The 445,755-nt window shown below is 65.1% G+C and carries 435 protein-coding genes, 6 tRNA genes and 1 riboswitch (2 of these 442 cut by a window edge); of the genes, 239 read left to right on the top strand and 202 right to left on the bottom strand.

Annotated features, from left to right (window positions below; translation table 11 throughout):
- The 5 genes in view from ACO06P_RS04585 to flgI are tightly spaced (at most 48 nt apart) and all read right to left on the bottom strand, a layout consistent with a single transcriptional unit that may run on beyond the window.
- On the bottom strand, window positions 1-402 hold the beginning of the coding sequence (locus tag ACO06P_RS04585; RefSeq protein ID WP_420348827.1) for a flagellin. Its footprint begins 519 nt before the window's first position; the window shows 402 of its 921 coding nt (coding positions 1-402); its start codon is at window positions 400-402; the stop codon falls past the left edge of the window.
- Between the two features lie 16 nt (window positions 403-418).
- Window positions 419-2,302 (bottom strand): flagellar hook-associated protein FlgK, encoded by a 1,884-nt coding sequence (gene flgK, locus ACO06P_RS04580; protein ID WP_420348826.1) that lies wholly within the window; start codon window positions 2,300-2,302, stop codon window positions 419-421.
- 48 nt (window positions 2,303-2,350) lie between these two features.
- Window positions 2,351-2,812: a hypothetical protein gene (locus tag ACO06P_RS04575; protein ID WP_420348825.1), complete on the bottom strand. Its 462-nt coding sequence runs from the start codon at window positions 2,810-2,812 to the stop codon at window positions 2,351-2,353.
- Complete coding sequence (locus tag ACO06P_RS04570) at window positions 2,809-3,150, bottom strand: rod-binding protein (protein ID WP_420348824.1); 342 nt, start codon at window positions 3,148-3,150, stop codon at window positions 2,809-2,811. Before ACO06P_RS04570 ends, ACO06P_RS04575 begins: the two co-directional genes overlap by 4 nt.
- Before the next feature lie 2 nt (window positions 3,151-3,152).
- Entirely contained in the window at window positions 3,153-4,292 is a 1,140-nt protein-coding gene (gene flgI / locus ACO06P_RS04565) for a flagellar basal body P-ring protein FlgI (protein WP_420349698.1), read from the bottom strand.
- A 301-nt stretch (window positions 4,293-4,593) separates the two neighbouring features.
- Here flgI and ACO06P_RS04560 point away from each other — a divergent pair, with 301 nt between their 5' ends.
- Both ACO06P_RS04560 and dksA read left to right on the top strand, forming a co-directional pair.
- The gene (locus ACO06P_RS04560) at window positions 4,594-5,007 is read left to right on the top strand and encodes a flagellar assembly protein FliX (RefSeq protein WP_420348823.1); all 414 of its coding nucleotides are present in this window, start codon (window positions 4,594-4,596) and stop codon (window positions 5,005-5,007) included.
- A 152-nt stretch (window positions 5,008-5,159) separates the two neighbouring features.
- Window positions 5,160-5,576: an RNA polymerase-binding protein DksA gene (gene dksA, locus ACO06P_RS04555; RefSeq protein WP_420348822.1), complete on the top strand. Its 417-nt coding sequence runs from the start codon at window positions 5,160-5,162 to the stop codon at window positions 5,574-5,576.
- Window positions 5,577-5,669: 93 nt separating this feature from the next.
- Here dksA and flgH read toward each other — a convergent pair whose 3' ends face one another.
- From flgH to ACO06P_RS04535, 4 genes are read right to left on the bottom strand one after another with little or no spacing between them, the layout of a single operon-like run.
- On the bottom strand, window positions 5,670-6,452 hold the full coding sequence (gene flgH, locus ACO06P_RS04550) for a flagellar basal body L-ring protein FlgH (protein ID WP_420348821.1): 783 nt from the start codon (window positions 6,450-6,452) through the stop codon (window positions 5,670-5,672).
- Window positions 6,453-6,466: 14 nt separating this feature from the next.
- Window positions 6,467-7,474: a flagellar basal body P-ring formation chaperone FlgA gene (gene flgA / locus ACO06P_RS04545; RefSeq protein WP_420348820.1), complete on the bottom strand. Its 1,008-nt coding sequence runs from the start codon at window positions 7,472-7,474 to the stop codon at window positions 6,467-6,469.
- An 11-nt stretch (window positions 7,475-7,485) separates the two neighbouring features.
- Window positions 7,486-8,271 carry a flagellar basal-body rod protein FlgG gene (gene flgG / locus ACO06P_RS04540; RefSeq protein WP_420348819.1) on the bottom strand — a complete coding sequence of 262 codons (786 nt, stop codon included), beginning with the start codon at window positions 8,269-8,271 and terminating at the stop codon, window positions 7,486-7,488.
- Between the two features lie 14 nt (window positions 8,272-8,285).
- Window positions 8,286-8,960 (bottom strand): flagellar hook-basal body complex protein, encoded by a 675-nt coding sequence (locus ACO06P_RS04535; protein WP_421938175.1) that lies wholly within the window; start codon window positions 8,958-8,960, stop codon window positions 8,286-8,288.
- 362 nt (window positions 8,961-9,322) lie between these two features.
- Between ACO06P_RS04535 and ACO06P_RS04530 the strand changes: the two genes are divergently transcribed.
- The 9 genes from ACO06P_RS04530 to ACO06P_RS04490 all read left to right on the top strand — a co-directional run bounded on the left by ACO06P_RS04530 (window position 9,323) and on the right by ACO06P_RS04490 (window position 18,565).
- The gene (locus tag ACO06P_RS04530) at window positions 9,323-9,847 is read left to right on the top strand and encodes a flagellar basal body-associated FliL family protein (RefSeq protein ID WP_420348817.1); all 525 of its coding nucleotides are present in this window, start codon (window positions 9,323-9,325) and stop codon (window positions 9,845-9,847) included.
- Between the two features lie 57 nt (window positions 9,848-9,904).
- Window positions 9,905-10,972 (top strand): flagellar motor switch protein FliM, encoded by a 1,068-nt coding sequence (gene fliM, locus ACO06P_RS04525; RefSeq protein ID WP_420348816.1) that lies wholly within the window; start codon window positions 9,905-9,907, stop codon window positions 10,970-10,972.
- Complete coding sequence (locus tag ACO06P_RS04520) at window positions 10,973-11,530, top strand: DUF6468 domain-containing protein (protein WP_420348815.1); 558 nt, start codon at window positions 10,973-10,975, stop codon at window positions 11,528-11,530. It begins immediately after the preceding gene.
- Between the two features lie 27 nt (window positions 11,531-11,557).
- Window positions 11,558-12,265, top strand: a complete 708-nt coding sequence (locus tag ACO06P_RS04515) for a MotE family protein (protein ID WP_420348814.1) — start codon at window positions 11,558-11,560, stop codon at window positions 12,263-12,265.
- A 113-nt stretch (window positions 12,266-12,378) separates the two neighbouring features.
- Window positions 12,379-12,768 (top strand): response regulator, encoded by a 390-nt coding sequence (locus tag ACO06P_RS04510; RefSeq protein WP_420348813.1) that lies wholly within the window; start codon window positions 12,379-12,381, stop codon window positions 12,766-12,768.
- A gap of 31 nt (window positions 12,769-12,799) precedes the next feature.
- Window positions 12,800-13,459 carry a protein phosphatase CheZ gene (locus ACO06P_RS04505; protein ID WP_420348812.1) on the top strand — a complete coding sequence of 220 codons (660 nt, stop codon included), beginning with the start codon at window positions 12,800-12,802 and terminating at the stop codon, window positions 13,457-13,459.
- 6 nt (window positions 13,460-13,465) lie between these two features.
- A complete protein-coding gene (locus ACO06P_RS04500) occupies window positions 13,466-14,143 on the top strand; it encodes a hypothetical protein (protein ID WP_421938174.1) in 678 nt (225 codons plus the stop codon).
- 4 nt (window positions 14,144-14,147) lie between these two features.
- A complete protein-coding gene (locus tag ACO06P_RS04495; protein WP_420348810.1) occupies window positions 14,148-14,915 on the top strand; it encodes an OmpA/MotB family protein in 768 nt (255 codons plus the stop codon).
- A 2-nt stretch (window positions 14,916-14,917) separates the two neighbouring features.
- A complete protein-coding gene (locus ACO06P_RS04490) occupies window positions 14,918-18,565 on the top strand; it encodes a hypothetical protein (protein WP_420348809.1) in 3,648 nt (1,215 codons plus the stop codon).
- A gap of 13 nt (window positions 18,566-18,578) precedes the next feature.
- Here ACO06P_RS04490 and ACO06P_RS04485 read toward each other — a convergent pair whose 3' ends face one another.
- From ACO06P_RS04485 to csrA, 7 genes are all read right to left on the bottom strand, one after another.
- On the bottom strand, window positions 18,579-19,010 hold the full coding sequence (locus ACO06P_RS04485) for a hypothetical protein (protein ID WP_420348808.1): 432 nt from the start codon (window positions 19,008-19,010) through the stop codon (window positions 18,579-18,581).
- Between the two features lie 172 nt (window positions 19,011-19,182).
- Window positions 19,183-19,896, bottom strand: a complete 714-nt coding sequence (locus ACO06P_RS04480) for a hypothetical protein (protein WP_420348807.1) — start codon at window positions 19,894-19,896, stop codon at window positions 19,183-19,185.
- 165 nt (window positions 19,897-20,061) lie between these two features.
- A complete protein-coding gene (gene fliP, locus ACO06P_RS04475; protein WP_420349697.1) occupies window positions 20,062-20,769 on the bottom strand; it encodes a flagellar type III secretion system pore protein FliP in 708 nt (235 codons plus the stop codon).
- Window positions 20,770-20,816: 47 nt separating this feature from the next.
- Window positions 20,817-21,209, bottom strand: a complete 393-nt coding sequence (locus tag ACO06P_RS04470; RefSeq protein ID WP_420348806.1) for a hypothetical protein — start codon at window positions 21,207-21,209, stop codon at window positions 20,817-20,819.
- A gap of 43 nt (window positions 21,210-21,252) precedes the next feature.
- Window positions 21,253-21,609, bottom strand: coding sequence for a hypothetical protein (locus ACO06P_RS04465; RefSeq protein ID WP_420348805.1), 357 nt, complete (start codon window positions 21,607-21,609; stop codon window positions 21,253-21,255).
- Window positions 21,606-22,022 carry an EscU/YscU/HrcU family type III secretion system export apparatus switch protein gene (locus ACO06P_RS04460; protein WP_420348804.1) on the bottom strand — a complete coding sequence of 139 codons (417 nt, stop codon included), beginning with the start codon at window positions 22,020-22,022 and terminating at the stop codon, window positions 21,606-21,608. The genes ACO06P_RS04465 and ACO06P_RS04460 overlap by 4 nt, the downstream gene beginning before the upstream one ends.
- A 175-nt stretch (window positions 22,023-22,197) precedes the next feature.
- Window positions 22,198-22,470 carry a carbon storage regulator CsrA gene (gene csrA / locus ACO06P_RS04455; protein WP_420348803.1) on the bottom strand — a complete coding sequence of 91 codons (273 nt, stop codon included), beginning with the start codon at window positions 22,468-22,470 and terminating at the stop codon, window positions 22,198-22,200.
- A 161-nt stretch (window positions 22,471-22,631) separates the two neighbouring features.
- Between csrA and flgB the strand changes: the two genes are divergently transcribed.
- The 8 genes from flgB (at window position 22,632) to recA (ending at window position 30,143) form a co-directional block, all read left to right on the top strand.
- Window positions 22,632-23,039, top strand: coding sequence for a flagellar basal body rod protein FlgB (gene flgB / locus ACO06P_RS04450; RefSeq protein ID WP_420348802.1), 408 nt, complete (start codon window positions 22,632-22,634; stop codon window positions 23,037-23,039).
- A gap of 37 nt (window positions 23,040-23,076) precedes the next feature.
- Window positions 23,077-23,484: a flagellar basal body rod protein FlgC gene (flgC, locus tag ACO06P_RS04445; RefSeq protein WP_420348801.1), complete on the top strand. Its 408-nt coding sequence runs from the start codon at window positions 23,077-23,079 to the stop codon at window positions 23,482-23,484.
- Between the two features lie 91 nt (window positions 23,485-23,575).
- Window positions 23,576-23,884: a flagellar hook-basal body complex protein FliE gene (gene fliE, locus ACO06P_RS04440; protein WP_420348800.1), complete on the top strand. Its 309-nt coding sequence runs from the start codon at window positions 23,576-23,578 to the stop codon at window positions 23,882-23,884.
- A 55-nt stretch (window positions 23,885-23,939) separates the two neighbouring features.
- Window positions 23,940-24,206, top strand: a complete 267-nt coding sequence (fliQ, locus tag ACO06P_RS04435) for a flagellar biosynthesis protein FliQ (RefSeq protein ID WP_420348799.1) — start codon at window positions 23,940-23,942, stop codon at window positions 24,204-24,206.
- A 6-nt stretch (window positions 24,207-24,212) separates the two neighbouring features.
- Window positions 24,213-24,977 carry a flagellar biosynthetic protein FliR gene (gene fliR / locus ACO06P_RS04430; RefSeq protein WP_420348798.1) on the top strand — a complete coding sequence of 255 codons (765 nt, stop codon included), beginning with the start codon at window positions 24,213-24,215 and terminating at the stop codon, window positions 24,975-24,977.
- A 12-nt stretch (window positions 24,978-24,989) separates the two neighbouring features.
- A complete protein-coding gene (gene flhB / locus ACO06P_RS04425; protein WP_420348797.1) occupies window positions 24,990-26,072 on the top strand; it encodes a flagellar biosynthesis protein FlhB in 1,083 nt (360 codons plus the stop codon).
- 200 nt (window positions 26,073-26,272) lie between these two features.
- Window positions 26,273-28,744: an ATP-binding protein gene (locus tag ACO06P_RS04420; protein ID WP_420348796.1), complete on the top strand. Its 2,472-nt coding sequence runs from the start codon at window positions 26,273-26,275 to the stop codon at window positions 28,742-28,744.
- Between the two features lie 295 nt (window positions 28,745-29,039).
- Entirely contained in the window at window positions 29,040-30,143 is a 1,104-nt protein-coding gene (gene recA, locus ACO06P_RS04415; RefSeq protein WP_420348795.1) for a recombinase RecA, read from the top strand.
- 233 nt (window positions 30,144-30,376) lie between these two features.
- On the opposite strand, the gene ACO06P_RS04410 is transcribed toward recA, so the two are convergent.
- Complete coding sequence (locus ACO06P_RS04410) at window positions 30,377-30,937, bottom strand: invasion associated locus B family protein (protein ID WP_420348794.1); 561 nt, start codon at window positions 30,935-30,937, stop codon at window positions 30,377-30,379.
- A gap of 393 nt (window positions 30,938-31,330) precedes the next feature.
- On the opposite strand from ACO06P_RS04410, the gene alaS reads away from it, so the two are divergent.
- Window positions 31,331-33,985: an alanine--tRNA ligase gene (gene alaS, locus ACO06P_RS04405; RefSeq protein WP_420348793.1), complete on the top strand. Its 2,655-nt coding sequence runs from the start codon at window positions 31,331-31,333 to the stop codon at window positions 33,983-33,985.
- Window positions 33,986-33,997: 12 nt separating this feature from the next.
- On the opposite strand, the gene ACO06P_RS04400 is transcribed toward alaS, so the two are convergent.
- The 4 genes from ACO06P_RS04400 to ACO06P_RS04385 all read right to left on the bottom strand — a co-directional run bounded on the left by ACO06P_RS04400 (window position 33,998) and on the right by ACO06P_RS04385 (window position 37,506).
- Window positions 33,998-34,894, bottom strand: coding sequence for a mechanosensitive ion channel family protein (locus tag ACO06P_RS04400; RefSeq protein WP_420348792.1), 897 nt, complete (start codon window positions 34,892-34,894; stop codon window positions 33,998-34,000).
- Window positions 34,895-34,950: 56 nt separating this feature from the next.
- Window positions 34,951-35,466: a peptidylprolyl isomerase gene (locus ACO06P_RS04395; RefSeq protein ID WP_420348791.1), complete on the bottom strand. Its 516-nt coding sequence runs from the start codon at window positions 35,464-35,466 to the stop codon at window positions 34,951-34,953.
- Window positions 35,467-35,541: 75 nt separating this feature from the next.
- On the bottom strand, window positions 35,542-36,756 hold the full coding sequence (locus ACO06P_RS04390; RefSeq protein WP_420348790.1) for an NADP-dependent isocitrate dehydrogenase: 1,215 nt from the start codon (window positions 36,754-36,756) through the stop codon (window positions 35,542-35,544).
- Window positions 36,757-36,921: 165 nt separating this feature from the next.
- Complete coding sequence (locus ACO06P_RS04385) at window positions 36,922-37,506, bottom strand: TIGR00730 family Rossman fold protein (RefSeq protein ID WP_420348789.1); 585 nt, start codon at window positions 37,504-37,506, stop codon at window positions 36,922-36,924.
- A gap of 245 nt (window positions 37,507-37,751) precedes the next feature.
- Here ACO06P_RS04385 and ACO06P_RS04380 point away from each other — a divergent pair, with 245 nt between their 5' ends.
- From ACO06P_RS04380 to ACO06P_RS04370, 3 genes are all read left to right on the top strand, one after another.
- Window positions 37,752-38,270: a c-type cytochrome gene (locus ACO06P_RS04380; RefSeq protein WP_420348788.1), complete on the top strand. Its 519-nt coding sequence runs from the start codon at window positions 37,752-37,754 to the stop codon at window positions 38,268-38,270.
- A gap of 108 nt (window positions 38,271-38,378) precedes the next feature.
- Window positions 38,379-39,332 (top strand): c-type cytochrome, encoded by a 954-nt coding sequence (locus ACO06P_RS04375; protein WP_420348787.1) that lies wholly within the window; start codon window positions 38,379-38,381, stop codon window positions 39,330-39,332.
- Between the two features lie 73 nt (window positions 39,333-39,405).
- Window positions 39,406-40,695, top strand: a complete 1,290-nt coding sequence (locus ACO06P_RS04370) for a LysM peptidoglycan-binding domain-containing protein (RefSeq protein WP_421938173.1) — start codon at window positions 39,406-39,408, stop codon at window positions 40,693-40,695.
- 80 nt (window positions 40,696-40,775) lie between these two features.
- Here ACO06P_RS04370 and ACO06P_RS04365 read toward each other — a convergent pair whose 3' ends face one another.
- Window positions 40,776-41,279 carry a hypothetical protein gene (locus tag ACO06P_RS04365; RefSeq protein WP_420348785.1) on the bottom strand — a complete coding sequence of 168 codons (504 nt, stop codon included), beginning with the start codon at window positions 41,277-41,279 and terminating at the stop codon, window positions 40,776-40,778.
- A 4-nt stretch (window positions 41,280-41,283) separates the two neighbouring features.
- On the opposite strand from ACO06P_RS04365, the gene ACO06P_RS04360 reads away from it, so the two are divergent.
- Together ACO06P_RS04360 and pssA are read left to right on the top strand one after the other, a co-directional pair.
- Window positions 41,284-42,189 (top strand): phosphatidylserine decarboxylase, encoded by a 906-nt coding sequence (locus tag ACO06P_RS04360; protein ID WP_420348784.1) that lies wholly within the window; start codon window positions 41,284-41,286, stop codon window positions 42,187-42,189.
- A 1-nt stretch (window position 42,190) separates the two neighbouring features.
- A complete protein-coding gene (gene pssA / locus ACO06P_RS04355; protein WP_420348783.1) occupies window positions 42,191-43,006 on the top strand; it encodes a CDP-diacylglycerol--serine O-phosphatidyltransferase in 816 nt (271 codons plus the stop codon).
- 39 nt (window positions 43,007-43,045) lie between these two features.
- On the opposite strand, the gene ACO06P_RS04350 is transcribed toward pssA, so the two are convergent.
- From ACO06P_RS04350 to ACO06P_RS04340, 3 genes are all read right to left on the bottom strand, one after another.
- Window positions 43,046-46,297, bottom strand: coding sequence for an efflux RND transporter permease subunit (locus tag ACO06P_RS04350; RefSeq protein ID WP_420348782.1), 3,252 nt, complete (start codon window positions 46,295-46,297; stop codon window positions 43,046-43,048).
- Complete coding sequence (locus ACO06P_RS04345) at window positions 46,294-47,397, bottom strand: efflux RND transporter periplasmic adaptor subunit (protein WP_420348781.1); 1,104 nt, start codon at window positions 47,395-47,397, stop codon at window positions 46,294-46,296. The genes ACO06P_RS04350 and ACO06P_RS04345 overlap by 4 nt, the downstream gene beginning before the upstream one ends.
- A gap of 111 nt (window positions 47,398-47,508) precedes the next feature.
- Window positions 47,509-48,054 (bottom strand): PadR family transcriptional regulator, encoded by a 546-nt coding sequence (locus ACO06P_RS04340; protein WP_420348780.1) that lies wholly within the window; start codon window positions 48,052-48,054, stop codon window positions 47,509-47,511.
- Window positions 48,055-48,299: 245 nt separating this feature from the next.
- Between ACO06P_RS04340 and ACO06P_RS04335 the strand changes: the two genes are divergently transcribed.
- From ACO06P_RS04335 to ACO06P_RS04325, 3 genes are all read left to right on the top strand, one after another.
- Window positions 48,300-48,698, top strand: coding sequence for a flagellar basal body rod protein FlgC (locus ACO06P_RS04335; RefSeq protein WP_420348779.1), 399 nt, complete (start codon window positions 48,300-48,302; stop codon window positions 48,696-48,698).
- A gap of 371 nt (window positions 48,699-49,069) precedes the next feature.
- The gene (locus ACO06P_RS04330) at window positions 49,070-51,136 is read left to right on the top strand and encodes a methyl-accepting chemotaxis protein (protein WP_421938172.1); all 2,067 of its coding nucleotides are present in this window, start codon (window positions 49,070-49,072) and stop codon (window positions 51,134-51,136) included.
- Window positions 51,137-52,038: 902 nt separating this feature from the next.
- Entirely contained in the window at window positions 52,039-52,173 is a 135-nt protein-coding gene (locus ACO06P_RS04325; RefSeq protein WP_420348777.1) for a hypothetical protein, read from the top strand.
- 43 nt (window positions 52,174-52,216) lie between these two features.
- Here ACO06P_RS04325 and ACO06P_RS04320 read toward each other — a convergent pair whose 3' ends face one another.
- From ACO06P_RS04320 to ACO06P_RS04300, 5 genes are all read right to left on the bottom strand, one after another.
- On the bottom strand, window positions 52,217-52,405 hold the full coding sequence (locus ACO06P_RS04320) for a hypothetical protein (RefSeq protein ID WP_420348776.1): 189 nt from the start codon (window positions 52,403-52,405) through the stop codon (window positions 52,217-52,219).
- Between the two features lie 144 nt (window positions 52,406-52,549).
- A complete protein-coding gene (locus ACO06P_RS04315) occupies window positions 52,550-53,356 on the bottom strand; it encodes an ABC transporter permease (protein WP_420348775.1) in 807 nt (268 codons plus the stop codon).
- Complete coding sequence (locus ACO06P_RS04310; protein WP_420348774.1) at window positions 53,349-54,122, bottom strand: ABC transporter ATP-binding protein; 774 nt, start codon at window positions 54,120-54,122, stop codon at window positions 53,349-53,351. Before ACO06P_RS04310 ends, ACO06P_RS04315 begins: the two co-directional genes overlap by 8 nt.
- A gap of 25 nt (window positions 54,123-54,147) precedes the next feature.
- Window positions 54,148-55,176, bottom strand: a complete 1,029-nt coding sequence (locus tag ACO06P_RS04305; protein ID WP_420348773.1) for an ABC transporter substrate-binding protein — start codon at window positions 55,174-55,176, stop codon at window positions 54,148-54,150.
- Window positions 55,177-55,229: 53 nt separating this feature from the next.
- Window positions 55,230-55,733: an Lrp/AsnC family transcriptional regulator gene (locus ACO06P_RS04300; RefSeq protein WP_420348772.1), complete on the bottom strand. Its 504-nt coding sequence runs from the start codon at window positions 55,731-55,733 to the stop codon at window positions 55,230-55,232.
- A gap of 147 nt (window positions 55,734-55,880) precedes the next feature.
- Between ACO06P_RS04300 and ACO06P_RS04295 the strand changes: the two genes are divergently transcribed.
- Together ACO06P_RS04295 and ACO06P_RS04290 are read left to right on the top strand one after the other, a co-directional pair.
- Window positions 55,881-58,280, top strand: coding sequence for a transketolase (locus ACO06P_RS04295; RefSeq protein WP_420348771.1), 2,400 nt, complete (start codon window positions 55,881-55,883; stop codon window positions 58,278-58,280).
- A gap of 106 nt (window positions 58,281-58,386) precedes the next feature.
- On the top strand, window positions 58,387-59,169 hold the full coding sequence (locus ACO06P_RS04290; RefSeq protein WP_420348770.1) for a tellurite resistance TerB family protein: 783 nt from the start codon (window positions 58,387-58,389) through the stop codon (window positions 59,167-59,169).
- 109 nt (window positions 59,170-59,278) lie between these two features.
- Here ACO06P_RS04290 and ACO06P_RS04285 read toward each other — a convergent pair whose 3' ends face one another.
- Complete coding sequence (locus ACO06P_RS04285) at window positions 59,279-60,157, bottom strand: glycine betaine ABC transporter substrate-binding protein (protein WP_420348769.1); 879 nt, start codon at window positions 60,155-60,157, stop codon at window positions 59,279-59,281.
- Between the two features lie 102 nt (window positions 60,158-60,259).
- On the opposite strand from ACO06P_RS04285, the gene ACO06P_RS04280 reads away from it, so the two are divergent.
- Entirely contained in the window at window positions 60,260-61,171 is a 912-nt protein-coding gene (locus tag ACO06P_RS04280) for a LysR substrate-binding domain-containing protein (RefSeq protein WP_420348768.1), read from the top strand.
- Between the two features lie 122 nt (window positions 61,172-61,293).
- Here ACO06P_RS04280 and ACO06P_RS04275 read toward each other — a convergent pair whose 3' ends face one another.
- Window positions 61,294-62,223, bottom strand: coding sequence for a zinc-binding dehydrogenase (locus ACO06P_RS04275; protein ID WP_420348767.1), 930 nt, complete (start codon window positions 62,221-62,223; stop codon window positions 61,294-61,296).
- A gap of 188 nt (window positions 62,224-62,411) precedes the next feature.
- The gene (locus ACO06P_RS04270) at window positions 62,412-63,095 is read right to left on the bottom strand and encodes a TetR/AcrR family transcriptional regulator (protein WP_421938171.1); all 684 of its coding nucleotides are present in this window, start codon (window positions 63,093-63,095) and stop codon (window positions 62,412-62,414) included.
- A gap of 120 nt (window positions 63,096-63,215) precedes the next feature.
- On the opposite strand from ACO06P_RS04270, the gene ACO06P_RS04265 reads away from it, so the two are divergent.
- The 9 genes from ACO06P_RS04265 to ACO06P_RS04225 all read left to right on the top strand — a co-directional run bounded on the left by ACO06P_RS04265 (window position 63,216) and on the right by ACO06P_RS04225 (window position 72,213).
- A complete protein-coding gene (locus tag ACO06P_RS04265; protein ID WP_420348765.1) occupies window positions 63,216-64,433 on the top strand; it encodes an MFS transporter in 1,218 nt (405 codons plus the stop codon).
- Window positions 64,434-64,480: 47 nt separating this feature from the next.
- Window positions 64,481-65,653 carry an aromatic ring-hydroxylating oxygenase subunit alpha gene (locus ACO06P_RS04260; RefSeq protein WP_420348764.1) on the top strand — a complete coding sequence of 391 codons (1,173 nt, stop codon included), beginning with the start codon at window positions 64,481-64,483 and terminating at the stop codon, window positions 65,651-65,653.
- Between the two features lie 93 nt (window positions 65,654-65,746).
- Window positions 65,747-66,436 (top strand): hypothetical protein, encoded by a 690-nt coding sequence (locus tag ACO06P_RS04255; protein WP_420348763.1) that lies wholly within the window; start codon window positions 65,747-65,749, stop codon window positions 66,434-66,436.
- 181 nt (window positions 66,437-66,617) lie between these two features.
- A complete protein-coding gene (gene phnC / locus ACO06P_RS04250) occupies window positions 66,618-67,484 on the top strand; it encodes a phosphonate ABC transporter ATP-binding protein (RefSeq protein ID WP_420348762.1) in 867 nt (288 codons plus the stop codon).
- 48 nt (window positions 67,485-67,532) lie between these two features.
- Window positions 67,533-68,537: a phosphonate ABC transporter substrate-binding protein gene (phnD, locus tag ACO06P_RS04245; RefSeq protein WP_420348761.1), complete on the top strand. Its 1,005-nt coding sequence runs from the start codon at window positions 67,533-67,535 to the stop codon at window positions 68,535-68,537.
- A gap of 105 nt (window positions 68,538-68,642) precedes the next feature.
- Window positions 68,643-69,479, top strand: a complete 837-nt coding sequence (gene phnE / locus ACO06P_RS04240; protein WP_420348760.1) for a phosphonate ABC transporter, permease protein PhnE — start codon at window positions 68,643-68,645, stop codon at window positions 69,477-69,479.
- A gap of 114 nt (window positions 69,480-69,593) precedes the next feature.
- Entirely contained in the window at window positions 69,594-70,481 is an 888-nt protein-coding gene (locus ACO06P_RS04235; protein ID WP_421938170.1) for an NAD(P)-dependent oxidoreductase, read from the top strand.
- 204 nt (window positions 70,482-70,685) lie between these two features.
- Window positions 70,686-71,561: a sugar phosphate isomerase/epimerase family protein gene (locus ACO06P_RS04230; RefSeq protein WP_420348759.1), complete on the top strand. Its 876-nt coding sequence runs from the start codon at window positions 70,686-70,688 to the stop codon at window positions 71,559-71,561.
- A 79-nt stretch (window positions 71,562-71,640) separates the two neighbouring features.
- Entirely contained in the window at window positions 71,641-72,213 is a 573-nt protein-coding gene (locus ACO06P_RS04225) for a hypothetical protein (RefSeq protein WP_420348758.1), read from the top strand.
- Window positions 72,214-72,234: 21 nt separating this feature from the next.
- Here ACO06P_RS04225 and ACO06P_RS04220 read toward each other — a convergent pair whose 3' ends face one another.
- The 4 genes from ACO06P_RS04220 to ACO06P_RS04205 all read right to left on the bottom strand — a co-directional run bounded on the left by ACO06P_RS04220 (window position 72,235) and on the right by ACO06P_RS04205 (window position 75,965).
- Window positions 72,235-72,597 (bottom strand): DUF427 domain-containing protein, encoded by a 363-nt coding sequence (locus ACO06P_RS04220; protein ID WP_420348757.1) that lies wholly within the window; start codon window positions 72,595-72,597, stop codon window positions 72,235-72,237.
- A 32-nt stretch (window positions 72,598-72,629) separates the two neighbouring features.
- Complete coding sequence (locus ACO06P_RS04215) at window positions 72,630-73,160, bottom strand: PAS domain-containing protein (RefSeq protein WP_420348756.1); 531 nt, start codon at window positions 73,158-73,160, stop codon at window positions 72,630-72,632.
- Window positions 73,161-73,268: 108 nt separating this feature from the next.
- On the bottom strand, window positions 73,269-74,702 hold the full coding sequence (locus ACO06P_RS04210) for an aldehyde dehydrogenase family protein (RefSeq protein WP_420348755.1): 1,434 nt from the start codon (window positions 74,700-74,702) through the stop codon (window positions 73,269-73,271).
- A 75-nt stretch (window positions 74,703-74,777) separates the two neighbouring features.
- On the bottom strand, window positions 74,778-75,965 hold the full coding sequence (locus ACO06P_RS04205; RefSeq protein WP_420348754.1) for a fumarylacetoacetate hydrolase family protein: 1,188 nt from the start codon (window positions 75,963-75,965) through the stop codon (window positions 74,778-74,780).
- Between the two features lie 222 nt (window positions 75,966-76,187).
- On the opposite strand from ACO06P_RS04205, the gene ACO06P_RS04200 reads away from it, so the two are divergent.
- From ACO06P_RS04200 to ACO06P_RS04190, 3 genes are read left to right on the top strand one after another with little or no spacing between them, the layout of a single operon-like run.
- Complete coding sequence (locus tag ACO06P_RS04200) at window positions 76,188-76,805, top strand: helix-turn-helix domain-containing protein (protein ID WP_420348753.1); 618 nt, start codon at window positions 76,188-76,190, stop codon at window positions 76,803-76,805.
- 53 nt (window positions 76,806-76,858) lie between these two features.
- Entirely contained in the window at window positions 76,859-79,288 is a 2,430-nt protein-coding gene (locus tag ACO06P_RS04195) for a GcvT family protein (RefSeq protein ID WP_420348752.1), read from the top strand.
- A gap of 22 nt (window positions 79,289-79,310) precedes the next feature.
- Window positions 79,311-81,782, top strand: a complete 2,472-nt coding sequence (locus ACO06P_RS04190; RefSeq protein WP_420348751.1) for a GcvT family protein — start codon at window positions 79,311-79,313, stop codon at window positions 81,780-81,782.
- A gap of 63 nt (window positions 81,783-81,845) precedes the next feature.
- On the opposite strand, the gene ACO06P_RS04185 is transcribed toward ACO06P_RS04190, so the two are convergent.
- Together ACO06P_RS04185 and ACO06P_RS04180 are read right to left on the bottom strand one after the other, a co-directional pair.
- Window positions 81,846-82,508: a hypothetical protein gene (locus ACO06P_RS04185; protein ID WP_420348750.1), complete on the bottom strand. Its 663-nt coding sequence runs from the start codon at window positions 82,506-82,508 to the stop codon at window positions 81,846-81,848.
- Between the two features lie 138 nt (window positions 82,509-82,646).
- A complete protein-coding gene (locus ACO06P_RS04180) occupies window positions 82,647-83,447 on the bottom strand; it encodes a phosphatase PAP2 family protein (protein WP_420348749.1) in 801 nt (266 codons plus the stop codon).
- A gap of 292 nt (window positions 83,448-83,739) precedes the next feature.
- On the opposite strand from ACO06P_RS04180, the gene ACO06P_RS04175 reads away from it, so the two are divergent.
- Window positions 83,740-84,234, top strand: coding sequence for a GNAT family N-acetyltransferase (locus ACO06P_RS04175; RefSeq protein WP_420348748.1), 495 nt, complete (start codon window positions 83,740-83,742; stop codon window positions 84,232-84,234).
- Window positions 84,235-84,286: 52 nt separating this feature from the next.
- Here ACO06P_RS04175 and ACO06P_RS04170 read toward each other — a convergent pair whose 3' ends face one another.
- On the bottom strand, window positions 84,287-84,838 hold the full coding sequence (locus tag ACO06P_RS04170; RefSeq protein ID WP_420348747.1) for a hypothetical protein: 552 nt from the start codon (window positions 84,836-84,838) through the stop codon (window positions 84,287-84,289).
- 670 nt (window positions 84,839-85,508) lie between these two features.
- Between ACO06P_RS04170 and ACO06P_RS04165 the strand changes: the two genes are divergently transcribed.
- The 4 genes from ACO06P_RS04165 (at window position 85,509) to ACO06P_RS04150 (ending at window position 91,861) form a co-directional block, all read left to right on the top strand.
- On the top strand, window positions 85,509-86,654 hold the full coding sequence (locus tag ACO06P_RS04165) for an alanine--glyoxylate aminotransferase family protein (RefSeq protein ID WP_420348746.1): 1,146 nt from the start codon (window positions 85,509-85,511) through the stop codon (window positions 86,652-86,654).
- A 409-nt stretch (window positions 86,655-87,063) separates the two neighbouring features.
- Complete coding sequence (locus tag ACO06P_RS04160) at window positions 87,064-89,544, top strand: YncE family protein (protein WP_420348745.1); 2,481 nt, start codon at window positions 87,064-87,066, stop codon at window positions 89,542-89,544.
- Entirely contained in the window at window positions 89,541-90,770 is a 1,230-nt protein-coding gene (locus ACO06P_RS04155; RefSeq protein WP_420348744.1) for a hypothetical protein, read from the top strand. Before ACO06P_RS04160 ends, ACO06P_RS04155 begins: the two co-directional genes overlap by 4 nt.
- A gap of 131 nt (window positions 90,771-90,901) precedes the next feature.
- On the top strand, window positions 90,902-91,861 hold the full coding sequence (locus ACO06P_RS04150; RefSeq protein ID WP_420348743.1) for a dienelactone hydrolase family protein: 960 nt from the start codon (window positions 90,902-90,904) through the stop codon (window positions 91,859-91,861).
- Window positions 91,862-91,881: 20 nt separating this feature from the next.
- On the opposite strand, the gene ACO06P_RS04145 is transcribed toward ACO06P_RS04150, so the two are convergent.
- On the bottom strand, window positions 91,882-92,613 hold the full coding sequence (locus ACO06P_RS04145) for a GntR family transcriptional regulator (RefSeq protein WP_420348742.1): 732 nt from the start codon (window positions 92,611-92,613) through the stop codon (window positions 91,882-91,884).
- A 236-nt stretch (window positions 92,614-92,849) separates the two neighbouring features.
- Here ACO06P_RS04145 and ACO06P_RS04140 point away from each other — a divergent pair, with 236 nt between their 5' ends.
- From ACO06P_RS04140 to ACO06P_RS04130, 3 genes are read left to right on the top strand one after another with little or no spacing between them, the layout of a single operon-like run.
- Complete coding sequence (locus tag ACO06P_RS04140) at window positions 92,850-93,137, top strand: UxaA family hydrolase (protein WP_299392928.1); 288 nt, start codon at window positions 92,850-92,852, stop codon at window positions 93,135-93,137.
- Between the two features lies 1 nt (window position 93,138).
- Entirely contained in the window at window positions 93,139-94,308 is a 1,170-nt protein-coding gene (locus ACO06P_RS04135; protein ID WP_420348741.1) for a UxaA family hydrolase, read from the top strand.
- Window positions 94,301-95,317: an Ldh family oxidoreductase gene (locus ACO06P_RS04130; RefSeq protein WP_420348740.1), complete on the top strand. Its 1,017-nt coding sequence runs from the start codon at window positions 94,301-94,303 to the stop codon at window positions 95,315-95,317. The genes ACO06P_RS04135 and ACO06P_RS04130 overlap by 8 nt, the downstream gene beginning before the upstream one ends.
- 90 nt (window positions 95,318-95,407) lie before the next feature.
- Here the strand turns inward: ACO06P_RS04130 and ACO06P_RS04125 are convergent, their stop codons facing one another.
- The 3 genes from ACO06P_RS04125 to ACO06P_RS04115 are packed head-to-tail and all read right to left on the bottom strand — an operon-like array spanning window position 95,408 to window position 97,883.
- Window positions 95,408-95,980 (bottom strand): hypothetical protein, encoded by a 573-nt coding sequence (locus tag ACO06P_RS04125; protein WP_420348739.1) that lies wholly within the window; start codon window positions 95,978-95,980, stop codon window positions 95,408-95,410.
- A complete protein-coding gene (locus tag ACO06P_RS04120) occupies window positions 95,977-97,143 on the bottom strand; it encodes a M48 family metalloprotease (RefSeq protein WP_420348738.1) in 1,167 nt (388 codons plus the stop codon). The genes ACO06P_RS04125 and ACO06P_RS04120 overlap by 4 nt, the downstream gene beginning before the upstream one ends.
- Entirely contained in the window at window positions 97,140-97,883 is a 744-nt protein-coding gene (locus tag ACO06P_RS04115; protein ID WP_420348737.1) for a hypothetical protein, read from the bottom strand. The genes ACO06P_RS04120 and ACO06P_RS04115 overlap by 4 nt, the downstream gene beginning before the upstream one ends.
- Window positions 97,884-98,372: 489 nt before the next feature.
- Between ACO06P_RS04115 and ACO06P_RS04110 the strand changes: the two genes are divergently transcribed.
- From ACO06P_RS04110 to ACO06P_RS04095, 4 genes are all read left to right on the top strand, one after another.
- Window positions 98,373-100,589 carry a CHASE2 domain-containing protein gene (locus tag ACO06P_RS04110; RefSeq protein WP_420348736.1) on the top strand — a complete coding sequence of 739 codons (2,217 nt, stop codon included), beginning with the start codon at window positions 98,373-98,375 and terminating at the stop codon, window positions 100,587-100,589.
- On the top strand, window positions 100,573-101,043 hold the full coding sequence (locus ACO06P_RS04105; protein WP_420348735.1) for a FecR family protein: 471 nt from the start codon (window positions 100,573-100,575) through the stop codon (window positions 101,041-101,043). Before ACO06P_RS04110 ends, ACO06P_RS04105 begins: the two co-directional genes overlap by 17 nt.
- 4 nt (window positions 101,044-101,047) lie before the next feature.
- A complete protein-coding gene (locus ACO06P_RS04100; RefSeq protein ID WP_420348734.1) occupies window positions 101,048-101,641 on the top strand; it encodes an OmpA family protein in 594 nt (197 codons plus the stop codon).
- A 201-nt stretch (window positions 101,642-101,842) separates the two neighbouring features.
- Window positions 101,843-102,655 (top strand): hypothetical protein, encoded by an 813-nt coding sequence (locus tag ACO06P_RS04095; protein WP_420348733.1) that lies wholly within the window; start codon window positions 101,843-101,845, stop codon window positions 102,653-102,655.
- A 48-nt stretch (window positions 102,656-102,703) separates the two neighbouring features.
- Here ACO06P_RS04095 and ACO06P_RS04090 read toward each other — a convergent pair.
- Window positions 102,704-102,777: transfer RNA gene (locus ACO06P_RS04090), tRNA-Gln, on the bottom strand.
- 241 nt (window positions 102,778-103,018) lie between these two features.
- On the opposite strand from ACO06P_RS04090, the gene ACO06P_RS04085 reads away from it, so the two are divergent.
- The gene (locus tag ACO06P_RS04085) at window positions 103,019-104,125 is read left to right on the top strand and encodes a Ppx/GppA phosphatase family protein (RefSeq protein ID WP_420348732.1); all 1,107 of its coding nucleotides are present in this window, start codon (window positions 103,019-103,021) and stop codon (window positions 104,123-104,125) included.
- 4 nt (window positions 104,126-104,129) lie between these two features.
- Window positions 104,130-104,900, top strand: a complete 771-nt coding sequence (locus ACO06P_RS04080; protein WP_420348731.1) for an RlmE family RNA methyltransferase — start codon at window positions 104,130-104,132, stop codon at window positions 104,898-104,900.
- Here the strand turns inward: ACO06P_RS04080 and ACO06P_RS04075 are convergent.
- Window positions 104,897-105,346 carry a host attachment protein gene (locus ACO06P_RS04075; RefSeq protein WP_420348730.1) on the bottom strand — a complete coding sequence of 150 codons (450 nt, stop codon included), beginning with the start codon at window positions 105,344-105,346 and terminating at the stop codon, window positions 104,897-104,899. The genes ACO06P_RS04080 and ACO06P_RS04075 overlap by 4 nt on opposite strands.
- Window positions 105,347-105,560: 214 nt before the next feature.
- On the opposite strand from ACO06P_RS04075, the gene guaB reads away from it, so the two are divergent.
- From guaB to guaA, 4 genes are all read left to right on the top strand, one after another.
- A complete protein-coding gene (gene guaB / locus ACO06P_RS04070; protein WP_420348729.1) occupies window positions 105,561-107,024 on the top strand; it encodes an IMP dehydrogenase in 1,464 nt (487 codons plus the stop codon).
- Window positions 107,025-107,130: 106 nt separating this feature from the next.
- Window positions 107,131-108,438 carry an RsmB/NOP family class I SAM-dependent RNA methyltransferase gene (locus ACO06P_RS04065; protein WP_420348728.1) on the top strand — a complete coding sequence of 436 codons (1,308 nt, stop codon included), beginning with the start codon at window positions 107,131-107,133 and terminating at the stop codon, window positions 108,436-108,438.
- A gap of 13 nt (window positions 108,439-108,451) precedes the next feature.
- Window positions 108,452-108,994, top strand: a complete 543-nt coding sequence (locus tag ACO06P_RS04060; protein WP_420348727.1) for a GNAT family N-acetyltransferase — start codon at window positions 108,452-108,454, stop codon at window positions 108,992-108,994.
- Between the two features lie 95 nt (window positions 108,995-109,089).
- Entirely contained in the window at window positions 109,090-110,637 is a 1,548-nt protein-coding gene (gene guaA / locus ACO06P_RS04055; protein WP_420348726.1) for a glutamine-hydrolyzing GMP synthase, read from the top strand.
- Window positions 110,638-110,667: 30 nt separating this feature from the next.
- On the opposite strand, the gene ACO06P_RS04050 is transcribed toward guaA, so the two are convergent.
- The 3 genes from ACO06P_RS04050 to ACO06P_RS04040 form a co-directional block, all read right to left on the bottom strand.
- Window positions 110,668-111,033: a PilZ domain-containing protein gene (locus ACO06P_RS04050; protein WP_420348725.1), complete on the bottom strand. Its 366-nt coding sequence runs from the start codon at window positions 111,031-111,033 to the stop codon at window positions 110,668-110,670.
- A 367-nt stretch (window positions 111,034-111,400) separates the two neighbouring features.
- Window positions 111,401-111,730 carry a DUF2794 domain-containing protein gene (locus tag ACO06P_RS04045; protein ID WP_420348724.1) on the bottom strand — a complete coding sequence of 110 codons (330 nt, stop codon included), beginning with the start codon at window positions 111,728-111,730 and terminating at the stop codon, window positions 111,401-111,403.
- 114 nt (window positions 111,731-111,844) lie between these two features.
- Window positions 111,845-112,210, bottom strand: coding sequence for a hypothetical protein (locus tag ACO06P_RS04040; protein WP_420348723.1), 366 nt, complete (start codon window positions 112,208-112,210; stop codon window positions 111,845-111,847).
- 240 nt (window positions 112,211-112,450) lie between these two features.
- Between ACO06P_RS04040 and ACO06P_RS04035 the strand changes: the two genes are divergently transcribed.
- The 5 genes from ACO06P_RS04035 (at window position 112,451) to ACO06P_RS04015 (ending at window position 117,529) form a co-directional block, all read left to right on the top strand.
- A complete protein-coding gene (locus ACO06P_RS04035) occupies window positions 112,451-113,002 on the top strand; it encodes a thioredoxin family protein (protein ID WP_420348722.1) in 552 nt (183 codons plus the stop codon).
- Window positions 113,003-113,280: 278 nt separating this feature from the next.
- Window positions 113,281-113,925, top strand: a complete 645-nt coding sequence (locus ACO06P_RS04030) for a tetratricopeptide repeat protein (protein WP_420348721.1) — start codon at window positions 113,281-113,283, stop codon at window positions 113,923-113,925.
- A gap of 8 nt (window positions 113,926-113,933) precedes the next feature.
- On the top strand, window positions 113,934-115,280 hold the full coding sequence (locus tag ACO06P_RS04025) for a PQQ-binding-like beta-propeller repeat protein (protein ID WP_420348720.1): 1,347 nt from the start codon (window positions 113,934-113,936) through the stop codon (window positions 115,278-115,280).
- Window positions 115,281-115,341: 61 nt separating this feature from the next.
- On the top strand, window positions 115,342-116,736 hold the full coding sequence (gene der, locus ACO06P_RS04020) for a ribosome biogenesis GTPase Der (RefSeq protein WP_420348719.1): 1,395 nt from the start codon (window positions 115,342-115,344) through the stop codon (window positions 116,734-116,736).
- Between the two features lie 31 nt (window positions 116,737-116,767).
- A complete protein-coding gene (locus tag ACO06P_RS04015; RefSeq protein WP_420348718.1) occupies window positions 116,768-117,529 on the top strand; it encodes an alpha/beta fold hydrolase in 762 nt (253 codons plus the stop codon).
- 29 nt (window positions 117,530-117,558) lie between these two features.
- On the opposite strand, the gene ACO06P_RS04010 is transcribed toward ACO06P_RS04015, so the two are convergent.
- The 12 genes from ACO06P_RS04010 to rpsF all read right to left on the bottom strand — a co-directional run bounded on the left by ACO06P_RS04010 (window position 117,559) and on the right by rpsF (window position 128,471).
- Entirely contained in the window at window positions 117,559-118,290 is a 732-nt protein-coding gene (locus ACO06P_RS04010) for an SDR family NAD(P)-dependent oxidoreductase (protein WP_420348717.1), read from the bottom strand.
- The gene (locus tag ACO06P_RS04005) at window positions 118,290-118,784 is read right to left on the bottom strand and encodes a DUF2937 family protein (RefSeq protein ID WP_420348716.1); all 495 of its coding nucleotides are present in this window, start codon (window positions 118,782-118,784) and stop codon (window positions 118,290-118,292) included. Before ACO06P_RS04005 ends, ACO06P_RS04010 begins: the two co-directional genes overlap by 1 nt.
- 28 nt (window positions 118,785-118,812) lie before the next feature.
- The gene (gene purF / locus ACO06P_RS04000; protein WP_420348715.1) at window positions 118,813-120,309 is read right to left on the bottom strand and encodes an amidophosphoribosyltransferase; all 1,497 of its coding nucleotides are present in this window, start codon (window positions 120,307-120,309) and stop codon (window positions 118,813-118,815) included.
- On the bottom strand, window positions 120,306-121,022 hold the full coding sequence (locus ACO06P_RS03995) for a CvpA family protein (RefSeq protein ID WP_420348714.1): 717 nt from the start codon (window positions 121,020-121,022) through the stop codon (window positions 120,306-120,308). The genes purF and ACO06P_RS03995 overlap by 4 nt, the downstream gene beginning before the upstream one ends.
- 88 nt (window positions 121,023-121,110) lie before the next feature.
- Window positions 121,111-122,538, bottom strand: a complete 1,428-nt coding sequence (radA, locus tag ACO06P_RS03990) for a DNA repair protein RadA (RefSeq protein ID WP_420348713.1) — start codon at window positions 122,536-122,538, stop codon at window positions 121,111-121,113.
- 55 nt (window positions 122,539-122,593) lie between these two features.
- Window positions 122,594-123,385 carry an ABC transporter ATP-binding protein gene (locus tag ACO06P_RS03985; protein WP_420348712.1) on the bottom strand — a complete coding sequence of 264 codons (792 nt, stop codon included), beginning with the start codon at window positions 123,383-123,385 and terminating at the stop codon, window positions 122,594-122,596.
- Entirely contained in the window at window positions 123,382-124,155 is a 774-nt protein-coding gene (locus ACO06P_RS03980) for an MlaE family ABC transporter permease (RefSeq protein ID WP_420348711.1), read from the bottom strand. The genes ACO06P_RS03985 and ACO06P_RS03980 overlap by 4 nt, the downstream gene beginning before the upstream one ends.
- 6 nt (window positions 124,156-124,161) lie before the next feature.
- Window positions 124,162-125,322: an alanine racemase gene (gene alr, locus ACO06P_RS03975; RefSeq protein WP_420348710.1), complete on the bottom strand. Its 1,161-nt coding sequence runs from the start codon at window positions 125,320-125,322 to the stop codon at window positions 124,162-124,164.
- Window positions 125,297-126,817: a replicative DNA helicase gene (locus ACO06P_RS03970; protein WP_420348709.1), complete on the bottom strand. Its 1,521-nt coding sequence runs from the start codon at window positions 126,815-126,817 to the stop codon at window positions 125,297-125,299. Before ACO06P_RS03970 ends, alr begins: the two co-directional genes overlap by 26 nt.
- A gap of 199 nt (window positions 126,818-127,016) precedes the next feature.
- Complete coding sequence (rplI, locus tag ACO06P_RS03965; protein ID WP_420348708.1) at window positions 127,017-127,676, bottom strand: 50S ribosomal protein L9; 660 nt, start codon at window positions 127,674-127,676, stop codon at window positions 127,017-127,019.
- Between the two features lie 22 nt (window positions 127,677-127,698).
- The gene (rpsR, locus tag ACO06P_RS03960) at window positions 127,699-127,956 is read right to left on the bottom strand and encodes a 30S ribosomal protein S18 (protein WP_420348707.1); all 258 of its coding nucleotides are present in this window, start codon (window positions 127,954-127,956) and stop codon (window positions 127,699-127,701) included.
- Window positions 127,953-128,471, bottom strand: coding sequence for a 30S ribosomal protein S6 (rpsF, locus tag ACO06P_RS03955; protein ID WP_420348706.1), 519 nt, complete (start codon window positions 128,469-128,471; stop codon window positions 127,953-127,955). Before rpsF ends, rpsR begins: the two co-directional genes overlap by 4 nt.
- Before the next feature lie 310 nt (window positions 128,472-128,781).
- Here rpsF and fabD point away from each other — a divergent pair, with 310 nt between their 5' ends.
- The 5 genes from fabD (at window position 128,782) to mltG (ending at window position 133,344) form a co-directional block, all read left to right on the top strand.
- The gene (gene fabD, locus ACO06P_RS03950; RefSeq protein ID WP_420348705.1) at window positions 128,782-129,723 is read left to right on the top strand and encodes an ACP S-malonyltransferase; all 942 of its coding nucleotides are present in this window, start codon (window positions 128,782-128,784) and stop codon (window positions 129,721-129,723) included.
- 120 nt (window positions 129,724-129,843) lie between these two features.
- On the top strand, window positions 129,844-130,581 hold the full coding sequence (fabG, locus tag ACO06P_RS03945) for a 3-oxoacyl-[acyl-carrier-protein] reductase (protein WP_420348704.1): 738 nt from the start codon (window positions 129,844-129,846) through the stop codon (window positions 130,579-130,581).
- A 179-nt stretch (window positions 130,582-130,760) separates the two neighbouring features.
- Window positions 130,761-130,997 (top strand): acyl carrier protein, encoded by a 237-nt coding sequence (locus ACO06P_RS03940; protein WP_299393023.1) that lies wholly within the window; start codon window positions 130,761-130,763, stop codon window positions 130,995-130,997.
- Window positions 130,998-131,075: 78 nt separating this feature from the next.
- Window positions 131,076-132,341 carry a beta-ketoacyl-ACP synthase II gene (gene fabF, locus ACO06P_RS03935; RefSeq protein WP_420348703.1) on the top strand — a complete coding sequence of 422 codons (1,266 nt, stop codon included), beginning with the start codon at window positions 131,076-131,078 and terminating at the stop codon, window positions 132,339-132,341.
- Window positions 132,342-132,351: 10 nt separating this feature from the next.
- On the top strand, window positions 132,352-133,344 hold the full coding sequence (gene mltG / locus ACO06P_RS03930; RefSeq protein WP_420348702.1) for an endolytic transglycosylase MltG: 993 nt from the start codon (window positions 132,352-132,354) through the stop codon (window positions 133,342-133,344).
- Window positions 133,345-133,352: 8 nt separating this feature from the next.
- Here mltG and ACO06P_RS03925 read toward each other — a convergent pair whose 3' ends face one another.
- Window positions 133,353-134,126: an SDR family NAD(P)-dependent oxidoreductase gene (locus tag ACO06P_RS03925; RefSeq protein WP_420349695.1), complete on the bottom strand. Its 774-nt coding sequence runs from the start codon at window positions 134,124-134,126 to the stop codon at window positions 133,353-133,355.
- 178 nt (window positions 134,127-134,304) lie between these two features.
- Between ACO06P_RS03925 and ACO06P_RS03920 the strand changes: the two genes are divergently transcribed.
- A complete protein-coding gene (locus tag ACO06P_RS03920; RefSeq protein WP_420348701.1) occupies window positions 134,305-135,207 on the top strand; it encodes a YicC/YloC family endoribonuclease in 903 nt (300 codons plus the stop codon).
- 5 nt (window positions 135,208-135,212) lie between these two features.
- Window positions 135,213-135,851, top strand: coding sequence for a guanylate kinase (gmk, locus tag ACO06P_RS03915; RefSeq protein ID WP_420348700.1), 639 nt, complete (start codon window positions 135,213-135,215; stop codon window positions 135,849-135,851).
- Here the strand turns inward: gmk and rsmA are convergent.
- The 6 genes from rsmA to lptF all read right to left on the bottom strand — a co-directional run bounded on the left by rsmA (window position 135,848) and on the right by lptF (window position 143,494).
- On the bottom strand, window positions 135,848-136,744 hold the full coding sequence (gene rsmA, locus ACO06P_RS03910; RefSeq protein WP_420348699.1) for a 16S rRNA (adenine(1518)-N(6)/adenine(1519)-N(6))-dimethyltransferase RsmA: 897 nt from the start codon (window positions 136,742-136,744) through the stop codon (window positions 135,848-135,850). The two genes, gmk and rsmA, sit on opposite strands and share 4 nt — an antisense overlap.
- Entirely contained in the window at window positions 136,737-137,810 is a 1,074-nt protein-coding gene (gene pdxA, locus ACO06P_RS03905; RefSeq protein WP_420348698.1) for a 4-hydroxythreonine-4-phosphate dehydrogenase PdxA, read from the bottom strand. Before pdxA ends, rsmA begins: the two co-directional genes overlap by 8 nt.
- Window positions 137,811-137,837: 27 nt before the next feature.
- Window positions 137,838-138,815, bottom strand: a complete 978-nt coding sequence (locus tag ACO06P_RS03900; protein WP_420348697.1) for a peptidylprolyl isomerase — start codon at window positions 138,813-138,815, stop codon at window positions 137,838-137,840.
- Window positions 138,816-138,925: 110 nt separating this feature from the next.
- Window positions 138,926-141,088, bottom strand: a complete 2,163-nt coding sequence (locus tag ACO06P_RS03895; RefSeq protein WP_420348696.1) for an LPS-assembly protein LptD — start codon at window positions 141,086-141,088, stop codon at window positions 138,926-138,928.
- Window positions 141,089-141,137: 49 nt separating this feature from the next.
- The gene (gene lptG / locus ACO06P_RS03890) at window positions 141,138-142,265 is read right to left on the bottom strand and encodes an LPS export ABC transporter permease LptG (protein WP_420348695.1); all 1,128 of its coding nucleotides are present in this window, start codon (window positions 142,263-142,265) and stop codon (window positions 141,138-141,140) included.
- Complete coding sequence (lptF, locus tag ACO06P_RS03885) at window positions 142,262-143,494, bottom strand: LPS export ABC transporter permease LptF (protein WP_420348694.1); 1,233 nt, start codon at window positions 143,492-143,494, stop codon at window positions 142,262-142,264. The genes lptG and lptF overlap by 4 nt, the downstream gene beginning before the upstream one ends.
- Before the next feature lie 128 nt (window positions 143,495-143,622).
- Between lptF and ACO06P_RS03880 the strand changes: the two genes are divergently transcribed.
- Both ACO06P_RS03880 and ACO06P_RS03875 read left to right on the top strand, forming a co-directional pair.
- A complete protein-coding gene (locus tag ACO06P_RS03880; protein WP_420348693.1) occupies window positions 143,623-145,122 on the top strand; it encodes a leucyl aminopeptidase in 1,500 nt (499 codons plus the stop codon).
- Window positions 145,123-145,190: 68 nt separating this feature from the next.
- Complete coding sequence (locus ACO06P_RS03875) at window positions 145,191-145,640, top strand: DNA polymerase III subunit chi (RefSeq protein ID WP_420348692.1); 450 nt, start codon at window positions 145,191-145,193, stop codon at window positions 145,638-145,640.
- Here the strand turns inward: ACO06P_RS03875 and gcvA (ACO06P_RS03870) are convergent.
- Window positions 145,637-146,551: a transcriptional regulator GcvA gene (gene gcvA / locus ACO06P_RS03870; RefSeq protein ID WP_420348691.1), complete on the bottom strand. Its 915-nt coding sequence runs from the start codon at window positions 146,549-146,551 to the stop codon at window positions 145,637-145,639. The genes ACO06P_RS03875 and gcvA (ACO06P_RS03870) overlap by 4 nt on opposite strands.
- 110 nt (window positions 146,552-146,661) lie before the next feature.
- Here gcvA (ACO06P_RS03870) and ACO06P_RS03865 point away from each other — a divergent pair, with 110 nt between their 5' ends.
- Complete coding sequence (locus ACO06P_RS03865; protein WP_420348690.1) at window positions 146,662-146,952, top strand: DUF1127 domain-containing protein; 291 nt, start codon at window positions 146,662-146,664, stop codon at window positions 146,950-146,952.
- Here ACO06P_RS03865 and ACO06P_RS03860 read toward each other — a convergent pair.
- A complete protein-coding gene (locus ACO06P_RS03860; protein WP_420348689.1) occupies window positions 146,949-148,832 on the bottom strand; it encodes an ABC-F family ATP-binding cassette domain-containing protein in 1,884 nt (627 codons plus the stop codon). The two genes, ACO06P_RS03865 and ACO06P_RS03860, sit on opposite strands and share 4 nt — an antisense overlap.
- A gap of 296 nt (window positions 148,833-149,128) precedes the next feature.
- Between ACO06P_RS03860 and ndk the strand changes: the two genes are divergently transcribed.
- Window positions 149,129-149,551 carry a nucleoside-diphosphate kinase gene (ndk, locus tag ACO06P_RS03855; RefSeq protein WP_420348688.1) on the top strand — a complete coding sequence of 141 codons (423 nt, stop codon included), beginning with the start codon at window positions 149,129-149,131 and terminating at the stop codon, window positions 149,549-149,551.
- A gap of 103 nt (window positions 149,552-149,654) precedes the next feature.
- On the opposite strand, the gene ACO06P_RS03850 is transcribed toward ndk, so the two are convergent.
- The 3 genes from ACO06P_RS03850 to purM all read right to left on the bottom strand — a co-directional run bounded on the left by ACO06P_RS03850 (window position 149,655) and on the right by purM (window position 151,598).
- Complete coding sequence (locus tag ACO06P_RS03850; protein WP_420348687.1) at window positions 149,655-149,777, bottom strand: aa3-type cytochrome c oxidase subunit IV; 123 nt, start codon at window positions 149,775-149,777, stop codon at window positions 149,655-149,657.
- A gap of 142 nt (window positions 149,778-149,919) precedes the next feature.
- Complete coding sequence (gene purN, locus ACO06P_RS03845; RefSeq protein WP_420348686.1) at window positions 149,920-150,567, bottom strand: phosphoribosylglycinamide formyltransferase; 648 nt, start codon at window positions 150,565-150,567, stop codon at window positions 149,920-149,922.
- Window positions 150,564-151,598 (bottom strand): phosphoribosylformylglycinamidine cyclo-ligase, encoded by a 1,035-nt coding sequence (gene purM / locus ACO06P_RS03840; protein ID WP_420348685.1) that lies wholly within the window; start codon window positions 151,596-151,598, stop codon window positions 150,564-150,566. Before purM ends, purN begins: the two co-directional genes overlap by 4 nt.
- Before the next feature lie 139 nt (window positions 151,599-151,737).
- Here purM and ACO06P_RS03835 point away from each other — a divergent pair, with 139 nt between their 5' ends.
- The 7 genes from ACO06P_RS03835 (at window position 151,738) to ACO06P_RS03805 (ending at window position 160,542) form a co-directional block, all read left to right on the top strand.
- A complete protein-coding gene (locus tag ACO06P_RS03835; RefSeq protein WP_420348684.1) occupies window positions 151,738-152,985 on the top strand; it encodes a DUF2066 domain-containing protein in 1,248 nt (415 codons plus the stop codon).
- Window positions 152,982-154,187 carry an AI-2E family transporter gene (locus ACO06P_RS03830; protein ID WP_420348683.1) on the top strand — a complete coding sequence of 402 codons (1,206 nt, stop codon included), beginning with the start codon at window positions 152,982-152,984 and terminating at the stop codon, window positions 154,185-154,187. Before ACO06P_RS03835 ends, ACO06P_RS03830 begins: the two co-directional genes overlap by 4 nt.
- Window positions 154,184-154,909, top strand: coding sequence for an HdaA/DnaA family protein (locus tag ACO06P_RS03825; protein WP_420348682.1), 726 nt, complete (start codon window positions 154,184-154,186; stop codon window positions 154,907-154,909). Before ACO06P_RS03830 ends, ACO06P_RS03825 begins: the two co-directional genes overlap by 4 nt.
- Window positions 154,910-154,929: 20 nt before the next feature.
- Complete coding sequence (locus ACO06P_RS03820; protein ID WP_420348681.1) at window positions 154,930-155,709, top strand: SDR family oxidoreductase; 780 nt, start codon at window positions 154,930-154,932, stop codon at window positions 155,707-155,709.
- A 148-nt stretch (window positions 155,710-155,857) separates the two neighbouring features.
- Window positions 155,858-156,559, top strand: coding sequence for a hypothetical protein (locus ACO06P_RS03815; protein WP_420348680.1), 702 nt, complete (start codon window positions 155,858-155,860; stop codon window positions 156,557-156,559).
- A gap of 286 nt (window positions 156,560-156,845) precedes the next feature.
- Window positions 156,846-159,017, top strand: a complete 2,172-nt coding sequence (locus ACO06P_RS03810) for an RNA degradosome polyphosphate kinase (protein WP_420349694.1) — start codon at window positions 156,846-156,848, stop codon at window positions 159,015-159,017.
- Window positions 159,018-159,024: 7 nt separating this feature from the next.
- Window positions 159,025-160,542: a Ppx/GppA family phosphatase gene (locus ACO06P_RS03805; RefSeq protein WP_420348679.1), complete on the top strand. Its 1,518-nt coding sequence runs from the start codon at window positions 159,025-159,027 to the stop codon at window positions 160,540-160,542.
- Here ACO06P_RS03805 and ACO06P_RS03800 read toward each other — a convergent pair.
- Together ACO06P_RS03800 and rnd are read right to left on the bottom strand one after the other, a co-directional pair.
- Complete coding sequence (locus ACO06P_RS03800) at window positions 160,539-161,585, bottom strand: M23 family metallopeptidase (RefSeq protein ID WP_420348678.1); 1,047 nt, start codon at window positions 161,583-161,585, stop codon at window positions 160,539-160,541. The genes ACO06P_RS03805 and ACO06P_RS03800 overlap by 4 nt on opposite strands.
- On the bottom strand, window positions 161,582-162,751 hold the full coding sequence (gene rnd, locus ACO06P_RS03795; RefSeq protein ID WP_420348677.1) for a ribonuclease D: 1,170 nt from the start codon (window positions 162,749-162,751) through the stop codon (window positions 161,582-161,584). The genes ACO06P_RS03800 and rnd overlap by 4 nt, the downstream gene beginning before the upstream one ends.
- A 190-nt stretch (window positions 162,752-162,941) precedes the next feature.
- Between rnd and aspS the strand changes: the two genes are divergently transcribed.
- The 4 genes from aspS (at window position 162,942) to ACO06P_RS03775 (ending at window position 169,598) form a co-directional block, all read left to right on the top strand.
- Window positions 162,942-164,720, top strand: a complete 1,779-nt coding sequence (aspS, locus tag ACO06P_RS03790; RefSeq protein ID WP_420348676.1) for an aspartate--tRNA ligase — start codon at window positions 162,942-162,944, stop codon at window positions 164,718-164,720.
- A gap of 29 nt (window positions 164,721-164,749) precedes the next feature.
- Window positions 164,750-165,772, top strand: coding sequence for an agmatine deiminase (gene aguA / locus ACO06P_RS03785; RefSeq protein ID WP_420348675.1), 1,023 nt, complete (start codon window positions 164,750-164,752; stop codon window positions 165,770-165,772).
- 329 nt (window positions 165,773-166,101) lie between these two features.
- A complete protein-coding gene (locus ACO06P_RS03780) occupies window positions 166,102-167,283 on the top strand; it encodes an ABC transporter substrate-binding protein (protein WP_420348674.1) in 1,182 nt (393 codons plus the stop codon).
- A gap of 209 nt (window positions 167,284-167,492) precedes the next feature.
- Window positions 167,493-169,598 carry a methyl-accepting chemotaxis protein gene (locus ACO06P_RS03775; RefSeq protein WP_420348673.1) on the top strand — a complete coding sequence of 702 codons (2,106 nt, stop codon included), beginning with the start codon at window positions 167,493-167,495 and terminating at the stop codon, window positions 169,596-169,598.
- A 56-nt stretch (window positions 169,599-169,654) separates the two neighbouring features.
- On the opposite strand, the gene ACO06P_RS03770 is transcribed toward ACO06P_RS03775, so the two are convergent.
- Together ACO06P_RS03770 and ACO06P_RS03765 are read right to left on the bottom strand one after the other, a co-directional pair.
- Window positions 169,655-170,143, bottom strand: a complete 489-nt coding sequence (locus tag ACO06P_RS03770; RefSeq protein ID WP_420348672.1) for a DUF6505 family protein — start codon at window positions 170,141-170,143, stop codon at window positions 169,655-169,657.
- 79 nt (window positions 170,144-170,222) lie between these two features.
- Window positions 170,223-170,909: a GGDEF domain-containing protein gene (locus ACO06P_RS03765; RefSeq protein ID WP_420348671.1), complete on the bottom strand. Its 687-nt coding sequence runs from the start codon at window positions 170,907-170,909 to the stop codon at window positions 170,223-170,225.
- A gap of 308 nt (window positions 170,910-171,217) precedes the next feature.
- On the opposite strand from ACO06P_RS03765, the gene ACO06P_RS03760 reads away from it, so the two are divergent.
- A complete protein-coding gene (locus tag ACO06P_RS03760) occupies window positions 171,218-172,033 on the top strand; it encodes a cell envelope integrity EipB family protein (protein WP_420348670.1) in 816 nt (271 codons plus the stop codon).
- Between the two features lie 48 nt (window positions 172,034-172,081).
- Here ACO06P_RS03760 and ACO06P_RS03755 read toward each other — a convergent pair whose 3' ends face one another.
- Entirely contained in the window at window positions 172,082-173,446 is a 1,365-nt protein-coding gene (locus tag ACO06P_RS03755; protein ID WP_420348669.1) for a DNA polymerase IV, read from the bottom strand.
- A gap of 3 nt (window positions 173,447-173,449) precedes the next feature.
- Window positions 173,450-174,379: an ROK family protein gene (locus ACO06P_RS03750; RefSeq protein ID WP_420348668.1), complete on the bottom strand. Its 930-nt coding sequence runs from the start codon at window positions 174,377-174,379 to the stop codon at window positions 173,450-173,452.
- Between the two features lie 262 nt (window positions 174,380-174,641).
- Here ACO06P_RS03750 and ACO06P_RS03745 point away from each other — a divergent pair, with 262 nt between their 5' ends.
- Window positions 174,642-175,007 (top strand): response regulator, encoded by a 366-nt coding sequence (locus ACO06P_RS03745; protein WP_299393115.1) that lies wholly within the window; start codon window positions 174,642-174,644, stop codon window positions 175,005-175,007.
- Window positions 175,008-175,029: 22 nt separating this feature from the next.
- Window positions 175,030-176,454 carry a PleD family two-component system response regulator gene (locus tag ACO06P_RS03740; RefSeq protein ID WP_420348667.1) on the top strand — a complete coding sequence of 475 codons (1,425 nt, stop codon included), beginning with the start codon at window positions 175,030-175,032 and terminating at the stop codon, window positions 176,452-176,454.
- A gap of 110 nt (window positions 176,455-176,564) precedes the next feature.
- Here the strand turns inward: ACO06P_RS03740 and rpmG are convergent, their stop codons facing one another.
- From rpmG to ruvX, 11 genes are all read right to left on the bottom strand, one after another.
- A complete protein-coding gene (gene rpmG / locus ACO06P_RS03735) occupies window positions 176,565-176,732 on the bottom strand; it encodes a 50S ribosomal protein L33 (protein WP_299626760.1) in 168 nt (55 codons plus the stop codon).
- A 121-nt stretch (window positions 176,733-176,853) separates the two neighbouring features.
- On the bottom strand, window positions 176,854-178,470 hold the full coding sequence (locus ACO06P_RS03730; RefSeq protein ID WP_420348666.1) for a S41 family peptidase: 1,617 nt from the start codon (window positions 178,468-178,470) through the stop codon (window positions 176,854-176,856).
- Between the two features lie 166 nt (window positions 178,471-178,636).
- Window positions 178,637-181,027 (bottom strand): ribonuclease R, encoded by a 2,391-nt coding sequence (gene rnr / locus ACO06P_RS03725; protein ID WP_420348665.1) that lies wholly within the window; start codon window positions 181,025-181,027, stop codon window positions 178,637-178,639.
- Between the two features lie 2 nt (window positions 181,028-181,029).
- Window positions 181,030-183,723: a type I DNA topoisomerase gene (gene topA, locus ACO06P_RS03720; protein ID WP_420348664.1), complete on the bottom strand. Its 2,694-nt coding sequence runs from the start codon at window positions 183,721-183,723 to the stop codon at window positions 181,030-181,032.
- 138 nt (window positions 183,724-183,861) lie between these two features.
- Window positions 183,862-185,025 (bottom strand): DNA-processing protein DprA, encoded by a 1,164-nt coding sequence (gene dprA, locus ACO06P_RS03715; protein ID WP_420348663.1) that lies wholly within the window; start codon window positions 185,023-185,025, stop codon window positions 183,862-183,864.
- A gap of 151 nt (window positions 185,026-185,176) precedes the next feature.
- Entirely contained in the window at window positions 185,177-185,584 is a 408-nt protein-coding gene (locus ACO06P_RS03710; protein WP_420348662.1) for a hypothetical protein, read from the bottom strand.
- A gap of 116 nt (window positions 185,585-185,700) precedes the next feature.
- Window positions 185,701-186,321, bottom strand: coding sequence for a glycerol-3-phosphate 1-O-acyltransferase PlsY (plsY, locus tag ACO06P_RS03705; protein WP_420348661.1), 621 nt, complete (start codon window positions 186,319-186,321; stop codon window positions 185,701-185,703).
- Between the two features lie 14 nt (window positions 186,322-186,335).
- The gene (gene pyrC / locus ACO06P_RS03700; protein ID WP_420348660.1) at window positions 186,336-187,652 is read right to left on the bottom strand and encodes a dihydroorotase; all 1,317 of its coding nucleotides are present in this window, start codon (window positions 187,650-187,652) and stop codon (window positions 186,336-186,338) included.
- Window positions 187,649-188,638: an aspartate carbamoyltransferase catalytic subunit gene (locus tag ACO06P_RS03695; RefSeq protein ID WP_420348659.1), complete on the bottom strand. Its 990-nt coding sequence runs from the start codon at window positions 188,636-188,638 to the stop codon at window positions 187,649-187,651. Before ACO06P_RS03695 ends, pyrC begins: the two co-directional genes overlap by 4 nt.
- A 69-nt stretch (window positions 188,639-188,707) precedes the next feature.
- Window positions 188,708-189,925: a CaiB/BaiF CoA transferase family protein gene (locus ACO06P_RS03690; protein ID WP_420348658.1), complete on the bottom strand. Its 1,218-nt coding sequence runs from the start codon at window positions 189,923-189,925 to the stop codon at window positions 188,708-188,710.
- 104 nt (window positions 189,926-190,029) lie between these two features.
- On the bottom strand, window positions 190,030-190,512 hold the full coding sequence (gene ruvX, locus ACO06P_RS03685) for a Holliday junction resolvase RuvX (protein WP_420348657.1): 483 nt from the start codon (window positions 190,510-190,512) through the stop codon (window positions 190,030-190,032).
- 183 nt (window positions 190,513-190,695) lie between these two features.
- On the opposite strand from ruvX, the gene gatC reads away from it, so the two are divergent.
- The 4 genes from gatC (at window position 190,696) to gatB (ending at window position 194,761) form a co-directional block, all read left to right on the top strand.
- Window positions 190,696-190,983: an Asp-tRNA(Asn)/Glu-tRNA(Gln) amidotransferase subunit GatC gene (gatC, locus tag ACO06P_RS03680; protein ID WP_420348656.1), complete on the top strand. Its 288-nt coding sequence runs from the start codon at window positions 190,696-190,698 to the stop codon at window positions 190,981-190,983.
- On the top strand, window positions 190,983-192,458 hold the full coding sequence (gatA, locus tag ACO06P_RS03675; protein ID WP_420348655.1) for an Asp-tRNA(Asn)/Glu-tRNA(Gln) amidotransferase subunit GatA: 1,476 nt from the start codon (window positions 190,983-190,985) through the stop codon (window positions 192,456-192,458). Before gatC ends, gatA begins: the two co-directional genes overlap by 1 nt.
- 5 nt (window positions 192,459-192,463) lie before the next feature.
- Entirely contained in the window at window positions 192,464-192,928 is a 465-nt protein-coding gene (locus tag ACO06P_RS03670; protein WP_420348654.1) for a GNAT family N-acetyltransferase, read from the top strand.
- 384 nt (window positions 192,929-193,312) lie between these two features.
- On the top strand, window positions 193,313-194,761 hold the full coding sequence (gene gatB / locus ACO06P_RS03665) for an Asp-tRNA(Asn)/Glu-tRNA(Gln) amidotransferase subunit GatB (protein ID WP_420348653.1): 1,449 nt from the start codon (window positions 193,313-193,315) through the stop codon (window positions 194,759-194,761).
- A gap of 36 nt (window positions 194,762-194,797) precedes the next feature.
- On the opposite strand, the gene ACO06P_RS03660 is transcribed toward gatB, so the two are convergent.
- Both ACO06P_RS03660 and ACO06P_RS03655 read right to left on the bottom strand, forming a co-directional pair.
- The gene (locus ACO06P_RS03660; RefSeq protein ID WP_420348652.1) at window positions 194,798-195,916 is read right to left on the bottom strand and encodes a DUF2336 domain-containing protein; all 1,119 of its coding nucleotides are present in this window, start codon (window positions 195,914-195,916) and stop codon (window positions 194,798-194,800) included.
- Window positions 195,917-196,164: 248 nt separating this feature from the next.
- On the bottom strand, window positions 196,165-196,848 hold the full coding sequence (locus ACO06P_RS03655) for a cupin domain-containing protein (RefSeq protein WP_420348651.1): 684 nt from the start codon (window positions 196,846-196,848) through the stop codon (window positions 196,165-196,167).
- A gap of 179 nt (window positions 196,849-197,027) precedes the next feature.
- Between ACO06P_RS03655 and ACO06P_RS03650 the strand changes: the two genes are divergently transcribed.
- Entirely contained in the window at window positions 197,028-197,723 is a 696-nt protein-coding gene (locus ACO06P_RS03650; protein ID WP_420348650.1) for a glutathione S-transferase N-terminal domain-containing protein, read from the top strand.
- 114 nt (window positions 197,724-197,837) lie between these two features.
- Window positions 197,838-198,458 (top strand): glutathione S-transferase N-terminal domain-containing protein, encoded by a 621-nt coding sequence (locus tag ACO06P_RS03645; RefSeq protein ID WP_420348649.1) that lies wholly within the window; start codon window positions 197,838-197,840, stop codon window positions 198,456-198,458.
- Between the two features lie 47 nt (window positions 198,459-198,505).
- Here the strand turns inward: ACO06P_RS03645 and ACO06P_RS03640 are convergent, their stop codons facing one another.
- From ACO06P_RS03640 to ACO06P_RS03610, 7 genes are all read right to left on the bottom strand, one after another.
- Window positions 198,506-198,727: a hypothetical protein gene (locus ACO06P_RS03640; RefSeq protein ID WP_420348648.1), complete on the bottom strand. Its 222-nt coding sequence runs from the start codon at window positions 198,725-198,727 to the stop codon at window positions 198,506-198,508.
- A gap of 117 nt (window positions 198,728-198,844) precedes the next feature.
- On the bottom strand, window positions 198,845-199,792 hold the full coding sequence (locus ACO06P_RS03635; RefSeq protein WP_420348647.1) for a DMT family transporter: 948 nt from the start codon (window positions 199,790-199,792) through the stop codon (window positions 198,845-198,847).
- A gap of 79 nt (window positions 199,793-199,871) precedes the next feature.
- The gene (glk, locus tag ACO06P_RS03630) at window positions 199,872-200,873 is read right to left on the bottom strand and encodes a glucokinase (protein WP_420348646.1); all 1,002 of its coding nucleotides are present in this window, start codon (window positions 200,871-200,873) and stop codon (window positions 199,872-199,874) included.
- Window positions 200,870-202,255, bottom strand: coding sequence for an alpha,alpha-trehalose-phosphate synthase (UDP-forming) (otsA, locus tag ACO06P_RS03625; RefSeq protein WP_420348645.1), 1,386 nt, complete (start codon window positions 202,253-202,255; stop codon window positions 200,870-200,872). The genes glk and otsA overlap by 4 nt, the downstream gene beginning before the upstream one ends.
- Window positions 202,252-204,048: a glycoside hydrolase family 15 protein gene (locus tag ACO06P_RS03620; protein WP_420348644.1), complete on the bottom strand. Its 1,797-nt coding sequence runs from the start codon at window positions 204,046-204,048 to the stop codon at window positions 202,252-202,254. Before ACO06P_RS03620 ends, otsA begins: the two co-directional genes overlap by 4 nt.
- A 6-nt stretch (window positions 204,049-204,054) precedes the next feature.
- Window positions 204,055-204,846, bottom strand: a complete 792-nt coding sequence (gene otsB / locus ACO06P_RS03615; RefSeq protein WP_420348643.1) for a trehalose-phosphatase — start codon at window positions 204,844-204,846, stop codon at window positions 204,055-204,057.
- A 265-nt stretch (window positions 204,847-205,111) separates the two neighbouring features.
- A complete protein-coding gene (locus ACO06P_RS03610) occupies window positions 205,112-205,729 on the bottom strand; it encodes a helix-turn-helix domain-containing protein (protein ID WP_420348642.1) in 618 nt (205 codons plus the stop codon).
- A gap of 655 nt (window positions 205,730-206,384) precedes the next feature.
- Between ACO06P_RS03610 and ACO06P_RS03605 the strand changes: the two genes are divergently transcribed.
- Window positions 206,385-206,918, top strand: coding sequence for a DUF6362 family protein (locus ACO06P_RS03605; RefSeq protein WP_420348641.1), 534 nt, complete (start codon window positions 206,385-206,387; stop codon window positions 206,916-206,918).
- A gap of 59 nt (window positions 206,919-206,977) precedes the next feature.
- Here ACO06P_RS03605 and hspQ read toward each other — a convergent pair whose 3' ends face one another.
- On the bottom strand, window positions 206,978-207,304 hold the full coding sequence (hspQ, locus tag ACO06P_RS03600) for a heat shock protein HspQ (RefSeq protein ID WP_420348640.1): 327 nt from the start codon (window positions 207,302-207,304) through the stop codon (window positions 206,978-206,980).
- 475 nt (window positions 207,305-207,779) lie between these two features.
- Here hspQ and ACO06P_RS03595 point away from each other — a divergent pair, with 475 nt between their 5' ends.
- The 8 genes from ACO06P_RS03595 (at window position 207,780) to ACO06P_RS03560 (ending at window position 213,746) form a co-directional block, all read left to right on the top strand.
- Window positions 207,780-208,301 carry a TadE/TadG family type IV pilus assembly protein gene (locus ACO06P_RS03595; RefSeq protein ID WP_420348639.1) on the top strand — a complete coding sequence of 174 codons (522 nt, stop codon included), beginning with the start codon at window positions 207,780-207,782 and terminating at the stop codon, window positions 208,299-208,301.
- The gene (locus ACO06P_RS03590) at window positions 208,301-208,834 is read left to right on the top strand and encodes a TadE/TadG family type IV pilus assembly protein (protein ID WP_420348638.1); all 534 of its coding nucleotides are present in this window, start codon (window positions 208,301-208,303) and stop codon (window positions 208,832-208,834) included. Before ACO06P_RS03595 ends, ACO06P_RS03590 begins: the two co-directional genes overlap by 1 nt.
- 345 nt (window positions 208,835-209,179) lie before the next feature.
- Entirely contained in the window at window positions 209,180-209,470 is a 291-nt protein-coding gene (locus ACO06P_RS03585; RefSeq protein WP_420348637.1) for a hypothetical protein, read from the top strand.
- The gene (locus tag ACO06P_RS03580; RefSeq protein ID WP_420348636.1) at window positions 209,467-210,228 is read left to right on the top strand and encodes a hypothetical protein; all 762 of its coding nucleotides are present in this window, start codon (window positions 209,467-209,469) and stop codon (window positions 210,226-210,228) included. Before ACO06P_RS03585 ends, ACO06P_RS03580 begins: the two co-directional genes overlap by 4 nt.
- On the top strand, window positions 210,216-211,019 hold the full coding sequence (locus tag ACO06P_RS03575; protein ID WP_420348635.1) for a hypothetical protein: 804 nt from the start codon (window positions 210,216-210,218) through the stop codon (window positions 211,017-211,019). The genes ACO06P_RS03580 and ACO06P_RS03575 overlap by 13 nt, the downstream gene beginning before the upstream one ends.
- A gap of 303 nt (window positions 211,020-211,322) precedes the next feature.
- Window positions 211,323-212,129: a hypothetical protein gene (locus tag ACO06P_RS03570; RefSeq protein ID WP_420348634.1), complete on the top strand. Its 807-nt coding sequence runs from the start codon at window positions 211,323-211,325 to the stop codon at window positions 212,127-212,129.
- A 201-nt stretch (window positions 212,130-212,330) separates the two neighbouring features.
- On the top strand, window positions 212,331-213,134 hold the full coding sequence (locus ACO06P_RS03565; RefSeq protein WP_420348633.1) for a hypothetical protein: 804 nt from the start codon (window positions 212,331-212,333) through the stop codon (window positions 213,132-213,134).
- An 87-nt stretch (window positions 213,135-213,221) separates the two neighbouring features.
- Complete coding sequence (locus ACO06P_RS03560) at window positions 213,222-213,746, top strand: glycosyl hydrolase 108 family protein (RefSeq protein ID WP_421938169.1); 525 nt, start codon at window positions 213,222-213,224, stop codon at window positions 213,744-213,746.
- A 21-nt stretch (window positions 213,747-213,767) separates the two neighbouring features.
- Here the strand turns inward: ACO06P_RS03560 and ACO06P_RS03555 are convergent, their stop codons facing one another.
- A complete protein-coding gene (locus tag ACO06P_RS03555; protein WP_420348632.1) occupies window positions 213,768-214,214 on the bottom strand; it encodes a hypothetical protein in 447 nt (148 codons plus the stop codon).
- Between the two features lie 131 nt (window positions 214,215-214,345).
- The gene (locus ACO06P_RS03550; RefSeq protein WP_420348631.1) at window positions 214,346-214,921 is read right to left on the bottom strand and encodes a hypothetical protein; all 576 of its coding nucleotides are present in this window, start codon (window positions 214,919-214,921) and stop codon (window positions 214,346-214,348) included.
- On the opposite strand from ACO06P_RS03550, the gene ACO06P_RS03545 reads away from it, so the two are divergent.
- The 12 genes from ACO06P_RS03545 to ACO06P_RS03490 all read left to right on the top strand — a co-directional run bounded on the left by ACO06P_RS03545 (window position 214,920) and on the right by ACO06P_RS03490 (window position 228,178).
- Window positions 214,920-216,857, top strand: a complete 1,938-nt coding sequence (locus ACO06P_RS03545; protein WP_420348630.1) for a hypothetical protein — start codon at window positions 214,920-214,922, stop codon at window positions 216,855-216,857. The genes ACO06P_RS03550 and ACO06P_RS03545 overlap by 2 nt on opposite strands.
- Window positions 216,858-216,881: 24 nt before the next feature.
- Window positions 216,882-217,331, top strand: coding sequence for a hypothetical protein (locus tag ACO06P_RS03540; protein WP_420348629.1), 450 nt, complete (start codon window positions 216,882-216,884; stop codon window positions 217,329-217,331).
- A gap of 6 nt (window positions 217,332-217,337) precedes the next feature.
- The gene (locus ACO06P_RS03535) at window positions 217,338-217,763 is read left to right on the top strand and encodes a hypothetical protein (protein ID WP_420348628.1); all 426 of its coding nucleotides are present in this window, start codon (window positions 217,338-217,340) and stop codon (window positions 217,761-217,763) included.
- A gap of 34 nt (window positions 217,764-217,797) precedes the next feature.
- The gene (locus ACO06P_RS03530; protein WP_420348627.1) at window positions 217,798-218,238 is read left to right on the top strand and encodes a hypothetical protein; all 441 of its coding nucleotides are present in this window, start codon (window positions 217,798-217,800) and stop codon (window positions 218,236-218,238) included.
- A gap of 510 nt (window positions 218,239-218,748) precedes the next feature.
- Window positions 218,749-219,189, top strand: coding sequence for a hypothetical protein (locus ACO06P_RS03525; RefSeq protein ID WP_420348626.1), 441 nt, complete (start codon window positions 218,749-218,751; stop codon window positions 219,187-219,189).
- A gap of 169 nt (window positions 219,190-219,358) precedes the next feature.
- Window positions 219,359-221,026 carry a portal protein gene (locus ACO06P_RS03520; RefSeq protein ID WP_420348625.1) on the top strand — a complete coding sequence of 556 codons (1,668 nt, stop codon included), beginning with the start codon at window positions 219,359-219,361 and terminating at the stop codon, window positions 221,024-221,026.
- Complete coding sequence (locus ACO06P_RS03515; protein ID WP_420348624.1) at window positions 221,026-221,385, top strand: hypothetical protein; 360 nt, start codon at window positions 221,026-221,028, stop codon at window positions 221,383-221,385. The genes ACO06P_RS03520 and ACO06P_RS03515 overlap by 1 nt, the downstream gene beginning before the upstream one ends.
- Before the next feature lies 1 nt (window position 221,386).
- Window positions 221,387-222,898 (top strand): hypothetical protein, encoded by a 1,512-nt coding sequence (locus tag ACO06P_RS03510; RefSeq protein WP_420348623.1) that lies wholly within the window; start codon window positions 221,387-221,389, stop codon window positions 222,896-222,898.
- A 946-nt stretch (window positions 222,899-223,844) separates the two neighbouring features.
- On the top strand, window positions 223,845-224,300 hold the full coding sequence (locus ACO06P_RS03505; protein ID WP_420348622.1) for a hypothetical protein: 456 nt from the start codon (window positions 223,845-223,847) through the stop codon (window positions 224,298-224,300).
- A gap of 316 nt (window positions 224,301-224,616) precedes the next feature.
- The gene (locus ACO06P_RS03500; protein WP_420348621.1) at window positions 224,617-225,048 is read left to right on the top strand and encodes a hypothetical protein; all 432 of its coding nucleotides are present in this window, start codon (window positions 224,617-224,619) and stop codon (window positions 225,046-225,048) included.
- Between the two features lie 68 nt (window positions 225,049-225,116).
- Window positions 225,117-225,668: a hypothetical protein gene (locus tag ACO06P_RS03495; RefSeq protein ID WP_420348620.1), complete on the top strand. Its 552-nt coding sequence runs from the start codon at window positions 225,117-225,119 to the stop codon at window positions 225,666-225,668.
- Between the two features lie 518 nt (window positions 225,669-226,186).
- On the top strand, window positions 226,187-228,178 hold the full coding sequence (locus ACO06P_RS03490; protein WP_420348619.1) for a hypothetical protein: 1,992 nt from the start codon (window positions 226,187-226,189) through the stop codon (window positions 228,176-228,178).
- A 672-nt stretch (window positions 228,179-228,850) separates the two neighbouring features.
- Here ACO06P_RS03490 and ACO06P_RS03485 read toward each other — a convergent pair.
- Complete coding sequence (locus tag ACO06P_RS03485) at window positions 228,851-229,267, bottom strand: GNAT family N-acetyltransferase (RefSeq protein ID WP_420348618.1); 417 nt, start codon at window positions 229,265-229,267, stop codon at window positions 228,851-228,853.
- Between the two features lie 261 nt (window positions 229,268-229,528).
- Between ACO06P_RS03485 and ACO06P_RS03480 the strand changes: the two genes are divergently transcribed.
- The 10 genes from ACO06P_RS03480 to ACO06P_RS03435 all read left to right on the top strand — a co-directional run bounded on the left by ACO06P_RS03480 (window position 229,529) and on the right by ACO06P_RS03435 (window position 240,816).
- On the top strand, window positions 229,529-230,395 hold the full coding sequence (locus tag ACO06P_RS03480) for a hypothetical protein (protein WP_420348617.1): 867 nt from the start codon (window positions 229,529-229,531) through the stop codon (window positions 230,393-230,395).
- A gap of 84 nt (window positions 230,396-230,479) precedes the next feature.
- Window positions 230,480-231,130, top strand: coding sequence for an SOUL family heme-binding protein (locus ACO06P_RS03475; protein ID WP_420348616.1), 651 nt, complete (start codon window positions 230,480-230,482; stop codon window positions 231,128-231,130).
- A 216-nt stretch (window positions 231,131-231,346) separates the two neighbouring features.
- The gene (locus tag ACO06P_RS03470; RefSeq protein WP_420348615.1) at window positions 231,347-232,183 is read left to right on the top strand and encodes a phage capsid protein; all 837 of its coding nucleotides are present in this window, start codon (window positions 231,347-231,349) and stop codon (window positions 232,181-232,183) included.
- A gap of 13 nt (window positions 232,184-232,196) precedes the next feature.
- Entirely contained in the window at window positions 232,197-232,484 is a 288-nt protein-coding gene (locus ACO06P_RS03465; protein ID WP_420348614.1) for a hypothetical protein, read from the top strand.
- 112 nt (window positions 232,485-232,596) lie between these two features.
- Entirely contained in the window at window positions 232,597-232,971 is a 375-nt protein-coding gene (locus tag ACO06P_RS03460) for a hypothetical protein (protein ID WP_420348613.1), read from the top strand.
- Between the two features lie 11 nt (window positions 232,972-232,982).
- A complete protein-coding gene (locus ACO06P_RS03455; RefSeq protein WP_420348612.1) occupies window positions 232,983-233,552 on the top strand; it encodes a hypothetical protein in 570 nt (189 codons plus the stop codon).
- Window positions 233,553-233,555: 3 nt separating this feature from the next.
- Entirely contained in the window at window positions 233,556-237,167 is a 3,612-nt protein-coding gene (locus ACO06P_RS03450) for a ubiquitin-activating E1 FCCH domain-containing protein (protein WP_420348611.1), read from the top strand.
- Window positions 237,167-237,616, top strand: coding sequence for a hypothetical protein (locus tag ACO06P_RS03445; protein ID WP_420348610.1), 450 nt, complete (start codon window positions 237,167-237,169; stop codon window positions 237,614-237,616). The genes ACO06P_RS03450 and ACO06P_RS03445 overlap by 1 nt, the downstream gene beginning before the upstream one ends.
- Window positions 237,586-238,053, top strand: a complete 468-nt coding sequence (locus tag ACO06P_RS03440) for a hypothetical protein (RefSeq protein ID WP_420348609.1) — start codon at window positions 237,586-237,588, stop codon at window positions 238,051-238,053. Before ACO06P_RS03445 ends, ACO06P_RS03440 begins: the two co-directional genes overlap by 31 nt.
- 63 nt (window positions 238,054-238,116) lie before the next feature.
- On the top strand, window positions 238,117-240,816 hold the full coding sequence (locus ACO06P_RS03435) for a hypothetical protein (RefSeq protein ID WP_420348608.1): 2,700 nt from the start codon (window positions 238,117-238,119) through the stop codon (window positions 240,814-240,816).
- A gap of 104 nt (window positions 240,817-240,920) precedes the next feature.
- Here ACO06P_RS03435 and ACO06P_RS03430 read toward each other — a convergent pair whose 3' ends face one another.
- Window positions 240,921-241,661 (bottom strand): tetratricopeptide repeat protein, encoded by a 741-nt coding sequence (locus tag ACO06P_RS03430; protein ID WP_420348607.1) that lies wholly within the window; start codon window positions 241,659-241,661, stop codon window positions 240,921-240,923.
- A 15-nt stretch (window positions 241,662-241,676) separates the two neighbouring features.
- Here ACO06P_RS03430 and ACO06P_RS03425 point away from each other — a divergent pair, with 15 nt between their 5' ends.
- The 9 genes from ACO06P_RS03425 to ACO06P_RS03385 all read left to right on the top strand — a co-directional run bounded on the left by ACO06P_RS03425 (window position 241,677) and on the right by ACO06P_RS03385 (window position 249,634).
- The gene (locus tag ACO06P_RS03425; RefSeq protein ID WP_420348606.1) at window positions 241,677-241,883 is read left to right on the top strand and encodes a hypothetical protein; all 207 of its coding nucleotides are present in this window, start codon (window positions 241,677-241,679) and stop codon (window positions 241,881-241,883) included.
- 338 nt (window positions 241,884-242,221) lie between these two features.
- On the top strand, window positions 242,222-244,396 hold the full coding sequence (locus ACO06P_RS03420) for a hypothetical protein (protein WP_420348605.1): 2,175 nt from the start codon (window positions 242,222-242,224) through the stop codon (window positions 244,394-244,396).
- Window positions 244,393-245,052 carry a hypothetical protein gene (locus ACO06P_RS03415; protein WP_420348604.1) on the top strand — a complete coding sequence of 220 codons (660 nt, stop codon included), beginning with the start codon at window positions 244,393-244,395 and terminating at the stop codon, window positions 245,050-245,052. The genes ACO06P_RS03420 and ACO06P_RS03415 overlap by 4 nt, the downstream gene beginning before the upstream one ends.
- Window positions 245,053-245,513: 461 nt before the next feature.
- Window positions 245,514-245,777: a hypothetical protein gene (locus ACO06P_RS03410; protein WP_420348603.1), complete on the top strand. Its 264-nt coding sequence runs from the start codon at window positions 245,514-245,516 to the stop codon at window positions 245,775-245,777.
- 42 nt (window positions 245,778-245,819) lie between these two features.
- Window positions 245,820-245,981 (top strand): hypothetical protein, encoded by a 162-nt coding sequence (locus tag ACO06P_RS03405; protein WP_420348602.1) that lies wholly within the window; start codon window positions 245,820-245,822, stop codon window positions 245,979-245,981.
- A gap of 5 nt (window positions 245,982-245,986) precedes the next feature.
- Window positions 245,987-246,457, top strand: a complete 471-nt coding sequence (locus ACO06P_RS03400; RefSeq protein ID WP_420348601.1) for a hypothetical protein — start codon at window positions 245,987-245,989, stop codon at window positions 246,455-246,457.
- 479 nt (window positions 246,458-246,936) lie between these two features.
- Window positions 246,937-247,029, top strand: a tRNA-Ser gene (locus tag ACO06P_RS03395).
- A gap of 522 nt (window positions 247,030-247,551) precedes the next feature.
- Window positions 247,552-249,156: a peptidoglycan DD-metalloendopeptidase family protein gene (locus ACO06P_RS03390; RefSeq protein WP_420348600.1), complete on the top strand. Its 1,605-nt coding sequence runs from the start codon at window positions 247,552-247,554 to the stop codon at window positions 249,154-249,156.
- Entirely contained in the window at window positions 249,140-249,634 is a 495-nt protein-coding gene (locus ACO06P_RS03385; protein WP_420348599.1) for a bactofilin family protein, read from the top strand. The genes ACO06P_RS03390 and ACO06P_RS03385 overlap by 17 nt, the downstream gene beginning before the upstream one ends.
- 22 nt (window positions 249,635-249,656) lie before the next feature.
- On the opposite strand, the gene ACO06P_RS03380 is transcribed toward ACO06P_RS03385, so the two are convergent.
- The 3 genes from ACO06P_RS03380 to ACO06P_RS03370 form a co-directional block, all read right to left on the bottom strand.
- On the bottom strand, window positions 249,657-250,667 hold the full coding sequence (locus ACO06P_RS03380; protein WP_420348598.1) for a threonine ammonia-lyase: 1,011 nt from the start codon (window positions 250,665-250,667) through the stop codon (window positions 249,657-249,659).
- A 52-nt stretch (window positions 250,668-250,719) separates the two neighbouring features.
- Window positions 250,720-251,418: a haloacid dehalogenase type II gene (locus tag ACO06P_RS03375; RefSeq protein WP_420348597.1), complete on the bottom strand. Its 699-nt coding sequence runs from the start codon at window positions 251,416-251,418 to the stop codon at window positions 250,720-250,722.
- Between the two features lie 66 nt (window positions 251,419-251,484).
- The gene (locus tag ACO06P_RS03370; protein ID WP_420348596.1) at window positions 251,485-253,473 is read right to left on the bottom strand and encodes a lytic transglycosylase domain-containing protein; all 1,989 of its coding nucleotides are present in this window, start codon (window positions 253,471-253,473) and stop codon (window positions 251,485-251,487) included.
- A 193-nt stretch (window positions 253,474-253,666) separates the two neighbouring features.
- Here ACO06P_RS03370 and dapA point away from each other — a divergent pair, with 193 nt between their 5' ends.
- Both dapA and smpB read left to right on the top strand, forming a co-directional pair.
- Window positions 253,667-254,542 carry a 4-hydroxy-tetrahydrodipicolinate synthase gene (dapA, locus tag ACO06P_RS03365; protein WP_420349692.1) on the top strand — a complete coding sequence of 292 codons (876 nt, stop codon included), beginning with the start codon at window positions 253,667-253,669 and terminating at the stop codon, window positions 254,540-254,542.
- A gap of 20 nt (window positions 254,543-254,562) precedes the next feature.
- Entirely contained in the window at window positions 254,563-255,027 is a 465-nt protein-coding gene (gene smpB / locus ACO06P_RS03360) for an SsrA-binding protein SmpB (RefSeq protein WP_420348595.1), read from the top strand.
- On the opposite strand, the gene ACO06P_RS03355 is transcribed toward smpB, so the two are convergent.
- Both ACO06P_RS03355 and ACO06P_RS03350 read right to left on the bottom strand, forming a co-directional pair.
- The gene (locus ACO06P_RS03355) at window positions 255,001-255,648 is read right to left on the bottom strand and encodes a uracil-DNA glycosylase (RefSeq protein ID WP_420348594.1); all 648 of its coding nucleotides are present in this window, start codon (window positions 255,646-255,648) and stop codon (window positions 255,001-255,003) included. The genes smpB and ACO06P_RS03355 overlap by 27 nt on opposite strands.
- 20 nt (window positions 255,649-255,668) lie before the next feature.
- Entirely contained in the window at window positions 255,669-256,304 is a 636-nt protein-coding gene (locus ACO06P_RS03350; protein WP_420348593.1) for an NYN domain-containing protein, read from the bottom strand.
- Between the two features lie 185 nt (window positions 256,305-256,489).
- Here ACO06P_RS03350 and folK point away from each other — a divergent pair, with 185 nt between their 5' ends.
- The 14 genes from folK (at window position 256,490) to ACO06P_RS03280 (ending at window position 270,846) form a co-directional block, all read left to right on the top strand.
- Window positions 256,490-256,984 carry a 2-amino-4-hydroxy-6-hydroxymethyldihydropteridine diphosphokinase gene (folK, locus tag ACO06P_RS03345; protein WP_420348592.1) on the top strand — a complete coding sequence of 165 codons (495 nt, stop codon included), beginning with the start codon at window positions 256,490-256,492 and terminating at the stop codon, window positions 256,982-256,984.
- Between the two features lie 130 nt (window positions 256,985-257,114).
- Window positions 257,115-257,492: a DNA-directed RNA polymerase subunit omega gene (gene rpoZ / locus ACO06P_RS03340; RefSeq protein ID WP_420348591.1), complete on the top strand. Its 378-nt coding sequence runs from the start codon at window positions 257,115-257,117 to the stop codon at window positions 257,490-257,492.
- A 136-nt stretch (window positions 257,493-257,628) separates the two neighbouring features.
- Window positions 257,629-259,773 carry a RelA/SpoT family protein gene (locus ACO06P_RS03335; protein WP_420348590.1) on the top strand — a complete coding sequence of 715 codons (2,145 nt, stop codon included), beginning with the start codon at window positions 257,629-257,631 and terminating at the stop codon, window positions 259,771-259,773.
- A gap of 34 nt (window positions 259,774-259,807) precedes the next feature.
- Window positions 259,808-260,425: a DUF2062 domain-containing protein gene (locus tag ACO06P_RS03330; protein WP_420348589.1), complete on the top strand. Its 618-nt coding sequence runs from the start codon at window positions 259,808-259,810 to the stop codon at window positions 260,423-260,425.
- Window positions 260,422-261,192, top strand: a complete 771-nt coding sequence (locus ACO06P_RS03325) for a pyridoxine 5'-phosphate synthase (RefSeq protein WP_420348588.1) — start codon at window positions 260,422-260,424, stop codon at window positions 261,190-261,192. Before ACO06P_RS03330 ends, ACO06P_RS03325 begins: the two co-directional genes overlap by 4 nt.
- Window positions 261,193-261,231: 39 nt before the next feature.
- A complete protein-coding gene (gene acpS, locus ACO06P_RS03320; RefSeq protein WP_420348587.1) occupies window positions 261,232-261,636 on the top strand; it encodes a holo-ACP synthase in 405 nt (134 codons plus the stop codon).
- A gap of 47 nt (window positions 261,637-261,683) precedes the next feature.
- On the top strand, window positions 261,684-262,478 hold the full coding sequence (gene lepB, locus ACO06P_RS03315; RefSeq protein ID WP_420348586.1) for a signal peptidase I: 795 nt from the start codon (window positions 261,684-261,686) through the stop codon (window positions 262,476-262,478).
- A 40-nt stretch (window positions 262,479-262,518) separates the two neighbouring features.
- Window positions 262,519-263,202 (top strand): ribonuclease III, encoded by a 684-nt coding sequence (gene rnc, locus ACO06P_RS03310; RefSeq protein ID WP_420348585.1) that lies wholly within the window; start codon window positions 262,519-262,521, stop codon window positions 263,200-263,202.
- A gap of 32 nt (window positions 263,203-263,234) precedes the next feature.
- Window positions 263,235-264,110 (top strand): GTPase Era, encoded by an 876-nt coding sequence (gene era, locus ACO06P_RS03305; RefSeq protein WP_420348584.1) that lies wholly within the window; start codon window positions 263,235-263,237, stop codon window positions 264,108-264,110.
- A gap of 39 nt (window positions 264,111-264,149) precedes the next feature.
- Window positions 264,150-264,920 carry a DNA repair protein RecO gene (gene recO / locus ACO06P_RS03300; RefSeq protein WP_420348583.1) on the top strand — a complete coding sequence of 257 codons (771 nt, stop codon included), beginning with the start codon at window positions 264,150-264,152 and terminating at the stop codon, window positions 264,918-264,920.
- The gene (locus tag ACO06P_RS03295) at window positions 264,917-266,173 is read left to right on the top strand and encodes an NAD(P)/FAD-dependent oxidoreductase (protein ID WP_420348582.1); all 1,257 of its coding nucleotides are present in this window, start codon (window positions 264,917-264,919) and stop codon (window positions 266,171-266,173) included. The genes recO and ACO06P_RS03295 overlap by 4 nt, the downstream gene beginning before the upstream one ends.
- Window positions 266,174-266,258: 85 nt before the next feature.
- Window positions 266,259-268,481: a DNA topoisomerase IV subunit A gene (parC, locus tag ACO06P_RS03290; RefSeq protein WP_420348581.1), complete on the top strand. Its 2,223-nt coding sequence runs from the start codon at window positions 266,259-266,261 to the stop codon at window positions 268,479-268,481.
- Between the two features lie 238 nt (window positions 268,482-268,719).
- Window positions 268,720-269,265: a TRAP transporter small permease subunit gene (locus ACO06P_RS03285; protein ID WP_420348580.1), complete on the top strand. Its 546-nt coding sequence runs from the start codon at window positions 268,720-268,722 to the stop codon at window positions 269,263-269,265.
- 3 nt (window positions 269,266-269,268) lie between these two features.
- Window positions 269,269-270,846, top strand: a complete 1,578-nt coding sequence (locus ACO06P_RS03280; RefSeq protein WP_420348579.1) for a TRAP transporter large permease — start codon at window positions 269,269-269,271, stop codon at window positions 270,844-270,846.
- Window positions 270,847-270,970: 124 nt separating this feature from the next.
- Here the strand turns inward: ACO06P_RS03280 and ACO06P_RS03275 are convergent, their stop codons facing one another.
- The 6 genes from ACO06P_RS03275 to motA all read right to left on the bottom strand — a co-directional run bounded on the left by ACO06P_RS03275 (window position 270,971) and on the right by motA (window position 277,675).
- Window positions 270,971-271,963 (bottom strand): TRAP transporter substrate-binding protein, encoded by a 993-nt coding sequence (locus ACO06P_RS03275; RefSeq protein ID WP_420348578.1) that lies wholly within the window; start codon window positions 271,961-271,963, stop codon window positions 270,971-270,973.
- 265 nt (window positions 271,964-272,228) lie between these two features.
- Entirely contained in the window at window positions 272,229-273,023 is a 795-nt protein-coding gene (locus ACO06P_RS03270; protein WP_420348577.1) for an arginyltransferase, read from the bottom strand.
- A 130-nt stretch (window positions 273,024-273,153) separates the two neighbouring features.
- Window positions 273,154-274,131, bottom strand: a complete 978-nt coding sequence (locus tag ACO06P_RS03265) for an alpha-E domain-containing protein (protein ID WP_420348576.1) — start codon at window positions 274,129-274,131, stop codon at window positions 273,154-273,156.
- Window positions 274,124-275,512 carry a circularly permuted type 2 ATP-grasp protein gene (locus tag ACO06P_RS03260; RefSeq protein ID WP_420349691.1) on the bottom strand — a complete coding sequence of 463 codons (1,389 nt, stop codon included), beginning with the start codon at window positions 275,510-275,512 and terminating at the stop codon, window positions 274,124-274,126. The genes ACO06P_RS03265 and ACO06P_RS03260 overlap by 8 nt, the downstream gene beginning before the upstream one ends.
- A gap of 278 nt (window positions 275,513-275,790) precedes the next feature.
- Window positions 275,791-276,792 (bottom strand): flagellar motor protein MotB, encoded by a 1,002-nt coding sequence (locus ACO06P_RS03255; RefSeq protein ID WP_420348575.1) that lies wholly within the window; start codon window positions 276,790-276,792, stop codon window positions 275,791-275,793.
- Window positions 276,793-276,811: 19 nt separating this feature from the next.
- Window positions 276,812-277,675 (bottom strand): flagellar motor stator protein MotA, encoded by an 864-nt coding sequence (gene motA / locus ACO06P_RS03250; protein ID WP_420348574.1) that lies wholly within the window; start codon window positions 277,673-277,675, stop codon window positions 276,812-276,814.
- Window positions 277,676-277,859: 184 nt separating this feature from the next.
- Between motA and ACO06P_RS03245 the strand changes: the two genes are divergently transcribed.
- Window positions 277,860-278,345, top strand: a complete 486-nt coding sequence (locus ACO06P_RS03245) for a flavin reductase family protein (RefSeq protein ID WP_420348573.1) — start codon at window positions 277,860-277,862, stop codon at window positions 278,343-278,345.
- 26 nt (window positions 278,346-278,371) lie between these two features.
- Here the strand turns inward: ACO06P_RS03245 and ACO06P_RS03240 are convergent, their stop codons facing one another.
- The 4 genes from ACO06P_RS03240 to ACO06P_RS03225 form a co-directional block, all read right to left on the bottom strand.
- Entirely contained in the window at window positions 278,372-279,544 is a 1,173-nt protein-coding gene (locus tag ACO06P_RS03240) for a trans-sulfuration enzyme family protein (RefSeq protein WP_420348572.1), read from the bottom strand.
- 6 nt (window positions 279,545-279,550) lie between these two features.
- Window positions 279,551-280,933 (bottom strand): pyridoxal-phosphate dependent enzyme, encoded by a 1,383-nt coding sequence (locus tag ACO06P_RS03235; protein ID WP_420348571.1) that lies wholly within the window; start codon window positions 280,931-280,933, stop codon window positions 279,551-279,553.
- 179 nt (window positions 280,934-281,112) lie between these two features.
- On the bottom strand, window positions 281,113-282,339 hold the full coding sequence (locus tag ACO06P_RS03230; protein ID WP_420348570.1) for a threonine ammonia-lyase: 1,227 nt from the start codon (window positions 282,337-282,339) through the stop codon (window positions 281,113-281,115).
- A gap of 99 nt (window positions 282,340-282,438) precedes the next feature.
- The gene (locus tag ACO06P_RS03225) at window positions 282,439-284,817 is read right to left on the bottom strand and encodes a penicillin acylase family protein (RefSeq protein ID WP_420348569.1); all 2,379 of its coding nucleotides are present in this window, start codon (window positions 284,815-284,817) and stop codon (window positions 282,439-282,441) included.
- A 591-nt stretch (window positions 284,818-285,408) separates the two neighbouring features.
- On the opposite strand from ACO06P_RS03225, the gene ftsH reads away from it, so the two are divergent.
- The 3 genes from ftsH (at window position 285,409) to ACO06P_RS03210 (ending at window position 289,249) form a co-directional block, all read left to right on the top strand.
- Window positions 285,409-287,262 carry an ATP-dependent zinc metalloprotease FtsH gene (gene ftsH / locus ACO06P_RS03220; RefSeq protein WP_420349690.1) on the top strand — a complete coding sequence of 618 codons (1,854 nt, stop codon included), beginning with the start codon at window positions 285,409-285,411 and terminating at the stop codon, window positions 287,260-287,262.
- Between the two features lie 89 nt (window positions 287,263-287,351).
- A complete protein-coding gene (locus ACO06P_RS03215) occupies window positions 287,352-288,206 on the top strand; it encodes an alpha/beta fold hydrolase (RefSeq protein ID WP_420348568.1) in 855 nt (284 codons plus the stop codon).
- Window positions 288,185-289,249, top strand: coding sequence for a YheT family hydrolase (locus ACO06P_RS03210; RefSeq protein WP_420348567.1), 1,065 nt, complete (start codon window positions 288,185-288,187; stop codon window positions 289,247-289,249). The genes ACO06P_RS03215 and ACO06P_RS03210 overlap by 22 nt, the downstream gene beginning before the upstream one ends.
- 84 nt (window positions 289,250-289,333) lie before the next feature.
- Here the strand turns inward: ACO06P_RS03210 and ACO06P_RS03205 are convergent, their stop codons facing one another.
- From ACO06P_RS03205 to ACO06P_RS03190, 4 genes are all read right to left on the bottom strand, one after another.
- The gene (locus ACO06P_RS03205; RefSeq protein WP_420348566.1) at window positions 289,334-289,999 is read right to left on the bottom strand and encodes a peroxiredoxin; all 666 of its coding nucleotides are present in this window, start codon (window positions 289,997-289,999) and stop codon (window positions 289,334-289,336) included.
- Between the two features lie 125 nt (window positions 290,000-290,124).
- Window positions 290,125-291,198, bottom strand: a complete 1,074-nt coding sequence (gene hemB, locus ACO06P_RS03200) for a porphobilinogen synthase (protein WP_420348565.1) — start codon at window positions 291,196-291,198, stop codon at window positions 290,125-290,127.
- A gap of 59 nt (window positions 291,199-291,257) precedes the next feature.
- A complete protein-coding gene (locus ACO06P_RS03195; protein ID WP_420348564.1) occupies window positions 291,258-291,851 on the bottom strand; it encodes a cysteine hydrolase family protein in 594 nt (197 codons plus the stop codon).
- A gap of 99 nt (window positions 291,852-291,950) precedes the next feature.
- Window positions 291,951-293,276, bottom strand: a complete 1,326-nt coding sequence (locus tag ACO06P_RS03190; protein WP_420348563.1) for an O-acetylhomoserine aminocarboxypropyltransferase/cysteine synthase family protein — start codon at window positions 293,274-293,276, stop codon at window positions 291,951-291,953.
- Between the two features lie 516 nt (window positions 293,277-293,792).
- Here ACO06P_RS03190 and ACO06P_RS03185 point away from each other — a divergent pair.
- From ACO06P_RS03185 to ACO06P_RS03170, 4 genes are all read left to right on the top strand, one after another.
- Window positions 293,793-294,932 carry an isobutyryl-CoA dehydrogenase gene (locus tag ACO06P_RS03185; protein ID WP_420348562.1) on the top strand — a complete coding sequence of 380 codons (1,140 nt, stop codon included), beginning with the start codon at window positions 293,793-293,795 and terminating at the stop codon, window positions 294,930-294,932.
- Between the two features lie 27 nt (window positions 294,933-294,959).
- A complete protein-coding gene (locus ACO06P_RS03180; RefSeq protein ID WP_420348561.1) occupies window positions 294,960-296,024 on the top strand; it encodes an enoyl-CoA hydratase/isomerase family protein in 1,065 nt (354 codons plus the stop codon).
- Window positions 296,025-296,110: 86 nt separating this feature from the next.
- Complete coding sequence (mmsB, locus tag ACO06P_RS03175; RefSeq protein ID WP_420348560.1) at window positions 296,111-297,007, top strand: 3-hydroxyisobutyrate dehydrogenase; 897 nt, start codon at window positions 296,111-296,113, stop codon at window positions 297,005-297,007.
- A gap of 199 nt (window positions 297,008-297,206) precedes the next feature.
- Window positions 297,207-297,674: a MarR family winged helix-turn-helix transcriptional regulator gene (locus ACO06P_RS03170; protein WP_420348559.1), complete on the top strand. Its 468-nt coding sequence runs from the start codon at window positions 297,207-297,209 to the stop codon at window positions 297,672-297,674.
- A gap of 115 nt (window positions 297,675-297,789) precedes the next feature.
- Here the strand turns inward: ACO06P_RS03170 and ACO06P_RS03165 are convergent, their stop codons facing one another.
- On the bottom strand, window positions 297,790-299,010 hold the full coding sequence (locus ACO06P_RS03165) for an acyl-CoA dehydrogenase (protein ID WP_420348558.1): 1,221 nt from the start codon (window positions 299,008-299,010) through the stop codon (window positions 297,790-297,792).
- A 205-nt stretch (window positions 299,011-299,215) separates the two neighbouring features.
- On the opposite strand from ACO06P_RS03165, the gene ACO06P_RS03160 reads away from it, so the two are divergent.
- The 13 genes from ACO06P_RS03160 (at window position 299,216) to ACO06P_RS03100 (ending at window position 311,031) form a co-directional block, all read left to right on the top strand.
- Entirely contained in the window at window positions 299,216-299,425 is a 210-nt protein-coding gene (locus ACO06P_RS03160; protein WP_299392398.1) for a DUF6898 family protein, read from the top strand.
- A gap of 182 nt (window positions 299,426-299,607) precedes the next feature.
- On the top strand, window positions 299,608-300,045 hold the full coding sequence (rpiB, locus tag ACO06P_RS03155) for a ribose 5-phosphate isomerase B (protein WP_420348557.1): 438 nt from the start codon (window positions 299,608-299,610) through the stop codon (window positions 300,043-300,045).
- Between the two features lie 31 nt (window positions 300,046-300,076).
- A complete protein-coding gene (gene glyA, locus ACO06P_RS03150; protein ID WP_420348556.1) occupies window positions 300,077-301,393 on the top strand; it encodes a serine hydroxymethyltransferase in 1,317 nt (438 codons plus the stop codon).
- A gap of 91 nt (window positions 301,394-301,484) precedes the next feature.
- Complete coding sequence (nrdR, locus tag ACO06P_RS03145; RefSeq protein ID WP_299392391.1) at window positions 301,485-301,943, top strand: transcriptional regulator NrdR; 459 nt, start codon at window positions 301,485-301,487, stop codon at window positions 301,941-301,943.
- 19 nt (window positions 301,944-301,962) lie between these two features.
- Window positions 301,963-303,063, top strand: a complete 1,101-nt coding sequence (gene ribD / locus ACO06P_RS03140; RefSeq protein WP_420348555.1) for a bifunctional diaminohydroxyphosphoribosylaminopyrimidine deaminase/5-amino-6-(5-phosphoribosylamino)uracil reductase RibD — start codon at window positions 301,963-301,965, stop codon at window positions 303,061-303,063.
- Between the two features lie 31 nt (window positions 303,064-303,094).
- Window positions 303,095-303,685, top strand: a complete 591-nt coding sequence (locus ACO06P_RS03135; RefSeq protein ID WP_420348554.1) for a riboflavin synthase — start codon at window positions 303,095-303,097, stop codon at window positions 303,683-303,685.
- Window positions 303,686-304,840 (top strand): 3,4-dihydroxy-2-butanone-4-phosphate synthase, encoded by a 1,155-nt coding sequence (gene ribB / locus ACO06P_RS03130; protein ID WP_420348553.1) that lies wholly within the window; start codon window positions 303,686-303,688, stop codon window positions 304,838-304,840.
- 8 nt (window positions 304,841-304,848) lie between these two features.
- Window positions 304,849-305,313 (top strand): 6,7-dimethyl-8-ribityllumazine synthase, encoded by a 465-nt coding sequence (locus ACO06P_RS03125; RefSeq protein WP_420349689.1) that lies wholly within the window; start codon window positions 304,849-304,851, stop codon window positions 305,311-305,313.
- A 44-nt stretch (window positions 305,314-305,357) separates the two neighbouring features.
- A complete protein-coding gene (gene nusB / locus ACO06P_RS03120; protein ID WP_420348552.1) occupies window positions 305,358-305,882 on the top strand; it encodes a transcription antitermination factor NusB in 525 nt (174 codons plus the stop codon).
- A 20-nt stretch (window positions 305,883-305,902) separates the two neighbouring features.
- The gene (gene thiL, locus ACO06P_RS03115; protein WP_420348551.1) at window positions 305,903-306,892 is read left to right on the top strand and encodes a thiamine-phosphate kinase; all 990 of its coding nucleotides are present in this window, start codon (window positions 305,903-305,905) and stop codon (window positions 306,890-306,892) included.
- Between the two features lie 94 nt (window positions 306,893-306,986).
- Window positions 306,987-307,442, top strand: a complete 456-nt coding sequence (locus tag ACO06P_RS03110; protein WP_420348550.1) for a flagellar basal body-associated FliL family protein — start codon at window positions 306,987-306,989, stop codon at window positions 307,440-307,442.
- Window positions 307,443-307,531: 89 nt separating this feature from the next.
- Entirely contained in the window at window positions 307,532-308,728 is a 1,197-nt protein-coding gene (locus ACO06P_RS03105; RefSeq protein WP_420348549.1) for an MFS transporter, read from the top strand.
- Window positions 308,729-308,931: 203 nt separating this feature from the next.
- Window positions 308,932-311,031, top strand: coding sequence for a sodium-translocating pyrophosphatase (locus tag ACO06P_RS03100; protein ID WP_420348548.1), 2,100 nt, complete (start codon window positions 308,932-308,934; stop codon window positions 311,029-311,031).
- 90 nt (window positions 311,032-311,121) lie between these two features.
- Here ACO06P_RS03100 and ACO06P_RS03095 read toward each other — a convergent pair whose 3' ends face one another.
- Window positions 311,122-311,598 (bottom strand): outer membrane protein assembly factor BamE, encoded by a 477-nt coding sequence (locus ACO06P_RS03095; protein WP_420348547.1) that lies wholly within the window; start codon window positions 311,596-311,598, stop codon window positions 311,122-311,124.
- 125 nt (window positions 311,599-311,723) lie between these two features.
- On the opposite strand from ACO06P_RS03095, the gene ACO06P_RS03090 reads away from it, so the two are divergent.
- The 9 genes from ACO06P_RS03090 to ACO06P_RS03050 all read left to right on the top strand — a co-directional run bounded on the left by ACO06P_RS03090 (window position 311,724) and on the right by ACO06P_RS03050 (window position 317,293).
- Window positions 311,724-312,272: a ubiquinol-cytochrome C chaperone family protein gene (locus ACO06P_RS03090; RefSeq protein WP_420348546.1), complete on the top strand. Its 549-nt coding sequence runs from the start codon at window positions 311,724-311,726 to the stop codon at window positions 312,270-312,272.
- 360 nt (window positions 312,273-312,632) lie between these two features.
- The gene (locus ACO06P_RS03085) at window positions 312,633-312,953 is read left to right on the top strand and encodes a hypothetical protein (RefSeq protein WP_420348545.1); all 321 of its coding nucleotides are present in this window, start codon (window positions 312,633-312,635) and stop codon (window positions 312,951-312,953) included.
- A gap of 109 nt (window positions 312,954-313,062) precedes the next feature.
- Window positions 313,063-313,245 (top strand): 50S ribosomal protein L32, encoded by a 183-nt coding sequence (gene rpmF / locus ACO06P_RS03080; RefSeq protein WP_420348544.1) that lies wholly within the window; start codon window positions 313,063-313,065, stop codon window positions 313,243-313,245.
- Between the two features lie 55 nt (window positions 313,246-313,300).
- Window positions 313,301-314,347, top strand: a complete 1,047-nt coding sequence (gene plsX, locus ACO06P_RS03075) for a phosphate acyltransferase PlsX (RefSeq protein WP_420348543.1) — start codon at window positions 313,301-313,303, stop codon at window positions 314,345-314,347.
- Between the two features lie 2 nt (window positions 314,348-314,349).
- Window positions 314,350-315,327 (top strand): beta-ketoacyl-ACP synthase III, encoded by a 978-nt coding sequence (locus ACO06P_RS03070; protein WP_420348542.1) that lies wholly within the window; start codon window positions 314,350-314,352, stop codon window positions 315,325-315,327.
- A gap of 144 nt (window positions 315,328-315,471) precedes the next feature.
- Window positions 315,472-315,795 (top strand): integration host factor subunit alpha, encoded by a 324-nt coding sequence (locus tag ACO06P_RS03065; RefSeq protein ID WP_420348541.1) that lies wholly within the window; start codon window positions 315,472-315,474, stop codon window positions 315,793-315,795.
- 32 nt (window positions 315,796-315,827) lie between these two features.
- Window positions 315,828-316,235: a MerR family transcriptional regulator gene (locus ACO06P_RS03060; protein WP_420348540.1), complete on the top strand. Its 408-nt coding sequence runs from the start codon at window positions 315,828-315,830 to the stop codon at window positions 316,233-316,235.
- Window positions 316,236-316,313: 78 nt separating this feature from the next.
- Window positions 316,314-316,390: transfer RNA gene (locus ACO06P_RS03055), tRNA-Pro, on the top strand.
- A 105-nt stretch (window positions 316,391-316,495) separates the two neighbouring features.
- Window positions 316,496-317,293, top strand: coding sequence for a YdcF family protein (locus ACO06P_RS03050; RefSeq protein ID WP_420348539.1), 798 nt, complete (start codon window positions 316,496-316,498; stop codon window positions 317,291-317,293).
- Here ACO06P_RS03050 and ACO06P_RS03045 read toward each other — a convergent pair.
- Window positions 317,242-318,096: an SPOR domain-containing protein gene (locus tag ACO06P_RS03045; RefSeq protein WP_420348538.1), complete on the bottom strand. Its 855-nt coding sequence runs from the start codon at window positions 318,094-318,096 to the stop codon at window positions 317,242-317,244. The genes ACO06P_RS03050 and ACO06P_RS03045 overlap by 52 nt on opposite strands.
- Before the next feature lie 227 nt (window positions 318,097-318,323).
- On the opposite strand from ACO06P_RS03045, the gene ACO06P_RS03040 reads away from it, so the two are divergent.
- The gene (locus tag ACO06P_RS03040) at window positions 318,324-319,991 is read left to right on the top strand and encodes an ATP-binding protein (protein ID WP_421935151.1); all 1,668 of its coding nucleotides are present in this window, start codon (window positions 318,324-318,326) and stop codon (window positions 319,989-319,991) included.
- 43 nt (window positions 319,992-320,034) lie between these two features.
- Here the strand turns inward: ACO06P_RS03040 and ACO06P_RS03035 are convergent, their stop codons facing one another.
- A complete protein-coding gene (locus ACO06P_RS03035; RefSeq protein WP_421935150.1) occupies window positions 320,035-320,361 on the bottom strand; it encodes a hypothetical protein in 327 nt (108 codons plus the stop codon).
- A 68-nt stretch (window positions 320,362-320,429) separates the two neighbouring features.
- On the opposite strand from ACO06P_RS03035, the gene cutA reads away from it, so the two are divergent.
- Window positions 320,430-320,753: a divalent-cation tolerance protein CutA gene (gene cutA / locus ACO06P_RS03030; RefSeq protein WP_420348536.1), complete on the top strand. Its 324-nt coding sequence runs from the start codon at window positions 320,430-320,432 to the stop codon at window positions 320,751-320,753.
- Window positions 320,754-320,837: 84 nt separating this feature from the next.
- Here cutA and ACO06P_RS03025 read toward each other — a convergent pair whose 3' ends face one another.
- Complete coding sequence (locus ACO06P_RS03025) at window positions 320,838-320,993, bottom strand: hypothetical protein (RefSeq protein WP_420348535.1); 156 nt, start codon at window positions 320,991-320,993, stop codon at window positions 320,838-320,840.
- Window positions 320,994-321,289: 296 nt separating this feature from the next.
- On the opposite strand from ACO06P_RS03025, the gene ACO06P_RS03020 reads away from it, so the two are divergent.
- Both ACO06P_RS03020 and ACO06P_RS03015 read left to right on the top strand, forming a co-directional pair.
- The gene (locus ACO06P_RS03020) at window positions 321,290-322,492 is read left to right on the top strand and encodes an MFS transporter (protein ID WP_420348534.1); all 1,203 of its coding nucleotides are present in this window, start codon (window positions 321,290-321,292) and stop codon (window positions 322,490-322,492) included.
- A 45-nt stretch (window positions 322,493-322,537) separates the two neighbouring features.
- Entirely contained in the window at window positions 322,538-322,939 is a 402-nt protein-coding gene (locus tag ACO06P_RS03015) for a VOC family protein (protein WP_420348533.1), read from the top strand.
- 98 nt (window positions 322,940-323,037) lie between these two features.
- On the opposite strand, the gene ACO06P_RS03010 is transcribed toward ACO06P_RS03015, so the two are convergent.
- The 4 genes from ACO06P_RS03010 to ACO06P_RS02995 are packed head-to-tail and all read right to left on the bottom strand — an operon-like array spanning window position 323,038 to window position 326,864.
- Window positions 323,038-324,327 carry an O-acetylhomoserine aminocarboxypropyltransferase gene (locus ACO06P_RS03010; RefSeq protein ID WP_420348532.1) on the bottom strand — a complete coding sequence of 430 codons (1,290 nt, stop codon included), beginning with the start codon at window positions 324,325-324,327 and terminating at the stop codon, window positions 323,038-323,040.
- A 13-nt stretch (window positions 324,328-324,340) separates the two neighbouring features.
- Entirely contained in the window at window positions 324,341-324,844 is a 504-nt protein-coding gene (locus ACO06P_RS03005) for a CoA-binding protein (protein ID WP_420348531.1), read from the bottom strand.
- Window positions 324,841-326,022: a mechanosensitive ion channel family protein gene (locus ACO06P_RS03000; protein ID WP_420348530.1), complete on the bottom strand. Its 1,182-nt coding sequence runs from the start codon at window positions 326,020-326,022 to the stop codon at window positions 324,841-324,843. Before ACO06P_RS03000 ends, ACO06P_RS03005 begins: the two co-directional genes overlap by 4 nt.
- A 35-nt stretch (window positions 326,023-326,057) precedes the next feature.
- A complete protein-coding gene (locus tag ACO06P_RS02995) occupies window positions 326,058-326,864 on the bottom strand; it encodes an enoyl-CoA hydratase (protein ID WP_420348529.1) in 807 nt (268 codons plus the stop codon).
- Window positions 326,865-327,002: 138 nt separating this feature from the next.
- Here ACO06P_RS02995 and ACO06P_RS02990 point away from each other — a divergent pair, with 138 nt between their 5' ends.
- The 3 genes from ACO06P_RS02990 to rpsI all read left to right on the top strand — a co-directional run bounded on the left by ACO06P_RS02990 (window position 327,003) and on the right by rpsI (window position 328,616).
- Window positions 327,003-327,449 (top strand): PaaI family thioesterase, encoded by a 447-nt coding sequence (locus ACO06P_RS02990; RefSeq protein WP_421938168.1) that lies wholly within the window; start codon window positions 327,003-327,005, stop codon window positions 327,447-327,449.
- 208 nt (window positions 327,450-327,657) lie between these two features.
- Entirely contained in the window at window positions 327,658-328,122 is a 465-nt protein-coding gene (gene rplM / locus ACO06P_RS02985; RefSeq protein ID WP_420348527.1) for a 50S ribosomal protein L13, read from the top strand.
- Between the two features lie 2 nt (window positions 328,123-328,124).
- Window positions 328,125-328,616, top strand: a complete 492-nt coding sequence (rpsI, locus tag ACO06P_RS02980) for a 30S ribosomal protein S9 (protein WP_420348526.1) — start codon at window positions 328,125-328,127, stop codon at window positions 328,614-328,616.
- A gap of 186 nt (window positions 328,617-328,802) precedes the next feature.
- Here the strand turns inward: rpsI and ACO06P_RS02975 are convergent, their stop codons facing one another.
- The 3 genes from ACO06P_RS02975 to ACO06P_RS02965 all read right to left on the bottom strand — a co-directional run bounded on the left by ACO06P_RS02975 (window position 328,803) and on the right by ACO06P_RS02965 (window position 331,569).
- On the bottom strand, window positions 328,803-329,522 hold the full coding sequence (locus tag ACO06P_RS02975) for a DUF1826 domain-containing protein (protein WP_420348525.1): 720 nt from the start codon (window positions 329,520-329,522) through the stop codon (window positions 328,803-328,805).
- On the bottom strand, window positions 329,519-330,736 hold the full coding sequence (gene zigA / locus ACO06P_RS02970; RefSeq protein WP_420348524.1) for a zinc metallochaperone GTPase ZigA: 1,218 nt from the start codon (window positions 330,734-330,736) through the stop codon (window positions 329,519-329,521). The genes ACO06P_RS02975 and zigA overlap by 4 nt, the downstream gene beginning before the upstream one ends.
- A 455-nt stretch (window positions 330,737-331,191) precedes the next feature.
- On the bottom strand, window positions 331,192-331,569 hold the full coding sequence (locus ACO06P_RS02965; protein ID WP_420348523.1) for a hypothetical protein: 378 nt from the start codon (window positions 331,567-331,569) through the stop codon (window positions 331,192-331,194).
- Between the two features lie 325 nt (window positions 331,570-331,894).
- On the opposite strand from ACO06P_RS02965, the gene ACO06P_RS02960 reads away from it, so the two are divergent.
- Window positions 331,895-332,452 (top strand): gamma carbonic anhydrase family protein, encoded by a 558-nt coding sequence (locus ACO06P_RS02960; RefSeq protein WP_420348522.1) that lies wholly within the window; start codon window positions 331,895-331,897, stop codon window positions 332,450-332,452.
- A gap of 128 nt (window positions 332,453-332,580) precedes the next feature.
- Here ACO06P_RS02960 and ACO06P_RS02955 read toward each other — a convergent pair whose 3' ends face one another.
- A complete protein-coding gene (locus ACO06P_RS02955) occupies window positions 332,581-334,386 on the bottom strand; it encodes a PHA/PHB synthase family protein (protein WP_420348521.1) in 1,806 nt (601 codons plus the stop codon).
- A gap of 201 nt (window positions 334,387-334,587) precedes the next feature.
- On the opposite strand from ACO06P_RS02955, the gene ACO06P_RS02950 reads away from it, so the two are divergent.
- The 7 genes from ACO06P_RS02950 to ACO06P_RS02920 all read left to right on the top strand — a co-directional run bounded on the left by ACO06P_RS02950 (window position 334,588) and on the right by ACO06P_RS02920 (window position 342,230).
- On the top strand, window positions 334,588-335,397 hold the full coding sequence (locus tag ACO06P_RS02950; RefSeq protein WP_420348520.1) for an OmpA family protein: 810 nt from the start codon (window positions 334,588-334,590) through the stop codon (window positions 335,395-335,397).
- A gap of 233 nt (window positions 335,398-335,630) precedes the next feature.
- Window positions 335,631-336,851 (top strand): LL-diaminopimelate aminotransferase, encoded by a 1,221-nt coding sequence (locus ACO06P_RS02945; RefSeq protein ID WP_420348519.1) that lies wholly within the window; start codon window positions 335,631-335,633, stop codon window positions 336,849-336,851.
- On the top strand, window positions 336,848-338,173 hold the full coding sequence (locus ACO06P_RS02940; protein WP_420348518.1) for a homoserine dehydrogenase: 1,326 nt from the start codon (window positions 336,848-336,850) through the stop codon (window positions 338,171-338,173). Before ACO06P_RS02945 ends, ACO06P_RS02940 begins: the two co-directional genes overlap by 4 nt.
- A 70-nt stretch (window positions 338,174-338,243) precedes the next feature.
- Entirely contained in the window at window positions 338,244-339,212 is a 969-nt protein-coding gene (gene glpX / locus ACO06P_RS02935; RefSeq protein WP_420349688.1) for a class II fructose-bisphosphatase, read from the top strand.
- A 5-nt stretch (window positions 339,213-339,217) separates the two neighbouring features.
- The gene (gene recJ / locus ACO06P_RS02930) at window positions 339,218-341,041 is read left to right on the top strand and encodes a single-stranded-DNA-specific exonuclease RecJ (RefSeq protein WP_420348517.1); all 1,824 of its coding nucleotides are present in this window, start codon (window positions 339,218-339,220) and stop codon (window positions 341,039-341,041) included.
- A gap of 88 nt (window positions 341,042-341,129) precedes the next feature.
- A complete protein-coding gene (locus tag ACO06P_RS02925; protein WP_420348516.1) occupies window positions 341,130-342,065 on the top strand; it encodes a DUF1194 domain-containing protein in 936 nt (311 codons plus the stop codon).
- Between the two features lie 89 nt (window positions 342,066-342,154).
- Window positions 342,155-342,230, top strand: a tRNA-Glu gene (locus ACO06P_RS02920).
- Between the two features lie 70 nt (window positions 342,231-342,300).
- Here ACO06P_RS02920 and ACO06P_RS02915 read toward each other — a convergent pair.
- Window positions 342,301-342,864 carry a GNAT family N-acetyltransferase gene (locus ACO06P_RS02915; RefSeq protein WP_420348515.1) on the bottom strand — a complete coding sequence of 188 codons (564 nt, stop codon included), beginning with the start codon at window positions 342,862-342,864 and terminating at the stop codon, window positions 342,301-342,303.
- A gap of 95 nt (window positions 342,865-342,959) precedes the next feature.
- Window positions 342,960-343,346, bottom strand: coding sequence for a hypothetical protein (locus ACO06P_RS02910; RefSeq protein WP_420348514.1), 387 nt, complete (start codon window positions 343,344-343,346; stop codon window positions 342,960-342,962).
- A 280-nt stretch (window positions 343,347-343,626) separates the two neighbouring features.
- On the opposite strand from ACO06P_RS02910, the gene ACO06P_RS02905 reads away from it, so the two are divergent.
- The 8 genes from ACO06P_RS02905 to ACO06P_RS02870 all read left to right on the top strand — a co-directional run bounded on the left by ACO06P_RS02905 (window position 343,627) and on the right by ACO06P_RS02870 (window position 350,325).
- Complete coding sequence (locus tag ACO06P_RS02905) at window positions 343,627-344,541, top strand: ABC transporter permease subunit (RefSeq protein WP_299392266.1); 915 nt, start codon at window positions 343,627-343,629, stop codon at window positions 344,539-344,541.
- Window positions 344,542-344,544: 3 nt separating this feature from the next.
- The gene (livM, locus tag ACO06P_RS02900; protein ID WP_420348513.1) at window positions 344,545-345,879 is read left to right on the top strand and encodes a high-affinity branched-chain amino acid ABC transporter permease LivM; all 1,335 of its coding nucleotides are present in this window, start codon (window positions 344,545-344,547) and stop codon (window positions 345,877-345,879) included.
- A complete protein-coding gene (locus tag ACO06P_RS02895) occupies window positions 345,876-346,808 on the top strand; it encodes an ABC transporter ATP-binding protein (protein WP_420348512.1) in 933 nt (310 codons plus the stop codon). Before livM ends, ACO06P_RS02895 begins: the two co-directional genes overlap by 4 nt.
- Before the next feature lie 7 nt (window positions 346,809-346,815).
- Window positions 346,816-347,526, top strand: a complete 711-nt coding sequence (locus ACO06P_RS02890; protein ID WP_420349687.1) for an ABC transporter ATP-binding protein — start codon at window positions 346,816-346,818, stop codon at window positions 347,524-347,526.
- Window positions 347,527-347,565: 39 nt separating this feature from the next.
- Complete coding sequence (locus ACO06P_RS02885) at window positions 347,566-347,913, top strand: DUF6867 family protein (RefSeq protein ID WP_420348511.1); 348 nt, start codon at window positions 347,566-347,568, stop codon at window positions 347,911-347,913.
- A 178-nt stretch (window positions 347,914-348,091) separates the two neighbouring features.
- Entirely contained in the window at window positions 348,092-349,195 is a 1,104-nt protein-coding gene (locus ACO06P_RS02880; RefSeq protein WP_420348510.1) for a branched-chain amino acid ABC transporter substrate-binding protein, read from the top strand.
- A gap of 159 nt (window positions 349,196-349,354) precedes the next feature.
- On the top strand, window positions 349,355-349,774 hold the full coding sequence (locus ACO06P_RS02875; RefSeq protein ID WP_420348509.1) for a hypothetical protein: 420 nt from the start codon (window positions 349,355-349,357) through the stop codon (window positions 349,772-349,774).
- A 137-nt stretch (window positions 349,775-349,911) separates the two neighbouring features.
- Entirely contained in the window at window positions 349,912-350,325 is a 414-nt protein-coding gene (locus ACO06P_RS02870; protein ID WP_420348508.1) for a hypothetical protein, read from the top strand.
- A gap of 201 nt (window positions 350,326-350,526) precedes the next feature.
- Here ACO06P_RS02870 and ACO06P_RS02865 read toward each other — a convergent pair whose 3' ends face one another.
- Entirely contained in the window at window positions 350,527-350,697 is a 171-nt protein-coding gene (locus ACO06P_RS02865; protein ID WP_420348507.1) for a hypothetical protein, read from the bottom strand.
- 778 nt (window positions 350,698-351,475) lie between these two features.
- Between ACO06P_RS02865 and ACO06P_RS02860 the strand changes: the two genes are divergently transcribed.
- Complete coding sequence (locus ACO06P_RS02860; protein WP_420348506.1) at window positions 351,476-352,780, top strand: tetratricopeptide repeat protein; 1,305 nt, start codon at window positions 351,476-351,478, stop codon at window positions 352,778-352,780.
- Between the two features lie 115 nt (window positions 352,781-352,895).
- Here ACO06P_RS02860 and ACO06P_RS02855 read toward each other — a convergent pair whose 3' ends face one another.
- Complete coding sequence (locus ACO06P_RS02855) at window positions 352,896-354,479, bottom strand: hypothetical protein (RefSeq protein WP_420348505.1); 1,584 nt, start codon at window positions 354,477-354,479, stop codon at window positions 352,896-352,898.
- A 264-nt stretch (window positions 354,480-354,743) separates the two neighbouring features.
- Between ACO06P_RS02855 and cobU the strand changes: the two genes are divergently transcribed.
- Window positions 354,744-355,277, top strand: a complete 534-nt coding sequence (gene cobU, locus ACO06P_RS02850) for a bifunctional adenosylcobinamide kinase/adenosylcobinamide-phosphate guanylyltransferase (RefSeq protein WP_420348504.1) — start codon at window positions 354,744-354,746, stop codon at window positions 355,275-355,277.
- 2 nt (window positions 355,278-355,279) lie between these two features.
- Here the strand turns inward: cobU and cbiB are convergent, their stop codons facing one another.
- The 5 genes from cbiB to ppa form a co-directional block, all read right to left on the bottom strand.
- On the bottom strand, window positions 355,280-356,278 hold the full coding sequence (cbiB, locus tag ACO06P_RS02845) for an adenosylcobinamide-phosphate synthase CbiB (RefSeq protein WP_420348503.1): 999 nt from the start codon (window positions 356,276-356,278) through the stop codon (window positions 355,280-355,282).
- 54 nt (window positions 356,279-356,332) lie between these two features.
- On the bottom strand, window positions 356,333-356,794 hold the full coding sequence (locus tag ACO06P_RS02840; RefSeq protein WP_420348502.1) for a hypothetical protein: 462 nt from the start codon (window positions 356,792-356,794) through the stop codon (window positions 356,333-356,335).
- The gene (locus tag ACO06P_RS02835) at window positions 356,791-357,228 is read right to left on the bottom strand and encodes a hypothetical protein (protein ID WP_420348501.1); all 438 of its coding nucleotides are present in this window, start codon (window positions 357,226-357,228) and stop codon (window positions 356,791-356,793) included. The genes ACO06P_RS02840 and ACO06P_RS02835 overlap by 4 nt, the downstream gene beginning before the upstream one ends.
- An 88-nt stretch (window positions 357,229-357,316) precedes the next feature.
- A complete protein-coding gene (locus tag ACO06P_RS02830; RefSeq protein ID WP_420348500.1) occupies window positions 357,317-358,351 on the bottom strand; it encodes a D-cysteine desulfhydrase in 1,035 nt (344 codons plus the stop codon).
- The gene (gene ppa / locus ACO06P_RS02825; protein ID WP_299392230.1) at window positions 358,348-358,890 is read right to left on the bottom strand and encodes an inorganic diphosphatase; all 543 of its coding nucleotides are present in this window, start codon (window positions 358,888-358,890) and stop codon (window positions 358,348-358,350) included. The genes ACO06P_RS02830 and ppa overlap by 4 nt, the downstream gene beginning before the upstream one ends.
- Before the next feature lie 421 nt (window positions 358,891-359,311).
- Between ppa and ACO06P_RS02820 the strand changes: the two genes are divergently transcribed.
- From ACO06P_RS02820 to ACO06P_RS02810, 3 genes are all read left to right on the top strand, one after another.
- On the top strand, window positions 359,312-361,525 hold the full coding sequence (locus tag ACO06P_RS02820) for a PAS-domain containing protein (protein WP_420348499.1): 2,214 nt from the start codon (window positions 359,312-359,314) through the stop codon (window positions 361,523-361,525).
- Between the two features lie 146 nt (window positions 361,526-361,671).
- A complete protein-coding gene (locus tag ACO06P_RS02815; protein ID WP_420348498.1) occupies window positions 361,672-362,199 on the top strand; it encodes a PAS domain-containing protein in 528 nt (175 codons plus the stop codon).
- A gap of 201 nt (window positions 362,200-362,400) precedes the next feature.
- Window positions 362,401-362,874, top strand: coding sequence for a bactofilin family protein (locus tag ACO06P_RS02810; RefSeq protein ID WP_420348497.1), 474 nt, complete (start codon window positions 362,401-362,403; stop codon window positions 362,872-362,874).
- Window positions 362,875-362,891: 17 nt separating this feature from the next.
- Here the strand turns inward: ACO06P_RS02810 and ACO06P_RS02805 are convergent, their stop codons facing one another.
- The 3 genes from ACO06P_RS02805 to ACO06P_RS02795 all read right to left on the bottom strand — a co-directional run bounded on the left by ACO06P_RS02805 (window position 362,892) and on the right by ACO06P_RS02795 (window position 366,009).
- A complete protein-coding gene (locus ACO06P_RS02805; RefSeq protein ID WP_420348496.1) occupies window positions 362,892-363,830 on the bottom strand; it encodes a fatty acid desaturase in 939 nt (312 codons plus the stop codon).
- A gap of 16 nt (window positions 363,831-363,846) precedes the next feature.
- Complete coding sequence (gene fghA, locus ACO06P_RS02800) at window positions 363,847-364,689, bottom strand: S-formylglutathione hydrolase (RefSeq protein ID WP_420348495.1); 843 nt, start codon at window positions 364,687-364,689, stop codon at window positions 363,847-363,849.
- A gap of 210 nt (window positions 364,690-364,899) precedes the next feature.
- Complete coding sequence (locus tag ACO06P_RS02795) at window positions 364,900-366,009, bottom strand: S-(hydroxymethyl)glutathione dehydrogenase/class III alcohol dehydrogenase (protein WP_420348494.1); 1,110 nt, start codon at window positions 366,007-366,009, stop codon at window positions 364,900-364,902.
- Window positions 366,010-366,209: 200 nt separating this feature from the next.
- Between ACO06P_RS02795 and ACO06P_RS02790 the strand changes: the two genes are divergently transcribed.
- From ACO06P_RS02790 to ACO06P_RS02780, 3 genes are all read left to right on the top strand, one after another.
- A complete protein-coding gene (locus ACO06P_RS02790; RefSeq protein ID WP_421938167.1) occupies window positions 366,210-366,938 on the top strand; it encodes an aldolase in 729 nt (242 codons plus the stop codon).
- A gap of 16 nt (window positions 366,939-366,954) precedes the next feature.
- On the top strand, window positions 366,955-367,335 hold the full coding sequence (locus ACO06P_RS02785; RefSeq protein WP_420348492.1) for a VOC family protein: 381 nt from the start codon (window positions 366,955-366,957) through the stop codon (window positions 367,333-367,335).
- A gap of 101 nt (window positions 367,336-367,436) precedes the next feature.
- A complete protein-coding gene (locus ACO06P_RS02780) occupies window positions 367,437-368,267 on the top strand; it encodes an alpha/beta hydrolase (RefSeq protein WP_420348491.1) in 831 nt (276 codons plus the stop codon).
- Between the two features lie 14 nt (window positions 368,268-368,281).
- Here ACO06P_RS02780 and ACO06P_RS02775 read toward each other — a convergent pair whose 3' ends face one another.
- From ACO06P_RS02775 to ACO06P_RS02760, 4 genes are read right to left on the bottom strand one after another with little or no spacing between them, the layout of a single operon-like run.
- Complete coding sequence (locus ACO06P_RS02775; RefSeq protein ID WP_420348490.1) at window positions 368,282-369,904, bottom strand: NTP transferase domain-containing protein; 1,623 nt, start codon at window positions 369,902-369,904, stop codon at window positions 368,282-368,284.
- The gene (locus ACO06P_RS02770) at window positions 369,901-370,641 is read right to left on the bottom strand and encodes an XdhC family protein (RefSeq protein WP_420348489.1); all 741 of its coding nucleotides are present in this window, start codon (window positions 370,639-370,641) and stop codon (window positions 369,901-369,903) included. Before ACO06P_RS02770 ends, ACO06P_RS02775 begins: the two co-directional genes overlap by 4 nt.
- The gene (locus ACO06P_RS02765) at window positions 370,638-370,979 is read right to left on the bottom strand and encodes an XdhC family protein (protein ID WP_420348488.1); all 342 of its coding nucleotides are present in this window, start codon (window positions 370,977-370,979) and stop codon (window positions 370,638-370,640) included. Before ACO06P_RS02765 ends, ACO06P_RS02770 begins: the two co-directional genes overlap by 4 nt.
- On the bottom strand, window positions 370,958-372,202 hold the full coding sequence (locus tag ACO06P_RS02760) for a vWA domain-containing protein (RefSeq protein ID WP_420348487.1): 1,245 nt from the start codon (window positions 372,200-372,202) through the stop codon (window positions 370,958-370,960). Before ACO06P_RS02760 ends, ACO06P_RS02765 begins: the two co-directional genes overlap by 22 nt.
- A gap of 210 nt (window positions 372,203-372,412) precedes the next feature.
- Here ACO06P_RS02760 and ACO06P_RS02755 point away from each other — a divergent pair, with 210 nt between their 5' ends.
- Entirely contained in the window at window positions 372,413-372,676 is a 264-nt protein-coding gene (locus ACO06P_RS02755) for a hypothetical protein (protein ID WP_420348486.1), read from the top strand.
- Window positions 372,677-372,749: 73 nt separating this feature from the next.
- Here ACO06P_RS02755 and ACO06P_RS02750 read toward each other — a convergent pair whose 3' ends face one another.
- From ACO06P_RS02750 to ACO06P_RS02650, 21 genes are all read right to left on the bottom strand, one after another.
- Window positions 372,750-374,294 carry an alanine/glycine:cation symporter family protein gene (locus tag ACO06P_RS02750; protein WP_420348485.1) on the bottom strand — a complete coding sequence of 515 codons (1,545 nt, stop codon included), beginning with the start codon at window positions 374,292-374,294 and terminating at the stop codon, window positions 372,750-372,752.
- A 122-nt stretch (window positions 374,295-374,416) separates the two neighbouring features.
- Window positions 374,417-374,851: a universal stress protein gene (locus ACO06P_RS02745; protein ID WP_420348484.1), complete on the bottom strand. Its 435-nt coding sequence runs from the start codon at window positions 374,849-374,851 to the stop codon at window positions 374,417-374,419.
- Window positions 374,852-375,058: 207 nt separating this feature from the next.
- Window positions 375,059-376,000 (bottom strand): AAA family ATPase, encoded by a 942-nt coding sequence (locus ACO06P_RS02740; RefSeq protein ID WP_420348483.1) that lies wholly within the window; start codon window positions 375,998-376,000, stop codon window positions 375,059-375,061.
- Window positions 376,001-376,063: 63 nt separating this feature from the next.
- On the bottom strand, window positions 376,064-376,402 hold the full coding sequence (locus ACO06P_RS02735) for a DUF1318 domain-containing protein (RefSeq protein WP_420348482.1): 339 nt from the start codon (window positions 376,400-376,402) through the stop codon (window positions 376,064-376,066).
- Window positions 376,403-376,468: 66 nt separating this feature from the next.
- Window positions 376,469-376,672 carry a YnbE family lipoprotein gene (locus tag ACO06P_RS02730; protein ID WP_420348481.1) on the bottom strand — a complete coding sequence of 68 codons (204 nt, stop codon included), beginning with the start codon at window positions 376,670-376,672 and terminating at the stop codon, window positions 376,469-376,471.
- A 153-nt stretch (window positions 376,673-376,825) separates the two neighbouring features.
- A complete protein-coding gene (locus ACO06P_RS02725) occupies window positions 376,826-379,978 on the bottom strand; it encodes an intermembrane phospholipid transport protein YdbH family protein (protein ID WP_420348480.1) in 3,153 nt (1,050 codons plus the stop codon).
- 95 nt (window positions 379,979-380,073) lie between these two features.
- Window positions 380,074-380,868 (bottom strand): FAD binding domain-containing protein, encoded by a 795-nt coding sequence (locus ACO06P_RS02720; protein WP_420348479.1) that lies wholly within the window; start codon window positions 380,866-380,868, stop codon window positions 380,074-380,076.
- Window positions 380,869-380,883: 15 nt separating this feature from the next.
- Window positions 380,884-383,250 (bottom strand): xanthine dehydrogenase family protein molybdopterin-binding subunit, encoded by a 2,367-nt coding sequence (locus tag ACO06P_RS02715; RefSeq protein WP_420348478.1) that lies wholly within the window; start codon window positions 383,248-383,250, stop codon window positions 380,884-380,886.
- 4 nt (window positions 383,251-383,254) lie between these two features.
- The gene (locus ACO06P_RS02710) at window positions 383,255-383,722 is read right to left on the bottom strand and encodes a (2Fe-2S)-binding protein (RefSeq protein WP_420348477.1); all 468 of its coding nucleotides are present in this window, start codon (window positions 383,720-383,722) and stop codon (window positions 383,255-383,257) included.
- 226 nt (window positions 383,723-383,948) lie between these two features.
- On the bottom strand, window positions 383,949-384,563 hold the full coding sequence (locus tag ACO06P_RS02705) for an SRPBCC family protein (protein ID WP_420348476.1): 615 nt from the start codon (window positions 384,561-384,563) through the stop codon (window positions 383,949-383,951).
- Window positions 384,564-384,822: 259 nt separating this feature from the next.
- Window positions 384,823-385,713: an ABC transporter ATP-binding protein gene (locus tag ACO06P_RS02700; RefSeq protein ID WP_420348475.1), complete on the bottom strand. Its 891-nt coding sequence runs from the start codon at window positions 385,711-385,713 to the stop codon at window positions 384,823-384,825.
- Window positions 385,713-386,456 carry an ABC transporter ATP-binding protein gene (locus tag ACO06P_RS02695; RefSeq protein WP_420348474.1) on the bottom strand — a complete coding sequence of 248 codons (744 nt, stop codon included), beginning with the start codon at window positions 386,454-386,456 and terminating at the stop codon, window positions 385,713-385,715. The genes ACO06P_RS02700 and ACO06P_RS02695 overlap by 1 nt, the downstream gene beginning before the upstream one ends.
- Window positions 386,453-387,517 carry a branched-chain amino acid ABC transporter permease gene (locus tag ACO06P_RS02690; protein WP_420348473.1) on the bottom strand — a complete coding sequence of 355 codons (1,065 nt, stop codon included), beginning with the start codon at window positions 387,515-387,517 and terminating at the stop codon, window positions 386,453-386,455. Before ACO06P_RS02690 ends, ACO06P_RS02695 begins: the two co-directional genes overlap by 4 nt.
- On the bottom strand, window positions 387,514-388,416 hold the full coding sequence (locus ACO06P_RS02685) for a branched-chain amino acid ABC transporter permease (protein WP_420348472.1): 903 nt from the start codon (window positions 388,414-388,416) through the stop codon (window positions 387,514-387,516). Before ACO06P_RS02685 ends, ACO06P_RS02690 begins: the two co-directional genes overlap by 4 nt.
- A gap of 128 nt (window positions 388,417-388,544) precedes the next feature.
- Complete coding sequence (locus ACO06P_RS02680) at window positions 388,545-389,822, bottom strand: amino acid ABC transporter substrate-binding protein (protein ID WP_420348471.1); 1,278 nt, start codon at window positions 389,820-389,822, stop codon at window positions 388,545-388,547.
- A gap of 180 nt (window positions 389,823-390,002) precedes the next feature.
- Complete coding sequence (locus ACO06P_RS02675) at window positions 390,003-390,416, bottom strand: Na+/H+ antiporter subunit G (protein ID WP_420348470.1); 414 nt, start codon at window positions 390,414-390,416, stop codon at window positions 390,003-390,005.
- Window positions 390,417-390,428: 12 nt separating this feature from the next.
- Entirely contained in the window at window positions 390,429-390,698 is a 270-nt protein-coding gene (locus tag ACO06P_RS02670; protein WP_420348469.1) for a K+/H+ antiporter subunit F, read from the bottom strand.
- On the bottom strand, window positions 390,695-391,186 hold the full coding sequence (locus ACO06P_RS02665) for a Na+/H+ antiporter subunit E (RefSeq protein WP_420348468.1): 492 nt from the start codon (window positions 391,184-391,186) through the stop codon (window positions 390,695-390,697). Before ACO06P_RS02665 ends, ACO06P_RS02670 begins: the two co-directional genes overlap by 4 nt.
- A gap of 16 nt (window positions 391,187-391,202) precedes the next feature.
- Complete coding sequence (locus ACO06P_RS02660; RefSeq protein ID WP_420348467.1) at window positions 391,203-392,735, bottom strand: monovalent cation/H+ antiporter subunit D; 1,533 nt, start codon at window positions 392,733-392,735, stop codon at window positions 391,203-391,205.
- Window positions 392,732-393,115, bottom strand: a complete 384-nt coding sequence (locus ACO06P_RS02655) for a Na+/H+ antiporter subunit C (protein ID WP_420348466.1) — start codon at window positions 393,113-393,115, stop codon at window positions 392,732-392,734. The genes ACO06P_RS02660 and ACO06P_RS02655 overlap by 4 nt, the downstream gene beginning before the upstream one ends.
- Window positions 393,116-396,013, bottom strand: coding sequence for a monovalent cation/H+ antiporter subunit A (locus tag ACO06P_RS02650; protein WP_420348465.1), 2,898 nt, complete (start codon window positions 396,011-396,013; stop codon window positions 393,116-393,118).
- A 603-nt stretch (window positions 396,014-396,616) separates the two neighbouring features.
- Here ACO06P_RS02650 and ACO06P_RS02645 point away from each other — a divergent pair.
- The 4 genes from ACO06P_RS02645 to ACO06P_RS02630 all read left to right on the top strand — a co-directional run bounded on the left by ACO06P_RS02645 (window position 396,617) and on the right by ACO06P_RS02630 (window position 400,583).
- Window positions 396,617-397,558: a nucleoside hydrolase gene (locus ACO06P_RS02645; RefSeq protein WP_420348464.1), complete on the top strand. Its 942-nt coding sequence runs from the start codon at window positions 396,617-396,619 to the stop codon at window positions 397,556-397,558.
- Window positions 397,559-397,625: 67 nt separating this feature from the next.
- Window positions 397,626-398,852: a cation:proton antiporter gene (locus ACO06P_RS02640; RefSeq protein ID WP_420348463.1), complete on the top strand. Its 1,227-nt coding sequence runs from the start codon at window positions 397,626-397,628 to the stop codon at window positions 398,850-398,852.
- Window positions 398,845-400,014, top strand: a complete 1,170-nt coding sequence (locus tag ACO06P_RS02635; RefSeq protein WP_420348462.1) for an acetoin utilization protein AcuC — start codon at window positions 398,845-398,847, stop codon at window positions 400,012-400,014. The genes ACO06P_RS02640 and ACO06P_RS02635 overlap by 8 nt, the downstream gene beginning before the upstream one ends.
- Window positions 400,015-400,091: 77 nt before the next feature.
- Window positions 400,092-400,583, top strand: a complete 492-nt coding sequence (locus tag ACO06P_RS02630; protein ID WP_420348461.1) for a DUF192 domain-containing protein — start codon at window positions 400,092-400,094, stop codon at window positions 400,581-400,583.
- Window positions 400,584-400,629: 46 nt separating this feature from the next.
- On the opposite strand, the gene ACO06P_RS02625 is transcribed toward ACO06P_RS02630, so the two are convergent.
- From ACO06P_RS02625 to ACO06P_RS02610, 4 genes are all read right to left on the bottom strand, one after another.
- Entirely contained in the window at window positions 400,630-400,929 is a 300-nt protein-coding gene (locus ACO06P_RS02625) for a hypothetical protein (RefSeq protein ID WP_299392135.1), read from the bottom strand.
- 137 nt (window positions 400,930-401,066) lie between these two features.
- Window positions 401,067-401,735, bottom strand: coding sequence for a class I SAM-dependent methyltransferase (locus ACO06P_RS02620; RefSeq protein ID WP_420348460.1), 669 nt, complete (start codon window positions 401,733-401,735; stop codon window positions 401,067-401,069).
- A 17-nt stretch (window positions 401,736-401,752) separates the two neighbouring features.
- Window positions 401,753-402,109 (bottom strand): DUF1491 family protein, encoded by a 357-nt coding sequence (locus tag ACO06P_RS02615; protein WP_420348459.1) that lies wholly within the window; start codon window positions 402,107-402,109, stop codon window positions 401,753-401,755.
- A 254-nt stretch (window positions 402,110-402,363) separates the two neighbouring features.
- The gene (locus ACO06P_RS02610; protein ID WP_420348458.1) at window positions 402,364-403,950 is read right to left on the bottom strand and encodes a peptide chain release factor 3; all 1,587 of its coding nucleotides are present in this window, start codon (window positions 403,948-403,950) and stop codon (window positions 402,364-402,366) included.
- 254 nt (window positions 403,951-404,204) lie between these two features.
- Here ACO06P_RS02610 and ACO06P_RS02605 point away from each other — a divergent pair, with 254 nt between their 5' ends.
- The 4 genes from ACO06P_RS02605 (at window position 404,205) to ACO06P_RS02590 (ending at window position 406,328) form a co-directional block, all read left to right on the top strand.
- Window positions 404,205-404,807, top strand: coding sequence for a hypothetical protein (locus ACO06P_RS02605; RefSeq protein ID WP_420348457.1), 603 nt, complete (start codon window positions 404,205-404,207; stop codon window positions 404,805-404,807).
- Between the two features lie 151 nt (window positions 404,808-404,958).
- On the top strand, window positions 404,959-405,285 hold the full coding sequence (locus ACO06P_RS02600; RefSeq protein WP_420348456.1) for a hypothetical protein: 327 nt from the start codon (window positions 404,959-404,961) through the stop codon (window positions 405,283-405,285).
- Window positions 405,286-405,348: 63 nt separating this feature from the next.
- Window positions 405,349-405,612 carry a hypothetical protein gene (locus tag ACO06P_RS02595; protein WP_420348455.1) on the top strand — a complete coding sequence of 88 codons (264 nt, stop codon included), beginning with the start codon at window positions 405,349-405,351 and terminating at the stop codon, window positions 405,610-405,612.
- A gap of 308 nt (window positions 405,613-405,920) precedes the next feature.
- Window positions 405,921-406,328: a DoxX family protein gene (locus ACO06P_RS02590; protein ID WP_420348454.1), complete on the top strand. Its 408-nt coding sequence runs from the start codon at window positions 405,921-405,923 to the stop codon at window positions 406,326-406,328.
- Here ACO06P_RS02590 and ACO06P_RS02585 read toward each other — a convergent pair.
- Window positions 406,317-407,048, bottom strand: coding sequence for a GNAT family N-acetyltransferase (locus tag ACO06P_RS02585; protein ID WP_420348453.1), 732 nt, complete (start codon window positions 407,046-407,048; stop codon window positions 406,317-406,319). The two genes, ACO06P_RS02590 and ACO06P_RS02585, sit on opposite strands and share 12 nt — an antisense overlap.
- 92 nt (window positions 407,049-407,140) lie before the next feature.
- Window positions 407,141-408,037: a transcriptional regulator GcvA gene (gcvA, locus tag ACO06P_RS02580; protein ID WP_420348452.1), complete on the bottom strand. Its 897-nt coding sequence runs from the start codon at window positions 408,035-408,037 to the stop codon at window positions 407,141-407,143.
- A 213-nt stretch (window positions 408,038-408,250) separates the two neighbouring features.
- Here gcvA (ACO06P_RS02580) and ACO06P_RS02575 point away from each other — a divergent pair, with 213 nt between their 5' ends.
- Complete coding sequence (locus ACO06P_RS02575; RefSeq protein WP_420348451.1) at window positions 408,251-408,649, top strand: RidA family protein; 399 nt, start codon at window positions 408,251-408,253, stop codon at window positions 408,647-408,649.
- Here the strand turns inward: ACO06P_RS02575 and ACO06P_RS02570 are convergent.
- Entirely contained in the window at window positions 408,646-408,969 is a 324-nt protein-coding gene (locus tag ACO06P_RS02570) for an NIPSNAP family protein (RefSeq protein ID WP_420348450.1), read from the bottom strand. The two genes, ACO06P_RS02575 and ACO06P_RS02570, sit on opposite strands and share 4 nt — an antisense overlap.
- Before the next feature lie 176 nt (window positions 408,970-409,145).
- A riboswitch (TPP riboswitch) is annotated at window positions 409,146-409,264 on the top strand.
- A gap of 70 nt (window positions 409,265-409,334) precedes the next feature.
- On the opposite strand from ACO06P_RS02570, the gene thiB reads away from it, so the two are divergent.
- From thiB to mtgA, 5 genes are all read left to right on the top strand, one after another.
- On the top strand, window positions 409,335-410,345 hold the full coding sequence (thiB, locus tag ACO06P_RS02565; protein WP_420348449.1) for a thiamine ABC transporter substrate binding subunit: 1,011 nt from the start codon (window positions 409,335-409,337) through the stop codon (window positions 410,343-410,345).
- A 22-nt stretch (window positions 410,346-410,367) separates the two neighbouring features.
- Complete coding sequence (gene thiP / locus ACO06P_RS02560) at window positions 410,368-411,981, top strand: thiamine/thiamine pyrophosphate ABC transporter permease (RefSeq protein WP_420348448.1); 1,614 nt, start codon at window positions 410,368-410,370, stop codon at window positions 411,979-411,981.
- Window positions 411,974-412,774 carry a thiamine ABC transporter ATP-binding protein ThiQ gene (thiQ, locus tag ACO06P_RS02555; protein ID WP_420348447.1) on the top strand — a complete coding sequence of 267 codons (801 nt, stop codon included), beginning with the start codon at window positions 411,974-411,976 and terminating at the stop codon, window positions 412,772-412,774. The genes thiP and thiQ overlap by 8 nt, the downstream gene beginning before the upstream one ends.
- 244 nt (window positions 412,775-413,018) lie before the next feature.
- Entirely contained in the window at window positions 413,019-415,352 is a 2,334-nt protein-coding gene (locus tag ACO06P_RS02550) for a DUF2336 domain-containing protein (protein ID WP_420348446.1), read from the top strand.
- A 24-nt stretch (window positions 415,353-415,376) separates the two neighbouring features.
- Window positions 415,377-416,063, top strand: a complete 687-nt coding sequence (mtgA, locus tag ACO06P_RS02545; protein WP_420348445.1) for a monofunctional biosynthetic peptidoglycan transglycosylase — start codon at window positions 415,377-415,379, stop codon at window positions 416,061-416,063.
- A 6-nt stretch (window positions 416,064-416,069) separates the two neighbouring features.
- Here mtgA and ACO06P_RS02540 read toward each other — a convergent pair whose 3' ends face one another.
- The 6 genes from ACO06P_RS02540 to ACO06P_RS02515 form a co-directional block, all read right to left on the bottom strand.
- Window positions 416,070-417,749 carry a S8 family serine peptidase gene (locus tag ACO06P_RS02540; RefSeq protein WP_420348444.1) on the bottom strand — a complete coding sequence of 560 codons (1,680 nt, stop codon included), beginning with the start codon at window positions 417,747-417,749 and terminating at the stop codon, window positions 416,070-416,072.
- A 3-nt stretch (window positions 417,750-417,752) separates the two neighbouring features.
- Window positions 417,753-418,370 carry a hypothetical protein gene (locus ACO06P_RS02535; RefSeq protein WP_420348443.1) on the bottom strand — a complete coding sequence of 206 codons (618 nt, stop codon included), beginning with the start codon at window positions 418,368-418,370 and terminating at the stop codon, window positions 417,753-417,755.
- Window positions 418,370-418,891, bottom strand: coding sequence for an RNA polymerase sigma factor (locus tag ACO06P_RS02530; RefSeq protein WP_420348442.1), 522 nt, complete (start codon window positions 418,889-418,891; stop codon window positions 418,370-418,372). Before ACO06P_RS02530 ends, ACO06P_RS02535 begins: the two co-directional genes overlap by 1 nt.
- A gap of 75 nt (window positions 418,892-418,966) precedes the next feature.
- The gene (locus ACO06P_RS02525; RefSeq protein WP_420348441.1) at window positions 418,967-420,184 is read right to left on the bottom strand and encodes a hypothetical protein; all 1,218 of its coding nucleotides are present in this window, start codon (window positions 420,182-420,184) and stop codon (window positions 418,967-418,969) included.
- 129 nt (window positions 420,185-420,313) lie between these two features.
- Complete coding sequence (locus ACO06P_RS02520; RefSeq protein ID WP_420348440.1) at window positions 420,314-421,522, bottom strand: hypothetical protein; 1,209 nt, start codon at window positions 421,520-421,522, stop codon at window positions 420,314-420,316.
- Between the two features lie 11 nt (window positions 421,523-421,533).
- Window positions 421,534-423,495 (bottom strand): hypothetical protein, encoded by a 1,962-nt coding sequence (locus tag ACO06P_RS02515; protein ID WP_420348439.1) that lies wholly within the window; start codon window positions 423,493-423,495, stop codon window positions 421,534-421,536.
- 550 nt (window positions 423,496-424,045) lie between these two features.
- On the opposite strand from ACO06P_RS02515, the gene ACO06P_RS02510 reads away from it, so the two are divergent.
- A tRNA-Pro gene (locus ACO06P_RS02510) sits at window positions 424,046-424,122 on the top strand.
- A gap of 44 nt (window positions 424,123-424,166) precedes the next feature.
- Here the strand turns inward: ACO06P_RS02510 and ACO06P_RS02505 are convergent.
- A complete protein-coding gene (locus ACO06P_RS02505; RefSeq protein WP_420348438.1) occupies window positions 424,167-424,928 on the bottom strand; it encodes a methyltransferase domain-containing protein in 762 nt (253 codons plus the stop codon).
- Window positions 424,929-425,058: 130 nt separating this feature from the next.
- Here ACO06P_RS02505 and ACO06P_RS02500 point away from each other — a divergent pair, with 130 nt between their 5' ends.
- The gene (locus ACO06P_RS02500; protein ID WP_420348437.1) at window positions 425,059-425,529 is read left to right on the top strand and encodes an ASCH domain-containing protein; all 471 of its coding nucleotides are present in this window, start codon (window positions 425,059-425,061) and stop codon (window positions 425,527-425,529) included.
- A gap of 68 nt (window positions 425,530-425,597) precedes the next feature.
- Here the strand turns inward: ACO06P_RS02500 and ACO06P_RS02495 are convergent, their stop codons facing one another.
- Window positions 425,598-426,719 carry a branched-chain amino acid ABC transporter substrate-binding protein gene (locus tag ACO06P_RS02495; RefSeq protein ID WP_420348436.1) on the bottom strand — a complete coding sequence of 374 codons (1,122 nt, stop codon included), beginning with the start codon at window positions 426,717-426,719 and terminating at the stop codon, window positions 425,598-425,600.
- A 259-nt stretch (window positions 426,720-426,978) separates the two neighbouring features.
- On the opposite strand from ACO06P_RS02495, the gene ACO06P_RS02490 reads away from it, so the two are divergent.
- From ACO06P_RS02490 to ACO06P_RS02480, 3 genes are all read left to right on the top strand, one after another.
- On the top strand, window positions 426,979-427,392 hold the full coding sequence (locus tag ACO06P_RS02490) for a VOC family protein (RefSeq protein WP_420348435.1): 414 nt from the start codon (window positions 426,979-426,981) through the stop codon (window positions 427,390-427,392).
- Between the two features lie 121 nt (window positions 427,393-427,513).
- Window positions 427,514-427,819 (top strand): ETC complex I subunit, encoded by a 306-nt coding sequence (locus ACO06P_RS02485; protein WP_420348434.1) that lies wholly within the window; start codon window positions 427,514-427,516, stop codon window positions 427,817-427,819.
- A 40-nt stretch (window positions 427,820-427,859) separates the two neighbouring features.
- Window positions 427,860-427,936, top strand: a tRNA-Arg gene (locus ACO06P_RS02480).
- 91 nt (window positions 427,937-428,027) lie between these two features.
- Here the strand turns inward: ACO06P_RS02480 and ACO06P_RS02475 are convergent.
- From ACO06P_RS02475 to metC, 11 genes are all read right to left on the bottom strand, one after another.
- Window positions 428,028-428,162, bottom strand: a complete 135-nt coding sequence (locus tag ACO06P_RS02475; protein WP_420348433.1) for a hypothetical protein — start codon at window positions 428,160-428,162, stop codon at window positions 428,028-428,030.
- A gap of 200 nt (window positions 428,163-428,362) precedes the next feature.
- A complete protein-coding gene (locus ACO06P_RS02470; RefSeq protein WP_420348432.1) occupies window positions 428,363-430,051 on the bottom strand; it encodes a patatin-like phospholipase family protein in 1,689 nt (562 codons plus the stop codon).
- A 90-nt stretch (window positions 430,052-430,141) separates the two neighbouring features.
- Window positions 430,142-430,489 (bottom strand): hypothetical protein, encoded by a 348-nt coding sequence (locus tag ACO06P_RS02465; RefSeq protein WP_420348431.1) that lies wholly within the window; start codon window positions 430,487-430,489, stop codon window positions 430,142-430,144.
- Window positions 430,490-430,582: 93 nt separating this feature from the next.
- The gene (locus ACO06P_RS02460) at window positions 430,583-431,506 is read right to left on the bottom strand and encodes a hypothetical protein (protein ID WP_420348430.1); all 924 of its coding nucleotides are present in this window, start codon (window positions 431,504-431,506) and stop codon (window positions 430,583-430,585) included.
- 446 nt (window positions 431,507-431,952) lie between these two features.
- A complete protein-coding gene (locus ACO06P_RS02455; protein ID WP_420348429.1) occupies window positions 431,953-432,228 on the bottom strand; it encodes a hypothetical protein in 276 nt (91 codons plus the stop codon).
- A 420-nt stretch (window positions 432,229-432,648) separates the two neighbouring features.
- Window positions 432,649-432,897: a hypothetical protein gene (locus tag ACO06P_RS02450; RefSeq protein ID WP_420348428.1), complete on the bottom strand. Its 249-nt coding sequence runs from the start codon at window positions 432,895-432,897 to the stop codon at window positions 432,649-432,651.
- Window positions 432,898-432,997: 100 nt separating this feature from the next.
- On the bottom strand, window positions 432,998-434,131 hold the full coding sequence (gene modC / locus ACO06P_RS02445) for a molybdenum ABC transporter ATP-binding protein (RefSeq protein WP_420348427.1): 1,134 nt from the start codon (window positions 434,129-434,131) through the stop codon (window positions 432,998-433,000).
- Window positions 434,132-434,148: 17 nt separating this feature from the next.
- Window positions 434,149-434,841: a molybdate ABC transporter permease subunit gene (gene modB, locus ACO06P_RS02440; RefSeq protein ID WP_420348426.1), complete on the bottom strand. Its 693-nt coding sequence runs from the start codon at window positions 434,839-434,841 to the stop codon at window positions 434,149-434,151.
- A gap of 37 nt (window positions 434,842-434,878) precedes the next feature.
- Window positions 434,879-435,631 carry a molybdate ABC transporter substrate-binding protein gene (gene modA / locus ACO06P_RS02435; protein ID WP_420348425.1) on the bottom strand — a complete coding sequence of 251 codons (753 nt, stop codon included), beginning with the start codon at window positions 435,629-435,631 and terminating at the stop codon, window positions 434,879-434,881.
- A gap of 63 nt (window positions 435,632-435,694) precedes the next feature.
- Window positions 435,695-436,108 carry a phosphoribosyl-AMP cyclohydrolase gene (gene hisI / locus ACO06P_RS02430; protein ID WP_420348424.1) on the bottom strand — a complete coding sequence of 138 codons (414 nt, stop codon included), beginning with the start codon at window positions 436,106-436,108 and terminating at the stop codon, window positions 435,695-435,697.
- Window positions 436,109-436,156: 48 nt separating this feature from the next.
- A complete protein-coding gene (gene metC, locus ACO06P_RS02425; RefSeq protein WP_420348423.1) occupies window positions 436,157-437,371 on the bottom strand; it encodes a cystathionine beta-lyase in 1,215 nt (404 codons plus the stop codon).
- Window positions 437,372-437,828: 457 nt separating this feature from the next.
- On the opposite strand from metC, the gene ACO06P_RS02420 reads away from it, so the two are divergent.
- The 5 genes from ACO06P_RS02420 to ACO06P_RS02400 all read left to right on the top strand — a co-directional run bounded on the left by ACO06P_RS02420 (window position 437,829) and on the right by ACO06P_RS02400 (window position 443,362).
- The gene (locus ACO06P_RS02420; protein ID WP_420348422.1) at window positions 437,829-438,851 is read left to right on the top strand and encodes an amino acid ABC transporter substrate-binding protein; all 1,023 of its coding nucleotides are present in this window, start codon (window positions 437,829-437,831) and stop codon (window positions 438,849-438,851) included.
- A 158-nt stretch (window positions 438,852-439,009) separates the two neighbouring features.
- Window positions 439,010-440,170, top strand: coding sequence for an amino acid ABC transporter permease (locus ACO06P_RS02415; protein WP_420348421.1), 1,161 nt, complete (start codon window positions 439,010-439,012; stop codon window positions 440,168-440,170).
- 13 nt (window positions 440,171-440,183) lie between these two features.
- The gene (locus ACO06P_RS02410; RefSeq protein ID WP_420348420.1) at window positions 440,184-441,299 is read left to right on the top strand and encodes an amino acid ABC transporter permease; all 1,116 of its coding nucleotides are present in this window, start codon (window positions 440,184-440,186) and stop codon (window positions 441,297-441,299) included.
- 72 nt (window positions 441,300-441,371) lie between these two features.
- Window positions 441,372-442,145 carry an amino acid ABC transporter ATP-binding protein gene (locus ACO06P_RS02405; RefSeq protein WP_420348419.1) on the top strand — a complete coding sequence of 258 codons (774 nt, stop codon included), beginning with the start codon at window positions 441,372-441,374 and terminating at the stop codon, window positions 442,143-442,145.
- A gap of 149 nt (window positions 442,146-442,294) precedes the next feature.
- Window positions 442,295-443,362 carry a radical SAM protein gene (locus tag ACO06P_RS02400; RefSeq protein WP_420348418.1) on the top strand — a complete coding sequence of 356 codons (1,068 nt, stop codon included), beginning with the start codon at window positions 442,295-442,297 and terminating at the stop codon, window positions 443,360-443,362.
- A 19-nt stretch (window positions 443,363-443,381) separates the two neighbouring features.
- Here the strand turns inward: ACO06P_RS02400 and ACO06P_RS02395 are convergent, their stop codons facing one another.
- The 3 genes in view from ACO06P_RS02395 to ACO06P_RS02385 are tightly spaced (at most 50 nt apart) and all read right to left on the bottom strand, a layout consistent with a single transcriptional unit that may run on beyond the window.
- Entirely contained in the window at window positions 443,382-444,395 is a 1,014-nt protein-coding gene (locus ACO06P_RS02395) for a GNAT family acetyltransferase (RefSeq protein ID WP_420348417.1), read from the bottom strand.
- Between the two features lie 10 nt (window positions 444,396-444,405).
- Window positions 444,406-445,290 (bottom strand): 3-mercaptopyruvate sulfurtransferase, encoded by an 885-nt coding sequence (gene sseA / locus ACO06P_RS02390; protein WP_420348416.1) that lies wholly within the window; start codon window positions 445,288-445,290, stop codon window positions 444,406-444,408.
- Between the two features lie 50 nt (window positions 445,291-445,340).
- Window positions 445,341-445,755 carry the 3' portion of an alanyl-tRNA editing protein gene (locus ACO06P_RS02385; protein ID WP_420348415.1) on the bottom strand. Its footprint extends 293 nt past the window's final position, so only the last 415 of its 708 coding nucleotides appear in the window; the start codon falls outside the window, past its right edge; its stop codon occupies window positions 445,341-445,343.

Genomic DNA, 445,755 nt, shown 5'->3' with positions numbered 1-445,755 from the left:
AAAGAGATAGCGGTCCTCGTGCGAGGTGTTCAGCAGGGACTCCGCCTCGGCCAGGAAGGTTGCGGAGAACTCCTGCAGCGGGACATCGTTGATGTTCTCGCCCGAGATTGCCGAACTCATGATCGCCAGAACCTCGGTGGCGCGCTCGACCATGATGGCGACCGAGGATTCCATGACCCCCAGCCGCGTCAGCGCCTGGTCGATATTGCGGTTGAACTGTCCAGTCCGCGCCACGGAGCGCTCGATGTTGACCAGTTCGCTGGCGTCGGTGGAGATGCTTGAGTACTGCTGCGCGCGCTTGCCGCTGGCAATCTCGATCTGGCGTTCGGCGACGCTGCTCTGGGTGCGCATCGTGTAGGACATCGTGAGCTGGTACTGGGCGAAGTCTGCAACGCGGAACATCAGCGGGCTCCCATCCTTAGGTCAGGTTCAGAAGCGTTTCGAGCATCTCGTCCACCACCTGGACGATACGGGCCGAAGCGTTGTAGGCGTTCTGGAAGATGGTCATGTTGGCCAACTCTTCATCCATATTGACCCCGGCCTCCGAGAGGAACTTGGCCTGGAGGTCCTCGAAGAAGAAGGTCTGGAAGTCCAGGGTGTCTTCCGCTGCCGCGGTGGCCGAGGCGTTGAAGGAAAGAACCACCCCGGCATAGCCGGAAAAAGTCGTGCTGGTCGACGACGGACCGTTGGCAACGCTGTTGTAGGTCAGGTTTTCCCCGAAGGCGTTGGCCAGCTGCTGGGCGATCTCGTTGTCGCCGACGCCGAGGGAGAGGGCCGGCGGGGTCCCGCGCAGCATGCCCCTGGAGAGGTAGGAGGGGTCGTCCACCAGCGACTGACGGACCGCAATGGTGCTGGAGATACCGGTTTGGCTGCCCTGGTTGGTGGCGGCGGGAATGCCGGTGCTCAGCTCCGGCGTCTCGAACATGTCGTTGAGGCCGAAGAAGTTCGAGAAACCCATATAGGTTTCCTGCGCGGTGTCGCCGTCGGCGTCGAACTGGATGGTCGCGTCGCCGAAGTCGGCGGCCGGACCGTTGTCGAGAATAGCCAGGCGGAAACCCGGCTCCATTTTGATTTCCATGCGGTCGGCATTCCAGGCCGCAGTGCCGTAGCCCGGCGCCGCCGTCAGATGGCCGTTGATCGCGGCGATGATTGCGTTCGGCGTCGTTGCGCCGGCGGCGATGGTCAGCGGTGCGCTGACAGCGTTGCCGTTTGCGTCGAGGATGGCAAAGCTGACGTCGGAGCCCAGGGTCAGCGGATCGGTCGGTGTGTTGATCACTCTTGTGCCGTACATGGCGGCCGGGTCGGCAGCGCCGGTACCCTGGCCCATCGGCGTGTTGGCGCCGCGATTGTGGACACGGTTCAGGGAATCGCGCATCTGGCCGGCGAGCTGATCGAGCTGCTCGGTCATTGCCGGCAGAGTGTTGTCGCGCATGTCGATCAGCGCCTGCAGCTTGCCGCCGCGGATCTCTGTGGTGATGTCGCTGGTCGGCGGAGGCGTCGCGCCGCCGTTCAGGTAGATGCCGCTGATGGTCGTCGGATAGGTCTCGTTGGCCGTCATGAAGGGGGTGACGGTGTAGGAAAGCGTGCCGTAGGAGGTGCCGGAGACCAGGGAGCGGCCGGAAGCCGTAAACAGCCGGATCTGCCCGAAGGAGTCTGTGAACTCCTGCAGCTCCATGTACTCGGAAATGGTCTTGACCGCCACATCCCGCCGGTCCTCCAGGTCGCCGACCGGCAGGCCCTTGGTGATGTTGTTCGCAATCTGCGAGTTGAGGTCGGCGATGATCTCCAGCTCGGCGTTGATGATGTCGACCGCAGCATTGATTTCCGCATCGGCCTGGGTGCGCAGGTTCTGGATGTCGGTGCCCATATTGTTGAAGTACTGCGCCATTTCGACGGCCTCGTTGACGGCGTCGAAACGGTGGGCGGCGACCTCCGGGCTGTTGGCCACGTTCTCGATCGCCAATGCGAGGTCGGTGATGGAGTTGCCCAGGGCGTTGTTGTTGCCCAGGGAGCCGAACATCGCCTGCATGCGGTTGTAGTAGTCAGCGGTGACTTCCGCATTGCCGAGCACGGTGGTTTCGCTCATCAGGTCGCGGCGGAGGAACTGGTCGATGCGCCGGACGATCTGGGCGGTCTCAACGCCGTTGCCCTGGCCGCCAAGGACCCGGTTCTGCTGCTGATGAACCTTGCGGGCGTAGTCCGGCGTGTTCACGTTGGCGACGTTGCCGGAGGTGACCTGCAAGGCGGTCTGATTCACCTGGAGTCCGGCCAGGGCGCTGGAAAGAGCGATACTCAGCGACATCTTTGGCGTCTCTCTCTCATCTGTTCCGCGGTTTGCCTTGGCTGAGGACTAAAGCTGCTGGTCAATCTGCACCGAAACCGGCGGCTGGCCAGCCGAGCGGCTGGCGCCGCCGTTGTTCGAGTAGCCGCTCGACTCGCTCTGGTAGCTTTGCACGGCGTTGACGATGGCCGTGGCGATCCGCTGGTTGGCGGCCCGGGCTGCGTTGATGGCGGTTTCGTTCTCGGACATCACGGCGTGCATGCGCTCCATGACGTCGGTCAGCTCTTCGCGCAGGCGCGGGTCGATCAGCTCCGCGAAGGCCGGATTGCTGCGCAGCGCCTCCGTCTGCTTTTCGTAGCTCTGCACCAGCGCCAGTTTGTGGTCCTGAAGCTCGCCGAAGTCGCGAACCCGCATAGCCCGCAAGAGCTCGACCTCACGGCTCATGACGGCCGTAAGATCCTCGACAAGTTGGATGACCTGACGCAGTTCCGCCGGCGACGGCGGCTGTGCCTCGGACTGCTGTTCGATCATGACTGCATCTCCTGCATCTTGAGGATTTCGCGCTGCACCGATTCGGCGATGCCGACGCCGCCGGCCTTGGCCACGGCCTTGCCGTACTCCTGAACCAACATCGACCGGTAGATCTCCTCGCCGGAGCCGCCGCCGAAAAGCCCGTCTGTCTTGAGGTTCTTGAACACCGGCGCGAGCATTTCCGATATGAAGAGGGCCTCGAACTCCTCGCCGGCCTTCTTCGCGGCGCGCTCCGCCGCTTCCAGGGTCCCGGCGGGCGTGGTCTTGGCAGACGCGCCGGCCTGGGGCCTTGCGGCCTCCAAACCGGCGACAAAGGGGCTTACGGGGGCCTGCAGCATGGTCAGAGCACCTCGATCTCGGCCTGCAGGGCGCCGGCGGCCTTGATCGCCTGAAGAATGGAGATCATGTCCCGCGGTCCGATGCCGAGTGCGTTGAGCCCGTTGACCAGCTCCTGCAGGCTGACTCCGGCGGGGACGACGGCCAGGCGGTTGTCCGCGTCTTCGTCGATCTCGATTTCCGTGCGGTCCACGACCTCGGTGTTGCCGGTGTTGGAAAAGGCGTTGGGCTGGCTGACCTGCGGCGTTTCGGTGATGCGGATGGTCAGGTTGCCCTGGGCGATGGCCACGGTGCTGATGCGCACGTTTTCGCCCATGACAATGATGCCGGAGGCCTCGTCGATGATCACCCGGGCCGGCTGGTCGACCCGTATCGGCAGTTGCTCGATGTCGGTCATCATGGCGACGGTGTCGCCGTTGTAGCGCGAGGGCACCGACACCCGCACCGTCATCGGGTCCAGGGAGCGGGCCGCCGTCTCGCCGGCAAAGCTGTTGATCGCATCGGCGATGCGGCGTGCGGTGGTGAGGTCGGGGTTGCGCAGGGCGAGCTTTATGGAGCGCATCTGCTCCATCTCGAAGCCCAGTTCCCGCTCGACAATCGCCCCGTTGGCGATGCGTCCGGCGGTCGGCACGCCGCGCACGATGGTCTCGCCATTGCCGGCCGCGCTGAAGCCGGCGACGGCGATGCCGCCCTGGGCGACAGCATAGACTTCGCCGTCCGCCGCCAGCAGCGGGGTGACGAGCAGCGTGCCGCCCAAAAGGCTCTCGGAGTCGCCGATGGCCGAGACGTGGATGTCGATGCGCGTGCCCTGACGGGCGAAGGGGGGAAGGTTGGCGGTGACCATCACTGCGGCGACGTTGTCCGTATCGAGATCGTCATCCCGCGCGTTTACACCCATGCGTTGCAGCATGCCGATCAGGCTCTCGCGGGTGAAGACAGCGCTGTCCAGATCGTCGCCGGTGCCGTTGAGGCCGACCACGAGGCCGTAGCCCACCAGCTGGTTGTCGCGGATGCCCTCGAAATCCACCAGGTCCTTGATTCGCGACTGTGCCTGGACGCTGTCGAGACCCGAGGCCAGCAGCAGGCAGACCGCAAGGCACAGCCACTGCAGCAGCTGTGCTGCGGCGCCGACCGGGCGAATCATCTTCGGCCGGGCCATGGACAGAAGCGGGGGCAGGACAGGGTTCATCAGGTCGTTCCGCGTCGTGGGTTCCTTGTTCGGTCTAGGGAATGCGAAAGGCGTGCCAAACGCCCGATCTTTGAAGCGCCTCTGAAAACGGCGGAATTCCGCCGGTTCTGGTGGCCCGTGTCAGCCGCAGGCCCGCTGCCCGGCAAAAAGGGATCACCCTGGCCCGGGAAAATATTGCCGGTTTTTCAGTAGGTTAACCCGTTATTAACCGCGCCGGCGCAGTGTCGCTGAAGAACCAGCCAGTGTCGGACAGGCCATGAAGATTGACCGCCTCTCGGGGCCTCGCAGCGCGGCAAAGCGCAAAAAAGCCGGTGCCTCCTCCACTGCGGACGGCGGCTTTGCCAGAGCCCTTGCCGGTTCCGCGCAGGAGGCCGGTGGCACCAGCGGCGGTGGGCCGGTTCAGGCGGTCAGCGCGCTCCTGGCGATTCAGGAGGTTTCAGACGCCTCGGCGGGCCCCAGCCGCGGCCGGCGCCGGGCGGAAGATATTCTCGACGAGCTGGAAGACCTGCGCCTTGCGCTGATGTTCGGCGAGGTTCCGATAGCCCAGTTGGAGCAGCTCGGCGCCCTTCTGGCCCAGCGGGAAGGGTCGATCGAGGACCCGAAACTGGCTGAAATCGTGAACGAAATCGAGATTCGCGCGGCGGTCGAACTGGCCAAGCGCGGGCGCTGACCGGCCGGCGGGGAACCGCACAGAAGCGCCGGTCGACGGCCCCCCGCAGGGCCGTCTCGCCACAAGAAGATTTGATGCGTTCAAAGGCTTGCCGGGCAAGGCAAATTCCATATACTCCCGGCGCGATTTGGTACTCATTAACGGGACCAGGGATGACTGTAAAGCTGCCGAAGAACTATCGTCCCAGCGAGGACGAGACCTTCATGAACCCGAAGATGCGTGAGTATTTCCGTCAGAAACTGCTGGCCTGGAAGGATGAACTGCAGCGCGAATCCGGCGAGACGTTGCAGCACCTGCAGGAAGTCTCTTTACACGAACCCGATATTGCCGACCGCGCCTCTCTGGAAACCGACCGCTCGCTGGAACTGCGGACGCGTGACCGGGAGCGCAAGCTGATCTCAAAGATCGATGCCGCGCTGCGCCGCATCGAAGAGGACTCCTATGGCTACTGCGAGGAGACGGGGGAGCCGATTTCGTTGCGGCGCCTGGAAGCCCGCCCGATCGCGACCCTGTCCATCGAGTCTCAGGAGCGCCACGAACGCATGGAGCGGACCCACCGCGACGATTGATGTCGCTTGCCGCTCAGCCAAAAGCAAAAGGGCCGCGTTGTCGACGCGGCCCTTTTTCGTTGCCTGCGAGGATGGCGTGAAAAGGAGCGGTTGTCAGAACGGCCAGATGATGTCGAAGACCTGCTGGCCGTAGCGCGGCTGCTGGACGTCCGAGATCTGACCGCGGCCGCCGTAGGCGATGCGCGCTTCGGCGATCTGATCGTAACCGATGGTGTTCTGCGAGGTGATGTCCTCCGGCCGGATGATGCCCGCCACCTGCAACTCGCGCTTCTCGTAGTTGACCCGGACCTCCTGGCGGCCGGCGAGAACGAGGTTGCCGTTGGGCAAAACCTGGGTGATCAGCGCGGCGACACGCAGGTTGATCGACTCGGTACGGTTGACCCCGCCGCTGCCTTCGGAGGAGGAGGTGCTGTCGAGGTCGACCAGGTCCGTCGGATCGACCGCCTCCGGCAGGATGTCGGCGAGGCTGGCCTCGTAGCCCAGGAAGGCGCTGGCCGAGGCGTCCTCGGCGTTGGTGCGGCTCCGGGTCGTGGTGTTGTTGATCGCCGCGTTGTCCTGGATCTCGATGATCACGGTCAGGATATCGCCCACGGTTCCGGCCCGCTGGTCCTTCAGGAAAGCGCGCGATCCCGGCCGCCAGAGCGAGTTGGGCTGGCGCTCCACCTCGATGGGGGCCGGCATCGGCAGGGACACCGCTTCCGGACCGGCCAGTGGGGCCGGGCTTTCGATGGCAGAGAGTTGCGGCTCTTCGCCGACTTCGGACAGCCGGGTCAGCATGTTGCAGGCGCTGAGCGAGAGTCCGGCAATGCCCAGAAGCAGCGCGCGGCACAGCAGGGCGCCAAGGCCCCGGCGGTTGCTGGTGTGGCTGGAGGTCATGCTTCGTGCTCCCCTCAATTGCTTTGGGCGCTGGCGGTGGGTGTGACGACGACGTTGCCGGTATCGATCACCACGGCGTTCACCACGCTGTTGGACTTGGTGTTCATGACTCTGATGACATCGCCCTGGGCGCCGTTTTCCAGGGCGCGGCCCTGGACCGTCAGCTGCATGCGCTGGGTCTGCAGACGGATCGTCACCAGGCTGTTCTTGGCAACGACCACAGGCGTCTGCAGGTCGGTCGCGCGGATCAGTTGCTGCGAGCGGATCGGCCTGCGCGGGCTCATGCCGAGCAGCAAATCCTGGGAGCTGACGGTGCCGCGGGTCAGCCGGTTCGCCGGCATTGCGATCCACTCGATATCGCTGGCGCGGATGACGTCGCCGGGCCTCAGGTCGCGGCGCAGCACCGGCACATCCGTCAGCATCACCGCCCGGCCGGTCACCGAAGCGCGGGCCACCGGCTCTCCGTTGGCCGGTGCGATCACGTGGGCAACAAAGCGCCCGCTTGCGGAATCCAGCGACAGGCCGGTGACGGCGAGGCTGGGCTCGTTTGAGCTGGGCAGTTGCAGTTCCAGGCTCGGGTTGTCCAGAGCCAGCTCCAGTTGGCCGCTGACGCCGCGGTCCGCCAGCGCCACGCGCAGGGCTGCTTCGATCTGCTCGGTGCCGATGCGGTGACTGGCCCGCCGCAGCGTGATGCGGTCGTAGCGCGAGCGCGGCTGCCAGGTGAGGTCATGGGCCCGGGCCACCGCCAGCAGCCAGCGGGCGCCGATATCCACCGTCGCACCCGGACTCGGCGCGCGGGCAACGGCTGTCTCCGCCAGGGCCGGATCGGCGATGCCTTCGAAGAGGTCGCCCAGACGCACCACGCGATCATCGACCAGCGCTTCGTCCTTGAGGGTGATCAGCGCTGCAATCTCAGCGTCTGCCCCCACAGTCTGGGCCGCTGCCCGGCTGGCGGGCGCGGCCAGCATGGCCAGAGCGATCAATGCCGCCGAGAGTGCCGTGGAGATATGCTTATGCATCATACCCTCCCGACTTAGCGGAGCTGCGTCACGCTGCGCATCATCTCGTCGGACGACTCGATGACCTTCGAGTTCATCTCGTAAGCGCGCTGCGCGGTTATCAGGTTGGTGATCTCGGCGACCACGTTGACGTTGGAGGTTTCCAGCGCCCCCTGGATGATCCTGCCGAACCCTGCCGAACCCGGGGTCGCCACCGTCGCGGCGCCGGAGGCGGCCGTCTCCAGCAGCAGGTTGTTGCCGATGGCATCCAAGCCGGCCTCGTTGGCGAAGTTCGCCAGCTCAAGCTGGCCGACCCGCTGCGGTGCTGTCTGGCCGTCCAGGTCCACGTAGACCTCGCCGCTCTCGTTGATGGTGATCGCCTGGGCATCCTCCGGCACGGTAATGCCGGGTTGGACCACATAGCCATCGGCGGTGACGATGTCGCCGTCGGGGCTGAGCTGCAGCGAACCGGCGCGGGTATAGGCCGTCTCGCCGTTCGGCAGCTCCACCATCATCAGGCCGCGTCCGTTAACCGCCAGGTCCAGCGGATTCTCGGTCTGCAGGATGTTGCCCTGGCCGGAAAGGCGGTAGATGGCCGCCGATTTGACACCCAGGCCCAGCTGCACGCCGGTCGGAACGATGGTACCGGCGTCCGAGGAGGCGGCGCCGACACGGCGCAGGTTCTGATAGAGCAGATCCTGGAATTCCGCACGCTGGCGCTTGAAGCCGGTGGTGTTCATGTTGGCGATGTTGTTGGAGATGACTTCGACGTTCAGCTGCTGGGCCAGCATGCCGGTCGCGCCAATGTTCAGGGATCTCATGGCTTGCTCCTCTCCTATCCTCGTGCCGGGCTGCCGAGCGCCTGAATGGCGCGGCGCATGCGTTCATGTTCGTCGTTGACCATTCGCCCGGTCGAGCTGTAGCTGCGCACGGTCTGCATCATCTTCGTCAGCTCGACGATGCCGGCCACGTTGGACCCCTCGATCATGCCCTGGACCACTTCGGCATCCTCGGCGGCCAAGGCTTCCTGGCCGTTGGCGTCGTAGAAGCCGTTGGCCAGCTTGACCAGGCTCTGCTGGTCTTCAAAGCGTACGAGGCGGATCTTGCCGACGGGGCCCTCGTCGGTCGAAACCGTGCCGTCCCGGGTGATGCTCACGTTGCTGCTGTTGGGCGGCAGGACAAGCGGGTTGCCCCCCTCGCCAAGGACCTTGTCGCCCGTGGCGGTGACCATCTCTCCCTCTGCGTTCAGGCGAAAGCTGCCGTTACGCGTGTAGCGGGGGCCGAGAGGCGTCTCCACCTCGTAGTAGGCGTCTCCTGAGATCGCCGTGTCCAAGGGGTTTTCGGTGGCGGTCAGATTGCCTTCCGTCAGGTTGCGGACCAGGGCGATGTCCTGGACGAAGCTCATTTTTTCACCTGAATCCGTGGATTCCAGGTGCTCGACGAAAAGCATGCTTTCGCCCTTGTAGGCGTTGGTGTTGAGGTTCGCCATGTTGTTGGCGATCACACTCATTTCCCGCCTCAGGACCATCTGGCGCGATAGCGCGATGTAACCGGCGTTTTCCATAATCTTACCTGACACTCGTTGGGCAGTTGCAATGGGGCAGTCGGTCGGCCGCAGGGGCCGTCGCCAACAGAGAAGCAAGCCGCGTGCCAGGCTATGAATTCAATGATTTCAATGCTTTAGAGGCGCAGCCTGTGGCCGGCTTGGGGGGACCGCCGGGCGCTCTTGGCAGAGCTTGCCCGGCAGATCTTGCCCCGCGCCCAAATCGTCGGGAAATGCCCGGGAAGCTGCGCCTTTCAACCAAGTCTTAACCAACCATCCGTAGGCTCGTGGCAGTCGAAAACTCAAGATAACTGAATAGGTTGACCGCAATGGCCGAACAGGCTGCAACTCCGGGCGCCGGTGATGTCGAGATCGAAGCCACCCCGAAAGGGGGCATGAACGGCAAGAAGCTCGTTCTCTTCATCATCCTGCCGATCCTGCTGCTCATTGGCGCGGTCGCCGGCGCCTATTTCTCCGGGCTTCTGGACTCGCTGCTCGGGAAGGCGCCGGAACCCGTGGTCGAGGAAGAGCTGGCCCCGGTCGAAAGCAAGGCGGTCTTCTACGATCTGCCGGAAATGCTGGTGAACCTGAATTCCAGTGGGCGCAAGACCAACTACCTGAAGATTTCCATCAGCCTGGAGCTGGCGCGCGAGGCCGACCGTGCCGAAATCGGCACTGTCCTGCCGCGCATCGTGGACAACTTCCAGGTCTATCTGAGGGAACTGCGTATCGAGGATCTGCGCGGCTCCGCCGGCCTGCAGCGGTTGCGCGAAGAGCTGCTGATCCGCGTGAACACGGCGGCACAGCCGATCCAGGTCCGCGACGTACTGTTCAAGGAGATGCTGGTTCAGTAGCCGCGCAGCGGCGGCTTGGCGCAAGCTGAGACCCAACGGCGAGAGAGTCTGAGGTAGATGGCCGACGAAGAAGCGATGATGGCGGAGTGGGAGGCCATGGCCGAGGAGGGCGAGGCCGACGCCGACGACGCCGCCCCCGATGAAGCCGCCCCGGCCGGTTCCACACGAGTCCTCGATCAGAGCGAAATCGACAGCCTGCTGGGCGTCGCCGGCGCCGGCGACGACGAGGGCGAGGAATCCGGCATCCAGGCCATTCTCAACTCGGCCCTGGTCTCCTACGAGCGTCTGCCGATGCTGGAGGTGGTCTTCGACCGCCTGGTCCGCATGATGTCGACCTCGCTGCGCAACTTCACCTCCGACAACGTCGAGGTCAGCCTCGACAACATCACCTCGGCGCGCTTCGGCGATCACATGAACTCCATCCCGCTGCCGGCCATGCTCTCGGTCTTCAAGGCCGAGGAGTGGGACAACTACGGCCTGATGACCGTTGACAGCGCGCTGATCTACTCGATTGTCGACGTGCTGCTGGGCGGCCGCCGCGGGACCGCGGCGATGCGTATCGAGGGCCGCCCCTACACGACGATCGAGCGCAACCTGGTCGAGCGGATGGTTCACGTCGTGCTGGCGGACCTCTCGGCTGCCTTCGACCCACTTTCGCCGGTCACCTTCCGCTTCGACCGGCTGGAAACCAATCCGCGCTTTGCCACCATCGCCCGGCCGGCCAACGCCGTGATCGTGGTGACGCTGCGTGTGGACATGGAAGACCGCGGCGGCCTGATCGAACTGCTGATTCCCTACGCCACGCTGGAGCCGGTGCGCGAACTGCTGCTGCAGATGTTCATGGGCGAGAAGTTCGGCCGGGATTCGATCTGGGAAGGCCATCTGACGGCGGAGCTCTGGCAGACCGATATCAGCATCGATGCGGTGCTGGACCAGGTGGAGATGCCGCTGGGCGAGGTCCTGGAGTGGATTGAGGGCAGCCAGCTGGAGCTGAACTGCACGCCCAACTCGAAGATCGAACTGCGTTGCGGTGATGTTTCCATGTTCAAGGGCCGCATGGGCCGGCGCAGCGGCCATATCGCGGTTCAGGTCGCCGACAAGATCGTGCGTGAGGGAGACTCGTAAATGACTTGGCTGCAGGACTACGGTCTTGTTTTTGACGTCGCCATCTGTGTCTTGCTTGTCACCACCATCGGCTATGCCATGGTGCTGAACCGCAAGCTGACCGAACTGCGCCGTGCGCGCGGCGACATGGAGAAGCTGTTCGGCGAGTTCTCCGCCGCGACCGGCAGGGCCGAGGGCGGACTGCAGGCGCTCAAGCAGCGCAGCGTCGAGGCCGGCGACGGCCTGGCCCGCAAGGTCGACGATGCCTGCCGTCTGGCTGACGAGATGGCCTTTCTGGTGAAGAAGGGCAACGAGATCGCCGACCGGCTGGAAGTCTCCATCGCCGCCTCGCGCAAGCTGGAGCGTGAGGCCGGCGGTGCCGTCGCAGGGCTGTCGAAGCAGCGGCTGCACCGCGCGCCGATGGATATCACAAAGATGGAGAAGAAGCCGCTGGAGGAGCCGGAGGTGGCCGCGCCGGTCACCCCCGCGAAGCCGGTGAACGGCATTGCGAAGCTGGCGAAAAAGCGGCTCTCGCGCTCCGACAGCGAGCTGATGCGCACGCTTCAGGCGATGCGCTAGAAGCCCTCTCGAATTCAGGAACTGGCGATGCGTTTCAGGCTTCTGCCTCTGGTCATCCTGGTCGCCGGCCTGGCCATGACGGCCAAGCTGGCGGGTATCTGGCAGGATCTCGGCGGTTCCCAGCCGGCTCTGGCTGCCGAAACGGCGGCCGGCGAAACGCCTGGGCCCGCGCCTGCGGAAAGCGGCGCGCCCGCGTCCTCCGCCCGCGCGTCCTCCGCCCCCGCTTCCTCCGGCGAAGCCGAAGTCGAGACGGCGGAGGTGCCGACAGATCCGGTCCCTCCGGGCCAGATCACCGATCTTTCCGCCGACGTCTTCGATCTGACGGATGAGGAACTGGGTCTGCTGCAGTCGCTCTCGCAGCGCCGCGAAGAACTGGAACAGCGGGCCCGCGAGGTTGACGAGCGCGAAGTCCTTCTGAAAGCCGCCGAACAGCGGATCGAACAGAAGATTCGCGAGCTGGAGGGCCTGCAGGAATCGATCGAGGCGCTTCTGGTCGAGCACGACGAGCAGACCGAATCGCAGATGAAGAGCCTCGTTAAGATTTACGAGAGCATGAAACCGAAACAGGCGGCACGGATCTTCGAGGAGCTCGACATGGAAGTCCTGCTCGAGGTGATCGAGCGGATGAAAGAGCGCAAGTCGGCGCCGATCCTCGCGCAGATGAACCCGCAGCGCGCCAAGGCCGTGACCCTTGAACTGGCCCAGCGCCGCGAACTGCCGATCCCGCGCGAATAAGGTGGAAATTCGAGGCTTTTCAGCGCTTTTTACTGACTGTTAACGCCGATTCATTAGCTTTCCCCGCAGACCGTTTCGCACCTTCTGCGGGCCAGAATTCACGGGAGTTTGAGATGTCGACAGTCGACATGAGCATGCCGATCCTGATCGTGGACGATTACAAGACCATGCTTCGGATCATCAGAAACCTGCTGAAGCAGTTGGGCTTCAACAACGTCGATGAGGCCACTGACGGCAGTGCCGCACTGCAGAAGCTGCGGGACAAGGAGTACCATCTGGTGATCTCCGACTGGAACATGGAGCCCATGAGCGGCATGCAGCTTCTGACCGAGGTGCGCGCCGATACCAAGCTGAAAGAACTGCCTTTCATCATGATCACCGCGGAGAGCAAGACCGAGAACGTCATCGCCGCGAAAGAGGCCGGCGTCAGCAACTACATCGTGAAGCCGTTCAACGCGGCGACGTTGAAGACCAAGCTCACGGCTGTCCTCGGTAACTTCTAAGCGCCCTGTACTCTATTTAAGGAGCCGCATTATGGCTGTTGCGGCGGTCAAAGAGAAAATCGCATCTCAGCTCGTGGAGCTGCAGAAGTCCGAGGGTGCGGTCTCACCTGAGGAGATCGTTTCCATTGTCGAGTCGATCGTCGAGACGATCGAAGGCGATATGTCCGCCGTGAGCCTGAAGGTCTACGCGGATATAGAAGCCCTGGCGCGCTACATCGATACTGCACGCAGCGAGATCGCGGATCTGCGTCCTGACGACATCAACGCAGAGCATCTGCCCGCCGCCACTGACGAACTGACAGCCATCGTCGGCGCGACCGAGCAGGCCACCCACACGATCTTCGAAGCGGTTGAAGCGATCGAGGAACTGGCCGAGAAGATGCCCGAGGACGTGGGCGAGAAGGTCTCGGCGGCGGTGACCTCGATCTACGAGGCCTGCGGGTTTCAGGACATCACCGGCCAGCGGATCACCAAGGTGGTCACTGCGCTGCAGAAGGTGGAGTCGAAGGTGGACGCGCTGCTCCATGCCTTCGGCGACGAGACCTTCGCGGGCGAGCGGCCGAAGCAGCCGGAGAAGAAGGCCACTGCGCCCAGCGGTGCACCGGCCCGCCCGGACGAAGACCTCATGAACGGTCCGCAGCTTCCTGAAGACGCGATCAGCCAGGACGATATCGACGCCCTCTTCGGGTGATCCCCGATGGCGGGTCTGCAGCACGAACCAGGCCGGCGGCAAAGCAACAGCCACGTCATGGCCCTTCTCAGTCTGAAGGTGCTGCTGCTGGCTTTCTTCATCCTCCTGAATGCACTGGCCGAGTTCGAGACGGAACGCAGTACCGCCGTGCTCGACAGCGTGCGCCAGGCGTTCCGCGGCGTCGTGCCGGCGCATGAGAGCGTCAGCGAAGAGATCGCGGCGCTGGAGATCCTGGACGGCGCCGAAGACATCACCGATGCGCTGGGCCGCCTTTTCGATGACAGCCTGCCGGTGGTGGAACGCGAGACGCCCGGCGGCAGCCGCAGTCTGCAGGTCGACATTCCCAGCAACGAGCTCTTTGCGCCCAACAGTATCGTCCTCAGCGGCGAGGGCCTGGACCTGCTGACGGCCATCGCCTCGGTGCTGGCCGACCCCCGGTTCTCGGCCGGGACCTATCAGCTCGACGTCCTCTACGGCGTCAGCGGCAGGGGAGAGGACCTCGGCAGCCGGCTGCTGCCGGTGCGCCGTGCCGGGGCGCTGGTTCGATCGCTGGAGCGCGAGGACGTGCCCTCGGCGCGGTTGTCCGCCGGTCTGCTGCCGTCGTTTGCCGGACAGGTCCGGCTTCATTTCATCCTCTCACCGCCCACCGCCGACGGCGCCGCTCCGGCGGCCGAAGGGGGCTAGCGTCATGGCGCGGGAAAGCACCCAATCGAAGAACAAAAGTCAGGCCTGGCGCGGTCCGGTCTTCGGGGTGCCGGCATACCGCGGGCGGCCTGATGACGGCGGTCAGGCCTGGCTGATGACCTTTACCGATCTAACGGCCTTGCTGCTCACGTTTTTCGTCCTGCTCTATTCGATGTCGACCATCAACAGCGACGACTGGCAGAACCTGGTCGATGCCCTGTCGCCGAAGCTGCCCAGTGTGCAGGAGGTCACGGTCGCCCTGCCGAGCCAGGACAAGGATGCCGAGGCGATCGACCGCACGCCTGGCACGGACCTCGGTTATCTCGCCAGCCTGCTGCAGGAGCAGGTGGGGGAGGACCCGGTCCTGGCTGAGGCGGTGGTCCGGCGGGAAGGCGAGCGCATTGTCCTCGCGCTGCCGGGCGACCTGCTCTTCGCATCCGGCTCCATCGAGCTGAGCGAAGAGGGCAAGGCGTCGATCTTTGCCCTGGGCGGGGTTCTGCGCAACCTGCGCAACGTGATCGAGATTGCCGGTTTTGCGGACCCGCTGCGCCCGCGCCGCAGCTTTGAAAGCAACTGGGAACTGTCGCTGGCGCGGGCGACGACCCTCGCCGACATGATCACCGCAGCCGGGTACAAGGGTGAGATCCTGGTGCGCGGCTATGGCCACGCCCGCTACCAGGCGCCCGCGCAGGCGAGCGAGAAGGCGGCGAGCATGGCGGAGGCGCGGCGCGTCGAGATCGTCATTCACGCCCATGCGGCGGAGCGCCGCTGACCATGCGCTGGCTGCCGTCCCTTTTGCTTGTGCTGGCGCTGCTGCCGCTGTCTCTGCCGCTGTCTCTGCCGCTGTCTCTGCCGCTGCCGGCCCAGGCGGCGGAGCAGATCACCCTGCGTGGCGGTCTGCATCCGGGTTACGGGCGGCTGGTCTTCGATTGGCCGCGGACTGTCGACTATGAGGCCCGCATTGCCGATGGCAAGCTGGTCGTCACCTTTTCCGAGGCGGCGTCCTACGTCGGAACGGTGCGGACGCGCGGCCTGCGCGGCTACGCCGGGGTGCCCGAGATCGCCGAGGGCGGCCGACGGCTCAGTTTCGATCTCGACGGCGACGTGGAGCTCAAGCACTTCCGACTGGGATCGAAGGTGGTGATCGACCTGCGCCCGGCTGCGCTTGCCGCCAAGCCTGACGGTGGCGGCGGTGACGGCCGCGCCGCGCCTTCGCAGGGCGATGCAGCAGAGGATCTGCCGCGGGTGCGGGTGCGCGGCGGCCGCCACGCAGACTACAGCCGCCTTGTCTTCGATTGGCCGGAATCGGCTGGCAGCCGTCTGGAAGAAAGCGCGGAACGGGTTCGTATCCGCTTTGACCGCCCGGCGCGCTTCGATGTTTCGGCGGTGCGGCCGGCAGGCCTGCCGCAGGTGGCGGGGGTGGCTGCGGATGAGACCGGCGTGACCGTGACCCTGCCGCAGCCGTCCCGTGTGCAGGTCTCGCGCAGCGGCAGCAAGACGGTTCTGGATATCTACGCTGCGGCCGGTCCGCAACCCGCAACGGATGCAGCCGAAGAAAGGCCGGCTGCGAAGGCACAGGCCGAGACGGCAGGGGGTGTCGTCGATCTGAGCCCGCGCCCCGCCGAGGCTCCAGCCGGCGAGCCGGCCAGCGCCAAGACTGCCGCACCGGCATCTGAAGCGCCGACATCCCTTGTGCCACAGTCCATGGGTGGGGAGGCCAAGGCCGCCCCCCGAACCGCGGTCAAGGACGACACCGCAGCAGCGAAACCTCAGGAACCGGCGCCGGCTGAGCCGGCGGCCGCGCAGAAAGCCGCGACGGATCAGAAGGCGGCCCTGAACCGGGATGCCCCGGCAGGCCAGAGCGCCCCGGCAGGCCAAAACGCGACGACGGGCCAGAGCGCCACGGCGGAGCAGCCGGCTGTCATCGAGCCGACGGTGCCGGAGCCTGAAGCCCCCGGGGCGGTGCCCTTTCAGGATGCGGCGGCCGTGCCGGCGAGGCCCATCGATGATGCGGCGCGCGGGCGCCTGCGGATCGACCTGGAGCCGGTCCTCACCTTCGAGGACTCCTCTGCCCAGGGCCCCACGGCCGATCGCTTCGTGCCGGTGGTGCTGACCTTTTCCTGGAGCCGCCCCACGGCCGCGGCGGCTTTTCGCCGGGGGCAGAACCTGTGGCTGGTGTTCGACCGTCCGCCACCGAAGACCCTGGTGAAGAGTCTGGCGGCCGAAGCGCCCCATCTGGGGCCGGTGCGGCTGATCGAAGCGGGCGAAGCGACCGTTCTGGTCATCGGCGCACTGCCTACGGTCGCCCCGCGCCTGACGCGGGAGGAAAACAGCTGGCAGGTCGACCTGCGCCCGCGCAGCGCGCTGCCGCAGAAGGCTCTGGCGGCGCCGGTGGTGGAGAAGGGCGACTATGACCGGGTTCGCTTTCCGCTCTCCGGCGCACGGCGGGCCCTCTGGGTGACCGATCCCGACGCAGGCGACCGCCTGGTCATCGTGCCGACCCGTGGGGCCGGCATGGGCCTGGCACTGGGCTACGCTTATCCTCAGTTCCGCAGTCTGCCGAGCCAGCAGGGTGTGGTTCTGCAGCCGCTCACCTCCAGCCTGGAGGTCGCCGTCGTGCGGACCGGCGTTCTCGTACGCGATGCCAACGGGCTTCTGGTGTCCGGCCGGGAGCAGCGCCGGCGCCTCGGCACGCCGGGCGACGCCGGTGCAGAGGGCAGGCGCCTCTTCGACCTCGAGGCCTGGCGGCGTGGCGGCATGGATGACTTTCAGCAGGTCCGCGGCGATCTGGTGCGGGCCATGGTCGGTGCCGACACGGAACGCCTGGGTATCCTGCGAACCGATCTTGCCCGATTCTACTTCGCTCATGGCTTCGACAGCGAGGCGCTCGGGTCGCTTCGCGTCATCGACCAGGAGCATCCGCGCCTGGCGCAGGACCCGGCCCACCGCCTGATGCAGGCTGCGAGCCAGTGGCTGATCCGGGACTACCGCTCTGCGGCGGGCGGGCTGGCGCATTCCTCCCTCGAGGGCGAGCGCGAGGCGCTCCTGTGGCAGGCGGCCCTGGCAAGCGCGGCGGAAGACTGGGAGGCAGCGGCCAGCGCCTTCGCCCTGACCGACGATCTGATCGACAGCTATGCGCCGCGGGTGCGCCTGCGCCTGCGTCTGGCGGCGGCAGAGGCCTTCCTGGAGGCCGGCGACGATGCGGCCGCGACACTGCAGATCGGCGCCCTGCGGCGGGATGACCTCGGCCCGCAGGAAGTGGCGCAGATCAACGTCATTCAAGGGGCAATCCAGCTTCAGCGCGAGAACCCCGAGGAGGCGCGCGACCTCTGGAGCGCCGCGCGCGACAGCCGCCACCGTCCTTCGCAGGCGCGTGCGCGTTTGGCGCTGATCGACCTGGGGCTGGAGGATGGGTCGCTCTCGGCGGAGGCGGCCATCGAGGAATTGGAGCGTCTGCGCTTTGCGTGGCGCGGGGACCAGTTCGAATTCGTGCTGCTGCGCCGCCTGGCCGAGCTCTATGTCGGCCAAAGCCGGCACCGCGAGGCCTTGCACGCGCTGCGGCAGGCCGTCACCAGCTTTCCCGACAGCCCCGGCGCGCGCGCTTCGGCGCAGCGCATGCGTGAGATCTTTGCCGATATCTACCGTGGTCCCGGCGATCCTGCGGTGCCGCCCTTGCGGGCGCTGGCTCTTTACCAGGAGTTCAGGGAACTGACCCCGCCGGGGGTCGCCGGGGATCGACTGATCGCCGCACTGGCCGACCGGCTGGTCGAGGTCGATCTCCTGGATCGGGCCGCCGAGCTTTTGGACGGTCAGGTCAGGTATCGCCTGGAAGGCGAGGAAAAGGCGCGCATCGGGGCGCGCCTGGCGCTGGTCCACCTGCTGGACCGCAAGGCCGAGGCAAGCCTGGAGGCGCTGGATGCCAGCGAGATCGAAGCCCCCTCGGACGCATTGAGGCTGCAGCGCCAGCACCTGCGGGCCCGGGCCTTTTCCGAACTGGACCGGGCCGAAGAGGCGCTCAAGATGCTGGAGGGCGACGACAGCCTCGATGCGGAGACCCTGCGGGCGGATGTCCACTGGCGCCTGCGCCAATGGCCGGAGGCGGTCTCCTCCTTGTCCAAGCTTATCCCGCTGCTGCCGCCCCAGCGCGTCATGACGGTCGATGAGAGCCAGCTGGTGGTCAACCTGGCCGTTGCCCTGATGCTCTCCAACCAGGCCGTCGAATTGGAGGACCTCAACCGGCGCTACGGCGCGGCCATGGCCGATGGCCCCCACAGTGACACCTTTACGCTGCTGGTTGGCGACGGGGAGAAGGCGGCCATTACCTCCATTGCGGACGAACTCAGCAAGGTCGCCCGGGCCCAGGACTTCATGGCCAACTACCGAGAGCGCATTCGCGACGGCGAGCTCAGCCAGGTGAACTAGAGGTCGGTCTCTTCTAGGGTTCGGGCCGCAGGCTTCTGAACCCGTCCTCACTCCAGACCACCGCTTCGTAGCAGCGCCGCAGATTGGTGCCGCCGCAGTCGCTGCCGTGAACCGCCAGCAGCAGGATTGGCTGACCGTTCCAGTCGACGATCCGCCAGGCTTTGGCGAGAAACGCGCTCGCGGCACCGTCGACGACCACCGTAACCGTACAGCCGCCGGTGCCGCAGAACAGCGACGCCGCAGACGAGCAGGTGAACGCGCGGCTGTCGACGATCTCTTCCGGCTCGCCGTCACCCGTCAGGTCCGCCGGGACAATCGCGTTTTCGCCCAGCGTCAGCGTGCCGCCTTCGAAAGACCGGCAGTCGGCCCGGGCCTGCGCGATGACGTCTTCGGCGGTATCGGCGGCCAGGGCCGGCAGAGGCAGCCAGAGAGCCGCGCCGATCATAAGAGCTCCCAACCTTTGCATCTCTGTTCCCCTAATCCGTCGGCAACCGCCCTTGAAGATAGAGCAGCCAGACAGCCGGGCCAGAGCGAACGATCGGACAGCCGCTCTCATTCTTGACCAAGCTGCGATGGCGCATGGGCGGCTTTGGGTCAGCAGATCGCGGAGATCGGCCTTAGCATATCACCCGTGTAAACGGGTTTCCTTGGGTATGGGCGGGGATGCAGTGCTCACGGGCGGTGATCGAGTAGACCACTATGTCGGGTGGGACGCCGAAAGTCGTACTCGTAATGCCGTGATTCGCCCAGCGAACGAAAACACTATCGTGGTCGTCGGAAGGTGTCTTGCGGACAAGTGGGCTGTTTTCCCAGGCGGCCTGAAGGCTCTTGCCCGGCCATTCCTCTGCCTCGTTCCAGTCTGGATAGATGGCCTCGAAGAGGTTCGACAGAGCCGTGAAAGCCCTTTTGCTCTCTTCCTTGGAATGATTGACGACCGGCACGGTTATGACAAGGGAATGGAGCTGCTCACCCCGACCTGCCAACACGGCCCAAAATGGGAGCATCTTGTCGTACAACAGCCAAACCGTACCTTCCGCTTTCAGGCGTCGTTCTGTTTCGCCCCAGCGCTTCTCAAAGCGTTTCAGCTCTTCCGGGTTCGATGCGAGAGCCGTTCGCTTGTCGCTCACATACTCGTCAAGCGTTTGAAGCGTCGGGCGGTCAATACCGGATCCTTCGGAGAGTGAGCGAACAAGTTGCGATCTCTCCAGCGGCAGCCATTTTTCGAGCGAATCACCGGATTCGGCCAGCGCCATAGTGGCCGGAGCGGCAAGAAGAAGCGGAGTGACCAGCGCCACAGCGATAGCCCTTATCATCCGCGGCAGTTCTGGCATTTTCGAGGACCTTCGTGTGTGGGCCGTCAAATCAATCCGACACCCTGCCCGACGATACGCTTCAGATCTAGGCGAAGCCATGATGCAAAGCAGCCGGGATGTTCGGTCTGACCTGATACGTGCTGGGGCACTTTAGGGAATTCAAGGGGCCGGCGCCGTCCGCTCCTAGCCGCCGTAGCTTTGGACCAGGCTGCCGGCGACCATGTACCAGCCGTCGACTAGCACGAAGAAGATCAGCTTGAAGGGCAGGGAGATCATCACCGGTGGCAGCATCATCATGCCCATGGACATGAGGATGGAGGCCACCACCATGTCGATGATGAGGAAGGGCAGGAAGAGCAGGAAGCCGATCTCGAAGGCGCGGCGCAGCTCGCTGATCATGAAGGCCGGGATGAGGGCGCGCATGGGCGTCGCCTCCGGGTCCTCCACCGCCTCGGTATCCGTCAGATCGAGGAACAGCCGCAGGTCCGATTCGCGGACGTGGCGCAGCATGAAGTCGCGCACCGGCGCCTGCGCGCGGTCGAGCGCCTCGAATTCCGTGATCTCCTCGGCGATCAGGGGCTCCAGTGCTTCATCGTAGACCGCCTCCAGGGTCGGCATCATCACAAAGGCGGTGAGGAACAGCGCCAGGCTGACGATGACCGAGTTGGGCGGTGTCTGCTGCAGGCCGATGGCGGTCCGCAGGAACGACAGGACGACCACGATCCGGGTGAAGGAGGTCATCATCACCAGGATCGAGGGGGCCAGGGAGAGGATGGTGATGAGAGCGATCAACTGGATGATGCGCCCCGTCATCGTCCCGGTGGTCTCGCTGCCGAGGTCGAGGGTAAGGGCCTGGGCGAGCGTCGGCTCCGGCAACAGGAGAACCAGCATCGCTGTCGCAATCGACGCAAGGCCGGCGGTCCGGCGGACGGCGGCGCTCACGATGCGGCTCCGCGCAGCTTTGCCGCGAACCGGGCAAGCGGGCTGCCTGGGGCTGCGTCCGTATCGGCATTCGCATCTGGTGCGGATGGCCGACCCGCCACGCGGTCCCGGCTGGCGGGCGGGGCGGGAATCGCGCTTTCGATCAGCAGGTCGCTGCCGTGACCCAGCAGGACCAGATGCTCGCGGTCGTCGCGGCGCAGCAGGACGAGCTTGCGCTTGGCGTCGATCGGGCGCACCTCGATCAGGTCGAGGCGTCGCGGACCGGTCGATTTGCTGACGGCCAGGCGGTCGCCGAGGCCGGAACGGCGCACCAGCGCCGCCAGACCGGCGATCAGGACGAGCACGAAGCCCAGGGCCAGGAAGAAGCGGAAATACTCCGCAAGATCCATCCGAAGTCTCCGGCAACTGCTCTAAGCGTTCAAGTCTGGGCGCTCAGGGCTTTTTGGTTTTCTGGGTGGCGTAGGCGGAAAGCGCACGGCGGCGTTCGCTCGCGGCGCCCAGCAGCTGAGCCAGCTCGCCCAGACCGGCGCGCAGGTTTTCGCCCAGATAGTTGATTTCCTCGAGCAGGCCGATAAGCCGCGGCCGCAGATCCCGGGTCTGCTCCCGCGGGAGCGCCTCGATCGAGCTGCAGAGCCAGCGGACATCCTCCTCGATGGGTGTCAGATCGACGATGGAGCCCTTGGCCAGGGTCTGCCGGGCCGATCTCAGCCGCGCCGCCAGGGCGCCGACTTCCGATTCGATGATGCCGGGTTCGATGACGCCCGGCTGGGCAAGCTGGTTTCCGGTCATTGGCGGTTCTCCTCGTCTGTGGACCTCGCCCCAGGGTCTTTGTCGGTCTGATGGTCGCCGTCGGTCTGGTAGAGGTAGCGCAGGATCTCGGCGACCCCTGCGAGGGCGGCGAGCGGGATCTCGCTCTCGACTTCGACGACCGAGAGGATTTCCGCAAGATCGCTGTCCTTGCGCACCTTGATGCCCCGCTCAAAGGCAATCTGGAGGATCTGTTCGGCGACGGCGCCGCGGCCGGAGGCGGTTACCTTCGGTGCACCGCGCGGTGTGCAGCCGGGCGCGGCCATGCGCTCAAGCGCATCTGCGCTGACGTTTTCCAGGGCGATCGCAAGGCCCGCCGGCTCGGCGACGGCAGAGCCTGCGGCGCGCGCGCCTGCGCGGGCCTTTGCCTGCTCCGATAGCCGGTTTGTTGTCACGCCGCGGTCCGCCTCGCTGATCCTTGGTCCGCCCGCTCCCGCCCTGTTGGTTTTGGCGTGGCCGGAGGGGGCCGCGGGGTTTCCCCCGCAGGTTCAGCAATGGTGACCGATCATGCTTAATGATTGGTTAGAAGATATGCCAAATTCGCGAAAAAACCCGAACAACTTGAGCGGGTTAGGAACCGGTTTCCGTCTTCGTCGTGGAGGAGGGCGGCACCGGCGGGCTGCCGGCGTCGCGGATTGCATCGGCCAGGGCCTCGCTGCCGACCGCCGCGGCGGCCCGGTTTTCTTCCTGGATACGCTCGAAGATTTCGCGCCGCAGCACCGTGGCTGAGCTTGGGAAGGTAAACCCCAGCTTGATCGACTTGCCGCGGATATCGACCACGGTCACCTCGATGTCATCGTTTATGATGACGGACTCGCCGATTTTGCGTGTCAGATAAAGCATCGCCCTTTCGGCTCCCCGGCCCCCCGACCATGGTTAATGGATACAATTTAGCGCGTTTTACGGATTCTTAACAAGGCAGGCTTGATCATAGAGGCTAGACGCCTGTGGAACCGGGGGTTTCCTAGGGTACCGCCACTTGTCGATGCTGGCACGGGGACGTCATGGACGGGAAACCTGGACTCTTCAGTTTGCTCGCCAAACGGATGGATTGGCTGGGTCAGCGCCAGAAGGTGCTGGCGCAGAACATCGCCAATGCCGATACCCCCGACTTCAAGCCGCATGACCTGAAACCGCAGGAATTTCGTCGGCTGATTGAACGCCAGGCGATGCCGATGCTGCGGCCAGAGGCGACACGGGCCGGACATATCCAGAGCTCCAGCCTCGGCGACAGCCATCGCAGCGCCGAGCAGAAGGAGCGCTACGAGACGGCACCCTCCGGCAATGCCGTGGTGATCGAAGAGCAACTCGTGAAAGTCGCGCAGACGCAGAACGACTTCAACGCCATCACCAATCTCTACCGCAAGCAGGTGGCGATGATGAAGATGGCGCTGCGCGGGCGCGCCCAGTAGCGGCGATCCTTGAGCGAGAGCAGGAGGCCTGAGCGACGTGGATCTGGACAAGTCCCTCAACATCTCGGCAGCGGGCATGCGTGCGCAGGGCTCGCGCCTGCGGGTTATTGCCGAGAACATCGCGAACTCCAACTCGACGGCCCAGGTGCCGGGCGGCGAGCCTTATCGCCGCAAGCTGGTCACCTTCGAGAACGTGCTCGACCGGGCGCTCGGCGTCGAGACCGTCCGCGTCGACTCCATTGTCAACGACCGTGGCTCCTTCGGGCGCCGCTTCGAGCCCGGCCATCCGGCCGCCGACGAGGCCGGCTATGTCCTGACGCCCAACGTGAACACCCTGATGGAGATGGCCGATATGCGCGAGGCGCAGCGCAGCTACGAGGCCAACCTGAAGGTGATCGAATCCTCGCGCGCCATGCTGCAGAAGACCATCGACATCCTACGCTAAGCATCATCCATTCATCGCGCCGCCAGGAAGGCGGCGTCGACAGCCAGGACGGCCACCGGGGGGCAGTGCAGACGCCCTTAAGGAGTGAGCCATGATTACCAATCCCAGTGGTGCCATCCAAGCCTACGACAAGATGCTGCGGCAGGGCGGCACGGCCGGCCTGGAGGCACGCGACCAGGGCGGTGCAGACTTCTCTTCGATGCTGCAGCGCGCCGCGGAGCGCGCCGCCGACACCCTGCTGGAGGGCGAAAGCCAGTCGCTGCAGGCCGCCGCCGGCACCGCCGACCTGACCGAAGTGGTGATGGCCGTCTCGAAGGCGGAGATGACCCTGGAGACGGTGGTGACGCTGCGCGACAAGGTCGTCCAGGCCTACCAGGAAATCCTTCGGATGCCGATCTAGGGCGGCGCGACGGTCTTCGGACGGCGCGTCCGATCCGTCCAAGGGGGTTCACCGGATGAACGGCACCGAAGCCATTGAGATCGGCCGCGAGACGATATACGTCATGCTCAAGGTCGGCGCGCCGGTCATGCTGATGGCCTTGGCCGTCGGTCTGATCATCGCGCTCTTTCAGGCCCTGACGTCGATCCAGGAGATGACGCTGACCTTCGTGCCGAAGATCATCGTGATCTTCGTTGGCGTCATGCTGCTTCTGCCGTTCATGCTCACCAGCCTGACCACTTTCTCGCAGACGCTTTTCGACCGCATGGTCGCGCTCGGATAGGCTGCCGTGCTGGCCGAGCTCTTACCCAACCAGATCTTTGCGCTGCTGCTGATCTTCACCCGGATCGGCACCGCCCTCATGCTGTTGCCCGGCTACGGCGAAAGCTATATCTCGACCCGGATCCGCCTCCTGCTGGCGCTGGTTACCGCGGTGGTGATCCACCCCGCGATCGCCCCCGGCCTTCCGCCGCTGCCGGACAGCGCGGCGGCGCTTCTGCTGCTGGTCTTCGGCGAGGCCTTCATCGGCCTGTTCCTGGGGTCGCTGTCGCGCCTTCTGATGGCCGCGCTGTCCATCGGCGGCATGATCATCGCGACGATAACCGGCCTGGCCAATGCCCTGACCAACGACCCGACGGCGGCGCAGCAGGGCTCCATCGCCGGATCGTTCCTTTCCACCCTGGCACTGCTGATCATCCTGGTGCTGGACCTGCACCACCTGTTGCTGCGCGGTGTGATCGACAGCTATCAGCTCTTTCAGCCCGGGGCGCCGATCTTTGTCGGCGACATTTCGGAAATGATCTCCCGGGTCGTTGCCAAGGCCTTCCTGCTCGGTTTTCAGATTTCGTCGCCGTTCATCGCCGTCGGCCTGATCTTCAATCTGGGCCTTGGCCTGCTGGCGCGGCTGATGCCGCAGATGCAGGTTTTCTTCATCGCCATTCCGCTGCAGATCCTCGTCGGAATGGCGATCCTGATGATCGCCCTGCCGGCGATCATGGGCTGGTTCCTGACCGGATTCCAGGAAATGACCCTGCCGTTCGTCGGGCTGCCCTAGGAGACCCGGGCGATGGCCGGCGAAGACGACGATTCACAAAAAACAGAGGAACCGACAGGCAAACGCCTGAGCGATGCGCGCGAGAAGGGCCAGGTCGCCCGCTCGCAGGAGGTCTCGCACTGGTTCATGATCCTGGCGCTGGCCATCGTCGTCGGTCTGTTCTCGGAATCCATGATGTCGGATATCGGCGGCTTGATGCGTCCCTACCTGGAGCAGCCGCACCGCCTCTCGCTCGACAACGGATTGCTGCAGGAGGTTCTCAGCGGCACCGCTCTCGACATCCTTCGGGTGGCCGCCATCCCGCTGGCCATTATCGTGCTGGCCGGTCTTCTGGCCGGAACCATCCAGAACGGAGTCATCGTAACCGCCGAGCAGATCAAACCGAAGCTCTCGAACATCGGCTTCAAGCGCGGCTTCAAGAAGATGTTCTCCAGCCGGGCCCTGACCGATTTCGCGAAAGGTCTGCTGAAGCTGGCGATCGTCAGCACGGTGGTGGGGCTGATGGTCTGGCCCGACCGCAACATGGTCCTGGACATGCCGACCATGGAGGTGCAGGACCTGCTGGTTTTGGTGCGCCTGGAGGCCGTGAAGGTCGTGATCGGCGTGCTGTCGGTCATGACCATCGTCGCGCTGATCGACGTGCTCTACCAGCGCTACCAGCACCACAAAGAGCTGCGCATGACCAAGCAGCAGGTGAAGGACGAGCACAAGCAGACCGAAGGCGATCCGATGATCAAGGGGCGCCTGCGGCAGATCCGCGCCGAGCGGGCGCGCAAGCGCATGATGGCAGCGGTGCCCGAGGCCGACGTGGTGGTCACCAACCCGACCCACTTTGCCGTGGCCCTGAAATACGACCAGGCGACGATGGAGGCGCCAAAGGTCCTGGCCAAAGGCGCCGACAACATCGCCCTCAAGATCCGCGAGGTGGCCGAGGAGAACGACATCCCCATTGTCGAAAACCCGCCGGTGGCCCGCGCCCTGCATGCCTCCGTCGAAGTCGACCAGGAAATCCCGCCCGAGCATTACAAGGCCGTGGCCGAGATCATCGGCTACGTCATGAAGCTGCGCCGCGGACTGAACCGCCGGCCGCGTTGAGCGCTTTGCGCGGCTTGCCGCGCCCGGCCATTCCCCTACGCCGGCGCCATGGTCCTTGCCGAAGACTCGGCCGCTGTGGTTAATCTTGGTTAACCATTGGCGGCTAGGATCGCGCGTATGGCTGAGGACTGTCCGAAAAGCCCTGCACCGGAATCGTTTGAACGGCCCGGGTGCAGCAGGGACCGGGGAGGGGATCGCTAGTGCTGGACCTGCTTTTCTTCGTCCTGGGCGGGCTCCTGGGCGCGCTGGCCGGCGCCGTCGGCGCCTGGTACCGGCTGCGCCGCCGCAGTCTCTGCAGTGCGGTTTTCGCCGCCGTGCCGAAACCCTGGCAGGTGGTCTCGGCGGAGGGGAAGAGCCTGCTCGCCAATCCGGCCCTGGAGGACTTCTTCGGCGGTGCCCCAAGGCCCATCCCAGCGCTGCTCGCCGAGCAGGTGCGCGACGATCCGGAGGCGAGCCAGCAGCTGCGCAGCCTGGAGGAGCAGGCCCGCAGCGGGTTCGCCGGGCAATGCGAAATTCGCGTGCCGGCCGCCGGTCGGGACCCTCGGGACGACGCCGGGCCGGCAGGGGAATCTCCAGAGGGACCCTCACAGGGCCCCTCACAGGGCCCCTCACAGGGCCCCTCACAGAGCCCCTCACAGAGCCCCTCACAGAGCTCTGGCGGTGCCTACGACTGGCGTTTCGTCGCGGCCTATCCACTGCCGGAGCATCCCGGATGCGTCTATTGGATGGTGGACGACATCACGCCGCGCCGTCAGATGGAACAGATCATGCGCCAGGAGCAGGAGCGCTTCGTCGACCTCCTGGAGAACGCACCGGTCGGCTTCTACTCCTGCGACGCGCAGGGCCGCTTCCTCTTCGCCAACCATACCCTCTGCGAGTGGCTGGGACTCGCTCAGAACGATCTGGAGCAGGGCCGCATCCGGCTGCACGACGTGGTGCAGGGCGGGCCTCTGACAGGCGCTTCGCCCTTCGATCCCTTCGGCGACGACGGCCGGTCGCAGGGCGAAGTGATCCTGAAGGGTGCCGGGGGGCAGGGATTTCGCGCCGCCATACGTCAGGACGTGGTGCGCGATCAGGATGGGAAGGTTCTGCGCACGCGCTCGGTGGTCCGCGACCTCTCGCGTGAAGAGGCGATGGCCGCGGCGCTTGAGCAGTCGGAGCGCCGCTTCGAGCAGCTCTTCGCCAAGGCGCCGGCCGGCATTGCCCTGATCGATCCGGAAGGGATGATTCAGGAGTGCAACGACGCCTTCGGCCGACTGATCGGCAAGCCGGCGACCGGTCAGCACGGGGTTTCGATTTTCGAGCTGCTGGCGGAAAGCGACGTCGCGGGCCTCAGGGCCGTGCTGAGCGCCTCGGCCGGGGGCAAGGACAAGCAGTTGGCGGCTCCGCTGGAGGCCCATCTCAAAGGAGAGGAGGGGCCCGTCTGCGCGCTCTACGTGAACCGCACCGAAGCAAGCGACGGATCGCTCGACGGCTTTGTCGTCCATTTCATCGACAGCACGGAGCAGAAGAACCTGGAGCGGCAGTTCGCCCAGTCACAGAAAATGCAGGCGGTCGGCCAGCTGGCCGGCGGCATTGCCCACGACTTCAACAATCTGCTCACGGCGATGATCGGCTTCTCCGATCTGCTGCTGCTGCGCCACCGGCCGGGCGACCAGTCCTTTGCCGATATCATGCAGATCAAGCAGAACGCCAATCGCGCCGCCAATCTGGTGCGTCAGCTTCTCGCCTTTTCACGCCAGCAGACCCTGCAGCCGCGGCTGCTCAATATCACCGACATCCTGGCCGAACTCTCGCACCTGCTGCGCCGGCTGATCGGCGAGAACATCGAACTGAAAATGAGCCACGGCCGCGACCTCGGCGTGATCAAGGCCGACCAGGGCCAGCTCGAACAGGTGATCATCAACCTGGCGGTCAACGCGCGCGACGCCATGCAGGAAGGCGGCGTGCTGACGATCCGCACCGCCAACATGCAGGTCGAGGAGGAACGCAAGATCAAGGACGAGGTCATGCCGCCGGGCAGCTATGCCTTGATCGAGGTGGACGACAGCGGCTGCGGCATTCCGCCGGAGAACCTGGACCGCATCTTCGATCCCTTCTTCTCCACCAAGGAGGTCGGCGCCGGCACCGGCCTCGGTCTTTCGACCGTCTACGGGATCGTCAAGCAGACCGGCGGCTACGTCTTCGTCGAAAGCAAGCTCGATGAAGGCACCGTGTTTTCCATCTACCTTCCGCAGGCAGCCGAGGAAGAGGTGGCCGAGAGCATCGCCGATGCCGAGGCCCAGGACCGCCGTGACCTGACCGGCGCCGGCACGCTGATGCTGGTGGAGGACGAGGATGCGGTGCGCGCCTTCAGTGCCCGGGCACTGCGGAACAAGGGCTACAACGTGCTGGAGGCGAACTCCGGCGAGACCGCCCTGGAGATGCTGAACGGCGAGGGGGACCCCATCGACCTGCTGGTGACCGATGTCGTCATGCCGCGCCTGGACGGGCCCAGCCTGGTGAAGGAGGTGCGCGCCCAGCGCCCCGACCTGAAGGTCATCTTCATCTCCGGCTATGCCGAGGACAACTTCCGCAAGCGCCTCGACGAGGATGCCGGGATCCACTTCCTGCCCAAGCCCTTCAGCCTCAAGCAGCTGGCCGGGAAGGTGAAGGAAGTCCTCGGCGAATAGAGGCGGCGAATAGGGCCTGGGAATAGGGCCGGCGAGTAGAGACGGCGAGGAGAGATCGCCGCTCGGCCGTGACCAGCGGCGGCCGCGGTCGCCGCCCTGCGACAGTGGGCCTCGCACGCTGGTATGCGGTCAAGGCCATGGCGTTCACAATCTCCCGCATTTTAGGCAAATAAGTCCTAAATTTTTTTCTTTGTTCTCATTTTGGTCTTTTTCTCCTTTGGAGAATGAGAACAAATATGGTACATCAGACCCGCGTTGCAGTCGCTCGGACCCTATGAGATAAGGAAACGACTTCATGGTTCAGAACGCTTTGCGGGTGGTGGAGACAGACTCTGTGGACAAGAAAAAAGCCTTGGATTCCGCGCTCAGTCAGATCGAGCGGGCTTTTGGCAAAGGCTCGATCATGCGCCTTGGCGAGAACGAGGTGGTGGAAACCGAGGTGGTCTCGACGGGATCGCTGGGCCTCGACATCGGGCTGGGGATTGGCGGGCTGCCGCGCGGCCGCATCGTAGAGATTTACGGGCCCGAGAGTTCGGGCAAGACCACCCTGGCGTTGCATGTGGTGGCCGAGGCGCAGAAGGCCGGCGGCACCTGCGCCTTTGTCGACGCCGAGCATGCCCTCGACCCGATCTATGCCAACAAGCTGGGGGTCAACGTCGAAGAGCTGCTGATTTCCCAGCCGGATGCCGGCGAGCAGGCGCTGGAGATCGCCGACACGCTGGTGCGTTCCGGGGCGATCGACGTTCTGGTGGTGGATTCGGTGGCCGCCCTGGTGCCGCGCGCCGAACTGGAAGGCGACATGGGCGATTCCCTGCCGGGTTTGCAGGCCCGCCTCATGAGCCAGGCGTTGCGCAAGCTCACCAGCTCGATCTCCAAGTCGCAGACCCTGGTGATCTTCATCAACCAGATCCGCATGAAGATCGGCGTGATGTTCGGCAATCCGGAGACCACCACCGGCGGCCATGCCCTGAAGTTCTATTCCTCCGTGCGGCTCGACATCCGCCGCATCGGCGCCATCAAGGACAAGGACGTGGTGGTCGGCAATCAGACCCGTGTGAAGGTGGTGAAGAACAAGATGGCCCCGCCGTTCCGCGTGGTGGAATTCGACATCACCTACGGCGAGGGCATCTCCAAGACCGGCGAACTGCTCGATCTTGGGGTGCAGGCGGGCATTGTCGACAAGGCCGGCGCCTGGTTCTCCTATGACGGCCAGCGCATCGGCCAGGGGCGTGAGAACGCCAAGACCTTCCTGAAGGAGAACCCCGAGGTCGCCGCCCATATTGAACACCGGGTGCGGGAGAATGCAGGTCTGGTGTCCGCGGCCATGCTCGAAGGCGGGCCCGAGGGCGAAGGCGCCGCCGAGGGCGGAGCGGTGAGCGAAGGGGCCGCCTCTTCCTGATCCTCATCTTCAGCCGCTTCGCGGCGGGGGAGGCGGTCGGTCAAGGCCGCCAGCCAAAGAACCCGCCAAAGAATTGGCATCCGTAAAAGAAACCGCATCCGTACGGAAAACGGGCCCCTTCTCGGGGCCCGTTTGCTTCTGATCTGCGATGCCGCTTCTATTCTGCGGCTTCTGTTTCGCGATGTTGGCGCGGATCCACAACGCCTGCCCGGCCGGTCGCTGCGGGCGGTTTCCTATCGCACCTTGGCGTAGCCTGCGGTGAAGCCCTGAAGAGAGAACGGCACGTTGATGGCCCCGCCGGTGCTGGACTGCACCGTGACCGTCGCCTCGTTGCCGGCCCTGAAGGCATTCACAAGGGTGTCGCTCAGGGGCATGTAGGCCCGACAGCCGTCGCGCCGGCAGACCTCGAAGGACTGCGTCGAGATCTCGCGGCCATCCACGCTCACCCGGATGCCGTTGGCCAGCGGTATGCCAAGGGGCATTGCCACCAGCATCGAATGCTGCGGGTTGGCGCGGAACTGCCCGATGGTCACGATCAGGATCGGCTGCTGTGAATTGGGCTCGAGAAAGCGCTGCGAGATGAAGCAGGCACCCGGCTCTGCCGCCGCCTGATCATCGGCGACGGCGCAGATCAACTGCCAGCGGCCAAAGGTCTCGCCCGTCGGCTCCAGCCGCTGTTGCGGCGGCGGTGTCCCGGGGGCCAGGCCCGGCCCCTGCTGCTGGGCCCCGGCGGCGGTCGGCAGCGCGGACAGCGTTGCGAGCATGACCAGGGCGAGCGCCAGGGTGCGGGGCAACCTGGCCTTCTTCGGGTGGGAAGCTGCGTCGGGGACAGGCGAGGACACGGCTGCCGCAGCATCCGGATGCGGCCGGCGGAAACCGCCAAGAACGAAGTGCAAAGCCATGAGGGCGGGCGTTCTCCTGTGGCATGGTACTGAACCCGGCGCAGGGTGATGCCGGGTAAACTTCCCTTCACATAATCGGACAGCGGCGAAAATGCCAGCGCTAAGCCTGGGGCGTCGCGGTATCTTGAGCCTGGCGGCGGGTCTTGGACGGGCGGGCTTTCGGTGGACAGGTCCGGAGGGCCGCGCTACAACGCCCTGCCCTGCGGCCGCGGCGGCGGGCTCTCCCGCTAAATCCTGGAGAAGTTCTAACTTGAGGTGCAAGCCTCTGAAGAATAAATATAGACTATGAGCACTGGCAACGAAATCCGGACGGCGTTTCTGGACTATTTCGGGCGCAACGGCCACGAGATCGTCGACTCCTCGCCGCTGGTCCCCCGCAACGACCCGACGCTGCTGTTCACTGCCGCCGGCATGGTGCAGTTCAAGAACGTCTTCACCGGTAACGAGACGCGTCCCTACAGCCGTGCGGTCACCTCGCAGAAGTGCCTCAGGGCGGGGGGCAAGCACAACGATCTGGAGAACGTCGGCTACACGGCCCGCCACCATACCTTCTTCGAGATGCTGGGGAACTTTTCCTTCGGCGATTACTTCAAGGATCTGGCCATCGAACTGGCCTGGAACCTGTTGACCAAGGAGTTCGGCCTGCCGCACGAGCGTCTGCTGGTGACGGTCTACGCCGAGGACGACCAGGCCGCGGAACTCTGGAAGAAGATCGCCGGCCTGCCGGAAGACCGCATCCTGCGTATTGCGACCTCGGACAACTTCTGGGCGATGGGCGATACCGGGCCCTGCGGTCCCTGTTCGGAGATTTTCTACGACCACGGCGAACACCTTCCCGGCGGCCCGCCGGGCAGCCCCGACGAGGACGGCGACCGCTTCGTCGAGATCTGGAACCTGGTCTTCATGCAGTACGAGCAGCTCGATGCCGAGACCCGCAACGACCTGCCCAAGCCGTCGATCGACACCGGCATGGGGCTGGAGCGGATCTCCGCCGTGCTGCAGGGCAAGCACGACAATTACGACACCGATCTGCTGCGCGCGATCATCGAGGCTTCGGCGGAGTACTCCGGTCGGGCGGCTGACGGCGAGCATGCGGTTTCGCATCGGGTCATCGCCGACCACTTGCGCGCCAGCGCCTTTCTGGTCGCCGACGGTGTGCTGCCCTCCAACGAGGGGCGCGGCTACGTGCTGCGCCGGATCATGCGCCGCGGCATGCGCCATGCGCATCTGCTAGGCTGCAAGGACCCGCTGATGTGGCGGCTGGTGCCGTCTCTGGTATCCATGATGGGCGTCGCCTTTCCCGAGCTGGCGCGCGCCGATGCCCTGATCACCGAGACGCTGAAGCTGGAGGAGACCCGCTTCAAGGACACGCTGGGGCGCGGCCTGAAGCTGCTGGAAGAGGAAACCGACAAGCTGGCCGCCGAGGGCGCGTTGGACGGCGAGGTCGCCTTCAAACTCTATGACACTTATGGTTTTCCGCTGGATCTGACCCAGGACATCCTGCGCGGCCAGGGCCGCAGCGTCGACACCGCCGGCTTCGATGCCGCCATGGAGCGCCAGCGGGCTGCGGCGCGCAAGGCCTGGGCCGGGTCGGGCGAGGCGGCGACCGAGACCCTCTGGTTCGAACTGCGCGAGCGCCTGGGCGCGACCGAGTTCCTCGGCTACGGGACGGAGGCCGCCGAAGGGCAGGTGGTCGCCTTGATCGTGGACGGCCAGGAGGTTACCGAGGTTTCTGCCGGCCAGAACGTTCAGTTGCTGGTCAACCAGACGCCCTTTTATGGCGAGTCCGGCGGGCAGGAAGGGGATCGGGGCGCCATCTTCAGCGCGGCCGGCGGCGAATTGCATGTCAGCGATACCCAGAAGAAGCTGGGCGACCTTCACGTGCACATCGGCACCATGGCCCATGGCAGCCTGAAGGTGGGCGATGCAGTCGAACTGCGGGTCGATGGAGAGCGGCGCAAGGGCCTGCGGATTCATCACTCCGCCACCCACCTCCTGCACGAAGCGCTGCGGCGTCGCCTGGGCGACCATGTCACCCAGAAAGGCTCTCTTGTCGCCGAGGACCGGTTGCGCTTCGACATCAGCCATCCCAAGCCGATGACGGCAGAGGACGTGCAGGCTGTCGAGGCCGAAGTCAACGCCCGCATTCGCGAAAACGCAGCCGTCGAAACCCGCTTCATGACCCCCGACGAGGCGATCGAGGCCGGCGCCCTGGCGCTCTTCGGCGAGAAGTACGGCGACGAGGTGCGGGTTCTCTCCATGGGCGGCGAAGATGCGGCCAAAGGCGGGCGGCAGTTCTCCACAGAACTCTGCGGCGGCACCCATGTCGTCCGCACCGGCGATATCGGCTACTTCAAGGTTACCGGGGAGTCGGCCCTGGCTTCAGGAGTGCGGCGGATCGAGGCCCTGGCCGGCGAAGCGGCGGCGTCCCACGCGGCCGGGCAGGCTTCCGCCCTGGCTGAGGCGGCCGCCCTGATGAAGGTGACGCCGGAGAATCTCAACGACCGCATCGAGGCGCTGCTGGAAGAGCGCAAGCGCTTGGACCGCGAGGTCGGCGACCTGCGGCGCAAGCTCGCCACGGGCGGCGGCGCTGCGAACGGCGACACCCGCGAGATTGCCGGCTTGAAGTTCGCGGCCCGGGTGCTGGAGGGCATTCCGCCGAAGGACCTGAAGCCCATGGCTGACGATCTGAAGAAGCAGATCGGCTCCGGCGTCGTGGTTCTGGTTGCCGTCAACGACGGCAAGGCTTCGCTGGTGGTCGGCGTGACCGACGATGCCACCGCCAAGGCGAGCGCGGTGGATCTCGTGAAGGTCGGCTCGGCGGCTCTGGGTGGCAAGGGCGGCGGCGGCCGGCCGGACATGGCCCAGGCCGGTGGCCCCGACGGCGCCGCCGCGGCCGAGGCCGTCACGGCGATCGAAGCGGCGCTCGCTGCCGGTTAGAGCAGATCCGATTCAGTCCGGCGCGCCGGGCTTTGGCGGGTACGCCGCTTGGGACGGCGCTGTGGCGCTGTCGTTTTGCCCGGCTTCGGAAACCACATGCACTTCCCGCTGCGGGAAGGGGATGGTGAAGCCCGCCGCTTCCAGGGTCAGCTTCGAGGCCTTCGTCAGATCGAAGAGCAGGGGCCAGTAGTCGTCCTTGCCGCACCAGCAGCGCAGGTTCAGGGTCACGGCGCTGTCGGCGAGGCTGTGCACCAGCACCTGCGGGGCCGGATCGGCCAGGACCCTTGCGTCGCCGGCCATGAGGCCCATGAGGACATCCTGGCCGCGGGCGATATCGTCGCCGTAGCTGATGCCCACCTGCAGATCCAGGCGCCGGGTCGGCAGGCGGCTGTAGTTCATGATGGAGGCGTTCCACAGACGGGCGTTCGGCACAGAGCGGTAAACACCGTCGAAAGTGGTGAGCTGGGTCACGAAGAGGCCGATCTCCTCCACCGTGCCGGCCTGGCCCTCGGCATCGATGTAGTCGCCGACCTGAAAGGGGCGCAGGAACAGCAGCATCATCCCGGCGGCGATGTTCTGCAGCGTGCCCTGCAAGGCCAGGCCGATGGCGATGCCGGCGGCGCCCAGCATTGCGATGATGCTGGTGGTCTGCACGCCGAACTGCGCCAACACGGCGACGAAAACGATGATGAGGACCGCATAGCGCACGGTGCTGGCGATCACCGGGCGCAGTGTGCGGTCCATGCGGGGGGTGCGGTCCAGGACCCGCAGAACCGTGTTGCGCGCCCAGCCCGCCAGTATCCAGCCGACCGCCAGCAGGACGATCCCGGCCAGCAGGTCCCAGGCGTAATTGAGCAGCTGGTCGCCCAGCCTGCTCAAGCTTTCGATCTGTGCTGCGTCCAACTCCATGGAAGGAATCCGCTCAGGCCGCGGTGACGCATGCCGTCAGGTTGACGGCGCGCCCGTCAGTCGACGTCGGCGGCGACCCGCAGGGTGATGATCTTGTCGGGATCGCGCACTGTGCCACTCTGGTCACCGCGCGGCGCCTTCTTGATCAGGTCGACGTATTCCATGCCTTCGGTCACACGGCCCCAGACCGTGTACTGCTTGTCGAGGAAACGCGCCGGGGCAAAGGTGATGAAGAACTGGCTGTTGCCGCTGTCGGGACTCTGGGACCGCGCCATGCCGACCACGCCACGCTCAAAAGGCTCTGCCGAGAACTCGGCAGGCAGGTCGGGTAGGTCGGAGCCGCCGCGACCGGTTCCGGTCGGATCGCCGGTCTGCGCCATGAAACCGTCGATCACCCGGTGGAAGACGATGCCGTCATAAAACTCGCGGCGGACGAGGGTCTTGATCTGCTCGACGTGCTGGGGCGCCAAATCGGGCAGCATCTCGATGCGCACCACCCCGTCTTTCAGTTCCATGACCAGGGTATTCTCAGGGTCCGACTGGGCGCCGGCATCGTTGCTTGCAAGGGTCATGGCGAGAATTCCAATCGCGAGAAGTGAAAGAAACGATTTCATTGCAAAAGCTCCAGCGCGCAGGGTTTCGGCAGGCTAGCTCATGGCCTTTTGCAGGTTTTCATCCAGCTTGTCCATGAATTCGTCGGTTGTCATCCACTTCTGATCGGGGTCGATCAGCAAAGCCAGATCCTTGGTCATGGATCCGGATTCCACGGTTTCGATGCAGACGCGCTCCAGGTCGCCTGCGAACTTCACCACCTCCGGCGTCTCGTCGAAGGTACCGCGGAAGTGCAGGCCGCGTGTCCAGGCGAAGATCGAGGCGATGGGGTTGGTCGAGGTGGGTTTGCCCTGCTGGTGCAGCCTGTAGTGCCGGGTCACCGTGCCGTGCGCCGCCTCGGCCTCGATGGTCTTGCCGTCGGGGGTCATGAGCACCGAGGTCATGAGACCGAGCGAACCGAAACCCTGGGCCACGGTATCGGACTGCACGTCGCCGTCGTAGTTCTTGCAGGCCCAGACATAGCCGCCGGACCACTTCATGGCGGCGGCCACCATGTCGTCGATCAGACGATGCTCATAGTGGATGCCCTTGGCCTCGAAGGCCTCCTTGAATTCCTTGTCGAAGGTCTCCTGGAAGATGTCCTTGAAGCGCCCGTCGTAGACTTTGAGGATGGTGTTCTTGGTCGAGAGGTAGACCGGCCAGCCCAGGTTCAGGCCGTAGTTGAGGCAGGCTCGGGCAAAGCCGCGGATCGACTCGTCGAGGTTGTACATGCCGATTGCAACCCCGGCCTCCGGGAAGTCGAAGATGTCGTAGGTGGTCGGTTCCCCACCGTCGGCGGGCTGGAAGGTCATGGTCAACTTGCCGGCGCCGGGCACCTTGAAGTCGGTGGCCCGGTACTGGTCGCCGAAGGCGTGGCGGCCGATGACGATCGGCTGGGTCCAGCCCGGCACCAGGCGCGGGACATTGCTGATGATGATGGGCTGGCGGAAGATGGTGCCGCCGACAATGTTGCGGATCGTGCCGTTGGGCGAACGCCACATCTTCTTCAGCCCGAACTCCTCCACCCGCGCCTCGTCCGGCGTGATGGTCGCGCACTTCACGCCGACGCGGTGTTCTTTGATGGCATTGGCGGAATCGATGGTGATCTGATCGTTGGTCTCGTCGCGCTTCTGGACGGAGAGGTCGTAGTACTTCAGATCGACGTCGAGGTAAGGCAGGATCAACTTGGTCTTGATCTTCTCCCAGATGATGCGTGTCATCTCGTCGCCGTCGAGTTCGACGATCGGGTTTTTCACCTTGATTTTGCCCATCTGGAATCTCCGGAGGTACTGATGGTGGGAAGAAGGCCCGCCGGCTGCCTGGGAAGGCTGGCGCGTTGCGCCGCAACATAGCAGGCTGTCCGCAGGGTGCAAGGGAGCCGCGGTTGCCTTGCAGTCCGGCGCCCGGAGGGCCCGCCGGGCGGCGCCCCTGACCGGCTACATCTGCTCGATCTTGTCGGGTATTGCGGGGCTGGGCGCCTTTGCCGCGGTGTCCAGGACCGCTTCCACACTGTCGACGACCTGGAACAAGCCGTCGGTGGGGCCGCGGAGATAGCCTTCTTCGATCTGGTGATCGATGAGGCGCAGCAAGGGGTCCCAGTAACCGTCGAGGTTGACCAGCAGGATCGGCTTGTCGTGCAGCTTCAACTGCCGCCAGGTGATGATCTCGAAGGTTTCGTCCAGGGTGCCGAGGCCGCCGGGCAGGGCGCAGAAGGCATCGGCCCGTTCGGCCATCAACTGCTTGCGGCTGTGCATGGAATCGACCACCAGGTATTCGCTGGCATTGCGCAGGCCCACCTCAAGAGCCTCCAGGTGGTGGGGGATGATCGCCACGACCCGTCCGCCGGCCGCCAGGGCTCCTTCTGCCACCGCGCCCATCAGCCCGACGCGCCCGCCGCCGAAGACGATGTCGACGCCGCTCTCGCCGGCCAGCCGCCCCAGCTTTCGGGCGGCTTCGAGGTGGCTTTCGCGGACCCGTCCGGAAGAGCCGCAGTAGACGCAGAGCGCGGTGAGTTTCGTCATCACAAACCCGTTATCGACTGGGGACACAGAATGGCACAATTGAATTTGCCCCCTGATGCGGTAGTGTGACGCTGCGTCACAACCGCGTGATCGCCTTCTAGCACAGCCCGGCGGCCGGCCGCCAGTAATGGCCGCTTGCCGCGTTTGGTGAAGGGAGGCCAAGTCACCTGCGCCGCTCGCAGGACGCAACACAGAGGCCCAGGGATAAAGCGGGCCGGGGAAAAACAAGCAAGGAGCAGATCAAGATGCTACGAAAGTCGATTCTCGCAGCAGGCGTTTGCGCAGTTGCCGCAGGCGCCCTGCTGATGTCGAACAGCGTGGTGCAGACCTCCCATGCGAGCGACCTGCTGGTTGCCGACGCCCATGAAATGGCGGCGGTCAAGCAGCGCCAACAAACGATGAAGGACGTTGGCGGCAATATGAAAATCATCGCGGAGTTCGTGAAGGCCTCCAAGGGCACGGCGGCCGAAGCCTCGGCGGCGGCGGCCAAGATTGGCGAACTGGCCACGTCGATCCCCGAGATCTTCGAGGTCAAGGCGACGCTTGAGGAAATGGATACTGTCGGTAAGAACCGGTCAAAACCGGAAATCTGGTCCGACTGGGACGGCTTCCTCGAGCGCGGCAAGGTGTTGGAGGATGAGGCCGCGAAGATGGCTGCTGTGCTCAACAGCGGAGATGCCGGCACCATCCAGGCCCAGTTCGCGACCTTTGGGAAAGAGGGGTGTGGCGGCTGCCATACGACCTATCGCGGACCCGAGACCTAAACTTCAAGATCGGGCTTCAAGAAGCCGAGCTAAGGGACGGCGGGTGCGGAGCGACCGTGCCCGCCGTCACCGCGCGAACGCGAGTCTCAACCGCGACGGTTTGTGAGCATGATCCATAGCGCAGGTAGAGTGCGGGCGCTGCTGCGCCGCTTGGCGTATGGGGCAGTCTGGGGCGTAGCGGCTGTCTGGTCGGCGCCGGTGGCCGGGCAGTCCGCCGAGGCACCGGCGGTTTCGGCGGAAGACGCCTCAGACGCAGGTGCAGTGCCGGACGATGCCGTTCAAAGAGGCGCTTATGTGTTCCGCGCGGCCGGTTGCTACAGCTGCCACACCGACACCAAGGGGGGCGGGGCGCCCCTGGCCGGTGGCCGCGCCCTGGAAACACCCTTCGGGACGTTCTACAGCCCGAACATCACGCCGCATCCGGTCTACGGCATCGGCGCCTGGAGCGACGAGGACTTTCAGGCCGCCCTGCGTCACGGCGTATCGCCGGACGGCGATCCCTATTACCCCTCGTTTCCCTATACGTCCTATACCGGGATGAGCGACGGAGATATCGCCGACCTGCAAGCCTACCTCTTCGCGCAGGAACCCGCGGAAACCCAGAACAAGCCGCACGACCTTAACTTCCCCTACAATCTGCGTTTCACGCTGGGGCTCTGGAAGACCATGTTCTTCGAGGCCGGTGCCTACCAGGAAGACGCTCAGCAGGACGCGGCCTGGAACCGGGGGGCCTATCTCACCCGCCACCTCGGGCATTGCGGCGAGTGCCACAGCCCGCGCGGGTTCCTCGGCGCCGTCGACGACAGCCTCGAACTGGCCGGCAACCCGAAAGGGCCGGACGGTGGCAGGGTTCCGAACCTGACTCCCGCGGAGGGCGGCCTCGCGGGCTGGAGCGAATCCGACATCGCGAGCGCCCTCAAAATCGGCATCACACCGGAGGGCGACTTCCTCAGCGACTCCATGGGGGAGGTGATCGAGCACGGCACAAGTCACCTCAGCGACGAGGACCTGACGGCAATAGCCATTTATCTCAAGAGCTTGCAGCCCATAAGCGGACCTTGATCCTAAGCCGGCCGGCATTGCGCCCCTGATCCCCGCGTACTAGGCTGTTTTGCGGGGATAGGAGGCTAGGAGTTTGAAAAAGCTCGTAATCGGTCTGGGGGCGGTCGCCATCGCGGCGGCGGCCCTGGTGGGATACTTGCAGTTCGGTGGCGAGGACGATGCCCGGATCGTTTCCGACTCTGCAACTCCCTCTGCAACTCCCTCTGCGGCTCCCTCTGCGGCTCCCTCTGCGGCTCCCTCTGCGGCTCCCTCTGCGGCTCCCTCTGCGGCTCCCTCTGCGGCTTCGCGCGACACTGCCGGATCGGAGACCGCCGCGCGCCCGGACGCAGCGCCTTCGGAAAGCCCGGTTCCGTCAACGCCCGCCAGCGACGATGCCGCCACAGCCGGCGACGGGGCCGGCGTGGTACCGGCAGGGCCGTCGGTCAAGCGCCGTCAGGAGGCCGCCCTGCCGGCTGCGGACGGGGATGCGGCGACGGACAGCACGGCCCCGACCTTCGATGTCGTGCGTGTGGAGCCCAGCGGCGAGGCGGTGATCGCCGGGCGCGCCGAACCCAACAGCGAGGTGAAGGTCACGCTCGGCGCCGACGGCACGGTGGGCACCACGAAAGCCGACGGCAGTGGTGCCTGGGCGATCGTGGCGGAGCAACCGCTGGCGCCGGGCAGCCATGAGATCGGGATCGAGGCCAAGGCGCCTGACGGCCGCAAGCGGCTCTCCGAAGACCTTGTCGTCGTCATGGTGCCGAAGACGCAGCCGGCCCCGCCTTCGGCCGAGGCCGGCGGAGCCGCCGGACCGGAGTCTCGAGAGACGGCCGGTACAGCCGCGAGCGCGGAGCCGCCGGTATTGGCGGTTCTCACGCCGAGAGGCGGCGGTGCCAGCAAGGTGCTGCCGCAGCAGCCTGAGGAAGGTATCGCCGTCGGCGGCCTGGTTCTGGATTCCGTCGACTACGACGAGAGCGGCCGGGCCATCCTCGGGGGGCGGGCCGCGCCGGGTGCGCGGATGCTTGTCTATCTCAACAACAGGCCCATCGGCGAGGCGGTCGCCGACGGCGAAGGGCGCTGGGCCTTGTCTCCGGCATCGCCGATTCTGGAAGGTCTGCATGATCTGCGCGTCGATCAGCTGGCGGACGACGGATCTGTGATCGCGCGGGTTGAAACACCGTTTTCGCGCGAGCCGGCACGGCAGATCGCCCAGGGCGACGACTATGTCATCGTGCAGCCCGGAAACTCTCTCTGGCGCATTGCCCGGCGCACCTACGGCCAGGGCCTGCGCTATTCGGTCATCTACCAAGCCAATGCAGACCAGATCCGCGATCCGGACCTGATCTATCCGGGCCAGGTCTTTGCCCTTCCCAGAGCGAACTGAGAGCGTGTGAACCGGATGCGCGTGGACCGATGACGCCCGATCCGGCGGCAGGTGAGAAGGGGGAGCGGTCCGCTTGACCGTCAGGGCGCGGCTTGGTCTTGCGCCGCTTCGTCCTCGACGACCGGCTGGCCCTCGATGGACCGCTGATCCTCGCTGGGCGGCGGTCGGCGAATGGCGACAGCCTCGCCCAGAAGATCGAGGTAGGGTTTGAGCGCTGCAACCAGGTAGGCCGCCGTCGCGATCACGTTGACCGCTGTGCGCGGCGCAGGCGGCGCCATTTCGGCTTTCAGAACCATGTCCTGTTGATCCGAAAGCAGGATCTGGCCGCAGCCAAGGCGATCCGTGGCGGCCATCACCGAACGGGCCAGCTGCCGTCCTTCCGGCGATTCGGCCGTGTAGGGCAGCTTACCGAGGTTGGCTTCCAGGCGCAGGGGGGCGGAGCGGTCGGCCAGGTCCGCATCGAAGCGAACGCCGCAGGCCGTAAATGCAAAATGCAGAGGCTGGTCAGGGTCGCGGCGGCTGATATGGCCGTCGTCACCCAGCGCAATAGACCCGACCTCGAGTGGCAGCGCGGCATCGGCCACCGATTTGACAGCCGACTTCGCATCGTCCTTCGAGGTCGTGGATTCGCTTGGCTCGTTCCCCGGGGCGTCCAAGGCACTCTCTCCCGCATCAACAGCCCGCAAGGCTAACAGTTCGGCTTTAACGATCGGTAAAGCACCAGTTTCGCTGTTTTTTCCGCTGTCTGAGGGGCGGCCGCTGGTCTATTACTGCTGTAGGGATATGGACTGGGGGCAGGACGACCGCGTGTTCAGAAGCGTATTGGTACCAATCCACCGGGCCGGATGGCCTTTCATCGCCGCAGCACTGGCCGTCGCGATTCTGCTGGGCCTGTTGTGGGAGCCGCTGTTCTGGCTCGGTCTTCTGGCCGTCGCCTTCTGCACCTACTTCTTCCGCAATCCGCCGCGGGTGACGCCGACGCGAACGGGTCTGGTGATTGCCCCGGCGGACGGCCTCGTGCAGATGATCGAGAAAGCGGTGCCGCCGCCGGAACTGGAGATGGGGGCAGAACCGCTCACGCGGATCTCGATCTTCCTCAACGTCTTCAACGTTCACATCAACAGGGTGCCGGTGGACGGCAGGATTTCGGCGTTGGCCTATCGACCGGGCAAGTTCCTCAATGCAGCGCTGGACAAGGCTTCCGTCGACAATGAACGGATGTCGTTGAAAGTCACGACCTTCGACGGGATTGATATCGCCTTCGTGCAGATTGCAGGTCTGGTTGCGCGGCGCATCGTCTGCGATGTCTCGGAGGACCAGCCGGTGCGCGCCGGGCAGATATTCGGCCTGATCCGCTTCGGCAGCCGTATGGACGTTTACCTGCCGGAAGGCACGGCGCCCTTGGTGTCGCTCTATCAGACGACAATTGCCGGCGAGACCGTTCTGGCCGACCTGCAGTCCGACGAGCCCGCGCGCCAAGGCGAGGAGCGCTAGCATGGCGCGCCTGCGCAGGAGACGGGTTTCGACCCTTTCCATCAACCGCATGATTCCCAATGCGCTGACTCTGCTCGCGCTCTGCGCCGGGCTGACCGCAATCCGGCTGGCGCTGCAGGATCGCTGGGAGGCGGCGGTGGGCGCGGTGGTCGTTGCAATGCTGCTCGACGGGCTCGACGGCCGCATCGCCCGCCTGATGGGGGCCACCAGCGAGTTCGGGGCGCAGCTCGACTCGCTGTCGGACGTCATCGCGTTCGGCGTCACGCCGGCGGTGATGATTTATCTCTGGACGCTGTCCGACGCCGGCGGACTGGGTTGGGCGCTCTGCCTGGTTTTCGCGGCCTGCTGCGCTCTGCGCCTGGCGCGGTTCAACGCCGCCCTGGGCGAGGACAGTCCCCAACCCCTGGCCGCACGCTTTTTTGTCGGCGTTCCGGCCCCGGCCGCCGCCGGCCTTGCATTGCTGCCGCTGACCATGAGCTTCGTCTTCGGCGACAGCATTCTGCGCAGCGACCTGTTGAACCTGCTGACCCTCCTGGCCGTGGCGATCCTGATGGTGAGCCAGGTCCCGACGTTCTCCGCCAAGCGCCTGAAGCTCCGGCCGCCGCAGCGCCGTGTCGCCATGGTGGGCCTGGTGCTCTTTGCCGCCTTCCTGATTTCCGAGCCTTGGATCACCGTCACGCTGGTGGGCCTGCTTTATCTCGCCAGTATTCCCCTGGCCGCAATCCAGTACCGCAAGGAAGCCCGCGCTCTGGCCTTGGAGGAGGGAAGCGGCGCCCGCAGCGAGGCCGCGGGCGATGACGAAGAGGACACCGACTGACGGTTTCTTCGCTCGGTTTTTGGCTACGACGACCGGCGGTTATTCGGCGGCCTGCGGAACGCCCGGGCCGCTCTTCCCGGCGCCGCCGCGGCCTTCCTGACCCGCTTCCGGCGTGTCGGGCTCGCCGATGATGCGACGCCGCGGGCCCCGCCAGCCGCGCAGGCGCCCTACCGCGCCCTTCAGGTTGTCGCGCAGCATCAGCGCGCTCGGGGTCACGAAGAGGGTCAGGAGCGTCGCGAAGGTGAGGCCGAAGACGATGGCGGTCGCGAGCTGCCGCCACCACTGGGTCGAAGGGGCGCCGACCTGAACGGTGCGCGAGAAGAAATCGATGTTGGTGGCCAGCACCATCGGCATCAGCCCCAGGATCGTGGTGATCGTGGTCAGCAGCACCGGGCGCAGGCGCTGGGCGCCGGTCCGCAGGATGGCCTCGCGGGTGGTCGCGGTCGTGGCGCGCAGCCGATCGAAGGTGTCGATCAGGACGATGTTGTTGTTCACCACGATACCGGCCAGGGCAATGACACCGATGCCCGACATGACGATGCCGAAGGGCTGGTTGGTGACGAGCAGGCCGATCATCACGCCGACCGTCGACATGATCACCGCCGTCAGGATCAGGAAGGCGCTGTAGAAGCTGTTGAACTGGGTCACCAGGATGATCGCCATCATGAACAGCGCCACGCCGAAGGCCTTGCCGAGGAACGCCGAAGCGGCCTTCTGCTCCTCGTCCTCGCCCTTGAAGGTGATGGCCAGCAGGGGATCGAAGTCCTGCTCGGCAAGCCAGCCGCGGATCTCCTGCACCTTGTCGTCGGCCAGCAGACCCTGCGCCACGTCGGCCCTGATCGTCATTGCCCGGCGGCTGTCGGTGCGCTTCAGCAGGCCGACCCGGGGTTTCGCCTCGCGCGTGACGAAGTTGGAAATCGGGATCAAGCCGGAAGAAGTCTGAATTCGGATCAGATCGAGCTGCTCGATGTTGCGATACTGTTCAGGCAGACGCACGACGATGTCGATTTCCTCGGTGCTGTCGTCGGGCCTGTAGTCGCCCAGGTCCATGCCGTTGGTCAGCATGCGCACATAGCTGCCGATCAGGCTGACATCGGCGTCGAACTTTGCGGCCTGGGCGCGGTCGACCGCCAGTTCCCACTCGATGCCGGGAATTTGGGTGCCGTCCTCGATGTCGACGAAACCGCCGATGTCGGCCATCGCGCCGAGGATGCGCTGAACCGCCGGTTCGATCAATGAAGGCTGTGCCGAGGCAACCTCGATCTGCACGGGCTTGCCCACCGGCGGACCGGACTCTTCCTTGCGCGCCTCGACGAAGACGCCGGCGAAGATCGCGCTGCGCTCGCGGATCTCGCCAAGGATTTCGTCCGCCGGCCGGCGGGAGAACCAGTCGGTGAACTCAACGATGATCTTGCCGATCACGTCTTCCGCTTCCTCGCCGCCCTGGGTGCCGGAGGCAGCCATCGACTGCGCGCTGATGGCGTGGAATTCGCCGTATTCGCGCTGCATGGCCAGGACCACGCTCTCGACCTGGCGGACCAGCTCGTCCCGCTCCTCGACCGAGAGGTTGCCGCGGGCGTGGAGCTGCAAGACCGCATTGTGCGGTTCCACGTCCGGAAAGAACTCGACGCCCCGGCCGAAGCTGGCATAGGCCATCTGCACGCCGACCAGCAGCATCACGGCAAAGAGGAGAACCTTTGCCGGGTGCCGCAGAATGAACCCGAGCGTTCGCAGGTAGGTGCCGGTCAGCCCCCCGACATCGTTCAGGTCGCCGCTCTCACCCGCCGCAAGCGCCTTCATCGTCTTCGGGTCGGCGGTGCCCCCAGGCTTTCCGAAGACCGAGCCCAGTGTCGGCACGAAAATCAGGGCCATCATCAGCGATGCGCTCAAGGTGGCGATCAGCGTGATGGGCAGATACTTCATGAATTCGCCGACGACGCCCGGCCAGAACATCAGCGGCAGGAAGGCGGCCAGCGTGGTCGCCGTTGCCGCGATGATCGGCCAGGCCATGCGTTTGGCGGCCAAGGCATAGGCTTCCTTCTTCGGCCTGCCTTCGCTCATCTTGCGGTCGGCGTACTCGGTCACCACGATAGCGCCGTCCACCAGCATGCCGACGGCCAGGATCAGCGCGAAAAGCACGACGATGTTGACGGTCAGGCCGGCGATGGCGAGCACCAGGATGCCGGTGAGGAAGGAGCCGGGAATGGCGATGCCGACGAGCAGGGCGGAGCGCAGGCCGAGCGCGGCGACCACCACCACCATGACCAGTAACACGGCGCTCAGCACATTGTTCTGAAGGTCGAGCAGGTTGTTGCGAATGTCCGTCGACTTGTCCTGGCTATAGGTCACGGTGACCGTCTCGGGCCAGGCCAGCCGGGCCTCTTCAACGACGGCGCGAACCTGCTCGATGGTCTCGATGATGTTCTCGCCGGTGCGCTTGGAGACCTCCAAGGCCAGTGCCGGTTCGCCGTTCAGCCGCGCAAAGCCGTCCGAATCCTTGAACGTGCGCCTCAGGCTCGCAATGTCGCGGAAGCGCACGACCGCATCATCGTTCACCTTCACCGGCAGGTTGATGATGTCTTCGACGGTTTCGAAGAGGCCGGGGACCTTGACCGCGAAGCGCCCCTGGCCGGTGTCCAGCGAACCCGCCGCGACCACGCGGTTCGACTTCGAGACCATCTCCAGAATGTCAGTGGCGTTGAGGTTGTAGCTTTCCAGCGCCAGCGGATCGATCACCACTTCCACCAGTTCATCCCGGTCGCCGGCGATGCTGGCTTCCAGCACGCTGGAGAGGCTCTCGATCTTGTCCTGCAGGTCCCGGGCGATGCGCAGCAGCGTGCGCTCTGGTGCGTTGCCGGAGAGAGAAACGGTCAGCACCGGGAAGAGCGAGAGGTTGATTTCGTGAACCGTCGGCTCTTCCGCATCTTCCGGAAGCTCCGGTTTGGCCAGGTCCACCTTCTCCCGCACGTCCATCAGCGCCTGGTCCGCGTCGAACCCGGCATCGAACTCCATCACCACGTTGGCGCCGCCCAGATACGCGGTGGACGTCATCTCCTTGACGCCCTCGATTGCCCGAAGTTCCTTCTCCAGCGGTTTGATCAGAAGCCGTTCCGCATCTTCCGGCGAGATGCCGTCATGGGCCGCAACGACATAGAGCGTCGGGATGTTGATGTCCGGCGAGTCCTCCTTGGGAATGGACACATAGGCGACGCTTCCCGCAACGAGGATCAGAATCAGGGTCGAGACGACAGTGCGGCTGCGTGATATGGCCGCGTCGATGACGGCTTTCACGACGCCAGATCCTTCAGCCGGTCTTCAATCTCGGATTCATGCACGGGCTGCACTTTTTCGCCCGGGCTGACGTACTCCTGACCCACGGTGATCAGGGTGACCTCTTTCGGCAGGCCGGTAATCCAGATGCCCTCGTTGTCGGTATCGACGATCTTGACCGGATGAAAGACGACCTTTGTGTCCCCATCCACGGCCTTGACGCCGATCAGGCCGCCGTCTGAGAGGGTCAGGATCGCGGGGGAGACAACGTGTGCCTCGGTCTCCGCGAGGGGCAGGGCAATCTCGGCGGTCATGCCGTCGGCGATGCGGCCGTCCGGGTTTTCGACTTCAAGTTCGACCCGGAAGGTGCGGGTCGCCTCGTCGGCAACCGTTGAAATGTGCCGGATGTGGCCGGTCACCTGGTCGCCGGTCATCAGTCGCGCGGCGCCCACGTTACCCAACCCCAGACGCTGAACATCGCGCTCGTTGACCTGGGTGACGATCAACATGGGGTCCAACTCGACAAGGCGGGCAATGGCATCGCCGCGGTCGACATAGTCGCCGATCTCCATCATGCGCTCGTCGACGATGCCGTCGAAGGGCGCGCGGATCGCGGTATAGCCCAGTTCGACTTCGGCAATCTTCACCGCCGCTTCCGCCGCTTGCAGAGAGGCCTCCGTCGCGGCGACCTGGGTTTCCGCGCGGAAGCCTTTCTGGGAGAGCTTCTGGTCGGCTTCGTATTCGATCTTGCGCTGGGCCAGCAGCGCCTTCGCCTCGGCCAGACGCGCCGGGCGGTCGCCGGGCGACAGGCGCGCGATGATATCGCCCGCCTTGACGGCCGTACCGTCGTCGACCGCCAACTCGATCAGGCGGCCGTCGGTTTCGACCTTGATTTCCACCATGCGGTTCGCCTCGGTGCGGCCGCGCAGCAGATCGACGATGGGGTGCGTCTGAGCCGTGGAACTGCGCACGCGCACGCTCGGCACCTTGTCGAGTGCGGCGAGGTCGGCGGGCGGCTTCTGGGCTTCCGGCTCGGCGCCGCTCTCGCCAAGCTGGCCCGAAGCGACCCAGGCCGTAGCCGCAACGGCGAACACCAAGGCCAGGATTAGGGAGCGTTTCATTTTGTTGTCGTCTTCAAACTCTGTCGTTGCGGTCGGGGGTTATACGCAGGACGGCGGCTTTGCGTTTCCCTCCCCATCGGTCATGGCCGGCTTTTTTTTCGCGGTGCCTCGTCACTCGGCAACCATGGCAGCCGGACGAGCGATCTCTTTCAACAGGGCCTCGCGATTGGTCTCCAGGTACTCTGTGGCGGCGCGGTAGACGGCGATTCCCATGCCGCGCACGAAACAGGCGCCCGAGGGGCCGACGTTGTTGGCGGCGCAGTCTTCCATGCGCTCCAGGGATTCCCGGTACCAGGCGATACGCTGATCGATCAGTTCGGCCACCCGCGCCGGCGGCAGGCACTGGGCGAAAAACAGGATAAAGAGGAAGTCGGAGCGCACGCGATCCGCATCCGGCTCCACCAGCAGGGCGTCGAAAAAGGCGCGCTCGCCCGCGGGCGTGATCGAGTAGATCTTCTTGTCCGGGCGCTTTTCCTGGGCTTCGGCGCGGCAGGCCACCAAGCCCTCCGCGCTCAACGCATTGAGCGCCGGATAGATCGATCCGAAGCTGGCCTGGTGGAAGTGGCTGAAGGGGCCTTCCGCGAAAGCCTTCTTGATTTCGTAGCCGCTGGCCTCCCCGCGCGAGAGGACCCCCAGGCAAAGAGTCTTAACGTCCATGGCAGACTTCCGGTTGGCTGAGTTGTGACGGCCCGTTTGTTATATCGGCCCGAGATATATCAATTCAATATATACAACGGATTCCACAACGCCTTGTACAACGCTGTCTGCAACGCGGCCATGCGGCTGACGCAAGGCTGTATTTGTCACAAATTTTTGGAAAAATATCAACAATATCAAATATTTGCTCGTAATCCCGAAGCCTTGTAGAATTGATAGAAGATCAATATCGGCATGGCAGGACCATGATTCAGGGGTTTTCGATTTCGGTTTCGGGCCTGATGGCACAGAGCAAACGCCTCGCCGTCTCGGCTGACAACGTGGCGAACATGCGCAGCCGCGGCGTCGATCCGGAAGGGCCTGCGGCGCAGCCCGGCGCCTATCAGCCCAAGCGGGTCGTCGACGTCACGGCTGGCGGCGGAGGCGTGCGTGGCGAGGTGCGTCCGGTCACGCCGGCCTCGGTCAAAAGCTACGAGCCGAGCAGCCCCGATGCCGACGCAGAGGGCCTGGTCAACCGCCCCAACGTCAATCTGGCCGAGGAACTGGTGACCCAGATCCAGGCGCAACGCGCCTACGAGGCCAATGCCGCCGCCATCCGGACCCAGGACGAAGTGACCGAAAGTCTTCTAGACATAAAGTCCTAGGTTAGCACAGGTCTTCCTTTCACTCCCCGCTGATTTCCCGCCAGCGCAGTCCCGTCGAGCCTGCTTTCATTTGGTAGTGCGCGCTTGCGGACCTTTACCCGGTCCGCCCCGGCCGAGCGGGCCCGGGCAGCCCGAGCTGCATAGGGCCGCCTTTCCGGTACACCGCACGCGGGTCGCGGAAGTCGCGAGTCCGATCCGCGTCGCTTTTCACGCCAATGGTGGCCGCAGTCCATCTATCGGAGATTGATCGAAAAGATATAGGCAAACTTCGCCGGATGTTTTGATGTTTTGGACCTAATCCAGTTTAGTCTTGAGTAATCATTTTGTGCAGTACTGGCCCGCGTTTATGACTTTGCCATGAGGGCCGGACCATGATCGGTGATCTTCTCAGCAGGTTCAAAATCCGCACCAGAATCGGCTTTGCCTTGGCTGTGCCGCTGTTTGGCTTGCTGGTGCTTGCTGCCATAGCCGTTGGCGCCCAATGGCGCATAGCGAGTGAGATGGATCGTCTCGACGCCCTGGCCAGCCTGGCGCCTGAGATCTCGGCCATGGTTCATGAGCTTCAGAAGGAACGCGGCGCCTCTGCCGGCTTTATCGGAAAGAGGGGGCAGGGGGCTTTCGCCGAGAAACTGACCACACAGCGTCAGGCCACGGACGCTCAGTACGAACAGTTTGCCAAGGCAATCAATGCCTTCGACAGCGCTGCCTACGGCCCGGTCTTTCAGGGGAAGCTCAAGGAAGCCCTGGACATGGTGTCCCAGCTGCAGCAGCAGCGGGCTGCGGTCAGCGCGCTCTCGCTGACCGTCGGCGAGATGGCGAAGTATTACACGACGACCATCGCAAGGATGCTTGAGACCGTCGGCGAGATGGCCGTGCTCAGCGCCGATGCAAGTGTCACCAACTCGATTGTGGCCTACATCAGCTTCTTGCAGGCCAAGGAGCGGACGGGGATCGAGCGCGCCATGGGCGCCAACGGCTTTGGCAAGGGTGGTTTCGCGCCGGCAATCCATCAGCGCTTTGTATCCCTGGTCGCCCAGCAGCAGGCCTTTCTCGCGACCTTTCACGCCTACGCGACTGAAAGCCAGCGTGCGCTCCTGGCCGAGACCCTGAAGGCGGACGCGGTCGGCGAGGTCGAGCGCATGCGCGGGCTGGCGATCGGCAATGCCTACGGCGGTGACCTCGGCGGTGTGACCGGGCCGGTCTGGTTTGACACCATCACGCAGAAGATCAACCTGCTGAAGGGCGTGGAGGACCGAATCGCCGCCGATTTGCGGGCACAAGTCAGCACCCTCGGCGGGCAGGCGCAACGCACTCTCTTCTTTGACGTGTTTGTGGCGCTGGCTCTGATGATCGGTACCCTGGTGATTGTGACGATTGCGGTGCGCAGCGTGACCGGCCCTATCGCCCGAACGACGGAGCAGGTGAAGGTTCTCGCGTCCGGCGATCTCTCGATCGAGATCGACGGTGCTGCGCGGCGCGATGAACTCGGCGACATGGCGCGCGCGGTTCAGATCTTCAAGGATCAGGGAATCGAGGCGGATCGCCAAAGCCAGGAACGCAAACGCGAACGCGAACGCGGCGAGCAGGAAAAGCGCGACGCGATCCGCTCTCTTGCCGCCGATGTTGAGGCCAGCCTCGATCCCGTTGTCAGCGAGGTTTCCACAGCTTCAAACCAGCTCCGCATCACCGCCGAGGGAATGTCTACAGTCGCGTCCCAGACCAGCGATCGCGCCAACGACGTCTCATCGGCTGCCGACCAGGCATCGTCCAACGTTCAGACCGTCGCCTCGGCTGCAGAGGAGCTTTCCAGCTCGATTGGCGAGATCACGCGCCAGGTGAACCAGTCCCGGGAGGTCTCGGGCAAAGCCGTGACGGAGGCCGACCGCGCCAGTGAGACCGTGAACGGCCTTGCCGAGGCGGCCCAGAAGATCGGCGATGTCGTGAACCTGATCCAGGACATTGCCGAGCAGACCAATCTTCTGGCCCTCAACGCGACCATCGAGGCGGCGCGCGCAGGCGAGGCCGGCAAGGGCTTTGCGGTGGTCGCCAGCGAGGTGAAGTCACTGGCCAATCAGACCGCCAAGGCCACGGAGGACATCGGGGCGCAGATCGGCGCTATGCAGGCCGCTACCGGCGACACCGTGGCGGCCATCAAAGGCGTGCGCGGTATCATCGACCAGATCGGCAGCACGGCGACCGCTATCGCCTCGGCGGTTGAAGAGCAGCAGGCGGCGACCCAGGAGATTTCACGCAATGCCCAGGAGGTGGCGCGCGGAACCACCGAGGTGACCTCCAACATCGGTGCCGTCACCGAAGCGGCGTCGAACTCCGGACAGTCGGCCGGCGAAGTGCTGCGCGCCTCAGAGCAGCTGTCGAAGGGTTCGGAGGTCCTGCGCAGCAAGCTCGACGAGTTCCTGACCCGGCTCCGCGCCGCCTAAGACGCGATTTCCCCCTTCAACCCCGTGCGGACACACGGCTGTCAACGGACGGGCAACCCCGGGTCGGCAGCCGAGAGCCGGACCTGCAGGATCGGTAGAGCCTTGGAAAGGGATGTGGCTTCGGAATTCGCGGCCACGGGGCGGCGCTTCAAGCGGTCAGCACACAAGCAAGAAGCCCGCAATCCCTTTCAGGAGAGCAGGCTTTGTTTCCCCAGTACGCGCTGGTGACCAGCAGGCTAAGCGGCAATCCCCTCGCGCCACGCAGAGGTGGACTTGCAGGACTGGCAAATGCGCTCACCCGGCCAGGTGCTCAAGAAGTCGGTGCGGCACATCAGGCAGGCGCGCTTTTTCTTCTCGTATGAGCGGTCGGACTTCGGCTTGGAGTTTTTCGTTGAGTTGCTCATGCGCGGGTAGATACCGCTCGGACGTTTCTATTGCAACAAAAATGTTGCACTGCGGTGACGATTCGCTGCAAGCCAGATTTGCAACCTTCGCATGGCCCCGGCAGTTGACGGCAGAGACTTTCGACCAAGACACCATCGACCGCGAGGGCCCATGGCGGGACCGGGCGCAAGGTGTGGCTCCGCCCCGATAAGACAAAGATCCCAGAGCCGGTCGGCGGATGTCGACCGGAGAAGTCGAGCGTCGTCCCGTATCCCGCAAGTGCCGGGCGGCGGCAGCGCGCGAATCGCCGGTGCGGCTAGTCAGACGAATCGGGAAAACAATCCCGGGTTGTGGTGTCGGAACTGATTCTCAGCGGTTCGTTTGTCGGGGCCTTAAGGATCTGGTAAGCTTTTCGCCATCGTAAACCCTGAAGACGGGGCCCGTAAGACAGGCCCAAAGAACGGGGCAGGGACGGCCAGAATAAGAAGCGCCAAACAAGAAGCACAGGGAGAGGTGCAGTGTACCGTTCTGTCGTTGAAAGCAAACAAGAGGGCAGCGAGCGCCGGCGCATCCTGCGCTGGGTCGAGGGGATTGCTGTGGCGGCGGTGGTCGTTGTCGGCGTTACCTATCTTTTTGGACTGCTTCAGTTCTAGCTCCTCGAAGCGCCAGCGCCCGGGCAGCGGCCTGAAACGGGCCTCAGAGCAGGTGCTGCGTCAGCGGTGCGCGCAGGCCCGGCGGATCGGCGGAGGCGGAGGCCTCGCCGTGTGTCTCGCGCCATGACACCGCAATCATCAAGACCACAGCCAGGGCAATCGCCATGCTCAGGATATCGCGGCGCGTCACTGCTGCACGGTGGTGTGAAGATCGGCGCCCCGGTTTGATCATGGCGACTTCGGCCTCCTCTGCGCTTGCGTCAGATCTCTGTCGGCGCACTGGTGGCGCCGGTTCAAATGCATGCGGCCGAACGCGGCCGCTAGAGGAGTCTACGGCTGAGCGGCGGAAATCGTTTCCGGAGAGGTAGAGAAAGCTTCAGCGCCAGCGCAGCAGGCTGCGTTCCAAAGCCGTGATGGCCGCACCGAAAATCAGCCCGAGCACCGAAAGGCAGACGACGCCGGCCAACAGCTGGTCCGTGGCCATCAGGTGGCCCGCCTGCAGCACGAAGGCGCCGAGGCCGTATTCGGCGCCGATCATCTCGGCCGCCACCACCAGGATGAGAGCGACGGAAGACGAGATCCGGAAGCCGGCGATGATGGTGGGCATGGCGCCGGGCAGGACCACCTTGCGGACGATGTCGCGCGGCGGCAGGTCGAAGGACTGGGCCATGCGGATCAGATTGCGCGCGACGCCGTCGATGCCGCTGTAGCAGTTGATCACCGTCGGGAAGAAGACGCCCAGCGCAATGGTGGCCAGCTTGGAGGGCTCGCCGATGCCGAACCAGAGGATGAAGAGCGGCAGCAGGGCGATCTTGGGGACCGGGAAGATCGCCGAGACCAGAGGCATACCGACGGAACGGGCGAGGGTGAAAAGGCCCATGGCCGTCCCGAGGGCGAGACCGGCCGCCGTGCCGATGGCCCAGCCGCCGAGAATGCGGCCGAGGGAGGCGGTGAAGTGGCGCCAGAGCTCACCGCTGGCGGCGACATCGTAGAGCGCCTGGGCGATATGCGCCGGGCTGGGCAGGAAGAGGGGGTTGATCCAGCCCAGGCTGCTGCCGCCTTGCCAGAAGGCGATGAGCGCGGCGAAGACCAGGAGCGCCGGCCCGCGGCGCTGGCCCGGCGCGAAGCCGCCGCCGCGGAAACGCACGCGGTCTTGCGCGGTTTCACGGCCAAGCTCAGCCATCGGCCATCTCCCGCTCGGCCGAACGCGCTTCCTCCTTGATCAGGGTCCAAAGGTGGTTCTGAAGCCGGGCGAGCTCCGCCTGGGCCGCGGGCTTGGTCCGCTCGCTCTGCGGAAGGGTGAGGGGCACGATCTCGCGCAGCCGTCCGGGACGGCGGGAGAGGACGGCCACCCGGTCCGCCAGACGCAGCGCCTCCGTCAGATTGTGGGTGACATAGACCGCCGTCGTCTTCTCGCGCAGCCAGAGATCCAGGAAGTCCTCCATCAGCAGGTCGCGGGTCTGGGCATCGAGCGCCGAGAGCGGTTCGTCCATCAGCAGCACGGCCGGGCGCACGGCGAGGGCCCGGGCGATGCCCACCCGCTGGCGCATGCCGCCGGAGAGCTGGCGCGGATAGGCTGTCGCGAAGTCGCTGAGTTTCGTGCGCTCCAGCACCTCGGCAATGCGCGCCCGGCGCTCACCAGCCGAAAGGGCGTGGTGCTCCAGCGCCAGGGAGACGTTGTCGGCCACCGTGCGCCAAGGCAGCAGCGCAAAATCCTGAAAGACGTAGGTCAGGGGGTTGAGGCAGTCCGCCGGTGTGTCGCCCGCGGCCACCACCCGGCCGCTGCCGGGCTGCAGCAAGCCGCCCAGGATGCCCAGCAGGGTGGACTTGCCGCAGCCGGAAGGCCCGATGAGCGCCAAGGTCTCGCCCGCCTGCACGGTGAAGGAAATGTCCTCCAGAACCGTCAGGTCGTCGTAGCGGTGGCCGACAGCCTCGAGGCGCAGTTCCATGATGGTCGGCTGCCGGAAGAGTCGCTCAGTTGGTCGGGACGTCCAGGTGGCCCTCGATGAAGCTGAGATCGACGAAGTCCGCGGGATCGATATCCTTGCCGACCAGCCCCTGGGCCTGCATCCAGGCGACCTGGTCGTAGATCGACTGCACCTTCAGCCGGCCCTCGGGGTCGATGAAGGGGGCGCCGGCCTTGATCGAGGCGGGCTTGGCCTTGGTGTACTTCTCGATGATTGGAATGAGCGCCTCGGCCTCGGTACCGAAGACGCGCTGGCCGGCGGCGTCGCGCTGCATGAAGGCCTCGGCATAGTCGGCTGCTGCACGCTGATAGGCACGCACAAAGCGCTCCACCACGTCACGCCGCTGCTCGACGTTGCGGGTCGAGGTGAAGAGGCCGCCCAACTGATAGGGCGTGTACTGGTGAACCCAGCCGATGATCTTGGCCGAACCGTCGTTCTCCAGCCGGGTGGCGATGTGGGCGGGCAGGATGATGGAGTCGACCTGGCCCGACTTCACCGCGCCGATCATGTTCGGCACCTTCTCCAGCGGCTTCAGTTGAACATCGTCCAGGTCCATACCCAGTCGGTCGGCCAGCATGCCGATCATAAGGTGGAAGGAGGAGCCCCTCTGAGTCATGCCGAGCGATTTGCCGGCGAACTTCTCCGGGCTGTCGAAGCCGGCGGCATAAGCCTTGTTGGAGGCGATGTAGGCGGAGAAGTCGAAGCCCGGCTCCTCGCGGCTCTGGGCGCCGATCACCTTCAGCGCGCCCTTGCCGGCCAGATTATAGAAGCCGGCGGTGAAGGCGGTGACGCCGAAGTCGGCATCGCCCGAGGCGATCGAAACCGCCACCGGCTGCGCCGCGCGGAAGAACTTGAATTCCACCTCCAGGCCTTCCTCGGCGTAATAGCCCTTGTCCTGGGCGATGAACAGCGGCGAGGAGGACACGAAGGTAAGGGCGGAGATGGTGATCTTCTCCGCCTGCGCCGCCGTGGCGCCGAGCGCGAGGCTGCAGGCGAGGGAAACGGCGGCAAGGCCGCGGCGCAGCGAGTGCAACATCTGGTCTGTCCTCCCCGGGAGCATTCTTGGTGTGTTCTTTGGAAGCCAGCACGCTATCCGCGCGCTTGTGCCGGGTCAATGGGCGCCCCATCGAGCGGCAGCACGTTGGTATACTTCACCTGCTTGAGCGCGAAGCTGGACTCGATGGAGGCGACGTTGCCGACGCGCGTCAGCTTGGTCTTGAGGAAGCGCTCGTAAGCCGCGAGGTCGGCCACCACCACCCGCAGCAGATAGTCCTGCGTGCCGGTCATGAGGTAGCACTCCAGGACCTCGGGATAGGCGCTGACCTCCGCTTCGAAGCGGTCCAGATCCTCCTCCTGCTGGCGTTCCAGCTTGATGGAGATGAAGACGGAGACCGGCAGGCCGACCGCGCCCTGGGCGACCAGGGCGACGTATCGGTCGATGATGCCCGCTTCCTCCAGCAGGCGCACCCGCCGCAGGCAGGGCGAGGGGGAAAGGCCGACCTGTTCGGCGAGGTCGACGTTGCTGAGGCGGCCGTCGGCCTGCAGCGCGGTCAGGATCTTGCGGTCGATGCTGTCGAGCTCCATGTTCGGCATAATATGCCAAGAATTTCCTCCTGGCGATGCAAAGATACCAAGTCTGATAAAATCCGTAGCGCCTTTGGCATGTCCTGCCAGGGCGCTTTGGCGTAAGCTGCCGCTCCGCGCCGCTTCCTTGCGAAGGCCGAGAGTTAAACGAAAACCATGACGGATTCCCATAGCCTGAAGATGCTGGAGGCGCTGGAGCAGAAGGTGCTCTGGCTGTCCTCCTGGATGATCCACAACGCCAACCACCTGCGCCCCAAGACGGACGGGCTGAAGGTGGGCGGCCATCAGGCGTCGAGCGCCTCGCTGGTCACCCTCATGACGGCGCTCTATTTCCACGTGCTGCGGCCCGAGGACCGTGTGGCGGTGAAGCCCCATGCCAGCCCGGTCTTCCATGCCATCCAGTATCTGCTGGGCAATCAGACCCGGGAAAACCTGGAAGCGTTCCGTGGTTTCGGTGGCGCGCAGTCCTACCCCTCGCGCACCAAGGACAGCGACGACGTGGACTTCTCCACCGGTTCGGTCGGCCTCGGCGTTGCCATCACCTCCTTCGCCAGCATGGTGCAGGACTACGTGCGCCTGAAGGGATGGTCCGCAGGTGCCAAGACCGCGCCTGAGGGGCGCATGGTGGCGCTGGTGGGCGATGCGGAGCTTGACGAGGGCAACATCTACGAGGCCCTGATGGAGGGCTGGAAGCACGGCCTGCGCAACACCTGGTGGGTCATCGACTACAACCGGCAAAGCCTGGACGCAGTGGCGCGCGAAGGCCTCTACGGCCAGTTCGACAAGCTGTTCCGCTCCATGGGCTGGGAGGTGGTGACGATCAAGTACGGCCACCTGTTGCAGGCGGCCTTCCAGGAGCCGGGCGGGGAGGCGCTGCGCGACTGGATCGACCGCTGTCCCAACCAGCTCTACTCGGCGCTGACCTTTCAGGGCGGGGCGGCCTGGCGCAAACGCCTGCTGGATGATCTCGGCGATCAGGGCCCGCTGACGGCGCTCATCGAGGCGCGCAGCGACGACGAACTGGCACGGCTGATGACCAACCTGGGCGGCCACGACCTGCCGGCGGTGCTGGAGGCCTTCGCTGCCGTCGACCACGACCGCCCGGTCTGTTTCATCGCCTACACGGTGAAGGGCTACGGCCTGCCGCTGGCCGGCCACAAGGACAACCATGCCGGCCTGATGACCCCCGACCAGATGGCGGCCTACCGCGGCAGCCTCGGCGTTCGGGAGGGACAGGAATGGGAGCCTTTCGAAGCGCTGGCCACCCCCCGCGAAGAGGCAGAGGCCTTTCTCAAGGCGGTGCCCTTCAACGCCAAGGGCCGGCGGCGCTACCAGGCCGCCGTGGTGCCGGTCGCGCCGTTGCCGGCACCGGCTGGGGCGGTGATGTCGACGCAGGAGGGCTTCGGCAAGATCCTCAACGAGTTGGCGCGGGAGGACTCGCCCCTGGCGCAGCGCATCGTGACCACCTCGCCGGATGTGACGGTGTCGACCAACCTCGGCGGCTGGGTGAACCGCCGCGGCCTCTTCAATCGCACGCCGCTCGGCGACACCTTCCGCGATGAGAAGGTGCCTTCGGCGCAGAAGTGGATCATGAGCCCGGAAGGCCAGCACATCGAACTCGGCATTGCCGAGATGAACCTATTCCTGCTGCTGGGCGCGCTGGGGCTCTCGCATTCGCTCTTCGGCGAACGCCTGCTGCCCATCGGCACGCTCTACGATCCTTTCATTCAACGCGGTCTCGATGCGCTGAACTATGCCTGCTATCAGGACGCCCGCTTCCTGCTGGTGGCGACTCCCTCCGGCATCACCCTGGCGCCGGAGGGCGGGGCCCACCAGTCGGTCGGCACGCCGCTCATCGGGCTCGCGCAGGACGGCCTCGCGGCCTTCGAGCCGGCTTTCGTCGACGAACTGGCGGCGATCATGACCTGGTCCTTCGACTACATGCAGCGCGACGGGAAGGGGGAGCCCTCCGGTCCCTGGCTGCGCGACGAGAACGGCGGCTCGGTCTACCTGCGCCTTTCGACCCGACCGCTGGAGCAGCCGAAGCGCGCGCTCGACGCGGCTCTGGCGCAGGACATCATCAACGGCGCCTACTGGCTGCGCCGCCCCGGCCCCAACTGCGCGGTGGTGATTGCCTACCAGGGTGCGGTGGCCGCCGAAGCCATCGCGGCGGCCGGCTTGATCGGCGAGGACCGGCGCGATGTCGGCGTGCTGGCGGTGACCTCGTCCGACCGCCTCAGCGCCGGCTGGCATGCCGCGGAGCGGGCCCGCCAGGAGGGGCGGCGGGACGCCCGCTGTCACATCGAGACCCTGTTGGCGCCACTCGACCGCGATACCGGTCTGGTGACCGTCCTGGACGGCCATCCGACGACCCTCTCCTGGCTCGGCGCCGTACAGGGCCACAGGGTCCAGGCGCTGGGTGTCGAGCACTTCGGCCAGACCGGAACGGTCGATGACCTCTATGCACATCACCGAATCGACACCGCGGCCATCGTCGCTGCCGCCAACGCCGCCTCCGCCGGCCGGCCGATCCGCTATCTCCGTGCGGTGCCTTAGGGAACCGTTAACCACTTCGTTGAGCAAAGCGGCCCAACAGACGGTTCTGTTTGCCTTTGGGGGGCGCCCTTCCTATCTAACGGACGGGTAAAACGAGAGGTAGAGCATGAATCCCCAAAGTCTTCTGGAGCAGTTTCTCGGGCCCAACGCGGCCGGTGCTGCGGGCGGGGCGGTCCAGAACGCCAAGGGCAAGCTGGCCAACAGCGGTATCGGCGGCGTCGCCGGCGGCCTGGCGGCCGGCGGTCTGCTGGGCGTTCTGATCGGCAACAAGAAAGCACGCAAAAAAGTTGGAAAACTGGCCGGCGGCGTTGTCGGCTATGGCGGCGCGGCCGCGCTCGGCGCCCTGGCCTACCGTGCCTATCAGAACTGGCAGGACGGCAAGCAGGCGCCCCAGCAGGTCCCGCAACAGTCGCCCGGGGCCGGTGCCGCTGGGCAGGTGGCCTACCAGCCGGCACCGGACGCTGCAGGATTTCCGAGCGCGCCGCCGCCGGCAGGATCGAAGTTCCACCCCGAGGCCGCGCCGGCCAGCGACGGCAAGCCCTTCGAACTGGCGCTGGTGATGGCGATGATCGCCGCCGCCAATGCCGACGGACATATCGACCCCGACGAGCAGAAATCGATCTTCGAACGGGTGGGCGAACTGCCGCTGGATGCCGAAGAGAAGGCCTTCGTCTTCGATGCGCTGGCCGAACCGCCGAGCCTGCAGGACATCGCCGGTCTGGCCCAGGGTCCGGAGCAGGCGGCGGAACTCTACCTCGCCTCGCGCCTGGCCATCGATCCGGATCATCCGATGGAGCAGGCCTACCTGGAAGCGCTGGCCAGCCGGCTGTCGCTGCCGGCGGACCTGGTCGCCCATCTGGAAGGACAGGTGGCCGGCATCCCGGCCTGACCACAGTCCGGCCTGCGGCCGGAGGTCCATCCTGCCTTTGCGCATCTCCACACATGAGCAGCCGGCGCGCCTCGGGCGCGCCGGCTGTAAAGCCTGATTGCAACGGAGATCAGCTGCCCCAGGCCTCGAGCAGCGAGGGGTTGGCGTCGAGCCAGGCCCGGGCGGCCTCCCGGGGCGCCTTGCCGTCCTGGCTGACCATCCGATCCATTTCCGTCACGGCCTCGACCGGGATGCGCAGGTCTGCCAGCTTCTGCAGGGTTTCCGGGGCCAGCTTGTCCCGCAGATCTGTGTGGCCCAGCAGGTAGGCGGTGTCGGGATCGCCATAGGCGTTCAGCGGTTCCTCAAGCGCCCGCACCTCGAAGGCAGCGTTCACCCACTGCGGCTGCCAGAGCGGGAAGACGATCCAGTCTTCGTTCTCGACCGCCTCCGTAAAGGCGCCGAGCCACTCCGCCGGGGGTGCTGCCCGCAGTTCATAGCCTGCATCGCCAAGGCCATAGGCCTCCATGACCCGACGCCCGCCGGTGGTCAGGCCGGTCGCCTCGGGCAGCGAGACGATGGTCTGCGGCAGGCGCTCGCGCACTTCGGGCTTGGTCAGGTCGGCGATGGAGGAGATGGCGTCTTCAGGCACGTAGGCCGGAACGACCCAGAAAAAGCGTGCGTCCTCGTAAATCGGTGCAATTCGAAAGGTCGTGTCCGCCACCGGTGCGTAGAGTGAGGCATGGCCCCCGGGCAACCAGGTGGCGGCAAGAATGTCGACCTCGCCTGCGCCCAGTTGCGGGAAGATCTCGGCATGGCTGCCGACGGTCAATTCGACCGTGTATCCGTCGCGTTCCAGCAGTTCCTGAACGACGCCGCCGGTGACGGCATAGAATGAGAGGCCGACCTGCCCGAGGCGCACGGTCGGTTTGTCGGTTTCGGCCAGGGCGGCCGCTGTGCTGCCGGCGAGGACGGTGCCTGCCAGAACAAGAGATTTCAGTGCATCAAACATGGCTGTCTCCTGGGGTGAGGTGTTCGATGCAGCAGAGATGGCGAGGGGCTGACAGAGGGACAAACGCGTTGTTCTCAGCCTGGGCTGAGATATTCTCATCTCATGCCGCAGCGTATTGCTCACCTCTCCGCTCTTCGCGCTTTCGCCGTCGTGGCGGACTGTCTGAGCTTCAAGCGCGCGGCTGAGCAGTTGGGCACCTCGCCCTCAGCTGTCTCCCATCAGATCAGAACGCTGGAGGAGTATCTGGGAGAAAAGCTCTTCGTGCGCCGTGCCCGCTCCATCGAGTTGACGGCTGCAGGACGGACCTTGCATCCGCCGCTGCGCGAGGGTTTCGATCTGATCGGCACCGCGTTGCGCGAGACCCGGGCTCTGACCGAGGAGACGCGGCTGCGTATCTCTGCCGGTCCGTCGATCGCTGCAAAGTGGCTGCTGCCGCGGCTGCATCGCTTCCACGATCTCTATCCGGCAATCGACGTGGAGGTCGGCACCACCAACGAGGTCGTGGATCTGCTGGCCGGGCACAGCGACCTGGCGCTGCGGCACGGCAGGGGCGACTATCCCGATCACAAGATCACGTACTTGCTTGGGGAGGCCTATGTACCCCTCTGCGCGCCGGGCTATGTGCCCGCAGGGGCGCCGGTTCAGCACCTGACGGAGTTACGGCTTCTCCATGACGACGCTGCGACCTACCCCGGCCAGAGTTCCGGCTGGGCGAACTGGTTCTCCAAGGTAGGCCTCGATCCCGGGTTGGCTGAGAAGGGCCAGCACTTCGCCCAGACCGACCACGCCCTCCAAGCGGCGATGTCCGGCGCCGGAATCCTGCTGGGCCGACGCACCATTGCATCGGACGACATTGCCTCCGGGCGCCTCGTCGTTCCCTGGGACATGGTCTTGCCGTCGCCCTTCTCCTACTTCCTGGTCTGTGCCGAGCGGCGGTGTCGCGAACGACCGATCAAGGCGTTTACCGAATGGATTGTCGGTGAAGCAAAGTCGGCGGACTTGGGGGCAGACTGATGCAGCCGCCAACGTCGACGGTCATATCGACCCGGAGGGGCAGAAGGCGATCTTCGAGCGGGTGGGCGAACTGCCGCAAGGGCAGGTGGCTGCCGCGGTGTCCGCGTAGCCTTTGAACGGAGCTAGCCGTTGGGTCGCAGGGCGGCCTTGACGGTGGAGAAATCACCCTCCAGGTAGCGCTGCAGCAGCGGTTCCACCTCCGCGAACGAAAGGTTCGCCACCCAGTCGGCTTTGCAGCGCGCCGCCAGGCTGACCGCCGTCTGGAACTGCGTCATCGAATAGACAAAGGCGCCGAGGAGCCGCCGCTGGCTTCTTATGAAGGCCCCGGCATTGGCTTCCAGGTCGGGCGCGGCGAAGCCCATGAGGACGCAGGTCCCGGCTTTGCGGGTGAGATCGATTGCGCGCCGCCGAGAGTCCACCGAGCCGACGGTATCGAACACAACATCATAGCTATCATAGCTGCCCTCTGGGTGTGTCTCGGTATCGTTTCCACAGGTCGCCGCACCGAGTTCGGCAGCCGCGTCCAGGCGGGTCTGGGAGAGATCGCTGACAGCGATCTGCGCACAGCCGGCGCCGGCCGCGCAGGCGACCAGCCCCAGGCCCAGCCCTCCGGCGCCGAGGATCGCCACCGAGCACCCGCCATCTGCGCCGGACAGCTCCCAGGCGTTTACGGCGTTGGCGAAGGGCTCCACAAAGGCTGCCTGTTCCCAGCCCAGATCGTCCGGAAGTGTGACCAAGGTCTCCTCAGGCACGGCGACCTGCTGGGCAAAGCCGCCGTCCGACTGGACCCCGATCAGATGCCAGTCGTTGCAAAGCTGACGGAGTTCGCGCCGGCAGTATTCGCAGGTGCCGCAGCTTCGCAGGGGATTGACCGCAACCCGGCGACCCTCTGCCGTTGTGCCGGCGAATCCATGTCCCATGATGTTCGGCAGAGTTCGTATGCCCGGGTTGTTGTAGCCCAGGTATTCGCTTCCGCCGATCCCAGCGACAGCCACGTCAATGACGACCTCATCCGGCCCCGCCACGGGCGGCTCGACCTCGAGCACAGACACCTGCCGCCTGCCTTCCAGCACCAACGCTTTCAGCTTTCCGTTCCCCCCGATCCAACGTGATGATCAGCCGCGCAAGATAGGGGCGGCGTGCGCGGTCCGATAGGGAAAACGTGGACGGGGCAGCAGATCTGCGATCCCAGGTTGTGACTTTCAGCAGATGCGTTTCGTCAGGTGCTCCGCCCCGGCGTTCATTTGTTCCGTCGCGGCTTCTGGCCACCGGATTTCCGGTCCGGCACCTGCTGTTCGATGCCGTCGAGCAATGTCTGGAGCATGGTCTCGTAGATCCCGCCGGGCCGCTGCTTGCGATAGAGGGGGAGCAGGCGGCTGGTCACCGGAAAGTCCTCCGCCGGCAGGGCCTTGACCTCGGCCAGGTTCTCCGCCGTCGCCGGCTGCAGCAGGCCACCCAGTTCCGCAGCGGCGAGCCCCAGGAGGCTGGCGTAGAGGCCGCAGCAGATCTGCGCCAGCTGCGCATCTTCCAGGCCGGCATCCTCCAGCGCCTGGTAGATCGCCTCGGCATGGCGGTAGTCGGCCGGGCCGGTGACCCAGAAGCGGTTCAGCAGCGGAAAGGTCTCCGGATAGCGCAGCGCCAGATCCCGGTACTGCCGGGCGAGGTCGGCCAGACGGTCGCGCCAGGGCATTGCCGGGTCGACGGGCCGCAATTCCGCGTTCAGCAGATCCGCCATCGCCCGTTCGAGCCCGGTCTTGGAGCCGAAGTGATAGAGCACCGCCATCGGATCACAGCCGAGCTTCGCCCCCAGCTTGCGCAGGGTGAAGCCGCGTTCCCCCTCCGCTTCCTGCAAGGCCACGGCTGCGCGGACAATCTCCTCCACGGAGAGGCCGCGTGGACCCGGGCGCGGATTTTTCTTTGGCAAGGCAACTCCGTTGTTGAAGTTTCTACGGTGTAGAATATATCTCTACAGCGTAGAGATCAACGCGCTTGCCAGGAACTGCCCTGCGGCTGTCCCATGACGCTGAACCGAAGGAAGATCGAAATGTCGTCCGTTGCACCGGAAAACCTGTCGCCCCGCCAGCGTGCCCTCAGCCTTGCGGCCGTCATAGCCTCGACGGTCGGGGTCGGCATTTCCTACGGTATCGGCTATCCCATCACCGCGCTCACCTTTGAAAGCTGGGGCACACCGAACTGGTACATCGGCCTGGTCGGCAGTGCGCCCGCGCTTGCTATCCTGCTGTGCCTGCCGTTCTTTCCCAAGCTGGTGGGGCGTCTCGGAACGATCCGGGCCATGGCGCTGGGTTGCGTGCTGGTCGGCGGCGGCTTCCTGCTGATGCCGGTCTTTCCTTCGCCTGAGGCCTGGCTTGTGCTCCGCGCCATCATGGGCGCCGGGATCGCGCTGCCCTGGCTGGTCGGCGAGACCTGGATCAACACCGTTGCCAGCGACAAGACGCGTGGGCGCATGATCGCGCTCTATGCGATCGTCCTCTTTGCCGGCTTTGCTGCTGGTCCCTTCTTCCTGGAGACCGTGGGGATTGACGGATGGCTCCCGTTCCTGATTGCGGCGGGTGGGATCCTGCTGGCCGTCGTCCCCATCGTGGCCGCCGCGCAACTGGCGCCGCAGATGCCGGAGCATCCGGAGACCGGAGTCGCGGGGGCTTTCCTGCTGGCGCCCATCGCCATGGTGGCGGGCGTCGTCGGCGGCCTGCTGGAGATGGGGCACTTCGCCCTGCTGCCGGTCTATGCACTGCAGTCCGGCATGTCCGAGGCCGAGGCGCTCCACCTGCTCACGCTCTTCATGGTCGGCGGTATCGCCCTGCAGTTCGTCGTCGGCTGGTTGGCCGACCGCGTTTCGGCGCAGCGCGTCCTGATTGCCGCCGCCCTGGCCTTTGCGGCCCTGGCTGCTGCTCTGCCCGTGATCGCCGAGCCCTGGCTGCGCGCGGCGGCGGTCTTCACCCTCGGCGGCCTGGGCATCGGCTTCTATACGCTGGGGCTGGCTTTCATCGGCCAGCGCGTGCGAGTTCAGGATCTGGCGGTGGCCAATGCGGCCTTCCTGATCACCTATCAGGCAGGGGCCATGGTCGGGCCGTCGGTCGGCGGCATCGCCATGGATCTCTGGGAGCCGCATGGTTTCGTCGCGGCCATGGCCGTTGCTGCTGTTCTGGGTGCCGGGGCTATGATCCTTGCGGCGCGCCGTCGCGGCAGCGACAGGAATGTCGCTTCCAAGGACGCCGGCTGCGGCCTTCCCGCGCGAGACTGATCCCCTCAGACAGAGCCCCCGGAGGGACTCTCGGAAGGGAGGTCACCATGAGCAGCTGGCTGCCAAGGGAGATCGAGGCGCAGCGCGAGGCGCTGCAGCAGGTCCTGTTGCCGATCGCGGAGGCGCGGGGCCTGCCCAATGCGGCTTACACCTCCGAGAGCTTTGCCGCGGTGGAGTGCGACCAGGTGCTGGCTCGAGGCTGGACCTGCATCGGTGTCGGCCGCTGGGTCCCGCAGCCCGGCGATCTGCGCCCGGTCCGGCTTCTCGGCCTGCCGCTGCTGATGCTGCGCGATGCCGCGGGCGGCCTGAAGGTCTTCCACAACGTCTGCAGTCACCGCGGACTGGAGCTGGTCGCCACGCCGGGGCGCTCCAAAGGGCTGATCCGCTGCCCCTATCATTCCTGGAGCTACGACCTGGACGGCAACCTCAAGGCCACGCCCTTCGTCGGCGGCCCAGGCACCCGCGACTGCCCGGGCTTCGACCGGACGCGCCACGGGCTTAAGCCGGTGCGCAGCGCCGTCTGGTGCGACGCGGTCTTCGTCGACCTTTCCGGCGAGGCGGAGGATTTCGAGACCTTCATCGCGCCCCTGGCCGAGCGTTGGGGGGCTTTCGACGGCAGCCGGCTGCGCCACGGCGGCGCGGACTCAGCCTTCACGATCGAGGTCGCCTGCAACTGGAAGCTCGCGGTCGAGAACTACTGCGAGGCCTATCACCTGCCGTGGATTCACCCCAGCCTGAACCAATACTCGCGCCTGGAGGATCACTACAACATCGCTGTCGAAGGTCACATGGCGGGGCAGGGCAGCACTGCCTACCGCCCCACCTTGAGCGACGACGGCCGCGCTTTTCCCGAGCATCCGGACCTGCCGGAGACCTGGCGCGGGGCGGCGGAGTACCTGGCGCTCTTTCCCAATGTGCTCTTCGGCATTCATGCCGACCATTTCTATACCGTGGTGCTGGAACCTCTGGGGCCCGACCGCACCCGCGAGCACTTCGAGATCTACTACTTCGGCGAGGCGGCGCTGGGCGACGACCTGGCCGACCTGCGTGCCGCCAACACCCACCAGTGGCGCGGCATCTTCGAGGAGGACCGCGGCGTCGTGGAGGGGATGCAGGCCGGGCGCGCCTCGCCGGCCTTTCGCGGCGGGGTCTTCTCACCGGCTATGGATGGCCCGACCCACTGCTTCCACCAGTGGATGGCCGGCCGTTTGTTGACCTGAACGCAGATCGGGGACCGCCGGAACCTGTGGACAGCGTCCGATGTGGGGTCGTAAGCTCTCTATGAGGTTGCAACGACCACAGGAGCTTAACCCATGGCCGCTGCGAAACCGGGCCCTGGAAAGAAGCGCGCTGCTGCGGCGAAGCGTTCGCGAAAGACCGACGCGCCAAGCGGAAACCCACCCGAGGAGGAACGCGAGGTCCTGAGGGCGCTGATCATCGAGACCGCGCTCGACATCGCCGAGGATTGGGGCTGGTACGACATCCGCCTGCATCATGTGGCCGAGCGGCTGAACCTTCCGCTTGCCGCCATCCGCGCCGAGTTCCGCGACGGTGACGCAATCGCCGATGCCTGGATCGCCCGGGCCGACACGGCGATGCTCGCCGGGCAGCAGGAGGGCTTCGCGGCCTTGCCGGCTGAAGAGCGCCTGCAGATCACGCTGGAAGCCTGGCTCGATGCGCTCGCCCCGCGCCGCAAAGTGACCGCGGAGATGTTCCTGGGCAAGCTCTGGCCGGTGCATGTGCACCACAATTTGAAGCTCATCACCTGGACCTCGCGCACGGTACAATGGTGGCGCGAGGCGGCACTCCTGGACGGCAAAGGTCAGCGCCGCTCGGTCGAGGAGATGGGGATGACTTTGATTTTTCTCTCCACGCTGGCCTGTTGGTGCCGCGACCGTTCCGAGGGGCAGGAACGCAGCAAAGCCTATCTGCGGCGTAGCCTGAAGCGCGCCGATTGGCTCATGGCCCAAGCGTTTCGAACCCGGCGCAGGTTTGCCGCCTAGAGCGGCCCGGAGCGAAAGTGCTGCGAACGCACCCGCCTTTCCCCTCTGGCGTTTTTACGCGATCTGCAAAGAATTCGAAGTAATAGCGTCATCATACCGTCATCGGCTGGCTGTAGAGCTTGAGGCGTTCCGTGCAGCGCCGCAGGGCTCAGGGGGGCCTGCCTATGTCTGTGATTACCATATGTCAGTGATCAAACTGGCGCGCGTCCGTAAGTCCTTCGGCGCAAAGACGGTTCTCCAGGGTGTCGACCTGGACGTTGGTGAAGGTGAGATGGTCGGCCTGATCGGGGCCTCCGGCTCCGGAAAGTCGACTCTGATCCGCCTGATCTGCGGCCTGGAACGGATGGACCGCGACACCGACGGCCGCATCGCACTGTTCGGCAAAGACACGCAGATCAACGGTCGCTTCAGCGAGCACAGTGAAACCTTGCGCCGCGACGTCGGCGTCATCTTCCAGCAGTTCAACCTCATCAGCCGGCTGGCGCTGCTGACCAACGTGCTGGCCGGGCGGCTGGGTCGGATTCCGCGCTGGCGCGGTTCGCTCGGGCTGTTTCCGCGCCAGGACAAGGTCAAAGCGCTGCAGGCGTTGGAGCGCGTCGGCATGATCGAGCAGGCGCATCAGCGCGCTTCCACGCTCTCCGGCGGCCAGCAGCAGCGCGGCGCCATCGCCCGGGTGCTGACCCAGGAGGCACGGCTGATCCTCGCCGACGAGCCCATCGCCTCGCTGGATCCCGCCTCGGCAAAGCTTGTGATGTCGACCCTCAGGGAGATCAACCGGCAGGACAAGACGACCGTGATCGTCTCCCTGCATCAGATCGACCATGCCTTCGAGCATTGCGACCGCATCATCGCGCTGAAAGGCGGCGAGGTTATCCACAACGGGCCGACCGGCGACATCACGCCGGCCGACATTGCCGATCTCTATGGCGTTGAGACCGGCAGCCTGGACCTCATCAAGGCGCGGCCGGCCAAGCCCGCGGCGCCCGCGCCGGGCCGCCCCGGCAATGGATTGGATCATCAGGACGACCGCGCCGCCGCGAGCCTCTGAGATTCGCCTACCCAGCCTTTCGTTGCATCTGACTGACAGGAGTAAATGATGCTCAAGACCCTTACCGCATCCGCCGCCGGCATCGCGACGGCGCTTGCTCTCGGCGCCACCGCCGCCAAGGCCGAAATGCCGGAGCAGATCAACTTCGGGATCATCTCGACGGAATCGGCAACCGTGCTGGAAGCCTCCTTCACGCCTTTCCTCGAGGACATGGAAAAGTCGCTTGGCGTGACGGTGAAGCCGTTCTTCGCCTCCGACTATGCCGGTGTCATCGAGGGCATGCGCTTCGGCAAGGTGGACGTTGCCTGGTTCGGCAACAAGTCGGCCATCGAGGCCGTCGACCGCGCCGGCGGCGAGGTCTTCGCCCAGACCATCAAGGACGACGGTTCGCGCGGCTATCATTCCCTGCTGATCACCCACAAGGATTCCAAGCTGAACTCGCTGGAAGACGTGCTGGCCTGCGACCAGACCCTCAGCTTCGGCAACGGCGACCCGAACTCCACCTCCGGCTTCGCGATCCCCGGCTACTACGTCTGGGCGCTGAACAACAAGGAGCCGGAAGACTGTTTCGCGCGAGTGACCAACTCCAACCATGAAGGCAATGCCATGGCGGTGGCCAGCGGCAAGGTCGACGTGGCGACCAACAACACTGAGTCCATCTATGCGCGCCTTGCCAAGACCAACCCGGAGGCTGCCTCCAACATCAAGGAGATCTGGCGTTCGCCGATCATCCCCTCCGACCCGATGGTCTGGCGCAAGGAGCTTTCCGCCGAGGTGAAGCAGCAGATGTACTTCTTCTTCATGCAGTACGGCCGCTTCGGCGACCTGGAGAAAGTGAAACGCGAGCGCGCCGTGCTGGCCAACCTCTCCGACGGCTGGGGGCCCTTCCTGGCGTCCTCCAACGCCCAGCTTCTGGACGTGCGCCAGATCGAGGCCTTCAAGGACAAGATCAAGGCCCAGAACGCCGGTGACGAAGAGGGCGTGAAGGCCGCCGAGGCCAAGCTTGCCGAGCTGCAGGCCTATTCCGGGATCGTCGGCCAGGCCGGCTACTGATCCTTTCGTCGCGGACGGCGCGGGCGGAGTCTTCGCTCCGCCCCGCCGCTCGCGGACGCCGCCGACTTCTTTCCAAGCCAAACCAGCCGTTAGGGGCGTCCGCCCATGTCACTCGCCAGCGCCGGTCCCGCCGCCAAGCCCCTTGAGATCTCTCCCGATGTGCGCGACGCCCTGCGGCCGCGCTGGAGCGGCTTCCTCAACAAGGGCGTGATTGCGCTGGTCATCGCGGTGCTGCTGGGGGTTTCCTACTATCCGGCGGAGGTCGACCGCTGGACCTACCTGATCACCGACGCCGACAACATGGCGGTCTTCATCGGCGACTTTCTGAGGCCCGATTTCACGGACCTCGAACTCTTCGTGCTGAAGATGGTCGAGACCGTGCAGATCGCCATCTGGGGCACCTTCCTCTCGATCGTGGTCGGCGTGCCCTGCGGGCTGCTGTCATCCAACAACATCGCGCCGGTGTGGATCGTTCAGCCAATGCGCCGCCTTATGGATGCCGCCCGCGCCATCAACGAGCTGGTCTTCGCCATCCTTTTCGTCGCCGCCGTCGGCCTCGGGCCCTTTGCCGGCGTGATGGCGCTATTCATCCATAACCTGGGCGTGATCTCGAAGCTCTTCTCCGAGGCGGTGGAGGCCATCGACCCGCGCCCGGTGGAGGGCATCCGCGCCACCGGCGCCAGCCGCCTGCAGCAGGTGATCTACGGCGTCATCCCCCAGGTGCTGCCGTTGTGGAGCAGCTTCTCCCTCTACCGCTTCGAGACCCTGGTGCGCTCCGCCACGGTGCTGGGCATCGTCGGCGCCGGCGGCATCGGTTTCACCTTCTACGAGTCCTTCCGCGCCTTCCAGTACGACCGCGCCGCCGCCGTCATCATCGTGGTCGTCGTGGTGGTGTCCATCATCGATATCCTCTCCTCGCAGCTGCGCAAGCGCCTGATCTGACGCCATCGTTACAGCTTGCGCCTTGCCAAGGCGCCGTGATCGTCTGAGACTTGCGCCCAAGAACGCCGCGCCGGGACAGGTCGCGGCGCCGACAACCGGGGGCGAGGAAACGCGATGATCAGATGCGGCGTGGTCGGGCTGGGCGACATGGGCAGCGGCCTGGCGAAGAATCTCATTGCCAAGGGGCTTCGGACGGCGGGCTTCGACCTTTCGGAGCAGCGCATGGCTGCCTTTACCGAGATGGGCGGGCAGGCGGCGGAAAGTCCCGCCGATGTCGGCCGCCAGGCCGATGTGGTCTTCGTGATGGTGATGACCGGCGACCAGGCCAAGGCCGTGATCCTGGGCGACGGGCTTGCGTCCACCCTGCAGCCCGGCGCCGTGGCGATCCTCAGCGCCACCATCCGCGCGGCTGAGGCGCGGGAGATTGCCGAGGGCCTGGCCGGCAGCGGTATTGATCTGATCGACTCCCCGGTCAGCGGCGGCTTTCCCGGCGCCCAGGGCGGCACCCTCACGATGATGGCCGCCGGCTCCGACGCGGCGATGGAAAAGGCCCGACCGGCCATGGAGGCGGTGAGCAAGACCATCCACCGGGTCGGCGATACGCCCGGCATGGGCCAGACCGTCAAAGCCTGCCTGCAGTCGCTCATCGGCGGGGTCTTCTCGGCCACCTTCGAGGCGGCGGCCCTGGCGGCCAAGGCAGGCGTTCCGGGCCAGGTGCTCTACGACGTGGTCTCCACCTCCAGCGGCGGCAGCATCGCCGCCAACACGGCGCTGGAGAAGATCATCGATCGGCAGTTCGTCGGCACCGGCAGCCAGATCAGCACCATGCACAAGGACCTGACCATCAGCCTCGACCTGGCGCGGGAACTGGGCGTGCCGCTGTTCACCGCCACCGCGGCCATGCAGCTCTTCCAGGCCGGCAAGACCAAGTACCCGGAGGGCGACAACTGGATCGTCACCCGCGTGCTGGAGGAGATCGTCGGCGCCGAACTGAAGCGCTAGGGCCTGTAGCACAAGTGATAAGGTCGAAGCACAAACCCTTCGAGACGGCTCCCGGATGCGATTGAAAGGGGGCCTCCTCAGGGTGAGGCAAGGTAGTGCGGGGATTCACCTCATGCTGAGGAGCGCAGCGTCTCGAAGCACGAGGTCAGTCATCGATCCGGCAGCTTACGCGGCCTACCTGAAGAAATGGGAGGGCGAGATTTCATGAAACTGGGTGTCATCACCGACGGCATCAGCCGTGACTTCGAACACGCGCTCACCGTCATGGACGAGTTCGGTCTGGACTACGCTGAACTGCAGTTCGTCTGGGACAAGGAGGTGGGGGATCTCGACACGGCGGAGCGGGCGCGCGTCTGCGACCTTCTTGAGCGCCACGGCAAGAAGGTCTCCAACATCTGCCACCACGTCTTCGCCGGTATGCCGATGACCACCCGGCCAGGCGAGCCGCTGCACGTGAAGCACATGGACAGGCTGAAGCGCTGTATCGAGATCGCGCGGCAGGTTGGCTCACCCAAAGTGCGTATCCTGTCCGGCAAGAAGGAGACGATCCTCTGGGGCCTGCACGGCGCCGAGCAGTGGAACGTCGCCAAGGGCGCCTGGGACGCGCTGCTGCCGCTGATCGCCCCGGCCATCGAACTGGCCCGGGCGGAAGACGCGCAGCTTGTCGTCGAGACCGGCAACGGCACCATGGTAAACTCCTGCTGGACCGGCAAGCGTCTGATCGACGACCTGGGCGCCCAGGACGTGCTGACCGTGCTCTGGGACCCGGCCAACAACTGCTGGGCCCACGAGGATGCCTGGCCGGAGGGCTACGAGACCCTGGGCAGCGCCGCGCCGGGGGGCTACCTCGGCCATATGCACGTGAAAGACGTCCGGGCGGATACGCCCAAGGCAACACTGGAGGTGCGTCCCTTCGGCGAAGGCCAGCTCGCCGCCCAGTGGGAGCCCCTGGCCGCCGCGCTGAAACGCGACGGCTACGACTGCGTGATCTCCTACGAAAGCGTCTACCACCCCGGCGACGGTGACTTCGAGGCGGGTTTCCGCGGCTCCGTCGATCGCTTCAAGCAGATCTTCCAGTAAAGGTCAGGGCGCGCAGTGAACCGCCTGCGCTTCGCGGGCGACTTCCCTTCAGACGAAGCACGGGAGTCCTGCGCAGCCGATGATCGGACTTTTGAAACGGCAGCTTGAGGTCTGGCGCTGGGTGGGCGGGATCGACCTCGATCTCTCCAGCCTGCCGGTGACCATCCGTCAGGCGCCGGCACCTTTGAACGCAGCACTCCTGGTCGTTGCGGGTTTCGGCGGCTTCGCCGCCGGCGCTCTGGCGACCGCCGTGCTGCTGTCGTCCGGCGAGCTTTCTGTTGCCTCGGCGCTGCTGCTCGCGTTGCCGTCCTTGTGCATCGGCGCCGGTCTGCTGTATCTCGCCGCGCTGTCGTACCGTTCCGGGCGGGACCTCGCCTTCGCGTCCGACGGCGTGACGGTCCGCGGCCGGTGGTTCCGCCGAATGGAGAACTGGTTCGCGCCCTACAGCGCGTTCGACGGCGTAGAGGCCAGGGCACAGCGTATTCTACGCGGCAGCTACTATCGGACCTTCTACGTCATCGAACTGCGCCACCCGGAGCCGGAGAAGTCGATCCCGCTGTTCGTCTGCGCCGCCGCTGCTGGCCCCAGCGAAGAAGTTTTTCAACAAAAGGCTAAAAACTACGCACAAACACTTGATGTTGCTTCGCTTTAGGTCGATCCGCCATAGGGGGTATCAGGCCTTCTCGACCGCTACCTTGTCTCTGTAGAAAGCGACGTGGCCTTTCACCCCGGCCACCATGGGCAGCGGATCGGGGTAGTACCAGGCGGCCCGTTCCAGCAGTCGGCCGTCCACCGCAATATCGTGGTAGCTGGCCTCGCCCTTGATCGGGCAGAAGCTGTTGTGGTCGCTCGGGCGCAGCACGCCGCGGTCCACATCCTCCACCGGAAAGTAGACGACCGGTGCGTAAGTCTTGCGCGGTGAGACCTCTTCCAGGACGAGCGCACGGCTGCTCCGCGCAATGACGGTGTTGCCGACCTTCGCGACGTAGGGCGCGGGCGCCGGAGACAGCGTGGCCCGGTGGGTAGGCTCGGACATGAGGGATCTCCTGTTTTGAGCCGGGACATGTTCTAGCTGCGCGGAGTCTCCGAGAGATGTTCGCGCTCCAACTCGACGATCTCGAAGCCCTTGCCGGCCTGCACGATGGGCTGGGTCGGGCCCCGCTTGCCATGGTCGAAGACCTGGCTGACCAGAATGAAAGCGATGTCCTCAGACTCCGCATCGCGGCGAAAGGGCAGCATCAGCCGGCGGGTGTCGAGGGCGCGCCCCTTGTCCCACTGGAAACGGCTGTGGGAGAAGATCGGGCCGCGGCGCGCAATGCATTCGTCGAACAGCCCGCGGATGAAGCCGTGGTACTCGCCCTCCATGATTTCGTCCAGGCGTCGGCCGGTGAAGTCGCCGCCCCAGGCCTCCACCATGTCGGTGCCCACCAGGCGGAAACAGAGGGCGTCGTCTTCAACCCGCTCCACCAGCACCAGCGTGGACAGCGCGCGGGGAAAGGCGATCGGGTCGAAAGCCGTGCGCGGTGGCACGGCGCCGAGGGCCGCCTGTTCGCGGCACCAGGCGTCGTAGATCTCTTGCTGCCGGGGGTCCAGGGTCACGGCGGTCAGGTCTCAAGCGCGGCTGGCGACCAGCATAGAGCCAATCCACCGCCTGCGCCAAGCCGCGCGGCAAGCGGCCCGGCGCGGCGGGTTGCATCGCGCCGGCCGTTAGACGGGCAAAGTGTATCCTGTCTTCACCGTGGTGTAGAACTCAGCGGCGTAGCGGCCCTGTTCGCGCGACCCATAGCTCGATCCTTTGCGCCCGCCGAAGGGGACGTGATAGTCCACGCCTGCCGTCGGCAGGTTCACCATCACCATGCCGGCCTGCGAGTGGCGCTTGAAGTGGCTGGCATGCTTCAGGCTCGACGTGCAGATGCCGGCGGACAGGCCGAAGGCGGTGTCGTTGGCGACATCCAGGGCCTGCTCGTAGCCGTCCACGGCGATGACCGAGGCGATGGGGCCGAAGATTTCCTCCTGGTTGATGCGCATGGCGTTGTCGGTCTCGGTGAAGAGCGCCGGCTGCAGGTAGAAGCCCTGGGTCGCGCGGTTCAGGCGCTCACCGCCCCAGGCGAGCTTCGCGCCCTCGTCGCGGCCGATGTCGAGATACTTGAGATCCTGGTCGAGCTGGGACTGGTCGACCACCGGGCCCATCTGGGTTCCCTCCAGCAAGGCGTTGTCCACCTTCAGCGCCTGCATCTTCTCGACCAGGGCGTCGACGAAGGCATTGTGGATGCCTTTCTGCACCACCAGCCGCGAAGACGCCGTGCAGCGCTGGCCGGTGGAGAAGAAGGCGCCGTTGAGGGCGCAGTCCACCGCCGTGCCGAGGTCGGCGTCGTCCAACACCACCAGGGGGTTCTTGCCGCCCATCTCCAACTGCACCTTGGCGAGGCGCGCGGCGCAGTTGGCGGCGATGCGCTTGCCGGTTTCCACCGAACCGGTGAAGGAGATGGCGGCGACGTCCGGATGGTTCACCAGCGCCTCGCCGACCACCGAGCCCTTGCCCATGGCGAGGTTGAAGACACCTTCCGGCACGCCGGCGCGCTGGATGATCTCGGCCAGCGCATGGGCGGAAGCGGGGGCGATCTCCGCCGGTTTGATGACCACGCAGTTGCCGTAGGCCAACGCCGGGGCGATCTTCCAGGCCGGGATGGCGATGGGGAAATTCCAGGGCGTGATGAGGCCAACGACGCCCAGCGGCTCCCGGGTGATCTCCACGTCGATACCGGGGCGCACCGAGGCGATCTTCTCGCCGCTCTGGCGCACCACCTCGCCGGCGAAGAAGTCGAAGATCTGTCCGGCCCGCATCACCTCGCCGATGCCCTCGGGTTTGGTCTTGCCTTCCTCGCGGGCCAGCAGTTCGCCCAGTTCTTCCTTGCGGGCCATGATCTCGGCGGCCACGGCGGCCAGCATGCCGGCCCGCGCCTGGATGGAGCCGGTCGACCAGGCCGGGAAGGCGGCCTTGGCGGCGGCGACAGCGTCGTTCACCTGGCCGGCATCGGCGCGGGCGTAGCTGTCGATCACGTCGTCCAGGTCGGAGGGGTTGATATTGTCGACAGCGTCCGGGCCTTCGACCCAGGACCCGGCGATCAGGTTGTTCTGCACGATGCGATCTCCTGAAAGGATAGGGTTGCCAGAAAACAAAGTCTTTTCAGAGTCGTGGAGCCTGCGACTCTCACGTCAGGTTAGCAGTCCGCGCTGGGCCAGGTTGCGCATCAGCGCCAGGCTGCCGAAGGTCCAGGGGGCGATCTTGTCGCAGTGGTTCACCCGGTTGACGAGCGCCCCCAGCTCCTTGGAGCGAATGGTGACGATATCGCCCAGCTTGTGGGTGAAGCCTTCGCCGGGTACCTCCCGGTCCTGGACCGGTGCGAACATGGTGCCGAGAAAAAGCACAAGTCCGTCAGGGTATTGGTGGTCGGCGTTGAAGGCCTGTCGCACCAGCTCCTCGGGGCTGCGGCTGATGGCGGAGAGCGGGTAGGTGTCGGCGATGGTGAAGCCGTCCTCGCCGCTCACCTCCACTTCGATGGCGGTCCGGGTGAGGGCTGCCATATCGAAGGTCTCGTCCAGCAGGCGGATGAAGGGACCCAGCGCGCAGGAGGCGTTGTTGTCCTTGGCGCGGCCCAGCAGCAGGGCCGAGCGGCCCTCCACGTCGCGCAGGTTGACGTCGTTGCCGAGTGTGGCGCCGACGATTTCTCCGCGCCCGTTCGCCACCACGGCCACCTCGGGCTCCGGGTTGTTCCAGACCGATGTGGCGAGAATGCCGATCTCCGCCCCGCAGCCGACTGCGGACATGGGCTGGGACTTGGTGAAGATCTCCGCGTCCGGGCCGATGCCGACTTCCAGGTACTGAGACCACTGGCCGCGCTCGATGAGGCTTTCCTTCAGTCTCGCCGCTTCCGGCGAGCCCGGCTTCAGGCTGGCGAGCTGGGTGCCGATCTCGGCGGCCAGGCTCTCGCGGATGGCCTCGGCCTGGGCCGGATCGCCTTTGGCCTGTTCCTCGATCACCCGTTCCAGCATCGAGTCGACAAAGGTGACGCCGCTGGCGCGCAGGGCCTGCAGATCGCAGGGCGCGAGGAAATAGGCGATCCCCTCCCGCCGCGCATCCCAGGCGGAGTTCGACAGGATGGCTTCAAGTTCGCCGATGGCCGTCAGCTTGCCGCCATGAAGCGCCGCGCGGATGCGTTCGGTCATCTCCTCCAGGTCGAGCAACGCCGAGACGGTGGGCGCGAGCGCAGAGAGGTCGTGCACCACGTCGTCCGCCAGCACCACCGGGCTCGGCCCGGCGGGCGTGCCGGGCAGCCAGGCCCGCCCGACCAGCAGGCCTGAAGTCTTGTCGTCGGGCAGGATGAAGTCGGCGGAAAGGTCCATCGGGCAGATCTCGCTGAAGGCATCTTTGGAACCGGCGCTCTTGAAGCGGGGCGCCGTGAGGAGACCGGCACTTTAGAACCTTCGCCGGGCAGTTTGAACCTTTGTCCTGCGGCGGCGACGGCCGGGCGTCGGATCGGCGCAATTCGATGAAAAAATCTCTGGAAATTTCACGGCGAGAGAGGCAGTTTGATTTATCGAGAGTTTGCATCGGGAGCGGGCAGGGTGAGCCAGGGCAACGGTCGACAGGACCTCATGGTCGCGAAGGACGCGGCGGCCCTGACAGGCGCGCTCGCCTCCGGCGTGGGGCGGGATCTTCGGGCCCTGCGCAAGTCCCGCGGGCTGACGCTTTCCGAACTTGCGGCCGAAGTCGGCCGCTCGGTGGGCTTCCTGAGCCAGGTGGAGCGGGGGCTCTCGGAACTGTCCATCAGCGACCTGCGGCGGCTGGCCGGCGCCCTGGGCGCGCCGCTGTCGTGGTTTTTCGTGCATGAGGGCGTGCCGCCGGAGGAACGCGGCATCGTCGTGCGGTCCAGTGCCCGCCGCCCCTTGGGGCTGGCGGCGGACGGCCTGACCGAAGAGCTGCTGTCGCCGGACCTGGGCGGTGCCTTCGAAGTGATCCGCAGCCTTTTCGAGCCCGGCGCCGAGCTGAAGGAGCCGGCCCAGCGCGATACGGAGGAGACGGGCTACGTCGTCTCCGGCGCGCTGGACCTCTGGATCGACGGGCGGCAGTTCCGCCTGAAGGCCGGGGACAGCTTTCGCATCGAACGCGAACCCTTTCGCTGGCGCAACCCCGGGCGGGTGCGCGCCGAGGTGATCTGGGTGATCGCGCCGCCAATCTACTGAGCCGCCATTTTCTTGAGCTTTCTTGGAAGCGGCCGTCCGAAGGGGAGAGAGTCATGTCAGATCTGCCCAGCCATGCCAGGGTTGTCATCATCGGGGGCGGCGCCGTCGGGGCCTCGACGCTCTATCACCTGGCCAAGATGGGCTGCAGCGACGCGGTGCTGCTGGAAAAGAACGAGCTGACCTCCGGCTCCACCTGGCACGCGGCCGGCAACTGCCCGACCTTCTCGGGCAGCTGGAACATGATGAAGCTGCAGCGCTACTCGGCGGAGCTCTTCGCGCGCCTGGCCGACGACGTCGACTACCCGATGAACTATCACCGTACCGGCTCCATCCGCATCGCCCAGTCTGAAGACCGCATGGCGGAGTTCCGCCACGTCGCCTCCATGGCCGGCTATCAGGGCATGGACTACGAGGTGCTGGGGGTGAACGAGGTGAAGGACCGCTATCCCTTCCTGGAACTGCATGACCTGAAGGGGGGGCTCTGGGACCCCATGGACGGCGACATCGATCCGGCGCAGCTCACCCAGGCTTACGCCAAGGGCGCCCGCGACCTGGGCGCCAAGGTGGTCCGCTTCTGTGCCGTCACCGGGCTCTCGCAGCTGCCGTCGGGCGAATGGAAGGTGGAGAGCGAGAAGGGCAGCATCATCGCCGAGAAGGTGGTGAATGCCGCCGGCTACCGCGCCGCGGAGATCGGCCGCATGGTGGGCCGGGACGTGCCCACCGTCGCGATGTCGCATCAGTATCTGGTGACCGAGGAGATCCCTGAGCTGGCGACCCTCGACCACAAGGTCCCGCTGCTGCGCGACCCGGACGACAGCTACTACCTGCGCCAGGAGGGCAAGGGCCTGATCCTCGGTCCCTACGAGTGGCAGGCGACACCCCACTGGCTGGACGGCATGCCCGACGACTTCTCCTTCCAGCTCTACCCGGACGATCTGGACCGGCTGGAGTGGTACATCGAGCAGGCCTGCGCGCGCGTGCCGATGCTGGGCAGCGCCGGCGTGCAGCGGGTGATCAACGGGCCGATCCCCTATACGCCGGACGGCAACCCGCTGGTCGGTCCGGCGCCGGGCCTCACCAACTTCTACGAGGCCTGCGTCTTCTCCTTCGGTATCGCCCAGTCCGGCGGTGCCGGCAAAACCATGGCGGAGTGGATCGTCGAGGGCGAGCCGGAGTGGGATCTCTGGGTCATCGATCCGCGCCGCTACACCGACTTCGCCACCAAGCGCTACGTGGTCGACAAGGCGGTCGAGTTCTACCAGCACGAATACGCCATGCACTTCCCGCACGAGGAACGTCCCGCCGGCCGCCCGGCCAAGGTCTCGCCGCTCTACGAGAGACTGAAGGCCAAGGGTGCGGTCTTCGGCGCCCGCGGCGGCTGGGAGCGGGCGGTCTGGTTCGCGGAGCCCGGGGCGCAGCCCAAGGGCGACCTGACCCTGGCGCGGGAGGGCAACTGGTATCCCGCCGTCGCCGCCGAGAGCAGGGCGGTGGCCGAGGCCGTCGGCATCCTCGACCTGCCGGGCTTCGCGCGCTTCGAAGTGAAGGGGCCGGGCACGGCGGACTGGCTGGACGGCCTGGTGGCCGGGGCCCTGCCCAAGGTGGGGCGCATCTCCCTCGGCTACTTCTGTTCGCCGCGCGGCGGCGTGGTCACCGAGATGACTTTGACCCGCCTGGGCGAGGACCACTTCTGGCTGATCTCGGCCGCCGCTGGGGAGTGGCACGACGAGGACTGGCTCAGGAGCCACCGGCCGGCCGACGCTGCCTTTACCCTGGAAAACATCACCAGCCGCTGGAGCACCCTGGTGCTGGCGGGCCCCAGAGCGCGCGATGTGCTGGGGCCGGTAACGGAGAGCGATCTCTCCAACGGGGCCTTCCCCTGGCTCTCCGTACAGTCCATTGAGGTCGCACAGGCAAGGGGATTTGCCATCCGCGTGAACTACGTCGGCGAACTGGGCTGGGAGCTGCACCTGCCCATCGAGACCGTGGCGCCGGTCTATGACCTGCTGTGGCAGGCGGGCGAAGCCCACGGCATCCGCGACTTCGGCATGTACGCCATGGACTCCCTGCGCCTGGAAAAGGGCTACATGGCCTGGAAGCAGGATCTCGCCAGCGAGTACTCGCCGCTGATGGGCGCCCTCGACCGCTTCGTGAAGCTGGACAAGGCGCAGTTCGTCGGGCGGGAGGCGCTGCTGACGGAAAAGCAGGCCGGCCCCCGCGAGCGCTTCGTGCCGCTGCTGGTGGAGGCGAAGGACTCCGACGCGCCCTTCTGCGCCACGGTCTGGAAGGGCGAGCGCCGGGTCGGTCTCGTCACCTCGGGCGGCTACGGCCACCGCATCGAGAAATCGATCGCCCTGGCCTATGTGCAGACGGACCTGGCCACAGAAGGCGAGGCCCTGGAGGTGGAGATCTACGGCGAGCGCTGCCCGGCGCGGGTCGGCACGTCGCCGCTCTTCGACCCCAAGAACGAACGGCTGCGGGCCTGAGCGGAGAAGCGGGAGGGGAACCATGAGCGAGCTTCCAACCAAGGCCCGCGCGGTCATCATCGGCGGCGGCGTCATCGGCTGTTCCGTCGCCTATCATCTGGCCAAGCTCGGCTGGCAGGACGTGGTGCTGCTGGAGCGCAAGCAGCTGACCTGCGGTACCACCTGGCATGCCGCCGGGCTGATCGGCCAGCTGCGGGCCACCATGAACATGACCCAGCTCGCCAAGTACTCCGCCGAGCTTTACGGCACGCTGGAGGCGGAGACAGGCGTGGCCACCGGCTTCAAGCAGAACGGCTCCCTCTCCGTCGCCCTCACCGGGGAGCGCCTGGAGGAACTGAAACGCGGCGCCTCCATGGCCAAGACCTTCGGGCTGGAAGTGGAGGTGCTGACGCCGGAGGAGGTGAATGCGGCCTACCCGCTGTTGTCGCTGGAGGGGGTTACCGGCGGCGTCTTCCTGCCCAAGGACGGCCAGGCCGACCCGGCCAACATCGCCCTCGCGCTCGCCAAGGGCGCGCGGCAGAAGGGCGTGAAGGTCTTCGAGCAGACCAAGGTGACCGCCATCGAACAGGGGGGCGGTCGCGTCACCGGCGTGGTCACCGACAAGGGCCGCATCGAGGCGGAGGCGGTGGTGAACTGCGCCGGCATGTGGGGGCGCGAAGTCGGCCGCATGGCCGGCGTCGACGTGCCGCTGCAGGCCTGCGAGCACTTCTACATCGTCACCGAGAACGTTCCCGACCTGCCGCGCGACCTGCCGGTGCTGCGCATTCCCGACGAGTGCGCCTACTACAAGGAAGACGCCGGCAAGATCCTGCTCGGCGCCTTCGAGCCGCTGGCCAAGCCCTGGGGCATGGAGGGGATCGCCGAGGACTTCTGCTTCGACCAGCTGCCGGAGGACTTCGACCACTTCGCACCGATCCTGGAGGATGCCGTCGCGCGCCTGCCGATCCTGGAGACCGCGGGCATCCACACCTTCTTCAACGGGCCGGAGAGCTTCACCCCGGACGACCGCTATCTGCTGGGCGAGGCGCCGGAGCTGCGCAATTTCTTCGTCGCCGCCGGCTTCAACTCCGTCGGCATCCAGTCCGCCGGCGGGGCGGGCAAGGCGTTGGCGGAGTGGATGGACGCCGGCGAGCCGCCCTTCGACCTCTGGGACGTCGACATCCGCAGGATGCAGCCTTTCCAGAACAACCGTACCTACCTCTACGAGCGCGCCAAGGAGAGCCTCGGCCTGCTCTACGCCGACCACTTTCCCTACCGCCAGTTCGCCACGGCGCGGGGCGTGCGCCACAGCCCGCTGCACGAGCGCCTGGCCGAGCGCGGCGCCTGCTTCGGCGAGGTGGCGGGCTGGGAGAGGGCCAACTGGTTCCTGCCGCCGGAGGCGAAAGCCGCCGGCGAGACGGCGGACTACCGCTACTCCTGGAAGCGGCAGAACTGGTTCGACTACGCCGCGCAGGAGCACCGCGCGGTGCGCGAGGGTGTCGGGCTTTTTGACATGTCGTCCTTCGCCAAGATCCGGGTCGAAGGCCGCGACGCCGAGGCGGTGCTGCAGCGGGTCTGCGCCAACGACGTCGCGGTGCCGGTGGGCAAGATCGTCTACACCCAGTGGCTGAACGGGCGCGGCGGCATCGAAGCCGACCTCACCGTTACCCGCCTCTCGGAGACCGCCTTTCTGGTCATCACCGGCGCTGCCGTCGGACGGCGCGACCTGACCTGGCTGAAGCGCCACATCCCCGAAGACGCCCACTGCATCGCCACCGAGGTGACGGCGGCCGAAGCCGTGCTCTGCGTCATGGGGCCGAAGGCGCGCGCCCTGCTGCAACCGCTCACCGCCACCGACCTTTCCAACGGCGCTTTCCCTTTCGCGACGATGCAGGAGATCGAGATCGGTGCCGCCCTGGCCCGCGCCCACCGCATCACTTATGTGGGCGAACTGGGCTGGGAGCTCTATGTCTCGGTCGATATGGCGCGCCACGTCTTCGACACCATCCTGGCGGCGGGCGAACCGCAGGGGCTGAAACTCTGCGGCATGCACGTGCTGGACTCCTGCCGCATGGAAAAGGCCTTCCGCCACTTCGGCCACGACATCTCCGACGAGGACCACGTGCTGGAGGCGGGCCTGGGCTTCGCCGTGAAGCCGGACAAGCCGGCCTCGCGCTTCGGCGACTTCCTGGGCCGCGAGGCGGTGCTGCGCAAGAAGCAACTCGGCCTTTCCAAGCGCCTGCTCCAGTTCAAGCTGGAGGACCCGGAGCCGCTGCTCTATCACAACGAGCCGATCTGGCGCGACGGGCGCATCGCCGGCTACCTGACCTCGGGCAACTACGGCCACCACCTGGGCGCCGCCATCGGCCTCGGCTACGTCGCCTGCGAGGTGACCGAGAACGCCGAGGCCGTGCTGGGCTCGCGCTACGAAATCGAGGTCGCCGGCGAACGCGTCCCGGCGCTGGCCAGCCTCAAGCCGCTCTACGACCCCAAGAGCGAGCGGGTGAGGGGGTAGGGGCGACTCTCTCGGACAGTTCTCCGCACCTTTCGTAGTCTCTGGCTCGAATGCGATAGATGTTTAGCTGCTGGGCAGCGTAGGCGGATCAAGTGGCGGTAGGCGGCGCATGCTGCGGCATTCCGCGATGTTGCCCTCGACCCAGGTTCGTAGACCGTCCGGATTCCCCAAGTGCGCAACCGCCTGTTTGCAGAACCTTTTCAGGCTCATGTCCGCCTTGGTTTCGCCTTCCTCATTGGCGACGTAGCTCAAGAGCTTTTCGGCTTGATCGCGTTGCCCATTCAAAGCCGCCAGCATGCCGAGGTGTACGTCCGGCCATCCACCCGGTCGCGTGAACTGCTTGTGGTTCTCGAGAAGGCCATCGTACGCGTCTTTCAGTGTTCCGGTCCGGGCGCGGTAACGGTTTATGGCTTCGATGGCTGTATCCGCCAGGGCCTCGAAATCCTCGCGGAACTGTGCTTCATCGCCATCGAACTCGGCGGCGTCCGCTTCGCGGTAGCCCCAGTCGAACGACCAGTGATCCTTCGGGTACCAGAACCACGCGACTGCGACGTTCAGGTAGGACATCTTTGAGAAGCCCGACGGCTGAAACTCGATAACGATGCCGTGCCAGCGCCGGTCGTCGTACCAGACGCGGGACCGGCCCTTCTGCTGGATGCCGAGGGGCCGCAACTTGGCCCGGGCGACGGCGTTGATGATCTTGTTGTGGGGCGACGCTGAGCTCATGCGGATCCTCTGACTCCAGTCGGCCTAAAGAAGGGCAAACTGAGGATCACGGGCTGCGCCGCGCCGCCGTGCCTCTCTGGTAGGGAATGCTCTGGTATCAAGGCACAGACCCCGGAGTGTGCTTGGTTCGGGTTATGGCTAGAACCGCCACCCGAGTTGCACCACCATGCCGTCGTCCTCGGGCCTGACGCCCAGGGCGAGACGGTCTTCTGTGGCGGGGGCGAGGAAGGCTTCGGTGGCGAAGACGGCGAGGAAGTTGCCGAGCGCCATGCCGGCCAGGACGTCGGCCGGGTGGTGCTCGCCGGCCTCCAGCCGCGCCCAGGAGGTCGTGAGGACGAGCCCGGCCAGCGCGATGTCGCTGCCGATCTCTGCGGGGCGGGAGAGGTCGTAATACGTCAGGGAGTCGCTGGTGAGCCGTGCGGCGGCGGCGGTCATGCTGGCATGGCCGGAGGGGAAGGACTCGTCGTCCTGGTCCAGCGGGCGCTCGCGGTCGGTCACGGCCTTCAGGCCGTCGGTCGCGCCGCGGGTGGCGAGCAGGGTTCCAGCGCCGACGGCAAAGCCCTTGGCCTTGGTCTCCAGCCAGGCATCCTCCGGCGCGGGGGCGGCCAGGCCGGCGGCGCCGTAAAGCACGTAGCTGCCGATGCGCAGCCCGTCGCTCACGTCGTCGGCGGTGTCGCGGGAGCCGAAGAGCGGCCGCTCCTCGTTGGCCCAGTCGGCCACGTCCTCGTCGGCGCCGCCGATCTGCAGCGCCGCGGCCCCGGCGGCGGGCAGCCAGGTGAAGGGGTCGGTGGCCGCCGTCAGGGCGGCCTCGCCGAGCCGCTCCCAGCCCGGCAGCGCCCGCGCGTCCGCCCCCCAGAAAGCCCGCTCCGGTGCGCCCGCACAGGCCGGCAGCCAGAGCAGTGCCAGCCCCAGAGCCAAAAATCGCCAAGCCGCTGTCATGGTCCGCCGCCCCTTCGTGGAACCCGTCTGTTGACATCTCTCCATCCGGGACCGCAGAGCACTCCGCGCCCCACCCGCGGATCGCCCTGCGCTCCCGACAGCCCAGCGTCTTTCAGTCTAGGGCCTTTGGCAGCCCGGCGACAGGCTTTCCGGCGGCCTTCCGGATCCCCAGCTTCAGGCTTCGTGCACGGCCGCGCCGCGCTGTGCTAGGCTTTGCGGCAAAGCGGTGGCAGGGCAAAGGCCGGGCGGCCGGCTGCGCGCCGGCCCCGCCGCGAAGATCGGGAGATGAGCCATGGGGATGGACGTACGGCAGCTGACGGAAGACGATGCCGAGAGCTATCGGGAGATCCGGCTGGAGGCGCTGGAGCGCCATCCCGAGGCCTTTCAGGCGACCTACGAGAGCGTGGCGAACCTGCCGCTGGATGCCTACCGCCAGCGCCTGCGCCGCTACGCGCTTTTCGGCGGTTTCCTCGATGGCAAGCTCTGCGGTTTCGTCGGCTTCCTCGGGCTCAAGAATCCGAAGATCAGCCACAAGGGCCTGATGTGGGGCATGTACGTGAAGGAGGATGCGCGCGGCAGCGGCCTGGCCGAGAAGATGGTCGAGGCCGTGGTGGACCACGCCCACGGCGAGGTGGAGCAACTGCTGTGTTCCGTTATCGCCGACAACGAACGCGCCAGCCGCTTCTACGAGAAGATGGGCTTCGAGCGCTACGGCACCGAACGCCGCGCCCTCAAAATCGGCGAGCGCTACTACGACGAAGAATTCCGGGTGAAGTTTCTGGGGTAGGCGCCGGAGGGCGAAATCCGAATTCAAGGCGTTCGGAGCTATGGCCTAGGTGTCAGCTCGGCGCGACAGGTTTCAGCAGATCATTGTCGGGAAGATGACCGCCTGTCTGAGTATAGTAGGCTTTTACCTCAGCGAGGCTGACTGGCGCTAACGGTTCTTCGTGATCGTAGTCGGCTGCAAACATCACGAATTCACGAATGGACGGCACCTCAAACTGCAGAATCGCAATTCCGATATCGTCGAAGTAAAGCGATCCTCCTTGCGCTTGGCCAATGCCGCTGTTCGCTTTGTCCAATTCCTCGATGAAGGACAGGATCGGCAGAGTCAGAACGTCAGTTCCGCCTAAAGTGAGGCAGGGTAGCCGCATCGGGCTTGCATGCAGCTCCTTAAGACTATCGTTGAGAAATACGCATTCCCGCCAACCATGCTCACTGCGTGTTTCGTGAAGATAGGTGCAATCTCGCCACTCATCGTCGCCGAAACACTCAACTTCGTGACGAAGGCGGCTCTCATCCGGCGGGCCGATAACTCTGCTGACTTCCGCGGTGGACATGCCAAATCGCAGCGCGCCGCAGCCATTTCTGAAGTCGATCTCCCAGTCCATGGAAGGATTCTACAGCAACCTAAGCTAACAACAAGGAACAGTTCTCCAGTGACCAAACGTCACGCTCTCAAGTTCGGCGATTGCATCTAAGTTGGGGGATTGCGGGAACGGCCTGCTGTCGTCACGTGAAACCCACGATGCAATCTACCAGGACCTTGAGACGCTGGTGCTGCCGCTTGCCGTGGGCGAGGCGACAAACCGCGCTGAGGATGTGGCCGTGACTCTGGGTTGATCGGTGCAAGGGAGTGAGGAGGCTGGAGACACGGCGCGCCTTGAGACCGTCGATGAGATCGGTTGGTTCGGATTCACGGGCGCCATCGTTGTCATGATCGCTTCCGGCGAAGCAGGAGGCGCGGCGGTCGACGTCCGGTCCGTCAGCCGGATCGGCATCGGGATTTCGGCAAGAACGCGGAGCGGATACGGGGATGCTTCTCGCGCCTTCAGGAGACGCCGTCATGGTGTTGTCGTTGTGTGGTTACTTCCGTGTTTGGCGGAACCGGGTTGCCACACTGAATTGACAAGCGTGCGAGCCCGGGCGGCGGCAGGGCCGGCCGTGCTGCGACCGTATGTGCCAAACGAAGTTTCCGGATGAAAATCTGAGACTCTCCGATGGCCAGCGGCTAAGCTGGCGGCAGCCAGAACCCCCAAAGTCTGCCGCCAGGAGAGAGCGATGTCCGGCCTGCTGAAGAACGTCGATCCCGACGGACTTCTCGAGTATTCCGTGGTCTTCACCGACCGCGCCCTGAACCACATGTCCCAGTCCTTCCAGGGGGTGATGCGCGACATCTCCGATACCCTGAAGCGGGTCTACAAGGCGGAGGCGGTGGCGGTGGTACCGGGCGGCGGCACCTACGCCATGGAGGCGGTGGCGCGCCAGTTCGCCGGCGGCAAGAAGTGCCTGGTCATCCGCAACGGCTGGTTCAGCTACCGCTGGACCCAGATCTTCGAAGCCGGCGGCATTCCCGGCGAAGCCGTCGTTCTGAAGGCCCGGCAGACGGCGCCCGGCCATCAGGCACCCTTCGCCCCGGTGCCGATCGAGGAAGCCGTGGCGGCCATCGAGGCGGAGAAGCCCGACGTCGTCTTCGCGCCGCATGTGGAAACCTCCGCCGGGATGATCCTGCCAGCGGGCTATATGAAAGCCCTGGCGGAGGCGGTCCACAAGGTCGGCGGGCTTTTCGTGCTGGACTGCATCGCCTCGGGCACCATCTGGGTCGACATGGCCGCGGTCGGGGTCGATGTCCTGATCTCGGCGCCGCAGAAGGGCTGGAGTGCCTCGCCCTGCAGCGGCCTTGTCATGATGAGCAAGGCAGCGCGGGAGCGCATCGACGGTACGACCAGTTCCAGCTTCGCCTGTGATCTGAAGAAGTGGTTGGAGATCATGGAAGCCTATGAGAAGGGCGGCCATGCCTACCACGCCACCATGCCCACCGATGCGCTCGCCGGGTTCCGCGATGCCATGCGCGAGACCGAGCTGACCGGCTTCGAGAAGGCCTGCGAGGCTCAGCAGGATTTGGGTGACCGCGTGCGCAAGCTGTTGGCCGACGCCGGCTTCAAGAGCGTGGCCGCGGAAGGTTTCGGCGCCCCCGGCGTGGTGGTCTGCTATACCGACGACCCGGATATCAAGAGCGGCAAGAAGTTCGCCGCCGAGGGCCTGCAGATCGCCGCCGGTGTGCCCCTGATGTGCGACGAGCCGGCGGACTTTCAGACCTTCCGCATCGGCCTCTTCGGTCTCGACAAGCTGGCCGATGTCGAGCGCACGGTGGCCAACCTCAGGACGGCCCTCGACAAGGTGGTGGGGACCGCAAACCTGCGGTGACGGCTGGGTGCGCGCAGTCGGTCTGGGGGCTTTGGTGCTCTGATGACCGAAGCCGGAGCAAGAGAGCAGGCAGCGCGCTTCTTGGATCACCTTGACACAATCTGTGAGGTTGGGCTGTGAGGTCGGGCTGTGAGGTCGGACCGCGGTTCGTGGCCGCTGGCCTGGTCGAGCAAACGTGATCCGGATCGCCTTTAGGTTCGTTGAGGCGGTTTTCCCCCTGTGACATTCTTGAGCTGCCGGGTTCTGGCCGTCGGGGCCAGATCCGGCAGGCAAGGAAATGAAGGGGGGCCGCATTTCGTTGCTGAACCGGGGTCACTTTTGCGCGGGGCGAGGGCCTGCGCTGCGCCGCCTGGCGCTTGGTTTCACAGGGCTGCTTCTGCTGGCAGCCTGCGCCGCGCCGTATTTCCCCGTGCCGGAGCCTTCCGGGGGCTTTACCAACTTCGAGACCGAACCGCTGCGTCCACTCGCCCTCTCCGGGGACGGCGCTTTTCTCTATGCCCTGAACACACCCGACGATCGCCTGGAAGTCTTCGCGGCCGGTCCGGACGGCCTGAGATCGGTGGCCGAGGCCCGCCTCGGCCTGCGGCCGATTGCGCTGACGCTGCGCCGCGCGGGCGAGCTTTGGGTCACCAACCACCTGTCCGACAGCGTTTCCGTGGTCGACGTCAGCGACCCGACAGCGCCCAAGGTCATCCGTAGTCTCGATGTCGGCGACGAGCCCCGCGGCATCGTCGCGGCGGGGCCAGACCAGCGCTGGGTGATCGTCGCCACCGCGAAGCGGGGCGACAGCCTGAAGGCCGGGATCGGCCGCGCCCATCTCTGGGTCTTCGATGGGGACGCGCCGGAGCGTGCGCCGCAGGTGCTGACGCTGTTCGGCGCGAAGCCCCGTGCCCTGGCGGTTTCGCCCGACGGGCTTTCGGTCTATGCCGGTATCTTTCATTCCGGCAACGGGACAGCCAGCGTCGGCGGCATCGAGGCGGCCAGCATCGACCGGGCACCGGTCTACAGCCTGGACAATCTGCCGCCATCGAACGGCCCGCCGAAGGCCGGTGCCATCGTGCGCCAGGTGAACGATAGATGGATCGATGCCGGGGGGCGCGACTGGTCGCGTCTGGTGCCCTTCGATCTGCCGGACTACGACGTTTTCCGGATCGACCTTTCCGGAGACCGGCCGACGGTGGCCGAGGCGATCAGCGGCGTCGGCACGGTCCTCTTCGACATCGCCGTGCGCCCGCAGGCCAACGAGGGCGAAGCGGCGGAGGTCTGGGTTTCCAACAGCGAGGCGGCAAACCTGGAAATCCACGAACCGCGCCTGCGCGGCCGCTTTGCCGAGAACCGCATCACCCGCCTGCGCCGCAATGGCGATGGCTGGACGGTGCTTTCGCAGGATCTGAACCCCCACGTCGATCCGGCGCGCATGCCGGCTCCTTCCGCGCTGCGCGCCAGGAGCCTCGCCCAACCGCTGCAGATCGTCTTCGAGCCGTCGGGAGAGAGGGCCTATGTCGCGGCTTTCGGGTCACGCAAGGTCGCCGTGCTCTCCCGCGACGCCGCGGTGATGGACCGCATCGATGTCGGCTTCGGGCCGGCCGGTCTTGCGCACGACGCCAGCCGACAACGGCTCTACGTCTTCAACCGGCTCGACGCCTCGATCTCTGTGGTGGACACAGGGACCAACGGCATTCTTGCCACCGTGCCGCTGCGCCACGATCCGACACCCGCGGTCATCAAGGCCGGCCGCGGACTGCTTTATGACGCGGCTGCAACCTCGGGCCAGGGCACGCTGTCCTGTGCGTCCTGCCATGTCTTCGCCGACGTCGACGGCCTTGGCTGGGACCTGGGCAATCCCGACGGCGAACTGGTGGCCATGCCCGAGGCTCTGCAGCACGATCTCTTCGTGCCGCAGCAGGCGTTTCATCCCCTGAAGGGTCCGATGATGACCCAGAGCCTGCGCGGCATCGTCGACACCGGGCCGCTGCACTGGCGCGGCGACCGCTTCGGCCGCGACAGCGATCAGCCGGGCGCGAACCTGCCGAGCTTCATGGACTTCGACAGGGCTTTCGTCGATCTGATGGGTCTTGCGCAGCCGCCCGGCCGGCAGGAGATGGAGGCTTTCGCGCGCTTCGTTCACACAATCCGCTATCCGCCCAACCCCAACGAGGCGCCTGACCGCAGTTACAACTCGCGACAGCAGGCGGGGTTCCGCATCTTCAACGACGGTATCGACATCGACCGCGGACTCCTGAGCTGCCGCGATTGCCACGCCGCGCCGCTGGGCACCAACGGCCTGATCAACTTCGAAGGCGCCGACGCGGGCATCGACATGAAGACGGCCCACCTGCGCAACGTCTACCAGAAGGTCGGCCGCTTCAATCGGCCTGGGCCTCAGGTCTCCGGTTTCGGCCTGGTGCATGACGGCAGCATCGACACCATCATCAACTTCCTGAAACTGGACGTCTTCCACATTCCCGGAAAGACGGAGGAAGAACGCGACAGCCTGCGGGCTGATCTGAACGCCTTCGTCATGGCCTTCAACACCGGTATGGCGCCGGCGGTCGGTCTGCAGACCACCGTCAGCGGAACCGTGGATGACGGGCAGACGGCGCGGCTTGCCCTGATGACCGGGCAGGCTGCCGCCGGCGACTGTGACCTGATCGCCTGGGCGCGCGCAGAGGGTCGCGAGCGGGGATGGCTCTGGCGTGCCGAGGGCTTCCTGCCGGACCGCGAGGGGGAGGTGTCTTGGCGGCTGGACGATCTGCTGGCGCATGCGGCCGCGGCGCCGGTGACCTTCGCCTGCGTGCCGCCGGGCGACGGCTGGCGCAGTGCGCTGGACCGGGATCTCGATGGGCAGCGCGATGGCGATGAGCCCGGCCCAGGGAATGCCTTGCAATGATCCACTCGAGAAGGAAACACCGGCCCATCGCCCGGTCACGCTGCACCTTTGCATATCTGCTGCCGCTCATCGCGATGCTCGGGGCCTGTGCCACGCTGCCGGACACGCTTCCGGCGAGCGGAGCGCTGGGTGGCCATCATTTCTCCGTCGGTGTCGACTCTGAGGAAGCGGCCTATCTGATGGAGCACTATCTGGCGGGCGCGCGTCTGCGCCCCGAACTCGACCGGCGCATCGATACGCTCTACGTCGATCCCGGCGCCGGCGCGCTGCCGGACCGGGACACTCTGAACCGCATCGCCGATGCCTTCTCCGTGGACTTTGCCGCCATTTACTTTGCCGACCTGATCAATCGGGTTCCCGCAAACCGGTTGCTGCGCCGCTCCTACGATCTGCACCTGGCACGGGCCCTGCAAGGCTACGCGGCGGAGGAGGGGCGGACGCTGCTGCCCCAGGCGGCGGACTACCAGCTCGTCTTCGTGCCGGCCTATCACTACGAGAGCCACAAGAACACCGGGGCCGACCTGGCCGATCCACGCCTAGCGCTGAGCGACGCCGGCCTGTCGCCGCAGCTTGTCAGGACCGACGAGATCGGCTCCATCGACACCAATGCGCTGGTGGTTGCCGACTTTCTGCGCCGCAAAACCGCCCCGAACAGCAAGGTGATCGTGGTCAGCGCCAGCAAGTCGAGCCCGGAGGTGGCGCTGGCGCTCTCCGCACTCGAACCGGAGCACGCCGGGCGCATCAAGGCCTGGATCAACATTGTCGGAACCCTGCAGGGAACGCCCTTGGCCGACGAGGTCCTGGGCGATGGGCCGCTCTCCAGGTATCGCGCCTTCGTCGACGATCCCGGCATGCATTCCATGCTGACGAAACGGCGCCGCGCGGCATTCAAGCAGATCAGAACAGATGAGGATCTGCTGATCATCAATTACATCGGCATCCCGGTGACCGGCACGATCTCGGACGAGGTGCGCGACACCTACATCATCCTGAGGCCCTATGGGCCGAACGACGGCCTCAATCTGCTGGCCGATCTGATCGCGCCTGAAAGCGTCACGCTCGCCGACTTCGGACGCGACCACTACATGGTGGACGAGACCCTGCGTCAACGCACCATCGCGCTCGTCAACACAACGATCCAATGGCTGGAAAGCTGCCAGCGGCGGCGTGGAGGCGGCTGGCCCACGCTGACCAGCGTGACGGACTGCAGCCTGGCGGAGCGTTAGGCATGGGCTAGCCAGACGCGCCAGGGGAGGGGCGCATGGGGGATGGAGTTGAAAGAAGCGCAGCAGAAAGAGGCGCAGTAGAAGGAAGAAGTGTCGGGCGGTCGCTGCGGCTGCTGGTATCGCTGACTCTGATGCTCACGGCCGGCGCCTGTGTGGCCAGGCCGGCGATGGTCGAGGCCGTCGCCTTCGAGAGCCGAACCTACGGCTTCGTCGATCAGCTGCTGGCAGGGCAGAGTGGTGAGGCGCAGCAGGCCGAGGCGGTGTTGGTGCTGCCGGAGAGCGAGACCTTCAAACCGCCCTATCCGGCCCTCGTTCTGCTCCACACGTCCAACGGTCAGGGCTCGCAGGACTGGCTCTACGCCCAGCGTCTGCGCGAGGAAGGGGTCGCTGTGCTGGCCGTCGACAGCTTCTCGCCACGCGATGTCGATCACACCGTGCGCGACCAGACCCTTGTGAGCACGGCCTCGATGCTGGCGGATGCCTATGGCGGGCTGCGGTTCCTGCTCGCCGACCCGCGGATTGACCCCCGGCGTATCGGTGTCATCGGTTTTTCGAAAGGCGGTATCGCCGCGCTCTATGCGGGCTACGAGGCGATCCGGCAAAAGCTGGCGGTTGCGGAGGCACGCTTTGCCTTGCACATCGCCTACTATCCCTGGTGCGGCCTGCGGCTGAGCCGGCCGGTGACGACCGGTGCACCGATCCTCATCCAGTCCGGTGCGCTGGACGATCTGGTTCCGCCGGAGCGCTGTGCCGAACTGGCAGCCGCGACACGCGGTCCGGAGGGCCCCAACAACATGACGCTTGTCGTCCACCCTGGGGCGCGGCACGCCTTCGATCATCCCTTGCTGGAGATGTTCGGCAAGGTCGATATCACGGCGCCTTCGCCGGCCTTCTGCGAGCTTGAGCAGCAGGAAGACGGGGGCTTTGTCGAAACCCGCAGCGGGCTGCAGATCAATGCCGCAAACCTGGGCGCCGTGCTGGCCGGCTGCAGCCGCAGCGGGCACGCCGGCGGCAACGAGGAGGCGGCGGAGCGGGCCTACCGCAACACGCTTGCGTTTCTGGGAGCCGGTGGCTTTCTGACGCGCCGCTGACGTCAGCGTTCAGCCGGAGGCTAGGACAGGGAGATCCCGTAGGCGGTTTCCGCAGTGTGGCAGAGCGAAATCCGCCACTCCACCGGCTTGCCGTCCAGGGCAAGCGCCACGCGATCCACCTCCAGCAACGGGGTGTCCGGCTCCAGGTCCAGGTGGCGCAGGGCTTCGGGCGGTGCCGTGACAGCGCGCAGGCGCTCGATGGCTTTGGTGACCGTCACGTTGTAGTCGTGAGCGAAGAGGGTGTAGAGCGTGTTCGGGAGCTCGCGCCGCTCGGCGAGGTCCGGGAACAGCCGTTGCGGCAGAACGATCCGTTCCAGGATTGCCGCATTCCCGTCGATCGTGCGAACCCGGGTGATCCGGAACACCGCCTCCTCGGCGCCAAGCTGGAGGCGCTGGGCTTCTTCCCTGCGTGCGGTGCCGAGGCTGCGGCGCAGAACGCGGCTTTCCGGCACCACAGGTTCGCCGTCGCGTCCGATCATCTTAAAGAAGTGGAAGAGGGCATGCTCCTGGTCGTGCTCGGCGACGAAAGTGCCGCGCCCCTGGCGCCGGACCAGCAGGTTGCCGGCCGTCATCTCGTCCAGCGCCTTGCGGACCGTGCCTTGGCTAACGTTCAACTCCGCGGCCAGTTGGAACTCGCTGGGCAGCAGGTCGCCGGGGCGCCAATAGCCGCCGACCAGGCGCTGCATCAGCAGATCCTTGACCTGCTGGTAGAGCGGGCGGAGCCCGGGGAGTGGCTGTGATTGCTGGGCCAAGGCGAGGTTCCCAAGTTCAGCGAGGATACCGGCCGCGAAGCGGAGCGATGTGGAGAACTGCGCCGCGGCCCATATTTCGTCGATGCGTTAAAAGAAATTCCTTGTCTTATATAAGACATAACATATAAATTTAAAAAGCTGAACAGACAAGCGCCCGTGCCTCTGCCGAGGCAATCTGCCGGAGCGCTCCTTTTGTCGTGATTCAAGAACGAAACAAATAGGGAGAAGATCCGAAAATGTCGGCACCAGACTTCATTGTGCACGATGCCGAGGACACGGTCGGGGTCATCGTGAAAGAGGGCATTGCCGCAAACACCACGCTCTCCGGCTGGGTCATGGCTGACGATTCGCGCGTCGAGATCGCCTGCATCGACCCGATCCCGCTCGGCCACAAGATCGCGCTGGGGGACATCGCAGAGGGCGACACCATCCTGAAGTACGGCAATGACATCGGCAAGGCCGTCGCGGCGATCGCCAAGGGCGGTCACGTGCACACGCAAAACGTCAAGACGAAGAGGTGGTAAGATGAGCGCACAGAAGATTCACGGCTATCGGCGGGAGAACGGCCGGGTCGGTGTTCGCAACCACGTCGTCATTCTTCCTCTGGACGATCTTTCCAATGCCGCCTGCGAGAAGGTGGCGAACAACATCGATGGCTGCCTGGCGCTGCCGCACCACTATGGCCGCCTTCAGTTCGGAGAGGATCTGGAGCTGCACTTCCGCACCCTGATCGGCACCGGCAGCAATCCGAACGTGGCTGCTGTGATCGTGATCGGGATCGAGCCGGGCTGGACCGGGCGTGTGGTCGAGGGTATCGCCAAGACCGGCAAGCGCGTGGAGGGTTTCGCCATCGAGGGTCACGGCGAGATCAAGATCGTGGCCGATGCTTCGCGCAAGGCCAAGGAGTTCGCCCAGTGGGCCAGCGAACTGCAGCGCGAACCCTGCGACCTGAGCGAGCTTTGGGTGTCGACCAAGTGCGGCGAGTCCGACACCACCTCGGGTCTGGCCTCCAACCCCACCGTGGGCAACTTCATCGACAAGTTCGATGAGATCGGTGCCACCACCTGCTTCGGCGAGACTTCGGAGCTGACAGGGGCGGAACAGGTCTGCGCGACCCGCGCCGCGACGCCTGAAGTCGCCGAGAAGTTTCTCAACACATGGCAGGCCTATATGGATGAGGTGATCGAGCCGCATAAGACGAGCGACCTTTCCGACAGCCAGCCGACCAAGGGCAACATCGCGGGCGGCCTGACCACCATTGAGGAGAAGGCCTTCGGCAATCTGCAGAAGATCGGCAGGAAGACCAAGTTCATCGACGTTTTGCAGCCGGCCGAGCAGCCTGCCAAGGGACCGGGGCTCTACTTCATGGACACCAGTTCGGCAGCGGCGGAGTGTGTCACCCTGCAGGCTGCGGCTGGATTTGTCGTCCATCTGTTCCCGACCGGGCAGGGCAATATCATCGGCAACCCGATCGAGCCGGTGATCAAGCTGACGGCAAATCCAAAAACGGCCCGCGAGATGGGCGAGCATGTCGACCTGGACGTCTCAGGCATTCTGCGCGGCGAGATGAACATGGATGAGGCCGGCGACGCGTTGATCGACATCACGGTCCGAACCTGTAATGGGCGTTTGACGGCGGCGGAAGCCTTGAAGCACCGCGAGTTCGTCATGACCAAGCTCTACCGCAGTGCCTGACGGCGCGGCGACCGAGCGGCTGACGCTGGCCGAGGCGCGCGACCTTGTGGTCGGCGCCTTGGTGGCATCCGGCACGGCGGAGAGCAACGCCGTTTCGGTCGCTGCCGCCCTCGTGGCCGCCGAGGCGGACGGGCAGAAGGGGCACGGTCTGTCGCGGGTCGCCTCCTATGCCGCGCAGGCCCGCAGCGGCAAGGTCCGCGGCGGGGCATCGCCGCGGATGGAGCGACTTTCCGCCTCGGTGGTGCGTATCGATGCCGCAGCCGGCTTTGCCTTTCCGGCCTTGGATCTGGCGCGCAAGGCTCTGTTGCCCATGGCCCGGGGCCAGGTCGTGGCCCTGGCGGCGATATACAATTCGCACCACTTCGGGCAGGGCGGCTACCATGTCGAGCAACTGGCAGAGGAGGGGTTGGTCGGGCTGCTGCTCGGAAACTCGCCGCAGGCCATCGCCCCCTGGGGTGGCAACCGGGGGCTTTTTGGAACCAACCCCATCGCCATGGCGGCCCCACGCCGCAGCGGCGCGCCGCTGGTGATCGACCTGTCCCTTGCCAAGGTGGCCCGTGGCAAGGTCATGGCCGCGTCCAAGGCGGGAGAGGAAATACCGGAGGGCTGGGCCCTGGATGCCGAGGGCAGGCCGACCCGCAGTCCCGAGGCCGCCCTGGGCGGCACTATGGTTCCCATGGGCGAGGCCAAGGGCGCCGCGCTGGCCATGATGGTCGAGGTGCTTTCCGCCACGCTGGTCGGCGCCAACCACGGGTTTGAGGCCTCCTCCTTCTTCGAGGCGGAGGGCCCGGCGCCGGCTGTCGGGCAGCTGTTGATCGCGATCGATCCCGTACCGCTCTCCGGCGGCGGCTTCACGGATCGGCTCGAAGTGCTGATTGAGGCTCTGGAGGACCAGCCCGGCACGCGTCTGCCGGGAACGCGTCGTCTGACTGCCCGTGCCGCCGCGGCGCGCGATGGCCTCTCAGTGCCGGCCGCCGTCTTGTCGGAGATCAGGGGCCTGCATGCCTAACGGCTTTGGGCTGCATCGACGGCCGGCGGCCCGCGAAAGGGCGGCCCGCGAAAGGGCGGCCCGCCGCTCGTCATCATGTCGATCGAGGGTCTAGATCCGTTCCAGAGAGTTGAGCACCTTCTCCGCCGCATCCAGAGAGGCCGCGAAGTAGTGCTCCGCTGCGGCCTCATAGATGACCAGGTTCAGGCCCGTCTCCTCGTCGATCAAGCCAATGACGATGCCCTTTTTCTCCAGGCCGTTGGTATTGAAGGCCGCATATTCGAAACGAAAGGCATCCTGGCCTGAGATCTCATGTGGCCGAAGGCTGAGGATCTGAACCTGTGCGTAGTCGCGGGCGGTGAGGACCGCTTCAAAGAGGTCGACAATGTCCGAAGCCGTCATATCGCTGCGGAAGGTGGGCGCTTTTTCCCCCTGAAGGCGGGGAGCAATCGCCTCACCGTCACCGACATTGGTGAGGAAGGAGATAGACTCCAGACCGATGCCATTGATGGTCCAGGTCTGGTTGTTGCCGTCCTTTGCCGCGCTCCACAAAACGCCTGGCTGAACGCGGAAGACACCGCCGATCACCTGGGGCTCCGATGACGGTACCTCCGAGAAGGTCGTACAGCCCGCCGCCAATCCGGCGACAACCAGAACAGCGAACATCCTCAGTCCACGGATCACGGTTCTTTCTCCAGTTCGCTCAGGTAGTATTGGACAATCTCGCGGTCTTCCGCATCCGGAGCGGCCTGCAGGTACGTGGCAAAGGCCGCACGGGCTCCGGCAACGTCGCCTTCTTTGGAAAGCAGGATGCCAAGGCTGCGGTGAACCGCGACCGGCGCGTCTGCGTGCTCGACCGCTTGCCTGTAGGCGGCCACCGCCTCTGATCTGTCCTCGGAGTCCGGGTTTCGCCGCAGGACTTCGCCTTGGTAGTACCAGACAAGGCCCTTGGAATGCTCGCGTTCCTTCAGACGGTCCAGAAGAACCTGGGTCTGCGCATAGCGTCCAAGGTCGACCTCGTCTTCCAGCCAGGCTTCGAGATGGGGTATCATGGCGGCTCGAAAACGCAGGTCCCTGCTTTCTGCATCCGACGGAACCGTGACCTCCGCAAGGGCATTGGCCATTTCCCTGAGCGACTCCATCCGTTCTTCGCTCGGCGGGTGAGAGGCGAAAAAAGGATCGGGCCGATCCTCCTCGGCGGCCTCTCTTTCCGCAATCAGGTTGCTCCAAACCTGGGCCGCCGCCTGGGGATCGTAGCCGTGTTTCGCCATGAATTCGAAACCCAGACGGTCCGCCTCGCGTTCATGGTCCCGGCTGTAGGCCTGAATGTGTCCAATGACGCCAAGCTGCGCCAGACCGCCGACCGGTACGCCGACGCCGGCCGTCATGACACCGAAGACCGTGGCCGCTGTCAGGGTGTCGCGGGCCGTTTCCCATCTCTGCACGGAGTGGCGCCTGACGTAGTGCGCGATCTCATGGCCCAGAACGGTTACCAACTGGTCCTCGTTTTCGCAGCGCAGCAGCAGGCCGCTCCACACCGTCATGAACCCATTTGGCGCCATCGAGGCGTTGAACCCCGGCTGACGCACGACATAAGTCCGGATCTGACCGCAGTACTCGCCGGCCAATTCGCAGGTCAGATCCTGGACGTAGCGTTGCAACTCGGGATCGGGGATGACCTTGCCGGAAGTCCGCAGCTGGGCTTCGGCCCGCTCCATGACCATCCAGAGGCCGCCTTCCACGCTGTCGGCTGCCGGCGTCGTCCCCGGCTGCAGATCGGACCGAGGGGCCGCCGTGCAACCGCCGACCGTGATGGCGAGCACCGCGAGCAGGCAGGACAGCCTCATAGAGGTGCGCTGTCCAGAAGGGTATCGATCGTACTGCGTGCCAACTCCGGGTCACGCAGATCGCCAACGCCGCTGTTCAGCACGTTGAACCAGACCACCGATCCGCTATCCATGTCGACCATGGAAGCAAAGGCGATCTGCTGTCCGCCCTGAACACCAACACCGAGGAGCGCCAGGGCGACTGTCAGGGCGACACGGCCCTCGCTTGAGAAGGAGTCCTCGGCATAGACGAAGAGGGCGTAGTTTCCGCCGTGAGAGTCACGCAGGCGTTGGACCCCTTCGCCCAGCGTCCAATCGAACTTGTCCTTCTTGGTCGGCAGCGCCAAGCCGGGCACGAACTTGTGAAGCGCGATGGCGCCGCCGACAGCCTCGTGCAGCTTCACAAGCTGCAGATGCTCTGGTTCGACGTCATAGGTCGGGTTGCTGTCGTCCGCATAGGAAACGACCTTGATGTTGCGCTCTGCCATCTCCGCCTTGAGCGCGGCAACGACATTGCGGCGTCCCTGCTCGGTCCAGGCCGCGTTGGGCTCCAGAAGGCCCCCCGTGGTCAGCAGCGAAATCTCGACGTCCGCAGGCATCAGCAAGACCGTCACTTCACCTGTTGGGCGCTGAAAGGCATCGCCGGCATCCAGGCTTCTGGTCTGTGCACAGCCGGCCGCGAAGAGCAGCGGCACCAGCACGATCAGCCGGAGCCGCGGCAGAAAGCGCAGGTCGAACCACTTCCGCTCTGCCAAAGACATGATGTCGTCTTTCCCCCACATTTAGGTTCCACCCTGCCGACAAGACTGACCCCACAAACCTGTCTTTCGCATCGACCGGGCCACGTTACCTATAGTTGATTTTCATGGGAAGCCCGATTCCAATCAAGGATTGATCGGGCTGTTTCGGGACGTATTGCTTGGCGCGCTCTCGCGGATCGGATCCACAGCTTGCAGTTTGCGAAGCAGACGCAGCCCGGCCATCACTGCGTTCGACCGCTTGCCCGCTTCGCCGGCGCAGCCAGGGCGGCTGGGGATGGGGCGAAAGATCAATGTTTTAAAGGGTTAACGCTGATCCTGCGGTGAGTCCGGCCTCCGGAGCGTACTCCCGATGAGGTTGCGGAGGAGCGGAAGCTCATCGCCGGAGCTAATCGATTTGTTGATCGATAGCCAGCCCTCCGTGCTATCCTGAGAGTTGTCGGGGCCGGCCGCAGGGACGTTTCGGAGCATGCATCAACGAGGCACTCATAGATGGCGCCGCTTGAGTGCGCCCTCATGGGGGGCTGCTCCAGCTCCCGCTGCTTCGACCTCTTCCGCTGCGGTCCGGCAGCCAGCATTTTCGATCCCTTTTCGGCGAGACCGATGCCGGCGGCGGTGACGCTGCGCCGATGGTCCCTGCGCGCGGCCTTTTGGGTATCGCTCGCGGCCGTCGTGTTCCTGCGTTTCGCCGACCCCAGTCCCTTCACGACCCTTCGCTACGCGTTCTTTGACGCGGCGCAATCGATGTTCGTCAGCGCTGTCGAACCGCAGCGCCTGAAACTGACGGTGGTGGACATCGACGAGCGCAGTCTGGCGCAGCAGGGCCAGTGGCCCTGGCCGCGAGACCTGATCGCGGACCTTGTCGGGCGCATTGCCGCCAGCAAACCCCTGGTGCTGGGGATCGACATCATCTTCGCCGAGGGTGACCGGCTTTCACCGGAGAACCTGCTGAAGCGGTTTCCGTTGGATGCCCCTTTGCGAGAAAGCCTGGCGGCTCTGCCGTCAAACGATGAGATCCTGGCGGCCAAGCTCCGCATGCTGCCAACGGTGCTCGCCGTGGCTGCCATCGACGATGGCGCGGTGCCCGAGGGTGAGAGGGGCATGCAGGCACCGGTCCGGCTGAGGCTCGGACAGCAGGGCGCCACGGAACTGCGGCGCTATCCGGCGCTTTTGCGCAACCTTGCGCTGTTGGAGGATGCTGCAAGCGGCGTCGGTGTCGCCAGCCTGGAGCTCTCAGGAGACGGCGTTGTCCGCAAGATGCCGGCGGTCATGCTGGTCGGCGACGCGGTGCTGCCGAGCTTCGCCCTGGAAGTGCTGCGTATCGCCCAGGGCGGCGAGGCTGTATCGGTCGAGATCAACGGCCCCGGCGTGACGGCGGTCTCGCTGGCCGGCATGGAGATACCGACGACATACTCCGGCCATGTCTGGCTGCGCGACCGGCCGTCCGACAGTGTGTTGCGGGTTTCGGCTGCGGATCTCATGAGCGGTGCCGTTCCGCTGGCGAGCCTGCAGGGTCATACCGTCCTGCTGGGCTCGACCGCCGTCGGCCTCGGGCGCGAGTTCGTCACCCCGAGCGGCAGGCTGCTCTCCGACGTGGATGTCCAGGCCCTGTTCCTGGAGAACCTGATGGCGGAGAGCTATCTCATCAGGCCTCAGGCGGCGGCGCTTTGGGAAGCGCTGCTGGCCCTTGCCCTGTTGTCCTTGATCGTCCTGGCCGTGCCCAGACTGTCGGGCCACGCCAGCCTGCTGGGCATGCTGGGCCTCTTGAGCCTCCTGGCCGGCGGCAGCCTGGTGGCGATGCAGGGCGGCGGCATCCTCTTCGATCCGACTTATACGGCGATCATATGCTCGGTTGCTTATCTGGTCGTCCTGGGGCGCGGGTTGGCGGAGGCACAGCGCCAGCGGCGGCGCAGCGCCGAGGAGCGGGAGATGGCGCTGATCCTGGCGGAGGCCGGCAACCGGTCCAAGACCAGCTTTCTCGCCAACATGAGCCATGAGCTGCGAACCCCGCTGAATGCCATCCTGGGGTTCTCGGAGATGATGAAGCGCGAAATCCTCGGGCCTGTCTCTCCCCCGAAGTACCGCGACTATGTGGAAGACATCCACCACATGGGCAGCCATCTGCTGTCGCTCGTGAACGATATCCTGGAGATGTCAAAGGTTGAGGCGGGCGAAAGCCATCTTTCTGAGTCGGAGTTTCCTCTCCGAGACGTTCTGGAGGACTGCGTGCGGACCGTTCAGTCGGCCTATCGCGACAGCGGGATCGCGGTCTTCTTCGATACGGCATCCGTCGCGCAGTCGCTTTGGGCGGACAGGCGGATGTTCACGCAGATGGTGCTCAATCTCGTTTCCAATGCTGTGAAGTACACACCCAAAGGCGGAGAGGTCCGGCTGACCGGGCGCCTCGATGAGCAAGGCGACTTCTGTCTTTCGATTTCGGACACGGGGATCGGCATGTCGGACAAGGAGGTCTCCGAGGCCTTCGTTCCCTTCCGGCGGATCGATCATGCCCTTGCCTCCAACCTGGAGGGTATCGGCCTGGGCCTGCCCCTGACGAAGGCCATGATCGAGATGCATGGCGGCCGGCTTGAGCTCACCAGCATCACCGACCACGGAACCACAGCGACCCTGGTTTTTCCGGCGTCGCGCCTGCGCAACCCGAAGGATCGAAAAGGTGAGGAGGTCACACGCTTTGAAGAATCCGCATAGCCTCAAGTCAGTCATCGGTGGGCTTTGCCTCGCTGCCGTTCTGGCGGCGGGCTGGGTTTCGGCTGCCGTTGCGCAGCAACAGGAGGTCGCCCTGGTAAAGGTGGTCGACGGTCAGGCCTTTGCGCGCCGCGCCGAGCAGCGCGCCCAGCTTGACGTCGGGGAGGCGATCTATGCCATGGATGTGATCGAAACCGCCGAGGGCTCCATAGGCCTGACATTCAAGGACGGCACGCGCATTTCGATCGGCCCCAATTCAAGGGTCCAGTTTACCGAGTTCGTCTTCGCCCCGGCGGAAGGACGGCTCTCCTTCGTCGTCGAGCTCTTTCGCGGCACGATGCAGTACATCTCCGGGGTGATCGCAAAGCTGTCGCCGGATGCCGTGAAAGTGAAGACACCGGTGGCCACGGTGGCTGTCCGCGGAACACGCTTTCTGGCCGAAGTTGCGGGGGACTGATCGGATGATGCGCAAGCTCTTGGCCGTGACGCTGATGCTGGGCCTTGCCGCCTGCGCCGGCGGCAACCGTTTCGTCCTGCTGGAGGACGACGACGGCAGCGTCGGTGCGATTACCGTGGAAAACGAAGCCGGTGCCCAGACGCTCGACAGTCCCGGGATCGCGGTCCGGGTGTCCGATGCCGGAACCGCGCCCGGGCAGCCGCGCGCGATCAGCCAGCAGGAAATCGACGAGACCTGGGGGGCCACCCTCGGCGCCAGTCCGCGCAAACCCCGGACTTTCATTCTCTACTTCATTATCGGCTCCGACCGGCTGACGAATGAATCCCTTGCCCAACTGCCGGAAATCCTCGACTCGATCAAGGAGTATCCGGCGGCGGAGGTTGCGGTGGTCGGACATACGGACCGCATCGGCGGAGAGCGGCGCAATGCTCAGCTCGCCTTGCAGCGTGCCGAGACGATCCGGGATCTGCTCATCGCCGAGGGGCTGGAACCGCAGCTGATCGAGGTCGACTCCCACGGCGAGAACAACCCACTGGTCGAAACCGCCGATGAAGTCGCCGAGCCGCGCAACCGCCGTGTCGAGGTGACTGTCAGGTAGGCTGGGGCCAGGTAGGCTGGAGCGGGCCGCTGCGCGATGGGATGGCCCGGTTGCTCCAGAGCGCCCGCTCCACAAATCCGTGGCACTTCCTTTGCGCCCCCGGCAGCCCCCTGTGCGCCGCAGCGCTGTCCCAATGCTTGCTTGACGCGGCCTAGGCCTGCGCCGAGGCTTCCTTCTCAGCCCGAGGAAGGGAGAAGGGCCATGGCGATTGTCCCGCGCCCGGTGCCAGGGTCTTATGACGAGGCCCTGTTCGACTTCATTGTGGAGAGTGAGGGCTTCGTCTCGCGAGTCTACACCGACCACCGCGGCATCCCCACCCTCGGCCTCGGCTATGCGCTCTTTGTCGACGCGCCGGGCTGGCCTGACCGCGACGGTCTGGACGACGACCTGACGGCAATCGGGGTCTCTTTGACGGACGGGGATCGGGCGCTTCTGGGCAAGCTGCGCCAGGCGCTGGTCCGCGGCGCGGTGACCGAAGCCAAGGCGCTGGTGCCACCCTTTTCCTTCGGTGAGGACTCCGGGCAACGCAATGTCCTGAGCTTTCTGATCTCCCGCGATCAGGGACGCCGGCTCTTCGAGCGGATCCGCGCCGACTACGAAGGCGTGCTGCGCCAGCGTCTGGGCGGCGGGCTGATGCAGGCGCTGGAGGGCTCGCAGGAGCTGATGGTGCTGTTCTCTCTCTGCTACAACAGCCCGGCGCTCATCGGTCCGGGCCTGACCGCCGCGCTGCGCGAGGGCCGGCGCGAGAAGGCCTGGTACGAGATCCGTTTCGGTTCGAACCGCGAACGCCACAAGGGCCTGCAGAACCGGCGCGACAAGGAAGCGAAGGTCTTTGGTGCTCTGAACGCCGACCCCAGCGATGCGGAGCGGCGGGCGCTGGGCACCCTGATCGAAGAGCGCCGGAACCGGATGTCCGACTATCTGGCGGGCGTCGGCCTCGGCAGCGGCGAGATCCAGTCCGTCCTCGCCGGTCTGGAGGCGGAGGCGGCAGGCAGAGGAACCCGCTTCGCGTGAGCCACGTTGAACCGCTTCGGTGACTGCGGAGACTTGGCTGGAGAAACTTGGCTGGGGGACCTGGATTCGAACCAGGGCTGCTCGGGTCAGAGCCGAGAGTTCTACCGCTAAACTATCCCCCAAGAGAGACGGGCCTGGCAGGCACCCGGCCAAGCGCCAGGGCCGCAAACCCTCGTTTGCGCGAGAAGGCATTACATAGTCCCATCGCGGGGGTCTTTTCAACTGATTTCCGTAGCTTTTTTGCGGCTTGGCGCATCAAGTCCGGGGCTCGGGACTGGTGCAAAGCCGGGGCTTCACGGTATGATCAGACGTTAACGGCCGGCGGCAAATGTTCGGCCGGAAAGAACAGGAGCAGTGTTTTTAGTGGCAGCCTTCGGAAACGGGCAGCGCCGGCCGGGTCGGGCCAAGCGCAACGGGGCTTCCGCGCGCCGTAACGGGCCAGCGCGGCCTAACGGCGTCTATGCCGCCCTTGACCTGGGCACCAACAATTGCCGCCTGCTGGTGGCCCGCCCGCAGCGGGACGGGTTCCGGGTGGTCGATGCCTTTTCCCGGATCGTGCGCCTGGGGGAGGGGCTCTCGGCTTCCGGTATGCTCTCCGACCAGGCCATGGCGCGTACCCTTGATGCGCTGAAGGTCTGCGCCTCCAAGATCCGCCGCCGCGGCGCCACGCAGGTCCGTGCCGTCGCAACCGAGGCCTGCCGGCGGGCCCGCAACTGCGAGACCTTTCTGGCCCGGGTGAAGAGCGAGACCGGCATCGAACTGGAAATCATCTCTCAGGACGAGGAGGCGAAGCTGGCGATCTACGGCTGTGCCCCGCTGATCGATCCAGAGGTTCCCGACATCCTCCTCTTCGACATCGGCGGCGGCAGCACCGAGGTGTGCTGGCTGAAAGCCGCGCGCGCGAAGGGCGGCGCGGCGCGGCGCCTGACCGGTTCCGATCTCTCCCTCTACGCCTGGTCTTCGATTCCGATCGGCGTGATCTCCATGGCGGAGCGGTTCGGCGGCCGCGACCTCACGCCCGGGGACTACGATGCCATGGTCGACGTCATGCGCGAGGCCATGTCCGACTTCACCGAGCTGAGTGATCTCGGTGGGGCCGTTGCCGGCGGGGAGGTGCAGATGTTGGGGACCTCGGGCACAGTGACCACCCTGGTCGGCGTACATTTCGACCTTCCGCGCTATGACCGCTCTTTCGTTGACGGCAGCTATCTGGACATGGATACCGTTCACCGGATCTGCCGGCGCATCGCAGCCATGAGCTATGGAGAACGAGCCGACCACGCCTGCATCGGCGTCGAGCGTGCGGACCTGGTGGTGGCGGGCTGCGCCATCCTGACCGCGCTCTGCGGCTTCTGGCCTGCCGAGCGGCTGCGCGTGGCGGATCGCGGATTGAGAGAGGGCATGCTCTATACCATGATGCACGGCACGGACCGCCGATCCAGCCGACGCCGGCCTCAGTCGCGGGCCTAGCGGCATGGCGCGGTATTCCGGTGGACGCTCCGGCGGACGAGGCCAGGGCGGCCGATCCGGTGGCGGCAGGGGCGGCGCGGGTCCGCGGGACAGCGGGCGCGGCCTTTCCGGACGCAATCTTAAAGTTCGGGTGAAGACCGCCAAGCGGCGCTCGGCATCGTCCGCGCGCTGGCTCGAACGGCAGTTGAACGATCCCTACGTCGCTGAAGCCCGCAAGCGCGGCTACCGCTCCAGAGCCGCTTTTAAACTGGCCCAGTTGGACGACCGCTTCCGCTTTCTGAAGCAGGGAGCAAGGATCGTCGACCTGGGCTGCGCGCCCGGCGGCTGGTTGCAGGTGGCCGCAGAGCGCTGCGGGCCGGCGGCCCATATCGTCGGCATCGACCTGCTGGAGGTGGAGGCGGTCGCCGGAGCCGAGCTGCTGCTCGGGGATTTCCTCGATGACGACGCGCCGGAGCGGCTGAAGGCAGCCCTCGGCGGGCAGGCTGACGTCGTTCTCTCCGACATGGCGGCCTCCTCCACCGGGCATGCCAAGACCGATCATCTGAAGGTCATGGCGCTGGTCGAGGCCGCTCATCTCTTCGCCCGGGAGGTTCTCGCCCCGGGCGGCACCTTTGTCGCAAAGGTTCTGCAGGGCGGCACGGAGCGGGACCTGCTGGCCCAGTTGAAGCGCGACTTCGAGAAGGTCCACCATATGAAACCGGCGGCCAGCCGCGCGGACTCATCCGAAATGTACCTGGTGGCGACCGGCTTTCGCGCGGCCCGGGACGACGACTAGAGCGCGATCACCTTTTCAAGGTGGCCGGGAAGCTCGGCGTCGGCCAGAGGTGTCAGATCCTTGGCCAGTTCGGCGTGGACCTTCGCGGCCGTTTCCTTGCTGAGACCGCGGCGCAGATCTCCCAGGGTCTTGGCGGGGGCGACCAGGATCAGCCTGTCATAGCTGCGCGCCGCCGCCGCTGCGTTGAGGCGTTCGGCAAGTTCGGCGGCAAAGCGCTGCTTTTCCTGCCGGTGCGGGTCGCTGGGCGGTTCCATGGCGTGTCGCCCGGGGCCGAGCCGGTCGTGGGTACGGCCGGGGCGGTCGGCGTTGATCTCCCGGGTCGGGCGATGGCTGTGGTGCTTTTCCTCTTCCGGTAGGGGGAGGAGCCCCTTTCCGGGGCCGTCGTTCTCGAGGATTCGGGCGCGCGCCCCGTCGGCGATCACAATCCAACTGCGTATGGGCTTCATGGCGGCTCTTCTCGCAGGACAATCTTGGCATTGATACCAAGTCTGCCGCCGTGCGCCCCGCCCCGCGATGATGCAGGTCAAGGCCCCGCCCGGGCGGGCCGGACCTCGGAGGCGAGCTATGCCGAGGCTGCGGCCCAGGGCTGCACGGCAAAGCGCTTGGCATTGCCAAGCCCATGTGTATGATGCAGCGCCAATCACCGCCAAGGGGATCGGCATGGATATTCGTCAGGCTCTTACATTCGACGACGTTTTGCTCGAGCCGGCGGAATCCGCGATCCTTCCAAACCAGACAGACACCCGGACGCGCCTGACCCGCTCCATCGAGCTGGGGATCCCGCTGCTGTCTTCGGCCATGGACACGGTGACGGAGGGCCGCCTGGCCATCGCCCTGGCCCAGGCCGGCGGCCTGGGCGTCATCCACAAGAACCTGGATATCGCCCAGCAGGCCGACGAGGTGCGCCGGGTGAAGAAGTTCGAAAGCGGCATGGTGGTCAACCCGGTGACCATCCACCCGGATGAGCCCCTGGCCAATGCCCTGGCCCTGATGCAGAGCTATCGGATTTCCGGCATTCCGGTCGTAGAGCGCAAGACCAAGAAGCTGGTCGGCGTGCTGACGAACCGCGATGTGCGCTTCGCCGAAAATCCGCAGGAGCCCGTTTCGGCGCTGATGACCAAGGACAACCTCATCACGGTCAAGGAGGGGGTCAGCAAAGAGGAAGCGCAGCGTCTGCTGCATCAGCACCGCATCGAGAAGCTGCTCGTCGTGGACGAGAGCTACCGCTGTATCGGCCTGATCACCGTGAAGGACATGGAAAAGGCCCAGGCCTTCCCCAATGCCTGCAAGGACGAGCAGGGCCGCCTGCGCGCGGCGGCGGCGACCGGTGTCGGCCCCGATGGCCTGGCACGCGCCGAGGCGTTGTTGGAAGCGGAAGTCGACGTCATCGTCGTGGATACCGCCCATGGCCATTCGCAGGGCGTGATGGGGGCGGTCGGCCAGATCAAGCGGCTGTCGAATTCGACCCAGGTGATCGCCGGCAACGTCGCCACGGCCGAGGGTGCGAAGGCGCTGGTGGATGCCGGCGCCGATGCGATCAAGGTGGGCATCGGCCCGGGGTCTATCTGCACGACGCGCATGGTGGCGGGGGTCGGAGTCCCTCAGTTGACCGCGTTGATCGACACGGTGGAGGCCTGCCGGGCCAAGGACATCCCGGTGATTGCCGACGGCGGCATCAAGTTTTCCGGCGATCTGGCCAAGGCCATGGCCGCAGGCGCCTCTGCGGCCATGATCGGATCGCTCTTCGCGGGCACCGAGGAAAGCCCGGGCGAGGTCTTTCTCTACCAGGGACGGTCCTACAAGTCGTACCGCGGCATGGGCTCGGTGGGGGCCATGGCCCGCGGGTCGGCGGACCGCTATTTCCAGCAGGAGGTGGCGGACAACCTGAAACTGGTGCCCGAGGGTGTGGAAGGCCGCGTGCCCTACAAAGGGCCGGTGGCAGCGGTTATCCATCAGCTTGTCGGCGGCCTGCGGGCGGCGATGGGCTATACCGGCAGCGCGACCGTCGTCGATCTGCAACGCAACGCGCGCTTCCTGCGCATCACCAATGCGGGCTTGCGGGAGAGCCACGTGCACGACGTCACCGTTACGCGCGAGGCCCCGAACTACCGCAACGAGATGTGACCGGGAGAGGTCTGCACCTCCGTCCAGCACTTGAAGCGGGATTGCGTCTTGAAGCTGCGACGCGCCTTGAAGCCCCGGCGCGCCTTGAAGCCCCAGCGGTGGTGCGGTGAAACCCGGTGCCCGCCTCCAGGCCGCGATCGAGGCCCTCGAAGCGATCGAGGCCGCGGACCGGCCTGCCGACCAGGTGATCGCCGACTACCTTCGCAAGCGGCGCTACATCGGGTCGAAGGATCGGCGCGCGATTTCGTCGCTGATCTACAGCGTTCTGCGTCACCGTGCCCGCCTCGGCTGGCGGTTGGACCATGCCGGCAACACAGCGGCAGCGCCGCGCCTTCGGGTGCTGGCTGACGTCGTGCTGCGGGCTGCGGAGACAGTCGAGACCCTCGACCGACTCTGTGGGGCTGAACCTTATGGGCCCGCCGGGCTCGCTGATTGCGAGCGCGACCTGCTGCGGATCCTAGAGGGCAGGGGGCTGGACTCCCCTGATCAGCCGACAGAGGTGCGTCTCGAGATCCCGGAGTGGCTGCTGCCGGCCTTTGAGCGGGCTTTCGGATCGGACCTGGAGGCGGAACTGGCGGCCCTGGGCGACCAGGCATCGACGGACCTGCGGTGCAACAGCCTGAAGGCAGACCGGGCGGCGGCGCGGGCGGCCCTGGCGTCCGAGGGCATCGAGACCGAACCGACGCCGCTCTCGCCGCTCGGCCTGCGGCTGTCCGGGCGCCGCGCGGTGCAGGCAAGCCAGGCGTTTCGGGACGGCTTGATCGAAGTCCAGGACGAAGGCTCCCAGGTCGCCGCGCTGCTCTGCGATGCCGCTCCGGGCATGGCCGTCGCCGATGTCTGCGCCGGGGCCGGCGGCAAGACCCTGGCTTTGGCCGCCACCATGGCCGGACAGGGGCGGCTGCTGGCCAGCGACCCGGATCCGCGGCGCCTGGCGCGCGCAGAGGCACGCCTGAAGCGCGCCGGGGCGGGCTTCGTGGAGTGCCGTGTCCTGGCTGGGGCAGAGGCGCGCAGCGATCTCCATCAGGCTTTCGACCGCGTTCTGGTGGATGCCCCCTGCTCGGGCAGCGGGGCCTGGCGGCGGCAGCCCGACGCCCGATGGCGCTTGACCGCGGCGGAGCTCTCGGGCTATCGCGCAAGCCAGCGTGACGCCCTGTGGAGGGCGGCGGCCCTGGTTCGCCCGGGCGGCCGCCTGATCTATGTGACCTGCTCTCTGTTGCGCGAAGAGAATGAAGACCAAGCGGAGGCCTTTTTGGCGGCGCACGAACACTTTGCCCCCCATCGGATCGCGGACGTCTGGACGCGTCACCTGAATGGGCCCTGCCCGGCGAAAGGGAACTGCCTGACTTTGACGCCGGCAGCCAACGGCACGGACGGATTCTTCGTTGCCGTCTTCGACAGGCGCGCAGAACCATGACTGAATCAGACCTATGACCGATGACGTCGTTTTTCGCCCGGCCCTGATCCGCGATGCCGATGGCATAGCCCGGGTCCACGTCGAAACCTGGCAGAGCACCTATGCGGGTCTGGTTCCGGCCGACTATCTGGCGCGCATGACGGTGGCGCGTTCCTCCGCCCAGTGGCATCGCGCCGCCGCCAATGCCACGAAGGGCAACGATCTTGTCGTGGCGGAGATCGACGAGGAGATCGTCGGCTTCGTCACCTTCGGGCCGTCGCGCAGCAAGGGTCTGCCCTACAGCGGCGAGATCTTCGCGCTCTATGTCACCGTCGACTGGCAGAGCCAGGGCCTGGGGCGCCGCCTGCTCGCAACCGCCTTTCACGGGCTCCAGGGAGAGGGCCACCGCGGCGCCCATGTCTGGGTGCTGGCCGAAAACCCCTCGCGCTTTTTCTACGAGGCTATGGGCGGGCAGCGCGCCGGGGAGCGCGTCGAGGAGTTCGCGGGCGTCGGCCTGCCGGAACTGGCCTACGGCTGGCCCGACCTGGAAACCTGGACCGCGCAAACCGCAGCATAAGCAGACCAAGGCATGACCCGCATCAGCGCTACACCTCTCGCATCGCCGCCGCAGAGCGACCGGACGCCCACATTCAAGACCGATGGACCTTCTCTATGACCGACCGCATTCTCATTCTCGATTTTGGCTCCCAGGTCACCCAGCTCATCGCCCGGCGTGTCCGCGAAAGCGGTGTCTACTGCGAGATCTTCCCCTTCAACACCGATCCCGCGAAGATTGCCGCCTTCGCCCCGAAAGGCGTGATCCTCTCCGGCGGCCCCGCCTCGGTTACCGGCAGCGATACCCCGCGCGCGCCCCAGGCGGTTTTCGATCTGGCCGTGCCGATCCTCGGCATCTGCTATGGCCAGCAGACGCTCTGCGCCCAACTGGGCGGCGAGGTTGAAGGCTCCGACCATCAGGAGTTCGGCAAGGCTTTCGTCGAGATGCAGGAGAGCTGCACCCTGACCGAGGGCGTCTGGGCGACCGGTGAGAAGCACCAGGTCTGGATGAGCCACGGCGACCGGGTGGTGCGCCTGCCGGAGGGCTTCAAGGTCTACGGCACCTCCGAAGGCGCGCCCTATGCCGTGGTGGCGGACGAGGCGCGCCGCATCTATGCCGTCCAGTTCCACCCGGAAGTGGTGCACACGCCCGACGGGGCCGGGCTGCTCGCCAACTTCACCCACAAGGTCGCCGGCTGCGGCGGCGACTGGACCATGGCAGCCTTTCGCCAGCAGGCCATCGAGGCGATCCGCGAACAGGTCGGGGACGGTCGGGTCATCTGCGGCCTCTCCGGCGGCGTCGACTCCTCCGTGGCGGCGGTGCTGATCCACGAGGCGATCGGCGACCAGCTCACCTGCATTTTCGTCGATCACGGCCTGCTGCGCCTGAACGAGGCGGAGGAGGTGGTGAAGGTCTTTCACGACCACTACAACATCCCGCTGGTGCACCGCGACGCCAGCGCCGTCTTCCTCGGCAAGCTGGAGGGCGTTGCCGACCCGGAGCAGAAGCGCAAGATCATCGGCTCCACCTTCATCGACGTCTTCGAGGAAGAGGCGCATGAGATGGGCGGTGCCGAATTCCTGGCCCAGGGCACGCTTTACCCGGACGTGATCGAGTCGGTTTCCTTCACCGGCGGGCCCAGCGTGACCATCAAGTCGCACCACAATGTGGGCGGCCTGCCGGAGCGCATGAACATGAAGTTGGTGGAGCCGCTGCGCGAACTCTTCAAGGACGAGGTGCGCGCCCTGGGACGGGAACTGGGCCTGCCGGAGCGCCTCGTCGGCCGCCATCCCTTTCCCGGGCCGGGTCTGGCGATCCGCATTCCCGGGCCGGTCACCCGCGAGCAGGCCGACATCCTGCGCAAGGCCGACGCGGTCTACCTGGACGCCATCCGCAAGGCCGGGCTGTACGACGCCATCTGGCAGGCCTTCGCCGTGCTGTTGCCGGTGAAGACCGTCGGCGTGATGGGCGACGCGCGCTCCTACGACTACGTCTGCGCCCTGCGCGCCGTCACCTCCACCGACGGCATGACGGCGGAGAGCTATCCCTTCGACCACGAGTTCCTGGCGGCAGTGGCCACGCGCCTCATCAACGAGGTGCGCGGCATCAACCGGGTGGTCTACGACGTGACCTCGAAACCGCCCGGCACGATTGAGTGGGAGTAAAGGGCGAGCGGGAGTAGGGGAAAGCCCGCCTCAGGCGTGGCCGACCTGGAGGCAGCGCTGGGGCAGCAGGGCGGCCATGATGCTGGCCACTTTCTCCGGGTCGTCGTGGAAGCAGACGCCCAGGGTCTCGCCGCGGCGCCAGACCACGGTGCCGCCGAAGTGCACCGCGCCGGCGAGGACCAGGGTCACCGCGCTGCCTACCGGAACGTCGCCGGCCGTCCAGACCTTGACGCCGTTCAAGGAGGCATCGAGGACCGTGCCCTCGAAGGCCCCTCTGCGGGTGAGCAGGCGGGCACTCAGGACCGTGCTGGCGCGGATGAAGCGCCGCCGGTCGGACCCATCGGCCCCATCCTCCGCAGCCTGGTCGATCACTGTAATCTCCGAATCCCGCGCCATGTCTGCACCTCTCCTCAGCGGCCCGATTTCTCCCAGCCCCATCCGCAAGAAGAGGCATCGCCTGCGCCGATCTGCACGCGCGTTGACACCGCTCCTCTGGGTCGGGGTGGGCCAGCGGCAGTTGGGGGAGTCCGCCGCTGGCCCGATCGAGACAGATACTCTTCCTCAAGCCGATTGGGGAAAGCTCAGGAATTGTCCCATGGTCCCACGAAGAGATTGCCCGCGGCTTAAGAGATTAGGTTAAGAATTCTATCAGAACGATAGCGCTCGGACTCGCATAATTCATTTGAATATCAATGAATTAGTGCGTTTCATTAAGATGAAATCGAGGGTGTGATGGGTGCCGGATATCCGGTAGTGCAGGGTCCTAGGAAACGACCTTCAGGTGATTTCTGAAGACTTTCAGGGCGTCCGGCAAGGTCTTGGCCCGCTTCAGTTTTTCACGGCCGGAAAAGACCACGAATTCCGGACTGCGGCTGTTGCCCTGCTTGGCGATGGAGAACAAGGGGGCATCGTGGGTGTGCCGGAACACCGAAAAAATGGCGGTGCCGCCGATCTGGTCGATGGCATAGTCGCGCCAGTTGCCGTTGGCCACGTTGCGGCTGTAGAGCGACAACAATTGATTGAGTTCGGTGCGGCTGAAGAATACGCGCCTGGGCGCCTTGCGGTGTTCGCTGAAGCGGTACAGCTGGCTCATGGACGCGGTCAGTCTCCCAGGCGTCTTAGTCCTCAGGCCTGTTAGTGTTCCCGAATTTTCTGCCGCCGTCCAGAGAGGACATTTGTGCATCGCAGCACGGGCGGCGGGGGGAGGTCAGCGTACGCGGGCCTGGGTGCTGGCGAGGCTGTCGGCTTCGCGGAAGCAGTTGATGGCGCCCAGGGTTCGGTAGCAGTAGGTGTTGGCCTGCTGGGCCGCAGCGGCCGCCTCGGCGGCGCGGCGTTCCTCCTCGCTGACGAAGCGCTGGCAGTAGGGCTCGCCGTCGGCCGCATAGAGGACCGAGCAGTCCTGGTCGAAGGCCCAGGTGGCCATATGATCCCCGAGGGTCTTATCGGTATGGACGAAGGTCACCAGGCTGGCGCCGGCCAGCATGGCCTGGGACGCGGGATCGCAGGCACCCAGGCTCAGCCCGAGAACGGGGACCGCGGCGCGGAGAAGGGCGGACAGGCGATGGCGTCTCATACCTTGATTTCCCATAGGCCTCGAACTCTCTTAGGCCCTGATTCCTCTCGGATACTCGGCCCGGGCCGCGGGCTTTCCCCGGCTTGCGCGTCCTGCGCACGGCACGGGGCCTTTGGTGAAAGCCGGACAATCAGTCTGTCCTCTCGTCTTGAAAAAAATGTTAACGTGCGCCGCTTGTCAGAAGCTGTCATAACGGCCACCTAAGCTCATGAATTAAAAGACTCTTGTGGAGGACGAAAGATGGCCGCAGTGCCCCCGATTTGCGATTTTGGCTGGAAAGCGGTCGACTTCTCTTTGCAGGGGATCGATGGGCGGACCTACAACCTCGCGGACGTTGCCGGGCCCAGGGGCACCGTCATCGTCTTCATGTGCAACCACTGCCCCTATGTCCGCTCCGTCGCCGGGCGGCTGGCCGAGGAGGCCCAGGCGCTGCGCGAAATCGGGATCGGCTTTGCCGGCATCAACGCCAACGACGCCACCGCCTATCCCGAGGATTCCTTCGAGAACATGAAGGAATTCGCCAGGGAACATGGCTTCGACTTCCCCTATCTGATTGATCCGACACAGGAAACCGCGCGGGCTTACGACGCGATCTGCACCCCTGACTTCTTCGGCTTCAATACAGACTGGGAACTGCAGTACCGCGGCCGTTTGGACGAATCGCGTACCACCCTGGTTCCCGATGCCCGGCGGGAGTTGTTCGAAGCCATGCAGGCGGTGGCCGAAACCGGCCAGGGCCCGAAAGAGCAGGTCGCCTCCATGGGGTGCAGCATCAAGTGGAAGGCGGCCTGATCGGCGGCCTCCTTAATCTGCTGCCCCTGATCTGCTGCCCTTCGGCGCCGCGTCGGCGCGAATAGAAGGTTGATGACCGTCTCCCGGGGCATTATCAACGGGGCGCGGTCGTGTTGCAGAACGATGACCCCCTGAGCGCTGATCGGGCCTGCCGCGGGGGGCGAGGCGCCGGCAGCGGCAGCACTTTATCCGGAGGACGCTTCCCGGGGTCTGGCGAGCGGATCCCGGGCCCCGCTCCGGGAAGGGGCGGTCAGGGAGAAAGCGTCAAGGAGTCTTGAGTGGCCGACATCTTTAAGGAAGTCGAAGAGGACCTGCGCCGCGATAAGGCGGCGGACTGGTGGAAGCGTTACAGCCTCTACATCTATATCGTCGCGGCGCTGGTGGTGCTGGGCACTGCCGGCTATCAGGGTTGGCGCGCTTACGACGAGAAGCTGCGCGGCGAGCAGTCCGATGCCTATGCCGCTGCGCTGGAACTGATCGAATCCGGCAACGAGGCGGAGGGGCGCCAGGCCCTGCGCGCCTTGAGCGACCCCGGCGGCAATGGCTACGAACTCCTGGCGGCGCTGACCGAAGCGCGCCTGGCGGCCGAAGCCGGGGACACGGCCGCGGCCCAGGAGATCTGGACCCAGCTGTCCGAGAACGGCTCCGCGCCGCAAGCCCTGAGTGGCCTTGGTGCCCTCAACGCCGTGATGCGCGACCTTGACGACGGCGATCCGGCCGAACTGCGCGGCCGCCTGCGGCCGCTGGCGGCCGTCGGTGCCCCTTACCGCTTCACCGCCCTTGAACTGCTGGCCGCGGTTGCTCTGAAAGAGGGGGACGATCAGGAGGCCCGGCAGATCCTGACCGAGATCACAGACGATCCCGAAGCTCCCGCCAGCAGCCGAACCCGCGCCGCCCAACTGCTTGCAGCATTGCCTGGATGATTCCGCCGATGTCTTTCGTTCGCTTGCGCGCTCGCGCGCTGCCGACCCTCCTGTTCGCTTCGCTGGCTGTGGTCCTTGGCGGCTGCAGTTTCGATGACTTCTTCGGCGAGCCCGAGGACCCGCCGCTTCCCGGTCAGCGGATCGCCATCCTGGCGATCGAGCGGGGGCTGAGCCCCGATCCGAGTATCGCCGACGTCGCGGTGCGCCTGCCCGAGCCCTATGTGAACAGCGCCTGGGCGCAGCCCGGCGGTTCGGCCGCGCATGCGATGTATCATCTTTCGTTGAGCGCCAATCCGCGGCGCATCTGGAGCGCCGACATCGGCGAAGGGTCCGGCGATGTGGCGCAGATCCTGGCCCAACCGCTGGTGGTCGGCGACCTGGTCTACGCCATGGATGCGCGCTCGGTCGTATCGGCCTTTTCCGCCAGCAACGGCAGCCGCGTGTGGCGCGCCGACCTGGAAGACGACGACGAGGACGACGGTTTCTTCGGGGGCGGCATCGCCTATCAGGATGGCAAGATCTTCGTCGCCACTGGGTTTGCCAAGCTCTTCGCCCTGAACGCGCGCAGCGGCGAGGTGTTGTGGGAGCACCGAGCGCCGGCCCCGATGCGCAACGGACCTGCGGTGAACGACGGCCGCGTCTTCGCGATCACCTTCGACAACCAGCTGATCGTGGTCGACGCCGAAAGCGGTGAGCGGTTGTGGAACCACGTCGGCGTTCAGGAAACGGCGGGCCTGTTGGGCTCCGCCAGCCCGGCCGCCGCCGGCAACCTTGTGGTGGTGCCTTATTCCTCCGGCGAGATCCTGGCCATGCTGGCGGACAGCGGGCGCGTCGTCTGGTCGGAAAACCTCAGTGCCATCCGGCGCGTCGATCCCCTGGCCGACATCGCCCAGATCCGCGGCCTCCCGGTCATCGACCGTGACATGGTCCTGGCCGTCAGCCATGCCGGGCGCATGCTGGCCATCGACACGCGCCAGGGCGTGCGGGTCTGGCAGGCCGATCTCGGCGGGATCGAGATGCCCTGGCCGGCGGGCGACGTGATCTACGTCCTGACCAAGGACTCCCAGATCGTCTGCCTGCAGCGCCGCGATGGCCGGATCCGCTGGGTCCAGCCTCTGCCGCGTTTCGAGGATCCGGAGGATCAGGACGAGCCGATCCGCTGGACCGGTCCCGTGCTCGCCGGCGACCGGCTTGTGGTGGCAGGGTCCCACGGCCAGGTCCTCTCGGTCTCGCCTTACGACGGCAAGCCCCTGGGGTTCTTCGACGTGGGCAGCGGCGTGGCGGTGTCGCCGGTGGTGGCGAACAACAGCCTCTATCTTGTCACCCACTCCGGCACGCTGGTCGCTCTGCGCTGACGGACGCCTTGGCGCGGCGCCCGGCGTCCGCCCCAACGCTCATTCTGCTCTGGCCAGGACCATGACCATCACCGTCGCCATCCTGGGTCGCCCGAACGTCGGAAAGTCGACCCTCTTCAACCGGCTGGTCGGGCAGAAACTCGCCCTTGTGGACGACACGCCGGGGGTCACCCGCGACCGGCGCGAGGGTGAGGCCAACCTCTTCGGATTTGCCTTTCGCGTCATCGACACCGCCGGTCTCGAGGAACGCTTCGATGACAGCCTGGAGGGGCGGATGCGCAGCCAGACGGAGCGCGCCCTGGAAGAGGCCGACATGGCCCTGCTGGTGATCGATGCACGCGCCGGGCTGACGCCCTTGGACGAGCACTTCGCCAACTGGCTGCGGCGCAGCAACCGCCCGGTGGCACTGATCGCCAACAAGTGCGAGGGGCGGGAGGCCGATACCGGGCTGGCGGAAACCTACGCGCTGGGCCTGGGCGATCCGGTGCCGATCTCCGCCGAGCACGGCCTCGGCATGAGCGATCTGTTCCATGCCATCCGCGCCGCTCTGCCGGAGGCGGTGGGCGAGGACGAAGAGACCGAGCACGAAGAGGCCGAAGACGGTGACCGGCCCGGGGGCCCGTTGCAGCTCGCCATCGTCGGCCGGCCCAATGTCGGCAAGTCGACCCTGGTCAACCGCCTGCTGGGTGAAGACCGGCTGCTGACCGGCCCGGAGGCCGGCATCACCCGCGACTCCATCGCCGTCGACTGGGCTTTCGAGGGGCGCCCGGTGCGCCTGGTGGACACCGCAGGGCTGCGGCGCAAGGCCCGGGTCACCGAGAAGATCGAGAAGCTCTCCACCGCCGACAGCCTGCGGGCGATCCGCTTTGCCCAGGTGGTCGTCCTGCTGCTGGACGTGGACGAGGGGCTGGAGAAGCAGGATCTCACCATCGCCCGCATGGTTGTGGACGAGGGACGCGCCCTGGTGATCGGCGTCAACAAGTGGGACGCCTGCCGCGACCGCGAGGCCGCCCTGCAGGGCATTCGCGACCGGCTCGAACGCTCTCTGCCGCAGACCCGCGGCATTCCGCTGGTGACGCTCTCCGCCAAGCAGGGGCAGAACGTCGACCGGCTGATGCGCGCCGTCTTCGCCGCCTATGAGGTGTGGAACCGCCGCGTCCCGACCGCGGACCTCAACCGCTGGCTGGATGCCGTCACCGCCTCCCATCCGCCGCCGGCCAGTGCCGGGCGGAGGGTGCGCCTGAAGTACATGACCCAGGCCAAGACCCGCCCGCCGACCTTTGCGATCTTCTGTTCAAAGCCGCAGGAACTGCCGACCTCCTACCTGCGCTACCTCGAAAACAGCCTGCGCGACGCCTTCGACCTGCCGGGTACGCCGATCCGCATCAACATTCGCAAGGGCGACAACCCCTACGCCAAGACCAAGACCAAGGCCAAGGCCAAGAAAAAGAAGTAGGCTGCCCGCAACGGGATCTGCGGGAGGCGATATGGCGACGGTCGAAACCGAGGGGGCGAGGCTCTACTACGAAGTCCACGGCGACGGACCGGCGGTGGTCTTCGCCCACGGCCGCGGCGGCAATGCGGCAAGCTGGTGGCAACAGGTGCCCGCCTTTGCCGCGCGCTACAAGGTTGTCGTCTTCGACCACCGTGGTTTCGGGCGCTCGCGCTGCGATGCCGCGCAGTTCGATTGCGGCCACTTTCACCGCGACATCCTGGCAATTCTCGATGCCGAGGGTATTGAGAGGGCGAGCCTGGTCTGCCAGTCCATGGGCGGCTGGGGCGGCCTGAAGCTGGCCGCGACCCATCCGGAGCGCGTCGTGGCGCTGGTTCTCTCCAACACGCCGGGCGGCGTGGATACCCCGGCGGTCACCGCGGCGATTGAGCATCTTGCGTCCGGCGCGATTCCGCCCGGCTCGGCCCAACTCGGCGCCAGCTTCAAGGCGGCAAACCCGGAAGCGGCCTATCTCTGCGCCCAGATCTCCGGCCTCAACAGCAACTTCCCCAAGCCCTTCGGCCGCATCACCCGGGCCGGTTTCGTCACCGCCGGGGAACTGCGGGACTATGCGGTGTCGACCCTGATGATCACCGCGCCGGAGGATCTGCTGTTTCCACCAGCGGTGATGGCGGAGGCAGCAACGGCCATCCCCGGCGCTCGCCTGACGGAGGTGCCCAATGCCGGTCATTCGCCGTACTTCGAAACGCCGTCAGCGTTCAACGAGGCCGTGCTTGAGTTTCTTCAGGTCACCTGAAAGGCTCTCTTCCCGTCGTGGGATGAGGTCTAGGCAACAGCCTGCTGCGCTTTGACCACCTCGCCGCTGCGCCGGCAGGCGGGGCTGGCAAGCTCCACGAAGAGATCGCCGAGCGCTTCGGGCGGCGGCAGGCTCGCCGGATCCTCGCCGGGGAAGCCGGCGGCCCGGAAGCCCGTGCGCACCGGCCCCGGGTCGATCAGGTTGGCCCGCACGGGGGTTCGGGTGATCTCCGCGGCATAACTCGTCACGAGGGCATTGAGGGCGGCCTTGGTGGCGGCCAGCAGGCCCCAGTAGGCGGTATGCTCCTCGGCGGCGCCAGCAGTCACGAACACGGCCCGTCCCGCATCGGAGACACGCAGCAGCGGGTCGAGGCTGCGGATCAGTCGATAGTTTGCAGTCACATTGACATCGAAGGCTTCCTGCCAGGCCTTTGGCGGAATATGGCTGACCGGCGTGAGCGGCCCCAGGATGCCGGCATTGCCGACCAGGATATCGAGCTTCCCATAGCGCTCGTTCAGGGAGGCGCCGAGGCGGTCCAGCCCGTCGAAATCCCGCAGATCGTGGGGCACCAGCACGGGCTGACGGCCGCCGGCGGCGCGGATCTCGTCGTCCAGTTCTTCCAGGGCGCCCACGGTGCGGGCGATGAGGATGAGCTGTGCGCCCTCGGCGGCGAAGCGCCGGGCGACGGCGGCGCCGATGCCGCGCGAGGCGCCGGTGACGACCGCCACGCGGCCGTCCAGGGCTCCGGTCTGCACGGCCATCAGGCGGCGGCCTGCTTGGTCTTGCGCCGCCGCAGCAGGCGCCGCGATCCGCCGCACAGCAGCAGGCCGGCCAGGACGCCGGCGCCGCCGTAGATCAGTCCCTCCGAGGTCAGCGGCACGGCGGGTGCGAAGTCGCCAATGGTGGCGCTGACCAGACCGGAATCGAAGTGCTGAGCGAAAGCCAGCGGTCGCTCAAACGTTCCGGCGGTGCTGAGGGCGCTGTAGGCAGCTTCCATGTCGGCCAGATCGAAGAAGCTTTCGCGCATACGCTCACCCTCCAGGCTGTGCGGGTCACTAGCGGTAAAGCTCGCGATGTAGTCGGGCACGGACATGTCCTTGGCGGCGGCGTCTTCTTCGATTTCTTGCACCCGCACACGGGCCTGGTCGATGCGGCCGCCCAGGCGCTGGAGATAGTGGGCAAGGTACTCGGGGAACTGCGAGAAACTGGCGCCACCCAGGGCGCCAAAGAGGCTGTAAAAGAAGCGGGCGAACATCGGTCCTGTGTGCAGCCGTTAATCCTGGTCAGGCGCCCTCCGCCAGCAGCGAGAGCTGGGCCGGCTTGTCCGACTGTTCGAAGTCGGTCAGACGGACAGGATAGTCACCGGTGAAGCAGGCATCGCAGAAGCGCGGCGCCTCCGGGTCGCGCCCGGCCTCTCCCATGGCGCGGTAGAGGCCGTCGATGGAAATGAATGCAAGGCTGTCGACGCCGATGTGGGCAGCCATGGCAGCCACGTCCATGCTGGAGGCCAGCAGTTCCTCGCGCTGGGGCGTATCGATACCGTAAAAGCAGGAGTGGGTGGTCGGCGGCGCGGCGATGCGCATATGCACCTCCTGAGCGCCGGCGGCGCGCACCATCTCCACGATCTTGATGGAGGTGGTGCCGCGCACGATCGAGTCGTCCACCAGGATGACGCGCTTGCCTTCGATGGACTGGCGGTTGGCGTTGTGCTTCAGACGGACGCCCAGATGGCGGATCTGCTGCGCCGGTTCGATGAAGGTCCGACCGACATAGTGGTTGCGGATGATCCCCAGTTCGAAAGGCACGCCGGCCTGCTCGGCATAGCCGATGGCCGCGGGCACGCCGGAGTCCGGCACCGGGATCACCACGTCGGCGCTCACGCCGCTTTCCTGGGCCAGTTCCATGCCGATGCGCTTGCGCGCCTGATAGATGCTGGTGCCTTCCATCAGAGAGTCCGGGCGCGCGAAATAGATGTACTCGAAGACGCAAGGGCGGCGCGGCGCCGGCGGGAAGGGGCGGAGGGAATGGACGCCCGAGTCGTCCAGAACGATCATCTCACCGGCTTCGACGTCGCGCACGAACTCCGCGCCGATGATGTCGAGGGCGCAGGTCTCCGAAGCGACCACATTGGCTTTGCCGACGCGCCCCAGCACGAGAGGCCGCACGCCCGAGGGGTCGCGCACCGCGATCAGGCAGCTTTCGGTCATCGCCACCAGAGAGTAGGCGCCCTCGATCTGCCGCAGGGCATTGGTCATGCGGTCGATCAGTGCGCTGGCATCGGAGGTGGCGATCAGGTGGATGATCACCTCGGTGTCCATGGTCGATTGAAAGATTGCGCCCTGGTCGACGAGCCGGTGGCGCAGCTGGCGGGCGTTGGTCAGATTGCCGTTGTGGGCGAGGGCGAAGCCGCCGCAGGAGAGATCCGCGAAGAGCGGCTGTACGTTGCGCAGGGCTGTCTCGCCGGTGGTCGAGTAGCGGTTGTGACCGATAGCGGTATGGCCGGCCAGCCGTGCCATGACCTCGCCGGAGGAGAAAATGTCGCCGACATGGCCGAGGTCGCGGTGCGCGTTGAAGTGCTCGCCGTCGAAGGCGACGATGCCGGCGGCTTCCTGCCCGCGATGCTGCAGGGCATGCAGACCGAGCGCCGTGTGGGCCGCCGCGTCTTCGTGGCCGTAGATCCCGAAGACCCCGCATTCCTCGTGAAACTTGTCGTCGTCCTGGATCGTGTCGTCATCCGGGCCGGTGCCCGGGCGGGGAACCAGCGGGTTGGTGGTGATCACTGCTCGTTCCCTCCTGCGACCCCGCCTGCCGGGGGCTCCTGGCCCATCAGGCCCTCGATCGCCCTTTCGATCTCGCCGCGCATGTCCTCGTTATACTCCGGCTCGGCCTCCGGTGCATCGGCTTTCCGAAGCGGGCTGACCAGCAGCTGATAGGTCTGTTCCTGGCGCCGCAGCTCTTCGGCACGGCGGCGCGCGTCGTCTGCCGCTTCGTTGCCCTGCTCCAGCATGCTCTCCGGCACCAGGGTGAGCAGCAGGTCGGCGCCGCGTTCGACCAGAGGCCGGCTTCTGGCTTCCTTCACCCAGTCGAACATCTCTTCTTCGGGCATCAGGAAGGAGAGCGTCATCCAGGCCAGCACCACGATGACGCCGCCGCGGGCGAATCCGAAGAGCAGGCCCAGCGAGCGATCCAGAGCGCCGAGGCTGCTTTGCTGCACCCGGTTGGAAAGCAACCGCGTCATCATGGAGAAGACGATCAGCGAAACCAGGAAGATCACCACGCCGGTGACCAGGCTGGCGAAGAACTCGGTGGGGATGTATTGCTCGACCAGCGGCTGGACATGCGGAAAGGCATAGAGCGTCACAAAGGCGGCCGCGACCCAGGAGCCGATGGCGAAGACCTCGTGAACGAATCCGCGCACGAAGGCGAAGATGCCGGAGATCACCAGAACGATGATCACGATCAGGTCCGCCAGATTGATCGGCAAGCTGTCCATCGGGTGTTCGTCTGTCCTTCGACTTGGCTTTCGGGCGACTTGGCTTTCGGGCGATGTGGCTTTCAGGCGCTCCGGGTCCGCCGGGGCTCTACGGCGCCGAGGACCGGAAACCGACGGGATCGGCCTGCGGCGGGGCCAGGCGCGAAACCAGATCCTGCAGGTGGGCAATCTCCTCGATCACGAGGCCTCCGCTCTGCGGCCTGCCTTTGCCAGCGCCCTTCTTGGCCCGGGGGGCCACCCAGGCGCGGGAGAATCCAAGCTTTTCCGCTTCTTTCAACCGCAATTCGACCTGGCTGACCGGTCGAATCTCTCCGGAAAGGCCGATCTCGCCGAAAATCACAGTTTCTTCCGGCACTTCCTGTCCCGTTGCCGCCGATACCAAGGCCGCCGCGACGGCCAGATCCGCTGCCGGCTCGCCAATCCTGAGGCCGCCGGCTACGTTCAAATATACCTCTTGGCCGGCCAACGCCAGCCCGCATCGCGCCTCCAGCACCGCCAGCACCATGGCCAGGCGGCCCGAATCCCAGCCGACCACGGCGCGCCGCGGGGTCGCCAGGGGAGAGGTGGAAACGAGAGCCTGGATTTCCACCAGCAGGGGGCGGGTGCCCTCCAGCCCGGCGAAAACCGCCGCTCCGGCGATGTTGCCCCGCCGCTCGGCCAGGAACAGGGCAGAGGGGTTGGCAACCTCCTCCAGGCCGCCGTCGGTCATTTCGAAGACGCCGATCTCGTCGGTCGGCCCGAAGCGGTTCTTCGAGGCCCGCAGGATCCGGAAATGGTGGCCGCGGTCCCCTTCGAAGGTCAGCACCGTGTCGACCATGTGCTCCAGCACCTTAGGCCCGGCGATCTGGCCTTCTTTGGTCACATGGCCGACCAGTAGCAGGCTGAAGCCGCGCTTTTTGGCCAGGCGGATCAGTTCCTGGGCGGCGGCGCGGACCTGGGAGACGGTGCCCGGCGCGGATTCGAGGCTGTCGATGTAAAGGGTCTGTACCGAATCGACGACCACGACTGCCGGCCCCTTGGGCTGATCGAGTGTCGCCACCATGTCCCGCACGGCGGTTGCTGCCGCCAGTTGCACCGGCGCCGCCCCCAGGCCCATGCGCTGGGCGCGCAGACGCACCTGGTCGATGGACTCCTCGCCGGAGATGTAAGCGCAGGGCGCCGCATCCTTGCCGCCCGCCGCGAGGCGTGCTGCGACCTGCAGCAGCAGGGTCGACTTCCCGATGCCCGGATCGCCCGCCACCAGCACCGCCGAGCCCGGCACCAGGCCCCCGCCGGTGACGCGGTCGAATTCGCCCAGGCCGCAGGTCATGCGTGGCGGCGCCGGGCTGCGGCTCTGGAGATCCACGAAGGCGAGCCGCTGTGCCGACCGGCCGGCGCCGGAAAGGCCCCCCGGGGTTTTCTCAACGACTTCCTCTGAAAGCGAATTCCAGGCACCGCAACTCTCGCAGCGTCCGGCCCACTTGGCAGAGACGGCGCCGCACTCCTGGCAGACATAGCGGGACTGGGGTTTCGCCATGGTTGTCGCCTGTTGTCAGCCGGCCTTCGCCGTGCCGGGCCCCTCGGGCCCGCAGCTACAGCGCCCGGACCTGCATCTGGATCGGGCCCTCGGCGCGGCCGTTGATGAACTGATCGACGTATGGATTGCCCGAACTGTCGATCTCCGCCGTGGGGCCGACCCAGATGATGTTGCCGCGATAGAGCATGGCCGTGCGGTCGGAAATGCGCCGCGCCGAAGCCATGTCGTGGGTGATCGACAGCGCCGTGGCGCCGAGCTGCTTCACGCACTTCACGATCAGCCGGTCGATCACGTCGCCCATGATGGGGTCGAGACCCGTGGTCGGTTCGTCGAAGAAGATGATCTCCGGCTCCGTCGCGATGGCGCGGGCGAGGCCGACGCGCTTGCGCATGCCGCCGGAAAGTTCCGCCGGCATCAAGGCGCCGACATCTTCGCCCAGGCCGACGGCGGCCAGTTTCTCCAGGGCGATCCTGCGCGCCTCGGCGCGCGGCTTGCCCTGACCCTGGATCAGGCCGAAGGCGACATTCTCCCAGACCGGCAGGGAGTCGAAGAGCGCGGCGTTCTGGAACAGCATGCCGAACTTGCGCCTGACGCGATCCAGGTCTTCGCCCATCAGGCCGACCACCTCTTCGCCATCGACCTCGATCGAGCCTGCGTCGGGGTGGAGCAGTCCCAGGATGCATTTCAAGAGCACGGACTTGCCGCTGCCCGAGCCGCCGATCACCAGAACCGACTCGCCGGGAAAGACATCCAGGTTCACGTTGTCGAGCACGACCTTGTCGCCGAAAGCCTTGCTGAGGCCGCGGATCTTGATCTTCGGGATCTGGTTGCTGCCGGCGTCGTTCATCGGGCGAAGAACAGTTCGGTGATGAAGTAGTTGAAGCAGAGGATCAGGATCGAGGCGGAGACCACCGCGTTGGTGGTGGCCGCTCCCACGCCCTGGGCGCCGCCGCGCGAGTTGTAGCCGTGATAGCAGCCCATAAGGGTTACCAGGAACCCGAAGACGGCGGCCTTGACCAGGCCCGAAACGACATCCTGAACCTCCACGAAATCGCGCGTGTTTTTCAGGTAGGTCGCGGGGTTGAAGTCCAGCTTCTGGGTGGAGACCAGATAACCGCCGAAAACGCCGATGATGTCGGCGATCAGCACCAGGATCGGCAGCATCGTAAACCCGGCGATCAGGCGCGGCGCGATCAGGTACTTGAAGGGATTGGTCGCCAGGGTGTCCAGGGCGTCGATCTGTTCGGTCACCCGCATGGTGCCGATCTCGGCGGCCATGGAGGCGCCGACCCGGCCGGCCACCATCAGCCCCGCCAGGACCGGACCCAGTTCCCGGGTGATGGAGACGACGACCACGTTGGGGATCGCGCTTTCCGCCGAGAACCGTTCGAAGCCGGTATAGCTCTGCAGCGCCAGCACCATGCCGGTAAAGATCGCGGTCAGCCCGACCACCGGCAGCGAGTAGTAGCCGATCTCGATCATCTGCCGCACGACCAGCCGCGGATAGAACGGCGGCCGGACACAGTGAGAGAGGGAGATAACGGTGAAAAGGGTCAGCCGGCCGGTGGCTTCCAGAAACGTCAGAAAGGTCCGGCCGATCGGCTGGAGAATCGGCATCAAGAATCAGCCCAAATAAGTCCGGTGATAGCGCTTTCCAAGAGCAGTCAGAATCTCATAGCCGATCGTCCCGGCTTCGCGCGCAAGGTCGTCGACCCCGTGCTGCGGCCCCAGGAGATCCACCATCGTGCCCGGGCGCACCGAATCCGGCGCAACCCCAGAGACATCCAAAGTGATCAGATCCATCGAAATCCGCCCCACCACGGGAACCTCGTGACCGTTAATCCAGGCTCGCCCCCGACCCGAAAGCGAGCGCAGGTAGCCATCCGCATAGCCCGCAGCAACTGTGGCAATTCGAGCCGGCCCGGTGGCGCGGTGCGTCGCACCATAGCCAACGCTCTGGGGGGCGTCAATTGCCCGAACCTGCAGGATTCGCGCCTTCAATCCGACCACCGGAAGGACCGGATTCGCCACTGCCGGCGTCGGGTTGACGCCATAGACGGCGGCGCCCGGACGGGCCAGATCGAAGTGGTATTCTTGGCCCAGAAAGATCCCGGGAGAGTTGCAGAGCGAGGCCGGGGCGTTCGGCAGCGTTCGGAGAGCCGCGCGAAAAGCGGCGAGCTGCAGGGCGTTCTGGGGGTGCTGCGGCTCGTCGGCGCAGGCCAGGTGGCTCATGACCAGGGTCGGAACGATGCCCTCCAGGCGGTCCGGAGCCCCCTGGAGGATATCCAGGTCCGCCGGCTGCAGCCCAAGGCGGCTCATGCCGCTGTCGACCTGGATGGCCGCCGGGAGCGGTCGGCCGCGCCTGCCGGCCTCCGCCCGCCAGGCGTCGATCTCGCCCAGCGAGTTAAGCACCGGCAGGAGACTGTGTTCGACGCAGGCCGCTTCGGTTCCGGGCATCAGGCCGTTCAGCACATAGAGGCTGAGGGCCGGATGGCAGGCATCCAGCACCGGGCGCAGTGCAATCGCTTCGTCAGGCTGGGCAACGAAGATCGAGCGGGCGCCCTCCTTTACCAGGACCGGGACGACCTGGGCCGCGCCCAGCCCGTAGGCATCGGCCTTGACGACGGCCGCGAGCGGCTTTTCCAGAAAAGCCGTGCGCAGGCGGCGAAAGTTTTCGGCGATGGCCCCAAGGTCGACCGTGAGCGCCCCGGCCGCCGTGGCGGGGATGTCGGCCTTGCCGGAGGTCGTTCGTTTGCTGTCAGAACTGCTCGGGGAGGTGGTCATCGGCGATCAGGTCGCTGAAGCGGGTCGTATCCCCGTCGAAGGAGAATTCACGCGAGCCGATCGGTCCGTGGCGCTGTTTGGCGACGATGATCTCGGCTTTGCCGTAGGCGCGCTCGCAACGTTCCTTCCAGCGCTCGAGGCGCTCATGAAACTTGTTGTCGTCTTCGCCGTCGCGCCGCGTCGGCTCGGCGCGCTCCGCGTAGTACTGCTCGCGATAGATGAACATCACGACGTCGGCGTCCTGCTCGATCGACCCTGATTCGCGCAGGTCGGCCAGCTGCGGGTGCTTGTCCTCGCGCTGCTCGACAGCACGCGAGAGCTGGGAGAGGGCGATGACCGGGACGTCGAGGTCCTTGGCGAGCGCCTTGAGCCCGCGGGTGATCTCGGAGACTTCCTGGACCCGGTTGTCGGAACGCTTGTTGGGCGGCGGCTGCATGAGCTGAAGGTAGTCGACCACCACCAGCGAGAGGCCGTGCTGACGCTTCAGACGGCGCGCCCGGGTGCGCATCTGGCTGACCGAAAGCGCCGGCGTGTCGTCGACGAAGAGCGGCAGTTCGAAGAGCTCCCGGCTGGCCTCGAAGACCTTGTCGAAATCCTCGTCGCGAATGTCGCCGCGCCGCATCGAGTCCGAGCGAACGCCGGTGCGCTCGGAGAGAATGCGGGTGGCAAGCTGTTCGGCCGACATTTCCAGCGAGAAGAAGGCGACCGGCTGGCGCTGTTCGACCGGGTTGCCTTCGGCATCCTTTTCGATACGCGGCGCCGAAGCCACGTTGAACGCGATGTTGGTGGCCAGTGAGGTCTTTCCCATCGAAGGGCGGGCCGCAAGGATGACGAGGTCCGAGCGGTGGAAGCCGCCGAGCAGTCCGTCGAGGTCCTGAAGACCCGACGACACTCCGGAAAGCCCGTCGCGCTGCATGGCCGCCTCGGTCATGTGAAGCGACTCCAGCACCGCCGAGCGGAAGCCGATCAGCCCGCCTTCGGTCTGGCCGATCTCGGCGAGCTTGTAGAGCCGGTCCTCGGCACCTTCGATCTGTTGTGTGGCCTCGACATCCAGATCATGCTCGAAAGCATCGTTCACCATGTCTTCGCCCAGGGTGATCAACTCGCGCCTGAGATAGAGATCGTGGATCGTCTTGCCGTAGTCGGCGGCGTTGATGATGGTGACGTAGCTCGATTGAAGCTGAGCCAGGTATTGGGCGCCGCCGACCTCGGCGAGGGCGCTTTCCTGTTCGAAAAGGTTTTTCAACTGGATCGCATTGGCCACCTGGCCGCGCTCGATCAGCTTGCCGCAGGCTTCGTAGATCCGTGCGTGCACGCCGTCGGCGAAATGCTCCGGCCGCAAAAAGTCGGAGACTTTCTCATAGGCCGCGTTGTTGGCCAGGATGGCACCCAGCAGCGCCTGTTCCGCCTCGTCGTTGGAAGGGGGCAGACGCAGGGTATCCCCGCTTTCGAGCGGGTCGGGGAGGGCGGTCAGGCTGGGGCGTGTCGATTCCATGGCCGGCTAGAATAGCAAACCGCGGCAGCAGTCCAAGGCAGTGGTGCTGAGAAGCTTTCGGGGATTGAGAGAAAGACGGGGATAAGCGCTGCAACGCTTTGACCGTTGCGGATAAACCCGCGGAAAGCGCAAAGAAGAAGCGGCGGCCCTACAATGGACCGCCGCTTCAGCTTGGTTGGTCGATGTCAGGCGCGCGCAGCTACGCGTCCTTCGGCGTCTCTTCGCTTTCGGCCTCGGCCGACTCCGCCGGGGCGGCTTCGTCGCCGGCGCTTTCCGACTCGGTCGTCTCCGCGGCTTCTTCCTGTTCGACCGCTTCGACGACGGCTTCGATTTCGGCCTCGGCGGCCTCTTCGGCCTGGCGCAGGTCTTCGGCGGTCACCACACGTCCGCTCTTCAGTTGGGCCTCCGCCTCTTCTTCAGAACGGGCGACGTTCGCGGTGATCTCCACGGCCACCTCTGGGTGCAACTGAACGCGCACGGTATGGAGGCCGAGGGTTTTGATCACGGCGGTGAGGGCGACCTGCCGACGGTCGATGGTGACACCGGCTGCAGCCACCGCCTCGGAGATATCGCGGCTGTTGACCGAGCCGTAGAGCTGGCCGCTTTCGCCCGCCTGGCGCACCAGGGTCACGGTCATGCCGTCGAGGTCGCCAACGATCCGCTCGGCCTCTTCGCGGCGCTTCAGGTTGTCGGCTTCCAGCTGCGAACGCTCCTGTTCGAAGCGGGCGAGGTTACCCTTGGTGGCCCGCAGCGCTTTCTTCTGCGGCAGGAGAAAGTTTCGCGCATAGCCCGGCTTGACGGTGACCACGTCACCCATCTGGCCAAGCTTCTCAATGCGCTCCATCAGGATCACTTCCATCTCATTGACTCCCGACTGGCCGCTACTTCACGACATAGGGCAGAAGCGCCAGATAGCGCGCACGCTTGATGGCGCGCGCCAGCTCTCGCTGCTTCTTGGTCGACACGGCGGTGATCCGGCTCGGCACGATCTTGCCGCGTTCGGAGACGAAGCGCTGCAGCAGCCGCGTGTCCTTGTAGTCGATCTTCTGCGCCTTGGGGCCGGAGAACGGGCAGCTCTTGCGGCGGCGGAAGAACGGACGGCGGGCTCCGCCGCCGGAACTGACGATACGGACGGTCATTCTGCTGCTCCTTCACTGGCTTTGGCACCGGCGCCGGTAGCGGCCGCTGCGCCGCCCTCGGAGCCGCCGCGCGGTGCGCCACCCCGGTCACCACCCCGGTCGCCGCCCCGGTCTCCACCGCGGTCACCGCCGAAACGGCCGCCGCCGCGGCGGTCGCCGCGATCACCCCGGCCGCCGCGGTCGTCGCGGCTGTGACGCTGCTGCATGACGATCGAGGGGCCCTCGGTCAGCTCGTCGACCTTCACGGTCAGATAGCGGATCACGTCGTCGCTGAGCCGGATGTTGCGCTCCAGCTCGTGCAGGGCCGGGCCGGGCGCCTCGATGTTCAAAAGGACGTAGTGGCCCTTGCGGTTTTTCTTGATCCGATAGGCCAGGGTGCGCAGGCCCCAGTACTCGGACCCCGCCACACGGCCGCCGTTGTCTTCAAGGATTTTGGTGTAGTCCGCCACCAGGCTCTCGACCTGGGAAGACGAGACGTCTTGGCGCGCAATCAGCACGCATTCGTAGAAAGCCATTCTGTAACTCCTTTTGGCTCTTCTTGGGCCGGCGCTGGTCCTTCCAGCCGCCCGGCCCTAGCCGACACCGCACAGGGCGCCGGCAAGGAGTGTTCGCGCCGAGGGGGCGCGAAGCCGGCGGACTATACACTTTCCCGCCGGAGGCGCAAGCGGCAAGCCGGCGCCGCGAGGCTTCCCCCGCGATCCGGCTTGACAGTTAAAGCAGCCTCGCTATCTCTGGGCGGCATTTTCGCCTCTCCAGCCGGCCGTTTCCGCCGCCTTATCCAGATAAGGGTCCCCGAAGAGGGACCCAGAACAGGGAGTTGTCCGCATGAGCCTGGCTTTCGTCTTTCCGGGGCAGGGGTCCCAGGCGGTCGGCATGGGCCAAGCCCTGGCCGACGCCTTTCCGGTGGCCCGGCACACCTTTGAGGAGGTGGACGACGCGCTGGAACAGCGTCTCTCGCGGCTCATGTTCGAAGGGCCCGAGGAAGACCTGCGGCTGACGGCCAACGCCCAGCCGGCCCTGATGGCGGCGAGCCTGGCGGCGGTCCGGGTGCTGGAAGCCGAGGGCGGCAAGCCGCTGGCCGAACGGGCCGCTTTCGTCGCCGGCCATTCGTTGGGAGAATATTCCGCTCTTGCGGCTGCCGGCTCGCTGGACCTGGGCGATGCGGCGCGCCTGCTGCGCCGCCGCGGCGCCGCCATGCAGGAGGCCGTTCCCGTCGGCGAGGGGGCCATGGCGGCGCTCCTCGGCCTCGACCTCGAGCCGGCACAGGAGATCGCCGAAGCGGCAGCGGAAGACCAGATCTGCGCTGCGGCCAACGACAACGCGCCGGGTCAGGTGGTGCTGAGCGGCCATGCGGAGGCCATCGACAGAGCCATGGCCCTGGCCAAGGAGCGTGGAGCCAAGCGGGCGGTGCTGCTGCCGGTCAGCGCGCCTTTCCACTGTCCGCTGATGGCGCCGGCGGCGGGGGTGATGGCGGATGCCCTGGCGGCGGTGACGGTCAGGATGCCCGCCGTGCCGCTGATCGCGAACGTCACCGCCGGGCGTCTGAGCGACCCCGACGAGATCCGCAGCAAGCTGGTCGAACAGGTGACCGGCATGGTGCGCTGGCGCGAGTCCGTTGCTTTCATGGTGTCCGCAGGCGTGGACAAGACCGTGGAACTGGGCGCCGGCAAGGTTTTGAGCGGCCTGAGCAAGCGGATCGACCGCAGCCTGTATGCCCAGTCCGCCGGGACGCCCGAGGAGATGGAATCGCTCCTGAAACAGCTCTAGCCCGCCCTCGGGCTATCGCGCAGCTGCGTCGGTCAGTGGAGCGGATGCCCCGTGAGGCGGGACCCTATCCGGAAGCAAGACCCCTTAGAGAACAATTCCCAGAACCGCGGAGAAGACGTGATGTTTGATCTCAATGGAAAGACCGCCCTGGTCACGGGGGCATCGGGCGGCATCGGCGGGGCGATCGCCAGGCAGTTGCATGCCCAGGGCGCCAGCGTGGCGCTGAGCGGCACCCGGGCGGAAGCGCTCGAGGCCCTGGCGGGCGAACTGGGCGACCGGGCGCAGGTCATTCCCTGCAATCTGGGAGATCCGGCAGAGGCGGATGCGCTGGTGGGCAAGGCGGAAGCGGCCTTGGGCCAGCTCGACATCCTGGTCAACAACGCGGGGCTGACCCGCGACGGCCTGATCATGCGGATGAAGGACGAAGATTGGGCCCGGGTTCTCGAGGTCAATCTGACCGCTGCTTTCCGTCTCGCCCGGGCCAGCCTGAAGGGCATGATGAAGCGCCGCTGGGGGCGCATTGTCAGCATCAGTTCGGTGGTCGGTGTGACCGGGAATCCGGGCCAGGCCAACTACGTCAGTTCCAAGGCCGGACTGATCGGCCTCAGCAAGTCGCTGGCCCAGGAGGTTGCGACCCGGGGCATCACCGTGAACACCGTTGCGCCCGGCATGATCGAAACCGCCATGACCGACGCGCTGAACGAGCAGCAGCGCGAACGCATCCTCTCGGCCATCCCGATGCAACGTCTTGGGAAATCAGACGAAATCGCGTCTGCGGTAGCGTTTCTTGCAAGCGAAGAGGCGGCCTACGTGACGGGCCAAACCTTGCATGTGAACGGTGGAATGGCCATGATATGAGGAAACCCGGGGGATCCCACCTCAACTATGCGTCTCTGGGGCGTTGGCAAACCTTTGAGAACTGTGATAAGAGGCGGCGCCTTGCGCAGCAGCGAGGGCGTTATCCGCAAGATCATTACCTGTTGTGACGGTACCCGCGTCCCGCGAGGATGCGCAAAAGAACCTAAGGACAAAGTCAAATGAGCAACGACATCGCCGATCGCGTCAAGAAGATCGTCGTCGAGCATCTGGGCGTCGACGATGGAAAGGTAACCGACACCGCCAGCTTTATCGATGACCTGGGTGCTGACAGCCTGGATACGGTCGAACTGGTCATGGCTTTCGAAGAAGAGTTCGGCTGCGAGATCCCCGATGACGCTGCCGAGAAGATTGTGACCGTCAAAGACGCGATCGACTTCATCCAGGAACACTCCTGAGCCGGTGAACAACGCGGCAGCGGTTGGGTTTGACGCGCTGCTGCCCGCCAGCGTTGCCGCGCGAGGATTTCAAGGCGTATGAGACGCGTTGTCGTTACAGGGCTTGGGTTGGTCACGCCGCTTGGCAGTGGGGTCAAGCCGGTCTGGGACCGCCTGATCAAGGGCGAATCGGGGCTGCGGGGCATTCAAAGCTTCGACGTTTCCGATCTTCCGTCGAAGATCGCCGGTCAGGTTCCGCAGGGCGAGACCGCGGACGGGCTCTTCAATGCCGACGACTTCGTCGCGCCGCGCGATCAGCGCAAGCTCGACCGCTTCATCGTCTTCGGGATGGCGGCTGCACAGCAGGCCATCGAGGATTCCGGCTGGACGCCGGAGGATGATGAAAGCCTCTGGCGCACCGGCGTCATGATCGGATCCGGCATCGGCGGACTGGAGACCATCTACGATGGCTCCATTACGATCCACGAACGCGGTCCGCGCCGTCTGTCTCCGTTCTTTATCCCGGCCGCCCTGATCAACCTGGTCAGCGGCCAGGTTTCGATCCGCTACGGCTTCAAAGGCCCGAACCATGCCGTGGTGACGGCGTGTTCGACCGGCGCCCATGCCATCGGCGATGCGGCGCGCCTGATCATGCTCGACGATGCGGATGTCATGGTCGCCGGCGGCGCCGAGGCGGCGGTCTGCCGCCTGGGCTTGGCAGGGTTCTCCGCTTCGCGGGCGCTTTCCACGAACTTCAACGACACGCCGGAGCGCAGCTCGCGCCCCTGGGACGAAGACCGCGATGGCTTCGTCATGGGCGAGGGAGCCGGTGTGGTCGTGCTGGAAGAGTTGGAGCATGCCAAGGCGCGGGGCGCGACCATCTACGCCGAAGTGGTCGGCTATGGCCTTTCCGGCGATGCTCATCACATCACCGCGCCGCCCGAAGACGGCAATGGCGGCTACCGCGCCATGCAGGCGGCCATGCGCCGCGCCGGGCTCGATCCCAGCGACATCGACTACATCAATGCCCATGGGACCTCGACGCCGCTGGGCGACGAGATCGAAGTGGGCGCCGTGCGCCGGCTTTTCGGCGATGCGGTCAAGGACATCACCATGTCCTCCACCAAGTCGGCGATCGGGCACCTTCTGGGGGCCGCCGGGGCCGTGGAGTCGATCTTCTCGATCCTCGCCATCCGCGACAACGTCGCACCTCCGACCCTGAACCTCGACAATCCTTCGCCGACATGTGACGGGGTCGATCTGAACCCGCATCAAGCCAAGGAACGGCCGATCCGACGGGCCCTTTCCAATTCCTTCGGCTTCGGTGGCACGAACGCCAGTCTGATCCTGGCAGACTACCAGTAGTGGGCGGTTCATGCGGCGATTAGGCGGCCTTGCCGTTCTCATCGTCATCCTGCTTGCCGCAGGCGCCGGCGGTGCCTGGGTCTACCTGAAAGAGCAGTTCACGCAGCCGGGCCCGCTGGCGAGCGAGGTTACGCTGATGGTGCCGCGCGGCGCCGGCCTCGAAGGGATCGCAGCCGATCTCGCGGCCGCCGGTGTGGTGAGCGATGCCCGTGTCTTCGCTCTCGGCGTGCGCCTCTTCGGGGATGCCACGGCCCTGAAAGCCGGCGAGTACTCTTTCGCCGCCTCCGTTTCCATGGCCGAAGCGGCCGCGCTGATCGCGAGCGGCCGCACGGTGGTCCACCGCCTGACCGTGCCTGAGGGCCTGACCAGCAGCGAAGTGATGACGCTGCTGCAGGAGGCCGAGGTTCTCGAAGGCGAGGCGGGTCCGGTCCCGGCCGAAGGCGTGCTGTTGCCGGAAACCTATCACCTTCACCGCGGCGATTCCCGCGCTGAAGTGCTGCAGCGCATGACCCGCTCCATGGCGCAGGTCGTCGCCGAAGTCTGGGAAGGGCGGGCAGCGGATCTGCCGCTGAACAGCCCCGAGGAGGCGGTGATCCTGGCATCGATCATCGAGCGCGAGACCGGCGTGGACAAAGAACGCGCGCTGGTCGCGGGGGTTTTCATCAATCGCCTGAACAAGGGCATGCCCCTGCAGTCCGACCCGACTGTGGTTTATGGCATCACCGAGGGCAAGGCCCCGCTCGGCCGTTCCCTGACGCGCAAGGACCTGGCGACGCCGACGCCGTACAACACCTATCAGATCGGCGGCCTGCCGCCTGGGCCCATTGCGAACCCCGGTCGTGCGTCGCTGGAGGCTGCGGTCAATCCGGCGGAGACCGAATACTTCTATTTCGTCGCCGACGGCAACGGCGGTCATGCCTTCGCCAGAACCTTGGCCGAGCACAACCGCAACGTGGCCCAGTGGCGCAAGCACCTGAGGAGCCTCAGGCGCAAAAGCGAATAGCTGCAGTACTAGCTGTCAGAGGCGGGCTTTTCAGGCAGGCGGGTGAGCAGCGGGTCCGTCCACGAAGGGGGCAGCAGCGAGAGCAGCCAGACGGCGGCAAAGAGACGGCGCGGGAAGACGATGCGCGCCTTGCCGGCGGCGAGGCCGCGCTCGATGATGCGGGCGGCCCGGTCGCTGTCCATTAGGAAGGGCATGGGAAAGTCGTTGACCGCGGTCATCGGGCTCTTGATGTAGCCGGGGCAGATGACCGAGACGGTCAGCCCTTCCCCGGCGACCGTGCCCCGCAGGGCTTCGCCCCAGACCCGAACAGCGGCTTTGGAGGCGCAGTAGGCCGGTGCGCCGGGAAAGCCGCGAAACGCCGCCAAGGATGACATGATGGCGATCTGGCCGCGCCGGCGCGGGCGCATCAGCGCAACCGCCTCCAGCACGGTGGAGACGACCCCGTCGACGTTGACGGCCAGGATTTCCCTGGTCTGAGTGGCGCTTTCGCCGAAGGCCCCGGTCCCGGCGGAGATCCCGGCATTGGCAATGACAAGGTCCAGAGGGTGGTTCTGGTCAGACTGCCGCAGCCAGTTCCCCAGTGCCTGGTGATCCGTGACATCGAAGACGGCGGTTTCCACCGCTGCGCCCGCAGTCCGGCACTCCTGCGCGACCGCTTCCAGCCGTTGGGCGTCGCGCCCGCTGAGTGCCAGGATGCGTCCCTCCCTGGCATAGCGGCGCGCCAGGGCGGCCCCGATCCCACTCGATCCGCCGGTGATTGCGATTGACTTTGGCTCCCGCATGGCGCTCCAGCGTTTCACAGTCCCTTGGTCGGCTCCGGGATAAGCCGTTCCCGGGTTTGGGCGCAAGCTTGTTGTGCTTCTGGGCGGCCAGTATATATGGGACCGGCTTCCTGGGGCGCCTGCCGGGAGCGACAAGAGCAAGCCGGGCGCGATCGCGAACAAGGGGGGAGTGGCTCCGGTGACCGGACAATCGGCCGTGGTGCACAGCATGACGGGTTTCGCGCGCCAGGAGGGCGGCGACGAGGGTGTCGCCTGGGCCTGGGAAATCAGGACCGTCAACGGTCGCAGCCTCGATGTACGCTCCCGTCTGCCGGGCGGCTACGAGGCCCTGGACCCTATCATCCGCAAAGCTGTTGCAGCTGCCTGCAGCCGTGGCAACGCCCAGGTGAACCTGGTGGTCAAGCGCAGCGAAGCAGCACAAGCCTGGCAGCTTAACGAGGATCTGCTGCAGCAGATCCTTGAGGTCATGGAGCGCCTGCGGTCGCGGCTCGACGCCGCTCCTCCGCGTCTGGACGGCCTGCTGGGCCTGCGGGGTGTCCTCGAGCCGGTTGAAGAAGAAGAGAGCACGGAGCGTCGCGATGCGCGGTTTCGGCGCATTGAAGCGGACCTGCAGGCCGCTCTTGGGGCTCTGGTGGCGATGCGGTCGGAAGAGGGCTTGCGCCTTGCTGAGCTGGCGCAGGGACATCTGCAGTCGATCGAGACTCTCTGCGAGGCTGCGGCCGCCTGCGCCGCCACCCAGCCGGACGCGCTGCGGCAGCGTCTGCGCGAACAACTCGACCTGTTGCTCGCCGAAACCAGCGGCGTTGCCGAAGACCGTCTGGCGCAGGAGGCTGCCATCCTGGTCAGCAAGGCCGATGTCCGCGAGGAGTTGGACCGACTGGCCGCTCATATCGAGGCTGCGCGCGACCTGCTGCGTGAGGGCGGCACCATCGGGCGCAAGCTCGACTTTCTCTGCCAGGAGTTCAACAGGGAAGCCAATACACTCTGTTCGAAGTCCGCAGACGTCGAGCTTACGCGCATCGGGCTCGATCTGAAATCGGCGATCGAACAGCTCCGCGAGCAGGTTCAGAACATCGAGTAGCGCAGATGGATAAAGCCAAGATCAAGCGGCGGGGCCTCATGCTTGTCCTGTCGTCGCCCTCCGGAGCCGGCAAGACCTCCATCTCCCGGCGGCTTCTGGAACTGGACGGCGGTCTTTCACTTTCCATCTCTGCCACGACGCGCCCGCAGCGCCCCGGTGAGACAGAAGGGGTTCACTACTTCTTCGTGAGCGATGCGGGCTTTGCCGAGATGGTCGCGGCCGGCGCGCTGCTGGAGCACGCGACGGTCTTCGGCCATCAATACGGGACGCCGCGCGCGCCTGTCGAGAGTGCCCTGGAGGCCGGTCGCGATGTGCTCTTCGATATCGACTGGCAGGGCACTCAGCAGGTCGCTGAACGCGCACGGGAGGACCTTGTCAGTGTCTTTATCCTGCCGCCATCGACTGCAGAGCTGGAGCGGCGCCTGCACAGCCGCGCCCAGGACAGCGAAGAGGTGGTGCGCGGGCGCATGGCAAAGGCCGCCGATGAGATGAGTCACTGGCCGGAGTACGACTACATCATCATCAATCACGACATGGATGAGAGCGTTTCCCAGGTGCAGGCTATCCTCACCGCTGAGCGCCTCAAGCGCGAGCGGCGCGTTGGCCTGCGCGATTTCGTCGAGGATCTGCGCCGCGGCCGTTAGACGCTGGAGGGACTCTCGGGCCTGTTCGCCTGCGGGCCGTCGAGCAGGCGCGCAAGCTGTGCGAACTCCTCGATGGTCAGTTCCTCCGCCCGCGCCGTTGGGTCGATGCCCGCGTCTGCGAGCGTCTCCGGGCAGTGGGTGAAGAGGGGTTTCAGGCTCTGCCGCAGCATTTTCCTGCGCTGGCCAAAGGCGGCCGCTGTCACCCGCTCGAGGCTGCCAAGCCTTGCTGGCGCCAGGGGGGCGCTGCGCGGCCTGAAAGCGACAACCGTGGAGGTCACTTTCGGTGGTGGCGTGAAGGCGCGCGGCGGGATGTCAAACAAGGCGCGGACCTCGCAGAGCCACTGCGTGACGACCGTCAGGCGGCCGTAGTGGCGGCTGCGCGGTTCCGCAGTCAGACGCTGGGCCACCTCTTTCTGAAACATCAGCGTGAGAGCACTGAAGGTCGCGGGGTTTCCGGCCAGAGCCTTCAGCCAGCCGACCAGAAGCGCTGTGGAAATGTTGTACGGCAGATTGCTGACGATCTGGCGTGGAGCGGCCCCGAGGTCTTGCAGCGGCAAAGCAAGCGCATCGCCTTCCACCACCTCCAGGCGGCCCGGATACAGCTCCGCAAGTTCGCCCAGCGCTTCCAGGCAGCGGCGATCCTTTTCCACGGCGACGACGTGGCCTGCCCCTTCGCTCAACAAGGCGCGGGTGAGGCCGCCCGGCCCGGGGCCGACTTCAATGACCGTGCCGATGTCGATCTGGGGCGCGGCACGGGCAATGCGCCCGGTCAGGTTGAGGTCGAGCAGAAAGTGCTGGCCCAACGCCTTGCGCGCGCCCAAGCCGTGGCGTGCGATGACCTCGCGCAAGGGCGGCAGGTTCACCGGCCCTCCCGGAAGCGGCTCATCAGACATGGTCGTAAACGGTCGTCCCCTGGGTTCCGCCGGTCTGCTTGTTGGCAGCCAGCGTTCCCGCCAGAGCGATCGCGGCCAGAAGGCTGACAGGTGAGGCGAGACCTTTGCCTGCAATATCCAGAGCAGTCCCGTGGTCTGGTGACGTGCGGACAATCGGCAGGCCGAGCGTCACATTCACCCCGTGCTCGAAGTCCAGGGTCTTGACCGGGATGAGGGCCTGATCGTGGTACATGCAGAGGGCGGCATCGTAGCCGCGCCGCGCCGCCGGGTGGAACAGACTGTCGGCGGCGACGGGACCGAAGACGTCGATACCCTCGGCCTGAAGACTGGCCACGGCCGGGGCGATCACAAGCCCGTCTTCGGTACCCAGCTTGCCGTCCTCGCCGGCATGGGGATTGAGACCCGCGACCGCCAGCCTGGGGTGCGCAATGCCGAACTGCTGCTGCAGGCCGCGCACCGTCGTCCGGGCGGTCTCCAAGATCAACGCGCCGGTAAGGCTTGCGGGCACCTCGGCCAGCGGCTGGTGGATGGTGACGGGTACGGTGCGCAGGCCGGGAGTGGCCAACATCATCACCGCCTTGCCGGGAGAACCGCAAAGCTCGGCCAGGAACTCGGTATGGCCCGGATGCTCGAACCCGGCATCCAGGAGGACCTTCTTGTGAATCGGGTTGGTGACCACGGCCGCCGTCTCGCCGCCCAGAGTCAGTCTGGTCGCCAGGCTGATTGACTCGAGAACCGCCGCTGCGGTTGCCGGGGAAGGGCGGCCGGGCTCCGCTGTCACGGGATCGCCGAGCGCCAGGACGGGCAGGCCCCGCCCAAAAACCTCCAAGGCTTCGCCCGGCGCTTCGATCGGAACGACCGCCACGCCCAGGTCCAGGCTGCGGCTGAGACGCTGCAGCCGCCCCGGGTCGTCGATGACCAGAAAGCAAGGCAGATCGGCATCATGGCGCCCCTGCCAGGCGCGCAGACTGAGCTCTCCGCCAATGCCCGCGGGCTCCCCCATGGTGACCGCGAGCGGGGGGCCAGGGCGCTGGCGCACCGCATCGGCACGCCGGGAGGCGTTCATACCCCGCCGCCGGTCATCTGCGCCTGCTCAAATGCGAACATCCACGTTCGCTGTTCTGCGCAGTTCCTGCATGGAGCGCTGCGCCAGTTGGTTCACGCGCTGATCGGTCAGGTTCTGCTGAATGCGCTGACGGTCGATCCCCTGGCCGTCGTTCTTGCGCATGTCACGCAGTAGGAGAATGTGGAAGCCGGCGAGCGTACGGATGGGCGTGGAGATCTCGCCCGGTCCCATCCGGGCAAGGGCCTGGTTCAGTGCGTCGTCCAACTCCCCGTCCTGGACCCAGCCGCGATCGCCACCAAGACGCGCCGTGCCTGACTGGGAGAACTGCCTGGCCAGACCCGCGAAGTTGGCGCCGGCACGCAACTGCTCCAGAAGCCGATTGGCGTTGGCCAAAGCCTGTCCTTCCTGCGCCGCCGACTCAACCGCGACGAAGATCTCGGCGACCCGCCGCTCGATGGATCCCTGGCGTGCGGCGAGTCGGTCCACGACCTCTTGAACTTCTTCGTTCGAGATCACCACGGTTGGCCGAAGTCGGCGCTGGATAACCCGCTGCCAGGCGATCTGGGCGCGGATCTGGTCGATCAGCGTGGTCGGGATCACGCCGCGGTTCCGCAGCATGGAGAGGAATTGGCCTTCGGTCATGCCGTTCTGGTCGGAGATCTGCTGCAGAGCCCCCGCCACCTGGTCGTCGCTGACGGCGATGTCCAGGCGGTTGGCCTCCTGCATCTGCAGGCGCTCGTCGATCAGGCCGCGGAGGACCTGGGGGGTCAGACGACGTCTGACTTCTGGAGAATCCTGTACGCCCGCGCCGATAATCGCCAGGCGGACACGCATCGACAGGTCGAGGACGGAGATAACCTCGTCGTTTACAACCGCAGCGGGACGAAAGGCTTCCTGTGCCCGCAAAGAGGAGGATACAGCCAGCGCCGCGAGAGCGACGCAAAGCAGCACGAAGATGTGGAGCCAGACTCGCTGTGCCGGTCGATAGGACAGTGGAGAAGCCATCGTCAGTTCCCTGGAAAAAGCACCGCGCACTATACAGTTTTCACCCGCTTGCATTCAAACGGAAGCTGATGTGGCAGCACAGCCGTGAGGCGATTGGTGACGGCAGGCAATCACCCGCCGGAGGCTTCGCCCAGGTGTTTCAGGACAACCCGCACGAAGACGCTGTCTTCGGATTCGACATCGCGGTCTCGGAAGAACGATCGTTCGGCGACGCCTTCGATCAGGAAGCACTCGTCCTGGTAGGCAAGGCTGAATGCCGTCTCGAGCGAGGTATCCTCGAAGAGATCGCGACGGTGGCGAAAACCGACACTCCAGTGCTCCGTAAGCCTGGAACTGAGGGCTATCCGGAGCTCCTCGCGCTCGTCGAACTCGTCGTTGCCCGCCTCGTCGTCGATGAAGAAATACGAGAGGTCGAGGTTAAGGGCCTCGGGCCCGAGGCTCAGGTCCAGTTCGCTCCGGTCGGCATTGAAGTCGTCCTTGTCGAGACGGAAGCGGTAGAGGAAATCAACATGTTCGATTGGCTTCAAGAGCACGCGGCCGACAATATCGGACTCGGTGTCCTCAAGGCCGGATCCTTCAGAGAAGGCATCCCTGTTTTCTGAGAAACGGAAGCTCTGGCCGATGAAGGCGCCGGCCGCGCCCTCGCTGCCGAAAGTGCCTGTCCATTTCACCCCATAGTCGATGCGGCTGCCGGAGTCGACCCGGTCGTTGCCGGCAAAGCGGTTCAGGTTGAAGAGGTTGGTGTCATCGAATTCGAAATCCAAGCTATCTTCGTTGGGGATCTCGCCGGGGTTCGAGCCGTTTGGCGCCAGAACCGCTTGGACGATCGGCTCGATCACCTGCTGCACGGAGCCGTCCTGGCGCATCCAAGGATAGCGCCATTTGACCGCAAGCTGCGGGAAGACGCGGCCCGCGGTGTCGCTGCCGGGTGCTCCGGCGGGATTGACGTCAGAGGAGCCGGGTACCACGCCGTCGGTCCAGTAGCCGTCGGCCTGCACCTGCGCCGTCACCTCGTAAATGTCGCCGAGCGGGCTCGTGTAGGGGACATGATAGCCCCCGACCAGGGAAACACGCCGGCTGTCGCGCCCTTCTTCGCGGGTCAGAACCTGCAGATTCGCGTCCACGGTATAGCGCGCACCCGGGAGCCCGAGGCCGGGTTCGCTGATGAAGTTGTAATCCGCCAAGGGGACGGCGATCGGCGTTTCCGAGTCAACGTCCGAACTGCGCAGACGCTGATAGGCAAATCCGCGCACGGCGGCGTGATTTCGCCCTTTCAACCCCTCCAGATAGGCGGTGCTGGTCAGTGTGCGCTCCGAATCGAAGTTGAAAGCACGCAGATAGGTATCGTCCGTCGTGCGCTCGACGTCGAAACCCCAGCGCCAGGTCTCGTCCAGTTCGAACTGACCTTGGGCATCCAGATGGCCGCGGAAGCGATCCTCGGCAACGCTCGAGCCGCGCTCTTCGCGATCGGCGATGGTCGCACTGCCGGCGATCTGGATTTCCCCATTCTCAAACAACTGGCGGTACTCGCCGGTGAGATTGATGCCCTGTTCTGTCGACAGCAGGGGCGCAATGGTCAGGTCCTTGTCGTCATCGATGACCCAGTAATAGGGAATTGTGGTCGAGGTGCCGAGAAAGTCGCTGCTGCCGATGGTGGGGGCCAGGAAGCCGCTCCGGCGGTCGACCGTCGGGTCGGGATGCGAGAAGTATGGGGTGTAGAGGATCGGGATCCCGAAGAACTCCAGCCAGGCGTCGCGATAGATGATGTCTTTGGCTTCCTGATCATGGACGACTTCGTTCGCCTTGATCTGCCACAGCGGGGCGCGGCTGGGGTCGTCGCGGCAGAGTTCGCAGGGGCTGAAGACCCCCTTGCTGAACTCGGTGCGGTTGCCGCCGCTGCGGGTGCCGCTGGCCGCGGCTATGCGGGTGTCGTCGGCCATCAGCACGCGAATGTCGCGCACGAAGCCCTCTTTGAGATCGCCCGTCACCTCGATGAACTCAGCAAAAACGGTATCGCCGCTGGGTTCTATCAGGGTGACGTTGCCCTCGGCCGCAACGATGTCGCTATTCAGATTGTAGGTGACTTTATCCGCCAGCAGCACCCGGCCTTCTTGAGAGATCTCTACATTGCCGGACGCAATGACGAGGCCGTTTTCCTCGTCGTAGGTCAATTGGTCGGCGGTGATAAGAGCCGGCACATTCTCAAGCGCCTCGATATCGAGGTTCTGCGCAGCCGCTTCGCCGCCCCCGCCAAGCAGCATAACAGAAATCACGGCAGCTGCTGCTGCCGCACGCCCCAATCCCCCCTGCATCGCCGTTAGCCTATCCGTCCTCCAAGTGAAGCAACATTGCCACCCCCAGCATCAACGACACGCCCGCCGGAGTCCAGGCCGCCAATACCACCGGTATGGTACCCGAAAGTCCGATCGCAAACACGAAATTGGACATGAAGTACAAAAGGAATCCGATCAGCAGGCCCGCCATGATGACCAAACCTACCCGGCCCCTGCGTTGCGGGCGCATGGAGAAGGCTGCGGAAAGCAAGACCATTGCGGCAAATAGCATCGGCAAGGCAAGCAGCCTGTGAAGCTGCAGGCGGTGCGGCAGCGCGGAAAAGCCGGCGGCGTCCATGATCTCTATGAACTCCGGCAGGTTCCAAAACGAGATGGTCTCCGGCGGTGCGAAGCTTTCCTGGATCTTGTCGACCGTCAGGTCCGTAGGCAGATCGAAGACTTCGTGGAAGACCGAAGGCTCTCCGGGACTGGACGTCCAGGCATTGAAGAGCTTCCAGTGGCCCGGTTCCAGCCGGGCACTGTCGGCATCGATTCGGTCCACAAAGCGGTCCTCATCGGCGTAGCGGAAGACGATCACGCTGTGCAGCAGTGCCGATTCGGCGCTGACCCGCGCCGCGTGGATGACCGACTGGCCGCCCGTGTCGGCCTGACGCAGCCAGAGACCTGTCTTGGAGACCGCAAGAAAGCTGGACTCGTTGTGGATGTAGTTGGCTTCCAGGCGTTCGAAGCGGCTGAGGAGAATGGAGGCAAGGGGGTTCAGCGCCGTCACCGTCAGGCAGCCGACCAGCAATGCGCTGCCCAGCACCGGCAAAAGAAACTGCCAGACCGAGACGCCCGCAGCGCGGGCGACAACCAGCTCATGGGAGCGGGTGAGACGCCAGAACGTGGTCATGGCCGCAAACAGCACGGTAAAGGCCATGACCTCCTGGCTGAGGTGCGGCAGTTTCAGCAGCGCCATCTGAAAAACCAGCCCCAGCGAAGCGTCTTTGGCCGCCAGACGGTCGATGAGATCGACGACGGTGGCCAGAAAGATGATCCCGACGATGGCGAAAGCGAAGCTGGCGAACCAGAAGAAGAACTGCCGGGCGATGTACTTCGTCAGCGTCGGCGAGATGCGTAACCGCCGCATCGCTGGTTGCGTGGCGGCGATGCTCATGCGGTCTGCGCTCCGGCCAGCGGCTCCTGGGGACGCCGCGCAGGCCGCCGCAGCAAAACGAAGAAGGCCAGGCCCAGAGAGATCGCCACGGTCGCGTACATGGCGGGGATCGCCGCCACATGGCGGTTCGCGAGATCGTGCAGGGCGAGCGAAATGCCCTCCAACGCCGCGACGCAGGCAATTGCCGCCAAAACGCGCTTGGCCTGACCGCGTCGGTTGAACTCTCCGGCCAGCAACGCTGCCATGCCGATCACGACGAAGACGAGGCTGTAGAGCGGGCCGACGATGCGGTGATGGCCTTCGGCGATCAGTTCCAGCCGGTAGCGCTGATCGCGGCCGTCATCTCCGGGGTTCAGCAGCTCCGGCAGGAAGCGTTCTTTGGGTTCTCGCCAGCGCGCCCGCGGAGCGTTGTCAAAATCGGCCAGTTCAACGGTGTAGCGATCGAAGTACAGCAGCGAGAAACGGCCGGTACCGGGTTGAACCTCCTGGCGGTTGCCATTTTCCATGACCACCCGCGGTCCGGCTTCGCTGGCGACGAGGGCGCCGCGCTCCGCCATCATCGTTACCGGTTTGTCGGGATCCCGGTTGTCGTGAACCAGGATGCCCCGCAGCTCGCCCTCCGGAGACCGTTCGCGCACGTAAACGGTGATCTCGTCGGTGATCGTCGTAAACACACCTTCCTGCAGCAGGACAGCTGAGAAGTCACTTCTAAAAGCATTCTGTAAATCTTTGAAATTCCTAAAAGAAGCGGGAAGGAAATACAAAGAGATAGCGTAGACCGCCAGGGTTACAACCACACCCAGGATAATGGCTGGCCGGGCGAGTTGCATCTGTGACAGGCCGGCGGCGCGCATAACCACCATTTCGCTGTCCATGGCCAGCTTGTGATAGACGAAGAGCGCGGCGACGAAGCACGCCACCGGCAACACGACACCCAGGAACGATGGCAGCAGCAACGCCACGAAAGTGAGGAATGTGGAGGCGGGCAGGCCGCGGTTGACGATGTAGTCGATGAGCCGGAGGGACTGGGTCAGCCAGATCGCAAAGGTAAGGGCCAGGGTGACGAACAAGGTAGCCGTCATCAACTGGCCGAGGACGTAGCGTGTAATGGAAGGCATTGGACCCAGTTGCTGCGGTCTGGACGCCCAGAGATAGCCCGGCGGCCCGCCGTCCGTCCAGCGAATTTGCAGGCTTCCCGGCTCCGGCGACGATGCATAGCGGCTGTGCATTAGGGCTGCGGGGCTTGAACTTGCGTGCCCTGGCTGACAGTTTACTTTGCCAATCAAGACTCGTTCGATTTTCAATCTATCGGAGCCCCTACGGCGGCCACCCGAAAAAGCTCTCCGTGAGGACTTTCATGAACATCTCCTTCGCTACGCCCAGCGTCCCGACGTCCGGTGCCCTGATCGTCGGGGTTTTGGAGGGTGGGAAACTCACCCCCTCCGCCGCCAGCCTGAACAAGACAACGCAGGGGGCGCTGGAGCGGGCGATCGACGCAAACGCTTTCTCTGGCAAGCGGGGCGAGCTGTTGGATGTGGTCGCGCCCGCCGGCGTGAACAACAGCCGCGTGCTGATGGTTGGCATGGGGGCGCCGGCGAAGCTGACGGAGAAAGACCTGCAGGACATCGGCGGCAACATCGCAGCGCATCTGACGCGGGTGCGCGAGCAGAAGGCTGCCGTCCTGATGGACAAGCTGCGGGGCGGCAAGCAGGCCGCCGAACGCGCAGCGAACGCGGGCTTCGGGGCGATTCTGCGCAGCTATCGCTTCGAGCGCTACAAGACCAAGCAGAAGGCCGAAGACAAACCCAGTCTGAAGGAAATCCGCTTTCACCTGGACAACCCGGCAGCGGCGAAGCGGGCCTTCCAGCGCCTGGAAAAGGTGGCGGACGGGGTGTTCATGACCCGCGATCTTGCAAGCGAGCCGGCCAACATCCTCTATCCCAAGTCCTTCGCTGCCGAGGGCAAGAAGCTGACCAAGCTTGGCCTCAAGGTGCAGGTGCTCGGCGAGAAGGAGATGCAGAAGCTGGGCATGGGTTCCCTGCTTGGCGTCGCCCAGGGCTCGGCCCACGAACCGCAGATGCTTGTGATGCAGTGGCAGGGCGCCCCGAACGCCAAAGACAAGGCACCGCTCGCCTTCGTCGGCAAGGGGGTGACCTTCGATACCGGCGGCATCTCGCTGAAGCCGGCCGGCGGCATGGAGGACATGAAGTGGGACATGGGCGGCGCCGGTGCGGTGGTTGGTCTGATGAAGGCCCTGGCCGGCCGCAAGGCCAAGGTCAATGCCGTGGGCGTCTGCGGCCTGGTGGAGAACATGCCCTCCGGAACCGCCCAGCGGCCCGGCGACGTGGTGACCTCCATGGCCGGCCTCACCATCGAGGTGCTGAACACCGATGCCGAGGGCCGCTTGGTGCTGGCTGATGCGCTCTGGTACACCCAGGAGAAGTTCAAGCCCAAGCTCATCGTCGACCTGGCCACACTGACCGGCGCCATCATCATCTCGCTGGGCCACGAAAACGCCGGCCTGTTCAGCAACGACGACAAGCTGTCAGAGCAGCTGACGAAGGCCGGCAAAGAGGTGGGTGAGGAGGTCTGGCGCCTGCCGATGAGCGCGGCCTACGACAAGCTGATCGACTGCGACATTGCCGATATGAAGAACATCAGCGGCGGTCGCGCCGGCGGGTCCATCACCGCCGCCCAGTTCCTTCAGCGCTTCATCAAGGACGGCACGCCCTGGGCGCATCTGGACATTGCCGGCACGGCCTGGACCAGCAAGGACAAGCCCACGGTGCCGAAGGGCGGCACCGGATTCGGCGTGCGCCTGCTCAACACCCTGGTTTCCAAGTACTACGAGAAGTAAGGCCCCGCGCGCAGGGCTTGCCGCCCAGGCTTTGTCCCCTGTGCGCTTCCGGTCCTGAGGCCACCGCGATGACCGAGGTCCGATTCTATCATCTGACCCGTACGCCTTTGCATCAGGCGCTGCCGCAGATGCTGGAACGGACACTTGAGCGCGGCCAGCGGGCCGTGGTCAAGGCCGGTTCGGAGGAGCGGGTGGAGGCTCTGGCCGCCGGCCTCTGGACCTACAACGACCGATCCTTTCTGCCGCACGGAAGCATCAGGGACGGGCGCGCCGAACTGCAGCCCATCTGGTTGACGACGGAGGATGCCGCGCCCAACGGCGCCGAGGTCCTGTTTCTGACGGACGGCAGCACAAGCGAAGATCTTTCGCGTTTCACACTCTGCGCCATTCTCTTTGACGGCGGCGATCCGGATGCCGTGTCGGCGGCCCGCGCCCAGTGGACTGCGCTCAAAGGCGCCGGGCACGGCGTGACCTACTGGCAGCAGGATGAAGGCGGACGCTGGTCGCAGAAGGCTTAGGCCGGCGCCTCGTCGTCCATGCTCGTCCGGCCGACCGCCGCCGCTGCGTGCAGCCAATCCCGGAAGGCTTCCAGTTGCGGGCTGAGAGCGCGGCCGTCGGGGTAGACCAGATAGTAGGCCCCGATCTCCGTCGGCGGGCGATCGAAGGGCATCACCAGGCGCCCCGCCTTAAGGTCCTCGTCGATCAGCATCAGATCGCCCATGGCCACGCCATAGCCCTGAACGGCGGCCTGCAGGGTGGCGTCGAGAAAGTCGAAGTCCTCGCCACTCTCCGCATCGACACCATCGACCGCATTGCGTGTCAGCCAAATCCGCCAGTCGCGGTGATCCGGTACGGCATGCAGAAGGCGGTGGTGGGCGAGATCCTCCGGCTTGCGTAGCGGACGCGGGCCCTCCAGGAGAGCCGGCGCGCAGACCGGCGCCATGCGCTCCACCATCAGCAAGTCGGCGTTGGGCCGATCCTCGCGGGTTTCGAAGACCATGATCCCGGCGTCGAAGTCCTCGCGCGCGAAATCGACATGCCACCAAGACGTGGTCAGCCGGACCTGAATGTCCGGTCGCTCGGCCTGAAATCGGAGGATCTGCGGGACCAGCCAGCGGACCGCGATGGTCGGCACCGACTTGAACTTGATCTCGCCGGGCCGCTCCTTCACCCGCTCGGCGGCCACCATGATCTGGTCGAAGGCCGCACTCAAGGCGGGGAGCAGGCGGCTGCCGGCTGAGGTCAGCTCGACGGAGCGGTGGCCGCGCCGGAAAAGGTCGGTTCCGAAGTGGTCTTCCAGGCCGCGCACCTGCCGGCTGATCGCTCCCTGGGTGACGGAAAGCTCTTCCGCAGCCTTCGTAAAGCTGCTCAGCCTGGCGGCAGCCTCAAAGGCCCGAAGCGCATTCAAAGGAGGTAGGCGGCGCCGCATTCGGATGATTTTTCCTCATGGCATGAATGAGTATTCATCCATTGAGAGACGAGGCTGTCAAGTTTATCTATCTGATATACAGAGATTTAGAGTAAGACGAGGAGGTGGAGATGGATGACCTGCGCGCATTTGCCGGTGCGACGGTAATCTCATTTCCGTCAGGAAGCGACGCGCGGGAGAGCGCCGCCGAACATCGCCGCAGCCCGGCGACCCTGGCTGAACGGCTGGCCTGCTGGGTCAAGCGCCGGGCCTTTCGGCGCGAGCTGACCCGCCTGCTGGAGGCCTCACCCCATCTGATCCGCGATATCGGGTTGGATGAGGCCGCGGTGCGCCGCGAGACTCAGCTGCCGTTCTGGCGTCCCGGCCCCCTGGCGCCGGGCGGCCTCCCTCACGATGGTTAAGCGTCTTCCAGGGCTGTCTGAAGGGTGAGCCAGCGCTCCTCCGCTTCAGCCAGGCTCTGCTTGATCTGGCCGAAGGTGATTTGCAGGTCCTGCAAAGCGGCGGTTGGCCCCTCGTAAACCTCCGGGTCGGCCAGCCTGGCTTCCAGGCGCGCTTTTTCCTTTCCGAGTCTGTCGATCTCGGCCTCGGCCTTTTTGGCGGCTTTGCGCAGATCGGCCACGGCGGCGCGGGCCTCCGCCGAAGCCCGCCGGCGATCCTTCTTGGATACGACGTCGACTTTCCTGGGGCGCTCGCCGCGTTGGCGCGAACGCTCCTGCCGGCGTTGCTCCATCAGCAGCTTCCGGTAATCGTCCATGTCGCCGTCGAAGGCGGTCACGGTGCCTTCGGTGACCAGCCAGAGGCGGTCGGCGGTCAGCTCGATCAGGTGCGGGTCGTGGCTGACCAGGATCACCGCGCCCTCGAAAGCGCCCAGGGCCTGGATCAGGGCCTGGCGCGAGTCGACGTCCAGATGGTTGGTCGGTTCGTCCAGGATCAGCACGTGCGGCGCTTCGCGGCTCATCAGGGCAAAGAGCAGGCGTGCCTTTTCCCCACCCGAAAGCTTGCCCGCCGCCACCTCCGCCCGGTCGGCGCCGAAGCCGAAGCGGCCGAGTTGTGAACGCAGCTTGGTTTCGGTTTCCAGCGGCATCAGCCGCTCCATCAGCTGCAGCGGCGTCGCCTGAAGGTCCAGTTCCTCGGCCTGATCCTGAGAAAAGTAGCCGACCTTCAGCTTGCCGGAGCGGGTCATGCGCCCCTCCATTGCCTTCAGGCGGCCGGCCAGCAGGCGGGAGAGGGTGGACTTGCCGTTGCCGTTGGCCCCCAGCAATGCCACCCGGTCATCCATGTCCAGGCGCAGGTCGAGACGCGAGAGGATGGCCTTGCCAGGCTCGTAACCGACGGCCGCGTTCTCCAGGGTTATGACCGGCGGAGAAAGGCGCCCGGGCTCCGGAAAACTGAAAGCGACCGTGCGTTCCTCCATGACCGAGGCGATCGGTTCCATGCGCGCCAGAGCCTTCAGGCGCGACTGCGCCTGACGCGCCTTGCTGGCCTTGTAGCGGAAGCGGTCGACGAAGGCCTGGATGTGGCGGCGCTCGGCCTGTTGCTTGGCATGCAACGCGGCCTGCCGCTCCAGGTGTTCCCGGCGCAGGCGCTCGAAGCGGTCGTAGTTGCCGCTGTAGGCAGTCAGCTTGCGCTGTTCCAGGTGAACGATCCGGTTGACCGCCCGGTTCAGCAGTCCGCGGTCGTGGGAAACCAGGAGCAGGGTGCCCGGATAGCTTTTCAGGAACCCTTCGAGCCAGAGTGCGGCCTCCAGGTCCAGATGGTTCGTGGGCTCGTCCAGCAGCAGCAGGTCCGGGGCGGCAAAAAGCAGCGCCGCCAGGGCGACCCGCATACGCCAGCCACCGGAAAACTCGGCACAGGGCCGTTGCTGGGCCGCCTCGTCGAAGCCGAGCCCGGCGAGGATACGGGCCGCCCGGGCCGGGGCGCTGTCGGCCTGGATCGCGGCCAGCCGCTCGTGCAACTCGGCAATGCGGGCCGGATCGCTGGTTTCCTCCGCCTCGGCCAGCAGGGTGCTGCGTTCCTGATCGGCGGCGAGCACGGTGTCGATCAGGCTGGTGGGCCCGGAGGGGGCATCCTGCGCCACCTTGCCGATGCGCATCCGCCGCGGCACGGAAACGCTGCCCTGGTCGGGGTGAAGCTCACCGGAGATGATTTTCAGGAGAGTTGTCTTGCCGCTGCCGTTACGCCCGACCAGGCCGACGCGCTCGCCGCCGTTGACCGCGACGGTGGCGCGGTCGAACAATGGATCGCCCTGAACGCGATAGGATAAGTCGTTAATATGCAACATAAATCCGGCTGCCGGCGTGTGGTCGGGCCCTGTGGCGGATTAACGGCCTTTGCGGCGCAGGGTGATAGCACGGCGGGTCGCGCACCGAAAGGCCCGCGGGGTCGGGTTCGGGCGGGGGCGCTCCGCGGCCCGGGGCCGTTGCCCCTGCCTGGCAAAGCGTCTATAAGCCCCGCGAAAATCAGCGCTGACCGGCTCTCGCCGGCGTGCCTGTCTCGATCTTTCGCCGGGGCCGGCAAGCGTCACCCCGCAAGCAAGCGTCAATCAGCAAGCGTCAATCAGAAGGAGAGCCGGAGTCCATGGCCATCGAGCGGACTTTTTCGATTATCAAGCCGGATGCGACCAAGCGCAACATCACGGGCAAGATCACTGATCGCCTGGAGGGAGCGGGCCTGCGCATCATCGCCAGCAAGCGCATCCATATGACCCGCGAGCAGGCCGAGGGCTTCTATGCCGTCCACCGGGAGCGGCCCTTCTTCAGCGATCTCTGCGACTTCATGACCTCCGGGCCGGTGGTCGTGCAGGTTCTGGAAGGCGAGGACGCCATTGCCAAGAACCGTGAGGTCATGGGCGCCACCAACCCGGCCGATGCCGCGCCCGGCACCATTCGCGCCGACTTTGCCGAATCCATCGAAGCCAACTCGGTGCACGGCTCCGACGGGGCCGATACAGCGGCGGTCGAGATCAAGTTCTTCTTCAGCGACGACGAACTGGTCGGCTAGGCGCCGCGCCCCGGCATCGCCGGACATGCGGCAGAGATACAAAGGGCGGGCCCTGAGGGCCCGCCCTTTTCAGTCCGGCCGGGGCCGGAAAAGCGTTCTGCAGCTAGAGCAGGAAGAGCGCCATCCCCACAAGGATCAGCACCACGAGCGCCGTCGAGTAGGTCATGAGGCGCACGAAGCCCTTCCAGTTGCTTTGGTGTTCCCGGAGCAGTGGATCATCCGACATGTCGTTTCCCTGTTCTCTGTTATCCTCAGAAGGTTCTGCCATTGCCGTTCCTGGAATCCTGGAACCCCTGCGATTCTTCGCCTGAGGTTCTAGCCCGAGACCGCTTGTGCGGGCAAGTCCTGCCGGTCGCGGGGCGGCGGCTTCAGGCCGAGAGATCGGGGCTGAAGAGCGCAGCGCCGGGGTCGGACGCCCCTTCGATCTGGCTGCGCCCCTCCAGCAGGTGCACCCGGCCCTCCGCCAGCAGGCGCAGGCAGTGGGGATAGAGGCGGTGTTCGGCCTGCAGGACCCGCGCCGCCAGCCTCTGCGGATCGTCGCCGGCCTGCACCGGGACCGCGGCCTGGCCGATGATGGCGCCGCCGTCGACGGCCTCGTTCACGAAGTGGACGGTGCAGCCGTGCAGTTTCACGCCCGCATCCAGCGCGCGGGCATGGGTGTCCAGGCCCGGAAACAGCGGCAGCAGGGAGGGATGGATGTTGATGATCCGATTTTCCCATCGTTTGACGAAGGCCGCGGAGAGGACGCGCATGAAGCCGGCCAGGCAGATGAGGTCGAGATCGGCTTCGGCAAGGGCTGCGTCGAGCGCCGCTTCGAAGCCGGCGCGATCATCGAAGGTCCGGTGATCGACGACCCGGCTGGCAACGCCGAAGGCGGCGGCGTGCTCCAGGCCGCCGGCGTCCGGACGGTTGGCGACAACGAGGACGATCTTGGCGGGGTAGCCAGGCGCCTCTGCGGCTTCCAGGAGGGAGCGCAGATTGCTGCCGCGTCCGGAGATCAGGACCGCAACCCTCATGCCGGCCAACTGCTCTCCAGGTTTTCGACATGCAGAGCCGCCTTGCCGCTTTCGCGGGCCTCAATGGCGCCGATGACGAAGGTCTGCTCGCCGGCCCGTTCAAGGACTTCGATGACCTGCGCCCGGCTCTCAGGCGCGACGACCATGACCATGCCGATCCCGCAGTTGAAAGTCCGCAGCATCTCCGCCGGCGGGATGCCGCCCGCGCGCGCCAGCCAGCGGAACACCGGCGGGACAGGCCAGTCGATGCCTGGCAAACGCGCAGCCAGGCCGTCGGGCAGCACGCGCGGCAGGTTTTCCGGGAAGCCGCCGCCTGTGATATGCGCCAGCGCTTTGACCCCGCCCGTCGCGAGGGCCTGCAGGCAGGGCCTGACATAGATGCGGGTGGGCACCAACAAGGCTTCGCCGAGGGTCTGCTGAGGCTCGAAAGGCGACGGGGCATCGTAGCCGAGACCCAGGGTCTCGATCACCTTGCGGACCAGGGAATAGCCGTTGGAATGGAGGCCGGAGGAGGCGATGCCGAGCAGCAGGTCCCCCGGCGCGACCTCGGCCCCGGTGACGACCGCGTCGCGTTCGACCGCGCCCACGGCAAAGCCGGCCAGATCGTAGTCCGCACCCTCGTAGAGCCCCGGCATCTCGGCGGTCTCGCCGCCGATGAGGGCGCAGCCCGCCTGACGGCAGCCCTCCGCAATTCCGGCGATGACGGCCTGCCCGGCGGCGACGTCCAAACGACCGGTCGCATAGTAGTCGAGGAAGAACAGGGGTTCGGCCCCCTGGACCACCAGATCGTTGACGCACATGGCAACGAGGTCGATGCCGACGCTGTCGTGGCGCCCAACCTCGATGGCGACCTTCAGCTTGGTGCCCACCCCGTCGTTGGCGGCAACCAGCAGCGGATCTTTGAAGCCTGCGGCCTTCAGGTCGAAGAACCCGCCGAATCCGCCCAGGCCGGCGTCCGCCCCGCTGCGCGCCGTGGCGCGCGCCAGGGGCTTGATGGCCTCAACCAGCGCATTGCCGGCATCGATGTCCACGCCAGCGTCCTTGTAGCTCAGCGTGTTGTGGTTGGGATCCCGGCTTGTTATGGCTTCCTCCCATCACATGGAGTATTTAGGTGGGACGCGAGAGAGCCCGCTGTGACGGGCGACCATAGAGAATCCGGGACGGTTTGCAATGCGGTTTCGCCGGCGCTGCAGCGCTTCGATTCCAGCTTTCCTGCTGGCCTTTGCGGGCGTTGCCGCGCTGCTTTCAGTCGCTGCGGTGCCGGCATCGGCGCAGAGCGACATCTACACGGTGCGCGGGGTTCCGGTGGACGAGACCGCCGGCACGGCGGCCGAGGCCCGTCAGGCGGCCATCAGCGCCGGCCACCAGGCCGCTTTTGTCCGGCTGGTCGACCGCCTGGTCCCCAAGGCCCAGCAGGGCAGCGTTCCGGTGCTGGGCCCGGGCCTGGTGGAGTTCTACGTGCTCGATTTCTCGGTCAACAACGAACGGACATCCGCGGTCCGGTATCTGGCCGAGCTCAACTTCCGTTTCAATCCCCAGGAAGTGCGGACGCTGCTCCGCAACAGCGGCGTGGGCTTCGCGGAGACCCGCAGCAAGCCGTTGGTGGTCCTGCCGGTCTTCGGGGCGGAGGGCGAGGCACCGCGTCTCTGGCGTGAGCCCAACCCCTGGCGCGGCGCCTGGGCCCAGCGCGGGCCGGACGAAGGCCTGGTTCCGGTTCGGGTGCCGTTGGGCGATCTCAGTGACGTGGCCTCGGTGGATGCCGCGCGCGCGTTGGCCGGCGACGCAACCGCACTGGGCGCCATCGCGGCCAACTATGGTGCAAGCGCCGTCCTGGTCGCCCATGCAACGCTGCGCGGTGATCCGGCGCTGGGTGGCGCGCGCCTCGACATCGTCATCAGCCGCTATGAACAGGGCCGGCGCCTGACAACGACACGCGACGCCGTGACCCAGCAAGACGGCGAGGCCGGCGCCGGATTTTTCGCCCGAGCCGCCGGCGGGGTGGACGCAGCGGTTCAGGAAGCCTGGAAGCAGCAAAACGTGCTGCAGTTCGGCAACCGCCGCTCCATTGCCGTCTTCGTACCGCTGACGGGCCTGTCGGACTGGCTGACGGTCAAGCAGCGTCTCGGCGGCGTGGCCGCGATACAGGCGGTCGACGTCAATACGCTGACGCGCAACGAGGCGAAGATGGAGATCTCCTTCGTCGGTGACGAGGGCCGTCTGACGCGGGCCCTTGCCCAGCGCGACCTGTTCCTCTCGCTGCGTGAAGACAGCAACTGGGAACTGACACTGACCGGGCGGCCCGCCGGCGGCGCAGGGTCGATCCAGCCGCCGCCTGACCGATCTTTGGCGCCCGATCAGCCGCCGCCCCCTGGTCAGCCCCCGGGCTCCGATCCGCTGCTGCCGCCCGAGACGCAATGACGGCGCCCCGGGAAGATCCACCGGCGCGCGGCGGGCCCGCGGAGCCAGGGCCGGCGGGTGCTGCGGCCCAGCCACCAGCTCCACCCATTGCACGAAGCTGGAGGTTCTGGCTCGTTCTGCTCGTCGTCGTTCTCGCTTGCGTCTATCTGCTGCGCAGCGTGCTGCTGCCCTTCGTTGCCGGTATGGCGGTGGCCTATCTGCTCGATCCCGTCTGCGACCGACTGGAGAAGTGGAAGCTGTCGCGGACCTGGGCGACCGCCATTGTAACCGTCGCCTTTCTGATGATCTGTGTGATCATCCTGCTGATCCTGGTGCCGGCCATCGTCGGGCAGATCGCAACCCTGATCGAACGCGCACCGGTCTATGTGAGTGCGATTCAACGCGAGATCGGCGAACTGATCGCCATGCTGAAGGACCGGCTGGCGCCGGAGACACTGGACCGTCTGCGCGAAGCCCTCGGCGGTTCGGCGGACAGACTGGTCTCCTGGCTGACGCAGCTTTTGGGCGGTCTGATCTCGGGCGGCGTGGCCTTTTTCAATTTCCTTGCTCTCTTGGTCATCACGCCCGTGGTCGCGTTTTACCTTCTGCGCGACTGGGACCGCATCGTCGACCAGGCCGACGACGTCCTGCCGCGCAAACACCTCGAGACGATCCGTGGCCTGGCGCGGGAAGTGGATCAGACCCTGGCCGGTTTCCTGCGCGGGCAGGGCATGGTCTGCGTGCTGTTGGCCGTCTTCTACGCGGTGGGGCTGACGCTGGTCGGCCTCGACTTCGGGCTGGTCGTCGGGCTGGTTGCCGGTTCGCTTTCCTTCATCCCTTATGTCGGCTCGCTGGTCGGCCTCTTCCTTTCGGTCGGCTTGGCGCTGGTGCAGTTCGACAGCCTGTTCGATGTTGCCATCGTCGCGGCGATCTTCTTCGTCGGGCAGGCGATCGAGGGCAATTTCCTCACCCCCAAGCTGGTGGGCGAGAAGGTCGGGCTTCACCCTGTCTGGGTCATGTTCGCGTTGCTGGCCGGCGGTGCGCTCTTCGGGTTTGTCGGTGTGCTCCTGGCGGTACCCGTGGCAGCCATCGTCGGGGTCGGCGTGCGCTTCGCCGTCAGCCAGTACCTCCGCAGCGACCTCTACACCGGTGAGCACAGCTCCTCTATGGCCAGCCGTCATCCCGGCGAAGCACAGCGGACGGGGCCGGACGACCAGGCGTGAAGGCGACTCGGCAGCTGGCCCTCGATCTGGGGCACCGCCCGGCGCTGGGGCGCGAGGACTTTCTGGTGGCGCCGAGCAACGAACTGGCGGTTGCCTGGATCGACCGCTGGCCGCAGTGGCCCGCGCAGGCGCTTGCCGTTTACGGGCCGCCGGGCAGCGGCAAGACCCACCTCTGCCAGGTCTGGCGGCACAGCAGCGGCGCGGTCTCGGTGGACGCGGCCGGTCTGCGCCGGCACGAGCCGCCGGCGCTTCTGGGGGAGGCAGGCGCCTGCGTCGTCGAGACCGTTGCCGAGACTCTTGAGCATGACCCGGAGGTCGCGCGGCGCCTGCTGCATCTTTACAACATGATGCTCGAGCGCGGCGGCTATCTGTTGTTGAGCGACCGGCTGCCGCCGGCCCGATGGTCCTGTCCCCTGGCGGATCTGCGCTCGCGCCTCGCCGGCATGCAGGCCGTCGCACTCAGCGAGCCGGACGAGGCGCTGGTGCAGGCCGTCCTGGTGAAGCTCTTTTCCGACCGGCAGCTTACGGTAACGCCGGAGGTCATTCAGTTCCTCGCCCCGCGCATCGACCGGTCGCTGGATGCGGCCCGCCGCATCGTATCGGCAATCGACACCCGTGCGCTGGAGGCAAGACGCCAGATCACAGTACCGCTGGTGCGGCTGGTTCTCTCCGAAGCGGGCACGGCGTTTCACGCAGACCCACAAGAAGACAGCAGCAAGTAGACGGACAAGGGAGGCCCCGGATGGATCTCGGTATCAAAGGCCGCAAGGCTCTGGTGTGTGCGGCAAGCAAGGGGCTGGGCAAGGCCTGCGCCATGTCGCTGGCACGCGAAGGCGTTGATGTGACCATTGTCGCGCGCACTGCTGGCCCACTGGCCGACACTGCGGAGGAAATCCGCGAGGCAAGCGACGTGCTGGTGACCGCGGTGGCGACCGACATCACCACACCGGAAGGCCGCGCCGAGGCGCTGGAGGCCTGCCCGACGCCGGACATCCTGGTGAACAACGCCGGTGGTCCGCCGCCCGGCGACTTCCGCAACTGGGACCGCGACGTCTGGATCAAGGCGCTGGATGCCAACATGCTGACCCCGATAGAGTTGATCAAAGCAACGGTCGATCACATGATCGAGCGGCGCTTCGGGCGCATCGTCAACATCACCTCCGCCGCGGTGAAGGCACCCATCGACATCCTCGGTCTGTCCAACGGGGCGCGCGCGGGCCTGACGGGCTTCGTCGCCGGGCTGTCGCGCAAGACCGTGCGCCATAACGTCACCATCAACGCGCTGCTGCCCGGCCCCTTCGATACCGATCGCTTGCGCTCGAACCTTCAGGTGGTGGCGGACAACGCGGGCCGGCCGGTGGAGGAAGTCGCCAAGGAACGTGCTGATGGCAACCCGGCGGGCAGATTCGGCGATCCTGCAGAGTTCGGAGAGGCCTGCGCCTTCCTCTGCGCAGCGCAGGCAGGCTACATCACCGGCCAGAACATCCTGTTGGACGGGGGCGCCTTTCCCGGGACACTGTAGGTTCGGGTGAAAGTCTGACGCGGTCCGGGTTGACGTATCGCGCAAACACGTTGCTGTGACATTAAACGGCTGCGGGGATGCGCCGCGCGGCAGCGGCGTAGCACCGATCACACCATGGCTTCGAGGCAGCTTTGGAAGGATCGGGAAAATGATAAGAACGTTTGCGCTCGCCGCCTGCGCGGCTTTTCTGCTCACCGCAGCGCCGGCTCATGCCGACGATGATGATGACGACGGTTACCGCTACTACCGTTGGTACGACTACGACGACGATCACAGGCATAAACACAAGCACAGGCACTACAAGAAGCATCGCAAGCACTGGAAGAAGGCGGAGAAGCACGTCTACCACCATCACGGCGGTCATCACCACCATCACTGGCACAAGCCAAAACGCAAGAAGGCCAAGAAGAAGGTCTACGTCGAGAAACACGTCTATCACCACTACCCCAAAAAGCACCGCCACAAGAAGAAGCACCACTACCGCCATGGCGGACATCACCACCATCACTACAAACATACTCACAGGAAGCAGCGCTACGACCGCCACGACGATCGGGACTGGGCGATCTTCGCGATCCTCGCCCTGCAGATCGTGGATGTGTTGAACGAGAGCCAGCGCCACAGCTACGCAGTGGCCCAGCAGAGAGCGACGGTTGCGCCGCTGGGCGAGTCCATTCGCTGGTACGACGGACGGGCGTCCGGGGCGGTGGTTCCGGTCCGCGAGGGCAGCGACCGGAGCGGGAACTACTGCCGCGAGTTCCAGCAGGAGATCATTGTCGGCAACCAGCGTCAGGCGGGCTACGGCGTCGCCTGCCTCAAGCCGGACGGATACTGGGAGATTGCCTCTTAGATATCTGATTTTGTTCGGAAATTTTATTCATACTCCGGCGTGGCCCCCGTTTGCTCCCAGCAGGCGGGGCGCGCCTGTTCCTGCCCGCCAGGGCCGCTTTGTCCCTTGGGGCGCATACTGTTAGGATTTCTTCGTCAGGATTGGTACCGCACAGGCGTTGCCGGCGTCCCCGCAGAGTTCCATCAATCTGTCATCAAGGGGGAAGGGAGCCGTGCTATAGGAAGCGGTCTTTCGGATAGGACACAGGACGGGAGATTCTCAAGTGGTCAAAAGTGAGAGCGTGGCACTGGAGATAGAGCAGCTCGAGCAGGAATCCGACCTGCCCGAAGGGTCCCAGGTCGCCGCGATCGATCTTGCCGCGCCGGAGCGGTTCATCAACCGCGAGATCTCCTGGCTGGCCTTCAACGAGCGTGTGCTCGAGGAAGCCTACAATGCCAATCATCCCCTCTTCGAGCGACTGAGATTCCTGTCCATCTCCGCAAGCAACCTCGACGAGTTCTTCATGGTGCGTGTGGCCGGCCTGCTGGGTCAGATCCGCGCCGGAGTCAAAACCCGTACACCCGAAGGGCTGACCCCCGGCCAGCAGCTTTCCGCCATCAACGAGCGCGTCGCCAAGCTGATGCGCTGGCAACAGGAGAAATGGCACGACCTGATCGGCGAACTGAAGGCCGAGGGCATCGAAGTGGTCAGGCCACGAGAGTTGAAGCGCCCCGAGCGCCGCTGGCTCGACCAGTACTTCACAGAGCAGCTCTACCCGGTGCTGACGCCGATCGCCATCGATCCGGCCCATCCCTTTCCCTTCATCCCCAACCGTGGGCTCTGCCTGGTGGTCGAGCTGCTGCGCGACGAGGACAACACCCACATCAACGGCCTGATCTCCCTGCCGGGCAAGATCGAACGCTTCCTGCGGCTGCCGGGCGACGGCGCGCGCTTCATTCGGCTGGAAGAGGTGCTGCTGCTTTACTTCGACGAGCTGTTTCCCGGTTTCGAGGTGACGTCGACCGGCTATTTCCGGGTCTTGCGCGACAGCGACCTGGAGGTGGAGGAAGAGGCTGAAGATCTGGTGCGCGTTTTCGAGACCGCCCTGAAGCGGCGGCGGCGCGGATCGGTCATCCGCCTGACGGTGAATTCGAACATGCCGACGACGCTGCTCGACTTCGTCATCCGCGAGCTTCAGGTCGAGCGGGCGAATGTCTTTCCGCTGGACGGCATGCTGGGCTTGGTCGATACCAAGGAAATCATCCTCGACGACCGCCAGGACCTGCTGTTCACGCCTTACAACCCCCGTTTCCCGGAACGTATCCGCGACTTCGGCGGGGACTGTTTCGAAGCCATCCGGGAAAAGGACTTCGCCGTCCATCACCCCTACGAGAGCTTCGATGTGGTCGTCCAGTTCCTGCGCCAGGCGGCCATGGATCCCGCGGTGGTCGCCATCAAGCAGACGCTTTACCGCACCTCGGAGAACTCTCCCGTCGTGCGGGCCCTGGCCGAGGCGGCCGAGGCCGGCAAGTCGGTCACCGCGCTGGTCGAGCTGAAGGCGCGCTTCGATGAGGAGCGCAACATCCGCTGGGCGCGCAACCTGGAGCGGGCCGGCGTGCAGGTGATCTATGGCTTCATCGAGCTGAAGACCCATGCCAAGATCTCGCTGGTCGCGCGGCAGGAGGGGGCGTCTCTGCGCACCTATGTGCACTACGGCACCGGCAACTACCATCCGATCACCGCGCGCATCTATACCGACATCTCGTATTTCTCCTGCGATCCGCTGCTGGCCCGCGACGCGACCCGTCTGTTCAATTACATGACCGGCTACGCCAAGCCCAAGGCGATGGACAAGGTCGCCTTTGCGCCACTCACGCTGCGGTCCACGCTGCTCGAGCTCATCGACGACGAGATCGCCCATGCCAGGGCCGGCCGCCCGGCCACGATCTGGGTCAAGCTGAACTCCCTGGTCGACCCGGAGATCATCGATGCCCTCTACAAGGCCTCTCAGGCCGGGGTGTCGATCGACCTGGTGCTGCGCGGCATCTGCTGCCTGCGGCCGGGTGTGCCCGGCCTGTCGGAGAACATCCGGGTCAAGTCGATTGTCGGCCGCTTTCTGGAGCATAGCCGAATTGTTTGCTTCGGCGCCGGCAAACAGCTACCGTCTCGAAGCGCCAAGGTCTTCATCTCTTCCGCCGACTGGATGCCCCGCAACCTCGACCGGCGGATCGAGACCCTGGTGCCGATTGAGAACGCGACGGTCCACCAGCAGATTCTAGACCAGATCATGATTGCCAATCTCAACGACGAGGCGCAGTCCTGGATTCTGGAGCCCGAGGGCACCTATCGCCGCGTCAGGTCCACCACCAAATCCTTCAGCGCCCATACCTACTTCATGACCAACCCCAGCCTGTCCGGGCGTGGGTCGGCCCTGAAGAAGTCGAAGAAGGCGCCGAGGCTGGTGCTCAAGAAGATGTAAAGGCTCCATGGATGTAGCTTCCCGCGCGACGCTCTCGAGGCTTCCGAAATCAGCGACGAAGGATCGGCGGATCGCGGTCATCGACATCGGCTCGAATTCGATCCGGCTGGTGGTCTTCGACGGCCTGAAGCGGGCGCCGGTCACTGTCTTCAATGAAAAGGTGCTCTGCGGGCTGGGCCGGGGGCTGCAAAGCAGCGGCCAGCTGAGCCCGGGGGGCGTCGAGTTGGCGGTCCCGAACCTCATCCGATTCACGGCGCTGGCCCACGCCATGGGCGTGGCGCGTGTCGATCTGATCGCAACGGCGGCCGTCCGCGATGCCCAGAACGGGCCCGACTTCGTCAAGACCATCGAACAGGCCTGCGGGCATTCGGTGACCGTGCTCAGCGGTGCCGAGGAGGCCCGGCTGTCGGCGCTCGGGGTTATTGCCGGCAATCCGCAGGCCGACGGCATCATGGGGGATCTCGGCGGCGGCAGCCTGGAACTGGTCGACGTCAAGAACGGCAAGATCGGTGCGGCGACGACCCTGGCGCTGGGGCCGCTGCGCCTGATGGAAAGCTGTGGCGACAACCGGCAGAAGGCGCGGGGGAAGATCGACGAAGCCCTGGAGGCCGTGGACTGGTTGAAGGCGGGGGAGGGGCGGTTCTTCTATCCCGTGGGAGGCGCCTGGCGCAATCTGGCGCGCCTGCACATAGAACAGAAGCGTCACCCGTTGCACGCCATCCACGGCCACACAATCACCAGCGACGAGGCGGTCAAGCTGGCGCGTCTGGTGAGCCGCCAGGGAAAGAGCTCGCTTTCCGGGATTGACTTCATCTCCCGGCGGCGGCGCGAAACCTTGCCGCTGGGATCGCTGGTCCTCGGGCGACTGCTGCGGAAGACGAGGTCGCAGGACGTGAGCTTCTCGACCTTCGGCCTGCGTGAAGGTTATCTCTTCGACCAGCTTTCCAAGCGCCATCAGGCTGAGGATCCGTTGCTTTCAGCAGCACGTGAGTTTGCCGAACGGGAAGGGCGCTTCGGCGGCCTCGGCGATGCACTGCTGCGCTGGAGCGATCCGCTCTTTCCAGACGAGGATACAGAGGAGCGGCGGCTGAGGGAGGCTGCCTGCCATCTCTCAGACTTTGCCTGGCGCGAGCATCCGGACTTCCGCGCAAGCCAGGCGATGCGGCGTGTTCTGCACTATCCGCTGGTGGCCATCGACCATCGGGGACGCAGCTTCCTGGCGTACACCGTCTTTCTGCGCTATGGCGGGGGAGCCGCTTCACGGGACAGCGAGGCTGCCACGATGCTGCTCAGCGAAAACTGGCGGACCCGGGCCAACCTGCTGGGCTCGGCCCTCAGGCTGGCCTTCCGCGTCTCCGGTGCAACCGGGGAGATTCTCGACCGCTGCCAGCTGCGTGTCGACGGCCGTGTGCTGGAACTGGTGCTGCCGAATGACGGGACCGTGCCCGACGGCGAGGCTGTACACCGCCGCCTGCGGGCGCTCGCCGCCATCGGCGGCTTCGACGATTGCCGGATCGTCGTTTAGCGAACGGCGACTGTCTTGCGCACCGCGAGAACTGTTTTCGCCCAGTCCGCGTTTGGGCGTTGAACCCTGTAAAACCCGACGTACTGACCGGGCTGCAGGTTCTCGCCTCTTTTTCGCAAGCCGAAGCTCACCGTCCAGACCGCCCTGTTTCTCTCAAGCACACGTTTGTTGTTGAAGAAGGTTCGCCCGTCCGGCCCGAGAATCATGAGCGTTTCCAGGTCACCCTCGCGGAGCCCCCAAGTTCCCGCCCAAAAAACGAGCACCCTCCCTTCAGTTGAGATTCCCGCGGGCGCATCGATGCCCGCCAGGATCTCCTGGTGGTCTGGTTGACGGTCAAGAAAGCCGGCGGAGAGGAGCCCTCCGGCGCGGTAGGGGATCTGCGCCTGCGCCGCGTCAGACCAGAGGCTTTGGCCCATCTCGCCGCAAGCCGCTGAAGGCTCCAGACCGGTGAAGGGATCGAGCAGCTTGTTCCGATGGGTGACGGCGAAGTGGACATGGGGGAACTCGCTGTTGCCGGAGAGACCAATGAGGCCCAGCCTGTCGCCTCGCTTGACGCGGTCCCCCTTCTTCACCGCCACGGTTCCCTTCATCAGGTGGGCGTAGGTGGTGACCCAGCCGCCGCCATGACTGATGGCGACCCAGTTGCCGTTCCTTTCCTCCCGCGTCTTTCCCGGCCCGGTCTCGCTCATGAGGATGTCGGGCTGGCCGTCGAAAGCGAAGATCACCTCTCCGTCGGCTGCGGCGATCACCGCAGTGCCCTCGCGCATCTCGATCTCTGTGGGAACGCGGAAGTCGATACCCCGGTGCCCGTCGTAGCTGAGGCTGCCGCAGGTGTGGTCCTTCCAGCCCTCGCCGCCGTCATAGTCGATGTAGTTCTGAATGCTGCAGAGCTCGCCCATCACGCAGTCGACCGGCAGCCCGAAGCCGCCGCCGGGGGGGCTGAGGCTCTCCGCCTTGGCGGCTTGAGGCGCAGCCAAGAACACGAGGCCGGCCAGAACTGCCAGGCCGGCCAGCCCTCGCAAGAGACGGCGCCCTGCGGTCAACCCGCTTCCTCGCGTTCTTTGAGGTTCACCAGACGCACCTTGTTGCCCCTGGCCGACAGGGCGACCGCTCCGCGCTTCAGCGCGAGGGCGTCGCGGCCGAAGATCTCGTAGCGCCAGCCTTTCAGGGCCATCACGTCAGCCTTGTCGCTGGCCGCGATCTGATCGAGGTCGGCAGAGTTGGCGATCAGCTTCTGTGCGACGTCATGCTCGTCACAGCGCAGCTTCAGAAGGACCTTGAGCAGGTCGATCAGCGGCCCGGCGCCGTTGGGGGCGGACCCCTTCGGTGGCGGTGTCGGCAGTTCGGTATCCGGCAGGGCCAGCGCGCGGCCGACGGCCTCCAGGATGGCCCGGCCGAGGCGGCCGCGGGCCATGTCCTTGCTGACGCCGCGGGAGCGGGCAAGCTCCGCATCGCTTGTCGGCCGGTGGGCGGCGATGTCAAAGAGCTGCTCGTCGCGGAGCACGCGCCCGCGCGGAACGTCGCGCTGCTGCGCCTCTTCCTCGCGCCAAGTCGCAAGCGCCCGCAGCACCGCAAGATAGCGGCGGTCGTTGGAGCGGGTCTTGAGCCGGCGCCAGGCATTCTCCGGCTCCAGCCGATAGGTTTCCGGCGAGGTCAGCACCGCCATCTCTTCCTCCAGCCAGGCGGCCCGGCCCGACTTGGCCAGGCGGGCGGCCAGCTTGCGGTAGATCTTGCGCAGATGCGTCACGTCGGCCAGCGCATAGTTCAGTTGGCGCTCGGCCAGGGGACGGCGCGACCAGTCCGTAAAGCGAGAGGACTTGTCCACATGCGCGCCGGTCATCTTGCGCACCAGGGTATCGTAGCCCACGGACTCCCCGAAGCCGCAGACCATGGCAGCCACCTGGGTGTCGAAGATCGGCGCCGGCAGACGCCCGGTCAGATGAAAGAAGATCTCCATGTCCTGGCGGGCCGAGTGAAGCACCTTGAGGATCTTCGGGTCATCGAACAGGGCCAGAAGCGGGGCGAGGTCGAGCTTGGGGGAGAGCGCATCGATGGCGGCCTCGTGGTCCGAACCCGCCACCTGGACGAGACAGAGTTTCGGCCAGTAGGTCGAATCGCGAAGGAATTCGGTATCGAGGGTGATGAAGTCGGCTTTGGCAAGGCGCCCGCAGAGGACTTCCAACTCCGCGGTTTCGGTAATCAGGCTCATGTCAGCGGTATACACGTTATCACTATGGGGTGGAAGCGCCGAGGCGGCGGCAGGCCAGGAAAGTAGGCGCCCACCCCCGGCCCGGCCCGGCGCCACCAGCGGCCGCCTGCAGACTTGACAAAGCGGCCAAATCCCGGCCTTTTGCGCGCTCATTGACTGCCCCGCCGACAAGATCCCAGGACCTTTTCCGATGCACCCCTATCGTAGTCATAGCTGTGGAGAACTGCGCGCGGCCCACGCCGGCGAGCGTGTAAGGCTTTCCGGATGGATTCATCGCAAACGCGATCACGGGCAGTTGCTTTTCGTCGACCTTCGCGACACCCACGGCATCACCCAGTGCGTGATCGATGTCAGCAGCCCCCTGTTTCAGGACCTGGAGCAAACCCGGGTCGAGAGCGTCATCACCGTGACCGGCCCGGTCGTCAAGCGAACGCCGGATACGGTTAACACGTCGGTCCCGACCGGCGAGGTGGAGATCCAGGTCGAGGAACTGGCGGTGCAGTCGCGTGCCGAGGTGTTGCCGCTGCAGGTCAATTCAGAGGAGGATGCCGGCGAGGAGACCCGCCTGCGCTACCGCTATCTCGATCTGCGCAGGGAAAAGATGCAGGCACGCATCAGGCTGCGCGGGGCGGTCATCGATTCCATCCGGCGGCGCATGGTGGAGCAGGGTTTCCAGGAGTTCCAGACGCCCATCCTGACCGCCAGCAGCCCTGAAGGCGCGCGTGACTATCTGGTTCCGAGCCGCCTGCACCCCGGCAAGTTCTATGCCCTGCCGCAGGCCCCGCAGATGTTCAAGCAGCTGCTGATGATCGCCGGCTTCGACCGCTACTTCCAGATCGCGCCCTGTTTCCGCGACGAGGACAGCCGCGCCGACCGCTCGCCCGGCGAGTTCTATCAGCTCGATCTGGAGATGAGCTTCGTCACCCAGGACGATGTCTTCGCCGCCCTGGAGCCGGTGCTGGGCGGTGTCTTCGAAGAGTTCAGCAACGGCCGGGCGGTCACGGCGCAGCCCTTTCCGCGCATCCCGTTTCGCGAGGCCATGCTGAAGTATGGTTCCGACAAGCCGGACCTGCGCAACCCGGTGGAGATCGCCGACGTGACCGAGGCTTTCCGCGGGTCCGGCTTCGGCATCTTCGCCAGGGCGGTCGAGGGCGGATCGGTGGTGCGGGCCATTCCCGCGCCGGGCGCAGCCGGCCGGCCGCGCAGCTTCTTCGACAAGCTGAACGACTGGGCCCGCAGCGAAGGCGCGGCCGGTCTGGGGTACATCATCTTTGCCGAGGACGGCAGCGCCAAGGGGCCGATTGCCAAGAACCTGGACCCTGAGCGCACGGCGCAGATCAAGGCCGGCGCAGGGCTTGGCGACGGCGATGCGGTGTTTTTCGCCTGCGACAAGGAGGGGGCGGCCGCCAAGCTGGCCGGTCAGGTCCGCAACCGGCTGGGCGACGAGCTGGACCTGCTTGAGAAGAACGCTTTCCGGTTCTGCTGGATCGTCGACTATCCGATGTTCGAACTGGACGAGGACAGCGGCAAGATCGAGTTCAGCCACAACCCCTTTTCCATGCCGCAGGGCGGGCTCGAGGCGCTGGACACCAACGAGCCACTGGAGGTTCTGGCCTATCAGTACGACATCGTCTGCAACGGCGTCGAGCTGTCCTCCGGGGCGATCCGGAACCACCTGCCTGAAGTGATGTACAAGGCCTTCGGCATCGCGGGGTACAGCCAGGAACAGGTCGATTCCGAGTTTGCTGGCATGATTTCCGCCCTGAAGTTCGGGGCGCCGCCGCATGGCGGCTCTGCTCCCGGCATCGACCGGATCGTGATGCTGCTGGCCGACGAGCCGAACATCCGCGAGGTGGTGGCCTTCCCCATGAACCAGCGGGCCGAAGACCTGATGATGCAGGCTCCGGCGCCGGTGAGCGCGCGCCAGCTGGCGGAGTTGCACATCAAGCTGGATCTGCCGCCCGAGTGATGCCGGGCTTGGCGCCGGGGGGAGGGGCCATGGCTGAACGGACTCCCGTCGAGGACGGCTTCTTCATGCCGGCCGAATGGGCCGCGCACGAGCGCTGCTGGATGGCCTGGCCCTGCCGTGGCAGCCTCTGGGAAGAGGGGCTCGACAAGGCGCGCGACGCCTATGCCGCCGTGGCCCGGGCGATCGCCGGTTTCGAGCCGATCACCATGCTGGCCAAGCCCGCGGAACTGGAAGATGCCCGCGCGCGCTGCGGCGTGGAGGTCGACTGCCTTGCCCTGCCGCTCGACGACTCCTGGATGCGCGACTTCGGGCCCAGCTTCCTGGTCGACGGCAAAGGCGGGCTGGCGGGCGTCGACTGGGGCTTCAACGCCTGGGGCAACAGGTTCCACCCCTACGACCAGGATGCCCTGGTCGCCGAGCGGATTCTGGCGCAGCTCGGCGTGGCGCGGTACCGGGCGCCCCTGGTTCTGGAGGGCGGCTCGATCCACGTCGACGGTGAGGGGACGCTGCTGACCAGCGAGGAGTGCCTGCTGCACCCCAACCGCAATCCGGATCTGGACCGGTCGGCCATCGAGGATCTGCTGCGCCGCTACCTCGGCATCGAAGCTGTGGTCTGGCTGGGCCAGGGCCTGGACAGGGACGACACCGACGGCCACGTCGACAACATCGCCTGCTTCCTGCGCCCCGGTGTCGTCATGGCTGTGACCTGCGACGACCCGGCCGACCCGAACCACGCGATCCTGCGGGACAACCTGGCCCGGCTTGCCAAAGCGAGGGACGCCAAGGGGCGGGCGCTGGAGGTCGTCGAACTGCCGCTGCCCCGCGAGGCCCGCTACCTGGACGGCCAACGGCTGTCGCTGTCCTATGTAAACTACTACATCGCCAACGGTGGCGTGGTGATGCCGTCCTTCGGCGACCCGCAGGACCCGGTTGCCCGGGAGATCGTCGCGGGGAGCTTTCCCGACCGGCAGGTGGTTCAGGTGCCGGCCAGCGACATCCTGGTCGGCGGTGGCGGCATCCACTGCATCACCCAGCAGCAACCGCTGCCGTAACGCCGACGGGCTTCGTTCCCATAGGCGCAAACCGATGAACCGGGAGCGCGTTTCGATCCCAGGGCAGATAAGCAATCATCGGTAGGCGTGCATTCCTTCGCAGCGGTTCCCTTTGGCCGGGCTTCTCCTTCTCGCCGGCCATCAAGAATTCGTTAAGCAAACATCTTGCGTACTTTAGATTGATCAAGTTGACTCGCTATTTGCTGTATTAACGGATACTTCACTTGCATTCCCTATAGCCCCCCTAAGCTTGCAGTTGCCCTTGGGTTTTGTTCCGAGAGCTTCAAAGCCGAGCACAAACGTAATGATTAGAAGGGATCTTGGGGATCATGGGAAATCTTCACCTGAAGCGTGCGCTGCTGCCGGCCGTTGTTTTTGCCATGGCGGCCACCACAACGATGGCGGCAAACGCCGAGGTCGGTGTTACCGACACCACCATAACCTTTGGCCAGTCTGCCGCGCTTGACGGCCCGGCGGCCGCACTCGGCACCGGCATGCGCGAGGGTATTCTGGCGGCCTTCGCCGAGGCCAACCGCAATGGCGGCGTCGCCGGCCGTCAACTCGAACTCAAGAGCTACGATGACGGCTACGAGCCGGAGCGGGCCATCAGCAACGTCCAGAACCTGATCAACCAGGACCAGGTCTTCGGTCTGATCGGTGCTGTCGGCACGCCCACCTCCAAGGCCACCCAGCCGATCGCGACCGACGCCGGCGTGCCTTTTGTGGGCCCGTTCACCGGCGCCGGCTTCCTGCGCGACCCGGCGCTGGACAACGTCATCAACGTCCGCGGCACCTACGGTCAGGAGACCGAGGCCTGGATCAAGCATCTGACCGAGGATCTGGGGTACGACCGTATCGCCATCCTCTATCAGGACGACTCCTTCGGCCGCGTCGGTCTTGCCGGCGTGAACAAGGCGCTTGAGAAGCGTGGCCTGTCGCTGGTCGCCGAGGGCACCTACAAGCGCAACACGACCGCCGTGAAGTCCGCCCTGCTGGCGATCCGCAAGGCCAAGCCGCAGGCGGTGGTCATGGTTGGCGCCTACAAGCCGATCGCCGAATTCATCAAGCTTGCCCGCAAGACCAAGCTGTCGGCGACCTTCGTCAACATCTCCTTCGTCGGCTCCAAGGCGCTGGCCCAGGAACTCGGCAAGGACGGCGACGGCGTCGTGATCACCCAGGTCGTGCCGTTCCCCTGGGATGCCTCGATCCCGCTGGTCAAGCAGTACCAGGCTGCGATGAAGGCGCATGACCCCAGCGCCGAGCCCGGCTTCGTCTCCCTGGAGGGCTACATGGTCGGCCGCATCGCCATCATGGCCCTGGAAAATGCCGGTGGGGAACTGACCCGGCAATCCTTCCTGCAGGCCGTTGCCAAAACCGGCAGCTTTGATCTGGGCGGCGTTACGCTGACCTATGGCCCCGGCGACAACCAGGGCATGGACGAGGTCTTCCTCTCCATCATCCAGTCTGACGGCACCTTCAAGGCGGTCGAACGCCTCGGCGGCGCCAGCTAACTGGAACAGTTGCAAAGGGGCGCCCCTTCCGGGCGCCCCTTTCTACCGCAAGCCCATGCGGGCTCTTCGGTTGCAGCATTGGGGTTAGTGTGATGGGCAATCCAAAAACCAAGGAGGCGAAGCCCTCCCCGGCGGCGAAGCAGGCTGCCGAACCGTCTGGGAAGGCCGGGAAGGCCGGGAAGCCGGGTCGCAGAGGCCTTCAGCAACGCATGAGCGGCATCCGCGCACGACTGTTCAGCGCTTTCGGCGCTGTGGCCTTTCTGACCGTTGCCGCCAGCGCGGTGGCGCTGATCGCCTTCTCGAACGTGGGAGAGGTCTTCTACCAGGTCACCAGCCGCAGCGTGCCGGCGATGACCGAGGCGCTGAGGCTGTCCTCCATCAGCGCGGCCCTCTCCGCCGAGGCGCCGGCCCTGGTTGCCGCTAGGGATGATGCGCAGCGCGCGGAACGCAAAGCGGTGCTTGCGGAGATGAGCACCGCGATGAACGCCAACCTGACAGCCCTGCGCGCACGTCTCGGCCAGTCGGAACAGCTGGAAGCAATCGAGGCGATGACAGGAGAGGCAACGGCCAACCTGCAATTGCTGGACGAGGCTGTCGGTGAAATGCTTGCGGCCCGCGCCGCACGGGAAACGAAAGTCGAAGAGATCACCAGCGTTCATGCGGACATCCTGTCGATCACCGTGCCGCTGGTCGACGACGTCAACTTCGAGCTGGTCATCCAGGCCGATGATGCATCGCTGATCGGCGGCGAGGCCGTGACGGAGCTGTTTGACAGCGGCGTGACCTCTCTGCGCGCCGTCCTCCAGGTCGAGGCCCAGTCGAACCTACTGGACGGCATCCTGCGCGACGCCGCCAACACCAACGATGCCAGCCGGTTGGAGCCCCTCAAGGAGCGCTTCGATACGGCCGTGGCGACCTTGAGCGAAAGCCTTGGGCTGATCCCCGAAGGCGAGCAGGCCGAAACTCTCGGTTTCCTGATCGGCAGTCTTGTCGCCCTCGGGGCGGACGAAGTGAACATCTTCACCCTGCGCAAGGCCGAACTCGAAGCGGCCGACTATGCCGAGGACGTGCTGAACGACAGCCGTCAACTGACACAGCAGCTGGCCACGCAGGTCGACGCCCTGGTGGCGCAGGCGGCTGATGAATTGAACGAGGGTACCAACTCTTCTGAGAGCGCCATTTCGCAAGGCCAGCTCTGGCTGGCCGTCATTGCGGTGGTAAGCCTCGGTTTCGCCCTGGCGATCGCCTGGCTTTATGTCGGTCGAAATCTGGTCGCCCGCCTCTCCGCGGTCGTGGCGGCGATGCGTGAGATCGCGGGCGGCAACCTGAAGGCGCAGCTTGCGGTCAAGGGTAATGACGAGATCGCCGAGATGGCGACGACCCTGATGGTCTTCCGCGACGGCCTGGCCGAGGTCGAAAAGGCAAACACCAAGATCGAGGAAGAACGCGCGGCGGCGGCGATGGAGCGGCAGGCAGCCATGATGGCACTGGCCGACGGCTTCGAGGCCTCCGTGTTGGGGGTCGTCGAGTCGGTTTCCGCGGCTTCGGGCGAGATGCAGAGTTCATCGAAGGGCATGGCCGAACGGGCGGACAACGCGAAGGTGCAGGCCGATGCGGCTGCCGGCGCGGCCGAGCAGGCCGCCGGCAACGTGCAGACGGTCGCCAGCGCCGCCGAGGAACTCGCTGCCTCCATCGAGGAGATCGGGCGTCAGGTCAACCAGTCGTCCAAGATCGCGGCGCAGGCCGTCGACCGGGGCCAGAAGACGAACGAGCAGGTCGAAGGCCTGGCCCAGGCCGCGCAGAAGATCGGCGAGGTCGTCAAGCTGATCACCGACATCGCCGAGCAGACGAATCTGCTGGCCCTCAATGCCACGATCGAGGCGGCACGGGCCGGCGAAGCCGGGAAGGGCTTCGCGGTCGTCGCCAGTGAGGTCAAGGGTCTGGCGACCCAGACGGCAAAGGCCACCGAAGACATCGCGGAGCAGGTCAATGACATCCAGGCGGCCACCCGGGTCGCGGTGGATGCGATCAAGGAAATCACCACGACGATCTCCGAGATCGACAAGATCGGCACGACGATCGCGTCGGCGGTGGAAGAGCAGTCGGCGGCGACCAAGGAGATTTCCCGCAATGTGCAGGAGGCTGCCAACGGCGCCCAGAAGGCGGGCAGCAACATCTCCGGCGTGCATCAGGCCATCGGCGAGACCGGCGAGTCCGCACAGCGGATCCTCGGCGCTTCCGGCAAGCTGGCCGAACAGGCGGGCGAGCTGAAGTCCCAGGTGGGCCAGTTCCTGGAAAAGGTGCGCAGCGCCTGATCCACAGAGCTTGCGGGCGGCGGCGTCCATCGACGGTGCCGCCCCGTGGGCGCAGTCTAACCGCTGCCGTTTTCGTCGTCGGTTATCGTCCAGATTCGGGCGTGATCTTTGGCCCGCTGCGGCTGGACCACGCGAACCCGCTCCGTGATGCCCGCCTCTGTCATTTCCCGCTCGATTGCCAGCAGGCTGCCGAGCTTGTGGTCACAGAGACCGGCCGTATCTTCCAGCTCCGCCCGCGCCGCCAGAAGCGCTTCGGGAAGCCCGGGGGCGCCGTACTGCGTGACCAGATGCCGGCCCAACTGTTCCACGAGGCGGAAGAACCCCGCCTCGTCGATCTCAGCCACCTCAACCAGGGTCGTGAAGCCGAAGCTCTCTATGCCCAGCCAGGCCGAGCCGAACGCAAGGCGCAGCTTGTTATCGACGCTCTCGGCCGGCAGGTCGGCAAAGACAAAGGTGCCGGGAATAGCCCACTCGCCCGGCGGGCAAGCCTTGGGAAAGACCTGGGGATCGGACTGATCGAGGCGGATCGCACGGGGCAGGCGCATGCTGCCAGCCTATAGCATCGCATCGGGCATTGGGAAAAGACCCGGTTGACACCTGCCTGCACTGCAATGCGGACGGGCGTCAGCCTCCGCTGGAGACAAGCTGAGGGCGTTTGTTGCGGTAGAGATCCTGATCGGCAAGGAAGATGAGGGTTTCGGGCTGGCTGCGACGGTCGTAGTTGGCCATGCCGAAGCTTGCGGAGACGGACAGGAGAGTGTCCTGCCAGGGCACGCTCAGTCCATTGATCAGCCTGGACAGCTTGCGCGCAAGGAATTCGCTCTCTGTGATCGACGTATGGGTCATGATCACCGCGAACTCGTCTCCGCCGACCCGGGCCACATAGTCGCTTTCGCGGGTCGAACGCCTCAGGGCCTTTGCGACCGTGCGCAGCATGGCATCGCCGGCCTGATGGCCGTAGGTGTCGTTGACCGCCTTGAAATGATTCAGATCGCACAGCAGCAGCAGACCTTTTTCGTCCATCCGGCGGGCGCGGGCGAGAGCCCGGGAGAGCTCGGTCTCGAACCCGCGGCGGTTCAGCAGGGTGGTCAACTCGTCGGTCACCGAGAGCGATTCAAGGAAGCGGATGCGGGCGCGCTGCAGCGCGATGGACTGTTCCGCCGCCGCCGCCGCTTCGAGCAGATCGTCCAGCAGCCTCAGGCCACCCGGTCCGAGCGCGTCCGGAGAATCGTTGGCAATGCGCCGCAGGCGGTCCGCCACCGAGCAGAGCTGCGGCAGGCTGTCCTGCGCGATCAGGTTCTCGAACCTCATCCCATCCAAAAGATCTGGAATCATCCCGTTGTCCACCCACTTTAGTCCCCGTCCCAAGGGTATCGATGCAAGGCTGATGCCACAGTAATATTTATAAAAATCAATTAGTTATGACTATTTTCCGGCTGTACGAAAGGAGGAATCTGCCGCCCGCGCGGCAGATTTTGCCGCCGCCGCGAGCCGCTGGCCGGCTTCTTCGATCCCTGCGCAATTGGGCCGAAGGGCTTGATGTTTAAGAGATATGCAAGCACTTAGAGCTAATGACGGACAGCACCGCGGGCGCGGCCCAAGCCGCAGGGGAACTGATCATGCGTTTACCGAAGTGGGGTGCCTTGGCGATCCTGGCTTTGTGCTGGGGGCTGCCGGCATCCGCTGCGGCCGACACGGCCGGCGTCGACCTCGTCCCCCACCGGGCGAGCTATGCCTTGAGCCTGGGCGATGCGAGCAGTGCCAGCCCGGTGGTGCAGGCACAGGGTCGCTTCGACTTCGAGTGGGCGGATGCCTGCGACGGTTGGACCGTGGTCCAGCGCTTCCGCGTCAATCTGATTTACGACGACGGTTTTGTGGCTGACTTCGGATGGAGCCTGTCGTCCTGGGAGTCCAAGGACGGCAAGAGGTATCGTTTTTTCATTCGCCGGTTTGGTGCCGGTGGCGAGACCGAGCGCGTCCGCGGAGAGGCAACCTTGAACGACGACGGTTCAGGGCGGGCGGTATTCACCGAGCCGGAGGAACGTGAGATCGTGCTTCCGGACGGGACCCTGTTTCCGACCCAGCACACGATCGAAGTTCTGGCCAAGGCGCAGGAGACCATGGTGCCGCATTGGCGGCTGGTCTTCGACGGCTCTGGAGAGGAAGGGCTGTTCGGGGTTTCGGCTGCGCTGTCACGCCGCCTGCCGCCAGGAAGCGGAACCGGCATTGCCAGCCCGCTGCTGTCGAAGGTGCCCTCCTGGCGCATGACCCTTGCGTTCTACGGCGCCGACGAGTCGAATGCCGAGCCGGAGCAGGAGCAGGGACTGCGCCTCTTCGCGAACGGTATCGTCGACGAGATGCGTCTGAACTACGGCGACTTCGTGCTCGACGCCGACCTCAGCGCCGTCGAGCCTTTGCCGGTGCCCGACTGCTGATCGCGGGCCGCTGACATCCGGCTGTCGCCACTCAACCGCTGACCGGCTTCAGGGTTTGCGCGCCTGCGGCCCGCGGCCGGCGCCCCGCTTCGACCCATCCTTGTCGCCGCCGCGCAGGTCGCCGCTGGGATCGGCGCTCAGGCCGCGACCCTTGATAATCGACTCGTCCCCCAGCTTGCTGCGAACCTGATCCATCACCAGTTCGACTTTGACGCGCTTGTTGCGTTCGGGGTCGAGCAGGTCCGGCAGGTCGGCGTCGTCGTCTGCAACCAGATCGGCGGCGCCGACACCGATCAGCCGAAAGGCGCGCCCATCGGCCTCGTGACGCAAGAGCGGCTCCGCCGTGCGATAGATTTCCTCGGCCATCTGGGTTGGCGTCGGCAGGCGGCGCGAACGGGAAACCAGCTTGAACTCCGCGGTCTTCAGCTTCAGGTGAACGGATCCGCCAGCCAGCGCGGCGCGCTTCAGACGTTTGGCCACCTTTTCGCAAAGCGGCCAAAGCTGCGCCGCAAGCCGTTCGGCGGAGGCGATGTCCGTGTTGAAGGTCGTCTCCGAAGAGATGCTCTTCGTTACGCCCTCGGGACTGACCCGGCGCCCGTCCTCGGCGCGCGCGAAATGGTAAAGGCGGCTGCCGATGCTGCCGTAGCGGGCGATGAGTGCGTTTTCCTCGTAGGGCAGAAGGTGGCGCACCTTGGTAACTCCGTCGCGGGCCAGTGCGGCCCTGAGCGACTTGCCGACCCCCCAGATGATGCTGACGGGTTGCTCCGCCAGGAATGCGCGTGCCTCGCCACGGCCGATCACCGCGAAGCCCCTCGGCTTGTCCAGGTCGGATGCGATCTTGGCGAGAAACTTGTTGAAGGAGAGGCCAATGGACGCCGTCAGCCCGAGGTCGTCTTCGATACTCTTGACGAGGCGCGCCAGGCTGCGCGCCGGCCAGCCATGGTGCAACACCTCCGTCCCGCTCAGGTCGAGGAAAGCCTCGTCGATCGAGAGCGGCTCCACCAGAGGCGTGAGCGCACGCATGCGTTCGCGGATATCCTTTCCCAGGGTGCTGTACTTCGCCATGTCCGGGCGAATGACAACCGCGTCGGGGCAGGCCTTCAGCGCCTTGAACATCGGCATGGCCGAGTGCACCCCGTACATCCGGGCGACATAGCAGGCTGCCGAAACCACGCCGCGGCGGCCGCCGCCGACGATCACCGGCTTGTCCCGCAGTTCCGGCCGGTCGCGCTTTTCCACGCTTGCATAGAAGGCATCGCAGTCGATGTGGGCGATCGACAGGCTGTCGAGTTCCGCGTGGCGGATCAGCCGCGGGCTTTCACAGCTGGGGCAGCGGCCGTTTGTCTCCAGGTCCGGCGCCGGCGCGTCCCGCGCACCAAACTGCTGCAGGCAATCTCGACAAACGGCCGGCACCGCTCAGCCCGCTTCTCGCGCCGGAAGGGGCTGGCCCTCTGCCGGCCAGAGATGCGCGGCCCCGAACACGCCGCTCGAATCGCCGTGAACCGCCCTGACAACCGGGGTAGTGATCTCGTCGGAGAACACATAGCGCGGCAGCAGCGCGGGGACGTTCGAATAGAGCCGTTCGATGTTGGAGACGCCGCCGCCGAGCACGATGACGTCCGGGTCCAGAAGGTTGATGACCGGGGCCAGGGCCCGCGCCAGGCGGTCCTCGTAGCGTTCCAGCGCCGCATTGGCGGCCTGGCCGCCGCGTTCTGCCTGTTCCGCGATCTCCGCGGCGGTCGCTTTCGTTCCCGTCGCCGCCTCGAAGTCGCGGGCCAGCCCGGGTCCCGACAGGAACGTTTCAACGCAACCCTGCAGTCCGCAGTAGCAGGGCGGCCCCGGCAGCTCGTCTTGCTGTGGCCAGGGCAGGGACATGTGGCCCCATTCGCCGGCGATGGCGTTCCGTCCGACATGGGGGCGCCCGTTGATGGCGATGCCTCCGCCCACGCCGGTACCGAGGATCACGCCGAACACGATGCCGGCGCCGGCAGCCGCGCCGTTGGTGGCCTCCGAGACGGTCAGGCAGTTGGCGTCGTTGGTAATGCGCAGTGGCCGGCCGAGACGCGCGGTGAGATCCTTGTCGAGCGGTTTTCCCAACAGCCAAGTTGAGTTGCAATTCTTGACTAAACCATTGGCTGCAGAAAAGGCGCCGGGGATGCCGATGCCAACGGTTCCGCGCGCGCCGACCTCGCGCTCGACGTCGTCGATCAGATCGGCGATGGCTGCGATGGTCGCGGCGTAGTCTTCCCGCGGCGTGGGAACGCGGCGGCGTACCAAAGTGGCGCCATTTCGGTCGATTGCGACGGCTTCGATTTTCGTGCCGCCAAGATCAACGCCGATCTGCATGAATTTCCTACCTATTTTGCCTCTTGGTGAACGTGGCACCAGAACGTAGTGTAGGCAAAACTTACCAAAAATTAACTTTATCGTTCTATCACTGTGGTGAAGCTGGTGTCGGGGCGCGGCAGGGGGACTGCGGTAATTCCACCGGACTTTGAGATGGTTTCGTCGGTGCCGTCATTCCCGAGGACAGTGCCATCTATCCAGAATGCCACGGGGCAGGGCAAACAGCATGATGAATGGAACAAACAGCGTTGCGAGCGAGGGCATGGCGAAGACTGTGCTGATTGTGGAAGACAACGAACTGAATATGAAGCTCTTCCATGACCTCCTCGAGGCGCATGGCTACAACATTCTGCAGACCAAGGACGGGATGGAAGCGCTGCGCCTGGCGCGCGAGCACCGGCCCGACCTGATCCTGATGGACATCCAGCTTCCCGAGGTGTCCGGCCTGGAAGTGACGAAGTGGATCAAGGAAGACGACAACCTGAAAGCCATTCCGGTTGTCGCCGTGACCGCCTTTGCCATGAAAGGCGACGAGGAGAAGATCCGCGAGGGTGGCTGCGAGGCCTACATCGCCAAGCCGATCTCGGTCACGAACTTCCTGGAGACTGTCGAGCGGTTCCTGAACTAGCCGCGACAGGGCACGGCCGACGATGACCGCGCGAATCCTGGTTGTTGATGACATTCCCGCCAATGTGAAGCTCCTTGAAGTCAAGCTTTCGGCTGAGTACTTCGAGGTTCTGACCGCTTCGGATGGACACCAGGCCATCGAGATGGCGCGCAACGAGGCGCCGGACCTGATCCTCAGCGATGTGATGATGCCGGGGATGGATGGCTTCGAGCTTTGCGAGAAGCTGAAGGCCGATCCGGCGACAAGTCACATTCCCCTGGTCATGGTGACGGCGCTCAGCGACGTTTCCGACCGTGTGCGCGGGCTCGAAGCGGGCGCCGACGACTTTCTCACCAAGCCGGTCAACGACATCGCTCTCTTCGCCCGGGTAAGGTCTCTGGCGCGGCTGAAGCTGATGACGGACGAGCTGCGGGTGCGACAGGCGGCCAGCGGCAATGGCGAGATGCTGTCGGAAAATGACGTTGAGGTCGATGGCCGTATCCGCGACGCCCGCGTGCTGCTGGCCGATGCCAGCGATACCCTTGCCGCCAAGGTGGCCGACTACCTGGGCGAGGACGGGCACCGGACGGACCATGTCCGGACGGCATCCGAGGCCCTCAACGCAACACAAGGCACGGCTTACGATCTGCTGATCGTCAGTCTGCATCTGGGCCAGGAAGACGGCCTGCGGCTTTGTTCGCAGTTCCGCTCCCAGGAGGATACCCGTCACGTTCCGGTCCTCCTGCTTCTGGACGAAGAGGATCTGCCGCGCCTGCCAAAGGGGCTCGAGATCGGCGTTACCGACTATGTCATCAAGCCGATCGACCGCAACGAACTGCGCGCGCGTACGCGCACCCAGATCCGCCGCCGGCGCTACCACGACAAGCTGAGCGATATGCTGCGCAGCTCCGTCGCGCTGGCCTATACGGACACGCTGACCGGTGTCTATAACCGGCGCTACATGAACGCCCATCTCGACCGCAAGATCATCGAGATCGCGGAGACCGTGAAGCCTGTCTCGCTGCTGATGTTCGATCTCGATCACTTCAAGAGCGTGAACGACACTTATGGACACACTTCCGGCGATGAGGTGCTGCGCGAGCTGGCCGAGCGGGTCGCCGACGGCGTGCGGGACATCGATCTCGTCTGCCGCTACGGCGGCGAAGAGTTCGTGATCGTCATGCCCGATGCGGACATCGACGTGGCCGTCAACGTGGCGGAGCGGGTGCGCGGCCTGGTCGCCGGCGAGGCATTCGAGGTTTCAGGCAGCAACGCGCCGTTGGACGTGACCATTTCAATCGGCGTTGCGACGACCCGCGATCCCACGGAAACGCCGGAGATGCTCATCTCACGGGCCGACGAAGCCCTCTACGCGGCCAAGGCCGGGGGGCGGAATTGCGTACGCTCCGCAGAGCTGGAGCGGCGCGCCCAGCGTTCCCCCTCCGCCACTGCCGCCGGTGCCGATTAGGTCGAACGGTCGACCGCAAGCCAAAGAACAGATCCCGGAAACGCAAAACGGCCGCGTCAGGGCGGCCGCTCAGCGCTGCTTGATCCATGGCCGCCAAGGGCGGCCGAGGATCACTTCATCTTGGATTCCTTGAAGATCACGTGCTTGCGCGCGACGGGATCGTACTTCCGGAATTCAAGCTTCTCGGTCATGGTGCGCGGGTTCTTCTTGGCCACGTAGAAGTAGCCGGTGTCCGCGGTGCTCACCATCTTGATCAGTTGCGTGGCTGGCTTGGCCATGTCCGCCGTCCTTTAAACCTGAACTCGACACCCAAACGTGTCGGGGAGTGCGGGGAAAATACTGGTCTGGCGCGGTCTGTCAAGCGGTCCCGGGCCAGACAGACATGAGACTTTCGTCCTATCAGCCGCCGGAAGCTTTGACGAGGCTGTTGTTTCTGAGTGCGGTGTCCGGGGCGCTCTCGAAGACCCGCGCGAAGAGGGCAGGGTCCTCCAGAAGCTGGGTCGCCACCTCGAGGTCCAGCTCGGCCAACTCCTCCCGCGAGGGGCAGTTGGACCGCAGGTTTTCGACCGCCTGATCGTCGTTGAGGTCGATTTCCTGGAGCCGCAGGCTGCGGTCCAGCGGCATGGCGCCGCTGTCGATCAGCGTCATCACGTCGTCCAGGTCGGTGACTTCGCCGGAGGTGCAGATGTCCGGCAGAACGCCGCGGCGGTGCAGGGCATAGCCGGAGGGTGCATGAAAGCGGGCCCAGGTCAGAGTCAGTTCACCCTGGTTGGGCAGCTGTTCGATCCTCTGGACGGTTCCCTTGCCGAACGACGTGCTTCCGACGACCACCGCGCGGCCCGAGTCCTGCAGCGCGGCGGCGACGATTTCAGCCGCCGAGGCGGAACCGCCGTCGACCAGGACGACCATCGGCACCCGCGCGATCAGGTCGCCGCGGCCGGCGCTGAAGTATTGATGGCTGTCGGGATGACGGCCGTGCGTGGCAACGATCCGGCTGTCGCTGACGAAGAGGTCGGAGACTTCGACCGCCTGATCGAGGAAGCCGCCAGGATTGCCGCGAAGATCGAGGATGAGGCCCTTCAGATCTTCGCCGAACTCGTTCTCGATCTGCTTGACCTTCTGCTTCAGGCTATCCGTCGTCCGCTTGTTGAAGCTGGAGAGGCGGATGTAGGCCAGGTCGCCTTCGCGCCGATAGGACACGGTCTGCGGCACGATGTGGGCGCGCTTTACGACGAACTGCAGCGCCGTCTCGGAGGCACTGCGGTCGATCGTGAGGTTGACCGCCGATCGGACCGGTCCGCGCAGGCGGCGAACGACCTGGCGCTGGGAAAGCCCTTCCACCGGGGCGCCGTCGATTGCGGTGATCACGTCGTCGGTGGCAAGGCCGGCGTCCTCGGCCGGTGTGCCCTCCATAACGGAGAGGACCAGGACGCCTTCCTCGATCAGACGGATTCTGATGCCGATCCCGCCGAAGCCGTCACGGCTGGCGCGGTTCTCACGCGCCGCCTCGCGCCCCGCATAGCGGGAGAAGCTGTCCAGCTGGCTCAACACCCCGTCGAAGACCGCCTCGTAGAGCTGCTCCGGATCGGCCCCGTCCAGGTCATCGGAGTGGTAGCGGCTGGCGCTGATGGCGGCAGCCGTCAAGGCGCCCCAGGCTTTGGCGTCGTCAGGTCCGGGCGCCGGGTAGCTGGCCATCGAGGTGCCGTCGATGCTGACCTTCACCAGATCGCCGTCCCGGGCCACGCCAATCGCCGGGTCGATGCTGGCCAAGCTGCCCATGCCGGCGATCGCCAGCTGGGAAATCGAGACTTCCTCAATAAAGATGTCCGAAACGTAGCCGTAGCCGGTGCTGAAAAGGTGCCCGGCCCGGGCCTCGTCATAGCCGACCGGCGGGGCCGAGTCCTGCGAGGCGCAGGCGACCATGAGGAATGCGAAGCACAAGGGCCCGGCGCGCCGCAGCAGGCCGCGGAACTCAAACACGTTCAGTTCGATGGTCTTGATTGACCCAAACCTCATTGCCACCCTTAGCAACCCCCGATGCGCCCCTTGGTCGGAACAATAAACGAAGTCGTTAACTCTACGCAAAGCGCAAATCCGTTGATCCAGGCAGATTCAACACTTTGCGTTTGTTAGTAAGCACCGCGTAGCGTCAAAGATTCGTTAACGCCAAGGTAATAATTCTCTACCGACCCTTTCGCTTTTTCCGCGTCCGCCCTTTGGCGGCCGGCGCTGCTTTCCGCCCCGGCTTGGCAGGGTTTCTCTTTCTGCCCGGCTTTTGTGGCAATTTTCGGGCCTTGGCGGGCCGGCCCTGGGCGTCGTCCAGAGGGTTCCAATTCTTACGAGAGTTCTCCAGAGATTTACCCGTTTCGGTTGATTCGTCCTCCGGCTCCGCCAGGGAGAGGATGAGACCGCCGGTGACGGGATCGGATTCGAGCAGACGGACCCGCACCCGGTCGCCGAGCCGGTAGACCCGGCCCCAGCGCTCGCCCTCCAGACTGTGGCGCGCTTCGACGTGGCGGTAGAAGTCGTCGGGCAAAGTGCTGATGGGAACCAGGCCATCGGCGCCGCTCTCGTCAAGGGTGATGAAGAGCCCGAAGCGCGTGACGCCGTTGATCCGTCCATCGAAGTCCGCCCCGACCCGGTCCTGGAGGAAGGCCGCGGTGAAGCGGTCGACCGCATCGCGCTCGGCGGCGGCGGCCTGGCGCTCCGTGGTGCTGATGTGGGAGGCGGCCTCGTCAAAGCGGCCTTCCGCGTCCGGCGGCAGCCCGTCCTTGCCGAGCCCCAGAGCCGCGATGAGCGCTCTGTGCACCAGAAGGTCGGCGTAGCGCCGGATGGGCGAAGTGAAGTGGGCGTAGTGGGTGAGGGCCAGGCCGAAGTGGCCGATGTTCTCGGGGCTGTAGATCGCCTGGCTCTGGGCCCGCAGAATGAGGTCGTTGACGAGGCCGGATTCGGCTTGCCCCGCAACCTTGACCAGAAGCTGTGTGAGCATGCGCGGACGCACGACCTGGCTGGCGTTCAGGCGCAGGCCCAGCCCGCGCAGCACCTCGGCCAGAGCCTTGAGGCGCACCGGGTCGGGCTTGTCGTGAACCCGGTACATGCAAAGCTGGCCAAGCCGTTCCAATTCCCGCGCCGCGGCCACGTTGGCGGCGATCATGAATTCTTCGATCAGGCGGTGGCTGTCGAGGCGTTCGCGCGCTTCGATGGCGACGACCCTCCCGTCCTCGGCAAGGCGCACCTTGCGCTCCGGCAGGTCGAGTTCAAGGGTGCCGCGTTTCTCCCGCGCCTTGATGAGAGCAGCGAAGGCGCCATAGAGCGGCGGCAGCACCTGGGCCAAGACCGCCTCGTTGTCTCCTTGACCGTGCGGAGCCGGCCCGCCGTCATGGGCGGCCTGCACCTCCTCGTAGGTGAGCCGCGCGGCCGAGCGCATCAGCCCGCGCAGGAAGCGCTGGCGCAGCAGGCGGCCCTCGGCGTCGATCCAAAGATGGACCGCCATGCAGGGCCGGTCCTCTTTCGGGTTGAGGGAGCACCAGCCGTTGGAGAGCGCAGCGGGCAGCATCGGCAGGACGCGGTCGGGAAAGTAGACCGAATTGCCGCGCGCATAGGCCGAGCGGTCGAGCGGGCTGCCAGGCCGCACATAGTGGGCGACATCGGCGATGGCGACCAGCAGGTGCCAGCCGCCCGCGTTCCCGGGGTCGCTATCGGGCTCTGCGAAGACCGCGTCGTCGAAATCCCTGGCATCGGCACCGTCAATGGTCACCAGAGGACGGGCGCGCAGGTCCTCGCGCTTCCCGAGTTCTGCAGGGCCAGCGGCCTCCGCCTCGGCGACGGCCTCCTCCGGGAACTCGCTGATCAGGCCGTGTTCATGCAGTGTGATGAGGCTGAGCGCCTTCGGATCGTCGCCGCGCCCGAGACGCTGGACGACGCGGACGGAGCGCAGGCCCAGGCGCGGGCCGCGCCGGCGCTCCGGCAGGATTTCGGCCAGCACGAGTTCCCCCGGCCGGGCCTCGCCGGCATTCTCGGAGGACAGGATGAAATCCCGTTTGGCGCGCCGATCGGTCGGGCGCAGGCGCCCGCCTTCGTCGCCCCGCTCATAGAGGCCCAGCACCCTGCGCTGCGGACGATCGAGCTTGCGGATGACCTGGGCCTCGTAGCTCTGATCGCTGGTCTTCTTGAGACGGGCAAGCACCCTTTCGCCGATCGCAAGGGCCGAACGGCTGCCTCGCGGCGGCGCCAGATAAATGGTGGGTGGCGGTGCCTCGTCTTCCCAGACGGCGGGTCGGGCACGCAGCTCGCCGTCTTCGTCGAGCTCGCTCACTTCGATCACCATTACCGAGGGCAGGTGTCCCGGCGTCGCGTGGCGGCGTCCGACCTGGCGCTCGAGCAGGCCGTCGGCCTGCAGTTCCTTCAGAAGCGCTTTGAGGCGAATGCGGTCGTTGCCCTTGATGCGAAACGCCCGGGCGATCTCGCGCTTGCCGACCGGCTCCGCGCTGTCCTTAATGAAGGTGAGGACCTGTTCCTTGGTGGGGAAGGGGGCGGAGCGGGCCTTGGCGGCCGGTTCCTTCTTGCGCGGCAACGTCAGTCGGCGACCGTCGAGGGAACGGCTTTCGCCTTCTTCGCCGGTGCTTTCTTGGCAGATGCTTTCTTTGCCGTCTTTTTCTTTGCGCTCTTCTTGGCTGCCGGCTTCTTTTTCGCGGCGGCCTTTTTCTTGGCTGCCGGTTTCTTCGCGGCCTTCTTCTCGGCCTGAGCCGCGAGCAACGGCAGGGCCTGCTCCAGCGTAATCGTTTCCGGATCGACATCGCCCGGGATCGAGGCGTAGAGACGCAGGTGCTTCACGTAAGGCCCGAAACGGCCTTTGCCCTGGGTCACCGGCTTGCCGTCATCGGGATGATCGCCCAGCGGGCGGCCCGCCGCCGCGCCGCGCTTCGGCGCTTCGGCGATCAGGGCGACGGCCCGATTGAGCCCGATGGTCAGCACGTCGTCGCCTTCGGTAAGCGAACGGTAGGTCGACCCGTGCTTCACATAGGGGCCGTAGCGCCCGATGCCGGCGGTGATCGTCTTGCCGTCTTCGGGATGGCTGCCCACCTCGCGCGGCAGGGCAAGCAGGGCCAGTGCCTTGGCAAGATCGACCTCTGCCGGGGAGAGCCCCTTGGGCAGGGACGCCCGCTTGGGCTTGGTGTCGCCTTCCGGCTCGCCGACCTGGAGATAGATGCCAAAGGGCCCTTTGCGCAGGGTGACGGTCTTGCCGCTTTCCGGGTCTTCGCCGATCGGCTTGGGGTTGGTCAGATCGACACCGTCGGTGTCGTCCCCCTCGCCGGGCACGGCCAGAGCCCGCGTGAAGCGGCATTCAGGGTAGTTGGAGCAGCCGACGAAGCCGCCGGTGCGGCTGAAGCGCAGGCCCAGCCGCCCGTCGCCGCAGGAAGGGCAGGCACGCGGGTTCTTGTCCGGGTTCTTCGGGTCGTGGGGAAAGAAGTGCGGCCCAAGATCTTCGTCCAGGGCGTCGATGACCTGCGTGATGGAAAGGCCGCTGGCCCCCTCGACCGAGGTGCTGAAGGCCGACCAGAAGTCCCTCAGGACGAGGCGCCAATCGATGCGGCCGCCGGAGATGTCGTCGAGCTTCTCTTCCATCTCGGCGGTGAAGTTGTACTGCACGTAGCGTTCGAAGAAGCTGGCGAGGAAGGCGACAACCAGGCGGCCGCGGTCTTCCGGCACGAAGCGGCGGCGGTCGAGCTGCACGTAGTCGCGGTCCTGCAGCACCTGGAGGATCGAGGCGTAGGTCGAGGGCCGCCCGATGCCCAGCTCTTCCATCTTCTTCACGAGGCTGGCCTCGGTGTAGCGCGGGGGCGGCTGGGTGAAGTGCTGTTCGGGGCGGACTTCCTGGCGGGTCAGGGCCTCGCCTTCGCTCAGCTTGGGCAGGCGGCGGTCGCCCGGCTTGTCGGACTCGCCATTGGGTCCATTCGCCTCGCCGTCGCGGTCGTCCCTGCTTTCCTGATAGAGCGTCAGGAAGCCGTCGAAGGTGACGATGGAGCCGGTCGCCCGCAGCTGGGCGACGCCGCCGTCGGCCTTGATGTCGACAGCGACCTGGTCGAGTTCGGCCGAGGCCATCTGGCTGGCCACCGTGCGGCGCCAGATGAGATCGTAAAGCTTGCGGCCGTCGTCATCGAGAAAGGCCGCGATGTCCTTGGGCCGGCGGAAGAGATCCGTCGGACGGATGGCTTCGTGCGCTTCCTGGGCGTTCTTGGCTTTCGACTTGTACTGACGCGGACCCTCCGGCAGGTAGGGATCGCCGTAGTCCGTCGAGATCAGCGAGCGTGTGGACGACAGGGCCTCGTCGGCCATCTGCACCCCATCGGTCCGCATATAGGTAATGAGGCCGACCGTTTCGCCGCCGAGGTCGAGGCCCTCGTAGAGCTTCTGGGCGACGCGCATGGTGCGCGTGGCGCCGAAGCCCAGCTTGCGCGAAGCCTCCTGCTGGAGGGTGGAGGTGGTGAAGGGCGGGTAGGGGTTGCGCTTCGTCTGCTTGCGCTCGACCTGGGACACCGCAATCTGCGTTGCCGCCTCCAGCTTTGCCGTCGCCGCTTTGGCCGCGGCCTCGTTGCCGAGGTCGAACTTGTCGAGCTTGGTACCGTCGAGGTGGGTGAGCCTGGCGGTAAAGCCGGCACCTGCGCTGTTCAGCAGCGAAACCTCGATGGACCAGTATTCCTGAGGGCGGAAGACCTCGATCTCGGCTTCGCGCTCACAGATCAGGCGCAGGGCCACGGACTGCACGCGTCCGGCAGAGCGGCTGCCGGGAAGCTTGCGCCAGAGCACCGGCGACAGGGTGAAGCCGACCAGATAGTCCAAGGCGCGGCGCGCCATGTAGGCGTCGATCAGTTCGCGGTTCAGGCTGCGAGGATGGTCGAAGGCCTCGGCAATCGCCTTCTTCGTGATTTCGTTGAAGACCACGCGCTCGACATCGACGCCGTCGAGCACCTGACGGCGCTTCAGTTCCTCGACGATGTGCCAGGAAATCGCCTCGCCCTCGCGGTCCGGGTCGGTCGCGAGATAGAGGTGCTTGCTTTGCTTCACCGCATCGGCGATTTCCTTCAGGCGTTTTTCGCCCCGGTCGTCGACCTGCCAGCTCATGGAGAAGTCCTCGTCGGGCCGCACCGAGCCGTCTTTTGCCGGCAGGTCGCGGACGTGGCCATAGCTGGCAAGGACCTGAAAGTCCTTGCCCAGGTACTTATTGATGGTTTTCGCCTTGGCGGGCGATTCAACGACGACGACGTTCATGCGCTGGGATGATTCGCTCAGTTCCTTACGATCTCGCTAAAGCTGTGCCTTTCCAGGCTTTCTGCGACCCCTGCCACAGATGTGTCGCAGCGGGCCCCCGGTCAATACCAAGTCAATGCTCGGTCAATGGGACCGACCTCATAATAGGTCGGCAGGGGCTTTGTAAAGTCGCGCAACACGGTTACCCGGATGGCGCTCGATGCGTCCGGACAGTTCGAGGTCGAGCAAAGCGTTATGGACAACGCCGATCGGCAGGCCTGAAAGACGTACCAGTTCGTCGACCAGAAGCGGCTCCGCACCCAGCAGTTCCTCCAGGTTCCGGCGTTCGGCGGAACCGGCCTCGGCGTTTTCCCGGACGGATGGCAAAGGGAGCGGCGGCGCCGGATGCCCGGGCGTGGAGACCTGCTGCGGCCCGGCCGCCGGAACTGTTCTGCGCAGGTCGTCAAGGACCTGTGCGGCGGAGTCCACCAAGGTCGCGCCCTCCCGGATCAAATGGTTACAGCCGGCCGCCCGCGGGTCCAGAGGCGAACCTGGCACGGCGAAGACGTCGCGCCCCTGTTCGGCTGCGAAGCGCGCGGTGATCAACGAGCCGGAGCGCTTGGCCGCCTCGACAACCACCAGACCGGAGGCGAGGCCGGAGATCAGACGGTTACGGCGCGGGAAGTGCCGGGCCTGCGGTGTGGTGCCCAGCGGCATCTCGGAGATGACAGCACCACTTTCTTGCAGATCGCGGTGGAGGCGGTCGTTCTCCGGCGGGTAGACGACATCGACGCCACCGGCCAGTACCGCGACGCTGGGCCTCGGCAGCGCCCCGAGGTGGGCGGCGGTGTCGATGCCCCGGGCCATGCCGGAGACGACGGCGTATCCCGCTTCCGCAATCTCCGCCGCCAGACCCTGTGCGAAGCGCCGGCCGTTGGCCGAGGCATTGCGCGCGCCGACAATCCCGACCGCCGGGGCGGACAAAGCCGCCGGATCGCCAAGGACGATCAGCAGCGGCGGCGCGTCCTCCAGTTCCCGCAGCAGGACCGGGTAGGCGGGTTCGCACCAGGCCAGCAGCTTTGCGCCGGCCCGCTTGGTCGCGGCCATCTCCGCTTCGGCATCGGCCCGGGAGCAGACCCTGATCCTGCGCTTTCCGCCGGCGCGGGCGGCGACCTCCGGTAATGCGTCGAGGGCACCGCTTGGCGACCCGAAACGCTCGAGAAGCTGGCGGAACACCACCGGGCCGACATTTTCCGAACGGATCAGACGCAGCCAGGCGAGGCGCGCTTCATCGTCCAGAGGTTTAATGGTGTCCTGCTGCATCCCGTTTAGATCGTCACGCCGGGGCACAAAGGTCAAGCCCCGGCGGATGACGGGAACGAAGAGAAGGCCTGTGTCGGGTCTTCTTCTGGACGATTCTTGGCTCCTCGCCTGTCAGGAGCGGCAATGGTCAGCCGATTTCCCCATCAATAAGCTACCTCTGGGCAGCCTTGTCAGCTTCTTCGATAAACCTTCGCATAACATCGTCAGAAGCTGTGAAGGGGCTGAGCACAGTTGCCGCAACCTCCTTTTTCTTTTCGGCTGACCAAGTAAGCCAGATTTCTGAGCCCTCCAGACTTCGGATCGCAGCTTCCCAGTACTCAGAATGTGTTTTTGGGCTCATCTGACGCCTCTCTTCCCAAATGCGGGCGTAATCTTCGCGTCCGCGGTCGCGCTCCTTTTGGATTAGGGCATCCATGGTTTTGTTTGCCACGCTGGCGACAAACGGGCTCCCAGTGACCTCCGTGCTAAAAGGAGCCCTAGAGAACTTTCCTTCAAGAAGGGCGCGGTGGAGCGCATAGATCTCGTGATAATCCGTCAATTCAAGCTTTGTTGTGGTCATCGCAACCTCATACAGGATTCGGTCCACGCAGCTCGCTATCTAAGGGGTACCTGAACCAGGCTTCTGGTACAGGTTGGCCGGTTCTGTAGATCTAGGCCCGCCATGATCGGGGGGACTCATTCTTTCTTCTGGCCGATTTTTGGTTCCTCGCCCTTCAACAGCCGGCGGATGTTGGGGTGGTGGCGCCACCACACAAGCGCGGCAACTGCAGCCGTCAGTTCCACCATTTGCAGGTCGGACAGCAGAAACCAGGAGAGCAGCGGCGCTGCGGCAACGGAGCAGAGAGACGCGAGGGAAGACATCCGGAAGACCAGAGCCACGAGCAGCCAGACGCCGCAGCAGGCGGCGCCGACAGGAAAGGAGAGGGCCAGAAAGACGCCGAGCGCCGTGGCGACGCCCTTGCCGCCCTTGAAGCCCAACCAGACGGGAAAGAGGTGTCCGACCACTGCCCCGAGAGCGGCAACCAACGCCGTATCCGGTCCCCAGATCTGGGCAATCAGGACCGCGGCGATGCCCTTGCCGGCATCCAGCAGCAGGGTAGCGGCGGCCAGGCCTTTCCGCCCGGTGCGCAGGACGTTGGTGGCGCCGATGTTGCCGGAACCGATCTGCCGCACGTCCCCAAGGCCCGCGAGGCGGGTGAGGATCAAACCGAAGGGCAGGGAGCCCAGCAGGTAGCCGCCGGCGAGGGCGGCGGCCAGGTAAGGCCAGGTGAACTCCCAGGAGATCGGGTCGGGCATCGCGCCTGGCCCGCTCAGGCCGCTTCGAAAAGGGTGCGGCCGTCCACGACGGTGCGGCGCACGCGCCCCTGGACCGGCAGACCCTCGTAAGGCGTGTTCTTGGATTTGCTTTCGAAGCGGTCCGGGTCGATCCGCCAGGCGCGGTCGGGATCGAAGAGGATCAGGTCCGCCGGCGCCCCCTTCGCCAGCTGGCCACCCTTGAGGCCCAGGATGGCCGCCGGCTTCTCGGTCAGCCGGCCGAGCAGGTCGAGCAGGCCGATGCCGCCCGAGTGGTAGAGCTGCAGCGACAGCGGCAGCAGGGTTTCCAGACCGACGATGCCGGGCTCGGCGATGGCGAAGGGCAGGCGCTTGGATTCCTGATCGTGCGGGCTGTGATCGCTGGCGATGGCATCGATGGTGCCGTCGATCAGACCCGCGACCACCGCGCGGCGATCCTCCTCGCTGCGCAGCGGCGGCGAGACCTTGGCGAAAGTGCGATAATCGCCCACGGCAATCTCGTTGAGGGTCAGATAGTGCGGCGCCGTATCGCAGGTGACGGCAAGGCCGCGGGCCTTGGCCCGGCGGATGACATCCACCGTCTCGGCGGTGGACACATGGGCGGCGTGGTAGCGCCCGCCGGTCAGTTCGACGAGGCGCAGATCCCGCTCCACCGTCATCACCTCGGCCACCGCCGGAATGCCGGGCAGTCCCAGGCGGGTTGCCATCTCGCCGCCGTTCATGGCGCCGCCGGCAAGGCTCGGTTCCTCCGGGTGCTGCACGATCAGATGGCCGAATGTCTTGGCGTAGGAAAGCGCGCGGCGCATGACCTGTGCCGAGGCGATGGAGCGGGTGCCGTCGGTGAAGGCCACGGCACCGTATTCGCCGAGCAGGCCCATCTCCGTCAGTTCCCTGCCTTCCGTGCCCCTGGTGACGGCGGCGTAGGTGTAGACCTTGACGCTCTTTTCCTCGCGGGCGCGCCGCGCGATGTACTCGACCCCGGCCACGTCGTCGATGACTGGATCGGTGTTGGGCAGGGCCACGACCGAGGTCACGCCCCCCGCGGCGGCCGCCCGTCCGGCGCTGCCCATGGTTTCCTTCTGCTCTTCGCCGGGCTCGCGGATATGAACGCGCATGTCCACCAGACCCGGCGCTAGGCAGGCGCCGCGGCAGTCGACGGTCTGGATGCCCTGCGGCACGCCGTCCGCAAAAAGCTGGGGGCCGAAGTCGGTGATGCGGCCATCTTCGGCCAGCAGGGCGCCGGGCACGTCGAGACCCGTGGCCGGGTCGAGAAGCCGTGCATTGACATAGGCGGTGCGGTGCTTGGGCAGCAGCTGAGTCGCCGGTTGAGTCATCGGGCGAGGCGCTCCGGCGTATGCTCCGAGGCCATGAGGTTGGCGTTCAGGGTCTCCAGGCAGGCCATGCGCACGGCCACACCCATCTCCACCTGTTCGCGGATGACCGAGCGGTTGATGTCGTCGGCGAGATCGCTGTCGATCTCGACGCCGCGGTTCATGGGCCCCGGATGCATGATGAGGGCATTGGGTTTGGCGGCCTGGAGCTTGTCCTGATCGAGTCCGAAGAAGCGGTAGTACTCCCGTGTCGAGGGCACGTAGCTGCCCTGCATGCGTTCGGTCTGGAGGCGCAGCATCATGACGATGTCGCAGCCCTCCAGCCCCTTGCGCATGTCATGGAAGGTCTCGACACCCATGCGCTCGACCTGGCCGGGCATCAGCGTGGGCGGCGCGATCAGGCGCACGCGGGCGCCAAGGGTCGTCAGCAGATGGATGTTGGAGCGCGCCACGCGGCTGTGCGCGATGTCGCCGCAGATGGCGACCAGCAGCCCCTCCAACCCGCCGAGGCGGCGGCGGATCGTCAGGGCGTCGAGCAGCGCCTGGGTCGGGTGTTCATGGCTGCCGTCGCCGGCGTTGATGACGGCGCAGTTCACCTTCTCGGACAGCAGCTGGACGGCGCCGGAATCGGGGTGGCGCACCACCAGCACATCGGGGTGCATGGCGTTCAGCGTCATCGCCGTATCGATCAGCGTCTCGCCCTTTTTGATCGAGGACCAGGCGACCGACATGTTGATGACGTCGGCCCCCAGCCGCTTCGCAGCCAGCTCGAAGGACGTCCGGGTACGCGTTGAACTTTCGAAGAAAAGATTGATGACCGTTCGCCCGGCAAGAAGGTCTTTCTTCTTGTCGCTGCCGCGGTTCAGCGCAACGTAGCTGTCTGAGAGGTCGAGAAGGAAAAGGATCTCCGGTGCCGTCAGCCCCTCGATCCCGAGGAGGTGCCGGTGCCGATAGCCGCCAAAGGCGGTCGTTCTTTCAACCGAGGTCATTAAAGCGGTGTTATGACACCGGGCGGGAGCTTGGGCAAGCGGGTCCGGCGGTCCTTTGCGAGAACGGCTTCAGATGATGCCTTTTCCGCGCAGTCGCGCGCAGTCCTCCGGCCCCATATCGAGCAGTTCCCGCAGAATCTCGTCGCTGTGCTGACCGGCGCGCGGGGGTGCGAATCGATACTCCACCGGGGTCTCCGAGAACTTGATGGGGTTGCCGATGACATCCACCTCGCCCTTCTCGCAGCCGGGGTAGGGCAGGGCGACCTTCATGCCGCGGGCCAGAACCTGCGGATCGGCGAAGACCTTGTCGAGCGTGTTCACGGGTCCGCAGGGCACGCCGCGTTCTTCCAGGCCGTCGACCCACTCCTTCTGGGTCTTGCGCCTGGTGTATTCGGGCAGATGGCCATAGAGGGCGTCGCGATTGCGCACGCGGGCTGCGTTGGTCTGGAACCGTTCGTCCTCGGCCAGTTCTGCGCAGCCGGCAAACTCGCAGAAACGCGCAAACTGCGCATCGTTGCCCACGGCGATGATCACCAGCCCGTCGGCGCAGGGCATCACTTTATAGGGCACGATGTTGGGGTGCTCGTTGCCCTGACGCTTCGGCACCTCGCCCGAGGTCAGGTAGTTGAGCCCCTCGTAGGAGAGCCAGGCCACCTGACTGTCCAGCAGGCCGAGGTCGATATGCTGACCGAGGCCGGTCATACCGCGGCAGTGGAGGGCGGCCAGGATCGCCGAGGAGGCATACATTCCGCACATGATGTCGGCGATGCCGACACCCACCTTCACCGGCTCCCCCTCGGGCTCGCCGGTCAGGCTCATCATCCCGCCCATGCCCTGGGCCAGGTAGTCGTAGCCTGCCCGGGCGGCATAGGGCCCGGTCTGGCCGAAGCCGGTGATCGAGCAGTAGATCAGCCCGGGATGGGATTCCTTCAGGTCGTCGTAGCCCAGGCCATAGCGGGCGAGGTTCCCGACCTTGAAGTTCTCCACCAGGATATCGCAGTAGCCGATGACTTTCCTGGCCAGGGCCTGCCCTTCGGGCTGGGAGATATCGATGGCGAGGGAGCGCTTGTTGCGGTTGGCGGAGAGGAAATAGGCGCTCTCCGTGGTGTCGCTGCCGTCGGGGCCCGGGACGAACGGCGGCCCCCACTTCCGGGTATCGTCGCCCTGACCCGGGCGCTCGACCTTGATGACGTCGGCCCCCAGATCCCCCAGGAGCTGGGTGCAGGTGGGGCCTGCCAGAATGCGGGTCAGATCGAAGACCCGCAGGCCGGAAAGGGGAGCGGTCATGCGACGGGGGTCCTTGGCGGCGTGCTCGGTGGCGGAATATCAGCCGTTTTGCCGCGCGGTCATCCCAGGGTCAAGGGCTGGCGGGTCAAGAGTTGGCCTCCCCGTCAGCCGGGTCTGCGGGCCGCAATGGCGTCGAGGGCGCCCTGGAGGATGTAGGCGGCGGCCATCTTGTCCACCACCGCGGCGCGGCGCTTTCGGGTCATGTCGGCCTCGTCCACAAGGAAGCGCTCCACCGCGGCGGTGGAAAGCCGCTCGTCCCAGAACGCGATGGGCATCTCGAAGCCGGCCTTCTCCGCAAGGTTGCGGGCGAACTGGCGGACCGACTGGCAGCGCGGCCCCTCGCTGCCGTCCATGTTGACGGGCAGGCCGATGACGAGGCCGCCGATCCGCTCCTCCCGGCAGATCTCCGCCAGCCGGGCGGCGTCTTCGGTGAACTTGCCGCGTTTGAGGGTGGTGAGCGGCGAGGCGATGGAGAGCAGGCCATCGGAGACCGCGAGACCGAGGGTCTTGCTGCCGGGGTCGATGCCCAGCAGCCGCTGGCCGCGGGCGAGCTTCTGCGGCAGATCCTGGGGTGCCGTTTCCTGCATCGGGCCGTTATAGGCGGAGCGGGCGGAGGCCGGCAAGGCAGGCCGGGCGCGACCTTGCAGGGCGCCGGGGCCGGTGCTAGTTTCCGGCGGTTTTTCAATGCCCTGATCTTCGTGGTGCACGACCGCTCAACGGACCAGCTCGCACGGACGGTCGGGGCCTTCCAAAAAGAGGGTGGCTGGCCGATGTCGGTCGACAAGGATACCGTCGCGAAAATCGCGAGTTTGGCGCGCATTCGCATCGATGAGACCCAGAGCGAGGCCCTGGCCGGGGAGCTTTCGAACATTCTGGGCTGGATCGAGCAGCTTTCCGAGCTGGACACCGAGGGGGTCGAGCCCATGACCTCGGTGGTGTCGATGACTCTGCCGCTGCGCGAAGACGAAGTGACCGACGGCGGCTACCCCGACAAGGTGACGGCCAATGCGCCGGAAGCCGCCCACGGCTTCTATGCGGTGCCGAAGGTGGTGGAGTGATGAGCGATCTGACCGCCCTCACGCTGGCCGGCGCCCGCGACCTGCTGGGCAAGGGCGAAGTCTCTGCCAAGGAGCTGACGGAGGCCCACGTGGCCGCCGTAGAGGCGGCCCGGCCCCTGAACGCCTTCATCACCGAAACGCCGGAAAAGGCGCTGGCGATGGCCGAGGCCTCCGACTCCCGGCGCGCTGCCGGGGAGGCCGGTCTTCTGGAAGGCCTGCCCATCGGCATGAAGGACCTGTTCTGCACCGAGGGGGTGCTGACGACCGCCGGCTCCCACATCCTGGACGGCTTTCACCCGACCTATGAATCGACGGTGAGCCGGAATCTCTGGGACGCCGGCGCGGTGCTGCTGGGCAAGACCAACCTGGACGAGTTCGCCATGGGCTCCTCCAACATGACCAGCCACTACGGCGCGGTGGAGAACCCCTGGCGCCGGGAAGGGGACAACCGGCCCCTGGTGCCCGGTGGCTCCTCCGGCGGATCGGCGGCCGCGGTGGCCGCCCGCGCCGTTCTGGCGGCGACCGGGACCGACACCGGCGGGTCGATCCGCCAGCCGGCGGCCTTCTGCGGCATCGTCGGCATGAAGCCGACCTACGGGCGCTGCTCGCGCTGGGGCATCGTCGCCTTCGCGTCCTCGTTGGATCAGGCCGGGCCGATGACCCGGACGGTCAGAGACTCGGCGCTGATGCTCCGGGCCATGGCGAGCTACGACAGCAAGGACTCGACCTCGGTCGACCGCCCGGTGCCGGACTACGAGGCGGCGCTGAGCGGTGACATCCGCGGCATGAAAATCGGCGTGCCCAAGGAATACCGGGTCGAGGGCATGACCGACGAGATCGAGGCGCTCTGGCAGCAGGGCATCCGCTGGCTGGAAGAGGCGGGGGCTGAGACGGTCGAGATTTCCCTGCCGCACACCCACTATGCGCTGCCGACCTATTACATCATCGCGCCGGCGGAGGCCTCTTCCAACCTGGCACGCTACGACGGCGTGCGCTACGGCCTGCGCGAGCCGGGCGCAAGCCTGGACGAGATGTACGAAGCGACCCGCGGCAAGGGCTTCGGCGCCGAGGTGAAGCGCCGGGTGCTGATCGGCACCTATGTGCTCTCCGCAGGCTACTACGATGCCTACTACAACAAGGCACGGCGGGTGCGCAGCCTGATCGCCCGCGACTTCGCCCAGGCCTACGAGACGGTGGATGCGATCCTGACGCCGACCGCGCCCTCGGCGGCCTTCGGTGTCGGCGACAAGATGGACGACCCCATCGCCATGTACCTGAACGACGTCTTCACCGTGCCGGCCTCCCTGGCCGGGCTGCCGGGGATCTCGGTGCCGGCCGGCCTCTCGGCGGAAGGCCTGCCGCTCGGCCTGCAGATCCTGGGCAAGGCCTTCGACGAAGAAACGGTCTTCAGGGTGGCGGGCGTGCTGGAAGAGGCGGCGGGCTTCGAGGCCAAACCGGCTTTCCGGGCGGCGTAGTGGCCATGGCGGCGCAGGCAACAGCGATCGCCGTGCGCGAAGCCGGGCCCGACGACCTCGGGCTCCTGCTGCCGCTGTTCGAGCGCTTCTATGCGGAAGAGGGGTTCGAAGGCGCGGTGGCCGGCGTCGCGGAGAACCTGCGCCAGATTCTGGCCCGTGACGATACGGCGGCTTTCGTTGCCTGCGCCGGTGAGGATGCCGTTGGGGCGGCGGCGGCCAGCACCTCCTTCGGTCTGGAGGTGGGGCTCTATGCGGAGCTGGAAGATCTCTTCGTCGACCCGGTCTGGCGCGCCAAGGGTGCGGCCTCGGCCCTGGTAGAGGCGGTTGCCGACTGGGCCCGGGACAAGGGCTGCTCGGATATCGAGATCGTGCTGACGCCCCATGCGCTGGCCAAGGCGAGTCTGGTGCCCTGGTATGAGGCGCGGGGATTCGTCGAAACCGGGCGGGTGATTTACGAGCGGGCGCTGTGATGGCATGGCTGCGAACGACGGGACTCTGTTGGCGCAAGTTGCCTCTGGTCCTTATTCCAGCGATGCTCTGCGTCTGGCCAGGTGAGAGTGAGGCTCGATATGTTCTTTGTGCCTCTGGCGACCGAAGGTGCGAAGAGGTTTTGATTGGATTGATGCTTCTCGTCCTTGGCCTTATTCCAATCGGGGGTCTTTAGGCCTATCGCCGAGATACGCTCGGAAACGTCCGCCAGTACTGGGACCGCCAGTTTAGGCATCCGCAAACCTCCTTGGCACTTACGGCGGTCACTACGATGGCCCTGGGCGCGAAGATTGCCTATTCAGGCTGGTGCAGTTACTTCGGCTACCAGATTTGCTAGGCTGAATGTTAAGTATGGCGAGGCGGCAATGACTTTGATTAAAGGCAAGACAGGCGACTGGGAGATGGTCATCGGGCTGGAGGTCCATGCCCAGGTGATCTCCAAATCCAAGCTGTTCTCCGGGGCGTCGACCGCCTTCGGCGCGGAGCCGAACAGCCAGGTTTCCCTCGTCGATGCGGCCATGCCGGGCATGCTGCCGGTGCTGAACAAGGTCGCGGTGGAGCAGGCGGTGCGGACCGGCCTGGGCCTGAACGCCCAGATCAACCTGACCTCGGTCTTCGAGCGCAAGAACTACTTCTACGCGGACCTGCCGCAGGGCTATCAGATCTCCCAGTACCTCCATCCCATCGTCGGGGAGGGCACCATCATCCTGGACCTGGAGAACGGGGAGAGCCGGGAGGTGGGCATCGAGCGCCTGCACCTGGAGCAGGATGCCGGCAAATCGATCCACGACCAGCATCCGACCCAGTCCTACATCGACCTGAACCGGTCCGGTGTGACCCTGATGGAAATCGTCTCCAAGCCGGACATGCGCTCGGCGGAGGAGGCGGGAGCCTACCTGCGCAAGCTGCGCACCATCCTGCGCTACCTCGGCACATGCGACGGCAACATGGACGAGGGTTCCATGCGCGCCGACGTGAACCTCTCTGTGCGCCGACCCGGCGAACCCTTCGGCACCCGCACGGAAACCAAGAACGTGAATTCCATCCGTTTCGTGCAGCAGGCAATCGAAATGGAGGCGAAGCGGCAGATCGAAATCCTGGAGGAAGGCGGCGAGATCGTGCAGGAGACCCGCCTGTTCGATGGTATGACCGGAAAGTCGCGCTCCATGCGCTCCAAGGAAGAGGCGCACGACTACCGCTACTTCCCCGACCCGGACCTGCTGCCGCTGGAGCTGGACGCGGCCTGGGTGGAGGAGATCAAGGCCTCTCTGCCGGAACTGCCGGATACCAAGAAGGCGAGGTTTATCGGCGACTTCGGCCTGCCGGCCTATGACGCCGGCGTGCTGGTGGCCGACCGAGAGACGGCGGCCTTCTATGAGACGGTGGCCGAGGGGCGCGATCCAAAGCTGGCGGCCAACTGGGTCATCGGCGAGTTCTTCGGTGCGCTCAACAAAAGCGGCGCCGAACTGGCGGCAGCGCCGGTGGATGCCAGGAAGCTGGGCGGCCTGCTGGACCTCATCGCGGACAACACCATTTCCGGGCGTATCGCCAAGGAGGTCTTCGAGGCGATGTGGGAAAGCGGCGAGGAGGCCGAGGCCATCGTCGAGGCCAAGGGGCTGAAGCAGATCTCCGACAGCTCTGCGATCGAGGGCCTGGTGGAGGAGATCATCGCCAACAACCCCAAGCAGGTGGAGCAGTTCAAGGGCGGCAACGAGAAGATCCTGGGCTGGTTCGTCGGCCAGGTGATGAAGGCCACCCAGGGCAAAGCCAACCCCGGCATGGTGAACCAGGTCCTGCGCAAGAAGCTGGGGTGATCGCGGCGGCGATCAGCCGCCCATCGGCTGGAGCGCCTAATCCTGTTCCGTCAACCGGCCGATCTGAAACATGACACTTTCCAAGCCGTCGGGACTGAGCCTGCGGTAGGCCCTTACGAGGTCGTCGACGATGTGCTGCTCCAGGACGTCGGCATGGATCGTTGACCCCTTGGCACGGCGCGCCTGCAACACGATTTCAAGGACAACCTGGAACGCTTTTTGGAGATGATCCGGAAGGCCGGTCTTCCGATAAAGGGACTGCAGCGCCGGGGTGCCGGCTTCGCGCAGGACCTTCTGCGCCTTGGAAGCGGAGACGCGGGCAAGCGTGGCAAATCCGGTGCCGACGAACTCCAGTTGGCCGGTGCAGAGCACCCTCAGCAACAAGGTCGCCGTCAGGCTTCCGTTCAGGTGAAGCCGCATGGCCGCCGCCTCAATCTCCTCCGCGGAATCCAGTGTGGCCAGAGACCGGGCAAGAGCCCGTTCGCGGCCGTGCCGGGCAAGCTGATCGGCCAGCGTCGCAGGGAAGCTGTGCTTGTCGACAAGGCGCGCCCGGAGTTCTTCGCATACGAGGACGACCAGCCGCTCCTGAACTGCGAAAGGCAGTGTGCGACGTTCTACGAGAAGCTTGTGGATGTCCGGCTCTTCGGCGAAGGCGTCGAGGAGCTTGCGGTAGGACGTCTCGGAGATCTCCGCGCCGTCGTTCGCCAGCAGAATCTCCACCACGCTTTGCTTGCCGGTATCGACAAGGGCGCTGGAAACGACCTCGCTGACGGTGTCGCGGGCGGCAATGGCGCATTGCTTTTCGGTGCTGCCGGCCTCGACGATCGCAAGGAGGTCCCGGTCCGAGAGTGCCAGAGAGGTGCGGAGAATCGGCGTGGCGACGGATTCGATGTCCTGGGCGAGGGTAAAGGCAATGCTGTCCGGCAGCAGCGGTGAGGACTTGATGTGCTCAGCGAAGCTCTGGCGCACGTCGGCTTCGGTATGGCAGGCCAGCCAGCGGAAGACCTCCAGCGCTGCCGAGCGCTCCTCGTTCGACATAACGCCGCGGCTGAAGGCTTCGGCAGCGCGGACCGCAATCTGGCCGGGCGTGAAGGGCGCCAGGTCTCCGCCGAATTCCTGAGTGTTACTCGCAAGTTCGACCATCGAACTATCCATCTAATGATCTCGTTGCGAGAAAGCTAAACAAAATGAAAATAGTAGTCAATTTTTATTGATATGAATTTCCTTTTTATTTGAATTAAGTTCAATATGTATTTGTCATAGATTTTAGATAAATCCGATCCGACTTTGCCTGTTGTTCAAAGCAAGGCCATCCCCGAGCGACGATCGACCGGTCACCGGACCGCAAGGGCACCCGATGATCGCACGTGGCGGAGATATGGCTTCGGGTAAGACGGCGCGGATTAGGCCCGCAGGTGATTGCGCTTGATATAGAGCGTCGTCTCCGTCCCGGCGGTCACGACAGTGGAGAGCCCCCTCGGTTCCCGCAACCAGGCACCGGCATTCAGGCGCCGCTCGTCATGGCCGAGGCGGCCGGAGACAACAAAGATCTCCAAGCCGGCCCCGGCGGCGTTGGCGTCGACCAGGGCCGGCGGCAGGGACGCGCCCGGCGCGAGGCGCACCAGACGGATGTCCTCCGGATAGCCGGCGTCCTGGTAGAGCATCAGCTCCTCGGCGCCCGGGGCGACGGCCCGCCAGCCATCGGCACCGTTGGTGTCGACCACCACGTGCTCGCGGTTTGCGCCTGGGAACTGGCACAGCTTGACGAAGATCGTACAGCCTTCCGTCGAAAAGGGGGCGTGGCGGAAGCCTTGGGGGTTCAGCAGATAGGTGCCGGCCGGATAGTCGCCGTGCTCGTCCGAGAAGGTACCCTCCAGGACCAGAATCTCCTCGCCCTGAGGATGGTCGTGGGAATGAAAACTCGACTCGGGGTCGTAGCGGACCACCGAAGTCACGCGACTGAACTCCCCGTCCACCAAGTCCAGGCGCTTGCGCCACACGGTGGCGCTGGGGCTTGCCTGCCAGTCCATCTTGGCCGTGTCCATTTCCGCCGGCTGGCTGAAATCGGCGTTCAGGCTGTAGCTCATCGCCTTCTCCGTGGTCTCTCTATCCCTAGGTAGGGACACTGTCCGGCGGCCTCAAGATCGATCTTCGGCCTTGCAAAGACTCTCCAGGGACCGCATGTGTTCCCCCATGCGCGGCAGGGGTGCCGCCGGATGGTCCCTGGAAAGGAACGCCATCCTCCTATGGGGCAAGGAAGAAGGTCATGGCAATCGAGCTCTACTCCTGGGCAACGCCCAACGGGCACAAGATACATATCATGCTGGAGGAACTGGGCGTTCCCTACAACGTGCATGCGATCAACATCGGCGCCGGCGACCAGTTCGATCCGGAGTTTCTCAAGGTCAGCCCGAACAACAAGATGCCGGCGATCGTCGATCCCGAGGGACCCGATGGCAAGCCCATCTCGGTGTTCGAGAGCGGGGCGATCCTGATATATCTGGCCAACAAGTACGGGAAGTTCTTTCCGGAAGAGCCCCGTGCGCGCTACGCAACCCTGCAGTGGCTGATGTGGCAGATGGGCGGCCTCGGGCCGATGCTGGGGCAGGCGCACCACTTCAGGAATTACGCCCCCGAGCGCATCGAGTACGCCTATCAGCGTTATACCAATGAAGCCAACCGGCTCTACCGTGTCTTGGATACGCGCCTTTCCGAAGCCCGCTTCCTGGGCGGCGACGCATACTCCATCGCAGACATCGCCGCCTGGCCATGGACCCGCACGCCCGACCGCCAGGGCGTGAACCGCGACGATTATCCCAACTACAAGCGCTGGTTCGAGGAAATCGCCGAGCGCCCGGCGGTGCAGCGGGGCGTTGAGGTGCTGGCCAATCTGCGCAGCGAGGGCTTCGACGCCAAGGCCAAGGAAATCCTCTTCGGGGCAACGCAATACGCCCGGAGATAGGGGCGGAAAGGGGATCGGCGAAGACGAACGCTCTCTCGTGCGGGAGCGATCCGCGCCGACCCGTTCGAAGAGTCATTCATTCAGGGGTGATGCGGAGCAGGGGAGCACTGACAGGTGACCATCGACTTCTATACCTGGACCACACCGAACGGCAGAAAGGTCTCCATCGCCTTGGAGGAACTGGGGCTGGACTATGCCGCCCACTCGGTCAACATCACCAAGGATGAGCAGTTCGCTCCTGATTTCCTGAAAATCAGCCCGAACAACAAGATCCCCGCCATCGTCGATCCCCAGGGCCCTGACGGCGAGCCCATTTCGGTCTTCGAGACGGGCGCGATCCTGCTGTACCTGGCCGAGAAGACAGGGCAGCTGATGCCGGATGACCCGCGCGACCGCAACGCGGCGCTGCAATGGCTGATGTGGCAGATGGGCGGCTTCGGCCCGATGCTGGGGCAGGCCCATCACTTCCGGCGCTTCGCGCCAGAGCAGATTCCCTATGCCGTCAATCGCTACTCAAACGAAGCAGGGCGGCTTTACGGCGTTTTGAACAAGCGCCTGGAGGAGGTTGAGTATCTGGCCGGAGACTACTCGGTGGCCGATATCGCGACTTTTCCCTGGGCGGCCCGGCACGAGTGGCAGGGGATCGTCCTGGAGGACTTCCCTCAGGTGAAGCGCTGGTACGACGCCATCGCGGCCCGGCCGGCGGTGGAGAAGGGCATGGCGGTTCCAGGCTAGGCAGGACATAAAGTCCCTGCGATGGAACCGCCGGGACTTCCCAGCGGTCAGGCGGACGGCCTGCGACCCCGGCGCCGGCCCCTCGGCCGCAGAGCCACAATCTCGGAAGGTGCGGTCTCGGCGCGGCCCGCCAGGACGGCCAGCTCGTCCTTGCAGCGCTGCAGGTTCAAGAGTTCCCGCGAATCGTCCCGATCATAGACCTCGACGCAGCTCAACTTGATCTCAACGAGATCGATCAGCGTTTCGACGGAGGATTTCGACAGTCCCATCTGATGCCCCTGACTGTTTTGATTAGATCGAGGGCATTTTTTGAGTAAACCGGTTAAGGGGGAGTAAAGCCACAGCCATCGGCTTGTGGATTTTTTCTTCCCGCCCGGACCGAGGTGTCAGGAGGGATTGGGAGGCTCCGCCCGACGCCGAAGAAGAGAGCCGCGGCGACGGTGGAAGGCCTTGAAGAGACGCCCGTCGATCACAGCCAGGCCCAGGAAGATAAGCAGCATTCCCGCCAGGGCCGTAAGGGTGACCGCCTCACCGAGCGCCAGGGCGCCGAGAAGGACAGCTGCGACAGGGATCAGGAAGGTGACCAACAGCAGGTTGGTCGCGCCGGCGCTGGCGAGGATCCGAAAGTAGAGGATGTAAGCGAAGGCGGTGCTGATCACCGCCAGGGTTGCCAGGGCGGACCAGGTTGCGAGATCGGGCCTCGCGGTCCACGGGCTTTCGAGCAGCAGCGCGACCGGCAACAGCATGACCGCGGCGCAGGCCGTCATACAGCCGGCGGAGACGATCGGGCTGAAGCGTCTGAGACGGCGGCCGAAGATGCCGGCCATGGCATAGGACATGGCGGCGGCCATGACGGCCATCTGGCCCCAGGACTGGATACCGATGCCGGCCAGGGCGCCCGGGCCGATCAACACCACCGCCCCCAGGAAGCCGATGCCGACCCCGGCCGCACCGTGGCGGGTCATGCGCTCGTCCTTCGTCAGGAAATGCGCGAAGACGAAGGCGAAGAGCGGCGTCGTGGCATTCAGGATCGAGGCCAGTCCACTGTCGATAGAGACCTGCCCCCACATGATGAGAGAAAAGGGCAGGGCGTTGTTGATAAGCCCCATGAAGGCGAGGGTGCCCCAGTCGGTCCAGCCCTTTGGCAGCTCCTCGCCCCGCATCGCGGCAAAGGCCAGCAGCGCCATGGCGGCAAGACCGACGCGTGCCGTGGCCAGGGTAAGGGGCCCGAGGTCGCGGAGGCAGATCTCGGTGAGGAAAAAGGAAATGCCCCAAACCAGAGCCAGCAGGACGATCTGCAACCAATCGCGATAGGTCATTTGCGGTGGACGCATGCGCCGTCTCCAAAAACCGGTTCCGCGGCCAGAATAGGGGCCTCATCAGACTTCTATATCCGCTTCTTGCGGGCTTCAGCTATGCGGCGGGAAAGCGATCCGGGGTACACAAGAGCTGCTGTGCGGCCACGGAAAGGCCGGCGAAGGCGGCATCAGGCTGACGGATGAGCCAGGTCGGAATCTCGGCGAGATAGGGTCTCAAGCGGCCTTTGTCTTCGAACCGTTTGCGGAAATCCGATGCGGCGAGGAATTCAGGAAAGCGCGGCAGGATGCCGCCGCCGAGATAGACCCCGCCCTGCGCGCCATAGCAAAGCGCCATGGAGCCCGCAAAGGATCCGAGAAAGGCGCAGAAGACTTCCAGCGTGCGGCGGCACAAAGCGTCCGAGTCCTCAAGCCCACGGTCAGTGATCTCCGCCGGCGTCATCGCTTCGACGGCCACGCCTTCGAGGGTGGAGAGAGCCTGATGAATGTTGGCGAGACCCGGGCCGGACAGCAGACGTTCGGCGGAAACATGACCATGGCGCGTGCGCAGAAAAGCCAGCACATCGGCCTCGACATCGTTGGTGGCTGCCATCGTCGAATGGCCGCCTTCGCCAACCAGAACCCGAGGCTGTGGCGCAGCGGGCATGAAGGCGGCGACGCCGAGACCCGAGCCGGGCCCGATCACGGCCAGCGCACCGCCCGGGGCCGGAAGAGAGGGGCCTATCGCGATGCGGTCCTCCTCCGTGAGGCGGTCAAGGCCGAGGGCGAGAGCGGCATAATCGTTCATCAAGCGGACCGAACGAAAGCCAAAGCGCCGGCGCAGTTCGTCGCTGCGGGCCTCCCAGCCCGAGTTGGTCATTTGAGCGTGCTCGGCGCTGACCGGGCCTGCAAACGCAAGGACGGCCGCTGCCGGTGGTGTCTGGACCGGCATCGCCAGTGTTTCGAGAGCCGAGGCCAGGGCGTCATAGGAGGTCTCGTATTCGGCAACCTTCAACCGGACCAGAGGTCCGCGCCCGTCCGGTGTCAGTAGCGCAAAGCGCGCATTGGTGCCGCCGATGTCGGCCAGCAGTGCGGCAGCGTCGTTGCCGGGAGCGCTCAAGGGATCGGTTTCCCGTGCTGCAAGGTGTCGAGGTAATTGCCCCACCAAGCTGTCACATCGTTCACGGCAATGGCGCGATACATTGATCGCCAGCGCTCCCGCCGTGCCTTGAGCGGCATGGTGAGGGCTTCCTGGATGCGCTCGGCCACGCCTTCGACGTCATAGGGGTTCACGATGAGCGCGCCATCGAGTTCCCGCGCTGCGCCCGCAAAGCGGGAGAGCACCAAAACCCCAGGATCCTTTGCGGACTGGGCGGCAACGTACTCCTTCGCCACAAGGTTCATTCCGTCGCGCAGCGGTGTGACAAGCGCGACGCGGCTGCTGCGGAAAAACCCCGCGAGGACCCGCCGGCTGAAGCTCTTGTTGAGATAGCGGATCGGTACCCAATCGTACTCGGCAAATGCGCCGTTCACGCGCCCGGCGGTGGCCTCCAGTTCCCGGCGAATGTCCACGTAGTCCGCGACATCGGCGCGCGAAGGGGGATTTATCTGCAGGAACACCACGTTGCCCCGGTTGTCGGGGTAAGTGGTCAGAAGGTGCTCGAAAGCCTCGACACGATTGATTAGGCCCTTTGAGTAATCCAGCCGGTCGACGCCGATGATCAAGTCCCGGCCGATGAGGCTTTTCTTGAGACGCTCGACCTGGTTCGAGTTCTCGCTGTCTTCGGCCATCTTGGCGAAGATCTCCGTATCGACGCCGATGGGGAAGGCGCCGGCGCGGAGCGTGCGGCCGAACACGCGAATAACCCCGTTCTCGCCGATCTCGCCGCCGACCTCGCGGCGGATGTAGTCTTGAAAGCACTCCAGGTCTTCTTCCGTCTGAAAGCCGATAAGATCGTAGGCGCAGAGGGCCTTTACGATCTCGCGGTGCCAGGGGAGCGCGGTGAAAACCGGCAGCGCAGGCCAGGGGATATGCAGGAAGAAACCCATCTTGTGCCGGCAGTTGGCGTTGCGCAGGCGCTCGGCGAGCAGGGTGAAGTGATAATCATGCACCCAGACAACGTCCGTGTCCTTCAGGAGCGGCTGCAGCCGATGCGCAAAATGCGCGTTGACCCGCTCATAGCCCTGCCAGGTTCGCTGCGAGAACTCCGCCAGGTCGAGGCGGTAGTGGAAAAGCGGCCAGAGCGTCGAGTTCGCAAAGCCCTTGTAGTAGTCGTCGTAGTCACGCTGGGTGAGATCTATGGTGGCGAAGGTGGTCTTCCCGACTTCGGCGACGCTTGGCTGGTCGTAGTCGCGTGCCAGCACCTTGCCGCTCCACCCGAACCAGATGCCGCCGTGCTGTCGCAGCGCAGCGCGCAGCGCAACGGAGAGCCCACCCTCCGATCCCGGCCGGGACAGCTTGCTGGCCGCAACACGGTTGGAGACGACGACGAGGCGGCTCAATAGGCTTCCTCCCAGGACTTCGAGAGACGCATCGCGGAGCTGATCAGGCCGACCATGGAGTAGGTCTGGGGAAAATTGCCCCAGAGCTCTCCGCTCTGCGGGGCGAGGTCTTCCGAGAGAAGGCCCATGGCGTTGCGCGCGGCGAGCATGGTCTCGAAGAGGGCGCGGGCTTCGTCGGTCCGGCCGACGGCAGCAAGCGCATCGATATACCAGAAGGTGCAGACATTGAACGCGACTTCCGGCGAGCCGAAGTCGTCCGGTGCCGCATAACGCTGAATGAACTGGCCGTGCTTCAGGTGTCTTTCGATCTGCTCGAGGGTGCCCAGAAAGCGCGGATCCGTGGCGGGCAGAAAGCCGATTTCCTGAAGGCACAGCAGGCTGGCATCCAGGTCCTTGCCGCCGAAGGTCGAGACGAGGCTCCCCAGATCGTCGTTCCAGGCACGGTCCAGAATACCCTGGCGGATGCTTTCCGCCGCCGCAGCCCAGTGGCTTTGGCGTTGCGGCATTTCCAGCTGCGCGGCGATCTTGGCCAGGCGGTCGCAGGCCGCCCAGCACATGACGCTGGAGTAGGTATGCACCTGCTGGCGGGTTCTGAGTTCCCAAAGGCCGGCGTCGGGCGCGTCCCAGAGCTTGACCGCCTGTTCGCCCAGGCGCTCCAGCTTCTCGAAGAGACTGATGTCTCCCGGGTGGTCGAGGCGGCGGTCAAAGAAGCTCTGGGTCGAGGCGAGGATAACGCTGCCATAGCCGTCGTTCTGAATCTGCGTATAGGCGCTGTTGCCGATACGCACCGGACCCATGCCCCTGTAGCCGGGCAGGGACTCACAGACGGCCTCGTCGAGCTCGGCCAGTTGAGAAATGCCAAAGACCGGCTGAAGGTGGCCGTCGGCGGCGTTGGCCCCGACATTCGAGGCCACGATGTTCGAGATGTAGTTGAGGAAGCCCTCCATGGTCTTGGTCGCGCCAAGACGGTTGAGGGCATGGACGACGAAGTAGGCATCTCTCAGCCAGCAGTAACGATAGTCCCAGTTGCGGCCGGAGTCCGGGGCCTCCGGGATCGAGGTGGTCATGGCGGCGATGATGGCCCCCGTCTCCTCGTAGCTGCACAGCTTCAAGGTGATGGAGGCGCGGATCACCGCGTCCTGCCACTCGAAAGGCAGCGCCAGGTAGCGGCACCATTCCCGCCAGTACTCGTCGGTCTTCTTGAAGAACTCGCGGCTGGTCTCGTCCACGGGGGCGGTGAGGCTTTCATCGGGTCCCAGGATCAACGTCACCGGGCGTTCAAGAATGAACGGCGTCTGTTCGGTGACATAGGTGATCGGCCCGTCGGTGGTCAGCCGCAGGGTAAGATGCGGCATCACGAAGCGCAGATGGTTACTGCCCCGGGTGATCTCGGGATCGCACCGGCCGTAGTCGTAAGTCGGGCTGACGCGCAACCTTATGCGCGGGCTGCCGGACAAGGGCCTCACGTGCCGGATAATCGACGGCGGCCTGTGGATACGGTCGAAGTGCTTGAAGCGTGGCGCAAAGTCCGTGATCTCGACGACGCCGTCGGCAGAGTCGTAGAGCCGGGTCACCACCACGGCCGAGTTCTCCCGGTAGTGCTGTTCGGAGCGCACGAAGTCGAGAAGTTCGATTTCGTAGACGCCTCTGGCGCTGTCGTCGCCGGCGACGAGGTTGGAGAACACCGGGTCGCTGTCAAAACGCGGCATACAGGCCCAGACGATGCGGGCGCGCTGATCCAGCAAAGCCCCGAAGGTGCAGTTTCCGATTACGGCAAGATCAAGTGTGTTCACGTCGCGTCAGACCTGGGTCCTGTCAGCAGTAAATCTTGTAAGCCAGGCATGCACCGCCTGTTCGTCGGACAAGCGGTGCCGGGCCTTGGTGGCGCCGGCAGTCCCCACTTTGATGGAAAGTCCGCCGAGGCGATTCACCGTGTCAAAGCCGTCTTCGTCGGTGACGTCATCGCCGACGAAGACCGGCGCCCGGCCGTGAAAGGGAGCCTCTTCCATGAAAGCCGCAATGGCGGTTCCCTTGCTTGCGCCCTTGGGCTTCACTTCGAGCACCATCTTGCCACGTTTCAATTCGACCAGCGGACCTGATTCCCGCAGCAAGGCTGCGACGATTCGCTCTGCCTCACCCTCAAGCTGGGGCGCCATGCGAAAGTGCAGAGCCATTGCGAGTCCTTTGTCTTCGAGCAGCAATCCCGGGTAGGCATCGGCAAATTCTGCGAGAGGTTGCCGCAAAGCGTTTAACACATCCGCTCGGTGCCCGGTAGCGATGTCGCCCTCCGCTTTGCGGCTCTCCAAGCCATGGACCCCGGCAGCGGCCAGGCGCAGCGGTGTGAAAAGGGCATCCAGTTCGGCGATGCGGCGCCCGCTGACCAGGGCCAGGGCGCCATCGAGGCGTTCTTGTATGTCTGCTAACAGAGACACCAGGAAGTCCGGCACGCGCACCTCCTGGGGACGCGGAGCAAATGAGAGCAGCGTTCCGTCCACATCGAGAAAGAGCGCAGACTGTGCAGGCGGCACAGGGCCTTGCGGACCCGGCCCTGCACCGGCGGTCGACTTCAGAATGGCTGACCCAGAGTCCATGTTCGGAATGCTTTTTTTGATGCCCCCTCTCTAGAGGGACCACATTGCTCAGCGACGTCAAGCGTCAAGAGCGGCGCGGCTGGCCGGTGTGGCGCCTGATGTTTCGAGGGCCTTGCGTGTTTGGACCGCCTTGGTGATTCAAAGGGCGAAAACCGCAACAGTCCTGTTCGCATCCTGGCTGGATTTCCGGATAAATGAGTCGAGACAATCGCCTTCAGGTTGGATCGTCAGCCGGTGAAAAGCGGTTACCGCAACGGGTCAGGCACTAGGGACGGGGCCTCAGTTTAACCCAGGTGACCGGTGCCACCCATTCGACGGGAACGTTGTGCTCGATCGGCGTGGCGGCATTGACCGAGACAAGCGTTACTTCTCCCTTCTTGTTGCCCGGCTCGACGATTTTGACGAGCTGACGGCCGTCCTTGGTCTGGACGACACACTCGCGCCCATAGCAGTTCGCGAGATCGAGCCCCTCCTCGCGGGTGTAGCCGAGATGCTCTCCATCCTTGAAGCGCGGAGCCATGGAGTTGCCGCGGACGACGACACAGACACCCCCGCCTTCGCCTTGAGGCGCCTCAATTTTATAGAGACCGCTGCCTTTGGCATGATCGTCGATTGACATCACTGTCTCCCCGGCACCGACGTAGCCGACCACTAGGCTGGAGGCCTTGATGCTGCCGCTGATCGGAGCGCCGAGCTTGATCATCAGGTCGTCCAGCGGCGTCTCCAGATAGTCGGCGATCTCGACCGCCTCTTCGATCTTGATGCTGCGGCTCTGATTGAGGATCTCGGTGATGCGCGAGGGGTCCAGCCCCATGTGCTTGGCCAGCCCCCTCTGGGTTTTGCCAAGCTGGCGCAGGCGTTGTTGGAACCATTGTTTTTGCATGAGCATAAATTGCGAAATTTGCTACGATATGTCTATTGCAATTTTCGCAATCCATGGCTACGATGAGTTGCGAATTACGGAACATATTCCAGGGAGAATGCGGTGGCAGAAGCAGCAGGACCTTCGTCTGAGACGTCCGCCAGAAAGGGCGCATTCGCACAGCGTGGGTCGCCGAAGGAGGGGCGCAGGATCCCGGCGGCTGCCGTGCGCCGTGCGGTCGAGGATCTGCTGCTGCGGAGCATGCCACCGGAATGGACCTTTCGCATGCTGCCGCCGGCAGCCGATGGCTGCCGGGGCCCGGGGCAGCTGCCTGATACGGTGATCATCTCTCCTGCCGGGCGGTGCTACTTCCTGTTGGTAAAGGCACCGCGAGACCGCTGGTGGGACGGTGACATCAGGCGGGTGGAGGCGGAGAAGGTGACAGAGGAGGAACGGCGACTGATGGCGCACCTGAAGCGCGCCGGGAATGGTGCACGTGCCGTTTGGAGCGAAGAGGATGCGCGGCGCGCTCTGGTCGCATGGGGCTGCCGGCTGCATCCGGACGCGCCGGCTGCGAGAAAGGGCGACCGACAGATCCCCCGTTCACCCAGATCGGGGAACCGCCCGCCGCTTCGCTTTTGGCGCGGTGCCTGAGAGGATGCGGAGCCGGACGACAATGAATGGCCAGCGCGCCACCGGAAAGACCTTGGCGCGCGGCCGCTCGGCCCTTGCGCACGGCCGTGTTCTCGCCAAGTCGGCCGGGTGCGACGCGCCCAGCCTGCGGGATGCGCTTTGGGAGCTGCTGATGGAAGCCGCGGATACCCTGTCGCGCCTGCCAAACCGCGAGCGGGGCTGGCTGACGGCGGCAAGTCGCGCGCACTGGCCGGATTTCGTCCGGCATTACGACGACAGTCTGCGCGGCGGGCACGCGGCGACCGATACGACGACGCTGCGGCGAAGCCCTGCGAGCGCCGAGGCTATCGACCGCATGGACATCGTGCTTGCCTGGTTGCCGTTGGCCGGAGGCAAGAACCCGCGGCGCGACCTGGCCGTCCTCTTCGGCCTTGCCTGCGGAGCCAAGGTCGCCGTGTTGCGCAGACGCTTCGGGTGTGGCCGGCGAACGATCTATGACATTCGCGACCGTGCGCTGAAGCGTCTTTCTGTGCGCATTTCAGCAGAGCTGGGTCTGGAGGCAGATGCGGAGCTTTAGGCGGTTCGTCCCTCAACGGGCACACAGCGAAGCGGCCGCTGCCTGGTTGGGGTACGCGGTCAGTTGGCGAGAGACTGCCGTGGCACGTAGTGGCCGTCTTCGAACCCGGTGAAAAGATCTTCGACCTGAGGGTGGGATACGGCGTCCCCGCTTTCGTCGATCACAAGGTTCTGCTCCGATACGTAGGCGATGTAAGACGTCTCAGCGTTTTCCGCCAGGAGGTGATAGAACGGCTGGTCCTTGCGTGGCCGAATATCCTCCGGGATCGCCTGCCACCACTCCTCGGTGTTGGAGAAGGTCGGGTCGACATCGAAGATCACGCCGCGAAAAGGAAAGAATCGATGCTTCACGATCTGGCCGATTTGAAACTTTGCCGTTCTCATCATCTGCTTGCCGCCGGAGCGGCCCTGTACCGTTTCTTTATCCTTTAGTCATATGCGGTCTTTCGGGGAAGAGACAAGGGAGCAGTCGCCGGGGGCACGCCCAGGCGCCTACGCCGGCGCCCGAAGAATCGGTTCGAAATTGCGCTAAATCCGATCTGCTTTCTTCTGCGGTATCATGAGAGAGAAGGCGCATAACCCAATAAAAAAAATAGACAAATTAATTCGCTTAAATTGCCGACTTCATGAGCGCGGCCGCGCGGGGAACGCCCGGACCGGGGGCACTGCCGGCGGCGCACTTCGCTTAAGGGTTTGTTAAGCGGAACGCAGTCGAATCGCTATTCAGGAGGATCAGGACTCGCAGGCGCAAGAGCGTTTGCGTGCCTCCTTTGAGAGGACTGCGATGCTTACGAAAGCAAAGGTTGATCAAGGGGGTCGGCCCGGAACGGGCCGCCGGGGCCGAAGCTATGGCCGCGCCCTGTTGAAGCGCGCTGCATGCGCTGCCGGGCTGCTGCGTGACGAACGCGGCAGCGCGGTGATCGAGTTCGCCTTTGTTGCACCGCCTTTCATACTGCTCTTGACGGGATTGATTGAGATTTCCGTGATGTTCTTCACCGGCAGCGTGATCGAGGGCGCGACAAAGGAAGCGGCGCGCGCGATTCGCACCGGCCAGATACAGAGCGATGCAGACCCCGTGACGGCATTCCGAACCAAGCTCTGCGACTCGCTCTACAACATCATCGACTGCACGGAGGTGCTGTTCAATGTCCGCACCTTCTCCGACTTCGGGTCCGTTTCCATGCCGATCGAGATCGATCAGGACGGCGAGATCATCAACAACGGCTTCACGCCCGGCGGCAGCGGTGCTGTCACCGTGGTTCGCGCCATCTACCGCTGGGAGTTCATCACGCCGTTGATCGAAGAGGCGCTTCCGGGCGGTCAGGCGGGTAACCTGATCATCTCGACCGTCGCGTTCCAAAACGAACCTTACGACGTGAACTGATGCTGAGGCTGGCGCGCAGACTCACCGCTGACAAGAGCGGCAACGCGACAGTGGAGTTTGCCGCTCTGCTGCCGATACTGCTTCTGCTTTTGATCGGGGTTGTCGAGATCACAAACCTGCTGCGTCTCGACAGAAAGGTGGTCGCCGCCGCCCAGACGACGGCGGATCTGATCACCCAGCAGCGCAGCGTCACAAACGGCCAGATCACCGACATTCTTCGTGCCGCAGAGCTCATTGTCGAACCCTTCCCGTCAGCGCCCCTGGCAGTCGGCATCAGCGCGGTCCGCTTCGACGAGGACACCGGCGCGCCCGTGATGGACTGGCAGGAAAGCAAGAACGGCGGAACTGTTCCCAATGCACTTACCCTGGCCCAGAACATGGGTGCCCCGGGCGAGGGCGTCGTCATCGTCAGGGCCACTTACAGCTATGCGCCGGTGTTCTTCGAGTTTGTGGTCGGCCAGACCAGCATCGAGGAAGTCTCTATCCTGCGCCCGCGACGCAGCGCCTTCGTCGAGGGGCCGACGCCCCCGTAGACGCCCTCCCTCTAGAGTCGCCGCCCCGAAACGACAGCCCGGACAATCATGAGCCGCCCGCGCGAACTTTAGGAAAGCGGCTAGGAAAGGCGGCCTTTGTCGTCCTGTGCCTGGCCGGTGCCCGGCGCGCTGCCCGGCGGGGCACCCAGTTCCGGTTTCGCAGCTGCTCAAAGAAATTGCGATTGACGCAATTTTTTATGTTGCACAGCCTGCACAGTTTTGGCATCTTGTCTGAGTAGGGTCCACGAATTGCGAACGGCGCCGAGGCCTGGAAAAATGCGGCGTTCCAAGCAGTCTCGACGGTCCCTGCAATTCCCCTGTGACAACTTCCCGGAACTCCCCGCGATGCCAAAGCGCAGCACCGTGGCGCCCGGACTTGCGCAAACCGCAAAGGATGCGCCGGAGGCCGAGGCGCGCGGCGACAGCACCGATATGCCTGCAGAGGCTCCGCCCGCGGCCCCTGCGACGCCGCTCGAGTTCATGCTGTCGGTGCTGCGCGACCCCGAAGCCAGCCTGGCGGACCGCAAGTGGGCGGCGGAGAAGGCGGCGCCCTACCTGCATCCGCGTCTGCAGACAGTGGAGCACGGCGGTGAAGTAACCCTGCGCCACGAGGACGCGTTGCAGGACCTGGCATGAGCGCGCCCGCGCGCGAACGCAGGATCCGACAGCGCCTGAAGGACGACCTGCCGCACTATGCCGCGCGCTGCCTGACCATCCGCACCAAGGCCGGCAGCCTGGAGCCGCTGCGCCTCAACAAGGTGCAAAAACAGATTCACGAAAAGGTGGAGGCACAGAGGGCGGCAACGGGCCGGGTGCGGGCGCTGATCCTGAAGGCGCGGCAGCCCGGCGTCTCCACCTATGTTGGCGCGCGTTTCTACTGGAAGGTCACCCACGGGCGCGGCCTGCGCGCCTTTATTCTGACTCACCGCGACCAGGCGACGGCAAACCTCTTTGCCATGGCCAAAAGATTCCACGACTGCTGCCCGCCGCCGGTGAAACCGCTGACCAAGGCGAGCAACGCCAAGGAGCTGACCTTCGGCCTGCTGGACTCGGGCTATCAGGTCGGAACCGCCAAGGCCTCCGGCGTCGGGCGCTCCGACACCATCCAGTTCTTCCACGGCTCCGAGGTGGCCCATTGGGCCAACGCCGAGGAGCATGCCGCCGGCGCCCTGCAGGCGGTGCCCCAGAGCACAGGCACCGAGATCATCCTGGAGTCCACCGCCAACGGCGTCGGCGGCCTGTTCTACAATCTCTGGCAGGCGGCGGTGCGGGGGAGGGGGACTATCAGGCGATCTTCATTCCCTGGTTCCTGCACGACGGCTACCGCAAACCGGCGCCGCGCGGCTGGCGGCCGCCGGAGTCCTTCCGCACCTATGGCGCCGTGCACCGCCTGACCCGGCCCCAACTCTACTGGGCCTGGGCCAAGAACGCCGAGCTGGCTGCGGCCAGCGGCGAGGGTACAGACGCACTGACCTGGCGCTTCAAGCAGGAGTACCCGGCAACCGCACAGGAGGCTTTCCAGGTGAGCGGCCAGACCTCTCTCATCCGCCCCGAACTGGTGGTGCGCGCGCAGGGCCACGAGGCCGGCGACCAGGACCACGCGCCCCTGGTGCTGGGCATCGACGTGGCACGGGGCGGAGGCGACCGCTCCCACCTCATCGACCGCCAGGGGCGGGCCGCCGGGCGGCACATCAACCGCGCCGTCGACTGCGGCGACACCATGGAACTGGCCGGCCTCATCGCGCGGGAGATCGAGCGCCTGCAGCCCGAGCGCGCCTTCATCGACATGGGCTCCTTCGGGGCCGCGGTCTACGACCGCCTGGCGGAGCTGGGCTACCGTCGCCGGGTGACGGGCGTGAGTTTCGGCGCCCGTGCCCAGGACGCGCGCCAGTACGCCAACAAGCGCGCGGAGATCTGGGGCGCGCTGCGCGACTGGCTGGCCGACGCCGGCGGCGCGGAACTGCCCGACGACCCGCTGCTGCACAGCCACCTCTGCGCGCCGGGCTTTCAAATCAACAGCAACCAGCAGCTGCTGCTGGAGGCCAAGGACAGGATCAAGGCGCGCCTCGGACTCTCGCCCGATGCCGGCGACGCGCTGGCGCTGACCTTCGCCGAGCCCGTGCGCCGCGATCGGCGCAGCCAGGCCGAGCGCAGCGAAACCGCCTACACCGTCCATGATTGGTGACGCCTCCCTGAGTCTCTCTTTTGCCGCGGCGGCAACGGCCCGGTGCACTCCCCACGTTCGGTCCTGCCTCACCTCCCTGCCGAACGGCACCGGGCCCACCGGCCGTCATCGCGGTTTCGATTTTCAAGGAAAGCGCGCCCGCCCGCACTTCGCCTGCGAAGGCTGAGGGGAACGCGCGTTTGCGCCGTCGGTGACGCGCCTGCCGACGGCGATGGAAGAGGCGCACCCGCCCGCGGCCCCGTCTGGCTGTCACGCCCGACGGGGCCGTGCTCTTTTCGTGTTTCTCATTGGAGGTTCAGCATAATGTCCGATGCCAACATCGGTGATTTCTCCACCAACCCGGCCGACAACATAACCGTGATGTCTGTCGACATTGGTGGCTGTATGAAAGTGGAACAGATTGACGATGCATTTCGTCGCGTGCTTGCCGTTGTGGCAGGCGCGGACTTCGGCGGCAAGACCGTGAAAGCGGACACCATCATCGAGAGCACCCTGGACGCCGGGGTGACCATCGAGGGTGTGCTGCTCAAAGACGGGATGATCACCGGACTCAACAACCAGAACTCGGAAGCCATTTTCCGCACCGGTGACTTCAGGGAGACCATGCGGAAGTCGGCCGATCCGGGCTGGCTGCTGGCAAACGGCGATACGATCGGGTCGGCGGGCTCCTCAGCCACGCAGGCAAGCGCCGACAACGAGGCCTTGTTTCTGTTCATCTGGAACAATTACGACGACACAAGAAATCCGGTTGTCGGCGGCCGCGGCGCCTCGGCGGAAGCAGACTGGGCGGCGAACAAGGCAATCACTCTTCCCAACCGGAACGGCCGTGTGGGCGTTGGTGCAGGCGCGGCGGCGGGTCTGACCGCGCGTGAGGCCGGGGATACCGGCGGTGCCGAAACGGTTGCCTTGACTGCGGCGCAGAACGGGCCACACGATCACAGCATCACCAAGGGAAGGAAGTTCGGCTCCGACCAAGGCGGCAGTGCGGGCTGGGGCAACGATCTCGGCAACGCAGGCAATCAGACCTTCACCACGACCAGTTCGGGCACGGGTGAAGCGCACGAGAACATGCCGCCCTTCTACGTTCCCGCCTATCAGATCAAGCTCTAGCAGCGTCTCTTCGCCGGCCGCCAGGTGACACCTGCACATGGTGGCGATCGACCTTGCCGCGGCGGCAACGGCCCGGTGCATCCCCACGTTCGGTCCTGCCTCCCTCCCTGCCGAACGGCACCGGGCCACCCCGCCGGTGACACAGTGACCCCGCGGGCCTGACTGCCTACCGGGCCGCCGCCTTTCCGAACGGAGTTTTCCATGACAGACGACGCCTCCCCGGAGGCTGCTGGCGATGTGGCTGGCGGCCCGTCCTCTGCTGCGCCAGCTCCGTCGGAGCGCCGCCGTCCCTCGATCTTCGACCTGCGCGCCGTCGCGCCGCTGGGGCCGGAGGAACAGCGGGCCAAGGAGGACGCCATGGCTCGCGCGCTGGAGTTTGGTGCCGCGCCGGTGCGCGACGGGCGCGGCTGGGCCCTGGAGGTGGATTTCATCGAGGCCAACGGCGAGGCGGTCGAGCCCTGGAAACACGACCGGGAGCACAAGCGCCTTTACCGCCGCAGCCAGAAGCTGGCCAAGGCAGCGGGACAGCTCATCGGCCAGCCGGGAGACCGGGAGGAATGGGGCAAGCGTCTCGCACGGCAGTTTTACCGCGAGGGCTCCGACCCCGAGGGGGCGGTGCGCCATGGGCTCTTCGAGGCCATCTGGCGCTTCGACCACGTCTACGACAGCTTCACCGTGCCGCGGCGCTACGGCCCCCACAACATTAAGACCGGGCGCATCGCCGCGGTGGCGGAGGAGGCGCGCCGCAAATGGCAGGCCGAGGGCCTGGCGCCCGCGGATGTGTTCTGGGTACGCAATCGGCGCAACACCGGCCTCGTCCTCGTCACCCCCAACCCCGATCCGAAAGCGCCGGCAGTCCCGGTGCCGGACGAGTTGGCGCCGAAAGCAACTGAGCAGGACATCCTGGGCGGGCAGGGCGCCGAAACCGTCACCGGCGAGGCCAAGATCGGGTCCAGTGCGATGCCACAGCTTACGCAGGCCAACCCTCAGCAACAAACCGGGTAGTCTCCAATCACCGCGGATGCCCTCTTCAAAACCTACCGTCAAAACCTTGCGATATGGGAAGGCGGTGTCGCCGACAGGCCGCTCAGCGTGGATCCGGGAGGCGTCACCAACAAAGGAATATCGAAGGGTTTTCTAGACGAGCTTAGAAAGCTGCCCAGGTATCGTAACCTGCCGTCCGATCCACGAAGTCTCTCTGATGCGCAGATCGATGCCATCTACCGTACAGAGAACTTTGACCGACCGCAGATCTGGAGGCTGGCACAGGTTACGGGCCTCTTGGCGGACGCCCCACAACTTGTTGAACAGATGTTTGACGCTGGTGTACAGCATGGAATCGACAACCCCGGGAAGTGGCTTCAGGAAGCGCTCGATGAAACGCTCGGAACGGACCTGAGAAGCGCAATCAAAGGAAAGCTCGAATACGACGGAATCGTCGGATCGGGAACACGCAAGGTTGTTGAACAAGCGGTGAAGGCGGGAAAGATCACCGAGGTGAATGATCTCATTGTCGATAAGCGTATCGCTTACATGAAGGCGCTGCCCAATTACTCCGGAAATCCCGGTTGGATCACGCGGGCCGAGTCCTTTCGGATCAAGCCGCCAAGTCCATAACTTGTTTCCGACCTTCTTCGTTCAGAGTTTGTAGCGGTTGCGTTGGTCAGCCGCTGCGCGGAGAGTTTGCTCCATCAGGCGGGCAAGCGCGCTAACGTGCGAAGTGTGATATTGCGTACCGCAGAAGAGACAGCCTTGATGTTCGTTGTACAGTTTCCAGTATAGGCCGCCATAGCTCATGCGGATTGTATCGAGCTGCTTTGCAGCTTCCTCCCTTGTCAGAACGTCTGGCGAGAAGAGAACCTCGAACTGGTCGAGGATCCGTTCCTCGAGGCAAAGGACGCTGCGGAGTATTCCCTCTCGTGCGTCAGCGGTGGAGCCCGCGCGAAGCTCATAGCTCTGTGCCCAGCAGGCATCGATCATGGCCTGAGCATCGATTGGCTCAAAGGGCTCCCCTCCGCCGGCCATTGCGGGTGACGGAATAGTCAGCCACATCAGGGCCGAACAGAAGACCGCCGAACGCTTCATATTCCTTGTCTCCCCTTTACTAAGTCAAAGGATGCATGGGAATGTGGCGAAGTTAGGACACTACCCAATGCAGGCGCCAATCCCGGATGGTTTCCGCGGGCGGAATCCTTCAGGATTGGGCCGACCGCGCCTTAGCAATAGCGAAACCTCTTCTCCGCAGCGACGTCTCTGAGGATCGTCTCAAGGAATCTGATGTAGCTCTCGATGTAGCGCATCCCTGGAAGAAGTCCGCACGACTGCGAGCAGTATCGATTGAGGGAGTAGATCCGAAAGTAGAGTTCTCCGTGAAGGTCTTCCATGGCCTTCAGGTGGGCCGCAGCATTCTGGGTGAATTCCGGGAGCAGCCAGGCATCGATTTGTGTAAGGACAGCCTGCTCCATACAAGCCTGCGTGATGTCGAGCCCTTCGCCGTAGGCAGCCGCGGAACCGGCGGCCCGTAAGTCTGACGATTCTTCCCAACAGGCAGAGATGATCGGCTCAGGGTCGAAGGGTTCGAAGGGCTCCCCACCGCCAGCCATTGTGGGCGAAGCGACGAACAGCCACAGCGCGACTGAACAGAAGACCGCCGAACACTTCATTTTCCATGTCTCCCCCGTGTTCATCCGAAACATGCGTGGGGATTGCGGCGAAGTTTGGGCGCGGCCTGCCATGACCCCGGGGGCCTGACGTCCTGCCGGGCCGCCGCCTTTCCGAACGGAGTTTTCCATGACAGACGACGCCTCCCCGGAGGCTGCCGGTGCGGGCGCCGGCGGCCTGCCTTCTGCTGCGCCTGCACCGCCGGAGCGCCGCCGTCCCTCGATCTTCGACCTGCGTGCCGTCGCGCCGCTGGGGCCCGAGGAGCAGCGGGTCAAGGAAGACGCGATGGCCCGGGCGCTGGTCTTTGGGGCGGCGCCGGTGCGCGACGCGCGCGGCTGGGCGCTTGAAGTCGACTTCATCGAAGCCAACGGCGAGGCGGTGGAGCCCTGGAAACATGACCGGGAGCACAAGCGCCTCTACCGCCGCAGCCAGAAGCTGGCTAAGGCGGCGGGGCAGTTGATCGGCCAGCCCGGAGACCGGGAGGAATGGGGCAAGCGTCTCGCACGGCAGTTTTACCGCGAAGGTTCCGACCCCGAGGGCGCGGTGCGCCGCGGGCTCTTCGAGGCCATCTGGCGCTTCGACCACGTCTACGACAGCTTCACCGTGCCGCGAAGGTACGGCCCGCACTACATTAAGACCGGGCGCATCGCTGCGGTGGCCGAGGAAGCGCGCCGCAAATGGCAGGCCGAGGGCCTGGCGCCCGCGGATGTCTTCTGGGTACGCAATCGGCGCAACACCGGCCTCGTCCTCGTCACCCCCAACCCCGATCCGAACGCGCCGGCAGTCCCGGTGCCGGAAGACCTGCCGCCGGAAGCACCTGACCAGGACATCCTGAGCGGGCAGGGCGCCGAGACGGTCACCGGTCAGGCGGAGATCGAGGAGGCCTTCGAGCCCTTCCTTCCGCCCGACGACTTCGACATCCCGACCGAGGCTTACGACCCCAGCGGCTTCTACCGCTTGGAGGAGGGAGAGGACGGCGCCGTCTTCGTATTCGATCCCGAGGCGGCGGCGGCGGATGCGCGGCGGCGGATCGATCCGCGCAGCCTGGACGACCTCGCCGAGGGTTTCCTCGCCGTGCTGGATGCCGGGCGCGACCCGGACGATCCGCAATGGCAGCAGCGCGCGCGGCTGCTGGCGGAGTTCCTGCCGGGCACGGGTCACGCGATCTCGGCCCGCGAGGCCTACCTCGCCTTCGAGGCCGCCAGCACGGCGATGCAGAACGGCGACTGGGAAGAGGCGCTGCTGAAGGGCGGCGAGTCGCTGCTCAACGCCGTCGGGGCGGTGCCGGTCTTCGGTGACCTGCTGCGCCTCGGCAAGGGCGCGGTGAAGCTCGCCAACCTGCTGCTCACCTTCGGCCGCCGCCTGGAGGTCAAGCCCCAGGTGCTGGCCATGGCGTCAGCCGGCGGCAGCGGAGGGCGCAGTAGCGGCGGGGGACCCGGGAGTGTCCTTGGCAGCGGGAGTGGCGGGGCGGGCAAGAGCCGGGACGGGCCGAAGGAGCGTTTCACCTTGCCGCTCTCGGAGATGACGGTGATCAAGCCCGCAAGGGATAAGGCCAGACTGCAAAAGTTCGACGCCGTGGGAACCCAGCTTTACGTCGGCAAGGGCGAGGTGGTCGCGACGCGCGTCTGGGAGCGGGGCGTTCCCCTGGGGTTCCGCTCCGCCGATCACATGCGAACCTTTGCGACGATCACTTTCAACAGGATTCGCGGTGTGGCGCCGGACGTGCGGATTGCGCTGAGAGGCAGTGCGGTGACGGGCCGGTCCTTTCACACAGTCCGCAAGGACTATACGGGGCCTTACTTCGACGCCAAGCCTTCTGAAGCGAGCGATTTCGATCTGGCGCTCGTCAGTCCGACGCTGATGCAAAAGGCCAGGGAACTGGGAATCCCCCTGCGGTCCAACGGAAAGCGAACAGCAGAACTGACGTCCAAGGATTTGCAGGACCTCGGACTTGGCGGTCTGGACGACGATCTGAAAGACAAAGTGGACAAGCGTATCGTGACCTTCATGATCTACGACTCCAATCGGACTTTGCTGTCGCGTGGCACCGTCATGATGCTACGATGACACCGTACAGACAGGATGAGATTGATGAGAGCCAAGCTTTGGTATGCAGGCGAGTTCGGTATCGAGGTTGATGAGGCCGCCTGGGAAGAAAGTCTGGAGGCCGTGACCGATCGGCTGGCCGAGCATCTGGAACGGGCCACCGGTATTACCCTCACCGGCTGGGACAGCCCGTCGCGGGGTGGGGTGTACTATGAAGGCCGGGAGAAGCGCGATGACGGCCAGGAAATCCAAGTATGGATGCGCCCCAACTTCGCGCCGGAGAGCGGTGACTGGTGCATGGACGACTATAGGACACACGCCGTCATCGTTGGCCTTTTTGGCAACCGCCAGGAGCAAGTTGAGGACCTCCAAAGGGCCATTCTCGGCTCCCACGAGCTTGGCGCAACGCTTCTTGAGCGCACGGTCCACCGGTCAGGCCAGAGACGTGAGGTCGCCTATTCGCTGAAGGATGTGGCGAAGCTATCTGAAGTATGATCTGATGTGCCGGCTGCCTTCAGCCGCACCGTGAATGACATCCTTCTTGCCAAGATTGAATCCCATCCTGCGCCCCCGGATTTCGGCCTGCGGATCGCGCTGAGAGGCAGTGCGGTGACGGGCCGGTCCTTTCACGGAGTCCGCAAGGACTATACGGGGCCTTACTTCGACGCCAAGCCTTCTGAAGCGAGCGATTTCGATCTGGCGCTCGTCAGCCCGACGCTGATGCAAAGGGCGAGGGAACTGGGGATCCCCCTGCGGTCCAACAGAAAGCGAACAGCAGAACTGACGTCGCAGGATTTGGATAGGCTCGGACTCGGCGGCCTCGATGGCGAGCTGAAAGACAAAGTGGGCAAGCGTACCGTGACCTTCATGATCTACGACTCCAACCAGACTTTGCTGTCACGTGGCACCTTCATGATGCTACGTTGACCGAATGAAGACAGAAGACAGATGGACGAGAGCAATGAGCAAGTACTCTCACATATTTGGGATTAAGGTAGATGAGCAGGATTGGGAAGAGGGTGTGGATGCGGTGACCGATCGGCTGGCCGGGCATCTGGAACGGGCCACGGGCATTGCGCTCACCGGCTGGGACAGCCCTTCGCGGGGAGGGGTGTACTACGAAGGCCGGGAAGAAGGTGGTGGCGGGCAGAGCATGATCGTATGGATGCGCCCGAACTTTGCGGCGGAAAGCGGCGATTGGTGCATGGACGACTATCGGGAATACGCTGTCATCGCCAGTGTGTACGGCAGCCGCCGCGAGCAGGTTGAAGAGCTTGAAAGAGCGGTTCTAGCTTCCCGAGACCTTGGCGCAACGCTTCTGCTCCGTGAAATTGTCAGGCCGCACCAAAGGGGTGAGTTCCTCTTCTCACTCAAAGATACGGCGCGCCAAGCGAACAACTGATCCGCTGCGCCGTTCATAATCAGCGACGCAACGATGTGGCGTCTCACGGCCCGAAGCGAACCTCAAGAGATCCGCTTCCAGAGTTCCACAGTGTCCAGACCGAGCATGCCCGTGGTCGGGAGATCAGCTTCATGTTCTATGAATCGGTCGCGCGGCGCCGCCTCGCGCTGACCGAAGGACACGCAGGATCAGCGGTTACCCAGCGGACTGCAATTTTTCCGCTGCGAGACGGCAACATGACTCTAGCACTGCCCCAACGAAGCGGCCATATCTGAGCCTATCATTTTGTAGACGAGGATCCCGTGCCGCCTCGCGCCGGCCGGAGTACGGGCAGGGCCAGCGGTCACCCAACGGACTGCTATCTCTCCGCTGCGAGACGGCAGCGTGACGATGCCATCCCTCAGGCGATGCGGCCATATCAGAGCCGGTCACGCCATAGGCGCGCGGCCAGCTGCGGGCTTCATTCTCTTCCCGAACCTTCTTCTCCCTGAACGTCCGGAGGACCTGCCGATGCGGGCCATCGCCGTGTTTCACGACAAGGGCGCGGGCTTCTGGCCGCGGCTGTTCGGCCGCCCGGGCTTCCGCCACTGCTTCGTGGCGCTGAACGACGGCCGGGCCTGGCTGATCGCCGATCCCGCCAGCCGGGGGACGGAGATCAGCGCCGAGGTCGCAGCGGACTACGACCTAGCCGCCTTCTACCGGGATCAGGGCTTCACGGTGCTGGACTGCGCGACGGCGCCGCAGGCGCAGCCCTATCCGGTCTGGTTCTTCACCTGCGTCGAAGCGGTCAAGCGCATGCTGGGCCTGCGCGGCTGGTGGATCTGGACCCCCTATCAACTCTACCGCCATCTGGAGAAAACCCATGGGCAGCATCTTCAAACCCTCCAAGCCGAAGGCACCGCCGCCACCGCCCCCGCCGCCGCCCAAGCCGGAAGACCCGGCCATCAATGAGGCGCGGCGGAAGGAGCGGGAGGCGGCCAAGCGGCGCCGCGGCCGGGCCGCCACCATCCTGACCAGCGGGTTGGGCGACCCAAACCAGCCGCAGGTGCAGCAGCAGAAACTGCTCGGCTGATATCCCTCCAGCCACAAGCCAAGGCCCCCAACAAGACAGGACGCCTCCATGCCCCGCGAAATCGACGATCTGCTGGCGCGTCACAAGCGCCTGAAGGACCAGCGCCGCCTCTGGGAAAGCCACTGGCAGGAACTGGCCGAGGTGATGCTGCCGCGGCGCGCGGACTTCACCACCGAACACCTGGCCGGCGAGCGGCGGCGCGATCATCTCTTCGACGGCACGCCCATGCTGGCGCGCCGCGGCCTCTCCGCCGCCATCGACGGGCTGCTGAAGCCGAAGACCGCGCGCTGGTTCCGCATCAAGACCCGGGACGAGGACCTGGGCGAGGACGAAGCCGTGAAGCGCTGGCTGGAGATGGCGGAGGAGCGGCTCTACCGCGCGCTCTACGACCGCCGGGCGCGCTTCATCCAACGCTCCGGCGAGGTGGACGACGACCTGGTGACCTTCGGTACCGGCGTGCTCTTCGTCGGCGAGGGGCGGGACCTCAACCGGCTGCTGTTCCGCTCCTTCCATCTGAAGGACGTGGTGCTGGGGGAGAACGCGGACGGCGAGATCGACACGGTCTTCGTTACCCTGCGCCTGACCGCGCGGCAGGCGGCGCAGCGTTTCGGCGAAGCGGCGCTGGGCCGGGACACGCGCGAGGCCCTGAAGGACGGCGGCGAGGACAAGCCCTTCACCTTCCTGCAGGCGGTGATGCCGCGCCGGGGGCGCGACAGCCGGCGGCGCGACAACGCCAGCCTGCCCTTCGCCTCGGTGGTGATCGACGTGCAGTCGGAACACCGGGTGAGCGAAAGCGGCTATCACGAGTTTCCCTTCGCGGTGCCGCGCTGGGACACGGCGGCGGGGGAGGTCTACGGCCGCTCGCCTGGGATGATCGCCCTGCCGGATGCCAACACCTTGCAGCAGATGGGCAAGACCCTGCTGGTGGCCGGACACAAGGCGGTCGATCCGCCGCTGCTGGTGGGCGACGACTCGGTCTTCGGCACGCCCAAGACCTTTCCCGGCGGCATCACCACCTTCGACATGCAGGCGGCCCGCGACCTCGGCCGCATTCCCATCGAGCCGCTGCAGACCGGCTTCAACCTGCCGCTCGGCCGCGAGATGCAGAAGGATGCCCGCGACCAGATCTGGGCCGCCTTCTTCCGCAACGTGCTGCAGCTTCCCGTCGACGCGCCGCGCATGACGGCGACCGAGGTACTGGAGCGCAAGGAGGAGTTCATCCGCACCATCGGTCCGGTCTTCGGGCGGCTGGAGAGCGACTACATCGGCCAAGTGGTGGAGCGCAGCTTCAACATCCTGCTGCGGGCCGGCGCCTTTCCCGAAGCGCCGGAGATCCTGCAGGGGCGCGAAGTGGTCTTCGACTTCGCTTCACCCGTCGAGCAGGCGCGCCGCCAGATCGAGGCGGCGGGCGCCGCCCGCTCGGTGGAGTTGCTGGCCCCCTTCGTGCAGGCGGACCCGGGCATCCTCGACAACTTCGACGGCGATGCCATCGCCCGCGACACGCCGGAGATCTTCGGCATGCCGCAGCGCTGGTTGCGCCCCAAGGAGGCGGTCGAGAGCCTGCGCGAAGGCCGTCAGCAGGCGCAGTTGGGTGGGGCTCTGGTGCCCGGCGCTGAGTCGGGCGATGCGGCGGCAGGCGCCGGAGAGGCCGGCGGCATCGTGCAGGCCCTGGCCCAGGCGGCGGGTGGTCCTTCCGGTACCGGAGGGCCCGGTTAATGGGCTGGTTGCGGCGGAGGCCCAAGCCGCTTGGAGACCCGGACCCGGAGGCTTTCTTCGAGGACCTGCGCCGCGCTTCCCTGGGGGAGCGCTACACGGCGCTGGACCGCACCCGCGACTTCCGCGCCGTGTTCTTCGGCGAGTCGACGCCGCTGCAGGGCCGCCGGGTGCTCTGGCAGATCCTGGAGTGGTGCCGCCTGTTCCGCCCGGTGAGCGCGCCGGGCGATCCCCACGAGACCTACCGCCGCGACGGCGAGCGCAACATCGGCCTGAAAGTCTTCATGACCCTGAACGCCGAGCCGGAGCCTGCGCCGCTGACCGAGACCGCCGTCAACGAAGCGCCGGAAGAAAGAACCTGACATGACAAGAGAGGATCTGGACAACGCTGCGGGCGAAGCCACCCGCGGCGCGGGACCTGCTGCGCCGGCGCACCCTCAGCCGCGGCGCTCGATCTTCGACCTGCGTGCCGTCGCGCCGCTGGGGCCGGAGGAACAGCGGGTCAAGGAAGACGCCATGGCCCGCGCGCTGGTCTATGGCGCGGCGCCGGTGCGCGACCAGCGCGGCTGGGCGCTGGAAGTCGATTTCATCGAGGCCAACGGCGAGGCGGTCGAGCCCTGGAAACACGACCGGGAGCACAAGCGCCTCTACCGCCGCAGCCAGAAGCTGGCCAAGGCAGCGGGACAGCTCATCGGCCAGCCGGGAGACCGGGAGGAATGGGGCAAGCGTCTCGCACGGCAGTTTTACCGCGAGGGCTCCGACCCCGAGGGGGCGGTGCGCCGTGGGCTCTTCGAGGCCATCTGGCGCTTCGACCACGTCTACGACAGCTTCACGGTGCCGCGGCGTTACGGCCCGCATTACATTAAGACCGGGCGCATCGCCGCGGTGGCGGAGGAGGCGCGCCGCAAATGGCAGGCCGAGGGCCTGGCGCCCGCGGATGTGTTCTGGGTGCGCAACCGGCGCAACACCGGCCTCGTCCTCGTCACGCCGAACCCCGATACGAAGGCGCCGGCAGCCCCGGTGCTGGAAGACCTGCCCCCTGCAGAGACACCCGTACAAGACATCCTGAGCGGGCAGGGCGCCGAGACCGTCACCGGCCAGGCCGACATCGAAGAGGCCTTCGAGCCCTACTTTCCTGAAGGCGCCGATCGTGTTCCGGCGGAACACCTGGGGACGGACTTCGGCACGAAGCAGCCGGTGCGACTCAGCTATCCCGATCTTCCGCTTGCCAGCGATGTCGTTGCCTCGAAAACCCGTCTTGCCGACGGCTCTCTGGCGCCAGTGATCAACCTAGAAAAGGACCGCATCGCCAACATCCTGGCCGACGAACCCGCCGTCTTTGAGATCGCGGACTCTGCAACAGCAAGTGGCGAAGAGCCGATCCATGCTTTTCACGGCCATGGATATTGGGCCGTTTGGGTGCATCAAGACGCTATTGAGCATGAAGCAAAGCGACAGGGTGTCGATCCCGACTTGGTCAAGGCCATCGCGTACGTGGAGAATGCCCAGGGGGCATCTTACGGGCGCTTTTTTGAGACCTTTGGTGTCGCAGGGACGATCCTTCCGATGAACATCAATCCTGACATATGGGGCAAGCTGGGCGATGGCAGCAAGGAGTTTGAAGACCCACTTGTAAACGTACGGGCTGGCGTGACGCTCATTCGACGACTGCAAGAGCGAGTCGAGGACCAGACTGTTGCCAAGGTAGCCTCGCCGTACAAGTTCACGGGCATGGAAAACGTAAGCGATTACGGCGCGCGTGTTGCTGAGGTCTATAAAGAGCGTCTATGGGAGCAGCCGTCACCGGCCACAACGCCCAGAGTACGTAGGGCGATGCAGCGTCGCCGAGACAAAATGAAAAAGCGAATTCCCTGAGGCAAGGCGCATGACCATTGGTCTGTTGCAGCATTTGGAGTTTATCGAGAGCAAGCGGAACGCATGCCATGATTTCGCCCTCGTCTCATCGAACTTTCGTCACTGTGACGCAAGAACCTCTCTGTGCGAGTTGACACAATGCTGCGGCGGATGCCAGGGAGAGAATCGTGACAAGGTGGTCTATCGCACCCTTGTACCTAGCGGCGTTTCTCAGCTGGGGAGGAACCCTTCCTCAGCACTGCCCGATGGGAGATGCGCAGGCACTTGGGGTGCACACCATTTTGTCAGCTCCCTGCTATCTACTCGCCTTCGTGATATTAGTTAGAGCCCGCCTGGACACAGACGGACTTGCTCTTGCGCTGCCGCTCCTTGGGTTCATGGTTTGGCAGGCATACTGGGGGGTGCAGTTATTCAAGGTTACGAACATCGCCGGTCTGAGTCCCTGCGATTTCATAATGGAAGAGCCCCACGGCCCTGCCGACCGTAGTCGCTTGGCGTATGTCTTTGCGCCATACTACATAATCGTAAGCCTAGGTTCGCCGCTTGTAATTGCTCATGCACACTGGCGTTACCGCCGAGCCAGACAAACTAGCTAACCTCATTGGAAGAGCGTAGCTGAGCGAATGGGGCGCGCCGAAGTTTACAAAAATCGACTCTGGGAGCGTATTCCGGACAGGTTCGCTGATCCCGAAGGAAACAAGATGCGTATCAGGCAATCGTTCCTCAGACAAAGGCGAGAGCGCCGAGAGGCGCTCAAGAGGCGATTGGAGCAACGCTCACTAGGATCGAACTGATGGTAGCCTTCTGAGATACCTTTGCTTCGGCTTCTATGGGGTTTCCATGAAAGTTGCCCAGATTCTGCCATCTCCGGCCCCTAATGCTGACACGCCATCATCGCAGATTGTCCGTCTTGGTCGGTGGCATTGTTTGTTTCCTGAGGTGCTCCATGGCAGGCGCGGCTGTTTCGATGTTGCTCTACTTCGCCTGGGCTGTTTCCTGGCACCAAGTCTTCATCGACCACTGTCCGATGGGAGACGCACAGCCTCTGAAAATCGCAATTCTCTTGTCGGTCATCCCCTATGCGGTTGGGTTCATGTTGCTCGCGAGTGTACGGGTGGAAAAGTTTGGACTTGTGCTGGCCGCACCGCTCATCCCGATGATGGCATGGCAGGCCGTTTGGGGCTTTCGCTTGTTCTATATCGTTAACGTCGACGGATTAAGTGCCTGCACTCTGACAATGGGGATGCCCTTCGGCTCCGCATCGGACGATTGGCTGGAACAGATCGCAGGCACCTACTATATCCTTGTCAGCATGGGCTCCATTCTCGGCCTTCTCCACGCATATCGACGACTTCGTCAACATGAAGCTAGTCGCAACGCGGTCGCTCAAGTCTTTGATTAGACGGACTGTCGTAGCGGATTGCTGAACATGCCTTGCCCGATCCCGGACAGGTATACGAAACACGCGCATGGGAGAGAACGCCTCTGGGATTTGCTGATCCGGAACTCAACAAGACGCCAGCTCGAAAGGCATACCTGGAGGAATTTCATCGCCGCCGGGAAGAGCTGAAAAGGCATCTGGGCTCCGAAGTATCTGAGTGATCAGAAACAAAGCATCTCCCTAGAACCGCCTGATTGTCGTCACAGTTGGATAGCAAGAGAGGAGTGCTCGCCGTAAGGCTTGGCCGACAGAACAGCAGCCTAATGGGGTAGACACATTGGCAGCAGTTGGAATTGCTTTTTTGTACCTTGCTTGGTTCCTGTCCTGGTTTGGCACCTTTGCGACAACATGTACCGGCAGCGATCCGAAATCACTTGCAGGCGGCCTGGTTCTCTCTGTTGGTCCATACCTGGTATCTTTCGCTTGTCTTCGCTTTGCTAGAATCAACCCCCTTGGACTCATCGTAGCGCTGCCATTGATGCTCCTTCTGGTTCGCCAAGCCTATTGGGGAGCGCAGCTTTTCATCGTGGTGACCGTAAACGGGCGGAGCGCATGCAGCCACATGTTCGGTGAGGAGTTTGGGCCGTCGCAGGGCGGCTGGCTCGAGCAAGTTTATGCGCCGTACTATCTATTTGTTAGTCTGGGAGCGATTGCCGCGCTTGGTTATGCGCATTGGTGTCATTGGCAAGAACGCCAGAGCACCGCGTAAGCCATACATATCGCGGCGCCAGCAGCTCATCGTGGATACCGTTCAACTCGCCTCGATTTCGCCCTGAATTGATCGAACTTCTGACACTGCAGCGAAAGAAGCTGGCGGTTGGATTTCTTAGTACTCGTTGGGGGGATGTCAGCTTGGCAGCTTGGGTGATCCCGGTTCTGTATCTCGCTTGGGCTCTGAGCTGGGGTGGGACCTTTATGACGACCTGCACCATGGGAGATCCAAAGTCACTGGCTGGCGCCCTCATGTTTTCTTGGATTCCTTACGCAGCATCAATTGCGGTCCTGCTGGCTCGCCACCTAAAGCCCATTGGCCTCGTCATTGCTATGCCGCTGGTGCCTTTGATGCTTTGGCAAGCAGCTTGGGGTTTTGAGCTCTTCGTTTTGCTGAACATCAATGGACGCAATGCCTGCAATCTCATGATGGGTGAGGAGTTCGGAGAGGCAGACAGCGATTGGTTCGAGCTGCTGTACGCACCCTACTACATCTCCATGAGCCTCGCCTCGGTGTTTGCCATCGCCTATTCGCATTGGCGCTATCAGCGCACGCGCAAGAACCTCTCCGTGAGATCGGATGCGATGCCGCCGCGTGGGCCAGGGAGAGAACTGTGAGGAGGTGGTCCATTGCACCCTTATACCTGGCGGCGTTTCTCAGCTGGGGAGGAACTCTTCCTCAGCATTGCCCGATGGGGGATGCACAGGCACTTGGGGTGCACACTATCATATCAGCTCCCTGCTATCTTATTGCGTTTCTGATACTGGCGAGAGCCCGCTTGGACTCAGAGGGGGTTGCTCTTGCTCTGCCGCTTCTTGGGTTCATGGTTTGGCAGGCATACTGAGGGGTGCAGTTATTCAAGGTTGTGAACATCGCCGGTCTGAGTCCCTGTGATTTCATATTGAGGGACCCTCCCCACGGCTTTGCTGACGACTGGTTTTTGGACTATGCCTATGCACCGTATTACGTTTCGGTCAGCCTCCTTTCGCTGACCACGATTGCTTACGCGCACTGGCGTTACCGCCGGGCCCGTAGGAGCGGCATCTAGGCAGTGCTCAAGACTGAGCTGACAGCCTTCTGAGCCTTCTCCTTTGAAGGCGCTTTCTGGCCGCCGCCCTTCCGAACGGAGTTTTCCATGACAGACGACGCCTCCCCGGAGGCTGCCGGCGCGCGTGCCGGCGGCCCGCCCTCCGCTGCGCCTGCACCGCCGGAACGCCGCCGGCCCTCGATCTTCGACCTGCGTGCCGTCGCGCCGCTGGGGCCGGAGGAACAGCGGGTCAAGGAAGACGCCATGGCCCGTGCGCTGGTCTTCGGCGCGGCGCCGGTGCGCGACACGCGCGGCTGGGCGCTGGAAGTCGACTTCATCGAGGCCAACGGCGAGGCGGTGGAGCCCTGGAAACACGACCGCGAGCACAAGCGCCTCTACCGCCGCAGCCAGAAACTGGCCAAGGCGGCGGGACAGCTCATCGGCCAGCCCGGCGACCGGGAGGAGTGGGGCAAGCGCTTGGCGCGGCAGTTTTACCGCGAAGGCTCCGATCCCGAGGGCGCGGTGCGCCGCGGGCTCTTCGAGGCCATCTGGCGCTTCGACCACGTCTACGACAGCTTCACGGTGCCGCGCCGCTACGGTCCCCATTACATCAAGACCGGACGCATCGCCGCCGTGGCCGAGGAGGCGCGGCGCCGGTGGCAGGCCGAGGGCCTGGCGCCCGAAGATGTGTTCTGGGTGCGCAACCGGCGCAACACCGGCCTCGTCCTCGTCACCCCCAACCCCGATCCGAATGCGCCGGCGATGGCGGCTCCGGAAGATCTGGCGCCCGCCGAGGCGCCCGTGCAAGACATCCTGAGCGGGCAGGGCGCCGAGACGATCGTCGGCGACGCCGCCGCTTCCAGTGGTGGCGCTGCAGATCTCACAGGGACAGATCCGGCGCAGACATTCGACGCGCGGGATGCGGAGGCCAGCGCTTCAGCGGCAGACTCTTCGGAGGAGGAGACGCCGGATCAGGCCACCTTCGCACTCGATCCCGCCACCGAACTGGCGTTGCTGGAACAACTCGGCGTCGACATCGATGCGCCGAGCCTGCCGGGCTCCCGCCTGCACAGCCTGAAGGAAGCAGCGTTCGAGGAAATCGAACGCAAGACCAGCGCTGGCGGCCTGGGGCGCATCACCGACGCGTTCGAAGAGGAATGGCAGCGGCTGCAACGGCACGGCCTTCGCCGCTACATCCCGCCCGGCCTCCGCGACACCTATGACGCCCTGCCCAAAGGGCAGGACCTGGTCGAACTGGTCAAGGCAGTTGCCCCCGGCTCCGGAGAAGCGCAATCGCTGCTCGACTACAACGAGGCAGCCAACCGCTTTGTCGACAGCGTCGGCGCAGGGGACACGGCGGCTGCGCAGCAGGCCGCAGCCGACACGGTTATGGGGTTGGCCGGTGCCATCCCGCTGGGCGGGCCTGCCCTGCGCGGTACCCGCAGCCTCGAAGAGACCGCCAGAGCCAGCGGCGCGGCGAAGAAAGCAAAGCGTGTTCCGTCAAGACGGCCGCTGCAGGTGGTCTTGGAGAAGACGCCGGGGCGCAATGAGCAGGGCCGCCTGCGCCAGATCAGAGCTTTGGCGGCACGAGACCTGCCGCCCGGGTTCCTCGATCAGACGGCGGCACAGGCCATCGCCAAGACCCGCTTTCCGCCGCGCGACCCGCGCGAGAACGTACGGCGCGGCCTGGCCTCGGTCGACCTGGTGATCGAGCAGGCGCTGCGCGGCGAGGCGGGTGTGGTGGCGGAAGCCATGTTCCGCAAGGACGTCGGGCCGGTCGCGTTTCTCTTCGGCAAGGCCGGCGCTCCAGAGCGTCGTTATCGAGGGGGAAGCGGAATTTCCCATATCATCGCCAAGCACGGAACCGAAGTCATCGATGACCTGATCGAGACGATAGCAAAGGGAATTCAGATTGATGAGCGAGGAACTGGCACCGGGAAACGGGTTGTTCTGTTTCACCGCGGTCACGAAGCCATTCTGAGCCTATACAAGAATGGGGATCGCGAGACTTGGCTGCTCACCGGGTTCAAGACCGGTATCAGTGACATAAACTTCGATCTCAGCCAACTTCGCGGGCCGATCTTCTTCAATTGGAACTAGGGGAGAAGGTGTGCCTCGGTGAACCCAGGGAGGTTCGTACTCCGTTGGGCCTACGCACGATGGGCCTACGTTTGGTCGTCCCACCGTGGGAGCGAGGCACGATTAGAGTGTAGGGACTTCCCGGCTCGCATTCAAGGCACGCCGCGATCATACTTCGATGGTGACAGAAGACGACGTTAACCTCAGACAACTTCGCGGGCCGATGTTCTTCAATCCGAACTGAGGGGGATGAGGTGTGCCTCGGTGAACCCAGGGAGGTTCGTACTCCGTTGGGCCTACGCACGATGGGCCTACGTTTAGTCGTCCCACCGTGGGAGCGAGGCACGGTCAGAGTGTAGGAGCTTCATGGGCCGCATTCAAGGCGCTCGGCGATCAAACTTCGATGGTGACAGAAGACGACGTTAACCTCAGCCAACTTCGCGGGCCGATGTTCTTCAAACGGAACTAGGGGAGAAGGTGTGCCTCGGTGAACCCAGGGAGGTTCGTACTCCATTGGGCCTACGCACGATGGGCCTACGTCTTGTCGTCCCACCGTGGGAGCGAGGCACCGCTATAGGATAGGCAGTGGCGCAGTCCCCTTCAAGCGGGCTTCCACGCCCCGCACATGACGCGCAGCCAATAAAGCATGCCCGGCGATCCGCGTTCCCGCCCACCGATCTCGCGCCAGCAGCGTCAATAGAGATAGCGCAGGTGCCGCTCCCCGGCGATGGGACAGCGCTGGGCGACGCCGTTGAAGCGAAAGCCCAGGCGTTCCAGCCAGCGCCAGCTGGGCGCGTGGTCGGGATGGGCCTCCGCCAGGATCATGTCCAGGCCATAGTGGCGCTTCAGCTTCGGCAGGGCGCCCTTGACCATGCGGTGGAGCGTCGCCGGGCGGCCCCGCAGCAGCGAGGAGAGGAAGCCCCAGACCCGGGCCTGGCGCCCGTCGAGGATGAGCCCGAAGCAGCCGAGGACCCGGCCGTCCTCCACGAAGGTGAGCGCCGGGCCGCGGTCGCAGTAGGCCATGGCGAAGCGGCGCATGGGCTCGCGCAGGAGATCCGGCGGATCGATATCGGCGAGATGGCTGGGCTTGAAGAGAATGATTTCGAGCATCACCGCAGCCTCCGAAGCGGGGTCGGACAGTGGGTGGCGGAACCGTCGCTTGGTTTGGTCTTCATTGGTGTTCTCCCTCTTCGACGGATGTTTATCCCTCCCGATTTACTCTACTTAAGGTTGGCGTCCAAATAAGGCAAGACTATGGCTTAAACGAACATCAGTGGACGCCACTAAACGTTTGGGTTGTCGGACGGAGCGATCCCGCCCGGTCAGCCGGTCACCAAAACCCCTCGATCACTGCGAAAAGGAACGGACCCGATGACGGATAATCCGATGGCACTGGAAGCGGACGGCGGTTCCGCAGGCGAGACGGCGAACGGCGCCGATACGGGCGGCACTTGGCGCGACGCCATTGCCGAGCCGGAGCTGCGGCGCGTCGCCGAGAAGTTCACCTCGCCGCGCGATGTGGTGAAGTCCTACGCCGCGCTGCAGTCGCGGCTCGGCCGTTCGGTGGTGAAGCCGGGACCGGATGCCTCCGCGGAAGAACAGGCCGCCTACCGCCGGCAGTTGGGGGTGCCTGAAAACCCCGAGGGCTATCATCTCAGTCTGCCGGAGGGGTTGCCGGAAAGCCTGCGCCCCGATGCGGCGGGCGAGGCCCTGCAGCAGGATTTCGCCGCCGCGATGCACGAAGCGGGCGCCAGCAACGCGGTCGTGCAGAAGGCCCTGGACTGGTACTACGGGACCCTCGGTCAGACGGTCGAACAACAGGAACGCAGCTCCGTGGAGCGCCGCGCAGAGGCGGAGGCGAGCCTGCGCCATACCTGGGGGAGCGATCACGAACGCAACCTGACCTTTGCCCAACGCGCCGTGCGGGACTTCGGCGACGACGACTTCGTCACCTTGCTAGAGAACCAGCAGATCGACGGCGTGATGCTGGGCGACCACCCGGCCTTCGTGCGCGCCTTTGCCGCCATCGGCCGGCGCATGGGCGAGGACCAGCCGCTGAGCGGCGAGCCGCTGCCGGGCGAGGGGAGCCTGCAGTCCCGCATCGACAGCCTGCACGCCCTGCAGGACAGCGATCCGCGGCGCTACACCAGCCCGGCGGTCCAGCAGGAACTGCGCGATCTCTACGGCCGGCTCTATGGCAGCCAGCCCATCGTCGGCAGCGAAGGGCGGCGGCTGTAAGGGGAGCGGCTTTAAGAAGCACGAACCAAACCAAGCGCCGCCGCCGGCCGTATAAGCTGTATCTGAGATAGTTTCGGCGAGGCAATGCGGAAGGTCTGGAAAGTGTTCGGCTTCGTGGTTCTGGGCGGCGTCGGTCTGGCGGCCGCTGCGGTGGCGGGCTGGTGGTACACCACCAACAACGTCGAACAGCCGAAGTACGCCGTCGTCACGCGGGACGGTTCCATCGAGGTGCGCGACTACCCGGCGCTGATCGTGGCCGAGGTGGTGCGCGGCGGCGACCGCAGAGCCGCCGTGCGCGCCGGCTTCTCGCCCCTGGCCAATTACATCTTCGCCAAGGAGCGGGAAGGGCAATCGATCGCCATGACCGCGCCGGTCACCCAGAGGCGCGAGAGCATCGCCATGACGGCGCCCGTCACGCAGAGGCTGCAACCAGGCGCGGACGATCGCTGGGTCGTGCGCTTCATCATGCCCTCGGAATACGCGCTGGAGGATCTGCCGCTGCCGGCCTCAGCGGACGTCAGCCTGAAACCGGTCCCGCCGGCGCGCCGGGCGGCGATCCGCTTCTCCGGCGTGGCGACCGACGTCCTGATCGCCGAGCAGGAGGCCAGGCTGATGGCCTGGCTGGAGCGGCGCGGCCTGACCCCTCAGGGCAGCCCCACCTACGCCTACTACAACGATCCCTTCACGCCGGGCCCGCTGCGCCGCAACGAGGTCCTGGTCGATCTCGCCGACTAGGCAGACGAGCCCTCCGGCTTCCCTTGCCCGTCAGAGCGTCTTCTTTCTTTCCCCGGGATAACCCCTGAGGCCCCGCGGGGACTCCCTTAGCAATCCCAAGGCCCGAGGCCCGAAGCCGCGGCCCGCATGAAGCGGGGACCCGCGCGCTTACGGCTGCGCGGACAACCGACCGGAACGCTCACCACCCATCCACCTGATGCAAAGGAACGATGTGCGATGAGCACTTCCATCGATCTGTCCTTCGTGAAGCAATTCGAACGAGAGGTTCACGAAGCCTATCAGCGCCAGGGCTCGCTGCTGCGGGCCACGGTGCGCTCCAAGAACAACGTGAAGGGGGCCTCGACCACCTTCCAGAAAATCGGCAAGGGCGTGGCCTCCACCAAGGCGCGCCACGGCAAGGTGACGCCGATGAACGTCGACCACACGCCGATCGAATGCACGCTGCAGGACTTCTACGCCGGCGACTATGTCGACAAGCTCGACGAAGCCAAGATCAACCATGACGAACGCATGGTGATCGCCAACGCCGGCGCCTGGGGCCTGGGGCGCAAGACAGATGAGCTGATCATCGCCCAGGCGGATCAAACCACCTCCGCGGTCGGCAACTTCACCACCGGCCTGACGCGGACCTTGCTGCTGCAGGCGGTGGAGGCGCTGGACGACAACGACGTTCCGGACGACGGGATGCGTTGGGGCCTGCTTACCCCGCGGCAGTGGTCCATCGCGCTCACCATTCCGGAGTTCGCCAGCGCCGACTTCGTAGGCGACGATCTGCCGTTCATGCAGAGGAACCGCACCCGCTCCTGGCTGGGTGTGAACTGGATGCGGCATACCGGGCTGCCGGGCAAGAGCACGGCCAATGCGGTCTGCTTCACCTACCACAAGAACGCCCTGGGCCATGCCTCCGGCGCCGACGTCACCAGCGACATCACCTGGCAGGGCGACCGGGCGGCACACTTCGTCAACAACATGATGAGCCAGGGTGCCTGCCTGATCGATACGCAAGGCGTTGTCGAGATCCGCGTCGACGACACCGCGACCATTCCGGCCTAAGGAGACCTGAGAGATGGCATACAACGCAAAGCACCTGACGCTGATGGCCCATGGCGCGGGCCAGCAGTGGTGGGCCTATCGCACCACCGATACCCCCGCCACGGTGGACACCACCGGCTACTTCACCGGCGAGGCCGTGGGCATGCTGAAGGTCGGAGACCTGGTGTTCGTCCAGCAGGTCGACGATCCCGATAGTCCGGGCAGCGTCACGGCGTCGGGCTGGCACCTGGTGCTCTCGAACGACGGCAGCACCGTGGACATTTCCAACACCACGGTACTGACCACCGCCGACACCGACTGAGCGGTTCTCCGCCGCCCAGACTTCCGGGCGGTTCCCGGAGGTCTGCCTTTGGGGACGGGCTTCGGCCCGTCCCCTCTTTCTTCGAGCCTTTCCGCAACCCGGAGCGAACGAGATGCCAAGAGCCCTGTCCCAGAACCTCGAGACCATTGCCGCCCTGCACAGCTTCTGCATCTTCGGCTATCAGAGCGACGATCCGCTGACCGCGGTCACCCGCGACGATTACTTCCTCGGCTGTGCCTCGCGGCTGATGGCCAACGACATGATCCTGATCTGCGCCGATGCGGAGCAGCAGCCGGCCTGGGGCCTGTTTCTGGTCAGCGCTGTCGAGACCGACAGAGTGGTTCTGGAAAACGTGGCCGGCCTGGTGCCCGATACCATCAATGGGCTGACCTTCCTGCGCAGCGCATTGGTGCCGAGATCCACAGGGCCGCAGATCGGCACCGAGGAAGCCAAGAAACCGGCGCGCCGTGCGCGCAAGGCCGCCTGAGGAGCAGGCCGATGACCGACGTTACGGGACTTTGCAACAGTGCGCTGGCGAAGATCGGCGCCGCGCGCATCACCTCGCTGGAGGAGGGGAGCCGGAATGCGAACCTCTGCGCCACCCTCTATGAGCGCTGCCGCGACGACCTCCTGCGCGCCCACTCCTGGAACTTCGCCACGGCGCGGGCGAAGCTCGCCAAGAAAAGTGAGTCACCGGCCTTCGGCTACGCGGCGGCCTTCGCCCTACCTGCGGACTGGATCCGCAGCGTCGGAGCCTACGACAACGAGGCCGGCCTGGGGTCGCTGGAATTCAAAATCGAGGGCGAAGATCTGGTGACCGATGCCGAGGAGGTCTATCTGCGCTATGTCCGGCGCGTTGAGGACGTGACCTTCATGCCGGCGGATTTCCGCGAGGCGCTCGCTGCCTTGCTCGCGCGCGAGCTAGCGGTGCCCATTGCGCAGTCCAACACCCTGGAGGAAAAGCTCGAGGCGCGCTTTCGCACCCGTCTGAGGCGCGCGCGCACAACAGACGGGCTGGAAGACCGGGCCGACCCGCTGCCGCTGGGCGCCTGGGCGGGGGTGAGGTAAGCCATGCCCCGCGCCAATCCATTGCAAGCGGCCTTCAACGCTGGCGAAATCGGACCGCGCCTCGCCGCACGCGTCGATTTCGGCAAGTACCAGAATGCCGGTTCACGGGTCGAGAACCTGATCCCCTTACCGCAGGGCGGGCTGACCCGGCGCCCCGGAACCCGATATGTCGCGGCGGCCAGCAGTCATGAGAAGCGCCCACGTCTGCTGCCTTTCGAGTTTTCGACCGAGCAGGCCTATGTGCTGGAAGGCTGTGACGGTTGCTTCCGCTTTTTCCGTGACAAAGGACAGGTCGTCGTTTCCGAGACCGATGCAGCGATCAGCAATGGGACCTTCGACAGTGACATCACCGGTTGGGACGATCGCTCGACGGGTGCCGCCTCAATCGACCATGTCTTTCTTGGTGGCGACTCCATAGATCTCTTGCAGTTCGCGGAGATCAACAACCAAGGCTTTGGCGACGGCGTGTCTCCCAGGCTCAACGTCGGCCTGAAGTTCACCCCCGCGGCGTCCGGGAATATTGCGCGAGCCAGAGTCCAGGTGCCCAGCCTTGTTGCCGCGCTGACGGCGGCGGCCCGTCTCTATACCGACAACGCAGGCAGCCCGGGCGTCCAGGTCGGTAGCGACAGCGTGTCGTTGGCTCTCGATACGCCAGGCCTCTACACTTTCACCTGGACGACGCAGCCGGGTGTGACGGACAGCACCACATATTGGATGGTCTTGTCAGATGTATCGGCCCCCGGTCCCGGCAGCGTGAACCTCAGTCAGTGTGCAGATCGGGGGCCGGCTTTCTCCTCGGGCTTCAGCGATGTCATTACGAGCATTGCTGACGCTTCCGGCGGATTCTTCGGCGCCCGCGATCTTCGCATGAAGATCGATATCGAAACCGCCAACAGCAACGGTGCCTTAGCTCTGCTCGGCAATGGGAGCGACGTTGCGACTGCCGAGCAGGCCGTAGCCACCACCAACACGGGTCAGGAGCATGTGCTGCGATTCCGGGTTATCGGGGCGCCGGGGGATGCAATCAAGCTTCGCATCGGCAACACCAGCGAGGGGGATCAGTTTCTTGCCGATCTGGAACTGAAGACGGGCTTTCACAGCATCGCCTTCACGCCGGCGATGAGCCCGTTCTACGTCCAGTTCCGTAACAGCGCCAACAAAACGATCTACGTCGATGACGTGGCGCTGATCGGTTCAGGCGCGGGGTCGTCTGCGCCGCTGGAGTTGACGGTACCCTACGGCGAAGCGGATTACCGAACCCTGAAGTGGGCTCAGTCGGCGGACGTGATGTACTTTGCTCACCCCGACCATGCCCCGCACAAGCTGGAGCGCCGGGGAGGGACCACCTGGTCTTTGGTCGAGGTGGCCTTTCAAGACGGTCCCTTTGGTCTGGAGAACACGGATACGCAGAAAACGCTGCAACCGTCCTCCCTCAACAACGGCAACATCACAGCGGCCGGGCACGCCCCCTTCAAGGAGAGCGACGTCGGCCGCCTGGTGCGGATCAAGCACGGCAGCACCTGGGGCGTCGCGCAGATCACGGACGTCGTCTCGCCGGAAAGTGTCGCGGTTTCCCAGCTGCCTAATCGCAACTTCGGCGGCACCACCGCCTCCTCCGAGTGGCGGTTGGGAGCCTGGTCATCGGAGCAGGGCTATCCTTCGGTCGTCACCTTCTTCGAGCAACGGCTGGTCTGGGCTAATACCAGAAGCCAACCACAGACGTTTTGGATGTCTCAGTCCGGCGACCTGGAGAACATGCAGCCGGACAGCGAAGAGGGCGGTGCCATCGAGGTTCAGGATGATGACGCCTTGGATTTCACCATCGCAGCCGACCAGGTGAACGCCATCCGCTGGATGTCGCCGGGGCGGCAGCTGATCCTGGGGACCTCCGGCGGCGAGTGGTCGGTGACCTCCGACGGGCCGGTGCTGACTCCGTTGGATCTGACGGTGCGGCGCGAGTCCACCAACGGCAGCGCTAATACTCTGCCGGTGCGCATCAGCTCCATCGTGCTCTTCGTGCAGCGGGCCAAACGAAAGCTTCGCGAGTTCGTGTTCAGCTTCGAGACCGACGGATTCCGCACGCCAGACCTGACCATCCTGGCCGACCACATCTCCGAAAGCGGCATCCGCGAGGTCGCCTATCAGCAGGAACCGGACAGCCAGGTCCACTGTCTGCGCGAGGACGGGGTGCTGGCGACGCTCACCTATCGACGCGAGCAGGACGTGGTGGGCTGGTCGCGGCACATCCTGGGCGGGAGCTTTCAGGCCGGCGGTGCGGTGGTGGAGAGCATCACGACCATCCCGGGCAGCCAGGCGGCGGGCAGCGAGAATCGCGACGAGACCTGGGTTGCGGTGAAGCGCACCATCAACGGTGCGACGCGCCGCAGCATCGAGGCCTTCGAAGGTCCTTTCGAAGGACCGAACCCGGAGCGGTTCGACGACACGGCAGCCTACGACAAAGCGGTTCTGGCAGCTCAGAAGTGCGCCTTCTATGTCGATGGCGGGTTGGTTTTGGACAATTCGATACAGATTTCAGGTGCGAGCCTCGCACCCGCAGTGGTTGCTCAGGACAGTTTTGAACACTGGACTGGTAACGTGCCTGACGGGTGGGTCGTAGGAGGTACCGGAAACATCTCGCAGAGCACGGTCAACGTCACAGACGGTGTTTACAGTGTCCTTTTCTCCGGGCTTGTCGATCATATCTCACGCTCATTCGATGTTACAGATGTCGACACGCTGGAGGTTGATGCTGAAGGCACGGGCGCGACCTTTCAGGTTCGCGTTGATGGTGGGCTCGAATACAGCCAGTTGAATGCAAGTGGAACGCAGGTCGTTGATTTAAGTGGGTATACCGGTGTGGTTACCATTGAACTTCGCTGGGATGCCTTCTCGGGAGTTGCCGAATATGTGGATAAGCTTCGACTCCGTAACTCATCGATCATGGCGTTAGAGGTTACGGCGCCTGGGCATGGCCTCACTGATGGGGATCGCGTCGATTTCGACGGCTTACAAGGACTGACGGAGCTGAATGGGAACCGGTACGTGGTCGCAAACACCACGGACGACACCCTTGAGGTCGTGGGTGTGGATGCTTCGTTACTCGGTTCCTACAGCGGCGGCGGTCATCTGCGCAAGGCTGTCACCACGATTTCAGGTCTCGACCATCTTGAGGGGGAGACCGTGAAGATCCTGGGGGACGGCGCCATCCAGCCTGATGCGGTTGTTTCGGGCGGCCAAGTGACGCTCGACAGCGCTGTTTCCCAGGCAGTCGTGGGACTAGGCTACCGCCACGTTTTCCGGAGTCTGAAGCTAGCCTTTGGCGCCGCTGCCGGCACGGCGGTCGGCAAGGTGAAGCGGGTGCATGGCATCGTGCTGGTGCTGTTGCACAGCCTGGGCATCCGCATCGGACCGTCGATCGATAAGCTGGAAGCTATTCCCCTGCGCGAGGTGAAGGACGCCATGGACACCGCGGTGCCGCTGTTCACCGGCGAGCGCCATGTCAGCTTCGAAGGCGACTTCGAGCGCGATGCGCGGATCGTCATCTCCGATGATGCGCCGCTGCCCTTCACCCTTCTGGCCGCTGCGCCGGAGCTGAAGACCAACGAGCAGCTCTGATGGCCGAACCCCAGATCATTTCCTTCGTGCCGGCGCACCTGGCCGACATCGATCCTCCGGTGCTGGACCCCGCACAGATGCAGCGCTTCGCCTCAGCCTACCGCCCGACCGGGCCTGCTTTCACTCTGACGGAGGCGGGTCGGGCTCTGGGCTGCGCCGGGCTGGTGCTGGACGGGCGGACCGGGCGGGCCTGGGCCTTTCTGTCGAACGACCTGCGCCGCCGTCCGCAGCTTCTGCACCGCACCGTCAGCCGCGCCCTGCCGGCCCTCGTCGACCACTACGATCTGGAGCGGGTCACCGCCGAGGCGCACAAGGACTTCACTGCAGCGCGGCGCTGGCTGGAGCGGCTCGGCTTTCGCTTCGCCGGCTTAGCGCCGCGCTACGAGGGCACAACGGAAACTTACGCGAGGTATTGCCTATGGGCGGACTCCCAGAAATCGCTGCAATAGCCAGCCTGGCCGGTGCGGCCGTCGGGGCCGTCGGCTCCATCGCGCAAGGGCAGGCCCAGGCCGACGCCGCTGCCTTCAATGCTCAGGTCGCCCAGCAGCAGGCGGAGCGGGAGCGGCAGATCGCCGAGCGCGAGGCCGCTGACTTTCGTCGCCAGCAAAGCCGCATCCTGGCCGCCTCCCGGGCGCGTCGCGCGGGCTCCGGCGTCACCTTTCAGGGCTCCCCCCTGCTGGTGGACGAGGCGACGGCGGCGGAGATCGAACTCTCTGCCCAGAACATCCTGGCCGGCGGCGCGACGCGGGCATCGCGGCTGGAGCAACAAGCTGCGCTGGACCGTACCAATGCGCGCTCGGCGCGGACAGGCGGTGTTCTCGGTGCGGGTTCCACGCTGCTGACCGGGGTCGGGCGGACCGACCTCTCCGTTTTCGAGGAAGGCTAGGCCCGGGGCCCTTCGAGGCCCGTTCCAAACAGTCAGAATCCACTCAATCATGAGGCTCATGCGATGCCCCGAATTCCTTCCGTTTCCGATGTCCGGTCCGTTTCCGCAGGCGTGACCCGCGATCCCGGGGTGCGGGCGACGGCCGAAGACTTCGGCCTCGCGGCGGCACGCGGGCTTGCCGGGCTGGGCTTGGGGCTGGGTGACCTCGCAGCCGGCTTGGCGGAGCTGGAACGCAATCCACCGGAGGACGAAACCAAGGGCAGCGACGACCCGAAGCCGAAGGAGAAACAGGGCAACAAGACCGGCGGCAAAGGTCGCGACAGGGGCGGAGATGCCCGTGAGCCCGGCCACAGGAACACCGCCTTTGCCGGAGCGGCACCAAGGACCTTTGCCGGTGTGCCGGCCGTCATCGGCAGAACACAGGCTGCGGAAGGTGTCGTTGCCGCTATCGGGCATAAAGTCGCGATGCGCGGCCAGGGGAAGGAACTGAACCGAACCCAGGACTACGACGGCAGCTCGCCCGTGGATGTCGCGCGCCAGGCACAAGAGACAATTCGGGCAGAGGGGGAGCAGCGGCTAAAGGTCCTGGCGCCGGGGCAGCGGGCGGCGGCACGGGCGGCCGCCGAACCGGTCGAGCGGGCCCATGTGCTGCACAGCCTGCAGCTTGCGCAGAACCAGAAGGTGGCGGCGCTGGAGCAGGCGAAGGCGGAAACGCTTGCCGGGCTGAAGGCTCAAGCCGTCGACGATCCGGCGGCGGCGGAGATGCTGCTGGCCGAGGGCCTGGATTTGCTGCAGGGCCTCCATGAAGCCGGCGCCCTGACGGCCACGCAGTTGGACCGCGAGGGCACGGCCTTTCAGCGGGAGCTCTATACCGACATGCTGCGCGGCCAGCCGGCGGCGGCGGTGGTGACGGACCTGGAGGCGGGGCTCTACGACGCGGCCCTGGACGATCCGGCGCTAAAGGATCAGTTGTTGACGGAGACCCGCTGGCGACTGCAGAGCGAGACGGCGCAGGGGCAGGCCCATGCCCGGGCGCAGGTGGCGGCGGCGGAACAGGGCCGCCGGCCGCCGAAGGAACTGAGCGAGACCATGAATGCTCTGCTGGCGGCGGGGAACCTGGCGGATGTCGAGCTGGCGGTGGAGACGCGCCAGCGGGTGAACCGCGCGGTGGAGGGTCTGCGCTTTGCGCCGGAGGCCGACTTCGAAAGCGCCATCGACGCTCTGAGCCCGGCGGCGGAGGCGCCGGACCGGGCGGCGCGGCTGGAGATCCAGGAGGGCGTGCGGCGCGGCGGCGAGGCTCTGCTGGCGGCGCGGCGCGCGGACCCGGCGGCTTATGTGATGGACCAGCCGGCGGTGGCGGCGGCCTTTGCGGCGGTGCGGACGAACCCGGCCTTCCTGCCCTATGCGCTGGACGCTCGCCTGGCGGCGCAGGCGGCCCTTGGCCTGACGGCGGAGGAGCAGCGTCTGCTGAGCCGGGAGGAGGCGGCGTCGATGCGCCAGGGCCTGCAGTCCTTGCCGGCGGACCAGCAGGCGGCGGCGCTCTCCGCCCTGAGCGAGACCCAGGGCACGCGCAGCGGCCGCCTCGCGGCGGAATTGGAGGAGGCGGGACTAGCGGCGCCCCTGGCGGCCCAACTCGATGCCGGCGACAGTATCACTCCTGTGCGCCCCATCAGCGAAGCACCCGAGCCACCGCGCGCGGGTTTCGAAAGCGACATCATCGCGGAGACGGCACAGCTTCTGCTGGCCGAAGGGGAGGCGGCCCCTTTGCCACCGCGTCCCCTGCTCAAGCCGCGTAGAACGAATTCTGTACCCACTAGCGCCCAGTCTTCTGATGATGCGAGCGCCGCGCTTTCGACTTCGCAAGAAGAATCAAGGAGCGATGTGCGCCCTTCCGAACAACGATTGTTGAACAGATACCGTCCGCTCAGAAAAGAGAACTACGACGCGCTCGTTGATGGTCTCGACCCAGCAGAGGTGGCGAGCTTCGAGGAACACATCAACCGAGAAGCCGAGAGGGCCGGGGCAAGTTCAGAGATCGAAGATCTGGCGCGTCGCCTAGCGGCGCAGAATCTGCGTAACGGTTATCCCTTCGCCGATGCGCTCGCGCTTGCTTTGCGTGAAGTGGGAATAGAGGATCGGAATCTCCGAACTGGGAATGAACGGCCATTCATGAGGCTTGATGCGCGTGATCAGGTGGTCTCGTCAAACCCAGATGCTGCGCCATCGGAACACGCCGTCACTGAACCCAGTTTTGTTGCTTTGGGGGCAACTCGAAAGCTCGACGAGGATCTGATCACGCTTGGCATCACCCCAGCTTTGAGAGGCGATATCGCACGTGCTGAGGACGCCATCGTCGTGCGGGGGCTGATACGCAGAATAATGAATGTGCGTCAGGCCATTGCTGCCGGTGATCTTCAAGAGAAGGAAAGCCTCAAAAAAGAGATAGGAGCCCTTGAGGGCACCAATCAAAAGTTTCTCGTTGGGCAGCTTCAGGCCAAGGTCAACCGTGCGCTCGATCGCCCCGAAACCGTACCATGGGCGTTGACCGATGCGGAGGTCTACAGCGTTTACCGATCGCTGGGAGGGTCGGTCGAGGTGGCAGACTTTGTGGCGGACGTCGCGGAGGTGGCGGCGTTGGTCAATCCGTATGCCCTTCTAGTAGCCGCAATTGGAGAGCTCAGTGAGGCTCAACAGGACAGTCTTCGCAGTGCATATGAAGCGGAATTGTATCGTCGGGGGATCTTTACGAGGCCGAAATCATGACATTGGTCCAGACCTAGCAGCGCGCAGTTCGCTGCGGCGCTAGTGGACTCAATGAGGTCCCAAAGTTGGCGATGAAGCTGCTTCATGCCACCTCCTTGCGCCAGTCAGGGCGGTGGGTAGCTTGCCAGACCGTAAGCCTGCTTTAGCAGCCCCGCTCTGCGATTGATTTCTCGAAGATAAGCTTCGTCGTTCTTGCCAAAGATGTCGCAAAAAACGCCCTCCATGACGTCAAGGCGATCTGCGAAGGGTCCCATCGCCAGTGCCATCCAGATGTCGGCAATCACCGGATCTTCATCGACGCCGATCCCAAAGCAATATGCGCTGGCGATACTGACGTATGCTGAGGTAACTCCATTCACGGCTGCGCGCATGTAGAGGCTGAACGAGAGCATCTCGTTGGATTCATCTCTCCGATTTCCGGACTTCAATAGCGAGGCGGCCTCGTATTGCGCCCTGCCGTGCCCCTGATAGGCGGCCTTCAGGTAGTAAGGGAGCGCTGCGTCGAAGTCTTTGGTGACACCCTTTCCGAAGCTGTAGAGTTCGCCGATCCAGTACTGAGCATCCGCATTTCCGGCCTCTGCCAAGGGCAGCCATGCGTCGTGGGCCGCGACGAAATCGCCATTCTCGAAAGCCGTCATGCCCGCATCGAAGTCGGCTGCGGCAGGGTGCGCGTTCAACAGCAGCAGCCATAGGGCGCAGATCGCGAAAGCGGACCGCCAAAAGAAACAGAAACGGTTTCGATGTCTTTCGTTCATATCAATCTCTGAGTCTAACGCCGAAGCGTAATGATTGGTCGCTTGGTCCCGAGCCTCTTCAACTCTACCGCTGATTGCTTTGATGTTCAATATTTGTTCTCTCCAGTGACTCTGCTGACGGCGCGGTGCGAGGACCTGGGGGCCACCGTGATGGACCGGCCGGCGGCCTTTGCGGCGGTGCGGGCGAACCCGGCTTTCCTGCCCTTTGCGCTGAACACCCGCCCGGCGGCGCAAGCCGCCCTCGGCCTGACGACGGAAGTGCAACGCCTGTTGAGCCGGGAGGAGGCGGCTCTGGTCCTTCATGGCCTGTAGGCCCTGCCGGCGGAGCAGCAGGCTGCGGCCCGGGCTGTATTGCGTGAAACCCAGCGCGCGCAACGGCCGCCTCGCGGCGGAGCTCGAAGGGCGGGGCGGCGGGTCTCGCCCTGCGCCGCTTGCCCGATTTCAGTGACAGAGCTTTCTTGCCGTTGACGCGCCGCTGGTCCTGAGGGCGGCGAGGACCGAGCGAGGACCGGCTATCCGTTTCCGTCTTCGCGGCTGAACGACCCCAAGAGACCGCTTCGCGACGCGCGCGAGCCGAGCCGCCGTGCCCAGCCGAGCGTTTTCCACCCGACAATCCCCCACCCGATCAGGAGACTTGCCAGGAGCACCCCATGACCATTGCGACCACCACGGCCAAGAGCCGCTATGCCGGTGACGGCGGCACGACGGGCTTTCCCACCGGCTTCAAGTTTCTCGACGCGGCCCATGTGCGGGTGATCCTGCAGCAGGCCGACGGCAGCGAGACCCTCTGGACCGAGGGCAGCGAGTACAGCCTGAGCGGCGCCGGCGCGCCGGGCGGCGGCACCGTCACGGTCTCGACCAGCCCGACCGACCACACGCCCCAGGTGGGCGAGACCCTGTTGGTGAAGCTGGCCATCCCGCCGGAGCAGCAGACAGCCCTGCCGCTGGGCGGCGCCTTTCCCTCGACCGCCGTCGAAGGCATGGCCGACTTGGCCGCCCTGCGCGACCAGCAGTTGGAAGAGGCGCTCAGCCGTGCTGTGAAGTTCAAGGAGACGACGGCGCTGGCCGACGTGACCTTCCCGGAGCCAGAAGCGGGGAAACCAGTCGCCTGGAACGCGGCCGGAGACGGCCTGGAGAACCGGACGCGGATCGGGATGTGGCAGGGTGACTGGGCGACGGCGACGGACTATGAGGCGCTTGATATCGTTCGGGTGACTCCCGGCAATGACATCTACGTTTGCGAGGTTGTCCACAGCTCCGGTGTTTTTGCGACGGACCTGGCGGCCAACCGCTGGTCGCTCGCAATCAACGTGCAGGATGTGGAAACCGCCAGGACCGCGGCCGAGACAGCGGCGACCAGCGCGGCGAACTCCGCCTCGGCAGCATCGGCCAGCGAGACAAATGCCGCCGGCAGCGCTGCCGCAGCGGCGGGTTCGGCAACGGCGGCCGGAAGTTCGGAGACGAACGCAGCGGGCAGCGCATCGACGGCGGTGACTTCGGCCTCCAACGCGTCGAACAGCGAAACGAACGCCGCGTCCTCAGCCTCCGCGGCGGGAACGTCGGAAACCAACGCAGCCGCCAGCGCGGCAACTGCCTCAAGCTCGGCGTTGAACGCAGCGGCGAGCGAGACCAATGCTGCGTCTTCCGCAGCTGCGGCGGCCACATCGGAAACCAACGCAGCCGGCAGCGCCGCGGCGGCGGCCACCAGCGAGACGAACGCCGCGACCTTCGCGCAACTGAATACGACCAGTACGTCCTCCGTCACCATCGGCGCGGGAACGAAGGCGTTCGTGACCGCCGATGACCGGGCTTTTGTGGTCGGGCAGTTCATTCAGGTTGCGCGCACGGCGGCGCCGGCGACGCATTACATGTGGGGCCAGGTCACCGCTTGGGACGGCGTGTCCAACACACTGACGCTGAACATCGAAGTAGCGCAGGGCTCCGGTACCTTCAATGCCTGGACGGTCAGCGGCACCGGCGCACGGGGCGAACAGGGCCCGCAGGGCGATCAGGGCATTCAGGGAAACCAGGGCATACAAGGGGGTCAAGGCATCCAAGGCCCTCCTGGCAACGACGGTGCCGACGGCATCAACATCACGCCTCAGGGGGTTTACAACGCCGGCACGGTTTACGGTCCAGACGACGGGGTGGCCTTCGACGGCAGCTTCTGGCGCAGTCTGCAGGCCAGCAACCAGGGCAACACGCCGGACATTTCGCCGGTGTTCTGGGAACTGACCGTCGCGAAGGGTGATCAAGGCCCGGCGGGATCGATTGGTCAGGCCGCCGACGGGTCCGTCGCTTCTCCGACCTTCACCTTCGCCAGTGACACCAACACCGGGCTTTACCGCGTCGGCACCGACAGCCTGGGTATCGCCGCCGGAGGCGTGCAGGCAGCGATCTTTGCTGAAAGCGCCGACTCGATCACGGTCACCTTCAACGGCGCCCTGCAAATGGGCGACAACGAACTGCGCCGCGCCGTGGTCCGCGACTATGCAGTTAGGAACGATGACGGAGCATTCTCTTTAGGGGAACTCAATCTAAACTACGAGAATGGCCCGGATTTTGATTTTCAACTATCAGCCAACATCACCAACATCGATATCACGCTATGGCCGCCGTCGGGACCGCTGGGCAAGATCACACTGCAACTCCGACAACCGACAGCCGGCGCCTTCACCGTAAGCTTTGCTGGCATCGACTTCGGTGACGCTGGCGCGCCAGTGATGCCAACGGGCACCGGTGCGATCCTAGAAGTGGTGATCTGGAGCCGCGACGGTGGAACGACACTCTACGGCGCCAAGGTGTTCGAGAAGGCGGGCGTGTGATCATGGCTATCACATTTGTCGAGCAAGGTACTATAGAACAGTTGGGAGGCGGAGAGTTCATAAATGCGCTTCAAGAGAATGACATAGTGTTTATTTTTACAGCAGCTGATAACGACGAAAATCATCAAGTTCTGTTCTTATCTGATGGGTACACAGTGGAGTATCTATCACCATCGATATCCCCTCATGGAACTATTCAATATAAGATAATGGGTGCGTCGCCTGATGTGGGCATATCAAGTCCTTTTGCTGAGGGAGCTTACTGTTTTCAAATCTGGCGCGGTGTTGATCCAAGTAACCCATTTGATGTTCCTTTGGTGGACGCTTCAGGTGGCTCAGGGATGCCGAATGCTGGCTCTAATGCGTCTGTCAATGATGGTGCCCTGCATATCGCTGTTGGCATGTTGGATGATGCTGCTGTGGGAGCCTCTGTGACAGCGCCGGCTGGATACTCCAACCTTGTCACCGAAGAAATCGCTTTCAGCGAACGTGCCACTGTAATGGCAGCATCCAAGACTGTTGATCCAGCCAGCACAGAAAACCCCGCGGCCTTTGGCGGAGTGGGAACAGGTGCGTGGCGAGCTCAGCATATTATCCTTCGCCCGGCTGGTGCTGCGATTTCGCCCCAGAGTGCCCCGATACTGATGGGGCTGTAAGTGCACCCTGATTTGTCCAGCGAACAGCCTAGGACGCGGTTTCCGTCTTTAAGCGTTTCCGGCGGAAAGATGTACTCAAACATCTCGGCGCGGGACTTGCGGAGCTAGGCAGTTCCGCCCTGAATCACTCTCAACCAAAGGACATCGACCATGGCGGCATTGAGAAATGCGGCGCTCCTGGCGCTGCTCGGCTTGTTGTGTGTGACCGGCGCGGTGCAAGCGCAAGGGCCGCGGTGCGCCCCTCGGGATGCGCTCTTGGAGGCGTTGGCGGAGCGCTATGGTGAAGTTCCGATAGGCCGCGGCATCACCAATGCCGGGGGTCTGATAGAGGTTCTGGCTTCGCCCTCCGGCTCCTGGTCAATTCTCGTAACCACGCCCGGCGGTGCGACTTGCCTGGTCTCCAGCGGAGAGGGCTGGCGGCGTCTTCCGCATGCTGGCAAAGACGAGGGGCCGGCCGCTTGATGCGCTGGGTGGAACGCAGGACCGAGGATCGTTTCGCACGCGAGCAGGCGCGCGCCGCCAATCATAAGATCGATACCCACGAAGATCGCTGCAGCGAGCGCTGGCGCGAAGCCCGCGATGAACTGAAAGAGCTGCGTCAGCGCATTTTCGATACCCGCGTTGCGATGGAGCAGGGTCATCGTCGCCTGACGGGGTGGATCATCGGCGGGCAGGGTAGCGTGATCCTTCTGCTCGGCGGATTTCTGCTCTCAAGGCTGATCTGAGCCGACCGCTTCTTTCTTACCAGGACAATCAGGAGTTCCGCCATGTTCACCGCTCATGACAAGGCGGCTGCTGCCGCCATCGGCTCGGCCGTCACCTCGGTTCTCGCAGCTGTCACCAGTCTGGATTCAGAAGTGGTAGGAGCGATCGGTATTCTGGTCACCGCCGGCCTTGTGTGGCTGGTTCCAAACAAGAACACGGAGTAGCGGATATGCCCTCCTTAACTTACCAACTGCCGGCCTTGTTCGCGGCAGGTATCCTCCTGACTGCATGTTCCACCTTCGGCCCGACGGGCCAGCAGGCTCTTGAGACCGAAGACCGGCCGGTGGGTACAGAGGCTTCCTACTCCCCCTTCAACTGGTCGCCACCGAACTACGCCGGCATGACAGCCGGGCGCATTATCTATCCCGGGGAGGAAGGCGCGCCGCCGGTCGTCGCTGAATGGCTCTCCGGCAAGGAGGCGGAAGCTGCACGCATTGCCTTCACCACACCGGATGGCACCGTTATCAGCTACGATGCCTCCGGGCTTCGGGGCTTTGAGGGGCAACTCGCCCGCGCCCAGGTCGAAAGCGATCTTGCGGCACGGCTTGCTGAGCTCTGGGAAAGCGTCACCCCGGAAGTCCGCACAGGGCTTGTGGATGCCGTTTGCCTATATGTCACGAAGGCACCCTGCGGCAGTTAGCAGTTCACTACGGCCATCCCTTGGAGGCTTCTTCCAGGCGGCCATGTGTCCGTCCCGTCTGACCTGGCTGCAGACACGATGGAAGTGGAAGGACAGCACCATCACGGCTGGCGGCAACAGTGTAACGAAAGCAATCATTGCCAAGGCCGAGAACGGGGACCAGAAAAGCGGTGACATTGCGGAGACAGCCCTGCCGGTCATCGCTTCAACGCCGATAGAGATCCAGGCCGCCGCGAAGAGCCCAAGTGCTGCGAGCAGAGCCACGCAGAGTCAGAAGAGTGGCTGGGAGTGGCTGTTCAGAGCACTCCCGCCGGGAGACTGGTGAGCGCGCTCAGGGTCTTATCGGAGACGCGAGCGTCGTGGATTTGGGCCGTGGGCTGAGCAACCAGCGCCGTTCCGTACTTTTCTGCGCGAACCTGCACTTTGCGCTTGCGCGACCCCTTGGCAAGACGCTAGGAAAACTGCGCTTTTCCCGGCGAGGACAGGTGGCCGAGTGGCTGAAGGCGCTCCCCTGCTAAGGGAGTATGTGGTTAAGAGCTGCATCGAGGGTTCGAATCCCTCCCTGTCCGCCATACCCCTGACGGGTATCTGCGATCTTCTGAAATGCGATATGTCGGCTGGGGCTTCGCTCTTCCGGGCGCCTTAGCAATCCCGTCCCAAGTCTCCCCCAGACACCTTGGCTTCCTGATAGGACCTCAGAGGTCGGAAGCGCCCTATCCGTCTACAGGCTGATGGCGATTTCATTCGCACATGAAATCCATGTGACACAAGAGGCGTGTTAACTCTTGCTTAAGTTTGATCCGGCTTGATGAGCGGGCGTTTGGACGCTCTCGCGCTGTCGGTGGTGTCGCGGGCCTTAACGCATAGTTTCGAATCTACTGCCTGTGTCGATTCAACCATTGAAGAACATGGCTCTGATTCGCTTTTAAATTGCATTGTGCTGTTAAACTGAAATATTGATACTTCAATTTAATTTTTTCTGTTAATATTTTGATATTACTTTGTTTTTTCGTTCGGGCTTTTCTGGCGAGAGCTTCAGTCGCTGAAGTCTGGGCCAGCGCGTTGGATCATGTTCAGGGAGGTTGGCCCGAAGCATGCTGCAGGGCTTGAGAAAGAAGATAGCTGCAAGGGTGAGCGAGGTCTTTGTGCCGCGCGAACTGATTCTCCGTGCCCATGATCGCGTCACGGTCTTGCGGCTCTCGGTGCGCGCTCAACAAGTCTGCTTGCTTGGTGTCTTCCTGATCTTTGCTTGGACTTTGTCGGCGAGCGGCGGGTTTGTTCTGCAGGAATACACGATCGTCGGCAAAGATCGAGAAATCGAGCAGCAGAAGTTCGACTACTTTTCCCTGTTAAGCGAAGTCGCAGAATACCACGAGCAGTTTGCGCGCATTGCAGGCAATCTCGAAGACAATCAGTCGTATCTGCTTTCGGCGCTGCGCGATGGCGTGGAGGGTGAGGACGCAGTTGCCGACATCGAAGAGCGCCTGCGCAAGAGTGAGTTCGAGAGAAACAGGGTGTTGGCTGCGCGGGTGGGATTGAGCGCGAAGGCTGAAGGCTTTGACGCTGAACTCGAGCAGATCCTTGAGCGCGACCGAGCGCTGCGCGCTCGGGTTCAGTCCATGCGTGCTGTTCTGATGCAGGTCAAGCCAGACGCGGTTGAAGCAGCGGAAGTGCGCCAGATGCTGGGGCAGCGGCTGCAGGCTATGGAAAGCGAGCTGTCCGAGTCCAAAACCGCAAGACTTGAACTTGAAGCAGTAGTTGCTGACCTTCGCGCAAATATCAGTACAGCACTGGAACAGCGACACGCGACCGAAAGCGCTAGAGCACAGCTTCAAGACGAGATTGAGGTGCTTGAGTCGCAACTGAGGCTGGCAGCTGATCGCAAAGATGGACTGGATCGACAGGTTTCCGCACTGCAGCAGTCTCTGGAGACAGCGATCCACCGGGGTGATGGGCTGGCGGATGACAGATCCGTCCTGCAAAGCGAACTCGCCGATGTGCGCCAAAACATGTCGGGTCTGCGCACCGCGCAGCACAGTATTGTTCAACGCCTGCGAGACCGGACGGAACTCGGTGTCGACAGCATCGAGCGTACTGTCGCGATGACGGGCCTGAAGGTTGAGGATCTGCTGGCACGGGTTGAAGGCAGTGGCGCTTCCCAAGGCGGCCCTTTCATTGCCGGTGACTACTCGGGCGACTTTAACGGCGATGCAGAACTCGAAATTGCCCTGTCGCTTTTAGATCTGCGCCTAAATCGTTGGAATGCATTACAGAAGATAATGCGCACGCTGCCGCTTACGGTGCCGCTGGATAGCTATTCCATCAGCAGCGGATACGGCAAGCGCAAAGACCCGCTGAATGGACGTATGGCATACCATCGCGGTTTGGATTTCAGGGCGCGCATGAAGGCACCCATCTATTCGACAGCACCAGGTACGGTAACCTACGCCGGCTGGAGTGGGCCCTTTGGCCGAATGATCGAGATCGATCACGGCCATGGCATTCGAACGCGCTACGCCCACCTCAAAAAGATTCTTGTCAAATCAGGACAGTCGGTAGCTAATCGCGAGAAGATTGGTCTTGTTGGCTCTTCGGGCCGCAGCACCGGTCCACACTTGCACTACGAAGTGCGCTATAACGGCGCTCCGCTCAACCCCATGAAGTTCTTGACGGCAGGCAAGCATGTTTTCAAAGACTAAAGAGACCAGTGGTAGCCCTGAATCTGTGACGCCCACCAGCAGCACGGAGCCGAAGCGCGGCCCCGCCAACAGCGGTGTGCCTTCGATCATCAGTGCCGATTTGAAAATAACCGGCAACCTGAGAAGCGATGGCGATATCCAGGTGGATGGCTATGTCGAAGGTGACATCGACAGCGCGACCCTCACCGTCGGAGAGGGAGCCCAGGTCAAGGGCCATATCAGTTGCGATGCTGTGCGGATCTGCGGAACCATCGATGGTGCTGTGAAAGCCAAGTCGGTCGTAATGGCCAAGTCTGCCCGAGTGATCGGCGACATTATTCATGACAGCCTTGCTATCGAGGCGGGCGCTTTCATCGAAGGCAACATCAAGCGCTTGGAAGGCGCGAGCAGGTCTTCCGGCGGAGCCAGCAATGTCACGCCGGCACCGACGGCATCCAGCAGCGGAAGCAGTCAGACCAGCAAGCCTCTCGCCAGTTGAGGGCCGCTGCCGCACCGGTTCTTCAGGCTTGGTCCTGCAGAACGGTGCGGTAGAGGTCTGGGTCGACGTTGCCGCCGGACAGTGTCAAAGCCACTGTTCGGCCGGCACAGTCGATCTTGCCTGCCAAGACCGCGGCAAGACAGACCGCGCCGCCCGGCTCGAGCACCAGCTTGAGCACCCGGAAAGCATAGGCCATCGCAGCTTTGACTTCCTGGTCTGCTACGGCAAGGCCGCCACTGACAAGGGACTTGTTGGCAGCAAAGGTGAGGCTTCCCGGTTGCGGTGCCAGGAGCGCATCGCAGATTGACGCTGATGATGCGTCATTCCGCAGGATTTGTCCGGCCTCGAGGGATCGTCTTGTGTCATCGTAGTCGATCGGTTCGACTGTCATCACGGTGGCGCCCGGCAACGTACGCTCAAGGGCGATCGCGCAACCCGCAGTCAGTCCGCCACCGCCGCAGCACACCAGCAGTGTATCCGGCCTTGCGCCCAGGGCTTCCGCTTGGTGCGCGATCTCAAGACCACAGGTTCCCTGGCCTGCGATGATGCCGCCGTCATCGTAGGGTCGCACAAGAGTAGCGCCGCGCTCCCGGCAGATCCGGTCACCGATCTCTTCGCGAGAGTCTGACAGTCGATCGTAGAGTATGACTTCTGCCCCGTAAGCCTTCGTATTTCGCACCTTGATTTTCGGCGCGTCTCTCGGCATCACGATGACCGCGGGGAGATTAAGAATAGCGGCCGCGGCGGCGACGCCTTGGGCATGGTTTCCCGACGAGAAAGCCACAACCCCGTTTTTGCGCTGAGCTTCTGGAAGCTGGACTATCCTGTTAAAGGCCCCGCGAAACTTGAAAGAACCGGTTCGCTGGAGCGACTCCGCCTTGAGCAAAACCCTGCCGCCAACCAACTCGTTCAGCGCGGCGTACTCCAGCAGAGGTGTCTCTGTCGCCCAGCCACGAAGCCGATCGGCTGCGTGCAGGATGTCGTCAAAGGTCGGGACCTCATCAAACTGATTCGCGATAGCTGTGTCGGGCAAGAGGCTATCCTTCCTAGCTGCAGCAACTCTTCTTCGTGCTGTTCCTGCGGACCTAACCGATACCAAGCAGGGGCGGCAGGTCAGCGAGTGTGCTGATCGTTGCGCCCAGTTCGCCGGGCAGGCGATCCGGTTCTCTGCGAAAACGGTTTACCCATGCAACGCTGAAGCCGAAGTATGCGGCGCCGCGCGCATCCCAGCCATTGCTGGAAAGGAAGCAGATGCTCTCGCGCGACAGATCCAAGCGGTCCACGGCAAGTTGGTAGACCCGCGAGTCCGGCTTGTAGATTCCGACGTCTTCGACGGACAACACCAGATCCAGGGCCGGCTGAAGCCCGGCGGACTCGACAGCGGCGCTCAACATCCTGGGGCTTCCGTTTGAGAGTATTGCCGTCGCGAGGCCGGCGCTTTTCAACCCTCTCAGGATACCTTCCACCTCCGGATAGGCATCGAGCGTGAGGTAGAGGTCCATAAGCCTCTGATGAAGCCCTGCGCTGTTGGCCCCTGTTGCGGAAAGAGCGAAGTCCAGGCTGTCTGCGGTCACTTGCCAGAAGTCGGTGTGAGCCCCCATGAGACTGCGAAGCCAAGTATACTCGAGCTGCTTCTGACGCCAGAGCTCCGAAACCTCATCGGCTTTGTCGCCAAGTTCCTCTCCGCCATGCCGGATCGCAGAGTGCACGTCGAAAAGCGTTCCGTAGGCATCGAAAACGCAAGCCTTAATCTCTTTAAAATGAGGATCGCTATCTGATGCCACGGGAATCCTCCTTCATGCGCAGCGCGGCCGGGCTGCGACTTCAAACGCAGTGTCTTCAGGGTTTCACTAAGATCCGAGTGGAGAAACCCTGAGGGCCCAGGGCGTTTCGGTCGGGTCGCCCATCTGCCTGTAGACAACCAGTGTTTCGAGGATCCGCTGAACATAGTTGCGAGTTTCCGCAAAGGGAATTCTTTCAATCCAGAGGATCGGATCGACTGATGGTGAGCGGGGGTCTCCGAACTGTGAAATCCAACGCTCAGCGCGGGAGGGGCCGGCGTTGTAGGCTGCCAGGGCCAGAATGTACGATCCGTCAAACCGTTCCAGAAGCTGCGCGAGGTAGGCGCGACCCAGAGCGATGTTGTATTCAGGATCACTGGTCAGGCGCGCCCGGTCGTAAGCAAGCCCGATTCCGCGGGCTGTCTGCCTGGCGGTCGCCGGCATCAACTGCATGAGGCCGAGCGCGCCGACTGGGCTTCTTGCCTTCGCGTAGAACTCGCTTTCCTGGCGCATCAACGCTAGAACGAGCGCCGTCTCCGGCCCGGCCGCCCCTGAAAGCTCACGCGTCGGATAGAGCAAAGTGCCCAGATCGATCCCGCGCCGCAACGCAAGCTTGGCCGTTCGAAGGGACACTTCGTGCCGGCCCAGCGAAGCCGCCAGGTCCACGATCAGCTGAAAGTCGGCTTCTGTCTTGGCATCCTGTCGCAAGCGCGCAATGAACTGCTGTTGCAGTCTTGTTTCATCCAACTGGCCAAGGATTCTGATTGCTCGAACGAGCTCACGATCACGGAAGCTGGACATTTCGGCGGGGGGTACCGGGGCCGGCACCCTGAGACCTGCAGCGCCGCCAGAACCAATTCTCTGAGAGGCGATCTGTCCGTAGAAGGTGGTTGGATGGACCGCAGCAAGCCCATACCATCTACGCGCTTCTTCGGCCTCGCCCAGGCGGCTTTGTGCTTCGCCCGCCCAGAAAGCACCGCGTGCTCGGCTGATCGGCGAGGTGACCCCGGAATAGAGCCGCTCAAAGTGTCGCACTGCGACAGCTGGCTGGTTGGCGTAAGCCAGTGCAAGCCAGCCCGCCAACCACTCGCCCTCTGCAAATCCGAGGCCCTCGCTCTGCCCATGGCGGCTCGCAACCTGATACGCAACCGTGTATTGCGAACGATCGAGGGCGCGCCAGAATGCCCATTTGCGCAGGCGCCACCAGCTGGCCAAGTGGTCACCCTGCATTGGTGCCTTGTTCAAGATCTCAACGACGCCGTCAAAGCGGTTGCGCCTCTGACGCCACGCCGCACGCTCGTAGAGCAGGCCCTCGTCACTCTGCAGTTCCGCCGGGACCCTTCTGATGGCTGCGTCCACGCCGGGCTTGTTGCCATAGAGGGCGATCCGCGCCCGCGCAAGGTGTCGGTGTCCGCTATCGACTCGCTGGAGCTGCCGATTGGCTGCTGCTGTGCGCCGGTCCCAGAGCAGCCTCTCCAGCCGCCGTCGCTCATCTTCCGGAGTGAGAAAACCATTGAAGGAGCGGTGGAAGCGCTCCTCCTCCCTCTGATCGAAGTCGAGGGAAACCCAAAGCAGCGGCACCATTTCTCTGACTGCTGACACACGCCCCAATTGCTGCAACGCAAGACTGTAGGCCCTTGCGCCCTCGGCTGTAATCGGCGGCCGGCTGCCAAACCATGCCAGGACGCGATCCGGACCCCAGTCCTCCGGCAGTGCCGGCTCGGCGTTTCGGTAGAGTTGGAAACGCCCTGGCCATTGGGGGTTCGAGCGAAGGAAAGCCTCAACGTCAGCAAAAGCGGGATTGCTGTTGCGGCGGGTCAGGGCGATCCAGTCGACGATTTTTGCGGCCAAGGGATTGGCGCCCTGGCGCGCCAGCCGCAGACCCTCTTCCTCCCGTCCGTTTCTGACGAGTTCAATCGCATCACCGTAGAGAGCCGATTCCTCGACAGAGAGGGGAGGGGAGGGAGATTCGGCGAATACAGTTTGGGAGCAGAGGAGGATCGCGAACAGGATGCTCAGCAGGACCCCGGGCACCCCGACCAACTGATCTGACCTCATGGCGTCCCCTCTTGAAGCGATGCGTCAATGCTAGAGAGATAGAGCGCCGGAATCCAGCACTCTGGCGTCAAGCAACACGGGCTCTTCTTGCCGAGGCCAACCGCAGCGGTTATGGTCTGCCCTCACTGCGACCACCCTGGCTCGCGGGCTGTTGAACCAAGAGTTTCTAAGGGTTTTTACCATGTCGGGCCCAATGTTTTCGGGATCCATTACAGCGCTCCTCACCCCCTTTCGGGATGGCCGGGTGGACGAGGCCGCATTTCAGAGCTTCGTCGAGTGGCAGATCGTTGAAGGGACCCAAGCCCTGGTTCCTTGCGGAACGACCGGCGAGTCCCCGACCCTCAGCCATGACGAGGACATGCGGGTGACGGCCCTCTGTGTCGAGGTGGCAAAAGGGCGTGTACCGGTTATTGCCGGTACCGGATCCAACTCTACCGACGAAGCCATTCAGTTGACCGGGCACGCGAAGCAGGCCGGGGCAGACGCCGCGCTGGTGGTAACTCCCTACTACAACAAGCCGACCCAGGAGGGGCTCTACCAGCATTATCGGGCGATCCACGATGCGGTCGACATTCCGATTGTGATATACAACATCCCCGGCCGCTGCATTGTCGATATGACCGTTGAAACCATGCAGCGTCTCGCGGAACTGCCGAACATCGTGGGCGTCAAGGACGCGACAGCCGATCTGGCGCGCCCGGCGTTGACAAGGGCGGCGATTGGCGAGGATTTCGCCCAGCTTTCCGGCGAAGACGCGACGATCGTACCGTTTCTCGCGCAAGGTGGACATGGCTGTATCTCCGTCACTTCGAACGTGGCCCCTCGTCTTTGCGCCGAGCTCCATGCAGCCTGGCGACGCCGGGACTTTGACCAGGTCGACGCAGTGAACAGCCGTCTGATGCCGCTCCATAAGGCGCTTTTCGAAGAATCGAGCCCGGCACCCGTAAAGTTCGCGGCATCGCTGTTGGGCCAATGCGAGAACGAGCTTCGTTTGCCCATGATCTCCGTTCGGCCCGAAACCGAGGCCAAGGTCAAGAGCGCAATGGTTCACGCCGGGCTGCTCAACTAGACCCGAGGATCCTTCGAGCGATGACGCAGGGCGCGAAGCAGATCGCCGCCCAGAACCGACGGGCACGGCGCGACTTCCAGATCGAGGAAACGTTCGAGGCGGGCCTCGTGCTGACCGGCAGTGAGGTCAAGTCCCTGCGGGCCGGGCGCGCCTCGATCAGCGAAGCCTATGTCGGCGAGCGATCGGGGGAGTTGTTTCTGCAGGGGGCGCACATTCCGGAATACCTTGCCGCCACTTACAACAACCATCAGCCAAGACGTCTGCGCAAGCTGCTGGTCCACCGGCGAGAACTGTCCAAACTGATCGGCCAGGTGCGCAGGGAAGGCTACACCTTGGTTCCCCTTTCGATCTACTTCAACCAGAGGGGGCGGGCAAAGCTCGAAGTGGGACTTGCGAAGGGACGCCGCAAGGCCGACAAGCGAGAGAGCATCAAATCGCGCGAGTGGGAGCGACGAAAGTCAAAGCTCTTGCGGGAGCGCGGATAGGCGCTCGCGAATGCTCTCGAAGACCTGCTCGAACATCGCGACGGTCAACCGGCCGGTGTTCGTGTTGTACCTGGAGCAGTGGTAGCTATCGGCGACAACCAGCCCGCCGATGTCATGCAGACTGCCATGACCGAAAGGGAACAGGGCCTTGCGCTGGCTGAGGGTACTCATCACCGCCGCATGTGACAGTCCCCCCAAACACAGCACGACCCGAAGTCGAGGCATCTGGTGTATCTCTGCTTCCAGGAAGGGCCTGCAATTCTTACCCTCGGCGCCCGTCGGCTTGTTTTGAGGGGGAACGCAACGGACAGCATTGGTGATTCTGCAGTCTTCGAGAACGAGGCCGTCGTTGGCATTGCGGCCGTAACGCCCTTTCGCAAACCCGAACCTGCAAAGCGTCTCGTAGAGGAGGTCACCGGCATAGTCTCCGGTGAACGGCCGGCCGGTCTGGTTTGCCCCCTTGAGTCCTGGGGCCAGGCCAACGATCAACAGGCGGGCACCCAGCGGCCCGAAAGCCGGAACCGGTGCGTTGTGAAATTCCGGAAAAGCGAGCTTGTTTGCCTGTCTGAAGTCCACCAGGCGAGGGCAACGTCCGCAGTCCGGCGGAGGTTCCGAAAACATTTCTAAGTTCCGAATTCTGGCTAGACGGCTTCGTCCTCAAAATACTCGCCGTCATCGTCATCCGAGAAGTGATCGTCCTGGTAGCCGTCCTGGCGCAACCGCTCCCCCGCTCTTGCCCGGTCCCCCGGAAGCTGCCGGGCAATCTGCGACTGCAGGTCGGCCAGGTCCACAAAGGTGTCGGCCTGGCGGCGCAGTTCATCGGCGATCATCGGCGGTTGCGACCTGATGGTCGAGACGACGGTCACCCGGCAGCCGCGTCTTTGTACGGCCTCCACAAGACGTCTGAAATCGCCGTCTCCAGAGAACAGGACCACATGATCGAGGCGATCGACCATCTCCATAACATCGACCGCGAGTTCGATGTCCATGTTGCCTTTCACTTTTCGCCGCCCCGCAGCGTCCGTGAATTCCTTTGTCGGCTTGGTCACCATGGTGTAGCCGTTGTAATCCAGCCAGTCGACCAAAGGCCTGATTGGCGAATACTCCTGGTCTTCTATAAGGGCCGTGTAATAAAGCGCGCGCACTAAATTGCAGCGCCCGTTGAATACATCGAGCAGCCGCTTGTAATCGATATCGAAACCAAGAGACCGAGCGGTGGCATAGAGGTTTGCGCCGTCAATGAATAATGCGACCCGTTCCTGGTCATAGAGATTCATAACAATCCTTCCGAACCGAATACTGTTTTACTAATGCCCGCTAGGCATCTTTTCCAATCTGTTGTGGCAGTATCAATCTACACGCGAGATCCAGCAAACTGAAGAAATCAATCGCATTTTCTTCGCCATAGATTTATGCCGTTGCCCAGGCGGCGCAAGAGAGCTGCGAAATGGAGGGCTGTCAGGTGATCCTCGTCGCGTTGGGATCCAATCTTGAGACCAGGGAACATGGCACACCACGGGAAACCCTCGAGGCGGCCTTGAAAGCCCTACCAGACTACGGCATCGAGGTGGTCCAGCGAAGTTCCTGGTACCGCTCAGCCCCCGTACCTGTTTCCGATCAACCTTGGTATGTGAACGGCGCGGCGCGTGTCCAGGCGCGCATGCTAGCCGAGGACCTTCTGGCCCGTTTGCATGAGGTCGAGAGCCGGTTCGGCAGGATCCGGCGGCAGAAGAACGAGAGCCGCGTGCTGGACCTCGATCTTCTGACATTTGATGATCGGCGAACCGAAGAAGGGTCGGCCGTCGTTTTGCCACATCCCAGGATTGCAGAGCGGGCCTTCGTCTTAAAGCCACTGGTGGAACTGGTGCCGAGTTGGCATCACCCGGTGACGGGCGAGACGGCCGCAGAGATGCTGAGACGTTTGCCCGCCAGTCAAGCGGTTGAGCGCATTCTTTAAATACATATTATTTGTGTTATTTTGCTCTCCGCTTGAGGCTTGTAAAGCCGCCGTTCGGTCCATATATTCCGCCCGCCGCGGGTGAATGCCGGGCAGAGGTTTCGCTTCCCATTAGGAGAGGTTGCCGCAGATGGCACGGGTAACAGTCGAAGACTGCGTCTTACAGGTCCCCAACCGCTTTGAGTTGGTCATGAAGGCTGCCCAGCGTGCGCGAGACATCTCGGCGGGAGCACCGCTGACCCTGGACCGGGACAACGACAAGAACCCGGTCGTGGCCTTGCGGGAGATTGCGGACCAGACAATCAGCCTTGACGCCCTGGGAGATGCGCTGATTACCGGTCTCCAGAAGCAAAGCGAGCAGGATGAGCCGGAAGACGATGTCGTCGAGCCGGACAATCTCGTCATTCCGACTGCTGCCGAGCAGGGGCTGGGCGCCGGCCCGACGGTGGAGGCGCCGGCGGAGGCATCGGACCCGGAGGTTTCTGAGGCCTCCGAAGAACAGCAATAAGCTTCGCTTTCTCGGGTTTTCAAGCAGCCGTATTGCGCTGCTGCAGCCGCATTCTTGGACTTGGCGACCAGCAGCCTAGCGCCTATGCTGGAATCGTTTTAATCGGTTTATTGGCAAGGCACGGGTCAAAAACGGCATGATCCGGCAGTTCGAACTGGTCGAACGGGTCAAATCCTATGACCCGGGCGCGGATGAGGACGCCCTCAACCGCGCATATGTCTATGCCATGAAAGCGCATGGTACGCAGACCCGTGCTTCGGGCGATCCCTACTTCTCACATCCGATTGAAGTCGCAGGCATCCTGACCGACCTGAAGCTCGACGATTCTTCGATCATCACGGCCTTGCTCCACGATGTCGTGGAAGACACGGATGCCTCCCTTGACGATCTGGAAGCTCATTTTGGCGGCGAGATCGCGCGCCTGGTCGATGGCGTCACTAAGCTTGGACGCCTAGAGCTTCAGTCCGAAGAAACCAAGCATGCCGAGAACTTCCGTAAGCTTCTTGTCGCAATGTCTGAGGATATTCGCGTGCTCCTGGTGAAGCTTGCTGATCGTCTGCACAACATGCAGACCCTGCACTTCATCAACTCTGAGGAGAAGCGCCGCCGGATCGCCCGCGAAACCATGGATATCTATGCCCCGCTGGCCGAGCGCATCGGAATGCACGGGTTCAAGGACCAACTCGAGGACCTGGCGTTCGCAGAGTTGAACAAGGATGGGCGCGAGTCCGTTCTGGCGCGCCTCGATTTCCTGCGGGGCCAGGGGCAGGACCTTTCCGGGCGGATCATCGAAGAGCTGCGCAACACGCTGACGAGCGAAGGCATAAAGGCTGCGGTTTCCGGCAGGATGAAGACCCCTTACTCGGTCTGGCGCAAAATGCAGCGCAAGAACATCACCTTCGAGCAGCTCTCCGACATCATGGCATTCCGGATTGTCGTCGATACGCCCGGAGACTGTTACCACGCCCTGGGTCTTCTCCACAGCCGCTATCCGGTCGTGCCCGGCCGCTTCAAGGACTATATCTCCATTCCGAAGCCAAACGGCTACAGCTCGCTTCACACCACGATCATCGGTCCCGAACGCCATCGGATTGAGGTCCAGATCCGGACCCACGACATGCACGAGGTTGCCGAGTATGGCGTCGCGGCACACTGGCAGTACAAGCAGAGCCATCCCCAGGTGGAAGGCAAGCAGTATCGTTGGATGCGCGAGCTGCTGGACATTCTGGAGCATGCCGACAATCCGGAGGAGTTTCTCGAGCACACGAAGCTTGAGATGTTTCAGGACCAGGTCTTCTGCTTCACGCCGAAGGGGGCCGTCATTGCCCTGCCAAGAGGGGCCACGCCCGTAGACTTTGCCTACGCCGTACATTCCGAGGTCGGCGATACCTGTGTCGGCGCAAAGGTCAACGGCCGCATGGTGCAGCTTCGCGCGCCGCTTCAAAACGGCGATCAGGTGGAGATCATCACTTCACGGGCGCAGACTCCGTCGCCCGACTGGGAGCAGTTTGTCGTCAGCGGCAAGGCAAAGGCGCGCATTCGTCGCTTTGTCAGGCTGAAGCAGCTTGAGCAGTACACGGAGCTTGGCCGTCAGATCCTTCAAAAGGCGTTTCGACAGGAGGGCTACGACTTCAGCGAGAAGGCTCTGGAGACGGTTCTCAAGCGCTTTCGGTACGACACCGTGACGGACCTCAGTGCCGCCGTCGGGCAGGGGCATTTGACCGGGCGGGAGGTTGTCGTGGCAGTCTTCCCTGGCGCAAAGGCCGAGGCCGCACAGCCGAAAGTCGTCCCGATTGCGCGGGCGCGCGCGCGGCAGGGGAAAAACAAGGAGACGTCAGTCCCCATCAAGGGACTGATCCCCGGCATGGCGGTACACTATGCGCATTGCTGTCACCCCCTGCCCGGGGACCGCATCGTTGGGATTGTCACCACGGGAAAAGGCGTCACCGTGCACACCATAGACTGCGATACACTGGAGAGTTTTCAGGCGACACCGGAGCGCTGGGTCGATCTGGCGTGGGATGTGGATGACAGCGAGGAACAACGAACGGGAAGACTGCACGTGATCGTCGCGAACGAGCCGGGCAGCCTCGGGGGGCTTTCCACGATCATCGGAAAGAATAATGGAAATATAAGCAATCTAAAGATTACAAATCGCTCGACAGATTTCTTTGAGATGCTTATTGACGTAGAGGTCACCAGCGTCAAGCACTTGACAAATATAATCGCGGCGTTGAGGGCCATGCCGGTCATTACTTCCGTCGAACGGGCGCGCGGTTAAGGTCACGGCCATCTTTTGCGTTTAGGATCAGAAGATGTTCAAGCGCCGTAAGCCCCGCCCCGCGTTTCAGCGAGTGCTCGATGTTGTTTGGCCGAAGGGCGGATGGCGCCGCTCCGGGACTTATGTCGCGCATCGCTTGCGGCGACTGCCCGGCACGCCCTATCGCATTGCGGCCGGATTTGCCTCGGGCGCGGCCATCTCGTTTACCCCCTTTATCGGCCTCCACTTTATCCTTGCGGCTGTTTTGGCGGTTGTTCTGCGCGGAAACCTCCTTGCCGCGGCCATCGGCACCGTTGTCGGAAACCCTTGGACATTTCCCTTTATCTGGCTGTGGATTTACAGTCTCGGGACATGGCTCATCGGCAACGATGACTTGACGGCCCTGCCACAAAGCCTTTCATTGGGATACATAACTGAGAATCCGCTGAAGGTGCTGCTTCCCATGGCGGTCGGGGGCGTGCCGACAGCTATTCTTGCGTGGTTCGTCTTCTTTTGGCCCATCAAGCAAACCGTGGACCAGTATCAGCGGGCCAGGCGCCGGCGCATTCGCCGGAAACTCAGGCACTCGCGAGAGGCCCGTGGGTCCAAGGGCCGCCCGGCTAAGCGGGGAAAGGCCTTCCGCGTTGCCAAAGACTATGAGAGGCAGCCTTGAACCGACACCTTAGGCTTGGTGTGAACATCGACCACGTTGCCACGATCAGGAACGCCCGCGGCGGCCTGCATCCTGATCCGGTGCGCGCGGCGCGGCTGGCGGCGGCGGCCGGCGCCGATGGAATCACCGCTCATCTGCGTGAGGATCGACGTCACATCTCCGACAGCGATATCGAGCGGCTGACGGCCGAACTGGACATTCCGCTGAACCTGGAGATGGCCGCAACCGAGGAAATGCTGGACATTGCCCTGCGCCATCGGCCGCATGCCGCTTGTATCGTGCCCGAGCGACGGGAGGAGCGAACGACCGAGGGCGGACTAGATGCTGCCGGGGGCCACAACCACCTTCAGCATTTTGTCAGCAGTCTGCGCGAGGCGGGTTCCCGGGTATCCCTCTTCATCGAAGCGGACGGGGAGCAGTTGCGAGCTGCTGTGTCGCTCGGCGCGCCCGTCGTCGAACTGCACACGGGTGCCTACTGCGAAGCCTTTCTTGAGGACCCAGAGGGCGAGCGCACAAAGCAGTGCCTCGAGCAGCTCCGCCAGGCAGCGGAGCAGGCTGCGGAGCTGGGGCTGGAGTGCCACGCTGGCCACGGCCTGACGTTCGACACGGTCGGAGCGGTGGCGGCGATCCCCACAATTGCCGAACTGAACATCGGCCACTTCCTGGTTGGAGAAGCGATTTTTGGCGGCTTCGACAGTTCGATCCGCAGAATGCGGGCCCTGATGGACAAGGCACGTGCGGAGGCCGGGAGTGCGCGGAGCGCCTAGTCCGGCATTTTCAGGGTTTGATGAGACCGGGCTGGTCGCATGATACTGGGCCTGGGCAGCGACCTGATCGATATCCGGCGCATTGAGAAAACCCTCGATCGCTTTGGCGAGCGCTTCACGCAGCGCTGCTTCACTGACGTTGAACGGCAGAAATCGGATCGCCGGGCCGCCCGTGCCGCCAGCTACGCCAAGAGGTTCGCGGCCAAGGAGGCTTGCGCCAAGGCTCTGGGAACAGGTGTTCCCCGGCGAGGCGTGCACTGGCGCGACCTGGGTGTCGTCAACCTGCCAAGCGGCAAGCCGACCATGGCGCTGACCCGCGGAGCAGCGGCAAGGCTGGAAGAGCTTACACCGGCGGGCATGCGAGCACAGATTGACATTACGATTACCGATGACTATCCGCTTGCACAGGTCATCGTGATCATCAGCGCCTTGCCGGGCGAGTAGGGAAAAGCCGGGCCTTGGCCCGAGAACGCGCAGCGCAGCAGACGACAATGGACAATTCAATGAGCAACAGAGGTCCGGATACAGATCCGGAGAAGAGCGTCGAAAGCGGCCAATCCTCGACCGGCGCGCTGATGGAAACCCTGCGCACCGTCGTTATTGCCGTGCTGATCGCGCTTGGTGTCCGCACTTTCGCTTACGAGCCCTTCAACATCCCTTCGAGCTCAATGGAGCCGACACTGCTGATCGGCGACTATCTTTTCGTTTCGAAGCTGTCCTATGGCTACAGCAAGTATTCTCTGCCATTCAGTCCGGATCTTTTCGATGGCCGGGTTTTCTTCTCCGAACCGGAGATGGGCGACGTTGCGGTGTTCAGAACCCCGCGGGATGTCAAGACAGACTACATCAAGCGCATTGTCGGACTGCCCGGAGACGAGATCGAAGTACGTGAAGGCGTACTCTACATCAACGGCGAGCCGGCCGAGCGCGAGCGTCTGCTGCCCTCCGAGCTTGAGGCGGTGGACTATCCCTCGGCACAGGGCGCGGTCTACTGGGAGACTCTCCCCAACGGTCGACGCCATCTTATCCATGAGCAGATGGACACAGCTCCCTGGGACAACTGGGGGCCGGAGGTGGTGCGGCCGGGACACGTCTTTGCCATGGGCGATAACAGAGACAACAGTCAGGACAGCCGGTCGAGAAGCGTGGGGCAGATTCCCTTCGAAAATCTTGTGGGCCGTGCTGACGTGCTTTTCTTCTCGCATGACAGCAGCGCCTCCTGGTGGGAGGTTTGGCGCTGGCCTGGGGCAATTCGTTTTGGCCGGATCGGCGATGCCATCCAATGACGAGTTTCCAACTGCGCAGACCGCGGCGAGTGGTAGCGATATGCTCGCTCCGCTGGAGCAGCGCCTAGGGTACAGCTTCAGAGCCCTGGAGTGTCTCGAGCGGGCGCTGACCCACCCCAGCGTCTCAGCAGATCCCAGTTACGACGGCGGTGATTACGAGCGCCTCGAATTTCTTGGTGACCGGGTACTGGGCCTCGTGGTTGCGGAGATGCTTTTTCAGGAGTTCCCCCTGGAAACCGAAGGCCAGTTGGCGCGCAGACACGCCCAGCTGGTGCGGAAAGAGACCCTGGCCGCGGTGGCGCGGAGTCTTGATCTTGGCCGCTTCATTCGCCTGGAGATGGGAGAAAGCGGGCGCGGCGAGCGCGATAATCCCGGTCTGCTGGCGGACACCTGCGAAGCCGTGATCGCAGCGCTCTATCTCGATGGCGGCCTCGAAACCGCTCAGCGCTTCATCGGCGCGAACTGGCGCGACCACATTGCGGCCGACATAGCGCCGCCACAGGATGCCAAGACCAAGCTTCAGGAATGGGCGCAGGGCCGCGGCCTTCCTTTGCCGAGCTACGCAGAGAGGGACCGCAGCGGCCCGGCGCATGCACCGCTGTTCACCATAAGCGTGGAGGTACAGGGTTTTCCGGCGATAGAAGGGCAGGGCAGGTCCAAGCGCGCAGCCGAGCAGGAAGCGGCGGCCAAGCTGCTTGGCGTTCTTGGGGAGGAACCGTCGTGAGTGCCGACCCGACCCGAGAGAAATGCGGCCTTGTGGCTGTGGTAGGGGCGCCAAATGCCGGCAAGTCAACTCTGGTCAACCAGTTCGTCGGTGCCAAGATCTCCATCGTTACGCACAAGGTGCAGACTACGCGCACGCGCGTGCGCGGCATCGCGATTGAGGGCGACAGCCAGATTGTCTTCGTCGATACGCCGGGAATCTTCGATGCGAGCCGGAGGCTTGAAAGAGCGATGGTGCAGGCGGCCTGGGCCGGCGTTGAAGACGCGGATCTGGTGTTGCTCGTTTACGATGCTGGCCGCAAACGGGTTTCCGATGATGCCCGCAAGGTGATCGAAGGCCTGGCAAAGCGTGCCGGCCGGCTCGTTCTGGTTCTGAACAAAATCGACCTTGTGAAGCGTGAGCGGCTTCTGGACCTCACGGCGCAGCTTTCGGCCCTGGCGTCCTTTGAAGAGGTTTTCATGATCTCGGCACTTACCGGTGACGGTCTCCGGGATATCATGAACTACCTGGCCGAGCAGATGCCGGAAGGGCCGTGGCTCTTTCCTGAAGATCAGCTCTCTGACATTTCCCTGCGCATGATGGCGGCCGAGCTCACGCGCGAGAAACTGTTCCTCAACCTTCATCAAGAGCTGCCTTACGCTCTGACCGTGGAGACGGAAGACTGGGAGGAGTTCAAGGACGGGTCCGTCAGGATCAACCAGACGGTCTATGTCGCACGAGAGCAGCACAAGGCGATGTGCCTGGGAAAGGGTGGCCGGACCATTCGTGCCGTGCGCGAGGCGACCCAGGCAGAGCTTCAGGAGGCCTTGGGCCAGCCGGTCCACCTTTTCATCTTCGTGAAGGTCAGAGAGAACTGGATCAACGATCCGGAACGCTATCGGCAACTAGGGCTGGAGTACGATGCCTAGCGTTGATCTCTCTTCCTCGCCCGCGACTCTCCGGGTTCGTTGATGCAGTGGGACGACGAAGCCGTGGTCCTTTCGGTGCGACCGCATGGTGAAACCTCGGCTGTCGTACAGCTTCTGACCCAGTCGCATGGCCGTCACGCAGGCCTTGTCCGCGGCGCCCAGAGTGCACGGGCGAGAGGCGTTTATCAGCCGGGGAACCAGGTGAGGGCGGTCTGGACCGGCCGCCTGGCGGAGCACCTCGGGCGCTTCGAATGTGAGCTGTTGCATCCTTACGCAGCGCAGGCGATGGACGATCCGGACCGGCTTGTGGGTCTGGTTGCTGCAACGGCAGTCTGCGAGGGGGCGATGCCTGAACGCGAACCGCATCCGGGCTGCTATCAGGGGCTTCTGGTCCTTCTCGACTCGCTGTCGGACGACCACTGGGCCGAGATCTATGTGCGGTGGGAACTGGGTCTGCTCGCATCCTTGGGCTTTGGACTGGACTTGACCCGCTGCGCCGGTGGCGGGGACAACGATCAACTCAGCTACGTGAGCCCGCGTTCGGGACGCGCGGTGTCGTTGTCGGCGGGCGCGCCTTTCAAGGAGAAGCTCCTGCCTCTCCCGCGGTTTCTTCTGGGCCGGGGGGAAGGAGGCATTGAGGAGGTCGCAGACGGCCTCGCGTTGACTGGGTACTTTCTGGAGCGGCACATATTTCATCCCCGCGACAAAGCTCTGCCGGCAGCCCGCCGCCGGCTCGCCGAGCTTTTCCCAATGGCGCCGCCCGACGCAGGCGGCGACGGGGACGCTTCCGCTTTGAAGGGAGGGCCATGAGTCTGGAGCGCGAAGAGACCGCGCCGATTGTGGTGATCGGCGCGGGCATCGTTGGGGTCTGTACTGCGCTCTACCTGCTCCGCGAGGGCCGTCGCGTGGTGCTGCTGGACCGCGGCGAGCCCGGCGAAGGCACCTCGTTTGGAAACGGCTCCATCATCACCGAGGAGGCCGTGGTACCGGTCCAGACTCCCGGGGTTGTCTGGAAGGTTCCAAAGATGCTGGTGGACCCGCTGGGACCGCTTGCCATCCGCTGGCAGTACCTGCCCCGGCTTGCCCCCTGGCTGATCCAGTTCATCGCCGCCAGCAGCCCCCATCGCGTCGAAGAGATCTCGATTGCGCTCAGAGCCTTGCTCCGTGGCGCAACGGCCGCCTATGACCCGCTGGTCAAGGCCGCTGGGATTGAGGACATGATCAGGCGCAGCGGCTGGATATCGGTTTATGAGACGGATGCGGGATTCCGGTCCTACCAACCCTTGCTGGACCTGCAGCGCCGACGCGGTGTCAACCTGGAGGTTCTGCAGGCGGCGGAGTTGCGCCAGCTCGAACCGGCGCTGGCTCCGATCTTCAAGTATGGCGTTTTCTATCCGGACGTCTCCTACACGGTGGACAATCTCCGCTTTGTCCAGGAACTCGCCGCGGCGTTCGTCAGCCTGGGCGGTGAGCTGCGCCGCGAGGCCGTTTCGGGCTTCGAACGGGCCGATGGCAAGGTGAACGCCGTCATCACCGACCATGGACAGACAGCCTGTTCGGCTGTTGTGGTGGCGGCCGGCGCATGGTCGAAGGCGCTGACGGCGATGCTCGGCTGCCGGCCGCCTCTGGACACCGAACGCGGCTATCACCTGACGTTGCCCGATCCCGGTATCAGCCCGCGACTTCCCGTGTACTCCACCGAGCGCGGTTTTGTGTGCACGCCCCTTGAGAAGGGTCTGCGGATTGCCGGGACGGTGGAACTCGGCGGTCTCGAAAAGGCGCCGGATTGGCGCCGGGCAGAGGTACTCTTCAAGAACGCATCGCGTTGGTATCCGAGGCTGGACCGCAGGGGGGAAACCAAATGGATGGGCTATCGCCCGTCAATGCCCGACTCGCTGCCCGTCATAGGCAGGGCGCCGCACCACAGCAACGCCTACCTCGCTTTTGGCCATGGGCACTGCGGACTCAGCCTGGGTGCGCGCACCGGCCAGCTGATTGCGGACATGATCGCCGGGCGGGACAGCGGCATCGACATGGCGCCTTACCGGGCCGACCGCTTCTAGGTGCCGCCGATCACGGCAGAGTATTGATCTCGGCTGCGGGCTGACTACTGTATCTGGTGCCTCAACTGCCGATTCGCACGGAACCATGAACAGCTCGCCGGCGGGAGAAATCCGCGATATCAAGCTCTCTGACGCCCTGTCGGAGCGCTATCTGTCCTATGCTTTGTCGACCATCATGGCGCGGTCCTTGCCCGATGTCAGGGACGGGCTGAAGCCTGTCCACAGGCGTCTTCTCTATGCGATGCGCCAACTGCGGCTGGACCCCAATTCGGGCTTCAAGAAGTCGGCGCGTGTCGTCGGCGACGTGATCGGTAAGTTCCATCCGCACGGCGATCAGGCGATCTACGACGCCCTTGTTCGTCTGGCTCAGGACTTTTCGCTTCGCTTCCCCTTGATCGATGGCCAGGGGAACTTCGGGAACGTGGATGGCGATAACGCCGCGGCGATGCGATACACCGAAGCGCGACTGACGGAGGTCGCTGCCGCGCTGCTCGAAGGCATTGATGCCGATGCCGTGGATTTCCGTCCCACCTATGACGGCGAGGCCGAGGAGCCGGTCGTTCTGCCGGCGGCCTTTCCAAACCTTCTGGCGAACGGCGCGCAGGGCATTGCCGTCGGCATGGCGACGTCGATCCCACCCCACAACGTGGGCGAGCTCTGCGACGCGCTGCTGCACCTCATAAACGCGCCGAACGCAACCTTCGACAAGTTGGTGGATCTGGTGCCGGGGCCCGACTTTCCAACCGGAGGTATCCTCGTCGAAGCGCGTGAGAGCATTGTCGAGTCCTACAAAACCGGTCGCGGCAGCTTTCGCCTTAGGGCACGCTGGGAGGCCGAGAAGATCAAGGGCGGCAGCTACCAGATCATCGTCACGGAAATCCCTTTTCAGGTACAGAAATCGCGTCTGATCGAGAAGATCGCGGAGCTCTTGCTTGCCAAGAAGCTGGCCATGCTGGCTGACATCCGTGATGAGTCAACGGAAGAGATCCGCCTTGTTCTGGAGCCGAAGAGCCGCAACGTCGATCCCGAAGTGCTGATGGAATCGCTGTTCCGGCAGACGGATCTGGAAACCCGCGTCGGCCTCAATATGAACGTCCTGGATGCGGACAACACGCCGCGGGTGATGAACCTGCGCGAAGCGCTTCGGGCCTTTCTGGACCACCGCCACGAAGTCCTCAAGCGGACGACACGGTTCCGGCTGGCGAAGATCGAGCACCGCCTAGAGGTGCTCGACGGTTACCTGATCGCCTACCTCAACATCGATGAGGTCATTCGCATCATCAGGGAGGAAGACGATCCGAAAGCGCGCATGATGAAGCGCTGGAAGCTCTCGGATGTGCAGGCCGAAGCCATTCTGAACATGCGCCTGCGGGCACTGCGCAAGCTCGAGGAGATCTCCATTCGAGAGGAGCACGCGGCTCTATCGAAGGAGCAAAAAGATCTCAAACAGCTGATGAGAAACGAGAAGCGGCGCTGGACGGTGATCGGCGAGCAGGTCAAGGAGATCCGGGATCAGTTCGGTGCCAAAACGGAGATCGGGGCCAGGCGTACCGAGATCGGGTCCCCGCCGTCGGAAGTGGTGATTCCGCTGGAGGCCGTGGTCGAGCGGGAACCGGTTACGGTCCTCTGTTCCGCCAAAGGTTGGGTGCGGTCCATGAAAGGACACCAGGACGACGTCAGCGACGCGAAATACAAGGAAGGGGATCGCGAGCGCTTCGTCGTTCACGCCCAAACAACCGACAAGCTGCTCGTCTTTGCGACCAATGGCAGGTTCTACACCTTGGGCGTGGACAAGCTTCCGGGTGGCCGCGGGTTTGGCGAACCGCTGAGGCTGATGATGGGATTGCCGAACGATCAGGACATTGTCGGCCTTCAGGTCCACGAGCCGGGCCGCAGACTGCTCGTGGCGTCGGCCGATGGGCGCGGCTTTATCGTTCCGGAGGACGAGGTGGTCGCCCAGACCAAGAACGGCAAGCAGGTCCTGAATCTGGCCCAGGGCGTTGAGGCGGCAGTCTGCAGACCGGTTGCGGGAGACCATGTGGCAGTGATCGGGGAAAACCGGAAACTGATTATCTTCCCGCTGGATGAGCTGCCGGAAATGACGAGGGGCCGCGGCGTCATCATGCAGAAGTACAAGGACGGCGGCCTGTCCGATGCCAAGACCTTTACCCTGGCTGAAGGGCTGACATGGTCCTCCGGGGCAGGGCGTACGCGGACCGAAAGCGATCTGGTCGCCTGGGTGGGCAAGCGCGCCCAGGCCGGACGGCTGCCGCCGACCGGCTTTTCGCGTGCCAACAAATTCGGCTGACCGCGCCCATTTTCCCGTTGTTCTGACCTGTCCGGCGGCCTATAAGCCGGGTGGCAAAGCGCCAACAGGGCAGGAAACCCCCGGAAATCTGGGGTTATGCTGGGAGGCGGGTCATAGGCACACAGATAAGGGCCGTGGTCTGCGAAACGATGTGAAAGGCGCCGGAGAGGCCGCGGAGTCGGTTCGCAAGAAATCAAGGCTGCGCGTCCGGCGGACAACGGGGGGCTGAAAGAGGGTCGTGAAGGGGCTTGCCACCTTCGTCAATCTCGTTGACTCACTGAATGAGCACATCGGTCGGGCGGTGTCCTGGATGACACTGCTCATGGTGATCATCACCTTCGTGGTGGTGGTCCTGCGCTATGTCTATGCCATCGGCTGGGTCTGGCTGCAGGAGTCTTACGTCTGGCTGCACGGCATCGTTTTCATGCTGGGGGCCGGCTACACCCTGCTGCACAACGGGCATGTCCGGGTCGACATTTTCTATCGCCCCAACTCCGCGCGCTACAAGGCCTGGATCGATCTCTGCGGCGCGCTCGTGCTGTTGCTCCCCCTGGTCATCGTGGTTTTCCTGGTCAGTTTCGACTACGTCGCCGCTTCCTGGGCGAGGCTTGAGGAATCGAGAGAGGCAGGGGGACTGCCGGGCCTCTTCCTGCTCAAGAGCGTCATTCTTGTGTTCTGCGCTCTGATCGGGCTGCAAGGCCTTTCTCTCGCCTGCAGAAGTTTCCTGGTTTTGACGGGCCATCCGGAGTTCAAACCGGAAGACGAAGAGACGGAGCCCATCTGAGCCATGGATCCCGTGCTGCTTGGGGAGATTCTCTCCCTTGTGATGTTTGCGACGGCCTGTGGCGTGCTTCTGCTCGGCTTCCCGGTCGCCTTCACGCTCGCCGGCGTCGCCCTGGCGTTTGCCTTCCTGGGCTATGGCCTTGGCATCTTCGACATGCGGCTGCTGGGCGGCCTGGCGTCGCGCTACTTCGGCGTCATGACCAACGAACTGCTGGTCGCCGTTCCGCTCTTCGTTTTCATGGGCGTGATGCTCGAGCGGTCGCGGATCGCCGAGCAACTTCTGGAGACGATGGGCCTGATGTTCGGCCGTCTGCGGGGCGGGCTCGGGCTCTCGGTGATCTTTGTCGGCATGCTGCTCGCGGCATCGACCGGCATTGTCGGCGCCACCGTCGTCACGATGGGGCTCCTTTCGCTGCCGTCGATGCTGAAGGCAGGCTACGACCCGAAGATTGCCTGCGGTACCATCTGTGCATCCGGCACCCTGGGCCAGATCATTCCGCCCTCCATCGTGCTGGTGCTCCTGGGTGACATTCTTCAGGGTGCCAACACCGAAGCGCAGCTCGCCCTCGGGAACTTTGCACCGGACCCGGTTTCTGTTGTCGACCTCTTCGCTGGTGCGTTCCTGCCGGGCATGATGCTGGTCGGGCTCTACATGCTCTGGATCCTGTTTTCGGCCTGGCGCCGTCCGGATGCCTGTCCGCCGCTGCAGCGTTCGGCGGACGACACCGAGCCTATGGGCCCCCGGGTCCTCCGGGTTCTGGTGCCGCCGGCATCGCTGATCGTCCTGGTCTTGGGGTCGATCCTGCTGGGCGTCGCCACGCCGACGGAGGCGGCCGCCATGGGCTGCATCGGCGCGCTTCTGCTGGCCGGCAGGGCGGCCTTCGAGGAGCGGTCCGGAGCGATCTATCTGGCGGCCTTCTGTCTTGTCGCGCTGGTTCCCCTGTCGACGATCTTCGATCTGCGTATGCAGCGCGAGACCGTGCCCTTCACGGACCTGGCCGCTGCCATCGTTGCCGGGGCCTGCATCCTCGCCCTTGCGTTCGGCCTCGCCGTTTCCCTTTCGCGGGTCTATCGCAACGGCATCCTGATCGACGTGATGCGGACCACGGTCAAGATTTCCGCCATGGTCTTCGTGATCCTGCTGGGGGCTTCGGTGTTCAGCCTGGTGTTCCGCGGCCTGGGTGGCGAAGAGATCGTCTCCGACGTTCTCAATGCGCTTCCGGGTGGTGTCTTCGGGGCCGTGGTAGTGGTCATGGCCCTGATGTTCGTGATGGGGTTCTTTCTCGACTTCATCGAGATCGTCTTCGTGGTCGTCCCCATCGTCGGACCCATACTGCTGACGATGGGGCTCGATCCGATTTGGCTTGGCGTGATGATCGCCGTGAACCTGCAGACATCGTTTTTGACGCCGCCTTTCGGCTTCGCGCTCTTTTATCTGCGCGGGGTTGCGCCGGCCATCATCACGACGATGGACATCTATCGGGGGGTGCTGCCCTTCGTGATGATCCAGATCCTGGGTCTCATCCTGATCGCCGCGGTGCCCACAATGGCGACCTGGCTTCCGAGTGTTTTGTTCGACTGATCAAGGACAGAAGATGCTCCTGAACTGCAGGGAGCATCCATAGAAAAAGGCCGGCGGGGTGACCCGCCGGCCTCTTTTTTTGTGCCCGAGTTTCGGAGCACTGTTGCTTGTTACCGCACCGCGTTCAGCCGGCCCATTGGAAGGGCAGGCCGCGTGCATTGTAGAAGGCCTGCTCCGACACCTTTGCGTAGGCGATGGCCTGCTTGCGGAAGGCAATGATGGAGTCCATGACCTCGCGGCTCAAGGGGTCGGCGGAAGCGAGATCGCCGATAACGGTCCCGGACAGCGTTCCCAGGGCATTCAGCACGTCGTCGGGGAAGCGCTTCAGGTCGACGCCATGCTCGTTCACCAGCGTGTTGAGGGCGCCGTTGTTCTTGGCAACGAACTCGTTCAACACGTAGGTGTTCGCGTAGGCGTTGGCGGCTTCGACGACGGCCTTGAGGTCGTCGGAGAGCGCCTCCCAGGCCTCCAGGCCGATGAAGTTGTCCAGCAGGGTCGCCGGCTCGTGCCACCCCGGGTAGTAGTAGAACTGGGCGCTCTTGTAGAGGCCGAAGGCAAGGTCGTTATAGGGACCGACCCACTCTGTCGCGTCGATGGCGCCCGACTGCAGCGCAGGAGGGATCTCGCCGCCGGGAAGGTTGACCACGTTGCCGCCGGCCGCCTTCACCACTTCGCCGCCCAGGCCCGGGATACGCATTTTCAGGCCTTTGTAGTCTTCCAGCGAGTTGATTTCCTTGTTGAACCAACCGCCGGCCTGCACGCCGGTGTTGCCTGAAGCGAAGAACTTGCAGCCGAGTTCTCTGTAGATCTTGTCGGCCAGTTCCTGGCCGCCGCCGAACTGAAGCCAGGCGTTCTGCTCCTGTGCGTTCAGGCCAAAGGGGATAGAGGCGATGAACTGGCTCGCCGAGACCTTGCCCTTCCAGTAGTAGGGCGCGCCATGACCCATCTCGATGGTCCCGTTGGCGACCGCGTCCATGGTCTCAAACGGAGGAACGATCTCGCCGCCGCCATAGACCTCGACGGTGAGCTTGCCGCCGGAGGCTTGCCCGATGAACTCTGCCAGCTTGTTGGCACCGGTGCCGAGGCCGGGAAAGTTCTTGGGCCAGGTTGTTTGCATACGCCATTTCATCAGGCCCTGGGAAATCGCAGGGGCTGGAAAGCTGGATGCGGCGATGGCGCCGGTCGCCGCCGCAGTGGTTACAGCACGCCTCATAAACTGACGACGTTTCATATCGGTCCTCCCCGATGTCAGAGGTAACTGCCAAGTATGGTGTACGGGTAATTCGACCTACCCTGTCATTTGTGCCGCGAGAATAGGCGCGGGGGCCCGGCGACGCAACCAGAGGGATGGTGGCGGCGGGGGCAGAAATCCGGGCAAGAGGTCAGGTTGTCGGCATGGCCAGGGGGCGGTCGGCGCCGGGGCGGAGCAGGGGGCGCCAGACCCCCGATACCAGCCCTTCCAGAGGCTGGAATCTGGTCTTGTATGCCATCTTACGACTGTGCTCGATCCAGTAGCCGAGGTAGACATGCCGCGCCCCGGCTGCAGCCGCTGCGTCAATAAGCCACAGAACGACAAACGTCCCGAGCGAGCGGCGGGCGGCGCCGGGCTCGAAGAAGCTGTAGACGGCCGAGGGGCCGTCCGAGAGCCAGTCCAGAAGGCAGACGCCGACGAGCCGGCCATCCCGGTCGCGGAACTCCGCAAGCCGGGTATCGACGTCGCTGGACTCGACCATGGAAGCGTACTCCTCGGGCATCATGCCCGCCATTTCCCCGTCGCCGTGACGCGAGCGGATGTAGCGGTTGAACAGTTCGAACTGTTCCCGGGTGGCGCGATTGGGCACCGAGGCAATGGAGAGGTCGGCATTGGAACGTGCGATCCGCCGCAGCGATTTGCTGGGCTGAAACTGCTCGACCACGACGCGGACCGGCACGCAGGCGTCACAGGTTGCACAGGCCGGGCGGTAGGCAAAACGATGGCTGCGCCGAAAGCCGCCGTGGCTCAGCTGGGTATAGATCGATCGTGCCTGCGGGCCACTGATCTCCGTCAGCAGCTTGCGCTCCATGCGGTCCGGTAAATAGGGACAGGGCGAAGGCTCCAGCACGAAGAAGTCCTGGAGGGGGCCAAAGGCGCCTTCTTCGCTGGCGACCTCGACGCTGTTCGGACGATCCTGTCTCATCGGCTCAGGTAGCTATGTCCCTCGGATCGAAGCCTTGTTCTCGACCGGGCGGATGCCGTGGCAGCGCTCCCACGGCTCCCCTGCCCATTTATGGGGGCGCCGGCAGGACGTCAAGTAAGCAGGCGTCAAGTCATTGGGCGGCATCGCTCAACTCCTCCGCCGCATAGCCAAAGAAGGCCGCGCCCAACTCCGTGTGGGTTCGGATCAGCTTGATCTGAACCCAGTCGACAAACTCATGCAGGCCCTTGGTGATCACCTCGTCGATGGTGGTGTCGTCCAGCACAGCGCAGAGCTCGTCCAACTCTTCAAGGGCCCGGCTGCCGCGGCGGAGTCTGTAGTTGGACCGAAGTTCCGACAAGCGCCTATCGACCTGGCGGATGCAGGAGGCGACGGAGCGCGGGAACTGTGCATGGAACAGCAGAAAACCGGCCACCGCCGACTGGCTGAGCCCGCTGGGGTAAACCCGCCGGAAAGCGTGATAGCCCGCCGCAGACCGCAGGACGGCGTTCCATTGGCTCACATCGAAGGGTGACCCCACGGCCTCATGGTTGGGAAGCAGAAGGTGGTACTTCACGTCCAGCAGCCGCGTGGTCTGATCGGCTCTCTCCAGGCAGCGTCCGATCTGATAGAAAAACCATCCTTCGTCCCGATAGAAAGTGCCCTCGGTGATGCCGGTGTGGGTCTGGCAGGCTTCCTTGACCGTATTGCAGAAACGGGCGAGGCGCGGCTCGGTGAGGTCACCCGGCTTGTAGCCCTTCAACGTGTTGTAGAAGATGTTCAACTGTATCCACATTTCGGTGGAGATCAGCGGGCGCAGGGTGCGGGCATTGGCGCGCGCGGCGTTGACCCCGGATATGATGGAGGTCGGGTTGGTCTGATCGAGAGTGTAGAAGTACAGCACGCTGTCGGCGTCTGCCCTCTCGTGGTTTTCAAAGAACAGCTCTTCGTCCCTGTAGAGCTGAAGGATCGACTGCCAGTTCTGCCAACCGCGGGAGTCTCGGCTGAAGGTCTCGTTGACATCGAGGATCCGGGCGAGGTTCTCGGCCCTCTCGATGTAGCGGGCCATCCAGTAGATGGCTTCCGCGTAGCGACTGAGAAGTCTACTCAAGGACCCAGGTATCCTTTGATCCTCCGCCCTGGGAGGAGTTGACGATGATTGAGCCCTTCGTCAGCGCAACGCGGGAAAGTCCCCCCGGCAAGACCCAGGTCGAACGGCCGGTCACGGCGAAGGGTCTGAGATCGACATGGCGGGCACCGACGCCTTCGTCAGTGACCGTTGGGCAGACCGAAAGGTTGACCATCGGCTGGGCGATGTAGTTCGCGGGATCGGCCATAACGTCGGCCCGGCACTTCTCCAGTTCCGCCTTGCTTGCGAGCGGGCCGACGGTGATCCCATAGCCCCCGGCTTCCCCGACCGGTTTGACCACCAGCTTCTCGAGGTTGTCGAGGGTGTAGGCCAGGCCCTCCGCTTCCCGGCAAATGTGGGTTTCCACGTTCGACAGGATCGCATCCTCATCCAGATAATAGCGAATGATCCGTGGCATATAGGCATAGACCGCTTTGTCGTCGGCAACACCTGTGCCGATCGCATTCGCCAGTGTCACCGTGCCTTTGCGATAGGCGCGCATGAGCCCCGCCGCTCCGAGCACGCTGTCCGGGTTGAAAGCCTCCGGATCAAGGAAGTCATCGCCGATACGCCGATAGATGACATGGACGGGGTGCAGCCCGTCGATGCTCTTCATGAAGACATGATCGTTGTCCACGACGAGGTCGCTTCCCTCGACCAGGGGTACGCCCATCTCCCGCGCCAGGAAGATGTGCTCGAAGTAGGCCGAGTTATAGGTTCCCGGAGACAGCAGGACGACCTGGGGCGAGGCAACATCCTTGGGTGCGACCTCGACCAGCGCGTCATGCAGCTTCTGTCCGTAGTTGGACACCGGCCGTATACCGATGTTGGCCATGAGATCGGGAAAGCTGCGCTGCATGAGGTGGCGGTTCTCGACCACATAGGAAACCCCGGAGGGGCAGCGTGCGTTGTCCTCGAGAACGACGAAGCGCCCATCGTCGCCGCGCACGAGGTCCGTCCCGTTGATGTGCACGTAGGTGCCGAGAGGAACATCGATCCCACACATCTCCGCGCAGTAGTTGGGATTGCCCAGAACGAGTTCGCGCGGAATGGTCCCGTCCTTGAGAATCTTCTGGTCGTGGTAGATGTCCCAGAGGAAGAGATTGATCGCCTTGACCCGCTGCACGACGCCGGCGTTGATCGTTTCCCAGTCGTCGGCGGAGATGACTCGCGGGATGACGTCGAACGGCAGTATGCGGTCGATCGCGTCCTTTTGGGTGTAGACCGTGAAGGTTATTCCGAAGCTGTAGAGTTCCAGCTCCGCGTCCCGGGCGCGGCCGCGCAGCTCTCCGAGGTCAAGGGCCTGCAGGCGGTCGCGGATGCGCTGGGTGTGCTCCGCGGTTCGTTCGGGGCTGCCCAGCATCTCGCAGAAGAACCCTTCCGGGCTGTAGGCGGTCAGTGGGCCGGATTGCAGCCTCTCCGTGCCTTCCAAATTGATGACTCCCTGCTCATTCCCGCCGCCGTGGCGGCAGATGATCCCGGCTTTCCTGGATCGGCTTGTTTTGGGGAATTATTGCAGGGAAACCGAAGCGGAGGCCAGCCTTCAATCGCATCGCACGTGAAAGCTGCGGATTTGCTGTGTCCTGGGTGGTGAACCGAGACCTTGCGGCGTGCAGGATCGGGCGTGGCGGACAAGCCGCCCTAGCCGTCTGACTCGTAGACCGGCACGTCGCCGCCCGGCGCCTGGCGCAGCAGGATGATCGAGATCCGGCGGTTGCGGGGGGAGAAGGGGTCTTCCTTGATAAAGGGCTCTTGGTCCGCGCGCCCCACCACCGAGGCGATCCGGCCCGCCGGCAGGCCTGCCGCGATCAGGGCGCGCCGGCTGGAATTGGCGCGGTCGGTCGAGAGCTCCCAGTTGGAGTAGCCGTTGTCCGCGGCATAGGGGGTTGCATCCGTGTGGCCCTTGATGGCGACCGGGTTTTCCAACTGATCGATGGCGTTGGTGACAAGGGCGAGAAGGCGCTGCGTGTGCGGATACATTTCAGCTGACCCGGAGGCGAACATGGATCGGCCTTCCTGGTCGATGATCTGGATGCGCAGCCCCTCCGGGGTCTGATCGACAACGAGGTTCTTCGCGAAGTCGGCCAGGTCCGGGACGGCTTCAATCGCCTGGCGCAGTTCCGTCTCGGCGGCCTCGAAACGCTCGCGTTCCAGTTCCTGGGCGAGCTGGTCAGCCTCGTTGAGGTCGCCCGACCGGTTCGCGTCGGCGGGGTCGCCCGCGCGTTGCTGGCCTTCGCCGGCCTTGCTGCCGTCGGTCGGGTCCTCAACCGGGTCTTCGCGCAGTTCGCCCTCGTCCTGGCTGGCGCCGGGCAGGGAAACGGTGACGCCGACCGGGGAGGTATCGTTCGCAAGCGCGCCCTCCGAAGTCAGAGTCCGCCCGCCCAGGACACCGTCGGATCCGCTGGCGCTCTGCGACACGCTCTCCGGCGCGAAGGCCGTGACCGGCGTGAAGTACTCGGCAATTCCACGCTTTTGCTCTTCCGTCGTCGCGTTCAGCAGCCACAGCAGCAGGAAAAAGGCCATCATCGCGGTCACGAAATCGGCATAGGCGACCTTCCAGGCGCCGCCGTGATGTCCGCCGCCGCCCTTCTTGATCTTCTTGACGATAATGACTGGTTGTTCGTCGTTCGCGCCCGCTGCCATTGCGGCTTACTCCCTCGTCTTAGCTGACCGGGGGAAGGGCGCCCACCGCTTCCTCGACTTCGTAGAACGTCGGGCGGTCGTGGCCAACGAGGGCTTTGCGGGCGAACTCGACCGAGACCGCCGGAGCCGAACCATGCATATGCGCCAGCAGCGCCGCCTTGATGCAGTGGAGGAACTTGATCTCGGCGTCGTAGACGGACTGTGCCTTGGATGCGATGGGCCCGACGAAGCCATAGGAGACCCAGACACCGAGGAAGGTTCCGACAAGGGCGCCGCCGATCAGCTTACCAAGGATCTCCGGAGGCTCCGTGATCGAGCCCATGGTCTTGATCACACCCAGGACCGCAGCGACGATACCGAGCGCCGGCATGCCATCGGCCATGGTCTGGATGGCATGGGCAACTTCGGAGTGCTCGTGGTGGACCAGCTCGATCTCCTCATCCATCAACGCTTCCATCTCGTGCGGGTTGTCCGACCCCAGCGTCAGCATGCGCAGATAATCGCAGATGAAGGTGATCGCCGTGTCGTTCGCGAGAATGCCGGGAAACTGCTGGAAGAGGGCTGAGTCCTGAGGGTTCTCGATGTGCTGCTCCAACCCCAGGTTGCCCTTTGTCTTGGCGACCTTCAGGAGCTGGTAGAGAAGCTGAAGCAGTTCCAGGTAGTGTTCCTTCTTGAACTGCGCACCCTTAAGGGTCTTGCCGAAGGCGCCGCCGGTGGATTTGATCACACTGGCGGGATTGGAAATGATGTAGGCGCCGATCGCCGAGCCGACGATGATTACGACCTCGAAGGGCTGCCACAGGACGCCGAGCTTGCCGCCCATAGCCATATAGCCACCGAGCGTGCAGCCGATGACCATCAATATGCCGACGATAAGCCCCATAGAGCCCCAATCCCTGAAACAAGGCCTGCACAGAAAGAGGCTTTGAAGTTCGCGGATTTGAGTTAATAAGTAGTTTAGTTTGCCCCCGGAAGCGCCTGAAATGGCTGAATTGCGGTGGCTTTTTGGTTTTGGATCGCATTAATATCCCGCCGCCAGCCTGGCTCGTGTTTTACCGGATGCTGAAATGACCTTTGATTCCCTTGCCTTCCGCAAGGCGATGGGCACCTTTGCCACGGGCGTGACGGTCGTGACGACCCGCGATGCCGAGGGGCAGAACTGCGGGGTGACCGTCAACTCCTTCGCTTCCGTCTCGCTGGAGCCGCCGCTGGTCCTGTTCTGCCTTGATCGGGAAGCGATGAGTTTTGGCGCCTTCACCGGTGCCGACCGCTTCGCCATCAACTTTCTGGCAGCGGAGCAGCATCACCTCTCAATTCGTTTTTCTGTTTCCGCCACCGACAAGTGGGATGGCGTCGCCTATGATTCCTGGGCCGACGACCTGCCGATGCTCAAGGGCTGCCTGGCCAACCTCGGGTGCCGCCGGGAGGCGGTCTACGACGGCGGCGACCACGTCATCATCGTAGGCTATGTCGAGGATCTGCGTATCAGCGAAACGCGGGAACCCTTGGTCTACTATCAGAGCGGATATCGCGCGATCGGCCCAAGTCTCTGATCAATCGGCTGGCGCCGGGCGCCCGCTCAGGCCAGAGCGTTCTGCAGGTCCGCGAGTAGATCGTCTTCCCCCTCGATACCGACGGAGAGACGCACGAGGCCATCGCTGATTCCCAGTTCGGCGCGAATGCTTTCGGGGATCGAGGCGTGGGTCATGATCGCCGGATGCTCGATCAGACTCTCGACGCCGCCGAGGCTCTCGGCCAGGGCAAAGAGCTCGACGCGCTCCAGAAACCGCCGTGCCGTGTCCAGGCCGCCTTTGAGGACCGCGGTGACCATGCCGCCCGGCGCATCCATCTGCTGCTGCGCCAGATCGTACTGCGAATGAGAGTGCAGGCCCGGATAGTAAACCCGCTCCACCTTCGGATGGGCTTCCAGGTACTCGGCAACCGCCTGGGCGTTGCTGCAGTGCCGCTCCATGCGTAGGGCGAGGGTCTTGAGACCCCGCAGCGCCAGGAAGCTGTCAAAGGGTCCCTGGACGGCGCCAACGGCGTTCTGGAGAAAGGCCAGCTTCTCCGCGAGTTCCGGGTTTTCTCCGACGACCAGCACCCCGCCGACCATATCGGAATGGCCGTTCAGGTATTTTGTTGCCGAGTGCATGACCAGATCGAAGCCCAGTTCCAGCGGCCGCTGGACCCAGGGCGACGCGAAGGTATTGTCGCAGGCGCAGATCAGGCCGTGCTTCTTCGCAATGGCGGCCACAGCCTCCAGATCGACCAGCTTCAAAAGGGGATTGGTCGGGGTCTCGACCCAGACCATCTTCGTCTCCGGCCGGATCGCAGCCTCCAGGTCTTCGGTCTTCGTCAGGTCGACGAAGGAGAAGGAAAGCCCCGCGGAGCTCTTGCGCACGTTCTCGAACAGCCTGTAGCTGCCGCCGTAGAGGTCGTCCATGGCGACGATGTGACTGCCGCTCTCCAGACTGTCGAGCGTGGTGGCGATCGCGGAGAGGCCGGACGCGAAGGCAAAGCCCTGCTGTCCGCTTTCCAGATCAGCGATGCAGCGCTCGTAGGCCATGCGTGTCGGGTTTTGCGAGCGGCTGTACTCGTAGCCCTTATGGACGCCGGGACTCTCCTGGACGTAGGTGGAGGTGGCGTAGATCGGCGGCATGATAGCGCCCGTCGTGGGGTCGGGCGATTGCCCTGCGTGGATAACGCGGGTCGCAAAGGCCGGGCGGTTGCGGCTTCGTGAGGAGTCTGGCATGGCGGGTCACTTCATCCGGCGGCGCAGGTGGTTAAGCAGATCAATCCGCGTGATAAGGCCCAGGAACGTTCCGCCATCGAAGACGATGGCGACGTGATCCTGAGAGAAGATCGGCAAGAGCGCGTCGATCGGCTGGTCGGCACTGACGGTCTCCAGCTTCGCGGTCATCGCGCTGGAAACGGGGTCTTTGAAGCGCTCGTCATGGCCGAACACCCGCAACAGGATGTCGCTCTCGTCGATGATGCCGGCGACGCCGCCGTGTTCATCCAAGACCGGCAACTGCGAGATGTCGTAGAGCTTCATGCGTCCATAGGCGACAAGCAGGTTGTCCGCCGGGGCCACGGTGACTGTCCCGTGTTCGTCATGGCGCCGGCTGATCAGATCGCGGAGATCACCCTTCTGCGGCCGCTCGATGAAGCCCTGGTCGACCATCCAGTAATCGTTGAACATCTTGGAAAGGTATTTGTTGCCGCTGTCGCAGACGAAGGTCACGACCCGCTTCGGCTCGCTCTGCTCCCGGCAGTAGCGCAGAGCGGCGGAAATCAGCGTTCCGGAGGAGGAGCCGGCGAGGATCCCCTCGACCCGCAGCAGGTCGCGGGCTGTTGCCAGCGACTCACTGTCCGGGATGACATAGGCCTTCTTCACGTCTGAAAGATCGCAGTTGTCGGGCAGAAAGTCCTCGCCGATGCCTTCGACGATCCAGCTCCCGACTTCCTCGCTCAGGACCCCGGTCTTAACGTAGTCGGCCAGAACGGAGCCCTCGGGGTCCGCCAGCACCATCTCCACTTTGTTGGACACGGAGGCGAAAAAGCGGGAAAGGCCGGTGATCGTTCCGCCGGAGCCGACGCCACAGACCATGGCGTCTAGGTCGTGCCCCATCTGCTCCCAGATCTCCGGCCCCGTTGTGGTCTGGTGCGCGAGCGGATTTGCAGGGTTGGAGAACTGATTGACATAGAAAGCGCCGGTTTCCTTGGAGATGCGCTCGGCCATGTCCTGATAGTATTCCGGATGACCCTTGCCCACGTCTGACCGGGTCAGCATGACGTCGACCCCCAGGGCGCGCAGGTGGAAGATCTTCTCCTGCGCCATCTTATCGGGCACGATCAGGGTCAAGTGATAGCCTTTTTGGGCGGCCACCAGGGCCAGACCCAGCCCGGTATTGCCGGCGGTGGCTTCGATCAGCCGTCCCCCGGGCTTCAGGGTACCGTCCCGTTCCGCCGCTTCGATCATCGACTTCCCGATGCGATCCTTGATCGAGCCGCCGGGGTTTTCGCTTTCAAGCTTCAGGAACAGGCGGCAGGGGCCCGTGTCGGTCTTAGTCACCTCGATCATGGGCGTGTTGCCGATACGCTCCATGACACCGTGAAAGACAGCGCCGCTTTCGGCCATTCTCGGATCCTCCCAGGTTGGACAGCGACGACGAGGGACGCAGCGTCCTTATCCCCTAAGGGATAAGGCGGTTGCCCGCAAGGCCCGCTGTTTGGCGGAGGCGGGTTTTCGACCGGCAAGCCGCGTGGAAGCAACGGGGATGCCACTGGGATGCCACTGGGATGCCACGGAGAAGGAGGTCAGAGCGTTCCCTGCTGTGACAGGTCGGACAGAATGCGAACCGGGAATCCGTGCTCTTTGAGGCGCGCGACGACCTCTTCGATGTGCTGGGCGTTCCTGGTTTCCAGAACCACGTCCACCTCCGCCTGCTTGGCGGGCACATCGTAAAACAGCCTTTGGTGATAGACTTCGATGATGTTGCCGCCGGTCTTGGCGATAATGCTCGCGATGCGGGCCAGAACACCCGGCTGGTCGATAATGCCGATGCGCAGGCGGGCGACCCGTCCGTCGCGGATCAGGCCGCGGGTCAGAATGCTGGAAAGCAGCTTCAGATCGATGTTGCCGCCGCAGATCACACAGGCGACCTTGCGCCCTGCGAAACGCTCGGGCTCTGCGAGAATAGCAGCGACGCCCGCAGCGCCGGCGCCTTCCACCACCAGCTTCTGCTCTTCGGCCAGCCGGTGAATGGCCGCCTCGATCATGTTTTCCGCCACAACGACGATATCGGCGACGAGCCTTTCGATGATGGCTTTTGTAAGCTTGCCGGGAACCTTCACCGCAATGCCGTCCGCGAGGGTGGAGCCGCCGGTCATGGTGGCGGTGCCCTGGAGGGCATCGCGCATGGAGGGGAAGAACTCGCTTTCCACGCCGACCATTTCGATGGCGGGATTGGCGTGCTTTGCGACGGTGGCGATGCCCGACATCAGCCCGCCGCCGCCGATGGGCACCACGATGGTCTCGACGTCCGGGCAGTCCTCCAGAATCTCCAGGCCCGTAGTCCCTTGGCCGGCGATGACGTCTTCGTCGTCAAATGGGTGGACGAAGGTCAGGCCTTCGTCTTCGGCGATCCGGTAGGCCGCGTGCGCAGAGGCATCCAGGGTATCGCCGGTCAGAACCACGCGTGCCCCAAAGGCCCGGGTTCTCTCGACCTTGGAGAAGGGGGCGAACTCCGGCATCACGATGGTGGCCGGCATGCCGAGGCGGCGGGCATGATAGGCGACCCCTTGCGCATGGTTCCCCGCCGACATCGCGATGACACCCCGCCTGGCCTCGTCCCCGGAAAGCTTGCTCAGGCGGATGTAGGCGCCGCGGTCCTTGAAGGAGCCGGTGTGCTGCAGGTTCTCAAGCTTCAGGAAGAGGTCGCATCCCAACTGCTCGGAAAGCCGGCTGGCCCGCACCAGTGGCGTCCGGATCACCTGGCCGCGCAGTTGCTCGGCGGCGCTGCGTATTGCTTCCACGGTCGTCATGGTCGTGCCCTCCCCGGATTCCGGCCTTGCCCTTCTGCTGGGCCCTTGCGGGCGCCGGGGCTTGTGCCGGCAATGACTGTCGCCGCTGATCTTACGGTCCTATTGTGACCCCGGCCGCAGCATTAACTGTTCCGCAACCGCCCAGGTTTCGGGGGCCAGCGACACCGTAAGGCCATCGCGCCAGCGCTCGGAAAGGCTGCCGTAGAAGCGAGAGAACGGACTGCCCGACTGGCCCGTGGCGATCATGAAGCGGGACCGGTCGAGATCCCCCAGATCATAGACCGCGCGAAAGCCGGCTCCGTGAACGTTCTCGAAGAGGGTTTCCGGAGCGCCCCCGAGGCGCGGTGACGCGCGGTTGATCGTGTCGCTGCCGCCGTCCGTTTCCACACGTTTGGTCAGCAAATCGCCAATCACCGGGATCCGGCTGAGCACGGGGTGGCGGAAGCGGGCGACATGGGCCTCTCCCCAGCGCCAGCTCGTCATATCGCTGCCGAAACGGTCTGACAGCAGGTCGAGGGCGCGATCCAAGGCCACAGCGATCTGGTCGTCGCAGCTCTCGACGGCTTCCGTCGTCACGTCATCGCACCACGGGCTGTCGTCGCTGATGAGCCGCTCCACGGTGTAGAGGCCGCCCTCGACGAAGTCGCGATAGTCGCTGCCCAGCTCGTCCGCCAGGATCTCCCGGGTCAGTGCCCAGATCCAGGCCTGCACGATCAGTGGCTCCGGCGCGTTCCGGTGCATGCGCAGGTCCCAGGACCGGATCATGGTGAGCGCCTCGCGCGCACGCTGGTTCCCGGGTTCCATGGCAAGCAGACGCGGCAGGACCTGTTTCATGCCACTGGCAACGATGTCCTGCTGCAGGATGACAGAGTCTCCGACCGAGTGAGTTCCACCGGCCACGTTGAGCGCCGCCTCGATCCGCTCGGCGCGGTAAGGCGCCGGCCAGTCGACCGCGATCAGGTGAGGATAGCTGTCCGGAACGATCTTGTTGTTCGCGTTAATCAGGACACCGCTGCGCGGATTGACGGAGACGGGAAGTTCCTCGAAGGGTATGAAGCCGATCCAGTCGAAGGCGCCGTCCCAGCCCGGAACCGGGTGCTGGCCGTTGCCGGCCCGGCGGATGGGAACACGCGCCGGCGCGATAAACGCAATGTTGCCGTCGACATCGGCGTAGAGAAAGTTCTGCTGTGGCGAATGAAACTGGCGCAGAGCGCTGCGAAAGGTCGCCCAGTCGCTCGCATGATTGATGCCGTAGAGGGCGTCGGCCGTGCGGTCGTCCTTGCGCAGCGCCGGCCAGGACAGGGCAAGCACAGCATCCGTGCCGGCCGAGCCGCTCGGAATGACGTCACTCATGACAGGGCCGTGGCGGGTCTCGCGGACGACGAGGCGCTGGGCATCGCCACCGCGCACGCGAATCACCTCGTCCCGGGTTTGGAAGGGAAGAGCTCCCTCGGGGGAGTCGTATCGGCTGGGGTCGTCAGCCGTCAGGCGCTGAATGAAGAAATCCTGCGTATCGCTGTGGGTGGTGGTCAGGCCCCAAGCAAGCCGCTCGTTATGACCGATGATCACAAAGGGCACGCCCGGTGAAGTCGCGCCGGCCAGCGTAAGGCCCGGCGCCTCAAGCCGGGCCAGCATCCAAACCCCTGGCGAGTCCAGGGAAAGGTGGGGATCGTTGGCCAGGATCGGCATGCCGCTGGTCGTCTGACTGCCTGAGACCGCCCAGGCATTGGATGCGCCGGTCGGCTCCAGCCAGGGCGGCAACAGATGTGAGAGCTGTTCGGCGACGGATTGATCCACCAGGCTGGCCCTGCCTTGCAGGGTCAGGGGGCCGTCCTCCGGGTAGCTCGGCCAGAGCGCCGCGATCTTGTCCGGGCTGAAGCGGCCAGCGAGCCGCGCACGGCTCAGTTCGGACCGCCAGTTGCCTGACAGGCGCAGCGCCATCACCCGGCCCCATAGCAGGGAATCGACGGCGCTCCAGGGTTCAGGCTCGTAGCGCAGGATCTGGAATTCCAGGGGCAGGGGCCCCGTCCGGTTTTCCAGGAAGGCGTTTACGCCCTCGGCGTAGGCGTCCAGGGCAGTACGCGTCTCCGGATCGAGGTGTTCCAGGTTCGCTTCGGCAACCCGCCGGAAGCCCAGCGTCCGGAAAAACCTGTCGTGGCGGATCGTTGCTTCGCCGACAACCTCGGAAAGCCGCCCGCTGGCCGTGCGGCGCATGAAGTCCATCTGCCAGAGGCGTTCCTGCGCGTGAACGAAGCCGAGGGCGCGGTAAAGATCCTGCTCGTTCTGTGCCCGTATCCGAACCAGCCCGTCACGGTCGCGCTCCACAGAGACCTCCGCGCCCAGGCCCGAGAGCAGGATTTCGCCCTCGGTCTGCGGCAGGGACCGGAACATCCAGAGGGTGGCCAGGACTGCGGCGAGCAAGACAACGCCAAGCAGGCCGCCAACGAAAACACCGATATACTTCAAAGATTTCCGCATCTCACCGCCAATGATTGCAGATCCATGACGTTCCGTTTTCCGGTTCCAAAGCAAATCCCCTGCGCGAACGTCGTGAAATCCGCTGGCGCCCGATTCACCCGGTCCAACGGGTAAGATATTCGTGCGAGGGGGGCAAGGCCATGGCTGCACGGGGATTCAAAAAGGTCATCGTCGCTGCTTTGGCCGGTAAGGACCCTTCGATCCTTGTGGTCTTGCTGGAAAACACCGTGGGAATGATGGGATCGATGGCTGGCGTCCCAAGGCTTCTCCTCAGGCAAACTGGTGGACGATCCAGAATTCGGACGGGTTCGTGTCCACGGTAATCGGTATCGTTCCGGCCGCTTGCCGAAGCGGTTCTCTGTTTACGAAACCAGGCCTCTATGAGTCCGAGGTGGCCATGAAACCACTGGGCTGTCCGGGAAACCAGTGGGCTCTCCAGGCGGCGCAGGATATCCTGGTGGCGGTCACGGCCGTCTGTGCGGCCGCGACGCCGCCATGCAGCGGGCCGGGCTTGACCTGGATCATTCAGCGGGTGGCAAATTATTGCTAAATCCTAATGAGTTAGGAATTTCAGTCGCATAGGAGGCGGGGCTGAAGGGAATCACCAAGTGGCTGCCGTTCCTGCTGATCGGTTTGCTGCTGCTCGGATACTTCATCAGTCTGCAGGGCCCGGTCCGCGAGACGGAGCGGACGACGGAGATTGCCTACAGCGAATTCAAGACCCTGCTGAAGGACCGCCGCGTCGGCGACATTGTGCTGGAGGGGCAGCGCGTCACCGCCAGCCTGCGCGACACACCGGGGGACGATTCCTCCGCTGAGGGGCGGGTGGTCACCACCCTCCCGGCGCTTCAGGACCCGGAACTCTTTGAACTGATCGAAGAAAGCGGGGCCGCCCTGGTGGTCCGGCCGGAGGAGGAGGAGCGAAGCAACTGGATCATCGGTCTGCTGCCCTGGCTCATCTTCCTGGGGCTGTATTTCTGGTTCTGGCAGCGTATGCAGAGCAATATCGTGGGGCGTTTCGGTGGGCGCGACCCTTCGGACTTCCTGACCGGCTCCGCCAAGAGGGAGACCAAGACGAGCCGTCGCATCACCTTCGAGGATGTCGCCGGACAGGACGCAGCGAAGCGCGAGGTCGGGGAACTCGTCGACTTTCTGAGAGATCCCGAGCGGTACCGCCGCCTGGGCGCGGAGCCGCCGCGCGGGGTCTTGCTGATGGGGCCGCCCGGCACCGGCAAGACGCTGCTCGCAAGGGCCCTGGCCGGCGAGGCGGGGGTCGCCTTCTATCATACCTCGGCCTCTGAATTCATCGAGATGTTCGTCGGCGTCGGGGCGTCGCGGGTGCGCAAGATGTTCGAGGAAGCCAAGCAGCGTGCACCGAGCATAATCTTCATCGACGAACTCGATGCGGTCGGCCGTGTGCGCGGCACGGGCCTGGGCGGCGGCAACGACGAGCGCGAGCAGACCTTGAACCAGATCCTCGCTGAGATGGATGGCTTCTCCGGCCATGAAGCGGTGATTGTCCTGGCCGCCACGAACCGCCCCGATGTGCTGGACCCGGCTTTGTTGAGGCCTGGCCGCTTCGACCGCCATGTCACCTTGGAACTGCCGGACCGCGACGCCCGCGAGGCGATCTTGCGCGTCCACACCCGCAAGGTGCCCTTGGCGCAGGATGTGGACCTCGGCACCGTGGCCGCGGCCACGCCGGGATTTTCGGGTGCGGATCTGAAGAACCTCGTAAACGAGGCGGCCATGGCGGCAGCCCGGGCAAACGACGCGGCCATCCACATGGGCCACTTCGAAGACATGCGTGACAAGGTGATGATGGGTACAGTGCGCAGCCTGGCGATTCGGCCGGACGAGCGGCACCGCCTGGCCGTCCACGAGGCCGGACACACGGTCGTCGCGCATTTCCTGCCCCAGGCGGACCCGCTCTACAAGGTGACCATCATTCCGCGCGGGCGTTCCCTGGGCGGCACGCACATGCTGCCGGAGGAAGAGCGTCACACCCTGCCTGTCGACTATCTGAAGGATCGTCTGGCCGTTCTCCTGGCCGGGCGCACCGCCGAGCAGGAGCTTCTGGGCAGCGTAAGCTCCGGCGCTGACGACGACATTCAGAAGGCCACCCAGATGGCGCGCGCGATGGTGGCGCGCTGGGGTATGTCGGAGGACATCGGGCCGGTCGACCTGCGTCAGAGCGACGAGCACCCCTTCCTGGGCCGTGAAATCGCCCAGCCGCGGCGTTTCAGCGAGACCACCGCACACGATGTCGATACTTCGGTCTCCAAGCTGCTGCAGGAGGCTGCAGGCCGCGCAGCCGAGGTGATCCGCGCCAACCGGCAAGGAATGGACAATCTGATCCGCCGCCTCGAAGAGCGCGAGAGCCTGGATGCCCAGGAGATCGAGGTCTGTCTCGGCGCCGCCGTCAATCGAGGCTCCGCGGCCTAGCGCGCCAACCGCAAGGCTCCGACGGTCCGCCGGTCTCAGCCCATTGGCCCTTGCGGCGCGCTCCGGCGCTTCCTATAGATGGCTGCGAGATGGAAGAACCCCGGGATGAATCGCTGCTCTGCCTGTCGAAGTCGGGCTTCCATCGGCTTGCCTATCGCGTCTACGGACCGGAGCATCCGCGGCCTGTCATCTGCGTCCATGGTCTGGGCCGCAACGCGCGGGATTTCGACAGTCTGGCGCAGAAGCTGGCGGCGGCGGGGCGGCGTGTTGTCTGCCCGGACGTCGTCGGACGCGGGCACAGTGCCTGGCTGGGCGATCCCGCGGACTACGGCTATCCGCAATACGTTTCCGACATGACCGCACTGATCGCGCGTCTTGATTGCGAAGCGGTCGACTGGGTCGGGACCTCCATGGGGGGGCTGATCGGCATGATGATCGCCGCCCTGCCGGGCAATCCGATCCGGCGGCTGGTCATGAACGACGTTGGTGCGTTCATTCCCAAGGCAGCGCTGCTGCGGATTCTCGACTACTTCGGGAAGGACCCTGAGTTTCCTGATCTTGCGGCCGCCGAGGCCTATCACCGCGACGTCTACAGCGGCTTCGGCGCCCTGAGCGACGACCAATGGCGTCATATGACTGAGACCTCGCTGCGGCAGGACGGAGCGGTGTTGCGTCTTCACTACGATCCGCGGATCGCCGAACCCCTGCAGGCCGCGGAAATCGAAGACATCGATCTCTGGCCCGTCTGGAGCACGGTCAGCGCGCCGGTCCTCTTGCTGCGCGGTGCGGACTCGGACCTGCTGCTGCGGGAGACCGCCGAGACCATGATGAAGGACCGGGCCGCGACCACCTTTATCGAGTTCCCGGGCTGCGGCCATGCTCCCGCCTTGCTGGACGACAGCCAGATCGATCCGCTGTGCCAATGGCTGACGAACGGGTCCTGAGCGACAGGGCGGGCCCCGGAGCGCGCGCCGGTTCCTCTTTGCAGCGAGAGGAGGCGCGGGCCTTCACGCCTTCCGGGTTTCGGCCGCGCCTGCCCTGGCTCGGTGGCGACCTTCAGACCCTGCGCAACTTTCTGCGCCGCCCGCCCGTCGATCTGGCGCCCTGGCCGGGCGAGCGTCTGGAACTGCCGATGCGCGACGGCAGCGGCGACCGCCTCGTGGCCTGCCTGCACCACCGCCGCGATGGAAATCGTGGCCTTGTCGTTCTCGTGCACGGGCTGACCGGTTGCGAGGACAGCTTCTACCTGCGGCTTTCCGCGCGCCATTGGCTGCGGAGCGGCTATGGCGTGCTGCGCCTCAATCTTCGTGGCGCCGGTCCTTCGCGTCCGCTCTGCCGGTCGCAGTACCACGCCGGGCGCAGTGCGGACCTGCGCGACGCCCTGCACGCACTGGCGGTCGTCAGCGGCAGGATCTTCGACCGTGGCGTCTACCTCATCGGCTACTCGCTCGGCGGCAACCTTCTGCTGCGCTTCCTGGCGGAGGAGGCGGGAGCTTTTCCGGTCGTGGCTGCGGCCAGCGTCTCGGCGCCGATCGATCTGAAGGCGGCGCAGCGCCGCATCATGGAGCCGCGCAATTGGGTCTATCATCGCTATCTGCTGGCACGGATGCGCGACGAGGCTCTGGCCGCACCCGTCAGCCGCAGCCCTGCGGAGAAGCGGACGATAGCCGGTGTGGCCAACGTCTACGACTTCGATGACCGCGTGGTGGCCCCGGCAAACGGTTTCGACGGAGCCGACGACTACTATGCGCGCTGTTCCGGCCTTCGCTTTCTGCCACAGATCGGAACGCCGACCTTGGTGATCCACGCGGAAGACGACCCCTGGATCCCCAATCTTGCCTATCGCCGGTTCGACTGGTCCGCCAACCCGTCGCTCGCGCTGGCCATGCCGGCCAAGGGCGGGCATGTCGGGTTTCACGGGGGCGAGCGAGACACCCCCTGGCACGACAGCGAGATCGCGCGTTTCTTCTCCTTTGTGACCGCTTAGAAGCGACTGCCTGGATCAAGTGCAACGGCCGGCGCCAAAAGGCGCCGGCCGTTTTTCATGCTTCTGCATCTTGCTCCGTGGCGGCTAGGAGGCGTCCGGCTGCTTCACCACGCGCAGGTAGGGCTTCACCTCCTGCCAGCCCTCCGGGAACAGCTCCTTGGCCTCCTCGTTCTTGACGGCAGGCACGATGATCACGTCCTCGCCCTGCTTCCAATTGACCGGGGTCGCCACCTTGTAGTCGGCCGTGAGCTGCAGGGAGTCGATGACCCGCAGCACCTCGTCGAAGTTGCGCCCCGTGCTCATCGGATAGGTGATCATCAGCTTCACCTTCTTGTCCGGGCCGATGACATAGACATTGCGCACCGTGGCGTTGTCGACGGCCGTACGGCCGGCCGCGCTGTCGCCGGCACCGGCCGGCAGCATGCCGTAAAGCTTCGAGACCGCGAGATCGGGATCCCCGATCATCGGATAGTTCGGGGCCGTGCCTTGCGTCTCGGCAATGTCGTCGGCCCAGCGCTTGTGATCCTCGACGGTGTCGACGCTGAGGCCGATGATCTTCACGTCGCGCTTCTCGAATTCGGGCTTCAGTTTCGCGACATAGCCGAGTTCGGTCGTGCAGACCGGTGTGAAATCCTTGGGGTGCGAGAACAGCACGGCCCAGCTCTCGCCGATCCAGTCGTGAAAGCTGATCTGCCCTTCCGTCGTGTCCGCGGTGAAGTCCGGTGCGGTGTCGCCCAATTGTAACGCCATGATCGTTTCCTCCGTTTGAGGGGACTGTCTATCGGTTAGGTAATCAAGATTCGCGAAAGCGCCAGTGCAATGCAGGCACTTCCTCAGGCAAAGAAGCGGCCCGGCCGGGCCGGCGGCAGGAGCTGCTAGTCCGCCTGCAGCAGACGTGCTGCCTCAGGCGCCGCGTAGGTCAGGATCGCATCGGCCCCCGCGCGCTTGAAGGCGAGCAGGCTTTCCATCACAGCCTTGTCGTTGTCCAGCCAGCCGTTCGCGGCGGCTGCCTTGATCATCGCGTACTCGCCGCTCACCTGATAGGCGGAGGTCGGCACGGCGAAGCGGTCCTTCACCCGCCGGATGATGTCCAGGTAAGGCATACCGGGCTTCACCATGATCATGTCGGCGCCTTCCTGCAGGTCCAACGCAACTTCCCGCAGGGCCTCGTCGCTGTTGGCTGGGTCCATCTGATAGGTCTTCTTGTCGCCGGCTAGGTTGGTCCCCGAGCCGACAGCGTCGCGGAACGGCCCGTAGAAGCAGCTGGCATACTTTGCAGCGTAGGCGATGATGGCGACATGGTTGAGCCCGGCCTCGTCGAGCGCAGTGCGCACGGCGCCGATCCGTCCGTCCATCATGTCGGACGGCGCGACGACGTCGCAGCCGGCCTGCGCCTGGATCAGAGCTTGCTGGCAAAGAACCTCGATCGACTGATCGTTCAGAACCTCGCCGCCCCGCACCAGGCCATCGTGACCATCGGCGTTGTAGGGGTCCAGCGCCACGTCGCAGATCACCCCGACCTCCGGGAAGGCCTGCTTGATCTGGCGCACGGCGCGGCAGATCAGATTGTTTGGGTTGACCGCCTCCTCGCAATCTGAGGTTTTCAGCGCCTGTTCGGTGTAGGGGAACAGGGCGACGGCGCCCAACCCGAGGTCGCTGCCTTTACCGATCGTGTCGACAAGGCAATCCAGGCCGACGCGATCGACGCCGGGCATTGATGCCACCGGCTTGCGTCCGTTCTCGTCGTGGACGAAGACCGGCCAGATCAGGTCGTCCACCGTGAGGCGGTTCTCCGCCACCATCCGTCGGATCCAGCCCGCGCGGCGGTTGCGCCGCAGACGGATCTGCGGATAGGCGCCCAGGCTCTCCGGTGCGCGCGCCGGTGCCGCCTGCTCCTGTTCCGGAACGGCGCGAAGGGAAGGCGTTTCTTTCTTGGAAAGGTCGGTCATTGCGTTCTCTGGGCCCCGGATTCCTTCGGTTTTGCGCGCAAACTGCGGCGACCCCCAGTTTAGGCCGGCGCGCCATCGGCAACAAGCGTCTGCAGCGCAGCCAGAAAAGGCTCCGTGCGGACGACACTGGCATACTCTCCATTCAACTGGGCCAGACTGAGCGCGTGGACGTCCTCCGCAGACCAAAGGCGCCCATCGAGGTCGGTCAGGTCGATACTGGCGGTCGCGTCCTCGACGAGCCAGGTCCGGAAGCCCAGGTTTCCGGCCATGCGGACCGTCGCATCGACGGAGTTGTGCAGCAGGACACCGGCAATCACCACCTCGCCGATGCCAAAGCCGCGCAGGGTGGCCTCCAGGCCGGTGTCGATGAAGGCGTTGTTGGTGCGTTTCTGGACCACGATTTCGCCGGGACCCGGCGCCAGCAGGTCTTTGAAGTCGCAGCCCGGCTGCGCGGGCCGGTAGGGGGAGTCCGGTTCTGTGGACAGGTGCTGGACATGAAGGACCGGTCTTCCTGCAGCGCGCCAGGCCTCGAGCAGTCTGGCCGCGTTGCCCTCGGCGTCAGGGTTGTTGCGGCGCTCCCATCTGGAGTCGTCGATGGCCTTTTGGAAGTCGACGATGATGAGGGCGGCGTTTTCTGCGATCTTATAGGACATGGTTGTGTTGGTCTCGTTCGGCTGCTGCCCGGGGGCGTTGGGTGCGGCCGGACCCTCGCCGTCCGGCCGCACCAACACCCGGGTGAGAAGACCGGGCGGTTACTCCGCTGCGGCCGCTGAGCCCCGCACGGCGGCCAGAGCCTGATCCAGGTCGGCCAGGATGTCGTCGATATGCTCGATGCCGATCGAAAGGCGCACGTAGCCGTCGGTGACACCGGTCGCCAGCTGCTCTTCCGGGGCAAGCTGTGAGTGGGTCGTGGTCGCCGGGTGGATCGCCAGACTGCGCGCATCGCCGATGTTGGCGACGTGATAGAACAGGTTCAGCGAGTCGATGAAGCGGCGCCCGGCATCTTTGCCGCCCGCCAGTTCGAAGCCGACGAGCCCGCCATAGCCACCGTCGAGATAGGCATCGGCCCGGCGCCGGTTCTCACCGTCCTGCAGCGAGGGATGAATCACGTTGGTGACGTCCGCGTGGCCGTCGAGGAACGCCGCCACCCGCGTGGCATTGCGGCTGTGCTCGCGGATGCGCAGCGGCAGGGTCTCCAGCCCCTGAATGAACTGAAACGCGTTGAAGGGGCTCATGGCGTAGCCGAGGTCGCGTTGCAGCGTGACCCTTGCCTTCAGGATATAGGCGATGGGCCCCAGCGGCTTGGCCGCCTCGGTCCAGACGGCGCCGTGGTAGCTGGGGTCGGGCTGGGTCAGCAGCGGGAAGCGCTCTCCGTGCTTTTCCCAGTCGAAGGTGCCGCCGTCCACCAGGAGGCCGCCGATGGAGGTGCCGTGTCCGCCGATGTACTTGGTCGTCGAGTAGACGACGATGTGGGCGCCGTGCTTGAAGGGCTGGCAGATCACGGGGGCGGCCGTGTTGTCGACGATCAGCGGCACACCCAGTTCGTTGCCGATGGCGGCGACTTCGCCGATGGGAAAGACGGCGAGCTTGGGGTTCGGCAGGGTCTCCGCGTAGTAGGCGCGGGTCCGCTCATCGGTGGCGCGGCGGAAGTTTTCCGGATCGGCCGGGTCGACGAAACGCACCTCGATGCCGAAGGTGTTCAGGGTGTTGGCGAAGAGATTCCAGGTGCCGCCGTAGAGGTCGGTCGAACTGACGATGTTGTCGCCGGAGCGGGCGATGTTCTGGATCGCGATGGCGGACGCGGCCTGGCCGGAGGAAACCGCCAGCGCGGCGGCCCCACCCTCGATCGCCGTAACCCGCTGCTCCAGGACGTCGCAGGTCGGGTTCATGATCCGCGTGTAGATGTTGCCGAGCTCTTTCAGCGCAAAGAGGTTTGCCGCGTGATCCGTGTCCTGGAACTCGTAGGACGTGGTCTGGTAGATGGGAACGGCAACAGAGCCGGTATGGGGGTCGCTGCGGTAGCCGGCATGCAGTGCCAGGGTTTCCGGGTTCAGCGTCTTCTTCAGGGTTTTGGTCATGTCTGGGCCCTCGCTTGCCTTTGGTCGTCCTGGAACGTCATCTCCCAGAGGGGCCCACCCAGGAGTGGATTTTTAGCTTTTGTTGACGCGGAGCAAGCTACCCCTCAAATCACCGCGAACCCCTTGGGAGGGTCAGACCTCATGCCTTCCTCAGCAAAAAACCGCCGCGGCTGACCCGGGCGGTTTTCACCACTCGTTTAGCCGCATTTCTTGAGCGCCCGCAAGCTGAGACCAAATCGGCGCTGTCTCAGCAAGGAACGACGAAGCCGGCTCAATGTCAAGTCTCTTGTCCCGCGCGGTTCGCCGGCGGCCCCTCGGCCGCTCAACCGGGGCGGGAGACCGGCCGCCCCTGGCAGCCAAAGACCCCGGTCCGCAGCTTCCCTGCGCAAACGCAGGCCGCCGACGTTCCGGCTGGCCGGAGGGCCTTGCGGCGAGGTCGATTGACAGAACGCGGTCCGGCCCTATCATCGCCGCCGTTTCCTCCTTTGCCTCTCTGCTTCGTCCTGCGGGGTCACCATGTCCTTCAATCTCAACGATGAACAGCGCGCCTTCCAGGACATGGCCCGCCAGTTCGCGGCGGAAGAGATGGCGCCGCATGCCGCGCGTTGGGACGAAGCCTGTGAGTTTCCGGTCGAGACACTGCGTAAGGCGGCCGCCCTCGGCCTGGCCGGGATCTATGTGCGCGAGCAGTCCGGCGGGGCCGGGCTGACGCGCTTCGACGCGGCCGTCATCTTTGAGGAACTGGCCGCGGCCTGTGTATCGACTGCAGCGTACATGTCGATCCACAATATGGTTGCCTGGATGATCGACAGCTTTGGCGCGGACGACCTGCGCGAGCGCTTCCTGCCAAGGCTGCTGACGATGGAGCATTTCGGCAGCTATTGCCTGACCGAGCCGGGCTCGGGCTCGGACGCCGCGTCGTTGAAGACCTCCGCCCGCAAGGACGGCGACCATTATGTCCTCAACGGCTCGAAGGCTTTCATCTCCGGCGGCGGTGCCAGCGACGTCTATATCGTCATGTGCCGGACCGGCGGCGCGGGGCCGGCGGGCATCTCGGCCCTGGTCGTTCCCAAGGAGACGGAAGGGCTGTCCTTCGGCAAGCAGGAAAAGAAACTCGGCTGGAACAGCCAGCCGACTGCGGCGGTCATCTTCGAAGATGCCCGGGTGCCCGCCGCCAATCTGCTCGGCAGCGAGGGTGAGGGCTTCAAGTTCGCAATGATGGGCCTTGACGGCGGGCGCGTGAACATCGGCGCCTGTTCACTGGGGGGAGCCAGGGCCTGCCTGGAGGCCGCGCGCGAACACATGACCGTGCGCCGTCAGTTCGGACAGTCCCTCAGTCAATTCCAGGCGCTTCAGTTCAGGTATGCCGACATGGCGACCCGTCTGGAAGCCGCGCGGCTGATGGTCTGGCGCGCTGCGGCCATGCTGGACGAAGGCGCGCCCGACAAGACCCTGCACTGCGCGATGGCCAAGCGCTACGCGACGGATGCTGCCTTCGACATCTGCAACGACGCCCTGCAGCTGCACGGCGGCTATGGCTACATTCGCGAATACCCGGTCGAGCGCTTTCTGCGTGACGTGCGTGTCCACCAGATTCTGGAAGGGACCAACGAGATCATGCGGGTCATCATCGCGCGCCGACTGCTTGGTGAGTAACACGACAGGATAGGGTGATACCGTTGTATGACTGAAGGGACCGAGATCGAGTTCGAGGAGAAGGGTGGAACCGGGTTCATTACGCTGAACCGGCCGAAGGCGCTGAACGCGCTGACCCTGGATATGATCCACGCCATGATGCCGCGCCTGGAGGCCTGGCGCGCCGCGCCGGAGATCAAGGCCGTGGTGATCAGCGGGGCGGGCGAGCGTGCTTTTTGCGCCGGCGGCGATGTGCGCGCGGTTTACGAAGCTGGTCTCAACGGGGGCGAACTGACGCGGGAGTTCTTCCGGGAGGAGTACCGGTTGAACCGCATGATCCACGTCTTCTCCAAGCCCTATGTGGCGCTGATCGACGGCATCACCATGGGCGGAGGGGTCGGCCTTTCGGTTCATGGCAGTCATCGTGTGGCGACGGAGCGGACGATGCTGGCGATGCCGGAAACCGGCATCGGGCTGTTCCCGGATGTCGGGGGCACCTACTTCCTGCCGCGGCTGCCCGGCAAGCTCGGCCTCTTTCTGGCCCTGACCGGCTGGCGGCTGGATGCTGCCGATGCGCTCTACTGCGGGCTGGCCACCGACGTCGTCGCCAGTGACAGGATGGCGGCGCTGACGGAGGCTTTCGCTGCGGCGGATTGGAGCAGTGCAGCGCCGGAGCGTGTTGTCGACGCCGTCATCGATCGCTTCAAGACCGAGCCGGGCGCCGCTGCGCTGGCTGATCACCGCCGGCTGATCGACCGTTGCTTTGCGGCCCCTTCGGTCGAACAGATCCTGGAAGCCCTGGATGCGGAAGCCGGCGACTGGCCGGCCAAGATCGCCAAGATCATCCGCCGCCAGTCTCCGACGAGTCTGAAGGTGACCTTCGCGCAGGTGACGCGCGGCGAGGGCATGGACTTCGACAGTGCGATGGTCGACGAGTACCGGCTCAGTCAGGCCTTCATGGCCGGGGCCGACTTCTACGAGGGCATTCGCGCGGTGCTGGTCGACAAGGACAACCAGCCGAAGTGGAAGCCGGCAGCCTTGCCGGAGGTGACTGCCGAGGCGGTGGAAGCACACTTCCGCCCCCTGGGTGAGCGGGACCTGACGTTTCCGTAGCGGACCGCAAACGAAGCCCGCTGAGAACAAAGCACTCGACGGTGCAAAGCCCTCGACAGGGCAAAGCAATCAAAGGGGAGGAAGAGATGGCGCGGATCGGATTTCTTGGCCTGGGCAACATGGGGCTGCCGATGGCGAAGAACCTTCTGGCGGCGGGGCACGAGGTCGTCGGCTTCGATGTGGTTGCCGCCGCACGCGATGCGGCCGCCGCCGCCGGGCTCTCGGTGGTGGCCGAGCGGAACGCGCTCCTGGACGGCACCGGCATCCTCGTCACCATGCTGCCCGCCGGTGAGCACGTGCGCTCGGTCTACACGGGGCAGGACGGCCTTCTGGCCCGGGCCGGTGCCGACAGCCTCTTTATCGATTGCTCGACCATCGACGTGGCGACCGCGCGGGAGGTGCACGGCGCAGCCGCCGCCGAGGGCCACGCAATGATTGACGCGCCCGTTTCCGGCGGCGTCGCCGGCGCGGAGGCGGGGACCCTGACGTTCATGGTCGGCGGCGAGGCTGCGGCCTTTGAGAGGGCCAAAGGCTGCTTGGAGATCATGGGGCGCAACATCGTCCATGCCGGGGGCGCCGGCAACGGCCAGGCCGCCAAGATCTGCAACAACATGATCCTCGGCATTTCCATGATCGCGATTTCCGAAGCCTTCACCCTCGGGCAGAAGCTGGGGCTCGATCCCAAAGACCTCTTCGATATCAGTTCCGCCGCCTCAGGGTCCTGCTGGGCGATGCTCAACCACAACCCGGTCCCGGGGCTGGTCGAGACCGCGGCGGCCAACCGGGATTATCAGCCGGGCTTCGCCGCGGCCATGATGCACAAGGACCTGAAGCTCGCCCAGACCGCCGCCAATCATGCGGGGGCGGCTACGCCCCTGGGCGCCGAAGCGGCGGCTCTCTACACCCTCTTCGTCAACGCCGGTCACGGCGGTCTCGACTATTCGGCGATTATCAAGCTGATCCAGGGAAAGCAGGAGGTGTGAGGGTTTCATGCGCTCCGGCAGTGCCGGGGACCGCCGGCTCCTGGCCGCCAAAGACTGTGGCAATCAGCGGAAACTCAGTGAATATCGTTTTAAATCAATAAGATAATTCCCTCATCTGTTAAGTAAAGTTTAACAGGCTCCCCGTTAGCCTTGTAGGAATGCCAAGAGGCTTCCAATCAAAGAGCAATGCGAGGGTACCGTGAAGTCGAAGTATCTTGACCTGATCAGCCTGGTGGAGCGGCTGCACCGTCAGTGTCTTGAAGTCATCAAGGCCGACCTCGACCGCCAGGGCATCCGGGACCTGAACAACGTTCAGGCCCTTATCCTGTTCAACATCGGCGATGAAGAGCTGTCGATCGGCGAACTGACCCAGCGTGGGTACTACCTGGGCTCAAACGTCTCCTACAACGTGAAGAAGATGGTCGAGCACGGCTATCTCATTCAGGAGCGCTCGCCCCACGACCGCCGGTCCTTCCATGTCCGCGCGTCCGAAAAGGGCATCGCTGTCTATCGCAGCATCTCGGCGCTTTTCGATCAGCACGCCACGCAGCTGACCGAGGGCCAGCTGTCGGAAGACGGCCTGGACGCGGCCAATCATGCGCTGCGGCGGGTTCAGCAGTTCTGGTCGACGCCGGCCAGCATGGCGCGCAATCTGAGCGCTGCGTAACAGCTTCGTACCCCCCGGTCTGCCGGGCCGGGCGGTATTGCCCTTCGCATAAAGCTAAGCCCCGGCCGCCGCTTGCGGCCGGGGCTGCTTTGCTTTCTGGCTCCCTGAAAGAGGCCTAGAAGAAGGCCTGAAGGCCTGTCTGCGCCCGCCCCAGGATCAGGGCGTGGACATCGTGGGTGCCTTCGTAGGTGTTCACCGCCTCCAGGTTCATCGCATGGCGGATCACGTGATACTCGTCGGCGATGCCGTTGCCACCGTGCATGTCGCGGGCCTGGCGGGCGATATCCAGCGCCTTGCCGCAGGCGTTGCGCTTGCACAGTGAAATGGCCTCCGGCGCTCCCTTGCCTTCGTCCAGCAGACGGCCCAGCCGCAGGCTTGCCTGCAGGCCGAGCGTGATCTCCGTCTGCATGTCGGCCAGTTTCTTCTGCACCAGCTGTGTGGCCGCCAGCGGCCGGCCGAACTGCTTGCGCTCAAGCGTGTAGTCGCGCGCGGCCTGCCAGCAGAACTCGGCAGCGCCCCAGGCGCCCCAGGAGATACCGAAGCGCGCCTTGTTGAGGCACCCGAAAGGTCCCTTCAATCCGGACACTCCGGGCAGCAGGTTCTCCGCCGGAACGAAGACGTCCTCCATGACAATCTCACCGGTGATCGAGGCGCGCAGCGAGAACTTGCCCTCGATCTTCGGCGCGCTCAGTCCCTCCATGCCCTTTTCGAGAATGAAGCCGCGGATCGTGTCGCTGTCGTCCTTTGCCCAGACGATGAAGACATCGGCGATCGGCGCATTGGTGATCCACATCTTGGATCCGGTCAGACGATAGCCGCCGTCCGCCGCACGGGCGCGCGTGCGCATGCCGCCGGGGTCCGAACCGTGATCGGGTTCCGTCAGGCCGAAACAGCCAACGAGGTCGCCGCGCGCCAGCCCCGGCAGGAATCGCTGGCGCTGGGCTTCGGTGCCGTAGGCGTAGATCGGGTGCATGACCAAGCTCGACTGGACCGACATCGCCGAGCGGTAGCCTGAGTCGACGCGCTCCACCTCGCGGGCGATCAATCCGTAGCCGACGTGGTTGGTTCCGGCGCAGCCGTATTCCTCCGGCAGGGTCGAGCCGAGCAGCCCCAGCGAGCCCATCTCCGTCATGATCGCGCGGTCGAAAACCTCGTTGCGATTGGCGTCCAGAATGCGCGGCATCAGGGCGTCCTGGCAGTAAGCGCGGGCCGCATCCCGGATCATCCGCTCGTCTTCGCTCAGTTGATCGTCGAACAGCAGCGGGTCCTGCCAGTCGAACTGGACCTTGGAGGAGGGGCCGGGGACGGGCCCCGCTGTGGCAGCGGCCTGGGACATGGGAAATCGGTCCTTTTCATCGGGGGAACACTTATGCGTTCAGATATAGCGCAGATCCAGGAGGCCAGAAAGCCGCCTGCTTGGCGACCCTTGAAGTCCGGACATGCTGGCGTATGCAGGCGTGGCGGGCCCGCGCCCGCTGTCATCATGAAGACACAAAGCGGTGTTAAGGGTTTGTTTGCCATAAGTGATTGAGAATGTGTCCATGCAACAGACCCGTGAAATCATCTTCGAGTTCCAGAGGGTGGGGGGCTATGTGAAGGTCTCCGCCGTCGACACGATGACCTCGGCCGAGGTCTCCATTGTCGGGCCGCCCTCCGCCGGGCAGGTCGAACTGGAGCGCCTCGCGGCGCGGAAGCTCGAGTATGTCTTGAAGAAGCGGGCGGACGGCCAGCGTGGCGGGCTGATCGCCTAGTTCGATCTGCCGGTACGCCTGCAAGGACCTTTGCGCCCAGGCGACACTTCGGCGCCTTTGGCGCCCAGGCGACACCGAATCCACAGATTACGCCGCCGCGAGACCTTGTGGCGGCTTTTCACGCGACTGCGACATATGGTAGGGTCCGCCGGTTTTCCGGACTGGATGGGCAATCGAGGACCATGGTGCCGAAATCGATCGCAATCGCGGCCGATCACGCCGGCTTTGACCTTAAGGCGAAGCTGGTGGAGGAACTGCAGGCTGCCGGCTACGAGGTCTCGGACCTCGGCACCGACGATGGGTCCACCTCCGTGGACTATCCGGACTTCGGCAAGGCGGTCGCAGACGCCGTAACCTCCGGTAAGGCCGATCGCGGCGTGGTCGTCTGCGGCACCGGGATCGGGATTTCGATCGCCGCCAACCGGCATCCCGGGGTGCGTGCGGCGCTCTGCCACGACGAGACTTCGGCCCGGCTCTGCCGGGAGCACAACGACGCCAATGTCCTTGCCCTGGGCGCGCGCCTGATCGGCGAGGTCGTGGCCAAGGATTGCCTGCATACCTTCCTCAACACCGATTTCGCCGGCGACCGCCATGCCCGGCGGGTGACCAAGTTGGGCTGAATGCCCTTTCCGTCAGGAGATGTGAGCGCCAATGACTGCTGCCGATGCCGCCAGGACCCTGCCGCAACAGGACACCTTCTTCTCCGCCCATCTGAGCGAGACCGACCCCGAACTGGCCGAAGCCATCCGCGGTGAACTGCGGCGGCAGCAGGAGCAGATCGAACTGATCGCTTCCGAAAACGTCGTTTCGCTGGCCGTGCTGGAGGCGCAGGGCTCCGTCCTCACCAACAAGTATGCGGAAGGCTATCCCGGCCGCCGCTACTACGGGGGCTGCGAATATGTTGACGTTGCCGAGGAACTGGCCATCAAGCGGGCCAAGCAGCTTTTCGGCTGCGAGTTCGTCAATGTGCAGCCGCACTCCGGCGCCCAGGCCAATCAGTGCGTAGCCCTGGCCCTGCTGCAGCCGGGCGACACCATCCTCGGCATGGCGCTCTCGGCGGGCGGCCACCTGACCCACGGCGCCAAGCCCAACCTCTCCGGCAAGTGGTTCGATGCCGTCCAGTACGGCGTCCGGCGACAGGATGGTCTGATCGACTTCGACGAGGTCGAACGGCTCGCCGACGAGCACAAGCCCAAGCTCATCATCGCCGGCGGCTCCGCCTATCCGCGCTTCATCGACTTTGCGCGTTTCCGCGAGATCGCCGACAAGGTCGGTGCCTATTTCATGGTCGACATGGCGCACTTTGCCGGTCTGGTGGCCGGCGGCGTTCATCCCAGTCCGCTGCCCCACGCCCATGTGGTCACCACCACCACGCACAAAACGTTGCGGGCCGGACGCGGGGGGATGATCCTCTCCAACGACCTGGACCTGGGCAAGAAGATCAACTCGGCCGCCTTCCCAGGCCTTCAGGGCGGGCCGTTGATGCATGCGATCGCATCGAAGGCCGCCGCCTTCGGCGAGGCGCTGCGGCCGGAGTTCAAGGCCTACTCCCGGCGGGTTGCCGACAATGCGAAGGTTCTGGCCGATGCCATGATGGCTGAAGGCTTCGACATCGTGACCGGCGGAACGGATACGCACCTGATGCTGGTCGACCTGCGTCCGAAGGGACTGACGGGGAACGTTGCGGAGGAGAGCCTCGATCGGGCGGGCATCACCTGCAACAAGAACGGGATTCCCTTCGATCCGGAAAAGCCGACGGTGACGTCGGGGATCCGCCTGGGCACGCCGGCGGCGACCACCCGGGGTTTTGGCGCCGAGGAGTTCCGCACCGTCGGCGCCCTGATCGGCCGGGTCCTTGACGGACTGGCGGCCAAGGGAGAGGACAACGGCCAGGTGGAGCAGGCGGTCCGCCAGGATGTCCGCGCCCTCTGCGCGCGTTTCCCCATCTATCCCGATATGGACATCTAAGTGTCAGCGGCGGGTGAAGAAGGTCGGCGGCGGAAAGACTGCCCGGCAGCACCGCGCTGTCAGATAAGGGAGACCAGAGAGAGGGGGAGGTATGCGCTGTCCGTTTTGCGGTAACGAGGACACGCAGGTTAAGGACTCAAGGCCCACCGAAGACAACTCGGCGATCAGGCGCCGCCGCCAGTGTCCCAACTGCGGCGCCCGTTTCACCACCTTCGAGCGCGTCCAGTTGCGGGAGTTGACGGTCGTCAAGTCGACCGGAAAACGCGAACCTTTCGACCGGGACAAGCTGATGCGCTCGATGGCCCTGGCGCTGCAAAAGCGCCCGGTTGATCCGGACCGCCTGGATCGTGTCGTCAACGGCATGGTGCGGCGGCTGGAGTCTTCCGGGGAGTCGGAGATCCCGACGAAGCTGATTGGCGAACTGGTGATGGATGCGCTGGCCAATCTCGATCAGGTGGCCTACGTGCGCTTCGCCTCGGTCTACAGGAACTTCCGCGAAGCGCGGGACTTCGAAGAGTTCGTTGGCAAGCTCGGTGACGGAGACGACTGACCGCCAAGATCGGGCATTCATGGAGGTCGCTCTGGGCCTGGCGGTCCGCGGCCTCGGGTCTGTTGCTCCCAATCCGGCCGTCGGCTGCCTGCTGGTAAAGGAAGGCCGCATCATCGGCCGCGGCTGGACCCAGCCCGGCGGCCGGCCGCATGCCGAGACCGAGGCGCTGCGCCGGTCGCGCGGCGCGGCTGCCGGCGCGACAGCCTATGTCACGCTGGAGCCCTGTTCCCATCATGGGCGCACGCCGCCCTGCGCCGACGCGCTGGTCGAAGCCGGGATCGCCAGGGCGGTGATCGCCGTCGAGGACCCGGACCCCCGTGTCAGCGGGCGTGGTCTGGCGCGGCTGCGCGACGCGGGGATTGCGGTCGACCTCGGCCTCTGCGGCGATGCCGCCCGTGACCTCAACGCCGGGTTCTTTTCCCGTATCCTGCGGGGACGCCCCGCAGTCACGCTGAAACTGGCGACCTCTCAGGACGGCCGCATCGCCACCCACAAGGGTCACAGCCAGTGGATCACCGGCCAGCTGTCGCGCCGCCGGGGGCATCTTCTGCGGGCGCAGGCCGATGCCGTTCTGGTGGGCAGCGGTACGGCGGTTCTGGACAACCCGCGCCTGGACGTGCGTCTTGCAGGTCTGGAGCGGGCCTCGCCGCTGCGGGTTGTCGTCGACGGCCGGCTCCGCCTGCCGCTGACCCATGACCTGGTCGCCCGTGCCGCCCAGGTGCCGACGCTTCTGGTTACCCACCAGGGCAACCCCTCGGAGCGGTTGCGGGCCTACGCCGAGGCCGGGGTCGAGGTGCTGCAGGTCGGCAAGGACGCCTTCGGGCACTGTGCGCTTGAGGAGGCGCTGGCCGGCCTCGCAAAAAAGGGCGTGAACGGTCTTCTGGTCGAGGGCGGAGGGCATCTCGGTGCCGCGCTGCTACGCCAGGGCCTGGTGGACCGTCTGGCCTGGTTCCGGGCACCGCTGGTCATCGGTGGAGACGGCGTGCCGGCGCTGGCGAGCTTTGGCGTTGACAGGGTTGACGAAGCGCCCCAGTTCATCCAGTCATCACGCATAGCGCTGGATGGCGACGTTCTGGAGACCCTGCACGCGGACGTTTTGCCCGGCGGAACTCCACGCTAGGTCCTGGCGCACAGCAAAGAAGATCGCTTGCATGTTTACCGGAATCGTTACCGACCTCGGCACCCTCCGCGCGGTTGAGCAGCGGGCGGATGCCCGTTTCACCTTCGAGACCGCCTATGACACCGGCGAGATCGACATCGGCGCCTCGATTGCCTGTTCCGGGGCCTGTCTGACGGTGGTGGACAAGGGGCCCGGCTGGTTTGCAGCGGATGTGTCCGGGGAAACCCTGTCGAAAACGACGCTGGGCGCGTGGCAGCCGGGAACGCCGGTCAACTTCGAGCGCTCCCTGCGCATGGGTGACGAGCTCGGCGGGCATCTGGTCTCCGGCCATATCGACGGCGTTGCCGGTGTCGTCTCCCGCCGCCCGGAGGACGGCTCCCTGCGCCTGGACTTCGAGGTGCCGGAGGAGCTGGCCAGGTTCATCGCGCCCAAGGGCTCCGTCGCCCTGGACGGCGTTTCCCTTACGGTGAACGATGTGAACGGACGGCGGTTCGGGGTCAATCTGATCCCGCACACCGCCGCCGTCACGACGCTGGGCGGCAAACAGGTGGGCGATAGCGTTAACCTGGAAATCGACCAGCTTGCGCGCTACGTTCACCGCCTGCTGGACGGAAGGCTTTAGATGGAACAGTCGCAGGAGCCCTGGCGGCTCACCTTCGGTGAGATGGTCTCGCCGGTAGAAGAAGTCATAGAGGAAGCGCGCAACGGCCGGATGTTCATTCTGGTCGACGATGAGTCGCGGGAGAACGAGGGCGACCTCGTCATCCCCGCACAGATGGCCACGCCGGATGCGATCAACTTCATGGCCCGCTACGGCCGGGGCCTGATCTGCCTGTCGATGACGCGTGAGCGGATCGAAGAACTGGGGCTGCCGCTGATGGCGCGCAAGAACGAGTCCCGCCATCAGACCGCCTTCACCGCGTCGATCGAAGCGACGGAGGGTGTGACCACAGGGATCTCGGCGCCGGATCGCGCCCACACGGTGGCCACGGCCATCGATCCCAGCAAGGGCGCCGACGATATCGCGACGCCCGGCCACATCTTTCCCCTGATGGCGCGTGACGGGGGGGTTCTGGTGCGGGCCGGCCACACCGAGGCCGCGGTCGATCTGGCGCGTCTGGCGGGGCTCAACCCCTCCGGGGTGATCTGCGAGATCATGAACGACGACGGCACAATGGCGCGGCGTGACGACCTGATCGCCTTTGCCCAGCGCCACGGCCTGAAGATCGCGACCATTGCGGACCTGATCTCTTACCGGCGTCAGCACGACTCTCTGATCGAAAGGCGTCTGGAGAGCCGTTTCGAAAGCCGCTTTGGCGGTGAGTTCAAGCTGGCCGTCTACGTCAACACGGTGAACTACGCCGAGCATGTCGCGATCTGGAAGGGCGATCTCTCCGGCCCGGATCCGGTCCCTGTGCGGGTCCATGCCATCAACGTGCTGGACGACATCCTGGGCGACAGCTCCAGCGGCAAGGCGGGCGACCTTCAGGCAGCCATGCGGATCATCGGCGAGGAGGGCCGCGGCGCCGTCGTGCTGATCCGCGAGCCCTCGGCCGACGCACTCTCGGCCTCTCTGCAGTCGCGCCTGGAGGGCAAGCGCAAGCCGGGGGCCGCGCTGCGCGATTACGGCGTGGGCGCCCAGATCCTGTTGGACCTGGGGGTGCGCGACATGATCCTGCTGTCCAACACCAAGCGCACCATCGTCGGCCTCGAAGGCTATGGGCTCAGGGTGGTGGGCCAGCGCCGGATAGAGCCCGCCGGGGGGGAGGCGCAATGAGCGACCGCATGGATGACAGGCCGCATATCCTGGTTGTCGAGGCGCGGTTCTACAGCGACATCGCCGACGCGCTCTACGCGGGCGCCAGGGCCGCCTTGGATGCCGCCGACGTGACTCACGAGCGCGTCGAAGTGCCGGGCGCCTTCGAGATTCCGGCCGTTGTCCAGATGGCGGTGAAGTCCATGAACTTCTTCGCCGGACGCCGCCGTTTCGACGGCTATGTGACTCTCGGCTGCGTGATCCGGGGCGAGACCACGCACTACGACTACGTCTGCACGGAGAGTGCGCGGGCACTTCAGGATCTTGCCTGCCGCCACACCCTGGCGCTCGGCTACGGAATTCTGACCTGCGAGACCATGGAACAGGCCTGGGTGCGCGCCGATGTCGACCAGAAGAACAAGGGCGGGGATGCGGCTGCTGCCTGCCTTGCAATGCTTGACGTGAAGCGGCACTTCCACCTTTATCCTCGCTGAACGCTTCGTCTCCACCCCAGGACTGGACCCGGGATCGCTTTCAGGTGGCCAAAAGTTCGCAAAACCCTTCCGCCGGCAAGGCGGGCCGCCGACGGCCCTCCGGGCTCAGTGCCGCAAGGCTGCTCGCTGTCCAGGCGCTCTATCAGATCAGCCTCAACAAGAAGCCTCCTTCCGAGGTGATTGCAGAGTTTCTCGAGCACCGGATCGAGGAGGATCTGGAGGGTCTGAAGCACGCAAGCGTCAACCGGCCGCTGCTGTCGGAACTGGTCGAGGGCGTCTGTGCGGAGGTCGACGACCTGGACGACATGCTGGCGGCAGTCCTCGACGAGGATTGGACCATCGAGCGCCTGGAGATCCTGCTGCTGTCGCTTCTGCGTGCGGCGGCTTTCGAGCTTTCGGCACGCTTTGAAGTGCCGGCGCGGGTGGTGATCTCGGAATACGTCGATCTCGCGAACGCGTTCTTCGACGGGCGCGAGACGGCCTTCGTCAACGGCATGCTCGACCGCCTGGCTCATGTGCTGCGCGCGGAGGAGTTCGGCGAAGCCGCGGCTCTGCCGGACATCACCTGAAGCCGCCGGGGACGGCGCCAGTGGCTCGGATCTCAGGGGAGTTTGCGGTTATCGAGCGCTATCTGGCGCCCCTGGCCCAGGGTGCTGCCGGAGCCTTTTCCCTGAAGAACGACGCGGCGGTGCTCCAACTGGAGCCCGGCGCCCGGCTGGTCACCACCGTGGACTGCATGATCGCCGGACGGCACTTCCTGCCCGACGACCCGCCGGAGACGGTGGCCAAGAAACTGCTCCGCGTCAGCCTCTCGGATCTGGCCGCCATGGGGGCCAAGCCCTTGGCCTACCTGCTGTCCGCATCCTGGCCCCAGGATCTGGAAGAGAGCTGGCTTGCGGCCTTCTGCCTGGGACTGGCTGCGGACCAATCGCGCTACGATGTCACCCTCGTGGGCGGCGACACCACGGCAACGCCGGGCCCGATGACCCTCAGCCTCACCGCCTTCGGCACGCTGGCCGGCGCGGCTGTGCTGGACCGCAGTTCGCTGAAGCCCGGCGACGACCTCTATCTCTCGGGAACCCTTGGGGACGCCCATCTCGGCCTGAGGCTGCTCCGGGGCGAGATCCCGGGACTGCCGCCCGTGCCGCGCGATGGCCTGATTCAGCGCTACCGCTGCCCTGATCCGCGCGTCGATCTCGGTCAGGCGCTCCTGGAACGCGGCCTCGCCGGCGCCGCCATCGACGTTTCTGACGGCCTTGCCCAGGACCTTGGGCATCTGCTGGCAGGCTCCGGCGTCGGTGCGGTTGTCCGTTTGCAGGACCTTCCGGTCAGCGATGCGGCGCGGCAGGCGCTCGATCAAGCGGGCGAAACGCGGGCCGGTCTGCTGTCCGGCGGCGGCGACTACGAGCTTCTCTTCGGCGCTGCTGCCGATCGGCGCGATGCGCTGACGGCGCTTGCAGCGGACCTGTCTCTGCCCCTGACCCGCATCGGTGAGGCGCGCCGCGACCCGGGGCTTGCGGTTTTGGACGCGGCCGGGCGGGAGGTCCAGCTCGAGTCCACCGGCTGGACCCATTTCTAAAACATTATCAAGGCGTTAATGCTTAACACCATCTTTACCCGCCGGTCCTATGACAGGGGGCTGACGTTGTTGGGTGCGGACTGGATCGGGTCTGGTGCGGATTGTCATTCTCATAGTGGTCGCTGTGATTCTGCTGCTCGGCGCGGGCGGCGGGGCCTGGTGGTTCGTGATGGGCCCCGGCGCCGCCAAGACCGAAGAACTGATCTCTCAGATCAGCAAACCCGAGCCTGCCTACGTTCCTCTGCGGCCGCTGATCATCTCCCTGATTCAGGAAGGGGAGGTCACGCACCACATAACGATGCAGCTGACCCTCCAGCTCTACGACACCTGGGACCAGGAGATCACGGACCGCAACATGGCGCGGCTCCGCGATGCCTTCCTGCATGAAATGCACGCTCTCTTCGCGATGCGGATCGTGCGCCAGACCGGCTTTGAATCCCCCCTGGTCCGCAAGCGGCTGCTCGCCCTCTGCGACCGGCTTCTGGGGGAGGGCGTGGTGGCCGACATCCTGCTGCGGGAGCTTGAAAGGCGTCAGCCGAACCGGGCCTGACCCGCGCGCCGGAAGGATGCGGCGATTGCGCGCAGGACCGCGCGTCAATGGGGTCTCGTCATTCTGTCGTCTGCGGCTAGACTGTCGCCATGGATGACGCTTCGATCACCCGGCGCGGACCCGTCATGCGCAACGTAGCTCTGCTGGCCGTCTGTCAGGCCCTGGGCATGAGCTGTATGGCGCTGTCGATCACCATTACCGCCCTGGTCGGCAACAGCCTGGCGCCGGACCCCTCCCTGGCGACCTTTCCGCTGGCCCTGCAGTTCGTGGCGACAGCGGCCTCGACCATCCCGGCCTCGCTGCTGATGGGGCGCTTCGGGCGGCGGGTCGGCTTCACCATCGGCGGGCTGCTCGGCATTGCCGGCGGGGCGGTCGCCTGCCAGGCCGTCATTCTCGGCAGCTTCACCATGTTTTGTGCCGGCGCGGCGCTGCTGGGCGCCTTTTCTGCCCATGTCGCGCTTTATCGCTTCGCCGCTGCCGAAGTGGCCGGCCCGGAACTGCGCAGCCGCGCCATCTCCCTGGTCATGGTGGGCGGGGTCGCTTCGGCGATCCTGGGTCCTGAGCTCGCGAAATGGAGCCGGGACCTCTTTGCCCCGATCCTTTTTGCCGGTGGCTATGCGGCCATCGCCGCCCTGGCCTTTGCCGGCCTGGCGCTGGTCCAGGCTATCGATCTGCCGCCCGCCCCCGGACACCGGCAGGGCGGGGGCGGCCGCCCGCTGCGCGAACTCCTTTCCCAACCTTCGCTGATCGTCGCGGTTCTCTGCGCCATGGTGGCCTACGGTTCGATGAACCTGATCATGGTTTCGACGCCGCTGGCGATGATCGCCTGCCTGCACCCCTTCGAGACCGCGGCCTTCGTGATTCAGTGGCACGTCGTCGGCATGTATGCGCCCTCCTTCGTCACCGGCCATATCATCGAGCGAATCGGCGTGCTGCAGGTGATCTCCATCGGCGCGCTGTTGATCCTGGCCTGCGTCGCGGTGAACCTGACCGGTGTCGAGGTGCTCCAGTTCTGGGGTGGCCTGGTGCTCCTGGGGGTCGGCTGGAACTTCATGTACGTGGGGGCGACAACCCTTCTGACCGAGACCTACCGGCCTGAGGAACAGTCCAGGGTGCAGGCCTTCAACGAGTTCATGGTGTTCGGCACCACGGCCTTCACAGCCCTGGCCTCAGGCGCGGTTTTCAACGCCTTGGGATGGCAGATCCTCAACATCAGCATCATCCTGCCGATCCTCGCGGCGGCCACTGCCGCGCTCTGGCTGGTCCGCCAGCGCGCCAGCGCCTGAATCCGCTCTCTGCGCAGCGCTGAACCGGGTTCGGCCGCACCGGGCGGGCGAAATTTGCCCCAAGAAAGCAGTCGCGTAGCGGTTGCCTTACCCTGGGGATTCTGGCATTTTCCGCGCGATTTCGGGGTGCTGCTGCTCTGCGGCAGAGTCTTTGCGCCCGGTTCCCGTCGTCGAACCGGGCTTTCCATCTTGAGGGATTCCATATGTCAATCGAGTTGATCTTGGTGCTCGTCTGCGGTGGGCTGGCCATTGTTTATGGCGTTTGGGCCACCCGGTCGGTTCTCTCGGCCTCTGCCGGAAATGCACGGATGCAGGAGATTGCCGGTGCGGTGCAGGAGGGGGCGCAGGCCTACCTCAATCGCCAGTACCGGACGATTGCCCTGGTCGGTATCGTCATCTTCGTCCTGCTCGGCGTGTCTTTGGGCTGGGCAGACGGGATCGGGTTTCTGATCGGCGCCATTCTCTCCGGCGTCGCCGGCTATGTCGGCATGCTCGTCTCGGTCCGCGCCAACGTCCGCACGGCGGAAGCGGCGCGCAAGGGATTGGCAGAGGGTCTCTCCATCGCCTTCCGCGCCGGCGCGATCACCGGCATGCTGGTGGCCGGACTCGCGCTGCTGTCGGTCGCCGGCTACTACGTCGTGCTGCTCGAGATGGGCGTGAGCGAGCGCGATATCTCGGTCGCTCTGGTGGCCCTCGGCTTCGGCGCCTCGCTGATCTCGATCTTCGCGCGCCTCGGCGGCGGCATCTTCACCAAGGGTGCCGACGTCGGTGCCGACCTGGTCGGCAAGGTCGAAGCGGGCATCCCCGAAGACGACCCCCGCAATCCCGCGGTGATCGCCGACAACGTCGGCGACAATGTCGGCGACTGCGCGGGCATGGCGGCGGATCTTTTCGAGACCTATGTGGTGACCGTGGTTGCCACGATGGTGCTCGCCACGATCTTCGCCGTCGGCGATCCCAACATTTCCTCGCTTGTGGTCTACCCGCTGACCGTGGGTGCCGTCTGCATCGTCACCTCGATCATCGGCACCTTCTTCGTGAAGCTGGGCGCCTCGCAGAGCATCATGGGCGCGCTCTACAAGGGCTTCATCGCCTCGGCCGTCTTGTCTGCCATCGGTCTCTGGCCGGTGACCGACTACATCGTCGGCATGGACACAACCATGACTGCGGCCGGGGTCACCTTCGACGGTCTCGACCTCTACATCTGCGGCATCGTCGGCCTGGTTGTCACCGGCGCCATCATCTGGATCACCGAGTACTACACCGGCACCGAATACCGCCCGGTGCGGTCGGTGGCCGCCTCTTCGGTGACCGGCCACGGCACCAACGTGATCCAGGGGCTGGCGATTTCGATGGAAGCCACGGCGGTGCCGGCGCTTATCATCTGCGCCGGCATCATCACCACCTACCTGCTCGCGGGTCTGCTCGGCATCGCCATTGCGGTGACGACCATGCTGGCGCTGGCCGGTATGGTGGTTGCCCTCGACGCCTATGGTCCGGTCACCGACAACGCCGGCGGCATCGCCGAGATGGCGGAACTGGACGACGAAGTCCGCAAGACCACCGACGCGCTGGACGCCGTGGGCAACACCACCAAGGCGGTGACCAAGGGCTACGCCATCGCCTCCGCCGGCCTCGGCGCACTGGTGCTGTTCGCCGCCTATACTTCCGACCTCGAGCTCTTCGTAGCCGACGGGTCGATTCAGCTCGATGGCGCGGTCGACTTCTCGCTTTCCAATCCCTACGTGGTCGTGGGTCTCATCATCGGCGGTCTGCTGCCCTACCTCTTCGGGGCGTTGGGCATGACCGCGGTGGGCCGTGCCGCGGGGTCGGTGGTGATCGAGGTACGTCGACAGTTCAAGGAGATCCCCGGCATCATGGAAGGCACCGGCAAGCCCGAGTACGGCACCTGTGTCGACCTGCTGACCAAGGCGGCGATCAAGGAGATGATCATCCCCTCGATGCTGCCGGTGCTGTCGCCTGTGGTGGTCTACTTCGTCGTCCTGGCGATCGGCGGCCAGGCTGCGGCGCTTGGTGCCGTCGGCGCCATGCTTTTGGGGGTCATCGTCACCGGCATCTTCGTGGCCATCTCCATGACGGCCGGCGGCGGTGCCTGGGACAACGCCAAGAAGTACATCGAGGACGGCAATCACGGCGGCAAGGGTTCCGAGGCGCACAAGGCCGCGGTGACCGGCGACACGGTCGGCGATCCTTACAAGGACACGGCCGGACCGGCGGTGAACCCGATGATCAAGATCACCAACATCGTGGCACTGCTGCTGCTGGCCTTCCTGGCCCACTGAGGCAGCGGAGGTTCGGTACAAGAAAAGCCCCGGAACGACGTTCCGGGGCTTTTTTTCGTCTGGCCTCTTTGTGAGGCGCCGGGGGAGGGGCTAGTTCGAGCTTGGTCCGCCGAAGCGTCCGAGATTTCCGAACAGCTGCTGCAGCAGCGTCAGGTCACGTCCTTCCGTCGGGGTGGTGCGGTCCACCGGTTGGATTTCCTGCGAATCGGCCAGGGTGAGGTGTGAGGTCTGGTCGACGTAGCCTGCCTCGTCGAAAGTGACCACCAGGACGCTGCGGTCCACGACCTCCGGCTTCAGGAACGCGAATTCCTGGGTTTTCTGGCCGATGTAGTACCACTTGCGGTCCTGGAAGGTGGAGACGGTCGAGGGGGAGCCCAGCATGTCGACGATGTCCTGGCGGCTGTGGACGCCCGGCTCGATCTCCGCGATTTCTTCCATGTCCGGCATGTTGCCGCGGACCTGAACTGCGTTGCTGCAGGCGGAAAGGGCCAGGCAGGCGGCACAAACTGCGGTGGCGGGCAGCACAATGCGCCAACGGCGCAGTTTCTGCTCCATGGTGACGGTCACGGTGAACCCCTCGTTAGACCCCGAATACCTTGATTAAACCCGGCGCTGGTGCCATTTCAAGACCTTAATCGCAAGGACTTTGCAAGAGCGCAACCGCAATCGGCGCGGGGCAGGACGGGAAAGCAATGTTTTTCAGGCGACTTCTGAAGCCCGACCCGGTGGAGGGGACGGCCTGGACGCTTTACGGTCAGGTGGTCGAGGCGGCGCGGCAGCCCGGCCTTTTCCGCGATCTCGGCATACCCGACAGCGTCGACGGCCGCTTTGAATCGATCGTGCTGCATCTTGTCCTGGTCCTCAGGCGCATGAAGCGCGATTTCCCGGAGGGCGAGGCCCTGGCCGGTGCCCTGCAGGAAGCGTTTTTCGCCGATATGGACCGCTCCCTCCGGGAAATGGGGGCCGGCGACCTGGGGGTCGGCAAGCGGGTCCAGCGCATGGCCGAAGGCTTCATGGGCCGCCTGTCCAGCTACGAGCGCGCTTTGGCAGCCGGATTTCCCGGCTGCGCGGAGGACCTGAAGGCGGCATTGATCCGCAATGCCTACGGCACCGTTTCCGACCGCCCGCCCGATCCCCAGGACTTGCTCGACTATGTGCGAACCCAGGTCGAGGCCCTCGACCGCCAGCCGGGGGCTGACCTGCGTGGCGGCACAGTCGACTTCGTACTCCTGGAGGCCTGAAGAAGGGCGAAAAACCTGGGGTTTTGGCGGCTTGCGAGGGGCGCTCTAGGGGATTGACCCGGCGCGGCGCAGCCCCTATGGTGCGCCGCTTTTCGAGGCTGGAGGCGGAGGACTGCCGTGGGTGGAACTGCCGCACAGGCGGGGAGCGAGTTTTCAAGGATTGTGGGTCCGGAGCGCCTGGGAAGCCAGGCGATCGAGGATCGGATCGAAGCCTCCGCGGAGGAAAGGGGCCGGCTGCAGGAAAGGCTCGGACTCCTTGGCCTCGACTGCCTTTCGGCCCGGTGCCGGATTCGCGGCGGTTTGGGCGGGCTGGTGCTGGTAAGCTGTGACTGGCGGGCAGAACTCAGCCAGGCCTGTGTCGTGACACTGGATCCTGTCCATCAGGCGCTTGAAGGATGTCTCCGGACGTCTTTCCTGACCTCCGGCGCCGGTGCGGGCGCCGGGGACCGGGGCGAGGCGGTCCACGAGATCGTGGTGGACCCGGAGGGCGAGGATCCGCCGGAACCGCTGCCGTTGGAGGGAATTGACCTCGGGGAACTGGTGGTCCAGGACCTGGCTGTTTCGCTGGATCCGTATCCGAGGGCGGAGGGCGCTGTCCTGCCGCCGGACTATCAGGCGCAGGACGAGGTGGCGGCGGACCATCCCTTCGCCGCTCTGAAGGTGCTGAAGGGTAAAGAATAGGTTAAGTTGTATCTGAGATGCTGTTTCGGCATTGCTTGCTGATGTGGCCTGGATTGGCTAAGTAGTCGCTGAATTCCGCGACTTTGCGTTACGAAGAAAGAAGAGAGAAATGGCTGTTCCAAAGAGTAAGGTGACCCGATCGAGGCGGAACAACCGCCGGGCCCACGATGCCCTGGCCGCTGGCAGCTACCATGAGTGCCCCAACTGCGGCGAACTGAAGCGGCCCCATCACGTCTGCGCTGCCTGTGGCTACTATGATGGACGCGAAGTTGCGGACGCGGAGAGCCTCTGAGGCTTGTCCGGCGCTGCGTCCGGCCCGCTGTGGGCCGTTGGGCGCGGTCTAGCCGATGGGCAAGACTCTCACCATCGCGCTTGACGCCATGGGCGGCGATGCGGCGCCCGGCATGGTCGTGCACGGCGCCGACATCGCGCGGGAGCGGTTTCCCGAGGTGCAGTTCGCCATGTTCGGGCGCGAAGCCGAGGTTGCGCCCTTGCTTCAGCGCAAGCGCCGCCTGAAGGAGGTCACCGCGCTTCACCACACTGACGATGTGGTGAGCAGCGATGAGAAGCCCTCCGTCGCGCTGCGGTCCGGGCGCCAGTCCAGCATGCGCCTGGCCATCAACGCGGTCCAGGATGGGCGGGCGGATTGCGTCGTCTCGGCGGGCAACACCGGCGCGCTGATGGCGATGGCGAAGTTCGTGCTGAAGACTCTTCCCGGCATCAACCGGCCGGCGATCGCTTCCTTCTTCCCTACCATGCGCGGCGAATCGGTGATGCTGGATCTCGGCGCCAACGTCAATTGCGATGCCGAGAACCTGGTGGACTTCGCGGTGATGGGGAACGCCTTTGCGCGCTCCGTCCTCGGACTGCTGCAGCCCAGCTACGCGCTTTTGAACGTCGGCTCGGAAGACACCAAGGGCCACGAGGCGCTGCATGAGGCCAGCGGCATCCTGAAGACCAGTGGACTGCCGGGCGAGTTCCTGGGCTTCGTGGAGGGGGACGATATTGCTAAGGGATCGGCCGACGTGATTGTCACCGACGGATTCACCGGGAACGTGTCGCTGAAGACGGCAGAGGGCACCGCAAAGCTGATCAACGAATACATGCGCCACACCTTCCGATCTTCGATCCTGGCGAGCCTCGGCTACCTGCTGGCCCGACCGGCCATGCGCAAGCTGCGCAAGCGGGTCGATCCACGCGGATACAACGGGGCGATGTTTCTGGGCCTCAACGGCATCGCGGTGAAGAGCCATGGCGGTACGGACGCGCTTGGCTTTGCCAACGCCATCGGCGTCGCTGTCGACATGCACCGCCACGGCATCACCGAGAAAATCCGCTCGGATCTCGCAATCCTCGATCGCGGCCCCGACAAGGCGCAGGTGGCCGCGGTTTAGTGATGTTCCGATCCCTTGTCACAGGCTGCGGGGCCTACCTGCCTGCACAAGTCATCACCAACGCCCAGCTTGCCGAGCGCGTTGACACCAACGACGCGTGGATCCGTCAGCGCACCGGCATCTGCCAGCGCCACATCGCTGCCGAGGGGGAGATGACCTCCGATCTGGGCGTTGCCGCGGCGCGCGAGGCTCTGGCCGTGGCCGGGGTGGCTGCCCAGGAGATCGACCTCATCGTCTGCGCCACCTCGACGCCGGATGAAACCTTTCCCGCCACGGCGACACGTATTCAACACCGGCTCGGCATGTCTCAGGGGGCGGCTTTCGACGTGCAGGCGGTCTGCAGCGGCTTTGTCTACGGCCTGTCGGTTGCGGACAACTTCCTGCGTGTCGGACAGGCGAAGAAGGCCCTTGTGATCGGCGCCGAGACCTTCTCGCGTATTCTCGATTGGACGGACCGCTCGACCTGCGTGCTGTTCGGCGACGGCGCCGGCGCGGTCGTGCTGGAGGCCGACCGTCCTGCCGCCGGCGTCAACGGCAGCGGTCGCGGTGTCCTTTCGACTCATATCTACTCCGACGGCAGCCACCATGACGCCCTTTACGTGGATGGCGGCCCTTCGTCGACCCAGTCGGTAGGGCATCTGCGGATGGAGGGGCGGGAGGTCTTTCGCCACGCCGTTGTCCGCATGGCCGAGGCCGTCGATGCAGCCCTGGACGCCAACGGCCTGACGCCGGGCGATGTCGACTGGCTGGTGCCGCATCAGGCCAACATCCGCATCATCGAATCGATGGGGCGGCGGCTGAACCTGCCGAGCGACCGCGTGGTGGTGACGGTCGACCGTCACGCCAACACCTCCGCTGCGTCGATCCCTCTGGCGCTCAACGAAGCGGTCGGCGACGGCCGCATCCAAAGCGGCGACCTGCTGCTCATGGAAGCGATGGGCGGCGGCTTTACCTGGGGATCAGCGCTGGTTCGCTGGTAAACCGCAGCGCTGCCGCCGGCTCTGCCCTTGGCTTGTCAGGCTGCGTCAAAAATAAGTCGCATCCCACGGTATTCCCTGCATAATTGACCGCTTATTAGCGTTGCGCTAAGGTCTTCCGAACCTAGCAATACGACGGAGGGGGGAATGGCAGGAGGGACGATTACGAGGGCTGACCTCAGTGAGGCCGTCTATCAGGAGGTCGGTTTGTCTCGAAACGAGTCGGCGGATCTGGTCGAGTCGGTGCTGAATGAGATCTCAGACGCCCTCGTCCGTGGAGAGATGGTGAAGCTCTCTTCCTTCGGCAGCTTCTCGGTTCGCGAGAAGGGAGAGCGAATCGGCCGCAATCCGAAGACAGGCGAAGAAGTGCCGATCCTGCCGCGCCGGGTCCTGGTGTTCCGCGCCTCCCATGTCTTGAAGAACCGGATCAACGACTCGCTCAGCAGCGTTGGTCATGAAGTTTCCCACTAACGCAGTCATCAGCAGGATTTTCCTAGGTCAGAATGCAAGCCAGTCGCCCCGCCGGTAAGTCAGCATCAGCCTTTCGGACCATCAGCGAGGTCAGCGAAGAGCTGGATGTACCCCAGCATGTTCTGCGTTTTTGGGAGGGCAAGTTCAGCCAGGTCCGTCCCCTGAAGCGCGGCGGCGGCCGGCGCTATTACAGGCCCGAAGACATCGCGCTGCTGAAGCGGATCCGCGATCTGCTGTACAGCGAGGGCTATACGATCAAAGGCGTGCAAAAGCTGCTGAGGGAGGGACGGGCGAAAGATGACGGGGCTGCTCCCGAAGCGGCGGCCGGGCCGGAGACCGCCGCCTTCGACGGGCAGAAGACGCAGGAGATCAACGAGATCATTGCCGAGTTGAGCGAGTTGCGGGATCTCCTGAAGAGCGCCAACAAGAAGGCCGGCTGAGCACGGCAGGCAAGCATTGCCTTCAGCCCTGCCGGTCGCTATACAAAGCCCGCGCTTTTGAGCGCGAGAAGAACCTGTCGGAGCGTAGCGCAGCCTGGTAGCGCACCACACTGGGGGTGTGGGGGTCGTAGGTTCAAATCCTGCCGCTCCGACCATCAATTCCGAAAAGGCCGCGCCTCGGGGCGCGGCTTTTTTGTATCCTGTTGGCAGGTTCGGTCGCCGAGAGATTCGGGGAAAAACTTGTTTAGAATCAAATGGAAATGAGCTTTTTCTTCCTTTCCAAGATAGCGTGGTTCGTTCTCAAGCCACTGAACGCATTGCTGATTCTGTGGCTTGCCTGGCTCGGCTTTCGGGCCATCGGGTGGCGCCGCCTCGGGCGCCTTTTCGGCCTCTTGCTCGTGCTCTACGGGCTGCTCATTCTGGCGACCCCGGTCCCGGAGCTTCTGGTCCGGACCCTCGAAAACCGCTTCGCGGTGCCGCCGTCCGGCCCGGCGGTAGCGGGTATCATTGTCCTGGGAGGCGCCACCGGCGACGGCGAGATTGCCGCGGCACGTGGAGAGGTGACCCTGAATGGCAATGCCGAGCGTCTGACCACGGCAATGGCGCTGCACCGCGCGATGCTCGACCGTCCGCTCATCGTCTCCGGCTTCAGCGGCCGCCTCGTGCCGCGCGGGCTCAACGAAGCACAGATCACCAGGCAGCTGTTCGCGCAGCAAGGTCTGCCGATGACGCGGGTGCGCTTTGAGGCCCAGTCGCGCAACACGGCCGAGAACGCGCGCCTTACGGCAAGACTGGCGGGGGATGATGACCGGCCCTGGTTGCTGATCACCTCTGCCTGGCACATGCCGCGCGCCGTGGCCAGCTTCAGGGCGGCCGGCCTTTCGGTGGTTCCGCACCCGGTGGACTACAGGACCCACCCGGACAGGCTGGTCTGGCCGCGCCAGCCCGGCGGTTCACTGGATATGGCGGCGCTGGCCCTGCATGAGTGGGTGGGCCTGCTGGCCTACTATGTGACAGGGCGGACTGCGGAGTTCCTGCCGTCGCCGCTGGACGGCTGAGCCTCGGCGGGCTGTGGCGCCTTCATCACCTGGCAGTACTGCTTCTTGGCCTTTAGGGCCGTACACAGTTCCCGCGCCGCTTGCCTCGACCTCAGGGGGCCGGCCAGAACCCGGTAGAAGGTTCCGCGCTTGGCGATTTCGGTCTTGGCGATGGCCCGGTCGAACCGGCTCAGCTGTTCCGGGAAGGCTTTCTTGAGGGCCTGCCACTCCTTCCGGGCGGCTTCCTCCGAGCGCAGGGAGGAGAGGTGGGCGACCAGGTTTCCGGTGTTCGGCCGCTTCTTGGGATCGCCTTCGGCCGTCGGCGCGTCCTTGACGGTCTGCTTAGCCGTAGCGCCCTTCGGTTTGCGCTGCGGAATCGGCGGCGCGGCAACCTGGGGCTCGGCGCCGACCGGGCCCGTCGGATCGATCACGGCCACTGGCGTTTCGGCTGGGTTATCCGTGGATGCCGCGCCGGCCTTTTCGGACCGCGCGCTGCTTGAGGGGGCGGCGGATGTGCTGGCGCCCGGGCCGGCGGCTTCGGGGACCTTCGAACCAGCCATTGTGGCGGCTGTCTGCCCGATCACGCCGCTGGCCACGTCACCGCTGCGCTCCGGGGTTTCGGGCACCCATTCCAGGCTGCTGTCAGGGCTGCTCGGTGCGGCATTGCCCTTCGACAGATCGTCCGCAGCCTCCAGGATCGAGGCCTCCAGCCGGTTGGCCCAGCCCTTGGTGTCGTCATAGATCGCCTGGCAGCCCGAAAGGCCGACGACGCCCGTCAGGATAAGGACGAAACCGCCAAGGCGGCCGATCTTGTGGCGCATCATGCCGTACTCCGCGCTTCAGGCGCCCTCTGGCCTGCTCTGAGGCAGGCGGTGTTAACCACGCTGGCCCGATCCGGTTATGCTAGAGCCTGCGTGGTTTAAAATCCTTAAATGCCTGGGGGTTAGGTCAGGTTCCTAAAACTCCGGTCTTCGCCATTGCTTAACATCTGGCTGCAATGATTCCGGGCGATTTGGCCCTCTGCCAGGGCTCATGCAGGAAAGCAGGTGGCATGCAAACGGCTGAAAACCTAGTGCCGGCTCCGGAGGGGCCGAAGGATGCAGCGGAGGCCGGGCTGAAGGTCGGCCATATCGTTTCCGTGACGGGCTCCAAGATCATGGGCAGCCTGGTCTCGGTGGGGCCGGACGCGGACACGGCAGCGCGCCTCAACGAGGCTGTTCAGATCGGCGCCCTGGTGAAGATGCCGACCGCCCGCTCGGTCGCTTTCGGCATCGTCTCCTCGCTCACCACCGGCAACCCCTCGCCATCGCCGTCATTCGGCGAGCAGTGGGTCGTGGAGATTGACCTCTTCGGCGAGTACATCCTGCAGGACGCGAAGGGCGCCGACGGCTTCGATCTGCTGCGCGGCGTTTCGATCTATCCCGGGCTCGGCGATCCGATCATGGCGGCGACCCCCGAGGAGTTGAGGCAGATCTACAAGCGCCCCAAGGCCTCCAACGTGTGCATCGGGACCCTGCATCAGGACCGGGAGATGCCGGCCTATCTGGTGACCGACGATCTGCTGGGCAAGCACTTCGCCATCCTCGGCACCACCGGTTCCGGCAAGTCCTGTGCCCTTGCAACCGTCCTGCACGCCATTCTCGCCGAACATCCCTTCGGCCATGTGGTGTTGCTGGATCCGCACAACGAGTACTCCAGCGCCTTCCAGGGTCTGACCGAAGTGGTGACGCCGGAGAATCTACAGCTTCCGTACTGGCTGCTGAACTTCGAGGAAATGGTCGAGGTGATGTGCAGCCGGGACGAGATCAACCGCTCGGCCGAGTCCTTCATTCTCAAAGACGCAATCCTCATGGCGAAGCGGGCCACGGCGGCCAGCGAAGACGAAGGCCGTCATCTGACGGTCGATACCCCGGCGCCCTATCCGCTGAGCGCGCTGTTGCAGAACATCGAGGCCGCCATGGGCCAGCTCCAGAAGGCCGAGCAGGCAAAGCCCTATCTGCGTTTGCGCTCGCGCATCGAGAATCTGCGGGCTGACCGGCGCTATGCCTTCATGTTCTCGGGCCTTTCCGTGAAGGACACCCTGCCGGATGTGCTGGCGCGGATCATCCGCGTACCCGTCGACGGCAAGCCGCTTACGACCTTCGACCTCTCGGGCGTGCCTTCGGAGATCGTCGACGTCGTCGTCTCGCTGCTCTGCCGCACGCTTTTCGATTTTGCGGTCTGGAGCGAGCGTGACGCCGCGGTGCCGGTTCTCCTGGTCTGCGAAGAGGCGCACCGTTACATCCCGGAGGATGACGACAAGGGCTTTGAGCCGACACGGCGGATGATCTCGCGCATCGCCAAGGAGGGGCGCAAATACGGTCTGTCCCTGGGGCTGGTCTCGCAGCGTCCTTCCGAGCTCTCGGAGACCATTGTCTCCCAGTGCAGCACGCTTTTCGCGCTGCGCATGGGCAATCAGAAAGACCAGGACTTCGTGCGCCGCGCCCTGCCGGAAAGCGCCGAGGGGATGCTCGCCAGCTTGCCGGCCCTGCGCAATCAACAGGCGGTGGTGGTGGGTGAGGGCGCCGTCCTGCCGATGCGCATCCGCTTCGACGATCTGCCCGAAGGCAAGCGTCCGCAGAGCGATACCGCCAGCTTCTCGGAGACCTGGCAGTCCGAGCGCGGCCTGGACGGCTTCGTCGCCAACACCGTTGAGCGCTGGCGTAAACAGATCCGCTAGAGCAACGCCGCCCAAACGGCGAGGTCCAAAGCCTCCGCCGCCCTCAGGAAAACAGGTCTTCGGCCAGCTCTCGCGATCTGGCTTCGCCCCCAGGCTGACGGGTTCCGGCCACTTTGCGGCCGGCTTCCGTAAGCTTGCAAACCAGCCAGTCCGGTTTGGTCGGGTTGTCGAACCAGGGCTCCGCCCAGCCCTGCTCGATGCAGCTGCGGATGGTGCGGCTGTCGTAACGCTGCCCATAGTGATCGAACAAAGGCAGTTTGCCGCCGGCCTGGTCGAGGCCGCGACGTAACCAAGCGAGCTGCGTTACCGTCGGCCGGACGCGCCGCCGCCTGTGTTCGAGCGCCTGGGCCGTGGGGGACAAGTCGGCCATGCTCTCTCTCCTTTGGCTGCGCTATGCTAGCTTAGCCTCAGGAAGAAAGCGAATCGGGAGGGGGTGGCGTGTCGGCCTGCCTGGTGTACGTGACGACCGGTGACCTCGCGGAAGCGCGGGCCATCGGACGGGCCGTGGTTAAGGGGCGCCTCGCCGCCTGCGCCAACATCGTTCCCGGGATTTTGCCGATATTCTGGTGGAACGGGGAGGTCCAGGAGGGGGAGGAAAGCCTCCTTCTCCTGAAGACGACGGAGCGTCAGCTGCCGGCGCTGATCGAAGCGGTCAAGACTCAGCACAGCTACGACTGCCCCTGCATTACGGTTCTGCCGATCGAAGGGGGAAATCCGGATTTTCTCCGCTGGATCGAGGCGGAGACCGCCGCGGGTCCCTGATTCGACACCGGATGTTCCGGGACCCGTGTCCTGGATAGCGTGTTGTGGGCGCCGGTCCGGGTCCCGCCTCTTTGGTTGGAACCCTCAGTCCACCGGCTTGAAGAGGTGGCGAACCGCCTTCCTGTACTCCGGGTCCCAAACCACGCGCTCCAGGTCAATAGCCTCGTCCACTTCCAGGGGCGCGGGGTCCCTTCGGCGGGGGCCTGGCGTGTCGGCCTGTGCCTGTTCTGCGATGATCATCGTCTTCCTCTCACCTGCCTGGCGACGCCGCGGCCCCTTCGCCGGCGCGCGGCGCTTCGGGCACTGGGTATTCGTACTCTGGGGATCTGCCTGTGCCATCGACGATCATGGTGATGGCCAATCTGGGCTGCCGAAGGACCGGATCATGACCCTGTCATGGCGGATTGCGGCGCAATAGTGGCGGCGGCAACGGACCGGGTGAGGCCGCGGACGCATGGCAGACCTGCATGGCCGCGCCTTGCCCTCGCCAAGGGCTGCATATACACCAGTATTCTGGATCGATAAGGGGTATCGCCTTGAAGGCCGGGTCGGCACAACTGACGCTGCTGTTTTCGTGCTTGGGCCACGCCTACATGCACCTGTTCACGGCGTTTTACTTCGTGATCGCCCTGACCCTCGAAGTCGAGTGGAGCATGCCCAACCACGAGTTGATAAAACTCTGGGCGCTGGGATCTTTGCTTGTAGGCATCGCCGCCTTGCCGGCGGGGTGGCTGGGGGATCGCTGGTCGACCCCGGGAATGATGACCGTTTACTTCATCGGTCTTGGCCTCTCGGGCATCCTCTGCGGCCTCGTGAGTACGACCAGCGCCCTCCTGCTCGGCCTGACATCCATCGGTCTCTTCAGCGCCATCTATCACCCGGTGGGTATCGCCTGGCTGGTGCGCAGCGTGAAGACCAAACGTGGGATGGCCCTGGCGGTGAATGGGATCTTCGGATCCCTGGGCGTCGCTTCCGCCGGGCTTGTCGCCGGTCTGCTGATCGATGCGATCAGTTGGCGGGCTGCCTTCATCCTACCCGGGGTCATCTGCCTGATTACCGGTCTGGCCCTCTTTGCGGCGCTCCGCCTTGGCTGGATCGCCGAGGGCGACGGGGAGCAGGAGAACGATCCGCCCCCCAGCCGCAACGACATGGTGCGGGTCTATGCAATTCTGCTGCTCACCATGGCGGTGATGGGCCTGATGTTCCATGCCACCCAGGCCTCCTTGCCGAAGGTTTTCGACCTGCGTCTGCGTGACCTGGCTGGCGAGGGGGCATTCGGGATCGGCCTGCTGGTGGCTACGGTTTATACCGTGGGCGGCTTGATGCAGCTTGCCGGTGGCTGGCTGGCCGACCGCTACTCTCTGAAGCTGATCTACCTGGGCGCCTTCGCGTTCCAGATCCCGGTGATGGCCTTGCTGGCCAGTGCCGGCGCCACGCCCCTGATCGCGCTGGCCATTCTGACGGTACTTCTTAGTTCCGCGGCGCTTCCGGCCGAGAACATGCTGCTCGCCCGCTACACGCCCCAACGTCACCGCAGCCTCGCCTATGGCGTGAAATTTGTTCTGGCTTTTGCCATCGCGAATCCGGCAATCTTGCTGGCGTCCTGGGTTGAGGGGCGCACCGGAGAGTTTGCCTGGCTTTACGGCCTCATGGCCGCCGCCGCTGCCGCAGCAGCCCTCGTTACACTGTTCCTGCCGAACAAGCGATCACAGCCAAGCATGGCTGTGCCGGCGGAGTAGAAGAATCGCCAAGTAGACGTTTCATGAGCGAGTTCGATATCCCTTATGTCTTCTGTACCTGTTGAGCTTGACCGTCTCGACCACTTCGTCCTGACGGTCCGCAACGTTGAGGAAACCTGCGCCTTTTACGAGAAGGTCTTTGGCATGCGCCGCGTCGATTGCGGCGAGGGGCGGGTGGCGCTCCATTTCGGCCGCCAGAAAATCAATCTGCACCCCAATCCTTCGCCGATCACGCCGAAGGCTGCCGTCCCGGTGCCCGGCTCTGCGGACTTCTGCGTCGTGACCGAGGTTCCGCCGCGGGAAGTCCTCAAACGGCTGAAGGCCTGCAGCGTCGGCATCGAAGAGGGGCCGGTCGCGAGCACCGGCGCCCTGGGAGAGATGAGCTCCGTCTATTTCCGCGATCCCGACGGCAACCTTGTCGAGATTGCCTGCTACGACGCGGTCTGAAGCGCCCACTTCCCGTATTCGTCCTTTGCAGCGATGCGTTCACCTGTGGTTGCGCAGCCGGTCTGATGGAGAAAACGCGGTTCTGTCCGGTGTTGCGCCTACAGCACAGCCGCCAGGGCCTGTTCGAGATCGGCAATCAGGTCTTCGACGGTTTCCAGACCGACGGACAGCCGGATGACTTCGGGCCCGGCACCTGCGGCCTGGCGCTGCTCTTCGCTCAGTTGGCGGTGGGTGGTGGAGGCCGGATGCAGGATCAGCGAACGGGTGTCGCCGATGTTGGCGAGGTGGGAGAACAACTCGCAGGCCTCCACCACCTTCACGCCGGCTTCGTAGCCGCCCTTGACGCCAAAGGTGAAGACCGAGCCGGCGCCGCGCGGAAGGTACTTCCGGGCGAGGTCGTGATAGGGGCTGGACGGCAGAGCGGCGCAGGAGACCCAGCCGACGGCGGGATGCGCCTCCAGAAAATCGGCCACCGCCTTGGCGTTGGTGCAGTGCCGCTCCATCCGCAGGCTCAGGGTCTCGCAGCCCAGCAAGGTCTGGAAGGCGTTCATCGGCGCCATGGTCGCCCCGAGATCGCGCAGACCCACGGCGTGCGCCTGCATGGTGAAGGCCATGTCGCCGAAGGTCTCATAGAAGCTGAGGCCGTGATAGGCCGGTTCGGGAGCGGCCAGTCCGGGGAACCTGTCGCCGGCCGACCAGTCGAAGCGGCCTGAGTCGATCACCGCCCCACCCATCGACGTGCCGTTGCCGGAGAGGAATTTGGTCGTCGAATGCACCACCAGGTCGGCGCCCCAGTGGAAGGGCTGGCAGAGATAGGGCGTGGCCATGGTATTGTCCACCACCAATGGTATGCCGACATCCCTGGTCACCTCCGCCAAGGCCTCCAGGTCGCTCACCACGCCACCGGGGTTGGCCAGGCTCTCGACGAACACGGCCTTGGTCTTCGGCGTGATCGCGCGGCGGACACTTTCGGGATCGTCGACGTCGACGAAGTCGACCTGCCAGTCGAACTTCTGGAAAGTCTTGCCGAACTGGGTGATGGAGCCGCCGTAAAGACGGTTGGAGGCAACGAAGCGGTCGCCCGGCGCCATCAGCGCGAAGAAGACCAGTATTTGCGCCGCATGGCCGGAGGCGCAGCAGGTGGTGCCGCGCCCGCCCTCAAGGCTCGCCAGGCGCTCCTCTAAGGCCGCAACCGTCGGGTTGGTCAGGCGCGAGTAGATGAAGCCGAAGGTCTGCAGGTTAAACAGCGACGCCGCATGGTCGGCATCGTGAAACACATAGGACGTGTTCTGAAAGATCGGCGTCTGCCGCGCGCCCGTCACCGGCTCCGGCTGGGTGCCGGCGTGGATCATCCGGGTCTCGAAGCCCGGGGTCTTGTTGGATTTCATGTCGCGATCTTCTTCATGACAGGCGCACGCGGCGGCGCTTGGCGGAGATGATGCCGGAGTTGAAGCCGCCCCAGGACAGCTCCGAATGCAGGCGCCCGAATTCGATCTTGGGGCAGCGGTCCATAACCACGGTCAGGCCGGCCGCTTCCGCTTTCGCTGCAGCCTCGACGTTGATCACACCGAGCTGCATCCAGACCACCTGGATGCCTTTTTCCCCGGCGACGGCGATGGCCTCCTCGGTGATCGGACCGGCTGCGGCGGAGTTGCGGAAGATGTCGACCATCTCGAACCTGGCCGGAATCTCGGCCAGCGAGGCATAGACGGTCTCGCCGAGGATCTCCTTGCCGGCCGCGCCGGGGTTGACGGGGATCACCCGGTACCCTTTCTCCTGCAGGTATTTCATCGCAAAGAAGCTGGGCCGGTTCCACTTGGGAGAGGCGCCGACCATGGCGATGCTGCGGGTGCTCTGCAGAATCGCCAGCAGGTCCTTGTTGCTGTAGCTGGGAAGCGTGGTCATGAGGCCTGGTCCGCTGCACGGGCAGCGACGGCTGCCGTTGCCTTGCCGTCGTCCTGCGGTGGCACGAAGGGTTCGGGGCGGTCGTCCGGCAGGCTCTCGACATAGAGTGACTGGCTGGGGAAGGCAAAGCCGCTGCCCGCGCCTTCGACCACCTCTTTGATGTGATAGGCCAACCGCTCCTTGATCTCCAGCCACTCGCCCCAGTTGGTGGTTTTGGTGAAGCAGTAGAGCATGATATCGATCGAGGAGTCGTTGAAGCTGTCGATGCGCACGAAGGTGGAGACCTCCGGGGGCTGCGCGAAAGCGTCGTTGCCGATAACATAGCTTTCGATCCTGTCGCGGATCTGGCGCAGCTGATCCACCGTCGTCCGGTACTCGACACCGATCTTCCAATAGATCCGGCGGTGCGTCATGGCGCTGAAGTTCGTCACCGCGTTGTCCGACAGCTTGGCGTTGGGAACGAAGACCGGTGCCTTGTCGAAGCGGCGCACGCGCGTGGAGCGGAAGCCGATGGTCTCCACCGTGCCCTCGACCACGCCGTCAACGCGAATCCAGTCGCCAGGGTGGAAGCGCTTTTCCGCCAGCACCAGGATCCCGGCAATAAGATTCTTGAAGAGATCCTGGGCGCCCAGCGCCACCGCGACACCGAAGAGGCCGAGACCGGCGATGATCGGCCCGACCTGGATCCCCCAGATCTCCAACACAGTTGCGATGCCGATGAAGACGATGCCGATCTTGGTCGCCTTCACCAGCCACTCGATCATTGGTCGTGTGAAGACGCGCTCCAGCCGCTTGAAGAGGAAGGAGAGGGGCCCGACGGCGTTGAAAAAGCCCCAGAAGATCGTCAGCACCACCAGGGAGCGCAGGAAGTTCTCCGCGATCAGTTCGAAGGTGCCTTGGGGGCTCAGGTACTCGATCGCGAAGAAGGCGCCCATGACGACGGGGATGAAGCGCACCGGCTGTTCGAGCGCGGCGATCAATTCGTCGTCGAAGCGCCCTTCGGTCTTTGCGACGAAGCGCTTGAACCGCGCCAGCACGATCGTGGTGAAAAGACGCCGGAAGATCAGAAACAGCAGGAAGATGCCGAGGGCGATCAGCAGCCGTCCGATCTCGATTCCGAGAAAGCCCTGGTTCCAGACATCCAGGACCAGGGCCCAAAACTCTTGCAACTGTTGCATAAGGGAAAAGGCTTTCTGTCGGCGGGCGGCCGGCTCTAACGGCCCTGCCAGTCGGGCTTGCGCTTCTCGATGAAGGCGTCGATGCCTTCCTCGGCGTCGCGCGCCAGCATGTTGGTCGTCATCACCTGGCTGGTGTAGGCGTAGGCTTCCACAAGGCCGTACTCGACCTGCCGGTAAAAGGCCTCCTTGCCGACCTTGACCGTCAGCGGCGATTTCGTAGCGACCTTCTGCGCCAGGGTCAGGGCGGCCTCCGGCAGCTCGCTTTCCGGCACGAAGCGGTTGGCCAGGCCATAGCGGACCGCAGTCTCGGCGTCGATCATATCGCCGGTCAGCAGCATTTCCATGGCCTGCTTGCGCGGGACGGCCCGGGACAGGGCGACCATGGGTGTCGAGCAGAACAGGCCGATGTTGACACCCGGGGTGCCGAAGCGCGCGCTTTCGGCGGCGACCGCCAGATCGCAGCTTGCGACCAGCTGGCAGCCGGCAGCGGTTGCAATGCCATGAACCTGGGCGATCACCGGCTGCGGCAGGGTGGTCAGGCGCACCATCAGCTTGCTGCATTGCTGGAACACGGACTGAAAGAACGCCCGGTCGCCGCTGCGGGCGCGCAGTTCTTTCAGGTCGTGACCGGCGCAGAAACCTTTGCCGGCCCCGTCCAGGATCACCGCCCGTGTGTCCGCTTCCTCGGCAATCTGGTCAAGGCATGCCAGCAGATCTGTCATCAGAGCGACGGAGAGGGCGTTGTAGGCCTGAGGCCGGTTCAGGGTCAGACGGGCGATCCCGTCGTCGTCGGAACGCAGGAGGAGGGCAGGATCGCTCGCACGCGCGGCTTCGGCTGACATCGCTGGTCGTAATCCCTTTTGTTTTGTCATGGATGCGCTCTTGCGAGCAGGGCGACTTTGGCGCTTTCGCCAAGCCGATATCAAGCGCTATTACAGTCGTCCAATCGCATGATATCCAAGAAGGAAGGCGCCATCCAGATGGACCACGACAGGCAGGCCCCCCAGATCACGCTCGAGGCGTTCAACCGGCTGCTCGACGAGACGGCTCCTTTCCAGCGGATTTATGGCTTCATAACCGAAGAAATCGGCTTCGGACGGGCGCGGGCACGCATGCCGGCCACCGACGATCACATCCGCCCGGGCGGGACGATCTCGGGGCCGGCCCAGATGGCCCTGGCCGATTTCACCGTCTACGCCGCGGTGCTGGGCGCCATCGGCAACGTGCCGCTCGCGGTAACCACCAACCTCTCGATCAACTTCCTCCACAAGCCCAATCCGGGGGACATCCATGCAGAGTGCCGTCTGATCAAGCTGGGGAAGCGTCTGGCGGTTGGCGAGGTTTATATGACTTCTCAGGGCGTTAGCGGGCCGATTTCACATGCGACGGCAACCTATTCGATTCCGCCGCGCAGCGATGAGCGCTGATCGGCAGCGCCTGGATCGTTGTTGTATGCGGAACAGAGGGTTATTCTTAGGTAATATAATACCGTATGCCTAACATCTTCTCGTTTCTTGGCTTTTTCTGATTGACAGGTAGGCGCACGGCCCATAGAAACGGCGCGCCGAAGGGTGGCCCAGTCCACGCCTTCCCCGTTCTCATTCAAGAAGCAATTGGCAAGAAGTGGTTGGCACGATGAAAACCTACTCCGCCACTGCGTCGGATATCGACAAGAAGTGGATCCTGATCGATGCCGAAGGCGTCGTGCTCGGGCGTCTGGCCTCGCAGGTCGCGAAGATCCTGCGTGGTAAGCACAAGCCGAGCTTTACCCCGCACATGGACTGCGGCGACAACGTGATCGTGATCAACGCCGGTAAGGTGAAGCTCACGGGCAAGAAGACCAGCGACAAGGTCTACTACTGGCACACCGGTTATCCGGGCGGCATCAAGCAGCGGACCGCCGGGCAGATCCTGGACGGGGACAACCCGGAGCGGGTCGTCCTGAAGGCGGTAGAGCGCATGATCACCCGCAATCGCCTGGGCCGTCAGCAGATGAAGAACCTGCGCGTCTATGCCGGCAGCGAGCATCCCCACGAGGCCCAGCAGCCCGAGACCCTGGATCTCGCGGCAATGAATGCGAAGAACAAGAGGAGCCAGTGACCATGGCTGATGAAACCCAGACCCTGAGCGACCTGAGCGACCTGGGTGAGGCGACAGGCGTTGCCCCCGACGCGGCGCCTGAGGTTGCCGAGCCGCAGCGTGACGCCCTGGGCCGCTCCTACGCCACGGGCAAGCGCAAGGATGCGGTGGCCCGGGTGTGGATCAAGCCGGGCAGCGGCAAGGTCACGGTCAACGGTAAGGATCAGGCGGTCTACTTCGCCCGTCCGGTGCTGCGCATGATCCTCGATCAGCCCTTTGTCGTGGTGGACCGTGCCGGCCAGTTCGATGTGGTCTGCACCGTCAAGGGCGGCGGCCTCTCGGGCCAGGCCGGTGCCGTGCGCCATGGCATTTCCAAGGCGCTGACGCTCTATGAGCCGGGTCTGCGCCCGGTGCTGAAGCGCGGCGGCTTCCTGACCCGCGACTCCCGCGTGGTGGAGCGTAAGAAGTACGGTCGGGCCAAGGCGCGCCGGAGCTTCCAGTTCTCCAAGCGCTGACCGCGAGAATATAACTATATCAATGTGTTGTGCGGCGTTCCCAGGAGACTGGGGGCGCCGCATCTTTATGTCGGTTCCTGTGGTGCTTCGTCCGCCAACACCCGAGGTCGGTGGTGGACCAAGGACCCAGACGAAACCCTACGGGTCGCCGGGCACGCGAAGCGAATGACTGGAAGCCGCGGGTGCTCAGGCCTTAACCCACGGATCCGGCGAGACAACCGTTCGCTTGTTGAGGCAGAGAAACAGTCGGGTAAGTCCTGTTCCGGCGATCGGCGGCGAACGGTGAACGATCCCGCGGTTCGGGCCGGCACGGTTGCCCTTGAACAGCGCGACATCGTGATCCCCGAGGCGCTCCAACGGACCGTCAAAGTCCCTTTGTTCGGCCATGGCCTTCTCGGCATGCGCCATGTGAACCCACTCTGTCGTCGGTCCGCGATAGGTTGCGACGAGGCGCGCTTCCACGGTGTCGCGATGAAACTTCCAGCAGGCATCGTGATCGACCCGCTCCAGCCGGACATCGACCCTGTCGCTGCGGGTGATGTCTGCAAATGCGCTGACGAGATCGTCGATATCCTCGACCAGAAGATCGCGCATATCGCTCTGAACCAGTCCACACGCGTCCAGCAGGGGCACGAGAGCACACCGCAGATCGCCAGGTTCAACGAGGATCCGTATGTGAGGAAGCGTCACAGCATCCAAGCGATCGATCCAGTCCCTGAAACACAAAGGAAGCGAGCGCTGCCAGATCACGAGTTCAGTGGTGGGCTCATTGATGGTGGCGAGGCCGTCCAGTGTGTCGACAGCCCTCACTCCGGAGATCGCCGCGGCGGTCTGCCCGTCGGTCTCCAGTTCCTGGGATGCCGGCGTCATGCTGAGATCCGCCGGACTCTGCCAAGCAGGGTTCATTCCGCTGCTTCCGCACGCCGCCAGGCCGGAAACGGGTCCGGCAAGTCGGGGAGCCCATCGGGTCCATCTGCGAGGTGCTCGGGCAGGAGGCAGGCGTCGAGCCGCGCCGTCAGTTCCGGCCAGTCGATTCCGCTACCGATGAAGACGATTTCCTGCCGCCGGTCGCCCCAGGGCTCCTGCCACTGCGCCTTCATGTAGGCACGCGCGCTTTCATGATCCGGCCAGCGTTCCTTCGGCACCGCAGCCCACCAGATGCCCAGTGGATTGACCGAAGACAGGGCGCCCGCGAGGGAGAACTCGGCCACCCAGTCGGGCCGCGTGGCGATCCAGAAATGCCCCTTGGCGCGAATGACGCCGGGCAGGTCGCCGTTCAGCACCGCGTGGATGCGTTCAGGGTCGAACGGACGACGGGCGCGGTATACGAAGCTCGCGACGCCGTACTCCTCGGTCTCCGGCACATGATCCGCGTAGCCGTAGAGTTCCTTGGCCCACATTGGATGCTCATGCGCCTTCTCGTAATCGAAGAGTCCGGTGTCGAGGATCTTCTCTGCGGGAACGTCGGAATGGTTGGTCTCGATGATCTGTGCATCTGCGTTGAGACTGCGGATGATCTTGCGTGCGGCGTCAACCTGATGAGGCTCTGCATCGGCGACCTTGTTGAGGATGATCACATCGGCGAATTCGATCTGGTCGGTCAGAAGATGCACAAGCGTGCGCTCGTCTTCCTCGCCTACGGTTTCGCCCCGGTCACGCAGGAAGTCGTGGCTGGAGTAGTCGCGCAGCAGATTCACCGCGTCGACGACAGTCACCATGGTGTCGAGACGGGCGACGTCCGACAGGCTCTCGCCCTCAGTGTCGCGGAAATCGAAGGTGGCTGCGACGGGTAAAGGCTCGGAGATGCCGGTTGACTCGATCAACAGGTAATCGAAGCGTCCCTCGCCGGCGAGGCGTCGCACTTCGGCGAGCAGGTCATCACGCAGCGTGCAGCAGATGCAGCCGTTCGACATCTCCACCAGTGTTTCGTCGGTGCGGCTCAGTTCTGTGTCCGCGCGCACCAGGTCGGCGTCGATGTTCACTTCCGACATATCGTTGACGATGACGGCGACGCGCCGGCCATCGCGGTTGTTCAGCACGCGGTTCAGGAGTGTCGTCTTGCCGGCGCCGAGAAAACCGGAGAGTACCGTGACCGGAAGGCGGGTGGCTTCAGCATTCATAGTTCATGCCCCGTTCGATTTAGGTTCGATTGCATGAGCGAGTGGCGTCGCGCGGTGGTGCGCGATGTCGAGGGGGAGCAAACGAAACCTCGACCGTCATTCCATCCGGCCCATCCGGCGACGTTTACATCGACCAGTTCGTCTGATGTTGATACGTTATGTTATAACGTTTTGCAATAGCATGTGGTGATTTGGTTTCGCGGCGCGCGATCACGGTGGAAACCGAAGCGAAAGGGGCTGGGCAGAGGCGCTAAACCTGCTTGTCCGAGAAGAGTTATCTATGAACAGCGATAAGACATGAGGACAAGAGTCAGCGAAACGCTGAGCCGCAACGGGCTCACTTTCCACACGGAACACAGACCGCCGTCACAGCGGCCCGTTTTCTCCTTGGGCCCGTCCTCGCGTCGTCGGGAAACCTTGGGCGCCGCTCTCTTCGTCAGCTCGCAAGCCGGCAGCTAGCGCTCGACGCAGTCGCCCCCGGCGCAGTCGTAACGGGCCTTCAGGTAGTCGATCAGCTTGTCGCGGTCACCCAGAATGGCCTTTGCGTCGTTGGCAAGTCCCCCGCAGGCGGCCCCCCGGATCCCGTCATAGGACCCCCAGTCCCTCAGTCCCTTCTGGCCATAGGGGGTCAGCACGGAGAGTTCGCGCATGCTGGCATGGAGGCTGTACATCCGGCAGACGTTCATGGCGCCGGCGATGTTGCCGATGTAGTACTCGAACTTCTGCATCTCGTCCCATTGCGAGGGCGGGCCGAGGTCGGCGGCCTGGGCCGGAGCAGGGCCGCCGCCGGCAAATCCAATGGCAAGGCAGCCTAGAGCGGCCAATGTTTTCACTCGAACTCTCTCCATGAACCTCTCCCCATGAACCTCTCCCAGGAGTGGGCCTCTCCCCAGGAGCCGCCACAGTCCACCGACGGCCAGCTTGCGGCAAGGCTAACACGATCGGAAAACATCCGGTTGTTTTTTCAACGCCCGGCTGTGTCGCCTGTGCCGGCCTGACACCTCGAACGGCCTCTCAAACTGGCTGGCAGTGTGCCGCGGCAGGTTTGACCTGCCGGGCCACTCCGGCTATCTCCGGGGCATCTGTGCTTTCCCGTTCACCGGCACCGGCTGGAGGTCCGACCTTCCATGCGGTGCCACATCCTCAATGGACCAGACGATGGCCGGCAATATCATTGCGTACCGTGGCGTGCTCCCGAAGATCCATCCCGACGCCTTTGTGGCCGAAACCGCGGCCGTGATCGGCGATGTCGAAATCGGTCCAGGGTCCTCCGTCTGGTATGGCTGCGTTCTGCGTGGCGACGTGAACATGATCCGCATCGGGGCGGGAACGAACCTGCAGGACGGCACGATCGTTCACGTGAACCATGACCGTGCCGGCGACTACAGGGAAACCGGGGGCGGCATGCCGACCTTTATCGGGGACAACGTGACCATCGGCCATCAGGCGCTGATTCATGCCTGCACGGTCGAAAGCGGGGCCTTCATCGGCATGGCCGCGGTGGTTATGGACGGTGCGGTGGTCGAGGGGCAGGCGATGGTGGCGGCCGGCGCCCTGGTCACGCCCGGCAAACGCGTTGCCCGCGGTGAGCTCTGGGCCGGCCGCCCGGCCAAGCCGATGCGCGCGCTCAGCGAGGCGGAACTTGCGGACCTGCCCTATCTCGCCAGCCACTATCAGGAAAGCGCCGCAAGCTATCTGCGCGAACGGGAAGGCTGATCCGGTCGGGATTGCCGTTCGATGTGGCGGAGGCGGCGTTCACCAGCTCTGCCGGCCGCCCCGGCCTCCTGCGGCCGGCACTGGTCTACGCCCAAGGGCCAGTGGGGCGGGCCGCCCGGTCGGCCCCGTCAGTCGTGCGCCTTCACCTTCACATAGCTGCCCGGGCCGTCTTCCAGAACCTTCAGCTTGCCGTCCCCCGGTTTCCGGGCGGGCACCTTGCCGCCGCTCTGGCGGCTCACCCACTTGTCCCACTCGGGCCACCACGACCCGGCATGCTCGCCGGCCCCGTTGATCCAGCTCTCCGGCGACTTCGGGTTCTTGGTGTTGGTCCAGTAGCCGTACTTGTTGGCTTCCGGCGGATTGACCACGCCCGCGATATGGCCCGAGCCGGCCAGGATGAATTTGACAGGCCCGCCCAGAAGCTGGGTGGCCGAGTAGGTCGCCTTCCAGGGGGCGATGTGATCCTCGCGCGTGGAAACCAGGCAGCTCGGCACCTTGACCTTTGACAGGTCGATGTCGACACCCTTCAGCGTGACGCCGCCGGGTTCGACCAGGCGGTTCTCCTGATACATGTTGCGCAGATAGAAGCTGTGCATCGCGGCGGGCATGCGCGTTGAATCGGAGTTCCAGTAAAGCAGGTCGAAGGGGAAGGGGTCCTTGCCCATAAGGTAGTTGTTGACCACGAAAGACCAGATCAGGTCGTTGGCCCTGAGCATGTTGAAGGTCGTCGCCATGTCGCCGCCTTCGAGATAGCCCTTCTCGCTCATCTTCTCTTCGAGCGCGGCCAGCTGCACCTCGTCGATGAAGACGCCCAGCTCCCCGGCGTCGTCGAAGTCCATCATGGTGGTGAAGAAGGTCGCGGACTTGACGCGCTCATCCTTCTTCGCCGCCATATAGGAGAGGGTGCAGGCCAGAAGGGTGCCGCCCAGGCAATAGCCAATGACGTTGGCGTCTTTCTCGCCGGTCGCCTTCTCAACGGCGCTGAGCGCGTCAAGCGGGCCTTCGAGCATGTAATCCTCGAAGGACTTGGCTGCCAGCTTCTCATCCGGGTTGACCCAGGAGATGACGAAGACCGTGTGGCCCTGGGATACCGCCCAGCGGATGAAGGAGTTTTTCGGCCGCAGGTCGAGGATGTAGAACTTGTTGATCCATGGTGGAATGATCAGCAGCGGCCGCTTGTTCACCTGCTCGGTTGTCGGCTCGTATTGCAACAGCTGCATCAGGTCGTTCTGGTAGACCACCTTGCCGGGCGTGACGGCGATGTTCTCGCCCAGTTCGAAGGCCTCTGTGTCCGTCATCCGGATTTTGAGCCGACCCTTGCCGCGCTCGAGGTCGTCCAACAGGTTTTCCAGGCCCTTGACCAGGTTCTCGCCGCCGGACTCCAGGGTCTCGCGCAAGACCTCCGGGTTGGTCATCAGAAAGTTGGACGGCGCCATGGCGTCGACGAACTGGCGGGTATAGAAGTCCACCTTCTGCGACGTCTTGTCGTCCAGACCCTCGACATCCTTGACCGTGGTCTGCATCCAGCGGGCGGTCAGCAGGTACGACTGCTTGACGAAATCGAAAAGCTCGTTCTCGTCCCACTCCGGATGCTTGAACCGCCGGTCCCCGCGTTCCGGTTCGGCCACCGGGGTCGCCTCCTGGCCCATCATGCGCTGCGCGGTGGTCTGCCAGAGGCGCATGTAGTCCTGCCAGAGCGACATCTGCGCCTGCACCAGCTTCGCGGGATCGGCCATCATGCGGCTCGTCATTTCCATGAAAGCGGCGCCGATGTTCATGGGATCGAAGGCGGCCGAACTGCCGTTGCCGTCCTTGTACTGCCGCTCCAGGAACTCGCTCACCAGCTTCTGGCTGCGCTCGGCGATTCCGGCCACCGATTTCGAGATCTCCACCGGATCGGGCAATTTGATGTCGGGGGGCTGTTGCTCCGCCATGACGGCTTCCTTATCCTACCGGGAACTGCGGGCCTGAACCCGGGGCAGGACTCCGGTTTCAGGCTGTCGGCGCCGAAACGCCCCGCAAAGTAATAGGGGGGTAGCGCCGATTCAATAGCGGAGAATCCCGCCTCAAGTCGGGCGGTCGGGCCCGGATCGGCTGAGAATTCGGGTTCTTTGGCGATGCAAGGAAGAGACGCAATGACGAGGTTGCAGGAGAGCGCCGGGACGCCCGAGAGGCCGCGCCGGACGCGCTGGACGGAGGGGGTTGCCGGCCCTTTGGGCCGCTGGAGCGTCTGCTGTGCTGCGGCGCTGCTGATGGTCGGTTGTGTCGCGCTGGACGATGCGACCATGTCCCCCGAGCAGCAGGCGGCCGAACAGCCGCAGAGGGTCACCACGGAGGGGGCAAAGGACGAATTTCCTAATTTGTCGGAGGTTCCCAGCGGACCCCAGCCCCATACCCCGCCGGAAGCCCGCGATCAGATGGTGGCGGAGCTTTCGGCGGACCGCGACAACGCGACGTTCACCGAGGTCCCGCCGCTCGAAACGGCGGCTTCGGCCGACCCCTTCGCCAACAGCCTGATCATCTCGTCCGGCTCGGTGACCCGCGGCGATCAGGTCGCCGCGCTGGAGCCGCAGTCGTCGGCAGGCGACAGCGGGCAGCTGGCGGCCATCATCTTCTTCAGCCATGGCTCGGTCGACCTGGACGGCAACGACCGTGACGTCCTGCGGGACCTCGTGACCCTGCACCAGCAGCGCGGGGGCAGTTTGCGGGTGGTGGGGCACGCCAGCAGCCGGACCCGCAACGCGACGCCGGACGAGCATCAGGTCGCCAACTTCGAGATGTCGCTGAAGCGGGCCGACGCCGTGTCGGCGGAGCTGCGGCGCCTTGGCGTGTCCGGCGCCGCCCTGAAGACCGAAGCGCGGTCGGATGCCGAGCCCGTGTATCATGAGTTCATGCCCTCGGGCGAAGCCGGCAACAGGCGGGTCGAAATCTTCCTGGAAAACTAGCCGGGGCCCCGGTACAAGGGGCGCTGAACGAGGCCCCGCCGACGTTTCGGCTGCAGGTCGGCTGCAGGGCCCCGCGTCGGAGCCGGGCGGGGGCAGCAAGGCGGCCCGGTGACGGGCCCCGATAAACGAGCCCCGATAAACGAGCCCCGGTAAACAAGCCCCGGTAACCGTCCCCCGTAAGCGATCCCCTAAGCGACCCCCGGCAACGATCCGGCACCACAGACCAAGATCCAATGTCCCAGGACTTCCACCGTATCAAGCGCCTGCCGCCTTACGTCTTTGCCGAGGTGAATGCCTTGAAGTCCAAGGCGCGCGCGGACGGAAAGGACATCATCGATTTCGGGATGGGGAACCCGGACCAGCCGCCCCCCAAGCACGTGGTCGACAAGCTGGTCGAAACCCTGGGCGACCCGCGCGTCCACCGTTACTCCACGTCGCGCGGCATACCCGGCCTTCGCCGCGCCCTCTGCCGCTACTACGGCGAACGTTTCGGTGTCGAGCTTGATCCGGAACGAGAGGTGATCGTGACCCTGGGCTCCAAGGAGGGCCTTGCAAACCTGGCTCAGGCGATCACCAGTCCGGGCGACATCATCCTGGCGCCGAACCCCAGTTATCCGATCCACGCCTTCGGCTTCATCATCGCCGGCGCCGCCATCCGCAGCCTGCCCGTAGGGCCCGGGTTCGACTTCATGGAGCAACTGGAGCGCGCCGTCCGCCACTCCGTGCCCAAGCCCTCGGCCCTTGTTCTGAACTATCCCGCCAATCCGACCGCGGAGGTCGTCGATCTGGGCTTCTATGCCGCCGTGGTGGACTTTTGCCGCGAGCATAAGATCTACGTGATCTCCGACCTCGCCTATGCCGAGGTCTACTTCGAGGGCACGCCGCCGCCGTCGATCCTGCAGATACCGGGGGCACGCGACATCGCTGTGGAATTCACCTCCCTCAGCAAGACCTACTCGATGCCAGGCTGGCGGATCGGCTTTTGCGCCGGCAATGCGGATCTGGTGGCGGCCCTCAGCCGGGTTAAGTCGTATCTCGACTACGGCGCCTTCACGCCGATCCAGGTGGCTGCCACCGTGGCGCTCAACGGACCGCAGGACTGTGTCGACGAGATGCGTGAACGCTACCGCTCGCGGCGCGATGTGCTGGTGTCCGGCCTCGCGGCGGCCGGCTGGCCGATCCCTAGTCCGCCCGCCACCATGTTCTGCTGGGCGCCTCTGCCGGAAGCGCTGAAGGAGATGGGCTCTTTGGAGTTCTCAAAGCTGCTGCTCGAGGAGGCGCAGGTGGCCGTGGCGCCGGGCGTCGGCTTCGGCGAATACGGCGAAGGCTTTGTGCGCCTGGGGCTGGTGGAGAACGAACAGCGCACCCGGCAGGCCGTCCGCAACATAAGGTCTTTCCTCCGGTCTTCCGGGATCGGGCCCGGTGATCCCAAGGTTCGGAACATCGCCTCTTGACAACACCTCTGCGTATAGCGGTCGCCGGCCTCGGTACGGTCGGCGCGGGAACGCTCCAATTGTTGGAGCGGAACGCGAGCGCCATCGCGGCGCGGTCCGGGCGCGGCGTCAGAGTCGCGGCGGTCTGCGCGCGCGACCGGTCCCGGGACAGGGGGATCGATCTCTCGGCCCAGCAGTGGTTCGACGATCCGGTCGTCATGGCCCGCGAGGCGGAGGTGGACGTGGTCGTCGAACTGATCGGCGGGGCCGAAGGGGTGGCGCGCGAAACGGTCGAGGCGGCGCTTTCTGCCGGCCGGTCGGTCGTCACCGCCAACAAGGCCTTGCTGGCGCACCACGGGACGGCCTTGGCCCGCCTTGCCGAAGACAAGGGCTGCACAATCGCCTACGAGGCGGCGGTGGCAGGTGGCATTCCGATTATCAAGGGCCTGCGTGAAGGGCTGGCCGGCAACCGGATCAGCCGCGTCTACGGCATTCTGAACGGCACCTGCAACTACATCCTCACGCAGATGTCGGCGGCCGGCGGCCAGGGTGGAAACGTCGGCGCGGCCCAGGACTTTGACGAGGTTCTCGCGGACGCCCAGCGCCTCGGTTACGCCGAGGCCGACCCCAGCTTCGATGTCGACGGCGTCGATACCGCACACAAGCTGGCGATCCTGACGGCCCTCGCGTTCGGCTGCGAAGTCGACTTCGATGCCGTCTATGTGGAAGGCATCCGCAACGTTTCGGCGCTCGACGTGGCCTATGCGGAGGAGCTGGGGTACTGCATCAAGCTTCTGGGGGTGGCCCAGCAGGTCAATGGTGAGGTGGAACAGCGGGTGCATCCCTGCATGGTGCGCAAGGGACGGCCCATCGCATCGGTCGACGGTGTCTTCAACGCCGTCGTGGCCGACGGCGACTTCGTCGACACCACCATGTACGAAGGCCGCGGTGCAGGGGCCGGGCCGACGGCCTCGGCCGTCGTCGCCGACCTGATCGATCTGGCCCGCGGGACGGCGCCGCCGGTCTTTGGCATTGCAGCCACCCAACTGCGCCAGCTGCCGACACTGCCCATGGAGCGGCACGCCTGTGCCTACTATCTGCGCTTGCTGGTGCTCGACAGGCCCGGGGTGATTGCAGACGTTTCGGCGGTGCTGCGTGACGCGGATATCTCCATGGAGTCCATGCTGCAACGCGGGCGTGCGCAGGGCGAGGGCGAGCCGGTTCCGGTCATCATCATGACACACGAGACCAGCGAAGCGGCGATGCAAGCTGCGCTGGCGCGAATCGCGGTCCTGGAAGCCACCTTGGAGCCGCCGCAACTGATCCGTATCGTAGATTTTTGAAAACCTGATGACCGGCGCGGTGCGAGGCGCGGTCCGAAAGGAAGAGGCAGCGATGGCAACGAACAGTGCGATGGATCGAAACCTGGCCCTGGAGACCGTCCGCGTTACGGAGGCGGCTGCCTTGGCAGCGTCGCGTCTCATGGGGCGCGGCGATGAAAAGGCCGCCGACCAGGCGGCCGTGAACGCCATGCGCCAGTCCCTCAACAGCCTGGGCATCGACGGCACGGTGGTGATTGGCGAGGGCGAGCGCGACGAGGCGCCGATGCTCTACATCGGCGAGAAGGTCGGCAGTGGCGGGCCCTCCATCGACATCGCCCTCGATCCTCTCGAGGGCACCACCATCACCGCCAAGGGCGGGCAGAACGCCATGGCGGTGATCGCCATGGCCGAGTCCGGGAACTTCCTCAACGCGCCGGACACCTACATGTCGAAGATCGCCGTCGGCGGCGGGCTGCCGGATGATCTCGTCGACCTCGACGAGGAGCCGGCCACCAATCTGGCAAATCTTGCCAAGGCCAAGCAGGTCGAAGTTTCCGACCTTGTGGCCTGCATCCTGGACCGGCCGCGGCACAGCGATCTGATCACCAAGGTCCGCGAAGCCGGGGCGCGGATCATGCTGATCGGCGACGGCGATGTCTCCGGCGTCATGGCCACGAGCAGCCCGGAAAGCGGCGTCGATATCTACATCGGCGTCGGCGGCGCGCCGGAGGGTGTTCTGGCTGCGGCGGCTCTGCGCTGCATCGGGGGTCAGTTCCAGGGCCGGCTCGTCTTCCGCAATGAAGAAGAACGGCGCCGTGCCGACCGCTGGGGCATCACCGACTATGACCGGAAGTACAGCCTGGACGATCTGGCCAGCGGGGACGTCATGTTCGCGGCCAGCGGCGTCACCGACGGGTCGATGCTGAAGGGCGTGCGGCGCTATCACGGCGGTGCCATGACCCATTCCGTGGTCATGCGGTCGAAGTCGGGCACCGTGCGCTATGTCGAGGCCCACCATAATTTCCAGCGCAAGACCTGGTACGACGAGCTCGGCGTTTAGCGGTCGTGGCCGCCGGTCCTTCAGGCTCCGCAGCGGCGTCGGCGGGCGAGGCCCGGCGGGACTGCTTTCTCGGGGTCGAGCGCTCCCTCGGCGGCAAGCGTTGGGAAGAACGCCTGGGCGGCGGCCGTTTGGGCCTTGCCCTCGCTCAGCAGCTCGGCCTGCCGGAGGTCGTGGGAAGGGTGCTTGCCGCCCGAGGCGTCGGCACCGAGGAGGCGGAACGCTTCCTAGCACCGACGCTGCGTGACTATCTGCCCGATCCTTCGGCCTTTCAGGATATGGACCGCGCGGCGGCGCGGCTGGCGCTTGCGATCCGGAATGGCGAGAAGGTTGCGGTTTTCGGCGATTATGACGTCGACGGGGCGACGTCCTCGGCGCTGCTGCACCGCTTCTTCGCCGCGCTCGGCGTGCCGCTGGAAATCTATATTCCCGACCGCCTGGCGGAAGGCTACGGACCGAACGGACCGGCGCTGAAGCGCCTCGCGGAGGCCGGGGTCGACCTCGTCATCACGGTCGACTGCGGGATCTCTGCCTTCGAAGTGCTGGAGACTGCGGCCGGCGCCGGGCTGGACATCGTGGTCGTCGACCACCACGCCGCAGAGCCCCGGCTGCCTGCCGTCGCGGCGGTGGTGAACCCGAACCGTCTGGACGACACCAGCGGCCACGGACAGTTGGCCGCCGTCGGCGTCGCCTTCATGCTGGTGGTGGCGCTGAACCGGACCCTGCGGACGCAGGGATGGTACGCGCAGACCGGCCGGCCCGAGCCGGACTTGCGCCAGTGGCTCGATCTCGTGGCGCTGGGGACCGTCTGCGACGTGGTGCCCCTGACCGGTGTCAACCGGGCCCTGGTGGCCCAGGGTCTGAAGGTCATGGGCCGCCGCGGCAACGCCGGGCTCGCGGCGCTCTGCGATGTCGCCCGCATCAATGAGGCGCCGGGCACCTATCACGCCGGCTACCTGCTGGGCCCGCGGGTGAATGCGGGCGGGCGCGTCGGCGCGGCGCCCCTGGGGGCCCGTTTGCTGTGCTGCGACGAGCCCGGGCCGGCGGCGGTCATGGCCGCGGAACTGGACGGCTACAACAGCGAGCGCCGGGAGATCGAGGCCCGGGTTCTGGATCAGGCGATCCTGCAGGTTGAAGAGGCCGGACCTGGCGAGGGGCTGGTGGTCGCGGCGGCGGAGGGCTGGCATGCGGGTGTGATCGGCATCGTCGCCAGCCGCCTGAAGGAACGCTACAACCGGCCGGCGCTGGTGATCGCCCTGGACGGCCCGGTCGGCAAGGGGTCCGGCCGTTCGGTTCCGGGGGTCGACCTGGGGGGCGCGGTCATCGCCGCGCGCCAGGCCGGCCTGCTGGTCAACGGCGGCGGCCATCCCATGGCGGCCGGGCTGACCGTGGCGCGTGACAGCCTTGCGGATCTTGCGGCCTTTCTGGGTGAACGCCTGGCGCAGCGCCTGACGGAAATCGCCTATCGCCCCGCGCTCGGCATCGACGGCGCGCTGCAGCCCAAGGGGGCGACCCTCGAATTGCTGGCCGCCCTGGAGCGCTGTGCCCCCTTTGGAGTCGGCAACGTCCAGCCGCGGTTCGCCTTGCCGTCGGTGAAGGTGGCGCAGGCCTCGGTCGTCGGCGAGAATCACGTGCGTTGCTACCTCTCCGGGGCAGGGGGCGGCCGGTTGAAAGCCATCGCGTTCCGCGCCATGGACGGGGCGCTGGGGCCTGCGCTTCTGCAGACCGCCGGTCTTCCGTTGCATGTTGCCGGCCGCCTGCAGATCGACCGTTGGGGCGGTGTTGAGACCGTGCAGTTCGTGATTGAGGATGCTGCCCCACTGACCCATTGATTTTGCTGGTAAATTAGCGATATACGGCGCAGGGAGCCGGCGTTCAAATTGCGGTCAGCGGCGCTATTCCGCGCGACAGCGGGCGCCTTTGGCGGTTAAGCTCTGCTTCATGGTGATGCGGCTCGACGGTTTCCCGAGATCAGGCAGGATCGCTGCGGCCTTGCGCGCCGGACTGCTTGCCACCCTTTTGGCGGCTGTTCCGGCAGCGGCCCAGGCCGGCACAGAGAGCCGCGCCTCTCCTTCGGGGGAGGCTTTGGCGCAGGCTGACGGTGGTGGCCAGCCTGTCGATCTGGAACTGGTGCTGGCGGTCGATGCTTCCTCCTCGGTCTCCGCCGAGGAGTTCGACCTCCAGATGCGCGGCTTTGCCGACGCCTTTCGTCATCCCGCTGTGGCTTCGGCGATCCGCGCCACCGGGGAACTGGGGGTCGCCGTGGCGATGATCCAGTGGTCCGACAACCGCCGCCAGCACATGGCGATCGACTGGCAGCATCTGACAACAGCGGATTCGGCGCAGGGCTTCGCCGAGATCATCGATTCGACGCCGCGGTTTCTGGACGGCGGAGGAACCGCCATCGGCGGCGCCATCGAATTTGCGGCCCGCGCGCTCGACCGCAACGGGTTTCAGGGCGTGCGGCGGGTCATCGACATCTCCGGCGACGGCCGGGCCAATCAGGGCGCCCAGCCGTCGAAGCTGCGCGATCTGGCGGTGCTGCGCGGCATCACCATCAACGGGCTGGCCATCCTCAACGAAGACTCCTCGGTGGACGCCTACTACCGGACCTCGGTGATCGGCGGGACCGGCGCCTTCGTGATGACGGCCAACAACTACGAAGACTTCGCGGCCGCCATGCTGGAGAAACTGATCAAGGAGATCGGCGCCGTTCCCATTGCCGAACTGCCCCCTGAGGGGCCCGGCAGAGTCTACGGCGCCGCGCAACTCGCCGAGCGCAATCCGCCGGAGAGTGGGGCGCAGTCCGGCAGCGCGGGCGCGGTCGACCCGGCCCCCGATCCGCCGGGCTATTAGCATCCGCTTTTGCAGGCGCGTCTTTAAGCGCCGCAGCGCCGAGATTGGCTTGCAATCCGGCGGGCGAGGGGCTAAATCCTCTGCCCGACGACCCCTTCGTCTAGTGGCCTAGGACATCGCCCTTTCACGGCGAAAACACGGGTTCGAGTCCCGTAGGGGTCGCCATCCTTCCCTCCAAACGACAGTTGGTGAGCGCCCGGCCTTCGCCGACCCGCAGCCGTTCCGCAACCCTGGCCTAGCGCCCGCTTGACCCGGCCGGCGCCTTGGCGGCCTGCTCCAGAACGCTCTGCACGATCCCCCGGGTGTCGTTGAAGAGTTCCATCATCACCGTCAGCGGGGTCGGTTGGAGTGGCTGGATGCGCGCTTCCAGATCGCCGTCGACCATGGTGAGCCGTCCGGAGAACTTCTTTGCGATTCGCTGGATTGGCCGGTTTTCCGGCAGGCACAGCAGAAAGACCGTGCGGATCCCGCGGTTGCGCGCGACCAGCAGCGCTTCGGCGACCAGCCGCGTGCCCAGTCCCTGGTTCTGATAAGGCTCCTCGACCGAGACTGAGAGTTCGGCCGCGCCGGTCCACCAGGCACCCGCACGGCGCAGTTCGACAACCCCGTGCAGGTCCTGTCCGTCGACCGCGCCTATGGCCCAGGTTTCAGACCAGTCGATAGCCTCGACGAAATCGGCCAGGCCCTGTGAACTCACCGCGTGGCCGAACCGCAGCCGTCGCTCTTCCGGAGAAAGACGGCAAAGATGATGCGTCAGCTTATCGGCCTCAAAAGCCGACAGCTTGCGAACAAGCGTCATTGTGACTCCAGCGCCGCGGCCCAGCCCTTCAACCAGTTCTTCGCACCGGAAGGGCCCAGGCGCGGCTCTTCTGTGGTTCCCGACAGCGGGTGGGGTTAGGCCTGAACGGCCTGCCCGGGTGCGCTTTGCGCTAAGGCGCCGGCTTTCGCGGCCGGGCGCTTTGCCGGCCAGAGGCGGGCAAAGAGGGCCTTCAGGGCGGCAGCCATCGCCTCGGCCTGCAGTCTGCGGCCTTCAGCGATATGCCGCTCGATGCGGGCGCGGTCAAAAGCGTGGTCGAATCCGGCGCTCATGCTGTCAACGGTCCAGCCTTCCGGCGCCGGCGAATTCAGGTTTTCTGCGTGGCTTTGGTGCGTCATCTCGAAACTTCCTTTTGAAACGGCGTTTCTTTTTGAGCACCTCCCTAAACAGCACTGATTGTTGCAGTGCACAGTTAAAATAGTATTGCGATTCGAATGTGTTGCAAGAAAATTGCTGCGACGCATTAGAGCTATGCGCGGAACGCTTGACTGGCTGGGTACTAGGCTATCCGGCGCACTTGGGGTGTCCCGGGCCCGCTCCGCAGGGCCTCCGGCCCCCGCCACGCCTTTGCGTTTGACCGCTCTGCGATTTGTCGTAAGGTGCGCGGCTGAAGCCGTTACAGGGGGGCGGAACAGGCCGGTGCGCGTCGCTGCAGCAGAGCAGAACGCCGGTGGGTTCAGCCAACGGAAAACGATCTGAGCAAACAAAAGCCGGGGCGGGCGGAAGCCGCGGCGGACAGGGGTTATGGAGTACTTCGTTCAGCAGCTGATCAACGGGGTCACCCTGGGGGCGATCTACGGCTTGATCGCGATCGGCTATACGATGGTCTACGGGATCATCGGCATGATCAACTTCGCCCATGGCGACATCTTCATGATCGGCGCTTTCGTCGGATTGATCGCTTTTCTCATTCTGGGGCTTGTGGGGATCACCTGGGTGCCGCTGGCGCTCTTGATCGTGCTCGTCGTTGCGATGCTGCTGACGTCGGTCTACGGCTGGACGGTCGAGCGCATCGCTTACAGACCGCTGCGCGGGTCACACCGGCTGGCGCCGCTGATTTCGGCTATCGGCATGTCGATCTTCCTGCAGAACTACGTGCAGCTGCTCCAGGGCGCGCGGGTGCGTCCCATGCCGCCGGTGATCCAGGGGGGAATCACCCTGATGGAAACCGAGACCTTCGTGGTCCAGCTCAGCTACGTGCAGATCATGATCGTCCTCGTCACCGTTGCGCTGATGGCGATCTTCGCGACGATCATCGCGCGCACGGCACTCGGTCGCGCACAGCGTGCCTGCGAGCAGGACCGCACCATGGCGGCGCTCCTGGGCATCAACGTCGACCGGACAATCTCCCTGACCTTCGTCACGGGCGCCGGGCTTGCCTCGGTCGCCGGTATCCTCTTTCTGGTCTATTACGGCGTCATCGACTTCTACATCGGCTTTCTTGCCGGCATTAAGGCCTTTACTGCCGCCGTCCTGGGCGGTATCGGCTCGCTGCCGGGCGCCATGCTCGGCGGGCTTCTGATCGGCCTCATCGAGACTTTCTGGTCGGCCTATTTCACCATCGAATACAAGGACGTGGCTGCCTTCTCGATCCTCGTGCTGGTGCTTATCTTCCGGCCGACCGGCCTGCTTGGCCGGCCCGAAGTGGAAAAGGTTTAAGCCATGGCCGTTGAAGCGGGAAAGCGCGCGGCGGTGGCCGACGGCGTCGACATCCAGGCTGTTCTGAAAGAGGCTGGTCTGGCGGCCCTGGTCGCCTTCGGCCTCGCGATCTCCATCGTCGGTGTCCGCACGGTGACAATCCCGGGCGGCCTCGGCCTGGAGTACCGCTGGGAGTGGGTGGTCTTTGCCGTCGTTGGGGTCTTCCTCGGGCGCTTTGCCCTGGCCTATCGGCGCGAAACGCGCAGCCCGGCCCGGCGGGCCGAGCGCGAAGAGGCGATGGACCGGATCGGCGCCCAGGTTCAAAGAGTGGCCAAGATCGCCGGCCCGCTGCTGGTGGTCTTTGCCATCGCCCTACCGTGGATGCCCTTTTCGAACCGCTACATCGTCGACATCGCCACGCTGGTGGTGATGTACATCATGCTGGGCTGGGGCCTGAACATCGTCGTCGGCTTGGCCGGGCTGCTCGACCTCGGCTATGTCGCCTTCTATGCGGTCGGGGCTTATTCCTACGCCCTGATTGCGGTCTACTTCGATCTCTCGTTCTGGATCTGCCTGCCTCTGGCCGGGCTCTTCGCCGCCACCTTCGGCGTTCTGCTCGGGTTTCCGGTGCTGAGATTACGCGGCGACTATCTTGCGATCGTGACTTTGGGGTTCGGCGAGATCATCCGCGTCGTGCTCTTGAACTGGTACGAATTCACCCGGGGGCCCGACGGGATCTCCGGCATTCCGCGCCCCAGCTTCTTCGGTCTGCCGTTCTCGCGCCGGGTGCAGGAGGGTGAGCAGTCCTTCCACACGTTTTTTGGCCTCGACTTCTCTTCGATGCACAGGATCGTGTTTCTTTACTACCTCATCCTCGCTCTGGCACTGATCACCAACCTTTTCACCATGCGGATCCGCAGGCTTCCGGTGGGCCGGGCCTGGGAGGCGCTGCGCGAAGACGAAATCGCCTGCCGCTCGCTCGGTATCAATCCCACCAACACCAAGCTGACGGCCTTTGCCATCGGTGCCATGTTCGGTGGCTTCGCCGGATCCTTTTTCGCGACGCGCCAGGGTTTCATCTCGCCCGAGAGCTTCACCTTCGTTGAGTCGGCGGTCATCCTGGCCATCGTCGTCCTGGGCGGCATGGGCAGCCAGATCGGCGTTGTGATTGCAGCCGTTGTCCTGATCGGTGGGACCGAACTGTTCCGCGAACTGGAGCAGTTCCGCATGCTGGCCTTCGGCGGACTGATGGTGCTGATCATGGTCTGGCGGCCCCGCGGGCTTCTGGCGCATCGCGATCCGACCATGCGTCTCGGCGCCGCTTCAGCCAAAGCCGCAGCCGGGAAGAGTTCTCCATGACCGTGGCAACCGCAGAGACGGCGAACCACGACCTCACCATCCCGAGCGGCGCCAGGGCGCTGCTGACGGTCGAGCATCTGACCATGCGCTTCGGCGGCCTGGTCGCCGTGGACGACGTATCCTTTGCCGCCGGCGATGCCGAGATCACCGCGATCATCGGGCCGAACGGTGCCGGCAAGACCACGCTCTTCAACTGCCTCACCGGCTTCTACAAGCCGACGGTCGGGCGCCTCACCCTGGACAATGGCGAGCGGCAGTTTCTTCTCGAGCGGATGGATGACTTCCGCATCGCCCAGCAGGCGCATGTTGCCCGGACCTTTCAGAACATCCGGCTGTTTCCGGCCATGTCGGTGCTGGAGAACCTGATCGTCGCCCAGCACAACGCGCTGATGCGCGCCTCCGGCTATACCGTCTTTGGTCTGTTCGGCATCGGCGGCTACCAGAAGGCCGAGCGCGAGGCGGTCGACTGGGCACGCTACTGGCTCGAACAGGTCAGCCTCGTGGAGCGTGCCGACGACAACGCAGGCGACCTGCCCTATGGCGCGCAGCGGCGCCTCGAGATCGCCCGCGCCATGTGCAGCCGTCCGGCGCTGCTCTGTCTCGACGAGCCGGCGGCCGGGCTGAACCCACGCGAGTCGGCCGAGCTCAACGAACTGCTGCTTTACATCAAGCGGCAGCATAGGATCGGCCTGCTGCTGATCGAGCACGACATGAGCGTGGTGATGGAGATCTCCGATCACATCGTGGTGCTGGACTACGGTCGCAAGATCTCCGACGGCACGCCGGCCGATGTGCGCGCCGATCCCGCCGTTATCCGCGCCTACCTGGGCGAAGAGGAAGACGACGAGATCCCGCCGGAGGTGGCGGCCGACCTGGCAGACGACCTGGGCCCGCGGCCCGGCGGCGGCAGCGAAGGTGGTGGCGGCTGACATGGCAATGCTTTCCATAGCCGGCGTCCACACCTTCTACGGCAACATCGAAGCGTTGCGCGGTGTCGATCTGGACGTCCAGCAGGGCGAGATCGTGACCCTGATCGGCGCCAACGGCGCGGGCAAGTCGACACTGCTGATGACGGTCTTCGGCAACCCGCGCGCTGCGCAAGGCACGGTTCATTTCGACGGTGAGAACATCACCCGCAAGCTGGCCCACGACATCGTGCGCATGGGGATCGCGCAGTCGCCGGAAGGGCGGCGTATCTTTCCGCGCATGACCGTCATGGAAAACCTGCAGATGGGGGCGACCGTGGCGCCGCCGCAGCACTTCGACGACGACCTGGAGCGGGTCTTCACACTCTTCCCGATCCTCAAGAACCGTCAGCAGCAGCGCGGCGGAACCCTCTCGGGCGGCGAACAGCAGATGCTCGCAATCGGCCGCGCCCTGATGAGCCGTCCGCGGCTGCTGCTCCTGGACGAGCCGTCGCTCGGTCTGGCACCGCTCATCGTGAAGCAGATTTTCGCAGTGCTGAAGGACATCAACCAGAGCGAAGGCATGACCATCTTTCTGGTCGAACAGAACGCCTTTCACGCCCTGAAACTCGCCGACCGCGGCTACGTCATGGTGAACGGAAACATCACCTTGAGCGGCACGGGCGAAGAGCTGCTGGCGATGCCGGAGGTGCGCGCGGCTTACCTTGAAGGAGGGCACTGAGCGGATGTTGAGCGGGCGTCGATCTGGGAGGGCCGTGCCATGATCCCCATCCTGGGCACCAGCCTTCCGGTCTTCATCGCCGTCACTGTGGTTCTGGTCGGCGGCGCGGCCTTTCTCGCGGGTCAGGCGCTCAGTGCGCATTGGCGCCCGGCCTGGCAGGTGGTGGGCTATTCGCTGCTGCTCGGCCTCGCCGATCGCTTCGTCATCTTCAGCCTTTTCGGCGGTGAACTGCTGTTGCTCAGCGGCTACGTGATCGATACCGCCGTGATCATGGCCATAGCCTTGCTCTCCTATCGCCTGACGCGGGCGCGCACCATGGTGGCGCAGTACCCCTGGCTCTACGAGCGTGCCGGACCGTTCGGCTGGCGCGCGCGTCAAGATGGTTAACGCGAAATCGTTGGACTAAAAGAGATTGCGGGCCTCAACAGGCCTGCCTAAGCTGTCTGCCGAAATGGCATGACAATGCTGTGGAATGGCGTCAGCCTGCCACAGAAGTAAAGGGCTCAAATGAGCCTGAGTATTGGGACAACAGGGATTTCAAGCTAGACGGGAGGGTACTTCCAAAATGCGCAAATTCACTTCGGTGCTCATGGCCGCTGCAGCGGTCACGGCTTTGACGGTCACGGCGGCCCGCGCCGAGATCGTGATCGCCACGGCCGGACCCATGACCGGCCAGTACGCCAGCTTCGGCCAGCAGATGAAGGCCGGCGCGGAGCAGGCGGTCGCCGACATCAATGCGGCCGGCGGCGTCCTGGGCCAGAAGCTGGTCCTGGAGGTGGGCGATGACGCCTGCGATCCCAAGCAGGCGGTGGCCGTGGCCAACCAGATGGTCAACAAGGGCGTCGTCTTCATGGCCGGGCACTTCTGCTCCGGCTCGTCGATCCCGGCTTCGCAGGTCTACGAAGAAGAGGGGATCCTGCAGATCTCTCCGGCCTCGACAAGCCCAGTTCTTACAGAAGAGGGCGGTGACAACGTCTTCCGCGTCTGCGGGCGCGACGATCAGCAGGGCCAGGTGGCCGGTGCGTTCCTGGCCGAGAAGTTCGGCGCCAAGAACATCGCCATCGTCCATGACAAGACACAGTACGGTAAGGGCCTGGCCGACGAGACCCGTAAGAACCTGAACTCCGCCGGTGTGACCGAGGCGCTCTACGAAGCCTACACCGCCGGTGAGAAGGACTACACGGCGCTGGTGTCCAAGCTGAAGCAGAACAGCATCGACGTGCTCTATGTCGGCGGTTACCACACCGAGGCCGGCCTGATGGTGCGCCAGATGCGCGACCAGGGCATGAACACGCTGCTGGTTTCCGGTGACGCGCTGGTGACCGACGAGTACTGGTCGATCACCGGCGATGCCGGCGAGGGTACCCTGATGACCTTCAGCCCGGATCCGCGCAAGAACCCGGTGGCCGCCCCGGTGGTCGAGGTGTTCCGGGGCAAGGGCATCGAGCCGGAGGGCTATGTGCTCTACACTTACGGCGCCATCCAGGCCTGGGCCCAGGCTGTCGAGAAGGCCGGTACGGTCGACCTCGATCCGGTCATCGCGTCGCTGCGCGGCAACCAGTTCGACACGGTGCTCGGCAACATCGGCTTCGACGAGAAGGGCGATGTGACCGCGCCGGGCTATGTGTTCTACGAGTGGAAAGACGGCACCTACGATTATCTGCAGTAGGGTGCATTTCCAGCGTTCATGAGAGCGGCCCGCCGGTTCGGCGGGCCGTTTTCCTTTGCCCAATTGTCTTTGCCCCGGCGCCGGCCACGGTTTGACGGTCCGGTAAGGCTTTGCGCCTAGGCTTCGGCCATGCGCAGCCTCCGGCAGATCTTTGTCTTCTTGCTCACAGTGCTTCTCTGTGACGGCGCTTATCCGGCGTTTGCAGCCGAGGGTCATCTGCCGGTCGGCCCGGAGCGCGCGCAGCTGCGCGGGGCGCCCCCGGCACCATCCCTGCCGCGCCGGCCGGTGAACCCGCGGCAGGGCTCCCACCTGCTGCTTGAGGACGATCGTCGGCTCGACCGCTTCGACCTGGATTATGGCCTGACCGAGCTCTGCCGCCTCGGCCGCTTTCGGCAGAAGCGCGATCGTTTCCTGATCGTGCGCCTGGGCGGGTATACCCACGGGGCGGTGGTCGGCGGCCATTGGGCGCTCTACGACCCGGAAGGCCTGGCCGTGCCCGATCTGGTCTATGCGGTGCGGGGCCAGGATACGGCCCGCTGCCGGGTCTATGTCATCCGTCATCTCGAACCAGGACTGTAGTCCGCCGGCGGTCCGTTTTCGCCACTCTGCGGGGGTCGTTCTGCAAGCCTGCGGGCCCGCCGGTCTGCGATTAACGGCTTCCTAAGCTACTCAATTCATACTGTTTTCTTGTCGATCTCCAACCAGCGCGAGACGTTATGGCCAGCACCGAGATGACGCTGCAACGCCTGAAAAGCGGGTTTCCGGTCCGTTTCGATCACCCGCGGCTGATGCTCGCCCTGGCGATCGTTGCCTGTGGCGTCACCGCCTACGCCTTGCAGGCCAGCAGCCGCAGCGGTCCGGCCTCCGACCCTGCAGGTCCGGGCTTTGCGCAATGGTTGCAGATCCGCGGATTTTCGGGATCTGTCGAGGCCGGGGGGGATGCGGCGCCCGGCACCTCTGGGGTTGCCGCGGCGGCACCCTGGCAGCAGCAGCAGATTTGCGGCCGTATGCAGGAAATCGTCGAGGCGGCCTGCAGCTTTGAAAGCGCGGACCGCGACTCAGAGGTCTACTGGGGCTGCGTCTCCCGCGAACTGAAATACACCCTCTGGGGCGCTTACGGCTGCAGTTGATCTGTCCGGTGGTGGAGGAAAAGGGTGGTTCGCCGGCCGCCGCGCACCACGAAACCAAGACACCCAGAAACGAAGGGCCGCCTCTCGGCGGCCCTTTGTATGAGGAGTCCCGCGGTTGGGGGGATTAGGGATGTCCTCGCTTGGCGTAGCCGGCGCGGCGTCGCTGATGGCCGCGGGCCGGCGCCGGTCTAGTGTGCCGGGCTAGTGCAATGTACCCGCTTGGGTGACCGCGTCGCTGCGGTAAGCCAGACCGTGAGAGGTGGCCATGAAGGCACGCTCCTGATGCTGGCGATGGAGCGCCGTCAATTCGCGCCCCAGGCTCTGAAACAGAGTGGCCTTCCAGGAATGAAGACGGCTCGACCTGCTGGCCATACGGGGCCGCTGCCCAACGCCCTCGACGCCCTTTCCAGCGGGCATCTCTGCCCGACCGCCACCCCGGTCCCTTTTTGTCGTTGTTTGCATTGTCATGAACTACTCCCGTTCGCACCACCGGGAACAACTCCCGCATCGCAGAAACGCCAGACTAAGTAACGAAGGTTAAATGAAGGTAAATCCCCCCGCCATTTCGTAAAGAATGGGCGCGCGAACACAGTCTTGTCACAGCTTGGATCAAGTTGTGATCAATATTCGCCGGAATTTTAGATAAAGGTGTTCAGAAGCGGCCGGCAATCCACCGGCGGCTGACTTGGAAGGCCGAGCGGCCGGCTGCGGCCAACGTGGCTTGCGCTGGGCCCTTCCTGCGGCACTTGGGGTCGTCCCGGCACGCTCTCGCCGGGCAGCCCGGCGAACCTCAGGAGGCGATGGGCGCCTCGATCAGGCTCGAGAGGCCCCAAAGGGCGAAGTATGTGAAGAGAATAAGGCGTAAAAGCATCTTGCTTTGGGTCCTATCGACTACTTGTCAACAAGCCTAGGGTCCCACAAAGCCATTAAGAATGAGTTTTGCCACAAAGCATTTCAAATGGCCGATCTTCTGCTGCCCCGCGGTCAGAGCGGTTCTCTCAAATGTTTTGAATGCCTTAGCCTTCCTTTAAGCACCTGAATCTAGACTTGTCGCTGGTTTCTTTTTTGGTCGAACAGGAGAGGGGCGACCGGCCCGCGGCCCGTTTTCGGGAGCCGTCGGCCACGCTGCCCCGCGATGCGGAGAACCGGGATGACACAAGGATCAACAGGCCGCCCGATGCTGCGGATGCTTGCCGTGCTCGGGCTCGCAGGCCTTGTTGTCGGCTGCGCGAGCACCGACGGCGGACCTGCCTACGCGCCGGCCGGGTTTGGCAAGGACGATGCCAGCAGGGCGGAGCGTCTCGTGCGCTACTGCGATCGCCTGGCCGAGGAGGGCAAGTACCTGACGGCCCTGGGCCTCTGTGCGCGCGCTCACGAGATCGACCCGCAGAACCCCGAAACGATGATGCGCATCGCCGGGCTGCTGCAGACGCTGGACCGCGACGATGCGGCGGCGCAGACCTATACGGCGCTGCTGGCCCAGCATCCTGGACATCAGGAGGCCCTCTACAGCCTCGGCAAGGTCTACATGGACTCCGGCGAGGTCGGCATGGCGTCCATCCAGTTCAACAGGGCGATGGTGAGCAATCCTGAGGATCCGCGCCCCTACAACGCTCTTGGAATCATTCGCGATCAGGCGGGCGAGCACCAGGCGGCGCAGGAGCTCTACCGCCTGGCGCTCGAGCGTAATCCCCGCTACCTCTCGGCGCGCAACAACCTGGGCCTTTCGCTGGCCCTGAACGGTCAGCGTGATGAAGCCATTGAGGTGCTGGCCGAGGCTGCGGTGGAGCCGGGCGTCGACGAGACCGTCTTGCGGAACCTCGAAGCCGCCTATGCCTCAACGGCTATGGCCGTGCCGCTGCCGGGCTCCGCTCCGGCGGGGCTGCCGCCGGCTCCAGGGGCGCCGGCCGAACCGCCGCAGGCGATTGTGCCGTCACCGAAGCCGGTGATTGTCGACGCGCTTGAGGGCCATGGCAGCGAGCCCGCCAAGGGCGGCGGTAAGCCGCCGGCCATTCCGGAGCAACCCATTCCCCTGCTGGTTCCCAGCACCGCCGGTGAGACGGAGCAGACCAGCGCAGGCTCGCCTGACACCCAAGGCACGGCAGGCCCGGCGGAAGACGACGGACCGTTCTCTGTGATCGCCGATGCGGTCGCTCGCTTGCTGGAGCCGCCGGCCTGGGCGGACTTCGAGCCAGGCTCGCTGCTGGCGGAGCTGCCGCCGGCAGCCCCCAAGCCGCCCGCACCGCCATTGCCCGTCGCACCGGCTGAGCCGGCAGTACTTGAGCCGACAGTCCTTGAAGAGGCGGTTTTTGAAGAGGCCGCTCTTGAGGAGGCGGAGCCCGTGCTGGCATCCGCGTCTGCTGGCGAGGACTTCAGCGCCGTCCAGCCGTCACCGAAGTCGGATCCCTATTATCTGTCCCTGTTGGTTCTGCGGAGCAGCCAGGCCAGCGGCTGACGGGACAGGTCCTGGAGCACGAAAGCCCCGGTCGCACAGGCGCCCGGGGCTTTCTTTTGCGGTTTTCCTCGTCCGGGCTGCCGAGCCTGGGCAAGCCGGCCCGGTTCCGCGGGGCTCAGCGCTGGCAGGTGATCTCCTCGAAACCGTCGCAGAGGAACTTGTCGCAGATTGCGCCGCTGCCGATGAAGACAGTGGGATAGAGCGCGCCGATGTTTTCCTCGCGGGCCCAGCGTGCCGCGCTGCTGAAGCCCTTGTCCTGACACCAGGCATTGGCGGCCGGGTCGCCGCAGCCACGGTCGCCGTCGACACAGAAGTTGAGCCGATAGACCTGATGCACCGGGAAGCGGAAGGTCTCTTCCGGTGCTGTCGTGGGCGTACGCGGGGCCGGCGGCACGGCCGGTGCCGGCTGGACCTGCGGCTGCGGGACCGGCTGGAGGGCCTGCTGCGGGGGCTGCTGGGGCGTCTGCTGGGGTGCCTGCTGGGGTGCCTGACTGGGGGCGCCCGGCGGTGCGGGCTGCAGACCGCTGCCGGGTGGCTGGGCAAGGGGCGGCTGGGCAAGGGGCTGCTGTGCCTGCCGCGGGGCTGCTTGCGCCGGAGCGGCCGGGGTTTGTGCCGCCTGGGGCGGCGCCGGTTGCAGACCGCCGCCAGACGCCGGGGCCGCAGGCTGCGATCCCGGTGACGGGGCGGGAGAAGCTTGGATGGAAGCGGCCGGGCTGCTGGGCGCCAGGCCGCCGCTGGCCGCCGTCGCCGGCGCTGCGGACGCAACCTCCGGGGCCTCAAGATAAGGGTCCAGCGGTCCGCGCTGGTAGCGGATGAGCACCGATTGGGCCCGCCGATCGAAGTCGTAGTCTTTCAGCTTGTGCCGGGCGGGGCGGCCGTCCTGCTGGCTGGTCAGGGTGATGGAAGCGCCGCTGCAGCCGGGGCCGGCGAAGATGGTCGCCGTGAAGCGGTGGTCGGCTCCCTGATAGCGGGGGTTGAAGTTCTCGGGGAAGAGGGCGACTGCCTCGCTCAGCCGCACAAAACGGGGGGCATCGGCGCCGGCGCCATGGCTGTTGGCCGCCTGCGCAAGGTCTATGCAGGCCTGGCGCTGCGGCGGGTTGGGCACCGGGACGAAGAGACGGTTGAAGTAGCTCTGTTCATCGGAGCGCTCGCAGGCGCGGTTGTAGTAGCTCCTCCGCTCCAGCAGCAGAAAGCCCGGTGGCGGACCGAGATCCCGGCGAAAGGCGATGAGCGACGAGTAATCGTCATCCTGCATCTCAGCTGCTTCGTAGGGCTGGTCGCCGGCCACGGCGCGGGGCGGCTCAAAGTCTGCGGTCCTGCCGAGCCACCAGGCCTGCGGGTTCTCCCGCGTTCCCAGGTTCGGGCCGCAAACGTCGTCGCGGCTGGCGAAGTAGGGTCGCTGGAAGAAGACGACACCAAGCCCCGCGTCTACCCTCATCGAGGCGATCTTTCCGTTGAGTTCGTCGCCGACAAAGGGAATTGCCTGAAAGGGAGCATCGGGTGCGAGGGTCAGGGTCTTCGGCGATCCGCTGAAGCCCGGCGCGGTGAAGAATGTCGCGCTGGCTGCTCCGGCTGCGGTTTCCTGTGCGGCGGCGACCCCGGATCCCAGGCAGGACAGCGCGACCGCCGCCAGGCAGCACTCCTTCAGCCTGGCCCGTCTGCCGGGCCCATTTGATCTTCCTGTACCAAAAACTCTCATCCAACGACCCCCAACTTCGGCGGTTTCACTACCGTGGTCCGCCATGTCTCTGACTGCTCTCTCTTTGACTGTACTCAGCGACTGTACTCAGCCCGACGCCTTCCTTTGTGGGAGCGCGCAGGTCCTGCCGCTTCTCATCCCGCCGCCGTTGATCGTGTCGCTGCGGCGGGCTGCAGAATGCCGCATTTGGGCTGTCTCTCTGCGCGGCCTCCCACTAAGTTCGTGGCCAGCACTTTCGCGAATCCCAGCCACTGCTTCAAGACTATGACCTCTCTTCTTCTTCCGCCAGTGACACTGGTGCTTGGGGGCGCGCGATCGGGCAAGTCGCGCTATGCCGAGAACCTCGTCGAAAGCCGGCCCGGGCCGTGGGTCTACCTGGCAACGGCAACGGCGGGCGATGCGGAAATGGCCGCCCGCATCGCCGAGCACCAGCGCCGCCGGGGCGGGAACTGGCAGACCCGTGAAGCGCCGCTGGATCTCGTCGCCGCCCTGAGAGCCGCGGCCAAGCCCGAATCCACTGTCTTGGTCGACTGCCTTACTTTGTGGCTTTCCAATATCTTGCTGGCTGATCTTGATGTGCATGATGAATGTGAGAAACTGGTCGCCGCGCTTGCGGAACTGGACGGTCCGGTGGTCTTCGTCTCCAACGAGGTCGGCCTCGGCATCGTGCCCGAGAATGCCCTGGCCAGGCGGTTTCGTGATGCGGCGGGCCGGCTCAACCAGGCCATGGCCGCTGCCGCACAGTCGGTGGTCTTCGTGGCCGCCGGCCTGCCGCTTGTTATGAAGGCCCCTGCGTAAGGTCAGGCCAGGACGAGCGCTGCAATGACGGCGCCGAAAAGGAGGGCGCCGGCGGTCAGGTAGACGTCGAGGACGCGGCCCAGGTCGTCGGGCGTCAGGTCGCGGCGGCCGTCGCCCATCCAGTGGTCCTCCACCGTCTGCCCGCCGTAGAGGCGCGGGCCGGCCAGGGCGATGCCGAGAGCGCCGGCCAGGGCAGCCTCCTGCCAGCCGGCATTGGGCGAGCGGTGGCGCGGGGCATCGCGCCGCATCGTGCGCCAGGCCGCTGCGGCACGCGCGCGCGGCAGGATCAGCGCCGCGGCGACAATAAGCAGACCGGCGAGGCGCGCGGGCACAAGGTTCACCGCATCGTCCAGTTTGGCCGAGGCCTTGCCGAAGGCCTCATAGCGGGCGTTGCGGTGGCCGATCATGCTGTCCAGGGTGTTGATGGCCTTGTAGGCCAGCAGCCCGGGCAGACCGAGCAGCAGGAACCAGAACACCGGTGCCACAAAGCCATCGGAGAAGTTCTCCGCCGCCGACTCCGCCGCGGCGCGGGCCACAGCCGCCTGATCGAGGCTTTCGGGGTCGCGGCCGACGATGTGGGCAACCGCTTCCCGGCCTGCAGTCAGGCTCTCCGTCAGTCCCGCCGCCACCGCGCGGACGGCATCGTAAAGCCCGCGGAAAGCCAGCAAACTGCTGGCCAGCGCGGCCTCCAGGACCCAGCCGAACGGGATTCCCGTCAGAAGGCCGTGGATTGCCGCCGCCAGGGCCCCGAAGGCGCCGGTGACGAAGACCGCGCAGACTGCACCCAGAAGGATGCGGCGGTTGCGGGGCAAGGTCTGCCGGTTGAGCAGCCGGTCCAGCATGTCGATCACGCGGCCGATGAGCACCACCGGGTGGGGCAGCAGGCGGTAGAGCCAACGCGGATCGCCTGTGATGAGATCGATCACCATCGCCAGCAGGAGGACGGCAAGGACAGGCGCGGCGCTGACGTCCGGTCCGCTGATCAAAAAATCCCAAAGCACGGCGCTATCTTTGCACTGCCGTGCTGACGGACGCCATCGCGCATTTCAGGGGAGTCAGCCAGCCCTGGCGTCTCCGGAGACTTCGGTCTGAGATGCGGTCTGGCCCTGAAGACGCAGGTGCGCCGCCAGGATTTCCCGCAGCAGGGTCCCAAGAGGCATCCGGTTCCTGTTGCGGTCGTTGAACTGGGCCAGATCGTTTTCGGTCAGGCCATCCGAGACAACGGCTTCGATCAGGGCGGCGCAGAAAGCGTTGCCGCTCAGGGCCGGCGGCACCGAAAGGAAGCTGGAGATGAAGGCCTCGTAGGGAAAGTCGCTGTCGCCTCCGGACACCGAAAGCCGGCAATAGGCCTCCGCAGCGGGGCGACCTTCCGGGTTCCGGCGCAGGTCTTCGAGAACGGCCGCAAGGCCGCCGCTTCTTGTTGCTGTGGTGGACCGGGTTTCGCCCGGCGCTGTGCAGCCTGTCAGGATGAGGGAGGTGCCGAGAACGAGAATCAGAATGGCGGCGAGGCGGTTCATGGTGTGCGGCCTTCTGACAAGGGGGCGGTCGGCAAGCCGTTGTGCAGAAAGTAGACGACCCGCAACAGGCGCCCGATCGCATAGGATTCTGCCTGTTCGTCTCTTGGATCGATGATCGGATCGAGGTCACCGGGTTCCAGAACCCCTTGTTCCGTCGCCGCTACAAGGGTGTTGCAGAAGACCGGCAGGGCTGTGGGCTCGGAAACCTCAAGAAAGGTTGAAAGCACCTCGCGCATGGAGTGCGCATCGTCGCCCTCTATCATGGCAACGAAGCACTTGGCGCTTGCCTCGGCGGGCGTCAACGTGCCTGCGCGCAAGTCTTCGAACACGCGTCTGAGCTCTTCCTCGACCAGGGGGGCATTGGCGGCATAGGCCGGTGCACTCGCGGCGGACAGGATAAATCCCACAGCGGCGAGTAGGTGTCGAAAAGCCATCTGGTCCCGTTTTGCATCGCGGTTGACAGGCGTGGGACGCTAGCAGAGTTCGCTTTTTGATGGAATGCTTCTCAGCTCTCCGCAGCTTCTAGTTCTCCAGCGCCTCACGGTATGGGAAGAGCGCGGGCATACCGCCGGTATGGAGGAAGACCACCGTCTCGTCGGCACCGAAACCGCCGGCCTGAATCAGCCCGATCAGGCCGGCCATGGCCTTGCCGCTGTAGACCGGATCCAGCAGCAGGCCCTCCAGGCGCGCGGTGCGCAGAACCGCTTCGCGCATTTCATCGGTGGGCAGGCCGTAGGCCGCCCCGGCGTGGCCCGGCTGCAGGATGACCTTGGCATCCGGAAAGCTGCCCGGCAGGGCCAGTTGCGACCAGACCTCGCCGGCCAGTCGGCGGACCTCCGCGGCGACGGCGTCCGGGTTCGCGTCGACATCGATCCCGATGACCCTGACGTCCGGGGCGAGGGCTGCGAGGCCGGCGGTGAGCCCCGCCTGGGTGCCGCCGCTGGAGCAGGCATGGACCACGGCGGCGACCGTCTCGCCAGCTTCGGCAAGCTGAGAGGCCAGTTCGATAGCGGCGGCGACGTAGCCCAGCGCCCCGACAGCGTTGGAGCCGCCGGTGGGGATGAGGTAGGGCTTGCGCCCGGTCCGCCGCAGGCTTTCGGCAAGGCTCTCCATGGCTGCGACCCGGTCGGTGCCGCCGTCGTGGAGATGCACATTCGCCCCGAACAGCCGGTCCAGCTGGATGTTGCCGCTCAGCTCGTAGTCGGGCGCGCCCCAGGGCACGACGCGTGTCAGGACCAGTTCGCAGGCCAGGCCCAGCCTGGCCGCCGCGGCCGCCGTCTGGCGCACATGGTTCGACTGGATGCCGCCGGTGGTGATCACCGTATCGGCGCCCTGGCCGCGCGCCTGGGCCATCAGGAACTCCAGTTTCCGGGTCTTGTTGCCGCCGAGACCCAGGCCCGTGCAGTCGTCCCGCTTGACCAGGATCTTCGGCCCGCCAAGCGCCGCCGAGAGGCGCTCCAGCCGCTCCAGAGGCGTGGGCAGATGGGCGAGGGTGATCCGCGGCTGCGCGGCGAGGCGATCCTGCATGTCCTCGCCGAGCCCAGCAGCGGGCCTCATGACGCCGCGCGCTCGCCTTTCGCCCGGGCAATGGACTCCACGATGAGTTTGCTGGCCTCGTCGGCCTCGCCCCAGCGCTTGATCGTCACCCACTTGTCCTTTTCCAGGTCCTTGTAGTGACCGAAGAAGTGCGCGATCTGGTCGAGCAGGATCTGTGGCAGGCCACGGTAGGACGAGACGTTGGCGTAGAAGGGGTGCAGATCGTCAACGGGAACGGAGAGGAATTTCTCGTCCTCGCCGGCCTCGTCCTCCATGATCAGCACCCCGATGGGGCGTACCCGCACCACAGCGCCGGGAATCACCGGCACGCTGTTGACCACCAGAATGTCCACCGGATCGCCGTCGTTGGCCAGCGTGTGGGGCACGAAACCGTAGTTCAACGGATAGTGCATCGCTGTATGGAGAAAGCGGTCCACGAAGATCGCGCCGGAATCCTTGTCCATCTCGTATTTCACCGGATCGCTGCCCATCGGGACCTCGATGATCGCGTTAACGTCCCAGGGCGGGTTCTGGCCCACCGGGATCTTGCTGATGTCCAAAGCTTTCTCCTTTCCCCACAGGAAATTTGCCCCATTTTTGCCCTGCAGCAGGCAGGGGGGCCTTTACCAATTGTTAACGCCGTCCCCCTATTAATAAACTGTTAGGATGAGACTCCATAAGGTCGCAAGAAACAATCATAACTATCAGAATTCGTTTGGTATTGAGTCCTTTGTCCGGTGCGATGCCAGGTCTGGATTCCCAATCCGGGGCCTGATGGGGGAGGCGACGATGCGGACCAAGGATACTTCGAACAGTCATTGCGTGCACCCGCTGGCCGATCAGGCGTATGGGAAGCGCCAACGGGGCGGTGCCGCCACGGGACGGTGGCACGCACGGCCGTGAAGCGTATGGTCGGGAAGCCTGTGGCCGGAAGGCCCGATAATCCAATAAGTTGTCCGATAAGTTGCAATGCGAACTGAGATGAGCTGGACCGAGACCACAAAGCGCCCCCTTCTGTCGCGCTGGCCCGCCGCCTTCATCGCGGCGGTTCTGATCGGCACGACGGCGCTTGTTCTCTATGTCGAGGCCAGCATTTCGCAGCTGAAGCAGGTGCTGCCGGTGGAGGTGCTGCGTCAGGAACGCGACGTCGTCTTCATCATCGACGATCTGGTCTATCTCCAGGACGCAATCCGCCAGGCCCGCGACCTGCCGGGCGCCGAGGGCCGACAGATCATTCTCGATCGCATCGAACTGGTGGAGCGGCGGATCGAGGGGCTGAACGAGTCCTACGAGTTCAGCAGCCAGATCGGTATCGCATCGATGTACGCCACCCTGAAGCCGGTCGCCACCGACCTGAAACTCTGGCTGACGGACGGGGTGCAGGGGCTTGCGCCGGATTCCGAGGTGGTGCTCGAACTGGCCCTGGAGCGGGTCGGCGCCGCCCGGGTCGAGATCGCCAAGCTCTTCGGCGAGGCGAACAGCAACGCGCTCGCCATCCTCCAGGCGGAGGCGGCCAATCTGGAGCGCTTCCGCGGCGCGCTGATCCTGGTGGTGATCGTCATCGCCTCGCTGACGGTGGTACTGGTCGCCTTCATCTTCCGGGAACGCCGCTCCGAACTGGCCGCCGCTGCGGCACAGCAGCGCCTGCGGGAATCCATTGAGTCCCTGGCCGGCGGCTTTGCGCTCTTCGACGCCAGCGAGCGCCTCGTCCTGTGCAACCGGCGTTACGGCGATCTCTATGCCGGTGCACGGGATCTTCTGGTCCCGGGCATGCGCTTTGAGGAGATCGTGACCGCCGCGGCGGGCGCAGGGAACTTCCCGCAGGCCGGCGATCGTGCGGACCTCTGGGTGGAAGAGCACCTGCAGCGCTTCCGCAACCCGGGCCCGCCCTTCGAGATCGAGCTGCGCGACGGGGCGTGGTTCAGGGTGGCCGAGCGGCGGACTGCCGACGGCGGCTTCGTGGTGATCAGCACCAACATCACCGAACTGCGGCGCCGGGAATCAGAGCTGCGCAGCATCGGCGAGGAACTGCGTCACAAGAACGTCCTTCTGGACGCGGCCCTGGACAACATGGTTCAGGGCTTGGCCATGTACGACGTCAACCAGCGCCTGATCATCTGCAATCAGCGCTTCCTCGATCTCTACAGCCTGCCGGCGAGCATGGGCCAGCCGGGCACCGATCTCGTGGAGATCCTGGACTACACCGCTCAGCTTGAAGGGCTGACCAAGGACCAGGCCAGCATCATGCGGCAGCGCCGGATGGCGGCGGCGGCCAGTGCGCAGGAGACCAAGCTGCAGGACTTCCTGTCCAACGGCCGGGTGATCAACGTGCTGCATCGGCCGATGCCCGGCGGCGGCACCCTGGCGACCTATGACGATGTGACCGGCAGTTACAGCGCCGAGCGTCAGCTGCGCAGCGCGAAGGAAGAGGCGGAGTTGGCCAGCCGGGCCAAGTCCGACTTCCTGGCCAACGTCAGTCATGAACTGCGGACGCCCTTGAACGCGATCATCGGCTTCTCCGAGATCATCAAGGACCAGCTCTTCGGCCCCATGGGCAACCAGCGCTACCGCGAGTACGCCATCGACATCCACGACAGCGGCACGCACCTGTTGAGCCTCATTAACGATATCCTGGACCTTTCGAAGATCGAGGCCGGCAAGTTCGAACTCCACGAAGAGCCCATCGACCTGGAGGCGGCGACCAAGGCGTCGTTCCGGATCATGCGCGACCGTGCCGAAGAGGCCGGCGTCGTGCTGATTCTGGACTTCCCCGCGCAGCTGCCCCGCCTGCGGGCCGATCCGCGCGCCGTCAAGCAGATCCTCCTCAACCTGCTCTCTAACGCGGTGAAGTTCACCGATGCGGGCGGACAGGTTTCGGTCGAAGCGCGGATGCTGGGGTCCGGCGGACTGCGCGTCCAGGTGAAGGATACCGGCATCGGCATCGCCGAAGAGGATATCGCCAAGGCCATGGCGCCCTTCGGCCAGGTGGACTCCTCCCTCAGCCGCAAGTACGAGGGCACCGGCCTCGGGCTGCCGCTGACCCGCCGGCTGGTCGACCTCCACGGTGGCTGCCTGACCCTGGCGAGCAAGGCCGGGCAGGGCACCTCCGTCACCATCGACTTCCCGGACACCCGGGTCTGCACCGAGGATCTGGATTTCGACGACACGCCGCGGATCGTCGGCAAGTCCGCATAACAGACAGGAAGCCGCAGGGCGTGCCCTTGGAGGGCTGCCTGCGGGTTGCAGCCTGGCCCCCTGCGCCGGTGGCGCACAAAACACTCGCCTTTGCCACAAGATGTAGTGTATCCTCCTCCCAACGGGGGTATATGAGGGGTGCGGTCGTGGGGGAGGCCTTTGATCCGGCATTTCTTCCGGACATAAAGCTTCGACAGCTTTATGCCTATTGGGAAAGCCTCGGCGGTGCGGAGCGCCTGCCGTCGCGGCGTGATATTGATCCCGTTGAGATACCCACGCTTCTGCCGAACATCTTCTTGATCGATGTGGTCGGGGACGCTGAAGACTTCGTATTCCGCCTCGCCGGAACTCTGGTGGAGGATGCCTTCTCGATGCCGCTGAAGGGAAAGTCCATCGCGGAGATCCAGAAGCGTGCCGGGACACCCATCCCGGTGGCCCACCACATCGAAGTTGCCCGTGGCGGCGGGCCGCGCTACCGCGAAGGCAAGATGCTGGTCCCCGGACGGGAGCACTGGGAGATCAAGCGCCTGCTGCTGCCTTTGGCCAGTGACGGTGTGACCATTGACGTCTTGATGGGGGCTGCCGTCTTCCGGCTCGGCGGCAAGGAGAGCGACCACCCGCCTGAGCCGCTCAGCCATCTGCGCCAGCCGGACCGGGTTTCCTACGGCGGATAGGCGACGGGCCGGAACAGCGGCCCGTCTTCACCGGCCCGTCTTCACTGGCTTGTCGTCACGGCGAAACCGCGGTTTCGCGGCGCCCGGTTTTTTCCCCAGACGCACACCTTGTCAGCCCGCCCGGGCTGTGCTTGCCTAAGGCCATAACGATAACCGGTTCGCCCGACACTGCGGCGGCCAACACGGGAGAACGTGGCGGCAATGGCCAAGACATTTCAACCGCGCCGGCCGGCTGTGCCGGTGGATGTACCTCCGGGCCTGCGACCCGCTTCCGGAGTTCTGGGGATCGCGAAGCCCGACCCGGCGCCTCAGCAGCCTTCCGCGGATCCGCAGGGCGATGGGACGCTTATGGTCGGCGCCGGCATTTTCGTGAAGGGTGAGATCGAGTCCTGTCAGACGCTCACGGTCGAGGGCCGCGTCGAAGCGTCGTTGGAAGCCTCGGCACTGAAAGTCCGCAAGGGCGGGGTCTTCAAGGGCAAGGCATCGGTCGAAACCGCCACGGTGGCGGGCGAGGTCGAGGGTGACCTCACGGTCCGCGGGCTCCTGACTATCGAGCCTCAAGGGCGGGTCAGCGGTACCATCCGCTATGCCGAGATCTCCATTCGCCCCGGCGGTCAGATCCGCGGCGATGTCGGCTTGATCCCGGCGTTGGTCGCAGACGAAGACGTCGCCTAAACGGCGGTTTGGAGCGCTCAGGGCCGGTGTGACCGGGCGCCGGCGCCCGCGCGTCCGCCCAGTAAAGCCGGCAGGATCTCTGCGTTGACGGCGCCATAACCCTTACCGCGCACGGCGATCTCCGGCGCCAGCAGCAGGTCTGCCGCCGGCAAGGCGTGAAACGGCAGTGCCGGATAGGCATGGTGCGCAGTGTGCCGGTTCATGTTCCAGCAGAGCCAGCGCAGCGCGCGATGGGTTTCTGTCGTTCGGGAGTTCCGGAGCATATCGGCTGTCTGCGGACAGCCGCTGTGTTCGGCGAGCAGAAAGAGCCGCAGGAATGGCTGCCCGAGGACCATGGGCAGAACCCAGAGCATCAGCAGAAGAGGGGACTGCGCCCAAAGACTGCCGGCCAGCAAAGCGCCGTAGAGTCCGCAGTGCCAGCGCGCTTCGCGCACGGTTGCCGGGCGTTGGCGCGGCGGGACGAAACCTTCGTCCACCCTGCCGCCGGCGTGCCGCAGCAAGGTCCCCAAGCGCTCGCGCCAGTAGGATGCACCGGACACATGCAGCAGGTATCCGGCGATGCTCGAGATCGGCGGGCCCGCCAGTTCCGGGTCGCGAAGCGGATCCTGCGTGAAGCGGTGATGCTCGAAATGGAAGGCGCGGAAGTAGCCGGCTGGCAGAAGCAGCAGAAAGCCGCAGGCCGCGGCCACGGCATCGTTCAGCCGCCGGCTGGCGAAGGCAGTCCGGTGGATGGCTTCGTGCAGCGGTGCGAAGAGAAACACCAGCACGATGCCGTGAACGAGAGCCGCCGCTGCGAAGGCAACAGGGCCTGAAGCGAGAAGAACCAAACCGCCCGTGACCGCGAGCAGCCCGAGATGTCCCGTCGCCTGGGCCAGCCCCTTGGCATCGCTGCGCACCGCCAGAGCCTTCAGGGCCTGCTTGTCGATCGTGTCGTTGCGATAGACGTCCTCTTCCATCGCCGGGCAGCTGTCCCTAGCAGAGGACCTTCGCGTGGTGGCGGAGATGATCCTCCACGAAGGTCTGGATGAAGTAGTAGCTGTGATCGTAGTCCGGCTGCATGCGGAACTCAAAGTGCTGACCGGCCTCCTCGCAGGCCGCCACCAGCAGGTCCGGCTTCAGCTGCTCGGCGAGGAAGGGATCTTCCGCGCCCTGGTCGATGAAAATCTGCGCGTCCGAAGGCTGCTTGCGGATCAACGCGCAGCTGTCGTAGTCCGCCCAAGCCTCCCGGTCGGGGCCGAGATAGCCGGTGAAGGCTTTCTGACCCCAGGGGCATTCGCTGGGCGCGCAGACCGGTGCGAAGGCCGAGACGGAGCGGTAGACCCCTGGGTTCTTCAGGTGGATGGTGATGGCCCCGTGCCCGCCCATGGAGTGGCCGAAAATCCCCTGATGGCCCATGTCCGCGGGAAAGTGTTCGGCAATCAGGGCCGGAAGCTCTTGCGTGATATAGGAGTACATCTTGTAGCGGCTCGACCAGGGCGCTTCGGTGGCGTCGACGTAGAATCCCGCGCCGCTGCCGAAGTCATAGTCGTCGTCCTCGCCGGGAAAGCCGCAGTTGCGCGGCGAGGTGTCGGGCATCAGCAGCATCAGGCCCAGTTCCGCGGCCACCCGCTGGGCGCCCGCCTTGGCGGTGAAGTTCTCTTCCGTGCAGGTCAGGCCGGAGAGGTAGGTGACCAAAGGAACCTTGGCGCCGCCCTTGGCTTGAGGCGGCTGATAGACGGCAAAGTTCATCGGGCCACCGCAGAGCGCGGACCCGTGGCTGTAGAACCCCTGGGTTCCTTCGAAACAACGCTGCTGGCTGACGACTGAAAGATCCATATCTGCCCCAAGTGTTATCGCGCGGAACGGCTTGGCCGCCCTGCTGTTCCCCCGCCGCCCGACGATCAGGCTGCAACCGCAGGCCTCTCAACCCGGCCTCGGCGACTCCACCTATGATATCGCCTTTGGCGGTTGCGCCATAGAGATGTAGCCTAGCAACCCTGCGGCGAGACCTGTCGGCGAAGACCGCTGTGTTGGTCCGGATACGGCCTAGTAGACGACGACGCTGCGGATCGACTTGCCCTCGTGCATCAGGTCGAAGGCCTGGTTGATGTCGTCCAGCGGCATGGTGTGGGTGATCAGGTCGTCGATGTTGATCTTGCCGTCCATGTACCAGTCGACGATCTGCGGCACGTCGCTGCGCCCGCGCGCACCGCCGAAGGCCGTGCCCTTCCAGACCCGGCCGGTGACCAGCTGGAAGGGGCGGGTGGCGATCTCCTGGCCGGCGCCGGCGACCCCGATGATGACCGAGACGCCCCAGCCCTTGTGGCAGCACTCCAGGGCCTGGCGCATGGTGTTCACGTTGCCGATGCACTCGAAGCTGTAGTCGGCGCCACCGCCGGTCAGTTCCACCAAGTGTGCGACCAGGTCTCCTCCGACTTCCTTGGGGTTCACGAAGTCGGTCATGCCGAACTGTTCGCCCAGCGCTTTGCGGGCCGGATTCAGGTCGACCCCGACGATGCGGTTGGCGCCGACCATGCGGGCGCCCTGAATGACGTTGAGACCGATACCGCCGAGACCGAAGACAACGACGTTGGAGCCCGGCTCCACCTTCGCCGTGTTGATGACGGCGCCCACCCCGGTGGTCACGCCGCAGCCGATGTAGCAGATCTTGTCAAAGGGGGCGTCCTCGCGCACCTTGGCGAGCGCGATCTCCGGCAGCACCGTGAAATTGGCGAAGGTCGAGCAGCCCATGTAGTGGAGCACCGGCTTGCCGTCGAGGGAGAAACGGCTGGTCCCGTCCGGCATCAGCCCCTGGCCCTGGGTGGTCCGGATCGCCTGGCAGAGGTTCGTCTTGGGGTTCAGGCAGTAGTCGCACTGGCGGCACTCCGGCGTGTAGAGCGGAATGACGTGATCGCCCTTCTTGAGGGAGGTGACGCCGGGCCCGGTATCCACGACGACGCCCGCGCCCTCGTGGCCCAGAATGGCGGGGAACAGGCCTTCCGGATCCTCGCCGGACAGTGTGAAGGCATCGGTATGGCAGATCCCGGTGGCCTTGACCTCGACCAGGACTTCGCCCTCCCTCGGCCCGTCAAGCTGAACCGTTTCAATCGACAGAGGCTTGCCCGCTTCCAGGGCAACCGCAGCGCGCACGTCCATCTTTTGTCGTCTCCCCCCAAGAGTGCTATGAGGAATGTTATTGGAATCGAAGGCTTTCCCGGCAGTCTAGGACGACAGCCGCGTATTCGCTATACCTGAAGAACGACGGCGGCGGCCCGCGACGAAGTCTGGCCGCAGAGTGGAGAGGCCAGGTGGAGAGGCTAGGCGGAGAGCCCAAGTGGAAGAGAAGGAAGATGCTCATGGATGACTCTCTGCGCCAGGCGCGGATTGACCTTGCGGCGGCCCTGCGGCTGGCGGCGCGCTTTGCGCTCAACGAGGGCATCTGCAACCACTTCAGCTACGCGCCGCCGGAACGTCCCGGCTGCTTCCTGGTGAATCCCTTCGGCCTGCACTGGTCGCAGATGACCGCCAGCGACCTGCTGCTGGTCGACAACGACGGGAAGGTGCTGGAGGGCGAGCGCGAACTGGAAACCACTGCCTTCTGCATTCACTCGCGCATCCACATGCGTCATCCGCGCGCCGCCTGCGTGCTGCACACACACATGCCCTATGCCACCACGCTGACGTCGCTTGAGGACACGCCGCTGGAGCCGATCAGCCAGAACGCGCTGCGCTATTACAACGATGTGGCCTACGACCAGAGCTACAACGGTCTTGCCGGCGATGTGGAGGAGGGCGACCGCATGGCCGCGGCGATGGGCGGGAAACGGGTGCTGTTCCTGGCCAACCACGGCGTCGTGGTGGTCGGCGACAACATCCCCAAGGCCTTCGAGGATCTCTACTACCTGGAGCGGGCCTGCCAGCTGCAGGTGCTGGCGCACTCCACCGGGCGGCCCCTGAAGCGGGTGACCGACAACATCGCCGCCACCACTTTCACCAAGCCCGAGGCCGCCCAGCATTACGCCGAGGCGCACTTCGAGGCGCTGAAACGCCTCCTGGATGCCGAGGACGCCAGCTACCTGAATTGAGGCCGGAGCGAACCCGATGCACAAGAGCCGCCTTGCCGCCATCGTGCTGGACTGCCGCAGCGACGACTACGAGCGCGACGCGGACTTCTGGTCGGCGGCCCTGGGCCTGGATCTGAAGCCGCTTCCCGAGGGTCAGGACCCGCGCTACCGCGACCTCGACACGCCGGCGGGCGAGGCGAAGATCCTGCTGCAGCAGGTCGACCACCCAAGCCGGGCCCATCTGGACATCGAAACCGACGACGTCGAGGCGGAGGTCAGGCGCCTGGAGAACCTGGGCGCCAAGAGGGTGGCCCGGGTCCGCACCTGGTGGGTGATGGAAGCGCCGAGCGGACACCGGTTCTGCGTGGTCAATCCCCAGAGGCCGGATTTCCCAGGAAATGCAAAGGCTTGGCCATAGCAGTCGTTCCGGGAAGAGTTAGTATTCTTCAATGCTTTGCCGCTAACCTCCTGGCACGACGACGACCTTACGAGGGATCGGAGCAGGCATTGGAATCCACGGTGAAAGGCTTCTTTATGCAGCTTTTGTGGGGCGCGCTGATCGCCTACTTCATAATCCTGGTGATCATGTTCCTGGCCCAGCGCAGCCTGATGTACCCGGCCGGCAGGGACATGCCGCGGCTGGCGGACCATGCGTTGCCCGGCATGCAGGCGATCGAGACGGAGCCGGAGGCGGGTCTCAGACTCACGCACTGGTTCCATCCGCCGGCCTCTCAAGACCAGCCCGTGATCCTGTATTTTCATGGCAATGCCGGCCATCGCGGCGACCGTGTTCCCAAAATGCGGCCACTGATCGATGCCGGCTTCGGCCTTCTCATCACCGGCTATCGCGGCTACGGCGGCAACCCCGGCAGCCCGAGCGAGGCAGGCCTGCGCGCCGATGCCCGCTCGGTGCACGACTGGTTGCTGGAGGCGGGTTATGACAGCGGCCAGATCGTCATCTTCGGGGAATCGCTTGGCACCGCCGTTTCCGTCGCGCTCGCCAGCGAGCGGCCGCCGGCGGCGCTGATACTGGAAGCGCCGCCCAGTTCCATCGCCGACGTGGCCGCCGCCCACTACTGGTATCTGCCGGTCAGGCTGCTGATCCGCGACCCCTGGGACTCCCTGGCGCGCATCGGCTCGATTTCGGTGCCGCTCTTCCTGATGCACGGCGAGCGCGACCATGTCGTGCCGGTCCGCTTCGGGCGCAAGCTCTACGAGGCGGCCAACGAGCCCAAGCAGGCGATCTTCCATGACAACGCCATGCACACGGACCTGTTGGACTACCGCGACGTGGTGGAGGCGGTGATCGCTTTTATCCGTGACAAGACGGTGATGAAAATTCAGCCTTAAAAGGTCGGCTTCACCTAGCCGCTCAGCGCCTGCAGCGCTTCGGGCGTATCGATGTCAACCAGCACCGCATCGTCGTCCATCGGTACCTCGCAGACCACCTCCGCATGCTCGCCGATCAAGGCGCGGGCGCCGACGTCTCCGGCGACCTCCTGCATTTCGGCAAAGAAGCGCCGGGCGAAGAGAACGGGGTTGCCGCGTTTGCCCTGCCAGGTCGGCACGCAGATGGCGCGTCCTTCCAGCGGGTTAAAGGCGGCCATCAGGCGGTCGACGATCTGCGGCGAGACCCGGGGCATGTCGCCGAGGCAGACAAGCACGCCGTCGATGTCTTCCGGGAGAGCGGCAAGGCCGCGGTGCAGGGAGGAGGCGAGGCCGCTGGCATAGTCCGGGTTGTGCGCCAGGGTGAAGCGCCCCTCGGGCAGCGCCGCCTCGACGGCCGCATAGTCGTGGCCGGTGACCACGGCCAGGGGCCCGGCCTGGGAGGCCAGCAGGCACTCTGCCACATGGGCGACCATGGGCTTGCCGTCCACCGGCAGCAGCAGTTTGTTGTCCTTTCCCATGCGGCGCGACTGGCCGGCCGCAAGCATGAGCGCCCCAATTCGCGGCGCCCGTGGCGGCCCGGCTTCCGTCTCCACGGCCTCGGCGCGGGGCAGGGGACGGCTGGCGATCTCCTTCAAGAGACCGCCGGCGCCCATGCGCATGATGTCCTCGGGCGTGGTTTCGATGCCGGCGACGAGGCGCTGCAGGACCCAGTCGAAGCCGTTCAGCTTGGGCGAGCGGGCGCAGCCCGGCAGCCCGATTACGGCGCAGTTGCGCAGGTTGCCGACCATCATCAGGTTTCCGGGATCGACCGGCATGCCGAAGTGATCCACTTCGCCCCCGGCGGCGGAGAGACCGGCGGGCAGCACGTCGCGACGGTCGACGATGGCCGAGGCCCCGGACATCAGGACGATTTCGCAGCCGTCCTGCTCCAGCCGGATCAGCTGCTCGGCCACGGCCGCTTCCGTATGCGCGCAGCGGCGCTCGACAGCTGGTTCGCAGTCCAGCATCGCCAGGCGCTGGTTGGCCACGTCTCGCGTCTTATCCAGCAGCTTTTCCTTGGTGCCGGACAGGCTGGTTTGGATCAGTCCGACCTTGCGCGGCTGCAGCGGCGCGATGCGGATCATCGGGCCCTGACTGCAGGCGACGGCGAGGCAGGCCTCCAGAACGTGCCGGGTGATGGCGAAGGGAATGATCTTGATGGTCGCCGCCATCTGCCGGGGGTCGACCAGATCGTAAGGAGGCAGGGTGGCCAGGGTGACCGACTCGTCGACCAGGTTCAGGGCGTCGATGCGCGCGCGCTCAGCCACCAGCACGCCCCGGGATTGGACCATCAGGTTGCAGCGGCCCGTGAAACTGGCGCTGGCGGTCAGACCCTCGCCGCAGACGGCCCCGGCCAGGGCGGAGGCCGCCTCGTCTTCGTGAATTTCGTTGGCTTCGAGTTGGGCCGCGACGACCCGATGCACCTGGGCTTCGCGCAGGCTTGTGACATCGCCTTCAGAGAGACGGCGCCCCTTCTTGAAGGCAATGCCCGGCGCCTTGATCGAGTGGGCCAGGATCGCGCCGACGGCGTCGTCGACGGACAGGTCGCCGAAGATCATTGTGCCGCCACGGCGCCGGGGTCCGGCGGGACGGCGCGCACCAGGGGCGGCGCCCCGTGCAGTGCCTGGGTCATCTGGGCGAGAATGGCGATGGAGATCTCCGACGGGCTCTTGGCGCCGATTGGCAGACCGATGGGGCCGTGGATGCGTGCCAGGACGCTTTCCCCCATGCCGGCCTCACGCAGGCGGTCCAGGCGCTTGCCATGTGTTTTCTTGCTGCCAAGCGCACCGATGTAGAACGCCGTCGAGGCAAGCGCCACGCCGAGGGCCGGGTCGTCCAGCTTGGGGTCATGAGTCAGGACCACCACAGCGCTGCGATGGTCCGGATCGAGGCTGCGCAGGGCCTCGTCCGGCCAGCCGTCCACCAGGGTCACGTCCGGAAAGCGCTCGGCATTGGCCCAGGCCTTGCGAGGATCGACCACCAGAACCTCGTAGCCCGCGAGCTGCGCCATAGGGACAAGCGCCTGGCTGATGTGGACCGCGCCGACCACGATCAGGCGCAGCGGCGGATTGTGGACATGGACGAAGAGGTTTTCGTCGGCCGCCAGCGGTCCGCTGCGGTCGGCCTGGATGGCCTCTTCGACTGCCGCACGCAGGTCGTCCGAAAGCGCCAGGTCGCCGTGATGGATGCCGGCGATCATCAGGGCCTGCCGGCCGTCGCTGAGATCGGTGACCAGCGCCGTCGGCCGCTTCTCCGCCCGGGCGGTCTGCAGGGCTTCCAGGAGGGCGCGCTTCATTCGAGGGCCTCGACGAAGACGCGGATGGTCCCGCCGCAGGCCAGGCCCACTTCCCAGGCCTGCTCGTCGGAAACCCCGAACTCCAGCAGTTTGGGCGGAGCCCCGGCCATGATCTGCTGCGCTTCGTGGACGACGGCGCCTTCGATGCAGCCGCCGGAAACCGAGCCTTGCAGCCGCAGTTCATCGTCAACGATCAACTGGCTGCCGACCGGCCGCGGGGAGGAACCCCAGGTGGAGACGACGGTAGCCAGCGCCACCGTGTGTCCCTCTTCGCGCCAGCGCAGCGCCTCTGCGAGAAGGTCTTCGCTGCGCGGTGTCAGGCTTGCTTGCTCTGCCATGAGGTCAATCCTTCTTCGCGGCGCTGGGGCGCATGGCTGAGCACCGCGGAGAGCTCGCTGAGGCTCTCGAGGTTATGGATGGTGCGGAAATCGTCGACATGATCGATCATTGCCTTTGCCCCCATAGATCTTGGCTCGTAGGCCTCGTAGCGCAAGAGCGGATTGAGCCAAATGAGGCGGCGGCAGGACTTGTGCAGGCGTTCGATCTCGCCGGAAAGCCCCTCCGCATTGTCGCGGTCCAGCCCGTCCGAGATCAGCAGCACCACCGCCCCCTGACCCAGGACGCGCCGCGCCCAGGTGACGTTGAAGTCGTGGAGACAGGCGCCGATCCGCGTGCCGCCCGACCAGTCGACGACGGATTCCGAGACCTTCTCGACGGCCACGTCCACGTCCTTGTGGCGCAGGTGGCGGGTGATGTTGGTCAGTCGCGTGCCGAAGACAAAGCTGTGGACGCGATCGCGGTCGTTGGTGACGGCGTGCATGAAGTGCAGCAGCATGCGCGAATAGCGGCTCATGGAGCCGGAGATGTCGCAAAGCACCACCAGGGGCGGGTGGCGCCGGCGCTCCCGCTTCCAGCGCAGCGGAATGGTGTCGCCACCGCTGCGCAGACCGGCGCGCATGGTGGCGCGCAGGTCGGCCCGCTGTCCCTGCTGCGCCGGCTGATAGCGGCGGGTCGGCACCTCCATGATCGGCAGGCGCATCGCCTGGATCGCGCGCTTGGCCTCCGCCAGTTCCTCGGCGGACATCTTCTCGAAATCGATCTCCTGCAGCACCTCCTTGTCGGAGAAGGTCATCACTGCGTCGATTTCCGTCTGCTCTTCTTCCTCGCGCGGCAGGCCGTCATCGCGGTCCTTCGGCCGCAGCACATCGGTCAGGCGTCTGCTGAGTTCATCCGCGTTGTCCGGCTGCTGGCCCGCCATGGGGGTGATGTCCGGCAGCAGCAGGCTCATCACCCGCTCCAGGATCTGCGGGTTGCGCCAGAAGACATGGAAGGCCTGATCGAAAAGCTCCTGCTGGTCGCGGCGGTTCACGAAGACCGCATGGAGCGTCCAGTAGAAGTCCTCGCGCCGGGAGAGTCCGACGGTGGTCGCCGCTTCGATGGCGTCCAGGACCTTGCCCGGGCCCACCGGCAAGCCGGCGGCCCGCAGCGTGCGGGCGAAATAGAGGATGTTATCGGCCAGGCGGCCGCTCTCCCGTCCCGGCTGAGGCTCCGTTGTCTCCATGGCCGCAGACTAGCCGATCAGGCGGGGGCCGCCTAGCGGCACGATGGTCCTGGCGAATTAGTGGAGCTAATCCCAGAGATAAGAAGAAGTCGTTTGTCGGCAAGGCCTTAAGGCCGCACATGAGGGTCAAGAGATGAGTGAGGGGACTGGAATAGCAGGTCCCGCGGCGCCGCTGCGGCTCCGCTCCCCACAGCAGCTTGGAGACAGACCATGTCCAGTATTCAACAGCAGTTTCAACCCCATCCCCTGGGTCACCGGGGAAGCTTCGAAGGCGCCCTTCCTGCGACCGGCGACCTTCTGCGCAAGCTGCGCTGGATCGTTGGCAGCATCGCGGTTTTCGCGCTCGTCTTCCTGTTCGTCTTCAGTCTTGGCACGGCGGACCAGAGCGGCAACGAAGAAGCCCTTGAAGCGCCGGCGGCGTCCGGAGCGGTCGACTATGACGGCCGCGGAAAGTGGATCGGCTATGCGCCCTGATGCCGGCAGACCGCAACACAGAAGGACCGGCAGCCGGGAGGCTGCCGGTCTTCGCTTTTAGGGACTGGGCGATTCAGGTGCCGGTGCCGGCTTCACCCGGAACGTACTTCCTGATCTCGCCGGACTTCAGGCGCGACCAGTAGGAGGAAAGCTCTTCCTTGACCACGGGGAAGAGGATGTAGAGCCCGATGATGTTGGCGATCGACATGGCAAAGATCGCCGAGTCGGAGAAGTCGATCACCGGGCCCAGGTTCATGGAGGCCCCGATGACGACGAAGATGCAGAAGATCACCTTGAAGAGCAGATCCATGGAGCGGCTTTCGCCGAACAGATAGGTCCAGCACTTCACGCCGTAGTAGGACCACGACAGCATGGTCGAGAAGGCGAAGAGGATCACCGCCAGCGCCAGCACATAAGGGAACCAGGAAAAGGCGCTCTCGAAGGCCAGTGACGTCAGCTCGACGCCGCTCATGCCGCCGCCGGCGGTGTAAGTGCCGGTGATGACGATGACGAGCGCCGTCATGGTGCAGATCACGACGGTGTCGATGAAAGGTTCGTGCAGCGCGACCAGGCCCTCGGTCACCGGCTCCTTGGTGCGCACTGCTGAGTGGGCGATGGAGGCCGAGCCGATGCCCGCCTCGTTGGAGAAGGCAGCGCGGCGGAAGCCCTGGATCAGCGCGCCGATGGCACCGCCGGCCACGCCTTCCGGATTGAAGGCGCCGGTGATGATGGCGCCGAAGGCCGCCGGCACCTTGTCGATGTTCATGACGATGATGATGACGGCGGCCGTGCAGTAGATGATCGCCATAAAGGGCACCACCTTTTCCGTCACCTTGGCGATGGACTGAATGCCGCCGATGATGACCACGCCGACCAGCGCCGCGATGATGAGGCCGAAGAGCCAGCCCTTGTCGGCCATGAAGCTGGCTTCGCCGCCGGTGACGTTGACGAACTGCTGGAACGACTGGTTTGCCTGGAACATGTTGCCGCCGCCCAGCGACCCGGCGATGCAGCAGATGGCGAAGAAGACCGCCAGCACTTTGCCGAGCCCGCCCATGCCCTTTTCGCCGAGCCCCTTGCTCAGGTAATACATCGGGCCGCCGGAGACCGTGCCGTCGGCATACTCGTTGCGGTATTTGACGCCCAGGGTGCACTCGGCGAACTTCAGCGACATGCCGAGAAAACCGGCGAGGATCATCCAGAACGTCGCCCCGGGGCCGCCGATCGAAACGGCTATCGCGACACCGGCGATGTTGCCGAGGCCGACCGTACCCGACAGTGCCGTCGCCAGGGCCTGGAAATGCGACACCTCGCCTGCGTCCTTCGGGTCGGCATAGTCGCCGCGCACCAGAGCGATGGCGTGGTTGAAGGCGCGCACGGAGATGAAGTTGAAGTAAAACGTCGCGAAGAGGGCGGCCACGACGAGCCAGACCACGATGACCGGCAGGCCGATATCGTCTGAAACCGGGATCGAATAGAAGATCACCCCGGCAATGGCATTGGTGACGGGAGAGATGGTCTGGTTGATCCGTTCATCCAGGCCCATGGGCGCGTCCTGGGCCAGGCTTGTGGTTGCCCAGAACAGCGTAGCGAAAAAGGCCAAGAACGACGTTTTCATAGAAGCCTCGCTTTTTTCGTTGTGCTGCGGTCCCCTTGCAGCGGGCCGTTACCGTTTTATGGTTTTGCGGAACGACTGTTTTTCCCGGAGGGCCGAACCCTTGGCATCCGGTCAGTGCCCGATCACGGAATGACGGTGACCGGGACCGGCGAAATCTGCACCAGGCTTCCTGCGGTGCTGCCGAACAAGAGCGCTTGCAGCTTGGTCAGGCCGCGCCGGCCGATGAAGATCTGGCTGGCCTTCTCCTCGCCGGCGAGGCTGCTCAGGACCTCTGCCGCGTGGCCGTGGCGGACGATGCCCTTGGCCTCGACCCCATGGGTCTTGAGCGTCGCCAGGGCCGGCGCAATGACTTCTTTCTCCGCGCGCTCGATTTCCTCTTCGCGGCGCTTATGGCGCACCTCGTTCTCTTGCGGTGTATTGAAGGTGTACGGTGACCATTCGATGACGTAGGCCACCACCAGCCGTGCCTGGCTGTCGTGGGCGCGCTGTGCGGCAAAGTTTGCGGCGCGTGCCCCCCCATCGCTGCCGTCGATCCCGACGAGCAAGGTATCTGCCATGGTTCCCCCACCCCAGTTTCGGCGGGTCACGCGGCCAGCGCACCGCCTTCGTTTGCAAGCAGATCTACGCTGTTACGTTTACATGAAACGCTAATAAACGCCAGGGTTAGATTCCTGAACGTTCTGCAATCTCTGGGACAAAGATGGGACGCATGCGGGCCAGGGAGAGCTGCGTTCCGCAGCCCTGCGGCCGGTCTTGAACCGGAATCAGGCGACGACGGCGCCTGTCAGCTCCGACTTCACCTCGTTCAGCAGGCGTGCAGCCTCGCTGCCCTGGATCTTCGCAATGTCGTCCTGATACTTCAGCAGGACGCCCAGGGTGTCATCGATCGCCTGCGGGTCGAGGGCGACCTTGTCGAGCTGGGTGAGGGCCTCGGCCCAATCCAGGGTCTCGGCAATGCCGGGCAGCTTGAAGAGGTCTTCCTTGCGCAGCGCCTGCACGAAGGAGACGACTTCTGCGGAGAGCTTCGCCGGTGCCTGCGGCGCCTTGACACGCAGGATTTCCAGTTCGCGCTCGGCGTTCGGGTAGTCGACCCAGTGATAGAAGCAGCGCCGCTTCAGGGCATCGTGGATTTCACGTGTCCTGTTGGAGGTCACGATCACGATGGGTGGCGTTGCCGCGGCAATGGTTCCCAGTTCCGGAATGGTGATCTGGTAGTCGGACAGAACCTCCAGCAGGAAAGCCTCGAAGGGCTCGTCCGTGCGGTCGAGCTCGTCGATCAGCAGGACCGGCGCACCCCGGTCGTCCGGCCGCAGCGCCTGCAACAAGGGGCGTTCGATCAGGAAGCGCTCGTCGAAGATGTCGCTGGTCAGGCTCGCCCGGTCGCCTGCGCCCGCGGCCTCGGCAACGCGGATCTCGACCATCTGGCGCGGGTAGTTCCATTCGTAAACCGCTGCGGAAACGTCGAGCCCTTCGTAACACTGCAGGCGTACGAGGCGGCGCCCCAGGGTCTGAGCCAGGACCTTGGCGATCTCCGTCTTTCCGACACCGGCTTCGCCTTCCAGGAACAGCGGCCGGCCGAGTTTCAGCGAGAGAAAAAGAACCGTCGCCAGACTGCGTTCGCCGACGTAGTTGCCGCGCGCCAGGAGATCCAGCGTCTCGTCCACAGAGACGGGCACAGGGACGGAGAGGGGGCTCGGCTCGCCCATGGTTCAAGATCTCGCTTCGTGAATGTGGAGGGGTTGGCCGGAAGCACCCGATGAGGATGCCGACTACTGTTGTACCCACTCTCCCTTGTCTGTCAAAACCCAAGTGCCGGCGGGCAGTTGCTCGACGATCTCCCGCGCATAGACAGCGCCGACATCCGCGACCGTCGCCCCGGTCTTCTGCGCCTGCTCGGCGTAGATTGCCCGGCGCTTGGCATTCACCTCTTCGACAAAGTCGGCAACGCTGGGATCGCGGGCCACCGCCAGTCCCGTGTAGCTCTCGCCGACCTTCCCCGCTGCCCGCAGGTCGTCCAGCGACTGCGCAGCCGCAGGTCCGCCCGGCGCGGCCAGCAGCAGGGCGGCTGCCGTCAACGCTGCGAAGAGGGAAATCCGGAACCTTGTCATACCTTGGTCCTCAAAGAGTTTTGGAGTGCCGCCTGCTGGGCGTCTCGTCGGGGTCGGGCTTGCCGGTCAGAAGATGTCCGGATTGCTCTGAATGTCCTTGTCGGCCTGCTCCTCGAGCTTCACCCGCACCTCCGCATCGAGCTTGACGTTCAGGTTAATAGTAATGGGCTCCTTGGGGGCCTCCACCTGTACTTTCGGTGTACAGGCGGCGAGAAGCAGGCAGGGACAGACCACTGCATAGGCCAAGGTGCGGCCGGAAACTCTCGTCAAAGCCTGTTCTCCCCTTACGAATCGCGCCGAATATCCAATCCTTTGCCAGCATAGCAGTCCGCCGGATGGTGATCCAACGCCCCTATGGTGCAAGGGGTCATACGGCGGTGCTCCGCGGTTCATCCCCGGCGGTGTTTTACGGCTGGAGGCGCTCTACTGCCGCAGGCGCCAGGCCCGGCGCAGCGCGTCGTCGGACAGGGAGAAACCCTGGCGGACCGCCTCGAGGACGCTGGTCAGGTTGCTCTCCAGGTTGATGTTGAACTGAAAGGGCTGGCCGTCCAGGACGGCGGGATTCCGGCCGAGGATCGACAGCAGGACCTGGGCATCGTTGGCCAGGGTCTTGTTCACCGTGACCGAGAGCCGGTCATAGCGAAAGTCCTCCAGCGCCCGGATCGCCAGTTCCACCGTCTCGCCGCCGCCGGAGAGGGCCGAGACAAGCGCCTGCGATCGAATGGAGAGCCGGCCCGGTGCCTGTGCCTCCAGCTTGCCGTTGTCGATCACCACGCCCGCTTCGCCGACGCGGATCGGGATACGGCCAGCCAGAACGCCGCTGCCGGAGAGGCCCTCGACCTCGATGAGAGCGAAGAAGGTCGCGAGATCCAGGGTCTCGGTGGCCAGCGCGATGGCGTTTTCAGCTGCGGCCGGGTCCAGCCGCGTCGGCTCGATCCGCCAGGTCGCGCCGCCCAGGCGGAAGCTGCCCCCCGAAAGGTCGACGCCCGGGTCCGGTTGCTGGTCCAGGCGAAAGCGGAGGTCGATCTCGGTGACGGGTGCGCCGGCGTCGATCTCCCGGATGCGCAGCCGCTGGTCCGGCTTGCTTGCAAGCCGCAAGAGATCGTCGAGTTCGAGATCCAGAGCCAGTCCCTTCACGCCGACGCCCTGGCTGCGGAACGACAGGCCCTCGGTTCTTAGCCTCCCTTCGGAGGGAGCACGCTCCATCGGCCAATGCAGCGTTGCTTCGCCGCTGAGCCGGCCCTCCACGTCTTCCAGCTCCGCAAGAGCCGGGGAGATGTCCGACGGCTGGAGTCCGTCCGGCGCAAACTGCAAGCCGTCAAGGACGATCTGCGCGGTGCCGGTGCCCGCGTCGTCGTAGCGCCCCGTCAGATTGGCAAGCTGCGGCCCATCGACGAGGCCGATCGTCGCGGCCAGGTCGAAGCCGGTGCCGGCGCGCCGCAGTTCACCGTCCAGAGCAACGGCTTCCAGGGGCAGGTTCGTCACGTCCGCCGTCAGGCTGGAAACCGAAAAGCGGCCCAGTGCGGGCAGCAGATCCTGGTCCAGGTCGCTTTCGGCCGTCATGTCCGCAGCCGTCACGCCGTAGGCCGGGATGGCGATCCGGCCGAACCGGGCCGCGGCGGTGGCGCTATGGCCCCGATCCACCGCGAAACGCCCGTCGAGGGTAAAGGCGCCGTCCTCCAGACCAACCTCCAGACGCTCGTCCTCCGTGATGAGGTCCAGGACTGCCGAAGGGTCGCGCGCCTGCAGCCGGTAGCTGTAGGCCGCGTCCGCTTCGGTCCAGCGGACACGGGCCTGGGTAATCGTCAGAGCGGTCCGCTCCCTGAAGCGCAGGGGCAGCGCGCCGGCCACCTGCCGCGCCGCGATGCTGCCGCTGCCGTCCAGGCTGGCCTCGAGCGTGCCGGGACGGAAGTCGACACGCAGCGGCAGCGACACGGCCAGGCCGCGGGCTTCGCCTGCGGCAATGGCAAAGCGCTCGGCTGTGAGCGCCGTCGACAGGGTTCCGCTGAAGCGTTTCAGCAGACCGTTGCGCGCCAGCGCGGCCCGGCCCAGCACCACGGCCTCGGCGCTGACGCCCTGTTCGCTGCTGAATCGGAGCGGAAGCGTGACCTGCGCATCTTCGGGCGGCCAGGCGGCCGTCATGGTGGCCGCGGCGGGCCTGGGTTGCGCAGCCGAAACGGAGAGCGAGAACCCTGATTGGAGAACCGGTCGATGCTCCTGCAGCACCCCGAGACCCGCCAGGGTCTGCGCTGCAAGACTTTCGATCCGCAGTTCCATGTCGTCGGTCAGACGCAGGTTCAAGGTGCCGCCCTGCAGATCGGCGATCAGCGGAATGTGGGCCGAGAGACCGGCGCTGCCGTCCGACAGTGCGACATCGGCCAGAATGACGTCGCCATGCAGAAGGGCGTTGCCACTCTCCATCAGCGCCGCGAGCGCGTCGCTGGTTGCATTCTGCCAGGATCTGCTGCGGTCCTGCGGCTGCAGGGCCGATCCCGGAACATCCGCGCGCAGATCGGCGATGAAGGTGAGCTGGCCCCGCTCGGGTGCAGGCTCCGGCAGCTTCAGCAGGCCGGGCAGGGCGCCCTGCGTGCTGACTTCGGCGGCGAAGGAGACGGCGAGCTCCCGGCTCGCAGTGCCTTCCGCCGGATCGCCGGCTTCCAGGCCGCCATCCAGGTCCAGGACGATGGTTTCGCCTTCGCCGTCAAGCCGGGCGCTCAAGGTCAGGCCGCTCAGATCGCCGCGCGCTTCCAGACGTCCTTGCATGAAGGTCAGCGGTGGCCCATCCTCTGGCCGGTAGAAAAGATCTTCGAAGGCGAGGTTGCTGTTCAGCCTCGGCGTGCCGCCGGCGGGCCGGGCGATGGCCAGGGTGCCGGCGACCTGCCCGATGCCGAAGTCCTGCCAGCGGAGTTCGCCTTCGTCGATCTGCGCCCGCGCGGCAAAGTCTCCCGCGCTGCCGAGCCGCCCTTGCAGACTGGCGGCAAGCCGGCCCAGGGGGCTGTCCGCACTTGCCGCCAGGGCGGCTGCCAATGTGCCGTCCGTCTGCGGTTCGATGCCGCCGTCGAGCGAGACTTCCATAGCGCCCTGCGGGGTCATCGCCAGGATCCGGCCGCCGCGCAGCGTGACCGGCGGGACAGCCGGTGTGGTGGGTTCAGCGCGCCTTCCTCTGTCCTGAGCGCGCAGAGCCTCGACCGCGGTCTGAAGGCTGCCGAAAAGAGGGCGTTGGCCGGTAAGATCGACCGAGAGACCAGGGCTCTCAACCGTCACCGCGGTGATCTCTGCGCCCGTCAGGCTGATATCCAGATCCAGGATGATCCGCTCAGCCGTCAGTTCCTCGGCATCGCCCAGCGCCAGAGGCCCGAGCGTCGCTCGGCTGAGGGAGAGCTGTTCGACCTCGAGCGCGGCCACGGTGATCCCGCGGCCCTCCAGGATGCTGTGCAGGACCCCGCCCGCGATCTCCTTGCGCAGCCCCACCGCTGCGAGGACGACGGCAGCGATCAGGACCGCGAGGCCAACGGCCAGCCGGCGGGGCCAGGGTCGCTTTGTCTTGGAGGGCGCTACGCTTTGCGGGTCGGCCATGGGCGCAAGCTACCGCGCGCCGCCTCCGCCGCAAACTCGGAAAAGCGAAGGCCGGGCCCAGCGGGCCCGGCCTTGCGCAGACTTCTGGCTGCGGTTCAGCCTGCGGATTCGACCGCCCGGCGCAGCATCACGCTGACCAGATGGGCACGGTAGTCCGCCGAGGCGTGCATGTCGGCGTTCAGACCGTCCGCACCCACGGTCACCCCCGAGACTGAATCGGCGGAAAACCCGCCGCCGAGTGCCGCTTCGGCATCGCCGACACGGAACACGGAGGGGGCGGCGCCGGTCACCGCGACACGGGTGCCCGCCGGGCCGCTGGCGGCCATCACGCCGACGATGGCATAGCGCGAGGCCGGGTTTGCGAACTTGGCGTAGCCGGCTTTCTCCGGAATCGGGAAGGAGACGGCGGTGATGATCTCGCCCTCGTCGAGGGCCGTCTCGAACATGCCAGTGAAGAAATCGTCCGCCGCGATCTGGCGCTTGTCGGTGTGGACCGTGGCGCCGAGTCCCACCACGGCGGCGGGATAGTCGGCGGCTGGATCGTTGTTGGCGATGGACCCGCCGATGGTGCCGCAGTTGCGGACCTGGGCGTCCCCGATCCCCTCGGCCAGCGCAGCCAGCGCCGGGATCTTGGCTTTCACCGTCGCGTCGTTGGCCACCGTGGCGTGGGTGGTCATCGCGCCGATGACCAGCGCCCCACCGTCTTCCTTGATACCCTTCAACTCAGCAATGGCGCCGAGGTCAATCAGGTCGGAAGGGCTGGCGAGGCGCTGCTTCAGCGTCGCGATCAGGGTCATGCCGCCGGCCAGAAGCTTGCCGTCCGAAGCGCCGGCCAGGGCGCTTGCCGCCTCGGCGACCGAGCCTGGGCGGTGATGGTTGAAATCGTACATTGTCGTCGTCTCCCCTTACTCGGCGGCCATCTTCTGCTGGTTGGCCAGGCGCCAGACCTTCTCGGGGCTGGCTGGCATATCCATGGACAGGATGCCGAGCGCATTGGTAATGGCGTTGATGGTGGCGGCCGGGGCGGCAATCGCGCCCGCTTCGCCGCAGCCCTTCACCCCCAAGGGATTGTGGGTGCAGGGCGTCTCCGTCATGCCGACGCGGAAAGACGGCAGGTCGTCGGCCCGCGGCATGCAGTAGTCCATATAGGACCCGGTCAGAAGCTGCCCGCTGTCGCCGTCGTAGACGCAGTTCTCGAGCAGCGCCTGGCCCACGCCCTGGGCAATGCCCCCGTGAACCTGGCCCTCGACCACCATCGGATTGATCACCTTGCCGAAGTCGTCGACGGCAACCCAGTCGACGATCTCCGTCACCCCGGTCGAGGGATCGATCTCCACCTCGCAGATGTGCACGCCCGAGGGATAGGTGAAGTTCAGAGGATCGTAGAAGGCGGTCTCGTCGAGGCCGGGCTCCACGCCCTCCGGATAGTTGTGCGGCACATAGGCGGTGAAGGCGACCTCGGCGATGGACTTCTCCTTGTCGGTACCGGCGACCCGGAAGGTGCCGTTTTCGAACTCGACGTCGTCCACCGAGGCTTCCATCAGATGCGCGGCGATCTTGCGCGATTTCTCGATGATCTTGTCGCAGGCCCGTGAGATCGCCGAGCCGCCGACCGCCAGGGAGCGCGAGCCATAGGTGCCCATGCCCATGGGGATCGAGCCGGTATCGCCGTGCACGATCTCCACGTTCTCGATGGGCACGCCCAGGGTATCGGACACCAACTGCGAGAAGGTGGTCTCATGCCCCTGGCCGTGGCTGTGGGCCCCGGTGAAGACCGAAACCGAGCCCGTCGCGTTGAAGCGGACCTGTGCTGACTCCCAAAGGCCGACGCCGGCGCCGAGGGAGCCGACCACGGCGGAAGGAGCGATGCCGCAGGCCTCGATGTAAGCGGAGAAGCCGATGCCCCGGAGCATGCCCTTGGCCTCGGAGGCCGAACGACGGGCTGCGAAGCCGTCGTAGTCGATCATCTCCAGCGCCTTGTCGAGGGAGGCGCCGTAGTCGCCGATGTCGTACTGCAGCGCCACCGGGGTCTGATAGGGGAACTGGTCCGGCTGGATGAAGTTCCGGCGCCGGATTTCGGCGGGGTCGAGCCCCATTTCCCGCGCCGCGACCTCCACCAGCCGCTCGACCACGTAGGTGGCCTCCGGCCGCCCGGCGCCGCGGTAGGCATCCACCGGGGCGGTGTTGGTGAAGACCGCCTTCACGTTGGCGAAGATCACCGGCGTGGTGTACTGCCCGGCGAGCAGCGTGGCGTAGAGATAGGTCGGCACCGAGGTCGAGAAGCTGGACAGGTAGGCACCCATGTTCGCCGTGGTGTCCACCTTCATGCCCAGAAACTTGCCGTTCTCGTCCATCGCCAGTTGGGCATGGGTGATGTGGTCGCGGCCGTGGGCGTCGGAGGTGAAGCTTTCGGTGCGCTCCGCCGTCCACTTCACCGGCGCCTTCACCTTCTTCGCGGCCCAGGTGCAGACCGTCTCTTCAGCGTAGCAGAAGATCTTGGAGCCGAAACCGCCACCGACATCAGGCGCGATCACCCGCAGCTTGTTCTCGTTCAGCCCCAGCACGAAGGCGCAGAGGATGAGCTTCAGCAAGTGCGGATTCTGACTGGTGGAGTAGAGCGTGTAGCTGTCGGTCCCCATGTCGTATTCGCCGATGGCCGCGCGCGGCTCCATGGCGTTGGGGATCAGGCGGTTGTTCACCAGATCGACCTTGGTGACGTGGTGCGCCTTGGCGAAGGCGGCATCGGCCTCGGCCTCGTCGCCCAGCACCCAGTCGTAACAGAGGTTGCCCGGCGCTTCTTCGTGGAGCAGCGGCGCTGACCCGTCGCGGGCCTTCCCGGTCTCGGCAACCGCCGGCAGCTCGTCATAGTCGACCTCGACCAGTTCCGCGGCCTGGCGGGCCGCCGCATAGGTCTTGGCGATGACAACGGCGACGTGATCGCCGACATAGCGCACCTTGTCGCGGACCAGCGGGAAGTGCGGCGGCGCCTTGTGCGGCTCGCCGTGGCGGTCGTTGACCACCCAGCCGCAGGGCAGGGAGCCGACGTTGTCGGCGGCCATGTCGGCGCCGGTGAAGACGGCGACAACGCCCTCGGCGGCCTCGGCGTCTGCCTTGTTCACGCCTTTGACGGTGGCGTGGGCGTGGGGCGAGCGCACGAAGTAGGCGTGAAGCTGGCCCGGCCGGTTGATGTCGTCGGTGTAGCGGCCCTCGCCGGTCAGGAAACGGAAGTCTTCCTTGCGCTTTACGCTGGCGCCAATTCCGGTGTCTGTCATGGCCCTAACCCCTCATGTTTGCGGCGGCGGACTGGATCGCCTTGACGATGTTGTGGTAGCCGGTGCAGCGGCAGATGTTGCCTTCCAGCCACTCGCGGATCTCACCCTCGTCCGGGTTGGGGTTCTTGTTCAGCAGGTCGACCGCCGACATCACCATTCCAGGTGTGCAGAAACCGCATTGCAACCCATGGTGTTCGCGGAAGGCTTCCTGCATGGGGTGCAGGCTGCCGTTGCTCGCCAGCCCTTCGATGGTTGTCACCTCGGCGCCGTCGGCCTGCAGTGCCAGCATGCTGCAGCTTTTCACGGATTCGCCGTCGACGTGGACCACGCAGGCGCCGCACTGGCTGGTGTCGCAGCCGACATGCGTCCCGGTAAGCGACAGCTGTTCACGCAAGAATTGAACAAGCAGTGTGCGGCCTTCGACCTCGCCCGTCACCGCCTGCCCATTGACTGTCATCGAAACAGTGGGCATGGGGATCTCCCTTCATTGACCTCCGAACGGAATGTCCGGTTATTCTTGTCTGCAACCGCCCGATTGCCAGTCGGTACCCTGCGGCCGCCGGATGTTCTGCGGGGAATCAGTGTGTTGCGGTAGGATTTTCAGGTCAAGGGGCGCGGCTGTCCCCGGCCTGATACTTTGGTCTAGGTCGCCCCGGAAACGCTGATTTGTGACGCAATGATTGCAGCGCAAACCCGGTTCATAGCGCAAAGACCGCAAGCAGGATAAGGACAACGATAAGCAGGCCGGTCACCCAGACGCCGAGCGACGCGCCGGCGCCGACATCGGCATCCGCATCCGCTGCGGCAGGCGCCGGTGCCGCTGCGGGCGCCGCAACGGGGGCTGCAGTGGGGGCCTCGGCGGCTACAGCCTCTGCCGGCGCCGCGCCGACGGTTTCGGCAAAGCGCGAAAAAAAGTCATCCGCCATCTTCTTGGCCGTGCCGTCTATGAGGCGGGAGCCGATCTGGGCCAGCTTGCCGCCGACCTTGGCTTCGACGTCGTAGTTCAGCAGGGTTCCGCCACCGTCCTCCTCCAGGCGCACCTTGGCGCCCCCCTTGGCGAAACCCGCTGCACCCCCTTTGCCCTCACCGGAAATCGTATAGCCGTTGGGCGGGTCCAGGTCGCTCAGCGTGACGGCACCGGCAAAGCGCGCGGAGACAGGCCCCACCTTTGCTTTGACCTTGGCCGTGAACTCGGTGTCGGAGGTCTTCTCGATCTCTTCCACCCCCGGGATACAGGCGCGCAGCACCTCGACATCGTTGAGTGCTTCCCAAACCGCCTGGCGCGGCGCCTCGATACGGTACTGGCCGGTCATCTGCATGATCTTGAGAAACCTTTTTTCGGTTGGCCGCCGGCGACGCAGCCTGCACTACTGCCCAAGCGTCAGAGCATTGCCGCTCGACCCCGGGGGTTCAAGCCCTACCTTCGGCCAAGCGGCCATGCGTCAAACGCAGGGAAGGGTGACTAGTTTGTCTAGCGGTTCCAGCCTGCTCCCCTTCCCGACCACCCACGAAAGTATCCTAATGGGTGGTCGGGAAGGGGAGCGGGCCGGTGCCGACAAACCCTCAAACCTCCTATCCGCCGAGGAACAGGCGTCCGACCTGCGGGTCCTCCAACAGGCGGTCGCCGGCATCGGCCATGGCAAGCTCGCCGGACACCAGCACATAGCCGATATCGGCGAACTCCAGGCCCTTCTTGGCGTTCTGCTCCACCATGATGATGGTCTTGCCTTCGCCCTTCTGCAGGTCGTTGAGGATTTCGAAGACCATGTCGATGAAACGGGGCTCCAGGCCGATGGAGGGCTCGTCCACCAGCAGCACCTCCGGCTCCATGACCAGAGCGCGGGAAATCTCCAGCAGCCGGCGCTCGCCGCCCGACAACACCTTGGCCTGGTGGCTGCGCCGCTCCGCCAGGCGGGGGTACTTGTCGAAGATCTGCTCCGCCTTCTCTCTGGCCTGGGCGGGGCTGTCCATCAGGTAGCCTCCCATCCAGAGGTTTTCCTCCACCGTCATGGCCGGAAAGACCGACTTGTCCTGCAGGATGTAGGCGACGCCTGCCGTGCGCAGCTTATCCTTGGGGGAGAGCTTGGTGACATCGCGGCCGCCCACCGTGATGGCGCCGGCGAAGATGTTGGTGAAGCCGAAGATGGAATGCAGCACCGTGGACTTGCCCGCCCCGTTCGGCCCGATCAGGCAGAGCGACTGGCCGCGGCCGACCTGCAGATTGAAGTCATGCAGGATTTCCATCTTGCCGTAGCCGGCCCGCAGACCGTCGATGCTGACATAGGGCTCGCCCGCGGCGAGGGCGGCGATGCGCCCCTCGGGAATGCCGGACTCGGTCAGCGCCGCCGCCTGGCGGTTCACGTCCTCGACGGAGATGACCGTCTCGACGCCGCCGTGGCCGTAGCCGCGGATCCGCTTGGCGTCTTCTTGATTGCTCTCAGATTGATTGTTTTCAGGCGCCATCAGTGGGCCCCCAGGTAGGCATCGATCACCCGCTGGTCGTTCTGGATTTCGCCCGGCGGGCCTTCCGCCAGGAGTTCGCCGTGGGCAAGGCAGTAGATGTTTTCCGCCAGGTTCATGATGACGCGCATGTTGTGTTCGATGACGAAGAGGGTGATCCCGAACTCCTCGTTGGCCCGTTTCAGCCGGTCGATCAGGCCGTTGATCAGGGTCGGGTTGATGCCGGCGGTCGGCTCGTCGAGCAGCAGCACCTTGGGCTCGTTCATCAGCGCCATGGCGAATTCCAGCAGCTTCTGCTGGCCGAAGGAGAGATCGCCGGAGATCAGGCGCCGCTTGGCGTAGAGACCGACGAACTCCAGCAGTTGCTCGGCCTTGTCCACCAGTTCCGGCTGGAAGGGCGTGAACATGGTCCGCCAGCCGGCCTCCCGGTGCGGCACCGAAATCAGCATGTTCTGGACGCAGTCCATCTTGGAATAGATGCGGGTCTGCTGGAAGGTGCGCAGCAGGCCCAGCCGGGCGATCTGCGGCACGCGCAGCCTGGAAATCTCGCGCCCCTCGAAGCGGATCGAGCCTTCGTCGATGGGGTGATAGCCGACGATGGAGTTGAACAGCGTGGTCTTGCCGGAGCCGTTGGGCCCGATCAGACCGGTGATCTTGCCGGGCGGGACGCGCAGCGACACGGCGCGGTTGGCCTGCACACCGCCGAAGGCCTTCGAAACGCCGGCGACCTCGATCATGTCGGTCATTCCGCGGCACTCCGTTGTTCGCGGTTCGCGGCGCTGTCGTCCTCGTCGACGCGGATGCCGAAAGCCTCCGGCCATTTCTCCTGCGCCCAGCCCAGCAGGCCCTGCTGGAAGTAGACCACGTTGACGATGATCAGCAGGCCGAGGGCAACCCACTGCCAGCCCAGCAGGTGGGTCCAGGTCACCTCCTTGATCACGTGGAACAGGGTGGCGCCCAGCACCGGGCCCCAGAGCGTGCCCTTGCCGCCCAGCAGCGCCATGAGCACCATGAAGATGCCGAAGGTGACGGTCGGGAAGGCGACCTCGAGCGGTTCGATGAAGCCGCTCATGTTGCCGTAGATGGCGCCTGAGATGCCCAGGAAGAAGGCGGCGATGGACCAGGCGACGATCTTGTAGCGCAGGGTGTGGACCCCCATGGCCTCGGCCTTGGCCTCGTCGTCGCGGATGGCGTTGATCGCCAGCTTGAAACGGGTGGCGTAGAGGATCCTGAGAAACAGGAAGGTGGCGACCGCACTGCCGAAACAGAGAAAGTAGAACAGGTTGGCGCGGGCGTCGGGCTCGCCGGGATAGGTGGGCATGGAAATGCCGCTGCCGCCGCCCAGCCAGTCCCAGGCCCCCACCAGTTCGCCGGCGGCAATCGCCACGCCCAAGGTGCCGATGGCGAAGTAGGGCCCGCGCAGGCCGAAGACGATCCAGCCGAAGATCACCGCGAAGATCGCGGAGATCACCGCCGAGGCGAGGATGCCGAGCAGCAGGCCGAGGTAGTACTGGCCCGGCGTGAAGTCAACGCGCACCGCACCGTAGGCCGAGGTGTATTCCCCGACGTTGTAGTAGAGGCCGATCTGGACGACGGCGCAGGCGTACATCCCGGCACCGAAGAAGAAGATGTTGCCGAGCGAGTTGTAGCCCATCTGCCCGCCCATGATGTCCCAGGTCAGGGCGAAGAGAATCATCACCCAGAGCACGGCGATCTGGAAGGTGTAGTTGGGAAACACGAAGGGCGCGGCGATCCCGCCGAGCAGGATCAGCCCGTAGAGAAGAAACTGTCTCTGTTGCGCCGTCATTGCACCACCTGCCTGATCCGGCTCTGCTGGATCTGCCGCCAGACAAGAACGGCGACCAACAGGCCGACCACCGTGGCCTGTTGGAATTCGGCACCCATGACGAAGCCGCTGTACTGTTCGGCGACCCCGAGCCCGAGGCCGGCGATAATGACGCCCGGCAGGTTGCCGAAACCCGCCGCTGTCACGATGACGAAGGATCGGATCGAGTGGGTGATGCCGTAGAAGGGCTGGATCACCCAGATCATGGCGATCAGCACGCCGGCGGCTCCGCAGATCGCGGCGTTCAGCGAAAAGGTGAAAGCGTAGACCCGGTCGGTGTCGATCCCCATGATCTTTGCGGCGCGCGGGTCCTGCGCCGTCGCGCGGATCGCCTGGCCCATGCGGCTGCGCTTCATGAAGATCACAACCGCAATGGCCAGCGCCGCGGCCATCGCGAAGGACACCAGCTTGATGTCGGCGACGGTCAGCTGGTTGTCGAGCGCCGAGCGGATCGCGAAGCCGGACTCGGCAATCTTCACCTCAGGACCGTAGATCAGGTTCAGGGTCTGTTGGACGACGATAGCGATGCCGAAAGTCGCCAGCAGCGAGGTGAAGAGGTCGCGGTCGATGACCCGGCGGATGACCAGAACGTAAACCGCCCAGCCGAAGGCGAACATCACGACGACAGCCACCGGCAGCCCGAAGATGGGATGAATGCCAAGCTCCGCCAGGCTGTAGGCGATGTAGCCGCCCATGATGACGAAGTCGCCCTGGGCCAGGTTCTTGACGTTCATCACACCCCAGACCAGGGCCAGTCCATAGGCCGCAAGGGCGAAGATGGCGCCGATGAAGAGCCCGTCCAGCAACAGTTGGATGTTGAAGACAGGGGCCAGCCCCAGAAGGGACAGGTTATCGAGCATTGCAGATCAACTCAGAATGAAGGCTTGCAGCGGGATAGGGCGCAGCCGGGACCGCCGCCGGCCCACTCGGCCGGCGGCGGCGGATCCGGGTGAGGGGACGCCCACCGGGCGGTCCCCGCCAAAGCACCTCAGAATCCCGCGTCGCGCGGATAGTTCACCGGATGGGAAGCCCACTTCGACGGGGCTACCACGTTGTACTGTCCTTCCTGGATCTGGCGCAGCACCATCGGCTTGGCGATGTTGTTGCCGGCCTCCGAGAACTTGATGGGACCGTAGAAGGTGTTCATCTCAGTGGCGGCGATGGCGTCGCGGACCTTGTCGATCTCGAAGCTGTCCGCCCGTTCGAAGGCGTCCTTCCAGACCATCACGGCCGCTGCGGCCTGTGCGGACTGGTAAGGCACCGTGGTGTAACCATCGAAGGTCTGCTTGAACTCTTCGTGGAACTCGGCGGCCGTTCCGAAGAGCTGGTCCTCGTAGGTCAGGGTCTCGGCCCACTGGGTCGAACAGAGGATGTCGTTTGCACCGGCCCCGAACTTGTCGGTGACCTTGGCGGCCTCGCAGTGCGTCATGGCGATCATCGGGATGTCGATCTTCATCTCGTTGATCTGGCGCACCGCCGTGGCGGCGCCCTTGGAATGGCCGGAGACGATGAGCAGGTCCGGCTTCAGGGCCTTGGCCTTCGTCAGGGTCGCGGACATGTCCGAGAGGTCGCGCGGCAGCTTGTCGTCGATGACGATCTTCATGTCGTACTTCTTGGCGTCGTCCATGACACCGGCACGCACGTCAAGCGAGAAGGGATCGTTCTCGAAGGCCATGGCGATCTTGATGTCGGAGGGCTTGCGGCCTTCCTTTTCCGCCATCTCGGCGGCCAGATCGATCGCGCTGGCCAGGTACTGCTCGGAGGTCGAGAGTACGGCGAAGAGGTACTTGTAGCCCTGGGTGAAGAGCGAGCGCGAGGCGCCCTCGGCCTCCACCATCGGGATCTTGTACTTCTCGGTCACCGGCGCGATCGCCTTGGTGAGGCCGGAGGAGTACGGGCCCAACATGAACTGCACGCCGTCCTGCTTGATCAGGCGCTCGGCGAGCTGCGCGCCGCGGGCCGGGGTGGACTCATCGTCGTAGTAGACGACCTTCAACTTGTAGGACTTGCCGCCGACGGTGACGCCGCCGTTGTCGTTGATCTTCTTGACGGCAATCTCATAGCCGTTCTGCGCGTGGACGCCGTTGGTGGCGTACTTGCCGGTCAGCGAGATCGCCGAGCCGAGCACGATGGTGTCGCCCTCAACCTTGGCGTTTGCCGCGCCGGCGGCGAGCAGGCTGATGGCCGTGCCTGCTGCGAGCACGGCCGAGAAGGCGCGCCTCGTCGTGATTTTCTTCGTCTTTTCAGACGGGTAGCCCAGATGCATTTGCTGTTCCTCCCATGGTCCAAGCGTATGGCTTGCATCGTTCAATTCCGCGGCTCTGCGGCAGCGGTTGCCATGGGATAATAAAGAGGCCACGGTCAGGCGCAAGTCCCCCCTGGCCGTAGGGATATTGACCTTGTCAGCCGGGGGCCTGGCGCCGACCGGTCAGCGCCGAGGCGGGCGTTACTTGCCGTGCCGCCGGGGGATGGTCAGCGAACTCGGCTCGTCGTCGTCCGCATTTGGCGGCTTGTCGAAGCTGGCCCAGCCGCACTCGCTCCCGGTCCGCGGCAGGTTCAGATCGGTTTCGCCGCGGCGATGAAGGAACGACTTGGCGATGAAGTTCGCCGTGATGGGCGCGGTGAGGAAGAGAAAGATCGTGATCAGCAGTTCGTGGACGGTGAGGGTGCTCTGGTCCCACAGCATGAAGATGATGGAGGCGATCAGCACCGAGCCGACGCCCAGTGTCGTGGCCTTGGTGGGGCCGTGCAGCCGGCTCATGAGGTCCGGCAGCTTGGCCAGGCCGTATGAGCCGACGAGCCCGAAGATACCGCCGAAGACGATTACGGCCGAAAGCAGGAGTTCAACCAGCCAGTCCATGACAGCCCGCCGCTACTCGATGATGTCGCCGCGCAGGATGAACCTGCAGAAGGCGACTGTCGTGATGAAGCCGACCATGGCAAAGAGCAGGGCCGCCTCGAAGTAGACGGCGGTGCCCTGCGCCACGCCGTAGAGCACCAGGAGCGCTATGCCGTTGATGACCATGGTGTCCAGGGCCAGCACGCGGTCTGCAACGCCGGGGCCCTTGGCGAGGCGGTAGAGATTGAGCAGAAGCCCCAGCGCAAAGCAGGCGAAGCCGAAGAAGAGCGCATAGGTGATCATTCGAAAATCTCCTTCAGTCGCGCTTCGTAGCGCGCCTTGATCTGGGCCACCGTTCCTTCCGGATCGCCGGTGTCCAGGCAGTGAACCAGCAGCACGCGGCCGTCGGCTGAAAGGTCGGCGGAGACGGTTCCCGGCGTCATGGTGATGGTCCCCGCAAGCACGGTGATGGCCTCCGGCGAATAGATCTCGAGGGGAACGGCGACGAAGTGCTGGCGCAGCTTGTCGTTGGGCTTGAAGACGACGATGTAGGCAACCTGGATGTTGGCGAGCACGATGTCCCAGAGCACGATCAGGCCATACTCCGCGATCATCAGCGGATTGCGGACCCGCGGACGGCTCGGCCAGAAAGCCTGCGTGAGGAGCGGCACGGTGACGCCGAGGATCACGCCCAGAACCAGGCCGCCGATCGAAAAGGCGTTCAGCAGCATCATCCAGACGATGGTCAGGGTGACCGTCAGCAGTGGGTGCGGGAGCAACTTGGCTAGCATCGGCTGGTCTCCTCGCTCATCGCGCTGCCGTCATGTCGGGGCCGAGCACCGCCCGGATGTACCCGGCAGGCTCGTACAGGCTGGCCGCCGTCGCTTCGAGATAGCCCGTAACCGGGCCGGCGAACATGGCCAGGGCCACCATCGCCGCCAGCATGGTCCCCGCTGCGGCAATGGGCAGGGCGGCGGGCGTGGCGGCCTTCCTGTCCTCGTCCGGTCCGGGCACGGAGGCGCTCTTCCAGAACACGACGCTGCCGGCCCGCGCGAAGCCGACGATGGCGATCAGGGAGGTGATCAGGATGACCGTCCAGATGGTCGCCATCGAGTCAGACGCGCGCGCACTGTCCAGCACCAGCAGCTTGCCCAGGAAGCCGGTCATCGGCGGCATCCCGGCCATGGCGATCGCGCCCAGGAAGAACAGACACGCCAGCAGACCCGTCTGGGCGAAGCGGGGCGCCGTGACCAGACGGTCCCCGGCGCCGCCGCGGCGCGTGCTGATCAGATCGGCCAGCAGAAACATCGCTGCTGTCGCGAAGGTCGAATGGATCATGTAGAACAGCGCCGCCACGGTCGCAGTCGGTGTGAAGAGGGCAATCGCCGTCAACAGCGTTCCCATGGAGCCCACCACCGCGAAGCAGACCAGCCGTGTGAGGGCCTTGGCGCCCAGCACACCGACGGTGCCGATGACAAGCGTCACCAGGGCCGCCGGCAGCAGCCAGTCGGCGGCGATCCAGGCCGTCGATCCCGCCTGGTCGCCGAACACCAGCGTAAAGACCCGCAGGATCGAATAGGCGCCGACCTTGGTCATGATGGCGAAAAGCGCGGCGACCGGGGCCGGCGCGTTGGCATAGGTTCCCGGCAGCCAGAAATGGATCGGCACCAGGGCCGCTTTGACGGCGAAAACCATCAGCAGCAGCAGGCCGCCGGCCCGCAGCAACGCCTCATCCCCCGGGCCCACCTGCTGCACCTTGACCGCGAGGTCGGCCATGTTCAGCGTGCCGGTGACGCCGTAGATGATGCCGACGGCGACCAGGAAGAGCGTGGAGCCGGCGAGGTTCACCACCACGTACTGGACGCCCGCGCGAGTCCGCGCCGCGCCGCCGCCGTGCAGCATCAGGCCGTAGGAGGCGATCAGCAGCACCTCGAAGAAGACGAAGAGGTTGAAGATGTCGCCGGTCAGGAAGGCGCCGGTGATGCCCATCAGCTGGAACTGGAAGAGGGCATGGAAATGGCGGCCCCGCGCATCCCAGCCGGAGCTGATGGCATAGCCTGCCACCACCACGGCCAGGATGCCGGTGAGCAGCACCATCAGGGCCGATAGGCGGTCAAGCACCAGCACGATGCCGAAGGGCGCCGGCCAGTTGCCGAGTTCGTAGACCTGCGGCGGCCCGCCGGCAGCCTGGTCCAGCAGCATCAGCGCGATGCCCAGCAACGCGACCGCACCGGCCATGGAGAAGACCCGCTGCAGCAAGAGGTCGTGGCGCATCGCCAGAACGATGAAGGGGGCCAGCAATGCCGGCAGTATGACCGGCAGGATGATCAGGTGGTTCATGTGGAGGCCCCTCCGCCGCCGGCCGGACGCCCGTCACCGGTGTCTTCGGGCTCCGCATCCACGTTGGTGTCGACGGCATCGGAGCCGGCCTCGAGATAGGCCCGCAACGCGAGCACGACGACGACGGCGGTCATGCCGAAGGAGATCACGATGGCCGTCAGCACCAGGGCCTGCGGCAGCGGGTCGGTGTAGCTGGTCACGCCGTCAGTGATCACCGGCGGCTGGTCGATGACCAGTCGCCCGGTGGCGAAGAGAAAGAGATTGACGGCGTAGGACAGCAGGGCGAGTCCGACAATGACCGGAAAGGTGCGTCCGCGCAGCACCAGATAGACCCCTGCCGCGGTCACGGAGCCAACGCCGCTGGCGACCAGGAATTCCATCTACACGCTCTCCTTCGCGGCCACGCCGGCCTTGCTGTCATCACCGCCGCTTCCGGTCTCTCCGGCCTCGTCGTCCGGCACGGGGCGGAAATCCATCGGTTCGGCGCTGACCGGCTCTTCAGTGCGCCGCGCTAACCGCGAGAGATTGGCCAGTGCCAGCATCACCGAGCCGACGACGGTCAGGAACACGCCGACGTCGAAACTCATGGCCGTGGCCAGTTCGAATTCTTCCAGGATCGGCAGCTTCACATAGGTGAAATCACTGGTGAGGAAGGGGCGGCTGGCCAGCCAGGCGCCGACACCGGTAAGCCCGGCAATAAGGACGCCCCAGGCGATTACGGCGTGGTAGTCGATCCTCATGCGCCGTTCGGCCCAGCCGAAGCCACTGGCCATGTACTGCATGAGAAAGGCGATGGCGACGACCAGGCCAGCGATGAAACCGCCGCCGGGCTCGTTATGGCCGCGCAGGAAAATGTAGATGCCGACCAGCAGCGAAAGCGGCAGCATCACCCGGGTCGCCACGACCATCATCAGCGGGTGGCGGTCCTGGGCGCGCTCCTGGTCCGGAATCCAGGAGTTCAGGCGCTTGGCGGCAGGGCCGTGGAGGGCGCCGTCGATCAGCGCGTAAATGGCCAGCGCCGCGATGCCGAGAACGATGATCTCCCCGAAGGTGTCGAAGCCGCGGAAGTCGACGAGGATGACGTTCACCACGTTGGTGCCGCCGCCGCCCGGCTTCGATTCCGCGAGGTGGAAGTCCGAGATCGAGGTGAAGTCGCGGGTCATCACCATGAAGATCAGCGATCCGATGCCAAGTCCGCTGAGGCCGGCCAGCAGGCCGTCGCGGGCCCGCCGCCCCACCGAGCTTTCGCGCGGCGTTTCCTTGGGCAGGAAGTTGAGCGCCAGCAACAGCAGGATCACGGTGACCACTTCGACGGAGATCTGTGTCAGTGCGAGATCGGGGGCCGAGAGATAGACGAAGGCGATGGAGACGATCAGGCCGATCACGCCGACGAGGACCAGGGTCAGCAGGCGGTTGCGGTGGAAGAAGACGATGGAGATGCAGGCGCCGATCAGCAGCAGCCAGCCGAGCACCGGGACAAAGGGCGCCTCGGTCATCTCGCGGGTTCCGGCAAGATGCTCCCCGCCCGCAAAGGCCGCTGTGCCCACCACCAGCGCGGACGCGATGAAAAAGGCCATGTAGCGGCGCAGGGAGCCGTTGTGCAGGCCGTCGATGACCAGATTGCTGAAAGCGGCCAGCCCGTTCACCGTGGCGTCGAACATGGTCTTTGCTTCCGGCCGCGGCAGCGCCAGGCGCAGCCGGTTGAACGCGGCGTGACGGAACAGCAGGAAGATGCCGGCGACGACGGCTATGGCGCTCATACCCAGGGCCAGGTTGAAGCCGTGCCAGAGCGCCAGATAGTAATCCGGCAAAGGGGCACCGGTGACAGCGCCGGAGACCACGGTCACCAAAGGTTGGGCCACGATCCCGGGCAGCAGCCCGATCACGATGACCATCACCACCAGCAGCGCCGGCGGCAGGTACATCCCAGCCGGCGGATCATGGGGGTGATGCGGATAGTCGTCGCGCTTCGGCCCGAAGAACACGTGGAAGACGTAGCGGAAGGAGTAGGCGACGGAGAAGACAGCGCCAAGGGTCGCAAGCGCCGGCAGAATCCAGGGGTTCCCGGCCCAAGGCGTCTGGGCCGCCTCGTGCAGCATCATCTCCTTGGAGATGAAGCCGTTGAAAGGCGGTATCCCGGCCATGGAAAAGGCGGCGAGGGTGGCGATGGTCGCAGTGATGGGCATCAGCGCGGCCAGCCCGCCCAGACGCCTGGCGTCACGTGTGCCGGCCTCGTGGTCGACGATGCCGGCGGTCATGAAGAGCGCACACTTGAAGGTGGCGTGGTTGAGGATATGGAAGACGCCGGCGATGGCTGCCATGGGGGTGCCGAAGCCGAAGAGCATGGTCACCAGGCCCAGATGGCTGACCGTCGAGTGGGCCAGCAGGCCTTTGAGATCGTCCTTGAAGAGCGCAATCCAGGCACCGACCACCATGGTGACCAGCCCCGTGGTGGCGACGATGTAGAACCAGGCGTCGGTGCCCGCCAGAACCGGCCACATGCGCGCCATCAGGAAGATGCCTGCCTTCACCATGGTGGCGGAATGCAGATAGGCGCTGACCGGTGTCGGCGCCGCCATGGCGTGCGGCAGCCAGAAGTGGAAGGGGAACTGCGCTGACTTCGTGAAGCAGCCGCCGAGGATCAGCAGCAGGGCGGGAATGTACAAGGGGGAGGCCTTGATCTCCTCCCCGTGCTGCAGAATGACGGTGAGATCGTAAGATCCGACGATGCTGCCGAGGATCAGCATGCCGGCGATCATCGAAAGGCCGCCCATCCCGGTCACCGCCAGCGCCATGCGCGCGCCCTGCCGGCCTTCCGGCAGGTGTTTCCAGTAGCCGATGAGCAGGAAGGACGACAGGCTCGTCAGTTCCCAGAAGATCAGCAGCAGCAGCACATTGTCGGAGAGGACGATGCCCACCATCGCGCCCTGGAAGAGCAGCAGATAGGCATAGAACTGCCCCATCGGATCTTCCTTTGCGAGGTAGTACCGCGCATAGGTGATGATCAGCAGGCCGATGAAGAGGATCAGGGCGGCGAAAAAGAGCCCGAGGCCGTCGAGAAAGAAGGTCACGTTCAGGCCGAGCGCCGGCAGCCACTCCCAGCGCGCCTGGATCACCTCGCCGGCGAAGACGGCGGGCGCCTGCACGAGCAACAGCACAAGGGCCGTCAGTGTGACGGCACCGGTCGTCAGCGCGCAGGCGTCGCGGCCGGCGCGGATCAGAAGGCCGGGCAGCAGAGCGCCCAGGAACGGCAGGAGGACGATCCAAGCCAGTGTCATGCCGCCCCTGCCTTTACGAGATCGGCCCTTCTGGGGGCGGTCCTTCCGGCGGCGGTGTTTCTGAGGAGTGTTCGTGGCACCTGAGGAGACGAGCCCTGCGTCAAAGCGTTTCTGCGGTTTTTTGTTTCAGCCCTGGGCCCCGGGAAACCGTCCCCCCGCAAGCCCGGACCGTTGTGAATTCGCGCCTAGCACGGTTCTGCCCTGATCGAGGCGACCCGGTCAAGGCAAACAGCAAGCCAGACAGACAGGTGATCCGCCGCCCTCCGTCCCGCCTGGCTTTTCGGCCCGGCAGGGTAGGTGAGCGGGGTGACCGCGACAGAGATGATGGATTTTGCCCCGGAGCGCCGCCTGTTCGACCCTGTTTTGTCGCAGATGTCCCTTTGCGCCTCGGTTTTCAAGTGAAAGCGGTACGTTAGCCTGCGGATTTCCGTGCGATTCCGATTTGGTACGCCCCTGCAACCCCTGGGGCGCCAGCGAAGTCCGTGCCGCAGGGCTTGCAGGGGCCGCGCCAATCGGGCATCGCTAGAAGCCGCGCGGCGCGCCGTCACCAAGCAGCCTCACGCTTCCGGGCGGAAGGCCTGCAGCCCTCCAGGAACCCATAGCATGCCCCCAAGACCCATCATCATCGACACGGACCCCGGACAGGACGATGCCATTGCCATCCTGCTCGCCCTTGCTTCCGAAGAGTTCGAGGTCGTTGGAATCACGGCCGTGGCCGGCAACGTGCCGCTGCGCCTCACCGAGGCCAATGCGCGCCGTGTCTGCGAACTGGCGGGACGCAGCGACATGAAGGTCTTTGCCGGCTGCGCCCGGCCGCTGGTCAGACCGCTCGTCACGGCCGAAGAAGTGCACGGCAAGACCGGCCTCGACGGGTCGGGCCTGCCGGATCCGACGATGCCGCTGCAGGACGGTCACGCCGTCGACTGGCTGGTCGAGACGCTGCGCGCGGCCCCGCCGCAGGGACTCACGCTTTGCACCCTGGGGCCGCTGACCAACGTCGCCGCGGCGATGATCAAGGCGCCGGACATCGTGGACCACATCGCCGAACTTGTGATGATGGGGGGCGGGTACTTCGAAGGCGGCAACGTGACCCCGACCGCCGAGTTCAACATCTACGTCGACCCGCATGCGGCCCACGTTATCTTCAGCTCTGGTGTGAAGCTCGTTATGCATCCGCTTGATGTAACACATAAAGCCCTCATGAGTCGGGAGTGGATCGACTCCCTGCGCGCGCTGGGAACCAAAACCGGGACCGCGGCGGCCGGCATGCTCGACTTCTATGAGCGCTTCGACATGGAGAAGTACGGCGAAGACGGCGGGCCGCTGCACGACCCCTGCGTTCTGGCGTATCTGTTGCAGCCGGAACTGTTCAAAGGACGTGACTGCAACGTCCAGGTCGAAACCGGCTCGGAACTGACCATGGGGATGACGGTGGTCGACTGGTGGCGGGTCACCGACCGGCGGCCCAACTGCCATGTCATCAACCAAATCGACGCCGCCGGCTTTTACGACCTGATCCGAGAACGCCTCGCCAGACTGCCCTAGCGTCGCACGCTGCGGGCAGGGCATCTGTAGAACCGGATGGGTCGATACGAGAGGACCATGCCCCGCGATGCTGGAGGTTCTTGCCCAATTGCTCTGCCTGTTGCTGGTCGCGCGGCTCTGCGGGGTTGCGGCGGAGCGGGTCGGCCAGGCGGCGCCGGTGGGGGAGCTGGTCGGCGGCATCCTGATCGCCCTCGCGGTGATGGCGCTCGGAACAGGTGACGGGCTTCTCCAAGATCTTCGCGCCGCGCCGTACCTCGAAGGCATCGCGCAGATGGCGATCTTCTTTCTGGTTCTGCGGGCCGGTGTCGACATGGAGCCACAGGAGATGATTGCCGCTTCCGGCGGTGCCTTCGCGGTGGCCCTCGGGGGCGTACTCTTTCCCTTTGCGCTGGGCTGCGGCCTGGCCTGGTGGTTCATTCCGCCCTCGGACATGAAGACTGCCCAGGTGCTGGTGGTGGGCATCGCCATGTCGGTGACCGCCATTCCGGCGACCGCCAGGGTATTGCAGGAGCTGGGCCTGCTGCACAGCCGCCTGGGCGTCACGGTTCTCGCTGCGGCGCTCATCGACGACGTGTTGGGCCTTGTGATGCTGGCGGCTGTCACCACCTACGTGCTGAGCGGGGGAAACACTGATCTGGGCGGGCTTGCCTGGCTGGGGGCCAAGGCCTGCATCTTCTTCGCGGTCACGGGCCTGTTGGGCGCACATGTCTATCCTCACCTGAGCGAGCGCCTGCGGGAAGAGAAGCTGGTGGCGCTGGAACTGAGCGCCGTTGTGGCGGTTGGGCTTGCCTACGCACTCTTCGCGGAGGCCCTCGGGCTGCATTGGATCCTTGGCGCCTTCATGGCGGGACTCTTCGTGGAGTCTGCAAAGATCGGCCAGCGGGCCTATGACGACTTGAAGCTGATTCTTGCGGCCATCAACAGCGGCGTTCTGGGGCCGCTGTTCTTCGTTTCCATTGGCCTTCAGGTCGATTTGGCCGCGGTTCTCGATGCGCCGTTGTTGGCAGCGCTGATCGTTTTTGCCGCGTTCTTCGGCAAGCTGATCGGTGCCGGCTTGCCGGCCCTGTGGGCCGGGTTCGACCGGCGTCATGCCTGCGCGGTCGGCGTCAGCATGAGTGCTAGGGGCGCGGTGGAACTGATCATCCTCGGCGTGGTGGTGGAAGCCGGTATTCTGGTGACGGGCCAGCAGGACGGTGTCGTCGAGAACCTGTTCTCGCTGCTGGTGATCATGGCGGTCGCCACGACACTCATTGCGCCGCTGGCACTGCGGTGGTTGCTGAAGGCCGATGACTGAGCGCCCGGTCTCTGCCTCGCCGGTCTCTGCACCTCCGCCGCGCTTCATCGGCAGTGAGATCTACCGCCGCTCGACCTACGGCGGGCGCCATCCGCTGGCCATCCCGCGTGTCTCCACCTGCATCGACCTCTGCCGCGCCCTGGGCTGGCTGCCGGACGCGGTCTATGTCGACAGCCCGCGGGCAACCCCGAAGCAGCTCGCGCGGTTCCACGATCCGGCCTACATCGCTGCGGTTCAGCGGGCCGAGCGTCAGCAGAGGCTGAGCGAAGAGGAGCAACTGCGCTTCAACCTCGGGCGCAACGGCAACCCTATCTATGCGGAGGTCTTTCGCCGTCCGGCGACGGCCTGCGGCGCCTCCATCCTGGCCGGTGAACTCCTGGCGGAGCCGGGCGTGATCCACAGTCCCGCCGGCGGCACCCACCACGGCCGCGCCGACCATGCGAGCGGCTTCTGTTACTTCAATGACCCGGTGCTGGGGATCCTGGCGATGCTGGACGCCGGCCTCACGCGGATCGCCTACCTCGACATCGACGCCCATCACGGCGACGGCGTGCAGGACGCCTTTCATGACGACCCGCGCGTCTTCACCCTCTCGATCCACGAGGATGCGCGCTGGCCCATGAAGGCGAGTGGCCCGGACGAGGCCCCCGCCGCCGGAAGCGTCGACGACCGCGCCGGCGGCCTCGCCCGCAACCTGCCGGTGCCGGCCGGCTTCAACGACAGCGAGATGGCGTTTCTGATGGAGGAGGCGGTGCTGCCGATGATCGCCGGCTTCGCACCGGAAGCGCTGGTTCTTCAGTGCGGCGCGGATGGGCTGGAAGAAGATCCTCTCAGTAAGCTCTCTCTGTCCAACGGTGCCCTCTGGCGGGTGGTCTCCCAGGTGCGCGCTCTGGCGCCGCGCCTGCTGGTCCTCGGGGGCGGGGGCTACAATCCCTGGTCCGTCGGGCGTGCCTGGGCCGGGGTCTGGGCGACGCTGAACGGTTTTCCCGTACCGGAGCGCCTGCCGGCAGCGGCGGAAGCGGTCCTGCGCGGCCTGGACTGGCGCCACAGCAAGGGGCGCAATCCGCCGGACCACTGGTTCACGACGCTGGCCGACCCGCCGCGGGACGGGCCGCTGCGCCGGGAAGTCCGCGGTCTGGCGGCGCGGGTCACGGCGCCCTGATGGGGTAGCGGTTTAGATCCGGTCATGGCCCTGAATCGGCCTTGTCCTGACCGGCGGCGGCGGCTAATGCTTGGCCCATGATGAAGCTGCTGCGGTTTTTCACCCCGATCGCCATCGTGCTGCTTCTGGCCGTTGCGCCGGGGGCCGGCCCTGCGCAAGCGCAGGCCAACGTCGTGACCTTCGACAAGGACGAGCTTGCCATCGAAACCGCCGCGGGCGGGCGTCACGTTTTCGAAGTGGAGATGGCGGTATCGCCGGATCAGCGCTCTCAGGGGCTGATGTTCAGGCACAGTATGGCCGCGACGGCGGGCATGCTGTTTCTCTTTGAACGGCCGGAACCCCGGGCCATGTGGATGAAGAATACGCTTATCCCTCTGGATATGCTCTTCATCGACGAGGGCGGTGTGATCGTACGCATTCAGGAGCGCACGGTGCCCTTCTCTTTGCAGGCCATTTCGTCCGGCCAGGACGTCATCGCGGTGTTGGAGCTGAACGCGGGGACGTCTTCGCGTCTTTCAATCAAACCCGGTGACCGGGTCGTTCATTCTGCGTTCGAATCAGGTTCCTGAGAGCACCGACCTCAACTCAGCATGCCCAGTTTCCTGAAGTGCCAACTTAGGCCTCCGGGTCAGCAGCGACCTGGTCCATGGCACGCCAGCCTTCACCGGCAGCCACCAGGCAGCTCATGCCCTGCGGGGTCGTCACGATGATGGACCAGGTCGTACCATTGCCGGTGCTGAGCACCTCGACCAGTCCGCCGTTGTGGGTGACGCCCAGAGCGACCGGCGCTTCCTTGTACTTCTGCTGAAGGATCTTCAGAACAGAGTCACGCTGGTCACATTGAGGCTGCGCCGCCGCCGAAGTGCTGGTGCTAACGAGGGCGAGCCCGGCGCTAAGCGCTAAGATCTTCCACATGGTTGGCCTCATCTTTCATTGCACGTTTGGCGAATCCCCTTCGCCGATCACACAAGTTTTCCACGTGCGGATGAAGATGGCCTTAACACTTGCTTAACGGGGCGTTAACGGCATTAGCTAACTTTTGTCTACGAACACTAAGCGCTTTGTTTGCGTGCGAGCATCAGCCCGTCGCCGATCGGAATCAGCGAGCACTGCACGCGCGAATCGGTGGAAACCTTCGTGTTGATCGCGCGAATCGCCAGAGTGTCGGAGTCGGTCCGGTTGAGGTCGAGCACGTCGCCGCCCCACAGAACGTTGTCGATGGCGATCAGTCCGCCGGGCTTCAGGAGCTGCAGCGACAGTTCGTAGTAAGAATCATAGTTCGACTTGTCGGCGTCTATGAAAGCGAAGTCATAGGTCCCGGCTTCGCCGTTTGCCAGCAGCGATTCCAGCGTCTCGACAGCCGGTGCGAGCCGCAGGTCGATCTTCCCGGCAACGCCGGCTTCCTGCCAGTAGCGTTGCCCGATGGCCGTGGTTTCCGCATTCACGTCGCAGGCCACGATCCGGCCGTCCGGCGGCAGCGCCAGGGCCACGGCCAGCGCCGAGTAGCCGGTGAAGGTGCCGACCTCGATGCAGCGCTTCGCGCCCATCAGGCGCACCAGCAGGGCCATGAACTGGCCCTGTTCCGGGGCGATCTGCATGATCGACAGCGGTACGGTCGCGGTTTCCTCGCGCAGGCGGCGCATCACCTCCGGCTCGTTGAGGGAGTTTTCCAGGAGGTAATCGTAGAGCGCGTCGCTCAGATCGATGCTGCGGTTGGCCATGGCGTCTCGCTTCCGGGTTAGAGGACTTTGCCTTCGAAGGGATGGCGGCCCTCGCGGTCTTCGATTTCGACGACCCAGACGTCCGGGTCGCGGGCGACGGCCCGTTCGATATAGGCGTCGGCGTCGCTTTCCGTGACAAGTTCGCCGCCGAGCGCCGGCATCCAGGCCATGGCGCCATCGAGATCACGGGTCTGATTGAGTACCCGGCAGCCGGCCTCAAGCTGGTTGATCTTCAGGATCAGCGTGCCGCTGTTCTTCTCGCCGCGGTGCACGACCGTCGCCGGCATGCCTTCGGCGAAACAGCGCCGCAGATGGGCCTTGATCCAGACCTCGCTCGGCAGGCGACCGTCGGCTTGCCAATCGGAAGGGCTCATCGCTCGTTCCGAGTCTGCTGGCGCGCCGACCGGAACACAGATATCAAGGCCGGGCCAAAAGCGATATCTCCCTCCCCCCTCGTGGGGGAGGGTTGGGGTGGGGGGGACTGCTTCAGCCCGCTCAGAGCATAGCCGCTAGCGTGGCACCCCCCTCCTAAATCCTCCCCCGCAAGGGGGGAGGACTTGCGTGAGGAACCCCGGGAAAGCTCCGTGACTTCTGGGGATCGTGATAGCAATGCGTACACGAGCGCGCCCTAAATCTGTTCCTTGGTCTTGAGGAAGCGCAGCTCGGGATTGTCCTCCGCCGCGCGGTCCAGGTGCCAGGCGTTGCGCGCGAGGAAGACCGGCGCGCCGGTATGGTCTTCGCCCATGGCGCCCTGGTTGGCGTCGACGAAACGCTTCAGCTTCAGGGCATCGTCGGCCTCCACCCAGCGCGCGGTATGCAGGGTGGTCGGTTCGAAGAGGACGGGCACCTCGTACTCGGTGCGGATGCGGTCGGCCAGCACGTCGAACTGCAGCGGGCCGACGACGCCGACGATCCAGTCGGCGCCGATGTTGGGTTTGAAGACCCGCGCCGCGCCTTCCTCGGCCAACTGCTGGAGCGCGCGGCCCAGGTGCTTGGCGCGCAGCGGATCCTTCGGCCGGACGGTCTGCAGGTATTCCGGCGCGAAGGAGGGAATGCCGGTGAACTTCAGTTCCTCGCCCTCGGTCAGCGCATCGCCGATGCCGAGGTTGCCGTGGTTCGGGATGCCGATGATGTCGCCGGGCCAGGCCTCCTCCGCCAGCTCCCGGTCGCGCGCCAGGAACAGCACCGGGTTGTGGATGTTGAGGGTCTTGCCGCTGCGCGAATGCTTCAGCTTGGCGCCGCGCTTGAAGTGGCCGGAGCAGAGCCGCAGAAAGGCGATGCGGTCGCGGTGGTTGGGGTCCATGTTCGCCTGGATCTTGAAGACGAAGCCGCTGATCTTCTTCTCCGTCGGTTCGACCTCGCGGCCCACCGCCGGCTGCGGGCGCGGGGCGGGGGCCATGTCGGCCACGCCCTGCAGAAGCTCGCGCACCCCGAAGTTGTTGAGCGCCGAACCGAAGTAGACCGGCGTCATGGTGCCCTCGCGGTAGGCCTCCAGGTCGAAGGCGGGGCAGAGCTCGCGCACCATCTCCACCTCTTCGCGGAGCTGGGCGACAGCGTCGGCCGGCAGCATGGCGTCCAGCTTGGGGTCGTCCAGGCCGTCGCAGGCCTCGCCCTCGGCGCCCTTCTTGTCGCGGCTGCGCTCCACCAGCAGCAGGCGGTCGCGCAGCAGGTCATAGCAGCCGAGGAAGGAGCGCCCCATGCCGATAGGCCAGGTGGCCGGCGTCACGTCCAGGGCCAGGCGCTGCTCCACCTCGTCGATCAGCTCGAAGGGGTCGCGCGCCTCGCGGTCCAGCTTGTTGACGAAGGTGATGATCGGCATGTCCCTGAGACGACAGACCTCGAAGAGCTTCAGGGTCTGGGCCTCGATGCCCTTGGCGGCGTCGATCACCATGACCGCGGAATCGACCGCCGTCAGGGTGCGGTAGGTGTCCTCGGAGAAGTCCTCGTGGCCCGGCGTGTCCAGCAGGTTGAAGGTCTTGCCGGCGTAGTCGTAGGTCATGACGGAGGAGGCGACGGAGATGCCGCGCTCGCGCTCCACCTTCATCCAGTCCGAATGGGCGCGGCGCTGCTCGCCGCGCGCCTTCACGGCCCCGGCCATCTGGATCGCGCCGCCGAACAGCAGCAGTTTTTCCGTCAGCGTGGTCTTGCCCGCGTCGGGGTGCGAGATGATCGCAAAGGTGCGCCGCCGCGCGACGGCTTCGGAAAGGTCTGTCATGCTCGAAATCTGGCTTCCTGCAGTGCCGGCCACAGGCCCGGGCACCGCGACAACGGCGCGCCTTATAGCCGGGCGGGCAGGGATTGTCGATGCCCTGACCGCCGGAGCCAGTGGACCGCGGCGGGCCTTGGGGACCACTTTATGCCCCAGGTTTCCCCTGGTGTGGCGGTTGCCGGGCGCGGGTTTCGGTGCCAGTCTTCCGGCGCCGCGACTCTGCGCGCACTTCCGCCGCCGTCCAGGATAAGCCTACACCCGTGCTGACCGTCGAGCTTGATCTAGAGCGCGTCAACGCGGCCCAGCGCGGCTATCTGGACCAGCGCACCCGCGCCGGCACCCAGCGCGCCAACCGTGTCAGGGTGATGCGCGACATCCTGCGGCATGCCGCAGGGCGTTTCGGCGAGCGCCAGCTTGTCGCCATGACCCGCGGCGGGCCCCTGCTGGAGGATGGCCGCCAGCAAACCCTGGAAGACGCGCTGTTCGGGCCCCTGGCCGGGCAGGGATGGCCCAGGCGAGCGGCCGCCGTGCTGCACGGCCTGCATCTGCCGGCGACGCCCCTGCTGCCCGCTGCGGCCTGCTGCAAGGGCGGCCCCGGCCTCTCCACCCTCGATCCCGCGAGCTACCGCACCCGGCTGGACGACGGTCCGGCCCAGGCCCGGGAGCTGGGCGACACCACGGCGCTGGCGGTTTATCTGCATCCCCTGAAGCAGCTCCGGATTCTCTGGATCGGGGCGGAGAGCGACCATCAGCTCGCAGTCGCCCGGCTGCGACGGGAAACCCGCCTTTGGACCGACTGGCGCCCGGTCAGCCCGGACTATGCGGACTGGCTGGAGAAGGCCTGCAAAGCTGCGCAGGCCTGATAATCCCGACCGTTGATCCCGGTATCCCTCCTGCTGTCAGGATCTTGACAAGAAGATCGATTTGTTGTTGAATTCGACAACAAGCGGAACCACCTGCGGGTTACCACCCGAGACATCCAACCTCGCCTGCGAGCAAGGAAAGGGCGTGTTCATGTCCGAGAACAAGGCACCTGCGGAGGCGGCCGCCAAGGCGCGCAAGCGCCCCCAGGCCCAGGCCTCCAAAGCCGGCGATCCTGACATCGAGGCGCTGCGCGCGACCGCCCGCGGTGTCGCGCGGCTGGAGGTGGCCGACGCGGTGGCCGAGGCCTTGGCCGCCTACGAGGGCAGCCTGCGCGACCTGCAGAAGGCGAGCGGCCTCGATCCCGCCTTCGTCTCCAAGCTGGCCAGCGGCAAGGTGAACAAGCAGGGCGCCACCGTGGCCTCCCTGGCGCAGATCGCGCTGGCCATGAACAAATCCCTGAAGATCACGATTGAGTAGAATGGGAATGCGAGAAGCCTGGCGCTCGGGCTTCTCTCAAGCCCGCCGGCCTGTGCTCTGCTCATGATCGCCGCTTGGCTCGCCTTTCTCTCCAACATCATGCTGGCGGTGGCGGCGCTCTACGTCACCGGCCAGGCCCTGCGCGGCTGGTACAAGGAAGTGCAGGCGGAGAAACTGCCCGAAGGCCCGGAGCGGGAGGCGATGATCAACGACGCCAAGACCTTCTATGCCCTGGCCAGCCTCTCCAAGGTCTGGGTGCTGCTCCTGATCTTCGTCGGCACGCTGCTGCGCCTCGCGGTCGGTCTCTACCAGGGCCCCTGGACCTAGGCGATCCGGTCGAGGCCGGCGGCCCATCCTTCGAGGCTCCGCTGCGCTCCGCACCTCAGGATGAGGTGGGTGCCTGGCCCTTAGCACTGTCTCATGCTGAGGAGGGCCGGCAGGCCCGTCTCGAAGCATGCGGTCTCTGCCGCGATCGTTGCGGCTGATCATCGGGGACTTGGCTCCGGCCCCGGCGATCCTATCTCTCCAGGAAGACGTGATCACGGCCCGGCAGGCGGGCCCGCGTCTTCCCATGCAGCCTGAAGACCCCAAAGACCCCGAAAAAGACCCCCAAAGACTGAACGAGGGAGCAGACGATGACGGAAACACTCACCGCCTGGGCGCCGCGCGTTCTTTCCGTGGCCCGCATCATGGCCGCGCTGATCTTCATGGCGCACGGCACGCAGAAACTCCTGAACTTCCCGATGAGGACCAGCGAAGGGCCGGGGCCCGAACTGCTCTCTATGCTGGGCATCGCCGGCATCATCGAGCTGATCGGCGGCGCGTTGCTGGCGCTCGGCCTCTTCACCCGGCCGGTGGCCTTCCTCTGCTCCGGCCTGATGGCGGCTGCCTATTTCATCGCCCATGCGCCGCGCAGCTTCTTCCCGACGCTCAACGGCGGCGACGCGGCCATCATGTTCTGCTTCTTCTTCCTCTATCTCGTCTTCGCCGGCGGTGGCTCCTGGTCGCTGGACGCGATGCGATCGAAACCGTCAGCAGGCTAGCGTCACGCGGATATCCGCCAACGACCTGACCTGCCGCGCCTCGGCATCGAAATTGTCAGGCGCCAGCCAGGCTTCAAAGGCGGCCTTGGCGCCGGGCCACTCCTTGTCGAGGAGGGAGTACCATGCCGTGTCGCGGTTGCGGCCCTTGACGACCGTGGCCTGGCGGAACACGCCTTCGAAGGTGAAGCCCAACCGCTCCGCCGCGCCGCAGGAGGCGGCATTCAGCGCATTGCACTTCCACTCGTAGCGGCGGTAGCCCAGCTCGTCGAAGACCCGGGCCATCATGAGATACATGGCTTCGGTCGCCGCCGGGGTCGCCTGCAGGGCGGGGGCGTAGTGGATATGTCCGACCTCGATGCTGCCGATGGCCGGGGCGATGCGCAGGTAGCTGGCAACCCCCAGCGCCCTGCCGCTGGCCTTGTCGACAACCGCGTGGAACAGCGGGTCCTCGCCCAGGCAGGTGGCGTCGATCCAGGCTTTGAAGTCGGCCAGGGTGGCGAAGGGACCGTAGGGCAGGTAGGTCCAGCTCCGTCCCTCCGGGTCGGCGGTGTAGGCGGCGAAGAGGTCGCCGGCATGGCTTTCCGGATCGAGCGGCTCCACCCGGCAGAAGCGGCCCTCCAGGGCGCTTCGGGGCGGTGCCGGGCGCGGTGTCCAGCCGGGCAGGGGCTCGCCCAAGGGCAGGTCGGGGCCGGCATCGGTTGTAGCGGTCGTATCGGGCATTGCAGTGGGCTTTGCGTTGTGTGGCAGCCCCCGCTGATGCCCCGATGCGGTCTTTCGGGCAAGGGCCAGATGGGGGCAGAGCAGGGGACCACTTAGGATGGGGACCGGATCTCCGCAAAGCTTTCGGCCAGCCAGTCGCGCAGCGCTACCACCACCGGCCGGTTCCGATCGCCCGCCCGGCAGACGAAGAAGAGGGACCGTTCCAGCGGCAGGGTCACGTCGCTCACCTGGATCAGCCGCCCGGCGGCCAGGTCGTCGGCGGCCAGCAGGCGCCGCACCAGCGCCACCGCCTGGCCGTCCAGGGCGGCAGCGATCAGGACCCCGCTGTCGATATAGCGGTCCCCCGGCAAAGCGCCGGCCTGGGGCATCGCGCCGGCCTTTTCGAGCCATTGGTCCCAGCCCGGGTTGTAGTCGTCGTGGACCAGCGGGAAGGCGATCAGATCGCGCGGCGAAAGGGGAAGGGTTGCGTCGCCGACCAGGCCGGGCGCCGCGACCGGCACCAGTTCCTCGTCCGTCAGCCGGGTTTCATGCAGGCCCGCCCATCCGCCTGTGCCGAAGCGCAGGGCGCAGTCGACCGATTGCTCGAAAAGGTCGACCGGCGCATCGTTGGTGTCGAGCAGGACCGCGATCTCCGGATGGCGCCGGCGGAAGGCCGGCAGCCGCGGCACCAGCCACTTCAGGGCGAGGGAGGTTGTCAGCGACAACGTGACCGACCTGTCGGCGTTGCGCCGCGCCAGGTCGGCGACCCCGCCGCGCAGCGCGGCAAAGGCAGCGCGGGAGGCCTGGAACAGCACCTCGCCGTTTCCGGTCAGGGCCGCGCCCTTCGGCGTGCGATGAAACAGCGGGGTGCAAAGCTGCTGTTCCAGAGCGCGGATCTGGCGACTCACCGCGCCGTGGGTGACGGCCAGCTCGTCCGCCGCACGGCTGAAGCTGCCGTGCCGGGCCACGGCATCAAAGGCCTGGATCGCGCGCAGCGACGGGAGTCTCATGCCGCACCTTGCTGTTACACAAACTCACAGAAGGTTGAGCTTATATCGTTTGCGCCTGGGCTCAAACGGCCGTTTTTATTGGAGTGAGCCAGGAGGCAGGGGGGCGGTGACGATATCGACCCTGGCCCTTCAGCTCACAGGAGAAGCGGCGGCGGGACGGCCGCGCCCCGGAATCTCCCCAAGGCCCCCAAGATCGCGACAGGAGGGAAGACCATGCTGAAGCGCCACAACCCCACCACGGTTCGACCGGTCAGACCGCCCTTCGACACGATCTTCGCCCATGTGGTCGAACTGCAGTCGCCGCAGAAGCTGTATTTCATCGCCGGGCAGATCGGGGTGGATCCGCAAGGGCAGACGCCTGCCTTCTTCGACGCGCAGTGCCACGAGACCATGAACAGCGTGGAAGCGATCCTCTCTTCCTTCGATCTCTCGGTGAACAACATCCTCCGGGTCGTCTACTACGTCACCGACGCCGAGAACCTGCCGGCGCTCACGAAGATCCGCCAGGACCGCTGGGGAGCCTTCGAAGCCCCGGCGGTGACCACCCTCGTGGTCGCGGCGCTCGCGCGGCCGGAGCTGCTGGTCGAAATCGAGGTGACCGCCGGCTGTTAGTCCATCTTGGCGTGCGGTGCCGAAGCCAGTTTCAGGAACACCCGGTCCTCGCGGCGGATGAAGCGCTCTTCCTGCGCGAAGCGGTAGTTCTCCCGGCCCAGGGGGTCTGCCGCCAGACGGGCGCGGTAGGCCTCGTAGGCCGCCAGGTTCTCGATGGTGTAGACGCCGTAGGCGGTGGTGGCCGATCCCTCGTGCGGCGCGAAGTAGCCGATCAGGTCCGCCCCGCAGCGCGGGATCGCCTGTCCCCAGTTCCGGGCGTAGGTCTCAAAGGCCGCTTTCTTGAAGGGGTCGATCTCGTAGCGGATGAAACAGGTGATCATCGGCGTCCTTTCCGGGTGGCGATGGCGTCAGGGTGAGGGCGGCACTTCACCACAGATCGTGCGCGTGATGGTTCGCCTGATATCGAAGCATGAGTGTCGCCAAAAGCGAGGAACCCGCTCTGTTGTCAGCCGTTCCGGGGGGCTTGTCATGGGCGGGGGGCGGCCCTAGTCTCTGCTCAGTCTCAACGGGGTGCCCTGAAACGGGCTGAGAGACCGGGCTGCGCCTTTCCGCCCGGACAACCCGAAGAACCTGACCCGGGTAATGCCGGCGGAGGGATTTGAGCCACCGGCCCTTCGAAGCCCAACGATTTCAAGGCCCAGCGATCCTCAAAGCCATCCGCCCCATAGCTTTATGGAGCGATGTCATGCGTCTTTTGTCTCTTGTTGCCGTTCTGGCGGCCATGGTGCCTGCGTTTGCCGGCGGAGCCGCCGCCGAAGAGGAAAAGCGTCTCACCGTCTACACCTACGACGCCTTTACCTCCGACTGGGGGCCGGGCCCGCGCATCAAGGAGGCATTCGAGGCCGAGTGCGGCTGTGTGCTGGACTTCGTCGCCATCGACACCTCGGGCGGCGTGCTGAGCCGCCTGCGCCTGGAAGGGGAGACCAGCAAAGCCGATGTCATTCTCGGCCTCGATCTCAACCTCATGGCCGAGGCCAAGGCGACCGGCCTGCTGGCGCCGCACGGGGTGACGGCCGAGGATCTCACCCTGCCGATCGACTGGACCGACGAGACCTTTCTGCCCTTCGACTACGGCTACTTCGCCTTCGTCTACGACACCGAGGCGCTGGCCCAACCGCCGCGCAGCCTGAAGGAACTGGTGGAGGCGCCGGACGACCTGAAGATCATTCTCCAGGACCCGCGCACCTCGACGCCCGGGCTTGGCGTCATGCTCTGGGTCCGCGCCGTCTATGGCGAGGATGCGCCGGAGGCCTGGGCCCGGCTGGCGCGCAAGACCGTCACCACGACCAAGGGCTGGAGCGAGGCTTACGGCCTGTTTCTTGAAGGCGAGGCGCCGCTGGTGCTGAGCTACACCACCTCGCCCGCCTATCACATGATCGCCGAGCAGACCGAGCGCTATCAGGCGGCGGCCTTTGAGGAGGGCCACTACATGCAGGTCGAGGTGGCGGCGATCCCCAAGGCGGCGCCGCAGCCGGAGCTGGCGCGCCAGTTCCTTGCCTTCATGGTCGGCCCCGGCTTTCAGGCCGCCATTCCCACCGGGAACTGGATGTATCCTGTCGTCGACCTTCCCGATGGCCTGCCGCCCGAATTCGACAAGCTGGTCGACCCCTCACGGCCGCTGCTGTTCAGCCCGGATGAGGTGAGCGAAAACCGCCAGGCCTGGATCGACGAGTGGCTGCAGGCGGTCAGCCGCTAGGCGCGGCGGCCGCGCCAGCGTGATGCCCTGGTGGCTTCCGGCGGGCCTGGCCCTCAGCCTGGTGGCTCTCCTGGCCGGCGGGGCGCTGGTCGCCCTCGGCGTTGCGGCTGGCGGCTTCGACCTCGCCGAGACTCTCAGCCAGCCCTACCTTTGGCGTGTTGTCTGGTTCACCCTCTGGCAGGCGGCGCTGTCGACCCTGCTGTCGGTGGGCTTTGCCATTCCGCTTGCCCGTGCCCTGGCACGCCGGGATTTCCCGGGGCGGGGGCTGTTGCTGCGGCTGTTCAGCCTTTCCCTCGTTGTGCCGGTGATTGTCGCCATCTTTGGCATCGTCGCCGTGCACGGACGGCGCGGCTGGGTCAACGACGGGCTGGAACTGTTTGGCTTTGAGGGCCTGCACTATCTCTATGGCCTGGGCGGCATCCTGATCGGCCACTGTTTTTTCAACCTGCCCTTTGTCGCCCGGGTTCTCTTGCAGGCGCTGGACTCGGTCCCGCCCGAGAGCTGGCGCGTGGCCAGCCAGTACGGCCTGCGCTCCCGCGACATCTTCCGGCTGATCGAATGGCCGGCCATGCGCAGCGTGCTGCCGGGCGTCGCGGGCCTCGTCTTCATGCTCTGCTTCACCTCCTTCGCCGTGGTGCTCACCCTGGGCGGCGGGCCGCGGGCGACGACCCTGGAGGTGGCGGTCTATCAGGCCCTGCGCTTCGACTTCGATCTCGGCCGGGCGGTCACCCTGGCGCTCGTCCAGCTCGTCTTCTGCGGCGGCATCGTGTTTTGCCTCTTGCGGCTTTCGGTGCCCGGCAGCCTGACCATGACCGAGGGACGGGTTTTCGAGCGGCCGGACCGGGCCGCCCCCCTGGGGCGCTGGCTGGACGGCATCCTCATCGGCCTCGGGACGCTTTTCGTGGTCCTGCCGCTGGCCGCGGTCGCGCTGGCCGGCTTCAACGACAGAGCGCCTGCGGTGCTGAGCGACCCGCGGCTGTGGCGCGCTCTCGGCCAGTCCCTCACCATTGCGCTCAGCTCCGGCGGTCTCGCCCTGGTGCTGGGCGGGGCCATCCTCATCAGCAGCCGCATCCTGCGCCACCGCATGCTGCGGGCCCAGGCAGCGGCGCGCCTGGAACTCTCCGCCTCGCTGATCCTGGTCGTGCCGCCCTTCGTGCTGGCCACCGGGCTCTTCGTCCTGCTGCGCCCGTTGACCGACGTCTTTGCCCTGGGGCTGCCGTTGGTGGTGTTGGTCAACGCCCTGATGGCCCTGCCGTTCGTGGTGCGCTTTCTCGGCGGACCGATGATGGACGAGGCCCAGCGCCACGACCGCCTCTGCCAGAGCCTCGGTATCGCCGGCTGGAGCCGGCTGCGGCTGATCGAATGGCCGAACCTGCGGCGCCCGGCGGCTCTGGCGCTGGCCGTGGCGGCGACGCTGTCCATGGGCGATCTCGGTGTGATCGCCCTGTTCGGCAGCGAGGATTTCGCCACCCTGCCGCTGCTCCTGTATCGCGCCATGGGCGGCTTTCGCATGGCCGAGGCTGCGGTGATCGCCGCATTCCTGTCGCTGGTCTGCCTGCTGGTCTTCTTTGCCATCGACGGGCTGCTCGGCCGGGCGCGCTTCGGGCTGCCGCTGCGGAGACCGCGTCATGCATGACGGCCCCCTGCACAAGAGGCCGCCGGCGGCAGCGGCCAAGGCGCCGATCCTGACGGTGAGCGCGGTCACCTTCCGCTACGAGGACATGACCATGGTCTTCGACCTGGCGGTTGAGCGCGGCGACTGTCTGGCGCTGCTGGGGCCGAGCGGCGGAGGCAAGTCGACGCTGTTGAACCTGATCGCCGGATTCGAAAAGCCCCTGTCCGGCCACGTGGAGATCGAGGGCAGGGACGTGACGGCGGTGGAGCCCGCCCGGCGGCCCGTCACCAGCCTGTTCCAGGAGCACAATCTCTTCGCCCATCTCACCGTGGATCAGAACGTCGGCCTCGGCCTCGATCCCGGCCTGCGGCTCGACGCGGCGCAGCGCCGGACGGTGACCGAAGCACTTGAGAGTGTCGGGCTGACGGGGCTTGGGGGGCGCCGCCCGGCCCAGCTCTCCGGCGGCCAGCGCCAGCGGGTCGCCCTGGCGCGCAGCCTCGTGCGCCGCCGGCCGCTGCTGCTGCTCGACGAGCCCTTTTCGGCCCTCGACCCCGGCCTGCGCCTTGAGATGCTGGATCTGGTCGACCGTCTGCGGCGCGACCACGGGCTGACGGTGGTGATGGTGAGCCACAACCCCGAAGACGCCCTTCGGATTGCCCCCAGTACCGCTTTTTTGTGCGATGGCCGCATTGCCGCGCAGGGGAAGACGGCAGAGCTGCTGGCGGCCCCGTCCTTGCCTGCTTTGCGCACGTTTCTGGGGCAGGGGTCCGGCGCCGAGCCCGGATCTCCGTTCTCCAGGGATCCGGCCGGCTGACCCGCTTTCGGTGGCGCGGCCTGCCTTCCAGAGGCGGGTCAAATGCTCTAGGTTACGCGGTGCGGAAGATCCGTCGATCGCGAGTCTGGCGCCGGTCGGCGTGACGCCCCTGGAGCGGATCCGCCTCAGGGAAAACAACAAGAACGGCCGTCTGCGAGCGGCCGAACCGGGTGGTATGGGGTCGGCGCAATCGAGCCGCAGAGCAGTGTTCGCTGAACGCAGTCCGTCGAGGGCGGGCCGCGCCGTGGGTACAGTCGTGCTGGCCATCGTCGTGCTGGTCTGCGGGCTGCTGGCGGCGGTCCCCGCGTCGGTACCGGCTTTGGCCCAGCCCGTGGCCGGTCAGGCAAGTGGCGCCCTGGAGCAGACCGATCTGCGCACGGCGGTCGCGGAGCTCGAATCTCTCGCGTTTTTCTACGGTGACATTGCCGGGCGGGACAGCAACAGCTTCGCCAGCACGCGCTGGGCCGAGCTGCAAGGCAACTACCGGGCCCTGGCCCAGCGGCTGACGACCCTGCTGGATGAAGGGCGGCTGCGTATCGTCGACCTGCCGGAGGGGGCGCTGCGGGTCTCGCCCGAGGGCATCGTGGAAATCGACAAGCGGCTGGATGGGCAATGGCTGCCCAGCCTCGTCCGCTTTTCTCGGCTGCGCGAGCGGGGTGAGGAAAGCAACAGCGACCAGTTGCTGCCGGTGATGATCGAAGCGCTGTCGCAGGTGGATGCCTCGGCCGACTGGCCCTGGTTCGACGACCACGTCCGCCGCTCCGGCACCTTGGCACCGATCGCCGGACAGACGGCGAGCCGCGCCGAGCTGGCGCGGTACTTTTTCCTCAAGGACAGCTATCTCAGTCTTTCCATGCGGCGCATTGCCGAGGGGGACCCGGGCCTGCGCCATGCCTGGGCACGGCGCCAGATGCGCGCCTTCACCGAAGTCCGCAGCCTGCGGCGCGGCTTCGCCGAACGCTTCGGCTCGGGCCCCGCCGAGCTGCTGCGTCAGGACTGGTCGAACTACGTGGCGCTGGTCGACGGCTTTGCGGTTACCAGGGGCTGGCTGATGCTGGATCCGACGCTGCGCCTAACCGAGGCGGCGGAACCGCTGCCGCCCGGGACCATCCGCCGTGCCGCCGACGACATCGTCTCCGCCCGGCAGAGTTCCATCATGGCACTGCGCGACGGCCAGCGGCCGCCCGGTATCTCGCCGACGCCCTTTGTGGACGGAACCGGACAGGGCCCGGCAACGGGCCCGAGCCTTGCCGCCCTGGTGGAGGGGGCGGGCCGGCTCGCAGCCCAGAGAGCGCTGGGCGGCGAGGTTGCGGCGACGATTCCCCTGCAGGCCCTGATGCTGCGCCCGGAGATCCGCTCCTCGCAGTCCGACTCTGCCGAGTTCAGGGCCTTTGCCGCACGCCTGAAGGAGGTCCTGGAGCAGCCGGACCCTCAGGTGGAACTCGCCCGGCGCGAAGAGGCGCTGCAGGTCGCCGAGCAGCAGTTGCGGGCCCTGGAAGCCCGGGTCAGCGAGCTGGAACCGGTGGAACAAGAGGTTGTCGTTCTGCAGGAACGGGTGGAGGTCTTGCGCGACGCCGAAGAGCAGGTCGCTGTCCTGGAGGACGAAGTGGCGGAGCTGCGGGAGACCGAGCGCCAGGTTGCCGACCTTCAAGAGCAGGTCGGCGCATTGGACGAGGCCCAGGAGGAGGTGGAGAGCCTGCGGGCCCAGGTCGACGACCTCGACACGGCCTTGACGGTGCGCGACGAACAGACGGCGATGCTGCAGGAGCAACTGGCCGAAGCGCAGCGGGACCCGGCGGCCGCCATTGCGCCGGCGGTGACCCGCATCGAGCAACGCCAGCTTTATATGATGGCGGCCATCGGGGTGATGTTCATCCTGACCGTTGCCGTATGGCTGTGGCGGCGCGATCGCCAGGTGGTGATCTACGAGGAACGGCCGCCACCACGGCAGGTCGCGCCACCGCCAAAGCTTCTGGCCGCGCCGCTGTCCGGGCGCAGCGCCCTGGCGGCTGAAACGCCGCCGCCTGAGGTCATCGACGTCGGCCCCGGCGAGGATGATGTCGCCGCCGATGCGGCCCCGGAAAACGGGACCGCGGCGCCGAACGGCGCCGGGTTCGGCCACGATGTTTCGGAACCGCCGGCCGCCAACCCGGGGGAGGAGCATCTGCGCAACGCCGCCGCTGCGGTTCAGGCGGCGACGCTGGGCGACGAAGAACGCATCGCCAGCCACCCTATCGTCCGTGCTTTGCGCAAGGGCAACCTCCCGCTTTTCGAGTTGCTGTTCGCAGAACTGACGGAGCTCCGCAGCCCCCAACTGCAGCGCATCGTCTATGGCGGCGGCGGCGAGGATCTGGCGATCGCCTGCCGCGCAGTCGGCGTCGACAAACTTCTGTTCGGCGCCATTTTCATTCTGACCGATCACCTGCGTGGCGGCGATGCGGATACGGACCCCGAGCGCGTGGCTGCGATCCTCGACGTCTATGACCGGACTGCGCCGGAGACGGCGCAGCGTGCGCTGCTGAAATGGCAGCGGAACTGGGGGACGGAAGCCGTGGACGAACCCTCCCTTGCGGATTGAGACCGGCCGGCGGCGCGGCGGCCGATGATCAGACGCGTCCTGTTCAGGTTCCGGCGTTGGATCATCTGGGGGCTCCTCGTTGTCCTCTTTGCGCCGCTGGCGCTGACAGTGGTTTACCGTTTCGTGCCGCCGCCGATCACGCCCCTGATGGTCATCCGACTGGTGGAAGGACAGGGCTTGACCAGGGACTGGGTGTCTTGGGACGAGATCAGCCCGCACCTGAAGCGTGCCGCCGTCGCGGCGGAAGACAACCTGTTCTGCGAGCACGATGGCTTCGACTGGGGATCTCTGGAATCGGCCGTCAAGGCCTATGCCGAGGGTCGGCGTGCGGGCGGCGGCAGCACCATCTCGATGCAGACCGCGAAAAACCTCTTCCTCTGGCCGAAGCGCTCGATCCTGCGCAAAGTCCTGGAGTTGCCGCTGACAACGGCCTTGGAGGTGCTCTGGCCCAAGCAGCGCATTCTTGAGGTCTATCTGAACATCGCCGAATGGGGCCCCGGGATCTACGGGGTCGAGGCTGCGGCCCGCGCCAACTTCCGCACCAGCGCAAAGGACCTCAGCCTGCGTCAGGCGTCCCAACTGGTTGCCGTGCTGCCCAGCCCGTTGAATTGGCGCGCCAACCCGCCGGGGGACTATGTCGCCGGGCGTGCCGCGACGATCCGCAAGAGGGTGGGGCAGTTGGGTCCTCTGCTGGACTGTATCGGCGGCTGATCTGCTCTAGCAGCCTGAGGGCTGTTGCAGCAGGCCCCAACCGAAGGTGCTGTCGCGTCCCGGTGAGCCCAGGTCGCGGGCGGAGTCCGTCAGGCGCTGCCGCATCGCCTCGGCGGAGACGTCCGGCTCAAGCGCCAGCAGGACGGCGGCGGAGGCTGCGACGAAAGGCGCGGCAAATGAGGTGCCGCTGCTGTAGCGGCCGCCGCGCCCGCTGCGGGCGCTCCAGACGTCCACGCCCGGCGCTGCGAGATCGATGTAATCGCCTCGGTTTGCCTCGGTGTAAGGCTGCAGCGCAGCGTCGACGGCCGTGACCGCCAAGACCGGTGCATAGCCGGCGGGAAAGACCGGCGCGGCATTGGGGCCTTCGTTGCCGGCGGCCGCGATCAGGATCATGCCGCTTTCGTGAGCACGCTCCATGGTCAGTCGCAGGACCTGGTTGCTGGGCCCGGAGAGGCTGAGATTGACGATGCGTACGCCCTGCTGGCCCAGCCAGTCGATGGCGCGGGCAATGGAGTCGGTGGTGCCCACCACGCGGTCGTTGTCCCTTAAACCGAAAATCGCCGCCGCGTAGAGACGGGCGGAGGGAACGAGGCCGGCAGTGTTGGACCTGGGGTTGCCGACAATCAGAGAGGCGATTGCCGTGCCGTGGTCGGGCGGTGCGGGTTTAAGGCCGGAGGTGAGGAAGTTCTTCGCGAGCAGGCGGCTGTCCTGCAAGGCCGGGTGGCTGCGGTCGACCACGGTGTCAACGAGGCCGACGTCGACCTCCAGCCGGCAGTCCTGCAGCGGCTCCGGCCAGCCGATCAGATCCTTGGCATAGTGCCTGGGCTCGGCGGCCGCCTGCGGGCCGTAGAGCGTGTTGGCGTCGAAGAGGGTGGTCGGGAAACTCTGGCGCAGGGAATCCAGCGCGGTCGGCACGTCCTGACCGCCCGGGATGCCGAGGCGCATGAGGGCAAAGCCCAGGACAGGCAGTTCCTGAAGGGACCGGACGGCGTAACCCTGGCCCGTCAACTGCTGCGCCAGGGCCGTGGCATCCTGGAGGCTGCCGGTGATAACCAGAACCTCGTCGTCTTCCTGGTCCGCTCCGGCAGCCTGCGCCGGCGGCGGCGGAAGACCCGGCAGGGTCGGCGGCGCCGGGCGCTCGGTCGTGCCTCCCGGCGTTTGCGGGGCGGGGCGGTTTGGCTGGCGCGGACGGTCGGCCTGCTGCGGGCGATTGCCCGGTTCGCGCGTGCCGGGCCGCCGGTTCGGATCGATGGTGGCGCGCTGCGGGTCGATGGGAATGCCGGCGGAATCGGATTGCGGCCGCGTGGGCGGGCAGATCTGCAGCGGGCGGCGTTGCGCGCTGGTCCAGTTTCCGCTGCGGTCCTCGATGCCCAGTTCGTACCAACTGCCGGGCACCAACTGCTGGCTGCGCGGTACGGTTGCCAGGATACTGCGGTCCGTCCAGCGGGTGATCGGCAGTTCGACGCGATGGGCGGAGTCCCGCATGATCAGCGACTTGCCGCCGGCGCGTCCGAAATTGCTGCCGCGCACGGCGATGCGGTCGCCGGGCTCGACACAGCGGACCACACCGATGCCCGTGATCCGCGGTGCGGCGCCCTGGTCGGTGGTCGGAACCTGCGCGGCCGCCGTATCGGCAAGACCGAACAGCAAGGCAACCAAGCCGACAATCCGCAGGACACCCCGCACGAGTCAGTTCCTTTCGGCGAAGGTCACGACGTCGCCGCGAGCGCGCAGCGCTGCAAGCGCGGCTTCGATCTCGGCGGAGCCGCCGTCAGCAGCTTGCAGGCTCAGGTCGTAGATTCCAAGAGCACTGGGGCCCCCGGCAATCGACGTGCCGGCCGCCTGGAGGACTTCCCGGATCTCCTGCTCCGTCGCCGTAGGCTCGAAGGTGACCTGGAGAACCGCTGGGTTGGGGCCTGTCGCGATCGTCGTATCGCCGTCCGGCCCGCCGGTTACGATCACGCCCGCCTGAATGACCACGGCCAGGCAGGCGGCAACGGCCAGCGGGCGCCACCAGGAAGCGATGGAGACGACCTTGTCGGTTTCGGCGGGCGCCGGCGCCTGCTGATCGCCGAGGCTGATCTCCCGCCGCAGGCGCTTCAGGCCCAGCTCGCCGGGGCTGTTTTCGATGCTCTCGTCCTTCACCTGCTGGCGCATGGCCGAGAGCAGGGCGACCTCGTCGCGCGCATGCGCGCTGGTTTCCAGGTAGGCCTCGACCGCCCGCTGCTCCTCGGCGCTCAAGGTGCCGTTCACATACCACGGGAGGAGGAGGTCCAGGTCCTCGTCTCGTTTTCCGTTCTCAGCCATCACAACAGTCCCATCTCTTTGAGCCCCGCGAGGCACTTCATCAGTGCCTTCTTCGCGTGAAACATTCTTGTCTTCACCGTTCCCTCGGGACAGCCCACGATGGAGGCTATATCGCCGTAGGGGAGGTCTTCGAAGAACGCCAGATGAACCACGCTGCGGTGCGCCTCTGAGAGTTGATCGACACAGTGACGCACTTGCTCGGCATTCTGGGCTGCGGAGAGCGTTTCTGCGGGATCCGGTGAGTCGTCTTCTGCGATTTCCGGGTCCAGCTCCACGCTCTCACCTGGCTTGCGTCGGCGTATCCGGTCGATTGCCTTGTGGTGAGCGATACCCAAAACCCATGTGCTCACCGCGGATCGTCCTTCAAAGCGCCCGGCGCTGCGCCAGACCTCGAACATGACCTCGTTCAGTACGTCGGCGGCATCGAAGGAATCGTTCAATTTTGACCGGATAAAGCGGTAAACGCGACCTTCGTACTGCCGGTAAAAGTCGTCCAAGGCGGTTTGGTCGCCGTTGGCCATGCGACGAAGCAGCTCTCGATCGTCTTGTGTCAAGAGAAGTCCTCACGGCAAGCGGCGACCCGGGTCCGAGGACGCCTAAGGTTTGTAGATCTCCCTGACCGAACTGGACCCGATGACAGCGCCCTTAGCATCAATTGCGCTGACCTTCCAGAGATAGCGGCGATCGCCCGGCAACTGGGCGAGGGTGAAGTCGGCCAGACGGGCCGCGGTTTCGCTGCCCTGCACAAAAATGCCGGCAAGCGCAACCTGACCGTCGGTTTTTTCCGTATCCGGTGACGGATCGGAGGGAATCTCGCTTTGCAGGGCCTGCGTATCGACGGGCCCGGCAGGGCCGGCGGGTGCGGCAAAGAGCTCCAGGTGATAGGTCGCCGTACCCGGCAGTGCGGTCCAGGCAAAACGCGTATCCTCGGTCAGGGCTGCGCCGGCACGCGGCTCCGACACCAGGATTTCACGCAAGGGATTCACCGCGACGGTCGTGCTGGTCGGCGTCACATAGTACTGCAGTATGGGCTGCTGCAGCTCGGTCTCGGGGTTGGTGATGCGAAACCGCACCAGGTTTGTCCCTTCCGTCGCCGTCGGCAGGCGCGGAGAGGTCAGCACCGTTCGACCGCTGGAGGCGACGCCCTGGCGTACCAGGGTCAGCGGCCGGAAGACCGGCGTGCCGGCCGTCGAACTGCCGCTGGCGACCTCCCAGACCCCGGTCAGCAGGCTGACGCCGGTGGTGTTCACCTCGGCGACGGCGCGCAGTTCGCTGTTTCTGGACAGCACCTGGGTGCGGGAATCGTCAAAGAAGGAGAGAGAGACGCGCTGGATCGAGAACGCCGCGGAGCCGGGCCCGGCGGGGACCACCAGGACCTCACCGTCTTCCGTCTCGGCGAGTTCGGCGCTGTCCGCGAAGACGCGGCGGATCACAATGGGGCTTTCCTGCTTGATCGCGCGGTAAACAACGGCCCTGGGAATGCTGACGGTTTCCCGGAACAGGAATGTCTCCGGCGTCAGGTCACCCTCGGTGGTCTGCCCCAGGCGTCGGCCGACGGTCCCGACCACGGCACCGCCGATCAGCAGTTCGGCACGGGCCGACTCAATGGTGGCAGGCACCGGCGGCGTCGCCATGAACGATCTTCCGACACGCCAGGTGACGGCAATGCTGCTTGCGCCCGTGGCGGCGACCTGAACCTTGACGGGCGAGGGCGCGACCGAATCGATCGCAGCCGCGGCCGGCAGGCTTGAAAGCATCAGGGCCGCCGCCGCCGTGGCCTGTGCGAGAATGAAGCGGGTTGCTCGAGAGCGCATGATTCTATTCCTTGCCTAACGATCCGTTGCACAGCCGAGGCCCGGGCAATCGGGCCTTGGCTGCGGTTCTCCCATTGGTCGCCTTGGCCAAGGCCGGGGTTCAACGGGGTGACGGCGTGCGGCAGGGTGTTACGGCTTGTAGATCTCCTGCATGGCGCTGGCCCCCAGGATGGCGCCGTCTTCGCCGATGGCGGTGACGATCCAGCGATAGCGGCGCTGGGCGGGCAGGTGGGCCAGGGTAAAGTCCTTCAGCCGCGTCTCGGTGACTGCGCCGGGCAGCACAATCCCGGTCAGGGGACCCGCGGCGCGGCCGCCTGGCGGATCGGGTTGCGGGTCCGGGCTCGGGTCCAGCGGCAGGCTGGCGACGATCTCGTCCTGGGGTGCCGGTGGGGCCGGCCCTGGGACGGCGGGGAAGAACTCCAGCTTGTAGGCCTTGGCACCGGGCACGGCCTGCCAGGCGAAGCGGGTCGTCAGGGTCAGCGGCGTGCCGGGGCTGGGGCTGGTCATCAACAGCAGGCGCGGCTGTTGCCGGTCGGGCAGGGGGCTTTCCGGCGTCACGTAGTACTGCAGTTCCGGTTCATCGAAGCCGGTCGCCGGGTCGGTGATGTTCAGGCGCACCAGATTGGTGCCTTCGAAGCGCGTCGGCAGCGGCGGGCTGGTGATGAAGACGCGCCGGCCCCCGGCGACGTTCTGGCGCACCAGGGCGAGCGGGCGGAAGACGGGCGTTCCCGCCGTGGTCGTTGCCGATGCGACCTCCCACTGTCCGACGATCAGGCCCGATCCGGTCGTGTTGATCTCCGCGATGGCCCGCAGGCGGCTGCCCTTGGACAGCACCCGCACGCGCGAGCGGTCGTCGAAGGTAAGGTCGAGCCGGCGGATCGAGAACGGTTCAGACCCCGGACCGCCCGGGAAGAGCGCCACAACACCGGTGTCGTTGCTGCCAAAGGCAATGTCAGTGAAGGTGCGCGAAACCAGAATCGGGGCGCCGGATCTGGCGGCACGGAAAGCCAGTTCGCGGGGTATCACGAAGGTTTCCACGAAGGTCGTGGACTGGGTGCCGGCCGTGGGAAAAACGCGCGAGAGGGTGGCGCCGGAGGTCCCCGCATTGAAACCTCCGACCGAGAGCTGTGCGGGTGGGGCGTTGACCGTACCGGGCGCCGTTGCACTGCGCGTGACCCCCCAGGCGATGGTCACGGTTGACGCGCCGTTCAGCGAAATCGTCGCCCGATCCGGCGTCGGGTCGACGTCGACAGTCTGAGCCTGCGCGGCCGGGGTTGCCAGGAGGATGCCGATGACGGCGAGCACCAGCGTGGCAATGCCAACGATAGATCTCATCATGGCCGCCACCCTCAGTAGCTCACCGGCAAGGAGAGCCGGAGCGTCGTGAATGCCTGATACTGCACATCGTCCTCTTCACTGACAAAATCGTCATTCCGGGTTTCCTGGATGAAGCCGTTGAAGGCCAAAGCAATGCCCAACGTGTTGATGTCCGGCTCCCGCAGGGTCCAGACCACCTCGCCGCCGAGGCTCGTGGTATCGGGTGTGTCGCCGTCGCCGGTTCTCACGTTCATATTGTAGGAGAGGCTGGCGGACAGCGTCTCGGGGATCACTGTGATATCCGTGGCCAGCCCCAGGTTGATGGTGCGGTTGGCCTTGCCGCTATCCGTGTCCTCGAAAACGTCGTACTGCACACTGGGCGACAGGGTCAGCCAGTCGTCGATCAGGAAATAGCCGCTCAGCCCCGTGGTATTGTTGATGCTGTCGTTGCTGACGTTGATCTCATCGTCGAAGGTGTAGATCGTGTGCGAAAGGTTCCAGCTCCAGGTCTCGTAGTTGGCCCCGGCGTTGAGGGTCAGCGACTTGCTGATGTTGTTGGCGTCGTCTTCGGGAAAGTCCGACGACCGCTCGACCCTTTCGATATCCGTCACCGTGGCGGTCACACCGAAGAACGGCTGGCCGAACCACGGCAGGCTGCCGTCTTCGCTCGGCTCCACATAGGGTGTGTAGGTGCCGTTGAAGTAGCCGTCGATGGTCCGGTCGGTGGGCAGAAAATCGAAGTCGTCGACGTTGCTGAGTTGGTGGCTGACGGTGAGGTCGGCGCTGAACTCATCCCAGAAGAAACGGCTGAAGGCGGAGGTCGTCTCGCGGTCGGCCTGCAGCGACGGGTTGGCCAGGCTCTGGAAGAAGGTGTCGACGACGCTGTGCTCGGCGCCGACCGTCCAGTTCACGACGCTGCCGCCGAGAGTGCTGCCGCGCAGAGGCTCGACCGATGCCAAGACGGAATAGGCGTTTGCCGTTTCGGCGCCGAAACCCACGTTCTTGCCATCGAAGTCGAAGCTGGCCTCCGCGAACTCGCCGCGCAGACGCAGGCTTTCGTCGAACCACAGCGTGTCGGCGGCAACCGACCAGCCGTCGCCCTCGTTGACCACCTCCTCGGCACCGATGCCGAAGCCCCCGTCGCTGCCTTCGCCGCTGTAATAGACGCCGGTCAGCAGGATGTTGTCCTGCAAGGCCTCGATCGGCCTTACGGAGATGGATGCGCCTTCGATGCGTTCCTCGTCGTGGCTGATGCCGAGGACGTGCCGGGTGCCGACGATCGACTCCGTGCGCAGAACGAAACCGGTCGCACTGATGCGGTCATCGGAAGTGCCGGCCCGCACCGAAACGCCGCGCCGGTTGAAGCTCGACATGATCAGGCTTTCGATGCCGGTATCGTGGTTGCCGGCGGTGAGCCCGGCGAAGAAATCCTCGTTCTGGAAGTCGCCGTCGAGGCGATACTCGCCGAGATCCAGGTTGCGTTCGTTCAGCCCCAGTTCCAGTTGCGAGTTGTAGACATAGTTGCCCTGCAGCGAGACGCGCCAGTTCTCGTCGCCGGCGGCGGCTTCCAGGTTGCCGCCACTCTCCCCGGTCACGTGCTGGGACGGGGTGGAGAGCCCGCCGTCGAGAACGCGGCCGTTGACCTCTCCGGCCAGATCGGCGTTGACGGAAAAGTCGCGCACCAACTCGGAAAAGCGAACCTCGACAACCCAGACACCGCGTTCCAGGATGCTGCCCTCTTCCCCCCGTTCGATCAGACGCACCGTGTGCTGGCCCGTACTCAGCGCCTCCGGCGGACTCACCGTGATCTGACCGGGCGCCGTGCTGGCGAAGGCGGTCATGTCGATGTCGTCGATCTCAACGGCCAGGCGGGCGTAAACGTCGGTGTCGAGGTCCGGCGGAAGCGATATGACGATGGGGTCGCTGCGGCCGCGGGCTTCGTCTTCCGCGCCCTGCAGTTCGGGCACCCAATCCTGCGCCCAGGATGGGGACATACCTAAAGTCAGCCCGGCCGCCAGGACCGCACTGCCAAGAACAGCACCGTATGAGGGACGCAGATCAAACGCCCACGCACCGGCCCTGCGCGGGCCGGACATACCAAATAACGGCGTGGCCCCCTTGCTGCCACGTCTTCCCTTACGCATAGCCCCTGCCTTTCGCCCCACCCCCGAGGCGGACAAAGAGAGGCGACTCTCCCACGCCCCCTAATATCCTGAAAGTTGCGAGAATGAAAGGCGCAGCGTGAGCAGGCAGCCCTTTTTTGCAGTTTTTGGACAGCTTCGCCCAACCCTGGCGCTGCCGCGGTTCCGGCGATCCCCGGCCTTCAGCAGTAGTCGGCAACGTTTTTTACAACCGTCGGGGGAGCCGCAGGTCTGAGTGCTCCGGCTTCTGGCGTCCCCGCTCTTGTGCCCGACCAGCTCCGTTCGACGGGGCCGATGGGGCCGATGGGGCCGGGTCAAGGCGGAAGCCGACGTCGCCGCGGGCGTCGATCCGAAGGAAAGGCGATTGCCAAGGCCGGCGCAAAATCATAGCTTTCCCGCGGCTCGGGGCGTAGCTCAGCCTGGTAGAGTGCCTGCTTTGGGAGCAGGATGTCGGAGGTTCGAATCCTCTCGCCCCGACCACCGTCCGGCCGCGGATCGGCGACCGCCGGCGAAAGCCTGGATGGTCAGGTCTTCGCCAGGAGGAAAGCCACGGAGTTCGGCCGCATGCGAAGATAGCGCAACCGCTCCGGCGGCAGTGCGGCCTCCGCCGGCACGACAGGCTCCTCGAAATCGACAATGCTGAACCCGCTCTCGGTGAAAGCCCGCCAGTAGGCGGAGAGCGGCCGGTGATAACTGGTAAAGACCGAGGTGAAGTGGGCCCATGGCGGTTCTTCCAGGGCGGCTTCCTCGAAGTAGCTCCAGGACCAGCGATAGGTCACTGCATCGGGGTCGCCGCCCGGCCCGTCCAGCGGAAAGCAGGGATGCAGAAAAACCACCGCCGCGCGGCCGCCGGGCCGCAGGACCCGGGCGACGGACGCCAGCGCCGCGCGGTGGTCGGGCACATCGTGCAGCACGTAGTTGGAGACGACGCAGTCCTGGCTGGCATCGTCGACCCGGGCGAGGCTTGTACAGTCGTCCTGCATCAGCGTCATCCCGAGGCCCTGTTCGGATGCCAGGCGCTGCGCCACGGCAATCATCGCGCCGGAAAGATCCACGCCCGTAACCCGCGCGCCCCTGCGGACCAGGTGGCGGGCGAGATAGCCGGTGCCGCAGCCGGCGTCGAGCACGTCCTGGCCGGCAACGTCGCCGATGAAGCGCCACAGCACGGGATCGCTGTTCAGGCGCCGGTTGAGGTCGCCTTCGTCGCCCACCTGGGTGTGCCAGTCCTCGGCCTTCTGGTCCCAGAGTTCCCGATCCGTGAGCGTGGTCTTGCGCTTGTGCGGCATGGCGTATCTCGTTGCCGGAGTGCGGAGGCTTGCTGTTCATGGCGGCTGTTGCCAGACGATTCAAGGGCGATATTCTGGCGGCGCGAAGCCGCGGGCAAAGAACGGCGCAGATGCCGGTAAAGGAGATGCCATGAGCGAGTTGGAAGAAGTCGCGTCCTATCGGGAGCGGGTGAAGGCGGACCTCGGGCTGCCGGCCGAGACGGTTGTCGAAGCCTTTCATTTCGGTGATTCACCGGCCTTCGCGGATGAACTCGCCGAGCTCGTCGTTTCGGGACCCAAGCGGGCGACCGTCGGTTGGGTTGCGGAGGCGGAACTTGATGGCGACACCCTGCCGGAAGTAGGCGCTCATTTCATTGTGCTGGACGGTTCGGGCCGCCCGCGCTGCACCATCAGGACGACCGAGACCCGCCGCGGCCCCTTGATGTCGGTCGATGAGGCCTTTGCCTGGGATGAGGGCGAGGGGGACCGCACGCTTGCCTGGTGGCTTGATGGGCATCGGCGCTATTTCGCCCGGCGTTCCCAAGCCATCGGTCTGCCCTTTGACGAGAACGAGAGCGAGTTGCTGTTCGAGCGCTTCGAGGTGGTCCACCGTCCGGCCTAGAGGCGAGCGCGAACGAAGAGGTCGGCGGGCCTCTGCGCACAGGGGGCCCGCCGACTTTGGCCGGACCGTCAGTTGTCCAGCTTGGACGCGTAGTCGTAGCTGCCTGCGCTCCAGCGGTAGACTACGTAGCCGGGCACCGAAACGTCGCCCTTGCCGTCGAAGGCCAATTCGCCCAGGACGCTTTCGAAGTCATGGCTTCGCAGCGTCTCGGCAACGCGCTCGGGGTCGACACTGCCGGCCTTTTCGGCCGCCTGCGCCCAGACCTGGACCGCCGCATAGGTGTAGAGGGTGTAGCCCGCGGGCTCGATCCCTTCCGCCTCGAAGCGCTCCACCACCGTACGGGCAGCCGCGTTCTTGCGCGGATCGGCTGAGAAGGTCATGAGCGTGCCTTCACCCTCGCCGCCGGACACGGACCAGAAATCGGGGCTCATGAGACCGTCGCCGGCCATGAAGGTCGCCTTCAGGCCCGCTGTCTTTGCCTGGCGCAGCATCAGGCCGATCTCGGTGTGGTAACCGCCGACGAAAACCAGGTCGATGTCGGCCTGTTTCAGTTTGCTGACGACGGCCCGGTAGTCTTTCTCGCCGGCGGTATAGGCTTCGTCGAGGGCGATGGTCTGACCCAGTTCGGCCAGCTTGCGCCGGGTTTCCGTCGCCAGCCCCTTGCCATAGGCAGACTTGTCGTGCAGCACCGCGACGCGCGCTTTCGGCATGGTCCGGTGGATGTAGCGCGCGGCCACCGCCGCCTGCTGATCGTCACGCCCGCAGACCCGGAATACCAGATCGCCGCCGTTCTCGGTGAGTTCCGGCGCGGTCGAGGCCGGCGAGATCATCAGCACGCCTTCCTCGTCGTAGACCTTTGAGGCCGCGATGGAGCTGCCGGAACAGGCGTGCCCGGCAACGAAGGCGACCCCCTTGCCGACCAGACGGTTGGCTACGGCCACCGCCTGTTTGGGATCACAGACGTCGTCCTCGACCGTGAGGACCAGCTTTTCCCCGAGGACACCGCCGCGGGCATTGATGTCGCGGACCGCCAGTTCGGCGCCGTGACGGAACTGTTCGCCAAAGCCGGCAAGCGAACCCGTCATGGGGCCGGCGGTGGCAATGGGGATTTCGGCCAGCGCCGGGCCACTGGTTGCAATCAGCAGCCCGGCCGCAGCCAGGGTTTTGCGAAGGGGAGATGACCACGTCATTACACGTCGCTCCTGTAGCAGTGTCACGAAGTTGCGGCGCGGCGCCTGTTCCCGGCGCAGGCCGCGCTTCTGCGGGCGACGGGAAGGCGCAGTCACGGTGGCCATGATTCGTTTCAGGGGAATGTCTGGACGGTAACGCGGGCGTCTCGGCCCGGCATGGCACCCAGACGCAGACTGCATGGCTGCTGCCTGCATCGCTGTTAAGATGAGCCCTGCTCCTGTTCCAGTCGCCGCATCGGCGCCCCGGAGGTAAACGGCCATGGCTCTTGCCAGACTCGATCACGTGAACATCAGAACCGCCAACCTGGCGAAGATGGTTGCCTTCTATGAGGAGGTGCTGGGCTTTGTCAGCGGCAAGAGGCCGCCCTTCGGCTTCCCGGGGGCCTGGCTCTACTGCGGCGAGGCGCCGGTGGTCCATCTGATCGAGGTGCCGGACCAGCCTGCGCCGGAAGGGGAGCTGCGTCTGGAGCACTTTGCCTTTTCGGCCAGCGGTCTTGCCGATTTCCTCGGGGGCTTGCGGCAGCGCGGCGAGGACTACCGGATCGGTGTCGTACCCGGATTTCAGATCATCCAGGTGAACATCCATGACCCCGACGGCAATCACATCCATGTCGACTTTCAGCCGGCCGAGGCGGCTGCGGTCACCGACGAACCGGCTCTTGCGGCCGTCTGAAGCGGCTCCGGCGGGCTCCATCAAAGGCATTGCGCCCGTTCAGGCAGCGGCTATCATGCGCGCGATTTGCAGGCGGCTCCGCGGGAACCGCCGTCCTTTGAGAAGCGAGAGCCGATCGACCATGCAGGTACGGATCTATCAGCCCCCGAAAACGGCAATGCAGTCGGGCCGCGCGCGGACGAGTGTCTGGATGATGGAGTTCGAGCCGACGGCGGCGCGGCAGGTCGAGCCGCTGATGGGCTGGACTTCCTCGGCGGATACCCGCTCCCAGCTGCGACTCAGCTTCGACAGCCTGGAGGAGGCGATCGCCTACGCCAAGGCTGAAGGCCTGATGTACAGTGTCGAAAAGCCTCGAGAAAGAAAAATAAAGCCAAAGGCTTATTCGGATAACTTCAAGTATGATCGTAAGGGTCGCTGGACCCACTAGCGCCGGTCTTGGCTTGTCGCCGGCGCGTTCCCACCCGTGAGCGCCCGTAGCTCAGCTGGATAGAGCAACGGACTTCTAATCCGTAGGTCGCAGGTTCGAATCCTGCCGGGCGCGCCATTCCCTCGGGAACGGTGCCCGGTTTTCTGAATGAGCCTGAATTCTGTCCGAACGGGCGCACCGCTGCGGGCGCAGCGCGGCTGCGGGTCGGCTAACGGTCGCGTTGATCGTTGCGCTCCCAGAAGGGCCCGGCGCGCAGGGAATCGGGATGCCCGAAGGAGGAGCCCGAGGGCGCGCTGCAGGCCGCCAGGACTACACAGATCAGCGTCACTGCGGCTGCGGTCACGAGACGTTTTCCGGGTCCTGAGGCGGCGGGCAGGCGGGTCATTGCGGCGGGATCTCCAGGCTTCGGTCCAGGCTTCAGTAAAGCGGGGGCTGCGCTCCTAGGGCATAGCGATCGCAGCCTCGGATGTGTTCTCTTTCCTATATAGGGCGAAGGCCAAGCCGACCCAAGCCGCCACCGATCCGCGCTATCGCTGGGCCGATCTAAGGCTGACCCGCCTGGTCGAAGTTGTCGAGCGGCTTGAGGCGCTTGTCGATCTGATCCATGACCTTGTCGGTCAGCCGGCCCTTCAGAGAGATTCTCAAAACCAGCTTTGCGGCGCAGCGCAAAAGGGGGCCCGCACGGCCGCCGAAAACCGGCTCCAGGTCCTGGTCGATGGCGATCTCGCCGAGGGCGCCGATGCGGCTGCGCACCTGCGCCCGGATCCGTGCCGTCGCCACGCGCTCGCGGCGCGGCCTGTCCTGCGGTGGGATCGGCTCGTCGCGCGCCAGGTCCGGGTTCAGGGGAATCACCGGCAAGGCCGGATGCATCGTGCCGCTGGAATCCGCGACCCTGCGGACCTCGCCGTTGCGGTCGCGGACATGCCAGGCGGCCTTCTGTTCGGGCGTCATGGCGTCGAAGAGGGGATTGGTCTGCGGCAGCGCCAGATAGCGCCGCAGGAAGGAGCGGCAGTTCTGGCGGCCAAGCAGGTAGTCGTGGCGGCGGAACGACTCCTCGAAGAACCCGCCGAAACCCTCCAGCGTGGAAGAAGCGATGGCGTGCCTGGTCTGCCGGCCGTCGGCGTTGCGGCGGGAAGGCGAAATCATGAAGCGCGAGTAGTTGTCGGAGCTTTCGGCAAGGGCCAGTTCCTCCGGCTTGAAGCGCGCCTGGTTGACGAGGGCGCCGAACATCTTGAGGACCACCGGCACCATGCGGTCGCTGTTGTCGGCCTTTGCCTTGAAGTCGATCCGGTTGGGGAAGGGGTCGATCATGACCACCGCGCGCTGGGCCTCCTCGCCCGCGCTGTGTTCATGTTCTCCCGTGCCGCCGAAGAGATGCCGGCGCGCAAGCTCCAGGGGTTCGTTGTTCATCAGGCCGCCATCCACACAGACGAACTCGTAGGGGTCCGGCCGTGCCGGCCCGAAGTCCGGGTCGCGGCGGTCGGGGCGGTCGAAGTAGTCGGCAAGCGGGCGAGACAGCACCTGGGGGCTGAGGCCGACGGGAAAGGCCCCGGTCGCAAGCGCGGCCCGGGCCAGGTCGGGCCAATGCCCGTTCGGACAGTCCTGCGGCAGCAAGGGGCGGAACCCGGCCGGCGCCTCGGCATCCCAGGCGACCGCGAAGCGCATGGCATCCATGTGGTTGGTCATGCCGTAGGAGTCTTCGCTGCGAGTGCCGAACAGCTTGAAGCCGTAGGGCACGCCGCGCAGGTTCGCCACGGTGAGAAAGATGGCCAGGGGATCGCCGACCCAGGGCCGTTTGAACCGTTTGCCGGCCATCTCCAATGAGTCCCTGGCGATGCCCTGGAGCGCGCTGGAGTCCAAGAGGGAAACCAGAGCCGGGCGCTGCGCCAGGTCGCTTTGCCCGAGAAGCTTCTCGATGTCGATCTGGCGGACCCAGGAATCGTAGAGCCGGTTGCGGGTTGGGCTGGTTGCATCGCTGCCGGGGCGCTGATGGTCCATTGCATGCATGAAGTGGACGGCGGAGATCGCCGAGGTCATGCCGCCGGCCGAGGCGCCTGCCAGCACCGGCACCTTCACGTCATGGCGTGGGCCGTCCCAGTCCGGCCGGTCGCGCTCGCTGTAGTAGGCGTCCAGGGCTTCGATCAGGAAGTCCATCACGCCTGCGGTGTAGGCGCCGGCGGAAACCGCGCCCGCCATGACCAGTCCCAGCTGGAACTCCGCATCTCTTGCCATCGCTGTCTCTCCCGGGGGCGCAGGGTGGAGTCCCCGATCCGGCGGCAGCCCGTGCCGTCTTGCGGGGTCCTCGGATCGCTGTCCGTCAGATCAAAGGGCCGCGAATTTCACAGCTTTTTTCAATAGCTTATCGAGTAATCCAAAAACCTTTGTGGCCTTCTCCGCGATCCTGATCGCGTCATCCAGTTCCTTGGTCGCCTGGCGCAGGTCGGTGACGGCATCCAGGATTCTGGTCTGTGAAGAAGCGATTCCGGCGGCGGCGTTGTTGAACCGGGCGGCCTCAAGCTCGACCCACTGCGCGCGCAGCTCCTGCGAGCGGTTCAGCAGGGCCTGGCGTTGCGGAATCGGGATGTCCGGCCGCATGGCTTTCTGCACGATTTCCTCAAAGCACTTGTAGAGCCCGTCCCGCAGGGCCTTGTTCGCTTTCACATCCGGCATCGTTTTCTCCCCTCTGCGATCGCAGGCGGAACACCTGGACGGGCGCGCTCTCCTTCGCCCGGACCGGTTTCCGTTAAGTCGCGGCGGCTTCGCTCAACGTCTTGCCTCGCTCACTTCCTTGAAGGACTCGAACACCTCCTCGGCGGAATCCGCGTAGCTGCGTACGATCGATACAAGGTCGGAAAGCTCCTGCGGGCCCTTATCGGAGATCGCATAGCGCACGAGCGCATCGTGTGCGGCATCGAACTGGTCGAGGGTCTGCAAGAGGCCCTGAAGCGTCGAGAGGCTTTGTGTGCGTGCCTGCAGTGCCTGGTCGATCTTCGTGAGTGTGTTCAGACGCGCGGCGTTGTTGTTCGCCTCCTGCGCCTGGGCGTAGCTGATGGTGAGTTCGGCGATCTCCAACTGCTTGACCGAATCGCGCTGGCGAACCACGAAGGCCAGGTCGTCGCGCAGAGTGGCCGAGATGTCTTGGATCGCCGGTGCGGCCTTGCCGATTGCAGCGTCAAGCGCGGCGGTACGCCTGGCGTTGATGATCTCGGTCGCAATGGCATCGGAAATGGTCTTCAGCGGGCTCGTGATGCCGGTGATCGGCAGGTTGCCGAGGACGCCGCTGTTGGCGTTGAGGTCCGTCAGCAGGGTATCCGCTGAAGCCTTGGCCCGTTCGCTCGCTGCTTTCCACCGCTCGCTGGCATCGCTGGCGGCAAGCGACGCAAGCATCTGTGTGTACTGCTTGAGGACCCCGAAGGCCCGGTCGCGCGCAGAAATCGCCTCCGGCGAGAGAATGGGCTCCGAGAGCTTGGAGATGTTGAGCGGACGATCGGGGTCTTCGCGCAGCAGCTTCAGTTCGAAACCCCGCTCGAAGGTGTTGATGCCCTGCACGTAGTCCAGGGCGACCGAAGCCGTTCTGTCGGTCGCCGTCTGGAATTCGCCGATGGTCTCCTGGTAGACCGTGAAGTCCCGCGGCGTGCTGCAGGCGGCGAGGAGGACGAGAAGGGTCGTGGCGCCAAACCACCGCATGGCATGCAATCGCATCGGAGGCCACCGTAGGGCAGGCCAGCGCAGAGCGTATCTCATTGCTGCCCTCCACAGCGGCGGCAGCCGCCGGCGGTGAAGATGCAAAAAGGCCCCTCGGCACGGTTCATGTTTCGCCCCCCGCGTTCCTGTCCCGGATAAACGCTTTCGCTAAGACTCCGAGAGCGATTTTTGGCCGAACGCCGATGCGCCGCAACCGCGAATTCCGGACTAAGCCGGGAGGGTTAGGCAGAGTCGGCCGGCCCCGCTCTGAGAGCAGGTGCAAGAGCAAAAGAATTCTCATGGACTTGTGGAGCCGGTGGACGGCTCGAAAGGACTGGGAAACTCAGGAGGCCGGCTGGCTGATATTGCGGTCCGTCATGCCGCCAATGCCCGGGCTGCTGTCCCGATCGCAGGGCCTTTATCTCGGCACCCTGCGGCTAGGGTGTGGCTCAGCGCAGGCCGCGCACCACCGCCGGCTTCGACCGTGGCTTGAGGAGCTTTGCCGACTCACTGGGCCCGGACTGCCAGTTCAGATCGATGCCCTGCTCCTTCAGATAGGCTTCGGCCGCCGCGCGCGCCTCGGCGTGGGAGTCGGCGAAACCCTGCGCATAGAAGCGCCCGTCCTTCTCGTAGGAGACGGTCCAGCGGAACTCGGTGGTGCCGCGCCGCGTCTTCGACTCGGTATCGCCGCGCCACGGTTCGATCAGGATATCATGCTTTTTCATGGCCCTTACGTGGATTGCCTGAGAGGGGTCGTCAACCTCATTCTAGCGAAAGCCCGCCGGAAGTGCAGCCCTTGGTGATTTCGGACGAACGGCAGGCCGGCTGGGGGCTCGCCGTGCACTGGGTGGGTTGGCCGGGCCGGACCGCTCGGCGGCGGGGCAGGCGGTTCGTCGGGGACCCCCGGCGGCCATTCCGGCGGTGGCTCGACGTCGGGCGGCTCGACGTCGGGCGGCTCCACGTCGGGCGGCGTGTCGGGAAACGGACCGGGAGGTGGCGGCACCGGAGCAGGAGGGTCCGGCGGCGGTTTGGGGACTTGCAGGTCGAAAACGAACACGCGCTGATGCCGGGCTTTGGCCGCTCCCAGTTCGGCCTTGGCGCCGAAGTGCCTCCTGGTGAATGCCTTTCAGTGCCTCGGGGCCAGCCTAGTGCCTGAGCGCCAGCAGAGCGCCCTCGATCAGCTTTACGACATTGGGACAGCCGTCGATCGCAGCCAGATCACGCGCCAGCTCCAGCTTTGCGAACCCCTCATCGGGCGTGTTGGCCGGGCGGGAGATGATCTCTTCGTCCAACTCCGACACGCTGGCCTCGGCCTCCGTGCGGCTGAGCTGGTCCAGCTCGCGAAGCACCCGCGCGCGATGAATCGTGAGTTCGTTCAATGTATGCATGGACATGATTAAAGCGCGCTCCCTGCCGTCGGAACTGTGACAAATGGCGGGCACCTGCAGATCTTGTTAACCATATTAGCAAAATCCGCGAAGGTTGTCGCGCAATTCATTGGTCTTCGGCCAGGAAGCGCTCGGCCCGGTCGCGCCGTCCCAGGCTCTGGCGGTCGATCGCGACGCTCTTGATCAAGGCAAAGACCTTCAGGCCCGGGCGCAGGTCCAGGGCGCGGCAGGAGCGCGCCGTGATGCGGGCCCAGATCGCCGCCCCGCCGGCGTCAAGCTGCAGGTCGACCTGTGGGCTCCGTTCTTCCCCAATTGCCTGAACAGTGCATTCGATCATATTGAGAATGCTTGTGTTTTCAGGTTTGGAGAGGGCAATCGAGACATCGCGCGCGCGGATGCGGACTCGCAGGCTCTGTCCCAGGGGCAGGTTCAGGTGCGGCACCCGCAGCCGGCCGCCTGCGAAGCGCAGTTCGGTCAGTCCGAAGGCCTTGTCCTGGCCCGCCACGGCCGTCGTCAGGACAGCGCCGGCTTCGTAGCGCCCGGTCAGCGGCCGCAGGTCGAGACGGCTTGTGAGGTCCTCGACGCTGCCGACAGCCTCGACCCTGCCTTTGGAGATCAGCACCAGCGTGTCGGCCAGGCGCACGATCTCCTGCATGGAGTGGCTGACATAGACGATGGGCATGGCCATCTCGTCGCGCAGGCGTTCGATGAACGGCAGGATCTCTTCCTTGCGCGGCTGGTCCAGCGCCGCCAGCGGTTCGTCCATCAGCAGGAGCTTGGGGTTGGCCAGAAGCGCACGGCCCAGGGCCACGCGCTGCTTCTCTCCGCCCGAGAGTGCGCTGGGGCGGCGTTCCAGAAGATCCTCGATGTCCAGCAGCGCGACCACCTCGTCGAGTTCGATGCGCCGCTCGGCCCTGGGGACGCGCTTGAGCCCGTATGCGAGGTTGCCGCGCACGGAGAGATGGGGGAAGAGGCGCCCCTCCTGAAACACATAGCCAAGGCGCCGGCGTTCGATGGGCACATCGATACCGGCATCGGAGTCGAACAGTGTTACGCCGTTGAGGGCGATGCGTCCGCGTTCAGGTTTCAGCAGCCCGGCCAGCATGTTCACCAGGGACGTCTTGCCGGCGCCGGAGCGCCCGAACACGGCGGTGATGCCGGCCGCCGCGCAGGAAAACCGCGCTTCGAGCTGCAGTTCGCCCAGGCGGCGTGCGACATCGACTTCCAGCTGTCTGGTCATGCCGGCGGCCCCGGTCGCTAAGCGGCCAGCCGGGCGCGCAGGCGCCGGGCGAGGAGTTCGGATGCGCCGAGCGCGGCCAACGACAGCAGCACAGAGAGAACGGCCAGCCGCAACGCTCCCGCCTCTCCCTCCGGTGTCTGGATCAAGCTGTAGAGCGCCAAGGGCAGGGTCCGCGTTTCGCCCGGAATGTTGGAGGCGAAGGTGATGGTTGCGCCGAACTCGCCGAGGCTCCGCGCAAAGGCAAGCACGCAGCCGGTGAGGATCCCGGGCGCGATAAGGGGAAGGGTGATCGTAAAGAAGACCGCCGCGCGTGAGGCGCCCAGGGTGCGGCCGGCGGTTTCGAGGTTCTGATCGACGCTTTCGATGGAAAGGCGGATCGCCCGGACCATCAGCGGAAAGGCCATGACCGCGGCGGCCAGGGCGGCGCCCTCCCAGGTAAAGGGCAATGTGATGCCGAGGTTTTCATAGAGCCAGGTGCCCAGCGGTCCCCGTCGCCCGAGGAGCAGGAGCAGCAGATAGCCGACCACCACCGGCGGCAGGACCAGCGGCAGATGGACAAGGCCGTTGAGGAGGGTCTTGCCGTAGAACTCGTAGCGCTGCAGCAGCCAGGCGATGGCGAGCCCGAACGGCAGGCTGACCAGCACGGCCCAGAAGGCCACGCGCAGGCTGAGGCGGAGGGCTTCGCTTTCCAGCGGCGTCAGTTCGAGCATGGTTCCGGCAAATCAGTCGGCAACAGGTCCCAGCCCTTTAGCTTCCCGGGGGCGCCACTGTAAAGCCGTGCCTGCGAAAGATCGCTGCCGCTGCTTCACCCTGCAGGTATTCGAAGACCCGGCGGACCGCCGGCCGGTCGCGCCCGGCGACGATGGCCAGGGGATAGCTGATCTCCGGCGTGACCGCGGCCGGAAAGATGTCGACGACCCTGACGCGTCTGGAAATGGCGGCGTCGGTCGCGTAGACGATCCCGGCAAGCGCCTCGCCGCGCTCGACCAGGGCGAGGGCGGCGCGGACGTTGGCGGTCTGGGCAAGCTTGCCGGTCAGGTCCTGCCACAGGCCGAGCGCCTCCAAAGCCTGTTGGGCGTAGATGCCCGCCGGCACGTGGGCCGGGTCGCCGATGGCGATGCGCCCGTCGCCGAGTTTCGCGGCCAGGTCCACGTCCCGCGAGAGGGTGACATGAAGGTCGGAGTCGCCCGGGGCGGCCAGGACCAGCCGGTTGGACAGCAAGGTCAGCCGGCTCTGTCGTTCGATCAGGTCCTGCTCTGCGAGATGGTCCATCCAGCGCACGTTGGCGGAAAGGTAGAGGTCCGCCGGCGCGCCCTGGCCAATCTGGCGTGCCAGGGTGGAGGAGGCGGCGACCACCGGGCGGATCGACCCGCCGGTTTCCGCCGCAAAGGCCTCGGCGATGTCGTTGACCGCATCCGTGGTGCTGGCAGCCGCGAAAAGCGTCACGGTTTCCGCCGCGGCTGTGCCGGGACCGGCCGACACCCCGGCAAGCCAAAGCATCCCAGCGAGCCAGACCATCGCGGCAAGCGGCCGGCGGCACAGGGCCCGGGCCATCATCGGGACTCAACGCCCATAGAGAGCTTTGGGGTCCACGACGACCGGCAGCAGTTCCTTCATGTCGCCGCCTTTGTCGATGGCGCGGTAGAAACAGGACCGCCGGCCCGTGTGGCAGGCGACGCCCTTCTGGTCGACGCGCAGCAGCAGGGAGTCGCCGTCGCAGTCGATGCGCAGTTCGATCAGCTTTTGCGTCTGGCCGGAAGACTCGCCTTTGCGCCAGAGGCTTTGGCGGGAGCGCGACCAGTAACAGACCTGGCCGCTTTCCAGCGTCTCGGCCAAAGCCTCCCGGTTCATCCAGGCGGCCATCAGCACCTCGCCGCTGTCGTGCTGCTGGGCGATGGCCAGGACAAGGCCCTGGTCGTTGAAGGTGACAGCCTCTTCGATCTTCGCTGCCGGTGATGTCATGATGCGTTGTTCCATTCTGTATGGCTGCGATCCACGTCAGGGATCCAGGCCGGGATGCCAGGATTATCCGGCCCGCGCGGCAAGAGTATCCTCGGCCGCATTCAAACGGTCGAGGCCCGCTTCGAGATCGGCGATCAGGTCGTCACTGTGTTCCAGGCCCGCATGGATGCGCACCACCGGGCCCGGGTCCGTCCAGACCGTCGCCGTGCGGATCGGGCGCGGGTCGGTGAGCAACATCAGGCTTTCGTAGCCGCCCCAACTGGCGCCGATGCCGAAGTACTCCATCCCGTCGATCATCGCCACCACGGAGGAACGCGCGCAGGGCTTCATCACGACGCCGAACAGTCCGCTGGCGCCGCGATAGTCGCGCTTCCAGATCGCGTGATCGGGGCTCTCCGGCAGGGCGGGATAGAGAATGCGGTCCACCTCCGGGCGCTGCCGCAGCCAGGCGGCCAGACGCAGCGCGTTCTCCTGATGGCGGTCGAGGCGCACGGCCAGCGTTCTGAGGCCGCGCAGGCCGAGGTAGAGGTCATCGGGGGCCGCGGCGCAGCCCAGCTGCTGGCTGGTGCGCCGCAGGCGTTCATAGTGCTCCTCCCGCGTGGCGATGACTCCCAGCATCGCATCGGAGTGTCCGACCATATACTTGGTCGCCGCATGCAGGGCGATGTCGATGCCGTGATCGAGCGGCCGGAAGAACAGCGGGGTTGCCCAGGTGTTGTCGATCGCAGTCACCACGCCGGCGGCGCGGGCGGCCTCTGCGATGGCCGGGACATCCTGAACCTCGAAGGTCAGCGAACCGGGGGACTCCAGATAGACCATCACCGTGTTGTTCCGGATCAGGGCGGCGATGCCGCCGCCGATGCGCGGGTCGTAGAAGGTCGTTTCGACCCCGTTCTCGCGCAGCAGATCCTCACAGATCTTGCGGCCCGGATAGTAGATGGAATCCGGAACCAGGACATGGCTGCCGGCCTTGGCGAAGGCCATCAGGGAGACCGCGATCGCCTGCAGGCCCGAGGACAAAGCGATCGCCCCATAGGCCCCCTCGAGCGCGGCGACCGTCTCCTCGAAGGCGAAGGTGGTGGGCGTACCGCTCCGGCCATAGGAACTTTTTCCCTTCACCCAGCGATTCCGCCCCGCCTCCTCGTGCGCGTCCACGCTCTCCCGGATCAGTGTGGAAGCGTGGTAGACGGGCGTGTTCACGGTCCCGAAATGGGCACTGGGGTCGCGCCCGAGGTGGGCCAGGAGGGTTTCAGGTCGGCGCTTTTCGCCTTTGCTCATAGGGTGCGGCCTTCCGATTTGCCTTTGATGTGGTTGTGGTCGGGGCGGAGAGGTCCCGCAACTGCGGGGACTTCGGCTAAAGGTCGCCCATCGGGCCGCGAAATCCAAGCGCCAAGGGTCTGGTCACCCCCTGTGGTCGCCGGCGCGCCCTTCGGCGTTTCGGTGGCTGGCTGAGGCCCGCCGACCAGCCGCCCGGCCAACCGCCCGGCCAACCACCTCGGGGCGCGCGCGGCTGCGCTGCCTGTCGAGGCCGGAAGAATCCAGGGAGGCCGGTCATTTTTTGCCTCGCGGCCTCCTGCAACCTGTTGCCTTTCCTTGGCGAGTGAGACATGGTTCGCCCATGCGAGTGCTCACGCGCCCCGCAGGGAGCCTGAAAAGTTAACAATAACAGGCAGTCAGAGCGGGACCGGGGTTCGCTACAAGACAATAAACGACGAACAGCAGGGAAGGTCTTTCCATGTCTACACTGAAGGTATTGCTCGCGGCCGGCGCAATCACTGCCGTCGGTGCCACCGGCGCTGCCGCAAGCACTTTGGACGACGTCCGCGCGAAGGGTTTTGTGCAATGCGGTGTGTCGACCGGTGTCCCCGGTTTCTCCTTCACCGATGATGCCGGCAACTGGCGGGGCTTTGATCCCTCGGTCTGCCAGGCCGTTGCCGCTGCTGTGTTTGGCGATTCCAGCAAGGTGAAGTACACGCCGACCACCGGCAAGACGCGCTTCACGGCGCTGGCTTCCGGCGAAATCGACATGCTGGCCCGCAACACCACCTGGACGTTCAGCCGCGACGTCGATCTTGGCTTCACGTTCATCGGCGTGAACTACTACGACGGCCAGGGCTTCATGATTCCGAAGGGACTTGGTGTCGGCAGCGCCAGCGAGCTTGACGGCGCCTCAGTCTGCATCCAGACCGGCACCACCACCGAGCTCAACCTGGCGGACTTCTTCCGCACCAACAACATGAACTACGAGCCGGTGCCGATCGAAACCAACGAAGAAGCGCGCACCAACTATCTGGCCGGCCGCTGCGATGTCTACACGACGGATGCTTCCGGTCTGGCCGCCAGCCGCGCCGCCTTCGACAACCCGGGCGACCATATCGTTCTGCCGGAGATCATCTCCAAGGAGCCGCTGGGTCCGCTCGTGCGTCAGGGTGATGAGCAGTGGGGCGACGTCGTCCGCTGGACGCTGAACGCCATGATCAACGCCGAAGAATACGGCGTGACCTCCGAGAACGTCGACGAGATGGCCGGTGGCGCCAGCAACAATCCCGAAGTTGCGCGTCTGCTGGGCTCTGAGGGTGACCTCGGCGGCATGCTGGGCCTCGATGCGAAGTGGGCCTACAACGTCATCAGCCAGGTCGGCAACTATGGCGAGGTTTTCGAGCGCTATATCGGCTCGGAAACGCCGATTGGCCTGGAGCGTGGCATCAATGCGCTCTACACCGACGGTGGTCTGATCTACGCACCGCCGATGCGCTAAGCGCGCAACGCATGAAGTGGGCTTGGGATACGCTGGCAACCGTGCTGGCGTATTCCCTGCCCATTTCTTTTTGGCGCGGGAGCCTCGGGACTCCCTGACGCGCGCGGGCATCGCAGCGGGGTGAAGCCATGGCCGCAATCGAACAAGATTCACAACAGATGACGCTGGGTCGGCTTTGGTCCGACAAGCGCTACCGGGCTGTCATTACGCAGATTCTGGTGGTCGCCGGGATGTTCATGCTGTTGGCTTTTCTGGCCACCAACGCGGTGCAGAACCTGGAGGCCCTGGGCAAGACCTTCGGCTTCGCGTTCCTGCAGGCGCCGGCCGGCTACGACATCAATCAGACGCTTATCCCTTACGATTCGCGCGATACCCATTTCAGGGCCGGCGTCGTCGGGCTGCTGAACACCGGGCTGATCGCCGTGACGGGTTGCATCTTCGCCACCATCCTGGGCTTCATCCTGGGTGTGTTGCGCCTGTCCAGCAACTGGCTGATCAACCGCATCGTCTACTGCTACATCGAGTTTACGCGCAACGTCCCGGTGCTGGTGCAGATCCTGCTCTGGCATGCGGTGATCGTGCACACCCTGCCCCCCGTTAGGGAGGCGCTCACCCCGACCGAGGGCGTGTTTCTCTCAAATAGGGGTTTCCAGGTTCCGAAGCCGGTTTTTGAGGACGGTTTTTCGCTGGTGGTCTTGGCGTTCCTGGCCGCGCTCGCCGGCGTCATCGTCTTCAGCCGCTGGGCCAAGAAGCACCAGGAAGCCACCGGGCAGATCTATCCCGTGTTCTCCATCGGCGTCGCCGCCATCGTCGGCCTGCCGCTGCTGGCCTTCTTCGCCGCTGGCATGCCGGTGACTCTCGAGATGCCGGAGATGGGCCGGTTCAACATCAGCGGCGGTATGTCATTGCCGCCAGAGTATGTCGCGCTCTGGTTCGCCCTGTCGATCTATACCGCGGCCTTCATCGCCGAGATCGTGCGCGCCGGCATCCAGGCCGTGAGCCACGGCCAGACAGAGGCGGCCTTCGCCCTGGGCATCAAACCCAACTGGACGATGCGCCTCATCATCATTCCGCAGGCGCTCAGGGTCATCGTGCCGCCGCTGACCAGCCAGTATCTGAACCTGACCAAGAACTCCTCCCTCGCCATCGCCATCGGTTACATGGACATCATGGCGACTTTCGGCGGCATCACCCTGAACCAGACGGGCAAGGAGATGGAGGTCATGATCATCGTGCTGTCGATCTACCTGACCATCTCATTGATGATCTCGGCCTTCATGAACTGGTACAACCGGCGCATCGCGCTGGTGGAACGCTGAGGAGGGCGGTGCGATGACGGACACCACCGAACGCTACGAGCCCGGAACCCACCCCGACCTGCCGCCGCCCATGGCAACCCACGGGCCGATCGTGTGGATGCGCAAGCACCTGTTCAGCTCGCCGCTAAACATCGCGCTCACCCTGGTTTCAATCTACCTGCTCTACCTGATTGTACCGGGTGCGTTGCAATGGGCGTTCTTTGACGCGGTCTGGGATGCGGGGTCCCGGGCCGAGTGCCGGGAACAGGGGCAGGGCGCCTGCTGGGCCCTCGTCGATGTCCGCTTCGGGCAGTTCATGTACGGATTCTACCCCGAGCACCTGCGCTGGCGGGTCGATCTGCTGGCGGTCCTCTTCCTTCTGGCGCTGGTACCCATTCTCTGGGACAAGGCGCCGTTCCGTTCCCGCTGGCTGATCTACTCCTGCCTGTTTCCCTTCATCGGTTACTTCCTGCTGGTCGGTGGTCTGGGGCTGGAGCCGGTTGAAACCAGCAAGATCGGCGGTTTCACGCTGAACGTCGTGATCGGGGTTACCGGCATTGCCGCGTCGCTGCCGCTTGGCATCCTTTTGGCCCTGGGCCGGCGATCCAACATGCCGATCGTGCGCACGCTCTGCGTGATGTTCATCGAGTTCATCCGCGGCGTGCCGCTGATTGCACTGCTGTTCGTCGCCTCGACGATGCTCAACTACTTCCTGCCGCCGGGGACCACGTTCGATCTGGTGCTGCGGGTGCTGATCATGGTCACCATTTTCTCGGCGGCCTACATCGCCGAGGTGGTGCGCGGCGGTCTGCAGGCGATCCCCAAGGGTCAGACCGAGGCCGCCGATGCCATGGGGCTGCGCTACTGGCAGTCCATGCGTCTCGTGGTTCTGCCCCAGGCCCTGAAGATCTCGATCCCCGGCATCGTCAACACCTTCGTCGGGCTCTTCAAGGACACCACGCTGGTCATTATCATCGGTCTGACCGACGCCCTGGGCGTCGGGCGTGCCGCGCTGTCCGATGCCAAGTGGCAGGGTCTCGCCTGGGAGGTCTACGTTTTCACGGCGATCCTGTTCTTCATCTGCTGCTTCGGCATGTCGCGCTATTCGATCTATCTGGAAAAGAAGCTGCACACCGGCCACAAGCGCTAGCAAAGGCGCCGGCTGAAACAGGCCCCACTGGATGGGTGCCAGGGTGCGGACCGAACGAGGAGGTTAACTGGGATGTCAGATGCTGCTGCCACGCAAATGTCGATCTCCGATGAGGTGGCGATCCAAATTCTCGGCATGCACAAGTGGTATGGCGACTTCCATGTCTTGAAGGACATCAACCTGACGGTCAACCGGGGGGAACGAATCGTCATCTGCGGACCCTCGGGCTCCGGGAAATCGACCATGATCCGCTGCATCAACCGTCTGGAGGAACACCAGAGGGGCAAGATCATCGTCGATGACATCGAGCTCACCAACGACCTGAAGAACATCGCCGAGATCCGCCGCGAGGTCGGCATGGTGTTTCAGCACTTCAATCTCTTTCCGCACCTGACGGTGATGGAGAACTGCACCCTGGCGCCGATCTGGGTGCGCAAGATGCCGAAGAAGGACGCCGAAGAGGTCGCCATGCAGTACCTGGAGCGGGTGAAGATCCCGGAGCAGGCCGCAAAGTACCCGGGCCAGCTCTCCGGCGGCCAGCAGCAGCGCGTGGCCATCGCCCGCTCCCTCTGCATGAACCCGCGCATCATGCTCTTCGACGAGCCGACCTCGGCGCTCGACCCCGAGATGATTTCCGAGGTCTTGGACGTGATGGTGAGTCTCGCGGAGAGCGGCATGACCATGCTCTGCGTGACCCACGAAATGGGTTTCGCGCGCAAGGTGGCCAACCGGGTCATCTTCATGGACGGCGGGGAGATCATCGAGGAGAACGAGCCAGAGGAGTTCTTCAACAATCCGCAGTCCTCGCGGACCAAGCTGTTCCTCAGCCAGATTCTGCATCACTGATCAGGTACACATTGGGGGGGAGAAGGGGCCGCCGCGGCAGAAGCCGCGCGGCCCCTTCTTTGTGGGCGATCCGGCTTGGCCGGACGTGACTGCATTGTCCCGGAGATCTGGTAGACTGGCCCCGGCCAGGAACCAACTCGGACGAGGTGATGGAAGAAACGGCTGAGCGCCAGGGGGCTGCCGCAGCGGCGGAAGCGCCGGACAAGGTGGTCTTCGTGCAGGTGGAGCCAACGACGCGCTGCAACTTCACCTGCGGCTTCTGCAGCGGTCGCCAGATGGACCAGAGCGACTTCGATGCGGGTGACTTCGAGCGGCTGCTGGACAGTCTGCCGGACCTCGAGCACATCGAGTTGCAGGGCGAGGGCGAGCCGCTGCTGCACAGGGGTTTCTTCGACATGGCGCGCGAGGCGCGGGCGCGCGGTATCCGCCTCTCCATGATAACCAACGGAAGCCTGCTGTCGGAGGAACGGGTGGCGGCGATCCTCGACGTCGGGATGGAGGCGATCTACGTTTCCATCGAATCGCCTGACGATGCGGCCTTTCAGGAGATCCGCGGCGGAACCTTGAAAAAGGTGAAGGCGGGGATCTCCAGACTGCTGGCAGCGCGCGATGAACGCGGCCTGCAGCGCCCCACCGTCGGCTTTGCGGTCACCGTTCTCAAGGACACCATCGATACTTTGCCGGATGTCGCTGCGCTGTACCGCGCGCTGAAGATGGACGGCGGCGCGACCATCCAGCCCCTGAACCGGATGGAGAGCTATACCGGAGTTTACGACAAGGCGATGGAGGCCCGCCTGCTGGGTCCGGCGGATGGCCAGCGCCTGCGGCAGGTGGTCCAGGGGACGCCGGCGATCGGCGCCATGCTGGCGCAGACCCGCAGGACGCGCCACTTCTACATCGAGATGGGACGGCGCTTTGCCGCGGAGCACGGCTGCCCCTGGGTCAAGGGCGCTCTCTACATTGACCGCCACGGCGCCATCGCCAGTTGCTGCATGGTGAAGGACACGGCCCGCTTCGGTCTCGGCAAGGTCGGCCTGACGCCGCTGGAGGCGGTGCTGGCGCAGCGCCGGCAGATCGACGCGGCCCTGGAAGCGGGGCGGCCGCCGGAGCAGTGCCGCGGCTGCGGCTACTACCGTAGCCCGGAGCGCCGCGAAGCCATCCGCCTCAACCGGCTGGCGGCGCAGCGTGCCGCGGTCGTTGAGAAGGAGAAGGGTTGAGAGGCGGGGCCCCCGGTCTTTATCCCGGTATGGTTCCGTTCAGCCGCGGGTCCGGCATGACCAGCCGTTCCTGACGGTAGGGCTGGAAGCCGAACTTCTGATAAAGCGGCAGCGCCTTGGGGTGATCCATGGTGTTGGTGTTCACGGTCAGCCGGCCGGGCTCGTAGCTCCAGGCCTGCTCGATCGCCTGATTGAGCAGGTAGGGGCCCAACTGCTGGCCGACGAACTGCGGCAGCAGGCCGAAGTAGGCAAGGTCGACGTCCGGCGCCTCGCGTCGGTCCAGTTCGAAGTAGCCGGCTGGTACGCCTTCGACGTAAAGCACGAAGACCTCGACGCGTTCGTCCTCCAGGATTGCGGCCAGGTCGTCATCGGCCATCTGGCGGCGGTACCACCAGTTCCACTCCGCGCCAACCCCGTGATAGAGGAAGCGGTAGAAATCCACCGTCGGCCGGTGGGCCCGCATCAAGGCCACCTGCAGGTGACGCGGTGGGTGCACGGGCGTCAGCCGCGGGCGCTCGGTCATCTGCAGGAAGGTGATCACGAAGTTCACCTTCAGGTCGCGCCCCGCCGCGACCGCCAGGTCGAGCGGCAGTTTGGCGCCATCGGGCGGGTCGGACGGCAGTTCCAGCCAGCGCGCCATCACGGCGCGGGGCGTATGGGCATAGCCGAGCGCCGCGTAGAAATCGAGCACCGGGCGGTTGGTCTCGCGCACCATCAGCTGGATCTTCCGGATGCCCTGTTGGCCCAGCCAGTCCTCTGCCTTGTGTACGAGTTGACGACCGAGGCCGGTGCCGCGGCGCTGTGGATCGACGGCGACGTAGTAAAGCCAGCCGCGGTGGCCATCGTGGCCGCAGCAGATGGTGCCGACGATACGCCCGTCCTCCGGCGCCACGAAGATCTCAGCGCAGTCGCTGCGCGTCCAAAGGGCGATGTCCGCAGCAGGGTCGTTGTACCAGACCGTCAGCCCGCAGCCTTGCCAGAGATCGACGCAGCCGGCGAGATCGGCATCCTCGTAGGGACGCAGCCCATCCATACCGTTCGCTCTACCCGGAAGAGGCGTCGGCAGACCCCGCGGGGCCGGTTTCCACAGGGGTATCGCCCGGCCGTCCCCAGTCCGACCAGGAACCGTCGTAGACCGCCGTTTCCCGATGCCCCAGGCGGTGCAGCCCCAGGGCCAGAACGCCGGCGGTCACACCCGAGCCGCAGGACGTCACCACAGGCCGGGAAAGATCCAGGCCTTCGGCCTCGAAGCGCCGGCGCAACGCGTCGGGCGCCAGCAGGGTCTGGCTCGTCTGGTCGACGATCTCGGTGAACGGCAGGTTCAGACTGCCGGGAATGTGGCCGGAGCGCATGCCCTCGCGGGGCTCCGGCTCGCTGCCCTCGAAGCGGGTCCGGCGGCGCGCATCGATGACCTGCTCGCGGCGGTCGTCCAGCCCGGCCAGGAGCTGCTGGCGGTCGCGCAGCAGGAAGCTGTTGGCTCGCGGGGTGAAGTGCCGCTCCTCGCTGACCGCCGGGCCGTCTTCGGCGGCGCGCCCTTCGTGCAGCCATTTCGGCAGGCCGCCGTCGAGCACCGCGACCTCCTGATGGCCGAAGTAGCGGAAGGTCCACCAGACGCGCGGCGCGCTCCAGATGCCGCGCTGATCGTAGATCACGATCCGCAGACCGTCGCCGAGCCCGAGACGCCTTACCTTGGAGGAGAAGATATGCGGGGGCGGCAGCATATGCGGCAGATCGCTGTCCGGATCGCTGATTTCGTCAATGTCGAAGAACACCGCGCCCGGGATGTGCTGCGCCTCGAACTCGCGGCGCGGGTCGAGGCCCTCGTTCGGCAGGTAATAGCTGCCGTCGACGATCCGCAGGTCCGGCGCCTTCATGTTTTCGGCCAGCCACTCGGTGCTGACCAGTGCCTCTCTGTCAAAGTCCACCATAGCTTCCTGCCTCGTTTTGCTCATCTCGGGTGTTTGCGGCTGGCGCGCCGTCAGTCATCGAAGAGGATGTTCACACGGCGGTTCTGCCGCCCCTTGTTCTCGATTTTCCCGACCCGGACCTTGCCGATCTCCCCGGTGCGGGCGACGTGGGTGCCGCCGCAGGGCTGCAGATCGACCCCGGCAATATCCAGCAGACGCACACGCCCGGTTCCACTCGGCGGCTTGACCGACATGGTGCGCACCAGATCCGGCTGGGTCGCCAGGTCGTCGTCGCTGATCCAGCGCGAGGCCACCGGGTGGTTCTCCTCGATCAGGCGGTTGAGCGCTGCTGTAATCCCTTCCTTGTCGAGCTGGGTGTCCGGCAGATTGAAATCCAGCCGGCCCTTGCCGTCGCCGATCTGGCCGCCGGTGACCTCGCCGGTGACGACGGAGCACAGCAGGTGCAGGCAGGTGTGCATCCGCATC

Origin of the sequence: Pelagibius sp. (assembly GCF_965227505.1) — a bacterium.
Classification (GTDB): domain Bacteria; phylum Pseudomonadota; class Alphaproteobacteria; order Kiloniellales; family Kiloniellaceae; genus Pelagibius.
Note: the sequence above shows the minus strand (reverse complement) of the source record. Positions and strands in the feature narration are given on the sequence as shown.

What these genes read in the sequence shown, in the direction of transcription:
- flgK (WP_420348826.1), bottom strand. Translation starts at nt 2,302, where the DNA reads ATGTCGCTGAGTATCGCTCTTTCCAGCGCCCTGGCCGGACTCCAGGTG.
- ACO06P_RS04575 (WP_420348825.1), bottom strand. Translation starts at nt 2,812, where the DNA reads ATGATCGAACAGCAGTCCGAGGCACAGCCGCCGTCGCCGGCGGAACTG.
- ACO06P_RS04570 (WP_420348824.1), bottom strand. Translation starts at nt 3,150, where the DNA reads ATGCTGCAGGCCCCCGTAAGCCCCTTTGTCGCCGGTTTGGAGGCCGCA.
- flgI (WP_420349698.1), bottom strand. Translation starts at nt 4,292, where the DNA reads ATGATTCGCCCGGTCGGCGCCGCAGCACAGCTGCTGCAGTGGCTGTGC.
- ACO06P_RS04560 (WP_420348823.1), top strand. Translation starts at nt 4,594, where the DNA reads ATGAAGATTGACCGCCTCTCGGGGCCTCGCAGCGCGGCAAAGCGCAAA.
- dksA (WP_420348822.1), top strand. Translation starts at nt 5,160, where the DNA reads ATGACTGTAAAGCTGCCGAAGAACTATCGTCCCAGCGAGGACGAGACC.
- flgH (WP_420348821.1), bottom strand. Translation starts at nt 6,452, where the DNA reads ATGACCTCCAGCCACACCAGCAACCGCCGGGGCCTTGGCGCCCTGCTG.
- flgA (WP_420348820.1), bottom strand. Translation starts at nt 7,474, where the DNA reads ATGATGCATAAGCATATCTCCACGGCACTCTCGGCGGCATTGATCGCT.
- flgG (WP_420348819.1), bottom strand. Translation starts at nt 8,271, where the DNA reads ATGAGATCCCTGAACATTGGCGCGACCGGCATGCTGGCCCAGCAGCTG.
- ACO06P_RS04535 (WP_421938175.1), bottom strand. Translation starts at nt 8,960, where the DNA reads ATGAGTGTGATCGCCAACAACATGGCGAACCTCAACACCAACGCCTAC.
- ACO06P_RS04530 (WP_420348817.1), top strand. Translation starts at nt 9,323, where the DNA reads ATGGCCGAACAGGCTGCAACTCCGGGCGCCGGTGATGTCGAGATCGAA.
- fliM (WP_420348816.1), top strand. Translation starts at nt 9,905, where the DNA reads ATGGCCGACGAAGAAGCGATGATGGCGGAGTGGGAGGCCATGGCCGAG.
- ACO06P_RS04520 (WP_420348815.1), top strand. Translation starts at nt 10,973, where the DNA reads ATGACTTGGCTGCAGGACTACGGTCTTGTTTTTGACGTCGCCATCTGT.
- ACO06P_RS04515 (WP_420348814.1), top strand. Translation starts at nt 11,558, where the DNA reads ATGCGTTTCAGGCTTCTGCCTCTGGTCATCCTGGTCGCCGGCCTGGCC.
- ACO06P_RS04510 (WP_420348813.1), top strand. Translation starts at nt 12,379, where the DNA reads ATGTCGACAGTCGACATGAGCATGCCGATCCTGATCGTGGACGATTAC.
- ACO06P_RS04505 (WP_420348812.1), top strand. Translation starts at nt 12,800, where the DNA reads ATGGCTGTTGCGGCGGTCAAAGAGAAAATCGCATCTCAGCTCGTGGAG.
- ACO06P_RS04500 (WP_421938174.1), top strand. Translation starts at nt 13,466, where the DNA reads ATGGCGGGTCTGCAGCACGAACCAGGCCGGCGGCAAAGCAACAGCCAC.
- ACO06P_RS04495 (WP_420348810.1), top strand. Translation starts at nt 14,148, where the DNA reads ATGGCGCGGGAAAGCACCCAATCGAAGAACAAAAGTCAGGCCTGGCGC.
- ACO06P_RS04490 (WP_420348809.1), top strand. Translation starts at nt 14,918, where the DNA reads ATGCGCTGGCTGCCGTCCCTTTTGCTTGTGCTGGCGCTGCTGCCGCTG.
- ACO06P_RS04485 (WP_420348808.1), bottom strand. Translation starts at nt 19,010, where the DNA reads ATGATCGGCGCGGCTCTCTGGCTGCCTCTGCCGGCCCTGGCCGCCGAT.
- ACO06P_RS04480 (WP_420348807.1), bottom strand. Translation starts at nt 19,896, where the DNA reads ATGCCAGAACTGCCGCGGATGATAAGGGCTATCGCTGTGGCGCTGGTC.
- fliP (WP_420349697.1), bottom strand. Translation starts at nt 20,769, where the DNA reads ATGCTGGTTCTCCTGTTGCCGGAGCCGACGCTCGCCCAGGCCCTTACC.
- ACO06P_RS04470 (WP_420348806.1), bottom strand. Translation starts at nt 21,209, where the DNA reads ATGGATCTTGCGGAGTATTTCCGCTTCTTCCTGGCCCTGGGCTTCGTG.
- ACO06P_RS04465 (WP_420348805.1), bottom strand. Translation starts at nt 21,609, where the DNA reads ATGACCGGAAACCAGCTTGCCCAGCCGGGCGTCATCGAACCCGGCATC.
- csrA (WP_420348803.1), bottom strand. Translation starts at nt 22,470, where the DNA reads ATGCTTTATCTGACACGCAAAATCGGCGAGTCCGTCATCATAAACGAT.
- flgB (WP_420348802.1), top strand. Translation starts at nt 22,632, where the DNA reads ATGGACGGGAAACCTGGACTCTTCAGTTTGCTCGCCAAACGGATGGAT.
- fliE (WP_420348800.1), top strand. Translation starts at nt 23,576, where the DNA reads ATGATTACCAATCCCAGTGGTGCCATCCAAGCCTACGACAAGATGCTG.
- fliQ (WP_420348799.1), top strand. Translation starts at nt 23,940, where the DNA reads ATGAACGGCACCGAAGCCATTGAGATCGGCCGCGAGACGATATACGTC.
- flhB (WP_420348797.1), top strand. Translation starts at nt 24,990, where the DNA reads ATGGCCGGCGAAGACGACGATTCACAAAAAACAGAGGAACCGACAGGC.
- recA (WP_420348795.1), top strand. Translation starts at nt 29,040, where the DNA reads ATGGTTCAGAACGCTTTGCGGGTGGTGGAGACAGACTCTGTGGACAAG.
- alaS (WP_420348793.1), top strand. Translation starts at nt 31,331, where the DNA reads ATGAGCACTGGCAACGAAATCCGGACGGCGTTTCTGGACTATTTCGGG.
- ACO06P_RS04400 (WP_420348792.1), bottom strand. Translation starts at nt 34,894, where the DNA reads ATGGAGTTGGACGCAGCACAGATCGAAAGCTTGAGCAGGCTGGGCGAC.
- ACO06P_RS04395 (WP_420348791.1), bottom strand. Translation starts at nt 35,466, where the DNA reads ATGACCCTTGCAAGCAACGATGCCGGCGCCCAGTCGGACCCTGAGAAT.
- ACO06P_RS04390 (WP_420348790.1), bottom strand. Translation starts at nt 36,756, where the DNA reads ATGGGCAAAATCAAGGTGAAAAACCCGATCGTCGAACTCGACGGCGAC.
- ACO06P_RS04385 (WP_420348789.1), bottom strand. Translation starts at nt 37,506, where the DNA reads ATGACGAAACTCACCGCGCTCTGCGTCTACTGCGGCTCTTCCGGACGG.
- ACO06P_RS04380 (WP_420348788.1), top strand. Translation starts at nt 37,752, where the DNA reads ATGCTACGAAAGTCGATTCTCGCAGCAGGCGTTTGCGCAGTTGCCGCA.
- ACO06P_RS04375 (WP_420348787.1), top strand. Translation starts at nt 38,379, where the DNA reads ATGATCCATAGCGCAGGTAGAGTGCGGGCGCTGCTGCGCCGCTTGGCG.
- pssA (WP_420348783.1), top strand. Translation starts at nt 42,191, where the DNA reads ATGGCGCGCCTGCGCAGGAGACGGGTTTCGACCCTTTCCATCAACCGC.
- ACO06P_RS04345 (WP_420348781.1), bottom strand. Translation starts at nt 47,397, where the DNA reads ATGAAACGCTCCCTAATCCTGGCCTTGGTGTTCGCCGTTGCGGCTACG.
- ACO06P_RS04340 (WP_420348780.1), bottom strand. Translation starts at nt 48,054, where the DNA reads ATGGACGTTAAGACTCTTTGCCTGGGGGTCCTCTCGCGCGGGGAGGCC.
- ACO06P_RS04335 (WP_420348779.1), top strand. Translation starts at nt 48,300, where the DNA reads ATGATTCAGGGGTTTTCGATTTCGGTTTCGGGCCTGATGGCACAGAGC.
- ACO06P_RS04330 (WP_421938172.1), top strand. Translation starts at nt 49,070, where the DNA reads ATGATCGGTGATCTTCTCAGCAGGTTCAAAATCCGCACCAGAATCGGC.
- ACO06P_RS04320 (WP_420348776.1), bottom strand. Translation starts at nt 52,405, where the DNA reads ATGATCAAACCGGGGCGCCGATCTTCACACCACCGTGCAGCAGTGACG.
- ACO06P_RS04315 (WP_420348775.1), bottom strand. Translation starts at nt 53,356, where the DNA reads ATGGCTGAGCTTGGCCGTGAAACCGCGCAAGACCGCGTGCGTTTCCGC.
- ACO06P_RS04310 (WP_420348774.1), bottom strand. Translation starts at nt 54,122, where the DNA reads ATGGAACTGCGCCTCGAGGCTGTCGGCCACCGCTACGACGACCTGACG.
- ACO06P_RS04305 (WP_420348773.1), bottom strand. Translation starts at nt 55,176, where the DNA reads ATGTTGCACTCGCTGCGCCGCGGCCTTGCCGCCGTTTCCCTCGCCTGC.
- ACO06P_RS04300 (WP_420348772.1), bottom strand. Translation starts at nt 55,733, where the DNA reads ATGCCGAACATGGAGCTCGACAGCATCGACCGCAAGATCCTGACCGCG.
- ACO06P_RS04295 (WP_420348771.1), top strand. Translation starts at nt 55,881, where the DNA reads ATGACGGATTCCCATAGCCTGAAGATGCTGGAGGCGCTGGAGCAGAAG.
- ACO06P_RS04290 (WP_420348770.1), top strand. Translation starts at nt 58,387, where the DNA reads ATGAATCCCCAAAGTCTTCTGGAGCAGTTTCTCGGGCCCAACGCGGCC.
- ACO06P_RS04285 (WP_420348769.1), bottom strand. Translation starts at nt 60,157, where the DNA reads ATGTTTGATGCACTGAAATCTCTTGTTCTGGCAGGCACCGTCCTCGCC.
- ACO06P_RS04280 (WP_420348768.1), top strand. Translation starts at nt 60,260, where the DNA reads ATGCCGCAGCGTATTGCTCACCTCTCCGCTCTTCGCGCTTTCGCCGTC.
- ACO06P_RS04265 (WP_420348765.1), top strand. Translation starts at nt 63,216, where the DNA reads ATGTCGTCCGTTGCACCGGAAAACCTGTCGCCCCGCCAGCGTGCCCTC.
- ACO06P_RS04260 (WP_420348764.1), top strand. Translation starts at nt 64,481, where the DNA reads ATGAGCAGCTGGCTGCCAAGGGAGATCGAGGCGCAGCGCGAGGCGCTG.
- ACO06P_RS04255 (WP_420348763.1), top strand. Translation starts at nt 65,747, where the DNA reads ATGGCCGCTGCGAAACCGGGCCCTGGAAAGAAGCGCGCTGCTGCGGCG.
- phnC (WP_420348762.1), top strand. Translation starts at nt 66,618, where the DNA reads ATGTCAGTGATCAAACTGGCGCGCGTCCGTAAGTCCTTCGGCGCAAAG.
- phnD (WP_420348761.1), top strand. Translation starts at nt 67,533, where the DNA reads ATGCTCAAGACCCTTACCGCATCCGCCGCCGGCATCGCGACGGCGCTT.
- phnE (WP_420348760.1), top strand. Translation starts at nt 68,643, where the DNA reads ATGTCACTCGCCAGCGCCGGTCCCGCCGCCAAGCCCCTTGAGATCTCT.
- ACO06P_RS04235 (WP_421938170.1), top strand. Translation starts at nt 69,594, where the DNA reads ATGATCAGATGCGGCGTGGTCGGGCTGGGCGACATGGGCAGCGGCCTG.
- ACO06P_RS04230 (WP_420348759.1), top strand. Translation starts at nt 70,686, where the DNA reads ATGAAACTGGGTGTCATCACCGACGGCATCAGCCGTGACTTCGAACAC.
- ACO06P_RS04225 (WP_420348758.1), top strand. Translation starts at nt 71,641, where the DNA reads ATGATCGGACTTTTGAAACGGCAGCTTGAGGTCTGGCGCTGGGTGGGC.
- ACO06P_RS04220 (WP_420348757.1), bottom strand. Translation starts at nt 72,597, where the DNA reads ATGTCCGAGCCTACCCACCGGGCCACGCTGTCTCCGGCGCCCGCGCCC.
- ACO06P_RS04205 (WP_420348754.1), bottom strand. Translation starts at nt 75,965, where the DNA reads ATGGACCTTTCCGCCGACTTCATCCTGCCCGACGACAAGACTTCAGGC.
- ACO06P_RS04195 (WP_420348752.1), top strand. Translation starts at nt 76,859, where the DNA reads ATGTCAGATCTGCCCAGCCATGCCAGGGTTGTCATCATCGGGGGCGGC.
- ACO06P_RS04190 (WP_420348751.1), top strand. Translation starts at nt 79,311, where the DNA reads ATGAGCGAGCTTCCAACCAAGGCCCGCGCGGTCATCATCGGCGGCGGC.
- ACO06P_RS04185 (WP_420348750.1), bottom strand. Translation starts at nt 82,508, where the DNA reads ATGAGCTCAGCGTCGCCCCACAACAAGATCATCAACGCCGTCGCCCGG.
- ACO06P_RS04180 (WP_420348749.1), bottom strand. Translation starts at nt 83,447, where the DNA reads ATGACAGCGGCTTGGCGATTTTTGGCTCTGGGGCTGGCACTGCTCTGG.
- ACO06P_RS04175 (WP_420348748.1), top strand. Translation starts at nt 83,740, where the DNA reads ATGGGGATGGACGTACGGCAGCTGACGGAAGACGATGCCGAGAGCTAT.
- ACO06P_RS04170 (WP_420348747.1), bottom strand. Translation starts at nt 84,838, where the DNA reads ATGGACTGGGAGATCGACTTCAGAAATGGCTGCGGCGCGCTGCGATTT.
- ACO06P_RS04165 (WP_420348746.1), top strand. Translation starts at nt 85,509, where the DNA reads ATGTCCGGCCTGCTGAAGAACGTCGATCCCGACGGACTTCTCGAGTAT.
- ACO06P_RS04155 (WP_420348744.1), top strand. Translation starts at nt 89,541, where the DNA reads ATGATCCACTCGAGAAGGAAACACCGGCCCATCGCCCGGTCACGCTGC.
- ACO06P_RS04150 (WP_420348743.1), top strand. Translation starts at nt 90,902, where the DNA reads ATGCTCACGGCCGGCGCCTGTGTGGCCAGGCCGGCGATGGTCGAGGCC.
- ACO06P_RS04140 (WP_299392928.1), top strand. Translation starts at nt 92,850, where the DNA reads ATGTCGGCACCAGACTTCATTGTGCACGATGCCGAGGACACGGTCGGG.
- ACO06P_RS04135 (WP_420348741.1), top strand. Translation starts at nt 93,139, where the DNA reads ATGAGCGCACAGAAGATTCACGGCTATCGGCGGGAGAACGGCCGGGTC.
- ACO06P_RS04120 (WP_420348738.1), bottom strand. Translation starts at nt 97,143, where the DNA reads ATGAGGCTGTCCTGCCTGCTCGCGGTGCTCGCCATCACGGTCGGCGGT.
- ACO06P_RS04115 (WP_420348737.1), bottom strand. Translation starts at nt 97,883, where the DNA reads ATGTCTTTGGCAGAGCGGAAGTGGTTCGACCTGCGCTTTCTGCCGCGG.
- ACO06P_RS04110 (WP_420348736.1), top strand. Translation starts at nt 98,373, where the DNA reads ATGGCGCCGCTTGAGTGCGCCCTCATGGGGGGCTGCTCCAGCTCCCGC.
- ACO06P_RS04100 (WP_420348734.1), top strand. Translation starts at nt 101,048, where the DNA reads ATGATGCGCAAGCTCTTGGCCGTGACGCTGATGCTGGGCCTTGCCGCC.
- ACO06P_RS04095 (WP_420348733.1), top strand. Translation starts at nt 101,843, where the DNA reads ATGGCGATTGTCCCGCGCCCGGTGCCAGGGTCTTATGACGAGGCCCTG.
- ACO06P_RS04080 (WP_420348731.1), top strand. Translation starts at nt 104,130, where the DNA reads ATGGCGCGGTATTCCGGTGGACGCTCCGGCGGACGAGGCCAGGGCGGC.
- ACO06P_RS04075 (WP_420348730.1), bottom strand. Translation starts at nt 105,346, where the DNA reads ATGAAGCCCATACGCAGTTGGATTGTGATCGCCGACGGGGCGCGCGCC.
- guaB (WP_420348729.1), top strand. Translation starts at nt 105,561, where the DNA reads ATGGATATTCGTCAGGCTCTTACATTCGACGACGTTTTGCTCGAGCCG.
- ACO06P_RS04060 (WP_420348727.1), top strand. Translation starts at nt 108,452, where the DNA reads ATGACCGATGACGTCGTTTTTCGCCCGGCCCTGATCCGCGATGCCGAT.
- guaA (WP_420348726.1), top strand. Translation starts at nt 109,090, where the DNA reads ATGACCGACCGCATTCTCATTCTCGATTTTGGCTCCCAGGTCACCCAG.
- ACO06P_RS04050 (WP_420348725.1), bottom strand. Translation starts at nt 111,033, where the DNA reads ATGGCGCGGGATTCGGAGATTACAGTGATCGACCAGGCTGCGGAGGAT.
- ACO06P_RS04045 (WP_420348724.1), bottom strand. Translation starts at nt 111,730, where the DNA reads ATGAGCCAGCTGTACCGCTTCAGCGAACACCGCAAGGCGCCCAGGCGC.
- ACO06P_RS04040 (WP_420348723.1), bottom strand. Translation starts at nt 112,210, where the DNA reads ATGAGACGCCATCGCCTGTCCGCCCTTCTCCGCGCCGCGGTCCCCGTT.
- ACO06P_RS04035 (WP_420348722.1), top strand. Translation starts at nt 112,451, where the DNA reads ATGGCCGCAGTGCCCCCGATTTGCGATTTTGGCTGGAAAGCGGTCGAC.
- ACO06P_RS04025 (WP_420348720.1), top strand. Translation starts at nt 113,934, where the DNA reads ATGTCTTTCGTTCGCTTGCGCGCTCGCGCGCTGCCGACCCTCCTGTTC.
- der (WP_420348719.1), top strand. Translation starts at nt 115,342, where the DNA reads ATGACCATCACCGTCGCCATCCTGGGTCGCCCGAACGTCGGAAAGTCG.
- ACO06P_RS04015 (WP_420348718.1), top strand. Translation starts at nt 116,768, where the DNA reads ATGGCGACGGTCGAAACCGAGGGGGCGAGGCTCTACTACGAAGTCCAC.
- ACO06P_RS04010 (WP_420348717.1), bottom strand. Translation starts at nt 118,290, where the DNA reads ATGGCCGTGCAGACCGGAGCCCTGGACGGCCGCGTGGCGGTCGTCACC.
- ACO06P_RS04005 (WP_420348716.1), bottom strand. Translation starts at nt 118,784, where the DNA reads ATGTTCGCCCGCTTCTTTTACAGCCTCTTTGGCGCCCTGGGTGGCGCC.
- ACO06P_RS03995 (WP_420348714.1), bottom strand. Translation starts at nt 121,022, where the DNA reads ATGGACAGCTTGCCGATCAATCTGGCGGACCTGATCGTGATCATCGTT.
- radA (WP_420348713.1), bottom strand. Translation starts at nt 122,538, where the DNA reads ATGGCGAAACCCCAGTCCCGCTATGTCTGCCAGGAGTGCGGCGCCGTC.
- ACO06P_RS03985 (WP_420348712.1), bottom strand. Translation starts at nt 123,385, where the DNA reads ATGAACGACGCCGGCAGCAACCAGATCCCGAAGATCAAGATCCGCGGC.
- ACO06P_RS03980 (WP_420348711.1), bottom strand. Translation starts at nt 124,155, where the DNA reads ATGCCGATTCTCCAGCCGATCGGCCGGACCTTTCTGACGTTTCTGGAA.
- alr (WP_420348710.1), bottom strand. Translation starts at nt 125,322, where the DNA reads ATGACCACCTCCCCGAGCAGTTCTGACAGCAAACGAACGACCTCCGGC.
- ACO06P_RS03970 (WP_420348709.1), bottom strand. Translation starts at nt 126,817, where the DNA reads ATGGAATCGACACGCCCCAGCCTGACCGCCCTCCCCGACCCGCTCGAA.
- rplI (WP_420348708.1), bottom strand. Translation starts at nt 127,676, where the DNA reads ATGGAAGTGATCCTGATGGAGCGCATTGAGAAGCTTGGCCAGATGGGT.
- rpsR (WP_420348707.1), bottom strand. Translation starts at nt 127,956, where the DNA reads ATGACCGTCCGTATCGTCAGTTCCGGCGGCGGAGCCCGCCGTCCGTTC.
- rpsF (WP_420348706.1), bottom strand. Translation starts at nt 128,471, where the DNA reads ATGGCTTTCTACGAATGCGTGCTGATTGCGCGCCAAGACGTCTCGTCT.
- fabD (WP_420348705.1), top strand. Translation starts at nt 128,782, where the DNA reads ATGAGCCTGGCTTTCGTCTTTCCGGGGCAGGGGTCCCAGGCGGTCGGC.
- fabG (WP_420348704.1), top strand. Translation starts at nt 129,844, where the DNA reads ATGTTTGATCTCAATGGAAAGACCGCCCTGGTCACGGGGGCATCGGGC.
- ACO06P_RS03940 (WP_299393023.1), top strand. Translation starts at nt 130,761, where the DNA reads ATGAGCAACGACATCGCCGATCGCGTCAAGAAGATCGTCGTCGAGCAT.
- fabF (WP_420348703.1), top strand. Translation starts at nt 131,076, where the DNA reads ATGAGACGCGTTGTCGTTACAGGGCTTGGGTTGGTCACGCCGCTTGGC.
- mltG (WP_420348702.1), top strand. Translation starts at nt 132,352, where the DNA reads ATGCGGCGATTAGGCGGCCTTGCCGTTCTCATCGTCATCCTGCTTGCC.
- ACO06P_RS03925 (WP_420349695.1), bottom strand. Translation starts at nt 134,126, where the DNA reads ATGCGGGAGCCAAAGTCAATCGCAATCACCGGCGGATCGAGTGGGATC.
- gmk (WP_420348700.1), top strand. Translation starts at nt 135,213, where the DNA reads ATGGATAAAGCCAAGATCAAGCGGCGGGGCCTCATGCTTGTCCTGTCG.
- rsmA (WP_420348699.1), bottom strand. Translation starts at nt 136,744, where the DNA reads ATGTCTGATGAGCCGCTTCCGGGAGGGCCGGTGAACCTGCCGCCCTTG.
- pdxA (WP_420348698.1), bottom strand. Translation starts at nt 137,810, where the DNA reads ATGAACGCCTCCCGGCGTGCCGATGCGGTGCGCCAGCGCCCTGGCCCC.
- ACO06P_RS03900 (WP_420348697.1), bottom strand. Translation starts at nt 138,815, where the DNA reads ATGGCTTCTCCACTGTCCTATCGACCGGCACAGCGAGTCTGGCTCCAC.
- lptG (WP_420348695.1), bottom strand. Translation starts at nt 142,265, where the DNA reads ATGAGCATCGCCGCCACGCAACCAGCGATGCGGCGGTTACGCATCTCG.
- lptF (WP_420348694.1), bottom strand. Translation starts at nt 143,494, where the DNA reads ATGCACAGCCGCTATGCATCGTCGCCGGAGCCGGGAAGCCTGCAAATT.
- ACO06P_RS03880 (WP_420348693.1), top strand. Translation starts at nt 143,623, where the DNA reads ATGAACATCTCCTTCGCTACGCCCAGCGTCCCGACGTCCGGTGCCCTG.
- ACO06P_RS03875 (WP_420348692.1), top strand. Translation starts at nt 145,191, where the DNA reads ATGACCGAGGTCCGATTCTATCATCTGACCCGTACGCCTTTGCATCAG.
- gcvA (WP_420348691.1), bottom strand. Translation starts at nt 146,551, where the DNA reads ATGCGGCGCCGCCTACCTCCTTTGAATGCGCTTCGGGCCTTTGAGGCT.
- ACO06P_RS03865 (WP_420348690.1), top strand. Translation starts at nt 146,662, where the DNA reads ATGGATGACCTGCGCGCATTTGCCGGTGCGACGGTAATCTCATTTCCG.
- ACO06P_RS03860 (WP_420348689.1), bottom strand. Translation starts at nt 148,832, where the DNA reads ATGTTGCATATTAACGACTTATCCTATCGCGTTCAGGGCGATCCATTG.
- ndk (WP_420348688.1), top strand. Translation starts at nt 149,129, where the DNA reads ATGGCCATCGAGCGGACTTTTTCGATTATCAAGCCGGATGCGACCAAG.
- ACO06P_RS03850 (WP_420348687.1), bottom strand. Translation starts at nt 149,777, where the DNA reads ATGTCGGATGATCCACTGCTCCGGGAACACCAAAGCAACTGGAAGGGC.
- purN (WP_420348686.1), bottom strand. Translation starts at nt 150,567, where the DNA reads ATGAGGGTTGCGGTCCTGATCTCCGGACGCGGCAGCAATCTGCGCTCC.
- ACO06P_RS03835 (WP_420348684.1), top strand. Translation starts at nt 151,738, where the DNA reads ATGCGGTTTCGCCGGCGCTGCAGCGCTTCGATTCCAGCTTTCCTGCTG.
- ACO06P_RS03830 (WP_420348683.1), top strand. Translation starts at nt 152,982, where the DNA reads ATGACGGCGCCCCGGGAAGATCCACCGGCGCGCGGCGGGCCCGCGGAG.
- ACO06P_RS03820 (WP_420348681.1), top strand. Translation starts at nt 154,930, where the DNA reads ATGGATCTCGGTATCAAAGGCCGCAAGGCTCTGGTGTGTGCGGCAAGC.
- ACO06P_RS03815 (WP_420348680.1), top strand. Translation starts at nt 155,858, where the DNA reads ATGATAAGAACGTTTGCGCTCGCCGCCTGCGCGGCTTTTCTGCTCACC.
- ACO06P_RS03805 (WP_420348679.1), top strand. Translation starts at nt 159,025, where the DNA reads ATGGATGTAGCTTCCCGCGCGACGCTCTCGAGGCTTCCGAAATCAGCG.
- rnd (WP_420348677.1), bottom strand. Translation starts at nt 162,751, where the DNA reads ATGAGCCTGATTACCGAAACCGCGGAGTTGGAAGTCCTCTGCGGGCGC.
- aspS (WP_420348676.1), top strand. Translation starts at nt 162,942, where the DNA reads ATGCACCCCTATCGTAGTCATAGCTGTGGAGAACTGCGCGCGGCCCAC.
- aguA (WP_420348675.1), top strand. Translation starts at nt 164,750, where the DNA reads ATGGCTGAACGGACTCCCGTCGAGGACGGCTTCTTCATGCCGGCCGAA.
- ACO06P_RS03780 (WP_420348674.1), top strand. Translation starts at nt 166,102, where the DNA reads ATGGGAAATCTTCACCTGAAGCGTGCGCTGCTGCCGGCCGTTGTTTTT.
- ACO06P_RS03775 (WP_420348673.1), top strand. Translation starts at nt 167,493, where the DNA reads ATGAGCGGCATCCGCGCACGACTGTTCAGCGCTTTCGGCGCTGTGGCC.
- ACO06P_RS03770 (WP_420348672.1), bottom strand. Translation starts at nt 170,143, where the DNA reads ATGCGCCTGCCCCGTGCGATCCGCCTCGATCAGTCCGATCCCCAGGTC.
- ACO06P_RS03765 (WP_420348671.1), bottom strand. Translation starts at nt 170,909, where the DNA reads ATGAGGTTCGAGAACCTGATCGCGCAGGACAGCCTGCCGCAGCTCTGC.
- ACO06P_RS03760 (WP_420348670.1), top strand. Translation starts at nt 171,218, where the DNA reads ATGCGTTTACCGAAGTGGGGTGCCTTGGCGATCCTGGCTTTGTGCTGG.
- ACO06P_RS03750 (WP_420348668.1), bottom strand. Translation starts at nt 174,379, where the DNA reads ATGCAGATCGGCGTTGATCTTGGCGGCACGAAAATCGAAGCCGTCGCA.
- ACO06P_RS03745 (WP_299393115.1), top strand. Translation starts at nt 174,642, where the DNA reads ATGGCGAAGACTGTGCTGATTGTGGAAGACAACGAACTGAATATGAAG.
- ACO06P_RS03740 (WP_420348667.1), top strand. Translation starts at nt 175,030, where the DNA reads ATGACCGCGCGAATCCTGGTTGTTGATGACATTCCCGCCAATGTGAAG.
- rpmG (WP_299626760.1), bottom strand. Translation starts at nt 176,732, where the DNA reads ATGGCCAAGCCAGCCACGCAACTGATCAAGATGGTGAGCACCGCGGAC.
- ACO06P_RS03730 (WP_420348666.1), bottom strand. Translation starts at nt 178,470, where the DNA reads ATGAGGTTTGGGTCAATCAAGACCATCGAACTGAACGTGTTTGAGTTC.
- topA (WP_420348664.1), bottom strand. Translation starts at nt 183,723, where the DNA reads ATGAACGTCGTCGTCGTTGAATCGCCCGCCAAGGCGAAAACCATCAAT.
- dprA (WP_420348663.1), bottom strand. Translation starts at nt 185,025, where the DNA reads ATGCAGCAGGACACCATTAAACCTCTGGACGATGAAGCGCGCCTCGCC.
- ACO06P_RS03710 (WP_420348662.1), bottom strand. Translation starts at nt 185,584, where the DNA reads ATGACCACAACAAAGCTTGAATTGACGGATTATCACGAGATCTATGCG.
- plsY (WP_420348661.1), bottom strand. Translation starts at nt 186,321, where the DNA reads ATGCCCGACCCGATCTCCTGGGAGTTCACCTGGCCTTACCTGGCCGCC.
- pyrC (WP_420348660.1), bottom strand. Translation starts at nt 187,652, where the DNA reads ATGACTCAACCGGCGACTCAGCTGCTGCCCAAGCACCGCACCGCCTAT.
- ACO06P_RS03695 (WP_420348659.1), bottom strand. Translation starts at nt 188,638, where the DNA reads ATGACCTCGGTTGAAAGAACGACCGCCTTTGGCGGCTATCGGCACCGG.
- ACO06P_RS03690 (WP_420348658.1), bottom strand. Translation starts at nt 189,925, where the DNA reads ATGACCGCTCCCCTTTCCGGCCTGCGGGTCTTCGATCTGACCCGCATT.
- ruvX (WP_420348657.1), bottom strand. Translation starts at nt 190,512, where the DNA reads ATGCAGGAAACGGCACCCCAGGATCTGCCGCAGAAGCTCGCCCGCGGC.
- gatC (WP_420348656.1), top strand. Translation starts at nt 190,696, where the DNA reads ATGTCGGTCGACAAGGATACCGTCGCGAAAATCGCGAGTTTGGCGCGC.
- gatA (WP_420348655.1), top strand. Translation starts at nt 190,983, where the DNA reads ATGAGCGATCTGACCGCCCTCACGCTGGCCGGCGCCCGCGACCTGCTG.
- ACO06P_RS03670 (WP_420348654.1), top strand. Translation starts at nt 192,464, where the DNA reads ATGGCGGCGCAGGCAACAGCGATCGCCGTGCGCGAAGCCGGGCCCGAC.
- gatB (WP_420348653.1), top strand. Translation starts at nt 193,313, where the DNA reads ATGACTTTGATTAAAGGCAAGACAGGCGACTGGGAGATGGTCATCGGG.
- ACO06P_RS03660 (WP_420348652.1), bottom strand. Translation starts at nt 195,916, where the DNA reads ATGGATAGTTCGATGGTCGAACTTGCGAGTAACACTCAGGAATTCGGC.
- ACO06P_RS03655 (WP_420348651.1), bottom strand. Translation starts at nt 196,848, where the DNA reads ATGAGCTACAGCCTGAACGCCGATTTCAGCCAGCCGGCGGAAATGGAC.
- ACO06P_RS03650 (WP_420348650.1), top strand. Translation starts at nt 197,028, where the DNA reads ATGGCAATCGAGCTCTACTCCTGGGCAACGCCCAACGGGCACAAGATA.
- ACO06P_RS03640 (WP_420348648.1), bottom strand. Translation starts at nt 198,727, where the DNA reads ATGGGACTGTCGAAATCCTCCGTCGAAACGCTGATCGATCTCGTTGAG.
- ACO06P_RS03635 (WP_420348647.1), bottom strand. Translation starts at nt 199,792, where the DNA reads ATGCGTCCACCGCAAATGACCTATCGCGATTGGTTGCAGATCGTCCTG.
- otsB (WP_420348643.1), bottom strand. Translation starts at nt 204,846, where the DNA reads ATGGACTCTGGGTCAGCCATTCTGAAGTCGACCGCCGGTGCAGGGCCG.
- ACO06P_RS03610 (WP_420348642.1), bottom strand. Translation starts at nt 205,729, where the DNA reads ATGCAAAAACAATGGTTCCAACAACGCCTGCGCCAGCTTGGCAAAACC.
- ACO06P_RS03605 (WP_420348641.1), top strand. Translation starts at nt 206,385, where the DNA reads ATGAATGGCCAGCGCGCCACCGGAAAGACCTTGGCGCGCGGCCGCTCG.
- hspQ (WP_420348640.1), bottom strand. Translation starts at nt 207,304, where the DNA reads ATGATGAGAACGGCAAAGTTTCAAATCGGCCAGATCGTGAAGCATCGA.
- ACO06P_RS03590 (WP_420348638.1), top strand. Translation starts at nt 208,301, where the DNA reads ATGCTGAGGCTGGCGCGCAGACTCACCGCTGACAAGAGCGGCAACGCG.
- ACO06P_RS03585 (WP_420348637.1), top strand. Translation starts at nt 209,180, where the DNA reads ATGCCAAAGCGCAGCACCGTGGCGCCCGGACTTGCGCAAACCGCAAAG.
- ACO06P_RS03580 (WP_420348636.1), top strand. Translation starts at nt 209,467, where the DNA reads ATGAGCGCGCCCGCGCGCGAACGCAGGATCCGACAGCGCCTGAAGGAC.
- ACO06P_RS03570 (WP_420348634.1), top strand. Translation starts at nt 211,323, where the DNA reads ATGTCCGATGCCAACATCGGTGATTTCTCCACCAACCCGGCCGACAAC.
- ACO06P_RS03565 (WP_420348633.1), top strand. Translation starts at nt 212,331, where the DNA reads ATGACAGACGACGCCTCCCCGGAGGCTGCTGGCGATGTGGCTGGCGGC.
- ACO06P_RS03555 (WP_420348632.1), bottom strand. Translation starts at nt 214,214, where the DNA reads ATGAAGCGTTCGGCGGTCTTCTGTTCGGCCCTGATGTGGCTGACTATT.
- ACO06P_RS03545 (WP_420348630.1), top strand. Translation starts at nt 214,920, where the DNA reads ATGACAGACGACGCCTCCCCGGAGGCTGCCGGTGCGGGCGCCGGCGGC.
- ACO06P_RS03550 (WP_420348631.1), bottom strand. Translation starts at nt 214,921, where the DNA reads ATGGAAAACTCCGTTCGGAAAGGCGGCGGCCCGGCAGGACGTCAGGCC.
- ACO06P_RS03540 (WP_420348629.1), top strand. Translation starts at nt 216,882, where the DNA reads ATGAGAGCCAAGCTTTGGTATGCAGGCGAGTTCGGTATCGAGGTTGAT.
- ACO06P_RS03530 (WP_420348627.1), top strand. Translation starts at nt 217,798, where the DNA reads ATGAGCAAGTACTCTCACATATTTGGGATTAAGGTAGATGAGCAGGAT.
- ACO06P_RS03525 (WP_420348626.1), top strand. Translation starts at nt 218,749, where the DNA reads ATGCGGGCCATCGCCGTGTTTCACGACAAGGGCGCGGGCTTCTGGCCG.
- ACO06P_RS03520 (WP_420348625.1), top strand. Translation starts at nt 219,359, where the DNA reads ATGCCCCGCGAAATCGACGATCTGCTGGCGCGTCACAAGCGCCTGAAG.
- ACO06P_RS03515 (WP_420348624.1), top strand. Translation starts at nt 221,026, where the DNA reads ATGGGCTGGTTGCGGCGGAGGCCCAAGCCGCTTGGAGACCCGGACCCG.
- ACO06P_RS03510 (WP_420348623.1), top strand. Translation starts at nt 221,387, where the DNA reads ATGACAAGAGAGGATCTGGACAACGCTGCGGGCGAAGCCACCCGCGGC.
- ACO06P_RS03505 (WP_420348622.1), top strand. Translation starts at nt 223,845, where the DNA reads ATGGCAGGCGCGGCTGTTTCGATGTTGCTCTACTTCGCCTGGGCTGTT.
- ACO06P_RS03490 (WP_420348619.1), top strand. Translation starts at nt 226,187, where the DNA reads ATGACAGACGACGCCTCCCCGGAGGCTGCCGGCGCGCGTGCCGGCGGC.
- ACO06P_RS03485 (WP_420348618.1), bottom strand. Translation starts at nt 229,267, where the DNA reads ATGCTCGAAATCATTCTCTTCAAGCCCAGCCATCTCGCCGATATCGAT.
- ACO06P_RS03480 (WP_420348617.1), top strand. Translation starts at nt 229,529, where the DNA reads ATGACGGATAATCCGATGGCACTGGAAGCGGACGGCGGTTCCGCAGGC.
- ACO06P_RS03475 (WP_420348616.1), top strand. Translation starts at nt 230,480, where the DNA reads ATGCGGAAGGTCTGGAAAGTGTTCGGCTTCGTGGTTCTGGGCGGCGTC.
- ACO06P_RS03470 (WP_420348615.1), top strand. Translation starts at nt 231,347, where the DNA reads ATGAGCACTTCCATCGATCTGTCCTTCGTGAAGCAATTCGAACGAGAG.
- ACO06P_RS03465 (WP_420348614.1), top strand. Translation starts at nt 232,197, where the DNA reads ATGGCATACAACGCAAAGCACCTGACGCTGATGGCCCATGGCGCGGGC.
- ACO06P_RS03460 (WP_420348613.1), top strand. Translation starts at nt 232,597, where the DNA reads ATGCCAAGAGCCCTGTCCCAGAACCTCGAGACCATTGCCGCCCTGCAC.
- ACO06P_RS03455 (WP_420348612.1), top strand. Translation starts at nt 232,983, where the DNA reads ATGACCGACGTTACGGGACTTTGCAACAGTGCGCTGGCGAAGATCGGC.
- ACO06P_RS03450 (WP_420348611.1), top strand. Translation starts at nt 233,556, where the DNA reads ATGCCCCGCGCCAATCCATTGCAAGCGGCCTTCAACGCTGGCGAAATC.
- ACO06P_RS03445 (WP_420348610.1), top strand. Translation starts at nt 237,167, where the DNA reads ATGGCCGAACCCCAGATCATTTCCTTCGTGCCGGCGCACCTGGCCGAC.
- ACO06P_RS03440 (WP_420348609.1), top strand. Translation starts at nt 237,586, where the DNA reads ATGGGCGGACTCCCAGAAATCGCTGCAATAGCCAGCCTGGCCGGTGCG.
- ACO06P_RS03435 (WP_420348608.1), top strand. Translation starts at nt 238,117, where the DNA reads ATGCCCCGAATTCCTTCCGTTTCCGATGTCCGGTCCGTTTCCGCAGGC.
- ACO06P_RS03420 (WP_420348605.1), top strand. Translation starts at nt 242,222, where the DNA reads ATGACCATTGCGACCACCACGGCCAAGAGCCGCTATGCCGGTGACGGC.
- ACO06P_RS03410 (WP_420348603.1), top strand. Translation starts at nt 245,514, where the DNA reads ATGCGCTGGGTGGAACGCAGGACCGAGGATCGTTTCGCACGCGAGCAG.
- ACO06P_RS03405 (WP_420348602.1), top strand. Translation starts at nt 245,820, where the DNA reads ATGTTCACCGCTCATGACAAGGCGGCTGCTGCCGCCATCGGCTCGGCC.
- ACO06P_RS03400 (WP_420348601.1), top strand. Translation starts at nt 245,987, where the DNA reads ATGCCCTCCTTAACTTACCAACTGCCGGCCTTGTTCGCGGCAGGTATC.
- ACO06P_RS03390 (WP_420348600.1), top strand. Translation starts at nt 247,552, where the DNA reads ATGCTGCAGGGCTTGAGAAAGAAGATAGCTGCAAGGGTGAGCGAGGTC.
- ACO06P_RS03385 (WP_420348599.1), top strand. Translation starts at nt 249,140, where the DNA reads ATGTTTTCAAAGACTAAAGAGACCAGTGGTAGCCCTGAATCTGTGACG.
- ACO06P_RS03370 (WP_420348596.1), bottom strand. Translation starts at nt 253,473, where the DNA reads ATGAGGTCAGATCAGTTGGTCGGGGTGCCCGGGGTCCTGCTGAGCATC.
- dapA (WP_420349692.1), top strand. Translation starts at nt 253,667, where the DNA reads ATGTTTTCGGGATCCATTACAGCGCTCCTCACCCCCTTTCGGGATGGC.
- smpB (WP_420348595.1), top strand. Translation starts at nt 254,563, where the DNA reads ATGACGCAGGGCGCGAAGCAGATCGCCGCCCAGAACCGACGGGCACGG.
- ACO06P_RS03355 (WP_420348594.1), bottom strand. Translation starts at nt 255,648, where the DNA reads ATGTTTTCGGAACCTCCGCCGGACTGCGGACGTTGCCCTCGCCTGGTG.
- ACO06P_RS03350 (WP_420348593.1), bottom strand. Translation starts at nt 256,304, where the DNA reads ATGAATCTCTATGACCAGGAACGGGTCGCATTATTCATTGACGGCGCA.
- rpoZ (WP_420348591.1), top strand. Translation starts at nt 257,115, where the DNA reads ATGGCACGGGTAACAGTCGAAGACTGCGTCTTACAGGTCCCCAACCGC.
- ACO06P_RS03335 (WP_420348590.1), top strand. Translation starts at nt 257,629, where the DNA reads ATGATCCGGCAGTTCGAACTGGTCGAACGGGTCAAATCCTATGACCCG.
- ACO06P_RS03330 (WP_420348589.1), top strand. Translation starts at nt 259,808, where the DNA reads ATGTTCAAGCGCCGTAAGCCCCGCCCCGCGTTTCAGCGAGTGCTCGAT.
- acpS (WP_420348587.1), top strand. Translation starts at nt 261,232, where the DNA reads ATGATACTGGGCCTGGGCAGCGACCTGATCGATATCCGGCGCATTGAG.
- lepB (WP_420348586.1), top strand. Translation starts at nt 261,684, where the DNA reads ATGGACAATTCAATGAGCAACAGAGGTCCGGATACAGATCCGGAGAAG.
- rnc (WP_420348585.1), top strand. Translation starts at nt 262,519, where the DNA reads ATGCTCGCTCCGCTGGAGCAGCGCCTAGGGTACAGCTTCAGAGCCCTG.
- ACO06P_RS03295 (WP_420348582.1), top strand. Translation starts at nt 264,917, where the DNA reads ATGAGTCTGGAGCGCGAAGAGACCGCGCCGATTGTGGTGATCGGCGCG.
- parC (WP_420348581.1), top strand. Translation starts at nt 266,259, where the DNA reads ATGAACAGCTCGCCGGCGGGAGAAATCCGCGATATCAAGCTCTCTGAC.
- ACO06P_RS03280 (WP_420348579.1), top strand. Translation starts at nt 269,269, where the DNA reads ATGGATCCCGTGCTGCTTGGGGAGATTCTCTCCCTTGTGATGTTTGCG.
- ACO06P_RS03275 (WP_420348578.1), bottom strand. Translation starts at nt 271,963, where the DNA reads ATGCAAACAACCTGGCCCAAGAACTTTCCCGGCCTCGGCACCGGTGCC.
- ACO06P_RS03270 (WP_420348577.1), bottom strand. Translation starts at nt 273,023, where the DNA reads ATGAGACAGGATCGTCCGAACAGCGTCGAGGTCGCCAGCGAAGAAGGC.
- ACO06P_RS03260 (WP_420349691.1), bottom strand. Translation starts at nt 275,512, where the DNA reads ATGCTGGGCAGCCCCGAACGAACCGCGGAGCACACCCAGCGCATCCGC.
- ACO06P_RS03255 (WP_420348575.1), bottom strand. Translation starts at nt 276,792, where the DNA reads ATGGCAGCGGGCGCGAACGACGAACAACCAGTCATTATCGTCAAGAAG.
- motA (WP_420348574.1), bottom strand. Translation starts at nt 277,675, where the DNA reads ATGGGGCTTATCGTCGGCATATTGATGGTCATCGGCTGCACGCTCGGT.
- ACO06P_RS03245 (WP_420348573.1), top strand. Translation starts at nt 277,860, where the DNA reads ATGACCTTTGATTCCCTTGCCTTCCGCAAGGCGATGGGCACCTTTGCC.
- ACO06P_RS03240 (WP_420348572.1), bottom strand. Translation starts at nt 279,544, where the DNA reads ATGCCAGACTCCTCACGAAGCCGCAACCGCCCGGCCTTTGCGACCCGC.
- ACO06P_RS03235 (WP_420348571.1), bottom strand. Translation starts at nt 280,933, where the DNA reads ATGGCCGAAAGCGGCGCTGTCTTTCACGGTGTCATGGAGCGTATCGGC.
- ACO06P_RS03230 (WP_420348570.1), bottom strand. Translation starts at nt 282,339, where the DNA reads ATGACGACCGTGGAAGCAATACGCAGCGCCGCCGAGCAACTGCGCGGC.
- ACO06P_RS03225 (WP_420348569.1), bottom strand. Translation starts at nt 284,817, where the DNA reads ATGCGGAAATCTTTGAAGTATATCGGTGTTTTCGTTGGCGGCCTGCTT.
- ACO06P_RS03215 (WP_420348568.1), top strand. Translation starts at nt 287,352, where the DNA reads ATGGAAGAACCCCGGGATGAATCGCTGCTCTGCCTGTCGAAGTCGGGC.
- ACO06P_RS03210 (WP_420348567.1), top strand. Translation starts at nt 288,185, where the DNA reads ATGGCTGACGAACGGGTCCTGAGCGACAGGGCGGGCCCCGGAGCGCGC.
- ACO06P_RS03205 (WP_420348566.1), bottom strand. Translation starts at nt 289,999, where the DNA reads ATGGCGTTACAATTGGGCGACACCGCACCGGACTTCACCGCGGACACG.
- hemB (WP_420348565.1), bottom strand. Translation starts at nt 291,198, where the DNA reads ATGACCGACCTTTCCAAGAAAGAAACGCCTTCCCTTCGCGCCGTTCCG.
- ACO06P_RS03195 (WP_420348564.1), bottom strand. Translation starts at nt 291,851, where the DNA reads ATGTCCTATAAGATCGCAGAAAACGCCGCCCTCATCATCGTCGACTTC.
- ACO06P_RS03190 (WP_420348563.1), bottom strand. Translation starts at nt 293,276, where the DNA reads ATGACCAAAACCCTGAAGAAGACGCTGAACCCGGAAACCCTGGCACTG.
- ACO06P_RS03185 (WP_420348562.1), top strand. Translation starts at nt 293,793, where the DNA reads ATGTCCTTCAATCTCAACGATGAACAGCGCGCCTTCCAGGACATGGCC.
- ACO06P_RS03180 (WP_420348561.1), top strand. Translation starts at nt 294,960, where the DNA reads ATGACTGAAGGGACCGAGATCGAGTTCGAGGAGAAGGGTGGAACCGGG.
- mmsB (WP_420348560.1), top strand. Translation starts at nt 296,111, where the DNA reads ATGGCGCGGATCGGATTTCTTGGCCTGGGCAACATGGGGCTGCCGATG.
- ACO06P_RS03165 (WP_420348558.1), bottom strand. Translation starts at nt 299,010, where the DNA reads ATGTCCCAGGCCGCTGCCACAGCGGGGCCCGTCCCCGGCCCCTCCTCC.
- ACO06P_RS03160 (WP_299392398.1), top strand. Translation starts at nt 299,216, where the DNA reads ATGCAACAGACCCGTGAAATCATCTTCGAGTTCCAGAGGGTGGGGGGC.
- rpiB (WP_420348557.1), top strand. Translation starts at nt 299,608, where the DNA reads ATGGTGCCGAAATCGATCGCAATCGCGGCCGATCACGCCGGCTTTGAC.
- glyA (WP_420348556.1), top strand. Translation starts at nt 300,077, where the DNA reads ATGACTGCTGCCGATGCCGCCAGGACCCTGCCGCAACAGGACACCTTC.
- nrdR (WP_299392391.1), top strand. Translation starts at nt 301,485, where the DNA reads ATGCGCTGTCCGTTTTGCGGTAACGAGGACACGCAGGTTAAGGACTCA.
- ribD (WP_420348555.1), top strand. Translation starts at nt 301,963, where the DNA reads ATGGAGGTCGCTCTGGGCCTGGCGGTCCGCGGCCTCGGGTCTGTTGCT.
- ACO06P_RS03135 (WP_420348554.1), top strand. Translation starts at nt 303,095, where the DNA reads ATGTTTACCGGAATCGTTACCGACCTCGGCACCCTCCGCGCGGTTGAG.
- ribB (WP_420348553.1), top strand. Translation starts at nt 303,686, where the DNA reads ATGGAACAGTCGCAGGAGCCCTGGCGGCTCACCTTCGGTGAGATGGTC.
- ACO06P_RS03125 (WP_420349689.1), top strand. Translation starts at nt 304,849, where the DNA reads ATGGATGACAGGCCGCATATCCTGGTTGTCGAGGCGCGGTTCTACAGC.
- ACO06P_RS03105 (WP_420348549.1), top strand. Translation starts at nt 307,532, where the DNA reads ATGGATGACGCTTCGATCACCCGGCGCGGACCCGTCATGCGCAACGTA.
- ACO06P_RS03100 (WP_420348548.1), top strand. Translation starts at nt 308,932, where the DNA reads ATGTCAATCGAGTTGATCTTGGTGCTCGTCTGCGGTGGGCTGGCCATT.
- ACO06P_RS03090 (WP_420348546.1), top strand. Translation starts at nt 311,724, where the DNA reads ATGTTTTTCAGGCGACTTCTGAAGCCCGACCCGGTGGAGGGGACGGCC.
- rpmF (WP_420348544.1), top strand. Translation starts at nt 313,063, where the DNA reads ATGGCTGTTCCAAAGAGTAAGGTGACCCGATCGAGGCGGAACAACCGC.
- plsX (WP_420348543.1), top strand. Translation starts at nt 313,301, where the DNA reads ATGGGCAAGACTCTCACCATCGCGCTTGACGCCATGGGCGGCGATGCG.
- ACO06P_RS03070 (WP_420348542.1), top strand. Translation starts at nt 314,350, where the DNA reads ATGTTCCGATCCCTTGTCACAGGCTGCGGGGCCTACCTGCCTGCACAA.
- ACO06P_RS03065 (WP_420348541.1), top strand. Translation starts at nt 315,472, where the DNA reads ATGGCAGGAGGGACGATTACGAGGGCTGACCTCAGTGAGGCCGTCTAT.
- ACO06P_RS03060 (WP_420348540.1), top strand. Translation starts at nt 315,828, where the DNA reads ATGCAAGCCAGTCGCCCCGCCGGTAAGTCAGCATCAGCCTTTCGGACC.
- ACO06P_RS03050 (WP_420348539.1), top strand. Translation starts at nt 316,496, where the DNA reads ATGAGCTTTTTCTTCCTTTCCAAGATAGCGTGGTTCGTTCTCAAGCCA.
- ACO06P_RS03045 (WP_420348538.1), bottom strand. Translation starts at nt 318,096, where the DNA reads ATGATGCGCCACAAGATCGGCCGCCTTGGCGGTTTCGTCCTTATCCTG.
- ACO06P_RS03040 (WP_421935151.1), top strand. Translation starts at nt 318,324, where the DNA reads ATGCAAACGGCTGAAAACCTAGTGCCGGCTCCGGAGGGGCCGAAGGAT.
- ACO06P_RS03035 (WP_421935150.1), bottom strand. Translation starts at nt 320,361, where the DNA reads ATGGCCGACTTGTCCCCCACGGCCCAGGCGCTCGAACACAGGCGGCGG.
- ACO06P_RS03025 (WP_420348535.1), bottom strand. Translation starts at nt 320,993, where the DNA reads ATGATCATCGCAGAACAGGCACAGGCCGACACGCCAGGCCCCCGCCGA.
- ACO06P_RS03015 (WP_420348533.1), top strand. Translation starts at nt 322,538, where the DNA reads ATGTCTTCTGTACCTGTTGAGCTTGACCGTCTCGACCACTTCGTCCTG.
- ACO06P_RS03010 (WP_420348532.1), bottom strand. Translation starts at nt 324,327, where the DNA reads ATGAAATCCAACAAGACCCCGGGCTTCGAGACCCGGATGATCCACGCC.
- ACO06P_RS03005 (WP_420348531.1), bottom strand. Translation starts at nt 324,844, where the DNA reads ATGACCACGCTTCCCAGCTACAGCAACAAGGACCTGCTGGCGATTCTG.
- ACO06P_RS03000 (WP_420348530.1), bottom strand. Translation starts at nt 326,022, where the DNA reads ATGCAACAGTTGCAAGAGTTTTGGGCCCTGGTCCTGGATGTCTGGAAC.
- ACO06P_RS02995 (WP_420348529.1), bottom strand. Translation starts at nt 326,864, where the DNA reads ATGTCAGCCGAAGCCGCGCGTGCGAGCGATCCTGCCCTCCTCCTGCGT.
- ACO06P_RS02990 (WP_421938168.1), top strand. Translation starts at nt 327,003, where the DNA reads ATGGACCACGACAGGCAGGCCCCCCAGATCACGCTCGAGGCGTTCAAC.
- rplM (WP_420348527.1), top strand. Translation starts at nt 327,658, where the DNA reads ATGAAAACCTACTCCGCCACTGCGTCGGATATCGACAAGAAGTGGATC.
- rpsI (WP_420348526.1), top strand. Translation starts at nt 328,125, where the DNA reads ATGGCTGATGAAACCCAGACCCTGAGCGACCTGAGCGACCTGGGTGAG.
- ACO06P_RS02975 (WP_420348525.1), bottom strand. Translation starts at nt 329,522, where the DNA reads ATGAACCCTGCTTGGCAGAGTCCGGCGGATCTCAGCATGACGCCGGCA.
- zigA (WP_420348524.1), bottom strand. Translation starts at nt 330,736, where the DNA reads ATGAATGCTGAAGCCACCCGCCTTCCGGTCACGGTACTCTCCGGTTTT.
- ACO06P_RS02960 (WP_420348522.1), top strand. Translation starts at nt 331,895, where the DNA reads ATGGCCGGCAATATCATTGCGTACCGTGGCGTGCTCCCGAAGATCCAT.
- ACO06P_RS02955 (WP_420348521.1), bottom strand. Translation starts at nt 334,386, where the DNA reads ATGGCGGAGCAACAGCCCCCCGACATCAAATTGCCCGATCCGGTGGAG.
- ACO06P_RS02950 (WP_420348520.1), top strand. Translation starts at nt 334,588, where the DNA reads ATGACGAGGTTGCAGGAGAGCGCCGGGACGCCCGAGAGGCCGCGCCGG.
- ACO06P_RS02945 (WP_420348519.1), top strand. Translation starts at nt 335,631, where the DNA reads ATGTCCCAGGACTTCCACCGTATCAAGCGCCTGCCGCCTTACGTCTTT.
- glpX (WP_420349688.1), top strand. Translation starts at nt 338,244, where the DNA reads ATGGATCGAAACCTGGCCCTGGAGACCGTCCGCGTTACGGAGGCGGCT.
- ACO06P_RS02915 (WP_420348515.1), bottom strand. Translation starts at nt 342,864, where the DNA reads ATGACGCTTGTTCGCAAGCTGTCGGCTTTTGAGGCCGATAAGCTGACG.
- ACO06P_RS02910 (WP_420348514.1), bottom strand. Translation starts at nt 343,346, where the DNA reads ATGCGTCGCAGCAATTTTCTTGCAACACATTCGAATCGCAATACTATT.
- ACO06P_RS02905 (WP_299392266.1), top strand. Translation starts at nt 343,627, where the DNA reads ATGGAGTACTTCGTTCAGCAGCTGATCAACGGGGTCACCCTGGGGGCG.
- livM (WP_420348513.1), top strand. Translation starts at nt 344,545, where the DNA reads ATGGCCGTTGAAGCGGGAAAGCGCGCGGCGGTGGCCGACGGCGTCGAC.
- ACO06P_RS02895 (WP_420348512.1), top strand. Translation starts at nt 345,876, where the DNA reads ATGACCGTGGCAACCGCAGAGACGGCGAACCACGACCTCACCATCCCG.
- ACO06P_RS02890 (WP_420349687.1), top strand. Translation starts at nt 346,816, where the DNA reads ATGCTTTCCATAGCCGGCGTCCACACCTTCTACGGCAACATCGAAGCG.
- ACO06P_RS02885 (WP_420348511.1), top strand. Translation starts at nt 347,566, where the DNA reads ATGATCCCCATCCTGGGCACCAGCCTTCCGGTCTTCATCGCCGTCACT.
- ACO06P_RS02880 (WP_420348510.1), top strand. Translation starts at nt 348,092, where the DNA reads ATGCGCAAATTCACTTCGGTGCTCATGGCCGCTGCAGCGGTCACGGCT.
- ACO06P_RS02870 (WP_420348508.1), top strand. Translation starts at nt 349,912, where the DNA reads ATGGCCAGCACCGAGATGACGCTGCAACGCCTGAAAAGCGGGTTTCCG.
- ACO06P_RS02865 (WP_420348507.1), bottom strand. Translation starts at nt 350,697, where the DNA reads ATGGCCAGCAGGTCGAGCCGTCTTCATTCCTGGAAGGCCACTCTGTTT.
- ACO06P_RS02860 (WP_420348506.1), top strand. Translation starts at nt 351,476, where the DNA reads ATGACACAAGGATCAACAGGCCGCCCGATGCTGCGGATGCTTGCCGTG.
- ACO06P_RS02855 (WP_420348505.1), bottom strand. Translation starts at nt 354,479, where the DNA reads ATGAGAGTTTTTGGTACAGGAAGATCAAATGGGCCCGGCAGACGGGCC.
- cobU (WP_420348504.1), top strand. Translation starts at nt 354,744, where the DNA reads ATGACCTCTCTTCTTCTTCCGCCAGTGACACTGGTGCTTGGGGGCGCG.
- ACO06P_RS02840 (WP_420348502.1), bottom strand. Translation starts at nt 356,794, where the DNA reads ATGAACCGCCTCGCCGCCATTCTGATTCTCGTTCTCGGCACCTCCCTC.
- ACO06P_RS02835 (WP_420348501.1), bottom strand. Translation starts at nt 357,228, where the DNA reads ATGGCTTTTCGACACCTACTCGCCGCTGTGGGATTTATCCTGTCCGCC.
- ACO06P_RS02830 (WP_420348500.1), bottom strand. Translation starts at nt 358,351, where the DNA reads ATGAGGCCCGCTGCTGGGCTCGGCGAGGACATGCAGGATCGCCTCGCC.
- ACO06P_RS02820 (WP_420348499.1), top strand. Translation starts at nt 359,312, where the DNA reads ATGAGCTGGACCGAGACCACAAAGCGCCCCCTTCTGTCGCGCTGGCCC.
- ACO06P_RS02810 (WP_420348497.1), top strand. Translation starts at nt 362,401, where the DNA reads ATGGCCAAGACATTTCAACCGCGCCGGCCGGCTGTGCCGGTGGATGTA.
- ACO06P_RS02805 (WP_420348496.1), bottom strand. Translation starts at nt 363,830, where the DNA reads ATGGAAGAGGACGTCTATCGCAACGACACGATCGACAAGCAGGCCCTG.
- fghA (WP_420348495.1), bottom strand. Translation starts at nt 364,689, where the DNA reads ATGGATCTTTCAGTCGTCAGCCAGCAGCGTTGTTTCGAAGGAACCCAG.
- ACO06P_RS02795 (WP_420348494.1), bottom strand. Translation starts at nt 366,009, where the DNA reads ATGGACGTGCGCGCTGCGGTTGCCCTGGAAGCGGGCAAGCCTCTGTCG.
- ACO06P_RS02790 (WP_421938167.1), top strand. Translation starts at nt 366,210, where the DNA reads ATGGATGACTCTCTGCGCCAGGCGCGGATTGACCTTGCGGCGGCCCTG.
- ACO06P_RS02785 (WP_420348492.1), top strand. Translation starts at nt 366,955, where the DNA reads ATGCACAAGAGCCGCCTTGCCGCCATCGTGCTGGACTGCCGCAGCGAC.
- ACO06P_RS02775 (WP_420348490.1), bottom strand. Translation starts at nt 369,904, where the DNA reads ATGATCTTCGGCGACCTGTCCGTCGACGACGCCGTCGGCGCGATCCTG.
- ACO06P_RS02770 (WP_420348489.1), bottom strand. Translation starts at nt 370,641, where the DNA reads ATGAAGCGCGCCCTCCTGGAAGCCCTGCAGACCGCCCGGGCGGAGAAG.
- ACO06P_RS02765 (WP_420348488.1), bottom strand. Translation starts at nt 370,979, where the DNA reads ATGGCAGAGCAAGCAAGCCTGACACCGCGCAGCGAAGACCTTCTCGCA.
- ACO06P_RS02760 (WP_420348487.1), bottom strand. Translation starts at nt 372,202, where the DNA reads ATGGAGACAACGGAGCCTCAGCCGGGACGGGAGAGCGGCCGCCTGGCC.
- ACO06P_RS02755 (WP_420348486.1), top strand. Translation starts at nt 372,413, where the DNA reads ATGTCCAGTATTCAACAGCAGTTTCAACCCCATCCCCTGGGTCACCGG.
- ACO06P_RS02750 (WP_420348485.1), bottom strand. Translation starts at nt 374,294, where the DNA reads ATGAAAACGTCGTTCTTGGCCTTTTTCGCTACGCTGTTCTGGGCAACC.
- ACO06P_RS02745 (WP_420348484.1), bottom strand. Translation starts at nt 374,851, where the DNA reads ATGGCAGATACCTTGCTCGTCGGGATCGACGGCAGCGATGGGGGGGCA.
- ACO06P_RS02740 (WP_420348483.1), bottom strand. Translation starts at nt 376,000, where the DNA reads ATGGGCGAGCCGAGCCCCCTCTCCGTCCCTGTGCCCGTCTCTGTGGAC.
- ACO06P_RS02735 (WP_420348482.1), bottom strand. Translation starts at nt 376,402, where the DNA reads ATGACAAGGTTCCGGATTTCCCTCTTCGCAGCGTTGACGGCAGCCGCC.
- ACO06P_RS02725 (WP_420348480.1), bottom strand. Translation starts at nt 379,978, where the DNA reads ATGGCCGACCCGCAAAGCGTAGCGCCCTCCAAGACAAAGCGACCCTGG.
- ACO06P_RS02720 (WP_420348479.1), bottom strand. Translation starts at nt 380,868, where the DNA reads ATGTACGATTTCAACCATCACCGCCCAGGCTCGGTCGCCGAGGCGGCA.
- ACO06P_RS02715 (WP_420348478.1), bottom strand. Translation starts at nt 383,250, where the DNA reads ATGACAGACACCGGAATTGGCGCCAGCGTAAAGCGCAAGGAAGACTTC.
- ACO06P_RS02710 (WP_420348477.1), bottom strand. Translation starts at nt 383,722, where the DNA reads ATGCCCACTGTTTCGATGACAGTCAATGGGCAGGCGGTGACGGGCGAG.
- ACO06P_RS02705 (WP_420348476.1), bottom strand. Translation starts at nt 384,563, where the DNA reads ATGACCGGCCAGTACCGTATCGAGGCGCCGCGCCAGGCGGTTTGGGAA.
- ACO06P_RS02700 (WP_420348475.1), bottom strand. Translation starts at nt 385,713, where the DNA reads ATGGCGCCTGAAAACAATCAATCTGAGAGCAATCAAGAAGACGCCAAG.
- ACO06P_RS02695 (WP_420348474.1), bottom strand. Translation starts at nt 386,456, where the DNA reads ATGACCGACATGATCGAGGTCGCCGGCGTTTCGAAGGCCTTCGGCGGT.
- ACO06P_RS02690 (WP_420348473.1), bottom strand. Translation starts at nt 387,517, where the DNA reads ATGACGGCGCAACAGAGACAGTTTCTTCTCTACGGGCTGATCCTGCTC.
- ACO06P_RS02685 (WP_420348472.1), bottom strand. Translation starts at nt 388,416, where the DNA reads ATGCTCGATAACCTGTCCCTTCTGGGGCTGGCCCCTGTCTTCAACATC.
- ACO06P_RS02680 (WP_420348471.1), bottom strand. Translation starts at nt 389,822, where the DNA reads ATGCATCTGGGCTACCCGTCTGAAAAGACGAAGAAAATCACGACGAGG.
- ACO06P_RS02675 (WP_420348470.1), bottom strand. Translation starts at nt 390,416, where the DNA reads ATGGACTGGCTGGTTGAACTCCTGCTTTCGGCCGTAATCGTCTTCGGC.
- ACO06P_RS02670 (WP_420348469.1), bottom strand. Translation starts at nt 390,698, where the DNA reads ATGATCACCTATGCGCTCTTCTTCGGCTTCGCCTGCTTTGCGCTGGGG.
- ACO06P_RS02665 (WP_420348468.1), bottom strand. Translation starts at nt 391,186, where the DNA reads ATGCTAGCCAAGTTGCTCCCGCACCCACTGCTGACGGTCACCCTGACC.
- ACO06P_RS02660 (WP_420348467.1), bottom strand. Translation starts at nt 392,735, where the DNA reads ATGAACCACCTGATCATCCTGCCGGTCATACTGCCGGCATTGCTGGCC.
- ACO06P_RS02655 (WP_420348466.1), bottom strand. Translation starts at nt 393,115, where the DNA reads ATGGAATTCCTGGTCGCCAGCGGCGTTGGCTCCGTGACCGCGGCAGGG.
- ACO06P_RS02650 (WP_420348465.1), bottom strand. Translation starts at nt 396,013, where the DNA reads ATGACACTGGCTTGGATCGTCCTCCTGCCGTTCCTGGGCGCTCTGCTG.
- ACO06P_RS02645 (WP_420348464.1), top strand. Translation starts at nt 396,617, where the DNA reads ATGCCCCCAAGACCCATCATCATCGACACGGACCCCGGACAGGACGAT.
- ACO06P_RS02640 (WP_420348463.1), top strand. Translation starts at nt 397,626, where the DNA reads ATGCTGGAGGTTCTTGCCCAATTGCTCTGCCTGTTGCTGGTCGCGCGG.
- ACO06P_RS02635 (WP_420348462.1), top strand. Translation starts at nt 398,845, where the DNA reads ATGACTGAGCGCCCGGTCTCTGCCTCGCCGGTCTCTGCACCTCCGCCG.
- ACO06P_RS02630 (WP_420348461.1), top strand. Translation starts at nt 400,092, where the DNA reads ATGATGAAGCTGCTGCGGTTTTTCACCCCGATCGCCATCGTGCTGCTT.
- ACO06P_RS02625 (WP_299392135.1), bottom strand. Translation starts at nt 400,929, where the DNA reads ATGTGGAAGATCTTAGCGCTTAGCGCCGGGCTCGCCCTCGTTAGCACC.
- ACO06P_RS02620 (WP_420348460.1), bottom strand. Translation starts at nt 401,735, where the DNA reads ATGGCCAACCGCAGCATCGATCTGAGCGACGCGCTCTACGATTACCTC.
- ACO06P_RS02615 (WP_420348459.1), bottom strand. Translation starts at nt 402,109, where the DNA reads ATGAGCCCTTCCGATTGGCAAGCCGACGGTCGCCTGCCGAGCGAGGTC.
- ACO06P_RS02610 (WP_420348458.1), bottom strand. Translation starts at nt 403,950, where the DNA reads ATGACAGACCTTTCCGAAGCCGTCGCGCGGCGGCGCACCTTTGCGATC.
- ACO06P_RS02600 (WP_420348456.1), top strand. Translation starts at nt 404,959, where the DNA reads ATGTCCGAGAACAAGGCACCTGCGGAGGCGGCCGCCAAGGCGCGCAAG.
- ACO06P_RS02595 (WP_420348455.1), top strand. Translation starts at nt 405,349, where the DNA reads ATGATCGCCGCTTGGCTCGCCTTTCTCTCCAACATCATGCTGGCGGTG.
- ACO06P_RS02590 (WP_420348454.1), top strand. Translation starts at nt 405,921, where the DNA reads ATGACGGAAACACTCACCGCCTGGGCGCCGCGCGTTCTTTCCGTGGCC.
- ACO06P_RS02585 (WP_420348453.1), bottom strand. Translation starts at nt 407,048, where the DNA reads ATGCCCGATACGACCGCTACAACCGATGCCGGCCCCGACCTGCCCTTG.
- gcvA (WP_420348452.1), bottom strand. Translation starts at nt 408,037, where the DNA reads ATGAGACTCCCGTCGCTGCGCGCGATCCAGGCCTTTGATGCCGTGGCC.
- ACO06P_RS02575 (WP_420348451.1), top strand. Translation starts at nt 408,251, where the DNA reads ATGCTGAAGCGCCACAACCCCACCACGGTTCGACCGGTCAGACCGCCC.
- ACO06P_RS02570 (WP_420348450.1), bottom strand. Translation starts at nt 408,969, where the DNA reads ATGATCACCTGTTTCATCCGCTACGAGATCGACCCCTTCAAGAAAGCG.
- thiB (WP_420348449.1), top strand. Translation starts at nt 409,335, where the DNA reads ATGCGTCTTTTGTCTCTTGTTGCCGTTCTGGCGGCCATGGTGCCTGCG.
- thiP (WP_420348448.1), top strand. Translation starts at nt 410,368, where the DNA reads ATGCCCTGGTGGCTTCCGGCGGGCCTGGCCCTCAGCCTGGTGGCTCTC.
- thiQ (WP_420348447.1), top strand. Translation starts at nt 411,974, where the DNA reads ATGCATGACGGCCCCCTGCACAAGAGGCCGCCGGCGGCAGCGGCCAAG.
- mtgA (WP_420348445.1), top strand. Translation starts at nt 415,377, where the DNA reads ATGATCAGACGCGTCCTGTTCAGGTTCCGGCGTTGGATCATCTGGGGG.
- ACO06P_RS02535 (WP_420348443.1), bottom strand. Translation starts at nt 418,370, where the DNA reads ATGGCTGAGAACGGAAAACGAGACGAGGACCTGGACCTCCTCCTCCCG.
- ACO06P_RS02530 (WP_420348442.1), bottom strand. Translation starts at nt 418,891, where the DNA reads ATGGCCAACGGCGACCAAACCGCCTTGGACGACTTTTACCGGCAGTAC.
- ACO06P_RS02525 (WP_420348441.1), bottom strand. Translation starts at nt 420,184, where the DNA reads ATGCGCTCTCGAGCAACCCGCTTCATTCTCGCACAGGCCACGGCGGCG.
- ACO06P_RS02520 (WP_420348440.1), bottom strand. Translation starts at nt 421,522, where the DNA reads ATGATGAGATCTATCGTTGGCATTGCCACGCTGGTGCTCGCCGTCATC.
- ACO06P_RS02515 (WP_420348439.1), bottom strand. Translation starts at nt 423,495, where the DNA reads ATGTCCCCATCCTGGGCGCAGGATTGGGTGCCCGAACTGCAGGGCGCG.
- ACO06P_RS02505 (WP_420348438.1), bottom strand. Translation starts at nt 424,928, where the DNA reads ATGCCGCACAAGCGCAAGACCACGCTCACGGATCGGGAACTCTGGGAC.
- ACO06P_RS02500 (WP_420348437.1), top strand. Translation starts at nt 425,059, where the DNA reads ATGAGCGAGTTGGAAGAAGTCGCGTCCTATCGGGAGCGGGTGAAGGCG.
- ACO06P_RS02495 (WP_420348436.1), bottom strand. Translation starts at nt 426,719, where the DNA reads ATGACGTGGTCATCTCCCCTTCGCAAAACCCTGGCTGCGGCCGGGCTG.
- ACO06P_RS02490 (WP_420348435.1), top strand. Translation starts at nt 426,979, where the DNA reads ATGGCTCTTGCCAGACTCGATCACGTGAACATCAGAACCGCCAACCTG.
- ACO06P_RS02485 (WP_420348434.1), top strand. Translation starts at nt 427,514, where the DNA reads ATGCAGGTACGGATCTATCAGCCCCCGAAAACGGCAATGCAGTCGGGC.
- ACO06P_RS02470 (WP_420348432.1), bottom strand. Translation starts at nt 430,051, where the DNA reads ATGGCAAGAGATGCGGAGTTCCAGCTGGGACTGGTCATGGCGGGCGCG.
- ACO06P_RS02465 (WP_420348431.1), bottom strand. Translation starts at nt 430,489, where the DNA reads ATGCCGGATGTGAAAGCGAACAAGGCCCTGCGGGACGGGCTCTACAAG.
- ACO06P_RS02460 (WP_420348430.1), bottom strand. Translation starts at nt 431,506, where the DNA reads ATGCGGTGGTTTGGCGCCACGACCCTTCTCGTCCTCCTCGCCGCCTGC.
- ACO06P_RS02455 (WP_420348429.1), bottom strand. Translation starts at nt 432,228, where the DNA reads ATGAAAAAGCATGATATCCTGATCGAACCGTGGCGCGGCGATACCGAG.
- ACO06P_RS02450 (WP_420348428.1), bottom strand. Translation starts at nt 432,897, where the DNA reads ATGTCCATGCATACATTGAACGAACTCACGATTCATCGCGCGCGGGTG.
- modC (WP_420348427.1), bottom strand. Translation starts at nt 434,131, where the DNA reads ATGACCAGACAGCTGGAAGTCGATGTCGCACGCCGCCTGGGCGAACTG.
- modB (WP_420348426.1), bottom strand. Translation starts at nt 434,841, where the DNA reads ATGCTCGAACTGACGCCGCTGGAAAGCGAAGCCCTCCGCCTCAGCCTG.
- modA (WP_420348425.1), bottom strand. Translation starts at nt 435,631, where the DNA reads ATGCTTTGGCTTGCCGGGGTGTCGGCCGGTCCCGGCACAGCCGCGGCG.
- hisI (WP_420348424.1), bottom strand. Translation starts at nt 436,108, where the DNA reads ATGGAACAACGCATCATGACATCACCGGCAGCGAAGATCGAAGAGGCT.
- metC (WP_420348423.1), bottom strand. Translation starts at nt 437,371, where the DNA reads ATGAGCAAAGGCGAAAAGCGCCGACCTGAAACCCTCCTGGCCCACCTC.
- ACO06P_RS02420 (WP_420348422.1), top strand. Translation starts at nt 437,829, where the DNA reads ATGTCTACACTGAAGGTATTGCTCGCGGCCGGCGCAATCACTGCCGTC.
- ACO06P_RS02415 (WP_420348421.1), top strand. Translation starts at nt 439,010, where the DNA reads ATGACGCTGGGTCGGCTTTGGTCCGACAAGCGCTACCGGGCTGTCATT.
- ACO06P_RS02410 (WP_420348420.1), top strand. Translation starts at nt 440,184, where the DNA reads ATGACGGACACCACCGAACGCTACGAGCCCGGAACCCACCCCGACCTG.
- ACO06P_RS02405 (WP_420348419.1), top strand. Translation starts at nt 441,372, where the DNA reads ATGTCAGATGCTGCTGCCACGCAAATGTCGATCTCCGATGAGGTGGCG.
- ACO06P_RS02400 (WP_420348418.1), top strand. Translation starts at nt 442,295, where the DNA reads ATGGAAGAAACGGCTGAGCGCCAGGGGGCTGCCGCAGCGGCGGAAGCG.
- ACO06P_RS02395 (WP_420348417.1), bottom strand. Translation starts at nt 444,395, where the DNA reads ATGGATGGGCTGCGTCCCTACGAGGATGCCGATCTCGCCGGCTGCGTC.
- sseA (WP_420348416.1), bottom strand. Translation starts at nt 445,290, where the DNA reads ATGGTGGACTTTGACAGAGAGGCACTGGTCAGCACCGAGTGGCTGGCC.